This window comes from Pseudomonas sp. S2_F03 (assembly GCF_054668335.1).
This window is the reverse complement of record NZ_CP162759.1, coordinates 2,572,120-3,033,492: the sequence shown is the minus strand read 5'-3', so window position 1 is coordinate 3,033,492 and position 461,373 is coordinate 2,572,120. Positions and strand designations below refer to the sequence as shown.

General features: G+C 59.6%; 365 protein-coding genes, 1 other RNA gene and 55 pseudogenes (2 of these 421 cut by a window edge). 242 read left to right on the top strand and 179 right to left on the bottom strand.

Annotated elements, in window-relative coordinates:
• Positions 1-256 carry the 5' portion of a DOPA 4,5-dioxygenase family protein gene (locus tag AB4N76_RS14250; RefSeq protein ID WP_046031026.1) on the bottom strand. It extends 71 nt beyond the left edge of the window, so only the first 256 of its 327 coding nucleotides appear in the window; it begins with the start codon at positions 254-256; its stop codon lies off the left edge, out of view.
• A gap of 83 nt (positions 257-339) precedes the next feature.
• Between AB4N76_RS14250 and AB4N76_RS14245 the strand changes: the two genes are divergently transcribed.
• Positions 340-1,005, top strand: a complete 666-nt coding sequence (locus tag AB4N76_RS14245) for an NAD(P)-dependent oxidoreductase (RefSeq protein WP_046031025.1) — start codon at positions 340-342, stop codon at positions 1,003-1,005.
• On the opposite strand, the gene AB4N76_RS14240 is transcribed toward AB4N76_RS14245, so the two are convergent.
• Complete coding sequence (locus AB4N76_RS14240; RefSeq protein ID WP_460164573.1) at positions 998-1,948, bottom strand: choline sulfate utilization transcriptional regulator; 951 nt, start codon at positions 1,946-1,948, stop codon at positions 998-1,000. The genes AB4N76_RS14245 and AB4N76_RS14240 overlap by 8 nt on opposite strands.
• A 114-nt stretch (positions 1,949-2,062) precedes the next feature.
• Here AB4N76_RS14240 and betC point away from each other — a divergent pair.
• The 3 genes and pseudogenes from betC (at position 2,063) to AB4N76_RS14225 (ending at position 6,254) form a co-directional block, all read left to right on the top strand.
• A pseudogene (gene betC, locus AB4N76_RS14235) lies at positions 2,063-3,576 on the top strand (choline-sulfatase).
• 17 nt (positions 3,577-3,593) lie between these two features.
• Entirely contained in the window at positions 3,594-4,514 is a 921-nt protein-coding gene (gene choX, locus AB4N76_RS14230; RefSeq protein ID WP_046031015.1) for a choline ABC transporter substrate-binding protein, read from the top strand.
• A gap of 171 nt (positions 4,515-4,685) precedes the next feature.
• Positions 4,686-6,254 carry a SulP family inorganic anion transporter gene (locus AB4N76_RS14225; RefSeq protein WP_046031012.1) on the top strand — a complete coding sequence of 523 codons (1,569 nt, stop codon included), beginning with the start codon at positions 4,686-4,688 and terminating at the stop codon, positions 6,252-6,254.
• 103 nt (positions 6,255-6,357) lie between these two features.
• On the opposite strand, the pseudogene aroE reads toward AB4N76_RS14225, so the two are convergent.
• Positions 6,358-7,178, bottom strand: a pseudogene (gene aroE, locus AB4N76_RS14220) (shikimate dehydrogenase).
• A 13-nt stretch (positions 7,179-7,191) separates the two neighbouring features.
• Positions 7,192-8,105 (bottom strand): annotated as a pseudogene (gene hemF, locus AB4N76_RS14215) (oxygen-dependent coproporphyrinogen oxidase).
• Between the two features lie 179 nt (positions 8,106-8,284).
• On the opposite strand from hemF, the gene AB4N76_RS14210 reads away from it, so the two are divergent.
• A complete protein-coding gene (locus AB4N76_RS14210) occupies positions 8,285-9,262 on the top strand; it encodes an NADPH:quinone reductase (RefSeq protein WP_046031007.1) in 978 nt (325 codons plus the stop codon).
• A 129-nt stretch (positions 9,263-9,391) separates the two neighbouring features.
• On the opposite strand, the gene AB4N76_RS14205 is transcribed toward AB4N76_RS14210, so the two are convergent.
• From AB4N76_RS14205 to AB4N76_RS14195, 3 genes are all read right to left on the bottom strand, one after another.
• Positions 9,392-9,949 carry an L-threonylcarbamoyladenylate synthase type 1 TsaC gene (locus AB4N76_RS14205; RefSeq protein ID WP_046031005.1) on the bottom strand — a complete coding sequence of 186 codons (558 nt, stop codon included), beginning with the start codon at positions 9,947-9,949 and terminating at the stop codon, positions 9,392-9,394.
• 54 nt (positions 9,950-10,003) lie between these two features.
• Positions 10,004-11,104, bottom strand: a complete 1,101-nt coding sequence (gene dprA / locus AB4N76_RS14200) for a DNA-processing protein DprA (RefSeq protein WP_046031003.1) — start codon at positions 11,102-11,104, stop codon at positions 10,004-10,006.
• Between the two features lie 79 nt (positions 11,105-11,183).
• Positions 11,184-12,209 carry a LysM peptidoglycan-binding domain-containing protein gene (locus AB4N76_RS14195; RefSeq protein WP_046031000.1) on the bottom strand — a complete coding sequence of 342 codons (1,026 nt, stop codon included), beginning with the start codon at positions 12,207-12,209 and terminating at the stop codon, positions 11,184-11,186.
• 173 nt (positions 12,210-12,382) lie between these two features.
• On the opposite strand from AB4N76_RS14195, the gene def reads away from it, so the two are divergent.
• The 5 genes from def to AB4N76_RS14170 all read left to right on the top strand — a co-directional run bounded on the left by def (position 12,383) and on the right by AB4N76_RS14170 (position 17,067).
• Positions 12,383-12,889 carry a peptide deformylase gene (def, locus tag AB4N76_RS14190; protein ID WP_046030998.1) on the top strand — a complete coding sequence of 169 codons (507 nt, stop codon included), beginning with the start codon at positions 12,383-12,385 and terminating at the stop codon, positions 12,887-12,889.
• Between the two features lie 56 nt (positions 12,890-12,945).
• Positions 12,946-13,905, top strand: coding sequence for a methionyl-tRNA formyltransferase (gene fmt / locus AB4N76_RS14185; protein ID WP_460164572.1), 960 nt, complete (start codon positions 12,946-12,948; stop codon positions 13,903-13,905).
• Complete coding sequence (rsmB, locus tag AB4N76_RS14180) at positions 13,902-15,209, top strand: 16S rRNA (cytosine(967)-C(5))-methyltransferase RsmB (RefSeq protein ID WP_460164571.1); 1,308 nt, start codon at positions 13,902-13,904, stop codon at positions 15,207-15,209. Before fmt ends, rsmB begins: the two co-directional genes overlap by 4 nt.
• A gap of 25 nt (positions 15,210-15,234) precedes the next feature.
• Positions 15,235-16,611: a Trk system potassium transporter TrkA gene (gene trkA / locus AB4N76_RS14175; RefSeq protein WP_077430976.1), complete on the top strand. Its 1,377-nt coding sequence runs from the start codon at positions 15,235-15,237 to the stop codon at positions 16,609-16,611.
• Positions 16,612-16,749: 138 nt separating this feature from the next.
• Positions 16,750-17,067 (top strand): tetratricopeptide repeat protein, encoded by a 318-nt coding sequence (locus AB4N76_RS14170; protein WP_175649023.1) that lies wholly within the window; start codon positions 16,750-16,752, stop codon positions 17,065-17,067.
• Here the strand turns inward: AB4N76_RS14170 and AB4N76_RS14165 are convergent, their stop codons facing one another.
• The 3 genes from AB4N76_RS14165 to AB4N76_RS14155 all read right to left on the bottom strand — a co-directional run bounded on the left by AB4N76_RS14165 (position 17,068) and on the right by AB4N76_RS14155 (position 18,865).
• Entirely contained in the window at positions 17,068-17,307 is a 240-nt protein-coding gene (locus tag AB4N76_RS14165) for a PilZ domain-containing protein (RefSeq protein ID WP_046030984.1), read from the bottom strand.
• 72 nt (positions 17,308-17,379) lie between these two features.
• Entirely contained in the window at positions 17,380-18,267 is an 888-nt protein-coding gene (locus AB4N76_RS14160; RefSeq protein ID WP_046030983.1) for a lysophospholipid acyltransferase, read from the bottom strand.
• A gap of 40 nt (positions 18,268-18,307) precedes the next feature.
• The gene (locus AB4N76_RS14155) at positions 18,308-18,865 is read right to left on the bottom strand and encodes a DNA-3-methyladenine glycosylase I (RefSeq protein WP_046030982.1); all 558 of its coding nucleotides are present in this window, start codon (positions 18,863-18,865) and stop codon (positions 18,308-18,310) included.
• Positions 18,866-18,946: 81 nt separating this feature from the next.
• Between AB4N76_RS14155 and glyQ the strand changes: the two genes are divergently transcribed.
• The 4 genes and pseudogenes from glyQ (at position 18,947) to AB4N76_RS14135 (ending at position 23,354) form a co-directional block, all read left to right on the top strand.
• Positions 18,947-19,900, top strand: a complete 954-nt coding sequence (gene glyQ, locus AB4N76_RS14150; protein WP_003213601.1) for a glycine--tRNA ligase subunit alpha — start codon at positions 18,947-18,949, stop codon at positions 19,898-19,900.
• Positions 19,897-21,952: pseudogene (glyS, locus tag AB4N76_RS14145) on the top strand (glycine--tRNA ligase subunit beta). The gene glyQ and the pseudogene glyS overlap by 4 nt, the downstream one beginning before the upstream one ends.
• A gap of 4 nt (positions 21,953-21,956) precedes the next feature.
• Positions 21,957-22,496 (top strand): D-glycero-beta-D-manno-heptose 1,7-bisphosphate 7-phosphatase, encoded by a 540-nt coding sequence (gmhB, locus tag AB4N76_RS14140; protein ID WP_175649024.1) that lies wholly within the window; start codon positions 21,957-21,959, stop codon positions 22,494-22,496.
• Positions 22,497-22,574: 78 nt separating this feature from the next.
• Positions 22,575-23,354 (top strand): lysophospholipid acyltransferase family protein, encoded by a 780-nt coding sequence (locus tag AB4N76_RS14135; RefSeq protein WP_046030975.1) that lies wholly within the window; start codon positions 22,575-22,577, stop codon positions 23,352-23,354.
• Positions 23,355-23,641: 287 nt separating this feature from the next.
• On the opposite strand, the gene gyrB is transcribed toward AB4N76_RS14135, so the two are convergent.
• From gyrB to dnaA, 4 genes are read right to left on the bottom strand one after another with little or no spacing between them, the layout of a single operon-like run.
• The gene (gene gyrB / locus AB4N76_RS14130) at positions 23,642-26,059 is read right to left on the bottom strand and encodes a DNA topoisomerase (ATP-hydrolyzing) subunit B (protein ID WP_046031112.1); all 2,418 of its coding nucleotides are present in this window, start codon (positions 26,057-26,059) and stop codon (positions 23,642-23,644) included.
• 5 nt (positions 26,060-26,064) lie between these two features.
• Positions 26,065-27,168: a DNA replication/repair protein RecF gene (recF, locus tag AB4N76_RS14125; protein ID WP_008007898.1), complete on the bottom strand. Its 1,104-nt coding sequence runs from the start codon at positions 27,166-27,168 to the stop codon at positions 26,065-26,067.
• Positions 27,169-27,188: 20 nt separating this feature from the next.
• Positions 27,189-28,292, bottom strand: a complete 1,104-nt coding sequence (gene dnaN, locus AB4N76_RS14120; RefSeq protein WP_017341709.1) for a DNA polymerase III subunit beta — start codon at positions 28,290-28,292, stop codon at positions 27,189-27,191.
• 39 nt (positions 28,293-28,331) lie between these two features.
• Positions 28,332-29,852, bottom strand: a complete 1,521-nt coding sequence (gene dnaA / locus AB4N76_RS14115) for a chromosomal replication initiator protein DnaA (RefSeq protein WP_046030917.1) — start codon at positions 29,850-29,852, stop codon at positions 28,332-28,334.
• 568 nt (positions 29,853-30,420) lie between these two features.
• Between dnaA and rpmH the strand changes: the two genes are divergently transcribed.
• From rpmH to glmS, 21 genes and pseudogenes are all read left to right on the top strand, one after another.
• Positions 30,421-30,555 carry a 50S ribosomal protein L34 gene (rpmH, locus tag AB4N76_RS14110; RefSeq protein ID WP_003213577.1) on the top strand — a complete coding sequence of 45 codons (135 nt, stop codon included), beginning with the start codon at positions 30,421-30,423 and terminating at the stop codon, positions 30,553-30,555.
• 16 nt (positions 30,556-30,571) lie between these two features.
• Positions 30,572-30,973: a ribonuclease P protein component gene (rnpA, locus tag AB4N76_RS14105; protein ID WP_027926203.1), complete on the top strand. Its 402-nt coding sequence runs from the start codon at positions 30,572-30,574 to the stop codon at positions 30,971-30,973.
• Positions 30,966-31,211 carry a membrane protein insertion efficiency factor YidD gene (yidD, locus tag AB4N76_RS14100; protein ID WP_077430980.1) on the top strand — a complete coding sequence of 82 codons (246 nt, stop codon included), beginning with the start codon at positions 30,966-30,968 and terminating at the stop codon, positions 31,209-31,211. Before rnpA ends, yidD begins: the two co-directional genes overlap by 8 nt.
• A gap of 2 nt (positions 31,212-31,213) precedes the next feature.
• Positions 31,214-32,899 carry a membrane protein insertase YidC gene (gene yidC / locus AB4N76_RS14095; protein ID WP_046030916.1) on the top strand — a complete coding sequence of 562 codons (1,686 nt, stop codon included), beginning with the start codon at positions 31,214-31,216 and terminating at the stop codon, positions 32,897-32,899.
• Between the two features lie 79 nt (positions 32,900-32,978).
• Positions 32,979-34,349: a tRNA uridine-5-carboxymethylaminomethyl(34) synthesis GTPase MnmE gene (gene mnmE, locus AB4N76_RS14090; RefSeq protein WP_460164570.1), complete on the top strand. Its 1,371-nt coding sequence runs from the start codon at positions 32,979-32,981 to the stop codon at positions 34,347-34,349.
• Between the two features lie 551 nt (positions 34,350-34,900).
• Complete coding sequence (gene mnmG / locus AB4N76_RS14085) at positions 34,901-36,799, top strand: tRNA uridine-5-carboxymethylaminomethyl(34) synthesis enzyme MnmG (protein ID WP_046030913.1); 1,899 nt, start codon at positions 34,901-34,903, stop codon at positions 36,797-36,799.
• Positions 36,796-37,440 (top strand): 16S rRNA (guanine(527)-N(7))-methyltransferase RsmG, encoded by a 645-nt coding sequence (rsmG, locus tag AB4N76_RS14080; RefSeq protein WP_046030911.1) that lies wholly within the window; start codon positions 36,796-36,798, stop codon positions 37,438-37,440. Before mnmG ends, rsmG begins: the two co-directional genes overlap by 4 nt.
• Before the next feature lie 18 nt (positions 37,441-37,458).
• Positions 37,459-38,256 carry a ParA family protein gene (locus tag AB4N76_RS14075; RefSeq protein ID WP_046030909.1) on the top strand — a complete coding sequence of 266 codons (798 nt, stop codon included), beginning with the start codon at positions 37,459-37,461 and terminating at the stop codon, positions 38,254-38,256.
• 9 nt (positions 38,257-38,265) lie between these two features.
• A complete protein-coding gene (locus AB4N76_RS14070) occupies positions 38,266-39,138 on the top strand; it encodes a ParB/RepB/Spo0J family partition protein (RefSeq protein WP_008027541.1) in 873 nt (290 codons plus the stop codon).
• 148 nt (positions 39,139-39,286) lie between these two features.
• Complete coding sequence (locus AB4N76_RS14065) at positions 39,287-39,694, top strand: F0F1 ATP synthase subunit I (RefSeq protein WP_460164613.1); 408 nt, start codon at positions 39,287-39,289, stop codon at positions 39,692-39,694.
• A gap of 16 nt (positions 39,695-39,710) precedes the next feature.
• Positions 39,711-40,580 (top strand): F0F1 ATP synthase subunit A, encoded by an 870-nt coding sequence (gene atpB / locus AB4N76_RS14060; protein ID WP_046030903.1) that lies wholly within the window; start codon positions 39,711-39,713, stop codon positions 40,578-40,580.
• A 133-nt stretch (positions 40,581-40,713) separates the two neighbouring features.
• Positions 40,714-40,971: a F0F1 ATP synthase subunit C gene (gene atpE / locus AB4N76_RS14055; protein WP_002555987.1), complete on the top strand. Its 258-nt coding sequence runs from the start codon at positions 40,714-40,716 to the stop codon at positions 40,969-40,971.
• Between the two features lie 56 nt (positions 40,972-41,027).
• Positions 41,028-41,498, top strand: coding sequence for a F0F1 ATP synthase subunit B (locus tag AB4N76_RS14050; RefSeq protein ID WP_046030898.1), 471 nt, complete (start codon positions 41,028-41,030; stop codon positions 41,496-41,498).
• Between the two features lie 12 nt (positions 41,499-41,510).
• Entirely contained in the window at positions 41,511-42,047 is a 537-nt protein-coding gene (locus AB4N76_RS14045; RefSeq protein WP_077430983.1) for a F0F1 ATP synthase subunit delta, read from the top strand.
• A gap of 21 nt (positions 42,048-42,068) precedes the next feature.
• Positions 42,069-43,613: a F0F1 ATP synthase subunit alpha gene (gene atpA / locus AB4N76_RS14040; protein ID WP_046030894.1), complete on the top strand. Its 1,545-nt coding sequence runs from the start codon at positions 42,069-42,071 to the stop codon at positions 43,611-43,613.
• Positions 43,614-43,663: 50 nt separating this feature from the next.
• Positions 43,664-44,524: a F0F1 ATP synthase subunit gamma gene (atpG, locus tag AB4N76_RS14035; RefSeq protein WP_046030892.1), complete on the top strand. Its 861-nt coding sequence runs from the start codon at positions 43,664-43,666 to the stop codon at positions 44,522-44,524.
• A gap of 27 nt (positions 44,525-44,551) precedes the next feature.
• A complete protein-coding gene (atpD, locus tag AB4N76_RS14030; RefSeq protein WP_007948086.1) occupies positions 44,552-45,931 on the top strand; it encodes a F0F1 ATP synthase subunit beta in 1,380 nt (459 codons plus the stop codon).
• Positions 45,932-45,976: 45 nt separating this feature from the next.
• A complete protein-coding gene (locus AB4N76_RS14025) occupies positions 45,977-46,402 on the top strand; it encodes a F0F1 ATP synthase subunit epsilon (RefSeq protein WP_046030891.1) in 426 nt (141 codons plus the stop codon).
• Positions 46,403-46,518: 116 nt separating this feature from the next.
• Positions 46,519-47,885: pseudogene (gene glmU, locus AB4N76_RS14020) on the top strand (bifunctional UDP-N-acetylglucosamine diphosphorylase/glucosamine-1-phosphate N-acetyltransferase GlmU).
• 216 nt (positions 47,886-48,101) lie between these two features.
• Entirely contained in the window at positions 48,102-48,878 is a 777-nt protein-coding gene (locus AB4N76_RS14015; RefSeq protein WP_046030887.1) for a DeoR/GlpR family DNA-binding transcription regulator, read from the top strand.
• A 2-nt stretch (positions 48,879-48,880) separates the two neighbouring features.
• Positions 48,881-50,713, top strand: coding sequence for a glutamine--fructose-6-phosphate transaminase (isomerizing) (glmS, locus tag AB4N76_RS14010; protein WP_046030886.1), 1,833 nt, complete (start codon positions 48,881-48,883; stop codon positions 50,711-50,713).
• A gap of 102 nt (positions 50,714-50,815) precedes the next feature.
• Here the strand turns inward: glmS and AB4N76_RS14005 are convergent, their stop codons facing one another.
• From AB4N76_RS14005 to AB4N76_RS13995, 3 genes are read right to left on the bottom strand one after another with little or no spacing between them, the layout of a single operon-like run.
• Positions 50,816-52,144: a TolC family outer membrane protein gene (locus AB4N76_RS14005; RefSeq protein WP_046030883.1), complete on the bottom strand. Its 1,329-nt coding sequence runs from the start codon at positions 52,142-52,144 to the stop codon at positions 50,816-50,818.
• Position 52,145: 1 nt separating this feature from the next.
• Positions 52,146-53,486 carry an HlyD family type I secretion periplasmic adaptor subunit gene (locus tag AB4N76_RS14000; protein WP_046030881.1) on the bottom strand — a complete coding sequence of 447 codons (1,341 nt, stop codon included), beginning with the start codon at positions 53,484-53,486 and terminating at the stop codon, positions 52,146-52,148.
• 6 nt (positions 53,487-53,492) lie between these two features.
• Complete coding sequence (locus tag AB4N76_RS13995) at positions 53,493-55,229, bottom strand: type I secretion system permease/ATPase (protein ID WP_046030880.1); 1,737 nt, start codon at positions 55,227-55,229, stop codon at positions 53,493-53,495.
• Positions 55,230-55,907: 678 nt separating this feature from the next.
• On the opposite strand from AB4N76_RS13995, the gene AB4N76_RS13990 reads away from it, so the two are divergent.
• The 5 genes and pseudogenes from AB4N76_RS13990 to AB4N76_RS13970 all read left to right on the top strand — a co-directional run bounded on the left by AB4N76_RS13990 (position 55,908) and on the right by AB4N76_RS13970 (position 71,442).
• Complete coding sequence (locus AB4N76_RS13990) at positions 55,908-66,677, top strand: peroxidase family protein (protein WP_460164569.1); 10,770 nt, start codon at positions 55,908-55,910, stop codon at positions 66,675-66,677.
• A gap of 170 nt (positions 66,678-66,847) precedes the next feature.
• A pseudogene (locus tag AB4N76_RS13985) lies at positions 66,848-67,751 on the top strand (LysR family transcriptional regulator).
• A gap of 130 nt (positions 67,752-67,881) precedes the next feature.
• A complete protein-coding gene (locus AB4N76_RS13980) occupies positions 67,882-68,508 on the top strand; it encodes a glutathione S-transferase family protein (RefSeq protein ID WP_046030876.1) in 627 nt (208 codons plus the stop codon).
• A 63-nt stretch (positions 68,509-68,571) separates the two neighbouring features.
• Positions 68,572-70,601: pseudogene (locus AB4N76_RS13975) on the top strand (FAD-binding oxidoreductase).
• A 463-nt stretch (positions 70,602-71,064) separates the two neighbouring features.
• Positions 71,065-71,442 (top strand): DUF6124 family protein, encoded by a 378-nt coding sequence (locus tag AB4N76_RS13970; RefSeq protein WP_046030873.1) that lies wholly within the window; start codon positions 71,065-71,067, stop codon positions 71,440-71,442.
• A gap of 128 nt (positions 71,443-71,570) precedes the next feature.
• Here the strand turns inward: AB4N76_RS13970 and AB4N76_RS13965 are convergent, their stop codons facing one another.
• The 8 genes and pseudogenes from AB4N76_RS13965 to AB4N76_RS13930 all read right to left on the bottom strand — a co-directional run bounded on the left by AB4N76_RS13965 (position 71,571) and on the right by AB4N76_RS13930 (position 80,559).
• On the bottom strand, positions 71,571-72,701 hold the full coding sequence (locus tag AB4N76_RS13965) for a glycosyltransferase family 4 protein (RefSeq protein ID WP_046030872.1): 1,131 nt from the start codon (positions 72,699-72,701) through the stop codon (positions 71,571-71,573).
• Complete coding sequence (locus AB4N76_RS13960) at positions 72,702-73,832, bottom strand: glycosyltransferase family 4 protein (protein WP_046030870.1); 1,131 nt, start codon at positions 73,830-73,832, stop codon at positions 72,702-72,704.
• On the bottom strand, positions 73,816-75,183 hold the full coding sequence (locus tag AB4N76_RS13955; protein WP_046030869.1) for a glycosyltransferase family 4 protein: 1,368 nt from the start codon (positions 75,181-75,183) through the stop codon (positions 73,816-73,818). The genes AB4N76_RS13960 and AB4N76_RS13955 overlap by 17 nt, the downstream gene beginning before the upstream one ends.
• Positions 75,180-76,433, bottom strand: a complete 1,254-nt coding sequence (locus AB4N76_RS13950; protein ID WP_046030867.1) for an ABC transporter ATP-binding protein — start codon at positions 76,431-76,433, stop codon at positions 75,180-75,182. The genes AB4N76_RS13955 and AB4N76_RS13950 overlap by 4 nt, the downstream gene beginning before the upstream one ends.
• Positions 76,433-77,230, bottom strand: coding sequence for an ABC transporter permease (locus tag AB4N76_RS13945; protein ID WP_046030866.1), 798 nt, complete (start codon positions 77,228-77,230; stop codon positions 76,433-76,435). Before AB4N76_RS13945 ends, AB4N76_RS13950 begins: the two co-directional genes overlap by 1 nt.
• Entirely contained in the window at positions 77,231-78,673 is a 1,443-nt protein-coding gene (locus AB4N76_RS13940; protein WP_046030864.1) for a mannose-1-phosphate guanylyltransferase/mannose-6-phosphate isomerase, read from the bottom strand.
• Positions 78,674-78,676: 3 nt separating this feature from the next.
• Positions 78,677-79,647 (bottom strand): annotated as a pseudogene (gene gmd, locus AB4N76_RS13935) (GDP-mannose 4,6-dehydratase).
• Positions 79,644-80,559: pseudogene (locus AB4N76_RS13930) on the bottom strand (GDP-mannose 4,6-dehydratase). The pseudogenes gmd and AB4N76_RS13930 overlap by 4 nt, the downstream one beginning before the upstream one ends.
• A 405-nt stretch (positions 80,560-80,964) precedes the next feature.
• On the opposite strand from AB4N76_RS13930, the gene AB4N76_RS13925 reads away from it, so the two are divergent.
• The 7 genes from AB4N76_RS13925 to AB4N76_RS13895 all read left to right on the top strand — a co-directional run bounded on the left by AB4N76_RS13925 (position 80,965) and on the right by AB4N76_RS13895 (position 90,189).
• Positions 80,965-82,566 carry a glycosyltransferase gene (locus AB4N76_RS13925; protein ID WP_046030856.1) on the top strand — a complete coding sequence of 534 codons (1,602 nt, stop codon included), beginning with the start codon at positions 80,965-80,967 and terminating at the stop codon, positions 82,564-82,566.
• Positions 82,560-83,855: a glycosyltransferase gene (locus AB4N76_RS13920; RefSeq protein ID WP_077430986.1), complete on the top strand. Its 1,296-nt coding sequence runs from the start codon at positions 82,560-82,562 to the stop codon at positions 83,853-83,855. Before AB4N76_RS13925 ends, AB4N76_RS13920 begins: the two co-directional genes overlap by 7 nt.
• Positions 83,852-84,745: a class I SAM-dependent methyltransferase gene (locus AB4N76_RS13915; RefSeq protein WP_046030851.1), complete on the top strand. Its 894-nt coding sequence runs from the start codon at positions 83,852-83,854 to the stop codon at positions 84,743-84,745. The genes AB4N76_RS13920 and AB4N76_RS13915 overlap by 4 nt, the downstream gene beginning before the upstream one ends.
• Complete coding sequence (locus AB4N76_RS13910; protein ID WP_046030849.1) at positions 84,742-85,899, top strand: acyltransferase family protein; 1,158 nt, start codon at positions 84,742-84,744, stop codon at positions 85,897-85,899. Before AB4N76_RS13915 ends, AB4N76_RS13910 begins: the two co-directional genes overlap by 4 nt.
• Positions 85,893-86,720, top strand: a complete 828-nt coding sequence (locus AB4N76_RS13905) for a class I SAM-dependent methyltransferase (protein WP_046030847.1) — start codon at positions 85,893-85,895, stop codon at positions 86,718-86,720. Before AB4N76_RS13910 ends, AB4N76_RS13905 begins: the two co-directional genes overlap by 7 nt.
• 168 nt (positions 86,721-86,888) lie before the next feature.
• A complete protein-coding gene (locus tag AB4N76_RS13900; protein WP_046031111.1) occupies positions 86,889-88,085 on the top strand; it encodes a DUF3142 domain-containing protein in 1,197 nt (398 codons plus the stop codon).
• The gene (locus AB4N76_RS13895; protein WP_046030846.1) at positions 88,072-90,189 is read left to right on the top strand and encodes a hypothetical protein; all 2,118 of its coding nucleotides are present in this window, start codon (positions 88,072-88,074) and stop codon (positions 90,187-90,189) included. The genes AB4N76_RS13900 and AB4N76_RS13895 overlap by 14 nt, the downstream gene beginning before the upstream one ends.
• A gap of 3 nt (positions 90,190-90,192) precedes the next feature.
• On the opposite strand, the gene AB4N76_RS13890 is transcribed toward AB4N76_RS13895, so the two are convergent.
• Positions 90,193-90,822, bottom strand: a complete 630-nt coding sequence (locus AB4N76_RS13890) for a LysE family translocator (protein WP_046030844.1) — start codon at positions 90,820-90,822, stop codon at positions 90,193-90,195.
• Positions 90,823-90,966: 144 nt separating this feature from the next.
• Here AB4N76_RS13890 and AB4N76_RS13885 point away from each other — a divergent pair, with 144 nt between their 5' ends.
• Positions 90,967-91,440: an Lrp/AsnC family transcriptional regulator gene (locus AB4N76_RS13885; RefSeq protein ID WP_046030842.1), complete on the top strand. Its 474-nt coding sequence runs from the start codon at positions 90,967-90,969 to the stop codon at positions 91,438-91,440.
• Positions 91,441-91,573: 133 nt separating this feature from the next.
• Here the strand turns inward: AB4N76_RS13885 and lpdA are convergent, their stop codons facing one another.
• Positions 91,574-92,974, bottom strand: a complete 1,401-nt coding sequence (lpdA, locus tag AB4N76_RS13880) for a dihydrolipoyl dehydrogenase (protein ID WP_046030841.1) — start codon at positions 92,972-92,974, stop codon at positions 91,574-91,576.
• Positions 92,975-93,190: 216 nt separating this feature from the next.
• Here lpdA and hflK (AB4N76_RS13875) point away from each other — a divergent pair, with 216 nt between their 5' ends.
• From hflK (AB4N76_RS13875) to cfaB, 8 genes and pseudogenes are all read left to right on the top strand, one after another.
• Positions 93,191-95,152, top strand: a complete 1,962-nt coding sequence (hflK, locus tag AB4N76_RS13875; RefSeq protein ID WP_460164612.1) for a protease modulator HflK — start codon at positions 93,191-93,193, stop codon at positions 95,150-95,152.
• The gene (hflC, locus tag AB4N76_RS13870) at positions 95,149-96,195 is read left to right on the top strand and encodes a protease modulator HflC (RefSeq protein ID WP_046030840.1); all 1,047 of its coding nucleotides are present in this window, start codon (positions 95,149-95,151) and stop codon (positions 96,193-96,195) included. The genes hflK (AB4N76_RS13875) and hflC overlap by 4 nt, the downstream gene beginning before the upstream one ends.
• A pseudogene (gene hflK, locus AB4N76_RS13865) lies at positions 96,192-97,235 on the top strand (protease modulator HflK); the annotation flags it as partial. The gene hflC and the pseudogene hflK (AB4N76_RS13865), both read left to right, overlap by 4 nt.
• Before the next feature lie 10 nt (positions 97,236-97,245).
• The gene (locus AB4N76_RS13860; RefSeq protein WP_046030838.1) at positions 97,246-99,156 is read left to right on the top strand and encodes a cation-translocating P-type ATPase; all 1,911 of its coding nucleotides are present in this window, start codon (positions 97,246-97,248) and stop codon (positions 99,154-99,156) included.
• Between the two features lie 119 nt (positions 99,157-99,275).
• Positions 99,276-99,530 carry a BufA2 family periplasmic bufferin-type metallophore gene (gene bufA2, locus AB4N76_RS13855; RefSeq protein ID WP_046030837.1) on the top strand — a complete coding sequence of 85 codons (255 nt, stop codon included), beginning with the start codon at positions 99,276-99,278 and terminating at the stop codon, positions 99,528-99,530.
• A 67-nt stretch (positions 99,531-99,597) separates the two neighbouring features.
• The gene (gene bufB, locus AB4N76_RS13850; RefSeq protein WP_460164568.1) at positions 99,598-100,443 is read left to right on the top strand and encodes an MNIO family bufferin maturase; all 846 of its coding nucleotides are present in this window, start codon (positions 99,598-99,600) and stop codon (positions 100,441-100,443) included.
• Complete coding sequence (locus AB4N76_RS13845) at positions 100,434-101,222, top strand: HvfC/BufC N-terminal domain-containing protein (protein ID WP_223522310.1); 789 nt, start codon at positions 100,434-100,436, stop codon at positions 101,220-101,222. The genes bufB and AB4N76_RS13845 overlap by 10 nt, the downstream gene beginning before the upstream one ends.
• Before the next feature lie 84 nt (positions 101,223-101,306).
• Complete coding sequence (gene cfaB / locus AB4N76_RS13840; protein WP_046030833.1) at positions 101,307-102,494, top strand: C17 cyclopropane fatty acid synthase CfaB; 1,188 nt, start codon at positions 101,307-101,309, stop codon at positions 102,492-102,494.
• On the opposite strand, the pseudogene cls reads toward cfaB, so the two are convergent.
• Positions 102,491-103,931, bottom strand: a pseudogene (gene cls, locus AB4N76_RS13835) (cardiolipin synthase). The gene cfaB and the pseudogene cls overlap by 4 nt on opposite strands.
• 133 nt (positions 103,932-104,064) lie before the next feature.
• Between cls and AB4N76_RS13830 the strand changes: the two are divergent.
• Positions 104,065-104,586 (top strand): DUF3617 domain-containing protein, encoded by a 522-nt coding sequence (locus AB4N76_RS13830; protein WP_046030831.1) that lies wholly within the window; start codon positions 104,065-104,067, stop codon positions 104,584-104,586.
• Between the two features lie 24 nt (positions 104,587-104,610).
• Here AB4N76_RS13830 and AB4N76_RS13825 read toward each other — a convergent pair whose 3' ends face one another.
• From AB4N76_RS13825 to AB4N76_RS13795, 7 genes are all read right to left on the bottom strand, one after another.
• Complete coding sequence (locus tag AB4N76_RS13825; protein WP_460164567.1) at positions 104,611-105,507, bottom strand: His/Gly/Thr/Pro-type tRNA ligase C-terminal domain-containing protein; 897 nt, start codon at positions 105,505-105,507, stop codon at positions 104,611-104,613.
• A 157-nt stretch (positions 105,508-105,664) separates the two neighbouring features.
• Positions 105,665-106,225 carry a gamma carbonic anhydrase family protein gene (locus AB4N76_RS13820; protein ID WP_223522309.1) on the bottom strand — a complete coding sequence of 187 codons (561 nt, stop codon included), beginning with the start codon at positions 106,223-106,225 and terminating at the stop codon, positions 105,665-105,667.
• On the bottom strand, positions 106,222-107,103 hold the full coding sequence (locus AB4N76_RS13815) for a metal ABC transporter substrate-binding protein (protein ID WP_460164566.1): 882 nt from the start codon (positions 107,101-107,103) through the stop codon (positions 106,222-106,224). The genes AB4N76_RS13820 and AB4N76_RS13815 overlap by 4 nt, the downstream gene beginning before the upstream one ends.
• 11 nt (positions 107,104-107,114) lie before the next feature.
• On the bottom strand, positions 107,115-107,981 hold the full coding sequence (locus AB4N76_RS13810; protein WP_460164565.1) for a metal ABC transporter permease: 867 nt from the start codon (positions 107,979-107,981) through the stop codon (positions 107,115-107,117).
• Positions 107,981-108,649, bottom strand: coding sequence for a metal ABC transporter ATP-binding protein (locus tag AB4N76_RS13805; RefSeq protein WP_046030825.1), 669 nt, complete (start codon positions 108,647-108,649; stop codon positions 107,981-107,983). The genes AB4N76_RS13810 and AB4N76_RS13805 overlap by 1 nt, the downstream gene beginning before the upstream one ends.
• Positions 108,646-109,542, bottom strand: a complete 897-nt coding sequence (gene folE2, locus AB4N76_RS13800; RefSeq protein WP_046030824.1) for a GTP cyclohydrolase FolE2 — start codon at positions 109,540-109,542, stop codon at positions 108,646-108,648. The genes AB4N76_RS13805 and folE2 overlap by 4 nt, the downstream gene beginning before the upstream one ends.
• A gap of 92 nt (positions 109,543-109,634) precedes the next feature.
• Positions 109,635-110,012, bottom strand: coding sequence for a glutamine synthetase (locus AB4N76_RS13795; RefSeq protein WP_460164564.1), 378 nt, complete (start codon positions 110,010-110,012; stop codon positions 109,635-109,637).
• Positions 110,013-110,155: 143 nt separating this feature from the next.
• Between AB4N76_RS13795 and zigA the strand changes: the two genes are divergently transcribed.
• Together zigA and AB4N76_RS13785 are read left to right on the top strand one after the other, a co-directional pair.
• Positions 110,156-111,364, top strand: coding sequence for a zinc metallochaperone GTPase ZigA (zigA, locus tag AB4N76_RS13790; protein ID WP_046030818.1), 1,209 nt, complete (start codon positions 110,156-110,158; stop codon positions 111,362-111,364).
• Positions 111,364-112,014 (top strand): DUF1826 domain-containing protein, encoded by a 651-nt coding sequence (locus AB4N76_RS13785; RefSeq protein WP_046030816.1) that lies wholly within the window; start codon positions 111,364-111,366, stop codon positions 112,012-112,014. Before zigA ends, AB4N76_RS13785 begins: the two co-directional genes overlap by 1 nt.
• Positions 112,015-112,018: 4 nt before the next feature.
• Here the strand turns inward: AB4N76_RS13785 and AB4N76_RS13780 are convergent.
• A pseudogene (locus tag AB4N76_RS13780) lies at positions 112,019-112,374 on the bottom strand (NADH:ubiquinone oxidoreductase).
• 30 nt (positions 112,375-112,404) lie between these two features.
• On the opposite strand from AB4N76_RS13780, the gene AB4N76_RS13775 reads away from it, so the two are divergent.
• A complete protein-coding gene (locus tag AB4N76_RS13775) occupies positions 112,405-113,370 on the top strand; it encodes a CobW family GTP-binding protein (RefSeq protein WP_460164563.1) in 966 nt (321 codons plus the stop codon).
• Positions 113,371-113,380: 10 nt separating this feature from the next.
• Here AB4N76_RS13775 and AB4N76_RS13770 read toward each other — a convergent pair whose 3' ends face one another.
• Complete coding sequence (locus tag AB4N76_RS13770; RefSeq protein WP_046030812.1) at positions 113,381-113,794, bottom strand: DUF3301 domain-containing protein; 414 nt, start codon at positions 113,792-113,794, stop codon at positions 113,381-113,383.
• A 120-nt stretch (positions 113,795-113,914) separates the two neighbouring features.
• On the opposite strand from AB4N76_RS13770, the gene pdxY reads away from it, so the two are divergent.
• Positions 113,915-114,787: a pyridoxal kinase PdxY gene (pdxY, locus tag AB4N76_RS13765; protein ID WP_046030811.1), complete on the top strand. Its 873-nt coding sequence runs from the start codon at positions 113,915-113,917 to the stop codon at positions 114,785-114,787.
• Positions 114,788-114,898: 111 nt separating this feature from the next.
• On the opposite strand, the gene AB4N76_RS13760 is transcribed toward pdxY, so the two are convergent.
• Positions 114,899-115,381, bottom strand: a complete 483-nt coding sequence (locus AB4N76_RS13760; protein WP_046030810.1) for an acyl-CoA thioesterase — start codon at positions 115,379-115,381, stop codon at positions 114,899-114,901.
• Positions 115,382-115,583: 202 nt separating this feature from the next.
• Here AB4N76_RS13760 and AB4N76_RS13755 point away from each other — a divergent pair, with 202 nt between their 5' ends.
• Positions 115,584-117,347 (top strand): cation:proton antiporter, encoded by a 1,764-nt coding sequence (locus AB4N76_RS13755; protein WP_460164562.1) that lies wholly within the window; start codon positions 115,584-115,586, stop codon positions 117,345-117,347.
• A gap of 152 nt (positions 117,348-117,499) precedes the next feature.
• Here the strand turns inward: AB4N76_RS13755 and AB4N76_RS13750 are convergent, their stop codons facing one another.
• The 4 genes from AB4N76_RS13750 to uvrD form a co-directional block, all read right to left on the bottom strand.
• Entirely contained in the window at positions 117,500-117,907 is a 408-nt protein-coding gene (locus AB4N76_RS13750; RefSeq protein WP_077430996.1) for an SMI1/KNR4 family protein, read from the bottom strand.
• A gap of 137 nt (positions 117,908-118,044) precedes the next feature.
• Complete coding sequence (locus tag AB4N76_RS13745; protein ID WP_460164561.1) at positions 118,045-118,920, bottom strand: Tim44 domain-containing protein; 876 nt, start codon at positions 118,918-118,920, stop codon at positions 118,045-118,047.
• A gap of 201 nt (positions 118,921-119,121) precedes the next feature.
• Entirely contained in the window at positions 119,122-119,562 is a 441-nt protein-coding gene (locus tag AB4N76_RS13740) for an EamA family transporter (RefSeq protein WP_046030805.1), read from the bottom strand.
• 150 nt (positions 119,563-119,712) lie between these two features.
• The gene (gene uvrD / locus AB4N76_RS13735) at positions 119,713-121,896 is read right to left on the bottom strand and encodes a DNA helicase II (protein ID WP_460164560.1); all 2,184 of its coding nucleotides are present in this window, start codon (positions 121,894-121,896) and stop codon (positions 119,713-119,715) included.
• 258 nt (positions 121,897-122,154) lie between these two features.
• Between uvrD and AB4N76_RS13730 the strand changes: the two genes are divergently transcribed.
• The 3 genes from AB4N76_RS13730 to AB4N76_RS13720 all read left to right on the top strand — a co-directional run bounded on the left by AB4N76_RS13730 (position 122,155) and on the right by AB4N76_RS13720 (position 126,500).
• Positions 122,155-125,025 (top strand): EAL domain-containing protein, encoded by a 2,871-nt coding sequence (locus tag AB4N76_RS13730; RefSeq protein ID WP_460164559.1) that lies wholly within the window; start codon positions 122,155-122,157, stop codon positions 125,023-125,025.
• Positions 125,026-125,183: 158 nt separating this feature from the next.
• Positions 125,184-126,050, top strand: a complete 867-nt coding sequence (gene hexR, locus AB4N76_RS13725; protein ID WP_077430999.1) for a transcriptional regulator HexR — start codon at positions 125,184-125,186, stop codon at positions 126,048-126,050.
• Between the two features lie 240 nt (positions 126,051-126,290).
• Positions 126,291-126,500: a PA3496 family putative envelope integrity protein gene (locus tag AB4N76_RS13720; protein WP_077431000.1), complete on the top strand. Its 210-nt coding sequence runs from the start codon at positions 126,291-126,293 to the stop codon at positions 126,498-126,500.
• On the opposite strand, the gene AB4N76_RS13715 is transcribed toward AB4N76_RS13720, so the two are convergent.
• Positions 126,442-127,404 carry a LysR family transcriptional regulator gene (locus AB4N76_RS13715; protein WP_046030800.1) on the bottom strand — a complete coding sequence of 321 codons (963 nt, stop codon included), beginning with the start codon at positions 127,402-127,404 and terminating at the stop codon, positions 126,442-126,444. The genes AB4N76_RS13720 and AB4N76_RS13715 overlap by 59 nt on opposite strands.
• Before the next feature lie 191 nt (positions 127,405-127,595).
• On the opposite strand from AB4N76_RS13715, the gene AB4N76_RS13710 reads away from it, so the two are divergent.
• Positions 127,596-129,011, top strand: a complete 1,416-nt coding sequence (locus AB4N76_RS13710; RefSeq protein ID WP_046030798.1) for an acetyl-CoA carboxylase biotin carboxylase subunit — start codon at positions 127,596-127,598, stop codon at positions 129,009-129,011.
• A gap of 11 nt (positions 129,012-129,022) precedes the next feature.
• On the top strand, positions 129,023-130,831 hold the full coding sequence (gene oadA / locus AB4N76_RS13705) for a sodium-extruding oxaloacetate decarboxylase subunit alpha (protein ID WP_077431001.1): 1,809 nt from the start codon (positions 129,023-129,025) through the stop codon (positions 130,829-130,831).
• A gap of 78 nt (positions 130,832-130,909) precedes the next feature.
• Here the strand turns inward: oadA and AB4N76_RS13700 are convergent, their stop codons facing one another.
• Positions 130,910-133,075: an autotransporter family protein gene (locus AB4N76_RS13700; RefSeq protein ID WP_460164558.1), complete on the bottom strand. Its 2,166-nt coding sequence runs from the start codon at positions 133,073-133,075 to the stop codon at positions 130,910-130,912.
• A gap of 452 nt (positions 133,076-133,527) precedes the next feature.
• Between AB4N76_RS13700 and AB4N76_RS13695 the strand changes: the two are divergent.
• Positions 133,528-134,090, top strand: a pseudogene (locus AB4N76_RS13695) (HipA domain-containing protein); the annotation flags it as partial.
• On the top strand, positions 134,087-134,365 hold the full coding sequence (locus AB4N76_RS13690) for a helix-turn-helix domain-containing protein (RefSeq protein ID WP_460164557.1): 279 nt from the start codon (positions 134,087-134,089) through the stop codon (positions 134,363-134,365). The pseudogene AB4N76_RS13695 and the gene AB4N76_RS13690, both read left to right, overlap by 4 nt.
• A 66-nt stretch (positions 134,366-134,431) precedes the next feature.
• Here the strand turns inward: AB4N76_RS13690 and AB4N76_RS13685 are convergent, their stop codons facing one another.
• The 3 genes from AB4N76_RS13685 to AB4N76_RS13675 are packed head-to-tail and all read right to left on the bottom strand — an operon-like array spanning position 134,432 to position 136,200.
• Positions 134,432-135,103: a GNAT family N-acetyltransferase gene (locus tag AB4N76_RS13685; RefSeq protein WP_460164556.1), complete on the bottom strand. Its 672-nt coding sequence runs from the start codon at positions 135,101-135,103 to the stop codon at positions 134,432-134,434.
• Between the two features lie 17 nt (positions 135,104-135,120).
• The gene (locus tag AB4N76_RS13680; RefSeq protein ID WP_460164555.1) at positions 135,121-135,567 is read right to left on the bottom strand and encodes an N-acetyltransferase family protein; all 447 of its coding nucleotides are present in this window, start codon (positions 135,565-135,567) and stop codon (positions 135,121-135,123) included.
• A 9-nt stretch (positions 135,568-135,576) separates the two neighbouring features.
• On the bottom strand, positions 135,577-136,200 hold the full coding sequence (locus AB4N76_RS13675) for an FMN-binding negative transcriptional regulator (RefSeq protein ID WP_077431003.1): 624 nt from the start codon (positions 136,198-136,200) through the stop codon (positions 135,577-135,579).
• A 90-nt stretch (positions 136,201-136,290) separates the two neighbouring features.
• Here AB4N76_RS13675 and pdxR point away from each other — a divergent pair.
• Positions 136,291-137,840: pseudogene (gene pdxR, locus AB4N76_RS13670) on the top strand (MocR-like pyridoxine biosynthesis transcription factor PdxR).
• A 21-nt stretch (positions 137,841-137,861) separates the two neighbouring features.
• Here the strand turns inward: pdxR and AB4N76_RS13665 are convergent.
• From AB4N76_RS13665 to aspA, 7 genes and pseudogenes are all read right to left on the bottom strand, one after another.
• Positions 137,862-142,412 (bottom strand): dermonecrotic toxin domain-containing protein, encoded by a 4,551-nt coding sequence (locus AB4N76_RS13665; protein WP_460164554.1) that lies wholly within the window; start codon positions 142,410-142,412, stop codon positions 137,862-137,864.
• 151 nt (positions 142,413-142,563) lie between these two features.
• A pseudogene (locus AB4N76_RS13660) lies at positions 142,564-143,663 on the bottom strand (polyamine ABC transporter substrate-binding protein).
• 12 nt (positions 143,664-143,675) lie between these two features.
• Complete coding sequence (locus tag AB4N76_RS13655) at positions 143,676-144,707, bottom strand: histone deacetylase family protein (protein ID WP_046030778.1); 1,032 nt, start codon at positions 144,705-144,707, stop codon at positions 143,676-143,678.
• Between the two features lie 265 nt (positions 144,708-144,972).
• On the bottom strand, positions 144,973-145,971 hold the full coding sequence (locus tag AB4N76_RS13650) for an AraC family transcriptional regulator (protein WP_460164553.1): 999 nt from the start codon (positions 145,969-145,971) through the stop codon (positions 144,973-144,975).
• A 164-nt stretch (positions 145,972-146,135) separates the two neighbouring features.
• A complete protein-coding gene (locus AB4N76_RS13645) occupies positions 146,136-147,140 on the bottom strand; it encodes an asparaginase (RefSeq protein ID WP_460164552.1) in 1,005 nt (334 codons plus the stop codon).
• 162 nt (positions 147,141-147,302) lie between these two features.
• Positions 147,303-148,754 carry an alanine/glycine:cation symporter family protein gene (locus tag AB4N76_RS13640; protein WP_077431008.1) on the bottom strand — a complete coding sequence of 484 codons (1,452 nt, stop codon included), beginning with the start codon at positions 148,752-148,754 and terminating at the stop codon, positions 147,303-147,305.
• Between the two features lie 450 nt (positions 148,755-149,204).
• The gene (gene aspA / locus AB4N76_RS13635) at positions 149,205-150,629 is read right to left on the bottom strand and encodes an aspartate ammonia-lyase (protein WP_027926288.1); all 1,425 of its coding nucleotides are present in this window, start codon (positions 150,627-150,629) and stop codon (positions 149,205-149,207) included.
• Between the two features lie 180 nt (positions 150,630-150,809).
• On the opposite strand from aspA, the gene AB4N76_RS13630 reads away from it, so the two are divergent.
• From AB4N76_RS13630 to AB4N76_RS13610, 5 genes are all read left to right on the top strand, one after another.
• Complete coding sequence (locus tag AB4N76_RS13630) at positions 150,810-151,724, top strand: LysR substrate-binding domain-containing protein (protein ID WP_460164551.1); 915 nt, start codon at positions 150,810-150,812, stop codon at positions 151,722-151,724.
• 310 nt (positions 151,725-152,034) lie between these two features.
• Complete coding sequence (gene purE / locus AB4N76_RS13625; RefSeq protein WP_007942709.1) at positions 152,035-152,526, top strand: 5-(carboxyamino)imidazole ribonucleotide mutase; 492 nt, start codon at positions 152,035-152,037, stop codon at positions 152,524-152,526.
• Positions 152,527-152,537: 11 nt separating this feature from the next.
• A complete protein-coding gene (locus AB4N76_RS13620) occupies positions 152,538-153,620 on the top strand; it encodes a 5-(carboxyamino)imidazole ribonucleotide synthase (RefSeq protein WP_077431009.1) in 1,083 nt (360 codons plus the stop codon).
• A gap of 108 nt (positions 153,621-153,728) precedes the next feature.
• Positions 153,729-153,974 (top strand): GlsB/YeaQ/YmgE family stress response membrane protein, encoded by a 246-nt coding sequence (locus AB4N76_RS13615; protein ID WP_008030708.1) that lies wholly within the window; start codon positions 153,729-153,731, stop codon positions 153,972-153,974.
• Between the two features lie 173 nt (positions 153,975-154,147).
• Entirely contained in the window at positions 154,148-154,597 is a 450-nt protein-coding gene (locus tag AB4N76_RS13610; protein ID WP_460164611.1) for a DUF3299 domain-containing protein, read from the top strand.
• 132 nt (positions 154,598-154,729) lie between these two features.
• On the opposite strand, the gene AB4N76_RS13605 is transcribed toward AB4N76_RS13610, so the two are convergent.
• The gene (locus AB4N76_RS13605; protein WP_046030762.1) at positions 154,730-155,629 is read right to left on the bottom strand and encodes a D-hexose-6-phosphate mutarotase; all 900 of its coding nucleotides are present in this window, start codon (positions 155,627-155,629) and stop codon (positions 154,730-154,732) included.
• Positions 155,630-155,686: 57 nt separating this feature from the next.
• Positions 155,687-156,091, bottom strand: coding sequence for an acyl-CoA thioesterase (locus tag AB4N76_RS13600; protein WP_007942704.1), 405 nt, complete (start codon positions 156,089-156,091; stop codon positions 155,687-155,689).
• 363 nt (positions 156,092-156,454) lie between these two features.
• On the opposite strand from AB4N76_RS13600, the gene AB4N76_RS13595 reads away from it, so the two are divergent.
• From AB4N76_RS13595 to AB4N76_RS13560, 8 genes and pseudogenes are all read left to right on the top strand, one after another.
• Positions 156,455-157,753: an MFS transporter gene (locus tag AB4N76_RS13595; RefSeq protein ID WP_046030760.1), complete on the top strand. Its 1,299-nt coding sequence runs from the start codon at positions 156,455-156,457 to the stop codon at positions 157,751-157,753.
• A 241-nt stretch (positions 157,754-157,994) separates the two neighbouring features.
• A complete protein-coding gene (locus AB4N76_RS13590) occupies positions 157,995-158,996 on the top strand; it encodes a phosphate ABC transporter substrate-binding protein PstS (protein ID WP_046030758.1) in 1,002 nt (333 codons plus the stop codon).
• A 254-nt stretch (positions 158,997-159,250) separates the two neighbouring features.
• Positions 159,251-161,534: pseudogene (locus AB4N76_RS13585) on the top strand (ABC transporter permease subunit).
• Between the two features lie 16 nt (positions 161,535-161,550).
• A complete protein-coding gene (gene pstA, locus AB4N76_RS13580) occupies positions 161,551-163,221 on the top strand; it encodes a phosphate ABC transporter permease PstA (protein ID WP_460164550.1) in 1,671 nt (556 codons plus the stop codon).
• A gap of 83 nt (positions 163,222-163,304) precedes the next feature.
• Positions 163,305-164,166, top strand: a pseudogene (pstB, locus tag AB4N76_RS13575) (phosphate ABC transporter ATP-binding protein PstB).
• A gap of 45 nt (positions 164,167-164,211) precedes the next feature.
• Complete coding sequence (gene phoU, locus AB4N76_RS13570) at positions 164,212-164,964, top strand: phosphate signaling complex protein PhoU (protein WP_460164549.1); 753 nt, start codon at positions 164,212-164,214, stop codon at positions 164,962-164,964.
• A 178-nt stretch (positions 164,965-165,142) separates the two neighbouring features.
• The gene (locus tag AB4N76_RS13565; protein WP_460164548.1) at positions 165,143-166,045 is read left to right on the top strand and encodes a response regulator; all 903 of its coding nucleotides are present in this window, start codon (positions 165,143-165,145) and stop codon (positions 166,043-166,045) included.
• Positions 166,046-166,261: 216 nt separating this feature from the next.
• Positions 166,262-167,160: pseudogene (locus tag AB4N76_RS13560) on the top strand (peptidoglycan DD-metalloendopeptidase family protein).
• A 117-nt stretch (positions 167,161-167,277) separates the two neighbouring features.
• Here the strand turns inward: AB4N76_RS13560 and AB4N76_RS13555 are convergent.
• The 3 genes from AB4N76_RS13555 to phoB all read right to left on the bottom strand — a co-directional run bounded on the left by AB4N76_RS13555 (position 167,278) and on the right by phoB (position 170,799).
• Entirely contained in the window at positions 167,278-168,618 is a 1,341-nt protein-coding gene (locus AB4N76_RS13555; RefSeq protein WP_046030749.1) for a hemolysin family protein, read from the bottom strand.
• 123 nt (positions 168,619-168,741) lie between these two features.
• Complete coding sequence (phoR, locus tag AB4N76_RS13550; protein WP_256577246.1) at positions 168,742-170,028, bottom strand: phosphate regulon sensor histidine kinase PhoR; 1,287 nt, start codon at positions 170,026-170,028, stop codon at positions 168,742-168,744.
• 81 nt (positions 170,029-170,109) lie between these two features.
• Complete coding sequence (phoB, locus tag AB4N76_RS13545; RefSeq protein WP_007896474.1) at positions 170,110-170,799, bottom strand: phosphate regulon transcriptional regulator PhoB; 690 nt, start codon at positions 170,797-170,799, stop codon at positions 170,110-170,112.
• Positions 170,800-170,952: 153 nt separating this feature from the next.
• Between phoB and AB4N76_RS13540 the strand changes: the two genes are divergently transcribed.
• Complete coding sequence (locus AB4N76_RS13540; RefSeq protein WP_046030742.1) at positions 170,953-171,336, top strand: COG4315 family predicted lipoprotein; 384 nt, start codon at positions 170,953-170,955, stop codon at positions 171,334-171,336.
• A gap of 179 nt (positions 171,337-171,515) precedes the next feature.
• Here the strand turns inward: AB4N76_RS13540 and ubiA are convergent, their stop codons facing one another.
• Complete coding sequence (ubiA, locus tag AB4N76_RS13535; RefSeq protein WP_460164547.1) at positions 171,516-172,406, bottom strand: 4-hydroxybenzoate octaprenyltransferase; 891 nt, start codon at positions 172,404-172,406, stop codon at positions 171,516-171,518.
• On the bottom strand, positions 172,406-172,957 hold the full coding sequence (locus tag AB4N76_RS13530; RefSeq protein WP_046030738.1) for a chorismate--pyruvate lyase family protein: 552 nt from the start codon (positions 172,955-172,957) through the stop codon (positions 172,406-172,408). Before AB4N76_RS13530 ends, ubiA begins: the two co-directional genes overlap by 1 nt.
• A 178-nt stretch (positions 172,958-173,135) precedes the next feature.
• On the opposite strand from AB4N76_RS13530, the pseudogene AB4N76_RS13525 reads away from it, so the two are divergent.
• From AB4N76_RS13525 to AB4N76_RS13365, 33 genes and pseudogenes are all read left to right on the top strand, one after another.
• A pseudogene (locus AB4N76_RS13525) lies at positions 173,136-173,328 on the top strand (rubredoxin).
• A gap of 20 nt (positions 173,329-173,348) precedes the next feature.
• Positions 173,349-174,497 (top strand): NAD(P)/FAD-dependent oxidoreductase, encoded by a 1,149-nt coding sequence (locus AB4N76_RS13520; protein ID WP_046030737.1) that lies wholly within the window; start codon positions 173,349-173,351, stop codon positions 174,495-174,497.
• Between the two features lie 194 nt (positions 174,498-174,691).
• Entirely contained in the window at positions 174,692-174,967 is a 276-nt protein-coding gene (locus tag AB4N76_RS13515) for an HU family DNA-binding protein (RefSeq protein WP_003213368.1), read from the top strand.
• Positions 174,968-175,621: 654 nt separating this feature from the next.
• Positions 175,622-177,184, top strand: a pseudogene (gene tssA, locus AB4N76_RS13510) (type VI secretion system protein TssA).
• A gap of 32 nt (positions 177,185-177,216) precedes the next feature.
• Complete coding sequence (gene tssB / locus AB4N76_RS13505) at positions 177,217-177,720, top strand: type VI secretion system contractile sheath small subunit (protein ID WP_077431016.1); 504 nt, start codon at positions 177,217-177,219, stop codon at positions 177,718-177,720.
• A 28-nt stretch (positions 177,721-177,748) separates the two neighbouring features.
• Positions 177,749-179,225: pseudogene (tssC, locus tag AB4N76_RS13500) on the top strand (type VI secretion system contractile sheath large subunit).
• 14 nt (positions 179,226-179,239) lie between these two features.
• Positions 179,240-179,648, top strand: a pseudogene (tssE, locus tag AB4N76_RS13495) (type VI secretion system baseplate subunit TssE).
• 10 nt (positions 179,649-179,658) lie between these two features.
• A pseudogene (locus AB4N76_RS13490) lies at positions 179,659-180,185 on the top strand (PAAR domain-containing protein).
• A 109-nt stretch (positions 180,186-180,294) separates the two neighbouring features.
• On the top strand, positions 180,295-180,390 hold the full coding sequence (locus AB4N76_RS13485; protein WP_460164546.1) for a DUF6402 family protein: 96 nt from the start codon (positions 180,295-180,297) through the stop codon (positions 180,388-180,390).
• Positions 180,359-180,661 carry a hypothetical protein gene (locus AB4N76_RS13480; RefSeq protein WP_460164679.1) on the top strand — a complete coding sequence of 101 codons (303 nt, stop codon included), beginning with the start codon at positions 180,359-180,361 and terminating at the stop codon, positions 180,659-180,661. Before AB4N76_RS13485 ends, AB4N76_RS13480 begins: the two co-directional genes overlap by 32 nt.
• A 16-nt stretch (positions 180,662-180,677) precedes the next feature.
• The gene (locus AB4N76_RS13475) at positions 180,678-181,097 is read left to right on the top strand and encodes a DUF6402 family protein (RefSeq protein ID WP_460164545.1); all 420 of its coding nucleotides are present in this window, start codon (positions 180,678-180,680) and stop codon (positions 181,095-181,097) included.
• A 72-nt stretch (positions 181,098-181,169) separates the two neighbouring features.
• Positions 181,170-181,571 (top strand): hypothetical protein, encoded by a 402-nt coding sequence (locus AB4N76_RS13470; protein ID WP_046030730.1) that lies wholly within the window; start codon positions 181,170-181,172, stop codon positions 181,569-181,571.
• Positions 181,555-182,064 (top strand): hypothetical protein, encoded by a 510-nt coding sequence (locus AB4N76_RS13465; RefSeq protein ID WP_256577172.1) that lies wholly within the window; start codon positions 181,555-181,557, stop codon positions 182,062-182,064. The genes AB4N76_RS13470 and AB4N76_RS13465 overlap by 17 nt, the downstream gene beginning before the upstream one ends.
• A 2-nt stretch (positions 182,065-182,066) precedes the next feature.
• Positions 182,067-182,198 (top strand): hypothetical protein, encoded by a 132-nt coding sequence (locus AB4N76_RS13460; protein WP_256577173.1) that lies wholly within the window; start codon positions 182,067-182,069, stop codon positions 182,196-182,198.
• Positions 182,195-182,416, top strand: a complete 222-nt coding sequence (locus AB4N76_RS13455) for a hypothetical protein (RefSeq protein ID WP_046030729.1) — start codon at positions 182,195-182,197, stop codon at positions 182,414-182,416. The genes AB4N76_RS13460 and AB4N76_RS13455 overlap by 4 nt, the downstream gene beginning before the upstream one ends.
• Positions 182,413-182,835 carry a hypothetical protein gene (locus AB4N76_RS13450; RefSeq protein ID WP_460164544.1) on the top strand — a complete coding sequence of 141 codons (423 nt, stop codon included), beginning with the start codon at positions 182,413-182,415 and terminating at the stop codon, positions 182,833-182,835. Before AB4N76_RS13455 ends, AB4N76_RS13450 begins: the two co-directional genes overlap by 4 nt.
• Positions 182,828-183,256 (top strand): hypothetical protein, encoded by a 429-nt coding sequence (locus tag AB4N76_RS13445; protein WP_460164543.1) that lies wholly within the window; start codon positions 182,828-182,830, stop codon positions 183,254-183,256. Before AB4N76_RS13450 ends, AB4N76_RS13445 begins: the two co-directional genes overlap by 8 nt.
• A 24-nt stretch (positions 183,257-183,280) precedes the next feature.
• Entirely contained in the window at positions 183,281-185,068 is a 1,788-nt protein-coding gene (gene tssF / locus AB4N76_RS13440; RefSeq protein WP_223523064.1) for a type VI secretion system baseplate subunit TssF, read from the top strand.
• Positions 185,032-186,039, top strand: coding sequence for a type VI secretion system baseplate subunit TssG (gene tssG, locus AB4N76_RS13435; protein ID WP_460164542.1), 1,008 nt, complete (start codon positions 185,032-185,034; stop codon positions 186,037-186,039). Before tssF ends, tssG begins: the two co-directional genes overlap by 37 nt.
• A gap of 13 nt (positions 186,040-186,052) precedes the next feature.
• Positions 186,053-188,701 carry a type VI secretion system ATPase TssH gene (gene tssH / locus AB4N76_RS13430; protein WP_460164541.1) on the top strand — a complete coding sequence of 883 codons (2,649 nt, stop codon included), beginning with the start codon at positions 186,053-186,055 and terminating at the stop codon, positions 188,699-188,701.
• 10 nt (positions 188,702-188,711) lie between these two features.
• Positions 188,712-190,229, top strand: coding sequence for a sigma-54 interaction domain-containing protein (locus tag AB4N76_RS13425; protein WP_460164540.1), 1,518 nt, complete (start codon positions 188,712-188,714; stop codon positions 190,227-190,229).
• A gap of 93 nt (positions 190,230-190,322) precedes the next feature.
• Entirely contained in the window at positions 190,323-190,463 is a 141-nt protein-coding gene (locus AB4N76_RS13420; protein ID WP_018927443.1) for a hypothetical protein, read from the top strand.
• A gap of 17 nt (positions 190,464-190,480) precedes the next feature.
• Entirely contained in the window at positions 190,481-191,677 is a 1,197-nt protein-coding gene (tagH, locus tag AB4N76_RS13415) for a type VI secretion system-associated FHA domain protein TagH (RefSeq protein ID WP_046030716.1), read from the top strand.
• Positions 191,678-191,682: 5 nt separating this feature from the next.
• A pseudogene (gene tssJ, locus AB4N76_RS13410) lies at positions 191,683-192,182 on the top strand (type VI secretion system lipoprotein TssJ).
• Between the two features lie 2 nt (positions 192,183-192,184).
• A pseudogene (gene tssK, locus AB4N76_RS13405) lies at positions 192,185-193,517 on the top strand (type VI secretion system baseplate subunit TssK).
• A 5-nt stretch (positions 193,518-193,522) separates the two neighbouring features.
• On the top strand, positions 193,523-194,398 hold the full coding sequence (gene icmH, locus AB4N76_RS13400; protein ID WP_046030713.1) for a type IVB secretion system protein IcmH/DotU: 876 nt from the start codon (positions 193,523-193,525) through the stop codon (positions 194,396-194,398).
• Positions 194,399-194,411: 13 nt separating this feature from the next.
• A pseudogene (tssM, locus tag AB4N76_RS13395) lies at positions 194,412-197,937 on the top strand (type VI secretion system membrane subunit TssM).
• Entirely contained in the window at positions 197,937-198,665 is a 729-nt protein-coding gene (locus tag AB4N76_RS13390; protein WP_123433131.1) for a PP2C family protein-serine/threonine phosphatase, read from the top strand. Before tssM ends, AB4N76_RS13390 begins: the two are co-directional and overlap by 1 nt.
• A complete protein-coding gene (locus AB4N76_RS13385) occupies positions 198,662-199,663 on the top strand; it encodes a serine/threonine-protein kinase (RefSeq protein ID WP_460164539.1) in 1,002 nt (333 codons plus the stop codon). The genes AB4N76_RS13390 and AB4N76_RS13385 overlap by 4 nt, the downstream gene beginning before the upstream one ends.
• A 27-nt stretch (positions 199,664-199,690) precedes the next feature.
• On the top strand, positions 199,691-202,126 hold the full coding sequence (gene tssI, locus AB4N76_RS13380) for a type VI secretion system tip protein TssI/VgrG (RefSeq protein ID WP_460164538.1): 2,436 nt from the start codon (positions 199,691-199,693) through the stop codon (positions 202,124-202,126).
• Between the two features lie 343 nt (positions 202,127-202,469).
• Positions 202,470-203,897, top strand: coding sequence for a hypothetical protein (locus AB4N76_RS13375; RefSeq protein ID WP_460164537.1), 1,428 nt, complete (start codon positions 202,470-202,472; stop codon positions 203,895-203,897).
• A 968-nt stretch (positions 203,898-204,865) separates the two neighbouring features.
• Positions 204,866-205,405 (top strand): lysozyme inhibitor LprI family protein, encoded by a 540-nt coding sequence (locus AB4N76_RS13370; protein WP_460164536.1) that lies wholly within the window; start codon positions 204,866-204,868, stop codon positions 205,403-205,405.
• A 45-nt stretch (positions 205,406-205,450) separates the two neighbouring features.
• A pseudogene (locus AB4N76_RS13365) lies at positions 205,451-206,821 on the top strand (lysozyme inhibitor LprI family protein).
• Between the two features lie 68 nt (positions 206,822-206,889).
• Here the strand turns inward: AB4N76_RS13365 and AB4N76_RS13360 are convergent.
• The gene (locus AB4N76_RS13360) at positions 206,890-207,273 is read right to left on the bottom strand and encodes a DUF6124 family protein (protein ID WP_077431026.1); all 384 of its coding nucleotides are present in this window, start codon (positions 207,271-207,273) and stop codon (positions 206,890-206,892) included.
• Positions 207,274-207,758: 485 nt separating this feature from the next.
• Here AB4N76_RS13360 and AB4N76_RS13355 point away from each other — a divergent pair.
• Positions 207,759-208,147 (top strand): annotated as a pseudogene (locus tag AB4N76_RS13355) (helicase).
• A 147-nt stretch (positions 208,148-208,294) separates the two neighbouring features.
• Here AB4N76_RS13355 and AB4N76_RS13350 read toward each other — a convergent pair.
• The 6 genes and pseudogenes from AB4N76_RS13350 to exbB form a co-directional block, all read right to left on the bottom strand.
• Positions 208,295-209,736 (bottom strand): annotated as a pseudogene (locus tag AB4N76_RS13350) (aminoacyl-tRNA deacylase and HDOD domain-containing protein).
• A 78-nt stretch (positions 209,737-209,814) separates the two neighbouring features.
• Positions 209,815-211,889: pseudogene (gene recG / locus AB4N76_RS13345) on the bottom strand (ATP-dependent DNA helicase RecG).
• Positions 211,890-211,898: 9 nt separating this feature from the next.
• Positions 211,899-212,828 carry a hydrogen peroxide-inducible genes activator gene (locus AB4N76_RS13340; protein ID WP_077431029.1) on the bottom strand — a complete coding sequence of 310 codons (930 nt, stop codon included), beginning with the start codon at positions 212,826-212,828 and terminating at the stop codon, positions 211,899-211,901.
• Positions 212,829-213,114: 286 nt separating this feature from the next.
• A pseudogene (locus tag AB4N76_RS13335) lies at positions 213,115-213,895 on the bottom strand (energy transducer TonB family protein).
• Positions 213,892-214,320, bottom strand: coding sequence for a TonB system transport protein ExbD (gene exbD / locus AB4N76_RS13330; RefSeq protein ID WP_077431031.1), 429 nt, complete (start codon positions 214,318-214,320; stop codon positions 213,892-213,894). The pseudogene AB4N76_RS13335 and the gene exbD overlap by 4 nt, the downstream one beginning before the upstream one ends.
• Before the next feature lie 6 nt (positions 214,321-214,326).
• Positions 214,327-215,295 (bottom strand): annotated as a pseudogene (gene exbB, locus AB4N76_RS13325) (tonB-system energizer ExbB).
• Positions 215,296-215,484: 189 nt separating this feature from the next.
• On the opposite strand from exbB, the pseudogene AB4N76_RS13320 reads away from it, so the two are divergent.
• Positions 215,485-216,389: pseudogene (locus tag AB4N76_RS13320) on the top strand (SDR family oxidoreductase).
• Positions 216,390-216,472: 83 nt separating this feature from the next.
• On the opposite strand, the gene AB4N76_RS13315 reads toward AB4N76_RS13320, so the two are convergent.
• From AB4N76_RS13315 to AB4N76_RS13290, 6 genes and pseudogenes are all read right to left on the bottom strand, one after another.
• A complete protein-coding gene (locus tag AB4N76_RS13315; RefSeq protein ID WP_046030692.1) occupies positions 216,473-217,213 on the bottom strand; it encodes a hypothetical protein in 741 nt (246 codons plus the stop codon).
• Positions 217,214-217,269: 56 nt separating this feature from the next.
• The gene (locus AB4N76_RS13310; RefSeq protein ID WP_003229509.1) at positions 217,270-217,650 is read right to left on the bottom strand and encodes a RidA family protein; all 381 of its coding nucleotides are present in this window, start codon (positions 217,648-217,650) and stop codon (positions 217,270-217,272) included.
• Positions 217,651-217,675: 25 nt separating this feature from the next.
• A pseudogene (gene spoT / locus AB4N76_RS13305) lies at positions 217,676-219,780 on the bottom strand (bifunctional GTP diphosphokinase/guanosine-3',5'-bis pyrophosphate 3'-pyrophosphohydrolase).
• A 56-nt stretch (positions 219,781-219,836) separates the two neighbouring features.
• Complete coding sequence (rpoZ, locus tag AB4N76_RS13300) at positions 219,837-220,100, bottom strand: DNA-directed RNA polymerase subunit omega (RefSeq protein WP_003177259.1); 264 nt, start codon at positions 220,098-220,100, stop codon at positions 219,837-219,839.
• Between the two features lie 188 nt (positions 220,101-220,288).
• Positions 220,289-220,888: pseudogene (gmk, locus tag AB4N76_RS13295) on the bottom strand (guanylate kinase); the annotation flags it as partial.
• A 12-nt stretch (positions 220,889-220,900) separates the two neighbouring features.
• Positions 220,901-221,765: pseudogene (locus AB4N76_RS13290) on the bottom strand (YicC/YloC family endoribonuclease).
• Between the two features lie 268 nt (positions 221,766-222,033).
• Here AB4N76_RS13290 and rph point away from each other — a divergent pair.
• From rph to gltS, 3 genes are all read left to right on the top strand, one after another.
• Positions 222,034-222,756 (top strand): ribonuclease PH, encoded by a 723-nt coding sequence (gene rph / locus AB4N76_RS13285; protein WP_460164535.1) that lies wholly within the window; start codon positions 222,034-222,036, stop codon positions 222,754-222,756.
• A 29-nt stretch (positions 222,757-222,785) separates the two neighbouring features.
• A complete protein-coding gene (locus AB4N76_RS13280) occupies positions 222,786-223,154 on the top strand; it encodes a DUF4870 domain-containing protein (RefSeq protein ID WP_046030685.1) in 369 nt (122 codons plus the stop codon).
• A gap of 396 nt (positions 223,155-223,550) precedes the next feature.
• Complete coding sequence (gene gltS / locus AB4N76_RS13275; protein ID WP_046030684.1) at positions 223,551-224,759, top strand: sodium/glutamate symporter; 1,209 nt, start codon at positions 223,551-223,553, stop codon at positions 224,757-224,759.
• A 107-nt stretch (positions 224,760-224,866) separates the two neighbouring features.
• Here gltS and AB4N76_RS13270 read toward each other — a convergent pair whose 3' ends face one another.
• Entirely contained in the window at positions 224,867-225,646 is a 780-nt protein-coding gene (locus tag AB4N76_RS13270) for an exodeoxyribonuclease III (RefSeq protein WP_003176915.1), read from the bottom strand.
• 81 nt (positions 225,647-225,727) lie between these two features.
• Between AB4N76_RS13270 and pyrE the strand changes: the two genes are divergently transcribed.
• Positions 225,728-226,372 (top strand): orotate phosphoribosyltransferase, encoded by a 645-nt coding sequence (pyrE, locus tag AB4N76_RS13265; RefSeq protein WP_046030683.1) that lies wholly within the window; start codon positions 225,728-225,730, stop codon positions 226,370-226,372.
• A gap of 164 nt (positions 226,373-226,536) precedes the next feature.
• Here the strand turns inward: pyrE and argB are convergent, their stop codons facing one another.
• The 4 genes and pseudogenes from argB to coaBC all read right to left on the bottom strand — a co-directional run bounded on the left by argB (position 226,537) and on the right by coaBC (position 230,781).
• Entirely contained in the window at positions 226,537-227,442 is a 906-nt protein-coding gene (argB, locus tag AB4N76_RS13260) for an acetylglutamate kinase (RefSeq protein ID WP_046030681.1), read from the bottom strand.
• A gap of 17 nt (positions 227,443-227,459) precedes the next feature.
• Positions 227,460-228,836 (bottom strand): annotated as a pseudogene (locus AB4N76_RS13255) (phosphomannomutase/phosphoglucomutase); the annotation flags it as partial.
• 275 nt (positions 228,837-229,111) lie between these two features.
• Complete coding sequence (gene dut, locus AB4N76_RS13250; protein ID WP_046030675.1) at positions 229,112-229,567, bottom strand: dUTP diphosphatase; 456 nt, start codon at positions 229,565-229,567, stop codon at positions 229,112-229,114.
• 5 nt (positions 229,568-229,572) lie between these two features.
• Positions 229,573-230,781: a bifunctional phosphopantothenoylcysteine decarboxylase/phosphopantothenate--cysteine ligase CoaBC gene (gene coaBC, locus AB4N76_RS13245; RefSeq protein ID WP_046030674.1), complete on the bottom strand. Its 1,209-nt coding sequence runs from the start codon at positions 230,779-230,781 to the stop codon at positions 229,573-229,575.
• Between the two features lie 135 nt (positions 230,782-230,916).
• Between coaBC and radC the strand changes: the two genes are divergently transcribed.
• On the top strand, positions 230,917-231,591 hold the full coding sequence (radC, locus tag AB4N76_RS13240) for a RadC family protein (protein WP_046030672.1): 675 nt from the start codon (positions 230,917-230,919) through the stop codon (positions 231,589-231,591).
• 133 nt (positions 231,592-231,724) lie between these two features.
• Here the strand turns inward: radC and AB4N76_RS13235 are convergent, their stop codons facing one another.
• Positions 231,725-233,311: an ABC transporter substrate-binding protein gene (locus AB4N76_RS13235; protein WP_460164534.1), complete on the bottom strand. Its 1,587-nt coding sequence runs from the start codon at positions 233,309-233,311 to the stop codon at positions 231,725-231,727.
• A gap of 447 nt (positions 233,312-233,758) precedes the next feature.
• On the opposite strand from AB4N76_RS13235, the gene rpmB reads away from it, so the two are divergent.
• Both rpmB and rpmG read left to right on the top strand, forming a co-directional pair.
• Positions 233,759-233,992, top strand: a complete 234-nt coding sequence (gene rpmB, locus AB4N76_RS13230; RefSeq protein ID WP_007894701.1) for a 50S ribosomal protein L28 — start codon at positions 233,759-233,761, stop codon at positions 233,990-233,992.
• Positions 233,993-234,003: 11 nt separating this feature from the next.
• Positions 234,004-234,159, top strand: a complete 156-nt coding sequence (gene rpmG, locus AB4N76_RS13225) for a 50S ribosomal protein L33 (protein ID WP_007894709.1) — start codon at positions 234,004-234,006, stop codon at positions 234,157-234,159.
• Positions 234,160-234,232: 73 nt separating this feature from the next.
• Here the strand turns inward: rpmG and AB4N76_RS13220 are convergent, their stop codons facing one another.
• On the bottom strand, positions 234,233-234,442 hold the full coding sequence (locus tag AB4N76_RS13220) for a hypothetical protein (protein ID WP_046030666.1): 210 nt from the start codon (positions 234,440-234,442) through the stop codon (positions 234,233-234,235).
• 163 nt (positions 234,443-234,605) lie between these two features.
• Entirely contained in the window at positions 234,606-234,968 is a 363-nt protein-coding gene (locus tag AB4N76_RS13215; RefSeq protein WP_046030664.1) for a cupin domain-containing protein, read from the bottom strand.
• A gap of 226 nt (positions 234,969-235,194) precedes the next feature.
• Here AB4N76_RS13215 and AB4N76_RS13210 point away from each other — a divergent pair, with 226 nt between their 5' ends.
• Together AB4N76_RS13210 and AB4N76_RS13205 are read left to right on the top strand one after the other, a co-directional pair.
• Complete coding sequence (locus tag AB4N76_RS13210; protein ID WP_460164533.1) at positions 235,195-236,688, top strand: aldehyde dehydrogenase; 1,494 nt, start codon at positions 235,195-235,197, stop codon at positions 236,686-236,688.
• 179 nt (positions 236,689-236,867) lie between these two features.
• The gene (locus tag AB4N76_RS13205; RefSeq protein ID WP_460164532.1) at positions 236,868-238,013 is read left to right on the top strand and encodes an MFS transporter; all 1,146 of its coding nucleotides are present in this window, start codon (positions 236,868-236,870) and stop codon (positions 238,011-238,013) included.
• Between the two features lie 25 nt (positions 238,014-238,038).
• Here AB4N76_RS13205 and AB4N76_RS13200 read toward each other — a convergent pair whose 3' ends face one another.
• Positions 238,039-239,613, bottom strand: coding sequence for a phospholipase D family protein (locus AB4N76_RS13200; RefSeq protein ID WP_046030659.1), 1,575 nt, complete (start codon positions 239,611-239,613; stop codon positions 238,039-238,041).
• Between the two features lie 60 nt (positions 239,614-239,673).
• Positions 239,674-241,106 (bottom strand): annotated as a pseudogene (locus tag AB4N76_RS13195) (aminotransferase-like domain-containing protein).
• A 179-nt stretch (positions 241,107-241,285) separates the two neighbouring features.
• Between AB4N76_RS13195 and AB4N76_RS13190 the strand changes: the two are divergent.
• Positions 241,286-241,531 carry a DUF1127 domain-containing protein gene (locus AB4N76_RS13190; protein ID WP_046030656.1) on the top strand — a complete coding sequence of 82 codons (246 nt, stop codon included), beginning with the start codon at positions 241,286-241,288 and terminating at the stop codon, positions 241,529-241,531.
• A gap of 295 nt (positions 241,532-241,826) precedes the next feature.
• On the opposite strand, the gene AB4N76_RS13185 is transcribed toward AB4N76_RS13190, so the two are convergent.
• Both AB4N76_RS13185 and AB4N76_RS13180 read right to left on the bottom strand, forming a co-directional pair.
• A complete protein-coding gene (locus tag AB4N76_RS13185; RefSeq protein WP_460164493.1) occupies positions 241,827-242,855 on the bottom strand; it encodes an IS110 family RNA-guided transposase in 1,029 nt (342 codons plus the stop codon).
• Between the two features lie 151 nt (positions 242,856-243,006).
• Entirely contained in the window at positions 243,007-244,320 is a 1,314-nt protein-coding gene (locus AB4N76_RS13180; protein ID WP_077431036.1) for an NAD(P)/FAD-dependent oxidoreductase, read from the bottom strand.
• Between the two features lie 147 nt (positions 244,321-244,467).
• On the opposite strand from AB4N76_RS13180, the gene AB4N76_RS13175 reads away from it, so the two are divergent.
• Positions 244,468-244,821, top strand: a complete 354-nt coding sequence (locus AB4N76_RS13175; protein ID WP_046030654.1) for a YkgJ family cysteine cluster protein — start codon at positions 244,468-244,470, stop codon at positions 244,819-244,821.
• Positions 244,822-244,944: 123 nt separating this feature from the next.
• Here AB4N76_RS13175 and AB4N76_RS13170 read toward each other — a convergent pair whose 3' ends face one another.
• Positions 244,945-245,433 (bottom strand): Lrp/AsnC ligand binding domain-containing protein, encoded by a 489-nt coding sequence (locus tag AB4N76_RS13170; RefSeq protein WP_003177284.1) that lies wholly within the window; start codon positions 245,431-245,433, stop codon positions 244,945-244,947.
• A gap of 157 nt (positions 245,434-245,590) precedes the next feature.
• Here AB4N76_RS13170 and dadA point away from each other — a divergent pair, with 157 nt between their 5' ends.
• The 6 genes from dadA (at position 245,591) to AB4N76_RS13140 (ending at position 251,723) form a co-directional block, all read left to right on the top strand.
• Positions 245,591-246,895, top strand: a complete 1,305-nt coding sequence (gene dadA / locus AB4N76_RS13165; RefSeq protein WP_046031107.1) for a D-amino acid dehydrogenase — start codon at positions 245,591-245,593, stop codon at positions 246,893-246,895.
• A complete protein-coding gene (locus AB4N76_RS13160; protein WP_027926366.1) occupies positions 246,867-247,220 on the top strand; it encodes a RidA family protein in 354 nt (117 codons plus the stop codon). Before dadA ends, AB4N76_RS13160 begins: the two co-directional genes overlap by 29 nt.
• 95 nt (positions 247,221-247,315) lie before the next feature.
• Positions 247,316-248,389 (top strand): alanine racemase, encoded by a 1,074-nt coding sequence (gene alr / locus AB4N76_RS13155; RefSeq protein ID WP_077431037.1) that lies wholly within the window; start codon positions 247,316-247,318, stop codon positions 248,387-248,389.
• A 128-nt stretch (positions 248,390-248,517) separates the two neighbouring features.
• On the top strand, positions 248,518-249,066 hold the full coding sequence (locus tag AB4N76_RS13150) for a cupin domain-containing protein (RefSeq protein ID WP_007947433.1): 549 nt from the start codon (positions 248,518-248,520) through the stop codon (positions 249,064-249,066).
• 183 nt (positions 249,067-249,249) lie between these two features.
• Positions 249,250-249,666 (top strand): c-type cytochrome, encoded by a 417-nt coding sequence (locus tag AB4N76_RS13145; RefSeq protein WP_033053381.1) that lies wholly within the window; start codon positions 249,250-249,252, stop codon positions 249,664-249,666.
• A 134-nt stretch (positions 249,667-249,800) separates the two neighbouring features.
• A complete protein-coding gene (locus AB4N76_RS13140) occupies positions 249,801-251,723 on the top strand; it encodes an acetyl-CoA hydrolase/transferase C-terminal domain-containing protein (RefSeq protein ID WP_460164531.1) in 1,923 nt (640 codons plus the stop codon).
• Positions 251,724-251,851: 128 nt separating this feature from the next.
• Here AB4N76_RS13140 and AB4N76_RS13135 read toward each other — a convergent pair whose 3' ends face one another.
• Together AB4N76_RS13135 and rep are read right to left on the bottom strand one after the other, a co-directional pair.
• On the bottom strand, positions 251,852-252,424 hold the full coding sequence (locus tag AB4N76_RS13135) for a xanthine phosphoribosyltransferase (RefSeq protein ID WP_046030651.1): 573 nt from the start codon (positions 252,422-252,424) through the stop codon (positions 251,852-251,854).
• 85 nt (positions 252,425-252,509) lie between these two features.
• Positions 252,510-254,519, bottom strand: a complete 2,010-nt coding sequence (gene rep / locus AB4N76_RS13130; protein ID WP_046030650.1) for a DNA helicase Rep — start codon at positions 254,517-254,519, stop codon at positions 252,510-252,512.
• Positions 254,520-254,781: 262 nt separating this feature from the next.
• On the opposite strand from rep, the gene AB4N76_RS13125 reads away from it, so the two are divergent.
• Positions 254,782-256,455 (top strand): putative bifunctional diguanylate cyclase/phosphodiesterase, encoded by a 1,674-nt coding sequence (locus AB4N76_RS13125; RefSeq protein WP_046030649.1) that lies wholly within the window; start codon positions 254,782-254,784, stop codon positions 256,453-256,455.
• A gap of 105 nt (positions 256,456-256,560) precedes the next feature.
• On the opposite strand, the gene AB4N76_RS13120 is transcribed toward AB4N76_RS13125, so the two are convergent.
• Positions 256,561-257,958, bottom strand: coding sequence for a NorM family multidrug efflux MATE transporter (locus AB4N76_RS13120; protein WP_046031106.1), 1,398 nt, complete (start codon positions 257,956-257,958; stop codon positions 256,561-256,563).
• A gap of 158 nt (positions 257,959-258,116) precedes the next feature.
• Here AB4N76_RS13120 and AB4N76_RS13115 point away from each other — a divergent pair, with 158 nt between their 5' ends.
• A complete protein-coding gene (locus AB4N76_RS13115) occupies positions 258,117-259,037 on the top strand; it encodes a LysR substrate-binding domain-containing protein (RefSeq protein ID WP_046030648.1) in 921 nt (306 codons plus the stop codon).
• A gap of 189 nt (positions 259,038-259,226) precedes the next feature.
• On the top strand, positions 259,227-261,203 hold the full coding sequence (locus AB4N76_RS13110) for a methyl-accepting chemotaxis protein (protein ID WP_046030647.1): 1,977 nt from the start codon (positions 259,227-259,229) through the stop codon (positions 261,201-261,203).
• 123 nt (positions 261,204-261,326) lie between these two features.
• On the opposite strand, the gene AB4N76_RS13105 is transcribed toward AB4N76_RS13110, so the two are convergent.
• The 12 genes from AB4N76_RS13105 to AB4N76_RS13050 form a co-directional block, all read right to left on the bottom strand.
• Complete coding sequence (locus AB4N76_RS13105) at positions 261,327-262,766, bottom strand: vWA domain-containing protein (protein ID WP_046030646.1); 1,440 nt, start codon at positions 262,764-262,766, stop codon at positions 261,327-261,329.
• A 54-nt stretch (positions 262,767-262,820) separates the two neighbouring features.
• Complete coding sequence (locus tag AB4N76_RS13100; protein ID WP_046030645.1) at positions 262,821-263,327, bottom strand: hypothetical protein; 507 nt, start codon at positions 263,325-263,327, stop codon at positions 262,821-262,823.
• Positions 263,328-263,331: 4 nt separating this feature from the next.
• Positions 263,332-264,069 (bottom strand): hypothetical protein, encoded by a 738-nt coding sequence (locus tag AB4N76_RS13095; RefSeq protein ID WP_077431042.1) that lies wholly within the window; start codon positions 264,067-264,069, stop codon positions 263,332-263,334.
• Between the two features lie 34 nt (positions 264,070-264,103).
• A complete protein-coding gene (locus AB4N76_RS13090; RefSeq protein WP_046030643.1) occupies positions 264,104-265,648 on the bottom strand; it encodes an SUMF1/EgtB/PvdO family nonheme iron enzyme in 1,545 nt (514 codons plus the stop codon).
• Complete coding sequence (locus AB4N76_RS13085; protein ID WP_460164530.1) at positions 265,638-266,861, bottom strand: ABC transporter permease; 1,224 nt, start codon at positions 266,859-266,861, stop codon at positions 265,638-265,640. The genes AB4N76_RS13090 and AB4N76_RS13085 overlap by 11 nt, the downstream gene beginning before the upstream one ends.
• A complete protein-coding gene (locus tag AB4N76_RS13080; protein WP_046030639.1) occupies positions 266,845-267,555 on the bottom strand; it encodes an ABC transporter ATP-binding protein in 711 nt (236 codons plus the stop codon). Before AB4N76_RS13080 ends, AB4N76_RS13085 begins: the two co-directional genes overlap by 17 nt.
• 10 nt (positions 267,556-267,565) lie before the next feature.
• On the bottom strand, positions 267,566-269,557 hold the full coding sequence (locus tag AB4N76_RS13075; RefSeq protein ID WP_080943042.1) for a vWA domain-containing protein: 1,992 nt from the start codon (positions 269,555-269,557) through the stop codon (positions 267,566-267,568).
• Positions 269,557-270,579, bottom strand: a complete 1,023-nt coding sequence (locus AB4N76_RS13070) for a hypothetical protein (RefSeq protein WP_046030637.1) — start codon at positions 270,577-270,579, stop codon at positions 269,557-269,559. The genes AB4N76_RS13075 and AB4N76_RS13070 overlap by 1 nt, the downstream gene beginning before the upstream one ends.
• 3 nt (positions 270,580-270,582) lie before the next feature.
• Complete coding sequence (locus tag AB4N76_RS13065) at positions 270,583-273,297, bottom strand: putative virulence factor (protein WP_046030635.1); 2,715 nt, start codon at positions 273,295-273,297, stop codon at positions 270,583-270,585.
• Positions 273,294-276,359 carry a virulence factor SrfB gene (locus AB4N76_RS13060; protein ID WP_046030632.1) on the bottom strand — a complete coding sequence of 1,022 codons (3,066 nt, stop codon included), beginning with the start codon at positions 276,357-276,359 and terminating at the stop codon, positions 273,294-273,296. Before AB4N76_RS13060 ends, AB4N76_RS13065 begins: the two co-directional genes overlap by 4 nt.
• A gap of 17 nt (positions 276,360-276,376) precedes the next feature.
• Positions 276,377-277,780: an SrfA family protein gene (locus AB4N76_RS13055; protein WP_046030630.1), complete on the bottom strand. Its 1,404-nt coding sequence runs from the start codon at positions 277,778-277,780 to the stop codon at positions 276,377-276,379.
• Between the two features lie 186 nt (positions 277,781-277,966).
• Positions 277,967-279,460: a YifB family Mg chelatase-like AAA ATPase gene (locus AB4N76_RS13050; protein ID WP_046030628.1), complete on the bottom strand. Its 1,494-nt coding sequence runs from the start codon at positions 279,458-279,460 to the stop codon at positions 277,967-277,969.
• Positions 279,461-279,834: 374 nt separating this feature from the next.
• Here AB4N76_RS13050 and AB4N76_RS13045 point away from each other — a divergent pair, with 374 nt between their 5' ends.
• Positions 279,835-280,131: a HigA family addiction module antitoxin gene (locus tag AB4N76_RS13045; RefSeq protein WP_371916697.1), complete on the top strand. Its 297-nt coding sequence runs from the start codon at positions 279,835-279,837 to the stop codon at positions 280,129-280,131.
• Between the two features lie 11 nt (positions 280,132-280,142).
• Here AB4N76_RS13045 and AB4N76_RS13040 read toward each other — a convergent pair.
• Positions 280,143-280,665 (bottom strand): annotated as a pseudogene (locus tag AB4N76_RS13040) (BRO-N domain-containing protein).
• 457 nt (positions 280,666-281,122) lie between these two features.
• Entirely contained in the window at positions 281,123-281,383 is a 261-nt protein-coding gene (locus AB4N76_RS13035; RefSeq protein WP_460164529.1) for an accessory factor UbiK family protein, read from the bottom strand.
• 420 nt (positions 281,384-281,803) lie between these two features.
• Here AB4N76_RS13035 and glnK point away from each other — a divergent pair, with 420 nt between their 5' ends.
• From glnK to sutA, 4 genes are all read left to right on the top strand, one after another.
• Positions 281,804-282,142: a P-II family nitrogen regulator gene (glnK, locus tag AB4N76_RS13030; protein WP_002555808.1), complete on the top strand. Its 339-nt coding sequence runs from the start codon at positions 281,804-281,806 to the stop codon at positions 282,140-282,142.
• Between the two features lie 35 nt (positions 282,143-282,177).
• A complete protein-coding gene (locus AB4N76_RS13025; RefSeq protein WP_046032214.1) occupies positions 282,178-283,515 on the top strand; it encodes an ammonium transporter in 1,338 nt (445 codons plus the stop codon).
• Positions 283,516-283,728: 213 nt separating this feature from the next.
• Positions 283,729-284,154: a secondary thiamine-phosphate synthase enzyme YjbQ gene (locus tag AB4N76_RS13020; protein ID WP_008030499.1), complete on the top strand. Its 426-nt coding sequence runs from the start codon at positions 283,729-283,731 to the stop codon at positions 284,152-284,154.
• A gap of 103 nt (positions 284,155-284,257) precedes the next feature.
• Entirely contained in the window at positions 284,258-284,581 is a 324-nt protein-coding gene (gene sutA, locus AB4N76_RS13015) for a transcriptional regulator SutA (RefSeq protein WP_008050867.1), read from the top strand.
• A gap of 195 nt (positions 284,582-284,776) precedes the next feature.
• Here sutA and AB4N76_RS13010 read toward each other — a convergent pair whose 3' ends face one another.
• The 6 genes from AB4N76_RS13010 to lptM are packed head-to-tail and all read right to left on the bottom strand — an operon-like array spanning position 284,777 to position 289,393.
• Positions 284,777-285,487 (bottom strand): HAD family hydrolase, encoded by a 711-nt coding sequence (locus AB4N76_RS13010; RefSeq protein ID WP_460164528.1) that lies wholly within the window; start codon positions 285,485-285,487, stop codon positions 284,777-284,779.
• Entirely contained in the window at positions 285,484-286,383 is a 900-nt protein-coding gene (gene xerC, locus AB4N76_RS13005) for a tyrosine recombinase XerC (RefSeq protein WP_460164527.1), read from the bottom strand. The genes AB4N76_RS13010 and xerC overlap by 4 nt, the downstream gene beginning before the upstream one ends.
• A 2-nt stretch (positions 286,384-286,385) precedes the next feature.
• Positions 286,386-287,111, bottom strand: coding sequence for a DUF484 family protein (locus AB4N76_RS13000; RefSeq protein ID WP_046032217.1), 726 nt, complete (start codon positions 287,109-287,111; stop codon positions 286,386-286,388).
• A 13-nt stretch (positions 287,112-287,124) separates the two neighbouring features.
• A complete protein-coding gene (gene dapF / locus AB4N76_RS12995) occupies positions 287,125-287,955 on the bottom strand; it encodes a diaminopimelate epimerase (protein ID WP_460164526.1) in 831 nt (276 codons plus the stop codon).
• Positions 287,956-287,959: 4 nt separating this feature from the next.
• Positions 287,960-289,207 (bottom strand): diaminopimelate decarboxylase, encoded by a 1,248-nt coding sequence (gene lysA, locus AB4N76_RS12990; protein ID WP_046032219.1) that lies wholly within the window; start codon positions 289,205-289,207, stop codon positions 287,960-287,962.
• 9 nt (positions 289,208-289,216) lie between these two features.
• On the bottom strand, positions 289,217-289,393 hold the full coding sequence (gene lptM / locus AB4N76_RS12985) for an LPS translocon maturation chaperone LptM (RefSeq protein ID WP_046032220.1): 177 nt from the start codon (positions 289,391-289,393) through the stop codon (positions 289,217-289,219).
• A 328-nt stretch (positions 289,394-289,721) separates the two neighbouring features.
• Here lptM and cyaY point away from each other — a divergent pair, with 328 nt between their 5' ends.
• The 3 genes from cyaY to rnk all read left to right on the top strand — a co-directional run bounded on the left by cyaY (position 289,722) and on the right by rnk (position 290,983).
• Positions 289,722-290,054, top strand: a complete 333-nt coding sequence (gene cyaY, locus AB4N76_RS12980) for an iron donor protein CyaY (protein ID WP_046032221.1) — start codon at positions 289,722-289,724, stop codon at positions 290,052-290,054.
• Positions 290,055-290,058: 4 nt separating this feature from the next.
• A complete protein-coding gene (locus AB4N76_RS12975; protein ID WP_077431049.1) occupies positions 290,059-290,277 on the top strand; it encodes a DUF1289 domain-containing protein in 219 nt (72 codons plus the stop codon).
• 295 nt (positions 290,278-290,572) lie between these two features.
• Positions 290,573-290,983, top strand: coding sequence for a nucleoside diphosphate kinase regulator (rnk, locus tag AB4N76_RS12970; protein WP_046032222.1), 411 nt, complete (start codon positions 290,573-290,575; stop codon positions 290,981-290,983).
• A 6-nt stretch (positions 290,984-290,989) separates the two neighbouring features.
• Here the strand turns inward: rnk and AB4N76_RS12965 are convergent.
• From AB4N76_RS12965 to AB4N76_RS12955, 3 genes and pseudogenes are all read right to left on the bottom strand, one after another.
• Positions 290,990-293,834, bottom strand: a pseudogene (locus AB4N76_RS12965) (class I adenylate cyclase).
• 192 nt (positions 293,835-294,026) lie between these two features.
• On the bottom strand, positions 294,027-294,272 hold the full coding sequence (locus AB4N76_RS12960) for a TIGR02647 family protein (RefSeq protein WP_077431052.1): 246 nt from the start codon (positions 294,270-294,272) through the stop codon (positions 294,027-294,029).
• Between the two features lie 240 nt (positions 294,273-294,512).
• A pseudogene (locus AB4N76_RS12955) lies at positions 294,513-294,794 on the bottom strand (hypothetical protein); the annotation flags it as partial.
• A gap of 124 nt (positions 294,795-294,918) precedes the next feature.
• Here AB4N76_RS12955 and AB4N76_RS12950 point away from each other — a divergent pair.
• Complete coding sequence (locus AB4N76_RS12950; protein ID WP_460164525.1) at positions 294,919-295,578, top strand: glutathione S-transferase family protein; 660 nt, start codon at positions 294,919-294,921, stop codon at positions 295,576-295,578.
• Between the two features lie 106 nt (positions 295,579-295,684).
• Here AB4N76_RS12950 and argH read toward each other — a convergent pair.
• Positions 295,685-297,078, bottom strand: a pseudogene (argH, locus tag AB4N76_RS12945) (argininosuccinate lyase).
• Between the two features lie 349 nt (positions 297,079-297,427).
• On the opposite strand from argH, the pseudogene AB4N76_RS12940 reads away from it, so the two are divergent.
• The 8 genes and pseudogenes from AB4N76_RS12940 to AB4N76_RS12905 all read left to right on the top strand — a co-directional run.
• Positions 297,428-297,538 (top strand): annotated as a pseudogene (locus AB4N76_RS12940) (hypothetical protein); the annotation flags it as partial.
• Entirely contained in the window at positions 297,535-298,281 is a 747-nt protein-coding gene (locus AB4N76_RS12935) for a LytR/AlgR family response regulator transcription factor (protein ID WP_046032227.1), read from the top strand. The pseudogene AB4N76_RS12940 and the gene AB4N76_RS12935, both read left to right, overlap by 4 nt.
• Before the next feature lie 139 nt (positions 298,282-298,420).
• Complete coding sequence (hemC, locus tag AB4N76_RS12930) at positions 298,421-299,362, top strand: hydroxymethylbilane synthase (protein WP_046032228.1); 942 nt, start codon at positions 298,421-298,423, stop codon at positions 299,360-299,362.
• A complete protein-coding gene (locus tag AB4N76_RS12925) occupies positions 299,359-300,126 on the top strand; it encodes a uroporphyrinogen-III synthase (RefSeq protein WP_460164524.1) in 768 nt (255 codons plus the stop codon). Before hemC ends, AB4N76_RS12925 begins: the two co-directional genes overlap by 4 nt.
• Positions 300,127-300,142: 16 nt before the next feature.
• Positions 300,143-301,297 (top strand): uroporphyrinogen-III C-methyltransferase, encoded by a 1,155-nt coding sequence (locus AB4N76_RS12920; protein WP_046032230.1) that lies wholly within the window; start codon positions 300,143-300,145, stop codon positions 301,295-301,297.
• Complete coding sequence (locus tag AB4N76_RS12915) at positions 301,294-302,532, top strand: heme biosynthesis protein HemY (protein WP_046032231.1); 1,239 nt, start codon at positions 301,294-301,296, stop codon at positions 302,530-302,532. Before AB4N76_RS12920 ends, AB4N76_RS12915 begins: the two co-directional genes overlap by 4 nt.
• 229 nt (positions 302,533-302,761) lie before the next feature.
• Positions 302,762-303,313 (top strand): disulfide bond formation protein B, encoded by a 552-nt coding sequence (locus tag AB4N76_RS12910; protein ID WP_046032232.1) that lies wholly within the window; start codon positions 302,762-302,764, stop codon positions 303,311-303,313.
• Between the two features lie 177 nt (positions 303,314-303,490).
• On the top strand, positions 303,491-303,949 hold the full coding sequence (locus AB4N76_RS12905) for an Rsd/AlgQ family anti-sigma factor (protein ID WP_046032233.1): 459 nt from the start codon (positions 303,491-303,493) through the stop codon (positions 303,947-303,949).
• A gap of 58 nt (positions 303,950-304,007) precedes the next feature.
• Here AB4N76_RS12905 and AB4N76_RS12900 read toward each other — a convergent pair whose 3' ends face one another.
• Positions 304,008-304,673 carry an FKBP-type peptidyl-prolyl cis-trans isomerase gene (locus AB4N76_RS12900; RefSeq protein ID WP_046032234.1) on the bottom strand — a complete coding sequence of 222 codons (666 nt, stop codon included), beginning with the start codon at positions 304,671-304,673 and terminating at the stop codon, positions 304,008-304,010.
• Between the two features lie 192 nt (positions 304,674-304,865).
• On the opposite strand from AB4N76_RS12900, the gene AB4N76_RS12895 reads away from it, so the two are divergent.
• Positions 304,866-305,978, top strand: a complete 1,113-nt coding sequence (locus tag AB4N76_RS12895; RefSeq protein ID WP_460164523.1) for an AlgP family protein — start codon at positions 304,866-304,868, stop codon at positions 305,976-305,978.
• On the opposite strand, the gene AB4N76_RS12890 is transcribed toward AB4N76_RS12895, so the two are convergent.
• Positions 305,975-306,439, bottom strand: a complete 465-nt coding sequence (locus AB4N76_RS12890) for a TIGR02444 family protein (protein WP_460164522.1) — start codon at positions 306,437-306,439, stop codon at positions 305,975-305,977. The two genes, AB4N76_RS12895 and AB4N76_RS12890, sit on opposite strands and share 4 nt — an antisense overlap.
• Before the next feature lie 50 nt (positions 306,440-306,489).
• On the opposite strand from AB4N76_RS12890, the gene AB4N76_RS12885 reads away from it, so the two are divergent.
• From AB4N76_RS12885 to rhtB, 3 genes are all read left to right on the top strand, one after another.
• Positions 306,490-308,400, top strand: a complete 1,911-nt coding sequence (locus tag AB4N76_RS12885) for an ATP-binding cassette domain-containing protein (RefSeq protein ID WP_460164521.1) — start codon at positions 306,490-306,492, stop codon at positions 308,398-308,400.
• Complete coding sequence (locus AB4N76_RS12880; protein ID WP_077431057.1) at positions 308,400-308,981, top strand: mechanosensitive ion channel family protein; 582 nt, start codon at positions 308,400-308,402, stop codon at positions 308,979-308,981. The genes AB4N76_RS12885 and AB4N76_RS12880 overlap by 1 nt, the downstream gene beginning before the upstream one ends.
• A 115-nt stretch (positions 308,982-309,096) precedes the next feature.
• Positions 309,097-309,729 (top strand): homoserine/homoserine lactone efflux protein, encoded by a 633-nt coding sequence (gene rhtB, locus AB4N76_RS12875; RefSeq protein ID WP_046032239.1) that lies wholly within the window; start codon positions 309,097-309,099, stop codon positions 309,727-309,729.
• A 101-nt stretch (positions 309,730-309,830) separates the two neighbouring features.
• Here rhtB and AB4N76_RS12870 read toward each other — a convergent pair whose 3' ends face one another.
• The 4 genes from AB4N76_RS12870 to AB4N76_RS12855 are packed head-to-tail and all read right to left on the bottom strand — an operon-like array spanning position 309,831 to position 312,960.
• The gene (locus tag AB4N76_RS12870; RefSeq protein WP_460164520.1) at positions 309,831-310,574 is read right to left on the bottom strand and encodes a penicillin-binding protein activator LpoB; all 744 of its coding nucleotides are present in this window, start codon (positions 310,572-310,574) and stop codon (positions 309,831-309,833) included.
• Between the two features lie 3 nt (positions 310,575-310,577).
• Positions 310,578-311,168, bottom strand: coding sequence for a penicillin-binding protein activator LpoB (lpoB, locus tag AB4N76_RS12865; protein ID WP_460164610.1), 591 nt, complete (start codon positions 311,166-311,168; stop codon positions 310,578-310,580).
• Between the two features lie 23 nt (positions 311,169-311,191).
• Positions 311,192-311,551, bottom strand: a complete 360-nt coding sequence (locus AB4N76_RS12860) for a YcfL family protein (protein ID WP_460164519.1) — start codon at positions 311,549-311,551, stop codon at positions 311,192-311,194.
• Positions 311,542-312,960, bottom strand: a complete 1,419-nt coding sequence (locus AB4N76_RS12855) for a COG3014 family protein (RefSeq protein WP_460164518.1) — start codon at positions 312,958-312,960, stop codon at positions 311,542-311,544. Before AB4N76_RS12855 ends, AB4N76_RS12860 begins: the two co-directional genes overlap by 10 nt.
• 167 nt (positions 312,961-313,127) lie before the next feature.
• Between AB4N76_RS12855 and AB4N76_RS12850 the strand changes: the two genes are divergently transcribed.
• Entirely contained in the window at positions 313,128-315,026 is a 1,899-nt protein-coding gene (locus AB4N76_RS12850) for an FTR1 family protein (RefSeq protein ID WP_460164517.1), read from the top strand.
• A 109-nt stretch (positions 315,027-315,135) separates the two neighbouring features.
• On the top strand, positions 315,136-315,591 hold the full coding sequence (locus AB4N76_RS12845; RefSeq protein WP_460164516.1) for a YaiI/YqxD family protein: 456 nt from the start codon (positions 315,136-315,138) through the stop codon (positions 315,589-315,591).
• A 27-nt stretch (positions 315,592-315,618) separates the two neighbouring features.
• Here AB4N76_RS12845 and elbB read toward each other — a convergent pair whose 3' ends face one another.
• A complete protein-coding gene (gene elbB / locus AB4N76_RS12840) occupies positions 315,619-316,287 on the bottom strand; it encodes an isoprenoid biosynthesis glyoxalase ElbB (protein WP_046032244.1) in 669 nt (222 codons plus the stop codon).
• Positions 316,288-316,401: 114 nt separating this feature from the next.
• Between elbB and AB4N76_RS12835 the strand changes: the two genes are divergently transcribed.
• Positions 316,402-317,637 carry a sterol desaturase family protein gene (locus tag AB4N76_RS12835; protein ID WP_046032245.1) on the top strand — a complete coding sequence of 412 codons (1,236 nt, stop codon included), beginning with the start codon at positions 316,402-316,404 and terminating at the stop codon, positions 317,635-317,637.
• On the opposite strand, the gene AB4N76_RS12830 is transcribed toward AB4N76_RS12835, so the two are convergent.
• Positions 317,618-318,250 (bottom strand): DedA family protein, encoded by a 633-nt coding sequence (locus AB4N76_RS12830; RefSeq protein ID WP_046032246.1) that lies wholly within the window; start codon positions 318,248-318,250, stop codon positions 317,618-317,620. The genes AB4N76_RS12835 and AB4N76_RS12830 overlap by 20 nt on opposite strands.
• A 475-nt stretch (positions 318,251-318,725) precedes the next feature.
• Here AB4N76_RS12830 and hemB point away from each other — a divergent pair, with 475 nt between their 5' ends.
• Positions 318,726-319,760 (top strand): porphobilinogen synthase, encoded by a 1,035-nt coding sequence (gene hemB, locus AB4N76_RS12825; protein ID WP_460164515.1) that lies wholly within the window; start codon positions 318,726-318,728, stop codon positions 319,758-319,760.
• Positions 319,757-321,979 (top strand): polyphosphate kinase 1, encoded by a 2,223-nt coding sequence (gene ppk1 / locus AB4N76_RS12820; protein ID WP_460164514.1) that lies wholly within the window; start codon positions 319,757-319,759, stop codon positions 321,977-321,979. The genes hemB and ppk1 overlap by 4 nt, the downstream gene beginning before the upstream one ends.
• A 142-nt stretch (positions 321,980-322,121) precedes the next feature.
• Here the strand turns inward: ppk1 and ppx are convergent, their stop codons facing one another.
• The gene (ppx, locus tag AB4N76_RS12815) at positions 322,122-323,624 is read right to left on the bottom strand and encodes an exopolyphosphatase (RefSeq protein ID WP_046032249.1); all 1,503 of its coding nucleotides are present in this window, start codon (positions 323,622-323,624) and stop codon (positions 322,122-322,124) included.
• 284 nt (positions 323,625-323,908) lie between these two features.
• On the opposite strand from ppx, the gene trxA reads away from it, so the two are divergent.
• The 5 genes and pseudogenes from trxA to AB4N76_RS12790 all read left to right on the top strand — a co-directional run bounded on the left by trxA (position 323,909) and on the right by AB4N76_RS12790 (position 330,398).
• Positions 323,909-324,238 (top strand): thioredoxin TrxA, encoded by a 330-nt coding sequence (gene trxA, locus AB4N76_RS12810; protein WP_003206727.1) that lies wholly within the window; start codon positions 323,909-323,911, stop codon positions 324,236-324,238.
• Between the two features lie 247 nt (positions 324,239-324,485).
• Entirely contained in the window at positions 324,486-325,745 is a 1,260-nt protein-coding gene (rho, locus tag AB4N76_RS12805) for a transcription termination factor Rho (RefSeq protein WP_007942421.1), read from the top strand.
• A gap of 145 nt (positions 325,746-325,890) precedes the next feature.
• The gene (locus AB4N76_RS12800) at positions 325,891-327,894 is read left to right on the top strand and encodes an acyltransferase family protein (RefSeq protein ID WP_046032250.1); all 2,004 of its coding nucleotides are present in this window, start codon (positions 325,891-325,893) and stop codon (positions 327,892-327,894) included.
• Between the two features lie 69 nt (positions 327,895-327,963).
• Positions 327,964-329,430 (top strand): annotated as a pseudogene (gene ubiD, locus AB4N76_RS12795) (4-hydroxy-3-polyprenylbenzoate decarboxylase).
• A complete protein-coding gene (locus AB4N76_RS12790; protein WP_046032252.1) occupies positions 329,430-330,398 on the top strand; it encodes a CDP-6-deoxy-delta-3,4-glucoseen reductase in 969 nt (322 codons plus the stop codon). Before ubiD ends, AB4N76_RS12790 begins: the two are co-directional and overlap by 1 nt.
• Positions 330,399-330,420: 22 nt before the next feature.
• Here the strand turns inward: AB4N76_RS12790 and AB4N76_RS12785 are convergent, their stop codons facing one another.
• On the bottom strand, positions 330,421-330,894 hold the full coding sequence (locus tag AB4N76_RS12785) for a hypothetical protein (protein ID WP_046032253.1): 474 nt from the start codon (positions 330,892-330,894) through the stop codon (positions 330,421-330,423).
• 353 nt (positions 330,895-331,247) lie between these two features.
• On the opposite strand from AB4N76_RS12785, the gene AB4N76_RS12780 reads away from it, so the two are divergent.
• On the top strand, positions 331,248-331,916 hold the full coding sequence (locus AB4N76_RS12780; RefSeq protein WP_046032341.1) for a gamma-glutamylcyclotransferase: 669 nt from the start codon (positions 331,248-331,250) through the stop codon (positions 331,914-331,916).
• On the opposite strand, the pseudogene glpT reads toward AB4N76_RS12780, so the two are convergent.
• A pseudogene (glpT, locus tag AB4N76_RS12775) lies at positions 331,892-333,241 on the bottom strand (glycerol-3-phosphate transporter). The gene AB4N76_RS12780 and the pseudogene glpT overlap by 25 nt on opposite strands.
• Before the next feature lie 264 nt (positions 333,242-333,505).
• Here glpT and AB4N76_RS12770 point away from each other — a divergent pair.
• Entirely contained in the window at positions 333,506-334,096 is a 591-nt protein-coding gene (locus tag AB4N76_RS12770) for a flagellar basal body-associated protein FliL (RefSeq protein ID WP_371916698.1), read from the top strand.
• A gap of 17 nt (positions 334,097-334,113) precedes the next feature.
• Here AB4N76_RS12770 and AB4N76_RS12765 read toward each other — a convergent pair whose 3' ends face one another.
• A complete protein-coding gene (locus tag AB4N76_RS12765; protein ID WP_046032256.1) occupies positions 334,114-335,091 on the bottom strand; it encodes an NADPH:quinone oxidoreductase family protein in 978 nt (325 codons plus the stop codon).
• 150 nt (positions 335,092-335,241) lie between these two features.
• Between AB4N76_RS12765 and AB4N76_RS12760 the strand changes: the two genes are divergently transcribed.
• A complete protein-coding gene (locus AB4N76_RS12760) occupies positions 335,242-335,649 on the top strand; it encodes a flagellar basal body-associated protein FliL (protein ID WP_046032257.1) in 408 nt (135 codons plus the stop codon).
• 141 nt (positions 335,650-335,790) lie between these two features.
• On the opposite strand, the pseudogene AB4N76_RS12755 reads toward AB4N76_RS12760, so the two are convergent.
• Positions 335,791-336,242, bottom strand: a pseudogene (locus AB4N76_RS12755) (EVE domain-containing protein).
• A gap of 201 nt (positions 336,243-336,443) precedes the next feature.
• Here AB4N76_RS12755 and AB4N76_RS12750 point away from each other — a divergent pair.
• Complete coding sequence (locus AB4N76_RS12750; protein ID WP_007942433.1) at positions 336,444-336,596, top strand: hypothetical protein; 153 nt, start codon at positions 336,444-336,446, stop codon at positions 336,594-336,596.
• Positions 336,597-336,631: 35 nt separating this feature from the next.
• Here the strand turns inward: AB4N76_RS12750 and AB4N76_RS12745 are convergent, their stop codons facing one another.
• The 4 genes from AB4N76_RS12745 to AB4N76_RS12730 all read right to left on the bottom strand — a co-directional run bounded on the left by AB4N76_RS12745 (position 336,632) and on the right by AB4N76_RS12730 (position 338,055).
• Entirely contained in the window at positions 336,632-337,237 is a 606-nt protein-coding gene (locus AB4N76_RS12745) for a 5-formyltetrahydrofolate cyclo-ligase (RefSeq protein ID WP_046032259.1), read from the bottom strand.
• 85 nt (positions 337,238-337,322) lie between these two features.
• A non-coding RNA gene (gene ssrS, locus AB4N76_RS12740) (6S RNA) lies at positions 337,323-337,501 on the bottom strand.
• A gap of 30 nt (positions 337,502-337,531) precedes the next feature.
• Positions 337,532-337,849 (bottom strand): cell division protein ZapA, encoded by a 318-nt coding sequence (locus AB4N76_RS12735; protein ID WP_007942435.1) that lies wholly within the window; start codon positions 337,847-337,849, stop codon positions 337,532-337,534.
• Complete coding sequence (locus AB4N76_RS12730; protein WP_003213954.1) at positions 337,846-338,055, bottom strand: TIGR02449 family protein; 210 nt, start codon at positions 338,053-338,055, stop codon at positions 337,846-337,848. The genes AB4N76_RS12735 and AB4N76_RS12730 overlap by 4 nt, the downstream gene beginning before the upstream one ends.
• A gap of 128 nt (positions 338,056-338,183) precedes the next feature.
• Here AB4N76_RS12730 and AB4N76_RS12725 point away from each other — a divergent pair, with 128 nt between their 5' ends.
• From AB4N76_RS12725 to gcvH, 9 genes are all read left to right on the top strand, one after another.
• Positions 338,184-338,741 (top strand): YecA/YgfB family protein, encoded by a 558-nt coding sequence (locus tag AB4N76_RS12725; RefSeq protein WP_046032260.1) that lies wholly within the window; start codon positions 338,184-338,186, stop codon positions 338,739-338,741.
• A gap of 25 nt (positions 338,742-338,766) precedes the next feature.
• Positions 338,767-340,101, top strand: a complete 1,335-nt coding sequence (gene pepP / locus AB4N76_RS12720) for a Xaa-Pro aminopeptidase (protein ID WP_077431066.1) — start codon at positions 338,767-338,769, stop codon at positions 340,099-340,101.
• Positions 340,098-341,285: a 2-octaprenyl-6-methoxyphenyl hydroxylase gene (ubiH, locus tag AB4N76_RS12715; protein WP_077431067.1), complete on the top strand. Its 1,188-nt coding sequence runs from the start codon at positions 340,098-340,100 to the stop codon at positions 341,283-341,285. Before pepP ends, ubiH begins: the two co-directional genes overlap by 4 nt.
• Positions 341,278-341,763, top strand: a complete 486-nt coding sequence (locus AB4N76_RS12710; protein WP_077431068.1) for a DUF4442 domain-containing protein — start codon at positions 341,278-341,280, stop codon at positions 341,761-341,763. The genes ubiH and AB4N76_RS12710 overlap by 8 nt, the downstream gene beginning before the upstream one ends.
• Before the next feature lie 9 nt (positions 341,764-341,772).
• Positions 341,773-342,990 carry a 2-octaprenyl-3-methyl-6-methoxy-1,4-benzoquinol hydroxylase gene (locus AB4N76_RS12705; RefSeq protein ID WP_175649026.1) on the top strand — a complete coding sequence of 406 codons (1,218 nt, stop codon included), beginning with the start codon at positions 341,773-341,775 and terminating at the stop codon, positions 342,988-342,990.
• 244 nt (positions 342,991-343,234) lie between these two features.
• Entirely contained in the window at positions 343,235-344,236 is a 1,002-nt protein-coding gene (locus tag AB4N76_RS12700; RefSeq protein ID WP_460164513.1) for an extracellular solute-binding protein, read from the top strand.
• Positions 344,237-344,378: 142 nt separating this feature from the next.
• Positions 344,379-345,995, top strand: coding sequence for an ABC transporter permease (locus AB4N76_RS12695; protein WP_460164512.1), 1,617 nt, complete (start codon positions 344,379-344,381; stop codon positions 345,993-345,995).
• A gap of 157 nt (positions 345,996-346,152) precedes the next feature.
• Positions 346,153-347,235: a glycine cleavage system aminomethyltransferase GcvT gene (gene gcvT, locus AB4N76_RS12690; protein WP_223522998.1), complete on the top strand. Its 1,083-nt coding sequence runs from the start codon at positions 346,153-346,155 to the stop codon at positions 347,233-347,235.
• 49 nt (positions 347,236-347,284) lie between these two features.
• Positions 347,285-347,668 carry a glycine cleavage system protein GcvH gene (gene gcvH / locus AB4N76_RS12685; RefSeq protein WP_460164511.1) on the top strand — a complete coding sequence of 128 codons (384 nt, stop codon included), beginning with the start codon at positions 347,285-347,287 and terminating at the stop codon, positions 347,666-347,668.
• An 86-nt stretch (positions 347,669-347,754) separates the two neighbouring features.
• On the opposite strand, the gene AB4N76_RS12680 is transcribed toward gcvH, so the two are convergent.
• Complete coding sequence (locus AB4N76_RS12680; RefSeq protein WP_460164510.1) at positions 347,755-348,894, bottom strand: DegT/DnrJ/EryC1/StrS family aminotransferase; 1,140 nt, start codon at positions 348,892-348,894, stop codon at positions 347,755-347,757.
• A gap of 153 nt (positions 348,895-349,047) precedes the next feature.
• Here AB4N76_RS12680 and gcvP point away from each other — a divergent pair, with 153 nt between their 5' ends.
• A complete protein-coding gene (gcvP, locus tag AB4N76_RS12675) occupies positions 349,048-351,921 on the top strand; it encodes an aminomethyl-transferring glycine dehydrogenase (protein WP_460164509.1) in 2,874 nt (957 codons plus the stop codon).
• Between the two features lie 153 nt (positions 351,922-352,074).
• On the opposite strand, the gene AB4N76_RS12670 is transcribed toward gcvP, so the two are convergent.
• The 3 genes from AB4N76_RS12670 to AB4N76_RS12660 all read right to left on the bottom strand — a co-directional run bounded on the left by AB4N76_RS12670 (position 352,075) and on the right by AB4N76_RS12660 (position 354,680).
• The gene (locus AB4N76_RS12670) at positions 352,075-352,395 is read right to left on the bottom strand and encodes a DUF2388 domain-containing protein (protein ID WP_046032270.1); all 321 of its coding nucleotides are present in this window, start codon (positions 352,393-352,395) and stop codon (positions 352,075-352,077) included.
• 71 nt (positions 352,396-352,466) lie between these two features.
• Positions 352,467-354,251: a GspE/PulE family protein gene (locus tag AB4N76_RS12665; protein ID WP_077431074.1), complete on the bottom strand. Its 1,785-nt coding sequence runs from the start codon at positions 354,249-354,251 to the stop codon at positions 352,467-352,469.
• Positions 354,252-354,341: 90 nt separating this feature from the next.
• Complete coding sequence (locus AB4N76_RS12660; protein ID WP_460164508.1) at positions 354,342-354,680, bottom strand: hypothetical protein; 339 nt, start codon at positions 354,678-354,680, stop codon at positions 354,342-354,344.
• Positions 354,681-354,806: 126 nt separating this feature from the next.
• Between AB4N76_RS12660 and AB4N76_RS12655 the strand changes: the two genes are divergently transcribed.
• Positions 354,807-355,271 (top strand): Lrp/AsnC family transcriptional regulator, encoded by a 465-nt coding sequence (locus tag AB4N76_RS12655; RefSeq protein WP_046032273.1) that lies wholly within the window; start codon positions 354,807-354,809, stop codon positions 355,269-355,271.
• A 123-nt stretch (positions 355,272-355,394) separates the two neighbouring features.
• On the opposite strand, the gene AB4N76_RS12650 is transcribed toward AB4N76_RS12655, so the two are convergent.
• Positions 355,395-356,762, bottom strand: coding sequence for a CYTH domain-containing protein (locus AB4N76_RS12650; protein ID WP_046032274.1), 1,368 nt, complete (start codon positions 356,760-356,762; stop codon positions 355,395-355,397).
• A gap of 157 nt (positions 356,763-356,919) precedes the next feature.
• Here AB4N76_RS12650 and argE point away from each other — a divergent pair, with 157 nt between their 5' ends.
• Entirely contained in the window at positions 356,920-358,080 is a 1,161-nt protein-coding gene (argE, locus tag AB4N76_RS12645; RefSeq protein WP_046032275.1) for an acetylornithine deacetylase, read from the top strand.
• A gap of 168 nt (positions 358,081-358,248) precedes the next feature.
• Entirely contained in the window at positions 358,249-359,547 is a 1,299-nt protein-coding gene (gene argA / locus AB4N76_RS12640; RefSeq protein WP_077431077.1) for an amino-acid N-acetyltransferase, read from the top strand.
• Between the two features lie 38 nt (positions 359,548-359,585).
• Here argA and tauA read toward each other — a convergent pair whose 3' ends face one another.
• Positions 359,586-360,575, bottom strand: a complete 990-nt coding sequence (gene tauA, locus AB4N76_RS12635) for a taurine ABC transporter substrate-binding protein (RefSeq protein WP_046032277.1) — start codon at positions 360,573-360,575, stop codon at positions 359,586-359,588.
• 362 nt (positions 360,576-360,937) lie between these two features.
• Here tauA and AB4N76_RS12630 point away from each other — a divergent pair, with 362 nt between their 5' ends.
• The 9 genes and pseudogenes from AB4N76_RS12630 to AB4N76_RS12590 all read left to right on the top strand — a co-directional run bounded on the left by AB4N76_RS12630 (position 360,938) and on the right by AB4N76_RS12590 (position 370,026).
• Positions 360,938-362,293 carry an OprD family outer membrane porin gene (locus AB4N76_RS12630; RefSeq protein WP_046032278.1) on the top strand — a complete coding sequence of 452 codons (1,356 nt, stop codon included), beginning with the start codon at positions 360,938-360,940 and terminating at the stop codon, positions 362,291-362,293.
• Positions 362,294-362,749: 456 nt separating this feature from the next.
• Positions 362,750-364,090 carry an OprD family porin gene (locus AB4N76_RS12625; protein ID WP_046032279.1) on the top strand — a complete coding sequence of 447 codons (1,341 nt, stop codon included), beginning with the start codon at positions 362,750-362,752 and terminating at the stop codon, positions 364,088-364,090.
• Between the two features lie 292 nt (positions 364,091-364,382).
• On the top strand, positions 364,383-365,021 hold the full coding sequence (locus AB4N76_RS12620) for a peroxiredoxin (protein ID WP_046032280.1): 639 nt from the start codon (positions 364,383-364,385) through the stop codon (positions 365,019-365,021).
• Positions 365,022-365,346: 325 nt separating this feature from the next.
• Positions 365,347-365,940, top strand: coding sequence for an NADPH-dependent FMN reductase (ssuE, locus tag AB4N76_RS12615; RefSeq protein WP_046032281.1), 594 nt, complete (start codon positions 365,347-365,349; stop codon positions 365,938-365,940).
• Positions 365,941-366,029: 89 nt separating this feature from the next.
• Positions 366,030-367,010 (top strand): sulfonate ABC transporter substrate-binding protein, encoded by a 981-nt coding sequence (locus AB4N76_RS12610; RefSeq protein ID WP_046032282.1) that lies wholly within the window; start codon positions 366,030-366,032, stop codon positions 367,008-367,010.
• A gap of 25 nt (positions 367,011-367,035) precedes the next feature.
• Positions 367,036-368,184 (top strand): FMNH2-dependent alkanesulfonate monooxygenase, encoded by a 1,149-nt coding sequence (gene ssuD, locus AB4N76_RS12605; protein ID WP_109785677.1) that lies wholly within the window; start codon positions 367,036-367,038, stop codon positions 368,182-368,184.
• 8 nt (positions 368,185-368,192) lie between these two features.
• Positions 368,193-368,975: an aliphatic sulfonate ABC transporter permease SsuC gene (gene ssuC, locus AB4N76_RS12600; RefSeq protein ID WP_046032284.1), complete on the top strand. Its 783-nt coding sequence runs from the start codon at positions 368,193-368,195 to the stop codon at positions 368,973-368,975.
• A pseudogene (ssuB, locus tag AB4N76_RS12595) lies at positions 368,972-369,777 on the top strand (aliphatic sulfonates ABC transporter ATP-binding protein). The gene ssuC and the pseudogene ssuB overlap by 4 nt, the downstream one beginning before the upstream one ends.
• A gap of 33 nt (positions 369,778-369,810) precedes the next feature.
• The gene (locus tag AB4N76_RS12590; protein WP_003229256.1) at positions 369,811-370,026 is read left to right on the top strand and encodes a TOBE domain-containing protein; all 216 of its coding nucleotides are present in this window, start codon (positions 369,811-369,813) and stop codon (positions 370,024-370,026) included.
• A gap of 55 nt (positions 370,027-370,081) precedes the next feature.
• On the opposite strand, the gene AB4N76_RS12585 is transcribed toward AB4N76_RS12590, so the two are convergent.
• The 4 genes from AB4N76_RS12585 to AB4N76_RS12570 form a co-directional block, all read right to left on the bottom strand.
• A complete protein-coding gene (locus AB4N76_RS12585; RefSeq protein ID WP_460164507.1) occupies positions 370,082-370,846 on the bottom strand; it encodes a hypothetical protein in 765 nt (254 codons plus the stop codon).
• A 20-nt stretch (positions 370,847-370,866) separates the two neighbouring features.
• A complete protein-coding gene (locus AB4N76_RS12580) occupies positions 370,867-371,499 on the bottom strand; it encodes a TetR/AcrR family transcriptional regulator (protein ID WP_046032287.1) in 633 nt (210 codons plus the stop codon).
• 92 nt (positions 371,500-371,591) lie between these two features.
• Entirely contained in the window at positions 371,592-372,344 is a 753-nt protein-coding gene (locus AB4N76_RS12575; protein ID WP_077432183.1) for a carbonic anhydrase, read from the bottom strand.
• A 187-nt stretch (positions 372,345-372,531) separates the two neighbouring features.
• Entirely contained in the window at positions 372,532-373,908 is a 1,377-nt protein-coding gene (locus AB4N76_RS12570) for a glutamine synthetase family protein (protein ID WP_017341358.1), read from the bottom strand.
• Between the two features lie 680 nt (positions 373,909-374,588).
• On the opposite strand from AB4N76_RS12570, the gene AB4N76_RS12565 reads away from it, so the two are divergent.
• The 7 genes from AB4N76_RS12565 to AB4N76_RS12535 all read left to right on the top strand — a co-directional run bounded on the left by AB4N76_RS12565 (position 374,589) and on the right by AB4N76_RS12535 (position 383,035).
• Positions 374,589-375,947, top strand: a complete 1,359-nt coding sequence (locus AB4N76_RS12565) for a glutamine synthetase family protein (protein ID WP_460164506.1) — start codon at positions 374,589-374,591, stop codon at positions 375,945-375,947.
• 58 nt (positions 375,948-376,005) lie between these two features.
• Positions 376,006-377,370, top strand: a complete 1,365-nt coding sequence (locus tag AB4N76_RS12560; protein WP_109785674.1) for an aspartate aminotransferase family protein — start codon at positions 376,006-376,008, stop codon at positions 377,368-377,370.
• 189 nt (positions 377,371-377,559) lie between these two features.
• The gene (locus AB4N76_RS12555) at positions 377,560-378,672 is read left to right on the top strand and encodes a polyamine ABC transporter substrate-binding protein (RefSeq protein WP_046032291.1); all 1,113 of its coding nucleotides are present in this window, start codon (positions 377,560-377,562) and stop codon (positions 378,670-378,672) included.
• 245 nt (positions 378,673-378,917) lie between these two features.
• Positions 378,918-380,015 carry a polyamine ABC transporter substrate-binding protein gene (locus AB4N76_RS12550; protein WP_046032292.1) on the top strand — a complete coding sequence of 366 codons (1,098 nt, stop codon included), beginning with the start codon at positions 378,918-378,920 and terminating at the stop codon, positions 380,013-380,015.
• Between the two features lie 73 nt (positions 380,016-380,088).
• Entirely contained in the window at positions 380,089-381,231 is a 1,143-nt protein-coding gene (locus AB4N76_RS12545; RefSeq protein ID WP_046032293.1) for an ABC transporter ATP-binding protein, read from the top strand.
• 35 nt (positions 381,232-381,266) lie between these two features.
• Positions 381,267-382,148 (top strand): ABC transporter permease subunit, encoded by an 882-nt coding sequence (locus AB4N76_RS12540; RefSeq protein ID WP_175649027.1) that lies wholly within the window; start codon positions 381,267-381,269, stop codon positions 382,146-382,148.
• Positions 382,145-383,035: an ABC transporter permease subunit gene (locus AB4N76_RS12535; protein ID WP_046032295.1), complete on the top strand. Its 891-nt coding sequence runs from the start codon at positions 382,145-382,147 to the stop codon at positions 383,033-383,035. Before AB4N76_RS12540 ends, AB4N76_RS12535 begins: the two co-directional genes overlap by 4 nt.
• A 63-nt stretch (positions 383,036-383,098) precedes the next feature.
• Here the strand turns inward: AB4N76_RS12535 and AB4N76_RS12530 are convergent, their stop codons facing one another.
• Positions 383,099-383,740, bottom strand: a complete 642-nt coding sequence (locus tag AB4N76_RS12530) for an HD domain-containing protein (RefSeq protein ID WP_109785672.1) — start codon at positions 383,738-383,740, stop codon at positions 383,099-383,101.
• A gap of 310 nt (positions 383,741-384,050) precedes the next feature.
• Between AB4N76_RS12530 and AB4N76_RS12525 the strand changes: the two genes are divergently transcribed.
• A complete protein-coding gene (locus AB4N76_RS12525) occupies positions 384,051-385,016 on the top strand; it encodes a GlxA family transcriptional regulator (RefSeq protein ID WP_460164505.1) in 966 nt (321 codons plus the stop codon).
• A 135-nt stretch (positions 385,017-385,151) separates the two neighbouring features.
• Here the strand turns inward: AB4N76_RS12525 and AB4N76_RS12520 are convergent, their stop codons facing one another.
• Complete coding sequence (locus tag AB4N76_RS12520) at positions 385,152-387,563, bottom strand: penicillin acylase family protein (protein ID WP_460164504.1); 2,412 nt, start codon at positions 387,561-387,563, stop codon at positions 385,152-385,154.
• 103 nt (positions 387,564-387,666) lie between these two features.
• On the bottom strand, positions 387,667-388,245 hold the full coding sequence (locus AB4N76_RS12515) for a DUF6436 domain-containing protein (protein WP_109785669.1): 579 nt from the start codon (positions 388,243-388,245) through the stop codon (positions 387,667-387,669).
• 97 nt (positions 388,246-388,342) lie between these two features.
• Between AB4N76_RS12515 and bipL the strand changes: the two are divergent.
• Positions 388,343-389,291 (top strand): annotated as a pseudogene (gene bipL / locus AB4N76_RS12510) (phospholipase BipL).
• Between the two features lie 46 nt (positions 389,292-389,337).
• Here the strand turns inward: bipL and AB4N76_RS12505 are convergent.
• On the bottom strand, positions 389,338-390,090 hold the full coding sequence (locus AB4N76_RS12505; RefSeq protein WP_046032301.1) for a DUF2059 domain-containing protein: 753 nt from the start codon (positions 390,088-390,090) through the stop codon (positions 389,338-389,340).
• A 108-nt stretch (positions 390,091-390,198) separates the two neighbouring features.
• On the opposite strand from AB4N76_RS12505, the gene AB4N76_RS12500 reads away from it, so the two are divergent.
• Both AB4N76_RS12500 and AB4N76_RS12495 read left to right on the top strand, forming a co-directional pair.
• A complete protein-coding gene (locus AB4N76_RS12500; RefSeq protein ID WP_046032302.1) occupies positions 390,199-390,831 on the top strand; it encodes a 2OG-Fe(II) oxygenase in 633 nt (210 codons plus the stop codon).
• Positions 390,832-390,833: 2 nt separating this feature from the next.
• A complete protein-coding gene (locus tag AB4N76_RS12495) occupies positions 390,834-391,319 on the top strand; it encodes a 2-thiouracil desulfurase family protein (protein ID WP_077431091.1) in 486 nt (161 codons plus the stop codon).
• 137 nt (positions 391,320-391,456) lie between these two features.
• On the opposite strand, the pseudogene AB4N76_RS12490 reads toward AB4N76_RS12495, so the two are convergent.
• Positions 391,457-392,040, bottom strand: a pseudogene (locus AB4N76_RS12490) (transporter substrate-binding domain-containing protein).
• Between the two features lie 135 nt (positions 392,041-392,175).
• On the opposite strand from AB4N76_RS12490, the gene AB4N76_RS12485 reads away from it, so the two are divergent.
• Positions 392,176-392,601: a DUF4399 domain-containing protein gene (locus tag AB4N76_RS12485; RefSeq protein WP_046032305.1), complete on the top strand. Its 426-nt coding sequence runs from the start codon at positions 392,176-392,178 to the stop codon at positions 392,599-392,601.
• A gap of 75 nt (positions 392,602-392,676) precedes the next feature.
• Here the strand turns inward: AB4N76_RS12485 and serA are convergent, their stop codons facing one another.
• Positions 392,677-393,906 (bottom strand): phosphoglycerate dehydrogenase, encoded by a 1,230-nt coding sequence (gene serA / locus AB4N76_RS12480; protein ID WP_046032306.1) that lies wholly within the window; start codon positions 393,904-393,906, stop codon positions 392,677-392,679.
• A gap of 204 nt (positions 393,907-394,110) precedes the next feature.
• On the opposite strand from serA, the gene AB4N76_RS12475 reads away from it, so the two are divergent.
• The 4 genes from AB4N76_RS12475 to AB4N76_RS12460 all read left to right on the top strand — a co-directional run bounded on the left by AB4N76_RS12475 (position 394,111) and on the right by AB4N76_RS12460 (position 398,413).
• The gene (locus tag AB4N76_RS12475; RefSeq protein WP_046032307.1) at positions 394,111-395,505 is read left to right on the top strand and encodes an FAD-binding oxidoreductase; all 1,395 of its coding nucleotides are present in this window, start codon (positions 394,111-394,113) and stop codon (positions 395,503-395,505) included.
• Positions 395,506-395,541: 36 nt separating this feature from the next.
• Positions 395,542-396,207: a fumarylacetoacetate hydrolase family protein gene (locus AB4N76_RS12470; RefSeq protein WP_223522971.1), complete on the top strand. Its 666-nt coding sequence runs from the start codon at positions 395,542-395,544 to the stop codon at positions 396,205-396,207.
• A gap of 258 nt (positions 396,208-396,465) precedes the next feature.
• Complete coding sequence (locus AB4N76_RS12465; protein ID WP_046032309.1) at positions 396,466-397,392, top strand: SdiA-regulated domain-containing protein; 927 nt, start codon at positions 396,466-396,468, stop codon at positions 397,390-397,392.
• A 103-nt stretch (positions 397,393-397,495) separates the two neighbouring features.
• Positions 397,496-398,413 carry an SdiA-regulated domain-containing protein gene (locus AB4N76_RS12460; protein WP_460164503.1) on the top strand — a complete coding sequence of 306 codons (918 nt, stop codon included), beginning with the start codon at positions 397,496-397,498 and terminating at the stop codon, positions 398,411-398,413.
• Positions 398,414-398,597: 184 nt separating this feature from the next.
• Here the strand turns inward: AB4N76_RS12460 and rpiA are convergent.
• Positions 398,598-399,273, bottom strand: a pseudogene (gene rpiA, locus AB4N76_RS12455) (ribose-5-phosphate isomerase RpiA).
• 145 nt (positions 399,274-399,418) lie between these two features.
• Between rpiA and ilvA the strand changes: the two are divergent.
• Entirely contained in the window at positions 399,419-400,933 is a 1,515-nt protein-coding gene (gene ilvA / locus AB4N76_RS12450; protein WP_046032312.1) for a threonine ammonia-lyase, biosynthetic, read from the top strand.
• Between the two features lie 39 nt (positions 400,934-400,972).
• Positions 400,973-401,397 (top strand): annotated as a pseudogene (locus AB4N76_RS12445) (DUF2269 domain-containing protein).
• A 120-nt stretch (positions 401,398-401,517) separates the two neighbouring features.
• Here AB4N76_RS12445 and AB4N76_RS12440 read toward each other — a convergent pair.
• On the bottom strand, positions 401,518-402,174 hold the full coding sequence (locus AB4N76_RS12440; RefSeq protein ID WP_046032314.1) for a histidinol-phosphatase: 657 nt from the start codon (positions 402,172-402,174) through the stop codon (positions 401,518-401,520).
• A 143-nt stretch (positions 402,175-402,317) separates the two neighbouring features.
• Here AB4N76_RS12440 and AB4N76_RS12435 point away from each other — a divergent pair, with 143 nt between their 5' ends.
• Complete coding sequence (locus AB4N76_RS12435) at positions 402,318-402,797, top strand: RNA pyrophosphohydrolase (RefSeq protein WP_007945562.1); 480 nt, start codon at positions 402,318-402,320, stop codon at positions 402,795-402,797.
• 22 nt (positions 402,798-402,819) lie between these two features.
• Complete coding sequence (gene ptsP / locus AB4N76_RS12430; RefSeq protein WP_046032315.1) at positions 402,820-405,099, top strand: phosphoenolpyruvate--protein phosphotransferase; 2,280 nt, start codon at positions 402,820-402,822, stop codon at positions 405,097-405,099.
• A gap of 114 nt (positions 405,100-405,213) precedes the next feature.
• On the opposite strand, the gene AB4N76_RS12425 is transcribed toward ptsP, so the two are convergent.
• Positions 405,214-405,960 carry an NRDE family protein gene (locus AB4N76_RS12425; RefSeq protein ID WP_046032316.1) on the bottom strand — a complete coding sequence of 249 codons (747 nt, stop codon included), beginning with the start codon at positions 405,958-405,960 and terminating at the stop codon, positions 405,214-405,216.
• 132 nt (positions 405,961-406,092) lie between these two features.
• On the opposite strand from AB4N76_RS12425, the gene AB4N76_RS12420 reads away from it, so the two are divergent.
• The 3 genes from AB4N76_RS12420 to AB4N76_RS12410 all read left to right on the top strand — a co-directional run bounded on the left by AB4N76_RS12420 (position 406,093) and on the right by AB4N76_RS12410 (position 408,790).
• Positions 406,093-406,875 carry a sulfite exporter TauE/SafE family protein gene (locus AB4N76_RS12420; protein ID WP_046032317.1) on the top strand — a complete coding sequence of 261 codons (783 nt, stop codon included), beginning with the start codon at positions 406,093-406,095 and terminating at the stop codon, positions 406,873-406,875.
• Positions 406,876-406,955: 80 nt separating this feature from the next.
• Positions 406,956-407,768 (top strand): prolipoprotein diacylglyceryl transferase, encoded by an 813-nt coding sequence (gene lgt / locus AB4N76_RS12415; protein WP_046032318.1) that lies wholly within the window; start codon positions 406,956-406,958, stop codon positions 407,766-407,768.
• Positions 407,769-407,818: 50 nt separating this feature from the next.
• A complete protein-coding gene (locus AB4N76_RS12410) occupies positions 407,819-408,790 on the top strand; it encodes a thymidylate synthase (RefSeq protein ID WP_460164502.1) in 972 nt (323 codons plus the stop codon).
• A 124-nt stretch (positions 408,791-408,914) separates the two neighbouring features.
• Here the strand turns inward: AB4N76_RS12410 and cadR are convergent, their stop codons facing one another.
• Positions 408,915-409,364, bottom strand: a complete 450-nt coding sequence (gene cadR / locus AB4N76_RS12405; RefSeq protein ID WP_175387383.1) for a Cd(II)/Pb(II)-responsive transcriptional regulator — start codon at positions 409,362-409,364, stop codon at positions 408,915-408,917.
• 84 nt (positions 409,365-409,448) lie between these two features.
• Here cadR and AB4N76_RS12400 point away from each other — a divergent pair, with 84 nt between their 5' ends.
• The 7 genes and pseudogenes from AB4N76_RS12400 (at position 409,449) to AB4N76_RS12370 (ending at position 418,419) form a co-directional block, all read left to right on the top strand.
• On the top strand, positions 409,449-411,710 hold the full coding sequence (locus tag AB4N76_RS12400; RefSeq protein WP_460164501.1) for a heavy metal translocating P-type ATPase: 2,262 nt from the start codon (positions 409,449-409,451) through the stop codon (positions 411,708-411,710).
• 14 nt (positions 411,711-411,724) lie between these two features.
• Positions 411,725-412,588: a LysR family transcriptional regulator gene (locus AB4N76_RS12395; protein ID WP_046032322.1), complete on the top strand. Its 864-nt coding sequence runs from the start codon at positions 411,725-411,727 to the stop codon at positions 412,586-412,588.
• 152 nt (positions 412,589-412,740) lie between these two features.
• The gene (locus AB4N76_RS12390; protein ID WP_046032323.1) at positions 412,741-413,817 is read left to right on the top strand and encodes a putative 2-aminoethylphosphonate ABC transporter ATP-binding protein; all 1,077 of its coding nucleotides are present in this window, start codon (positions 412,741-412,743) and stop codon (positions 413,815-413,817) included.
• A complete protein-coding gene (locus AB4N76_RS12385) occupies positions 413,817-415,541 on the top strand; it encodes a putative 2-aminoethylphosphonate ABC transporter permease subunit (protein WP_460164500.1) in 1,725 nt (574 codons plus the stop codon). The genes AB4N76_RS12390 and AB4N76_RS12385 overlap by 1 nt, the downstream gene beginning before the upstream one ends.
• 38 nt (positions 415,542-415,579) lie before the next feature.
• Positions 415,580-416,604 (top strand): annotated as a pseudogene (locus tag AB4N76_RS12380) (putative 2-aminoethylphosphonate ABC transporter substrate-binding protein).
• Positions 416,605-416,728: 124 nt separating this feature from the next.
• Positions 416,729-417,862 (top strand): TIGR03364 family FAD-dependent oxidoreductase, encoded by a 1,134-nt coding sequence (locus AB4N76_RS12375; RefSeq protein WP_460164499.1) that lies wholly within the window; start codon positions 416,729-416,731, stop codon positions 417,860-417,862.
• Positions 417,862-418,419: a phosphonate degradation HD-domain oxygenase gene (locus AB4N76_RS12370; RefSeq protein WP_046032327.1), complete on the top strand. Its 558-nt coding sequence runs from the start codon at positions 417,862-417,864 to the stop codon at positions 418,417-418,419. The genes AB4N76_RS12375 and AB4N76_RS12370 overlap by 1 nt, the downstream gene beginning before the upstream one ends.
• A gap of 12 nt (positions 418,420-418,431) precedes the next feature.
• Here AB4N76_RS12370 and AB4N76_RS12365 read toward each other — a convergent pair whose 3' ends face one another.
• Together AB4N76_RS12365 and AB4N76_RS12360 are read right to left on the bottom strand one after the other, a co-directional pair.
• Complete coding sequence (locus tag AB4N76_RS12365; protein ID WP_460164498.1) at positions 418,432-419,808, bottom strand: GTPase/DUF3482 domain-containing protein; 1,377 nt, start codon at positions 419,806-419,808, stop codon at positions 418,432-418,434.
• Positions 419,801-421,171: a DUF2868 domain-containing protein gene (locus tag AB4N76_RS12360; RefSeq protein WP_046032329.1), complete on the bottom strand. Its 1,371-nt coding sequence runs from the start codon at positions 421,169-421,171 to the stop codon at positions 419,801-419,803. The genes AB4N76_RS12365 and AB4N76_RS12360 overlap by 8 nt, the downstream gene beginning before the upstream one ends.
• A gap of 86 nt (positions 421,172-421,257) precedes the next feature.
• Here AB4N76_RS12360 and AB4N76_RS12355 point away from each other — a divergent pair.
• Positions 421,258-421,769: pseudogene (locus AB4N76_RS12355) on the top strand (dihydrofolate reductase).
• 124 nt (positions 421,770-421,893) lie between these two features.
• On the opposite strand, the gene AB4N76_RS12350 reads toward AB4N76_RS12355, so the two are convergent.
• Positions 421,894-423,285, bottom strand: coding sequence for an L-cystine transporter (locus tag AB4N76_RS12350; RefSeq protein ID WP_046032331.1), 1,392 nt, complete (start codon positions 423,283-423,285; stop codon positions 421,894-421,896).
• Between the two features lie 242 nt (positions 423,286-423,527).
• Between AB4N76_RS12350 and AB4N76_RS12345 the strand changes: the two genes are divergently transcribed.
• The gene (locus AB4N76_RS12345) at positions 423,528-424,583 is read left to right on the top strand and encodes an HAD family hydrolase (RefSeq protein WP_046032332.1); all 1,056 of its coding nucleotides are present in this window, start codon (positions 423,528-423,530) and stop codon (positions 424,581-424,583) included.
• Between the two features lie 95 nt (positions 424,584-424,678).
• Here AB4N76_RS12345 and ilvD read toward each other — a convergent pair whose 3' ends face one another.
• The 5 genes from ilvD to AB4N76_RS12320 form a co-directional block, all read right to left on the bottom strand.
• Positions 424,679-426,520, bottom strand: a complete 1,842-nt coding sequence (gene ilvD, locus AB4N76_RS12340) for a dihydroxy-acid dehydratase (RefSeq protein ID WP_046032333.1) — start codon at positions 426,518-426,520, stop codon at positions 424,679-424,681.
• 258 nt (positions 426,521-426,778) lie between these two features.
• On the bottom strand, positions 426,779-427,990 hold the full coding sequence (locus AB4N76_RS12335) for an MFS transporter (protein WP_460164497.1): 1,212 nt from the start codon (positions 427,988-427,990) through the stop codon (positions 426,779-426,781).
• Positions 427,983-428,960: a diiron oxygenase gene (locus AB4N76_RS12330; RefSeq protein WP_460164496.1), complete on the bottom strand. Its 978-nt coding sequence runs from the start codon at positions 428,958-428,960 to the stop codon at positions 427,983-427,985. Before AB4N76_RS12330 ends, AB4N76_RS12335 begins: the two co-directional genes overlap by 8 nt.
• Positions 428,957-430,036 (bottom strand): SagB family peptide dehydrogenase, encoded by a 1,080-nt coding sequence (locus AB4N76_RS12325; RefSeq protein WP_460164495.1) that lies wholly within the window; start codon positions 430,034-430,036, stop codon positions 428,957-428,959. The genes AB4N76_RS12330 and AB4N76_RS12325 overlap by 4 nt, the downstream gene beginning before the upstream one ends.
• 424 nt (positions 430,037-430,460) lie before the next feature.
• Positions 430,461-431,657, bottom strand: coding sequence for a class I SAM-dependent rRNA methyltransferase (locus AB4N76_RS12320; RefSeq protein ID WP_007945535.1), 1,197 nt, complete (start codon positions 431,655-431,657; stop codon positions 430,461-430,463).
• A gap of 229 nt (positions 431,658-431,886) precedes the next feature.
• On the opposite strand from AB4N76_RS12320, the gene AB4N76_RS12315 reads away from it, so the two are divergent.
• Genes AB4N76_RS12315 through AB4N76_RS12305 form a run of 3 tightly spaced genes read left to right on the top strand, consistent with a single transcriptional unit; the run spans position 431,887 to position 433,921 of the window.
• The gene (locus AB4N76_RS12315; RefSeq protein ID WP_177412231.1) at positions 431,887-432,702 is read left to right on the top strand and encodes an HDOD domain-containing protein; all 816 of its coding nucleotides are present in this window, start codon (positions 431,887-431,889) and stop codon (positions 432,700-432,702) included.
• A 28-nt stretch (positions 432,703-432,730) separates the two neighbouring features.
• Positions 432,731-433,543 (top strand): bifunctional DNA-formamidopyrimidine glycosylase/DNA-(apurinic or apyrimidinic site) lyase, encoded by an 813-nt coding sequence (mutM, locus tag AB4N76_RS12310; RefSeq protein WP_046032338.1) that lies wholly within the window; start codon positions 432,731-432,733, stop codon positions 433,541-433,543.
• 54 nt (positions 433,544-433,597) lie between these two features.
• Positions 433,598-433,921 (top strand): multidrug transporter, encoded by a 324-nt coding sequence (locus AB4N76_RS12305; protein WP_460164494.1) that lies wholly within the window; start codon positions 433,598-433,600, stop codon positions 433,919-433,921.
• A gap of 321 nt (positions 433,922-434,242) precedes the next feature.
• Here the strand turns inward: AB4N76_RS12305 and AB4N76_RS12300 are convergent, their stop codons facing one another.
• The 6 genes from AB4N76_RS12300 to AB4N76_RS12275 all read right to left on the bottom strand — a co-directional run bounded on the left by AB4N76_RS12300 (position 434,243) and on the right by AB4N76_RS12275 (position 440,148).
• On the bottom strand, positions 434,243-435,271 hold the full coding sequence (locus AB4N76_RS12300; RefSeq protein WP_460164493.1) for an IS110 family RNA-guided transposase: 1,029 nt from the start codon (positions 435,269-435,271) through the stop codon (positions 434,243-434,245).
• 143 nt (positions 435,272-435,414) lie between these two features.
• Entirely contained in the window at positions 435,415-435,666 is a 252-nt protein-coding gene (locus AB4N76_RS12295; RefSeq protein ID WP_007945532.1) for a YfhL family 4Fe-4S dicluster ferredoxin, read from the bottom strand.
• 102 nt (positions 435,667-435,768) lie between these two features.
• Positions 435,769-436,248 carry a pantetheine-phosphate adenylyltransferase gene (gene coaD, locus AB4N76_RS12290; RefSeq protein ID WP_007945531.1) on the bottom strand — a complete coding sequence of 160 codons (480 nt, stop codon included), beginning with the start codon at positions 436,246-436,248 and terminating at the stop codon, positions 435,769-435,771.
• Between the two features lie 115 nt (positions 436,249-436,363).
• The gene (locus tag AB4N76_RS12285) at positions 436,364-437,959 is read right to left on the bottom strand and encodes a GMC family oxidoreductase (RefSeq protein ID WP_460164492.1); all 1,596 of its coding nucleotides are present in this window, start codon (positions 437,957-437,959) and stop codon (positions 436,364-436,366) included.
• Between the two features lie 184 nt (positions 437,960-438,143).
• Positions 438,144-438,689 carry a twin-arginine translocation pathway signal protein gene (locus AB4N76_RS12280; RefSeq protein ID WP_460164491.1) on the bottom strand — a complete coding sequence of 182 codons (546 nt, stop codon included), beginning with the start codon at positions 438,687-438,689 and terminating at the stop codon, positions 438,144-438,146.
• Positions 438,690-438,717: 28 nt separating this feature from the next.
• Positions 438,718-440,148, bottom strand: a complete 1,431-nt coding sequence (locus AB4N76_RS12275) for a coniferyl aldehyde dehydrogenase (protein ID WP_109785640.1) — start codon at positions 440,146-440,148, stop codon at positions 438,718-438,720.
• A 165-nt stretch (positions 440,149-440,313) separates the two neighbouring features.
• Here AB4N76_RS12275 and AB4N76_RS12270 point away from each other — a divergent pair, with 165 nt between their 5' ends.
• Together AB4N76_RS12270 and AB4N76_RS12265 are read left to right on the top strand one after the other, a co-directional pair.
• Positions 440,314-440,982 (top strand): TetR/AcrR family transcriptional regulator, encoded by a 669-nt coding sequence (locus tag AB4N76_RS12270; RefSeq protein WP_046029693.1) that lies wholly within the window; start codon positions 440,314-440,316, stop codon positions 440,980-440,982.
• A 35-nt stretch (positions 440,983-441,017) separates the two neighbouring features.
• Entirely contained in the window at positions 441,018-441,872 is an 855-nt protein-coding gene (locus tag AB4N76_RS12265) for a sulfurtransferase (RefSeq protein WP_460164490.1), read from the top strand.
• 110 nt (positions 441,873-441,982) lie between these two features.
• On the opposite strand, the gene AB4N76_RS12260 is transcribed toward AB4N76_RS12265, so the two are convergent.
• From AB4N76_RS12260 to AB4N76_RS12240, 5 genes and pseudogenes are all read right to left on the bottom strand, one after another.
• Positions 441,983-442,822, bottom strand: a complete 840-nt coding sequence (locus AB4N76_RS12260; protein ID WP_109785638.1) for an AraC family transcriptional regulator — start codon at positions 442,820-442,822, stop codon at positions 441,983-441,985.
• 3 nt (positions 442,823-442,825) lie between these two features.
• Positions 442,826-443,824: a hydrolase gene (locus AB4N76_RS12255; RefSeq protein WP_046029700.1), complete on the bottom strand. Its 999-nt coding sequence runs from the start codon at positions 443,822-443,824 to the stop codon at positions 442,826-442,828.
• Positions 443,825-443,879: 55 nt separating this feature from the next.
• Positions 443,880-444,491 carry a 16S rRNA (guanine(966)-N(2))-methyltransferase RsmD gene (gene rsmD, locus AB4N76_RS12250; protein ID WP_046029702.1) on the bottom strand — a complete coding sequence of 204 codons (612 nt, stop codon included), beginning with the start codon at positions 444,489-444,491 and terminating at the stop codon, positions 443,880-443,882.
• A pseudogene (locus AB4N76_RS12245) lies at positions 444,491-445,980 on the bottom strand (M16 family metallopeptidase). Before AB4N76_RS12245 ends, rsmD begins: the two are co-directional and overlap by 1 nt.
• Positions 445,973-447,328, bottom strand: a complete 1,356-nt coding sequence (locus AB4N76_RS12240; RefSeq protein WP_109785635.1) for a M16 family metallopeptidase — start codon at positions 447,326-447,328, stop codon at positions 445,973-445,975. Before AB4N76_RS12240 ends, AB4N76_RS12245 begins: the two are co-directional and overlap by 8 nt.
• Before the next feature lie 344 nt (positions 447,329-447,672).
• On the opposite strand from AB4N76_RS12240, the gene ftsY reads away from it, so the two are divergent.
• From ftsY to rpoH, 4 genes are all read left to right on the top strand, one after another.
• Positions 447,673-449,202: a signal recognition particle-docking protein FtsY gene (gene ftsY / locus AB4N76_RS12235; RefSeq protein WP_460164489.1), complete on the top strand. Its 1,530-nt coding sequence runs from the start codon at positions 447,673-447,675 to the stop codon at positions 449,200-449,202.
• A complete protein-coding gene (gene ftsE, locus AB4N76_RS12230) occupies positions 449,199-449,870 on the top strand; it encodes a cell division ATP-binding protein FtsE (RefSeq protein ID WP_008026149.1) in 672 nt (223 codons plus the stop codon). The genes ftsY and ftsE overlap by 4 nt, the downstream gene beginning before the upstream one ends.
• Entirely contained in the window at positions 449,867-450,889 is a 1,023-nt protein-coding gene (gene ftsX / locus AB4N76_RS12225; protein ID WP_046029714.1) for a permease-like cell division protein FtsX, read from the top strand. The genes ftsE and ftsX overlap by 4 nt, the downstream gene beginning before the upstream one ends.
• A gap of 112 nt (positions 450,890-451,001) precedes the next feature.
• The gene (gene rpoH / locus AB4N76_RS12220; protein ID WP_007897890.1) at positions 451,002-451,856 is read left to right on the top strand and encodes an RNA polymerase sigma factor RpoH; all 855 of its coding nucleotides are present in this window, start codon (positions 451,002-451,004) and stop codon (positions 451,854-451,856) included.
• Between the two features lie 207 nt (positions 451,857-452,063).
• Here rpoH and mtgA read toward each other — a convergent pair whose 3' ends face one another.
• Complete coding sequence (gene mtgA, locus AB4N76_RS12215; protein WP_046029718.1) at positions 452,064-452,786, bottom strand: monofunctional biosynthetic peptidoglycan transglycosylase; 723 nt, start codon at positions 452,784-452,786, stop codon at positions 452,064-452,066.
• Between the two features lie 74 nt (positions 452,787-452,860).
• On the opposite strand from mtgA, the gene AB4N76_RS12210 reads away from it, so the two are divergent.
• The 5 genes from AB4N76_RS12210 (at position 452,861) to AB4N76_RS12190 (ending at position 456,085) form a co-directional block, all read left to right on the top strand.
• Positions 452,861-453,232: a DUF423 domain-containing protein gene (locus AB4N76_RS12210; protein WP_046029720.1), complete on the top strand. Its 372-nt coding sequence runs from the start codon at positions 452,861-452,863 to the stop codon at positions 453,230-453,232.
• Positions 453,233-453,322: 90 nt separating this feature from the next.
• Entirely contained in the window at positions 453,323-453,523 is a 201-nt protein-coding gene (gene thiS / locus AB4N76_RS12205; RefSeq protein WP_175648963.1) for a sulfur carrier protein ThiS, read from the top strand.
• A 62-nt stretch (positions 453,524-453,585) separates the two neighbouring features.
• A complete protein-coding gene (locus AB4N76_RS12200) occupies positions 453,586-454,380 on the top strand; it encodes a thiazole synthase (protein ID WP_109785632.1) in 795 nt (264 codons plus the stop codon).
• A 9-nt stretch (positions 454,381-454,389) separates the two neighbouring features.
• Positions 454,390-455,115, top strand: a complete 726-nt coding sequence (gene trmB / locus AB4N76_RS12195) for a tRNA (guanosine(46)-N7)-methyltransferase TrmB (RefSeq protein ID WP_046029724.1) — start codon at positions 454,390-454,392, stop codon at positions 455,113-455,115.
• Positions 455,116-455,293: 178 nt separating this feature from the next.
• On the top strand, positions 455,294-456,085 hold the full coding sequence (locus tag AB4N76_RS12190; RefSeq protein WP_046029726.1) for a hypothetical protein: 792 nt from the start codon (positions 455,294-455,296) through the stop codon (positions 456,083-456,085).
• A gap of 12 nt (positions 456,086-456,097) precedes the next feature.
• Here the strand turns inward: AB4N76_RS12190 and AB4N76_RS12185 are convergent, their stop codons facing one another.
• The 8 genes and pseudogenes from AB4N76_RS12185 to AB4N76_RS12150 all read right to left on the bottom strand — a co-directional run.
• Positions 456,098-456,421: a DUF3392 domain-containing protein gene (locus AB4N76_RS12185; protein ID WP_046029728.1), complete on the bottom strand. Its 324-nt coding sequence runs from the start codon at positions 456,419-456,421 to the stop codon at positions 456,098-456,100.
• Positions 456,422-456,443: 22 nt separating this feature from the next.
• Positions 456,444-457,649, bottom strand: coding sequence for a radical SAM family heme chaperone HemW (gene hemW / locus AB4N76_RS12180; RefSeq protein ID WP_046029730.1), 1,206 nt, complete (start codon positions 457,647-457,649; stop codon positions 456,444-456,446).
• Complete coding sequence (gene rdgB / locus AB4N76_RS12175; protein WP_109785630.1) at positions 457,646-458,242, bottom strand: RdgB/HAM1 family non-canonical purine NTP pyrophosphatase; 597 nt, start codon at positions 458,240-458,242, stop codon at positions 457,646-457,648. Before rdgB ends, hemW begins: the two co-directional genes overlap by 4 nt.
• Complete coding sequence (locus AB4N76_RS12170) at positions 458,239-458,673, bottom strand: DUF4426 domain-containing protein (protein ID WP_046029733.1); 435 nt, start codon at positions 458,671-458,673, stop codon at positions 458,239-458,241. Before AB4N76_RS12170 ends, rdgB begins: the two co-directional genes overlap by 4 nt.
• A 26-nt stretch (positions 458,674-458,699) precedes the next feature.
• Positions 458,700-459,320, bottom strand: a complete 621-nt coding sequence (gene metW, locus AB4N76_RS12165) for a methionine biosynthesis protein MetW (RefSeq protein WP_046029734.1) — start codon at positions 459,318-459,320, stop codon at positions 458,700-458,702.
• Positions 459,321-459,327: 7 nt separating this feature from the next.
• Positions 459,328-460,466: pseudogene (metX, locus tag AB4N76_RS12160) on the bottom strand (homoserine O-succinyltransferase MetX).
• Between the two features lie 178 nt (positions 460,467-460,644).
• Complete coding sequence (locus AB4N76_RS12155; protein ID WP_109785627.1) at positions 460,645-460,935, bottom strand: DUF167 domain-containing protein; 291 nt, start codon at positions 460,933-460,935, stop codon at positions 460,645-460,647.
• A protein-coding gene (locus AB4N76_RS12150) for a YggT family protein (RefSeq protein ID WP_046029737.1) crosses the window boundary here: on the bottom strand, positions 460,935-461,373 show its 3' portion. 149 nt of this gene lie beyond the right edge of the window; only the last 439 of its 588 coding nucleotides appear in the window; its start codon lies beyond the right edge, outside the window; its stop codon occupies positions 460,935-460,937. The genes AB4N76_RS12155 and AB4N76_RS12150 overlap by 1 nt, the downstream gene beginning before the upstream one ends.

Genomic DNA, 461,373 nt, shown 5'->3' with positions numbered 1-461,373 from the left:
CGTCGCCGGTGTCCGGGTGCAGGAACACCACCAACCCCTTGCGGTTGAGGGCCAGCCACGGCAATACATCGCCGATGAGTTCGGGGCCGAACGCCAATTGGCAGCTCCAGTCCGGGTGCGGGCCGACCAGGCGTTCATGCACGCGGCCCATCTTCAGCGGGAACAACTGCGCCGCCTGCTCGCACAAGGCCCGTGCCTGGTCGACCGTCCCGGCATCGAAATAAACGTGGGCGTGATAACCCTTGATCGGTTGCATCTGAATCCCTCAAATCCTGTTCGAACCCTCGACGATCCCCGCAGGTCACACGTCATATACTCAAGGGAGGAGGAGTCTCAGCCATGAAAAACGCGGAAACCCCGGTGGTCAAAGTAGTGCTTTATGGTGCCATGAGTAGCTTGGGCAGTGCGCTGATTGCGCAAATGCTGCGCCGCCAACATGAAGTGATCGCCATTCTGGATGACCTGACGGCGCTGGCGCCGCGCCCGGGCCTTCGAACTAAAACCGGTGACCTGTTCGAGGCACAACGCGTTAAACAAAGTGTGGCGGGCTGCTCGGCCGTCATCTGCCTGTTAGACGCACCCGGGTTGCCTTTCAACAGCGAATACGTGGAAAAAACCATCGTGGTGGGCCCGGTCGAACAAGTGTTGGCGGTGGATGCACTGATCGACGGCATGCAAGCCGCCGGGGTGCACCGGCTGTTTCTGGTGGGCGATTTTGAAGTGCTGGATGATTCAGAAACAGAGGATCAGCTGCAACTCCACGCCGCCGAAGAAATCCGCGAGTCGCTACAAGCCAGTGCCTTGAAGTGGACCCTGGTGAATGCGCCACGCGGGGTGCCCGGGCTGAGCATCGAACATTTCAGCCATGTCTCCAGCCATCTGGAGCCGGGGCTGGCCGAACCGCTGGAGCGTCTGAACCGGGTCGCGGTGGGCATCGCCGATGAGCTAAAGCTGAACCTGCACATCCGTGAACACGTGAACTTCATCGCCACCGATCCTAAATAGCGATGGAAGGCAGCGCCAGGCCATTGAGCGATTGCGCGCTGCTGGCCTGCTCGGCCATCAACCAGTCCACAAACTGGTGAATCAACGCCCCGCGCCGTTTGCGCTGGGGCACGACCACGTAATAGCCGAGGCTGGACATCGCCGATTCCGCGACGGGACGACACAACAAACCCTGCGCCAGCAAGTTATCCACAAGGTGCCGCCAGCCGATCGCCACGCCCTGGCCGCCAATCGCCGCTTGAATCAGCAGCGTGTAATTGTCGAAGCGCAGTTGCCCCGGTGCCGGCGCCGAAGTTATCCCCAATTGACGAAATACACCGCTCCAGTCGAACCAGTTGCTGCTGTGTTCTCCCCGCAAGTGCAGCAAGGGAAATTCCAGCAGCGACTTGACCGGCAAGGGCAGGGGCCGATCCTTGAGCAACAGCGGGCTGCACACCGGAAAGACTTCTTCGCTGAACAGCCAATGGCTTTCACCCTGTTTGAAACGCCCATCGCCAAACACCACCGCCACATCGATATCCGTGCGCAGCATGTTGTGACTGCGCTCGCTGGTGACCAGGCTCACATCGACGTGCGGATTGGCGGCATGGAAGCGGTGCAGACGTGGCATCAGCCAGTACGCGGCGAAGGCAAAGTCGGTCGCCACTTGCAACACTTCATGTTGCTGTTGTGCGCTGATTGCGCTCAATCCTGCGTCGATATTCTGCAAACCGAGCTGAACCTGATCAAAAAGTATGGCCCCGGCCTCGGTCAGTTCGATACCTCGGTAGATGCGGTCGAACAGCCGCGTGGCGAGTTGCTCCTCCAACCGTTTGATCTGCTGGCTGACCGCCGGCTGCGTCGTGCCAAGCTCCACCGCCGCAGCGGTAAAGCTGCGATGGCGGGCCGCCGCTTCAAAGGCCCGCAGCAGGTCCAACGACAAGTCACCAAGGGCGTCATACATAAGCTGTGCTAATCCTAGTCATTGCCTGGCGTGGGCTTTACCACAATATGCGTGGGTTACATGCTCGATCGCAGCAGTCTCGCATAAATATTCACTATGGAATGCCGCGATCACATGAAGCGCAAGAACATTCTTTTCATCATGGCCGATCAAATGGCCGCGCCAATGTTGCCGTTCTACGGTCCTTCGCCCATCAAACTGCCGAATCTGAGCCGCCTCGCCGCCGAAGGCGTGGTGTTCGACGCTGCTTACTGCAACAGCCCGCTGTGCGCGCCGTCGCGTTTTACCCTGGTCAGCGGCCAATTGCCGAGCAAGATCGGCGCGTACGACAACGCGGCCGATTTCCCCGCCGATGTGCCGACCTATGCCCACTACCTGCGTCGACTCGGTTATCGCACGGCGCTGTCCGGCAAAATGCACTTTTGCGGCCCGGACCAACTCCACGGCTACGAAGAGCGCCTGACCAGCGATATTTACCCGGCTGATTACGGCTGGGCAGTGAATTGGGATGAACCGGACGTGCGTCCTAGCTGGTATCACAACATGTCGTCGGTGCTGCAAGCCGGGCCGTGCGTGCGCACCAATCAGCTGGATTTCGATGAGGAAGTGGTGTTCAAGGCCCAGCAATACTTGTTCGACCACATCCGCGAGGACGGCGACCAACCGTTCTGCCTGACCGTTTCGATGACCCACCCACACGATCCGTACACGATTCCCAAGGCTTTTTGGGATATGTACGACGACGCCGACATCCCGCTGCCCGAAACACCGGCGCAAACAGAACTCGATCCGCACGCCCAGCGTTTGCTCAAGGTTTACGACCTGTGGGACAAGCCATTGCCTGTGGATAAAATTCGCGATGCGCGCCGCGCCTACTTTGGTGCTTGCAGCTATATCGACAGCAACGTCGGCAAACTCCTGCAAACGCTTGAAGAAACGGGGCTGATCGACGACACGATCATCGTCTTCTCCGGTGACCATGGCGACATGCTCGGCGAACGCGGGCTCTGGTACAAAATGCACTGGTACGAAATGGCTGCACGAGTACCGCTGCTGATCAGCGCGCCAGGGCAGTTCGGGGCAGGGCGAGTCAGCGCGGCTGTTTCCACCGCCGATCTGCTGCCCACCTTCGTAGAACTGGCTGGCGGCTCACTGGAACCTGGCTTGCCGCTGGACGGTCGTTCGCTGGTTTCGCACCTGCAAGGGCAGGGCGGTCACGACGAAGTGTTCGGCGAATACATGGCCGAAGGCACCATCAGTCCATTGATGATGATCCGTCGCGGCGCCTACAAATTCATCTACAGCGAAGACGACCTCTGCCTGCTCTTCGACGTACACAACGACCCGCGAGAACAGGAAGAACTCAGCCAGTCACCGCAACATCGTTCTTTTTCGAAGAATTTCTTGCCGAAGCCCGGGCCAAATGGAACATCCCGGCGATTCACCAACAGGTGCTCGCCAGCCAGCGACGCCGGCGTTTCGTTGCCGATGCGCTGACCCTCGGCAAGCTGAAGAGCTGGGATCACCAGCCGCTGGTGGACGCCAGTCAGCAGTACATGCGCAACCACATCAACCTCGATGATCTGGAGCGCAAAGCACGTTATCCACAACCCTGCCAAAACCAATAATCTCAAGGGGGAAGTCCATGCAAAAGTTATCCACAGCACTGACGGTCGGGCTGCTGGCTCTGGGCAGTGCATCGGCGTTCGCCGATCAGAGTTGCGAGACGGTAAAAATGGCCGACCCGGGCTGGAGCGACATCGCCGCGACCAACGCCATCACCGGGTTTCTGCTGGATGGCATGGGCTACAAGGCAAAAGTCGACACCCTCGCGGTGCCCATCACCTTCGGCGGCCTGAAGGATGGCCAGGTCGATGTGTTCCTGGGTAACTGGATGCCGGCCCAGCAGGGTTTTTACGACAAGTTCGTGGCCACCGGTGATGTCACGCAATTGGCGAAAAACCTCGACGGCACCGAATTTACCCTCGCGGTTCCGGATTATGTGTGGGACGCGGGTGTGCATAACTTTGCCGACCTGAATAAATACGCCGACAAGTTCGACCATAAAATCTACGGCATCGGCTCCGGCGCCCCGGCGAACATTTCGCTACAGGAAATCATCAAGAAGAATGATTTCGACATGGGCCAATGGAAACTGGTGGAGTCCAGCGAGCAGGCGATGCTGGCCGAAGTGTCTCGCGCCGTGAAAAAGCAGAAATTCGTGACCTTCCTCGGCTGGACCCCGCACCCGATGAACGTGCAGTTGAAAATGCACTACCTCAAGGGTGGCGAAAAGTATTTCGGTGACACCGGCAGCGTCCATACCCTGACCCGCAAGGGCTACGCCGAAGCCTGTCCGAATGTGGGTAAGTTGCTGACCAACCTGAGCTTCACCCAGGACATGGAGAACAGCATCATGGCCGAGGTGGTGAACAAGAAGGTCAGCAATGCGGAGGCGGTCAAGGCGTGGATCAAGGCCAATCCAGCGGTGCTGGATAAATGGCTCGATGGCGTGAAAACCGCCGATGGCAAGGACGCGTTGCCGGCGGTGAAAGCCAAACTCTGAACCCCCGCCACCGATCGTTCCCACGCTCTGCGTGGGAATGCATCCCGTGACGCTCCGCGTCACATCTCCAAGCGGACGCAGAGCGTCCATGGCGGCGTTCCCACGCGGAGCGTGGGAACGATCGGCGGCTAGTCCTGCTACCCTTGCGCAAAAACCCACCCGAGAGGACCCATGGCCTTCCCCAGCCGCCATTCACTCTTTCCCTTTCTCAGTTGGTTGCCCCGGCAAACCCGCGCCAGCGTTGGTCGTGACCTGATCGTCGGCCTCAGCGGCGCGATTCTCGCGTTGCCGCAGTCCATTGCCTACGCACTGATCGCCGGTCTCCCACCTGAATACGGGTTGTACGCGGCCATCATCCCGGTGTTTATCGCCTGCTTGTGGGGTTCCTCGTGGCATTTGATCTGCGGTCCTACAGCGGCGATCTCCATTGTCCTGTTCGCCAGCGTCAGTCCTCTGGCCGTCCCCGCGTCACAGGACTACATCACGCTGATTTTGCTGCTGACACTCCTGGCCGGCGTTTTCCAGTGGCTGTTGGGCCTGCTGCGTTTCGGCGCCTTGGTGAATTTTGTCTCGCATTCCGTGGTGCTGGGTTTCACCCTCGGTGCGGCGGTGGTAATTGCCATCGGCCAGTTGCCGAACCTGTTGGGCCTGGACTTGCCCAGCCAGGCCACGGCGCTCGACAGTTTCCTGATGCTGTTCAAGCACCTCGGCGCCCTGGATAAACCGTCGTTGGCGCTGGGGCTGGCGACGGTTGTTGTCGGCGCGGTGCTGAAATCATTGCTGCCTCGCTGGCCGACGCTGTTGATCACGCTGGTCCTCGCCGGGCTGCTGGTGTGGCTATGGCCCTCCATGTTCGGCCATGTGAAATTGGTCAGCGCATTTGTCGGGCGCTTGCCACCCTTGAGCCCCCTGCCGCTGGATCTGGACCTTATCCTGCGTTTGCTGCCGAGCGCGGTGGCAGTGGGCATGCTGGGGCTGGTGACCAGCCTGTCGATTGCCCGCTCGTTGTCGGCCCGCTCCCAGCAGTTGCTCGACGCCAATCAAGAAGTTCGCGCCCAGGGCTTGTCCAACATTGTCGGTGCGTTTTTTTCCGGTTCGCTGTCCGCCGGCTCCTTCACCCGCTCGGGCCTGAGCTATGAAGCCGGCGCCTGCTCACCCATGGCCGGGGTGTTCTCGGCGGTGTGGGTCGCGCTGTTCGCCATCTTCGGCGCCGGGTTGATCGCCCACATCCCGATCCCGGCCATGGCCGGCAGCATTTTGCTGATCGCCTGGGGATTGGTGGACCATCGCGGGATTCGTGCCCTGTTGCGCGTCAGCCGTGCCGAATTCGCGGTCATGGCCCTGACCTGTGTCGCCACGTTGCTGCTGGAGTTGCAGACGGCGATTTATGCCGGGGTGCTCGCCTCGTTGTTCTTCTACCTCAAACGAACCTCGCAACCGCGCGTGCAGCATTCGCGCGATGGGGATGAAGACATTCTGCGGGTGGGCGGTTCGATTTTTTTCGGCGCCAGCCATTACCTGCAGGTGCGCCTGCAACGCCTGCACGGTGCGCGCGTCGTGATCGAGGCGCAGCAGATCAACTTCATCGATTACTCAGGGGTGGAAATGCTGCATCAGGAAGCGCGGCGGCTGCTCAAGCAGGATCGCAGCCTGACCCTGCGACGCGCGCGGCCGCAGGTGGTGGACGAATTGAGGAAGCTGGAAGGGGCCGACAAGTGCCCGATCCGGTTTGAAGACTGAAACACGCCTTTGTAGGAGCAAGGTTTGCCCGCGATAAACGATAACGCGGTATGCCTGAGACACCGCGGCGCCTGAATCGCGGGCAAGCCTTGCTCCTACAAAGTTATATGGCGAGCTGGCGGCGCAGTTCGGCCAGCACTGGCGCCGTATCCGGGCGCACACCGCGCCACAGGAAGAAGGCTTCTGCCGCCTGTTCAGCGAGCATGCCCAAACCATCCATCGACACCGCCGCGCCATGCTCCGTGGCCCAACGGCAGAACGAAGTCGGCTCCTTGCCATACATCATGTCGTAGCAAACGGTTTTGCCCGGCTCAATCAAACTGCCGGAAATCGGCGGCACGTCACCCGACAGGCTCGCCGACGTCGCATTGATGATCAGGTCCACCGACTCTTTCAACCAGTCGAAACTACTGGCCGAGACCGGGCCCAGGTCTGCGAACAACTCCGCCAGTAACTCGGCTTTTTCCACGGTGCGGTTGGCGATCACCAAAGAGGCCGGTTGTTCGGCCAGCAACGGTTCCAGAGCGCCGCGCACTGCGCCACCCGCCCCCAGCAACAGGATGCGTTTGCCCTTGAGGCTGAAACTGGCGTTGACCGTCAGGTCCCGCACCAGACCGGCGCCGTCGGTGTTATCACCCAGCAGGCTGCCATCGACGAGCTTGCTCAAGGTGTTTACCGCACCGGCCCGCTGTGCCCGCGCCGTCAGGCTATTCGCCAGCCGATAAGCCTCTTCTTTGAACGGTACGGTCACGTTGGCGCCGCGACCTTCGAGGAAAATGTCCGGGCGCAGGTGGAGAAGTCGTCAAGTGGCGCCAGCAGCGTGTTGTAGTCCAGCTTTTGCGCGGTCTGCTCGGCGAACAGGCGATGGATCAGAGGCGACTTGCTATGGCCAATCGGGTTACCGAATACAACGTAACGGTCCATAAGAACTCCTCGTTCAGGCCTCGGCCAACCAATCGCGGTCTTGCAGGAAGTACTCGGTCAGGCGGGCTTCTTCGCTGCCTGGTTCGGCTTTCCAGTCATAGCCCCAGCGCACTTGCGGCGGCAGGGACATGAGGATCGACTCGGTACGCCCGCCCGATTGCAGGCCGAACAAGGTGCCACGGTCGTAGACCAGGTTGAACTCAACGTAACGGCCACGACGGAATTCCTGGAATTCACGCTGCTGGGCGGTGAACGCATCGTGTTTGCGGCGCTGCACGATCGGCAGATAAGCGTCGATGTACGCATCACCGATGGCGCGCATGAACGCGAAGCTGGTGTCGAAGTCCCACTCGTTCAAGTCATCGAAGAACAGGCCGCCGATGCCGCGCGGCTCGTGGCGATGCTTGATGTGGAAATAGCTGTCGCACCAGGCTTTGTAGCGCGAATAGACGTCCGGGCCGAACGGCGCGCAGGCCTGCTCGGCGACGCGGTGCCAATGCACGCAATCGTCTTCATTGCCGTAATAAGGGGTCAGGTCGAAGCCGCCGCCGAACCACCAGACCGGTTCTTCACCTTCTTTTTCAGCGATGAAAAAGCGCACGTTGGCGTGGGAAGTGGGTACGTGCGGGTTGTGCGGATGAATCACCAGCGACACGCCGAGGGCTTCGAAGCCACGCCCGGCCAGTTCTGGCCGATGAGCGCTGGCAGAAGGCGGAGGCCGCTGCCGAAAACGTGGGAAAAGTTGACACCACCCTTTTCGATCACTGCACCGTTTTCGATCACTCGCGTGCGACCGCCGCCACCGGCAGGCCGGGTCCAGGCGTCTTCGACGAAGCGTGTGCCGCCGTCTTCAGCTTCGAGGGCCGCGCAAATGCGGTCTTGCAGGTCGAGCAGGTAGGCTTTTACGGCCTCGGTGCGGGTCGTCATGTCATCACCTTGAATCGGGCAAAACTACGCGGCGCTCCATCAGAGCGGGGACCGGCGCAAATGGGCGCGTAGCATAACATCGCAGACAGGCCTGCCGCAGTTGACGAAGATCAGGGTTAGGAGTTCGATAGGGCGCTTCGCGCTACAACCCCAGTAGCTAAGACCTAAGGAGAGTTCTGATGGCCAAGCGTATCCAGTTCCGCGCCCATGGCGGCCCCGAAGTGCTCGAGTATGTCGATTACCAACCCGCCGAGCCCGGCCCGCATCAGGTCCGCGTCACCAACAAGGCCATCGGCCTGAATTTCATCGATACCTATTACCGCAGCGGCCTCTATGCGCCCCCCGCGCTGCCGTCAGGTGTGGGCTCGGAAGGCGCGGGCGTGGTCGAGGCGGTGGGCAGCGAAGTCACACGTTTCAAGGTTGGTGATCGCGTGGCTTACGGCAGCGGTCCGTTGGGCGCCTACAGCGACGTTCATGTGTTGCCCGAGGCCAATCTGGTGCTTCTGCCGGACGCCATCAGCTTCGAAACGGCGGCCGGGGTCATGCTCAAGGGCCTGACCGTGCAGTACCTGCTGCGTCAGACCTATGAACTCAAGGGTGGCGAAACCATTCTGTTCCACGCTGCCGCCGGTGGCGTTGGCTCCCTGGCTTGCCAATGGGCGAAGGCGTTGGGCGTGAAGTTGATCGGTACGGTCAGCTCGCCCGAGAAAGCCGCGCTGGCCAAGGCCAATGGCGCCTGGGCGACCATCGATTACAGCCATGAAAACGTCGCACAACGCGTACTGGAATTGACTGACGGGAAGAAAGTGCCGGTGGTGTATGACGGCGTTGGAAAAGACACCTGGCTGACATCGCTCGATAGCGTTTCGCCAAGGGGGTTGGTGGTGAGCTTCGGCAATGCGTCCGGCGCGGTGGACGGGGTAAACCTGGGGATTTTGTCGGCCAAAGGCTCGCTGTACGTAACCCGGCCAACGCTGGCGACTTACGCCAACAATGCCGAGAACTTGCAGCGTATGGCCGATGAACTGTTCGAGATGATCATCAGCGGGAAGCTGAAGGTGGACATCAGCCAGACGTTTGCCTTGGAAGACGCGGCGAAGGCGCAGACCGAATTGTCGGCGCGGCGCACGACGGGTTCGATAGTGCTGCGGCCATAAGACATTCGATGTCAGTCAGGACCTCATCGCGGGCAAGCCCGCTCCCACAGGTCCGAGTCGTACACAACTTATGTGAACGACCGAAACCTTGTGGGATCGGGCTTGCCCGCGATGAGCGATGACGCGATCTTAGTCCGGGCGCACAACGTGCCCGGTCGCGAGATCTCGAATCACGCTCGGGTTCTTTCGCCCCCCCAGATTCCCGCCCAACACCAAATCCAGCTCTCCGCGGAAGTACTGCTCCACGCGAAGCCGCGTGCGCGCCGCTGGCCGGCCCTGCGGGTTGGCCGAGGTTGATACCAGAGGCCCTACCAGCGCGCATAAATCGCGCACCAGCGGATGATCGCTGACCCTGAGCGCCACCGTTTCATGCACCCCGGTGATCCACTGCGGCAACAGATTCTGATGCGGCACCAGCCAGGTGTTCGGCCCCGGCCAGGTACTGGCCATGCGGTCCATCCACAGTTCCGGGAAGTCTTCGAAGAGGAAGTCGAACTGACGAATGTTGTCGGCAACCAGAATCAGGCCCTTCTCCATAGACCGACCCTTGAGCATCAGCAGACGATACACCGCTTCTTCGTCCCACGGATCGCAACCCAGCCCCCAGACCGCTTCGGTCGGATAGGCAATGACCGCCCCTGCGCGAACGGCTTGCGCGGCTTGTTGCACACGCCAACTGTTGACCATGAAAAACTCTCCAGAATAAGGCTCTGCGCAGTTTACCGATCTTCCTTATAAAACCTAGCTCACCCGCGCAAACCAACGCCCGCTTTCGCAGATTGCGCGACCGTCCATCTCCAGCTCCGTCAGCGCGGCCAGCACTTTGGACAACGCCCAGCCGCTGGAGACGGACAACGCCTCACTGGTGTGCGGCGCGGCGTGCAACAGTATGAGCAACGGATGGGTCACCGAGGGTTTCTCGCTGGATAACGGCAACCGTTGCCAGCCACGCAAGGCTTCGAGGATATGTTCGACAGTTTCCACCAGTATCGCACCGTCACGGATCAGCCGATGGCAGCCCTTGGCGCCTGGGTGATGAATCGACCCGGGAATCGCATAAACCTCCCGACCTTGCTCCCCTGCCAGTCTCGCCGTAATCAACGAACCACTGGCAACGCTGGCCTCGACCACCAGCACGCCGAGCGACAAACCGCTGATGATTCGATTGCGCCGGGGGAAGTTGCTGGCGGTAGGGCCGGCGTCCAGCGGGAACTCCGAAAGCACTGCGCTCCCCGACGCAATCATGGCGTCAGCCAGACGTCTGTTGCGCTGTGGATAAAACTTTTCAAGTCCCGTGCCAAGCACCCCGACCGTTCGCCCGCCCACATCCAGAGCGGCTTGATGCGCGGCGGCATCAATACCCAGCGCCAGACCGCTGGTGATGACAAAACCGGCCCCCGCCAGGCTGCGGGAAAACGCGGCGGCGGTGTCCATGCCCGGACGCGAGGCGCGACGACTGCCGACCATCGCCAGCTGCGGTTTCTCCAGAATCCCGGGGGCACCTGCAACGAACAACAATGGCGGCGCATCACTGATTTCTGCGAGCAGCGCCGGGTAGTCAGGTTGGTCCCACATCAATAAATGCTGGCCCGGACGCTCTAGCCAGGCCAATGCGTGGCTGGCGCCATCACGTACTTCATTGGTACGGCGAGCTTCGGCGCACGCCAATGGCAAGCCCAGCGAACGCCAGGCACTGGCCGGCGCGCTGATGGCTTTTGAGGCCGAGCCGAAGGCTTCGAGCAGTTTTTTGAAACGCGCCGGGCCGAGTTCAGGCAAACGGTGCAAACGTAAACGAGCTTCCAGCTCCGCAGGGGACACCGGTGTAACAGCAGGCAGCGACATGGATCATCCTTGATCGTTATGAGCCCCGTCGAAACGGGAATAAGCTGTGGATAACTCTGTTGGTAACTTGTGGAGCAGGTTAAGGATTTCGCACCTTGTCCATGACGGCCAGTGAGCGCGAAGCGTTGAGCACAAGCCCGTAGCTGAGCTTGTCGTAAGTGCGGAAAACCATCAGCAGACCGGCGCGCTCATCGGGAATTTTCAGTGGCTGACCGGTGATCCGGTCGCGTACGGTTTCGCCGGTTTTCATCACCACCAGCACGTTGCCTTCGGCCAGGCCATCACGTTGCCCCTTGTTCAGCGTGACCACGTCCAGCGCGCCGATCTGCGTCACCCCTCGCGGCACATCGATGATCACCCCGTTGACCTGGGTTTTCGGTGCACTGGGCATAAAGGTCGAGTTGATCGAGCGTTCTTCGCCACTGAACAAGCGGTCACCGAGACGCACCTCTTGAGTCGTGCGTTGTAGCGCCAATGTCGCGACGTCGCCTTCGGTGGCGACAATTTCGCCGCCGCCGATGTCGTCGGCGTTGATCCCCAGGAACTCCTTGCTCTCGGGATCGGTGTAGACCTTGCCTTGGCGGAAAATGCCGTAGACCGGCTGGTTCGGGTCAAAGTGGCCACGGGCGAAGATGCGGTCGCCCATGCCGCTGAGCACGCGCTCCGCATCGCCGGCGACGATGTAAGGCGCCTTGTCGAAATCCTCGACCTTGTCGACGATGCGGTTGCTCAACAGAAAGCTGTTGATCGATCGCAGCGCAATGCTCGGGATGGCCTCGGCCACTGGCGAGCTGCGCACCTGTGGCGAGAGTTTGATGGTGCCGCGCGATGCCCCGCGATTGAGGGTCAGACGGGGCTGGCCGTTGACGTAGACCAGCGACAGTGAGTCGCCGGGGAATATCAGATTGGGGTTTTCGATTTGCGGATTAACCTGCCACAGCTCGGGCCATTGCCACGGCTGGCGCAGAAATTTTCCCGAGATGTCCCAGAGTGTGTCCCCCGCAACCACTGTGTATTGCTGTGGAAAACCTTCCTTGAGTTGCACTTGCCCGTGCGCCAAACCGGCCGAGGCCAGAAGGAGCAAGGCGAGTAGTGATTTCCTCATGCGGTGAATCCCTTTATTATGTGCGTTCGCGTAAAACGCCAGAGCCTTCGTGGCTCGCTCCCTTTTTCTTTCCTGAACAGAAAAAGAGAGCTACGTTTTACAACGGTAGCCTGCATCTTCGGACCCGCCAGGCCATCGACCCGACTTCCCTCACACGTGCAGCAATTGAGCTTATGGCCATTTTAAACATCCTCGAATTCCCCGATTCGCGCCTGCGCACTATCGCCAAACCTGTGGCCGTAGTGGACGACGAAGTGCGTCAGTTGGTCGATGACATGTTTGAAACAATGTATGAAGCGCCAGGCATCGGCCTCGCCGCGACCCAGGTCAACGTGCACAAACGCATCGTGGTGATGGACCTCTCCGAAGACCGCACCGAACCACGGGTGTTCATCAACCCCGAGTTCGAAACCCTGACTGACGAGATGGAGCAGTATCAGGAAGGCTGTCTCTCGGTGCCGGGCTTCTACGAAAACGTCGATCGCCCGCAGAAGGTCAAGATCAAGGCCCTGGACCGCGACGGCCAGCCTTACGAACTGATCGCCGAAGGCCTGCTCGCGGTGTGCATCCAGCATGAATGCGACCACCTGAACGGCAAATTGTTCGTCGACTATCTGTCCAGTCTCAAACGCGACCGAATCAAGAAGAAACTGGAAAAGCTCCATCGCCAGAACGCTTGATGCCCTCCTTTCAAAGGCTTGCTGCGGCAAGCCTTTTTCTTTGCGAGACCTTCTATATGACTGAGCCACTGCGCATCGTCTTTGCCGGCACCCCGGAATTCGCCGCCGAACACCTCAAGGCCCTGCTTGACAGCCCTTATGAGATCGTCGCGGTTTACACCCAGCCGGACCGTCCGGCGGGCCGTGGGCAAAAGCTGATGCCTAGCCCGGTCAAACAGTTGGCTCAGGAAAACAACATCCCGGTGTTGCAACCGCCAACCCTGCGCAACGAAGAGGCTCAGGCTGAACTGGCCGCGCTCAAGCCGGACTTGCTGGTGGTGGTCGCCTACGGCCTGATCCTGCCGCAAGTGGTGCTGGATATTCCGCGCCTGGGTTGCATCAACAGCCACGCCTCGCTGCTGCCACGCTGGCGCGGGGCGGCGCCGATCCAGCGCGCCGTCGAAGCAGGCGATGCTGAAAGTGGCGTGACCGTGATGCGCATGGAACTGGGCCTGGACACTGGCCCGATGCTGCTGAAAGTCACCACACCGATCACCGCTGAAGACACCGGTGGCAGCCTCCACGACCGTCTGGCGGAACTGGGCCCACCGGCCGTGATTCAAGCCATTGCCGGCCTCGCAGCGGGCACGTTGGAAGGTGAAGTGCAGGACGACAGCCTCGCCACTTACGCACACAAATTGAACAAGGATGAAGCGCGCATCGACTGGAGCCGTCCGGCCATCGAGCTTGAACGTCTGGTTCGCGCCTTCAACCCATGGCCGATTACCCACAGCACACTGAACGGCGAAGCGCTGAAAGTGCTGGCCGCCAGCCTCGCTGAAGGAAAGGGCGCGCCAGGGGAAATTCTCAGCGCCAGCAAGGACGGTCTGATCGTCGCGTGCGGTGAGCAGGCGTTGTGCCTGAGCCGTCTGCAATTGCCCGGCGGCAAGGCACTGAACTTCAGCGACTTGTTCAACAGCCGTCGTGAGAAATTCGCGGTCGGCACCGTGCTCGGTCACACGGCGGACGCTCAATGAACCCGCGTCTGGCCGCCGCCAAGGCACTTGCCGCTGTTCTTAACGGAAAAGCCTCACTCAACAGTTCTCTGCCCACGCAAATGGACAAGGTGGAAGACCGCGATCGCGGCTTCACTCAGGACCTGGCGTTCGGCACCGCGCGCTGGCAGCCGCGCTTGTCGGCGCTGGCGGCCAAGTTGCTGCAAAAACCGTTCAAGGCTGCGGATGCCGACGTCGAGGCGCTGTTGCTGGTCGGCCTCTATCAACTGCTCTACACCCGCGTTCCGGCCCACGCCGCCATCGGTGAAACGGTCGGTTGCGCTGACAAACTGAAAAAGCCTTGGGCCAAAGCCTTGCTCAACGCTGTGCTGCGCCGCGCCCAGCGGGAAAGCGAAGCGTTGCTGGCCGAGCTGGAGCACGACCCGGTGGTGCGCACCGCCCACCCGCGCTGGCTGCAAAAGTCTCTGAAAGCGTTCTGGCCGCAGCAATGGGAAGCCATTTGCGCGGCGAACAATGCGCATCCACCGATGATTCTGCGGGTCAACCGTCGTCATCACACTCGCGATACTTACCTTGGGTTGCTGACCGAGGCCGGGATCGCCGCGACGCCGTGCGTGTACAGTCAGGACGGCATCATCCTGGAGTCCGCCGCCGATGTGCGCAACCTGCCGGGGTTCGCCGAAGGCTGGATCAGCGTGCAGGATGAAGCGGCGCAACTGGCTGCCGAGCTGCTCGATCTGGCGCCGGGCCAACGGGTACTGGACGCTTGCTGCGCACCGGGCGGCAAGACCTGCCACATCCTTGAAGCCGAACCGAAGCTGGCGGGCGTGGTAGCGGTGGACCTTGAAGCCAAGCGTCTGGTGCGGGTGCGGGAAAACCTCGAACGCCTGAAACTCAGCGCCGAGCTGATCGCCGCCGATGGCCGTGACACCGCCACCTGGTGGGATGGCAAACCGTTTCAACGCATCCTGCTGGACGCGCCGTGCTCGGCGACGGGGGTCATCCGTCGTCATCCGGACATCAAGTTGACTCGCCAACCCGACGACATCGCCGCGCTGGCGGTACTGCAAGGTGAACTGCTCGACGCCCTGTGGATAACTCTGGAAGTGGGTGGCATTCTGCTGTACGCCACCTGTTCCACACTGCCGACCGAAAACACTGAAGTCATCGAAGCCTTCCTCGCCCGTACGCCGGGCGCCCGAGAGCTGGACCTCGCCACTGCCGCTGGCATCAAGCAACCTCACGGTCGCCAGTTGCTGGCCCAGGAAGGCGGGCACGACGGGTTCTACTACGCCAAGCTGATCAAGATTGCCGCCGCGCGGTGATAAACGGATTTAATGGAGTGACTGGATGAAAATCATCATCCTCGGTGCAGGGCAGGTCGGTGGTTCGCTGGCAGAACATTTGGCGAGCGAAGCCAATGACATCACGGTGGTCGACACCGACGGCGAACGCTTGCGCGACCTCGGTGATCGCCTGGACATCCGCACGGTGCACGGCCGCGGCTCGCTGCCGACGGTACTGCGCCAGGCCGGCGCAGACGATGCCGACATGCTGGTGGCCGTGACCAACAGCGATGAAACCAACATGGTTGCCTGTCAGGTCGCACACACGCTGTTTCATACGCCGACCAAGATCGCTCGCGTACGCGAAGCCTCCTACCTTACGCGCGCCGACGAGTTGTTCGACAACGACGCGATCCCGGTGGATGTGCTGATCAGTCCCGAACAAGTGGTGACCAACTACATCAAGCGCCTGATCCAGCATCCAGGCGCCTTGCAGGTGATCGACTTCGCCGAAGGCAAAGCACAATTGGTGGCCGTGAAGGCGTATTACGGCGGGCCGCTGGTGGGTCAGCAACTGCGGCAATTGCGCGAACACATGCCGAATGTCGAAACCCGTGTCGCTGCGATTTTCCGCCGTGACCGGCCGATCCTGCCGCAGGGCGATACAGTCATCGAGGCGGACGACGAAGTGTTTTTCATCGCGGCCAAGGCGAATATTCGCGCCGTGATGAGCGAAATGCGCCGGTTGGATGAAACCTACAAACGCATCGTGATTGCCGGGGGCGGGCAGATCGGCGAGCGCCTGGCCGAGGCCATCGAAAGCCGTTATCAGGTGAAAATCATCGAGATGAACCCGGCACGCTGCCGTCATCTCTCGGACACCCTCGACAGCACCGTGGTGTTGCAGGGCAGTGCCTCCGACCGCGACTTGTTGATGGAAGAGAACATCGCCGACGCCGATATCTTCCTGGCCCTGACCAACGATGACGAAGCCAACATCATGTCCTCGTTGCTGGCCAAGCGCCTGGGCGCGAAGAAGGTGATGACCATCATCAACAACCCGGCGTATGTGGACCTGATTCAGGGCGGTGACATCGACATCGCCATCAGCCCGCAATTGGCGACCATCGGCACGTTGCTGGCCCACGTGCGCCGCGGCGATATCGTCAGCGTGCACTCATTGCGCCGGGGCGCGGCAGAGGCGATTGAAGCGATTGCCCACGGTGATGCGAAATCGAGCAAGGTGATCGGCAAGGCCATCGAGAACATCGGTTTGCCGCCGGGCACCACCATCGGCGCGATTATTCGTGATGAAGAAGTGATCATCGCGCATGACAACACCGTGATTGAAACGGGCGACCATGTGATTTTGTTCCTTGTGGATAAAAAGCATATTCGCGATGTGGAGAAGCTGTTCCATGTGGGGCTGAGTTTCTTCTGAGGTTTTAACTGATCGTTCCCACGCTCTGCGTGGGAATGCAGCCCGGAACGCTTCGCGTCCCTGCCGAAGCGGACGCCGAGCATCCATTGAGGCATTCCCACGCGGAACGTGGGAACGATCACTGACTGAGGGGTAGTGCTGATGATCGAATCCCTGGAAAAAATGCTCGCCAAGGGTGTGGATAACTCATTGCTGCGCTTTGGCCTGGGCAAGGGTTATCTGGATCTTGGGGAAAACGCCAAGGCTGCCGAGCATTTCCAGCGCTGTGTCGAGTTCGATCCGAAGTATTCGGCGGCCTGGAAACTATTGGGCAAGGCCTGGCTGGCGCAGGAGGATTTCGCGGCGGCCCGGCAGGCGTGGGAACAAGGTCTGGATGCCGCTCGCGCCCATGGCGACAAGCAGGCAGAGAAGGAGATGACGGTGTTTCTGAAGAAGCTTGAGCGCAAGGCTCACTGATCAGAGATAACGCAGGCCGATCCCATCGGCATCCACCTGAATCACTTCCATGCGCACACGCGGCGCGCCTGTGGGTAAGTCCTGCACCTGCCCATAGACCACCGCGCCCTTAGGTAGCGACGACAGCCCCGGGTGCTTGACGTAGACACCCGTGGTCGAAAGGTTGCGTGTCTGGCCCAGGCATTCACCGAAGCTTTCATGACTGATTTTGATGCGAAACGATTTGCGGTGTTCGGACATCTGCTGCGCCCTTTAATGAACAGTTGTGGATAACCCAGGCTCGGGAATTATCCACAGATCATGCCAATCAACTCAATACCAGCGTTCTTCACCCGGTGGACGCTTCTTGAAGCGCTTCATACTCCACATGTACTGGCTCGGGTACGCCCCGACATAACGCTCGACCACTTTACTCATGGCCGCACAGGACTCTGCTGTGTCGGTGCTGTACATGGCCTCTGGCGCGGCTTCCAGGATCACTTTGTAGCCCGAACCGTCCGGCAACCGCAGGGCATGCAGGAACACGCCGACCGCTTTGCCGCCGGCGAGCATGTTCGGAACGAACTTGCTGGTCAGCGCCTGGGTCGCGAAGAAGGGCACGAAAATTCCGGCGGATTCGGCCGGTTCCGGGTCAGCGGGAATGCCCACTGCACCACCTTTGCGCACTTCTTTGATGACGCTGAGGATGCCTTCCTTGGTGGAAGCGGCCACTTTGTTGCCAAGCTGTACCCGTTGCTTTTGCAGCAATTCATCCACAGCCTTCAACTTCGGTGGACGATAAAAAATGATCGGTTTGCACTGGCTGCAATAGAAGTGATTGAGCACTTCCCAGTTGCCCAGGTGGCTGGTGATGCCGACCACGCCTTTGCCGGAGGCGAGGGCGTCCTTCAATATGTCGAGGCCTTCGACTTCGCGCACCAGGTCAATGGAGCGCTGGGCCGGCCAGATCCACGCGCAGGCGCTTTCGGTCAGGGACTTGCCGATGTCCTTCAAGCTCTGGCCCACCAGGCGCTCACGCTCGGCCGGGTCCATCTGTGGAAAACATTTGGCGAGGTTGATCCGCACCACGTCGCGGGATCTGTTCGGGGTTTTCCACATGACCCAGCCAATCGCCGAGCCCACGGCCTGTACGGCCCGCCACGGAAGCAGGGCAAACAGCCGCAGAGCGCCTACCAGCAAGGCGCCTTTCAACTTATCCACAGGTCACTCCTGAATTTGTGCTGTGCGCGAGGCGGCTATTCTAACCGCCGTTCGCTAAAGTCGCGTAGCGATCGCAATCGCGGGTGTGGTCCATGACCATGCCCGACGCCTGCATCAGCGCGTAGCAAATCGTCGGGCCGACGAACGTGAAGCCGGCCTTTTTCAGGCCTTTGCTCATTTCCACGGCGGTCGGCGTGACGGCCGGAACTTCGCTGCGATCCTTGAAATGATTGATCACCGGCGTACCGCCGACGAACGACCAGAGAAACGCCACCGGGTCCTCCAGCGCCAGCCAGGCCTGCGCATTACGCCGGGCCGCGTTGAGCTTGAGGCGGTTGCGGATGATGCCCGGGTCGAGCATCAATTCATCGATTTCCGCGTCGCTCATTTGCGCCACGCGCTGTACATCAAACCCAAACATCACCTGGCGATAATGCTCGCGTTTGCGCAACACAGTGATCCAGGAAAGACCGGCCTGGAACCCTTCGAGCAAAAGCAACTCGAACAATCCCTGCGCATCGCGTAGCGGCGTGCCCCACTCCTGATCGTGATAAGCCATGTACAGCGGATCTTCGGAACACCAAAAGCAGCGTGGCATAAGGCTCCAGGGGGCGTGCGCAGCAACGAATCGGGTATACTCCCGCTCTTTAAATCGCAGCCCAAGAAACAGGTGAATTTCGTGAGCCAGCCTACGCCAGCCGTGCGTACCTTCCAAGACTTGATCCTCGCCCTCCAGCAATACTGGGCCGAGCAAGGTTGTGTGGTACTTCAGCCCTACGATATGGAAGTAGGCGCCGGCACTTTCCACACCGCGACCTTCCTGCGCGCCATTGGCCCGGAAACCTGGAACGCCGCCTACGTGCAACCAAGTCGCCGTCCGACTGACGGCCGCTACGGTGAAAACCCGAACCGTCTGCAGCACTACTACCAGTTCCAGGTTGTGCTGAAGCCGAACCCGGACAACTTCCAGGAACTGTACCTGGGCTCCCTCAAGCATGTCGGCCTGGACCCGCTGGTCCACGACATTCGCTTCGTCGAAGACAACTGGGAATCGCCAACCCTCGGCGCCTGGGGTCTGGGCTGGGAAGTCTGGCTCAACGGCATGGAAGTGACCCAGTTCACTTACTTCCAGCAAGCGGGCGGCATCGAATGCTACCCGGTGACCGGCGAGATCACGTACGGTCTGGAGCGTCTGGCCATGTACCTGCAAGGCGTGGACTCGGTCTACGACCTGGTCTGGGCTGACGGTCCGTTCGGCAAAGTGACCTACGGCGACGTGTTCCACCAGAACGAAGTGGAGCAGTCCACTTACAACTTCGAACACGCCAACGTCGAGAAACTGTTCGAACTGTTCGATTTCTACGAAAGCGAAGCCAAGCGCCTGATCGAACTCGACCAGCCGCTGCCGTTGCCGAGCTACGAAATGGTGTTGAAGGCCTCCCATACCTTCAACCTGCTGGATGCACGCCGGGCGATCTCGGTGACCGCGCGTCAGCAATACATTCTGCGAGTACGCACCCTGGCGCGTTCCGTTGCGCAAGCCTACCTGCTGGCTCGCGCCAAGCTGGGCTTCCCGATGGCGACCCCGGACCTGCGTGACGAAGTACTGGCCAAGCTGGAGGCTGCACAATGAGTGCTCTGGATTTTCTGGTTGAACTGGGCACTGAAGAACTGCCACCCAAAGCCCTGAACACCCTGGCCGAGGCGTTCCTCGCCGGTATCGACAAGGGCCTGCAAGCCGCCGGTCTGAACTACGAGACCAAAACCGTCTACGCCGCGCCGCGTCGCCTGGCCGTGCTGATCACGTCGCTGGCCACCCAGCAACCGGATCGCAGCATCAACCTCGATGGCCCGCCACGTCAGGCGGCGTTCGATGCCGAAGGCAACCCGACCCAGGCAGCACTGGGTTTTGCCAAGAAGTGCGGTGTCGAGCTGAGCGAAATCGATCAGAGCGGTCCGAAACTGCGTTACAGCCAAAGCATCGCCGGCAAGCCGACCGCGAGCCTGCTGCCGACCATCGTCGAAGATTCGCTGAACGACCTGCCGATCCCGAAACGCATGCGTTGGGGCGCCTCGCAAGGAAGAATTCGTTCGTCCGACCCAATGGCTGGTGATGCTGCTCGGTGACGAAGTCATCGATTGCACCATCCTCGCCCAGAAGGCTGGCCGCGATTCCCGTGGCCACCGCTTCCATCACCCGGAAAATGTACGCATCACCTCGCCGGCCAATTACCTGGCCGACTTGCGTGCCGCTTACGTCCTGGCCGATGCCAACGAGCGTCGCGAGATCATCAGCAAGCGCACCGAAGAACTGGCCACCCGTCAGGAAGGCACGGCGATTGTTCCGCCGGCGCTGCTCGACGAAGTGACCGCGCTGGTCGAATGGCCGGTGCCGCTGGTGTGCTCGTTCGAGGAACGTTTCCTCGACGTGCCGCAAGAAGCGCTGATCACCACCATGCAGGACAACCAGAAGTATTTCTGCCTGCTGGATGCCGACGGCAAGTTGCTGCCACGTTTCATTACCGTGGCCAACATCGAAAGCAAAGACCCGCAGCAGATCATCGCCGGTAACGAGAAAGTGGTTCGCCCACGACTGACCGACGCCGAGTTCTTCTTCAAGCAAGACAAGAAGCAGAAGCTCGAAGACTTCAACCTGCGCCTGCAAAACGTGGTGTTCCAGGAAAAACTCGGCAGCGTCTACGACAAGGCCGAGCGTGTTTCCAAACTCGCTGCGTTCATCGCGCAACGCATTGGCGGCAACGCAGCCTGGGCGTCCCGCGCCGGCCTGCTGTCCAAGTGCGACCTGTCGACGGAGATGGTCGGTGAGTTCCCGGAGATGCAAGGTGTCGCCGGTTACTACTACGCCCTCAACGACGGCGAGCCGGAAGAAGTCGCCCTCGCGCTGAACGAGCAGTACATGCCGCGCGGTGCCGGTGCTGAACTGCCGACCACCCTGACCGGTGCGGCCGTGGCCATCGCGGACAAGCTCGACACGCTGGTGGGTATCTTCGGTATCGGCATGTTGCCAACCGGCAGCAAAGACCCGTATGCCCTGCGCCGTGCAGCGCTGGGTGTGTTGCGCATCCTGATCGACAAGAAGCTCGAACTCGACCTGACCGACGCCGTGGCCTTTGCCGTCGATGCGTTCGGTGCCAAGGTCAAGGCTGCAGGCCTGAATGACGCGGTGCTGGAATTCATCTTCGACCGCCTGCGTGCCCGTTACGAAGACGAAGGCGTCGACGTCGCGACTTACCTGTCGGTGCGTGCCCTGAAGCCGGGCTCGGCGCTGGATTTCGACCAGCGTGTGCAAGCGGTGGAAGCCTTCCGCAAACTGCCGGAAGCCGCCGCCCTGGCCGCAGTGAACAAGCGTGTGTCGAACTTGCTGAGCAAGGTCGAAGGTTCTGTTCCGACCGTAGTTGAAGCGAAATACTTCGATAACGCCAACGAGTTCTCCCTGTACTCGGCGATCCAGCAGGCGGACCAGGCTGTTCAGCCGATGGCCGCGGCCCGTCAGTACAGCGAATCGCTGGCACGCCTGGCCGCATTGCGCGAGCCGGTGGATGCCTTCTTCGAAGCAGTGATGGTCAACGCGGAAGATGCCAAGGTGCGCGCCAACCGTTATGCGTTGCTGGCACGTCTGCGCGGTCTGTTCCTGGGCGTCGCTGATATCTCGCTGCTGAGCTAAGGGGCTGCTGTTGAAACTGCTGATTCTCGATCGCGACGGGGTGATCAATTACGACTCCGACGCTTACATCAAGTCGGTGGAGGAGTGGATTCCACTTCCCGGTTCGATCGAAGCCATCGCGCAGTTGAGCAAGGCCGGCTGGACGGTAGCCGTGGCTACCAACCAGTCGGGCATCGCTCGCGGCTATTACGACATTGCCACCCTGGACGCCATGCACGAGCGCTTGCGCTCATTGGTGGCGGAGCAGGGCGGTGAAGTCGGGCTGATCGTCTACTGCCCGCACGGGCCGGACGAAGGCTGCGATTGCCGCAAGCCGAAACCCGGGATGTTGAAAACCATCGCCGGGCATTACAACGTGTCGCTGACCAATCTCTGGTTCGTCGGCGACAGCCTTGGTGACCTGGAAGCCGCCAAAGCCGTCGATTCACAACCAGTTTTGGTAAAGACCGGGAAAGGCGAAAAGACTCTGGGCAAGTCCCTACCGGTGGGCACCTTGATTTTTGACGATCTGGCGGCGATTGCCGCAGAACTTATCCACAATTAAAGTGCTTCGATTGTTCCGATTAAGGACTGATCGGGAGTGCGCTTATAGACGGGCAGAGCCCGCACGGTAAACGTCACCATGTCGATACTGCAGGCCATCAGAACGTTCCTCTTTTATCTGTTGCTGGGCACCAGCTCTTTGCTTTGGTGCAGCCTGAGCTTTTTCATCGCGCCTTTTCTGCCGTTCAAGGCGCGATATCGCTTCATTAATGTGTACTGGTGCCGCTGCGCCTTGTGGCTGAGCAAAGTGTTCCTGGGCATCAGCTACGAAGTGAAGGGCGCCAAGAACGTGCCTGACCAACCCTGCGTGATCCAATCGAACCACCAGAGCACGTGGGAGACGTTCTTTCTCTCCGCTTACTTCGAGCCGTTGAGCCAGGTGCTCAAGCGTTCATTGCTGTATGTGCCGTTCTTCGGCTGGGCCATGGCCATGCTGCGACCGATTGCTATCGACCGCGACAATCCAAAAGCCGCGCTCAAGCATGTGGCGAAGAAGGGCGACGAGTTGCTCAAGGACGGCGTCTGGGTCCTGATTTTTCCGGAAGGGACACGGGTTCCGTTTGGCACCATCGGGAAATTTTCTCGCGGTGGTACCGCCTTGGCCGTCAACGCTGAGCTTCCCGTGTTGCCGATTGCGCACAATGCCGGCAAGTTCTGGCCAAAAACCGGCTGGGCGAAGAAGCAGGGTGTCATCACAGTGATCATAGGCGAACCCATGTACGCAGAGGGTAGCGGGCCTCGCGCCATTGCCGATCTGAACGACCGGGTGCAAGCCTGGAACGAGCAGATGCAACGGGAAATGGGTTCACTTCCGGCAACCCCGGCGGCGCCGACTGCCAGTGATCAAGTGACTGTCTGAGATTCTGTGGATAACCTGTGTACCGTTTTGTCGAAAAGCGGCGTTATTGTTTTATAAGCTTATGATTTATATACATATTTCTTAAACACATAAAACGCAGAAAATGGTGCATAAGTTTTTTTCGGGCGCAAAAAAACCGGCTGATATAGCCGGTTTTTTTATGCCTCGGATTTGCGGTTTTCCACTCTATGAACTATGGGAGTGGACGACCTGAATCGAGGTGTTTTTAGTCCATAAAAAAGGCCAACGCTAAGCGTTGGCCTTTTTGGTTTGGCAGGTTCGCTGGATCAGAAATCCAGGTTGGAAACCGCCAAGGCGTTGCTTTCGATGAAGTCACGGCGAGGTTCGACCGCATCACCCATCAGGGTGTTGAAGATCTGGTCTGCGCCGATGGCGTCTTCGATGGTCACTTTGAGCATCCGGCGCTGGCTTGGGTCCATGGTGGTTTCCCACAGCTGATCCGGGTTCATTTCGCCCAGACCTTTGTATCGCTGGATGGTGTGACGCTTGGTGCTTTCAGCCATCAGCCATTCAAGGGCTTCCTTGAACTCGGTCACCGGCTTCTTACGCTCGCCACGCTGGATGTACGCACCGTCGTCCAACAGGGTGCTCAGTTGCGCGCCCAGGGAAACGACAGTCCTGTAATCGTTGCTGCCGAAGAAGTCGCGGTTGAAGGTGACGTAGTTCGACAGGCCGTGGGAGATCAGTTCGACCTCTGGCAGCCAGACGTTACGTTCGCGGTCTTCACGCAGGCTGGCTTTGTAAACCAGGCCGGACTTCTCGACGGTACGCAGGCGAACTTCGTACTGAGCCAGCCAATCCTGCATCGCTGCGTGATCGGACAGTTGCTCCATGCTCACCGCAGGCAGGTAGATGAAGTGCTCGGTCAGCTCCTGTGGGTACAGGCGCGACAGACGCTTGAGGGTCTTCATCACCAGACGGAAGTCATTCACCAGACGCTCAAGCGCCTCGCCGGAGATACCTGGGGCTTCTTCGTTCAGGTGCAGGCTCGCATCTTCAAGGGCCGACTGCGTCATGTACTCTTCCATGGCGTCGTCGTCTTTGATGTATTGCTCTTGCTTGCCTTTCTTGACCTTGTACAGCGGTGGCTGAGCGATGTAGATGTAGCCGCGTTCGATCAGCTCTGGCAACTGACGGAAGAAGAAGGTCAGCAGCAGGGTACGGATGTGCGAACCGTCGACGTCAGCATCGGTCATGATGATGATGTTGTGGTAGCGCAGCTTGTCGATGTTGTACTCGTCGCGGCCGATGCCGCAGCCCAGCGCGGTGATCAAGGTGCCCACTTCTTGCGAAGAGATCATCTTGTCGAAGCGCGCCTTCTCGACGTTCAGGATCTTGCCCTTGAGCGGCAGGATGGCCTGGGTGCGACGGTTACGCCCCTGCTTGGCGGAGCCGCCAGCAGAGTCACCTTCCACGAGGTACAGTTCGGAAAGGGCAGGGTCTTTTTCCTGGCAGTCAGCCAGTTTGCCCGGCAGGCCGGCGATATCCAGCGCGCCTTTGCGGCGGGTCATTTCACGGGCTTTACGCGCCGCTTCACGAGCACGCGCCGCGTCGATCATCTTGCCGACGACCAGTTTGGCTTCGTTCGGGTTTTCCAGCAGGAAGTCGGAGAAGTACTTGCCCATTTCCTGTTCGACCGCGGTCTTCACTTCGGAAGAAACCAGCTTGTCTTTGGTCTGAGAGCTGAACTTCGGATCCGGTACTTTCACCGAAATGATCGCGGTCAGGCCTTCACGGGCATCGTCACCGGTAGTCGCGACTTTGTGCTTCTTCGCCAGGCCTTCAGCTTCGATGTAGGTGTTCAGGTTACGCGTCAGTGCGGAACGGAAACCCACCAGGTGAGTACCGCCATCGCGCTGTGGAATGTTGTTGGTGAAGCACAACAGGTTCTCGTTGAAGCTGTCGTTCCACTGCAGGGCGATTTCCACGCCGATGCCGTCTTCACGCTGAATGTTGAAGTGGAACACCTGGTTGACCGCAGTCTTGTTGGTGTTCAGGTATTCAACGAACGCACGCAGGCCGCCTTCGTACTTGAACAGCTCTTCCTTGCCGCTGCGCTCATCCTTGAGGACGATGCCGACACCGGAGTTGAGGAAGGACAGTTCACGAATCCGCTTGGCCAGGATGTCCCAGCTGAAGTGGATGTTCTTGAAGGTGTCTTCTGAAGGCTTGAAGTGAATCTGGGTACCGGTGGTTTCGCTTTCGCCAACGATTTTCATCGGCTCTTTCGGAACACCATGGATGTAAGTCTGTTCCCAGATTTTGCCACTGCGGCGAACGGTCAGGACCAGTTCTTTGGACAGGGCGTTCACCACCGACACACCTACACCGTGCAGACCGCCGGATACTTTGTAGGAGTTGTCATCGAACTTACCGCCGGCGTGCAGCACGGTCATGATGACCTCGGCTGCCGAAACGCCTTCTTCTTTGTGCACGTCTACCGGGATGCCACGACCGTTGTCGCGAACGGTGATGGACTCATCCGGGTGAATGATGATGCTGATGTCGTCGCAGTGGCCGGCGAGAGCTTCGTCGATCGAGTTATCGACCACTTCGAACACCATGTGGTGCAGACCGCTGCCATCGTCGGTGTCACCAATGTACATACCGGGACGTTTGCGTACGGCATCCAGGCCTTTCAGCACTTTAATGCTCGTTGAGTCGTACGTATTTTCTTCGCTCAATGCCTTCACTCCCGATGGTCGTGGGTCTGGGTGATACGGCCCTGTTCCACGTGGAACAAAGCGACTGGCGTTTCCGTCTGCCAGCCTTCCCTCAATAATTCGTGATCTACACAGGTGATAAAGACCTGGCAGCGTAAGTCTTCCAGCAAGCGGCAAAGCGCGCGTCGGTGGTGCTCGTCCAGTTCGGACGGCAAGTCATCCACCAGATAAATACACTGTCCGCGTCGGGCCTGGCTTACCAGGTGCCCTTGGGCAATCCGCAAAGCACAGACCACCAACTTCTGCTGACCCCTGGACAAGATGTCCGCGGCATTATGTGCGCCCAGTCTGAGACGCAAATCAGCGCGTTGTGGTCCGGCCTGGGTGTGACCCATTTGCTGGTCCCGTTGAAGGGACCCAGCGAGTACGGCACTCAGTTCGCGGTCTTTGTCCCAGCCTCGGTAATAGCTGAGGGTCAAGCCTTCAAGCTCGACCAATTCGCTCAAGGTCTGTTCAAAGACTGGTTTCAAGGCTTTGATATAGGCGCGGCGGTATTCATCGATTTCAGCGCTGGCCTGGCACAGTTCCCTGTCCCAAACCGCTTGCGAAACGGCGTCAAGTGTACCATGTCGCAGCCAAGAGTTTCTCTGGCGCAGAGCCTTCTGCAAGCGCTGCCAGGTGGACATGAATCGCGGTTCCACATGGAACACGCCCCAGTCTAGAAACTGTCGGCGAATCTTCGGCGCGCCTTCAAGCAAGCGGAAACTGTCAGGGTTGATCAGCTGCAGTGGCAGGATCTCCGCCAGTTGCGCCGCGCTGCGGGCGTTCTGACCGTCGATGCGGATCTGAAATTCCCCCTGACGGTCGCGCGAGATGCCTAGCGCGCTGTGTCCACCCTCGGCCAATTCAACCTGGCCAAACACCGTGCACGCCAATTGCTCGTACTGGATGACCGGCAACAGACGGCTGCTACGGAACGAACGGGCAAGCCCCAGCAGATGAATGGCTTCCAGAACACTGGTTTTACCGCTGCCGTTGGCGCCGTAAAGAATGTTGATTCGGGGGGAGGGGGAGAAGGTCACCGGGTGCAAATTGCGCACCGCGGTGACCGAGACGCGACTTAGCGACATCTAGCTTCTGCTGAACATGATTACAGGCGCATCGGCATGACAACGTAAGCCGAGTCGTCGTTGTCGGATTCCTGCACCAGCGCACTGCTGTTGGAATCGGACAGGATCAGGCGAACTTGCTCGGTGGTCATCACGCCCAGTACGTCGAGCAGATAGCTGACGTTGAAGCCGATTTCCAGATTGCCGCCGTTGTATTCAACGCCCACTTCTTCTTCCGCTTCTTCCTGCTCCGGGTTGTTCGCCTGGATTTTCAGCTGACCGTTGGCCAGTTGCAGACGGATACCACGGTACTTCTCGTTGGACAGAATCGCGGTACGGCTGAAGGCTTCACGCAGCGCTTGACGGTCGCCCAGTACAAGTTTGTCGCCACCTTTAGGCAGAACGCGCTCGTAATCCGGGAATTTGCCGTCAACCAGTTTCGAGGTGAACGTGAATTCGCCGGTAGTTGCACGGATATGGTGCTGACCCAGGACGATGCTGACGATGCCGTCCGGCTCGGTCAGCAGGCGCGCCAGTTCAAGGATACCTTTGCGAGGGACGATGACCTGATGGCGATCCGGTTGACCGATATCGGCCTGCATCGAGCACATGGCCAGACGGTGACCGTCGGTGGCCACGGCACGGATGATGCCGGCCGACACTTCCAGCAGCATGCCGTTCAGGTAGTAACGAACGTCCTGCTGAGCCATGGCGAAGCTGGTGCGTTCGATCAGGCGACGCAGTTTGCTTTGCTCCAGGCTGCACGTCAGCGAGCCCGGGCCTTCTTCCACTGTAGGGAAATCGTTGGCGGGCAGCGTCGACAGGGTGAAGCGGCTACGGCCAGCTTTCACCACCAGCTTCTGCTCGTCGACCTTGATGTCGATCAGCGCGTCATTCGGTAAGCTCTTGCAGATGTCCATCAGCTTGCGCGCCGGCACGGTGATGGAGCCTGGGTCTGCCGGCTCTTCGAGTTGCACACGACCAACCAGCTCGACTTCCAGGTCGGTACCGGTCAGCGACAGTTGCTGGCCTTCGACAACCAGCAGCACGTTGGAGAGCACCGGCAAGGTCTGTCGGCGTTCGACGACGCCTGCGACCAGTTGCAGGGGTTTCAACAGGGCTTCGCGTTGAATGGTGAAATGCATGGTCTAGTCCCTTGCCTTAATAAGCTGCGCTGGTGTTCATCATGTGGTCAGTGTACGCAGCAGGTTCTTGTAGTCCTCGCGGATGTCCGCGTCGGATTCCTTAAGCTCGTTGATCTTGCGGCAGGCGTGCAAAACCGTCGTGTGGTCGCGGCCGCCAAACACATCGCCGATTTCCGGCAGGCTGTGGTTAGTCAACTCTTTGGACAATGCCATTGCAACCTGACGCGGACGTGCGACCGAACGTGAACGACGCTTGGACAGCAGGTCGGAGATCTTGATCTTGTAGTACTCGGCGACCGTGCGCTGAATGTTATCCACAGAGACCAGTTTGTCTTGCAGCGCCAACAGGTCTTTCAGGGATTCGCGAATCAGCTCGATGGTGATGTCGCGGCCCATGAAGTGCGAGTGGGCGATCACGCGTTTCAGCGCGCCTTCCAGCTCACGGACGTTGGAGCGAATACGCTGGGCAATGAAGAACGCCGCGTCATGTGGCAGATCGACTTTGGCCTGGTCGGCCTTTTTCATCAAGATCGCCACGCGGGTTTCCAGCTCTGGCGGCTCGACGGCAACCGTCAGGCCCCAGCCGAAGCGGGATTTGAGACGCTCTTCAAGGCCTTCGATCTCTTTCGGGTAGCGGTCACTGGTGAGAATGACCTGCTGGCCACCTTCAAGCAGGGCGTTGAAAGTGTGGAAAAATTCTTCCTGCGAACGCTCCTTGCGGGCGAAGAATTGAATGTCATCGATCAGCAACGCATCCACCGAACGGTAGAAGCGCTTGAACTCGTTGATGGCGTTCAGTTGCAGCGCCTTGACCATGTCGGCCACGAAACGCTCCGAATGCAGGTAAACGACCTTGGCATTCGGGTTCTTCTTTAATAGGTGGTTACCCACAGCGTGCATCAAGTGGGTTTTACCCAAGCCGACGCCACCATAAAGGAATAGCGGGTTGTAACCGTGCTTGGGATTGTCCGCCACCTGCCAGGCCGCGGCCCGGGCCAGTTGGTTCGACTTACCTTCGACGAAGTTTTCGAAAGTGAAGGTGCGGTTCAGGTAACTGGTGTGCTTGAGCGCGCCTTCAACCTGAACAGTACGCTGTTCGGCACGAACCGGAGCCTGTTGAGAACTGGCGCCGGCCATCGGGTCGAAACTGTCGCGGGACGGCTCTTCACTGACCTCGGCAACCTTTTGGGTAGCCCGCTTGGTCGGTGCAGCTGTCGGAGCGGGTGCCGGTGCGCTAATCGGCGCTTGAGCAGCCTGAGCCTGGGACGCTGCAGCAGCCAGCGGAGCATTGGGTGCGGCGCGCGGTGCTGAACTGCGTTTACTGCCTATTAATAAGGACAGCGCCGGCGCCATGCCGTTGCCATGCTCATCCAGCAGTTCGAGGACGCGGCCCAGGTACTTTTCGTTGACCCAGTCGAGAACAAAACGATTCGGTGCGTAGACACGCAACTCGTCGCCTTCGGCTTCGACCTGTAGTGGACGGATCCAAGTGTTGAATTGTTGGGCAGGCAGCTCTTCGCGCAAAAGCTCCACGCACTGCTGCCAAAGTTCCACTGACACGGATATCCCCTAAGTTGAAAGCCGGTGAGGCAAAAACAAGCCGCCATTGTAACGACCAGACGCCCACTTATCCACATGCAGGTTGCGCACAGGGCATGAATTATCAACGCCTTAACCGACAAAAAGCAGACCAATGGTCTGTGCATAAGCTCTGTGGATAACCGGTCCTGAGGGCATTGGACAAGTGGGGGGCGAAACTCGGTGGATAACAAGCCTGTGGATAACAAGCCCTTTCACACACAGCTTATCCGACAGCGCAGCACAGGCTTACCACCGTTTTCCACCGTAGTTGTCATTCTCTGTACATCACGGATTAGAAGGCTTAAAGCTAGTTATCCACAGATGATCGCCCCCCTAGCTTTTATAAGCTTTACAGAAAAGCTTTAAATAATTCCCTTCTTTATTCTTATATCTGGCGAATGACCATCGATGAACAAAACGCCTGGAGATCTATTTATAAGGAAACGCTGGTTGGAAATTGACCTAGAGGCTTGCTTTCTCTAGAATCCCCGGTCTCTTAAAACGGGGGCCATTCCGGCCCGTTGTGGACGAACCAGGTAACACGACAATGAAACGTACTTTCCAACCAAGCACTATCAAACGCGCTCGTACCCACGGTTTCCGTGCTCGCATGGCTACCAAGAACGGCCGTGCCGTTCTGTCGCGTCGTCGCGCCAAAGGTCGTGCGCGTCTGGCAGTTTGATAAGCCGGCACTGGAGGTGAGTCAGGACTTCAGTCGGGAAAAGCGTCTGCTTACTCCCCGGCATTTCAAGGCAGTCTTTGACTCCCCTACCGGCAAGGTTCCGGGGAAAAATCTCCTGCTCCTTGCGCGCAACAACGATCTTGATCACCCCCGTCTCGGGTTGGTTATCGGGAAAAAGAGCGTAAAGCTCTCCGTTGAGCGCAATCGCCTCAAACGTCTGATGCGCGAATCGTTCCGTCTGCACCAGGATTCACTGGTCGGCTGGGACATCGTTATCGTCGCGCGCAAAGGTTTGGGTGACGTAGAAAACCCCGAATTGATTCAGCATTTCGGCAAACTCTGGAAGCGTCTGGCACGCAGCACGCCAGTACCAGCAGTCAAAACCGAAACTGTAGGGGTAGACAGTCCCGATGCGTAAACTGGCACTCGTTCCGATCCAGTTTTATCGCTATGCCATTAGTCCCCTGATGGCCAACCACTGTCGCTTCTACCCCAGTTGTTCCTGCTACGCGTTAGAGGCCATAGAAAATCATGGTCTTCTGCGCGGTGGCTGGCTGGCCTTTCGTCGTTTAGGTCGCTGTCATCCGTGGAATCCCGGTGGTTATGACCCGGTTCCACCTATCCCTACCTCCCGTTCTTCTTCGATGGCCGAGTAATCATGGATATCAAACGCACGATCCTGATCGTCGCCCTGGCAATCGTGTCCTACGTTATGGTTCTTAAATGGAACCAGGACTATGGCCAGGCTGCCCTGCCGACTCAGAATGTTGCTTCCAGTACGACCGCACCGGGCCTACCGGATACGGCTACTGGCAATAATGCTTCTGTCAGTGACGACATTCCACGCGCTGCAAGCGATACCAGTGCCACTGCACCTGCTGAAACACCAGTAGCTGCAAGCAAAGACCTCATCCAGATCAAAACGGATGTGCTCAACCTGGCTATCGATCCACAAGGTGGTGATGTTGCCCAGCTGACGCTGCCGCTGTATCCACGTCGCCAGGACCATCCGGAAATTCCGTTCCAGTTGTTCGATAACGGCAATGAGCGGACTTATCTGGCTCAAAGCGGTTTGATTGGCACTGATGGGCCGGACGCAAGTCCAGCCGGTCGTCCGGTTTATTCCTCGGAGAAGAAGGTTTATCAACTGGCTGACGGTCAGGACCAATTGGTCGTAGACCTGAAGTTCAGCAAGGATGGCGTCAACTACATCAAGCGTTTCACCCTGAAACGTGGCCTGTATGACGTAACCGTCTCCTACTTGATCGACAACGAAAGCGCCAAGCCTTGGTCGGGTGCGATGTTCGCCCAACTTAAGCGTGACGCCAGCTCCGATCCTTCTTCCAGCACTGCCACCGGCACCGCGACTTACCTGGGCGCCGCCCTGTGGACAAGTAACGAGCCGTACAAAAAAGTGTCGATGAAGGACATGGACAAGGCTCAGCTGAAAGAAACCGTCAACGGTGGTTGGGTTGCCTGGTTGCAACACTACTTTGTGACCGCGTGGATTCCGGCGAAGGGCGAAAACAATGTCGTCCAGACCCGTAAAGACAGCAAAGGCAACTACATCATCGGCTATACCGCCCCGGCAATGACTGTTGCGCCAGGTGCGAAAGCTGAAGTCAGCGCTGTTCTGTACGCCGGCCCGAAAAGCCAGGCTGTGCTGAAAGAGTTGTCCCCAGGTCTGGAGCTGACCGTCGACTACGGCATTCTGTGGTTCATTGCCCAGCCTATCTTCTGGCTGCTGCAACACATCCACGCACTGGTCGGTAACTGGGGCTGGTCGATCATCTTCCTGACCATGCTGATCAAAGGGCTTTTCTTCCCTCTGTCGGCCGCCAGCTACAAATCCATGGCGCGCATGCGTGCAGTGGCACCGAAACTGGCCGCACTGAAAGAGCAACATGGCGATGACCGGCAGAAAATGTCGCAAGCCATGATGGAGCTGTACAAGAAGGAAAAAATCAATCCGCTGGGTGGTTGCTTGCCAATCCTCGTGCAGATGCCGGTTTTCCTTTCTCTGTACTGGGTTCTGCTGGAAAGCGTTGAAATGCGTCAAGCGCCTTTCATGCTGTGGATTACTGACCTGTCGATCAAGGATCCGTTCTTCATTCTGCCGATCATCATGGGTGCAACCATGTTTATCCAGCAGCAGTTGAACCCGACACCTCCGGACCCGATGCAGGCCAAGGTGATGAAGCTGATGCCAATCATCTTCACCTTCTTCTTCCTGTGGTTCCCGGCTGGTCTGGTGCTGTACTGGGTTGTGAACAACTGCCTGTCCATCGCCCAACAGTGGTACATCACTCGTAAAATCGAAGCGGCTACTAAAGCAGCTGCCTGATTTACACTGTGGATATCCACTCAAAACGCCCCCTAGTGGGGCGTTTTGCTATCTGTCACTTTTGTCTGGATACCGGTGTATGAGCGTTCCTCGTGAAACCATTGCAGCCGTTGCCACCGCCCAAGGTCGTGGTGGTGTAGGCATCGTCCGTATTTCCGGGCCGTTGGCGAGCCTTGCGGCCAAGGCCATCAGCGGTCGGGAACTGAAACCCCGGTTTGCCCATTACGGCCCGTTCCTCAGCGAAAACGAGGAGGTACTGGATGAGGGGATCGCGCTGTATTTCCCGGGACCCAACTCCTTCACCGGCGAAGACGTGCTTGAGCTGCAGGGCCATGGCGGACCGATCGTTCTGGATATGTTGCTCAAACGGTGCCTGGAACTGGGTTGCCGTCTCGCCCGTCCCGGTGAATTCAGTGAGCGCGCCTTCCTGAATGACAAACTCGACCTGGCTCAGGCTGAAGCCATTGCCGACTTGATCGAGGCGAGTTCTACACAAGCAGCGCGAAACGCCCTTCGGTCCTTGCAAGGCGCATTTTCCCAGCGTGTGCATAACCTCACCGAGCAACTGATAGGCCTGCGCATCTATGTCGAGGCCGCCATCGACTTTCCAGAGGAGGAAATCGACTTCCTTGCTGACGGTCATGTATTGGCCATGCTCGACAAAGTGCGCAATGAATTATCCACAGTGCTCCATGAAGCAGGGCAAGGCGCCTTGCTTCGAGATGGGATGACGGTGGTGATTGCCGGTCGGCCAAATGCCGGTAAATCCAGTCTGTTGAATGCTCTGGCGGGTCGAGAAGCCGCGATCGTGACCGAGATTGCCGGCACAACCCGGGACATTCTTCGTGAACATATCCACATTGATGGCATGCCGCTGCACGTGGTCGATACCGCTGGTCTGCGAAATACCGATGATCAGGTGGAAAAAATCGGCGTCGAACGCGCGTTGAAAGCCATCGGCGAAGCGGATCGTGTGTTGTTGGTGGTCGATGCTACGGCACCGGAAGCGCTTGATCCGTTCGCGCTGTGGCCCGAGTTTCTGGAAGTGCGTCCCGATCCCGCCAACGTCACGCTGATTCGTAACAAGGCGGATCTGACGGGCGAAGCCATTGCCCTGGAAGTCAGCGAAGATGGCCACGTCACCATCAGCCTGAGTGCCAAATCTGCTGGTGATGGCCTGGAATTACTGCGCGACCACCTCAAGGCCTGTATGGGTTACGAGCAAACGTCGGAAAGCAGCTTCAGTGCCCGCAGGCGTCACCTCGAGGCACTTCGTCATGCCAGCGCGTCCCTTGAGCATGGCCGCGCACAATTGACCCTGGCAGGTGCTGGCGAGTTGCTGGCCGAAGATTTGCGTCAGGCACAGCACTCTCTTGGTGAAATCACCGGCGCATTCAGCTCCGATGACCTGTTGGGACGAATCTTTTCCAGCTTCTGCATCGGCAAATAGTCCTTCCGTTGTCCACAGACAGGCCATTCGTGCCTGTCTGTTCCCTCCCTTTTCAACAATCTTCCCTTAGTACCGAGCAGATTCTTTCTGCTTGAGCGGTTTTCCCGCGCCCCGAATTCACTCGATCGAGCCTTTTCTGTGGATTAAGCCCTGTGAATAACTGCCACTGAGGGCAGTTGATAACAGGGCCTCAAAACTGAAGATAACCGCCCCTGTGGATAACCACCTCTTTCATCCACAGGCTTACACCGGTTATCCAAGGGCCTCATTGGCACATGACCACAGGGTTTTGAATCTCTGTACATATTGAACATAAAGGCCTGTAGAGATCTATCCACAGAAAGGTGTCTCAGTAGAAATAAACATAAAAACAAAGATTTAATAAATTTCTTTCTTTTTAATTTCTATAACCCCGACTTCTCCACAGCTGGTTAAATTTTGTGCAGAGGGTTCTTTAGGAAGGGCGAAGTCCCTATACTTGTCGACCAGGTCCAGAAACCTGAGCTCAAACTATTCCTGATTACCTAACTGAAGCAGGCACGAGGTGCGTGGTGGATTTCCCTTCCCGTTTTGAAGTGATCGTCATCGGCGGCGGTCATGCCGGTACCGAGGCAGCACTGGCCTCAGCACGTATGGGTGCGAAAACCCTGTTGCTGACGCATAACGTGGAAACCCTCGGAGCAATGAGTTGCAACCCCGCCATTGGTGGGATCGGTAAAAGCCATCTGGTTAAAGAAATCGACGCCCTTGGCGGCGCGATGGCCATGGCTACCGACAAAGGTGGTATTCAATTTCGCGTGTTGAACAGCCGCAAAGGCCCGGCCGTGCGTGCAACTCGCGCTCAGGCAGACCGGGTTCTGTACAAGGCCGCTGTCCGCGAAGCATTGGAAAACCAGCCGAACCTGTGGATATTTCAACAAGCCGCTGACGACCTGATCGTCGAGCAGGAACAAGTGCGCGGTGTTGTTACCCAAATGGGTCTGCGTTTCTTCGCTGATTCCGTGGTGTTGACCACTGGCACATTCCTCGGTGGACTTATCCACATCGGTTTGCAGAATTTCTCCGGCGGTCGCGCCGGTGATCCGCCATCAATCGCTCTGGCTCACCGTCTGCGTGAATTGCCACTGCGTGTGGGTCGTTTGAAAACCGGTACTCCGCCGCGTATCGACGGCCGGTCTGTGGATTTCTCGGTGATGACCGAGCAAGCGGGCGATACGCCGATCCCGGTGATGTCGTTCATGGGGTCCAAAGAGCAGCATCCGAAACAGGTCAGCTGCTGGATTACCCACACCAACGCCCGTACCCACGAAATCATTGCAGCGAACCTCGACCGTTCGCCGATGTATTCCGCTGCCGGCGAAATCGAAGGCATCGGCCCGCGTTACTGCCCTTCGATCGAAGACAAGATTCACCGCTTTGCCGATAAGGAAAGCCATCAGGTCTTTATCGAACCGGAAGGCTTGACCACCAACGAGCTGTACCCGAACGGGATATCCACATCCCTGCCGTTCGATGTGCAATTGCAGATCGTGCAATCGATCCGAGGCATGGAAAACGCCCACATCGTGCGGCCGGGCTACGCCATCGAATACGACTATTTCGATCCGCGTGATCTGAAGTACAGCCTGGAAACCAAAGTCATTGGCGGGCTGTTTTTCGCCGGGCAAATCAACGGCACCACCGGTTACGAAGAAGCCGGCGCCCAGGGTTTGCTGGCCGGCGCCAACGCTGCGCTGCGCGCCCAGGGCAAAGACGCCTGGTGTCCGCGTCGCGACGAAGCGTACATCGGCGTATTGGTCGACGACCTGATTACGCTCGGAACCCAAGAGCCGTACCGGATGTTCACGTCCCGTGCCGAGTACCGTCTGATCCTGCGCGAAGACAACGCCGACCTGCGTTTGACCGAAAAAGGTCGCGAACTGGGTCTGGTCGATGACGCGCGTTGGGCGGCGTTCTGCAAGAAGCGCGAAAGCATCGACCTGGAAGAACAACGCCTGAAAAGTACCTGGGTTCGCCCGGGCACCGAGCAGGGCGATGCGATTTCCGAGAAGTTCGGTACGCCGCTGACCCACGAATACAATTTGCTCAACCTGCTGAGCCGTCCGGAAATCGACTACGCTGGTCTGATTGCCGTGACTGGTGGGGGCGCAGAAGATCCACAAGTCGCCGAACAGGTCGAAATCAAGACCAAGTACGCCGGTTACATCGACCGTCAGCAGGATGAAATCGCACGCCTGCGGGCCAGCGAAGACACCAAACTGCCTGTGGATATCGATTACACGAATATTTCCGGACTCTCCAAAGAGATCCAGAGCAAGCTCGGCGCGACCCGACCTGAAACCCTGGGCCAGGCGTCACGTATCCCGGGCGTCACCCCGGCAGCCATTTCGCTGTTGATGATTCATTTGAAAAAACGCGGCGCGGGCCGTCAGTTGGAGCAAAGCGCTTGAGTTCGTTGGTCACCTCGCAACACGCAGAAGAGTTATCCACAGGTGCTCGCCAGCTCGGTGTCACGCTGACAGAAACCCAGCATGCCCAGCTGCTGGGTTATCTGGCCCTGTTGATCAAATGGAACAAGGCCTACAACCTGACCGCCGTGCGCGATCCGGACGAAATGGTTTCCCGTCATTTGCTCGATAGTTTGAGCGTGATGTCGTTCGTCGAAAACGGTCGCTGGCTGGACGTTGGCAGCGGTGGCGGCATGCCGGGCATTCCGTTGGCCATCCTGTTCCCAGAGTCCCAAGTGACCTGTCTCGACAGCAATGGCAAGAAAACCCGCTTCCTGACTCAGGTCAAACTCGAACTCAAACTGGATAACCTGCAAGTTATCCACAGTCGCGTCGAAGCCTTCCAGCCTGCCCAGCCATTCAACGGGATCATTTCCCGGGCGTTCAGCAGCATGGAAAACTTCAGCAACTGGACTCGCCACCTCGGCGACGCCGATACACGCTGGCTGGCAATGAAGGGCGTTCATCCGGCCGATGAGCTGGTAGCATTGCCGGCAGACTTCCACCTCGATAGCGAACACGCCCTGGCCGTACCTGGTTGCCAAGGCCAACGCCATCTGCTGATACTGCGCCGCACGGCATGATTGGGAACACAAGCAAGAATGGCTAAGGTATTCGCGATAGCGAACCAAAAGGGTGGTGTGGGTAAAACCACCACCTGCATCAACCTCGCAGCTTCCCTGGTCGCTACCAAGCGTCGGGTGCTGCTGATCGATCTCGATCCACAGGGCAACGCCACCATGGGTAGCGGTGTGGATAAACACGGTCTGGAAAACTCGGTCTACGACCTGCTGATCGGCGAATGCGACCTGGCCCAGGCCATGCATTTCTCCGAGCACGGTGGTTACCAGTTGTTGCCGGCCAACCGCGACCTGACGGCAGCCGAAGTGGTTCTGCTGGAAATGCAGATGAAGGAAAGCCGCCTGCGCAGTGCGTTGGCGCCGATCCGTGAAAACTACGATTACATTTTGATCGACTGCCCGCCGTCGTTGTCGATGCTCACATTGAACGCACTGGTTGCCGCCGATGGGGTGATTATCCCCATGCAGTGCGAGTACTTTGCGCTCGAAGGTCTGAGCGACCTTGTGGATAACATCAAGCGCATTGCCGAATTGCTGAACCCGAACCTGAAAGTCGAAGGGCTGTTGCGCACCATGTACGACCCGCGCCTGAGCCTGATGAACGACGTATCTGCCCAGCTCAAGGAACACTTCGGCGAGCAGCTCTACGACACTGTGATTCCGCGCAACATTCGCCTGGCCGAAGCGCCTAGTTATGGCATGCCGGCGTTGGCGTACGACAAGACATCGCGGGGTGCCATTGCCTACTTGGCACTGGCGGGCGAAATGGTTCGCCGTCAACGCAAAAACTCACGCACCACCGCTGCTCAGGCAACTTAAGGAATCCCCATGGCCGTCAAGAAACGAGGTCTCGGACGTGGACTGGATGCACTGCTGAGTGGTCCGACTGTCAGCTCGCTTGAAGAACAAGCGGTACAAGCTGATCAGCGTGAGCTGCAGCATCTGCCTCTAGACCTGATCCAGCGGGGCAAATACCAACCGCGTCGGGACATGGATCCGCAGGCGCTGGAAGAATTGGCGCAATCGATCAAGGCCCAAGGTGTGATGCAGCCGATCGTGGTTCGCCCGATTGGCAGCGGTCGCTTCGAAATCATCGCCGGTGAACGCCGCTGGCGTGCAAGCCAGCAGGCGGGCCAGGAAACCATCCCGGCGATGGTTCGCGATGTTCCGGATGAAACGGCCATTGCGATGGCGCTGATCGAGAACATCCAGCGTGAAGACCTCAATCCGATCGAAGAAGCCGTGGCGTTGCAGCGTTTGCAGCAGGAATTCCAGCTGACTCAACAGCAAGTTGCCGAGGCCGTGGGCAAATCCCGCGTAACTGTGGCCAACCTGCTACGCTTGATCGCGTTGCCGGAAGTTATCAAAACCATGCTGTCACACGGCGACCTGGAAATGGGTCACGCACGTGCTTTGCTCGGTTTACCGGAGAATCAACAGGTAGAAGGGGCGCGACATGTTGTCGCACGGGGGCTGACTGTGCGCCAAACTGAAGCACTGGTTCGCCAGTGGTTGAGTGGTAAACAGGAGCCTGCCGAACCGGTAAAACCGGACCCGGATATTGCCCGACTCGAGCAGCGCCTGGCTGAACGCCTAGGCTCTGCGGTGCAGATTCGCCACGGTAAGAAGGGGAAAGGGCAGTTGGTCATTGGTTACAACTCCCTCGACGAATTACAAGGTGTGCTCGCACACATTCGTTGAAACATTTCCTCATGTAGCGTGCAGTCGGAAATCACTACCTGACAGTTGAATAGGGGCCGAACCGCCCCTATACTCTGCGCGCATTTTGTCGGCACAAATTATGCCAAGTTATTGATTTCTGGCAGCCGACCATTGGAGAGTAAACGTGATGGAAACCCGCACGCCAAACCGCTTGCCGTTCCATCGCCTGGCAGTTTTTCCGGTGTTAATGGCTCAATTTGTCGTTCTGCTGATCGCTGTTTTGGCGCTTTGGCAATGGCGTGGAGTCGTTGCCGGGTACTCGGGACTTTGCGGAGGCCTGATAGCCTTGCTTCCCAATGTTTATTTCGCTCACAGGGCATTTCGGTTTTCCGGCGCCCGAGCAGCTCAAGCCATCGTCCGGTCATTTTATGCCGGTGAGGCGGGCAAACTGATTTTGACGGCAGCGCTCTTTGCGCTGACGTTTGCAGGTGTGAAGCCATTGGCGCCGCTAGCTGTATTCGGCGTCTTCGTGTTGACCCAACTGGTCAGCTGGTTCGCGCCCCTGCTGATGAGAACAAGACTTTCGAGACCTTAGGGCGTTTGAGGCAACCATGGCAGAAACAACCGCTTCGGGCTATATCCAGCACCACTTGCAAAACCTGACTTTCGGTCAGCACCCAACTGGCGGGTGGGGTTTTGCCCACACCGCAGCAGAAGCCAAAGAAATGGGCTTCTGGGCTTTCCACGTCGATACTCTCGGCTGGTCGGTCGCGTTGGGTTTGATCTTCGTTCTTCTTTTCCGTATGGCGGCAAAGAAAGCGACTTCCGGTCAGCCTGGTGCTTTGCAGAACTTCGTTGAAGTATTGGTCGAATTCGTCGATGGCAGCGTGAAAGACAGCTTCCATGGCCGTAGCCCGGTGATTGCACCGTTGGCACTGACCATCTTCGTCTGGGTGTTCATGATGAACGCCGTCGACCTGATCCCGGTCGACTGGATTCCTCAACTGGCCATCCTGATCACCGGCGACCATCACATTCCGTTCCGCGCCGTGTCGACCACTGACCCGAACGCAACGCTGGGCATGGCCCTGTCGGTGTTCGCGCTGATCATTTTCTACAGCATCAAGGTCAAGGGCATTGGCGGCTTCGTCGGCGAACTGACCCTGCACCCGTTCGGCAGCAAGAACATCTTCGTTCAAGCCCTGCTGATTCCGGTGAACTTCCTGCTGGAGTTCGTGACACTGGTTGCCAAGCCAATCTCCCTGGCACTGCGTCTGTTCGGCAACATGTACGCCGGCGAACTGGTCTTCATTCTGATTGCTGTGATGTTCGGCAGCGGTCTGCTCTGGCTTAGCGGCCTGGGCGTTGTTCTGCAGTGGGCGTGGGCAGTGTTCCACATCCTGATCATCACCCTGCAGGCGTTTATCTTCATGATGCTGACCATCGTTTACTTGTCGATGGCGCACGAAGAGAACCATTAAGACCAGTTTCGACTAGTCTGATGTCCCACTCGGTAAAACGAGTGGGTGCCCGAACAGGGCTATGAAACGATTTGTTTTACCGCTTTAAAATCTAAAAAACCTAAACCATACGACGTAAAAGTCGGGAGGAAAGATGGAAACTGTAGTTGGTCTAACCGCTATCGCTGTTGCACTGTTGATCGGCCTGGGCGCACTGGGTACCGCAATTGGTTTCGGCCTGTTGGGTGGCAAGTTCCTGGAAGGCGCAGCGCGTCAGCCAGAGATGGTTCCAATGCTGCAAGTTAAAATGTTCATCGTTGCCGGTCTGCTCGACGCCGTAACCATGATCGGTGTTGGTATCGCTCTGTTCTTCACCTTCGCGAACCCATTCGTTGGTCAACTCGCTGGCTAATTACTCGAACCTTCGAGTAATTGGTGTGATGTGTAACGAACGAGCGAGGTGTTGGCGTGAACATTAATGCAACCCTGATTGGCCAGTCCGTTGCGTTCTTCATTTTTGTGCTGTTCTGCATGAAGTTCGTGTGGCCTCCGGTCATCGCGGCTTTGCACGAACGTCAGAAGAAGATCGCGGATGGACTGGACGCTGCCGCCCGAGCAGCTCGCGACCTGGAATTGGCCCACGACAAAGTGGGTCAACAACTGCGCGAAGCTAAAGCTCAGGCAGCCGAAATCATTGAGCAGGCCAAGAAACGCGGTAATCAGATCGTTGAAGAGGCTGTTGAAAAAGCCCGTATCGACGCTGACCGTGTGAAGGTTCAGGCTCAGGCCGAGATCGAGCAGGAACTGAACAGTGTCAAAGACGCGCTGCGTGCCCAATTGGGTGCTCTGGCCGTTGGCGGCGCCGAGAAGATCCTGGGTGCCACAATCGATCAAAACGCGCACGCGGAGCTGGTAAACAAACTGGCTGCTGAAATTTAAGCGAGGGCGATCATGGCAGAATTGACCACGTTGGCCCGACCTTACGCTAAGGCAGCCTTCGAGCACGCCCAGGCCCACCAGCAACTGGCCTCTTGGTCAGCCATGCTCGGCCTGGCTGCAGCAGTGTCGCAAGACGACACTATGCAGCGCGTGCTCAAGGCCCCGCGACTGACGAGCGCAGACAAGGCCGCCACGTTTATTGACGTGTGCGGCGACAAGTTTGATGTCAAGGCACAGAACTTCATCAACGTCGTTGCCGAAAACGACCGTCTCCCGCTGTTGCCGGAGATATCCGCTCTGTTCGACCTGTACAAGGCCGAACAAGAGAAGTCGGTAGACGTTGAAGTGACCAGTGCTTTTGCATTGAACCAAGAACAGCAAGACAAACTCGCCAAGGTTCTCAGTGCACGACTCAACCGGGAAGTGCGCCTGCAAGTCGAGGAAGACAAATCCCTTATTGGGGGCATTGTCATCCGCGCCGGCGACCTGGTTATCGATGGCTCGGTTCGCGGCAAACTCGCGAGCCTTGCCGAAGCATTGAAATCTTGAGTTTGAAGGGGCAGCAGAGCAATGCAGCAACTCAATCCTTCCGAAATAAGTGAAATTATCAAGGGCCGCATCGACAAGCTCGATGTGACCTCCCAAGCCCGTAACGAAGGCACTGTCGTCAGCGTATCTGACGGTATCGTGCGGATTCACGGTCTGGCCGACGTAATGTACGGCGAGATGATCGAGTTTCCGGGCGGCGTCTTCGGTATGGCCCTCAACCTTGAGCAAGACTCTGTAGGCGCTGTTGTATTGGGCTCCTACCAGTCTCTGGCTGAAGGCATGAGCGCCAAGTGCACTGGCCGCATCCTCGAAGTTCCGGTTGGTAAGGAACTGCTGGGTCGCGTAGTCGACGCACTGGGTAACCCGATTGATGGCAAAGGTCCACTGAACAACACCTTGACCGATGCGGTCGAGAAAGTTGCTCCAGGCGTGATCTGGCGTAAGTCGGTAGACCAGCCTGTACAGACTGGCTACAAGGCTGTCGATGCCATGATCCCTGTCGGCCGTGGCCAGCGTGAGCTGATCATCGGTGACCGTCAGATCGGTAAAACCGCTCTGGCGATCGACGCGATCATCAATCAGAAAGACAGCGGCATTTTCTGCGTCTATGTAGCCATCGGTCAGAAACAATCGACCATCGCTAACATTGTTCGCAAGCTGGAAGAAAACGGCGCACTGGCTAACACGATCATCGTGGCAGCGAGCGCTTCGGAATCTGCAGCACTGCAATACCTGGCACCTTATGCCGGTTGCACCATGGGTGAATTCTTCCGCGACCGCGGTGAAGACGCGCTGATCGTTTATGACGATCTGTCCAAGCAAGCAGTGGCTTATCGCCAGATTTCCCTGCTTCTGCGCCGTCCACCAGGCCGTGAAGCTTACCCAGGCGACGTGTTCTATCTCCACTCCCGTCTGCTGGAGCGCGCATCCCGCGTTTCGGAAGAATACGTTGAGAAGTTCACCAACGGCGCAGTGACCGGCAAAACCGGCTCCCTGACCGCACTGCCGATCATCGAAACCCAGGCTGGCGACGTTTCCGCGTTCGTTCCGACCAACGTGATTTCCATCACTGACGGTCAGATCTTCCTGGAATCGGCCATTTTCAACTCCGGGATCCGTCCTGCAGTGAACGCCGGTGTTTCGGTATCCCGTGTGGGTGGTGCCGCTCAGACCAAGATCATCAAGAAGCTCTCCGGTGGTATCCGTACCGCTCTGGCTCAGTACCGTGAACTGGCGGCATTCGCCCAGTTTGCATCTGACCTGGACGAAGCGACCCGTAAGCAACTTGACCATGGTCAGCGTGTTACCGAGCTGATGAAGCAGAAGCAATACGCACCAATGTCGATTGCTGACATGGCGCTGTCGCTGTATGCCGCTGAGCGTGGGTTCCTGACTGACGTCGCAATCGCCAAGATCGGTAGCTTTGAACAAGCGCTGATTTCCTTCTTCAACCGCGATCACGCCGATTTGATGGCGAAGATCAACGTGAAGGGCGACTTCAACGACGAAATCGATGCGGGCATGAAAGCCGGTATCGAGAAGTTTAAGGCGACCCAAACCTGGTAAGCCGCAGCGGGAGCCGCAAGGCTCCCGCTTGCTAACCTGATAGGTGTTACATGGCAGGCGCAAAAGAGATTCGCAGTAAGATTGCGAGCATCAAAAGCACGCAAAAGATTACCAGCGCCATGGAAAAAGTGGCGGTCAGTAAAATGCGCAGGGCACAAATGCGCATGGCTGCTAGCCGTCCTTACGCGGAGCGCATCCGCCAGGTTATTGGTCATTTGGCCAACGCCAACCCGGAATATCGCCACCCGTTCATGATCGAGCGTGAAGTAAAGCGCGTCGGTTACGTTGTGGTGAGCTCTGACCGTGGTTTGTGTGGTGGTTTGAACACCAACCTGTTCAAGGCCCTGGTCAAGGACATGGCGGTAAACCGCGAAAACGGCGTCGAGATTGATCTGTGTGTAGTGGGTAGCAAGGGTGCGGCTTTCTTCCGCAACTTCGGCGGTAACGTCGTAGCAGCTATCAGCCACCTGGGTGAAGAGCCGTCGATCAATGATCTGATCGGCAGCGTCAAGGTGATGCTGGATGCCTACCTGGACGGCCGTATTGACCGCCTGTCCGTGGTGTCCAACAAGTTCATCAACACCATGACGCAATCGCCTACCGTGGAGCAGTTGATTCCACTGGTGGCAACCCCGGATCAAGGACTCAAGCACCACTGGGACTATCTCTACGAACCGGACGCCAAAGAGCTGCTTGACGGCTTGATGGTTCGTTACGTGGAGTCGCAGGTCTACCAGTCGGTGGTCGAGAACAACGCGGCTGAACAAGCTGCGCGGATGATCGCGATGAAGAACGCTACCGACAACGCCGGTGATTTGATCAGCGATTTGCAGCTGATCTACAACAAGGCGCGTCAGGCTGCGATCACCCAAGAGATCTCGGAAATCGTCGGCGGCGCTGCCGCGGTTTAACGGTTCAAATATTCAGAGGATCCAGCTATGAGTAGCGGACGTATCGTTCAAATCATCGGCGCCGTTATCGACGTGGAATTCCCACGCGACAGCGTACCGAGCATCTACAACGCGCTGACTGTACAAAGCGCGGCCGCAACCACTCTGGAAGTTCAGCAACAGCTGGGCGACGGCGTGGTTCGTACCATTGCGATGGGCTCCACCGAGGGCTTGAAGCGTGGTCTGGACGTCATCGACTCCGGTTCCGCCATCTCCGTACCGGTCGGTAAAGCGACGCTGGGCCGGATCATGGACGTACTGGGCAACCCGATCGACGAAGCTGGCCCGATCGACACCGAAGAGCGCTGGGGCATTCACCGTCCTGCGCCAACCTTCGCTGAACAAGCGGGCGGCAACGACCTGCTGGAAACCGGCATCAAGGCTATTGACCTGGTTTGCCCGTTCACCAAGGGTGGTAAAGTCGGTCTGTTCGGTGGTGCCGGTGTAGGCAAAACCGTAAACATGATGGAACTGATCCGTAACATCGCCATCGAGCACAGCGGTTATTCCGTGTTCGCCGGTGTGGGTGAGCGTACTCGTGAGGGTAACGACTTCTACCACGAGATGAAGGATTCCAACGTTCTGGACAAAGTGGCACTGGTTTACGGTCAGATGAACGAGCCGCCGGGTAACCGTCTGCGCGTAGCACTGACCGGCCTGACCATGGCCGAGAAGTTCCGTGACGAAGGTAACGACGTTCTGCTGTTCGTCGACAACATCTATCGTTACACCCTGGCCGGTACTGAAGTATCCGCACTGCTGGGCCGTATGCCTTCCGCAGTAGGTTACCAGCCGACCCTGGCCGAAGAGATGGGTACTCTGCAAGAGCGTATCACTTCGACCAAGAACGGTTCGATCACCTCGATCCAGGCGGTATACGTACCTGCGGATGACTTGACCGACCCGTCGCCAGCGACCACTTTCGCCCACTTGGACGCGACCGTCGTTCTGTCCCGTGACATCGCTTCCCTGGGTATCTACCCGGCAATCGATCCACTCGACTCGACTTCGCGCCAGCTGGATCCGAACGTAATCGGCCAGGACCACTACGACACTGCTCGCGGTGTACAGTATGTTCTGCAGCGTTACAAAGAACTGAAGGACATCATTGCGATCCTGGGTATGGACGAGCTGTCGGAAGAAGACAAGCAGTTGGTAAACCGTGCTCGTAAGATCCAGCGTTTCTTGTCGCAGCCGTTCTTCGTGGCTGAAGTCTTCACCGGTTCTTCGGGTAAATACGTTTCCCTGAAAGACACCATTGCTGGCTTCAAAGGCATCCTCAACGGTGACTACGACCACCTGCCAGAACAAGCGTTCTACATGGTCGGCGGCATCGAAGAAGCGATCGAGAAAGCCAAGAAACTGTAATCCCGGCGCCCGGAAACGGGCGCTAATTTAGGTTGAGGCAATCAGATGGCTATGACAGTCCATTGCGATATCGTCAGCGCGGAAGGAGAAATCTTTTCCGGTCTGGTCGAGATGGTGATTGCGCACGGTGCACTGGGTGATCTTGGTATCGCCCTGGGTCACGCGCCGCTGATCACTAATCTCAAGCCGGGCCCGATCCGCCTGATCAAGCAGGGCGGGGAAACCGAGGTGTTTTACATCTCCGGTGGTTTCCTCGAGGTTCAGCCGAATATGGTCAAAGTACTTGCCGATACCGTGCAACGTGCTGCCGACCTGGATGAAGCCTCTGCTCAGGAAGCCGTCAAGGCTGCCGAGAGGGCCTTGCATGACCGTGGTTCGGAATTCGACTACGGTGCTGCTTCTGCACGTTTGGCCGAGGCTGCAGCTCAGCTGCGCACCGTCCAGCAGATCCGCAAAAAGTTCGGCGGTTAATCCGTCATCGACTTGTTGCGCGATTGATTAAAAAGGGTAGCCTCGGCTACCCTTTTTCTTTTCCGACTTTCTTAACCTGGTCGCAGCCGCTGACCACCCAGGATTGGTAGCCAGTCATGTCTCTTGAAATCGTTATCCTCGCTGCTGGCCAAGGCACGCGCATGCGTTCGGCATTGCCGAAAGTTCTGCACCCGATTGCCGGCAACTCGATGCTTGGCCATGTTATCCACAGCGCCCGACAACTTGATCCACAGCGCATTCATGTGGTGATTGGTCATGGAGCCGAAGCCGTGCGTGAGCGCCTGGCGGCGGACGACCTGAATTTCGTCCTGCAGGACAAGCAACTGGGTACCGGTCATGCGGTGGCTCAGCCGTGCCGTTCATCGAGTCCGATACCGTACTGATTCTCTACGGTGATGTGCCGCTGATTGAAGTCGAAACCCTGCAACGCCTGCTCAAGAAAGTGGCACCGCAGCAACTGGGTTTGCTCACCGTTGAACTGGACGACCCCACCGGTTATGGCCGCATCGTCCGCGATGCCGGCGGCAAGGTCACGGCCATCGTCGAGCAAAAGGACGCCAACGAAGCCGAGCGCGCGATCACTGAAGGCAACACCGGCATTCTCGCTATGCCGTTTGAACGCCTGGGCAACTGGATGAGCCGTCTCTCCAACAACAATGCCCAGGGCGAGTATTACCTGACAGACGTGATCGCCATGGCGGTCAGCGATGGTCTGATCGTGGCCACCGAGCAACCTCATGACGCCATGGAAGTGCAGGGCGCCAATGATCGCAAGCAACTCTCCGAACTGGAGCGCCATTATCAACTGCGCGCCGGTCGTCGTTTAATGGCTCAAGGCGTGACCCTGCGTGACCCGGCCCGTTTTGATGTGCGCGGTGAAGTCACCGTTGGCCGCGACGTGCTGATCGATATCAACGTGATCCTCGAAGGCAACGTCGTCATCGAAGATGACGTGGTGATCGGCCCGAACTGCGTGATCAAGGACAGCACCCTGCGTAAAGGTGTCGTGATCAAGGCCAACAGCCACATTGAAGGCGCCATTCTGGGTGAAGGCAGCGATGCCGGCCCATTCGCCCGCCTGCGGCCAGGCACTGTGCTTGAAGCTCGCGCGCATGTGGGTAACTTTGTTGAATTGAAGAACGCTCACTTGGGCGAAGGCGCCAAGGCGGGTCATTTGAGCTATCTGGGCGACGCCGAGATCGGTGCGCGGACCAACATTGGCGCGGGCACCATTACGTGCAACTACGATGGCGCCAACAAGTGGAAGACGGTGCTGGGTGAAGATGTGTTCATCGGTTCCAACAACTCGTTGGTGGCACCTGTGGATATCTTGTCAGGTGCGACCACGGCGGCCGGTTCGACGATTACCTCGACTGTGGATAAATCCCAGTTGGCGGTAGGGCGAGCTCGTCAGAAGAACATCGATGGCTGGAAACGGCCGGAGAAGATCAAGAAGAGCTGAGTTATCCACATACCTGTTGTCAGCCTGATTTATTCACAGGCTGCACAACTGCATTCGCAGGCCAGCCCGCTCCCACAAGGATCTCCCAATTCCTGTGGGAGCGGGCTGGCCCGCGATGCTTTTATCCATAGACATTTTATCGCTATCCGCTTGACGAACTTTCGCTGATAGGTTTTGATTGCTTCCGTTATCTTTCGAATCGAAACTTACAAACCCATGTCGAAGCGCAATACACCCCAACGCCGGCACAATATTCTCACCTTGCTCAATGAGCAGGGTGAAGTCAGTGTGGATGAGCTGGCGAAGCGTTTCGAAACGTCTGAAGTTACGATTCGCAAGGACTTGGCAGCGCTTGAAAGTAACGGCCTGCTGCTGCGCCGTTATGGCGGAGCGATCACCATGCCTCAGGAACTGGTAGCCGACATCGGCCAACCGGTCTCCAAATACAAACAAGCCATTGCTCGCGCCGCCGTCCTGCGCATTCGCGAGCATGCACGCATCATCATCGACAGCGGCAGCACTACGGCGGCCATGATTCCGGAACTCGGTCAGCAGCCGGGTCTTGTGGTGATGACCAACTCGCTGCACGTTGCCAATGCCTTGAGCGAACTTGAACACGAGCCGGTGCTGTTGATGACCGGCGGCACGTGGGACCCGCATTCCGAGTCCTTCCAGGGGCAAGTCGCCGAGCAAGTATTACGCTCTTACGACTTTGACCAATTGTTCATCGGTGCCGACGGCATCGATCTGGTTCGCGGTACGACCACCTTCAATGAATTGCTGGGTTTGAGCCGAGTCATGGCCGAAGTCGCCCGCGAAGTCGTCGTGATGGTGGAGGCCGACAAGATCGGCCGCAAAATTCCCAACCTGGAGCTGCCATGGAGCAGTGTCCATACCCTTATCACCGATGATCGCCTGCCCCTGGAGGCACGCAATCAGATTCAGGCGCGCGGAATCAATTTGATTTGCGCAGCTATCAGTCAGGAGAAATAGCCATGTGTGGAATTGTCGGCGCAGTCGCAGAACGTAACATCACCGCCATCCTGCTCGAAGGCCTCAAGCGCCTGGAATACCGTGGCTATGACAGCGCCGGTGTGGCGGTCTTCACCCACGATGAAAAACTCGAACGTATGCGTCGTCCGGGCAAGGTCAGTGAGCTGGAACTGGCGCTCGAAGCCGAGCCACTGGTCGGTCGCCTCGGCATCGCCCACACTCGTTGGGCCACACACGGCGCGCCATGCGAGCGCAACGCGCACCCGCATTTCTCTGGCGATCTGGCCGTGGTGCACAACGGGATCATCGAAAACCACGAAGCCTTGCGTGAGCAGCTCAAAGCCTTGGGTTATGTGTTCACCTCGGACACCGACACCGAAGTCATCGCTCACCTGCTGAACCATAAACTCAAGGATCTGCACGATCTGACAGCCGCCCTCAAGGCGACCGTCAAAGAGTTGCACGGTGCTTACGGTCTGTCGGTTATCAGCGCTCATCAACCTGATCGCCTGGTTGCGGCCCGCAGCGGCAGTCCGTTGGTGATTGGCCTGGGCCTGGGTGAGAACTTCCTGGCTTCCGACCAACTGGCACTGCGTCAGGTCACCGACCGTTTCATGTACCTGGAAGAAGGCGATATTGCTGAAATTCGCCGTGACAGCGTGCAGATCTGGGACGTGGATGGCAAAGCCGTCGAGCGTGAAACCGTACAGTACCGCGACGGTGCCGAAGCCGCGGACAAAGGCGAGTTTCGCCACTTCATGCTCAAGGAAATTCACGAGCAACCTGCCGTAGTTCAGCGCACCCTCGAAGGTCGTCTGAGCCCGAACGGCGTGTTGGTACAGGCATTCGGCCCACAGGCCGCCGAGCTATTCGCCAAAGTACGCAACGTACAGATCGTTGCCTGCGGCACCAGCTATCACGCCGGCATGGTTGCCCGTTACTGGCTCGAAGAACTGGCCGGTATCCCGTGCCAGGTTGAAGTCGCCAGCGAATTCCGCTACCGCAAGGTGGTGGTGCAGCCAGACACCCTGTTCGTGACCATCTCGCAGTCCGGTGAGACGGCCGATACCCTGGCCGCGTTGCGCAACGCCAAGGAATTGGGCTTCCTCGCCAGTCTGGCGATCTGCAACGTCGGCATCAGTTCGCTGGTGCGTGAGTCCGACCTGACCCTGCTGACCCAGGCCGGTCGTGAGATTGGCGTGGCGTCGACCAAAGCCTTCACCACCCAACTGGTAGGCCTGCTATTGCTCACCCTGTCCTTGGGTCAGGTACGTGGCACATTGGCCAAAGGCGTCGAAGCCACGCTGGTCGAAGAATTGCGTCGCCTGCCAACCCGCTTGGGCGAAGCCCTCGCCATGGACAGCACCGTGGAGAAAATCGCCGAACTGTTCGCCGAGAAAAACCACACGCTGTTCCTCGGCCGTGGTGCGCAATTCCCGGTAGCGATGGAAGGGGCCCTGAAACTCAAGGAAATCTCCTACATCCACGCTGAAGCCTACCCGGCTGGCGAACTGAAACACGGCCCGTTGGCACTTGTGGATAACGACATGCCAGTGGTGACCGTGGCGCCGAACAACGAGCTGCTGGAGAAGTTGAAATCCAACCTCCAGGAAGTCCGCGCCCGGGGTGGCCAACTGATTGTCTTTGCAGACGAAAAGGCTGGCATGACCAACGGCGAAGGCACGCACGTTGTCCACATGCCGCACATCCACGACATCCTGTCGCCGATCCTCTACACCATCCCGCTGCAATTGCTGTCGTACTACGTGGCTGTCTTGAAAGGCACGGACGTTGACCAGCCGCGTAACCTGGCGAAGTCGGTGACGGTGGAATAAGTTATCCACAGGTGATCGAAACGGCTGTTTTTGAACGTCCGGTCACGCATCAGTAGAACGCCGGTCAGCCATCGTCTGGCTCGACCGGCGGTCAGGTGCAAGTCAGTTGTTCACCAGCAGTTCCGGGCCAAGATAGTCGTTGATCTGGTCGATATCGTCGTCGCCCAGACTGCCCACCGAAGAGGCCAGGCGCAGACGCGACATCAAATAGCGCAACTTGGCTTCGAACAGATCGTGGCGTGCAACGAAGAGCAATTCTTCGGCATTGAGCACGTCCGAGTTGGTGCTGGTGCCCCCCTCTTTGAAGCCCTTGCGGGTCGAAGCCAGTGAGCGTTCGTTGGATTCCACAGCCTTCTCCAGTGCACGAACACGTTTGGCGCCGCTCTGTATGCCGTAATACTCACGGGTCGTACCGGAGATGACTTCCTGTCGTGTGGCGTCGAGTTCGTCTATGGCCTTATCGCTATTGGCACTGGCCTGGCGTGTCAGCGCGCTGACGCCGCCACCACTGAACAGGGGGAAATTGACCTCCAGCCCGATCGAGCCGTATTGGTTGCGTTGATTCAACTCGGAGAGTGATTGGCTCTTGCCCGCGGTGTAGCCGGCAATGAAATCCAGTGTTGGCCAGTGGCCGGCCCTGGCGCGTTTCACTTCTTCTGCTGCGAGGTCACTGCTATAGCGGCGTGCATGGATCAGTGGGCTGTCGACCTGGGCTTTGACCAGCCAGTCCTGCAGGTTGCTCGGTAGCAGCGGTGGTGTATTGAAGCCCGGACGCAGGGTGGTCAGCGATTCGGGAGTTTCACCGATAAATTCCACAAGCTTGCGGCGCGAGTTGATCAAGTTGTCCTGTGCTTCGATCAGCTCAGCCTCGGCGAGGTCGCGACGAGCGACTGATTCGTCGATGTCTGTGACGGTGCCGGCCCCTAGTTCCATGCGCCGTTTCGCCGAGGCGAGTTGCTCCTCGAAGGCGTTCAGCTTGGACTTGGCCAGGACGATGGTTTCGCTGGCCAGGAGCACGTCAAAATAGCTTTCGGCCAGGCGCACGGCGGCGTCCTGAGTCTTGGCATCGAACACCGCGACACTGTAGTCGGCACGCTGTTGGCCCTGACGGTACTCGGCCATCTTCTGTTTGTTGAACAGTGGCTGGCGCAGGCGCACGTTAGCGCCCTTGGAGTCATAGTCGAGATCTCTGTCGATGCCGTTCTGGCGTTGGGTGCCATTGACCTTGTTGTCATAGGCCGAGGCATTGATCTGCGGTAGCAGGCCGGCCAGGCCGATGGCACGGTTTTCCCCTCCAGCCTTTTTTTCATGCACGGCAGCCTGGTAGATAGGGCCCTGGAATTGCAACAGGTCCCAGGCTTCTTTCAGGTCCATGGCGCTAGCCGGCAGGGACAACCCCAGCAGGCAGAAGAACAGGCAATGACGGTCCATTTCATTGTTCCTTGAATGAGCTGTCCACACGTTCGAGCATTGGTTTGAGAAGATAGCTCATCAGGTTGCGCTCGCCAGTCTTGATGGTGACGCTGGCGGGCATGCCGGGGCGAATGTGATTGCTACCCAGCAGGCCCATGCCATCGGGCGTGACTTCCACCTGAGCCAGATAGAACGGCTGCTTGCTTTCTTCGTCCATCAGGCGGTCGGCGGAGATGGTTTTCACGCGACCGGGGATGTTGGGCGTCTGGGCATGGTTGAAAGCCGGGAATGAAATGTCCACGGGCAAGCCGGGAACCATCTTGTCGATGGCCTGTACTGGAATCATCGCGTCGACCTGCAGCGGTTCGTTGACCGGAACGATTTCCATGATCTTGAAGCCGGGCTGAATGATCCCGCCGACCGTGGCGATGCTCAGGGACTGGACCATGCCATCGATGGGCGAGCGAATCACCGTGTGCGTCACTTCATAGTCCAGCGCGCGCAAGCGGTCGGCCAGGGTGGTGTTTTCCTTGGCGGTGTCGGTCAGCATCGATTCCACTTCCTTCAGGTAGTCGTGCTGGCGTTGCAGGATGCGCAGCTTGATTTCCGTGGTCTGGCTGCGTGTGCGAGCGATGTTGTTGAGGTTCTCGGCCTGTCCGGCGGAAAGGTCGGCATTGCTGCGTTCCAGCTCAAGCAGGCGGTTGCGCGGGATGTAGCCTTCGGCCGCCAGAATGCGTGTGCCTTGCAGTTCCTGGTTGAGGAAGTTGATCTGCGAGGCGCGGGCGCTATAGACCTGTTGCAAGCCCTTGAGCTGCACAGCCGACGCTGCCAGGTTTTCCTGCAGGATGCTGATTTCGCCGGCGAGACCGGCGCGGCGGGTGTCCAGCAGGCGCTGTTGCAGGTCCATGGCAGCCGTCAGGCGGTGGTCATTGCCGAAGCGCTTGAGCAACTCAGGGTCGTAGGCCACCACATCGCGGTTGTCCCGTTCCGCTTCCAGGCGGTTTTCCACGGTCTTGCTGACGATGTATTGGGCGCTGACCGCACCCTGTTCGGCAACGGCGCGCAACGAGTCGAGGCGGACCACTTCCTGGCCTTTGGTCACCAATTCGCCTTCGCGAACGAGAATGGCCTCCACGGTGCCGCCACTGAGATGCTGCACGGCTTTGCGATTGCTGGTGATTTTGACCGTGCCTGTCGCGACCACGCCAGCATCCAGCGGCGCCAGCCAGGACCACAGGAGAAAGCCGCCGAACCCGGCGAGTACCAGCCACATGCCCCAGTGCGCGGGTCTGCCGACGTCCAGATCGACCACGCTCTTGGATTCGTTGAGAATCATCTCGGTGTGTTGGCTCATTTGCATGATCGATCACTCCCGTGCTTTGACGGAGGCCAGCGGGGTCGGCGCGTTTGCAGGCATCACACTGGCCTTGCGCAACGCGGTGAATACTTCTTCGCGCGTGCCGAGCATTTGCACGCCTCCGTCACGCAGCATCAGCACCTTGTCGACGGCGCAGAGCACGTTGGGGCGGTGGGAAATCAGTATGACGGTGGCGCCACGGCCCTTGAGTTCGGCCAGCGCATCGACCAAGGCCTTTTCGCCGACGTCGTCGAGGTTGGCGTTCGGCTCATCCAGCACGATCAGATTGGGGTCGCCATACAGCGCGCGAGCCAAGGCAATGCGTTGCTTCTGTCCCCCGGAAAGCGGGCTGCCATCGGTGGCCAGGCGGGTGTCGTAACCCTGAGGGAAACGCAGGATCATCTCGTGCACCCCAGTGCTCTTGGCGGCACGGATGACTGCGTCGCTGTCCACTTCGCCAAAGCGCGCAATGTTGTCGGCGATGGTGCCTTCGAACAGCTCCACATCCTGTGGCAGGTAGCCGAGCCATGGGCCCAGTTCGCCCTTGTTCCAGGTGAACATGTCCGCGCCGTCCAGGCGCACCTTGCCGGCCTGTGCCGGCCAGACGCCCACCAGCAGGCGGGCGAGGGTGGATTTGCCAGAGGCGGACGGACCGATAATGCCAAGGCTTTCGCCGGGGACAAGGCTGAAGCTCACCCCGCGCAGAATCGTGTTGTTGGTACCGGGGGAACCGGCGTACACATTCTCCACGGCCAGCATGCCCATCGGCCGCTGCAGCGACATGCTCGGTGGCCGGCGCGGATAATCGCTCAGCATCTCGTTGAGTCGACCCCAGGCCGAGCGGCAGCCGAGCAGTTGCTTCCACGACGCGATGACCTGTTCCACCGGACCCAGCGCGCGGCCGGTGAGGATTGAGCAGGCAATCATCATCCCCGGAGTGATCTTGCCTTCGATCGCCAGCAGTGCGCCGGCGCCCAGGATCAGCGATTGCAACGTGATCCGCACGAAGCGTCCGGTGCTGCTGATCATGGCGGCGCGATCGGAGGCCAGGGTCTGCATTTCCAGAATGCGCAAATGACTTTGGTACCAGCGCTTGCTGATCGACGGCAGCATGCCCATGGCCTCGATGACCTCGGCATTGCGCAGGTTGTTGTTGGCGTACAGGGCGGAGGAGATGGCGGCCTGATTGGCTTCGGCCAGCGGCTTCTGCGTCGCCTTTTCAGTGAGATAAGCCAGGCCCACCAGAATCATCGAGCCGATCAGCGTGACCAGTCCGAGCAGCGGGTGGATCAGGTAGGAGACCAACAGATAGATCGGCGTCCACGGCGCATCGAAGAACGCAAACAGGGCATTGCCGGTGAGGAACTGGCGAACCTGCGCGAGATCTTGCAGGGCCTGGGCCGGATTACCACCGGCGCGGCTCAGGTTGCGCTCGAATGCAGCGGTGAAGATGCGTCGGTTGAGGTCCATGTCGAGGCAGTTTCCGACCCGGATCAGCATGCGGGTGCGGACCATTTCCAGCGAGGACATCAGCAAGAACAGGCCTATCACCAGAAAGGTCAGCATTGTCAGCGTCGTGACGTTGCGACTGACCAAGGCTCGATCATAGACCTGCAGCATGTACACGGCGGGAGTCAACATCATGACGTTGATGACGCCGCTGAACCCTGCCAGCAAGTAAAAACTGCGGCGCAGGCGAAAGAGCGTGTCGGCGATTTCGGAGCGGGTGCTCGATTGCTTTTGCATTTGGGTCACCCCTCGTCGAAAAACCGATAGCCCTTGCGGCGCACCAGCTAGTAGTAGATGTCGTTCTGGAGGTAGCTAGTCGACGCAGGCTGGTCGCTCTATAGGCGGCGAGTCTTCCGAAAACTCTGCGTTGCTCTCCTATGCAGGAGAGTAGGTGGCGGTGAAACACTCTGAAATATCATTTCGCTCTATAGCTGAGTCTGTATATCTATATATCCATTAAAAACAGCTAGTTGGACGGCCTGACACCGATCGTCTGTTTTAGCGACGCAAAATTGACATTCTTTTGCTATGGAACTTTAGTCTTACTTGTGGGGGGTCACCCGCCAGAAATTTGCCATCAGTTTGGCAACGCGAGGCTCGGTGATTTTCCTGAGGAGCAGAACATGTCGATCATTTCGATCCTTTGCAGAGTGAAGGGGCTGTTTAGCAAGTTTGCCTTTACGTCCCGTTTCCATGGCCCGCCTAAGTAGGGTCCGGATTCGCTTTGCCTGATCGCTCAGCGAGCCATTCAATTCGCGAATTCCAGGTGCGCACCCGGGGAACGGCTTTGCCTTTCCCGCGCCTGCTCTCGCCAAAAAAATGCACCAACAAACCGCGTTAGCCAGCACCTGACTGGGCGTGGGAGGATTTCTATCGTCCCGTGCTCTCCCCCCAGATACAGCGAGGACAACCGAAATGGCCAATTTCAACAAGGCGGACCTGGAATTCATCCTCAAGCAAATATTTATTGCAGAAGCCCATTCCAATGGCGCCAGCCTCAGTGATTTGCTCCCCAATAGTCAGGTGCCCTTTGGCCTGCGAACCGTCGATGGCAGCTACAACAACCTGGTTGCCGGGCAAAGCGAGTTTGGCGCGGCGGACAATTCGTTCCTGCGCCTGCTTGATGCCCAGTATCGAGCGGCATACGCCGCGTCAGGGAATGTGGTCGATCCGCAGCCTCGGATCATCAGTAACCTGATCGTCGACCAGACCGCCAACAACCCGGCCGCGGTGGCGGCGAACGGCGGTGCAGCCCCGGTAATCAGCCCCGGTCTGGATGGTGTGTTTGGCACGGCTGACGACAAAGAAGTGTTCTTCATTCCCAATGAATCACCGGACGTCGGTTTGACCGCTGGCTTCAACGCGTGGATGACCTTTTTCGGCCAGTTCTTCGACCACGGCCTGGACCTGGTCACCAAGAGCAGTACCGACGTTGTGTTTATTCCGCTGCAACCGGACGATCCATTGTACGTACCGGGCGGCCCGACCAACTTCATGGTGCTGCCACGAACAGTGCATACCCCCGGCGCGGACGGAATACTCGGCACTGCCGATGATGGCCAGCCCAACACCACCTCGCCGTTCGTGGACCAAAGCCAGACTTACAGCTCGCACCCCTCGCATCAGGTGTTCCTGCGCGAGTACGTCATCAACGCAGCAGGTGACCCGATTGCAACGGGGCGCTTGATTACCAACCGCGATCTTGGCGGCGATGGCAAATTCGGCACGGCCGATGATGGCGACGGCACCAATGGCGGCATGGCGACCTGGGCCGTGGTCAAGGCCCAGGCCCGTGACATTCTCGGCATCAACCTGACCGACGCCGATGTGCACAACGTGCCGCTGCTGGCCACCGATGCCTATGGCAACTTCATCCGGGGACCGAGCGGCATGCCCCAGGTGGTGATGAAAGGGCTTGATGGTATTGGCGGCACGGCGGATGACGTCCTGGTCGAAGGCAACCGGGATGCTCCGATCAGCCTCGCCAACGCCGTCAGCGCCGGGCATGGCTTCCTCGACGACATCGCCCACAATGCTGCACCGGTCGTCGTCGGCGGGGTTCTGCAGGCGGATGCTGATGCGCTTGTCGGTAATGCGCAGCCGGCTGATGGAGCCGGCAACAACCTGACCTATGACAACGAGCTGCTCGACGCCCACTACATTGCCGGCGACGGCCGGGTGAACGAGAACATCGGCCTGACCACCGTGCACCATGTGTTCCACTCCGAGCACAACCGCCTGGTCCAGCAAACCAAGGACACCCTCCTGGCTGCTGGCGATCTGGCCTTCCTCAATGAGTGGCTGGTGGACGATGTGGCCGCGATACCCACCACACCCGCCGAAATCGCGGCGTTGGTGTGGGACGGCGAACGCCTGTTCCAGGCCGCCAAGTTCGGCACCGAGATGCAGTACCAGCACCTGGTGTTCGAGGAGTTCGCTCGGACCGTTCAGCCTCAGATCGACGAGTTTCTTGCACCCAACGGGTATGACACCTCGATCAACCCGGCCATCCTCGCCGAGTTCGCCCACGTGGTGTACCGCTTCGGTCACTCGATGTTGACCGAGACTGTCGATCGTTTCGACCCCGAGTTCAATCCGCTCCTCACTGACCCGAACAACCCGGACGCACAACTCGGTCTGATCGCGGCCTTCCTCAACCCGCTGGCGTTCGCCGGTAGCGGGGCGACGGCGGACGAAGCGGCAGGGGCGATTATTCGCGGTGTGACCCGTCAGCTCGGTAACGAGATCGACGAGTTCGTCACCGAAGCCTTGCGCAACAATCTGCTCGGCCTGCCGCTCGATTTGCCGGCCTTGAACCTGGCCCGTGGTCGCGACACGGGCATCCCCACGCTGAATGAAGCACGCCGTGAGATGTACCACTCAACCGGCGACAGCCAACTCAAGCCTTACATCAGTTGGGCTGACTTTGCCGACCACCTCAAACACCCCGAGTCGTTGGTCAACTTCATTGCGGCCTTTGGCACGCATGCCACGATTACGTCGGTGACCTCGTTGGCAGACAAACGCGCTGCAGCCCTGGCGCTGGTATTCGGCGGCGCGGGCTCGCCGGCTGACCGCCTGGACTTCCTGAACAGCACCGGTGCCTATGCCAACATGACGCTGGCCGGCGCGGACGGGCAGTTGGGCACTGCCGACGACGTGACGGGTGTGACGATCACGGGCCTGGACGATGTCGACTTCTGGGTCGGAGGCCTCGCCGAGCAGAAAATGCCGTTCGGCGGCATGCTCGGTTCGACGTTCAACTTCGTGTTTGAAACCCAGCTGGAGGCGTTGCAGAACGGCGACCGCTTCTACTACCTGTCGCGTACCGCAGGCCTGAACTTCGGCACCGAGTTGGAGAACAACTCCTTTGCCAAGCTGATCATGCTCAACTCCGATGTCACCCACCTGTCGAACACCGTGTTCCTGACGCCTACATTCACTCTCGAAGTGAATCAGGCCAATCAGTTCACGAACCTTGGCGTGGACGGCAAAGCAGATCCGACGGGCGGCATCATGATCAACGGCGTGGAAATCGTGCCGCTGGTGATCCGCGACAACCCCAACACCCCGGGTGCGGACAGTAACTATCTGCAATACACCGGTGAAGACCATGTCGTCCTGGGCGGCACGGCCGGCAATGACATCATCATCTCCGGTGACGGCGATGACACCGTTTACGGCGATGGAGGCAACGACCGCCTCGAAGGTGGCGCCGGCAACGATGCGGTACTCGGCGGCGCGGGCGATGACATCATCACCGACTCGTTCGGCGACAACCGTCTGGAAGGTAATGCCGGTAACGATGTGATCGTGGCCGGTAGCATGCTGGCTTTAGGTAACCTGATCCTGGGGGGCGATGGCCAGGACTTCATCGTCACCACCGAAGACATCACCACGACCTTCGGCGGTCAGGGTGACGACTTCATCCTCGGTGCCAAGACCAACCTGCCGCCTACCGGCAACGAAGGGGATGACTGGATCGAGAAGGGCGCCCAGGACGGTGCGCCTGGCGATAACTTCGCGCCGTTGCTCACTGACGATGTGGTCGGCAACGACATCTTTGTCGGTGGCGGTGGCTTCGACGAAATGATCGGCGAGGGTGGCGATGACATCTTTGTCGGCAGCGATGCCCAGGACAAGATGGACGGCATGTCCGGCTTCGACTGGGTGACCTACAAAAATGACAAGGTCGGCGTGACCGTTGACCTGAGCCTGGCCGCGCTGGCGCAGCCACATGGCAACGCGCCAAACCAGAACGCCGGGGTGTTCAATCCGGTCGGCGCCTCGCCGGCCTCGATTCTCGACCGTTTTGCCGAGGTCGAAGGCCTGTCGGGTTCGCAATTTGGCGATGTGCTCAAAGGCGATGATGTGGATGCGGTCACCATCGTCAACCACGGCGGCGCCACGGGCAGTGCGCTGACCAATGTGGCGTTGATCCGCGGACTGGACCAGTTCCTGGCCGATGCCGGTTTGCCAACCACAGGCTTTGCCACCGGCAACATCATCCTCGGTGGCAATGGCAGTGACCTGATCGAGGGCCGCGGTGGCGATGATCTGATCGACGGCGACAAATGGATCAACGTCAGAATTGCCGTTTATGCTCCCGGCGACGTCAACCATACCGGCCCAGAGATCGCCACCTTCGACAGCATGGTCGATATGATCCCGTTCATGCTGGATGGCACCTATAACCCGGGTCAGCTCAAGGCCGTGCGGGAAATCCTGCCCGGTACCTCAACGGGCGGGGCGGCCTTCGACACTGCCATTTACTCCGGGGTTCAGTCCGAATATACGGTGGTTCAAGACACGCGCGGCACGGCCAATCTGGCGGATGATGTCTGGACGGTGACCGATACCGTCGCCGGTCGCGACGGCACCGATACGCTGTTGCATATCGAACGCCTGCAGTTCGCCGATAGCCAGCGAGTGCTGGTGCCTGGGCTGAATCTACAGCCGACGGGCAGTCCGACCGTCACGGATGGAAACGGCGGAGCGATCACGGTGGGCGACACGCTGACGGTCAGCTCGGCCCTGGTGCGCGATGGCAACAACATCGCGCCGGGTAATCCGCTGGGTACTCTCAACAACACCTCGGTGTCCTACTACTGGCAGTTCGAAGCCAGTCCAGGCAGCGGTGTATTCGAGGACATCATCCTGTTGCCGGCCGGCGACCTGGCGTTCCAGAGTGCCGACGGCACCGCGTTCAAGGTCTCTCCTGACCTCGTCGGGTTGTCGTTGCGGGTCAAGGCGATCTACCAGGATGGTCATGGCACGACCGAAATCGTGTTCTCGGCGCCGACTACTGTGGTGGCTCCCGGTGCGCCGGTTGTGCCAACGGCGCAGGTGCCTGTCGTTGATGCCACGGCGGGTGGCGAAGGCCTGCACATGGTTCGCTCCGACCTCAACTTCATCCTTGATCAGATCAAGATTGCCGAGGCAGACGCGAACGGGCAGGACATCCTCTCGCTGATCCCGAACATCCGCGCGCCGTTGGGCCTGCGTTCGGTCGATGGGTCGAACAACAACCTGATGAACCTCAACGGCAACAACCACACCGAGTTTGGTGCTGCCGATAACATCTTTCCGCGCTTGACCGATCCGGTCTTCAATCCAGCGGAATTGGGAACGACGTATGCGAGCAACGGCGGCCTTGTGATTGACTCGCAGCCTCGTACCATCAGTAATCTGATCGTTGACCAGACGGCGAACAACCCGGCGGCCTATGCCACGGCTTACGACCCGGGTGTGGACGGAGTGCTCAACTTCGGCCTGGCTGGTAATGACGATGTGCTCAAGGATGGCGTACGGATAGTCGCCAGCCCTGGCCTGGATGGTCAGTTCGGTACGGGCGACGACCATGATGTGTACCTGTTCGAGAACACCGCGGCGGATGCGGGGCTGTCTGCGCCGTTCAACGCCTGGATGACCTTTTTCGGGCAGTTCTTCGATCATGGTCTCGATCTCGTGACCAAGGGCGGTTCGGGCACGGTCTTCATCCCGTTGAAACCGGATGATCCGCTGTATGTGCCAGGCGGCAACACTAACTTCATGGTGTTGAGCCGCGCGACCAACCTGCCAGGGGCGGATGGCGTTCTCGGCACGGCAGACGACATCCATGAGCAAACCAACACCACGACGCCATTCGTGGACCAAAACCAGACCTACAGCTCGCACCCCTCGCATCAGGTGTTCCTGCGCGGTTATGTAATGACCGACGACGGCCCCATAGCGACCGGTAGGCTGATCACTAACGTTGACCTGGGGGTGGATGGCAAGTATGGCGGCGGAGATGACACCGAAATCGGTGGCATGGCGACCTGGAAAGTGGTCAAGGCGCAAGCCAACGACATCCTGGGTATCCACCTGACCGATGCCGACGTCGATAACGCCCCGCTATTGGCGACCGACGCCTATGGCAATTTCATCAAGGGGCCGAACGGCTTCCCGATGGTCGTGATGAAAGGGCTTGATGGTATTGGCGGCACGGCGGATGACGTCCTGGTCGAAGGCAATCCGAATGCCCCGATCAGCCTGACCAACGCAGTGCGCACCGGTCACCAGTTCCTCGTCGACATCAACAACAATGCCGTGCCGGTAATCGTCGGCGGGGTTCTGCAGGCGGATACTGACACTGATGTCGGCAATTCGCAGCCAACTGGCCCAGGCGGCAACAACCTGACCTATGACAACGAACTGCTCGACGCTCACTACATCGCTGGCGACGGCCGGGTCAACGAAAACATCGGCCTGACCGCGGTGCATGCGATCTTCCACGCCGAGCACAATCGGCTGGTCGCGCAGACCAAGGATACGGTGCTCGATTCCAATGACGTGGCCTTCCTCAACGAGTGGCTGCTCACTCCGGTGAGTGCATTGCCAGTCAACCAGGCGGAGATCGATGCGCTGGTGTGGAATGGCGAGCGCTTGTTCCAGGCGGCCAAGTTCGGCACCGAGATGCAGTATCAACACCTGGTGTTCGAGGAATTTGCGCGGACCATCCAGCCTCGGGTCGACCTGTTCTTTGCACCGACCCAAGTCTATGACGTCGACCTCGATGCTTCGATCGTCGCCGAGTTCGCCCACACCGTGTACCGGTTTGGGCACTCGATGCTGACCGAGACCGTCGATCGCTTCGACGTCAATTTCAACGTGGTGGGCGATCCGAACAGTGCTGATCCCAATCAGCAACTGGGCTTGATCGCGGCGTTCCTCAACCCGTTGGCGTATGCCGCCAGTGGTGTGACGCCTGAGGATGCGACCAGCGCGATCATCCGCGGGGTGACTCGCCAGGCCGGTAACGAAATCGACGAGTTCGTCACCGAGGCGCTGCGCAATAACCTGCTCGGTTTGCCGCTCGACCTGCCGGCGATCAACATCGCCCGTGGCCGCGATGTGGGGATTCCCTCGCTCAACGCGATCCGCCGCGACATCTACAGCCAAACCGGTGATACCCAACTCAAGCCGTACAACAGCTGGGTCGATCTGGTGCAGCACCTCAAACATCCGGAGTCGTTGATCAACTTCATCGCAGCCTATGGCACGCATGACACGATCACGTCGGCGCTCACTCTGCTAGACAAACGAGCTGCAGCCATGGCGCTGGTGTTCGGTGGTGCGGGTGCGCCGGCTGACCGCCTGGACTTCCTCAACGGCAGCGGTACCTGGGCCAACATAACGCTGGCCGGCAAGGATGGCGTGCTGGGCACTGCTGATGATCTGAAGGGTGTGACGATCACAGGCGTCGATGCCATCGACCTCTGGATCGGTGGCCTGGCCGAAGAGAAAACCCCGTTCGGCGGCATGCTCGGCACGACCTTCAACTTCGTGTTCGAGAACCAGCTGGAGAAACTGCAGGACGGCGACCGCTTCTATTACCTGGAGCGCACCTCTGGCCTGTCGATGAATGCGGAACTTGAAAGCAACTCGTTCGCCAAGCTGATCATGGCCAACACCTCGGCCACGCACTTGCCGGGCCTGGTGTTCTCGGACCCTGGGTACTATCTGGAAGTGGACCAGTCCAAGCAGTACAACGATGGCCTGGGCAACGCCGATCCGCTGAGCGACAACAACCAGCAAGTGGTGTTCCGCGACAACCCGCTGACGGTGGGACCGGACACCAACTACATCCGCTACTCGGGTGATCAGCACATCGTGATGGGCGGCACCAACGGCGCAGACATTCTCATTGCCAGTGAAGGCGATGACACGGTCTGGGGCGATGGTGGCAACGATCGCATCGAAGGCGGTGACGGCAACGACCAGCTGCGGGGTGGCACCGGTGACGACATCATCACCGACACCGGCGGCGACGATAACATCCAGGGTGGCGACGGCAACGACGTGCTGCACGGAGGCAACGGCATCAACCTGATCATTGGCGGCTTCGGCAACGACTTCATCGTGACCGGTGAGGACGCCTCCGAAGCCATTGGTGGCCAGGGCAATGACTTCATCTTGGGCAGCAAAGCCAACGAACAGGACATGGGTAACGAAGGCGACGACTGGATCGAGAAGGGCACATCTGACGGTGCGCCTGGCGACAACTTCGACCCGCTCGGCAACGACCCGGTGATCGGCCACGATGTCTTCATCGGCGGTAACGAGAACGATAAGTTCAACGGCGAAGGCGGCGACGACATCATGGTCGGCAGTCTCGGCATGGGTGACCGCTATATCGGCGGCTCCGGCTATGACTGGGCGACCTTCAAGGATCTGGCACAAGGCGTGACCATCGATTACAGCGACCGCTTTTTCGATGTACCGCCAGTACCGGGTTCGGGTGCCTCGGCGCTCGTGCGTTTCGACATCATGGAAGGTCTGTCGGGTTCCTCGCACGGCGACTTCCTGCGTGGTGATAACGAAGATGCAACTTCGCTGCCTACCGCGGGTGCAACCGGCAGCGTGCTGACCAACATCAGCCTGATCAACGGCCTGTCCGATCTGCTGGCAGCCGGAGCGACGTTCTACGACGGTGGCAACATCATCCTCGGTGGCAGCGGCAGCGACCTCCTCGAAGGTCGCGGTGGTGACGACATCCTCGACGGTGACAAGTGGCTGAACGTACGCATCAGCGTGCGGCAGAACGCTGATGGCACTGGCCCGGAAATCGCCTCGTTCAACAGCATGGAGCCCATGGTGCCGTTCATGTTGAACGGTACTTACAACCCGGGCCAACTGGTCATCGTGCGGGAGATCCTGGCCGGCGATAACAGCTTCGACACCGCTGTGTTCTCCGGTGTTTCGACGGACTACAGCGTCGTTGTCGATGGCGACACTGTCATTGTGACCGACTCGGTGGTGGGGCGAGATGGCGTCGATCGGCTGACGGGCATCGAGCGTCTGCAGTTCTCTGATGTTTCGCAGGCGTCCGGCGTTGGCACTGCCGTCAACAGCGACCCATCAGGTCACCTGGCGATCCTCGATGATCTCACCGGTGTGCGTGACGATACGCCTGTCGCCGGTCAGCTGCTGCGCGTGAGCAATCTGGCGGTACACGACGCGGACAACACGAGTGTTGGCAATCCGACCGGTGCGGTTAACGGTGCGGTTGCCTACTACTGGCAGGTTGAAAACCTTCCTGGCTCGGGCGTCTATGAAGACATCACCTTTGTCGCCGCCGGCGAAGTATCGCGGGCGATCGGCACCACCTACCGGGTGGCGGATGATGTGGCGGGCCTGAACATCCGCGTTCGGGCGGTGTATCAGGATGCCAAGGGCACGCTGGAAATCGTCGACTCGTCGGCGAACAGCGCACCGACCACAGGGCCGACCGTTAACGGGCTTCTGGTGCAGAACCAGGTGTTGACCGCTGACGCGTCGACCATCGTCGATGCCGATGGCCTCAGCAATCCGCAGTTCACCTACCAGTGGCAGGCGACCAACGGAGTCAGCTTCGTCGACATCGTCGGAGCCACCGGTAGCACGTTCACGCTGACTCAGGATCAGGTCGACGATCAGGTGCGCGTGGTGGTCAGTTACGTGGATAACTTCGGTGTGCACGAAAGCATTGCGTCCGATCCTTCGGACCCGGTGGCTAACGTCAACGATGCACCGACAGGCGCGTTGCTGATCAGCGATACGACACCGGATCAAGGACAGGTGTTGACCGCGCTGACTGGCGGGATTGCCGATGCGGATGGGCTGGGCACCTTCAGCTTCCAATGGCAGCAAGGTGTCGGTGCTTCCTTCACCAACATCAACGGCGCGACCGCTGCGACCTTCACCCCTGGCGTGGCGCAGGGCAACCTGCAACTGCGGGTGATCGTGACCTACACCGATGGCTTCGGCGCATTGGAAACGGTGACCTCTGCGGCAACCGCAGCGGTTACGGTACCGGCTGGCGTGGTGCTGCAAGGCACCCCTGGGGCGAATACCCTCACCGGTGGCGCGGGTAACGATGTGCTGTTTGGCCTGGGCGGCAACGATACGTTGAATGGCCTGGCCGGTAATGACCAGTTGTTTGGCGGCACCGGCAACGACACGCTCAACGGCGGAAACGATGACGACATCCTCAATGGCGAGGACGGAACCGACACCCTCAACGGTGGGCTCGGCGCGGATGTCATGACCGGCGGCTCCGGCAACGACACCTTTGTGGTCGACAACGTCGGTGACACCGTAATCGAGGCGCTGAATGGCGGTACCGATCTGGTGCAAACCAGCCTGGCGACCTACCTGCTCGGTGCCAACGTCGAGAACCTGACCTATACCGGTGTCGCTAACTTCACCGGTAATGGTAACGCGCTGGCCAACACCCTCACCGGCGGGGTCGGTAACGACGTCCTCAATGGCGGTGCAGGCGGTGACCGGATGGTGGGGCTCGCCGGCAACGATACCTACGTCGTCGATGCCGCCGGGGATGTGGTGGTCGAAGTGGCGGGTGGCGGTGTGGATAGCGTGCAAACGTCGCTGGGCAACTACACCCTGGATGGTAACGTCGAGAACCTGACCTACACCGGAGCCGGCAACTTCGTCGGCAACGGCAACGGGTTGAACAACACCATCACCTCAGGGGGAGGCAATGACAACCTCAGTGGTGGCGGCGGCAACGACATTCTCATCGGCAACGGCGGTAACGACACGCTCAATGGCGATGCCGGTAACGACCAACTGTTGGGTGGCCTTGGCACCGATACCCTGAACGGCGGAACGGGCGATGACAGCCTCGACGGCGGTGACGGGGACGATGTCATGAATGGCGGCACAGGCAACGACACGCTGCTCGGCGGGTTGGGTAATGACAGCCTGGATGGCGGTAACGGCAGCGATCTGCTCCAGGGAGGCGATGGCAACGACAGCCTGCTCGGTGGTGGCGATAACGACACCTTGCTGGGTGGCATCGGCAATGACTTTATCGATGGCGGCAATGGCAACGATACGGTCACTGGCGGTGCTGGCAACGACTTGATGGTTGCCAGCGGTGGCAACGATGTCTTCATGTTCGCAGCGGGCTTCGGGACCGATCAGATTACCGGCTTCGATGCCAACCCGAATGGAGGAGGCCAGGACCGGCTCGATATCACCGCGTTGAACATCACGGCGGTGAACTTTGCCGCCAGCGTCACCATCACCGACGTCGGTGCGGATACCCTGCTCAGCTTCGCAGGAGCTGACTCCATCCGCCTGGTCGGTGTGGCCGACGCAACAACCGTCACTGCTAACGACTTCATTCTGGCCACTTGAGGAACTGGTCAGTAATGCCGCAACAAGCGTGAAAAATGAACGGAGGGCAATGGATGCCCTCCCTTTTTTTGAAAAAAACTGGACGCGTGTTCGGGTGAAAATGTCTAGTACAGGCTGTCGATGAGCGAAGTCTCGTCAACTGATTTTTATCCGGATAAAGGGCATGCCCGATGGACCGATTCCAGGAAATGCAGGTCTTCGCCGCGGTTGCCCAAGAGCAGGGGTTCTCGGCGGCGGCGCGACGTCTGGGCCTGTCGGCGGCCAGCGTCACCCGAGCGGTGGCGGCGCTGGAGAAGCGCATTGGCACCTTGTTGCTGACACGCACCACCCGCAGCGTGCACTTGAGCGAGGCCGGGCAGCGTTACCTGGAGGATTGTCGGAGAATTCTGGCCGAGGTGCAGGAAGCGGAGGATTCGGCAGCCGGCAGTCACGCCCAGCCGCGTGGGCAACTGACAATCACGGCGCCGGTGTTGTTTGGTGAGTTATTCGTCACACCGGTCATGGTCGGTTATCTCACTCAATTTCCAGAAGTCGGCATCAATGCCTTGCTGCTCGACCGGGTGGTGAGCATGGTCGAAGAGGGCATTGATGTCGCGGTGCGTATCGGTGAGCTGCCTGACAGCAATCAACACGCGATTCGCGTGGGCGAAGTACGGCGGGTGATCTGTGCGTCGCCGGCGTTTTTGGCCGCCCGTGGCAGGCCACGTCACCCGGATGAGCTCAATGGCGCCCCCATCATTGCGACCTCGTCGATTGGGCAGCTCAGGACCTGGCCATTTCTTGACGCGGGCGAGCCGCTGAACGTTCGTCCGGAACCGCGCCTTGTGGTCACCGCCAATCAAGCGGCGATCACGGCGGCCTGCCTGGGCCTGGGATACACCCGGGTCCTGTCTTATCAAGTGGCGGGCAAGGTGGCGGCCGGTGAGCTGGAAATCGTGCTGGCCGACTTCGAACTGCCGGCACTGCCCATTCATGTGGTCTACCAAGGGGGGACGCAAGGCTCCGGTGCGGGTCCGTAGTTTTGTGGACTTTGCGGTGAAGGCGCTGCGCGAACATCCGGCGCTGAGCGGCTAAAGGATTGTTTCGCTGGTTGAAATAATGGATTGCGTTTGCTGGTTATTCTGATGTTTTGGTTGCGGGTGGAAGATAGCGGCCATTGGTGCTGATCTTTCCCTGAACGGCGCCCCACTCGACGGAGTCGACCATGCAAGCGATCAAACTCTACAACTTCCCTCGTTCCGGCCATGCTCACCGCGTGGAGCTGATGCTGTCCTTGCTGCACCTGCCGACCGAGTTGATCTTTGTCGATTTGGCCAAGGGCGCGCACAAGCAAGCGGATTACCTGGCGCTCAACGCATTTGGTCAGGTGCCGGTCATCGATGATCAAGGTGTGGTGCTGGCCGATTCGAACGCCATCCTGGTCTATCTGGCACATAAATATGGCAATGGTCGCTGGCTGCCCACCGATCCGGTCGGCGCGGCGAAGGTTCAGCGCTGGCTGTCGGCGGCCGCCGGGCCGATTGCCTTTGGTGTGGCCAGAGCACGATTGATCACGGTGTTTGGCGCGCCATACAACGCGCAAGAGGTGATCGCTTATTCCCACACCGTGCTCAAGGTAATCGACCACGAGTTGGCGTCGACGCCCTACCTGGCCGGCAGTGAGCCGACCATCGCCGATGTCGCCGCCTACAGTTACATCGCCCATGCGCCGGAAGGCAATGTCTCGCTGGACGACTACGCCAACATCCGCGCCTGGCTGGCGCGTATTGAAGCCTTGCCGGGGTTTGTCGGCATGCCGCGCACGGTGGCCGGTTTGCAAAAAACCGCCTGATGCTCACGGCCCGACTCATTCGGGCCGTTCACTGTGCGCGATAGGCGCAGGGGAGAAACCGTTATGGAACATTCACCTTGGCACGTCGGCGAGAAACAGTTGCAGGCTCATGTTGGGGTTGCCGAGCGAATGGAGGCGTTCGGTCGGCGGGTGATTCGCAGTCAAATGCCGGATCAGCACCGCACGTTCTATCAGCAACTGCCGTTCATGCTGTACGGCGCCGTCGATGCCGAGGGCAATCCCTGGGCGAGCATTCTTGAAGGGCCTCCAGGCTTTGCACATTCCCCCGACCCCGCACTGTTGCAGTTCGACCGTTTGCCGGGCGCCGATGACCCCGCACAACTGCAAGACGGTGCCGCCATCGGGCTGCTGGGTATCGAGTTGCACACCCGGCGTCGCAATCGCCTCAATGGTCGAGTGGGCGCTGTAACGGCCAACGGATTCGGGGTGACGGTGGAACAATCCTTCGGCAACTGCCCGCAGTACATTCAGTTGCGCCAGTTTCGCTCGGTGCCATTGGCGGATCCCTCGGCCGCGTTGCGCAGCAATTGAATGATCTGGATGACGCCGCCAGAACCATGATCGTCGACGCGGACACGTTCTTTGTCGCCAGTTACGTGGACGTCGATGGTCAGCGCTCGGTGGATGTATCTCACCGAGGCGGGCAGGCCGGTTTCGTACAGGTAGACGGTAATCGCCTGACCATCCCGGACTTCGCCGGCAACCTGCATTTCAATACGCTGGGCAATCTGCTGATCAATCCTCGCGCCGGTCTGTTGTTCATCGATTTCAATACAGGCGACCTGCTGCACCTCAGCGGGCGCACCGACATCATCCTCGACGGTCCGCAGATCGAAGCCTTCCAAGGCGCCGAGCGGCTATGGACCTTCGAAGTCGAACACGTGGTACGTCGGCCGGCAGCGCTGGCCTTGCGCTGGCGCTTTGACGGCGTGTCGCCCACCAGTCTGCTGACCGGCACCTGGGCGCAGGCCAACGCGCGTTTGCAAGCCCAGGCCTTGGGGGATCGCTGGCGCCCACTGCAGGTGGTGCGTATCGAGGCGGAAAGCCAAAACATCCGCTCGATCTACCTGCAGGCCGCCGATGGCGCCGGGTTGCCGGTGTTCCAAGCCGGGCAGCATTTGCCGCTGCGGTTCAACATCGGTGGTGAGGTGCATATCCGCACTTATAGTTTGTCGAGTGCGCCGTCGGATGATTTTTTCCGCATCAGTGTGAAACGTGACGGGTTGGTGTCATCACACCTGCATGACCGGATTAAGGTCGGGGATGTGCTGGAAGCCCGCGCCCCCCAAGGGCATTTCACCGTGGCGCCGCATGAGCGGCGGCCGCTGGTGTTGCTGGCCGCTGGCGTGGGCATTACGCCGCTGCTGTCGATGGTGCGCGAGGTGGTTTATCAAGGCCTGCGTACGCGAAGCATCCGCCCGACGTGGTTCTTCCAAAGCTCGCGGACCTTGGCCGATCAACCGTTTCGCCCGGAGCTGAACCGTTTGCTCGACGGCCTCGGCGACTCGGTGCGAGTGCTGCGTCTGCTCAGTCAGCCAGAGCCCGATGCCCGCGAGGGTGAAGATTTCGACCTGACCGGGCGAATCGATGCCGATTTGCTCACGAGCATCGTTGAGGTGGAAGACTACGATCAGCTGGATTTTGTCCTCTGCGGCCCGGGCAGTTTTACCCAGGCGATGTACGACAGCCTGCGGGAAATGGACATTCGTGATTCAAGGATTCACGCCGAAACCTTTGGCCCGTCGACGTTGCGCCGGATACCCGACCCGGATGCCGTGGTCATCGAACAACCTCCGGTCGCCACCACGTCAGTGCCGGTGGTATTCGAGCGCTCGGCCAAAGAGGCGCGCTGGAAACCCGACAGCGGCAGCCTGCTGGAATTGGCGGAAAGCCGTGGATTGCGTCCGGAGTTCAGTTGCCGCGGCGGTTCCTGCGGGACCTGCAAGACTCGCCTGATCAGCGGCGAGGTGACTTATCCACAGGCGCCGGCAGAAATCCCCGGTGTGGGGGAAGTGCTGATTTGTTGTGCCGTGCCGGCGCAGGGTTCGCAGCCGCTGGTGCTGGATATTTAACCCGTCAATCCCTCGTAGGAGCTGAGCTTGCTCGCGATGGCGGTGTGTCTGTGGACATCAATGTTGACTGACACTCCGCCATCGCGAGCAAGCTCAGCTCCTACAAGGGATCGAGGCCAGTCTGAAAAATCCATGCTCGTCCTACAGCTGTGGCGTTTTTTGAGGAGGATTCCGACAGGTTCTAGCGGTTGTTGCGTCGGAAGCCGGAGGGGTAGGCTTTGTGGGTCGCTGCATATCAGCGACCGGGCTTCGCGGCCCGAATTAGCTTACTTGGTGCATAATCACCGCCCTCAACCGACTCTCCTTCGTAGTTTGTCGATTGATTTCATGGTGGCTGTGCGCGGGATACCTTTGGGTATGCCGGGTTTCCAAGTAGCTCGGTCCGCGAACCCGTGCACAGCTGCCACCTTCCTTCGTTTCGCGGCGACTAGTGGCAGCTCCATTACTTACTTGGAGTGTCACCATGATCAAAGAAACCCCAAATCCCCCGGAAACCGACGACGTTTCCCCCTACGAATCCATCGACTCCAAAAAACTCAACGAAGCCGCCGAACGCGCGCTGAATCACTACCTCAATCCCGCCGCCCTCAAATCACCGACCACGCGCAAACCCAGCACGATGTTCATGCTGGCACCCGATATCAAAGACGAAGACTTGCTGGCCCACACTTGTGAATCGTTGGCCCAGGCCAACGTGATGGCCAGCGATTTTGCCGGCTATCTGGAAGGCCCGCACCGAAATACGGCGATGGCTATCCAACAGATCGTCATGCTGGCGGAGCTGGCAGCGAACCGGATGCTCGATAACCTCGAAATCCCCAAAGCCGCGCCACACCGCTGATCCCACTGATACAGCAAATTCTTGTGGGAGCCGGGCTTGCCTGCGATGACGGAGTGTCAGTCAACATCAATGTTGAATGTTAAACCGCCATCGCGGGCAAGCCCGGCTCCCACAACAGCAATCAGCAATCAGGCGTAGGACAGGGACTTTTCTTCCAGCAGCTCTTCGTACAACTCGGTCCACTTGCGGCCCATTTCGTCCGCGGTGAACAGCTGCCGATAACGCGCCTCAGCCTTCACGCCCATTTCTGCTGCACGCGTCGGGTTTTCCCACAGCGTGCGCATCGCCTCGCGGAATGCCTGTGGATGACTCGGCGGGACCACCAGCCCGGTTTCGTTGTGAATGTTGATGTAGCTGGTGCCAGTGCCGATCTCGCTGGAGATCATCGGTTTGCCATACATCGCGCCTTCGAGCAGCGAGATGCCGAACGCTTCGGAACGCAGGTGGGACGGGAACACGATGGCGTAGCTCAGTTGCAGCAGCGCCACTTTGTCTTCGTCGCCCAGACGCCCAAGAAAATGAATATTGCGCAAACCCAGCGCGGCGGCCTGGGCGTGAAGTTCTGTTTCCAGTGGGCCGGCGCCGACAATCACCGTCGGGTAATCCAGGTCCTTCAAGGCGTCGAGCAGGATGTGCAAACCTTTGTAGTAGCGCATCACCCCCACAAACAGAAAAAACTTATCCCCAAGCTTTTGCCGCCAATGGTCCATTCGACGGCTGTCAGGCTGTGGATAACCTGCCTTGTTCAGGCCATAGGGGATCACGCGGGTCTTGTCCTGAAACTGTTGCAACACATCGCTGGTGTGCAAGTAGTTAGGCGACGCCGCGACGATCCGGTCAGCGCTGTTCAGGAAGCGGTTCATCAAGGGGCGGTAAAGTTTGAGCAGGTGTTTCTGGCGAATGATGTCCGAGTGGTACGTCACCACGCTCGGTTTGTTCAGGCCGCTGGCGAAATGCACCAGGTCCATGAACGGCCATGGGAAGTGGTAATTGACCACGTCGGCCTCGGCCGCCAACTCGCGAAACTGTTTGAAGACGCTCCAGGAAAATCCCGTGGAGGCGAACTGAATGTCGAGCTTCGCCCGATGAACCTCGTGATGACCAAGCTGCACCACCGGCGTGGTCGGATCGGCACTGAGTGTCAGCACCTTGCCTTCAACGCCGTGCTGGGCACCGCTTTCGCACAACTGGAATATCACTTGTTCGATCCCGCCGACCGAGTCAGGCAGGTATGTCTTGAAAAAATGCAGAACTCGCATTCAACCTCCCATAGCCTGGCGGTAGGCGCTGGCCGTGACGTGCGCGCAGCGTTTCCAGGTAAAAAGCCTCGCTTGTCGCAATCCGGCGTCCGAGCATGCTTGCCAATGCGCTTGATCGTCGATCAGACGGCTCATTGCATCGCGCAAGCCGTCGGGATCATCAGGCTCAATATAGTTGCCCGCGGTTTCTGCCACTTCGGGCATGGCCGAACGTCGCGTCAGAATGACCGGCGTGCCACAGGCCATGGCCTCCAGTACCGGCAGGCCAAAACCTTCGTAAAGCGACGGAAAAATCAACGCCCGAGCGCCGGCCAATAGCTGCGCGACATGCTCGTCAGGCAGATAGCCCAGCAAACAGACATGCCCGCAGGCCAGGGACTGATGCAGTTCTTCGCTGAACTGCTCGCGCTGCCAGCCGGCCATGCCGACGATCAGCAGCGGAAAATGCTGACGCACCGATTCGGGTAGTCGGGCGTGGGCGCGCAGGGCCAGGGTCAGGTTCTTGCGCGGCTCCAGGGTGCCAACACAGAGGAAGTATTCCCGCGCCTCGACGCCATGGGCCTTGAGTACGGTGTCGATGTCTTCGGGGGACCGGGGGTGAAAGCGTGCAGCTACACCGAGTGGGGCGACGACAAATCGCTCGGCCGGTAACCCGAAATGTGCCTGGGCTTCGTCAGCAATGTACTGCGAGTCGGTCAGAATCAGACTCGCCTGGCGTACACCGTCGGCCAGGCGCCGTTCGATTTCCCGCAAACGCGCGGGTGGCTGCGTGTCGGGGTAGTGCAGGTGCGTCAGGTCATGCAGGGTGATGACCGTCGGCCCGTCGAACGACAGTGGCCACAAACTCGGTTCGTGGTAGAGGTCGATTTCTTGCGCGCGACCTTGATCGAAGCGCTTCTGCTCCAGCCAGCGCCGAGCCTGATAGGCCCCTGGAATCTGGCGCAGAAGCGGCGTCAGTCGGGAATAACCGGGCATGGCCGCCTCAGGCAGCACCGAGCTCCAACCCCAGCCATGAAACAACGCCAGTTCAACATCCGGCTCACTCGCAAGGGCGTTTGCCAGTTCGGCGACGTAGTGGCCGATACCGGTACGCGGTGCCTGAAGAATTCGGGCATTAAGGGCAATTCGCATGTTGCCTCTCTTGCACGAGCGGCACGTCAATAAGATTGCGCAGGGTGTGTTCGGCCAATTGCGCGCTGGCTTCACACCAGCCGATCCAGTGCCAATCCGCCACGTCGCGGGCAGCCGGGAACTGGCCGCTGCTTTCGAAGCGTGCGACCAGATCGGCCAGCGTTTGCGGCTCGGCCAGGTCGAAATACGCCATGAACTCACCACCAATTTCGCGGAAGATCGGAATATCGCTGCCCATGGCCGGCAGTCCGCGCTGCATGGCTTCCACCAATGGCAAACCGAAACCTTCGACCCAGGATGGAAACACCAGGGCGCTGGCGTTGGAGTACGCGTGTTCGAGGCTGGTGTCGCTCAGGTCATTGAACATGAACAGGCGTTGATTAAGTTGCGGATGGTTGCGTACCCGGGCGAGCAGAGCGTCGCATTTCCAGCCAATTCGCCCGGCAATGCACAGCTGTGCTTTTGAACCCGCCGCCCATGCCAGTTCGAAAGCGTCCAGCAGGTAATCGTGGTTTTTGCGCGGTTCGATGGTGCTGACCATCAGGAACACTGGTTCCGGCGTTTTGAACAGGCGCGTCAGGCGCGGCTCGACGGCGGCCGTGGCTTCGCTCAGGTCCAGCTCGGAGCCGAGGTGGAAATAATCGAACCACAACTCACTGGCCTTGGCCGGACCCAGGCGGCGCTGCAATTCTTCACGCACCTGATCGCGCACCGTGGCGGAAATGGCCACGTAGCCATCGGCAGTTTTGCTGATCCAGTCGAACCACTCGTTGAACACCTGCACCAGCCGCGCGTCGTAAAACTGCGGATGCGTCACGGGAATCAGGTCGTAAATCACCGAAACGATGCCCACGCCTTCACGTTTGAGCTGTTCGGCAAACGGGAAAAAGTCGGTGTGCCAGGACGAATCCAGCAGCACCAGTTGATCCCCGGGCTGGTGCTGCAGCGGTGTGCAACGCTTGGGCAGTTGATATTGGTTGATGCCCTCGATCACACGCAGCGGAAGGCTGAAACAGGTGACCGCTGTCACCCGGTAGGCCACGTGCAGCAAACGCTTGATCACCCGCGAGTGGCTGCGGTTGTGCAGGCGTTGATGCAGTTGCCAGAAACGGTGAGCCAGGCGCCCGAGCCGTCCGCCAAAGATCATCAAGGCATCGAAAAACGGGATGTTCAGCGCACCGAGCATCAGCACTCGGTAGAGTTTTCCGTTGAGCATCACCACCGGAATGCATTCAACACCGTCGACCGATTCCGGTAGCTGATTGATGACGTTGCGAACCACCCGCTGGATGCCCGAATTGACCTTGGGGTGCTGGAATACATGGGTACATTCAACCAGTAGGCGCGTCATGGTGTGTTTTCCGAAATCAGCGACGCGGCGGACCGGGTGATGGTCGTTTTCGCCCCCAGCCACGAGCACCCAACGAAGTCTTCGTGGCGGTTATTGATCACGTGGAACACCAATCCGTAGTCCCGCCATTCGAAATTGCGGTCCAGGTGCGAATCCAGCCGGGACAGGCTCAGGGCTACCGAGTAGTTACCCTTGCCCAGTCCCATGATGAAGGCAAAACGGTAGGTCACACGCTCCCCGGCCTTCAGGTCATTGAGTGCCTGATCCTGACGATGGGTATTGATCCCGTACATGGCCTGGCCCAGGCGATCCTTGATCATGAAGCCCAGCACCAGCCGTTCGATGTCCTGGCGGACTTCGACGTCCACCTCCAGCACCACCGGCTGGCCGACTTCGGCCGCATCGATGGAGCGGCCGTGTTCGTCCAGCAGGCGCACCTTCAAAATCCCGGCTTCGCCAGTTCCTGAAATGGTACTGACCTGGCCGCCTGAGAGCATTTCCTGACGTACCGTCTGGCCTTCACGCTCGGCGAGCAGGGCGTTGTAGTAATCCATGACTGCTTCGGGCGTGCCGTGCATGGCCATGCGGCCATTTTCCAGAAGGATCGCCGAGTCGCAGATCGACTGAATCGCCGAGCGGTCGTGGGACACGATCAACAGCGTGGTGCCGGCTTTGCGAAAGTTGCGGATGCGGTCGAAACTCTTGTGCTGGAAATAGGCGTCACCCACCGACAGCGCCTCATCGACGATCAGAATGTCGGGGCGCCGAGCAGTGGCCACGCTGAATGCCAGGCGCATTTGCATGCCGCTGGAATAGGTGCGCACCGGGTGATCGATGGCTTCGCCGATTTCCGCGAAGTGTTCGATTTCGGGCATCAATGCTTCGATTTCTTCGACCTGCATGCCCAGCAATTGCCCGGCCATGACCGCATTCTGCCGGCCGGTAAAATCCGCATGAAAGCCCATGCCCAGCTCCAGCAGGGCGGCGACGCGGCCTTCGAGCTGAATGGTGCCGCAGGTGGGCTGGGTGGTGCCGGTGATCATCTTCAGCAAGGTGCTTTTGCCCGCGCCGTTGACCCCGACGATGCCCACCGATTGGCCGGGAGCAATCTCGAAGGCCACGTCTTGCAGTACCCAGTGCTGGCGATGACGGATCGGCGAAAACGGTATCAGCCACTCGGCCAGTCGGCTCCAGCGATTGGGGTATTGCTTGTAGGCCTTGCCCAGGCCTGTGACGCGTATGTGCCCCATCAGAGTTCATCCACCATTTCGCCGACCCGCTGTCGAAACAGGCGCAGCCCGATGACGAAGAACACGACGCTGGCGATCATGATCGGCAGCAGCGAACTCCAGACGGGCCATTGGCCGTAAAGAAACAGGTTCTGGTAGCTGGTCATCAGGTTGGTCAGCGGGTTGAGTTGCAGCAGGCGCTGCACCCATTCGGGCAGGATGCTTATCGGGTACACGATCGGTGTCAGCCAGAACCAGAATTGCAGGCAAATGGCGAAAAATTGCCCGACATCACGAAAGAACACATTCAATACGCCAAGAATCATCCCCAACCCGGCACAAAACATCACTTGCAACGCCAACAGGGGAATGAGCGCCAGCAGCGCCATGCCCGGCAGTCGCCCGGTGATCAACAGAAAGCCGAGGAACAGCCCGATGATGATCGCGAAGTTGATGCCGGCGTTGAACAGCACGATGACCGGCAGGCAGATCCGCGGGAAGCTGATTTTCTTCAGCAGGTTGGCGTTGTCCAGAAACATGTTCTGACTGCGCACAGTGATTTCTGCGAACAAACCCCACGTCAGCAACCCGGCGCAGAGGTAGACGCTGTAAGCCAGGCCGTCATCCACCCCGGGCAAACGGGCGCGCATGATGTGGGAGAAGATCACGGTGTAGACGATGATCATCGACAGCGGGTTAAGCACGGTCCACAAGGCACCGAACAGCGAATTGCGATAACGCGCCTGGAACTCTCGCTTGACGCTACCGAGGATGAACCCTCGATAGCCCCACAGCGAGCGGTACAAAGAAAGCAGCATTCAAACCGTCCTGCCGTATTGGTCTTCGAAGCGAACGATATCGTCCTCTCCCAGGTATTCGCCGCTTTGCACTTCGATGATCACCAAGTCGATCACGCCGGGGTTTTCCAGGCGATGCTTGTGACCGGCGGCAATGAACGTCGACTCGTTCTTGGCCACCAGATGCGTGCCGGTGCCGTTGTTGGTGACCTTGGCCATGCCTTCGACCACCACCCAATGTTCATTGCGATGGTGGTGCATCTGCAGCGACAACTTGGCGCCGGGTTTGACCACGATGCGTTTGATTTTGAAGCGCGGGCCTTCTTCGAGCACGGTGTAGGTGCCCCAGGGGCGGCTGACCGTTCGATGCAGGCGATAGGCTTCGTGTTTTTTGTCCTTGAGCTGCTTGGCCACCCGGCGCACGTCCTGCGCGCGATCGGCATGGGCCACCAAGACCGCGTCGGCGGTGTCGATAATGATCAAATTATCCACACCCACGGCAGCCACTAGCCGGTCTTCGCTCTGGATAAAGTTGTTGTGGCTGTCGACGAACACTGCATCGCCGCTGGCGCGGTTGTTTTGCGCATCCGCCGGTACCAATGCCGCCACTGCGCCCCAAGAGCCGATGTCACTCCAGTCGAATCCGGCGGGCACCACGACCACTTTGTCGGAGCGCTCCATCAAGGCGTAATCGATGGAGATGTCGGTAATTTCGGCGAACAGCGTCGGGCACAGTTCCTGTTGCAGATACCCGACTGTTTCTACCGGGCGACTCGCTGTCATGCAGGACTGTGTCTGCGCCAGTAACTCGGGGGCGTGAAGCTGCAATTGCGCCAGCACACTCCCGACCGAGAAGCAGAACATCCCGGAATTCCACAGGAAGTTGCCGCTTTCCAGGTAATGAGTCGCGGTTTGCAGGTCAGGCTTTTCGACGAAGCGTTGCACCTTGGCGGCGCCTTTGCCGTCCAGCGCCGCGCCCGTTTCGATGTAGCCGAAACCGGTTTCTGGCGCCGTCGGCACCACGCCGAACGTCACCAGGAAACCATCCTTGGCCAGCGCCACCGCGTGTTCGACGGCGCTCTGGAAGGCGGTTTCATTGACGATCAAATGGTCGGCGGGCATCACCACCATAATGGCCTGGTCGCCGTGCAGCGCTTGCAGGGAAAGTGCTGCCGCCGCGATCGCCGGGGCGGTGTTGCGACCTGTCGGTTCGAGCATGAAGTGGCCGCGATGACGACTTAGCTGCGCGTCCTGATAGTGATCCCTGCTCTGGAAGTAATAGTCGCGGTTGGTCACCGTGACGATGTCGCCCCGGCCATCGAGCAAGCCTGCTGCACGCCGGTAGGTTTTACCCAGCAACGACTGCCCGTCGGGCAAGGTCATGAACGGCTTGGGATGGCCCTCGCGGGACACCGGCCACAAACGGGTTCCGGCACCGCCGGAGAGGATCACAGGAATCAGCATGGCCTACTCCTTGGCAACGCGTTTCATGTCCGCATCCATCATCATGCGGATCAAGGTATCCAGATCGGTTTTGGCTTCCAGCCCAATACGCGCTGAGCTTTGGCCGGGTTGCCCAACAGCACCTCCACTTCGGCCGGGCGGAAGAATGCCGGGTCGATTTTCACAAAGTCGCGGTAGTTCAGGTCAACGTGCTCGAAGGCGATCCGGCACATTTCGCGCACCGTGGTGGTGATGCCGGTGGCGACCACGAAATCATCGGGTTTGTCTTGCTGCAGCATCAGCCACATGGCTTCGACGTAGTCGCCGGCAAAACCCCAATCGCGTTTGGCGTCGATGTTGCCCAAGCGCAGTTCCTGCTGTTTGCCCTGCTTGATGCGTGCGGCGGCGTCGGTGACTTTGCGGGTCACGAACTCGATGCCGCGCAGGGGGGATTCGTGGTTGAACAGGATCCCGCTGCTGGCATGCAGGTTGAAGCTTTCGCGGTAGTTCACGGTGATCCAGTGGCCGTACAGCTTGGCCACGCCGTACGGGCTGCGCGGGTAGAACGGAGTGTTTTCGTCCTGCTGCTCGGCCTGGATCAGGCCAAACATTTCGCTGGTGGACGCTTGATAAAAACGCGTGTGCGGACTGAATTGACGAATGGCTTCGAGCAGGTGCGTCACGCCCAGACCGTCGACGATGCCGGTGGTGACCGGTTGGTCCCAGGAGGCAGCGACGAAGCTTTGCGCTGCCAGGTTGTAGACTTCGTCCGGGGCGGACTTGATGACCGCGCGTTGCACTGAGCAGGCGTCGGCCATGTCGCCGTCCAGGTAAACGATGTCGCCCTCGATCCCCATCTCACGCAGGCGCCAGCGCGAATCGCTGCTGCGCCGCGCGACCAGGCCGTGGACTTTATAACCCTTGTCGAGCAGCAGTTTGGCCAGATAAGCGCCGTCCTGGCCGGTGATCCCTGTGATCAGTGCACTTTTAGTCATTCTTGTCGTACTCGTGTCTCCCAGTCGGACAGGATCGCCCGCAGGGATTGTTGTGTTGTGGTTTCAGGCGTCCATCCTGTGGTCTGGGCAAGCTTGGCAGAGCTGCCACAAACGCGACGCTGATCCGCGCGGCGAAGGCGCGCTGGGTCTTGAATCAATTCCATGTCGACCTGGGCGAGGTCCCCCATTTGCTCGATCAAACTGCGAATGCTTTGCTCGCGCCCCGAGCAAATGTTGTAGACCTGTCCCGGCGTGCCTTTTTCCAGCAACGCCAGGTAAGCCGAAATCACGTCGTTTACATCCAGGAAGTCGCGCGTGACGTCGATGTCGCCGACTTCCAGTTGCGGGGCTTGCAGGCCTTGCTTGATGCGGTTGATTTGCCGCGCAGCGCTGGCGATCACGAAGCTTTCGTTCTGGCCTGTGCCAATGTGGTTGAACGGGCGGGCGACCAGTACGGGCCAACCTTCGCTCAAGCCCCATTGCAGGCTGAGGAATTCCTGCCGACAGTTTGCTCACGGCATAAGGATTGCGAGGGCAGGGTGGCTGGAGCTCGGTAATCGGCAAATCGGATTCGATGACCTGGCCGTAAACGTCGCCGGAGCTGACGTACAAAAACGTACCCGTGAAACCTCGGGCCTTCAGGGCTTGCAGCAGATTCAGGGTGCCGAGCAGATTGATGTTGAGCGTGCGTGCCGGATCGCGAAAGGCTTCGGGGACGAAGGTCTGGCCGGCCAGGTGAATGACCGCATCGGGCATCTCGGGCCACAGGCCTTCGAGACTGCCAGGTTCACCGAGATCGTAACGGGTGGCGACAGGCAGAAGCTCCCATTCCGAGGCCTCAGCGTTCAGGCGGGATTGGATGTGTTGTCCTACGAATCCACTGAGACCCGTAACGAACAGACGCTTTTTCAAACAGCGGCCCCTTGGTCATTCATTTCGTCCATTCCCCCACAGGCTTTGCGGAGATGTCTGACAGACCGGTTGGATTGCAGGGTCGAAAGACAGGCGAAACACATTGTTGTAGTTGTTTGGTAGCCAATCTGTGCCAATTGCTCGGCAATTTCAACAGGTCCAACCGTGACCGGTCAGTTCTCGTTAGCGTAGCCCGATTTATTCTCGCCGGGCGGTTCACGAATCCTCAATGGATGTGTTTAGAATGCCCCTCGTCACGATTAACCGGCGTTCGTGTGGGTTGCTTCGAGACCCCGCGAATCCGACCATTAAAACAAGAACGTAGACGGGCAAGAAGACGATGGGCGAGGACTGGCGAACGCCGCTCGATCCGTGGCTTCGCCGTCATAGAGTGGAGCTGCCGGGATGGCGGTTTCATCGTGGGATGCCATGAATTTCATTCTTTACTCGGACGTTAACGGTAGCTCGATCAGTCAGAGCCTCGGTCGTCCTGAATACAGTTACTACTTCGTGCTCAAGGCGTATCGCCCTGTGCTCGAAAGCCTTGGGCGGGTGCATGTGGTGTCCTCCACCGCTGAGGTCGATCCCCTCTACAAGCAACTGTTGGCTGCGGGTGAAGACTGCCTGTTCCTGTCTTTTACGCCGCCGCAGAAAACCCCGAACGACCTTGAGTGCCCGACAATCTGCGTGGTGGCCTGGGAGTTCGATTCGATTCCCGATGAACAGTGGGATAACGATCCGCGTCAGGACTGGACGCACATGTTGGCACGGCAGGGGCGGGTTATTACGCTCTCCAGCCACACGGCCCGGGCCATTCGTCGGGCCATGGGTGAAGACTTCCCGGTGTTGGTATTACCGACGCCATTGTGGGAAAACTTCGCCGACATCCGTAGTCGCCATACCAGCGTCCCGATCAACGCCGGCTCGACCCTGGACATCAAGGGCTGCATCTTCGATACGCGCACCCTCGGGCTTAACGCCGATGCACTGATTCCTGTCGAGCCGACCGCCGAGGAACTGGCCGCACGTGAAGCGGAACTGGAGGCATTGAAACCTCCGCCGCTGACGCTCAAGCGCCGCTTTGTGATTGCTCGCCATTACCTGCATATGTGGCGCCTGGACAAAGGTCAATCGCTGCCGGTCCCGGTGCATCGCACTCAACTTCTAAGCCAGTGGTATTGGGAAGGAATTCGCGACCTGCTGTCGGATGCTGCTCATGCACGTTTGGCCGACTGGTTGCCGGCCATCGCCGGCCCGCAGACCATTGCAGTGCCCGAGCCAGAACCGCGACAGTGGCCGGACACCACCGCCCAGGTCGAAACGCAGGTTGAGGGTGTGGTGTACGTCACCGTGTTCAACCCGCGTGACGGTCGCAAGAACTGGCATCAACTGATCACCGCGTTCTGCTGGGCGTTCCGCGAAACGGCTGACGCGACGCTGGTGCTGAAGATTACCCAAAGCGACCTGTCGTCCTACTACGACGAATTGATGACGTTGCTCGCGCAGCTCTCGCCGTTCGCCTGTCGGGTCGTGGTCATGCACGGCTACCTGGATGATCCGCAATACGCACGGCTGTACGAAGCCGCCAGTTACTACGTCAATGCCTCGCGCTGTGAAGGGCTGTGCCTGCCGTTGATGGAGTTCATGGCCAGTGGTAAACCGGTGATCGCACCGGACCACACGGCCATGGAGGACTACATCGATGAGCGCGTGGCGTTTGTGGTCAAGTCCAGTGAAGAGCTGACCATCTGGCCGCAGGACACCCGGATCATCTACCGCACCCTGCGCCACCGACCGGATTGGGGGTCGCTGAAAATCGCTTACGAAAACAGTTACCGCCTGGCCAAGGAACAACCGCAGGAATACCAGCGCATGTCTTTCGCCGCGGTCGAGCGCATGCACGATTACTGCGCTTTCGCCCCGGTTCAGCAACGCATGGCGGATTTTTTCGGGCTGGCGCCGCAGGTCTTGCCGACAGCAACCGTGACGGATAACGCCTCATGCTGATCATCATTCATTCGGAAACCAACCAGCACACCATTGCCCAGAACCTTGGCCGCTCGGAGTACAGCTATTACTTTGTGCTCAAGGAATACCGACCCGTGCTGGAACGGCTGGGGCGAGTGGTGGAAGTGAGCGACCCGCAGACCGAAGTCGATGCCTTGTACCTGGACTGTTTGTCCCGTGGTGAAGCGTGCGTGTTCCTGTCGTTCTCGCCGCCGCATCGCACGCCAGTCAATTTCACTTGCCCGACGCTGCCGGTATTCGCGTGGGAGTTCAGCACCATCCCCAATGAACCTTTTGCCGGTGACCCGCTCAATGACTGGCGCACCGTGTTGCGCGCCTGCGGTGCGGCGATTACGCATTCCAGCTACACCGTGAATGCGGTGCGCGAGGCAATGGGCGCCGACTATCCGATCATTGCAGTACCGGCCCCGGTGTGGGACCGGTTTTCCGAGCGCGGCGCCCACTTGCAACGTCAGCCCCTGGCCAGCCAGGTGCGGTTGAAGCTCAGGGGGTTGCTGGCAGACAGCCGTGAACTCGACTTGCGAGCCTTCGGCCCCGCGCAATTGCGTGAAGGTGTGGGGATTGATTTCGAGGCCCCTGCGAGTGAACACGAACTGGTCCTCGACGGCGTGATTTACACCTCGGTGTTCAACCCCGGTGACGGGCGCAAGAACTGGGAAGACATGCTCAGTGCCTTTTGCGTGACGTTTCGCGAGGTGGACGATGCAACGCTGGTGCTCAAACTCACGCACCACGATGCTGAAGCAGCGCTGACCGACATCCTTCACCACTTGTACAAAAACCAGTCTTACCGCTGCCGGGTCGTGCTGATTTACGGCTATCTGGCTGACGCGGACTATGAGCAGTTGGTGCAAGCTACGAGTTATGTGGTCAACACGTCCTACGGTGAAGGCCAGTGCCTGCCGCTGATGGAGTTCATGTCCTGTGGCAAACCGGCGGTGGCGCCACGGACCACTGCGATGATCGATTACCTGGATGCCGAGAATGCATTCCTGATCGACTCCACCGATGAGCTGACGGCCTGGCCTCATGACCCGCGCAGGGCGTTCCGGACTTTGCGTTACGTCACCCATTGGGCGTCGCTGTGCCGGGCTTATCAATCAAGCTATGACGTGGCCAAGGGGGATTCCGAGCGTTATGCACAGATGTCCGTGCATGCCGTGGCCAGTCTCAAGAAATTCTGCAGCCAGGCCACTGCCGAGCAGCGGTTGAAAGGGTTTTTTGATCGGCTGTTCGAATCCCGCACCGTGGAAATCCCCGAAACATGATTCGCGCATTGGTCAGACGTTTCTTTGCAGAGACGAAACCCGAGCCCGCGCCGTTGCCGATTGAGCCATCCCGTGTTTCGCCCAGAGAAGTGGGCTTGCACGATGCCATGCATGACGGCTGGTTTTCGGGTGACAGCGGTGAATTGCTCAAGGGCTTTGCCATTACTGCCGACGACACCGTGCTGGATGTCGGTTGCGGCGAAGGTGTCGCGACCTTGTTTGCGGTGCGTCAAGGCGCGTCGGTGATCTTCACCGACAGTGAACACGACAAGGTCCGCGATTTGGCGCGGCAAGTGGACGCGCAGTCGGAAAAAGCAAATCTCGGTCTGGTCAGCAACAGCTTGCCACTTCCGCTTGCCGATGGTTGCGCGAGCAAAGTCGTGTGCATGGAGGTGCTGGAGCATATCGAGCAACCGGAACCGTTCATGGCCGAGTTGGTGCGTATGGGCCGGCCCGGTGCGCTGTATCTGCTAAGCGTTCCTGCGCCGGTCGGTGAGCATTTGCAGAAGGGTATCGCCCCTGCGGGCTACTTCCAGGCGCCCAATCACGTACAGATTTTTACCGCTGAACGCTTCGCCGCGTTAGTCGAGGACGCCGGTCTTGTGATCGAACATCGTCAGGCCACCGGATTTTTCTGGGTGATGGGCATGATCTTTTTCTGGGCCAGTGAGCGGGCCGCCGGTCGGGATCTGGGTGGCGCGGTGCGTGACCGGATCCAGGCACCTTACCCGCCCCTGATGGAAAGCTGGGCGAAAACCTGGCAGGACTTGCTGGCGCAACCCAACGGCCTGGCGATCAAGCAAATGCTGGATCAGTTCATGCCCAAGAGCCAAGTGATCATCGCGCGCAAACCGGTTGAGGCCGATGCGACGTCCAGGAGGACGGCATGAACAATGACAAGCGCATCATGGACATCGAGTTATTGCGCGGCATTGCGGTGCTCGGCGTGCTGTTTCATCACCTGCAAGACAGCCTGTTCGCCGCCTCGGTGCCGTTGCTGCAAACCATCACCGCATTGGGTCAACCCTGGTGGGGCGTCGATCTGTTTTTCGCGATCTCGGGGTTTGTTATCGCCCGCAGTTTGATCCCGGCGTTGCAAGGTTGCAGCACGCGTCAGGAATACTGGCAGCAGACGCGTAATTTCTGGCTGCGCCGCGCCTTTCGATTGCTGCCGTCAGCCTGGTTGTGGCTGGCGTTGATGCTGCTGGCCTGTCTCTTTTTAAATCGTTCCGGGGCGTTTGGAACGCTGCACGCCAACCTGCAGGCGACGCTTGCGGGCGTGGCGCAATACGCCAACTTTCGCTTCGCCGACAGCTTCTTTCACTATGAATATGGCACCAGTTTTGTGTATTGGAGCCTGTCGCTGGAAGAGCAGTTCTACTTGCTGTTTCCGCTGTTGATTCTGGTCTGCCGCAAGCACCTGGTGTGGGCCTTGCTGGCGCTGGTCGCGGTGCAATTGTTCACCCTGCGCACACCGATTCTGATGGTGGTTCGCACCGATGCACTGGCCCTTGGCGTGCTGTTGGCGATGTGGAGTGCGCAACCTTCCTACCTGCGCTGGGAGCCAACATTCTTGCGTCGTCCATGGGCGGGTGTTGCCGCACTGATCGCGGTGTCGCTGCTGCTCAGCTTCATGGCCACTGATCGCTTCACCTTCACCCATTATCGGATCGGCGCGATTGCAGTGTTGTGTGCGGTGCTGGTCTGGATCGCCTCTTACAACCGCGATTACCTGTTGCCGCGCAGCGTGTTCAAGAACCTGATGACGTGGGTCGGCAGCCGTTCCTACGGGATTTACCTGATCCATATCCCGGCCTACTTGCTGGTTCGTGAGTTCATTTTTCGTCTACAGGCTGCCGGGCTGCCCAGTCCGGCTGGCCATCCGATTCTGATGTTGCTGATGGCTGGCGGCCTGATCGTGCTGCTGAGCGAACTCAACTATCGCTACATCGAAATGCCCATGCGCAACCGTGGTGCCTCGCTGGTCAAACGCCTGGGCACCGCCCGAACCGCCGTCCCATCCTCTGGAGCTACCTCATGCTGAGCCTTTTGAAGAAACTCACGGCGGCCACACCCGCTCCCGCGCAGCCGGTGGCGGACAAGATCGAGAAGGTCGACCCTTACATGCTCGGCCTGCACGACGCGATGCTCAGCGGCTGGTTCAATCAGCAAACCGGCGAGCTGTTCACCGGCTTCCCGGTAACCGCTGAAGACACGTTGCTGGACGTGGGCTGTGGTGACGGTGGCAACGTGCATTTCTGCGGCATGCGCGGGGCGAAAATCATCATCGCCGACATCGACGCGGCCAAGGTCGAAGCCACCCGTCAGCGCCTCGGCGACACCCCGGCGCGGGATGTCGAATGCCACGTCACCGACTGCAACCCGCTGCCGATTGCCGACGCGACGGCCACGCGCGTGGTGTCCACCGAGGTCATCGAGCATGTGGACGACCCGGCGCAGTTCCTTGCTGAGCTGGTGCGTGTCGGCAAGCCGGGCGCGCTGTATTTGCTGAGCGTTCCACACCCCAGCTCCGAAGACCTGCAAAAGGACATCGCCGCGCCGGAGTATTTCCAGAAGCCCAACCACATTCGCATCATCAGCGAAGAACAATTCAAGACGATGGTCAGCGATTCTGGCCTGGAAGTGCTCAGCCACAGCCAGTACGGTTTTTACTGGTCGATGTGGATGCTGCTGTTCTGGGAGGCCAAGGTCGATTTCAGCAATGCCGACCATCCGCTGCTCAACCACTGGGCCGACACTTGGCAAGCCGTTCTGAATTCGCCTCGCGGCGCACAGATCAAGCAGGCACTGGATGCAGTCGTGGCGAAAAGTCAGGTGATCATTGCCCGTAAGCCGATAGCATAAAGGCCCCTGTAGCAGCTGCCGGAGGCTGCGTTCGGCTGCGAAGCAGTCGTAAAATCAGGCGCTGCGGTTTTTCAGATAGACCGTACACTCAGGATTTACGACTGCTACGCAGCCGAACGCAGCCTTCGGCAGCTGCTACAAAGGTTCGCTTTGGCTCAAAGGTTTCTCATATTGTTTTTCACTCGATTGATCGCCTTGCTGGCGGCGTTGGTGCTACTCAACGGTTGCGAGCATCAAGACGCGCCACCGCTCGATCAACAACTCTACGTCTGGCAACGGCAATGGACGCCAGCCCATGACGCCGCCCTGCAGGACAGTCGCGCGGATTTTTCGACCCTTCGGGTGTTGGCCTTGCAGGCGTTTCCTCAAGCCGGCTGGCGTCGGGCGCGAATCGATCCGGACCTGCTCAAGCGCGATGGTCGGCCGCTGATTGCGGTGATTCGCCTTGACGGTCAATTGAAGGCGCTGGATCAGGACGAAGTCACGGCGCAAATCCAGCAAGTGCTTGGCGACTGGCAAGGCCAGGGGCTGACGCTGTCCGGTGTGGAGATTGACCACGATGCGGGGGTGGCCCGGCTCCCGGCTTATCGAGAATTTCTGACGCATCTTCGTGCGGTTTTACCCGCGACATTACCCCTGAGCATCACGGCGTTACCGGCCTGGCTGGACAGCGCTGAGCTGCCGGCGCTTATATCGGCCGTCGACAGCAGCGTGTTACAAGTGCACGCCGTGAGCGATCCACGGCTTGGGCTGTTCGATCCGGACCAGGCACGAAAGTGGGCCAGGGGCTGGAGTCGCATCACCACCAAGCCTTTTTATCTGGCGCTGCCGGCCTATGGCGTGGCGCTGTTGCCCGGCGCCAGTGGCGCACCCGTGGTGGAAAGCGAGGTTCCTTTGGAACAGGGAGGCGAGCGTCGGGAACTGCTGGCTGATCCACTGCAACTGCGCACACTCGCCACGGATTTGCGCGCCGATCCGCCCGCGCATCTGGCTGGCCTGATCTGGTTTCGCCTGCCGTTGGCGGGTGACCGTCGGGCCTGGAGCCTGACGACGCTTGGCGCTGTGGCACGCGGGGACACGCTCGACAGTCGCTTGAGTGTGAAACTTAGTGCGCAAGATGCCCTCTATGACATCAGCGTCAGCAACCAAGGCAACCTCGACAGCGCCTGGCCCGAACGCGTGACCCTGGCCGTTCAAGGGTGTGAGGGGGCCGATGCGCTGGCCGGTTATGCGTTGCATCAGAGCGCGGATCTGCTTACCTTCACCCGCCTGCGCGACGGCCGGATAGCGGCCGGTGGGCAGCGAGCCATCGGTTGGGCGCGCTGCACAAAAATTGATCAAGGAGGTTCGAATGTTTACCCGTAACTGGCCCCGCCATCTGCTCTGCCTGAGCTTGAGCTTGCCGCTGGGTACGGCGCTGGCCTGCGGGCCGGACTTCCCGATGCGTTTGCTGGACAACCGAAGCCAGTCGCTGGCGGAGCTGCCGGAAGGTAACTTTCAGTTTGAGATCAATCGTCTCGGGCACGCTATTGCAGGGCTGAAGAACGTCGCGCAATCGCCCTACCCCATGGAAGCGGCCGACTACGCAGAACAGCGCGATTCGGCCGAGCAGGCCGGGCTGACGCCGGAGCAGCAAGCGCTGGTGAAACAACTGCGCAGCCTGACGGATGCACAGCAGGTCGAAGAGCAAGGCGCGAGCCTGCCGGCCGAGCTCAAACTTTATCTGGCGGGGGCTGTGGCGTTCAGTGCGGGCGATCATGGATTGGCTGCCGATTACTTCCAGAAAGTGCTGGCGCTGCCGGCCGACCAACGCGCCTTGCGCAGCACCTGGGCTGCCTATTCGCTGGGGCGGGCGCTGTTTGCCAGGAGCAGCGAAGCAGGGGCACCGTCCGATCTGCTGGCACCGTCGAAAAGGGCGTTCGAACAGACCCGTCAGTTGAGCATCGACGGTTTCAGCGACCCGCTGGAGCTGGGGGTCGCCAGCCTTGGCGAAGAAGCGCGCGTGGCCCGAACCATGGGTGACTGGAACAGCGCCATCGAACTCTACGCCACGCAAAATCTTCACGGTTCGGCGGTGGGTTACAGCTCGTTGAAGTTGCTGATGGCGGACCTGCTGGCAATGCCTGACGATCAACTGGGCACCTTGCTTCAGGGTAAACCGGTGCAACAACTGGTTACCGCGTCGTTGATCAGTCGCCTGGGCTGGTCATTTGGTGATCAACCGCCGAACGAGTTGAAGCTGATCAAACTGCTGCAAAGCAGCACGCGCGGCAGCCTGGATAACGCGGATCGACTGGCCGCGATGAATTATCAACAAGGTGATTACGCCAGCGCCAAGACGTTCCTTGAACACGCCGGTGACGGCGGCCTGGCGTGGTGGCTGCGGGCGAAACTGGCGTTGCGCGAGGGCGATAAAAACGCGGCGGCTACCGCGTATGCCAAGGCGGCGAAGGCGTTCCCGCAGAATGAATCATGGGGTGAGCGCCGCACGCCAGACTACGATTACGAAACGCTTCAACCCAAGTGCCGGGTCGAGGGTGAAAGTGCGATTCTTGCGCTGCAACGCGGGGATTATCTGCAAGCCTTCGATCAGCTCTATCGCAGCCAAAGTATCTATTGGTTCGATGCCGCGACGGTTGCTGAACGGGTGCTGACTGTCGATGAACTCAAGCATTACGTCGACACGCAAGTGCCCGCGCCACCACCGTTAACCCAGCAGGAACGCGACAACTACGTGCCGTTGCCGGTAGCGGCACAATTGCGCAATCTGTTGGGGCGGCGTTTGTTGCGCGAAGAGCGCTATGACGAAGCGCTGGGGTACTTCGACAATACCGATCTACAGAAAAAAGCCCGACTGTATGCGCAACAACGACAGCTGGCTGATGCGGCGTGGTGGCCGACCAAACGTGCCTCCGCCCTGTTCAATGCCGCCTGGACGGCGCGCGAATGGGGGATGGATATCCTTGGTTATGAAATGGCCCCGGACTACGCCACGTTTGGAGGCAGTTACAGCCTCGAAAACACTGAGCTGAAGGTCGGACCGTTGGTGGCCGAAGGTGAAGTCCAGCGCCAACAGGCCAGCGCCGCCAAACCCGATGAGCGCTATCACTATCGATTTGTGGCCACGTCTTTGGCCAGTCGCGCCGCCGATAATTTGCCTCACACCAGCCAGGCCTTTGCGGCGGTGCTGTGCGCGGCGGCGGGCTGGAACAGTAGCGTTGAAGAGCAACGTGCTCTGTACCAACGCTATGTGAAAGAAGGGCCTTACGTGGATTGGGCGGTGGATTTCGGTCACCAGTGCCCTTATCCCGACTTCGAAAACGCCAGCAAACGCTATGTCACCCAGGCGACTGACGCGACACGTTCGGTTCTGCGGCCCTATAAGTGGCCGTTGCAAATCGGCGGTGTCGTCGCTGTCTCGGCGGTGGCGTTGCTGTTGATCAACCGCCGCCGTCGTCGGGGGCAGTAAGGCTCAAGCCTGTTGCACAAAGGTCAGCCGCACCGCGAAGCCGATCAACAGGCTGCCAAACAGCCATTGCTGGAGCCGCTGGGCCGAAGGACTGCGTTGCAGCCAACGGCCCAGCGCCGCGCCGACCAGCGCATAAGCGCTGTCGAAGAGAAAGCCGACACAGACCAGCACCATGCCCAGAATCGCGAATTGCGTGAGGACTGATCCGGCGTGTGGATTGATGAACTGTGGCAGCAGCACCGAGCAGAACAGCAGCGCTTTGGGATTGAGCAGATTGGTGAGCAAGCCGCGCTGGATGGCATTCGACCAGCGTGTTTTCTGTGGCGTGGCGTCTTCGCCATTCAGGCTCGGCAGCATCGTGGTCCGCAGGCACTGAATACCAATCCACAGCAGGTACGCGGCCCCGGCCAGACGCACCACATCGAAGGTCCACGGCGCGGCTTTGAACAACGCCGCCAGCCCCAACGCGGCCAATGCCACATGACAACCCCGAGCGATGCCCAGGCCTACTGCGGTGGCCAACGCAGCCCCTTTCCCCTGACGGGCGCCGGTTTGCAGCAGCAGGATCATGTCTGGCCCGGGTAACAAATACACCACGGCCAGCGCTATGAAAAACAGCCAGAGTCCTTCCACATTGCACCCCTTCGATGTCGATTTGGTAGGGCCAGTCTAGGCCGCAAGGGCAGGGCAGGTGGTTGCGTAGTCAGCTTCTAAAGCCAATGAATTTGGCATAAGCTGCTACTTTACGATGTACCAACCATCAGGATCTGCCAAATAATGAAACTGGATGCCTACGACCGCAAAATCCTCGCGGCCCTGCAACGGGACGGTCGACTGAGCAATGTGCAATTGGCAGAAGAAATCGGCTTGTCCGCCTCACCTTGCTTGCGGCGGGTGCGGATGCTGGAAGAGGCGGGTGTGATTCGGGGTTATCAGGCCAATCTGGATCGCGACGAGGTGGGGCTTGGGTTGACCGTGTTTGTCGGGGTCAAGGTGGAGCGCCACAACGACGAACAGGCTGAAGCTTTCCGTGTGGCCGTAACGGCGTTACCGGAAGTGATTTCGGCGTTTCTGGTGTCGGGAGAATCAGATTTTCTGCTGCAAGTGGTGGTGCCGGATTTGCGCGGGTACGACCGTTTTCTCACGGAGCGGCTGTTGAAGTTGCCGGGTGTGAGCGATATCCGCAGCAACTTCGCGATTCACACGGTGAAGACGCCGGGGGCGTTGCCGTTGGGGCATTTGCCGCTTTAGACCGAGTCGCCGCTATCGCGAGCAAGCTCCCACAATGATTTGCGGTGTAGTACAAATCGCGTGCCCACCCAAGAACCTGTGGGAGCGAGCTTGCTCGCGATAGCGGCAGACCCGACAACAAGAATTTTAAGGCCTACATCTGCGTCGCCATCCCCTCCACATTCATCGCCGCCTGGCGCAACGCCTCGGACCGGGTCGGATGCGGATGGCAGGTCAACGCAATGTCTTCAGCCGAGGCGCTGAATTCCATCGCCACGCAATACTCGCCAATCATTTCACTGACGCTGGGCCCCACCAGGTGGACGCCGAGGATTTCGTCGGTACGCTCATCGGCCAGCACTTTGGCGAAGCCTTCGGTCTCGTGGTTGATCTTGGCCCGGCTGTTGGCGGTAAACGGGAATTTACCGACCTTGTACGCGCGACCTTCGGCCTTGAGTTGCTCCTCGGTCATGCCGACGCTGGCCAGCTCCGGTTTGGTGTAGATCACGCTGGGAATCAGGTCGTAATTCACCTCACCTGCCTTGCCGACGATCTGTTCGATGCAGGCCATGGCTTCGTCTTCGGCCTTGTGGGCGAGCATCGGCCCAGACGTCACGTCGCCAATCACCCACACGCCAGCCGCTTCGGTACGGTGGCCCTGGTTGGCGAGCATGCCGCGTTTGTCGGTGGCGAGGCCGACATTTTCCAGCCCAAGGCCCTGGGTATAAGGCCGGCGACCGATAGACACCAGCACGTAATCAGCCTCCAGCAACTCAGGCGTGCCACCCGCCGCCGGTTCAATGCTGAGTTGAACGCCGGTAGTCGAGGACGCGGCGCTGGTGACTTTTGAACTTAACTTGAAGCTGATGCCTTGCTTACTTAACGAGCGCTGCAGGGTTTTGCCGGCCTCAACATCGACACCGGGACAGATGCGGTCGAGAAATTCGACGACCGTGACCTGAGCGCCCAGGCGTCGCCAAACAGAACCCAGCTCCAGGCCGATGACGCCGGCACCGATCACCACCAGATGTTTTGGCACTTCGGTCAGCGACAGCGCGCCGGTGGAGTCAAGGATACGTTTGTTGTCGATGTCGACGCCTGGAAGGGGAGTGGGCTCGGAGCCGGTGGCGATGATGATGTCTTTGGCACTCAGCTCGGTCTTGCTGCCCGCATTATCGGTCACCGTGACTTTGCCCGGCCCGTCGATGTGGCCCCAGCCCTTGATCCAGTCGACTTTGTTTTTGCGAAACAGAAACTCGATGCCTTTGGTCAGCCCGGTCACGCTTTCATCTTTTTGTTTCATCATCTGAGCGAGGTTGAGCGTGGGTTTGACCTCGATGCCCAGGTTGGCGAATTCCGAACCCATGGCCGCCTCGTAGAGTTCGGAGGCGTGCAACAACGCCTTGGACGGCATGCAGCCGACGTTCAGGCAGGTGCCGCCCAGGGTGGCGCGACCTTCGACGCACGCTGCTTTCAAACCCAGCTGGCCGGCTCGGATCGCTGCGTTATAACCGCCGGGGCCACCGCCCAGAATCACGACGTCGTAGCTGCTCATGGATGTACTCCTGAAGTGAAGGGATCGGGCTGATTGAAGGTAGTCTTTGATAAAAATTACGAACGTAATATGTGCGTTTCCGGCTGTTTCGGTCAAGGCTTCAGCTTGGCGACAGGTTCAGCGCCTTTAGATGTTGCGATTTACGACGAAAATTTCATGGTTTTCGTTATATCGTAACGAAATGTGATGTCCGCATTGAATAAACACTGGGGTGGTATGCAAGTCGATCTCGAAGTCGATGGGGCGCAGGTAGCAGGGCTGCCGCGCTTTCAGCAGGCGGTTTTTCAGGGGCGGCGATTACGACAATTCGCCATCGGCCTTGGTGCTCTTTCGGCGGCCGGGCTGGTGTTGGCATTATTTGTCGGATTGTTCGCGCCGCTGTCGCTGTGGGCGCCCTTGCTGGTGAACCAGAGTGCCGCGTTGCTGGTGCTGGTGGCGGGTTTGCAATCAGCGGGGTGGATAACCCGGTGGCGCGCAGAAGCCATGAACCCGACGCTGCCGGTGGTCATTGTCGCTGACGACACCGTTGCACCTGAAGGTTGGTATGAACGACTGCTGGAGCGACTCAGTCAGCGCTCGGTGCGAATGCTCGGTCAGATCGGCGCACCGACACTCTGGCTCGGCGCCTGGGCGCTGTTGGCGGCGTTCAGTGTGAGTCAGTTCTGGAACCTCGCGTTACCGCCCGCCGCTCTGGGTTTGTCCGCCAGCGTCGGCGCGGCGCTGGCCTTGCTGCTGGCGTTCGGTCTGCTGGTGGTTGAACGACAACTGGCCCAGGAAAACGTCGCCCAATGGCCGGAAGCAGGTGCACTGGCGCAATTGACTCGGGTCGCGATTATTTGCCTGGTGCTTGGTGCGTTGTGTCTGTTGTTTGCCAGCGAAGAGTCGATCTGGCCGGTGCGTTTGGCGGTGCTGATCGGTTTGTTGCCAGGCCTGGTCGCGGTCGAGTTGCTGCTGCGTGCGGTGTTGTCGCTGTTCAGCCCACAGCGTGAACAACTAGAGCCTGCATTGCTGGCCCGCAGTTTTGTCGCCGACATGCTGCGCTGGCCACCGCAGCCGCTCCTCGCCTTGCAGCACGAATTGCACAACCGCTTCGGTATCGACCTGCGACAAATCTGGGCGTTCACCTATATGCGCCGGGCGTTTTTTCCGGTGCTGGCAGTGGTTGCGATTGTCGGCTGGTCGCTCACTGGCATTCACGAAATACCGTTGCAGGGGCGGGGTATCTACGAGCGATTTGGCAAACCGGTGGCGGTGTTTGGCCCTGGTTTGCACGCCGGTTTACCGTGGCCGTTGGGTCGTGTGCTGAATGTCGAGAACGGCGTGGTTCACGAGTTGGCCACCAGCGTTGGCGAAGCCTCTGCCCCCGTCGTACTTGAACCAGCCGAAGGCCCCGCGCCGGCGATTGCCAATCGGCTGTGGGATGCCAGCCATGTGAATGACAAATCCCAAGTCATCGCCAGCAGCCGCGCCGACAAGCAGAGCTTCCAGATCGTCAACATGGACGTGCGCTTCGTCTATCGCATCGGCCTGACCGATCAAGCGGCGTTGGCGGCCACCTACAACAGTGCTGACGTGCCGACGCTGATTCGCAGCACCGCCAGCCGGATTCTGGTGCACGACTTCGCCTCGCGAACCCTTGATGGTTTGCTCGGCGAGGACAGGGTAGGTCTGGCTGATGAGATCGGTCGCGCGGTGCAGGCGGACTTGAACACGCTCGATAGCGGTGTGGAAATTCTCGCGACCGTGTTGGAAGCGATTCACCCACCGGCCGGCGCCGCCAACGCTTATCACGGCGTGCAGGCAGCGCAGATTGGTGCTCAAGCATTGATCTCACGAGAGCGCGGTGCTGCGGCGGAGGCGACCAATCAGGCGCAACTGCAAGCCAGCATTGCCCGCGATCAAGCGACCGCCAGCGCCCATGAAATCAATGCCACAGCGCAGGCGACGGACCTCAAGTTCAGCGCTGAACAGAAAGCCTACGCCAGTGCTGGCCAGGCTTTTGTGCTGGAGCAATACCTTGGCCAACTGCCCCAAGGCCTGGCCAACGCCAAGCTGCTGATTCTTGATCATCGTCTGGGTGGCAGCAGTAATGCGCCGACCATCGACCTCCGTACTTTCACGCTGCCGGCCGATCCCGCGTCGCCGCGTACCAGCGCCCAACCAGGAGCTGCCCATTGAGCCAGTCGCATACACACGATCACGATGACCACGCCGGCCACGATCACAGCCATGGCGGACACGGGCATCATCACGGTCACCATCATCACCACCATGGCGATCCGCAAGAAGCCGGCCCTTTTCCATGGCGGCGCATGGGTTGGGCGGCGTTGCTCGTGGCATTTGCCATTGCCGCCGCGAGTCTTGTTCAAGTGCGCTCGGGGGAGGCGACAGTGATCACGCGCTTTGGTAATCCATCGCGGGTTCTACTGGAGCCGGGGCTTGGCTGGCGTTGGCCGGCACCTTTTGAGGCAGCCATACCCGTCGACTTGCGGCTGCGCACAACCTCCAGTGGTTTGCAGGATGTCGGTACCCGCGACGGTTTGCGCATTATCGTTCAGGCGTATGTGGCGTGGCAGGTGCAGGGCGACCCGGACAACGTGCAACGCTTTATGCGTGCGGTGCAGAACCAGCCGGATGAAGCGGCGCGACAGATTCGCACGTTTGTCGGCTCGGCACTGGAAACCACCGCCAGCAGTTTTGACTTGGCAAACCTGGTCAACACCGATGCCAATCAAGTTCACATTGCCGACTTTGAGGCGCAGCTGCGTCAGCAGATCGATCAGCAATTGCTCACCACTTATGGCGTGCGCGTGCTGCAAGTCGGCATCGAACGCCTGACCTTGCCCTCCGTCACTTTGACCGCCACGGTCGATCGCATGCGCGCCGAGCGTGAAACCATTGCGACGGAACGAACGGCCATCGGCAAACGTGAAGCGGCGCAAATTCGTTCCGCCGCTGAGCGTGATGCGCGAATCGTGCAAGCCGATGCGACGGTCAAAGCGGCTGACATCGAAGCTCAATCGCGTGTCGAGGCGGCGCAGATTTACGGCCGTGCTTATGCCGGCTCGCCGCAGTTGTACAACTTGCTGCGCTCACTCGACACCTTGGGCACCATTGTTTCGCCGGGTACAAAACTGATATTGCGCACAGATGCGGCGCCATTTCGGGTGTTGGTGGATGGACCGCCCGCTCTCGAAAACAAGTCCGGATCGCAGCCATGAAATTAGTTCCACGTGGAACACAGGCATTAAGCAGTCCCTGGATTCAGGCCGGGCGCTTGGCTTTTCTGGCGCTGTACGCCGTGACCGTTCTCGCGGCATTAGCGTGGGCGTTCTCGAACGTAAGGCAGATTGATCCACAGAATCGCGCAGTGGTTTTGCATTTCGGTGCACTGGATCGCATCCAGAACGCCGGGTTGCTAATGGCATGGCCGCGACCGTTTGAGCAGGTGGTTTTATTACCGGCCGCAGATCGGGTGATCGAACGTCGAGTGGGAAATCTGTTGCGCAGCGACGTCGCCTTGCAGGCTGATCGCGCGGCGACGTTTGCCACACCCATCAGTGATGCACTCGCCGGTTCCGGCTATTTACTGACGGGTGACGCCGGTGTGGTGCAACTCGATGTGCGAGTCTTCTACAAAGTCACCGAGCCCTATGCCTTCGTGCTGCAAGGTGAACATGTATTGCCAGCGCTGGATCGGTTGGTGACCCGAAGTGCCGTTGCCCTGACTGCGGCGCGAGACCTGGACACTATTCTGGTGGCGCGTCCTGAACTGATCGGCGCGGACAATCAGGCCGCCGAACGCCGTGAACGTCTGCGCGGCGATCTGGTGCAGAGCATCAATCAACGTCTGACCGAACTGGCGGCGACGGGGCAGGGGCTGGGTATCGAAGTCGCGCGTGTCGACGTGCAGTCGAGCTTGCCCGGTCCTGCGGTGAACGCTTTCAACGCGGTATTGACCGCGAGCCAGCAGGCCGACAAAGCGGTGGCGAACGCCCGCACCGAAGCCGAGAAGGCGACTCAGGCCGCCAACGAACAAGCAGATCGAACGCTGCAAGTGGCCCATGCCCAAGCCAGCGAACGGCTGGCGAAAGCGTCTGCCGACACCGCCACCGTATTGAGCCTGGCCAAGGCGCAGCAACAGGGCACCGATCCGCAAATGCTGCTGCGCATTTACCGTGAGCGGATGCCGAAGATTCTCGGCCAGGCCGGTTCCGTAACCACGGTCAATCCGAAAGACGATTCCCGCCTGATCATTCAGGAGCTGCCCAATGACCGCGCCAACCGCCGCAGCACCGAGCATGTTGTCCTCGGCCGAACAACGCAGCGCTGCCCGCCAACTGACGCTGGCCATGCTCGCACTGGGCCTGCTCGGGCTCGGCCTGGTCTGGCGCTGGCTGTCGCCGGAGCAGACCGGTGTCAGTCAGTTACTGCTCGGTTTTGCCTCGCTTCTGGTGGCTGTGCCGGTGATGCGTTCGGCGTGGTACAGCCTGCGCTACCCGAGCTTGCACGGAATCACTGACCAGTTGATCGCGCTTGCCATGCTCGGCGCTTGGGCCACGGGAGATCTGCTGACGGCGGCGTTGTTGCCGATCATCATGATCTTCGGCCATGTGCTGGAAGAGCGCAGCGTGATCGGTTCTCAGGAAGCGATTCATGCTCTTGGCAAGCTGACCCGCAGTCATGCGCGCAAGGTTCAGGCCGATGGCTCGATCCTCGAAGTCGACAATCGCACACTCAAACCCGGTGACCAGGTCGAGGTGCGTGCCGGCGATCGCGTGCCGGCGGATGGTCGCGTGTTGTCCGGTCAGGCGAGTCTCGATACGGCTTCGATTACCGGTGAGTCAGTGCCGATGGAAGCCGGAGTTGGTATGCAGGTGTTTGGCGGGGCGATCAATCTCGATGGTCTGCTGCGCATTGAAGTGACCCGCACCGGCGACGAATCGACCTTGGGCAAAGTCATTGCGCTGATGCAAAGCGCCGAGCGCTCCAAGCCGCCGATTACTCGCTTGTTGGAGCGTTATGCCGGCAGCTACATGGTGCTGGTGTTGTTGCTGGCTGCAGTCACCTGGTTCGTAACCAATGATGCTCAGGCGATGCTTGCGGTGTTGGTCGCCGCGTGCCCTTGTGCGCTGGTGCTGTCGGCGCCGGCGACGGCCATTGCCGGGGTGGCGGTGGCTGCGCGCCACGGCATTCTGATTCGCAGTTCGGCTTTTCTTGAGGAACTGGCGGACCTGACGTCGCTGGTGGTCGACAAAACCGGCACGCTGACGTTCGGTACCTTGCGCTTGCAGTCGATCGACAGTCCGCTGGAAGACCGCAGCCATGTGCTCAAGTTGGCCGCTAGTCTCGGTTCGGCCAGCAGTCATCCGGTCAGTCGTGCGCTCGCCGGGCTGGTCACGCAGGAGCACTTTCTGCTGCTGTCTGATATCCACGAGCGTCAGGGGTTGGGGGTGGTGGCAATGACCGAACAGGGCGAGGCCGCACTCGGTCGGCCCGAGTTGTTCGCGCAGTTGGGTATTGTGACGTCGGCGGTTCCTGAACACGACGGACCGATTGCCGGACTGGCGCTGGATGGTGAATTTCTCGCCTGGCTGTTGTTGGCCGACAGCGTCAAACCCGAGGCGCGATTTGCCTTGAGTGAGTTGCGTGAATTGGGCTTGGGTCGACAACTGCTGCTCACCGGGGATCGGCAGAGCGTTGCCCACACGTTGGCCCGCGATGTCGGCATCAGCGATGTCGAGGCCCAGGCGTTGCCTGAGGACAAATTGAATCGAGTGCTCAAGGAAATTGGCAGCGGCTTCCGGCCGATGGTGGTCGGGGACGGGATCAACGACTCCCTGGCGCTCAAGGCGGGTGTCGTGGGTGTGGCCATGGGCGCGGGCGGGGCCGACATTGCGTTGGCCTCGGCAGACATCGTGCTGATCGGCAGCGACCTGCGTCGGCTCGGCACCTGTGTGCGTTTGAGCCGCCAATGCCGCCAAACCTTGCAGGTCAATGTGATCATCGGTTTGGGCTGGACACTGGCGATTGTCGCATTCGCGGCGTTTGGCTGGCTTGGCGCGGCAGGGGCAATGATCGCGGCGTTGCTGCATAACTTGAGCACGTTGCTGGTGTTGGGCAACGCCGGACGTTTGCTGCGGTTCCAGGAGCCGTTACTCAAGCTCAAAGAAGACAGTTGAGTGAATCGAAAACTTTTTTGGATGCCTCTGTAACGCCATTGGGGGAGCGCTCTCTAGTGCTGTGTCGGGACTGAACAACATTCCAGCCGACAACCCTGACGATGACTGAGGATACAAAAATGAACTTCAAAACTGCTTCCACCGGTGCCGCTCTCGCTTTCGCTGCTGCGACTCTGTTTGCCGGTGTTGCGACGACGGCTCAGGCTGCCGACGCTGCTCAGGTTCACTGCTACGGCGTGACCTCGTGCAAAGGCATGAACGATTGCAAAACCGCGGAAAACGCCTGTAAGGGTCAGGCTGTTTGCAAAGGTCACGGCTTCAAGGCCATGACTCAGGCTCAGTGCATGAAGGAAGGTGGCAAGGTCGGCGAGTAACCGACTACCGTTTGGCGCCGCAGTGGCTTCCCCCAGCCACTGCGGCCATTTTGCGAGGAGCCCGCCAATGTCTGCATCCCTTTCTTGTCTGGGCTATGGCCTGGGTTTACGCAGTGCTTACTACCAGGACATTCTTGATCAGTCGCCGGCCGTGGACTGGTTCGAAGTCGTCTCCGAAAATTTCATGGTGCAGGGCGGCAAAGCCCTCTATTACCTTGACGCCATCGCCGAGCGTTATCCGCTGGTGATGCATGGCGTATCGTTGTCCATCGGCGGGCCGCATGCCCTCGATCAGGGCTATCTGCAACAACTCAAGGTGTTGGCCGATCGGGTCAAACCGGCGTGGGTTTCCGATCACTTGTGCTGGAGCCGTGGCAACGCCCATCAGCTTCATGATTTGTTACCGCTGCCTTACACCGAAGAAAGCCTTTATTACGTCGCTGATCGGGTGCGCCAGGTACAAGACGTTTTGCAGCGGCCACTGGTGCTGGAAAATGTCTCCAGTTATGTGCGCAGCGCTGACGATGATTTCAGCGAGTGGGCGTTTCTCGAAGCGTTGAGCCGGTTGAGCGATTGCGAATTGTTGCTGGACGTCAACAATGTCTATGTCAGCTCACGCAATCATGGTTTCGACCCCTGGACCTTCATTCAAGGTTTGCCGGCAAACAAGGTTCGCCAACTGCATCTGGCGGGCCACAGCGACTACGGCGATTACGTCATCGACACCCATGACCATCCTGTCAGCGACCCGGTCTGGGCGCTTTATCAACGCACGCTCGATTACCTCGGCCCGGTCGCCACGCTGCTGGAGCGCGATGACCATTTCCCGCCGTTTGAAGAACTGCTTGGTGAATTGCAAAAAGCCCGGGAGTTGGGTGCGAGCGTGCTGAACCGGAGGCAGAAATGCGCCTGATCGATTGGCAACTGGCCTTTGAACGCTACCTGTTGGGAGCGCCGGTGGCGGCTGATGTCACGCTTGGCTCCAGCCTTATGGGTGGCCCGACGCTGGATGTCAGCACAGGGTTGGCGATTTATCACAATGCTTATCAGGCCCGGCTACAGGAAGTGCTACGCGCAGACTTTCCCGCCATCCACGATTGGTTGGGTGACGATGAATTCGAACAACTCACCGCGGCTTACATCCGCCAGAATCCTTCGGATCATTACAACCTTCGTTGGCTCGGCAAAGGCTTCGAAATGTTTATTCGTCAGCATCTGGTGCCTGAACAGAGTGCGCCGCTGGCAGAGCTTGCAGCACTTGAGTGGGCCTTTACGCTGGCATTCGACGCGCCTCCCGGAACGCCCCTGACGATGCAGGACATGGCGCAACTGGCACCCCAAGACTGGCCGACGCTGCAAGTCAGCCCCAGTCCCTCGCTGCAATGGCTTGAGTGTGCCTTCAACAGTGTGGCGATCTGGCGATCGGTAAAGGATCAAGCGCAGTTTCCTGGCAGCACGCCACTCGACAGTTCCCATACGGTGGTGATTTGTCGAAATGATCTCGTTTGCCAGTATCGAAGCCTGGAGCCTGGAGAGGCCAATGCGCTAAAAGGCCTGTTTGAGCGTGAATGGAGTTTTGCTGAACTGTGCTCCGAATTGACAGTCATCTGTGGAGAGGGTGCGCCATTTCAAGCTGTGACCTGGCTCAAGCAGTGGGTTCACGACGGTTGGTTGCAGCGTCACAAATCATAGAAATTGGCTATTATTTCGATAGCCAGCTAATTTTCTAAGATGGTCTACCCTCACATCAGACGTCTGAAACAAGGGGGACTTTCCATGCTCGCGCAACTTCCACCGGCCTTACAGAATCTGCAGCTACCGCTACGCCTGCGACTCTGGGACGGCCATGAATTCAATCTGGGGCCGACGCCCAGCGTCACGATTGTGGTCAAGGACCCACAAATGGTTACCCAGTTCACCCACCCAAGCCTGGATGCGCTCGGTGCGGCATTTGTCGAGGGCAAGCTTGAGCTGGAAGGCTCCATCAGCGACGTCATCCGCGTCTGCGATGAATGGAGTCAGGCGTTGTTAAACGAGGACGATAGCAATCAACCGGTTCGTACCGTCCACGACAAGGAAACCGACGCCAAGGCCATCTCCTACCATTACGACCTCTCCAACGAGTTTTATCAGCTGTGGCTCGACAGCGACATGGCGTATTCCTGTGCGTATTTCGAGACCGGCAGTGAAACCCTAGAGCAGGCCCAACAGGCCAAGTTCAGGCACCTGTGCCGCAAGCTGCGGTTGCAGCCGGGCGAGTATTTGTTGGACGTCGGTTGCGGTTGGGGCGGACTGGCCCGGTATGCGGCGAGGGAGTTCGGTGCGAAGGTATTTGGCATTACGCTCAGCGAAAAACAACTGGCCCTGGCCCGTGAACGCGTTAAAGAGGAAGGTCTGGAGGATTTGGTCGAGCTGCAACTGCTCGACTATCGCGACCTGCCTCAAGACGGTCGCTTCGACAAAGTGGTCAGTGTCGGCATGTTCGAACACGTGGGCCACGCCAACCTGGCTGAATACTGCAAAACCTTGTTCGGCGCGGTGAAAGAGGGCGGCCTGGTGATGAACCATGGGATCACCGCCAAACACAACGACGGTCGTCCTGTGGGGCGCGGTGCTGGCGACTTCATTGGAAAATATGTATTCCCCAACGGCGAGTTGCCGCACCTGTCGATGATCTCTGCCGAGATCAGTGACGCGGGGCTGGAGATCGTCGATGTCGAAAGCCTGCGCCTGCATTACGCGCGTACCCTCGACCACTGGAGCGAGCGCCTCGAAGACAACCTTGAGGCGGCGTCCAGGCAAGTGCCGGAGCAAGCCTTGCGGATCTGGCGGCTGTACCTGGCAGGATGCGCTTATGCGTTTGCCCGGGGCTGGATCAACCTGCACCAGATCCTCGCGGTTAAAGCCCACCCCGATGGCAGCCACGAATTGCCATGGACGCGCGACGACATCTACAACCCTTAGAGAATCGGTGAGATAAGCCGGGCGACCCGCATGCCAATTTGTTGCAGGCGATGGGTCTCCCGGCTTTCTTCTTTGGCGATTTCGTGGGCCTGGAAAAAGTCGTCGTTGAGCATCTGTTCCACTTCGGCGGCAAAGGCGCTGTCGACCGTCAGCAACATCACTTCGAAATTGAGCCGGAACGAGCGGTTGTCCAGGTTGGCACTGCCGATGGCGCTGATTTCACTGTCGATCAACACCACTTTCTGATGCAGGAAACCAGGCTCATAGCGGAACACGCGTACACCGGCGCGTACGGCCTCGAAGGCGTAAAGGCTGGAGGCTGCGTAGACGATTCGGTGGTCTGGACGCGAGGGCAGCAGCAGTCGCACATCGACGCCTCGCAGCGCCGCAAGCCTGAGTGCCGCGAACACAGCTTCGTCGGGGATGAAATAGGGGCTGGTGATCCACACGCGCTCAGTTGCGGCATGAATAGCTTCGACGAAGAACAACGAACAGGTTTCGTAGGAATCTGCCGGGCCGCTCGCAAGCAATTGGCACAGAACACCGTCATCCGGATACACATCCGGCAAAATCAGTGGCGGTAGCGATCGTGCTGCCCAGAACCAGTCTTCGGCAAAAGACTCCTGCATACAGGCCACCACCGGTCCGCGCACTCGAACATGAGTGTCTCGCCATGGCGCCAGCGGAGGTTTCTCGCCCATGTATTCGTCGCCAACGTTATGCCCGCCCACGAACCCCAGCACCCCATCGACCACCACGATCTTGCGGTGGTTGCGGAAGTTGACCTGGAAGCGATTGAGCCAGCCACTGCGGGTGGCGAACGCCTTGACCTCGACGCCGCCGTCGCGCAACGCCTGCACATAGCTGTGGGGCAGGGAGTGGCTGCCAATACGGTCATACAGCAGGTAAATCGCGACGCCTTCGGCGGCTTTCTTCAAAAAGAAGTTGGTGCAGGCGTTGGCCGAGACGATCATCGTGGATGATAAAGAACTGAATCAATACAGCTTCTTTTGCCTTGCTGATGGCCTCGAAAATTGAATCAAACGTGGCTTGGCCATTGATCAGTAAATGGACTTCGTTGTTCGCCAGGCAAGGCATTCGGCCCAGCTTTGGCATCGCCCGCAGCGACGCGTAGGCGTTGGAGGCGCGAGCGGTCAGCGCCTCTTCGACCCAAGGGCGCCAGTTGAGCTCGGAGATGGCTTTGCGCATTTCTTCGTTGGCCTGTCGCCGGGCCTTGATGTAACCATCGAACGTGCTGCTACCGAAAACCAGGTACGGAATAAGCGTGAGGTAGGGCATGAATACCAACGACAGGGCCCAGGCGATTGAACCCTGAGCGGTCCGGACGGTGAGTACGGCGTGTATCGCCGCAATCGTGCCCAGCGAGTGAAGCAGTGCAATGGTGTAGCCGAAAATGTGCGGTCCGAAGTAACCCATGGGGGGCAGCCCTGCTCCTGAAGATACAGTGCTTAACAGACCATGTTCCGTGCAGAATGTCGCTATTTAATTGGCCCATGAACCGAAGCCGAAGGCTGGCGTCTAACGGCCACTACTGATCAGGAGTTTGTCGATGAACGTTCGTCTGCTGGGTTTGGCCATGGCCATTGGTGTGTCACTTCCTGTGGTTGCTCAGGCGCAGATGCTGCAACCCGGGTTGTGGGAAATGACCACAAGCAACATGAAGGTCGATGACCAGAACCTGCCGGACTTGCAGCTGATCCTCGGTCAGTTGCAGAGCCAGATGACGCCGGAGCAACGTGCTCAACTCGAGAAGCAGGGCATCACCATGGGCGGCAAAGGGATTCGGGCTTGCCTGACCCCGGAGCAAGTGAAGACCGACAACATTCCACTGACCGACCCGCAATCGGGCTGCAAGCAGGAAATCACCGACCGCAGCGGTAACCAGTGGAAATTCCGTTTCAGCTGCCCCAAAGCGCAAGGTGCCGGTGTTGCCACGTTCCTCAGTGACCGTGAGTTCACGACCAAGGTCAACGGTACGTTCAATGCCACCGGTATCCAGCAAAAGGGCAGTCTCGAAAGTCGCGCCGTGTGGCTGGGGCAGGACTGCGGAACGGTCAAGCCTCGAGCCTGACACCTTTGCCAGTACAGCCGCTCCCTACATGATCGTGTGGGGGCGGACCCGATTCAGCCACTGACACGCAGCCTCAACATCCATCCTGCCCAGGTCCTCACCGGCACCGCTGCGCACACTGACGAATTCCCCTTCCTGTTCTTTCTCGCCCACGACCATCAGGTACGGCACTCTTTGACTGTGTTCGCGAATCTTGTGGCGGACCTTTTCATGCCGCAGATCCGCATGAGCATGCACACCGCTACGACGCAATGTCTCGGTCACCGACTGGGCATAACTCGCTTGGCGTTCAGCCATGCTGACAATGATGACAAGCGGAGGGGCTCGCCAGTTGTCCAGTTCCTGTTGGCAAGACCAACACGTGCCGTAGATTCGTTGCACAGACGTTCCGCTAATGGAGTCGAGGGAGAACGCCTGCAACACCTTCGTGGCTGGAACGTGCGGGCCAGTCGTCAACTGTTCGAAGTCCCCCAAGCGGTATAACGACAGTTGCTCTGTCGACTTCATTGTTCGTCGACGGATCGAGTGGTTGGTCGCCGCGAGTATCTGCATGCGAGCTTCGATCAGTGGCAGGTCGTCGCGGGTTAACGATTGCTCGAGGGTAAAACCGTAAAAGAATCCGTCCCCCAACGCCGATCCAGACTGCAGCTGCACATTGGGATGAAGCTGCTTGACCGCCATTGCCAGGATCAACGCGCAGGACCGCCGAAGGATTTCCAGGCCATCGGGTTCCTGAGGTGTGACGATGCTGACCCGCGCATCGCTCCTGATCATGTATTCACAATCCACCAACACACCCTCCACCCGACCGGCCACCGCCGCTTTCGCCAACCCGGGGCTGATACTGGCAGCGAGTTCGGACACGGACAGCGGTTGGTTGTATTCACGCAGTGAACCATCAGGCAGGCGGATTTGAATCATGGGTGATGCTCTCGAGTGCTTCTATTATTCGCGCTAACGCATTAACCGTAGAGAACTGCGCTGACGGGTCTTCGCTATGAGGGGTGGTTATCGGCAGGACTTCGTCTGCCATTAATTCCAACAAGGTGGATAGTGCGAATCAGCGCGCTGCTCATCGTCAGAACTCGTTTTGCAGCGCTTTGTAACCGCGCACCAGATCGACATTGGTCCGGGCCACGTCCTCGGAAAACTCCGAGGCACTGACGCTGACCGGCGGGAATTGCGACAGGTCCGTGTTCGGTCCGATACGGGTAGTGGAGGGCACGTAGAACCCTTCGGGCAAATCGCGCCCGTCGACCACCGAGTTATGCCGCACCACGCAGCCATCGCCGACCACGCAGTTGAACAGCACACTGTTGAAACCGACGAACACTCGATCACCGACCGTGCAGGGGCCGTGGACAATGGAGCGGTGGGCGATCGAACTGAACTCGCCGATAGTGACTGCCGCGCCGGACTTGGAGTGAATCACCACGCCGTCCTGAATGTTCGAGTTGGCGCCGATGGTGATCGGTTCCATTTCGCCGTCGGCGTCTACTTCGTCGGCGCGAATCACCGCGTAAGGGCCGACGAAAACGTTCTCGCCGATCACCACTTTGCCGCAGATGATTGCGGTCTTGTCCACATAGGCGGACTGCGCAATCAGCGGTAAATCACCTGAAGGGTTCTTGCGGATCATGGCTTGCTCAACGTCTCGTACAGAGTATTGAGGTTGTACTCGAACAGCCCGGCAAAGGTGCTGGCCGGCCCGGTGGCGGCGAGGGCATCGGAGTACAACGTGCCGCCGATGTGCGCGCCGCTTTCATCGGCAATCTGCTTCAGCAGGCGGGCGTCCTTAATGTTTTCCATGAACACCGCTTTGACCTTGGCCTGACGAATCTGAGTGATCAGTGCAGCCACTTCGGCAGCCGAAGGTTCGCGTTCGGTGGACAGGCCCTGAGGTGCCATGAAGTCGATTCCGTAGGCCTGACCGAGATACCCGAAGGCGTCATGGGAGGTCACGATTTTGCGATTGCCTGGCGGTAGTGAACCGAGCTTGGCCTTGGCTTCGGCAAGCAGCGCGTAGATCTGTTTCAGGTACGCCTGGCTGTTACGTTGGTAGTCAGCCTTGTTCACCGGGTCCGCAGCGATCAGCGCTTTGGTGATGTTGGCGATGTACAGTTCGGTGTTCGCCAGGTTGTGCCAAGCGTGAGGGTCGGGAACGGTTTCGCCGTCTTCATCCAGGGAGCGCGGGATGACGCCGTGACTTGCGCTAATGATCGGCGCCTTGGTCTCGGTGCTGGTCACCAGGCGGTCCAGCCAAGGTTCGAAACCCAGCCCGTTTTTGATGATCAACTGGGCACGGAGCAACGCTTTGGCATCGTCCGGCGTCGGCTCGTAAGTGTGAGCATCGGCGTCGGGGCCGACCATGTTGGTGATCTGGATATGGTCGCCGCCGACTTGATGGGTCATGTCGGAGAGGATGCTGAAGCTGGTGACCACCTGAAGTTTTTCCGCCGCCGACAGCGACATCGACATCGATAGCATCAAACTGAACAACACGAGTAAAGCGCGCATCGGAAAACACCTTATTGGGATGTGAGCAAAGGAGGGCGGCGTAGCAAACCGTGCACCGGTCCGAGCACCACGGACAGCAGATACAAACCACCCGCGACCAATACGATGGCCGGGCCGCTGGGTAGCGAGTAGTAGAACGACAGCAGCAATCCAAGCCATACCGAGAGACAACCCAGCAACGCGGCGATACCCATCAAGACCGGCAAGCGACGGCTCCAGAAGCGCGACGCGGCGGCAGGCAACATCATCAAACCGACCACCATCAGCGCGCCGATGGCCTGGAAACCGATCACCAGATTCAACACCACGAGCATCAGGAACACGCCATGGGCCAGCGGTCCGAGTCGGCTGACGGTTTGCAGAAAGAGCGGATCGAGGGTGTCCAGCAACAGTGGTTTGTAGATGAGGGCCATGGCGAACAGGCTGAAGCCCGAGACCCACAACATGCCGGTCAGCGTCGGACCATCGACGGCCAGCGCGGAGCCAAATAGCAGGTGCAACAGGTCCAGGCGTTTGCCGGCGATTCCAAGAATCAGCACGCCACTGGCCAACGAGATCGGATAGATCGCGGCAAGGCTGGCGTCTTCTCGCAGGCCTGTGCGACGGGTGATCCATGCTGCCAGCCCGGCCATGGACAACCCAGCACCTAAACCGCCGATAGTCAGTGCCGGCAGGCTCAACCCGGCGAACCAGAAGCCGAGTGCGGCACCGGGCAAGATGCCGTGGGCGACTGCATCGCCGATCAGGCTCATGCGTCGCAAGATCAGAAACACCCCCAGCGGTGCCGTGCTGCCCGCCAGCAAGAGCCCGCCGAGCAGGGCCCGGCGCATGAACACAAACTCGTGGAACGGTTGCCAAAGTTGAGCGGTGGCGAGCATCAGGCCACCTGCGTTTGAGGTTGTTGGCGGATCAACTCGGTGCTCGATCCAAGCACGCAGCCAGTGTTTTTGATCAGCAGTGTCTGTGGAATGTGTTGGCGAACGGCGGCCAGGTCATGGCACACCACAACCAGGGTTCGACCTTGGGCGTGCCATTCGTGGATGTGTTTCCAGAGCAGCGACTGACCGAGTTCATCGAGTGCTGCGTGCGGCTCATCCAGCAACACCAGTGGCGTTTGTGCAAGGCTTAGTCGGGCGAGCAGGGCACGTTGCAGTTCCCCGCCCGACAATGCCATTAACGGGCGTTGTTCCAGACCGCTCAGGCACCAATCCTCCAGCACGGTATTGAGGCGTTGGCGGCGTAATTCAGGCGATAGCTTGATGCCCCAAAAACCGGTAGCCACCAACTCCTGGAGGCTGATGGGAAATTGCCGGTCCAAGTGTTGTTGCTGGGGGAGGAAGGAGAGGGCGCCCTTACGTGGAACATTGAGGATGACGTTGCCTGCCAGAGGTCTTTGCAGTCCGGCGATGACTTTCAGCAAGCTGCTTTTACCCGAGCCGTTGGCGCCGATGACGGCGGTCAGGCTTCCCTTCGGCAAATAGACATCCAGCGCAGGTGTGAGCGGTTGTCCGGGTGCGCCCCAACGCAATGCCTGACAGCGAATCATGCCGCCTCCCAGTTCCATCGGCTTTCGGCGACGGCATCGTGGGCATGAAGGCTTTCGGCATGGACCACGCGAATGTGAAATGCGTGAATGCCCGGGGAGCGTTTCAGGGCAAGGTTCAAACGTCGTGCAGCGTCCTCACAGAACATCAGGTTCTGACCATTGGCCAAGGCGAAGGCTTGTTCATCGGCGCGCTTTACCGCGGTTTGGACGGCAGTGCCGAGGGCTGCTTCGGCGTCATTGATGAGAGCGATCAGCGGCAGGTCATCCAGATAATCGTCGAGACGCAGGCGTAACTCCGCGTTGCTGCGTTGGCTATGGGGCGTCGCAACGATGCCTTTTGTGGAACCGAGCCATGCCAATACTTCGGCGTGTTGCAGCGACTTGTTGGCGAAATCATCGACGAATTGTTGCTGAATCAACTGCCGGGAAAGTGCGGCTGAACAGGGGCAGGTGGAGGAATAAGCAACGTCGATTTTTAGTTCCACGTGGAACATCGCGTTTTTCAGCCGCGCTTCGATGCTCACTGGATACGTTTTCCAGCCGGCCAATGGGCTGATCAACGCCGGCCTTTTTAGCAGTAGATCGCCATGAATTCTTAAGTACGCGCAAGTAGACAGTCCTTGGTGAGTGTCGAGAAAGCACTGCAAGACTCGTCGCAACAGTGCGGGGCTCAGGTCTTGCTGCTCGAGCATCTCCAGTGCCAGATACAACCGCGACATATGAATCCCGCGAGCTGCGCCATCATCGAGGCTCACGCCCGCGTCCACTTTCGCGCTTATGCGTTGGCCATCGAATACAACAGGAAGAGCAATGCCGCACATGCCTACCCAGTCGAGTGGCAGGGCTTGGCGAGAAGCTTGCGCGGCGATATCGGGCAAGGTCAGCGCATTCATGAGCAGGTCCGTCGAGGGGAATCGATTTTATATGTTATGTTATTACATAAAATTCGACTACGCCTTTTTCACGACGCTTGGTCACTTCAGGCCTAGCAACCGGTCATCCTGCTACAGGTGAATGTGGTGCTAGTGCCTCCAGAACTGGAAAAGCGGTTGATCGTTGTCCAGCCAACCCGACGGTTGTAGCCAACCCAGGCTTCGCCGTCGGAAGCGATACCGGTGAAGAACGTCAGCTGCCCATAGCGACTGTTGGTCTGCGCCCAGTAGCGGTTGCCCGCCATTTCGAAGCCGCGCAGATAGATCGTGCTACCGACGGTGTTGACGCTGTACGCATTGCCATCGGCATCCACGCAGGCGAGCAGATTGGCGCTGCGTGTGCATTTAGCCAGGCTCGGAATCTGCGCCAGGACTTGTGTAGCAGCCATCAGCGAAGCGCACATCAGCGCCAATCTCAGGGCGATACGCATAGGATTTCTCGGGGATTGAATGGGGTTCAGCTTCGGACGCTTTGTCGTCACGAGCAATAGGAGGGTGGCTTGATTGCATTGTTATACTATAACATCAAATTAAGCCCGACACTGCGACCGGGCATCCCTGTGAGGAAACCCTGATGCCCAATCGACTTCCCGTGACCGTCCTGTCGGGCTTTCTCGGTGCCGGAAAAAGTACGCTGCTCAACTACGTGCTGCGTAATCGCGACAACCTGCGAGTCGCCGTCATCGTCAACGATATGAGTGAAATCAATATCGATGGCAGCGAAGTCCAGCGTGATGTCAGCCTAAATCGTGCGCAAGAGAAGCTCATTGAAATGAGCAACGGCTGCATTTGCTGCACCTTGCGCGAAGACTTGCTCGAAGAGGTCAGCAAGCTCGCCAAGGACGGGCGATTTGACTATCTGCTGATCGAATCCACCGGCATTTCCGAACCGCTGCCCGTGGCCGAAACGTTCACCTTTCGTGATGAACAAGGGCAAAGCCTGGCCGACATCGCGCGGCTCGACACCATGGTCACCGTGGTCGATGGCATGAATTTCTTGCTCGACTATCAAGCCGCCGAAAGCCTCGCCACCCGTGGAGAAACCCTGGGTGAGGAGGACGAGCGCTCGATCACCGACCTGTTGATCGAGCAGGTCGAGTTCGCTGACGTCATCCTGATCAGCAAAATCGATTTGATCAGCAGTCGTGAGCGCCAGGAGCTGATCGTGATTCTTCAGCGCCTCAATGCACAGGCGCAGATCATCCCGATGGTCATGGGTGAAGTTCCACTGCAGAGCATCCTCAACACCGGTCGCTTCGATTTCGAAAAAGCGGCTCAGGCGCCAGGCTGGTTGCAGGAGCTACGTGGCGAGCACGTGCCGGAAACCGAGGAATACGGGATCGCTTCGACCGCTTATCGAGCCCGCCGCCCCTTTCACCCGCAGCGTTTTTTCAGCTTCATCGACCGTCCATGGACGAATGGAAAGCTGCTGCGCTCCAAGGGTTTTTTCTGGCTGGCCAGCAAACCTTTGGACGCCGGCAGTTGGTCTCAGGCCGGCGGCTTGATGCGTCACGGTTTCGCCGGGCGCTGGTGGCGGTTTGTGCCGAAAACCCAGTGGCCGCAAGATGAAGAAAGCACCGCTGGAATCATGGAAAACTGGAGCGCCGCCACCGGCGATTGCCGCCAGGAACTGGTGTTCATCGGCCAAAACATCGACTTCGCACAACTCACCGCTGAACTAGACGATTGCCTGCTGACCGACGCGGAGATGGCTTTGGGAGCCGAGGGTTGGCGAGCGCTGCACGATCCGTTTGGTCCATGGCATGACGAGGCGGCTGCCTGATGCTGGCGCCGACTCTGAAGCGGCGTTCTGTCGTTCAACAAGTCCAGGGTGAAACGCCGAAAACGCTAACCCGAATTCTTGATGACGGGGTCAATCTAGCCACTTGGCAGCGTCAATTACCGGTACATATCGCCGATTTCGGCCACTTGCTGCTGTCGCAGAATCAGCCGCTGGCCGAATCACGGGTTCTGGAATTACTCGACGATGAGACTGAACCCGATCTGCGAGGATTAGCTTCAGGCTTCAGCGATCTGGAAGGGTATGGAGCGTTCGTCGCCGACGTGTCCTGGCTGGTCAGCGCGTTTGCCTGTTTGTTGGGCGCCAAGCGCATCGGCCTGCGTTTACGGGCACTGGACAAGGCCATGTGCCCGCGTTTCCACGTCGATCATGTGCCGGTGCGGTTAATCACTACGTATTCCGGCATCGGCAGTCAGTGGCTGCGAGAGGGTGTTATGGATCGTCGCCAATTGAGCCAACCTCAGGCTGAGCCTGTACAGGATTCGCTGATCGAGCAAATCGCCAGCGGGCATGTGGCGCTGTTTAAGGGCGAGAAGTGGCACGGCAACGAAGGTTTCGGCCTGATTCACCGCTCGCCGCAACCCGCATTGGGCGAGCGTCGTTTGATCCTGACCCTTGACTGGCTGAGCTGATGCCTCACGGCTTGAGCCAGTTTCCCTGGCTCTGTGTTTCGCAAAAGGCTTCAGATACGCCGCATCGGTGGCCACGCCGTAATAGTGAATATCCTGACGGTAAGGCATATTGGCGACTTGGGCGTTGCTGCATACGCCGAAACTGCCACTGGGGCATTGGTCTACGTACTGCACGTCGACCTTCTGGCCCGGAAGGTTGGGCTGGCAGTAACCGTCGACGAAGAGTTTTTCCGGGATGGTGCGGTTTTGCTGGCACACTTTTACGTCGAGTCTCTCAGCTGTGCTATGTACTACGCAGGCTTGAGCCAATGCTTCACCTGAACTGAGCGCCAGCAGTAACGACAATCCCATCAAACGCATCATTTACCTCCTCTTCAGAAAACGTCGACCATGTTGCAGAACATTCCCACTCATGTCATTGCAGGCCCTTTGGGTGCCGGCAAAACCAGCCTGATCAAGCACCTGCTGATGCAGCGGCCGCTCAATGAGCGTTGGGCGGTGTTGATCAACGAGTTCGGCCAGATTGGCCTGGATGCTGCGCTACTGACCTCGGATGCCGATGGTATCGCACTGGGTGAAGTGGCCGGCGGCTGTTTGTGCTGCGTCAATGGTGCACCGTTTCAGATCGGACTCGGGCGGTTGTTGCGCAAGGCGAAGCCGGATCGGTTGTTCATAGAACCCTCTGGCCTGGGACATCCGGCCCGGTTGCTTGAGCAGTTGAGTGAGGCTCCGTGGACCGGTGTACTGTCGGTACAGCGTTGCGTACTGGTGCTGGATGCCCAATCGCTCGCCGCCGGTAAACCGCTGCCTGCGGCGCAACAGGAGGCGTTAAACAGCGCCGGTTTGCTGTTGCTGAACAAGGCGGAAGGTCTCGACGACAATGATCGCCAGCGAATCACAGCGCAGTTGCCTGCCCTTCCTCTGTACTGGACGCAGCAGGCGCAATTGCCGTTGAGCCAATTGCCCGGTCTCAAGGCCCAGGCTGTAGAGGGTGTGGATAACTTCGTTTTACCCAAGGGATTGGCGCAGATGCCGGCTATCTGGACTGATCCTGCGCTACCGATTTGTTTGAGTCAGGAACAGGCTGGGGGGTGGAGTATTGGTTGGCGTTGGCATCCTAGCCAGACGTTTGATAAGGCACTCATTGGCCAGTGGCTTGAGCGTTCTGTCTGGCGGCGGGCGAAGCTGGTTATCCACAGCATCGACGGGTGGGTATCGGCGAACGCCTTGGATAATTCGGCGCTGCAATGGCAGCCCAGCGAATGGCGCGGTGATTCGCGGATCGAGCTGATTTTCAGTGAGCAGCAAGATGTGGAAGTGCTGCAAAAAAACCTGAATGACTGCCGGGCGCGTTAAGGCCTTTGATTCAAGGACGCCACTTGGTGTGTTCCTGCCGCCATTGGCTCAACTCGATGACCTCTGCGCGCGGCTTCGCTACATCGACTACGACAGGCGTGTCATCGAACGGCATCGGATAGGGCGCCAATTCGATCTGCGCGCTATGGGCGCCGAATTGAGTGATGGTGCCGTTGTGACGGGTTTCGCCGGTCACGGTAAATTCGAAGTTATACACCCGGGCCAGGCGCCGACGGCCATTGGCGTCTTTGATGAACGCAATCTTTTTCAAGGCCACGTTGCCGTCCAGCAACTCGATGCCGAGCTTGGCACAATGCTGTTTGACCCGCTCCAGCGCACGCTCGCGCAAGCCGTGGTTGTGCCACAGCCACGCGCCACCCGTGGCGAGCAACATAAGCACGAAGATATTTCCGAGGGTCAGCATCAACAGGTTGCTCCAACTTGAGAGTGCCAGCTTAACTGCGTCGCCGGTCTGTCGTACAGGCTGTGTTTCGTCGCATACTGCGCGGCTCGAATTTCAATCGTTTTACGGAAAACTCACCGCATGAAACGTACGCCCCATCTGCTCGCCATTCAGTCCCACGTGGTGTTCGGCCACGCTGGCAACAGCGCCGCGGTTTTCCCGATGCAGCGGGTCGGGGTGAATGTCTGGCCGCTCAACACCGTGCAGTTCTCCAACCACACCCAGTACGGTCAGTGGGCCGGCGAAGTGTTGGCACCGCACCAGATTCCCGATCTGGTAGAAGGCATTGCCGCGATTGGCGAATTGGGTAATTGCGATGCCGTGCTGTCCGGCTACCTCGGCAGTGCGGCTCAGGGGCGGGCGATCCTGACCGGCGTGGCGCGCATCAAGTCGATGAATCCAAAAGCGCTGTATTTGTGCGATCCCGTGATGGGGCATCCCGAGAAAGGCTGCAGCGTACCGGCGGAAGTGAGCGATTTTCTACTGGAAGAGGCGGCCTCGGTGGCTGACTTCATGTGCCCGAACCAGTTGGAGTTGGACAGCTTTTCGGGGCGCAAACCGCAATCGTTGTTCGATTGCCTGGCCATGGCGCGAGCGCTGTTGGCGCGTGGGCCGAAGGCGATACTGGTCAAGCATCTGGACTATCCCGGCAAACCGGCGGATGGCTTCGAGATGTTGCTGGTGACAAACGAAGGCAGTTGGCACCTGCGCCGTCCATTGTTGGCGTTTCCGCGCCAGCCGGTGGGTGTGGGCGACCTGACTTCCGGGTTGTTCCTGGCGCGTGTGTTGTTGGGCGACAGTCTGGTTGCCGCCTTCGAATTCACAGCGGCGGCGGTGCATGAAGTGCTGCTGGAGACTCAGGCCTGTGCCAGCTATGAACTGGAACTGGTGCGGGCGCAGGACCGGATTGCGCATCCGCGAGTGCGTTTCGAAGCGGCAGCGATCAGCCTCTGATTCCGCGTTGACCTCATCGCGAGCAGGCTCACTCCCAGATTGAATGTGTGAACGACACAGATCAAATGTGGGAGCGTGCTCGCGATGGCTATCTAAAGCAGGTCACAGACCTCAGGCATCACCCTTGATTTCCTGATACCGCTTTTCCAGCTCCTGACGAATCTGCCGACGCTGCTGCGCCTGGATGTAGCGGCGTTTTTCTTCGCTGTTGTGCGGTTGCAGCGGCGGGACGGCTGCGGGCTTGCGGTTGTCATCCACCGCGACCATGGTGAAAAAGCAGCTATTGGTGTGGCGCACCGAGCGCTCGCGAATGTTCTCGGTCACCACCTTGATGCCCACCTCCATGGAAGTGTTGCCGGTGTAGTTGACCGAAGCCAGAAAGGTCACCAGTTCGCCGACATGAATCGGCTCGCGGAAAATCACCTGGTCCACCGACAGGGTCACCACGTACCGGCCGGCATAACGGCTGGCGCACGCGTAGGCCACTTCGTCGAGGTATTTGAGCAGGGTGCCTCCGTGGACATTGCCAGAGAAGTTGGCCATGTCGGGGGTCATCAATACCGTCATCGACAGTTGTGCGTTTCCGGGTTCCATAGCGCTCTCACGGTTCAAGGCAGAATTTCAGGGGCGCACCTCTGCGGGTGCCTTGTCAGCTTTTTCAAACCAACAGTTATCGGGACGCCGGGCAAGCGGCTGCCGTCACGCGCGCATCCATCTGTTTCCATATATTGCACCGCCTTTGCAGCGCAAGTCGTGGTGTTAACCTCCAAAAAGCCCAGCTCAAGGAGGCCTACCCATGCATGCCATCAGTTTCATTCAGGATCTGGCAGTGATCATGCTGATCGCGGGCGTGGTGACCGTGCTGTTCCATCGGCTCAAGCAACCGGTAGTGCTGGGCTATATCGTCGCCGGCTTCATCATCGGTCCGCACACACCGCCCTTCGGCCTGATCCACGACGAAGAAACCATCAAGACCCTGGCGGAGCTGGGGGTGATTTTCCTGATGTTCTGCCTCGGCCTGGAGTTCAGCCTGCGCAAGCTGTTCAAAGTGGGCGCCACTGCATTCATCGCGGCGTTCCTGGAAATCGTGCTGATGATCTGGATCGGCTACGAGATCGGCCGATGGTTTGACTGGAACACCATGGATTCGTTGTTTCTCGGCGCGATCCTGGCGATTTCCTCGACCACCATCATCGTCAAGGCGCTCAACGACCTTAAGATGAAAAACGAGCGTTTCGCCCAGCTTATTTTCGGTGTGCTGATTGTCGAAGACATCCTGGGCATTGGCATCATTGCGTTGCTGTCGAGCATCGCGGTCAGTGGCACAGTCAGCTCCGGTGAAGTGTTTTCCACGGTCGGCAAGCTCTCGCTGTTCATGATTGTCGCCCTGGTCATCGGGATTCTGCTAGTGCCGCGGCTGCTGGCTTACGTGGCCAGGTTTGAAAGCAACGAGATGCTGCTGATCACCGTGTTGGGGCTGTGTTTCGGGTTCTGTCTGCTGGTAGTGAAGCTGGAATACAGCATGGTGCTGGGTGCATTTTTGATTGGCGCGATCATGGCCGAATCTCGGCAATTGCTGAAAATAGAGCGCTTGATCGAGCCGGTTCGCGACTTGTTCAGTGCGATTTTTTTTGTCGCCATCGGCCTGATGCTTGATCCGATGATCCTCCTGCAATACGCCTGGCCGATCGCCGTGATTACCGTGGCGGTGGTCCTCGGCAAGATGCTGTCCTGCGGCCTCGGTGCTTTTATCGCCGGGAATGACGGACGCACCTCACTGCGCGTGGGGATGGGACTTTCGCAGATTGGCGAATTTTCTTTCATCATCGCCGCGCTGGGGATGACGCTGCAGGTCACCAGCAACTTTCTCTATCCGGTCGCTGTGGCTGTTTCGGTGATTACCACACTGCTGACACCGTATCTGATTCGCGCAGCCGATCCGCTGTCGCTCAAGTTGGCTGCCGTAATGCCACAACGGCTGGGCAGAGTGATGGGGATGTACGGCAAATGGCTGCGCAGCATCCAGCCGCAAGGAGAGGGTGCATTGCTGGCGTCGATGATTCGGCGGATTTTGTTGCAGGTGGGAGTCAATCTGGCGCTGGTGGTTGCGATCTTCTTCTCTGGCGCGTATTTCGCCGGGCACATGTCCACCTGGCTGCAAGACTGGATCATCGACCCGAGTTGGCAAAAAGCATTGATCTGGGGTGGAGCGCTGCTGTTGTCGCTGCCGTTTCTGATTGCCGCCTATCGCAAGCTCAAGGCGCTGTCGATGCTATTGGCAGAGATGGGAGTGAAACCGGAGATGGCCGGCCGCCACACACAGCGAGTGCGTCGGGTGATCGCCGAAGTGATTCCGATCCTCTCGCTGCTGGTGATTTTCCTGCTACTGGCAGCCTTGTCGGCCAGCATTTTGCCGACCAACAAGTTGCTGGTATTGATCATCGTGGTGGCTGCCGCCGTAGCTGCACTGCTTTGGCGCTGGTTCATCCGCGTCCACACGCGCATGCAAGTGGCCTTGCTTGAAACCCTGGACAACCACAGCGATGCATCTGGCCACTGACATTTGACCTGTAGCAGCCTGCGTCCGGCTGCGAAGCAGTCGTAAACCCGGATGACTCGGTTTTCCTGCAGCACCTCGTTGTCTGATATTGCGGCCGCTGCGCAGCCGAGACGCAGGCTACGCCAGCTGCTACAAAGTCGGGATAGGCTAAATCAGCTTTCCAGCCAGACGTCTCGCGCCCAGTGCCATACCGATTCCCAAGTCTCTTCGGCGATCAGTTCTTCTTCGGCTTGCCACAGCACCACGGTGCCGTCTTCTTCGACGAGGTAATAGTCATCACCGTCCTGGCAGATCGGGATCATGCTGCGGTCAACGCCAGCGTCCCAGGCGTTGGCGGCAACGTCCGGCAGATAGGTGTGGGATTGTGGGTCGGTGACGGTCACCGGCTCCAGGCTGCCGTAGACCACGTCGCTGACGGTCAGCAAAAATTCTCTGAAGACGAAAGGAATGTCGATGAACAGCTGTTCTTCGATTTCAACCAGCAGGTCTTCGTCAGGTAGCTCCAAGGGGACCGGTACCGGTTCGTTGGCTTCACGCAGTTGTTCGATGATTTCTTCCACGTCCGGGATCCTCTTGCTTGATGGCGCGGTTTAGTTGGGGCGGTTTATACAGTAGCTCGCTATAGATGCAACCGCGAAATAGAAAACCCCAGCCGAAGCTGGGGTTTTTTTATGCCGCATGCTTAACGCAGAGGAGATCAGCCGTTCTGGCGGATACCGGCCACCAGCCAAGGCTGGTTTTCGCCCTGTGGACGCTCCATGTTCCAGCTTTCGCTGAACACTTCACCCTGGTCGAAACGCGAGGTCTTCGACACACCACTGAAGGTCAGGGTGGCGATGGTCTTGTCGGCACGATCATCCACGCCGTCCAGCTGAACATTGAGGTTATCAATGTAAGTGGACTGGAAGCCGTCGCCCAGGTCCGCACGTTCGCGCTTGAGGAACTCGAGCATTTGCGGGGTCACGAACTCGGCGATCTTGTCCATTTCGTTGGCGTCCCAGTGCTGCTGCAGGGACTGGAAGTGGTTGCGTGCCGCTTCAATGAAGTTCTTTTCATTGAACCAGGCCGGCGCGTTGATCACTGGACGAGCGGCGGCAGGTGCTGCCGAGCCACCGAAGATCGAACCGCCCGCAGGCTTGTTCTCGAATACTTCACGCTGCATCGGCGCGTGGCCAGCCGGCGCCATGTGCTCCTGCTGCTTGCGACGACGAGCGGCGATGAAGCGGAAGACCAGGAAGGCGATGACCGCCATGATCAGGATGTCGAAGATCTGCATGCCCTGGAAGCCGCCGCCCATGAACATGGAGGCCAGCAGGCCACCGGCGGCGATGCCGGCCAGAGGGCCGAGCCAGCGCGAAGCACCGCCAGTCTTGGCAGCTGCGCCCGCGGCGCCGGCAGCACCAGCGGTCGCCGCAGCGCCGCCCATGCCTGGAGAAGAAGGCGCCATTTGGCTGGTTTGGTGGGTCGGCGCAGCGCCGACGCTTTTGCCGCCACCAAAGCGCTTGGCGTTGGCGTCGAGGCTCATCGTCAGGCCGATGCACAACGCCATGGCGATGCTAAGAAAACGTTTCATAAAGGGTAATCCCATTTGTGGATGGCACGCGCGCCATGTTGCACAGCTGAAGTGTTACTGGCTAGCGGCAGAGTGTTTCGGGCTTTTGCCTGACAGGTTGCGTTCAGCTTCGGTCAGCGCAATAAGGCCTTTTGACTTTCGTCCGGAGGACGAGTGGATAGCTTCCGTAGGACGAGTGGATAGGGTCTGTTGGAGATTTGCCTAGCGTCGCAGCGCCAGCATGACCACACCGGCCGTGATCAGGCCGATTCCGCCCCATTGGCGCAGGTCGAGTTTTTCGCCCAGCAGGATCACGCCGAGCACCGCCACCAGCACCACACTGAGCTTGTCCACCGGAGCGACCAGCGAGGCTGGCCCCAGTTTCAGCGCGCGGAAGTAGCAGATCCACGAGGCGCCGGTGGCCAGTCCCGACAGCAGCAAGAACAGGTAGCTCTTCGCCGAGATCGATCCTAATGACTGATATTGGCCCGTGGCGTACAAAATCAAGGCCAGGCTGACCAATACCACTACGGTGCGCAGCAGGGTGGCGAAGTCGGAATTAACGTTTTCGATGCCGATTTTGGCGAAGATCGCGGTCATGGCGGCAAACGCCGCCGACATCAGGGCCCAGAACGTCCAGGAAGAAAAGAAGCCTGAGCCCATGATTTACGCCTTATGTCAGATCAACCCGTTGAGGCAGGCTCAACACAAAACCCTGTGGGAGCGAGCTTGCTCGCGATAGCCACACCGCGATTTAACAGATACACCGCAGCGATCTCAATCGCGAGCAAGCTCGCTCCCACAGAAAAGCTATTAGATAGCTTCCAGCTTCGCGTAACCCAGCATCAGCCACTTGCTGCCTTCGCTGAAGTTCACCTGCACCCGTGCCTGCGCGCCGGAACCCTCGAAGTTGAGGATCACGCCGTCACCAAAGATCGAGTGCCTTACAGTCTGACCCAGGCTGAAGCCGGTTTCCGGAATCTCGCTGCCGCTGAACAGGTTGCTGCCGCTCATCGATTGATTGCCACCGAACGGACGGCTGACACTGTTGGACAGCCGCACTTCCTGGATCAGGCCTTTCGGTACTTCCCGTACGAAACGCGAGACCTTGTTGTAAGTCTCGCTGCCGTACAGGCGTCGGGTTTCAGCGTAGGTCATCACCAGGTTTTGCATCGCACGGGTGATGCCCACGTAAGCCAGGCGACGTTCTTCCTCGAGACGGCCAGGCTCTTCCAGGCTCATCTTGTGCGGGAACAGGCCTTCTTCCATGCCCACCAGGAACACGTAAGGGAATTCCAGGCCCTTGGCGCTGTGCAGCGTCATCAACTGAATACTGTCTTCGTGCTCGTCGGCCTGAGTATCCCCGGCTTCCAGCGACGCATGGCCGAGGAACGCCGCCAGAGGCGTGAGCTCTTCATCTTCTTCAGCGTTTTCGAAGTTGCGCGCGGCGCTGACCAGTTCCTCAAGGTTTTCTACCCGAGCCTGGCCCTTTTCGCCTTTTTCCGCCTGGTGATAAGCAATCAGTCCCGATTGCTCAATGACCGTCTGAGTCATCAGGTGCAGGGGCATTTCCATGCACTTGGCAGCGAGGTTTTCGATCAGCTCGATAAAGGCGCCGAGTGCGCCAGCGGCACGACCGGTCAGGCCCTTGTTCGCCACCAGCAGGCGCATGGCTTCCCACATCGACACATCACTGTGCCGCGCATGGTCGCGGATCGCTTCGACCGTTTTCTCGCCGATGCCTCGGGCCGGCACGTTGATCACCCGTTCCAGCGCCGCATCGTTACCCCGGCCTTCCAGCAAACGCAGGTAGGCCATGGCGTTCTTGATTTCTGCCCGTTCGAAGAAGCGCTGACCGCCATAGATGCGGTACGGAATGCGCTCGCGCAACAAGGCTTCTTCCAAAACGCGCGATTGGGCGTTAGAGCGGTATAAAATCGCGATATCGCTGCGGGCCAAGCCGGTTTTCAGCGCGCTTTCGATGGTTTCCACCACGTAGCGTGCTTCGTCGTGTTCGTTGAACGCCGCGTACAGATTGATCGCTTCGCCTTCGCCGCCATCGGTCCACAGCTCTTTGCCCATGCGCCCGGTGTTGTTGGCGATCAGGGCGTTGGCGGCTTTGAGAATGCCTGCGGTGGAGCGGTAGTTCTGCTCCAGACGAATGGTTTCGGCATCCGGAAAGTCATCGGAATACTGATAAATATTCTCGATTTTCGCGCCACGCCAGCCGTAGATCGACTGATCGTCGTCGCCCACCACCATCAGGCTGTCGCCGCCCTTGGCCAGCAAACGCAACCAGGCGTACTGCACGGCGTTGGTGTCCTGGAACTCGTCCACCAGAATGTGGCGGAAACGCTTCTGATAGTGAGCCAGCAAGCCCGGATGGTCGCGCCACAGGTCGAGTGCACGCAGCAGCAGTTCCGAGAAATCGATCACGCCAGCGCGCAGGCACGCGGCCTCATAGGCCTCATAAATGCTGCGCATGGTCGCCAGAAACAGGTCGCCGCTGGCTTGAATGTGTTGCGGACGCAGACCTTCGTCTTTCTGCCCGTTGATGAACCACTGGGCCTGCCGGGCCGGCCAGCGTTGTTCGTCCAGCCCCAGCTCGCGGATCACGCGCTTGACCAGTCGTTGCTGATCGTCGCTGTCGAGAATCTGGAACGTCTGGCTCAGGCCGGCTTCCTGCCAATGCGCCCGCAGCAAGCGGTGCGCCAGGCCGTGGAAGGTGCCCACCCACATGCCGGCCGGGTTGATACCCATCAGCTGCTCGATGCGATGACGCATCTCGGCCGCGGCCTTGTTGGTGAAGGTCACCGACAGGATTGAGTGGGGCGAGGCGTTTTCGACCTGGATCAACCAGGCGATACGGTGCACCAGCACTCGGGTTTTACCGGAGCCAGCACCGGCCAGGACCAACTGACGACCCACGGAGGCAGCTACGGCCTGGCGTTGGGCATCGTTGAGGGAGTTCAGCAGAAGGGAGAGATCATCGCGCATCGGGGCATTCTAGGGTGCGCCGTCACACCGGGCAAACCGAGCTTTGCATTAGCCGATGAAAGATGCACGAAGGACGACCGGTCAGTCACTGGCTGCAGGCGTTGGCGGGCCGCGCTCCAAGGGTTTTGGAGGGGTGGCGGGGTGCGTAAATATTGTCGAATTTATGATCTGGAGCAGTTTGGCAAGTGCATCGGCTTGTGTATGCTCCGTCGACGTTTCGGGCCCATGCTCATCATTATAAGAACAAGAACATTGCCTATGACCCTCAGCACCGACCTGTCGGGCCCCACAGTGGAGCCTCGGGTTATCCGCAAGCAGTACGCAATGGAAATGGCGGTCGAACGCACGCGACTGCTTTACCAGGGGTCGCTGCTGCCCACGTTGTTCATGTTAATCAATGGTCTGGTCTGTGCCGGTTTGCTCTGGAGCCCACAGCGCTATTTCCTGGTCAGCATCTGGCTGGTGTGGCTGTTGTCGCTGGTGGCGTTGCGGGTAATTCAAGTGGCGGCCTTCGATTCGGCGATTCCAGACCGGCAGGCACATCCGATTTGGTGGCGTATGTTTTTGCTGGGCTCTGGCCTCACCGGCCTGACCCTGGCCGGGGCCGGCATTGCGTTGGTGCCCGCCGACAACTTCATGCAGCAAGCGTGGGTGTTCGGCCTGATCGGCGCTGCCGCCCTTTCCGCCAGCGTTGCGTACGCCGTCAGCCTGCCAGCATTCCTGTCCTTTACCTTGCCCTGCCTGTTGCCGGCCATCGCCTATCTATTTTGGGGCGGTGATAAACAGGATCAGGGCTGGGGTTGGTTCGGGTTGATTTTATTGGGCGCGTTGAGCGTGATCGCCTGGCAGGTCAATCGGCTGATCGACAGCGGGTTGCTGCGCCGCTTCCAGAATCAGGCGCTGATCGAGCACTTGCAGCAAGCGCAAAGCCGCAGCGATCAACTCAATCACGAACTGGCCAAGGAAATCGACCAGCGCCGCTGCGCCGAAGACCGATTGCGTGAAGCCCAGGTCGAGCTGGAAAACCGTGTGGCCCAGCGTAGCCTGGAGCTGGACGCCGCGAACCAGGCCCTGAGCAAGAGTGAAGCGCGCCTGGCGTTGGCGCTGAAGGCCAGCGAGCTCGGTCTGTGGGACTGGAATCTGCAAACCGACGAAGTCCATCACACGCAGATTCAGGAATTGTTCGGCCTGGCGCCGGAGTATGTAACGGCCATGCTGCGCCATCTCAAGCCGCGCCTGCACCCGGAAGACCTGCCGGTGTTGAAGCACACACTGGTCGAGCATTTGAAAGGCCGCACCGAGGATTACCAGATCGAGTACCGCGTGCGGCATGGCGACGGTCATTGGGTATGGATCGAAGACCGTGGCCGGGCCGTCGAGCGCAGTAAAAGCGGCCGGGTGATCCGCATGGTCGGCACCCGTCGCGACATCAGCGCAACCAAAGGTCAGGAAGAGCAGCGCCAACTGGCGGCGACGGTGTTCGAAGCCGCCAGCGAAGGCATCATGATTTTCGATCCGAATTACGCCTTGATCGCTGTGAATCAGGCGTTCAGCCGCCTCACCGGTTATGACATCGGCGACATGCTGGGGCGCAATGTTGTCGAACTCCCGTGCAGTCGCGATGCTCGCCGGCACTACGGCGCGATTCATCAGGCGCTGGAGCAGCACGGGACGTGGCAAGGCGAGTTGGTGGAGACCCGGAAAAACGGCGAACTCTATCCGCAGTGGCTGCAACTGAACGCAGTGCGCGATTCGCGGGGAAATGTGAGTCATATCGTCGGCTTCTTCGCCGATCTGTCGGCCCGCCGCGAATCCGAAGAACGCATGCGCTATCTGACTCACTACGACGAATTGACGGGCCTGGCGAACCGCTCGCTGTTCCGGGAACGGCTGCACGAAGCCCATCAACGGGTGCGTCAGGGCGGACGTAGCCTGGCACTGCTGCACATCAATCTGGACCGCTTCAAACTACTCAATGACAGCCTGGGGCATGACGTCGCCGACCAATTGCTGCAGAAAATGTCCCGGCGCCTGGTCAACGCGTTGCCAGAGGCTGACACGATCGCCAGGCTTTCCGGCGACGAATTTGCGGTGCTGTTCGATGCTTACGGCAACTTGTCCAGCCTGGCGCGAGTGGCGACGCGTTTGTCGACCAAACTGCGGTTGCCCGTCACCATTGATGGCCATGAGTTGGTGGTGAGTGCGTCCATGGGCATCAGCATGCTGCCGGACAACGCACGGGAAATATCCGCGTTGGTCAGTCAGTCGAACATGGCCATGCAGCACGCCAAGCACTTGGGCGGAGACAACTTCCAGTTCTATACCGAAAGCCTGCAAGCCAGCACCCTTGAGCGCTTGCAGCTTGAAAACCAGCTGCGCAAAGCCATCGACGAAAAGCAGCTGAAGGTCTTTTACCAACCCAAACTCTGCCTTGCCACGGGGCGCTTGAATGCCGCTGAAGCGTTGGTTCGCTGGGATCACCCGACCATGGGCCGGGTACCGCCGGGAGACTTTATCGGCCTGGCCGAGGAAACCGGCCTGATCGGTCCGATCGGCGAATTCGTCTTGCGTCAGGCCTGTTGGCAAGCCTGCGAGTGGCAGCGGCAGGGTCTGGACCCGATTCGCGTGTCGGTCAATCTGTCAGTGCATCAATTGCGCCAGGGCAAGCTGGTCAGCCTGGTGCGTCAAGTGTTGGAAGAAACCGGCCTGGCGCCGCACTACCTGGAACTCGAACTTACTGAAAGCCAGTTGCTGGACAGCGTCGAGCACATCATCGCGACCTTCCAGCAACTGCGAAATCTGGGCGTGAAGCTGGCGATTGATGATTTCGGCACCGGGTATTCGTCCCTGAGCTACCTCAAACGCATCCCGGTGGACTACGTGAAGATCGATCAGGCGTTTATCCGCGGCCTGGGGGAGGGCAGCGAGGATGCGGCGATTACCCGGGCGATCATTGCGATGGCGCACGGTTTGTCGCTCAAAGTGGTGGCCGAAGGCGTGGAGCGGCAGGAACAGTTGGAGTTTCTGAAAACCGAGCACTGCGATGAAGTGCAAGGTTATCTGATCAGTCGCCCAGTCGAGGCCGACGACCTGGCTACGCTTTTACGCAACGACACAAATTCCCAGTAGCAGCTCCGAAACTCGGGCCACAGTGCTACATGGAACGCATGTCGCGTGGAATGGGGGGCATCGAGTTACGCATTGAGCAGGCAAAAAGCCAATTCTTGTAGTATAACTACAAGCTTGCTACATCCCCGGCACCTGCCAATAACAAAGAGTCCAGCCCTTTGAATCTGCTGCAACACATCGCCCAGTCACGCCACCTCTTACGCAAGTCGGAGCTCAAGGTCGCAGACCACGTGCTGCTTGATCCTGCGGCGGTGATGCACAGTTCCATGGCCGACCTGGCCCACAGCGTTGGCATCAGCGAGCCGACCATCGTGCGCTTTTGCCGCGCCATCGGTTGCTCCGGGTTCCAGGACTTGAAACTGAAGCTGGCGCAGAGTCTGGCGGCCGGTGCGAGCTTCGGCCAGTTCGCGATCCATGAAGACGACTCCGTCGCGGACTACAGCCTGAAAATTTTCGACACCACCCTGCACACCTTGATGGAGGTTCGCGAGAAACTCGATCCGGTGGAGTTGCAGCGTGCGGTCACGCTCATGTCCCAGGCCCAGCGTGTCGAGTTCTATGGCTTTGGCGCATCGGGTGCAGTGGCGGCGGATGCCCAGCACAAGTTCTTCCGTTTGCTGCTGACAGCGGCGGCGTATTCCGACCCGCATATGCAGGCGATGTCGGCAGTGACGTTGAAGCCCTCGGACGTGGCGATCTGTATTTCCCAGTCGGGGCGCTCCAAAGACCTGCTGATCACGGCCAACATCGTGCGTGAAAGTGGCGCCTCGCTCATCACCTTGTGCCCGAGCCAGACACCGTTGGCTGAGCTGTCGACCGTCAACCTGGCGATCGATGTGCACGAAGACACCGAAATCTATACGCCGCTGACCTCGCGTATCGCTCACCTGGTGGTGATCGATGTGTTGGCGATGGGCGTGGCCATGGCGCGCGGGCCGAGCCTGGTCAATCACCTCAAGAGCGTCAAGCGCAGCCTTCGCAGCTTGCGGCTGTCACCCAAGTCGGTGAAAGCGCTGGACGACTGACGTCGTCGTAAGGTCGTTCCGACCTTAATCGCGAGCAAGCTCGCTCCCACAGGTTTTGTGGTGGGCTCGCGCTTTGTGCAACGCCGTCGATCCATTGTGGGAGCGAGCTTGCTCGCGATGGCGTCCTCGAATCCTGCGCACCAAACCTTCAATGTTCACGCCTCTGTAACGTGCGAGCCGCCAAACCGTCATCCCCCGCGCCTATCTTGAAACTCCCGTAATCGCCTTGGGAGACTCGAAATGGCCCAGCCCTACGAAGAACGCAACAGCGCTGCCAAAACTCGCCGTCAGCAAGAAGATCAACGCCGCATGGAATTTCGCCGCGCGATCGAAGATCGCTGCGAGCGCCGCCAGTTGCTGGCTGAGATTGGTGATTTTCCTGAGCTGGAGCTCAACTACTGGCAGGCCGCGCCGACAGCTTCCCGTCGAAACGCTCAACCAGGGCGCTGATCTGTATCCGCTCGCTGCGGATAAACGCAAGGAATGCGTGCGCCACCGGTGACAGCCGTTTGGCCTTGGCCTGCACCAGGCACCAACTGCGGTACAGCGGCAGCTCTTCGACCGGCAACTCAATCAGTCCGCCGGTCGCCAACTCAAGGTTCAGGGCGTGACGCGTCAACAGCGCTACGCCCAGACCCGCCAACACACATTCACGCTGGGCTTCGGCTGACGAGACTTCCTGGGTCTGGTTGAAGTGCACGCGCTTTTCCTTGAAATACTCTTCGCACGCCAGTCGCGTTCCGGAACCGGGTTCGCGCAGCAAGAGGGTGTAAGGCTCAAGGTCCTGCAGGCGTAGAGGCCCCATGTGGCTGAGCGGATGATCCGGTGGCGCCACGGCCACGATCGGATTGTTGAGGAAGGGCAGAAACTCCAGCCCCATGTCCTGGGGCACCATGGACATGATCACCAGGTCGTCGCGGTTATCGGACAGTCGACGAATCACCTGTCCTCGGTTGACCACTGTCAGTTGCAGATTCACTTCTGGATGCTGGCGCTTGAACGCGGCAAACAGGTGCGGGACGAAATACTTGGCGCTGGATTCCACCGCCAGCTTCAACTGCCCTTGAAGAGATCCCTGCATGTCCGAGAGTTGCATGTCGAGGTTTTCCAGGCGCCCGAAAATGTCCCGGCTGGCACGTTGGAGTGCTTCGGCGGCCTCGGTCATGTAGAGTTTTTTGCCGACATAATCGAACAAGGGCTGACCAATCAGCTCCTCAAGTTGCCGAATCTGTAGGCTGACGGCCGGTTGTGTGAGTGACATTTCGTCGGCTGCTCGGCTGTAGGACCTCAGGTCGCAGACTTCATTGAAAATCTGCAACTGACGCAATGTCATACGCATCAAGGACTTACGCATATCTAAGAACTCTCGCCAAAGGCTAATGCCTTAACTATAAGTCTTTACTTATGCCTAACCCAATTATTAATCATTTTTGTTAATCCCTTGTGGGGGCTAGTGTGGGGCCGCGACTGAATTGAAACATTTGGTCACGCGTCGACCTGGTCTAGCAGGTCGTGGGTACCACAGGCTCAAGGGAACCTCCAAAAGTGATAAAAAAGATCCTGATCGCCAACCGTGGTGAGATTGCCGTACGAATCGTACGTGCCTGCGCCGAGATGGGCATTCGCTCGGTCGCGATCTATTCAGACGCCGACCGTCATGCCTTGCATGTGAAGCGTGCGGATGAGGCCCACAGCATTGGTGCCGAGCCATTGGCCGGCTACCTGAATGCGCGAAAATTGGTGAACCTGGCCGTGGAAACCGGTTGTGATGCGTTGCATCCCGGTTACGGCTTCCTCTCGGAAAACGCTGAACTGGCCGATATCTGCGCAGAGCGCGGCATCAAGTTCATTGGTCCATCGGCTGAAGTCATACGCCGCATGGGCGACAAGACAGAAGCCCGCCGCAGCATGATCAAGGCCGGCGTGCCGGTTACGCCTGGCACCGAAGGCAACGTCGCGGACATCGCCGAAGCTTTGGTCGAAGGCGACCGTATTGGTTACCCGGTGATGCTCAAGGCAACCTCCGGTGGTGGTGGTCGTGGTATCCGTCGCTGCGACAGCCGCGAAGAACTTGAACAAGCCTTCCCGCGCGTGATCTCTGAAGCCACCAAGGCCTTCGGTTCGGCGGAAGTGTTCCTGGAAAAATGCATCGTCAATCCAAAGCACATCGAAGCGCAGATTCTCGGCGACAGCTTCGGCAACGTGGTTCACCTGTTCGAGCGCGACTGTTCGATCCAGCGTCGTAACCAGAAGCTGATCGAGATCGCCCCGAGCCCGCAGCTGACCCCTGAACAGCGCGCCTACATCGGCGACCTGTCGGTGCGTGCAGCCAAGGCCGTGGGTTACGAGAACGCCGGCACCGTGGAGTTCCTGCTCGCCGAGGGCGAGGTGTACTTCATGGAAATGAACACCCGGGTGCAGGTGGAACACACCATCACCGAAGAAATCACCGGCATCGATATCGTGCGTGAGCAGATCCGCATCGCATCGGGCCTGCCGCTTTCGGTGAAACAGGAAGACATCCAGCACCGCGGTTTCGCGCTGCAGTTCCGGATCAACGCCGAAGACCCGAAAAACAACTTCCTGCCGAGCTTCGGCAAGATTACCCGTTACTACGCACCCGGCGGCCCCGGTGTGCGTACCGACACGGCGATCTACACCGGTTACACCATTCCGCCGTTCTACGACTCCATGTGCCTGAAACTGGTGGTGTGGGCGTTGACCTGGGAAGAAGCGATGGACCGTGGCTTGCGTGCCCTGGACGACATGCGTCTGCAAGGGGTCAAGACCACCGCCGCGTACTACCAGGAAATCCTGCGTAACCCGGAATTCCGTAGCGGCCAGTTCAATACCAGCTTCGTTGAAAGCCATCCTGAACTGACCAACTACTCGATCAAGCGCAAACCCGAAGAGCTGGCCCTGGCCATCGCCGCCGCCATCGCCGCCCACGCAGGCCTGTGAGGAATATAACAATGACTAAGAAGATTCACGTAACCGACACCATCCTGCGCGACGCCCACCAATCGCTGCTCGCCACCCGCATGCGCACCGAAGACATGCTGCCGATCTGCGACAAGCTCGACAAAGTCGGCTACTGGTCGCTGGAATGCTGGGGCGGCGCGACCTTCGACGCCTGCGTACGCTTTCTGAAAGAAGACCCGTGGGAGCGTCTGCGCCAGCTGCGCGCGGCACTGCCTAACACTCGTCTGCAAATGCTCCTGCGTGGCCAGAACCTGCTGGGCTACCGCCACTACAGCGACGACGTGGTCAAAGCCTTCGTCGCCAAAGCCGCGGTCAACGGTATCGACGTGTTCCGTATCTTCGATGCAATGAACGACGTGCGTAACCTGCGCGTGGCCATCGAAGCGGTGAAAGCGTCGGGCAAACACGCTCAAGGCACCATCGCTTACACCACCAGCCCAGTGCACACCATCGAGGCGTTCGTGGCGCAAGCCAAGCAAATGGAAGCCATGGGTTGCGACTCGGTGGCGATCAAGGACATGGCCGGCCTGCTAACACCGTACGCGACCGGTGAGCTGGTCAAGGCATTGAAATCCGAGCAGTCGCTGCCAGTGTTCATCCACTCGCACGACACGGCCGGTCTGGCCGCGATGTGCCAAATGAAGGCCATCGAAAACGGTGCCGACCACATCGACACCGCGATCTCCAGCTTCGCCTGGGGCACCAGCCACCCTGGCACCGAATCGATGGTCGCCGCCCTTAAAGGCAGCGAGTTCGATACCGGCCTGAACCTGGAGCTGCTGCAAGAGATCGGTCTGTACTTCTACGCCGTGCGCAAGAAGTACCACCAGTTCGAAAGTGAGTTCACCGCCGTCGACACCCGCGTTCAAGTCAACCAGGTACCGGGCGGGATGATTTCCAACCTGGCCAACCAGTTGAAAGAGCAGGGCGCGCTGAATCGGATGAGCGAAGTGCTGGCTGAAATCCCGCGCGTTCGCGAAGACCTCGGCTTCCCGCCGCTGGTAACGCCGACCTCGCAAATCGTCGGCACCCAGGCGTTCTTCAACGTGCTGGCTGGCGAGCGCTACAAAACCATCACCAACGAAGTGAAGCTCTATCTGCAAGGCGGCTACGGCAAGGCGCCGGGCACTGTTAACGAACAACTGCGTCGCCAGGCAATCGGTAGCGAAGAAGTGATCGACGTTCGTCCAGCCGATCTGCTAAAGCCGGAAATGACCAAACTGCGTGCTGAAATTGGCGCCGTAGCCAAATCCGAAGAAGACGTGCTGACCTACGCCATGTTCCCGGACATCGGTCGCAAGTTCCTCGAAGAACGCGCCGCCGGCACCCTGACCCCTGAAGTGCTGCTACCGATTCCTGAAGCCGGTCGCGTGGCCTCGGCCGGTGGCGAAGGCGTGCCGACCGAGTTCGTCATCGACGTTCACGGCGAGACCTACCGCGTCGACATCACCGGTGTCGGCGTCAAGGCAGAAGGCAAGCGTCACTTCTACCTGTCCATCGACGGCATGCCGGAAGAAGTGGTGTTCGAGCCGCTCAACGAATTCGTCGGCGGCGGCAGCAGCAAGCGCAAGCAAGCCACTGCGCCGGGCCACGTCAGCACCACCATGCCGGGCAACATCGTCGATGTGCTGGTCAAGGAAGGCGACACCGTGAAAGCCGGCCAGGCCGTGCTGATCACCGAAGCGATGAAGATGGAAACCGAAGTCCAATCGGCCATCGCTGGCAAAGTCACCGCCATTCACGTGGCCAAGGGCGACCGGGTCAATCCGGGCGAAATCCTGATCGAAATCGAAGGCTGATTTAACAGCCTCGATTGACCGCTTTAAACCTCGGGGGGGCATGTGCTCCCCTTTTTTTTCGCCGCTAATTTGTGGTGGTCAGAAATTCATCCGCCATTGGCCGGTGACACCATGGCTTCGACTGTCGGTGCCCATCTCGCCGTTAACGCCGACACCCAGCGTATGTCTTGCTGATAATCCAAGGTCCAGTCCTGCATCGACTGCCAGGTTGTTACGGTCCAGCGGCGCACCGGAAACGGTGTAGTTTCTACCGCCCGTTGCCAGTCGTTGACGGGTATCGCTGGCGACATCACCGTAGGTGTGTTTCCAGCTGGCACTGAATCGCGGCGTCAGTTGCATGCCGTTATTCAGCACATTGAGTTTTGCCAGGCGCAGGCCGAACGTGCTGCTCACATTGTTCTGGGTCTGGCCCTGAACTTTCAGCGCCGCTGCGCCACCTTTTTCCGTGTAGCTGTCGCGCTGATAGCGTTCGTAGCCAAGGCTGGCGAACGGTTCGATGCTGACGTTGGCACGCCCCACGTTGTACCCCACTTCAGCGAAGGCTTGCTGGGTGTTGGCGTTGTAACGGCCTTCCGGGCGGTCGCTGAAACCTTTGAAGGCCACCCGGCGTTTGGTATTGCCGTCGTGATTGCCATAGGTCGCGCCCAATCGCAGCGACATGGGGCCGTTCTGGCGCAGGGCATAGGCGCCCAGGTACCAGCTGTCGAGATCGCCATCGAGGTCGCGGCTATCGAGGCGTGTTTCGGATTTGCCACCCATCATCCCGATACGCCATTCATCATCGATGCCCCAATCGGCGCCCAGGACCAAGCCTTGGGTGGCGTGTTTCAAGGGGTCAACGTCACGATCCAGTGTTCCGCCATGACCTAACGCTTGAAGCCAGACCCTGCCGTTGTCTTCGCTGCCAGCCGCCAACCGTGGAGCGTTGTTGCGGTTTCTGCCGGTGTTGTAGTTGCTCGCGCTGTCCAGTTGGCGCATGGCCGAGAGCATGGTTATGCTCACGGGGTTGGCGCTGGAGAGCGTTGCCTTGGCGAGATTGGCGGTGGTGCCGCCGGCCAGTTGCTCGATGGCATGGGATGCGGTTGTTTTGTCGCTGGCCAGCAGGGCCACGACTGCGGTGTTTGTAGGGCTGGATGCCGTTGAGGTCGAAGGTGATTCATTGGCAGTAACGGGGGAGGCGTTTACAGGCGGTGCCTGAGTTAGCTCAACGCCCCTCGGCTCCTTAACGCTTGCTCCAAATTCCCGTCCGTTGTCCGAGGTCGCGACGCTATCGATAGGCACATCGTTTCGGGTCAAGACCAAGTCGACTTTCTTTTCATCGTATTCGACATGGGGCGTCAAAAAGGCAAGGTTGTTGATCACATTGCCAAATTGGCCTTCGATTTTATCGGCCACAAGAATGCTGTTTGCGCTGACTAACGGGTAGTCACCGGGTGCTGCAGTTATGTTCAGCGTGGCGCCACCGAGCGTGGCGGTGCCATTGACCAATATCGTTTCACTTTTGCGATCAGCGTGGACTTCGTAGACCAGTTCGGCAGTACTGGAAAGCTTCAGGTCACCATTAACTTTTGGGGCTCCGTGCACCTCACCCACCAAAAACGTTCCGTTTACCTCCAGCGAACCCGTGCGACCACTGCCCGCAAATACTCCTTTTTCGTGAATAAAGACGTCGCCTTCGATCGTACCCGGGTTGTTCAGGATGCCACTTGATTGCACCGTCACTGCGCCGCCAATCCTGCCATTGTTGACGAGCGTGCCTTGGGTCAATGCATCTCCCAGGACGTCACCGTTATTTACCAGCGTCGCTTTGGGGCGCACCAAGGCGCCGGAGTTGAAGTCACCATCGGCACCATTCAATGTCCAGGTGCCACGCTTGAGCTCAAGTCCTTCAAAACGTCGACTGTCGCCTAACGTGCCACCGCTCGCCGTATCCAGTTGCAGAAAATTGGTGCCGCCACCGCCGTCAACAAAGCCGGTGATGCTCCCACGGCCGGATACGATGACCAGATCATTGTCGTCACTGAAGATTCGATCGATACCGTCCGCTGTTTTGCCGATGGTGACCTTATTGGTGTCAGGGGCACTGATGAACACATCAAGCGCTGCCAAGACCTGATCCGGCGTTTCAAGCGCGGGGGCCGTGTTTTCGACAGGACTTTGTTGGGCAAAAACTTCAGTGCAACCCAGCGCAAGTGCGATGGCCAGCGCCAAGTGATGGGGTCGGTATTTGTGCTGAACAGACATTGAATTTAGCCTTCATGAAAAGAAGACCAAACTCTATGGAGAGCGCCTGGATACCGATGTCAGCCGCTTCCGGCGGGTATGCAGGCGGCGTCAGATAGATCGGTAGAAAATTACCCACCGTTGGAATTCGGCAATTTTTAGCCGTTTGAAATGAAGACCTTTCTTACAGCTAATCGAGACGTGGCTGGCTTTCGCAATGTAGAAACTTATCCGCCACGGTCCTATCAGCCCATGATTACGGCTTGCCATAGCCGCCGATGGCTTACAGCCAGAGTCGGCCTGGCGCATTTTTGGTCATTGAGGTTGCGTGCTTCGGATGGCATGCCGGAGGGTTTTTTACAGAATGATGTATGCAGTTGAAATCTGCATTATTCTGCGGTTTTTAACCATCCGCCGTCCTTTATGCGCAATTTAATGCATTTTACAAAGTGCTTTTGAGAAGTTGAATGCACTTTGCAGTTGAGTCGATCTACTCTCTGGCACAAATAACCACGCCCGGTAGCCTGATGGACCACATGGACGTCATCCGGATGCTTGCCGGACTCTGGCGTGATGCTGGGCAGATGGACCAAATCCCGAATCTCGTGGCTGACTATCTGCGACGTGATCTGCTCAATAAAATCCTTGGTAACTCAGATAACCACGGGCGCAAAACCGCGATCATTCGCGACACCACCTCGTTCCGCTTGGCACCTATCTATGCCTGGCACCGATGGCAATGGACGACGAGGGTGTCACACGAACCACCAAGTGGCCAAAAGAGTTGGAGAGAGCGGGTGATGTTGATTGGCGAGGAGTATGTCGAGCACTGGCTGACATCGCCGATCCGAATGATCCGCTGGCCGCATTGAGTGACCTGTCGGAACCCTTCGCACGATTGCGCGAGGATGCCAAACGCCTGGCGGCACTCCCCGATATTTTGACTGCCAGTGGCTTGCCCGACGCGACAATGAATCACCCGGCGATTGCCTTGAAAAATCTGGAGCAGCGTTTGAAAGAGTGGGACCTGACATGAGCATGACCGTTGCAGAGCGCGCCGTGCTCATCGAAAGTATTCAAGAAGGGTTGGCTCAAGGCACTCTTGAAATAGGCGAGGCGGTTCGTCGATTACGGGTAGAAGTCACAGGCCTGCACCAGACTCAATGTGCAAAAATGTGCAAAATCTCAGTGCGCACGCTGGTGCATATCGAACATGGGGAAGGGAATCAAACGCTGAAATCGCTGAATGCAGTGTTTCGTCCATTTGGGCTGAAGATGGGCGTCGTGCGGATTCGGCGCGATTTGAGCTGATACTTACGCACATCAAAAGCTTCGCGGGCTAGCGTGCCCGCGAAGGCGTTCTGGCAGACACGAGGATTACGCGCGGCACTCCACCAACGTTTTCAGTTGCCCCGAATCCGTCTGGTTTTCATCGCTCAACCAGCGCTCGAACCCGGCGCCAATCGCCGGCCATTCCGAGTCCAGAATCGAATACCAGGCGGTATCCCGGTTCTGTCCTTTCACCACCATGTGCTGGCGGAAGACCCCCTCAAAACTGAACCCCAATCGCTCGGCGGCGTACTTCGAGCGGGTATTGCCGTTGTTGCATTTCCACTCCAGGCGTCGGTATCCCAGTGCAAACGACTCCTTGGCCAGCAGGTAAATCGCCTCGGTACTTTTCGGCGAGCGCTGCATGGGGGCGCCGAAGGTCACGTGGCCGATTTCGATGCGTCCTTGCGCCGGGACGATCGACATCAGGCTGAGAATGCCCTGCACCTCACCGCTGGCACGGTCGATCACGCTGAAGAAATACGGATCGCTATGGGCCGCATGGTTGTTCAGCCAATCGTTGAACACGCTCCGTTCCGGGAACGGTCCGTAGGGCAAATAGTCCCAGAGCTTCGGGTCGGCACCGGGGCCTTGCAAGGCCTTGAACAAACCCTCGGCATGACGCGCCGGGTCGAGTTTTTCCAGGCGAATGAAGCGCCCTTCGAGAGCTTTAACGGTGGGCGCCGGGACGCCTTTCCAGTCTGCGAGTGAAGTCGACATGGTGTTCTCCTTGAACCTTAAAGGGCTTTGCGAAACTGAATGAAACCGGGGCGCTCGGCGATGCGCTCGTAGAGCTGGATCGCGGTGGCGTTGGTTTCGTGTGTCAGCCAGTGGACTTTGCAGCAACCGTCCACTTTGGCAGTGGCGTAGACGAATTCAATGAGCTGGCGGCCGACCCCGGTGCCACGGGTTTCAGGCGACACCAGCAAGTCTTGCAGGTAGCAGGAGTTTTCGATGCTCCAGTTCGAGCGATGGTAGATGAAATGCACCATGCCGACGGCTTTGCCATCGGCCCAGGCCAGTGCGGCGTGGGTCGGTTCGCTCGGGTCAAGCAAGCGCTGCCAAGTGCTGTCAGTGACCGCCTCGGGTAACTCGGTGTTATAGAAACGCAGGTAGGCTTGCCACAGCGGCAGCCAGGCGGCGTGATCGTCGGCGCTGACCTGGCGGATTTCAATCTGGCTCATGTTTATTCCTTAACGCATCAAGTGGGCGAGGGCCTGGTCGTGTACATCAGGGCTGGCGGTGAGCCCCTCGCGCACACCGGCAATGTCTTCAGGGCTGCGGTTCTGGCTGAGTTTGCGTTTGCCTTCCAGGCGCTGGATCGGCAGGGCAAACCCGACAATGGCTTTGAGCATGCCGTCGATGTAATCAGCGGGGGCGTCGGCGACTTTCCAGGGCTGCGCGCGGCTGGCTTCGTGGCGATCGGTCAGCGCGCTGACCAGGTCGAGCAGGCGATCCGTATCGCTGAACACTTCGGCGGTACCGTAAGCATGCACGGCGACGTAGTTCCAGGTCGGCACGACTTTGCCGTGTTCGGCTTTGGCCGGATAAAACCCGGGGCTGACATACGCATCGGCACCGGCAAAAATCACCAGGGCTTCAGCGTCGTCCTGCAATGCCTTCCACTGTGGATTGGCCCGGGCGAAGTGGCCGTAGAGGGTGCCGTTCGGGCCTTGGTCAGGTTTGAACAACAGCGGCAGATGACTGGCTTGCAGGCCTTGCTCGCCGTGGGTAACCACCATGGCGAGGCGGGTGCCGAGGATCTGCTGGCGCAGTTCATCCAAATCTTTGATGGCAAAGCTGCTGGGGTTGTACATGGAAAAATTCCTTGGCGAATGTCTCCATCCTAGGCAGGCTATTGGTCTGTTGTAAGAGCCATTACCGGCCAATTTCATAGGTCCATTACCATGACGGACGCGCCGCTTTCCCTCTCATTCAACCCGGCAGGCATCGAACTCGATCGTCGCCAGGGCCTCAGTCGCCAGCTGTATCAGGCGTTACGGGTGCGAGTGCTCGACGGGCGACTGGCCAGCGGCACGCGACTGCCGGCCAGTCGGGATCTGGCGGCGGCGCTGGCGATTTCCCGAAACAGTGTGGTCCGCGCTTACGATCAACTCTATGCCGAAGGCTTTATCGAAGGCCGAGTGGGCGACGGGACTTACGTCGCGCAACTGCCCCAGGCCGCGTTACCGTCGAAAAAATTATCCACAAAAGTATCCACAGGGTTTTCAACAGGGTTACCCACAGCCTTATCCACAAATTGGCTGGATTTACCTGTGATTCCATCCAGTAAAGTTATCCACAGCGGCGCATTGGGGCGCGTTGAAAAGAACCATTTAGCCCTGCCGCCGAGTGGACCGCCGCGTGCTTTTCGGGTCGGTGTTCCGGCATTTGATCTGTTTCCTTTCGAAGTCTGGGCCAAGCTGAACGCGGCTTTCTGGCGCAAACCGGATTTACAACAGTTGTGTTACGGCGATCCGGCGGGCGATGCGCGTTTGCGCGGTCTGATTGCTGCGTATTTGCGCAGCTCGCGGGGCATGCAGTGTTCGGCTGAGCAAATAGTGATCACCAGTGGCGCGCAACAGGGAATTAGCCTTTGTGCACAGCTGCTGGTGGAGCCGGGTGATGGGGTGGCGATCGAGAATCCGGGGTATCGGGCAGCGGGCCATGCGTTCGCCGTGGCCGGTGCGCGATTGCACGGTGTGGCGGTGGACAGCGAGGGTATCGATTGTCGCGAATTGGCAGGGCTCAAGGATTGTCGCCTCGCTTATGTCACGCCGTCGCATCAATACCCGACCGGTGTGGTGATGAGCCTGGCACGGCGCCTGGAATTATTGGCATGGGCCGAACGCACCCAAGGCTGGATCGTCGAGGACGATTACGATGGTGAGTACCGATACAGCGGTGCGCCGCTGGCGCCGCTGGCGGCACTCGATCGGCAGGGACGGGTTTTGTACGTCGGGACGTTTGGCAAAGTCGCTTTCCCGGCACTGCGTCTGGGTTATCTGGTGTTGCCGCCGACCCTGGTGCAGGCATTCTCTCAACGGCGCGCTGTGGACGTGCGGCATTCCGAAGTGAGCACTCAAGCGGTGATGGCCGAATTCATGGCTGCCGGGCACTTTCAGCGTCATATCCGCCGCATGCGCCGTGCCGCCCTGAGCCGGCGTAATACGTTGCTGGCCGGTTGGCCGCAGAACATTCCGGGATTGGCAGCCTGCCGAGCGTCGCGGCAGGGCTGCATTTGACGGTGGCGGTCGACTCTCAAGCCCGGGAGCAAGAACTGGTGGAAAAAGCGGCCAGCGCCGATGTCGAGATCAACGCATTAAGCAATTACTGGCTGCCGGATTCGCAAACACCGGTGGACCAGCGCGCAGGGCTGGTCCTGGGGTTTGCGGCAGTGCCGGAATCGGCGATCAGCGCTGCACTCGGGCGTTTGGAAGCGATCTGGCGTCCATAAGCAGTGCCTGGGTTCCCGGGTTTACTTGAAGAACAATGCAGCAGCCAGTCGTTGGTTGATTTCAGAGCGATAGATGGCAATGGACTGATGAGCGTTCAACTCATCACGCTTTTCGTGCGATCCCCCTAAACCGCGCTGTTCGATGGTCTTCAAGTGCGCAGCAGAGAAGGCAGCTCTTGGGCTGTCAGACGCCGGGTAGTGAAAGTGCGCGTACCAAAGGACTTTGCGGGTTTCGTGATCGCGAATCTCATATTCGTCCAGATAGTCTTTGCGTGGTCCTTTCAAACGTTGATGTTCCGGCAGTGGTTTACCGATCCTATGGATGGTCACCTGGCCCATGCTGTGCAGCCATTCAACGCGGCCTGCGGTGGGCGGCTGTCGCTTGGTCATGCTGATACGGACATCGGTGCCTTTTTTGTAAAGCGCGACCGCCTCATCGTTTAGCCTTTTGGCCACGGTGACCGCCGATCCCGGGCCGCCTTCGGTGGAGTTGCTATCGGTCAGGGCATTTTCGATGGTGTCCGCTGCCGCATCCATTCGGCGGGCCTGCTGATGAAACATCTCCTCGATTTCCAGCGGAATACGTCGATCGGCTTTTGAGTGGGCCTCGGTACGTCGGATGAAAGATTCCAGCTGTGTCAGTAACGATTCACCGTTTTGCACGCTGACCGTCAGCGTTGGAGGTATGACGGGGGGTACGGCCGTTTTTACCGACTCATGCTCGACCCAGACACCGGGCGTTTTCTCATGGAATGTAGCGATCACTTTCCCGGTGAGTGGGGAGGTCACGTCGACCAGATCGGTGTCGGTAGAGTTTGCGCGCGTTCGTGACTTGCCGACGACGGCGCCTTTGAAACGCGTTTTGATGAGGCGATGCGGGGCCATAGCCGGTCGCGATGGGCCAGGCACCGGTTCGAGGGTCTTGCGTTCAAGCAGCAACCCCGACAGGTGATTCACGGCGCGTTCATTGAACGCTTCGATACGCTGACGCATCAGGTCCACAGACGGTTGCAGCAATTGCCCGGGGTACTCGTCGGGCAAGTCGAGAATACGTTGGTCGATGGTTGCGAACTGCTCCACCAGATCGCTGAAGCCCTCAATCCGTTCGGGTAGCGACAGGGGATTTTCCTTGGCGAGGTCCAGCGACGACTGGATGGTGAGGCCCGCGTCTTCGACAAGGCTTGCCAGTGCCCGACGGGCAGGTTCGGTGGTGACTGTGCCGGTGTCATTAAGACAGAGCTCTTGAGCGAGGCTGACCTGAAACAGCTTCAGGTCGTGCAGGTCGAAGCTGGGTAGTCCTCGCGTGTATTCCCTGGCGGTTTCGGTGGCTTCTCTGCCCAGCCGTTTCAACTCGTCGATCCGGGCCTGGGCAAATTCGATTTTGTCGATAAACCTCTGGGTCAGGTCGCTGGTCTGTTGATGAGTCTGGTGTCGTGTCAGGGTGGATTCGTTCATTGGCTCTGCGTCAAGCAGGGCCAATGAGCGACGCATGCAGGTGCCAAACACCGTGTTTTGTCGATGGAACCACATCTGCGTCAGCAACAACTGTTGATCCAGGCAACTGACCAGGACCGCGCGGTAGTTGATGATGGACTCCAGTGCGTTGAATGCCTTGAGCTGTTCAATGTAGACGCCGTAGACGGCGATCTGTTTTTCCAGTGTTTCTATCAGTCTGCGTCCATTGGGATCATCGATTCCCGCAGGGAGAGAGACAGCCGCTTTCTCTGCGGTTTCGAGTGCAGTCCTCAATACCGCTTTGTTCGAATCGAAGGTTTCCAGCTGCTTTCGCAATTCGTTTTTTCGCCGGGTATTTTCCTGCATCAGCGCTTTTCGGCTACGGCCTCCGCCGCGCAACCTCAGACGTGTGTCGACGACCCACTGTCCCGTCGCGGTACGGGTCAGCAGGGGGCCAGTCCCTGATGGGGACTGACGGGTATCGATGATTTGCACGAATTCGTTGTCGTCGACCATGACTTCGAACCAGCGCTGGCCAACCTGTGCGTACCATTTTTGGTTGAACGGGCTCAAAAAACGATGGGGGCCGATTTGGGTCGAGGGGGCTGAAAGGCCTTCAGGTTTTGCAATGGACAGCCCGTCCAGCAGGGTCACCAGGCTCGTTCGCGCCAGGGCGCCTTGGGTGTAAACGCTGGACTTGTGATTCGCTGGCAGCCGCTGAGCGGTGATATCGGGTAGCCGGATCACGGTGATTGTCGGCCTTGGTATGGGCTGTTGCTTCAGCGTCAAAGCCTGCTTTTCAATGGCGCGACTTGTCGTGTGGCGCGTCGCGGCGTAATGGGCCAGGACCATACCCAATGACAGGAACAGGTCGGTCAATGCCGTCCATGCATCGCCACTGTCACCTTTCTGGCTGGCTTCATTTGCTTGATCCAGGTCGCTCATGATTTGCCAGATCCAGGCCGCACTGGCAGCCGTTTTGCCCAGAAATGGCAGTGCAATGTTGAATAGCACCCACGCCCCTTGCTTGAGGGTCTGCCAACGACTTTGTGCATTGGAGACCGACTGCCGGTCTGCCAGGGTGATCATCGCGTTGGCATTGGCGGTGAACACGGCTGACAGGGAGAGTGGCGCCAGTGGCACTGCCGCCAACCTGACGGCCCTCATCATGCCGAGGACCGATGCTGGATCAACCAGCCATTGCGACAGTGTCCAGACGGAAGGCAACTGGCCGGGAAATACGTACTGTGAGTAGTTGAAGCGCACATCGTCCGGCAACCAGGCCAGCACGGATTGGCGAAGCGTCTGGTTATGTTTGATTGCATACAGCAGGTTGGTTTCGCGGGGATATTGCAACAGCGGGGGATCAAGCAGCGGACGAAAGAGCAGGCAGGGCCCCTTGTCGGCGAGACGTGGGCCGATGACGAACATGTTGGCAACCTCGTCAGCCTTGTTGCCCGTGCGCCCCCCCGGAATGAACGCCAGCGGACGAATGATGATTTCCTGGCCGTCCACAAAGCGGTCGCCGGGCTTTTCCTGCATCGCCGCGACCACGAATCGGTACCCCTGATCATCGATGCCTGCTTCACCACGAATTTTGTGCTGCAGCGCCTGAAGTGGCAGCTGGATGCGCAGATGGCTGGCGAACAGGTTTTGCCGACGTTGTGTTTCCTTCGCGTCACCGAGTAGTTTTTGCTTGATCAGCGCGGGATAGGTTTCACCGATGTCGACCTCGGTGACCAGCTTTTCCAGGTAGTCCGGTGTCATCCAGGACTCAACGGCGCTGCCATCGGTACGGCGCACGGTCTTGTTGCCCAACGGCACGGCAATCAGGTTCTGCAGGGCCAGATCGATCAACGACAGGGTGACGGTTTCGGTTTTTCCCGGTACCGCGATGGCGCTCAGGATCACTTGGCTGGTAATGCTGAGTTCGATCGTTTCGAGCCTGGCGTCCGTCGCCTCCGGGTGATCTTTCAGCACCTGGTCTTTCAGTGCTTGCAGCGTAAATACCGGGAGCGGTGGAATGTCATCCAGAAAGGATTTGCCGCCGTGTTGCTCCCGAAGTTGAGCCAGGTCCATCAAGTGTCGGCTATAGCAGGTCAGGTCCGCCGGTTGAGCACTGAGCAGCCACTCAGGCAGCAAGCGCTCGATCCGGCTGAAGCGCCCTTCGTCAACGTTTTTGCGGTTTCTGGCAGCCGTCATGGCTTGATGCGCAAGACCACCGTTGGTGATGGTGCCTTGAAGCTGGCCGATAGCGGCGACTTCGAGAGCAATCAGCGCACAGGCTTGATGGTCGAAAAAGTGGCCAGTGGGTTCATACAAACGCCATTGAAAAGTACGCGAACCCGATGTGGATGCAACGCGTGCGGACAACGTTTCACTGAATGCTTGCAGTGAGTCGTAACGCTTGAAGCCCTCGGTGATCGAGTGGCTGATCACCAGCGTGCGCGTACCCAGCGTACCCACCAGCACGGCCACATCCAGTACCCACAGATGTTTGTCCGGCTCATCGATGTCGATCAGGCAGGCCCTCGATGTATAGGCGTCGTTGCGGTTTCGGCTGGTTTTATCCGGGTTGTTGAACAAGGCGAGCGCCATGGCCTTTTCATCCTCATCCCAGTCTGAAACCTGCTCGATGTTCCAGAGGTTGCGCAGTGAGCCTGAAAGTTGATGCCAGCGTGGTGTTTCGTCTTCTGTTGGCTGGTTCCAGTAATCAAGCTGCTGCTCTTGATAGGACACGAACAGTAGCGGGATCAATTTGTTGATCAACCGGCCAATGTCGTCGATCTTGACGGGCAACTGGATCGCCGATTCCACCCCTGGTTGCAGGGTCAGGAAGTGTTCCCCGTCGATGTAGGTCGCGGTCTGCGCCGACAGCGTGAGCCGCACCAGTGCGTCGGTCAGTGACTCGTATCGATGTGGGCCGGACGTGACCTGGTCGCCGCTGACCGTCCAGGTTGGCGTCACGACCATGGCCTGGACCGGGTCGATATCAAGGCTTGGGTACGCGGCGTCGAGCACGGTGCGCAGTGCGTTCGACGCCACTTCCCTGAGCGAGGGGCCAGTGACCAGTTGGGTCAATACATCTTCGGGGCGGGTGGACGAGGTGTCGGGCATGGCCAATTCCTTTGTGCCGATGAGGACGCGGGCCACTGGGCCGCGTTGTATCGGGGCAAGGTAGAGGGCTGTCGAAGGTGAAAGGTGGTAGATAGTTATTGCAGGCAAAAAAAGACCCGCTTATTGGCGGGTCTTCCATTTCATCAATGTGTCAGGTGCCTGACTTGATCTTGGTCCAGGCCCGTGTCCGCGCACGTTCGGCATCACGCGGCAGGGGTTGCAGGGTGTACAGCGTGCTCATCGCCGTTTCGGTCGGGTACAGGTTCGGATTGTTGCGAATCGCCGGGTCGACCAATTCCGTGGCGTCCTTGTTCGGGTTCGGGTAGCCGACGAAGTCGCTGACCGGCGCAATCACTTGCGGCTGCAGCAAGTAGTTGATGAAGGTGTAGGCGTCTTCCGGATTCTTCGCACCTTTGGGGATGGCGAGCATGTCGAACCAGATCGGCGCGCCTTCTTTGGCAGGCGCATGTCGACGATCACGCCGTTCTTGGCTTCCTTGGCGCGGTTGGCGGCCTGGGAGAAGCTGCCGGAATAACCGACCGCGACGCAGATGTCACCGTTGGCGATATCGGCCATGTACTTCGAGGAGTGGAAGTAGGTGATGTACGGGCGGATCTTCATCAGCAGCGCTTCAGCCTTGTCGTAGTCCGCCGGCTTCTTGCTGTTCGGGTCGAGGCCAAGGTGTTGCAGGGCCAGCGGCAGGATCTCCGACGGTGAGTCGAGCAGGGCGACGCCGCATTGCTTGAGCTTGCTGATGTTCTCTTCCTTGAAGATCAGATCCCAGCTGTCCACCGGCGCGTCGGCGCCCAGTGCAGCCTTGACCTTGTCCGGGTTGAAACCGATCAGGATGGTGCCGTACATGTACGGCACGGCGAACTTGTTGCCCGGATCGTTGGCCTCAATCAGCTTCATCAGCTTCGGATCGAGGTGGTTCCAGTTCGGCAACTTGCTGCGATCCACTGGCTGGAACACACCGGCTTCGATCTGCTTGGCGAGGAACACGTTGGACGGCACCACGACGTCATAGCCGGAGTTGCCGGTCAGCAGCTTGGCCTCCAGTGCTTCGTTGGTGTCGAAAATGTCGTAGACCAGTTTGGTCTGGGTGTTCTGTGCCTTGAAGTCTTCCAGCGCCTTGGGGGTGATGTAGTCGAACCAGTTGTAGACGCGCAACGTTCGTTCTTCAGCATGAACCGCACCGCTGAGCACCGTGGCGCACAGAGTGGGGATGATAAAACGCTTGAGTCTGTTCATTGTTCTAATTCCTCAGTGGGCGCTTTCAAAACCTTCGAGAACGTTGACGGCATTGATGCCGATTTCTTCTACCGCGTAACCGCCTTCCATCACGAACAGAGTCGGCTTGCCGAGGCGCGCGATGCGCTCGCCCATGGCCAGGTAATCCGGGCTGTCGAGTTTGAATTGGGAGATGGGGTCGTCCTTGAACGTATCGACGCCCAGGGAAACCACGACAATGTCAGCGCCGTACTTTTCGATCTCTTGGCAGGCCTGATCCAGGGCTGCGCTCCAGGTGTCCCAGCCGCTGCCGGCGGGCAACGGGTAGTTGAAGTTGAAGCCTTCCCCCGGGCCTTCGCCGAATTCGTCTTCATAGCCGAGGAAGAATGGAAATTCCGCTTCCGGGTGGCCGTGAATCGAGGCGAACAGCACGTCGCTGCGCCCGTAGAAAATCGATTGGGTACCGTTGCCGTGATGGTAATCGACGTCGAGGATCGCGACCTTCTTGTGGCCCTGATCGAGGAACGCTTGAGCGGCGATGGCGGCGTTGTTGAGGTAGCAATAACCACCCATCAAATCGCTGGCAGCGTGATGTCCCGGTGGGCGGCACAGCGCGAAGGCACTGCGCGCTCCACGCTGGATTTCGGCTTGAGCGGTCAACGCCACTTGCGCTGCGCTGTACGCCGCTTGCCAGGTACCGGCCGTGATCGGTGCGCCGCCGTCGAAGCTGTAATAACCGAGCTGGCCGTGCAGGCTGGTGGGGATGATCCGGCGCAGGGTTCGGGCCGGCCAGGTGTAGGGCAGCAAGTCGCCGTCGGTGTTGAATTCGGTCCAGCGTGCCCAGGCACCTTTGAAAAAATCGAGGTAGTCGCGACTGTGAATGCGCGCGATCGGCTCAAGGCCGAAATCTTGGGGTGCTTCGACCGGGCCCAGATTCTGCTTTTTCACGCGTTGCAACACATGGTCGGCGCGCGACGGCATCTCAAAGCACGGCTTGAGTTGCCCGTCGATCAATTCGCAACGGCCATGGTGAAGGTGGTGATCGTCTGAGTAGATCGTCAGCATTTTCTTGTTCTCCGCAGGCTGATTCGGTTGATCACAGTCTTGCGGGAGGCGGGGTTTGAGAGAACGGCAGGAAAGGCCAAAAGGGGATAAATATGGCCAAAAGGTTTGACCGAAATTCGCCCCTTAATGGCGCGACGACGCTTCAACATTGGGCTTGGAATGCCAAACCTGTGGGAGCGGGCTTGCCCGCGAAAGCGGTGGTCCAGTCAATGGAAATGCGTCGAATGTACTGGCCTCTTCGCGGGCAAGCCCGCTCCCACAGGGGTTATCGGTGTGGCCTGAACTGACTCGGCGCCACGCCGCTCCAGCGCACAAACGCATGGCGGAAACTCGCGGTCTCGCTGAACCCCAATGCCTCGGCAATCCGGTAGATCGGTAGTTGATCCTCGCAGAGCATTCGCTTGGCCTGTTCGAACCGCAGCTCATCGAGCAGTTCCTGATAGCTGCATCCCAGGTCCTTGAGATGTCGACGCAAGGTGCGCGCTGAACAGTTCAACTGTTCGGCCAGACCGTCCAGGCCCGGCGCCGCGCTCAACTGGGTGGCGAGGAGTTGGCGGATACGCCCCAGCCAGGCCTGACGCCCGGTGAATTCGGTGTTTTGCTTGCGGCAGCGTTCGGCCATGGCCTGGTGGGTAATGGCGTCGGCCAGCGGCAGGGGGTGATCCAGCCAGCTTTTGTCGAAAGCAAAGGCGTTGGACGCGGCGTCGAACTGCAAGGGGCAGTCGAAACGTTCGGTGTAGCGTGCCTGATAGTCCGGTGCCAAGTACTCGAAGCGTGCACCCAGTAGCGGCAAAGGTCGGCCGAGCAAGTCTTCGCAGGTGACTTTCATCGACACCAGGCAAAATTCGACATTGAACGGTGCCAGTGCCGGGTTTTCCCGATAGTCGCCAGCGGTGAGCCAGATGCGTTCGTTATCTTCTTCCAGGCTCAGTTCGAACAGCGTTCCCAGCAGCGCCGGATAGTGCAGTGCCAGTTGCAAGGCGTCACCTAAAGTGGCGCTGGTGAGTAAGGCGTACCCGAGCATGCCGTAGGACGAAACGTGCATTCGCCGGCCCAGCTCCAGGCCAATGTCGTGGCGTAACGCGACAGCATTGGCGCACACCAGCATCTCTTGGTTGGTCGTGATACGCGTGTCCGCCCGACTCAGGTCTGCCGCACTGATACCGCTGCCGGCCAGTAATGCCTCGCTGGAAAGGCCTTCGGCCTTGAAGGTGTTGAGCACCAGAGAGACAGCGTTGAGGGTGGTGAGGTGGGAGTGGAGCATGGGGGGCGTCCAGCCGTGGAATGGCTGGAACGCAGCAAGTTATATGCCGAGCGAAGGACCTGTAGGAGCCGAGCTTGCTCGCGATAGCGGTATTTCAGTCGAGTTCAATGGTGACTGACATACCGCTATCGCGAGCAAGCTCGGCTCCTACAGGGTGTGTGGTGTCAGATGAGTTCGCCGCAGAGGTCGAGTTCTACAAGGCGCCGCACTTCAGCGGTGTCGAGCCCGGCACCCAGTAAGCCATGCAACTTGCCGAACGCCGCTTCACGGGTCATGCCGCCACCTGAAAGCACACCCACACCACGCAACCGACTGCCAGCCTCGTAAACATCCAGCTCGACGCCACCTTCATGGCATTGGGTGACGGCTACAACCACAACACCCTTGTCCCGCGCCCGTTCCAGGCTGGCGAGGAACTCTGGATTGTCGCTCGGCCCGGTGCCGCTGCCGTAGCACTCCAGCACCAGGCCTTGAATGCCGCTGTCGAGCAGGCCGTCCAGTATCTCGGCGCCGATGCCGGGGAACAGCGGCAGCACAGCGACTTTCGCCAATTGCTTGGGGTGGTTGTAGGTCAGCGGCGCCGGTATGGAAGAAGCCTTCTCACCGCCACCCTGACGCGCCAGCCGCTTGAACGGATGACGCCCGAAACTACGCACCTTCGCGCATCGGGTCGGGTCCAGCAGTTCGCCATGGAAGTACAGATGAACGCCCGGTGCCAGGCCATGACCGAGGGCAACCAGCGCACCGCTGAGGTTTTCCCAGGCATCGCTGTCGGTCACACCGGCTGGCAGCATCGAGCCGGTAAAGCACACGCGGGCATGCAGGCCGAGCAGCTGAAAACTCATGGCCGCCGCACTGTACGCGAGGGTGTCGGTGCCGTGCAGGATCAGCACGCTGTCACAGCCCAGCACATCCACTGCCTCCACCACGGCTTCGCGCAGCTGCTGCCAATACGCGGGAGTCATGTTGGCGCTGTCGATCAGCGGCGACATCTCGCGAAAGCGCCACTGCGGCACCACCAGCTCAGGCTGGCTGTGCAGGTATTCACGCATCCGCGCTTCGAAACCGGACGCCGGGGCAAGGCCGTGGGCGCTGGCTTGCATACCGATGGTGCCACCGGTGTAGAGCACCATGACGTGTTGGGCGGCAGGGTAGGTCGAGGAATTCATGGCGGTTCTCCGAAAACGGTAACGGTGTGGGAGTGAGCCTGCTCGCGAAGGCCGCGACGCGGTCTGGCCGGCTCAGCACCCAAACAACATACGACCGAGCATGACGCCGGTCGCACGTTGTGTCACGTCGGGCGCAGGGGATGCGCCCGGTTTTTTTACCGGTCAGCGTTGCGCTGCGAGTACGCCTTGCGGCTCGGTTGTTGCTGTCGGCGCTGGCGCTGGCGGGTTGGCTGGCCAGGCTTTCAGGTCGAGGTCCAGGTCGGCGAATTTGCTCGAATCGAACACTGGCGTCTTGATCCCGGCAGCACGCTGGTCGTCATAGTCACGCAGGATGCGCATGCCGACCTTGAACAGCAGGAACAACGCGATCAGGTTCACGAACGCGAGCATCGTCATGGTGATGTCGGCGAAGGCGAACACCGTGCCCAGGTTTTCGATGGCGCCCCAGAAGATCAACGCCAACACCAATGCACGATAGCCAATCAGTGCCTTGCGGTTTTCACCGATCAAAAAGCGCAGGTTGCTCTCGCCCAGGTAGTAGTTGTAGAGGATCGAGGTGAACACGAACAACGACAAGGCCACGGAGATGAAAATCCGGCCCCAGTCACCGACGACGGCGGCCAGCGAGTTCTGGGTCAGGGCAATGCCATCGCCTTCGAAGCCCGGGGTGTAGAAACCCGAGAGCAGGATCAGCAACGCGGTGCAGGTGCAGATCACGAAGGTGTCGAGGAACACGCTGAACGCCTGGACCACGCCTTGTGCCACCGGGTGCTCGACCGAGGCCACGGCGGCCACGTTCGGCGCACTGCCCAGGCCCGCTTCGTTGGCGAACACGCCACGCTTCACGCCCATGACGATGGCGCTGCCGATCAGGCCGCCAAACGCCTGGTCGAGACCGAAAGCGCTTTTGACAATGGTGATCAACATGCCGGGTACTTGATCGAATTGCAGCACGATCACATAGATAGTCACGCCGATGTAGACCAGGGTTTTCACCGGTACCAGCAAGTCGGCGACCTTGGCGATGCGTTTGATCCCGCCGACGAACACCAGCCCCAGCAAAACGGCCAGCGCAATGCCGGTGTAAGTGGTGTCGAAGCCGAATGCGTTGTTCAGCGAATGAGTCACGGCGTGGGATTGCAGGCCGTTGAAGGCAAACCCGAAGGTCACCAGCAACAGGAACGCCATGATCATGCCCAACCAGCGTTTTTGCAGGCCATGCTGAATGTAGTAGGACGGGCCGCCACGGTAGGTGCCGTCGGAGTCGCAGCGCTTGTAGAGCTGGCCGAGGGAACATTCGAAGAAGCTGCTGGACATGCCGACCAGCGCGGTCACCCACATCCAGAACACCGCACCGGGGCCACCCAGGGTCACGGCAATGCCGACACCGGCAATGTTGCCTGCGCCGACGCGGCCGGCGAGGCTGAGCATCAGGGCCTGGAACGAGCTGAGTTGCCCGGCGCTGCTTTTGAGGCTGTCGCGGAACACCGCGAACATGTGGAAGAAGTGACGCAATTGAACGAAACGCGAGCGGATCGTGAAGTAGCTACCGAGCCCGACAATGAGCACGATCAGTACTTTCCCTGAGAGGAAGTCGTTAATGACTTCGAGCATGGATTATTCCTCGCTGTTTTTTGTGTAGGCAAATGCCGGACAGGAAGCAACATCGCGTTACATCGCTGTGCGCGTGGCACAACAGATGAGGCGCGTTTTCGTCCCGGTCCTTTATTGCAGGTTTGTTATTAGTTCGGGTTTCGCATGGGTTTGGGCCTCGTTACCGACGACCGCTCACGCGAAGAGGGGCGGCACTATACCGATGAGTGTGCCGTCCGTCTGCCCGATTATGGTGCAAGCGGTAAACGAGGTGGCTTTCCTGTAGGCGCACGGCTTGCCGGCGATGGCGATAGTGAGGGCGCCTTCGCCGGCAAGCCGTGCTCCTACAGAAGTGACGCGTCCGCAAAAAAATCAAAAAAAGGGCCTGGGGATTAAATCCCCAAGCCCTCAAAAGGTGAGAGGTGTCTAGTCCCTCGACCTGGTGAGCGGTGCTACAAGTAACGCTTCGGTTCAGGCTTTAAGCGGAACCAGACGCGGAGCAATCATGTTTTCCGGGCGCAGGATGTCGGCGAGCATGGCGTCGTCGAGCAAGCCCTCTTCGCGCACCAGTTCCAGTACGCCACGGCCGCTTTCGAGGGCGATACGGGCGATACGGGTGGCGTTTTCATAGCCGATGTACGGGTTCAGCGCAGTCACCAGGCCGATCGAGTGCTCGACCAGTTCGCGGCAACGTTCTTCGTTGGCCGTGATGCCGGTGATGCAGTGCTCGCGCAGCATGTCCATGGCGCGTTGCAGCAGACGGATCGAGTCGAAGATCTTGAAGGCGATCAGCGGCTCCATCACGTTCAGTTGCAGTTGGCCGCCTTCGGCCGCGATGGTCAGGGCCAGGTCGTTGCCGATGATCTGGAACGCCACTTGGTTGACCGCTTCCGGGATAACCGGGTTGACCTTGCCTGGCATGATCGAGCTGCCTGGCTGACGCGCCGGCAGGTTGATTTCGTTGATGCCGGTGCGTGGGCCGCTGGACAGCAGACGCAGGTCGTTGCAGATCTTCGACAGTTTGACCGCGGTGCGCTTGAGCATGCCGGAGAACAGTACGAAGGCGCCCATGTCGGACGTGGCTTCGATCAGGTCGGCGGCCGGTACCAGCGGTTGACCGCTGATCAGTGCCAGGCGCTGAACGGCCAGGTGCTGGTAACGCGGGTCGGCGTTGATGCCGGTACCGATCGCAGTACCGCCCAGGTTCACTTCGGTCAGCAGTTCAGGCGCCAGCGTTTTAAGGCGCGCCAGGTCTTCGCCCAGGGTCGTGGCGAAGGCACGGAATTCCTGGCCCAGGGTCATCGGCACGGCGTCTTGCAGCTGGGTACGACCCATCTTCAGAACGTGGCTGAATTCTTCACCTTTGGCGGCGAACGACTGGATCAGGCTGTCGAGGCTGGCCAGCAATGCGTCGTGACCCAACAACAGACCCAGGCGGATCGCGGTCGGGTAGGCGTCGTTGGTCGACTGCGCCATGTTCACGTCGTTGTTCGGGTGCAGGTATTGGTACTCGCCCTTCTGGTGACCCATGGCCTCCAGCGCGATGTTGGCGATGACTTCGTTGGCATTCATGTTGGTTGAAGTGCCAGCGCCGCCTTGAATCATGTCGACCACGAACTCTTCGTGGAAATCGCCGCGGATCAAACGTGCACAGGCTTCGCTGATGGCAGCGTGCTTGGCTTCGCTCAGGTGACCCAGTTCGCGGTTGGCGTCAGCGGCGGCCTGTTTGACCATGGCCAGGCCGACAACCAGCTTCGGGTAATGCGAAATCGGAACGCCCGAGAGGCGGAAGTTGTTCACCGCTCGCAGGGTCTGGATGCCGTAATACGCTTGAGCAGGTACTTCGAGTACGCCAAGCAGGTCTTTTTCTGTGCGGAAAGATGCAGCGGAGGACATGATAGAAATCATCTCGATATGGACCCGGTCTGTGCCGGAACACTGCAAATGCTAGGCTTGTGGAGAATTTTGGGCCAATGCTGTTAAACACTAGCCTATGCACATTCGGCATAATGCCCATGTGACGCCGCGTGTGCGGCGAGCGTGTGACCTAAATTGGTGCGTGTCCGGGAGGGCGTGATGAACCTTGAAAGTAAATGGCTGGAGGACTTCAGCGCCCTGGCCGCCACCCGCAGCTTCTCCCAGGCTGCGGAACGACGCTTCGTGACACAACCGGCGTTCAGCCGGCGAATCCGCAGCCTTGAAGCCGCGCTGGGGCTGCAACTGGTCAATCGCTCGCGCACGCCCGTCGAGCTGACGGCGGCGGGGCAATTGTTTCTGGTGACCGCGCGGACCGTGGTCGAACAACTGGGCGAAGTGCTGCGCCATCTTCATCACCTGGAAGGTGGGCAGGGCGAGGTGATGCAGGTCGCCGCCGCTCACTCCCTGGCGCTGGGTTTCTTTCCGCGCTGGATCGCGCAATTGCGCAATGAGGGGCTGAACATCGCCACGCGATTGGTGGCGACCAACGTTGGCGACGCAGTGCACGCATTGCGTGAAGGTGGCTGCGATTTGATGCTGGCGTTCTATGACCCCGACGCTGCCTTGCAGATGGACCCGGAGATCTTTCCATCCCTGCACCTGGGTCACACTGAGATGCTCCCGGTGTGCGCGGCCGATGCGGACGGCAAACCGCTGTTCGACCTGGAAGGCGAGGGCAGTGTGCCGCTGTTGGCCTACAGCGCCGGCGCCTTTCTCGGTCGCTCGGTCAACATGCTGCTACGCCAACGGGCGCTGCGGTTTACCACGATCTACGAAACGGCCATGGCCGACAGCCTGAAAAGCATGGCGCTGGAAGGACTGGGCATTGCCTGGGTGCCGCAACTCAGCGTGCGCGCCGAACTGGCTCGCGGCGAACTGGTGGTCTGCGGCGGCCCGCAATGGCATGTACCACTGGAGATTCGCCTGTACCGTTGCGCCTTGGTGCGCAAGGCCAACGTGCGATTGTTGTGGCGCAAGCTTGAAGGTGGCGCAGCCCAAGGGACAACCAGCTAACGATGCCTTTGTAGGAGCACAGCTTGCTGGCGATGGCGACTTACAGGACGCCATCGCCAGCAAGCTGTGCTCCTACAGGGGGGGCGGGGTTTATGGCAAGTCTGTCTGCTGACCTGAAAGTCAATAAAACCGGGCTTTTGCGCCGTATGACAGATGGTCGTAACAGGGGCTGTTTATCTGCGTCATTGCGGTATACTGCGCGGCCTTCGGCCGGTTCGCCCGGCCATAATTCGTACATCAAGCCACGCATTTTGCGTGGCTTGTTGTTTTTTGACGCGCCTGCGGGCGCCCAGAGAAAAGAGGCACGACGATGAGTGCACTGGTTGGCGTGATCATGGGCTCCAAGTCCGATTGGTCCACCCTTAGCCACACCGCCGATATGCTGGAAAAGCTCGGCATTCCTTACGAGGTGAAAGTGGTCTCTGCCCACCGCACCCCGGACCTGCTGTTCCAGTACGCCGAAGAGGCCGAGGCCCGTGGCATCGAGGTGATTATCGCCGGTGCCGGTGGCGCGGCCCACTTGCCAGGCATGTGTGCGGCCAAGACCCACCTGCCGGTGCTGGGCGTGCCGGTGCAGTCGGCGATGCTTTCGGGCGTCGATTCGCTGCTCTCCATCGTGCAGATGCCAGCGGGTATCCCGGTGGCGACCCTGGCCATCGGCAAAGCTGGCGCGATCAACGCCGCGCTGCTGTCGGCGAGTATCCTGGGCGCCAAGCACCCGCAGTTCCACGACGTGCTGAAAACGTTCCGTGCTGAACAGACAGACAGCGTCCTGGACAATCCAGACCCACGCATCGCCTGAGGTTGTTGACGATGAAGATCGGTGTAATCGGTGGCGGCCAGTTGGGTCGCATGTTGGCGCTGGCGGGCACCCCGCTGGGTATGAATTTCGCTTTCCTGGACCCCGCGCCGGATGCTTGCGCAGCCGCGTTGGGCGAACACCTGCGAGCCGATTACGGCGACCAGGACCACCTGCGTCAGCTGGCCGATGAAGTCGATCTGGTGACCTTCGAGTTTGAAAGCGTCCCGGCTGAAACCGTGGCGTTCCTGTCGCAATTCGTCCCGGTCTACCCAAGCGCCGAAGCCCTGCGCATTGCGCGGGATCGCTGGTTCGAGAAGAGCATGTTCAAGGACCTGGGGATTCCAACCCCGGCGTTCGCCGACATTCAGTCGCAAGCCGACCTGGACGCCGCCGTGGCCTCCATCGGCCTGCCTGCCGTGCTGAAAACCCGCACCCTGGGTTACGACGGCAAGGGCCAGAAAGTCCTGCGCAAACCTGAAGACGTTGTCGGCACGTTCGCGGAACTTGGCAGCGTTGCTTGCCTGCTGGAAGGCTTCGTGCCGTTCACCGGCGAAGTCTCGCTGATCGCTGTGCGTGCCCGCGATGGTGAAACCAGGTTCTACCCGCTGGTTCACAACACCCACGACAGCGGCATCCTCAAACTGTCCGTGGCCAGCACCGACCACGCGCTGCAAGCCTTGGCTGAAGACTACTCCAGCCGCGTGCTCAAACAGTTGGATTATGTCGGCGTGATGGCGTTCGAATTCTTTGAAGTCGACGGTGGCCTCAAGGCCAACGAAATTGCCCCGCGCGTACACAACTCCGGGCACTGGACCACTGAAGGCGCCGAGTGCAGCCAGTTCGAAAACCATCTGCGGGCCGTTGCCGGCCTGCCGCTGGGTTCGACGGCCAAAATCGGTGAGAGCGCGATGCTCAACTTCATCGGCGTTGTACCACCGGTTGAGAAGGTGATCGCGATTGCCGATTGCCATCTGCACCACTACGGCAAGGCGTTCAAGACCGGTCGCAAGGTCGGTCACGCCAACCTGCGCTGTGCGGACCGCGAGACGCTGGCGGCACAGATCCTCAAGGTCGAAGCGCTCATCGCCGAATAGTTTCATGTGGCCGCGGCGGAACCATTCAGGGGCCGCCGTTCTCTCATGGCAGGATGCCAAAGTCTGACTAGGCTTTGGGCATATCCAAATCATTCAGAGGGAAATGCCATGGGAATTATCGGAACCATCTTTATCGGCTTGATTGTCGGCCTGCTGGCTCGGTTCCTGAAACCGGGCGATGACAGCATGGGCTGGATCATGACCATCCTGCTCGGTATCGGCGGTTCACTGGCGGCCACTTACGGCGGCCAGGCTCTGGGCATCTATCAGGCCGGCCAAGGCGCGGGCTTCATTGGTGCGCTGGTCGGCGCCGTGGTGTTGCTGGTGATCTACGGCCTGATCAAAAAGAACTGATCCAAAGCGACAAAGCCCCTCTGCGCCGCACGCAGAGAGGGCTAGAATGCTCGGCGACTTATCACCCTTCCTTTACCGAGCACCTCAATGCGCCGTCTTCTGTTGACTCTCCTTTTCTGGGCAGTGGTTTGGCCCATGCCGGCGAACTGCCGGAAACCGACTGGCTCGAACTGATGCCCAAGTCGGACCAGAAAGCCCTCGAGGCCATGCCCGAAATCGACCACAACTCCCCGGAAGGCGACGGCACGTTTACCGCCAAGGGTGGCATGAAACAGAGCAAAGGCTTGCCGGCGGTGATGTATTCGACCAAAACCGTGCCGTCCATGAATGACAAGAACATCCGTATCGGTGGTTACCCGGTGCCGCTGGAGTCCGATGCCAAGGGTCGCAGCACGCTGTTCTTCCTCGTGCCGTACCCGGGCGCCTGCATCCACGTGCCGCCACCGCCACCCAATCAGTTGGTGCTGGTGCGTTATCCGAAGGGGCTGAAGCTGGATGACATCTACACACCGCTGTGGGTAACCGGCACGCTGAAGATCGAGACGGTCAACAACGACCTGGCCGACGCGGCGTATGCGCTGGATGCGGCGAAAGTGCGGGTGGTCAAAGAGTCGGATTTGTAACGCGCCAGTAAGCCTGACAACGATCAACTGTGGGAGCGAGCTTGCTCGCGATGAGGCCATAACATCCAACATCAATGTTGCCTGTTATATCGCCATCGCGAGCAAGCTCGCTCCCACATTGGTTTTGCAGTGTTAGAGGGATTTGCTAGCGATGCTCACGCCGAGGGTATGACTGGCACCCGGCGCCAGTGTCACCACATCATCCATCACATTCGCTGTCTCGATGCACAACATGCGCTGCCAGCCATCGTCGGCCATGTCGCTGAACGCTGCCGCGCGTTCAATCCAGGGATTCCAGATCACTGCGTTGCGCGAGTTTTGGCTGGTCAGCTCGATGCGACGTTCCCAGGCCGGGTCGACGATGCTCAGCAGTGGCGGAGTATCGAGGTAAATGCGATCGGTCTCGCCGGTAAAGCGCAGATCACCGTGCTGTTCCTTGGTTTTCCAGTCTTCCAGCGTTTCGATGTAACTCAGGCCATCCACGCCTTCGACCTGCACGTTGCGCACATCGCTGACCGCGAAATAGCTGTGCAGTGCCTGGCTGAGGGTGACGGTGTCAGTGCCCTGGTTATGGCTGGTCAGGTTGATGTGCAGTTGCTCATCCAGGCGAATGCTCAGCTTCAAGTCCACCTGGTGAGGCCACTCCGCAAAGCCACCTTCAGGGTAGGGCAGCAGGAATTCCACCTTCAGGCTTTCGCCCTCGGTTTCGATGCCGCCCAGTTCCCAATCCATCGCCCGGACAAATCCGTGGGCTGCGGGCGGCTCGCTGCTGACGCGCATCGCCTGGACGCTCTGCGGGTTGCGTGCAAGGTTACCGAACCACGGCCAGCACACCGGCACGCCGGCGCGGATGCTTTTGCCGGTCTTGAACACAGCCTCGTCGTTGAGCCAGATCAGCGGCGGTTGGCCGGCCAATTGATAACTGAGGATGTGCGCACCTTGCTGGGCGACCAGCAATTCGGCCTGACCGTGGCGGATACGCCAGCAGTTCAGTTCATCCAGTTTCACGGCTTCAACGTTGGGCGTGTTCATGGGACAACTCTCGATCGGGAACAATGACTGCAATGGACCGCAAAACCGCCGCAGCGTTTAACGCGCGCGGGGCGGAACCGAGCGAGTGCGGCCGCTGCCGTCGATGGCGACGAACACGAACACCGCTTCAGTCACTTTACGCCACTCACTGGACAGCGGGTCGTCGCTCCAGACTTCGACCATCATCTTGATCGAGCTGCGGCCGATTTCCAGGGCCTGGGTATAAAAGGAGAGCTGAGCGCCCACCGCCACTGGAACCAGGAACGCCATACGATCAATCGCAACGGTGGCAACGCGTCCACCAGCAACCTTGCTGGCCATGGCGGTGCCGGCCAAATCCATCTGCGCCACCAGCCAGCCGCCGAAAATATCGCCGAAGCCGTTGGTTTCGCGAGGAAGCGCGGTGATTTGCAGGGCCAGGTCGCCTTGCGGGATTGGATCTTCTTGTTCGAGCTCTATCATGCCGGGGGTGCCTCTGACCCGTGACTCTTCATTGGTACTTCAGGTGAATAGCCGCTTTCAAGAAAAACGATTCAGCCCCGAACATACTACGTTCGTCACGTTTTTCGTAAGGCGCCTAAAGGGAAACTCTGCGAAATCGACTGGTAGAGCCAGCAGCGTCTTCGCACAGCAACCCTTTCAAATTGTTGCCAGATCGCGAGTATATCGGTCGGTAGACTCCGAGACGACCGTCCGGTTCTCATTTTGGCGGTCAAAACCGCACCTCTATGTGCTTTTTCGAACAATTTGCTATCGTGCCGGACCTGTCCAAGCCTCGGCCAGCGTTGTTGAGGTCGCAGATCCGACTATAAGAGAAGCCTTGCCATGACCACAGCGCCTTCGAGCATCGCGCAGCCAGCTCAACCCGCACGACCGTTGACCCGCAATGATTACAAGACTTTATCGCTGTCTGCCCTGGGCGGTGCGCTGGAGTTCTACGACTTCATCATCTTTGTGTTCTTCGCCACGGTGGTCGGCAAACTGTTCTTCCCCGCTGACATGCCCGAGTGGCTGCGTTTGATGCAGACCTTCGGCATTTTCGCCGCCGGCTACCTGGCGCGGCCGTTGGGCGGCATTGTCATGGCGCATTTCGGTGACCTGCTGGGGCGCAAGAAAATGTTCACCCTGAGCATTTTCATGATGGCGGTACCGACCCTGATCATGGGGCTGCTGCCGACCTATGCGCAGATTGGTCTGTGGGCACCGATCCTGTTGCTGCTGATGCGGGTCATTCAGGGCGCGGCGATTGGTGGTGAAGTGCCAGGCGCCTGGGTATTTGTTTCCGAACACGTACCGCAGCGCCATATCGGTTACGCCTGCGGCACCCTGACCAGCGGCCTGACGGCGGGCATTTTGCTGGGCTCCCTGGTCGCCACGGCCATTAACAGCATTTATACCCCGGGCGAAGTGGCCGATTACGCCTGGCGGATCCCGTTCCTGCTGGGCGGTGTGTTTGGCCTGTTCTCGGTGTACCTGCGCCGCTGGCTGCACGAGACCCCGGTATTCGCCGAGCTGCAGTTGCGCAAGGCGCTGGCTGAAGAAGTGCCGCTGCGGGCGGTGTTGCGCGACCATCGTGGGGCGATCCTGATCTCCATGCTGCTGACCTGGCTGCTGTCCGCCGGCATCATCGTGGTCATCCTCATGACCCCGACCGTGCTGCAGACCGTCTACCACTTCGCGCCGACCACTGCGTTGCAAGCCAATAGCGTGGCGATCGTGTTCCTGAGCCTTGGGTGTGTGGCGTCTGGCGCCTTGGCTGACCGCTTCGGCGCAGGCCGGGTGTTTGTGTTTGGCAGCGCCTTGCTGTTGATGAGTTCGTGGACCTTCTATCACAGCCTGTTCAATCATCCGGACTGGTTGTTCCCGATGTATGCCCTGACCGGTCTGCTGGTCGGCACCATCGGCGCGGTGCCGTATGTGATGGTCAAAGCCTTCCCGGCGGTGGTGCGCTTCAGCGGGCTGTCGTTCTCGTACAACCTGGCCTACGCGATTTTCGGTGGCTTGACGCCGATGGTGGTGACGTTGCTGCTGAAGGAGAGCCCGATGGGGCCGGCCTATTATGTGGCGATCATTTGCGGGGTCGGGATTCTGGTGGGTGGGTATCTTTGGAAGAAGGGGCGTTAAGCCGACTTTTTTATCGACTGGACTGGCCTCATCGCGAGCAAGCTCGCACACACAGTGGATCTTCGGTGACCACAGAACCAATGTGGGAGCGAGCCTGCTCGCGATTGGGGACAACTCGAATCATCCAGTTAAAACTCAGATGCTGGCCTTTCATCCAATTGTCATATTTCAGCCATAGAGTGTTCACACGGCCTGCTGATACTTGGCCCCGACTAACAACTCTATCTGCTAGGAGTAAGGCATGAAACTGAAGCGTTTGATGGCGGCAATGACTTTTGTCGCTGCTGGCGTTGCGACTGCCAACGCGTTCGCCGCTGTTGACCCGTCGATCCCGAGCTACACCAAGACCACTGGTGTGTCGGGCAACCTGTCCAGCGTCGGCTCCGATACCCTGGCCAACCTCATGACCCTGTGGGCTGAGAACTACAAGAAAGAATACCCGAACGTAAACATCCAGATTCAGGCCGCTGGCTCCGCCACCGCGCCACCTGCGCTGACCGAAGGCACCTCTAACCTGGGCCCGATGAGCCGCAAGATGAAGGACACCGAACTGGCTGCCTTCGAGCAGAAGTACGGCTACAAGCCAACCGCTATCCCGGTTGCCGTGGACGCCCTGGCGGTGTTCGTGCACAAGGACAACCCGATCCAGCACCTGACCATGGAACAAGTCGACGCGATCTTCTCGTCCACTCGTCTGTGCGGCGCTAAAACCGACGTGAAAACCTGGGGCGACCTGGGTGTGACCGGCGACCTGGCCAACAAGCCGGTTCAACTGTTCGGTCGTAACTCGGTATCCGGCACCTACGGCTACTTCAAAGAAGAAGCCCTGTGCAAAGGCGACTACAAGCCAAACGTGAACGAACAACCAGGTTCGGCTTCGGTCGTACAGTCGATCAGCTCCTCGCTGAACGGCATCGGTTACTCGGGCATCGGCTACAAAACTGCTTCCGTGAAGACTGTGGCCCTGGCCAAGAAAGGCAGCACTGACTTCATCGAAGACACCGAAGAAAACGCACTGAACGGCAAATACCCGCTGTCGCGTTTCCTCTACGTTTACGTCAACAAAGCTCCGAACAAGCCTCTGGCCCCGCTGGAAGCCGAGTTCGTGAAACTGGTTCTGTCCAAACAGGGCCAGGAAGTTGTCGTGAAAGACGGTTACATCCCACTGCCAGCCAAAGTCGCAGCCAAAGCTCTGGCTGACCTGGGTCTGTCGGAAGGCGGCGCTGAAGTCGCAAAAAAGTAACACCCTGATCCGGGGCTAGCCCCGGATCTGTAGGAGCAAGGCTTGCCCGCGATGGCGTCGACACATTCAGCAATGATGTGACTGGAAAGACCGCTATCGCGAGCAAGCTCTGCTCCTACAACGGCTCAGGGTTACCACGCAGGTGACCCGGCCCCCCCCAAATTCCCGGTCTGCTGCCAGTTCCCACAGGCAGCGGATTTGTCGCGTCACTGCGCTGTCATCTTTCTGTCATACAGGATCGCTAGGGTGTGCGAATGAATGATCTGGCCAATTCCACCATGACTAATAATCCCCCCCAAGCGAATTGATTTCAATACGCCTGAGTTGCAACGCAAGCGTCGCATTCGCGCGCTCAAAGATCGCCTGACACGTTGGTACGTCCTGATTGGCGGCCTCGCTGTCCTCGGCGCGATCACGCTGATTTTCTTCTTCCTTGGCTACGTCGTCTTGCCCCTGTTCCAGGGTGCCAACCTGACGACCAAGGACGCCATCACGCCTGCCTGGATGCAAGATGCCGGCAAGCCGTTGATGATCTCCCTCGAAGAACAGAACCAGGTCGCCATGCGGGTTTCCGACAAGGGCCAGGCGCTGTTCTTTGATATCGACAATGGCGCTGAACTCAAGCGCGTCGATCTGCCGATCCCGGCCGGTGTCAGCGTAACGTCCATCGGTGAAGACCAGCCAGGTCACCCGTTGGTCGCCGTGGGCCTGTCCGACGGTAAGGCACTGGTGTTCCGTCACACCTATAAAGTCAGCTACCCGGATGGCAAGAAAACCATCACGCCAGCGGTTGAATACCCGTACGGCGAGACGCCGATTGCACTGAACGAAGCCGGTGGCGCGCTGGAACACATCAGCCTCAACGCCAACGATTCGACGCTGATGCTGGTGGGCGCAACCGGTTCACAACTCAATGTTTTGTCGCTGACCAGCGAAGAAAACATGATGACCGGTGAAATCACCAACGAGCAGAAGCGCATCGACCTGCCACAGATGAACGAGCCGGTGAAGAACATCTTCGTCGACCCGCGCCAGCAGTGGCTGTATGTGATCAACGGGCGTGCCCAGGCCGACGTGTTCAGCCTGCGCGACAAGAGCCTCAACGGTCGCTACAAGTTGCTTGAAGACGGTGAAGCGCAAATCACTGCCAGTACTCAACTCGTGGGCGGTATTTCGCTGATCCTCGGCGACTCCAAAGGTGGTCTGGCCCAGTGGTTCATGGCGCGCGACCCCGATGGCGAGCTGCGTCTGAAGCAGATCCGTACTTTCCAGATGGGCACCACGCCTATCGTTGAAATCAGCGCTGAAGAGCGTCGCAAAGGCTTCGTTGCCCTCGACGCCTCCGGCAAGCTCGGCGTGTTCCACAGCACCGCCCACCGCACCTTGCTGGTGGACCAGGTCGTGGAAGGCCAAGGCCTTTTCGGTCTGTCGCCACGCGCCAACCGCATCATCGTCGAAGAGGGCGGCAAGATTCAGCCGCTGTTGCTCGACAACCCGCACCCGGAAGTATCGTGGAGCGCGCTGTGGAGCAAGGTCTGGTACGAGAACTACGACGAACCTAAATACGTCTGGCAATCGACCGCCGCCAACACTGACTTCGAACCGAAGATGAGCTTGTCTCCGTTGACCTTCGGTACTTTGAAGGCCGCGTTTTACGCGATGCTGTTGGCCGCACCACTGGCCGTCGCCGCTGCGATCTACACCGCGTACTTCATGGCACCAAGCCTGCGTCGCAAGGTCAAGCCGGTGATCGAGCTGATGGAAGCGATGCCGACGGTGATCCTCGGTTTCTTCGCCGGCCTGTTCCTCGCACCGTATGTAGAAGGGCATTTACCGGGTATCTTCAGCCTGCTGATGCTCCTGCCGATCGGCATTCTGGTGGCGGGCTTCGTCTTCAGTCGCCTGCCTGAGTCGATCCGCCTCAAAGTGCCGGACGGCTGGGAAAGCGCGATTCTGATCCCGGTGATCCTGTTTGTGGGCTGGCTCTCGCTGTACATGAGCCCGTACATGGAAACCTGGTTCTTCGGCGGCGACATGCGCATGTGGATCTCCCACGACCTGGGCATCACCTACGACCAGCGCAACGCACTGGTGGTCGGCCTGGCCATGGGCTTCGCGGTCATCCCGAACATCTACTCCATCGCCGAAGACGCCGTGTTCAGCGTGCCTCGCGGGTTGACCCTCGGCTCCCTGGCCCTCGGTGCTACGCCGTGGCAGACCATGACGCGCGTGGTGATCCTCACCGCCAGCCCGGGTATTTTCTCGGCGCTGATGATCGGCATGGGGCGTGCGGTCGGTGAAACCATGATCGTGTTGATGGCCACCGGTAACACCCCGGTCATGGAAATGAACCTGTTCGAAGGCCTGCGCACACTGGCCGCCAACGTCGCGGTGGAAATGCCGGAGTCGGAAGTCGGCGGCAGCCACTACCGCGTGCTGTTCCTCTCGGCGCTGGTGCTGCTGTTGTTCACCTTCGTCATGAACACCCTCGCAGAACTGATTCGTCAGCGTCTGCGCAAGAAATACTCGTCGCTTTAAGCAAAGGTAGAAGTCTGTGAAACAGAACTCCCTGAATGGATGGTTCAAGAGCGGCGCCCCCGGCGTCTGGATCAGCGGTGGCGCGGTGTCCATCGCTGTCATCATGACCATTGGCCTGCTGGCCGTGATTGCCGTGCGCGGTCTGGGGCACTTCTGGCCGGCGGACCTGATCCACGCCAGCTACGACGTACCGGGCCAGGCCAATCACCTGGTCATTGGTGAAGTGGTACAGAAGGAAGAAGTCCCACGCGAGCGCCTGAAAAGTGCTGGCCTGCCGGTGCCCGATCAGGGCCCGGAGTTCATGACGCGGGAGCTGATCAAGGTCGGCAACCGTGACTTGAACGGCAACGACTTCACCTGGGTCGTCGGCGAGTGGCTGACCAATCAGAAGACGCCGCCTGAGCTGATGACCATCGAGCGTCGCGAGTGGGGCAACTTCTACGGTTACCTGGTCAACGTCAAACAGGACGGCAAAGTCATCGCTGAAGGCGAAGCGGGCTGGCCTGAGCTGCAAGCGCGTGTTGATCGCGTGAATAAACTCGCGGCACAGCTCAAGACCCTGGAAAAGGTCGACATCGGCGCGATCAACTCGGGTCTGGAACGCATTCGTTTGCACGGTCGCAAACTGGAACTGGCCGGCAAGCTCGACGCCGCTGCGCAAGCGGACATGGATGCCGAACGCGCTGAGCTCAATGCACGTTATCAAGACATTGAAGCCCGTCTGAATGACTTGCACGCCCAGTTCAATCGCGACAGCCTCACCGCCCGCGACGCGAACGGCAAGGAAATCGAAATCAGCATCGGCAAAGTGGTTCACGCCTACCAGCCGAACGCCATGGGCACTACCACCAAAATTGGCTTCTACTTCAGCAAGGTCTGGGAATTCCTGTCCGACGACCCACGTGAAGCGAACACCGAAGGCGGGATTTTCCCGGCGATTTTCGGCACCGTGATGATGACATTGATCATGGCGATGATCGTGACGCCGTTCGGCGTACTGGCGGCGGTTTACCTGCGTGAATACGCCAAGCAGAACACGTTGACCCGGATTATCCGGATCGCCGTGAACAACCTGGCCGGTGTACCGGCGATCGTCTACGGCGTGTTCGGCCTGGGCTTCTTCGTCTATGTGCTGGGTGGCTCGGTTGACCGGCTGTTCTTCCCTGAAGCCTTGCCGGCACCCACCTTCGGTACGCCGGGCCTGCTGTGGGCCTCGCTGACCCTGGCGTTGCTTGCGGTGCCAGTGGTGATCGTGGCCACCGAAGAAGGCCTGGCGCGAATCCCTCGCACTGTGCGTGAGGGCTCGTTGGCCCTTGGCGCAACCAAGGCAGAAACCTTGTGGAAGATCGTGCTGCCGATGGCCAGCCCGGCGATGATGACCGGCATGATCCTCGCCGTGGCACGCGCCGCCGGTGAAGTGGCGCCGCTGATGCTGGTGGGTGTGGTGAAACTGGCACCGTCGCTGCCACTGGATGGCAACTATCCGTACCTGCACCTGGACCAGAAGATCATGCACCTGGGCTTCCATATTTATGACGTCGGCTTCCAGAGCCCGAACGTCGAAGCCGCGCGGCCGCTGGTGTACGCCACGGCGCTGCTGCTGGTGCTGGTGATCGCGACATTGAACCTGTCGGCGGTGTACATCCGTAACCACCTGCGCGAGAAATTTAAAGCGCTGGACAGCTGATCGCCGTCACAAAAATTGAAAGTGCTGCTGGCCTCGGTGCCAGCAGCTCACTGAACCGAATTTGTTAGCACAGGGAGCCTCCCATGCAGCACGAAGCACACACCCACGGCATAAACATGTCGGCACTGGGTCGCGACAAACAGAGCCTGAACCTCGAGCAGGAAACCGTGGCCATTGAAGTGCCGGGCCTGAGCCTGTTCTACGGCGAAAAACAAGCGCTGTACGACGTCAGCATGAACATCCCGAAACAGCGCGTGACCGCCTTCATCGGCCCGTCCGGCTGCGGCAAGTCCACGCTGCTGCGTACTTTCAACCGCATGAACGATCTGGTTGACGGCTGCCGTGTCGAAGGCGCGATCAACCTCTACGGCAGCAACATCTACCGTAAAGGCGAAGACGTGGCCGAGCTGCGTCGCCGTGTCGGCATGGTGTTCCAGAAGCCGAACCCGTTCCCGAAAACCATCTACGAAAACGTGGTTTACGGCTTGCGCATCCAGGGCATCAACAAGAAGCGTGTACTCGACGAAGCCGTCGAGTGGGCATTGAAAGGCGCTGCCCTGTGGGACGAAGTCAAAGACCGTCTGCACGAGTCGGCACTCGGCCTGTCCGGTGGTCAACAGCAACGTCTGGTCATCGCTCGCACCATCGCCGTGGAACCGGAAGTGCTGCTGCTCGATGAACCGTGCTCGGCACCTCGACCCGATCTCCACGCTGAAAGTCGAAGAGCTGATCTACGAACTGAAATCGAAATTCACCATCGTGATCGTGACCCACAACATGCAGCAAGCCGCGCGGGTTTCCGACTACACGGCGTTCATGTACATGGGCAAACTGGTGGAATTCGGCGACACCGATACCCTGTTCACCAATCCGGCGAAGAAGCAGACCGAAGACTACATCACCGGTCGTTACGGCTGGGAAGCCTGTGGTTGCTCACTGAACTGACGCTGCGGCCCACCGCACCTTACCGGACGCTCCAAGGACGCCAACATGATTAGCAAAGAAGGCCTTACCCACCACATTTCCGCGCAGTTCAACGCCGAGCTTGAGGAAGTGCGCAGCCACCTCCTGGCCATGGGCGGGTTGGTGGAAAAGCAGGTCAACGACGCGGTCACCGCGCTGATCGAAGCCGACTCCGGTCTGGCCCAGCAGGTTCGCGAGATCGACGACCAGATCAACCAGATGGAACGCAACATCGACGAAGAATGCCTGCGCATTCTGGCCCGTCGTCAGCCGGCAGCGTCTGACTTGCGCCTGATCATCAGCATCTCCAAATCGGTAATCGACCTGGAGCGCATCGGCGACGAAGCGACCAAAATCGCCCGTCGTGCCATCCAATTGTGCGAAGAAGGCGAAGCGCCGCGCGGTTACGTCGAGGTTCGTCACATCGGCGACCAAGTGCGCAACATGGTTCGCGACGCACTGGACGCGTTTGCCCGCTTCGACGCCGACCTGGCGTTGTCGGTGGCGCAGTACGACAAGATCATCGACCGAGAATACAAGACCGCCCTGCGTGAGCTGGCGACCTACATGATGGAAGACCCACGCTCTATCTCGCGGGTCTTGAGCATCATTTGGGTGTTGCGTTCGCTGGAGCGGATCGGCGACCACGCGCGCAACATTTCGGAATTGGTGATCTACCTGGTACGCGGCACCGACGTGCGTCACTTGGGTCTCAAGCGCATGAAGGAAGAAGTTGAAGGAACAAGCGGTGAAACCGCTAATGTTCCGGGCAAAAGCTGACGATAAGTAAGACTGCCCAAGAAAAACGCCCGGTCCTTTGGCCGGGCGTTTTTGTAGGTGGTTTTCGACGTTAGAAGCAGCACCCGCGAACGAAAAGTCCCGGCGTGACTGAAGGTTTTTGGCAATGTGCCATCAGCAAGACGGTATGCTTGCCGGGATTTTTTTCGAGGGGTGATGGATGAGCAAGATCAGCATATTGGTGGTGGACGATGCAGCGTTCATTCGTGACCTGGTAAAAAAGTGCCTGCGTAACTACTTCCCGGGTATTCGCACCGAAGATGCCATCAACGGCAAGAAGGCTCAGGCCATGTTGGCCAGGGAAGCGTTCGACCTGGTCCTGTGCGACTGGGAGATGCCGGAAATGTCTGGCCTGGAACTGCTGACCTGGTGCCGCGAGCAAGACAACCTCAAGACCATGCCCTTCGTGATGGTCACCAGCCGTGGCGACAAAGAAAACGTGGTCCAGGCGATTCAGGCCGGCGTTTCCGGCTATGTCAGCAAGCCGTTCACCAACGAGCAACTGTTGACCAAGGTCAAGCAGGCCCTGAACAAGGTCGGCAAACTTGATGCCTTGATGAGCGGCGCGCCGACCAAGATGAACTCGGCCTTCGGCAACGACTCCCTGAGCGCGTTGACCGGTGGCAAAGCCGCCGTGGTCGCACCGACTCCGGCTGCCGCACCGTCCAAAGGTCTGCTCAACAGCCCACCGGTCAAGGCACCGGCTGCTTCCGCAGCGCCTGCCGGCGGTCGCGGTCAAGGTCAGCTGCGTTTGCCCAGCGGCATTCAGCAATGCGTGATCAAAGCCTTGAGCATCAAGGAAGCGCTGCTGGTGATCAAACGCACCGACACGCTGCCACAGATCCTCGACAGCGCGGTACTCGACCTGGAGCAGGGTGAGAACGCTGAAATCGCCCGCCTCAACGGATACCTGCACGCGGTCGTCGCCCACGAGCCAAAACCCGACAGCGACTGGTTGCAACTGACCTTCCGCTTCGTCGACCAGGATGCTCAGAAGCTCGATTACATCTCCCGCCTGATTGCTCGTGGTACCGCGCAGAAGCATTTCATACCGGGCGCGTGATCTTCGCCGCCTGACAGTCCGCCATCGCGAGCAGGCTCGCTCCTACATGATCGTTCCCACGCTCTGCGTGGGAAGGCCTCCCCGGACGCTCCGCATCTGCTTCGCTGCATCCCCGCACGAAGCGTGGGAGCGATCATTTGAAACATCTGTCGACTAGCCGGGTCCATTGCACCTGCTAGAGCTCCATTTGATGCCTTACTCGACAGAATCCTGCCCATGTTCACGCGACTGCTGTTTTTTTGTGGGCTGTTTATGGCCGCCACCTCGGCGATGGCCGTGACGGTCTACAAGTCCACCGATGCCAATGGCGTGGTCTCCTACAGTGACCGCCCTACTAAAGGCTCGAAGGTGTTCGTTTTTCAGGATCGGATGGAAGAGCACCTTGAACGTCAGGTGTACCTCGTGTTCATGAAGAAGGACGGTGTGCACAGTGTGTACGTGCGCAATAATCTGTATGCGCCGGTTGAGGTCGGGTTGGGTTTCACCGGGTTGAAGAACGTCAGCGGCGCCCCGAGTCGACCTATTCGCAAGGTGTTGCCGGCGCGCAGCAGCATTCGTGTCGCAGTGCTCACGGCGGCGCAGGCCGGAAGACCTCTCGTGTACACCCCGAAGTTCGAATATTCCCTGGGCGACCCTTCAGGGGCCGCCATGGTGGGCTATCGCTACCCGCTGCCTTGGCGGGGCGGTCCGTTTCGCGTGAGTCAGGGCGCCAATGGCCAATACAGTCACTTCGGGCCGAAGAATCGCTACGCCATGGACATCGTCATGCCGGAGGGCACGCCGATCATCGCGGCGCGTGGCGGCGTGGTGGTGAAAACCGAGAGCGGGCAGAGCGGGCGCGGCACGGATCCATCGGGCAATTTCGTGCGAGTACTGCACAACGACGGGACCATGGGCGTGTATTTGCACCTCAAGCGAGGCTCGGTCTGTGTTCGCGAGGGGCAACAAGTGACGGTGGGCAGTGCGCTGGGGTTGTCGGGCAATACCGGCAACAGCAGCGGGCCGCACCTGCACTTGTGGTGCAACGCAATACCGGGCTGGGGCTGGTATCAATTCCGTACCAGTTCAAGCAACCGGTCGGGGTGTTGCCCAACTTTGCGTTGGGCAAGAAGTGAAGGCGACACCGATCCCTGTAGGAGCCGAGCTTGCTCGCGATAGCGGGTGTCAGATTCGGTGATGTTGGTTATTACGCCGTCATCGCGAGGCCAGCTCGGCTCCCACAGGTTTTGGGCTTAATCGAGCATCAACACCTTGGCCAGAATGATCTTCGGCCCTTTCATCTTCTTGATGATGATCCGCAGGCCTTCGACTTCCAGTACTTCTTCCTCTTCCGGCACCCGCTTCAGGCTTTCGTAGACCAGCCCGGCGAGGGTTTCAGCTTCGACGTGATCCAGATCGATGCCCAACAGGCGTTCGACCTTGAACAGCGGCGTATCGCCACGCACCAGCAGTTTGCCCGGCTGGTAGGCGAGGATCCCGCGCTCGGCCTTGCGGTGTTCGTCCTGAATGTCGCCGACCAGTACTTCCAGCACGTCTTCCATGGTCAGGTAGCCGATGATGTTGCCGTCGGCTTCCTCAACCACCGCGAAGTGCGAGCCGCCCTTGCGGAACTGCTCCAGCAATTGCGACAGCGGCATGTGCCGCGAAACGCGCTCCAGTGGACGGGTCAGTTCGGCCAGGTTGAACGACTCGGGGATATGGTCCAGCGCCGCCAGTTCCAGCAGCAGGTCCTTGATGTGCAGCAGACCGACGAACTCCTGACGATCGCTGTCGTACACCGGGTAACGGCTGAACTTGTGGCGACGGAACATCGCCAGGATTTCCTTGAGTGGCGCATTGAACTCCAGCGTCACCAGGTCTTCGCGGGAGTTGGCCCAGTCGACCACTTCCAGCTCGCCCATTTCCACCGCCGAAGCCAAAACGCGCATGCCTTGGTCGCTCGGGTCCTGGCCACGACTGGAGTGCAGGATCAGCTTCAACTCTTCGCGGCTGTAATGGTGCTCGTGATGCGGGCCGGGTTCACCCTGGCCGGCGATACGCAGAATCGTGTTGGCGCTGGCGTTCAACAGGTAGATGGCCGGGTACATGGCCCAGTAGAACAGGTACAGCGGCACCGCGGTCCAGAGCGACAGCAGCTCGGGTTTGCGAATGGCCCAGGATTTGGGGGCCAGTTCACCGACCACGATGTGCAGGTACGAAATGATGAAGAACGCGGTGAAGAACGACACGCCCTTGACCACTTCGGCGGACTCAACACCAACGGCGCTCAGCAGCGGTTCCAGAATGTGCGCGAACGCCGGTTCACCGACCCAGCCAAGGCCGAGGGAGGCGAGGGTGATACCCAATTGGCACGCCGACAGGTAGGCATCGAGCTGACTGTGAACGGTGCGCAGGATATGCCCGCGCCAGCCGTTTTTATCGGCGATGGCCTCGACCCGGGTCGAGCGCAATTTGACCATGGCAAATTCGGCCGCAACGAAAAATCCGTTGAGCAAAACCAGGATCAGAGCAAAAAGAATCATGCCGAAATCGGCGAAGAGTGTTGCGAGGGTCAAGCCAGGGGAAGGGTCCATGATGGAGTTTTGCGGGTTCCGTGTATTCAAGAGGAATGGAAAAAGTGCACCTGAAAGGCAGGCACAAGTCAGCCAATGTAGCGGCTGACTCGGTAATTGCCTAGTGGCCAGTGCTGGCCGGTATCAGTCGGCGGTCTTGAGGACCTGCAATTTGGCCACCTGCGCCGGCGCAAAGTGGCAGGTAAAGGTACTGCCATGCCCCGGCACACTGCTGATTTCCATCCGCGCACGGTGGCGCAGCAACACGTGTTTGACGATGGCCAGGCCCAGGCCGGTGCCGCCGGTGTTGGAATTGCGGCTAGAGTCGACGCGGTAGAAACGTTCGGTCAGGCGCGGCAGGTGTTTGCTGTCGATGCCGATCCCGGAGTCCTGCACGCTCAGGTGCGCGCCTTGCTCGTCAGCCCACCAGCGAATGCGGATAGAGCCTTCGGCCGGGGTGTATTTCACCGCGTTGAACACCAGGTTGGAAAACGCACTGCGCAGTTCTGCTTCACTGCCCTTGAGCAAAATCCTCGGGTCGGCTTCAAGCGTGATGTGCTGGTTTTTCTGGGCGGACAACTGCTGGGCGTCGCTCTTGATTGACTGCAACAAGCCGTCAATTACCACGGGTTGGTTGTCCGACGGGTAATCGGTGGCTTCCAGTTTGGCCAGCAGCAGCAAGTCATTGAGCAATGTCTGCATGCGCCCGCCTTGTTGCTGCATCTGCTGCAAGGCGCGGGTCCAGCGCGGATTCACTTCCTCGGCGTTGTCGAGCAGGGTTTCCAGATAGCCGCAGATCACCGTCAGCGGCGTGCGCAACTCATGGGAGACGTTGGCGATGAAGTCTTTACGCATTTGTTCCAGCTGATGAATGCGTGTGACGTCGCGCACCAGCATCAAGTGTTCGTTGTTGCCGTAGCGTGTGATGTATAGCTGAATGCGCACGCGATCATTGGTCGGCGACGGGATTTCCAGCGGTTCGGCGTAGCTGCTCTGCTCGAAATACTCCTTGAAGCGCGGGTGGCGCACCAGGTTGGTCACCGGCTGGCCGCTGTCTTGCGGGGTCTTGAGGCCGAGCAGGGTTTCGGCGGCGCGGTTCCACCATTCCAGGTTGCCATCGCTGTCGAGCATGATCACCGCGTCTTTGAGCGCGGCGGTGGACTCCTGGACCCGGTCGATCACCGCTTGCAGACGCCCGCGTACCCGTTGGTCGCGGCGTTGCAGGTGATAAATGCTGTCGAATACCTCGCCCCACAGGCCATAGCCGTCGGGCGGTGCTTCATCGGGTGTGTGCAGGCGCAGCCATTCGTGCAGGCGCAGCAGTTGCTTGAGGGTCCAGGCCAGATAAATGCCCAGCCCTGCGGCGAGGCTCCAGCCGTAGTAGCCGGTAATCAGGCCGATCACCAGGCAACCGGTGACCAGTAACAGCATGTGGCGAATCAGGGTGCCATGCCAGTTTTGGTTCACGGAAACATGCGTCCTTGTCGGCTTGTCGGGCGGGTAAGGGCGGTATCAGGCCTTGGTGGAAAACCGGTAGCCTGTACCGCGCACGGTTTGTACCAGATTTTCATAAGCATCGCCGAGGGCTTTGCGCAGACGACGGATGTGCACGTCGACGGTGCGTTCTTCGACGTAGACATTGCCGCCCCAGACCTGATCCAGCAATTGCCCACGAGTGTAGGCACGTTCCTGGTGGGTCATGAAAAACTGCAGCAGGCGGTATTCGGTCGGGCCCATCTCGGCAGGTTTGCCGTCGATGGTCACGCGGTGGCTGATCGGGTCCAGCAGCAAGCCGCCGACTTCAATCGGCGCCTCGCCATCGGTGGGGCCGGCACGGCGCAGCACGGCTTTGAGGCGGGCTACCAGTTCGCGTGGGGAAAACGGCTTGGTGATGTAGTCGTCAGCGCCGACTTCCAGGCCCTGGATCTTGTTGTCCTCTTCGCCCTTGGCGGTGAGCATGATGATCGGGATGTCCCCGGTCAGCTCATCACGCTTGAGACGGCGGGCCAACTCGATACCGGAGGTGCCGGGCAGCATCCAGTCGAGCAGGATCAAGTCCGGCTTGCGGTCGACGATGATGGCATGGGCCTGCTGAGAGTTCTCGGCCTCCAGGCAGTCATAGCCGGCCATTTCCAACGCAACGGCGATCATTTCGCGAATGGGCGCTTCGTCGTCGACGATCAGAATGCTCCTGCCAACCATGCCTTAATCCTCTTGTCATTTAACTGTACTTGCGCCGCATTAGATAACGGAATTATTGCAGTCGTGTGACAGTATTTTAGTCGCCCGGCGATTGTCATGATCCTGAACTAAGCTCTAAGTCCGAATCCTGACAACCACAAAAGGAAGGTTTCCATGAAGCAATACTCGTATTCCTTTAAGGCCCTGATGCTTAGCGCGGTCCTGGCTTTGCCAACGATGGCCTTCGCAGCTGATCCTGTGATGATGAAAGATGGCATGATGGTCGACCATAAAGGCATGACCCTGTACACGTTCGACAAGGACACTGCCGGCAAGTCCTCGTGCACCGGTGAGTGTTTGGAGTACTGGCCACCGTTCATTGCAGAGGCGGGCGCCAAGCCTGAAGGCAAATGGTCAATCATCAAGCGTGACGATGGCAGAATGCAATGGGCCTACGGCGGCAAGCCCCTTTACTACTTCCAGAAGGACAAGGCACCTGGAGAAATGAAGGGTGACAAGATGAAAGACGTCTGGCACGTCGTTCGCGAGCATATGTAACGGAAGTTGCGAACCTTAACGGATCGTAGCCCGGTAGCAGCTGGCGTAGCTCTGCGTCCGGCTGCGCAGCAGTCGTAAAGTCTGCTCACGCGGTGCATCAGATGAACCGCGGGCTCAGGATTTACGACTGCTGCGCAGCCGGACGCAGCCTTCGGCAGCCGCTACATAAAGCGTGTCCATCAGCGAAACGCGTAATCCAGCACAATCCCGACAAAAATCGCCAATCCGGCCCAATGGTTGTGCAAGAACGCCTTGAAACAACGCATCCGGTCACGGTCGCGGGTGCACCAGAACTCCCACGCAAAACAGCCCGCCGCCGCCAGCAAGCCTAGATGGAACCAGCCCCCGAGCTCGAACTTCGACCCGGCCAGCAACAAGCAACCCAGCGCCAACCCTTGCAAGGTCAGGATGATCACCCGGTCTGCATCGCCAAACAGAATCGCTGTGGATTTCACCCCGATCTTCAGGTCGTCATCGCGGTCAGTCATCGCGTAATACGTGTCATAACCCACGGTCCACAGCAGGTTGGCGATCCACAACAGCCACGCCACGGCCGGCAGTTCCCCGGTTTCTGCGGTGAACGCCATCGGCATCCCCCAGGAAAACGCGGCGCCCAGCACCACTTGCGGGTAATAGGTGTAGCGCTTCATGAACGGATAGGTGAACGCCAGCGCCAGCCCGCCCAGCGACAACCAGATCGTCGGCGCGTTGGTGCACAGCACCAACAGGAAACTCACGCCCATCAACAGCGCAAAGAACACCAACGCTTCTTTCGAACTGATCTTGCCGCTGGCCAGTGGTCGTTGCGCGGTGCGTTTCACGTGGCCGTCGACCTTGCGGTCCGCCCAGTCGTTGATCACACAACCACCGGCGCGGGTCAGCACCACGCCGAGGACGAAAATCACCACGTTGGCCAAGGAGGGCGAACCTTTACCGGCAATCCACAACGCCCACAAGGTCGGCCACAGCAGCAGGTAAATGCCGATGGGCTTGTCCATGCGCGTGAGTTGAATGAAATCCCAGGCCCGAGGATTCAAGCGGTTCAGGGACTTGAGCAGGCTCTGGTACATCAACAGTTCTCCGGATGGGCGCGGGTGGCGCTCCATAAGGTCGGCAGGAAGATCTCGGCCACCAACACACTCAAGGCGCCGCGGTCGAATCGCGAACGCCGGCCCCACAGCTCAGGTGCCCGGCATTCCTGCGGCAGCCATGCTTGAGGATAGTGACAAACCTCGATGGCGCGGCGCTGGAACGCATGATCGCAAAACAGCAATTCCCCCAGGGAGCGGCTGCCCAATTCGTCCATGTGCAAACCATCGCCCTGCAGCGCGCTGCGTGCCGCCACGCTGCGGGCAAACACCCATGCCTCGCCGTGACCGCGCAGATACACCTCGCGAACCCAGCCCTCGCTGCCTTCGGCCAGGTCCAGCGCAGCACATTCGTCGGTGCGCAGCAGTTGCCAGCCTTCGAACAGCGGCGTGACGCTGAAGCGGTCATTCGACAAACGGATCAAACGTCGGGTCAGGGAGCCTTCGTCGAACAGCCAGTCGAGAATAGAGGCGTCGGGGCGGGGAGTGAGTTGGCCTTGGGTGAGCCACAGCGGGGATTTTGAGTGCGGCACAGTGAGTCATTATTGGCAGCAAATGAGGCGGCGAGCTTACCATGTCAGCCGGCGATTTTGATTGACCGCGGCCACCGTCGCGCCGAACAGGCTTGCATCTGACGGGCCCGATCAGTACAAAACGCCCTGAGCCGGACGGCAGCGCTGCAACCATCGACCGTTCGCGCCGGCAATACGCCTGAATCCTGAGGATGAACCAAATGAAAAATGGCAATGTGTGGTCTGTGGCCTTATCTATCAACGAAGCCGACGGCTGGCCGGACGACGGCATTGCGCCGGGCACACTGTGGCAAGACGTGCCGGAAGACTGGCTGTGCCCGGACTGCGGCGTGGGCAAGATGGATTTCGAAATGATCGAAATCGCTGCTTAAAACAATTAGAGGAGTAAGGAATGAACGCACCTGTCGTGATCGTCGGTACCGGGCTGGCCGGCTACAACCTGGCCCGGGAGTTTCGCAAGCTCGACAGCGAAACCCCGTTGCTCCTGATTACCGCCGATGACGGGCGTTCCTACTCCAAGCCGATGCTTTCCACCGGTTTCGGCAAAAACAAAGACGCCGACGGCCTGAGCATGGCCGAACCCGGCACCATGGCCGAGACGCTGAAGGCCGAAGTGCGCACGCACACGCGCATCAGTGGCATCGACCCGGGCCACAAGCGCTTGTGGATCGGTGAGGAGGCGGTGATCTACCGTGACCTGATTCTGGCCTGGGGCGCCGAAACTGTGCGGGTGCCAATTGACGGCGACGCAGCGGACTGCGTGTTCCCGATCAACGATCTGGAAGATTACGCCCGCTTTCGTGCGGCGGCGGCCGGCAAGCGCCGCGTGTTGCTGCTCGGCGCCGGCCTGATCGGTTGCGAGTTCGCCAATGACCTGAGCCTTGGCGGCTACCAGGTGCAACTGGTCGCACCGTGCGAGCAAGTGATGCCGACCCTGCTGCACCCGGCCGCCGCGTCTGCCGTCCAGGCCGGTCTGGAAAGCCTTGGCGCTCGCTTCCACCTCGGGCCGGTGCTCAATCGCTTGCAGCGAGTGGCTGACGGTCTGGAAGCGCATCTGTCCGATGGTCAGGTGATTCCTTGTGACGTCGTGGTCTCGGCCATCGGTCTGCGCCCGCGTATCGATCTGGCGGCTGCGGCCGGCGTGCAAGTCAATCGAGGCGTGGTGGTCGACCGTCACCTGAAAACCTCCCATGACAATATCTACGCACTGGGCGACTGCGCCGAAGTTGACGGGCTGAACTTGCTGTACGTCATGCCGTTGATGAGCTGCGCCCGAGCGCTGGCCCAGACTCTGGCCGGAACCCCTACGGCGGTGAGTTACGGCCCGATGCCAATCACCGTGAAAACCCCGGTGTGCCCATTGGTGGTCTCGCCGCCACCACGCGGTACCGAGGGCGTCTGGACGGTCGAAGGGCAGGGCGCCGACATCAAGGTCTTATGCCGCGATGCGGGCGGAAAACTGCTCGGTTATGCCCTGACAGGCGCCGCGGTGATGGAAAAACTGGCCCTCAACAAAGAGCTTCCGGCACTGCTGGCGTAAATGCCGGTCGTTCTGTCGGAATCACCCCTGTTTTGCCCCTACAAACCGCGTGCCGAGACTGGCGCGGCTCCTCCGTGCGTGCCATTCTCACTCCCGTCTGCCGCAGAGTAGAGCACCTGCGGCGCTTTGGGCGCTGCTCCGCAGAGAGCAGCACGGACATAACAACAAAAAACCGTCAAAGGGGCTTCACTAATATGCGTAAACCAGAACTCGCCGCAGCAATTGCTGAAAAAGCAGATCTCACCAAAGAGCAGGCCAACCGCGTTCTCAACGCCGTTCTCGAAGAAATCACCGGCGCTCTGCATCGCAAGGACAGCGTCACGCTGGTGGGCTTCGGTACCTTCCTGCAACGCCACCGCGGTGCCCGCACCGGCAAAAACCCGCAAACCGGTGAGCCCGTCAAAATCAAGGCCAGCAACACCGTTGCCTTCAAGCCAGGCAAATCGTTGAAAGACAGCGTTAATCCATAATTGCGGCGAACTCCCTGAATAACGGGGAGAACCGTACTGAAAAATGGGCATGCCGATTAATTCGCATGCCCATTTTTTATGGGCGCAGACAAGAGAGTTGTATGCAGTTTGTGGACTGATAAATACATTCTGGAACTATAGTTTTGACATTCGGATTAATGCCTTGCCCATCCATTGAAAGCGTCGGGGATATATAGGGCGCCATCATGGCGATGGCACTTTCTTAACTGTCCATTGTCCCGCTTCGATTTGTTCAATATCGATCTCTGTGTTTCAGACGAATCCTACATTAATTGTCTTCTATTGTTGGCATGCTGCACGACCGCCAATGCAAGGCGTTGCTTCGGATTCCGAAGATGTTTAACGCGAGGCTCTAGCTCAGTGCTTTCGGGGGCTTCTGATGAAGGCGGTAATATTAAAAGGCCGTCAGGGTAACCCCTGTCTCATATAGGGAAATCTCCTACGCGTAACAAAGAACACTTCATCTTGTTGTTTAATCAGGTGCTTGCTAGTGGCCATCATTGTGATTACGATGCGCCCACTTGAAAGAGCACGAACTCAATTGGATGAGACTTCTCGCAGCTCTTTGATACTGTCCATGCCCCCTGAAATCTTCATTGGGCGTACGACCGTAATCCTAATTAAAGGCCATGGATGTCCTACTCAAGCAAACTTTCCGCGCATTATCTCGAACTCGCAAAAGTCTCTGTTTCCAAAGAGAATTTCGCGGGCGAGGACGTTCGCTTTTCGGGCGAATTTGAAGCACTGGAAAGTGAGCTGGCGAAAAGCCTCGTCCATGCACGAAAGCGGTCAGATCGACTGGCTGAAAATCCGTGAAAACAGCGAAAACCTGCTGCGAACCCAGTCCAAGGACTTGCGGGTTGGCGCCTGGCTGACCTGGGCGTTGTACCAGCGCGAATCCTTCCAGGGCCTGTTGGCCGGCCTCGGCTTGTTGCACTACCTGTGCGAAAGCCACTGGGCCGAAGTCCACCCGAACAAGGCCCGCACCCGCTCCGCTGCCATCAGTTGGCTGGTGCCGCGTCTGGAGCAGGTGCTCACCGAAAACGTCGCGATCAAAGAGCAGTTGCCGATGTTCCGGCGGCTGGTCGAACACCTTGAAGGCCTCGACGCCGCTTGCACCGAGCACCTGGGCGACGATGCGCCGCTGTTGCTGCCGATCTCCCGTCGCCTGAAAAGCATGGTGCAGCGCGCTGCCGACAATCAGCCGGAACCCGGTGTGGTCGGCGCCGCAGTCGCTCAGGTCAAACAAGCCGCCACGCAGTTGTTCACCCCCGGCGCACCGATCGACAACGAAAAAGAAGCCCACAAGGCCTTGCGCGCTCAGCAAGAGAGCGCGCGGCCGTTGTGTGTCTGGTGGCTCAAGCAGAAAGCCACCGACTTGCGCGCCTTGCGCCTCAATCGCACGTTGCTTTGGTTGCCGATCGATGCCGTCCCCGAGCGCAATGCCGAGCAAATCACCGTGCTGCGCGGCTTGCCGGCGGACAAGCTCAAGGTCTATCAGGACCGCTACGATCAGGGCAAATACGCTGACCTGTTGGTGGAACTGGAGGCGAGCCTGGCGAAGGCGCCGTTCTGGTTCGATGGCCAGCGGATGGTCTGGGAATGCCTTCAGGCCCTGAACGCCGAGATGGCCATGCGCGAAGTGGAAATCCACTTCGCGCTTTTGATTCAGCGCCTGCCTGGCATCGTCGAGTTGCGTTACCACGATGGCGCCCCGTTTGCCGATCCGTCCACCCGGGCGTGGATCGCCGCCAATGTCATGCCGCACCTGCAAAGCGCCAGTGCGCCGCGCAAAGTCGAAACCGACGTCGAAACCCAGCCGGCCTGGGAACTGGCCTTGGAAGAAGTCCTGCCGATTCTGCGCAAGGACGGCCTCAAGGCCGCCGTGCAGATCCTCAAGCAGGGCCTGCAAAGCGCCCAGGAGTGGGCGCGTTCGATTTTTTCTGGCAGTTCGCCCTCGCGCGGTTGTGCTTCATGGCCAAGAAATACGAACTGGCCAAGACCCAACTCGAAACACTGGACCAAACATTACAGGACTCAGGCCTGAACGCCTGGGAGCCCGATCTTGCGCTGGAAGTGCTGCATTTACTGCATAGCTGCTGCGAGTTGTTGCCGCAGAACCATGCCGTACGTGAACGCAAGGAAGAGATTTATCGCAGGCTGTGCCACCTCGATCTCGAAGTGGTACTCGAATGAGGCCCCGGGCCACAACCGCAAGGAGAAAAGCCATGGCCAAAGAAGGCTCGGTAGCCCCCAAGGAACGCATCAACGTCACTTTCAAACCTGCCACCGGTGGTGCACAGGAAGAGATCGAACTGCCGTTGAAACTACTGGCAATCGGTGACTACACCCACCGCAAGGACGAACGCAAAGTCGAAGATCGCAAGCCGATCAGCATCGACAAGATGACCTTCGACGAGGTGCTGGCCAAGCAAGAGCTGAGCCTGACACTGAGCGTACCGAACCGTCTTCAGGAAGAAAGCGACACTGAAGAACTGGCCGTGAAACTGCGCGTCAACTCGATGAAGGACTTCAACCCGGCCAGCCTGGTCGAGCAAGTGCCTGAGCTGAAAAAACTGATGGAACTGCGCGACGCGCTGGTGGCCCTCAAAGGCCCGCTGGGTAACGCGCCTGCGTTCCGCAAAGCCATCGAAGGCGTGCTCGCCGACGACGAATCCCGCGGTCGCGTACTGGGTGAGCTGGGCCTGAACGCCGCAGCCCAGGAAGCCTGAGCCCCCATCAGCCAAGGAAGCCAAGACAATGAGCACTAGCGCAGCACAGCAAAAGAGCAACGAGAACGGCGAATACAGCATTCTCGACAGCATCATCGCCGAAACCCGCCTGACCCCGGACGACGAAGCCTACGACATCGCCAAGCGCGGTGTGTCGGCCTTCATCGAAGAGCTGCTCAAGCCGCAGAACAACGGTGAGCCGGTCAAGAAAGCCATGGTTGACCGCATGATCGCCGAGATCGATGCCAAGCTCAGCCGTCAGATGGACGAAATCCTGCACCACCCGGACTTCCAGTCCCTGGAATCGTCGTGGCGTGGCCTGCAGTTGCTGGTCGACCGCACCAACTTCCGCGAAAACATCAAGATCGAAATCCTCAACGTCTCCAAGGACGACCTGCTGGACGACTTCGAAGATTCGCCGGAAGTGATGCAGTCGGGCCTGTACAAGCACATCTACACCGCTGAATACGGCCAGTTCGGTGGTCAGCCTGTGGGCGCGATCATCGCCAACTACTTCATGTCCCCAAGCTCGCCGGACGTGAAACTGATGCAGTACGTGTCCAGCGTTGCCTGCATGTCCCACGCGCCGTTCATTGCCGCGGCCGGCCCGAAATTCTTCGGCCTGGAAAGCTTCACTGGCCTGCCAGACCTGAAGGATCTGAAAGATCACTTCGAAGGCCCGCAATTCGCCAAATGGCAGAGCTTCCGTCAGTCGGAAGACTCCCGTTACGTTGGCCTGACCGTGCCGCGTTTCCTGCTGCGTAACCCGTACGACCCGGAAGACAACCCGGTCAAGTCGTTCGTGTACAAAGAAACCGTCGCCAACAGCCACGAACACTACCTGTGGGGCAACACGGCCTACGCGTTCGGCACCAAGTTGACCGACAGCTTCGCCAAGTTCCGCTGGTGCCCGAACATCATCGGCCCGCAAAGCGGTGGCGCGGTGGAAGACCTGCCGTTGCACCACTTCGAAAGCATGGGCGAAATCGAAACCAAGATTCCTACGGAAGTATTGGTTAGCGACCGTCGTGAATACGAACTGGCCGAGGAAGGCTTCATCTCCCTGACCATGCGCAAAGGCTCCGACAACGCAGCGTTCTTCTCCGCAAGCTCGGTGCAGAAGCCGAAGTTCTTCGGCATCAGCGCAGAAAGGCAAGGCCGCAGAGCTGAACTACAAGCTCGGCACCCAACTGCCGTACATGATGATCGTCAACCGCCTGGCTCACTACTTGAAAGTGCTGCAGCGCGAGCAACTCGGTTCGTGGAAAGAACGTACCGACCTCGAGCTGGAACTCAACAAGTGGATTCGCCAATACGTGGCCGACCAGGAAAACCCGAGCGCCGAAGTACGTGGCCGTCGTCCACTGCGCGCTGCCCAGATCATCGTCAGCGATGTCGAAGGCGAGCCTGGCTGGTACCGCGTCAGCCTGAACGTGCGCCCGCACTTCAAGTACATGGGTGCCGATTTCACCCTGTCGCTGGTTGGCAAGCTGGACAAAGAGTAAAGCGGAGCTAACTCATGACTGGATACGGCAGCCTTTTCGAACGCCTGGGTGGCGACGCGGACAAACGCGTCGGCTGGAGCCGCGAAGGTTTCCGCCATGGCGTCCGTGGCTGCCCATCTGGCCAAGATGCTCAGCACCCGTGCGGGCAGCGTGCAAACGCTGTCCGATTACGAGCTACCCGATCTCAATGACATGCGTCTGAGCCTGCACGACTCCCTGAGTCAGGCCCGTCTGGCCATCGAAAATTTCATCGAAGCCTACGAGCCACGCCTGAGCAATGTGCGTGTCATTTCCCTGCCGCGTGACCACGATCAGCTTCGCCTGTCCTTCAGCATCGAAGGGCTGCTGGAAGTTGATGGTTTCAAGCGTCAGGTCAGTTTCGCCGCGCGCCTGGATGGCAGCGGTCAAGTGAAGGTCAACTAAGGAGATTCGTATGTCCGGCAAACCCGCAGCACGTGTATCCGACCCCACCGCTTGCCCGCTCCCCGGCCACGGCACCAACCCGATTGCCGCCGGCTCCGGCGACGTGTTCTTCGACGGCCTCGCGGCCGCCCGCCAAGGCGATGCCTCGGCGTGTGGTGGTGCGATGTCCGGGCGGGTTGGCGACGACGGTTTTGATTAACGGCAAACCGGCTGCCACGGTGGATTCCGTTGGGACTCATGGCAACAAGGTTACGGCCGGGTCCGGGACAGTGATTATCGGGAATTCGCATTCGGCGGTGCCGTTTGTTCCTCCGTTGCCGGTGGAAATTCAGTGGCCGTTTACCGAACACTTCGTTGTGACTGATCCCGAGACAGGCGCGCCGATAGCGGATCGCGGATACACAATCCGCACGGACTCAGGAAAAGAAATAACAGGTGTCACGGATAGTGAAGGAAAAAACTTCGGTAATTGGCTCCTCAATTGCTGAAGGGGTTACGTTGCTTTTAGAACCTCAAAACTCTATTGCCATTTGCTGAGGTTTATTCCATGCCCGCGCCGATCAAAGCTCCTCTGACTCCAGCTCAAGAATAAAGAAGGTCAAAGCGTTCAAGCTAAGGTTTTCAGCTTTCTTCAATTCCTAAAGTTATGGATAAATTGGGTTGGACGGTGGCCGCTCGTGTCATGCGGAAGTGGTTCGCTGGTGAGCCCTATGAGTTGCCAAAATCTGTTAAGACAAGGTGACATAGCAGCGAGTACCTTGAGTGCGGATAAACTTATAACTGATATACCGTTTGAGTGGTTGTTTACTGGGTCGAAGCGTGTAAAGCCAAAAGTTGATGAGTATATTGCTGAGCTATCATCAACATCAGAATTTAACGGAAGTGCCGGTAGAGTAAAAGGTTCGCTCGACGAGCTTTCTAAAGGGCTGATCGTATTGATGACGCGACTCCAGCGACTTGGCTTGCTGGATGCAAAGTCAAAGAAGCTAAAGCGCATACCTGGATTACAGTGATAAAACAGCTATTGAGTTGGAGGATATATCCCAGTTTAATTTGATTAGGTTCGGGGCTAAAGATTGGGAAAAGGCTACGGATGCGTTGGATGATGTATATGGCGCTTTAGGGACTTTCGTCGTAAAAGTCGCGGCAACTAAATTTCGCACTATTCAAAACGATCATGGCTTTCCGGCAATAGAAATAGAGCAGGTTGGCCTTTACGTTCGGGATACTTACGACTTTCTCAATGCCGGGGACGATCAATTATTGGGCTATTGGGCGCCTGAAGGGGTAACCCGGCCCGGTCCGATTGACTATTTTGCCGAGCCTGCGTTGATTGAAAAAGCCGGAGTCGAATATCACAAAGTGACGAATGGGCACTTTAATAAATATCGGCAAGTGAACGGGAAGAGGTGGAGATATGATGATTTATACGACGGTCAAGTTGTATGACGTGTCTTTTATAATTCATCTTGGTCCTATCGATTTTGAAGAGTACCTATCTCGCTCTGGGTCTAAGTGATTATGAAAAAAATGTCGTATTTGTTGGTGCTGATATTGCTTGTAGTAGGCGCGCCTGTTTCCGTTTGGCTATACATTAAGCATGGGGCTGCCGTTACGGCGGAAGTTTATTCCACGACTTGGAATGAAGCTAAAACTTGTTATATTAATTCGTATATACCGAAGTATTCTAATTTTGGCGTCGCTGGGAAATTTGTAAAGCTTTTCACTAGTGAAGCGTTTTTTCGAGTGTATAGCGTTGACGGTGAGTTGCTGAAGTCGTCTGAGTGGCTGCTTTGGCAGAATGAATTCACGACAGATGAGCGCTCGCAATGGGTTAATGGTCATGCGATTTATCCAACTTCAACCGGGTACGAAGGGTGGAGTATTACAGCGTGCGCGCCGTTAGATGACGGAAAAGAATAAGCAAACTGTCGGATTGGAGGGGAAGTGTATTGAGCATATTTATCAGCAACACCCCACACAAGGTTCTGGAGACCTGATGTCCAGGCTCACTAGGGAGGGGGAGTTGTGCCAGTGCACGGATAAAAAGCGCCTGTCCATTACTTTGCTTATCGCTTTCCTGAGCTCCATTGGGCTGCTGGCGATTTTGGTTTTGTTTGCTGTGCTGTTGCGTATGGAACGGTCCGTCGCCCCGACTTTGATTGCTCATCCCAATGCGCTTTGGGTGGGTGGCGAAGATGGTGGGGTATTTATCGAAGTCTCCAAGGCCGAAGCACCAAATTACTACGTACAGGTTCGTCACGAGAATGGCGATATGTGGTCGCAAGGCTGGGTTCGATACAGCACGAAAGACGGTTTTCCTCTGAGCGCTGCCGGTATTACAGGGTTTGACGGCGAACAACTTTATCTACACACCAGCACGGCGATGACGTCTGAAAAAGCGAGAGACCGGTAATCATGGACGAGCAAAAAGAACAGCAAAAAGAGGTCGGGCCTCATCTCCATTTCTACGCCCTGCAATCCGTCAAACGTGAACGTGATGGTTATCAGCGCAGCTGGACCCTCAAGGATGGAGCCTTTTGCCCATGATCGACGTATCGGACGAGATGCGCATGTATCTGATGTTCATCGCCGACAGCAATCTGTTCGGCGGCATCGCGATCTTGAGTTTTCTGCTGATTGTCACGGCGATCAGCAAGCGACTGCGTCAGTCATGGCTGCATCGCTCGCTGACGTTCATGGTCCTGATTTCATTGGTGGCCATCGAAATCGTGGGCAGCTGTTACTCCTCGGTGCGTCCCGCATGAACATGCTGGCCCGCATCGTCTGCTGCCTGTTGATCCACAGTGTTTTCTGTGTGGGTTACGCGTTTCTGAATAACTTCGCGGCCGACTGGTACATCTCGACCTACGGCGGCTTGACCTCCCGTGGCGTGAACATTCGTCTTACCAGCAAATTCCTCTACGAGTTTTTCCTTGTCTTCAACGCGGTGCTGGCGCTGATTCCTGTGCTACGTGTGAAGTTGATCCTGTGGGCGATCTGGGTAGGACTAATTCTCCTGTGGATGCTGCCGCATCATCCGCTACGGGCGCTGCTCTATGGCATCGGCCAAGGAATATTCACCTTGACGGCGATCCTTCTCAGCACCGGCCTGGATGGCTGGTACAAGCGCAAAGTAGTTGGCGCAAAAGCCTCGAAGCTCGCGTCGGGGGCCGACCATGCTTAGCCGAGCGCAACTGAGTTACTTCATGGTTGCCTTGTGGTGGCCATTGCTGGCGGTGCTGGCGATTTTTTCCTATGGCCTGTGGATTGGCGAGTACTCCACGTTCGATTCATCCGAGACCCATTGGGTGTACCTGTTGTGGTGGGGCATCCCCGGTCTGTTGATGTTTTCGCTGTGGACTTCTCGATCCGCCAAGAACCGTAGCGAGCAACAAGCGCTGCGGATGGTCTGGTTGGCGCCGTTGAAGTTCATTCCGTTCTACGCCGTGCCATGGATGCTTTATGGCTTGTTTAGTCTGGTCGTCGGGCAGCTCAGTGACTCTTACATGGCCTACGGCTGGATCCTGATCGTGCCGTACCTCCTGATCGCCGGCTACGTCTGCGCGGGTCTGACGGTAGCGCTCTACAGGACGTTTTATTCATGAGATTCAATACCAGGCAGGTACCCCGTGTCCTTTAACCACTACTACCAAAGCGAACTCACCGCACTGCGCCAGTTAGGCCGCCGTTTCGCCGAGCGTAGTCCCGCGTTGGCACCTTTCCTCGGCCAGGCTGGGCGGGATCCGGACGTGGAGCGGTTGCTGGAAGGTTTTGCGTTCCTGACCGGTCGCCTGCGTCAGAAGCTCGACGACGAATTGCCAGAGCTCAGCCATTCGCTTATGCAGTTGCTGTGGCCCAACTACATGCGCCCGCTACCGGCGTTCAGCATTTTGCAGTTCGACCCGCTCAAGCGCTCCGGGCCTGCGTTGAAAGTCGAGCGTGATACGCCAATTGAAAGCGTGCCCATCGAAGACGTGCGTTGCCGTTTCCGCACCTGCTACCCGACCGAAGTCCAGGCACTGGACCTGGCCGCGCTGACCTATTCGGTGAAGGGCGACGGTTCGCTGCTGAGCTTGCGGCTGGAAATGAGCGCGGACGGTCATCTGGGTGAGTTGGAACTGAACCGTCTGCGCCTGCACTTCGCTGGCGAGCGTTACATCAGCCAGATGCTGTACCTCAGCCTGTTGCGCAACCTCGAAGGCATCGAACTGATCCCGCTGGATGGCGCAGGCAAACCCATCAACGGTGTCAGCGGTAAACCGATGGCGTTCAAGCTGCCCGGCGACCGTGTGCAGCCGGTGGGCTTTGCCGAAGAAGAGGCATTGATTCCGTATCCGCTGAACACCTTCCGTGGCTATCGCTACCTGCAAGAGTATTTCGCCTTCCAGGACAAGTTCCTGTTCGTCGACGTCAACGGTCTGGACCTGCTCAAGGCGCTGCCGGAAGACACGCTGAAGCAGATGCGCGGCCTGGAATTGCGCTTCGATATTCGCAAGAGCGGCATCATGCGCATGCGTCCGACGCTGGACAACGTGAAGCTCTATTGCACGCCGATCGTCAACCTGTTCAAGCACGATGCGCTGCCGATCCGCCTCGATGGAAAACAGGACGAATACCTGCTGCTGCCCGCCGAATACGACCTGGAAAACTGCGGCGTGTTTTCGGTGGAAACCGTCACCGGCTGGAAGCCCGGCGGCCTCGGTTATCAGGAATACGTGCCGTTCGAATCCTTCGAGCACGACCCGAGTTTCGACGTGCCCACCAGCCGTCCGCATTACAGCATTCGTCAGCGTTCGTCCTTGCTGCACGACGGCCTCGACACTTACCTGAGCTTCGGCATCCGCCACACCGAAGCCCATGAAACCCTGTCGATCGAGCTGACGTGCACCAACCAGAACCTGCCGCGCAAGCTCAAGCTCGGCGACATTTGCGTGGCCTGCGAAGAGACGCCGGAGTTCCTGAGTTTCCGCAACATCACCCCGGCCACTTCCAGTTTCGCGCCGCCGCTGAACCGTGACTTCCTGTGGAAGCTGATCAGCAACATGTCGCTTAACTATCTGTCGCTGGCCGACGTCAATGCGTTGAAGGTGATTCTCGAAACCTACGACCTGCCGCGCTACTACGACCAACACGCGGAGAAGGTCAGCAAACGCCTGCTCGGCGGGCTCAAGTCGATCAAGCATCACCACGTCGACCGTTTGCATCGCGGCTTGCCGGTGCGCGGGTTGCGCACCGAGCTGACCATCGACCCGGAAGGCTATATCGGCGAAGGCGACCTGTTCGTGTTCGCTTCTGTTCTTAACGAGTTTTTCGCGCTTTACGCCAGTCTCAATTCGTTCCACGAGCTGCGGGTAAAAAGCACACAGGGAGAGGTGTACCAATGGACACCACGTATGGGCCTGCAGCCGCTGCTTTAAGCGGGCTGACCCGGGTAATACGCGAGTACTCGCTGTTTCAGGCCGTGCTGCTGGTGATCGACCGGCTGCGCGCGGCGCACCCGTACCTGAGCGAAGACGATCTGTACGACCAGCTGGAATTCCAGGCCAATCCGAGCCTGGGTTTCCCTGGCAGTGACGTCGATCGCGTGGAGTTTTTCGAAGAGCACGGGCAGATGCGCGCGCGCCTGCGGTTCAACCTGATCGGCCTGGTCGGTTCCGGTTCGCCGCTGCCGGCGTTCTATGGCGAACAGGCCTTGGGCGACAGCGAAGACGGCAACCCGACACGCAATTTCCTCGACCTGTTTCACCATCGCCTGCAACGGCTGATGCTGCCGATCTGGCGCAAGTATCGCTACCGCGCGAGCTTCGAGAGCGGCGCGCTCGACCCGTTTTCCTCGCAGCTGTTTGCCTTGATCGGCCTGGGTGGCGAAGAGATCCGCAAGGCCCAGGAACTGAACTGGAAACGCCTGCTGCCGTACCTCGGCTTGCTCAGCTTGCGGGCACACTCGGCGGCGCTGATCGAAGCGGTGTTGCGTTACTACTTCAAGCACGAAGACCTGGTCATCGAGCAGTGCATCGAGCGTCGCGTGGAAATTCTCGACGAGCAGCGCAATCGTTTGGGCCGAGCCAACAGCCTGCTGGGCGAAGACCTGGTGCTGGGCGAGCACGTGCGCGACCGCAGCGGCAAATTCCGTATCCACATCACCCAACTCGACTGGCAGCGATTCCATGAATTCCTGCCGATCGGTTTCGGCTACCAGCCTCTGTGCGCGCTGGTGCGGTTCACCCTGCGTGACCCGCTCGACTACGACATTCGCCTGGTGTTGCGCCAGGAAGAAATCCCCGAACTGCGCATCGGTGAGCAGAACGCCTGTCGCCTGGGATGGACCAGTTGGCTGGGCCGCGAAAAAGCGGACGGCGTGGTGACCCTGGGCAGCAAAATTCATTAAGGACAGATGACCAATGATCAACGTAGACCTGCAACAACTTATCCAGGCGCTGGACGCCGAAACCCGTCGTGATCTGGAAAGTTCGGCCGAGCGTTGCGTCGCTCGTGGCGGCAGCAAAATCCTCGTCGAAGACTTGCTGCTGGGCCTGCTGGAGCGCCCGCAAGGCTTGCTCGCACGCGCGCTGCAAGATGCCGAAGTGGACGCCGGTGAGCTGAGCGCCGCGTTGCAGTCGCGGGTCGAGCACAGCGCCTCGCGCAATCCGGTGTTCGCCCCGGAACTGGTGCAGTGGCTGCAAGATGCGTTGCTGGTGGCCAACCTCGAACTGGGCCAGACCCAGGTCGAACAAGCTGCCCTGATTCTCGCGCTGCTGCGCAACCCGATGCGCTACGCCGGCAGCCGCTACCAGCCATTGCTGGCAAAACTGAACATCGAGCGACTGAAAGAATTCGCCCTGTCGCAGAAAGAACAACCGGCCACCGGAAAACCCGCCGTGCCGGGTGAGTCGTTGCTGGAGCGCTTCACCCACAACCTGACCCAACAGGCCCGCGACGGCAAACTCGACCCGGTGCTGTGCCGCGATGGTGCGATCCGCCAGATGGTCGACATCCTCGCCCGCCGGCGCAAGAACAACCCGATTGTGGTCGGTGAGGCCGGTGTCGGTAAAACCGCCATCGTTGAAGGCCTGGCCTCGCGCATCGCCGCCGGTGAAGTGCCGCAAGTCTTGAAAGGTGTGGAGTTGCTGTCGCTGGACATGGGCCTGTTGCAGGCGGGCGCCAGCGTCAAAGGTGAGTTCGAACGCCGCCTCAAGGGCGTGATCGACGAAGTTAAAGCCTCGCCGAAACCGATCATCCTGTTCATCGACGAAGCGCACACGCTGATCGGCGCGGGCGGTAATGCCGGCGGTTCCGACGCGGCCAACCTGCTGAAACCGGCCCTGGCCCGTGGCGAGTTGCGAACCATCGCCGCAACCACGTGGGCCGAGTACAAAAAATACTTCGAGAAAGACCCGGCGCTGGCCCGTCGTTTCCAACCGGTGCAACTGCACGAACCGACCGTCAGCGAAGCGGTGACCATCCTGCGTGGCCTGGCTCAGGTGTACGAGAAGAGCCACGGCATCTACCTGCGCGATGACGCGGTGGTCTCCGCTGCCGAACTGTCCGCCCGTTACCTGGCGGGTCGCCAACTGCCGGACAAAGCGGTTGATGTGCTCGACACCGCCTGCGCCCGCGTTCGCATCAGCCTCGCCGCCGCCCCGGAAAGCCTTGAACGCCTGCGTGGCGAACTGGCCGAAGGCGGCCGTCAGCGTCAGGCCCTGCGCCGTGATGCCGAAGCCGGTTTGCTGATCGATCACGAAGCGCTGGACGCGTTGGAAGATCGCCTCGATGAAGCCGAGAGCGAAATGATCGCGCTGGAAACTCTGTGGACTGAACAGAAAGAATTGGCCGAGCGCCTGCTGGACCTGCGCCAGCAGCTGGCCAAGGCCCGTGAAGCTGCTGCCGTCGAGCCGACCGTCACGGTTGAAGAAGACGCTGAAGGCACCGTGATCGAAACGCTGCCGGTCGACGAGGCGCAAAGCGTCGCGTCTCTGGAATCCGCACTCAACGACACGCACAAAGCCCTGACCGAACTGCAAGTCAAAGAACGACTGGTGAGCTTCGAAGTCTGCCCGCGTCTGGTCGCCGAAGTGATCAGTGCCTGGACCGGTGTGCCCTTGGCGCAACTGGCCCGTGAGCACAACGCCAAGGTCGCCAGTTTCGCCACCGACCTGCGCACGCGCATCCGGGGTCAGGAGCAAGCCGTTCACGCACTGGACCGTTCGATGCGCGCCACGGCGGCGGGCCTGAACAAACCGGACGCGCCGGTCGGCGTGTTCCTGCTGGTCGGCCCGAGCGGCGTCGGCAAGACTGAAACCGCGCTGGCCCTCGCCGACTTGCTGTACGGCGGTGATCGTTTTATCACCACCATCAACATGTCCGAGTTCCAGGAGAAGCACACCGTCTCGCGCCTGATCGGTGCGCCACCGGGCTACGTCGGTTACGGCGAAGGCGGCATGCTCACCGAAGCCGTGCGTCAGAAGCCGTACTCCGTCGTGTTGCTCGATGAAGTCGAAAAGGCTGACCCGGACGTGCTCAATCTGTTCTATCAAATCTTCGACAAAGGCGTGGCCAACGACGGCGAAGGGCGCGAGATCGATTTCCGCAACACGCTGATCCTGATGACCTCGAACTTGGGCAGCGACCGCATCAGCGAGCTCTGCGAAAACGGCGCGCGGCCCACCGCCGAAGTGCTCGAAGAGACCATCCGCCCGGTGCTCAGCAAACACTTCAAGCCAGCGCTGTTGGCGCGCATGCGTGTAGTGCCTTACTACCCGGTCGGCGGCCCGGTGCTGCGCGAGCTGATCGAAATCAAACTCGGCCGTCTGGGCGAACGCCTGAACCGTCGTCAGCTGGATTTCACGTACTGCCAGAACCTCGTCGATCACCTGGCCGAGCGCTGCACGCAAAGCGACAGTGGCGCACGCCTGATCGACCATTTGCTCGACCTGCACGTGCTGCCGCTGGTGACCGACCGCTTGCTCGATGCGATGGCCACCGGTGAAAGCCTCAAGCGTGTGCATGCCACGCTCGACGGTGACGCCAGCGTGATCTGCGAGTTCGCCTGAGGTGGGTGTGATGTTCACTCAAGTGCCGCAACCGCTGGTCTATGCCGAAGCCTTGCTGGCGCAGTTTGCCAGCCTGTCGCGCGCGGCGGACGGTGCTGCGCTGCTGGGTGACTTCGTGCGCGGGGTGGCCGAGCTCAGCGGTTGCGAACTGACGCAGCTGTACCTGCTGGACGCGACCCACACCTGCCTGGGGATGAACGCCGAGTGCCTGAACGGCATTCTGCAACCCCGGGAAGCGGCGAGCCTGCCGGCGGATTACAACGGTGAACAACTGCTGCAATTTGCCTTGTGCCAGAACCGCGTGGTGAGCCTCGGCGAGTTGAGTGGCAGCCTGCACGAAACCAGTTTCCTGCCGCCGCAGGCCACGCCTTGGCAGTCGCTGTTGTGCGTGCCACTGGTCAATCAACAGAAAGCGGTCGAAGGCTTGCTGCTGTGCGCCAGTCGCCAGCACATCGACCTGCAAGGGTTCGCCGATTCGCTCGGGCAGTTGGGCTCTTTCGTGCTCGGTCAGTTGCATTTGCTGCAACGCTTGCGTCGTCCAGCGGGTGACTCAAAACCAGCGCCAGTCAGTGTGCCGAGCGCCAGCGGTTACGGCTTGATCGGCAAGAGTTCGGCCATGCGCCAGACCTATTCGCTGATCAGCAAAGTCCTGCACAGCCCTTACACCGTGCTGTTGCGCGGCGAGACCGGCACCGGCAAGGAAGTGGTCGCGCGGGCGATTCACGATTGCGGCCCGCGCCGTTCCCAAGCGTTCATCGTGCAGAACTGCGCGGCGTTCCCCGAGAACCTGTTGGAAAGCGAGCTGTTCGGCTACCGCAAAGGCGCCTTCACCGGCGCTGACCGCGACCGCGCCGGGCTGTTCGATGCGGCCAACGGCGGCACCTTGCTGCTCGATGAGATCGGCGACATGCCGTTGTCGCTGCAAGCCAAATTGCTGCGCGTGTTGCAGGAAGGCGAGATCCGCCCGCTGGGCTCCAACGACACCCACAAGATCGACGTGCGCATCATTGCCGCGACGCACCGGGATTTGTCGGTGCTGGTCAGCGAAGGCAAGTTCCGCGAGGACTTGTACTACCGCCTCGCGCAATTCCCGATCGAGTTGCCGGCCCTGCGTCAGCGCGAAGGCGACATCCTCGACCTGGCCCGGCACTTTGCTGAAAAGGCCTGCTCGTTCTTGCAACGCGATGCGGTGCGTTGGTCCGACGCGGCGCTGGATCACCTGTCCGGGTATGCCTTCCCCGGCAACGTGCGCGAACTTAAAGGCCTGGTCGAACGTGCTGTTCTGTTGTGCGAGGGCGGCGAATTGCTGGCCGAGCATTTCTCCCTGCGCATGGACGCCATCCCGGAGGACAACAGCCTGAACCTGCGCGAACGCCTGGAGCAGGTCGAACGCAGTTTGTTGCTCGATTGCCTGCGCAAAAACGACGGCAACCAGACCCTCGCCGCCCGCGAACTCGGCCTGCCACGCCGCACGCTGCTCTACCGCCTCGGGCGCCTGAATATCAATTTGGGTGACTTCGATGGGTAGGCAAAAGACCTTCGATTCCACCTCATTTGCTTTTAACAGCGCCGCCCAAACGGGTCGGCGCTTTGTGCTTTGTCTACCCCTGGAGACCCTCTGATGCCTGTTCGTCACTGGCAAGCCGTCCTGCTGACCTTCGTCGTTCTATGCGGCCTCGGCGGCTGTAGCGGCAATTACAAATACAACGACAACACCTATCGCCCATTGGGTGATCCGCAGGCGGTCAATCGCGGCAAGTGACCGCAAGGAGTATCACCATGGAACTGGTTTTCGAAATGCTGAACACCAAGCAGTTCGTGCCCACCGATTTATGCCAGAAGACCTTCAAACAGGCCGGTGGCGTGATTGGTCGTGGCGAGGATTGCGACTGGATCATCCCGGACCGCAAGCGGCACCTGTCCAATCACCACGTGAACATCAGCTACCGCGAAGGTACGTTTTTCCTCACCGACACCAGCAGCAACGGTGTCCAGGACGGCGAAAGCGGTGCACGCCTGCGCAAAGGCGAAGCGGTGCGCATCGAACACGGCAGTACCTACGTGTTGGGTGACTTCGAGATTCGTGCGCGGCTGGTGCGTGACCCGGCGACGTTCGACGGCGAAGTCGGGCGTCCGCGTGCGGCGGGCAGCATTATTCCGGACGATGCCTTCCTCGATCTCGATCCGCTGAATGCCCTCGAACAGCAAGAGCGTGTGTACTCGGAAATCGAGGAACTGATCTCCCCGAGCACCACCCTCTCAGACACCCGCCAGCGTGCCGATTACGCCCGCATCGACATGGAAAGCCTGCTGGTCCCGGAGCTGATCAAGGCCCCGGCAGAACCTGCACCGGCCCCGGTGCCGAAAGCGGTCGAGCGTCAGAGCGAAGGCTTCTGGGAGCATTTCGGTGCTGCGCTGGGCGTGGACCTCAAAGGCCTCGACCACGATGCCCGTGAGGCCTTGGCGCTGAACGCGGCACGCTTGCTCAAGCAAAGCGTTGGCGGTTTGCAGCAGAGCCTGCGCACCCGTAGCGAACTGAAGAATGAACTGCGTCTGGCCCAGACCACCGTGCAGGGCACTCAGAAAAACCCGCTGAAATTTGCTGTCGATGCCGGTGAAGCACTGGGCATTTTGTTGCAGCCGAACAAGCCGGGCCAATTGCCGGCCGAGCAAGCCATCTCCCGCGCGTTCCGCGATTTGCAGGCCCATCAAGTGGCCTTGCTGACCGCCAGCCGCGCCGCCGTTCGCGGCACGCTGGAGCACTTCTCGCCGCAGCAATTGACCCTGCGTTTCGAGCGCGACAACAAGCCGCTGCTGGCCACGTCCGGCAGTCGCTGGAGAGCCTACGGCCGTTATCACCAGGCCCTGCGTCAGGACGATGACTGGAGCGAACGCCTGCTGGCCCGCGACTTTGCCCAGGCCTACGAAGAGCAGATTCGCCTGATTTCCACCCTACACACCGACCACCAAGGATGATGCGCATGTCTCGCTGTTCGACCGCTTTTTCAAGACGCTGACAACGGTCGTGGCCCTGGTGCTACTGGCCGGTTGCTCGTCGCTGTCGCCGTATTCGAAAGTGACCAAGCTCAACCTGAAACTGACCGCCAGCGATCAGTTGAACCCGGACCTCAACGGGCGTCCGTCGCCGATTGTTGTGCGTCTGTTCGAGCTCAAGCACCCGGTGACCTTCGAAAACGCCGACTTCTTCAGCTTGTATGAACGCGCCAAGGAATCCCTGGCCCCAGACCTGGTGGCCAGCGAAGAACTCGAGCTGCGTCCGGGCGAAACCGTCGAGCTGAAACTCAGCGTGGAGGAGGGCAGCCGCTACGTCGGCGTACTCGCCGCGTACCGCGACCTGCCGGAATCCAAATGGCGCTACACCGTGCAAATCACCCCGGTGGAAGTCACCGACGCTGACCTGACGCTGGACTCGGCCGGTATCCGCAACAGCCACGAAGCGCTCGCCAAGGTAGATGACTGATCATGAATACCCATAAAGTCATTTGGCAGGAAGGCATGCTGCTGCGTCCGCAGCACTTCCAGCACAACGATCGCTACTACGACCACCAGATGAAAACCCGCACCCAATTGCTGGGCGGTTACACCTGGGGCTTCCTCAACCTGGACATCGACTTGCAGTTCCTCAACATGGGCAAACTGGTGATCAGCCAGGCCTCGGGGATTCTGCCGGACGGCAGCCTGTTTGAACTCGGCGGCAACACCGAGCCGCTGGCGCTGGACGTGCCGCCGAACACCGGCAACACGCCGATCTACCTGGCGTTGCCGCTGGTCACCGGCAACCACATCGAGTCGCGCCGCCCGGAGCAATCCGACGTGCTGGCGCGCTACACCGCGTACGAAGCCGAAGTCGCCGATTCCAACGCCGGCGACGATTCCGCCAGCCAGGTGCGCTGCGGTCGCCCGGATTTCAAACTGTTGCTCGGCGAGCAGCAAAGCGATCAGGCCTACGTGAAGCTGAAAATCTGCGACGTGCTCGACACCACGCCCGACGGCGTGATCAGCCTCGATCCGGATTTCGTGCCGACCTACATTCAGGCGCATTCGTCCGGCTACCTGCTGTCGTGCCTGAAGGAAGTGATCAGCATGCTCGGTCACCGCGGCGACACCATCGCTGACCGGATTCGTTCCAACGGCAAGGTCGGCGGCGCGGAAGTTGGCGATTTCATGATGCTGCAACTGATCAACCGCACCGAACTGCTGCTGCGTCACTACCTGGGACTTGAACAGGTTCATCCGGAAGAGTTGTACCGCACGCTGCTGACCATGCTCGGCGATTTGGCGACGTTTTCCAGCGAGAGCAAACGCCCGCGCCTGGACAGCCGTTACCAGCACAGCGATCAGGGCGCGAGCTTTCGCAAACTAATGGAAGCGATTCGTCAGGTGCTGTCGATGGTGCTGGAACAGCACGCCATCGAACTGATCCTGCAAGAGCGTCAGTACGGGATCATCGTCTCGCCGTTGCACGACCACAAGTTGCTGGGCTCGGCCTCGTTCGTGCTGGCGGCCAGTGCCAACTGCGACTCCGAAGAGCTGCGCCACCGCTTGCCGGCGCACCTCAAGGTCGGCCCGGTGGAGCGCATCCGCCAACTGGTCAACCTGGCCCTGCCGGGTATCAAGGTCAAACCGTTGCCGGTGGCCCCGCGGCAGATCGCGTTCCACTCCAACAAAACTTATTTCATCCTCGAACTCAGTTCCGAAGACCTGGCACAACTGGAGCGCTCCGGCGGCTTCGCGTTCCATGTGTCCGGCGAGATTTGCCGAGCTTGAGCTGAAATTCTGGGCCATCAGGAACTGACAGACATGATCAAGGACATGGAACACCATCAGGACGATAAAACCGTCTTGCTCGACCGCCAGGGCCACGGCCCGGCGCAAAGTCCGCTGACCGACTTCGCCGCGCCACCGCGCTTCGAACAACTGGAAGAACGCATGATCTACGCCGCGCGCCTGCGCCCGGCCGAAGCGTTCAACATCAGCCTCAATTCGCTGGTGGCCGCTGCGTCCGAGCTGTTGTCGGAAGTGGTGCGGCTCAAGCACAGCGACACCCGCGAAGACCTGTACGCGCTCAACGAGCGGCTAACCGCCGGGCTCAAGCTGTTTGAAGTGCGCGCACTGCACAACGGCGCCGAAAGCAGTCAGGTAATGGCTGCGCGTTACGTGCTGTGCACCGTGGTCGACGAAGCCGTCGTGACCACGCCATGGGGCAACGAAAGCGAGTGGTCGCAGATGAGCCTGCTCAGCAGTTTCCACAACGAAACCTTCGGCGGCGAGAAGTTCTTCCAGCTGCTGGATCGCCTGTCGAAAAACCCGGTCAAGCACCTGCCGATGCTGGAATTGATGTACCTGTGCCTGTCCCTCGGTTTCGAAGGCAAGTACCGCGTACAAACGCGCGGCATGCTCGAACTCGAAGGCATCCGCGACGCCTTGTACCGGCAGATCCGACAATTGCGCGGCGACGTGCCACGCGAACTGTCGCCGCACTGGGAAGGCCTGAACGATCAGCGCCGCAGCCTGGTGCGCATCGTGCCGGCGTGGATGGTGGTGCTGTTCACGTTCGTCTGCCTGGTGGTGATGTATTCGGGTTTCGCCTGGGTCTTGGGCGAGCAACGCGACACCGTTCTGCAACCTTATCAGCCGCTTGATCCGGCCGCGGTCCAGCCGCAGTCGCAGCCGTAAACAGGGACGTGTGATGAAAAAGTTTTTCAAGAAAGTCGGCGCATTCTTGCGCAAGACCTGGGTCTGGACCTTGCTGGTGGTGCTGTTTGTCGCGCTGCTGGTGTGGTTCGTCGGGCCGCTGCTGGCGGTGGATGACTACAAGTTCTGGGAAGGTTCGACCTCCCGCTTGCTGACCATCAGCGTGCTGTTCCTGATCTGGGGCCTGACCATGGTCTTTGTCAGCTGGCGCGCCGGTGTGCGTAAAAAAGCCGTCGAAGAAACCGAAGACGGCCAGGACCGCTATCCGCCGTGAAGAGCTGATCGACGAAGAGCAGAAAGAGCTGAAGGTGCGTTTCAAGGAAGCCTTGAAAACCCTCAAGACGTCGAGCCTGTATCGCGGTCGCAGCGAGCGCTGGCGCAGTGACTTGCCGTGGTACCTGCTGATCGGCCCGCAGGGCAGTGGCAAGACCAGCCTGCTGGACTTCTCGGGCCTTGAGTTTCCGATCAACAAGATCGACCGCAAACTCACCCGCGACACCCAAGGCACCCGTCATTGCGACTGGTACTTTGCCGACCACGGTGTGCTGATCGACACCGCTGGCCGCTACCTGACCCAGCCGGACGGCGAAGTCGACGGCAGCGCCTGGAGCACTCTGCTCGACCTGCTGCGCAAGCGTCGCCGTAACCGTCCGTTGAACGGCGTGCTGGTGACCATTCCGGTGGAAACCCTGCTGGGCGGCAGCGAGCAAGACCTCGACACCCTGGCCCGCCAGGTGCGAGCGCGCTTGCAGGACGTGCATCAAAAACTCCACGTCGATGTGCCGATTTACCTGGTGTTGAGCAAGGCTGATCGCCTGCTCGGTTTCGACGAGTTCTTCGATCAACTGACCCGCGAAGAAAGCGATCAGGTGCTCGGCACCAGCTTCCGTAAAGAGCAGAGCGGCACCGACGTGGCCGTCCTGCGCGCCGAGTTCGAAGAGCTGCTGCGTCGCTTGAACAGCCAAGTGATCATGCGCATGCACCAGGAGCGCGACACCCAGCGCCGTGGCCGCATCCTCGATTTCCCGCATCAACTGGGGCAAATCGGCGAGCGCCTGTGCCTGTTCGTCGACATGGCGTTCACCGGCAACCGCTACCAGCGTGTCAGCCAGTTGCGCGGTTTCTACCTGACCAGCGCGCCGCACCTGACCCAGGAAATGGACCAGACCACCGCCGGCATCGGCGCCAATCTGGGCATGAACGCGGGCGTGCTGCCGACGTTGCGCAGCGGCCGCTCACGGTTCATTCACCACTTGCTTAGCCGGGTGATTTTCCCCGAGGCCGATCTGGCCGGTCTGGACAAGCGCGAACGCAGCCGCATCCATTGGGGCCAACGAGCTCTGTATGTGGGCGCGCTGGCGGCCTTGGCGTTGTTCGGCATGCTGTGGGCGGGTGGTTTCTCGGCCAACTACGAGCGCCTGGAAAACCTGCGCAACCTCGCCACTAATTGGACACAACAACGCGCGGCCCTGACCGCGCGCGATGATTCCATGGCGGTGCTCAAGCCGCTCGACACGGCCTACGCGGCGACTCAGGTCTTCCCGAAAAAAGGTGACGTGGGTTACCACGAGCGCGGCGGTCTGTACCAAGGCGAAGACGTCAACCCAGTGGTCAAGAGCGCCTACGAGCGTGAGCTCGAAGCGCAACTGCTGCCGAAAGTCGCGACCCTGCTGGAAGGGCAGATCCGCGCCAACATGCGCGACCGCGAGCGTCTGCTCAACAGCCTGCGCGCGTACCTGATGCTGAACATGAAAGACCGTCGCGACGGTCCGTGGCTCAAGGATTGGGTCGCCACCGAATGGTCCCAGCGTTATGCCGGCAACACCGCCGTGCAGAACGGCTTGAACACGCACTTCGAGCGTTTGCTGCAGCAGCCGTTTATCTATCCGCTGAACGACCAATTGGTGGCTCAGGCCCGTCAGGTCCTGCGCAGCGAATCGCTGGCCAACGTGGTTTACCGGATGCTGCGCGAGCAGGCCCGCAACCTGCCGGAATACCGTCTCAGCCAACACCTGGGCCCACAAGGTTCGTTGTTTGTCGGCACCGATTACGTGATCCCCGGCTTCTACACCCAGCAGGGTTATCAGCAGTATTTTTCGGTTCAGGGCAGTGCACTGGTCACCGATATCCTGCGTGACAACTGGGTACTGGGCGAAGGCTCGGGCATCAGCGGCATGGACTTGCGTCGCCTGATGGTCGAACTGGAGCAACTGTACTTCCGCGACTACGCCAACTTCTGGAGCGAAGCGGTCGGCCAGGTAGCGTTGCCACCGATCAGCGACTTCAGTGAAGGCGCCGAGCAACTGGCGGGCCTGACCTCGGCCAACTCGCCGGTGCTGCAACTGCTGGTGGAAGTGCGCGAGAACACGCGCTTCCCGGCGGCCGCCGACAACGCTGAAGACGCTGCCGATGCAGCCGGAAAACTGGCAGAGAAGGGCGGCAAGCTCGGCAAACTCGCGGCAGCTGCGGCGGATAAAGCTGCGGACATGACCAAGAACCTGCCAGACACCGCGAAGAAATCCCTGCAACGTCGCTTCGAACCGCTGCACCGTTTGCTGGATGACAACAACGGCCCGGCCGCTGATTTGACCCCGGCCCTGACGGCGCTCAACGACTTGCAAATGCAGCTGGCGAGCCTGGCGCGTGCCAGTTCCCCGGAGCAGGCCGCGTTCGAAATGGCCAAGACCCGCATGAGCGGCCAGCGTGATGCGCTGAGCGCCCTGCGCAATGCCTCCAACCGCTTGCCGCGTCCGGTCAGCGTGTGGTTCAACGTACTGGCCGAAGACACCTGGCGCCTGGTGCTCAACGATTCCTACCAGTACCTGAACCAGCGTTATCAGAGCGAGCTGTACAGCTTCTATGGCAAGGCGATCAACAAGCGTTATCCGTTCAGCGCCCACAGCACCAGCGACGTGGCGATCAGCGACTTCCGCGAGTTCTTCAAGGCCCAGGGCATCAACGACCGCTTCTTCGACACCTACATGCGTCCGTTCGTGAGCGGTGATCCGGGCAACTTCCGTCTGCGTGTCATCGACGGTCACAGCCTGCCGATCTCCAAGGTCTACCTCGACCAGATGGCCGCGGCACAAGTGATACGCCAGAGCTTCTTCTCGATCAACCCGGCCGAGCCGCAAGTGCAGTTCAAACTGGAGCCGTACACCCTCGACCCGGCCGTCAGCCGTTCCGAGTTCAAGTTTGGCGACAAGACCATCGAGTACCGTCACGGCCCGATCGTGCCGGTGTCGTTCAAATGGCCGACCGACGCTGAAGACGGTCGCACCAGCCTGGTCCTCGACAAAATGGCCGGCCGCCCGATCGGTATCGAAAAGAACACCGGCCCATGGTCGCTGTTCCGTCTGTTCGACCTGATGCAGACCGAGTACCTGAGCGGTCGTGACGTGCTGGTGTTGAAGGCTGACGTAGGCGGCCTGCGCGCCAATTACCTGCTCAGCAGCCAACGCACGCCGAACCCGTTCGACATGGGCGTGCTGCGCACCTTCCGTATGCCGGTGCAGCTCTGATGCTGGTTGCCAGTCCCTGGCGCAGCGCTGCGCGTACCGACGCCGGCAAGGTTCGGGCGCGCAACGAAGATGCCTTTCTCGACTGTCCACAGCAGGGGCTGTGGGTGGTCGCGGACGGCATGGGCGGTCATCAGGGTGGCGACATCGCCAGCCAGTTGATCGTCGCCAGCCTGGCGGAATTGCCGGTGCAGGATGATTTCGACGAACGCCTCAAAGGCATTCGCCAGTGCCTGCACTGGTTGAACCGCCGCTTGGGTCAGGAGTTGACCGTCACTGCCGGGCGCCACGACAGCATCATGGGCAGCACCGTGGTGGCGCTACTGGTGGACGGCAATCGCGCGGCCTGCATCTGGGCCGGCGACAGCCGTTGCTACCTGTGGCGTGGCCAGCGTTTGTATCAACTGTCCAAGGACCACTCGTTGCAACAGCAACTCATCGACGAGCAAAACATGAGCATCGAAGACGCCAAGGCTCATCCTGCCGCCCATGCCCTGACCCGAGCGGTCGGGGCGGCCGAGCAATTGACCCTGGACGTGCTCGAACTCGAGGTTTATCCCGGCGATGCGTTTCTGTTGTGCAGCGATGGTTTGTACAACGGGCTGAGCAGCGATGCCTTGGGCAACGCCCTGAGCCTGACCGCGCCGCACGTTGCGCTGGAGCGTCTGTTCGATGGCGCTCTGCGTGGCTCGGCGCGGGACAACCTGACTGCCGTGGTGATCCGCCAATGACCCAACTCATGCCGCCGCTCGACGACCTGCTGGTGAGCGACGAAGAAGTCAACAACCTGACTTATTTCGCGTTCGCCAAGCCGAATAAAGCTGAGCCCGCGCTGGCGCCAACCAAGCCCAGCCTCGGCGAAATGCCGGACGTACTCGCAGGTCGTTACCGCATCGAGCGCCTGCTCGGTGCCGGCGGCATGGGCGCGGTTTACCGCGCACGAGATTTGCTGAGCGAACAGTTCGGCGATCCCGACCCTTACATTGCGCTGAAAATCCTCAGCGAAGAATTTGCCGAATCGCCGGATGCCAGCGCCTTGCTCTACAGCGAGTTCGCCCTGACCCGGCGCCTGCGCCACGACAACGTGCTGCGTTTGCACAGCTTTGACGTGGACACCGACTGCCAGCGCGCCTTCATCACCATGGAACTCATGCGTGGGCTGACCCTGGACAAATTACTCTGCGAGCGGCCCCTGGGCCTGCCGTGGAAAGAACTGCGCGACATCGCGTTGCCGCTACTCGACGCGCTGGCCTACGCCCACTCGCGCGGCGTGCTGCACGGCGACATGAAACCGAGCAACGTGATGCTCAGCGAAGAAGGCGTGCGCCTGTTCGACTTCGGCCTCGGCCAGGCTGTGGAAGGCATCCTCCCCGGCCTGCCGCATCTGAGCCGTGACCGCTTCAACGCCTGGACCCCCGGCTACGCCGCCCCGGAACTGCTTGAAGGCCAACCGCTGACCGCCAGCGCCGATGTGTACGGCGTGGCCTGCGTGCTCTACGAACTGGCCGGCGGCAAGCACCCGTTCCGCCGCTTGCCCTCGACCGAGGCCCGCGACGGCCAGCTCGAACGCGAGCTGCACCCGCCGCGCAACCTACCGAAACACTGCTGGCCAGCCCTGCGAACGGCGCTGGCTTTCGACGCGGCCAAGCGCACCATCACCGCCGCCCAACTGCGTGACGCCCTGGGCGCCACTTCGTCTTTGCTGCAACGCCTGCGATTTGGGGCGTAACGGATGACCACCGAACAGGAGCAAGCAATGTTCAACCCGTCTAACGAAACGCATTTCAGCCTGACCGTTGAAGACTACGTCGGCGACCTGCAAGTGCTGTCGTTCACCGGCACCGAAGGCATCAGCCAACCGTATCGCTTCGACCTCGAACTGGTCAGCGAAAACCCCGATCTGGACCTGGAAAAGCTCCTGCACAAGCAAGCCTTCCTGGCCCTTGATCCACAAGGCAGCGGCATTCACGGCCAGATCTACCGCGTCGCCCAAGGCGATACCGGCAAGCGCCTGACCCGCTACAAAGTGTCCCTGGTGCCGCACCTGCAATACCTGCATCACCGCACCAACCAGCGCATCTACCAGCAGATGTCGGCGCCGAAAATCATCGCGCTGATCCTCGAAGAGCACGGCATCAAAGGCAACGCCTACCGCTTCCAACTGAGCCAGCCGTGCCCGGACCGCGACTACTGCGTGCAGTACGACGAAACCGACCTGCACTTCGTCCAGCGGTTGTGCGAAGAAGAAGGCATTCACTACCACTTCCAGCACAGCGCAAAAGCCCACCTGCTGATGTTCGGCGACGACCAGACCGTGTTCCCGAAACTCGGGCAGCCAACGGCGTACGTGCAAGGCAGCGGCATGGTCGCCGACGAACCGGTGATCAAAGGCTTCAAACTGCGCCTGGAAACCCGCACCAGCCGCACCACACGTCGCGACTACGACTTCGAAAAACCGCGCATGCAACTCGAAGCGGCGTATAAACCCGACGGCGAAAGCACCGAACCGGATCTGGAAGACTACGACTACCCCGGCCGCTTCCTCGACCGCGCACGCGGCAAGTTCCTCAGCCAGCGAGCACTGGAACGCCACCGCGCCGACTACCAGCAAGCCGAAGGCCACGGCGACCAGACCCGGCTCATCAGCGGCCACTTCCTGGAAATGTCCGACCACCCGCGCACCGAGTGGAACGACCTCTGGCTGCTCACCGAAATCTTCCACGAAGGCAAACAGCCGCAAGTCCTCGAAGAATCGGTGACCAGCGACACCACCGACAACAAAGACGACTTCCACCAGGGCTACCGCAACCGCTTCCTCGCCACCCCGTGGAACGTCTTCTACCGCCCCGCGCTGGAACACCCAAAGCCCCGCGTCCTCGGCAGCCAGACCGCCATGGTCACCGGCCCCAAAGGTGAAGAAATCCACTGCGACCAATACGGCCGCATCAAAGTGCAATTCCACTGGGACCGCGAAGGGTTGGCGGATGACAAAACCAGCTGCTGGATGCGCGTTTCATCGAGCTGGGCCGGCGACCGCTACGGCGCCATTGTCATCCCGCGCATTGGTATGGAAGTGCTGATCACCTTCCTCGAAGGCGACCCCGACCAACCGCTGGTGACGGGTTGCCTGTACCACAAGGAAAACCAGGTCCCCTACGAACTGCCGGCGAACAAAACCCGCACCGTGTTCAAAACCCTCAGCTCACCGGGGGGCGGTGGGTTTAATGAATTGCGGATTGAAGACAAGAAGGGAGCGGAGCAGATCTTTATTCATGCCCAGCGGGATTGGGATGAAAACATTGAGCATGATCAGAAGATTCGCGTCGGCAACGAACGCCACGACACCGTGGTGAAGAACACCTACACCGAACTCAAGGCCGAAGAACATCGCACCACGGTTGCCGACCGCAAGGTTGAAACGCGGCTGGATGATCACCTGACGATTGGGCAGAACCAGCATGTGAAGTTGGGGACTGCGCAGCTGACGAGTGTTGGGCAAGAGATACATGTGAAGGCTGGGGCGAAGATTGTTATAGAGGCGGGCAGCGAACTCACCATTTTGGGGGGAGGGAGCTTTATCAAGCTGGATGCCGGTGGGGTGACGGTTGTTGGGCCGGTGGTGAAGATTAATGCGGGTGGTTCGGCGGGGAGCGGGACAGGGATTGGGATAAAGCCGCCGGTGCTGCCGGGGGCGGCGGATAAGGATAAGGCGGGGAGTTTGATGGATCAGGCGTTGGGGAATGCGCCAAGTCCGCCGCCGTTAGAAGCACCTAAGAAAAGTTTCAGAATCCAAATGAAGCGCCCGTACGAGAAGAAAGGTATTTCGGGACAGCCATATGTGTTGGAAGTCGATGGAGTGACTTATAAAGGTACGACGTCTGCTGAAGGCTTTGTAGATCAACCAGTTCCGCCAAGTGCAAAAAAGGGAAAGCTTACTTTCTACCCATTTGGAACTGAATCGCAACCGTGGACTTGGGAACTCGATTTAAGCGCGCAATCAGATGCTTCGAATATTAAAGGGCTTCAATCACGATTAAAGAATCTCGGTTTTTATTACGGGAAAATCGATGGCGAGAACGGTCCGAAAACCAAACATGCCGCCCGCTGTTTTCATCGGTCTTGTGAGTTAACAGATAAAGATTATCTATCAGCCACTGATATAAAACGGCTGCAAGAGCAGCACATTGCGTGAGGGAGTAAGTGATGATTTATGGAAGTTTTGACCTCCGCCGTGGTGATCACGATGGGAAACCGGCGCAGAACACACCTCCACGATGGGGAGGCAACGATAATCCAGTGTTAACGGTAGTTAGCGCCGAGACGGCAGCGGCATTTTTTGGGCAGTAGTGCTGCACTTGCTGTTCCTGAACATGTGAGAAAGCTGCAAGAAGATCTCGTTACGTTAGGATTTTCAGTGGCTGGTAAAGCCGGATGGCGGATTTGGGATTCGCACTAGTTGGGCAGTGAGAGAGTTTCAAATATATGCATCTATGAACCGGGTGGCATGTGTTAGACCAGAAAAGCAGGGTCAACTTTTGCTAGATCAATCAGGAGCGCCCGTAAAAGTAAACAACCTGGACGTATATTTTGATAGCTCTGCAGCCATTGTAGCTAAAGCGGGTAAAGCTCCCTCGGTAAGTGGTTCTACTACTGCTCCTGCCAGTTATTATGTTGATAGTCTCCAGTCTGTAGTTAACGCAGTGAAGTATGATGGTCCAATAAGCGGTGTTGTAAACGAGAAGACTAGAATAGCCATTGAACATTGGTTGGATAATGATTACAGGTGCCCAGTTGTGTTTGAAGCATGGGCGATGAGTCAGGGTGTAAGAAGTAATTTGGCCCCGGCAGGTTGTAATATATGGGCTCATGACAGTTTCACTCCCGGAGCGCCCAGAATTCTAGTTAGAGATTTTTCAGATTATTTTGAGTTTCCTGCCGAGCGAACTCAAATTGATTATCAGTCCGTAGGATATTATCAGTCAGGTAGCTTTGGCGGACCCAATGCTACTAAGGCACATAGTTGGTCCCCTGAAGCTGATATGTCGGTTAAAAATATAACGGGCGCAGCAATCAATCCTTCACAGCTTAATACTCCTGCGTTATCAACATATCGCACGATCCGAGTGGTAGCAGAGGCAGAATGCTTTGGACGTTTTGATGTGTTGAACGCGTGGGATAATGCTTTGATCTCCGCTGGGCCATGCCACTGGACTATGGGGCTTTTTAACAATGGAAAGTATGGGAAAGGGGAGTTTGTTGGATTTATTGCGTATTTAAAGCATAAAAGCAACGAGACGTTCAATAAAGTTTTTGGAAATTTTGGCTTGTATCCGATATATGATTGGGGCGACTCCAGATTGTACGCGGATGATTTGAAGACTTATTCCGGGTGGGTTAAGCTGACAAACGACACTTTTGTTCAGGCCCAGCAAAGTCATGCGGATACAGAGTTTGACGAGTTGTTGAAAACCAAAGAAGAAGCACATTACTTAAAAACATGGCACTGGTTTTATAGAATGGGAATGGCCGGCAGAACATTACAAGATTACAAAACAACTATGTGGTCGATGGCCAAGGTCAGGGTTGCAGATATCATGAAAAAAGAAATTACTTTTCATGTTGGAGCCGCGACCGTAACCAGTACCTTAGGTAAAGTTTTTACTTCGGAAAAATCGGTAGCAATTCTTCTAAGGTGGCATGTCTATCGCCCATCTCATGTCGTAAATGATGACTATGAGAAAATCACGCCAATCGTACAGCAGGCGGTAAATGGAACAGCCGGTGTAAATTGGCAGTCTGCGGTGGCTAGTTGGGGGGACGCGCATGAGGTGGCGCTGACAGAAAAATTGTTGTCGGCTGCTGCTGCTATCAACTCGACGATTACCACAAGTATCGCTTTCGGTGCAACTCAGCCTCAGGGCTCGGTTAGAACTGGTAGAAATACCTTTGTCTTGGAAGTTTAACTATGAAATACATTTTTGCTTTTCTGGTGTTTTCTCCTTTGGCTAGCGCCGCCACTGTAGATGTTTGTGATGCGTCTGGGGGGCGAAGCACTTTATTTCACAATGGTCCGAAGACGGGGATTCGATCGACACGTTATCGAGGCTGAGTGGCGATAAATTTTCAGTTCAAGAAGGAGAAGTAGTTTACAACGGTGATCTCAACGGCGATGGCATAAAAGATTTTATCTTTACTTCCTATGGTAGTGAGGGCTCTAGCAAAGATAAAACATACGGCTTTCTAATTCAGTGTAAAGGTTATTTGAAGTTTGTGGGTGGCGACTATTTTGCTAAGGTAGAGGTGTTAGACAAATCTCCTGAAACTATTAGTGGTTTCAAAGATATACAAGTTTACTCCTATCAGAGAGATGGTGATGGGAATGTTCGTTATAAGGGAAAAGATGCTTTAACCACTCCCCATAAGTGGAGCTTTAATCCGGAATCGAAAAAGTATGAGGGTGAGTCCGAGTAAGATAGTTGAGAAGTGGGGTGGGTTTAATTATTAGGTGGTTTCGCCGTCGATAAATAAGTCTGTCCCATTTCAGCAAAAACATATTATACGGACAATACGCCTAAATAGTTGGAACTATAGAGAAAGTGATGGATTTGTTTGTGGCTACAGCCAGCCTTGCTTATTTGTAAATGGTTCGTGAACTTTTCAGTTGATTAAATAGGGTGGATTTGGTCGTTTGATTTGTCCTGTTTTCTTCTATGTTTAAATGGAATTAGCTATCTATGATTAAAAATATAATTTTCTTGGCATGTTCAGCGTTTTTTGTATCCAGCGTCGCTACCGTTCAAGCAGAACCGTTTTATTCCGCGAAGATATTACAAGCCGACTATTCTGCGGTTCCTAACCTGAGACTTCTAATTAGAATTCAAGATGTAGAAACGGAAGTAATGAGCCTAACGGCTCTACTCGATTGGACTGTATGCGTGCTAACAAGTCAGCTGCTCAGCCTGGGCCAAACCCTTGCTTTTCTTTCGAACTGGATGAGGGAAATGGAAATGTCAGTGTTCTAAAGCAGACTCTGCTAAACGATCCACAGCGGGGAAGCGACCCAATTTATATTGAGTTGCTTTACAAGACGGATCAGACAAAAAATCAATATGGGTGGTTTGATAATAAAACGGTCAAACTAAGAGTTGATGATAATAATGGATTGAATAACTGGGATGCAGATCTACCCCAAAGTTTACCTCAGGTCAAAATAGTGCAAGAGAGCGAAATTTATCAGTTGGTTTTGGCGGATGCGGATGCGCTGCTTAATTCGGCTTACCATGATAAGGCTAATCGTTTAAGTGACGAAAAAAGAACCGCGTTTCGTGAGGTTCAACGAGCCTGGATGAAACTCCGGGATCTCGAGTGCGTAAAGTCTATATATGGTGAGCAATCTGCTAGTTGCTTGATTCGTCTGACCCTAGATCGTGCCAGGGCAAATCGCGGTTGCTCCGCCATCAAAAGTAGCTGAAATAAACTTAAAAACAGTATGTTCCATAATCAAGGATTGAAGAAAGTGAAACGCATTGTTTTAGGATTAAACAGCGTGCTAATCGCGTTAGTGCTACTGCCGGTTTCAGCCGCATTAGCCCAAGACGACTACCAGTGAAATCAGATCTAGCTCGCAGGTTGCCCCCTGTTCCGAGGCTGCAAAGAATTCCGCCGATTCTCAGCTGAATACGAGTTATCACCAACTGATGGCAAGGCTTGAATCTCAATATTCAGTTAATCCGAAATTAGGGGCGGAGTATTCGACGCAGGTAAAGGAATCCCAGCGTGCGTGGATCAAATTACGGGATACGAATTGCACCGTAGAGGCGTTCCAGATTGATTCAGGCAAGCCTGCTCATGTGGCGGTTGTGAACAATTGCATTGCAAAAAATGAGTCGGGAGCGTTCGGCTTATTTGGACGGGATTGCGCCTGAGACTGTGGGCCGTTCAGGCGGTGGGGGCGGGGGAAGTGCTTCGTGTCCATCCTCGGACTTCGCGCAGTTTCTGCCAGCATTTTCCGCCAATGCCGAGTCCCAGAAGCGCCTAACCGCACTGGCGGTGAAAATATTGGTGTTGAAAAGCACCTCGGATCCAGGTCGATTTGAACCGCAAATCACTGCGGAAACAGGCTCCAGTTTGGCGTTTCCGTTGATGGCCGCGATGGAAGGCTGCAACTGAAGGGGTTGAGATCGAAACAGTCGATGACACTCACATGAACGTTGTGGATAAACGGGCCGGTAACAGCAACATCAAGATTTTTAACTTTGCTAAAAAGTCGTGCTGGTCGCTGGTGGGGATTGAGGATTGGTCGATCAGCGAGAAGGAGCTTGTCGCATCCGGTAGACCCGGAATGAGCCGTGTCGAGAACGTCTGTTATCAACGTGCTGAGGGCTTGGGTGGGTTAGGGTTTCTTGAGCAATACCGCCTCACTAAGGAGTTGATTGAAGCGTCCTTGGAAAACTATGTTTGTGCTGCCGAGTCGGGTGATCCCACAGGCGAGTTTGTCGGCGGCAAGATTGAGTCTTTCGCAGATGGCTCCTCAGCTAGAAACCAGCAAGGTTGAGGCGTTGTTTAAAGCGGCAGCGACGACGCTGCCGGACGGGGCGCTGGGTTATGCCACGTATTACTGTAACGGTAACTCCACCGACTATGACGGCCCTTGCTTGCATCCCGAGCAGGCGGAAGAGAAGTTTTTCGTGCGGTTTCCATGGGCTCCACAGATGCGATGAATTATCTGGGTTTTTCTTTTGAGAGTGGTCAGTTAGGAACGACAGATATGTCCCGGGCGTTGGCCTGTTATCAGCTGTCAGCCGACAAAGGTAGCCCGCAGGGTAGCGACGGTGTGAAGCGCTTGGTTTCGCAAGGCTCAGACATAAAGGCCAGCCACTGCCTGTGAATTTCGCTGTGCAGATATAAACGTTGAAGAAGGGGGCGCGAAGCCCCCGTTCTCTATTCGCGAAGTTGCTACACCTTCGTCCGAGGCACCGCCGGATTCGGCGTATCAATATGATCCAGCGCTCGCTCCACCAACAACCGAACCCCATCCGACATTCTGCTGATCGCCAGTGCTACTGAGCGCAGCGTGCCTTCCACGTCGTCGGCCAGGTTGGCGGCGATGGCGCTGATGGACAGCAGGTCTTCCGAGGCGTTGGCCAGGAGGGCTTCGGTGTCGATGTCGGGGGAGACGGTGAAGAGGTTGCCTTTGCGCGGCTTGGGCTTCTCGCTGGGCGGCGGGGCGAAATGGTGGTTGAGGGCGCGTTCGGCGGCTTCGTGGAGTTTCTTCGAATCGAGGGATTCGTAGGGGGATGTGTCTTCGTGTTCTGGTGGATTCGGTGTTGGCTTGATCATTGATGTAGCTCCTGGAATTAAGAGACTGACACCGTTTCGCTTTGCACTTCGAAAGTGGTGGCAGCTGTGCGTTGGTGTGCAAGACCGATCCAGGAACCGGCAGACCCGAAGGTCTCCGACGCACAGCTGCCATAACGATCCGCGAGCATAGGAAAACGCTCGACGAATAGCCATAAGCAATTGTGTACCTGGAGGCGGACTTGCACGTCCGTGTCACCGATTTTGCGGCGACCAACGAGACTATCGGTCGAGCGCAACGCTGCCTAGTTCACGAACAACCCCACGTGCTGAAGGAAACTTCCGATAGCGTCGAGCGTAGAAACACCAAATCTTCCACGCTTTTAAACACACCGTTTCGTCAATGACTTGGTAGTCATCAGCGTCAAAAAGCGCGTCATCTTCTTCTAACGTAACCTGATGCTGTCGTTATCGTCCGAAGCGGCTACACTGCGCCGGCCGTTCACTTTTCTCTTGAGGCTGTGCGCATGAAATTTCGTTTTCTTCTGTGGATGCTGGGTTTGTTGATGGGTAAGGCCAGCCGGACTAATCCTGCGTTTCAGCAGCAGTTGGGTGACAAGGAATTGGTGTTCCAGTTGCAGACCCTGGACGGGAAGGTGGCGCGGCATTTCTTTGTGAAGGACCAGCGGATTACCAGCAAATCGGGTGTGTATGCCGAGCCGGCGTTTGCGATTGCGTTTAAAGATGCGGCGTATGGCTTTGCCACGATGCAGGCGAAGAACAAGCAGTTGGCGTTTATGCAGGGGATTCAGGACAAGTCGATTCAGATCAAAGGGAATCCGGCGTTGGTGATGTGGTTTCAGGGTTGACCAAGTATTTGAAGCCTAGGAAGGCTAAAGCCAAGGCGAAGGCTTGAGTGTTGGGTTGGGGCTGTGACGCAGAGCGTCACGGGATGCGTTACCACGCAGAGCGTGGGAACGATCAAGAGCTGAGTGTTTGACCCTGTGGTGATTCAGTTGGATCGGCGGGGGATTCATCGCGGGCAAGCCCGCTCCCACAGGGATCACCTCAATCCTGTGGGAGCGGGCTTGCCCGCGATGCTGTAGGCCTGGCTGAACTGCGTAGCCAGTTCACGCAGCAGGACTTCGGCTTCGAGGACTTTGGTGACGACGTCGTTGGCTTTTTCGCGGCTCAGGCCGACGCGTTCGAGCAGGGCGTCGGGGATGTCTTCATCCGGGCCGGAGCCGATGCCGCGGCCGCGTAGCAGGCGCACGGCCAGGCAGACGAGGTTCGGGTATTCGGCGTAGTCGCCGTCGTAGTGCGGGTCGTGTTGGAAGCGCAGGGCGGTGGCGAGTTCTTCGGGCATGTCCCAGTAGCGCATCAGCCATGAGCCGATCTGTTCGCGGCTGATGCCCAGCAGGTGTTGCTCGACATAGCTGTGGCACTAGGTGCTGGTTGACTTCCAAGTGGCGGCAGATCAGCGAGAAGTGCGGCGGGAAGACGTGGGCCAGCAGCAAGTAGCCGAAGTTATGCAGCAGGCCGGCGAGGTAGGTCAGGCCGGCTTCCGGGCGCTGGGCGCGCGGCATGGCGCGGGTCAGGCCTTCGATGACGGCGGCGGTGTAGATTGACTGCTGCCAGTACGGCGTGGCGTGTTGCGGGTGGTCTTTGGGCAGGCTCAGGGTTTTGCCCAGGGCCAGGCCCAGTGCGAGGTTGATCACCAGGTCGAAACCCAGGACCCGCACGATCGCATCTTCCACCGAACGAATCTTGCCCGGCGAGGCGTAGTACGGCGACGCGGCCCAGCTGACGACTTGTGCCGCCAGCGCCGGGTCGGTTTCGACGACGCCGGTGATGTCGTCGATGGTGGCGTTGGGGTCGACGCGCAGCTTGATGATTTTCTGCGCGGTCTCGGCCAGCGGCGGAATCTCGATGGTCTCTTCCAGGCGTTGCTGGATGCGTCGTGCGGTGAACACTTGAACGGCCTGGGTGATTTCCTTGCGGTCATCGTCGGGGCGGTCGAGGTTGGGGCGGATGCTGGTCAGGTTCTCGCCGAAGTTGGCGGCGCTGGCCTTGGTCAGCATGGTCTTGAAATCTTCGCTGGTGATTTCCAGCAGCAGGCCCGGCTCGCCCGAGTTGATCAGCAGCTTCGGTTCGCGCAGCAGGCTTTCTTCGTACAGGCACGGCGAACTGGTCAGCGCCGGCAGACCGGGCAGCAGGCTGAGGCTGTGTTTGCCGAGCATCTTCACCAGGCGTTCGGTGGGCACGGCAGGTGAGGCGGCGGCCGGTCAGTTCGGCGAGGCGATTGAGGTCCAGCAATTGGCTTTGCGGGAACAGCACCATCAGCGCGCCAACGGCGTCATCCAGCAACACGGCTTGTACTTTGCGCGAGGCGTTCAGGCCGTGGTGGTCCAGCACTTCTTCGTAGGCAATCCCCAATTTGCCCAGCAGCAACCGAATAACAGACGGAGCGTGCAGGGGTTCTGGGGCGAGGGCAGCTTCAGTCATGGTCTGTATCCGTATTCAAACAATCGCAGGAGTATAACCAGCTTGTTTAAAAGCATCGTCCACAAACTGCGACGGTGCTCACACTTGGCCGTATTGCTGCCCATGGCGCAACCAGCGGTCGAGCAGCGGGCTGACGTGGTCCGGCCAGCGCTCCAGCAATGCCTGGGCGGCGTCGCGCACGGCGGGCAATAGATCGGCGTCGCGCATCAGGTCGGCGACCTTGAATTGCAGCAGGCCGGTCTGGCGCGTGCCGAGCATTTCGCCGGGGCCGCGCAGTTCGAGGTCTTTTTCGGCGATGACAAAACCGTCGTTGGTTTCACGCATGATACCGAGGCGCTGACGACCGATTTGCGACAGCGGCGGATGGTAGAGCAGCACGCAATGGCTGGCGGCGCTGCCCTCGACCGACGGCCGCGCAGTGGTGCAATTGCGCGAGGCCGAGGCGCTCGGGGTTTTCGATGATCATCAGGCTGGCGTTCGGGACGTCGACGCCGACTTCGATCACGGTGGTGGCGACCAGCAGTTGCAGGTTGCCGGCCTTGAATTCGGCCATCACGGCGGCTTTTTCCACCGGCTTCATGCGGCCGTGGATCAGCCCGACCTTCAACTCGCCGAGGGCGGCGGTGAGGTCTTCGTAAGTGGTTTCGGCGGCCTGACAGGTCAGCTCTTCCGATTCTTCAATCAGCGTGCACACCCAATAGGCCTGGCGCCCTTCAGCGCAGGCTACCGCGCACCCGTTCGATGACTTCAACGCGCCGGGTGTCGGTGATCAACACGGTGTTGACCGGCGTTCGACCGGGCGGCAGTTCGTCGAGGATCGAGGTGTCGAGGTCGGCGTAGGCACTCATGGCCAGCGTCCGTGGAATCGGTGTCGCGGTCATGATCAGCTGATGTGGACACATGCGCCCACCGACACCTTTCTGCCGCAGCGCCAGACGCTGCTGCACGCCGAAGCGGTGCTGTTCGTCGATGATCACCAGCGCGAGGTTCTTGAACTGCACTTCGTCCTGGAACAGCGCGTGGGTGCCGACCACCATCGGCGTGCCGCTGGCGATCTGTTCCAGCGCGGCGACGCGGTTCTTGCCCTTGAGCTTGCCGGCCAGCCACGCGACTTCGATGCCCAGCGGTTCGAGCCAGCGCTTGAAGGTGATGAAGTGCTGCTCGGCGAGGATCTCGGTGGGCGCCATCAGCGCCACCTGATAACCGGCCTCCAACGCTTGCAGCGCGGCGAGGGCGGCGACCACGGTTTTGCCCGCGCCGACGTCGCCCTGAATCAGCCGCAGCATCGGCTCGTGCTGGCTCAGGTCGTAGGCGATTTCGTTGCCGACCCGTTGTTGAGCGCCGGTCGGTGCGAAGCCGAGATTGGCCAGGTACTTGGCCGGAAGTTGGGTGGCTTTGGGCATGGCCGGTGCGCGCAGGGAGCGCATGCTCTCGCGCAGCCGCTGCTGGGACAGTTGATGGGTCAGCAGTTCTTCGAAGGCCAGACGGTTGCTGCGCCCAGTGATGACCGAGGGCGAGTTCGTCGACGTCGGCATCGGCGGGCGGGTGATGCAGGTAGCGGATCGCATCGGCCAGCGGCGCGAGTTGATAGTCGCGAGCCAGTTCGGTCGGCAGCCAGTCGGGCAGGCTGGTCGGGCCGAGCATCGTCAGGGTCTGCATGCATAACTGGCGCAAGCGTTGTTGAGTCAGGCCTTCGGTGAGCGGGTACACCGGGGTCAGGGTTTCATCCACCGGCGGCGGTTCGTCACCGGTAATGGCGCGGTATTCCGGGTGGTAGATTTCCAGCCCCGAGGCGCCGGGCCGCGCTTCGCCGTAGCAGCGAATCCGCGTGCCGCGTTTGAGGCCTTCTTCTGCGCGTTGCTGAAATGGTAGAAGCGCAGGCTGAGCCCGCCGGTGCCGTCTTGCAGGCGCACGACGAGGCTGCGGCGACGGCCCATGACCACGTCGGCGCCGCTGACGGTGCCTTCGATCACGGCGTCTTGCCCCGGTCGCAAATGGCCGATCGGGACCACACGGGTGCGGTCCTGATAGCGCAGGGGCAGGTGAAACAGCACGTCCTGAAGATTCTCCAGGCCGACCTTGGCCAGCTTCTCGGCCATGGCCTCGCCGACACCCTTGAGTGCCGTCACCGACACTTGCGACAACTCGGTCATGACAGCAACTTACGCCGCCACCACCGGCACGGACGGCTTGGCCACCGAGCACAGGCGAATGGAGTCAGCGAGGATTTCAATCGCCTTCGGCCGCGGGAAGCTGGCGCGCCAGGCGATGGCCACGGTGCGGAACGGCACCGGCGGCGTCAGTGGGCGCACTTCGATCACGCCGGGGGCGTAGTGATGGCTGTCGACAGCCGACAGCGGCAGGATCGAGATGCCCAGGCCGGAGGCGACCATGTGGCGGATGGTTTCCAGGGAGCTGGATTCCACCGTGGTGTGCTTGGCGCCGTCGTTGCCTTTGGTCAGGGTCGGGCAGGCTTCCAGCACTTGATCGCGGAAGCAGTGGCCTTCGCCGAGCAGCAGCAGGCTCTTGTCGTTGAGCAGGCTGGCGTCGATGGAGTCTTTTTGTGTCCACGGGTGCTGGGCCGGCATCAGGACGTAGAACGGTTCGTCGTAGAGCGGCAGGGTCAGCACGTCGGCTTCGTTGAACGGCAGGGCGATGATGATCGCGTCGAGCTCGCCGTTGCGCAGTTTGTCGCGCAGCACGTGGGTGAAGTTTTCTTCGATGTACAACGGCATCTGCGGGGCGACCCGGTGCAGTTGCGGAATCAGGTGCGGGAACAGGTACGGGCCGACGGTGTAGATGGCGCCGACTTTCAGCGGGGCGGTCAGCTGGTTCTTGCCGGCCTGGGCCAGTTCGCGGATGCCTTGGGCTTGCTCCAGGACTTTTTGCGCCTGGGCCACGATGCCTTCGCCGACCGGGGTCAGGCGCACGGCGCTTTTGCTGCGCTCGAAAATCAGCACACCGAGTTCGTCTTCAAGCTTTTTCACGCCCACCGACAGGGTCGGCTGGCTGACGTGGCAACGCTCGGCCGCGTGGCCGAAATGCTGCTCTTGGGCGAGGGTAACGATGTAGCGTAATTCTGTGAGAGTCATAGCAAGCGTCCATGAAGTTGCGCGCCAAGCATAACGGCTGCAATCGATAGACGCACGTTATCAGAGTGAGTGTGTTGAGTGACACCGGGTAATGCAGGTTTGCCGCTGGCAGATACGCAAAAGGCACCTTTCGGGTGCCTCTATGCTGAGATCGCGGATCTTTGAAGTAAGGATGACCCTGTGGGAGCGGGCTTGCCCGCGATGAGGCCATCACATCCAACATCGTTGTTGACTGTTACATCGCTATCGCGGGCAAGCCCGCTCCCACAGTGTTTTGTATTACATCTTAACGTCGGCGTTTTTCCAGCGAGTACAGGAACGGTGCCGTGATTTCGATGGTGCCGTTGGTGAGCATGTCGGCCGGTGGCTTGGGCAGCGGTTGGGCGCGGCGGATCATTTCCAGGGTCGCCCGGTCCAGATCGGCAGTACCGGAGCGACCCACCAGTTCGAACGACAACACGTTGCCTTCACCATCCACGACGAAGCGCAGACGGTTGGTGCCTTCCTTGCCCCGCTGCTGCGCACTGGCCGGGTACTTTTTGTACTTGCCCAGGTGAGCAAGCAAAGTGCCTTCCCAGCTGGCTTTGGCAGCCTGCTGTGCGAGGCGATGGACCCGGTGCCGGTTGTGCGGATTTCTCGGTCGGGGGGGGTTTTTTTTTTTGGGGGGGGGGGGGGGTGCCTGGGTCGGCTGCGCGTCGCTCGGTTTTTCCTCGGACGGTTTTTCCTTCGGCGGCTCCGGCTTTTTCTCCACAGGCTTGGGCGGTTGCGGCTTGGGCTTGGGTTTGACCGGCCGGCACGGCAATCTCGGCCTTCGGCGCTTCAGCGAGCTTCGGGATCGGCAGCTCTTCCACCGGGGCCGGTGGCTGTGGCGGTGTGACGACCTTGGGCGGTGCAGGCGGTGGCGGTGCCGGGACCGGTGCCAACTCGACCAGCATTGCCTGCGGCGGCAATTGGATCGGCGGGCGCGACGTCCAGTTCAGCGCCAGCGCGATGGCCAGTGCGTGAACGCCCAGCACCACGGCCAGGCTACCGCTGTAACGCGTCAGCTTATGGCGCGTCGTGGTCATTTCTTGACTGCCGACTCAAGCCCGACCAGGCCTACCTTCAGGTAACCGGCTGAACGCAGGTTGTCCATCACGCTCATCAGGTCGCCGTAATCCACGCCTTTATCGGCCTGGAAGAAGATCGTCGTGTCTTTCTTGCCCTTGGTCTTGGCGTCGAGTGTGGCGCCGAGTGCCTCGGCCTTCACTTCGTTTTCGCCGAGGAACAGGCGCTGGTCAGCCTTGACGCTCAGGAATACCGGCTTCTCCGGCCGTGGCGCCGGCTTGGCGGTGGAGGCGGGCAGGTCAACCTTGATGTCCACGGTAGCCAGCGGTGCTGCCACCATGAAGATGATCAACAGCACCAGCATCACGTCGATAAACGGCGTGACGTTGATTTCGTGGTTCTCGGCCAGATCGTCGTCTGCGCCTTCTTTCAAATGCAAGCCCATGGCTGATTACCCTACTTTGACCATGTGCGGTTGCGTGGAACGCTCGGTGGTCGGCAGGTGATCGAGGTCGCGGCTGACCAGCAGCAGGACTTCAGCCGAGGCATCGGACACTTGGGCCTTGTAACCGGCGATGGAGCGGGCGAAGACGTTGTAGATGACAACGGCCGGGATCGCGGCAACCAGGCCCAGCGCGGTCGCCAGCAGGGCTTCGGCGATGCCGGGAGCCACAACAGCGAGGTTGGTGGTCTGGGTTTTGGCGATGCCGATGAAGCTGTTCATGATGCCCCACACGGTACCGAACAGACCCACGAACGGCGCGGTGGAACCGATGGTGGCGAGGACGCCGGTGCCGCTGCTCATGTTGCGACCGCAGGCGGCCACCAGGCGCTCGAGACGGAAGGCAACGCGTTCCTTGATGCCTTCTTCTCGCGGCTGTTGACCGACAGGCGCATTTCTTCCAGGGCGTCGTGGACCAGCAGGTTGGCGAGGGTGCCTTCCTTGGTCGCCGAAGCGCTGGCTTCTCTGAGCGTGGTGGCTTTTTTCAGGTGGACGATTTCGGTGCGCAGACGACGCTTGGCGCCCATCAGCTCCAGGCCCTTGGCGATCCAGATCGTCCAGGTGATGATCGAGGCGATCGGCCAGGCCGATCATCACGATTTTTACGATGATGTCGGCGTTCTGGTACATGCCCCATGGCGACAGGTCGTGGGCCATGCCCAGGGTGTTGTCGGCTTCGAGCACTTCAGGAACGTCTGCTGCATCGACAGCTTGAACCGGGTCGGTCGCGGCAGGAGTGGCGGCCGGGGCTGCGTGATCGGCTGGCGCGGGGGCTACGGCGGCGGCCGGAGTGGCTGGCGCTTGTGCATCAGCGAAGGCGGCGGTCGGCGCCAGCATCACGCTCAGCAACAGAGCGGCCACTGCACTCCAGGCGCGAGGGCGTTTGGTTGGCGAAGCGGGGAATTGATTGCGTGTCATGCTGGCCGGACCTGAGAGATAAAGACGGTGAGTGTTCTTCCAGGCCTCGAGGGGCCGAGAACAAAAGTGGCGTGCATTATTGCAAGTAATTCTTGTTAACAAAAGTAATAGAGTCTCTTTTTTTCCTGCATTGCTAGCCGCTCGTCCTGTACCGGCGGTAGTCTGTGGCTTTCCGATGGGAGTTTTCTGATGTCCGCACCCTCTGTTCTGATCGCCGGTTGCGGTGATGTCGGCAGCCGCTTGGCCACCCAACTGCTGGTTTCGGGGTGGGAGGTTCACGGCTTGCGGCGTGATGTCTCGCGCTTGCCCGAGGGTGTGATTGGCGTGGCCGGCGACTTGTTCAACAAGGATTGCCCCGCGACCTGGCCAATGGTGCGGTGGATTACCTGGTGTATTGCGCGGCTGCGACCGATCACGATGAAGCCGGTTACCGCGCGGCGTATGTCCAGGGTTTGAAGCATGTGCTGGAGTGGCTGGACGACTACGGGCAGGCGCCTAAACGCCTGTTGTTCGTATCCAGCAGCAGTGTGTACGGCCAGCAAAAGGGCGAGTGGATCGATGAGACTTCGCCAGCTGCAGCGGTCGGCTATTCCGGGCAGGTGATGCTTGAAGCCGAGCAAGTGGCCCTGAACAGTGGCATCCCGGCCAGTATCGTGCGCTTGACCGGCATCTACGGCCCGGGCCGTGAATGGTTGCTGACTCAGGTTCGCCGCGGTTATCGCGTGGTGACCGAGCCGCCGTTGTACGCCAACCGCATCCATGCCGACGACGCAGCCGGGCTGCTGGCGTGTCTGCTTGAAGCGGACCACCGCGGCGTGGCGCTGGATGATGTGTACATCGGCGTCGACGATGCGCCGGCAGCGCTGGCGGATGTGGTGGGCTGGTTGCGCGAATATCTGGGTGTGACCGAATGGGCAGAAGACGCCAGCGTGCGCCGCACCGGCAGCAAGCGTTGCAGCAACGCCCGGGCGAAGACGTTGGGCTGGACGCCGAAGTATCCGAGTTATCGCGAGGGTTATGCCGCGATCCTTGAGGGGCCAGGGCTAACGCCACATACAACTGTGGGAGCGGGCTTGCCCGCGATGGCGGCGTAACAGTCAACCTGGATGTTGAATGTTATGACCTCATCATGGGCAAGCCCGCTCCCACAGGGTTATCTTTTGGCTTCAGATCCGGGTTACTGCTTTTCCAGCACCCACTTGCGATCACCCGGCGTGAACGAAGGCATCTCGTCCGCCTGTGCCGCGTTCATCGTCTGGAAAATCTCCAGTTCGTCGCCCTTGCGAGCGAAGATCCAGGTATTGCCCTGACCGTTCAACTGCAACCAGATATTGTCGTTGCCGCCGCTCATCGACGCGCAATCACCGGCCAGGCACAGGGCATAGCGGTCTGCGCCGGGCAGGCCGGCAACCTGGCCGTCCGCCTGGAATTGCACGGTATTGCCTTCGCCGGGGCCGCTGACGATTTTCCAGCTGCCGCCCATGTAGGCCGAGTACAGCGAACGTTCGAAGCTCGCGCCAATCGGTGCGCCCTCCGGAACCTGAATCTGCGCGCGGTCGAAGACTTGCGCAGGCTCATTGTCACTGGCGATCTGGCTCAGTCGCTTGCCGTCACGCTTCAGCTCGCTGGCGGAGCTGCCATAAAAGTCGACTTTCCAGGCGCCGGACTGTTCGCCCAGCAGCTTGCCTTCGACATTTTCAAATCCGTTGGTGTAGCGGGCCTGTCCGGCCTTGGTGTTGATGTCCCATTCCAGGTTCGGGCCATAGGCCTGGAGCGCTTCACGCAGGGGGCCGCCTTTGGCTGCAGCGTCGATCGCCACCTGATTGATCCAGGTGCCGCTGACGTCACGGTCGGCAGGGTTGCTGGCACAACCGCCCAAGAGTAGGGCGACCAGCGAGAGAGCTAGCGCTTGGCGCATGGTGGAATCCTTTCAAAACAAGATCGGCGCAGCCTTTTGGGGCTGCGCCGTGCATATTACTCGATGACCAGAATGGCGTCCATCTCAACCTGCGAACCCTTTGGCAGGGCAGCCACGCCGATGGCGGCGCGGGCAGGGTAAGGCTGGTCAAAGTACTTGCCCATGATCTCGTTGACCTTGGCGAAGTGGCTCAGGTCGGTGAGGAAGATGTTCAGTTTGACGATGTCCTTGAACGAACCGCCCGCCGCTTCGGCCACGGCCTTGAGGTTCTCGAACACCTGGACGGTCTGGGCTTCGAAGCCTTCAACCAGTTCCATGGTTTTTGGGTCCAGAGGAATTTGACCCGACATGTAAACAGTGTTGCCAGCCTTGATCGCCTGGGAGTATGTACCGATAGCGGCCGGGGCCTTGTCGCTGGTGATAACAGTCTTGGTCATGAATGACTCCTTGTAATAGTGGGCTTTACGCACGCATGCGGGTGATGCGGATCACCCCGGTCAAGGCACGCAGTTTCTTGATCACGCGGGCCAGATGCACGCGGTCGTGCACGCTGACCACCAGTTGGACCACGCTGATACGACCGTCGCGTTCGTCCATGCTGATTTTTTCTATGTTGCCGTCGGCCGCATTGACGCTGCTGGCCAGCAGCGCGATCAGGCCGCGCTGGTGTTCCAGTTCGACGCGCAACTCGACGTTGAATTCGCCGGTGACATCCTTGGCCCACGAGAGCTGGATGCATTTTTCCGGGTTGTGGCGGATTTCGCTGATGTTGCGGCAGTTGTCCAGGTGCACGACCATGCCTTTGCCCGCTGACAGGTGACCGACAATCGGGTCGCCCGGGATCGGTGTGCAGCACTGGCGTAGCTGAGTACCAGACCTTCGGTGCCGCGAATCGCCAGCGGGCCTTCCGGGCTTGGCAGCTGCTCGCCTTCGCCAAGCAGGCGGCGGGCGACCACATAAGCCATGCGATTGCCCAGGCCGATGTCTTCCAGCAGGTCTTCGATCAGTTCCAGGCGGTACTCGGCAAGCATCGCCGTGACGCGCTCGGGATGGATTTTTTCCAGCGAACTGTCGAAGCCGTTCAGCACCTTGTTCAGCAGGCGTTCGCCCAGGCTGATGGATTCGGAGCGGCGTTGCAGTTTCAGCGCATGGCGGATGTGCGTACGCGCCTTGCCGGTGACCACAAAGTTGAGCCAGGCCGGGTTCGGACGTGCGCCGGGGGCGCTGACGATCTCGACCGTGGAGCCGCTTTGCAGCGGTTCGGACAGCGGTGCGAGACGACGATTGATCCGACAGGCGATGCAGCTGTTGCCCACGTCGGTATGCACCGCGTAAGCGAAGTCGACCGCCGTGGAGCCTTTGGGCAGCTCCATGATCCGGCCTTTGGGCGTGAACACGTAGACCTCGTCCGGGAACAGGTCGATCTTCACGCTTTCGATGAATTCCAGCGAGTTGCCGGCGCGTTGCTGCATTTCGAGCACGCCTTTGACCCACTGGCGGGCGCGGGCATGCGTGCCTTTTGGCTGTTCGTCGCCGCTGGATTTGTACAGCCAATGGGCGGCGATGCCGTTGTTGGCCATCTCTTCCATTTCACGGGTGCGGATCTGGATCTCGATCGGTACACCGTGCATGCCGAACAGCGTGGTGTGCAGCGACTGGTAGCCGTTGGCCTTGGGGATTGCGATGTAATCCTTGAAGCGCCCCGGCAACGGTTTGTACAAATTATGCACAGCACCCAACACGCGGTAGCAGGTGTCGACCTTGTCGACGATGATCCGGAACGCGTAGACGTCCATGATCTCGTTGAAGGCCCGACGCTTGCCGCGCATTTTCTTGTAGATGCCGTAGAGGTGTTTCTGGCGACCGCTGACCTCGCCCTGAATGCCGTCGATGGCCAGGCAGTGGCTGAGGGACTCTTCGATCTTGTTGACGATTTCCTTGCGGTTGCCCCGGGCGCGTTTGACCGCCTGGTTGATCCGCGCGGAACGCATCGGGTGCATGGCCTTGAAGCCGAGGTCTTCGAACTCTATGCGGATGGCGTGCATGCCCAGCCGGTTGGCGATGGGCGCATAGATTTCCAGGGTTTCCTTGGCGATCCGCCGGCGCTTTTCGCCGGACAGCACTTCCAGGGTCCGCATGTTGTGCAGGCGGTCGGCCAGTTTGACCAGGATCACGCGAATATCGCGCGCCATGGCCATCGCCATTTTCTGGAAGTTTTCGGCCTGGGCTTCGGCTTTGGTCTCGAAGTTCATCTGGGTCAGTTTGCTGACCCCGTCGACCAGTTCGGCCACGGTTTCGCCGAACTGCGCTTGCAGCGCTTCCTTGGCAATACCGGTGTCTTCGATCACGTCATGCAGCATGGCCGCCATCAAGCTCTGATGGTCCATGTGCATGTCGGCAAGAATATTCGCCACTGCAAGAGGATGCGTGACGTACGCCTCACCGCTACGGCGGCGTTGACCGTCGTGGGCTTGTTCGGCGTAGAAGTACGCTCGGCGGACCAGGTTGACCTGGTCCCTGCCGAGATAGGTCGATAAGCGATTGGCGAGGGCGTCTATGCTCGGCATGATAATTCCTGCCGTTCGCTGTGACCCCGCGCCGTGCTACGTCGACCAGGCATGGCTTAGACGGCCTCGTTGGACTCGTCCTCGAACGCTGCGAACAGCGGTTCGTCTTCGACGATTTCAGCGTTGGCGATGAACTCGTAGCTCATCAGGCCTTCCGCGATTTCGCGCAGGGCTACAACGGTAGGCTTGTCGTTTTCCCACTGAACCAGGGGCTCTTTGCCGCCGGTGGCCAGTTGACGGGCACGCTTGGTAGAGAGCATGACCAGCTCAAAGCGGTTTTCCACGTGTTCTAGGCAGTCTTCAACGGTTACGCGGGCCATGGTATTCCTCCGGAGCGAATGCAATATGCGCGCTGCCCGGTTGGGCGAGCGGACTCAACAGTTTAAAAAATCACCAGCGATTAGGGAAGCGCTGATTTTCTGACCAGACCCTTCAACGCGCTGCAAGTACCAATGTAAAGCCCTTGCAGCAGTTTTGGGAAGAGCTGATTAGCCGAGCAATTCGGCCAAAGTTTTCCGTTACGCTGCTGCTGACGCTTCTGATGCAGCTGATTGGCACGGAAAATCGCCTTCAGATCATGCAGTGCGTGAGCGAAATCGTCGTTGATGATCAGGTAGTCGTAGTCGACATAGTGGCTCATCTCGCTGACGGCTTCGCGCATCCGGCCGTCTATGATCTCGTCACTGTCTTGGCCACGGTTGGTCAGGCGCTGATGCAAGGCTTGAAGCGACGGCGGCAGAATGAAGATCGAACGCGCCTGAGGCATCAGCTTGCGCACCTGCTCGGCACCTTGCCAGTCGATTTCCAGAATCAGGTCGTGGCCCGCGTCCAGGGTCTGTTGCAGGTGGCTTTGCGAGGTGCCATAGAGGTTGCCGAACACTTCGGCGCGCTCCAGGAAGTCCCCGTGCTCGATCATCTTCACGAACTCTTCGCGCGTGACGAAGTTGTAGTTCACGCCATTCACTTCACCGGGACGCATGGCGCGGGTGGTGTGGGAGACCGAGACGCGGATCTCTTGATCATCGTCGGTCAGGGCCTTGACCAGACTGCTCTTGCCCGCGCCCGAAGGCGCGGAAATGATGTACAGGGTGCCGGTGCTGTGGGTCATGTCGGGGTTGCCTTACTCAATATTCTGCACTTGTTCACGCATCTGCTCGATCAACACTTTGAGGTTGACCGCAGCCTGGGTGCTGCGCGGGTCGAAGGCTTTGGAGCCCAGTGTGTTGGCTTCGCGGTTGAGTTCCTGCATCAGGAAGTCCAGGCGCCGTCCAGCAGCGCCACCGGATTTGAGGACCCGGCGAACTTCGATGATGTGAGTGCTCAGGCGATCCAGTTCTTCGGCCACATCGCTCTTTTGCGCGAGCAGGACCATTTCCTGCTCCAGTCGCTGCGGGTCCAGATCGGCCTTCATGTCGGCGAAGCGGTCGAGGACTTTCTGGCGCTGTGTGGCAAGCATCTGCGGGACCAGTTCGCGCAGGGTGACGACGTCTTCTTCAATGGCGGTCAGGCGATCGTTGATCAGCCGTGCCAACTCCGCGCCTTCGCGTTCGCGGCCGGCCTTGAGTTCTTTCAGGCCTTCGTTGAACAGCGCCAGCGCTTCGGCATTCAGGGCTTGCGGGTCGGTGGCGTCGCCTACCAGCACGCCTGGCCAGGCCAGCACTTCCAGCGGGTTGAGCGGCGCAGAGATTTTTGATCAGGCTGGCAATCGTCTCGGCGGCGGCGACCAGTTGTGCGGCGCGCTCGCGGTCCACTTGCAGGGGTTTGTCGGTGTTTTCTTCGGTGAAGCGCAGGGTGCATTCAAGCTTGCCCCGGGAGATTCCCTGGCGCAGGGCTTCGCGGACCGCACCTTCGAGGTCGCGAAACGACTCCGGCAGGCGCAAGTGCGGCTCCAGGTAGCGGCTGTTGACCGAGCGCAGTTCCCAGCTCAGGGTGCCTTGGGTGCCGGCTTTTTCAACGCGGGCGAAGGCGGTCATGCTGTGCACCATGGAGGTACCTCGCAAGTCGGGTCAATGCGTTACCAAGGGTGTCGCAGACCCGATATCTGTGAATTAAAGCCGACAGGCAGCAAAGGCGCAGGATTGTAGCGCAGTGGGGCGGATGCGCCCAAACACACGCTGTGACAAAAGGCGGCAGGCCGTCGGTAAAGCGCTGTTCAGGGCCTTCGGTCGTCGGCCAAATTTTTTAGAAGTGCCCAGTCGTGGCCGACGGCTCTATAATGCTCCGCAGTTTTCCGTCCCCGTACAGGTATTCCCTATGAAACGTCCAAGTGGTCGCGTTGCCGATCAGCTCCGCTCGATCCGCATTAACCGCAACTACACCAAACACGCCGAGGGTTCTGTACTGGTCGAGTTCGGTGACACCAAAGTCATCTGCACCGTCAGCGTCGAAAACGGCGTGCCGCGTTTCCTCAAAGGTCAGGGCCAAGGCTGGTTGACCGCCGAGTACGGCATGCTGCCGCGCGCCACCGGCGAGCGTAACCAGCGTGAAGCGAGCCGTGGCAAGCAAGGCGGCCGTACCCTGGAAATCCAGCGTTTGATCGGTCGTTCCCTGCGCGCGGCGCTGGACATGTCCAAGCTGGGCGACGTGACCCTGTATGTCGACTGCGACGTGATCCAGGCTGACGGCGGCACCCGTACCGCGTCCATCACCGGTGCCATGGTTGCGCTGGTCGATGCCTTGAAAGTGATCAAGAAGCGCGGCGGCCTGAAAGGCGGCGACCCGCTCAAGCAAATGATCGCTGCCGTTTCGGTGGGTATGTATCAGGGCGAACCAGTGCTCGACCTCGACTACCTGGAAGACTCGGCTGCCGAGACCGACCTCAACGTGGTGATGACCAGTACTGGCGGTTTCATCGAAGTTCAGGGCACTGCCGAAGGCGCACCGTTCCAGCCTGAAGAGCTGAACGCTATGCTGGAACTGGCGAAGAAAGGCATGAACGAGATCTTCGAACTGCAGAAGGCTGCACTGGCCGACTGATTGGACCCGCACCAGACAAGGAGGACGGTATGAGTGACGAGCAACAGCTGCTTCCCACGCCGAGCAAAGAAGTTCGGCAGTGGGCAATGTTTTGTCACTTGTCCGCCTTGCTGGGGATCTGGATTCCGTTCGGCACGCTGATCGGCCCGCTGATTCTCTGGCAGATGAAACGTGAGATGGACCCCTTCGTCGATGCGCAGGGCAAGGAGGCGCTGAACTTTCAGATCACCGTCGCCATTGCCTCCACTATCTGCTTCCTGTTGATGGTGGTGATCGTGGGGTTCTTCCTGTTCGGTCTGGTGGCGATTGGCGCGTTGGTGCTGACGATTATTGCGGGCGTGAAGGCCAACGAAGGTTTTCCTTATCGCTATCCGTTCACCTGGCGGTTGATCAAGTAACGAGCTGGCATCCCCGTTGGAAGTTGCAGCAAACAACGCTTTAAAACAAATGCACTGACTTGTCGGGGCATTTGTATTTTTGTAATTCAATTAACTTATCCAGTCTGTACCGTCGGTGATATCGGCGATCACCAGAGGCCACAAGTATTTACCCACTATCGCTCTTACATCTTTAGTCACAACTGCAGTGCCTCAACACTGGCTATGTCCTTGGCAATGGGACTTGGCGATTGATAAAGTTGCCCCAAGTAATATTCCTCCAGAAATATTTCGATATATTCAGGCCATCGAAGGTCCTTGAATTTAAATGCAATCAGTGTTGAGAACTTCAGCCGATTCAAGAGGCGTGCTCAGGTAAAAAGTTCGCCTCTGAATATATAGCCAAGAATAATCCCAATGATTCAGCTCGATTTTTATGGAACGCTTGTGGCTGCCTCCTTAGTGCTTTTGCTGGGGCGCGGTCTTGTTACACGTGTTGGTTTTCTGCGCAATTACAATATCCCCGAGCCAGTAGCCGGCGGTCTCGTGGTTGCCCTGGTTCTCCTGGTATTGCGAACTCTGGAGATTGAAGTCCGCTTCGATACTTCACTGCAAACTCCCTTGATGCTGGCGTTTTTCGCCACCATCGGCTTGAGTGCAGACTTCGCCAGCCTGAAGAAGGGAGGTCGCGTCGTGGGGATATTCCTACTGGCGGTCACCGGACTTCTGGTGGTGCAGAACGCAATGGGCATCGGCCTCGCCAAAATGCTGGGGCTCGATCCGTTGATGGGGCTGCTGACGGGCTCGATCACCTTGGCGGGCGGCCACGGTACGGGCGCAGCATGGGGGGCGGTATTCAGGGAGAGATACGGTTTGGCTTCCGCCTCTGAGCTGGCGATTGCTTCTGCGACGTTTGGTCTGGTGCTGGGTGGCTTGATTGGTGGCCCGGTTGCGCGCCTGCTGATCAAGCGTGTTCAGGTGCCCGGCTGCAACAACCAGGAAGCACCGCGGTTGCCAAAAGGTTTTGAACAGCCGAACAAAGAGCGTTCGATTACGCCATTTTCGTTTATCGAGACCCTCGCTCTGATCGCGGTCAGTCTATTGGCCGGCAATCTGCTGAATGGCGTACTGCAAGGGACTGCCTTTGAGTTGCCGACGTTTGTGTGCGTCTTGTTCGTGGGGGTGGTTTTACGCAACGGGCTTTCAGCGCTTGGCTTGTATCAGGTGTTTGAGCGTGAAGTCTCGGTGCTGGGGAATGTCAGCCTGTCGCTGTTTCTGGCGATCGCCCTGATGTCGCTCAAGCTGTGGGATCTGGCCTCTCTGGCCTTGCCGTTCTTCATCATCCTGGCGGTGCAAACGTTGGTCATGGCGCTGTTCGCGATTTTCGTGACATTCAGGGTTATGGGCAGTAACTACGATGCGGCAGTGCTGGCGGCGGGGCACTGTGGTTTTGGGCTGGGTGCCACGCCTACTGCCATCGCTAACATGCAAGCGGTGACACAACGCTACGGACCTTCGCAGATAGCGTTTCTGGTAGTGCCAATGGTGGGGGCTTTCTTCATCGACATCATTAATGTGATCGTGATCAAGTTGTACCTTGCGCTGCCGTTCTTTGTCGCTGTTTGAGGTGTGAGCCACATTCAGCGAGCGTTCCCCCCCCTTTGACTGGCGCATAAAAAATGCCCGTATCTTGCGATACGGGCATTTTTTTTCGGTCGACAGCGACACGGCGCTTAGATGGTTAGCGTCCAGTCGTAGTCCACGATCAGCGGTGCATGCTGCGAGAACCGTGGCTGACGTGGCAGACGTGCGCTGCGAACAAAGCGGCGCAGACCCGGGGTCAGCAACTGGTAGTCGAAACGCCAGCCCAGGTTGAGCATCTCAGCCTGTTCGTTATCTGGCCACCAGCTGTACTGGTCGCCTTCACGGCTGACTTCGCGCAGGGCATCAACATAACCCATATTGCCGACAATCTCGTCCATCCAGGCACGCTCAGGTGCCAGGAAGCCCGGGGATTGCTGGCTGTCGCGCCAGTTCTTGATATCCAGCTTTTGTTGCGCCACGTACAGCGAGCCACAGTAAATGTACTCGCGACGTTTGCGCCGCTGTTTATCCAGATAACGGGCGAAATCGTCCATTAGCTTGAACTTCTGGTTCAAGTCTTCATCGCCGTTCTGCCCCGAAGGGAGCAGCAAGGTCGCGATGCTGACCTTGTCGAAATCGGCTTGCAGGTAACGCCCGTAGCGGTCGGCTGTCTCGAAGCCCAGGCCGCTGATGACTGCCTTCGGTTGCAACCGCGAATACAAAGCCACGCCACCTTGGGCGGGGACTTCGGCATCGCAGGCATAAAGGAAGTAGCCATCCAGTTGGAAGGCTGGATCGTCCAGTTCAAAGGCGGAGGCGCGGGTGTCCTGCAGGCAGATGACGTCGGCATTCTGTGCTTGCAGCCAACTGAGCAAACCACGCTCGACTGCAGCCTGAATACCATTGACGTTCACACTGATGATCCGCATAAATGGCCCCAAAAATCGCGTGCGTGTATGATACACGGCGTCAACCTAATTAGCTAAATCCGTGGTATTTGGGGTTTTTGCATGCAAGCGTATCAGCGCGATTTCATTCGTTTTGCCATCGATCGCGGCGTTTTGCGCTTCGGTGAGTTCACCCTGAAGTCCGGGCGTACCAGTCCTTACTTCTTCAATGCCGGCCTGTTCAACTCGGGTTCGGCACTTGCACAGCTGGGTCGCTTCTACGCGGCAGCCATCGTCGAGAGCGGCATTTCGTTCGACGTGCTGTTTGGCCCGGCCTACAAAGGCATCCCGTTGGCGGCGACCACTGCGGTGGCACTGGCTGAACATCATGACCGTGATCTGCCATGGTGCTTCAATCGCAAAGAAGCCAAGGCCCACGGCGAAGGCGGTAGCCTGGTCGGTGCACCGCTGACCGGCGATGTGTTGATCATCGATGACGTGATCACTGCAGGGACCGCGATTCGTGAGGTGATGCAGATCATCGCTTCCCAGGACGGCGCCAAGGCCAAGGGCGTGCTGATCGCCCTGAACCGTCAGGAGCGTGGCAACGGCGAGTTGTCGGCAATCCAGGAAGTCGAGCGTGACTTCGGTATCCCTGTCATCAGCATTGTGTCGTTGAACCAGGTGCTGGAATTCCTGGCAGACGATCCGCAGCTCAAGCAGCATTTGCCTGCCGTAGAAGCCTACCGCGCCCAATTCGGCGTCTAGCACTGACCTGTAGGAGCAAGGCTTGCCCGCGATTGATACGCCGTGGTGTCTCTGATGCACCGCGTTATCGTTCATCGCGGGCAAGCCTTGCTCCTACAGGGATCGCAGGCAAAAAAGACCCCGCTCAGCCAGGCTGAGCGGGGTCTTTTTGTATTCGCAATCGCTTAAGGGCGCTTGCGATTGCTGATCAAGGTGCCCACGCCGGTATCGGTGAAGATTTCCAGCAGGATCGCGTTAGGCACGCGACCATCGATGATCAGCGAGCTGCCCACGCCGCCTTGCACCGCTTCCAGCGCGCAACGGATTTTCGGCAGCATGCCGCCGTAGATGGTGCCGTCGGCGATCAGATCGTCGACCTGTTGGGTGGTCAGGCCGGTCAGGACCGTCCCCGATTTGTCCATCAGGCCAGCGATGTTGGTCAGCAGCATCAGCTTTTCAGCTTTCAGTGCTTCGGCAACTTTACCGGCCACCAGGTCAGCGTTGATGTTGTACGACTCACCGTTGGCGCCGACGCCAATCGGCGCGATCACCGGGATGAAGTCACCTTTGACCAGCAGGTTCAGCAGGTCAGTGTTGATGCCGACCACTTCGCCGACGTGGCCGATGTCGATGATTTCCGGCTGGGTCATCTCTGGGGTCTGGCGGGTGACGGTGAGCTTCTTCGCACGAATCAGCTCGGCGTCTTTACCGGTCAGGCCGATGGCGCTGCCGCCGTGACGGTTGATCAGGTTGACGATGTCCTTGTTGACCTGGCCGCCCAACACCATTTCCACCACGTCCATGGTCGCGGCGTCGGTGACGCGCATGCCATCGACAAAGTGGCTTTCGATCGACAGGCGCTTGAGCAGGTCGCCGATTTGCGGGCCGCCACCGTGAACCACCACCGGGTTGATACCCACGGCTTTCATCAACACGATGTCGCGGGCGAAGCCGGTTTTCAGCTCCTCGCTTTCCATCGCGTTACCGCCGTATTTGATCACCAGTGTCTTGCCGACATAGCGGCGAATATAAGGCAGCGCTTCGGACAGGACCTTGGCGGTGTTGGCGGCGGCTTCGCGTTCGAGGGTCATTCAGGGCTCCGGGTGAATCAGAACGGTAGTTGGAGATCAGGTGCAACACGCTTCAACTGGACATGGAACACGTCCTTGATGCGCTGCAATTCAGCCTCGTCATCGGCCTCGAAGCGCAGCACCAGCACCGGTGTGGTGTTGGATGCGCGCACCAGGCCCCAGCCTTTGGCGTAGTCGACTCGCACGCCGTCGATGGTGGTCAGGTCAGCGCCTTCGCCCCACGTCGCATCGTGCAATGCATCAATGATGCTGAATTTGCTCTCTTCGGTCACATGGATATTGATTTCCGGCGTAGAAATATCGTTCGGGAAGGTCGCAAACAGCTCTTCGGCCGATGATTTTTCCTTGCTGAGGATCTCCAGCAACCGCGCGGCGCTGTAAATGCCGTCGTCGAAACCGAACCAGCGCTCCTTGAAGAAGATGTGCCCGCTCATTTCGCCGGCCAGCAGTGCGCCGGATTGTTTCATTTTCTTTTTGATCAACGAATGACCGGTCTTCCACATTAGCGGCCGACCACCGTATTCCTTGATCAGCGGAACCAGGCGGCGGGTGCATTTGACGTCGAAGATGATTTCCGCGTCCGGGTTGCGCGCTACAACGTCGCGGGCGAACAGCATCAGCAGGCGGTCCGGGTAGACGATGCTGCCGGTGTTGGTCACCACGCCAACGCGGTCGCCATCGCCGTCGAAGGCCAGGCCCAGGTCGGCGTTGGTTTCCTTGACCTTGGCGATCAGGTCCACGAGGTTTTCAGGCTTGCCCGGGTCCGGGTGGTGGTTGGGGAAGTTGCCGTCGACTTCGCAGAACAGCGGGATGACTTCGCAGTTCAGCGCTTCGATCAGTTGCGGGGCGATCACGCCGGCCGCGCCGTTGCCGCAGTCCACGACGACTTTCAGGCGGCGGGCCAGTTTGATGTCCTGGACGATTTCGGTGTTATAGCGGTCGAGGATGTCGACCTTGGTGACGCTGCCTTTGCCGCTGCTCAGGTTGTTGGTCTTGAGGCGGTCGTGCAGGGCCTGGATCTGTTCGTTGGCCAGTGTATCGCCGGCGATGACGATCTTGAAGCCGTTGTAGTTCGACGGGTTGTGGCTGCCGGTCAACATCACGCCGGACTTGCCCGCCAGCACGTTGGCGGCGTAATACAGCGCCGGCGTTGGTACCAGGCCAACGTCGCTGACCTGGCAGCCGGCGTCGACCAACCCCTTGATCAGTTGCTCGACCAGTTCCGGGCCAGACAGGCGGCCGTCACGGCCAACCGAAACATTGGGTTCGTCCTGAGCCAGGCTTTGGGCGCCGATGGCACGGCCGAGCCAGTAGGCCGTTTCAGCATTCAGAAATTCCGGGACGGTGCCGCGGATATCGTAGGCGCGGAAAATGCTGTCGGGGAACTTGGGGGCGATGTGGGCTGGGCTGTTCATCTGTGGAAATGCTCCATCTCGAAAGTGGCTGGACAGACCGGCGAATCATTCGTCGGCAGGCTCAAACTGAAGGGTATGACGGTGTTTTCCACAGAGAGTTCGTGGTGCGAAAAGGCCATGCCAGTGATGTCAGCGGTGATTTGGCCGGCCAATGCCTTGATTTTCAGCGGTAAACCTTCCAGATGAATGTTCAACTTTCAGAGCAAATGGGGCGAGGGAGCAAGTCCCTCACCATCCTGTTGCCTGTTTTTTGATCAGTGGCTACCGGAGTGACCGAAACCGCCCGTGCCGCGCTGGGTTTCGACGAATTCTTCGACCATCTCGAAATGCGCTTGCACCACAGGTACCAGAACCAGCTGGGCCAGACGCTCGCCAATGACCATGGTGAAATCGGTCTGGCCACGGTTCCAGCAGGACACCATCAATGGGCCTTGGTAATCGGAGTCGATCAAGCCGACCAGGTTGCCCAGCACGATGCCGTGCTTATGGCCCAGGCCAGAGCGCGGCAGGATCAGTGCCGCCAGGCCCGGGTCGCCGATGTAAACCGACAGGCCGGTCGGGATCAGCACGGTTTCACCCGGCTTGATCACGATGTCTTTTTCCAGCATGGCGCGCAGGTCGAGGCCGGCGGAGCCTGGGGTGGCGTATTGCGGCAGCGGGAATTCAGTACCGATGCGAGGGTCGAGGATCTTGGCTTGCAAAGCGTGCATGTAAATTAAACCTGGTTCAGACGTTCGGCGATAAAAGTGATCAGCTGGCGAGCAATCTTGCTCTTGCTGGTCTGGGCGAAAAGTGTGGCGTGAAGCTCACGGTCGATCACGCTGCAGGCGTTTTCTTCGCTGTTGAAGCCAATGCTCGGGTTGGCGACGTCGTTGGCGACGATCAAATCGAGGTTTTTGTCTTTCAACTTGCGGGCAGCGTAATCGAGCAGGTGTTCGGTCTCGGCGGCAAAACCGACACTGAACGGGCGGTCGGGGCGTGTGGCGATGGTGGCCAGGATGTCCGGGTTGCGCACCATTTGTAGCAACAAGCCGTCGCCGTTCGTAGGGTCTTTCTTGAGTTTCTGTGGGGCGACCACTTCCGGACGGTAGTCCGCGACCGCTGCCGAGGCGATGAACAGGTCGCAAGGGATCGCGGCTTCGCACGCGGCGAGCATGTCGCGGGCACTGACTACGTCAATGCGCGTAACGCGATCCGGCGTTGGCAGGTGCACCGGGCCGGTGATCAAGGTCACGCGGGCGCCGGCTTCCACCGCGGCTTCGGCCAGGGCAAAGCCCATTTTCCCGGAGCTGTGGTTGGTGATGTAGCGCACCGGGTCGATGTTTTCCTGGGTCGGACCGGCGGTGATCAGCACGTGTTTGCCAGTCAGCGCCTGGCGCTGGAAACAGTCCGCCGCGCACTGGGCAAGGTCGGTGGCTTCGAGCATACGGCCCAGGCCAACGTCGCCACAGGCCTGGCTGCCGGAGGCCGGGCCGAAGGTTTTGATGTCGCGGCTTTCGAGGGTTTGCAGGTTGGCCTGGGTCGCCGGATCGCGCCACATGGCCTGGTTCATCGCCGGGGCAACGGCGACCACGGCGTCGGTGGCCAGCACCAGCGTGGTCAACAGGTCGTTGGCGATGCCTTGGGCCAGGCGCGCGATCAGGTCGGCGGTCGCCGGGGCGATCAGCACCAGGTCTGCCCATTTGGCCAGCTCGATGTGGCCCATCGCCGCTTCGGCTGCCGGGTCCAGCAGGTCCAGGTGCACAGGGTGCCCGGACAGGGCCTGCATGGTCAGCGGGGTGATGAACTCGGCACCGCCACGGGTCATGACCACGCGCACTTCGGCGCCCTGGTCCATCAGGCGGCGAACCAGGTCGGCGCTCTTGTAGGCAGCGATGCCGCCGCCGACGCCCAGAACGATGCGTTTCCGATACAGCCGCTGCATAGGTCTGCCTTTCATTTCGTTGATGACAGCAGGGCGATACCCCCTCCCCAGGAGTGAAATCGCCCGCAAAAAGATGGGCTACGATATCACAGCGACCGCAATGGAACAGCGGCGCCCACAGACAGGGAAGGTGCTATGAGTATTCGTGATTGGCCGGCGGCGGAGCGGCCGCGGGAGAGGTTGTTGGAGTTGGGCTCGGCAAGTCTTTCGGACGCAGAGTTGCTGGCGATTTTTTTACGCACTGGCGTTTCAGGTAAAAGCGCGGTGGATCTGGCGCGACACCTGCTGAATCAGTTTGGCAGCCTGCGCTCATTGCTTGAGGCCGATCAGGTCGCCTTCAGCAGGCAATTGGGGCTCGGGCCAGCGAAATTCGCTCAGTTGCAAGCAGCGCAGGAGATGGGCCGGAGGCATTTGGCCGAGCGCGCACGTCAAAAGTCAGCGTTGGAGAACCCGCAGGCCGTTCGGGATTACCTGAAATCGATGCTGCGCCACGAGCCTCATGAGGTATTTGGCTGTCTGTTTCTGGATTCCAAGCATCAAGTGCTGACCTTTGAGGTGCTGTTTCGCGGCTCCATCGACAGCACCAGCGTCTACCCGAGGCAAGTGGTTAAGCGCGCGTTGGCCCACAACGCCGCAGCGTTGATCCTGTGCCACAACCATCCGTCGGGCAATCCTGATCCGAGTCAGGCAGATCGGCTGCTGACCAAGCGCCTGCAAGAGGCATTGGATTTGATTGACGTGCGGGTGCTCGACCATTTCATCATCGGTGACGGCGAGCCGTTGTCGATGGCTGAGTACGGCTGGATGTAGCGGGGTCGACGAACACAAAACCCCTGTGGGAGCGAGCTTGCTCGCGATAGCGTCGTGTCAGTCAACCCATTCAGTCACTGAAAGGACGCCATCGCGAGCAAGCTCGCTCCCACAGGTTTTGTGTCGGGGTGGGCTACTTGAGGTTGACCTTCGAGTAATCCTGGCGGCCAAACGGACTAACGGAGTAACCCTCGACATCCTTGCGTGTCAGCGCGAAAGCCGTCGGGTGTGCCAGCGGCAACCACAGCGCCTGTTGCTGAATCTGCGCCTGCGCCTGTTCGTAGAGCTTGGTGCGCACGCCTTGCTCGCCGGTGGTCTTGCCGGCGCTGATCAGCTTGTCCAGATCCTGATTGCAGTAGCGCGCGAAGTTGGTACCCGACTTGACCGCCGCGCAGGAAAACTGCGGCGTGAGGAAGTTATCCGGGTCGCCGTTGTCGCCAGCCCAGCCCATGAACAGCAGGTCGTGCTCGCCGGCCTTGGCGCGGCGGATCAGTTCGCCCCATTCGATCACGCGGATTTCGGCCTGAATGCCGATTTCCGCCAGGTCGGATTGCAGCAATTGCGCGCCGAGGCTGGGATTGGGGTTCAGCAAGCTGCCGGAAGGACGGGTCCAGATGGTGGTCTGGAAGCCGTCCTTGAGCCCGGCCTTGGCCATCAACGCCTTGGCCTTTGCAACGTCGTGCGGGTAACCCGGCAGGGCTTTGGCGTAGCTCCAGGTGTTCGGCGGGTAGGGGCCGTTGGCGGGCTCGGCGGTGTCCTCGAACACGGCTTTGATGTAGTTGGCCTTATCGAAGGCGAGGTTGATTGCCTGGCGCACTTCCGGCTTGTCCAGCGGTGGATGCTGGCTGTTGATGCCAACGAACGCGGTCATGAAGGCGTCAGTCTTTTCGACTTTAAGCGTCGGCTCTTTCAGCGCGGCCTGTACGTCCAGAGGTTTGGGTGACAGGGCGATCTGGCATTCGTTGCGCCGCAATTTCTGCAGGCGCACGTTGGCGTCCGGGGTGATTGCGAAGACCAGAGGGTCCACCGAAGGCTTGCCGCGGAAGTAATCCGGGTTGGCCTTGTAGCGAATCGAGGCGTCTTTCTGGAAGCGCGTGAAAACGAATGGGCCGGTGCCGATGGGCTGGCTGTTGAGCTTCTCGGCAGCGCCGGCCTTCATCAGCTTGTCGGCATACTCGGCGGAATAGATCGAGGCGAACCCCATGCTCAATGTGGCGAGGAACGTCGAATCCGGGTGGTCGAGGGTGAATCGTACGGTCAGTGGGTCCAGCGCGTCGATTTTCTTGATCAGTGCCGGCAACTGCATCGATTGCGCGTGGGGGAAGCCACTCTGGGCGACTTGGTGCCACGGATTGGCCGGGTCGAGCATGCGCTCGAAGCTGAAGATTACGTCTTCAGCGGTCAGTTCGCGCGTCGGGCTGAAGTATTCAGTAGTGTGGAATTTCACGTCCGGACGCAGTTTGAACACATACGTCAGGCCGTCGGGTGTGACATCCCAGCTGTCCGCCAAGCTGTGGACCACTTTGCCGCTGGCGGTGTCGAAGTCCACCAGGCGGTTCATCAGCACGTCGGCCGAGGCGTTGGTGGTGGTCAGCGAGTTGTATTGCACCACGTCGAACCCTTCCGGGCTGGCCTCGGTGCAGACGCTAAGCGCCGCGGCATGGGCCAGTGGGCTCAGCAGGAGAGGGGCGAGCAACAACGGTAGGGCAGCGAGGCGCATGGTCGGATTCCTTTACAGATCGAAGGCCCATCTGCAAGTGCAGTCTGGAAAAGGCTTACCCTAGTGGGCTCTTTTGCAAATGACTATCCCCTTTTTCATTTTAAGGGGAGTATGTGCGATTGTTTTCAGTGCGCACCGGCTGAGAAGAACCCTGGATTGGCCGGTTGGCCGATTCTCTGCGACGAGCGGTCTTTGGCGACGATAGCCTTTATCCAAGGCGCTCGTGGCCCGAAAAACCGGGTTTTTATTTAGTCTGTGCACACGGAATGTTGTTGCTCTTCAGTCTTTCTGGTATAAAGCAGCGCTCTTTTCTAGGGGCCCGGTTCCTTCACTGTAGGTGTAGCCGGTAAGACCTCTAAAGAAACGCGGCGCCTGGCGCCAAATGACTGAGAGATTAAGCGGCCAACCCATGCCGGGTTGGGCATGTGGTTTTAGAGGGGCTGAGGCATGTCGAGAGTATGTCAAGTTACCGGTAAGGGTCCGGTGACTGGGAATAACATTTCCCACGCAAACAACAAAACCCGTCGTCGTTTCCTGCCGAACCTGCAGCATCACCGCTTCTGGGTTGAAGAAGAGAAACGTTTCGTGCGTCTGCGCGTATCTGCCAAAGGCATGCGTATTATCGACAAGCGTGGCATCACTGTCGTGCTGGCCGAAATCCGCAAAGCCGGCAAGATCTAAGGGAGCTAATCATGCGTGAATTGATTCGTTTGATTTCGAGCGCCGGTACTGGTCACTTCTACACTACCGACAAGAACAAGCGTACTACCCCGGACAAAATCGAGATCAAGAAATTTGATCCGGTTGTTCGCAAGCACGTGATCTACAAAGAAGGCAAAATCAAGTAATTGATTTTTCTCTCTTACGAAAAAGGCCCGTATCGCGAGATACGGGCCTTTTTTGTTGTCTTTGGAATGGCGGTCAGCCGCAGATGAGTTCCAGGATCTCGTCGCGGTCATTGACCAGGACCCTCACGCGATCTGGTTTAGGCAAGAGGTTGAACATATCCTCAGACCTTTCCAGTCGATGCTTTTGCACACCAGCAGCCAAGCGAATAGCGTCCAGCGTTTCAGAGGTGGCCACTTGGCCGATAGCGAATTGTGCGGAGTTGATGTTGCATTGATCAGGCATGACGCATCCTTGCTTGTTAAGCGTTGAGACGCTCGAGAGCCAAGAGCCGGCGACACACCCTGTGTCGCCACTGGCTTTGACGTTGAATGGCTCGGCGCTGTCCAGAAGCATCGCTCAGGAGGACTGACCGTGTCCTATCTGTATAGTGACCGTCTGTTTCAACTCAAGCCTTCTGTTCAAACGCCACGTAGATCTTGCGGCAAGGCTCCAGCACTTCCCAGGTGCCTTTGAATCCGGCAGGGATCACGAAGCGGTCACCTGCGCGCAGGGTTTTGCTGTTACCGTCGCTGTCACGCAGCACCGAGACACCCTGCACGATTTCGCAGTATTCGTGTTCGGTGAAGTTCACGGTCCACTGGCCGACGGCACCTTCCCAAACGCCAGCATTCAACTGTCCGCAAGGGCTGTTGTAATGGTTGTATACCACTTGTTCCGGGTCGCCCTTGAGGACTTTAACCGGGTCCGGCCGATAGCGCTCGGGCGCGGTCGTGGCCTGGCTGAAGTCGACGACATCCTGGATATTCATTGTTGTAATTTCCCGTGATTGCCTGAAAAGCCCAAAGTCTATGTTTATTAAAATGAACATCGCAAGGCCGTTTGACGGCCTTATGTCAAATATATTGAAACTTCACCTGCCGCTGGTTTAGGGTGGGGGTTGCCTTGGGCCGAAAAGCAGGCTGGCCGGGCAGAATTCCTGACAGCGCCCGCGAAGACCGCGCAGCGTTCGTATTCAATAAGAGGAGGACACTCGAATGACCACCCTGACTCGTGCCGATTGGGAACAACGGGCTCGCGATCTGAAGATCGAAGGCCGCGCTTACATCAATGGTGAATACACCGACGCCGTCTCCAGCGAGACCTTCGAGTGCATCAGCCCGGTCGATGGCCGTCTGCTGGGCAAGATTGCCAGCTGTGACGCCGCCGACGCCCAGCGCGCGGTTGAAAACGCCCGCGCCACTTTCAATTCCGGTGTCTGGTCGCGCCTGGCGCCGACCAAACGCAAAACCACCATGATCCGTTTCGCCGGCCTGTTGAAGCAGAATGCTGAAGAGCTGGCGCTGCTTGAAACCCTGGACATGGGCAAGCCAATCAGCGATTCCCTGTACATCGACGTTCCCGGCGCGGCGCAAGCCCTGAGCTGGAGCGGCGAAGCCATCGACAAGATCTACGACGAAGTCGCCGCCACCCCGCACGATCAGCTCGGCCTGGTGACGCGCGAGCCGGTTGGCGTTGTTGGCGCCATCGTGCCGTGGAACTTCCCGCTGATGATGGCGTGCTGGAAACTCGGCCCGGCGCTGTCGACCGGTAACTCGGTCATCCTCAAGCCGTCGGAAAAATCGCCGCTGACCGCCATTCGTATCGCTGCGCTGGCCGTTGAAGCCGGTATCCCGAAAGGCGTACTGAACGTGCTGCCAGGTTACGGTCACACCGTCGGCAAGGCCCTGGCCCTGCATAACGATGTCGACACACTGGTGTTCACCGGTTCGACCAAAATCGCCAAGCAACTGCTGATCTACTCGGGCGAGTCGAATATGAAGCGCGTCTGGCTCGAAGCCGGCGGCAAGAGCCCGAACATCGTGTTCGCCGATGCACCGAACCTGCAGGAAGCGGCCGAAGCCGCTGCCGGCGCAATCGCCTTCAACCAGGGCGAAGTCTGCACCGCCGGTTCGCGCCTGCTGGTGGAGCGTTCGATCAAGGATAAATTCCTGCCACTGGTGATCGAGGCCCTGAAAACCTGGAAGCCAGGCAACCCGCTGGACCCGGCGACCAACGTCGGCGCGCTGGTTGATACCCAGCAGATGAACACTGTGCTGTCCTACATTGAGTCGGGTCATGCCGACGGCGCCAAACTGGTGGCCGGTGGCAAGCGCACGCTTCAGGAGACGGGCGGCACTTACGTTGAGCCGACCATTTTCGACGGTGTGAGCAACGCGATGAAAATCGCCCAGGAAGAAATCTTTGGCCCGGTGTTGTCGGTCATTGCTTTCGACACTGCCGAAGAAGCCATTGCGATCGCCAACGACACGCCATACGGCCTCGCCGCTGCGGTGTGGACCAAGGACATCTCCAAGGCTCACCTCACGGCCCGCGCACTGCGCGCCGGTAGTGTTTGGGTTAACCAGTACGACGGCGGCGACATGACCGCTCCGTTCGGTGGCTTCAAGCAGTCGGGTAACGGCCGCGACAAGTCGCTGCACGCGTTCGACAAGTACACCGAGCTGAAGGCGACCTGGATCAAGTTGTAATCAGTAGCGGGCCCCGAGACCGGGGCCCGGCACAACGAAGATCCCCTGTGGGAGCGAGCTTGCTCGCGATAGCGGTCTGACAGTCGACGTCATTGTTGAATGTGAAACCGCTATCGCGAGCAAGCTCGCTCCCACAGTGTTTTGTGGTGTACATAAAAATATCCACAGGAGCGTGGAACATGCGTTGGGCGACTTATTTCGCCGTGTTGGCGTCTGTCTTGAGTGTCGGTCTGGCCTTGGGCGTCAGCATGCCGCTGGTGTCGTTTCGCCTGGAAAGCTGGGGCTACGACTCATTCGCCATCGGCGTGATGGCGGCGATGCCGGCCATTGGCGTGTTGCTGGGGGCGAAAGTCTCCAGCCACCTGGCCGCGCGTCTGGGCACGGCCAATCTGATGCGTCTGTGCCTGTGGGCCGGGGCGTTGTCCATCGGTTTGCTGGCGCTGTTGCCGAGCTATCCGATCTGGCTGGTGTTGCGGCTGATGATCGGAGTCATTCTGACGCTGGTCTTTATTCTCGGTGAAAGCTGGATCAACCAACTCGTGGTGGAAGAGTGGCGCGGGCGGCTGGTTGCGCTGTATGGCTGCAGCTATGCCCTGAGCCAGCTTGCCGGGCCTGTGCTGCTGGGTGTTCTGGGCACTGAACACGATTACGGATTCTGGGTCGGTGTTGGCTTGCTGACAGCGGCACCGTTCCTGTTGTTGGGTCGCGGCGGCGCGCCCAGCAGCGAAGCGAGTGGCGTGACGTTCGGCGATTTGTGGGTTTTCTGTCGTGGCCTGCCGGCGATTGCCTGGGCGGTGTCGTTGTTCGCCGCGTTCGAGGCGATGATCCTGACGTTGTTGCCGGTGTACTGCCTGCGTCGAGGTTTCACCACGGAGATTGCCCTGGCGATGGTCAGTACCGTGGTGGTCGGTGATGCGTTGTTGCAGCTGCCGATTGGCGCGCTGGCGGATCGATTGTCCCGACGCACGCTGTTCACGGGCTGCGCCGTGGTCTTGCTGTTGTCGAGCCTGGCGATTCCGTTGTTGATCGACACGCTGCTGATCTGGCCGTTGTGGGTGTTGTTCGGCGCCAGTGCGGGCGGCTTGTTCACCTTGTCACTGATCCTGATCGGCGAGCGTTATCGCGACGATGCGCTGGTGCGCGCCAATGCCCATATCGCGCAGCTGTGGGGGATCGGTTGCCTGGTCGGGCCATTGGCGGCGGGTGCCGGCAGCCAGTGGATCAGTGGGCATGCGTTGCCGTTGTTGATGGCGGCCGGGGCATTCGGCTTGGTGATTCTGCTGATGCGCCAGGGTGCGTTTGGCACGGTTGCCGAACCTGCCTGACTCCTACAGAGATTTTTATCGCCTGTTAGAGCATCCGCTCCAGGCCGACGGTGGTGCTCATCCATGCGTTGAACCGCCGCCACCAGCTCCCCGGTTCTTTGGTCAGGGTGTGCAACTGGCCGTCATCTTCGGTGACCCAGACCACCCGGTCATCCTCCAGTTTCGCCTCATAGCTCAACGGTGGCGCCATGCCCTGCATTGCCAAATCGCGCACATGCGCGGCCAGCTCGGGACTGTCCACCAACACGCCGACTTCGGTGTTCCACAGCACCGAGCGCGGATCGAAATTGAACGAGCCGACGAAGGATTTCTGTTGGTCGAAGACGATGGCCTTGCTGTGCAGGCTGGAGTCGGAGCCCGAGTAAGTCGGGCGTCCGAAAAAGTGTGGCCCACTGCCGCTGCCTCCGCCCGCACCCGGCTGGCGGCGCAGCTCGAACAACTTCACGCCGTGTTCCAGTAATGCCTTGCGATAGGGCGCATACCCGCCATGCACGGCCGGCACGTCCGTGGCTTCCAGTGAGTTGGTCAGCAAGCTCACGGACACACCGGCATCGGCGCGACCGGTCAGGTACACCAGGCCTGGCTGGCCGGGCACGAAGTAAGCCGAGAGCATGATCAGCTCTTTGCTGACGCTCTTCATTTCAGGTGCCAGTTGCGTCGTCAGCAACAGTTGCGGATCTGGGTCGCCGTCGGCCAGCACCTTGCTCGGTGCGTCCCATAACGCCTGATTCCAGGCCCAGATCAGCTCTCGGCGCCAGATGTCCAGGCGCGGGTGCGTCTTGAAGGTCATCAATTGCTGATACAGCGCATGGTTCTGTTTGCGCGATTCATCCAGCGACTCCTCCAGGCGGGTCCGGGTGTTTTGCAGGTCCTTGGCCGTCGGTTTGCTGGACAGGAATTGCTCGATCGGCTTGCTCAGCGCGCTGTTCCAGTACTGATCGAAACTGTGTCCCAGCTGTTCGGCCACCGGGCCGACGCTGAGCATGTCGATGTCGGTGAAATTCATGTTGGGCTCGGCATCGAAGTACTCGTCGCCCAGATTGCGCCCACCCACGATCGCCATGCTGTTGTCCGCCAGCCACAGTTTGTTGTGCATGCGCCGATGTTGCAGCGACAGGTTGAACAGGCGGCCCACGGTTCGCGTCACGCCGGAGCTGCGCCCCAAATGCAACGGGTTGAACACGCGGATCTGGATTTTCGGGTGCGCCGCGAGGGTCGCGATGATTTGATCCTGGCCGTCGCTGGTGGTGTCGTCGAGCAGAATGCGCACCCGTACGCCACGGTCGGCAGCCTTGAGCAGTTCTTCTACCAGCATTCGCGTGCTGATGCCGTCATGCACGATGTAGTACTGCAAATCGAGGCTGCTTTGTGCGTTGCGGATCAGTTCGGCGCGGGCGGTGAAGGCCTCGGTGCTGTCGGACAGCAGGCGGAAGCCCGAGCGACCCTGATAAGGCGCGGCCTGCGCCTGGACCGAGCGACCGAACGCCGAGTCGCTGGCGGGCAGCGCCTGGCTCGGATGGCGCTGAACGTCAACGCTGGCGCAGCCGCTGAGGAACGAGGCGAAGAGCAGAACAGCGAGCAGGTTTTGTCTGACTCTCACGTAGGATCGTTCCGATTGGCGGCAGGTATCGGCATATGGACGCTGGTTTCCCGAGAAAAGTCAGTCAGTGATGCTGTCAGTTTCGGCTAACAGTTTGATCGCCAAGGCACCGACCTTGCGCACCGCTTCTTCGATCTGCGGTGTTGGCTTGGCAGCGTAGTTCATGCGCAGGCAGTTGCGGTACTTGCCCGAGGCAGAAAAGATGCTGCCCACGGCAATCTGTACGCCTTGATCGTGCAACGCACGATTCAGTTTCAGGGTGTCGAAGCTTTCCGGCAGCTCGACCCACAGCATGAAGCTGCCCTGCGGGCGACTGGCGCGGGTACCGGCCGGGAAGTAGCGCGTGACCCAGTCGATCATTACGTCGCGATTACGCTGGTATTGCGTGCGCATCCGCCGCAAATGCGGTTCGAAGTGCCCCGCCTTGAGAAACTCGGCAATCGCAATCTGCGGTTGTGGTGCGGTAGAGCCAGTGCTGATGTATTTCATGTGCAGCACCCGTTCCAGGTAACGGCCGGGCGCGACCCAGCCGATGCGCAATCCAGGCGCCAGGGTCTTGGAAAACGAACTGCACAGCAGGACGCGACCGTCCTCGTCGAAGGACTTGATCGTGCGTGGGCGCGGGTAGGTGTAGGCCAGTTCGCCATACACATCGTCCTCGATGATCGCCACGTCAAAACGCTGTGCCAGCGTCAACAACGCGCGTTTGCGCGACTCGGGCATGATGTAGCCCAGCGGGTTGTTGCAGTTGGGGGTCAACTGTATGACTTTGATCGGCCACTGTTCCAGGGCCAGTTCCAGCGCATCGAGGCTGATGCCGGTGAGTGGGTCGGTGGGAATCTCCAGGGCTTTCATGCCCAACCCCTTCAGGGTTTGCATGGCGCCGTGAAAGCTCGGCGAGTCCACCGCCACAATGTCCCCCGGCTCGCAGATGGCCCGAATGCTGGTGGACAGCGCTTCATGGCAGCCGGTCGTGATCACCAGTTCGCTGGCGCTCAACTGGCAACCGGAGTCGAGCATCAGGCGTGCAATCTGTTCACGCAGTTCGAGGGTGCCGTGGATGTTGTCGTAATACAGACCGGGCATGTCTTGTCGGCGGCTGATACGCGCGAGGTTGCGCAGTAGCGGTTTCATGGTCGGGGTGGTGATGTCCGGCATGCCGCGACCCAGTTGCACCACGTCTTTGCGTGGCACCGCGCGGATCAGCTCCAGCACCTGGTCCCATTGCGAAATATCCACCGGTCGCTGGGCCGGGCGCCCGATGGCCGGCAGCTCCGGCAGTTCACGACCCACCGGCACGAAGTAGCCCGACTTGGTTTCGGCGTCGCCAGGCCACTGTCTTCCAGGACGCGATAGGCCTGCTGCACGGTGCTCAGGCTGACGCCATGTTCGACACTCAACGCCCGCACCGAGGGCAGCCGGTCACCGGGGCGATAGAAACCCTGTTCGATACGCGTGCCGAGCAATTCGGCGAGGTTGACGTAAAGGGTCATGGTGCAGTCTCGGTGTGAGTGATTCGGTTAACCAATACAGATCGGGCAAAAAACTGGGATTCAGACGCTGAAACGTAAAATCTGTATGGAATTAATACTTGTGTGTTGAATCTGTAATGCTTTTCGTCGTCCACGCATCATGAAAGCTCTGGCTACCCAAGTAAACAGGAGCAATCAAAATGAACGGCTTGAGCGATGTGCGGCTGACGTTACACAGTCAGGAACTGGCGAGAGGGCAGGAACACGGTACGCGTGAAGCGCTGTTGCGCAACGCACCGTCCGGCCTGGGTCGCTGGGGTCTGTTCTGGCATCGTCTGCACACGCGCAAGGCGTTGCTGGCGCTGACGCCGGAGCAGCTCAGGGATGTGGGGCTGTCTCCGGAGCAGGCGCGGGAGGAGGGGCTCAAGCCTTTCTGGCGGATCTGATCTGTGGTGTTCTTTCGGGCCTCATCGCGGGCAAGCCCGGCTCCTACATCTATGGTTACCCCCTTTCTGCAATACTGTTTTTGATGTCGTGTTTGGCTTGCTTTCATCTATCCGGCGTCTGAGTGGGGCTGTCACCCCGCGCCTCGATGAGAATCGATTCCCAACGACCCTAATTAGTTGAACGGCCTTACAGCCGTGTAGGAGCTCAGGGTTGTCGTCAGGCCGGTTGGCCGTTCACGTCATCAGTTATCCAGCATCGCAAAACCAGGTGGGTGGTGCTCGGGTGACAGCGGGGTCAGGCGTTCATCGCGGCTGGCCCCGCATCGAATTCAGTGTGGTGTGCGGCTATCGCCCAGGCGATTCTTGCCAGCTTGTTGGCCAGCGCGCAGACCACGAGATTGGAGTGGTGGCGAGTGGCTAATAGTTGGCGGACCCAGTCCGCCAGGGCACCTTTCTGTCGTTCCAGCTGTATCAAGTAAACCCGGGCGCACTGGATGAGCAGGCGCCTCTGATTTCGATCGCCGCGCTTGCTGATGCCCAGCAACACGATCTTGTCGCCCGTGCCGTGCTGTTTGGGTACCAGCCCGATCGACGCCGCATAACCTCGGCCGCATTTGAACTGTTTGCCATCGCCCAACTCGGCAGCCAGGGCGCTGGAGGTGATCGGGCCGACGCATGGCATGGTCATCAAACGAGCCGCCAGATCATCTTCAGCGGCCCGGCATTCCACCTCCTTGTCCAGCGCTTTGACCTTCCCATCCAGATAGTTGAAGTGCTCATGCAGCCCCATCAGAATTTTTTTGATGGAGCCGGAAAATGAACTCATCTCAAGCAACGCTGGAAGTTCTTTGATGGATTTGAAGCCGGGAGCCAGGCTGATACCCACCTCCAGCAGGGCGGCGTGAATGCGATTGACAGTGGCGGTACGGTCTTTGATGAAGGCATCGCGGGTGGAGTTGAGCATCGCCAGCGCCTGCTGAGCCTGGGTTTTGGGGGGCACGAAGCGCATCGTGGGGCGAGACGCCGCCTCGCAGATCGCTTCGGCATCAGCGAAGTCGTTCTTGTTGCTTTTCACGTAAGGGCGCACGAGATGAGGCGCAATGAGCTTGGGCGTATGCCCCAGCTTGGCGACCTCCTGTGCCATGAAGTGGGCACCGCCACAGGCTTCCATCACGACGGTGCAGGGCTCCAGTTTCGCCAGATATTGGGTGAGCGCTGCCCGCGTAAACTTTTTGCGGTGAACCTCGTGGCCGCGATCATCTTGGGCATGCAGATGAAAGGAGTGTTTTCCGAGGTCGATGGCGGCAATAGCTACGTTGTTCATGGCAATGATCTCCGATGAGCCCCCTGTGAAAGCTTAGTGGGCGATCACAGGGGGCAGCGGGGGTAGCCATTTCATTAGTTTTGTGTCGTGCGCAGATTAACTAGGAGCCGGGCTTGCCCGCGATGGCGTCTGTGCTGGCACCGAAGATCCCTCAGGCCAACTCTTTAAGCCGATGCCAAAGCATCCCCAACGCCAACAACGGTGAACGCAAATGTTTGCCGCCAGGGAAGGTGATGTGCGGCACCTTGGCAAACAGATCGAACCCGCCGCTGTGCTGGCCACAGATCGCCTCGGCCAGCAACTGGCCGGCCAGATGCGTGGCATTTACCCCATGACCGGAATAGGCCTGGGCGTAATACACGTTGGGCTGGTCTTTAAGTCGGCCGATCTGCGGCAGCCGGTTGGCGCCGATGCCGATCATCCCGCCCCATTGATAGTCGATTTTCACCGCGCCCAGTTGCGGGAAGACGTCCAGCATCTTCGGTCGCATGTACGCCGCGATGTCTTTCGGATCACGGCCTGAATAGTGACAGGCGCCCCCAAACAGCAAGCGTCGGTCTGCCGAGAGGCGATAGTAATCGAGCGCCACCCGCTGATCGCAGACCGCCATGTTCTGCGGCAGCAGGGCGTGCGCCTGTTCTTTGCTCAAGGGTTCGGTGGCAATGATGTAGCTGCCGGCCGGCAGGACCTTGCCGCTGAGTTCAGGGTTGAGTTGGTTGAGGTAGGCGTTGCAGCCCAGCACCAGAGTCTTGGCGCGGACCGAGCCCTGGGCCGTGTGGACTTTGATTTCGGGGCCGTAATCGATGCGAGAGACCGCCGATTGTTCAAACAACAGCGCCCCCAATTGCTGGGCGGCGGCCGCTTCGCCCAGTGCCAGGTTCAGTGGGTGCAAATGTCCTGAGCCCATGTCGATCAGGCCTCCAACGTAACGGTCGGAGCCCACCACCGTGTGCATTTCATTGGCTTGCAGCAGGCGGGTTTCATAACGGTAACCGAGGCCGCGCAGCTCTTCGGCGTCTTCGGCGAAGCCTTCGAGGTCGCGTGGCTTGTTGGCCAGGTCGCAGTAACCCCAGGTCAGGTCGCAAGGGATCTGAAAGCGTTCGACACGCTGGCGGACGATTTCCACCGCCTCAAGGCCCATGAGTTTCATCTGACGCACGCCGTCCGCACCGATCACGTTGGCGAACTGGTCCAGGCCATGGCCGACACCGCGAATCAACTGCCCGCCATTGCGTCCGCTGGCACCCCAGCCAATCTTGTGGGCTTCAAGCAGGATGACACTCAAGCCACGCTCCGCCAGTTCAAGCGCCGTGTTCAGCCCGGAAAACCCGCCGCCGACCACGCACACATCCGCTACCAGGTCACCGCTGAGCGCCGGATAGTCAGGCTGCGGCAGGCTGCTGGCGGCGTAATAAGAGGCGGTGTGCTGGTGGCCTGGGGCAGATTGCTGAGCACCGGCATTCATGGGCGTATTCCCGATTCTGGCGTTTGGAAAATTTGACGGAGCATAAGCCGGACCTTCGGATGCGGGCAACATTGGTCGGCTGCTGCTGTATGGATCGGCGCCTTTGCTTCAGAATCGCGCTCTATTTCGCTTTTGGTCACCGCTTCAATGAGCTGCAACAGTCAGAAAATACGCACGCTGCGCCAGCAGATTCCGTCGTTCGAGTGTGTGCCCGGCTGCCATGACTGCTGTGGGCCGGTGACGACCTCGCCGGAAGAAATGTCCCGCCTGCCGCGCAAGACCCGCGCCGAGCAGGATGCGGCGATGGATGAACTCAATTGCGTTCACTTGGGGCCCAGCGGCTGCACGGTCTATGACGAGCGACCGCTGATCTGCCGGTTGTTCGGCACCACCAAGACGCTGCCATGCCCGAATGGGCGGGCGCCGGTGGAACTGATTCATCCACGGGTGGAGAAGCAGATCCATGAGTACATGGCGTCTACCCGGCAGGTGTTGGTCTAGATTGATCGTTCCCACGCTCTGCGTGGGAATGCCTCTTCGGACGCTCTGCGTTCGGCTTTGGATGGGACGCAGAGCATCCCGGGCTGCATTCCCACGCGGAGCATGGGAACGATCAGTGGAGGCTCAATCCGGAATCGGCAGGCTCAAGCTCTCTTTCACCTCTTCCATCACGATGTAGCTCTTGGATTCGCGAACATGCGGCAGCTTGAGCAGGATATCGCCCAGCAGTTTGCGGTACGAGGCCATCTCGGAAATCCGCGCCTTCACCAGATAGTCGAAATCCCCTGACACCAGGTGGCATTCCAGTACATGGGGCAATTTCAGCACTGCACGTCGGAACTCTTCGAAAGTATCGCCGGATTTGTAGTCGAGACTGATCTCGACGAACACCAGGAGACTACCCTTCAGGTGTTGCGGATTGAGCCGGGCGTTGTAGCCCATGATGATCCCTTCGCGCTCCAGACGCCGGACCCGCTCCGTACAGGGCGTGGTCGAGAGCCCGACCTTTTCCCCCAGCTCCGTGAAGGAGATACGTCCGTCCGCTTGCAGGATCCGCAAGATGTTGCGATCGATCTTGTCCAGCTCCCGTTTGGTCTGGGTGTTGGTACGCATAGGGGATGCGCCTCCGTGAAAAGGGTTTTTGCCGAGAATTGTCGCCAAATATAGCTGCTTATATAGTGAAAAACACTGGCAAATCTTTTTTACACTGCGCTCATCACTGTTTGAATACAACACACGTCAGCGGTCAGCCGCGATGAGGGATATGAAAATGCGCGTTATGGTCTTGGGTAGCGGCGTCATCGGTACCGCCAGTGCTTACTATCTGGCTCGTGCCGGGTTTGAAGTGGTGGTGGTGGACCGTCAGCCGGCCGCTGCCATGGAGACCAGTTTCGCCAACGCAGGCCAGGTCTCGCCGGGCTATGCCTCGCCGTGGGCCGCGCCGGGCGTGCCGCTCAAAGCCATCAAATGGTTGTTGCAGCGCCACGCGCCGCTGGCGATCAAGGCAACTGCCGACATCGACCAATACCTGTGGATGGCGCAGATGCTGCGCAACTGCACCGCCAGCCGTTACGCGGTGAACAAGGAGCGCATGGTCCGCCTGTCCGAGTACAGCCGTGACTGCCTCGACGAATTGCGCGCCGAAACCGGTATTGCCTACGAAGGCCGCAGCCTCGGCACCACCCAATTGTTCCGCACCCAGGCTCAACTGGACGGCGCCGCGAAAGACATCGCCGTGCTGAAAGAGTCCGGCGTACCGTTCGAACTGCTCGACCGCGCCGGCATTGCCCGCGTTGAGCCAGCGCTGGCCAGCGTCACCGACATCCTCGCCGGTGCCCTGCGCCTGCCGAACGACCAGACGGGCGACTGCCAGATTTTCACCACCCGCCTGGCCGAAATGGCTGTGAAACTGGGTGTGGAATTCCGCTTCGGCCAGGACATCCAGAAACTCGACTACGCCGGTGATCGCATCAACGGCGTGTGGATCGACGGCAAGCTGGAAACCGCTGACCGCTACGTATTGGCACTCGGCAGCTACTCGCCGCAATTGCTCAAGCCGCTGGGGATCAAGGCGCCGGTGTACCCGCTCAAGGGTTACTCGCTGACCGTGCCGATCACCAACCCGGCGATGGCCCCGACCTCGACCATTCTCGACGAGACCTACAAGGTCGCGATCACCCGTTTCGACAACCGCATCCGCGTCGGCGGCATGGCGGAGATCGCCGGTTTTGACCTGTCGCTGAACCCGCGCCGCCGCGAAACCCTGGAGATGATCGTCAACGACCTTTATCCTCAGGGCGGCGATCTGGCCCAGGCGAGTTTCTGGACCGGCCTGCGTCCGACTACCCCGGATGGCACGCCGATCGTTGGCGCGACACCGTTCAAGAACCTGTTCCTGAACACCGGTCACGGCACACTCGGCTGGACCATGGCCTGTGGCTCCGGCCGCTTGCTGGCCGACCTGATGGCCAAGAAAACGCCGCAGATCAGCGCCGAAGGCCTCGATATTTCCCGTTATGGCAGCAAACCCCAGGAGTCCGCAAAACATGGCAATCCAGCGCCAGCTCACCAATGAGCGCATGAGTCAGATCGTCAGCCACAACGGCACCGTGTATCTGGCGGGGCAGGTCGGCGATGACTTCAACGCCGGGATTGAACAGCAGACCCGCGACGTCCTCGGCAATATCGAGCGTTTGCTGGATCTGGCCGGGACTGACAAGCAGCATCTGCTGTCGGCGACGATCTACCTGAACGACATCGAGGCGCACTTTGCCGGGATGAACTCGGTGTGGGACCAGTGGCTGCCCAAAGGCGCCGCACCGGCCCGGGCCACCGTCGAAGCGAAGATGGCCAAGCCGAGCATCCTGGTTGAGATCTCCATCGTCGCCGCGTTGCCGTAACCTTTTACAAGATCCCTCTGCCGGTGCTGTTGGCGGTTCACGCCGCCAGCCAGCGCCGGTTTTTTTATTCTACGACCGCCTAGAAGTCTGCCGCCATGCGCCCAGCCCGTGCCCTGATCGACCTTCAAGCCCTGCGTCACAACTTCCGTATCGCCCGTGAAATCACCGGGGCCAAAGCCCTCGCGGTGATCAAGGCCGATGCCTACGGTCATGGTGCGGTGCGTTGCGCCCAAGCGCTGGAAGCCGAAGCTGACGGTTTTGCCGTGGCCTGCATCGAAGAAGCGTTGGAGCTGCGCGCGGCGGGTATTCGGGCGCCGGTGTTGCTGCTGGAAGGATTCTTCGAAGCCGATGAGTTGGCGCTGATCGTCGAGCATGATTTCTGGTGCGTGGTGCATTCGCTATGGCAACTCGAAGCCATCGAAAAAGCCACACTGAGCAAGCCGATCACGGTCTGGCTCAAGCTCGATTCGGGCATGCACCGCGTCGGCCTGCATCCAAAGGATTATCAGGACGCCTATCAACGGCTGCTGGCCAGCGGCAAGGTCGCGAAAGTCGTGCTGATGAGTCACTTCGCCCGGGCCGATGAGCTGCACGAACAGGCCAGTGCCGAGCAGGTCGCGGTGTTTGAAGCCGCGCGTAAAGGCTTGTCGGCGGAAGTCAGCCTGCGCAATTCGCCGGCGGTGCTGGGCTGGCCGCAGATCCCGAGTGACTGGGTTCGCCCCGGCATCATGATGTACGGCGCGACGCCGTTCGAAGAAGCCAACACCGTGGCGGCGCGCCTGCAACCGGTGATGACCCTGGAATCCAAAGTGATTTGCGTGCGTGAACTGCCCGCCGGCGAGCCGATCGGTTACGGCGCCAAATTCATTACACCCAAGCCGATGCGCGTCGGCGTGGTCGCCATGGGTTATGCCGATGGTTATCCGCGTCATGCTCCGACCGGTACGCCGGTGCTGGTGGCCGGGCAGCGCAGCCAGTTGATCGGCCGCGTATCGATGGACATGCTCTGCATCGACCTGACCGATGTACCGCAAGCCGGCCTCGGTTCGACCGTCGAGTTGTGGGGCAAAAATATCCTCGCCAGCGACGTGGCGGCGGCCGCGGACACGATTCCTTATCAGATCTTCTGCAACCTGCGCCGGGTGCCACTGCTCTATTCCGAGGGCTGACACCCAGCGGTCCACACCGGAAGTCGCCTCGCCCCACAGGATTCAGGTCCAAGTGTTGTAAATACTGAACGCTGTCGCCATGATAACGCTCAATATTCCTACAACCTGAATCCCTGGAGGCGCAAGCATTGGACGTCGGTGAACGACTGCAATCCATCCGTAAGCTCAAAGGCCTTTCGCAGCGTGAGCTCGCCAAGCGCGCGGGTGTCACCAACAGCACGATTTCGATGATCGAGAAGAACAGCGTCAGCCCCTCGATCAGTTCGCTGCGCAAAGTACTGGGCGGGATTCCCATGTCCATGGTCGAGTTCTTTTCTGAAGAAATCCTGCAGGAAAAACCGACGCAGATCGTCTACAAAGCCAACGAACTGATCGATATTTCCGATGGCGCAGTGACCATGAAACTGGTCGGCCGTGCTCATCCGAGCCGGGCCATCGCCTTTCTGAATGAAATCTACCCGCCAGGCGCCGATACCGGTGACGAGATGCTCACCCATGAGGGCGAGGAGACCGGCATTTTGGTGGAGGGTCGGCTGGAACTGGTGGTCGGGCTTGAAACTTTTGTGCTCGAAGCCGGCGATAGCTACTACTTTGAGAGTACCAAGCCGCATCGTTTCCGAAATCCGTTCGATGCGCCGGCGCGACTAATCAGCGCAGCGACACCGGCGAATTTCTAAGTAAAGAAGGCGCCCTGCCAGTCAGGCCGAGGCACCCAGGCAGTTTTTCCGCTGCAGCATAAGACCCCTTCGACTTTGGGGTTGTTTCAGTGTGGCGGGCTTACCGCTATACTTGCGCCCGCCTGCGAACCGTGGCCGTAGGCGTGACTAGCCACCATTGAGGGTGAACGCGTGAATCTAATTATGAAAATGCTGGCTGTACCAGCAACCGTATTGGCCCTTTGGGCTGTCAGCGCTCAAGCTGCGACGAACGACGATATTGCCAAACGCCTTGAGCCAGTCGGCCAGGTTTGCGTTCAGGGCAAAGAGTGCAAGGGGATGGAAGTTGCTGCCTCTGCTGGCGGTGGTGGCGGTGCCAAAACCCCGGACGAAGTGATTGCTAAACATTGCAACGCTTGCCACGGCACTGGCCTGTTGGGCGCACCGAAAATCGGTGACGCCGCAGCGTGGGGCGAGCGTGCCAAGAAGGAAGGCGGTGTTGACGGCCTGCTCGCAAAGGCGATCTCCGGTCTCAATGCAATGCCGCCAAAAGGCACCTGCGCCGATTGCGCGGACGCCGAGCTCAAAGGCGCCATCCAGAAGATGTCCGGCCTGAAATAAGCCAGCGTTTTCAGCGAAAAAGCCGCTTTCGAGCGGTTTTTTTGTGCCTGCGATTTGTGCCTGAGACTGTTCAATGCAGCAAAGACCCGGCAAGCTCGGTCCAACCCGAATCACGGAATGTAAGGGAGGATCAGATGGTTCAGCTGTGTTCAATCGAACAGGCCGTGGATGACGTGTTGGCACGGTTGCCGGCGCACATTCACATGGGCTTGCCCCTTGGCCTGGGTAAACCCAACCACTTCGTCAACGCGCTGTACCAGCGCATTGCGCAACTGCCGCAGCGGCGGCTGACGATCTACACCGCGCTGTGCCTGGGCCGTCCGGCATTGGGCGATGGTTTGCAGAAGCGCTTCCTCGAACCCTTCATCGAACAGGTATTCGGCGACTATCCGGAGCTGGATTTTCTGCAGGGTCTGCACAAAGACAACCTGCCGCCGAACATCCACATCCAGCAGTTCTTCATGCAGCCCGGCAGCCTGCTGCACAGCGCGTCAGCCCAGCAGGACTACGTCAGCAGCAACTACAGCCACGCCGCACGGGACATCAACGCTGCCGGTTTGAACCTGGTCGCGCAATTGGTGGCGAGCCACAGCGATCATCCCGATCGCCTGAGCCTGAGTTGCAACCCGGACATCACCCTCGACCTGTTCCCGATGATCGCCAGACGCCGGGCGGCGGGGGAAACGATTCTGCTGGTGGGCCAGGTACACAACGACTTGCCCTATATGCCAGGCGACGCGGAGGTGGGCATCGACACCTTTGACCTGCTGATCGACAAGAAAGACAGCACCACGCTGTTTTCCACGCCGAACATGCCGGTGGGCTTTCAGGATCACTTCATCGGCCTGCACGCCAGCACCCTGGTGCGCGACGGTGGCACGCTGCAGATCGGTATCGGCGCCATGGGCGATGCTCTAACGGCGGCGTTGCTGGCGCGTCAGGCCGACAATGACGGTTACAAGGCTTTGCTGGCAGACGTGAATCTGAGCCAGTGGGCGCAGTTGATCGAGCGCGAAGGCGGCCTCGAACCTTTCGCCAAAGGCCTGTACGGTTGCAGCGAAATGTTCGTCAACGGCTTGCTGGTGCTCGCGGATGCCGGGATTGTGCGGCGCAAGGTCTATCCCGACGTCCTCACCCAGCAGCAGGCGAATGCCGGCACTCTGGACGAGGCCGCGCAAACCGACGGCATTTCGATTCACGGCGGGTTTTTCCTGGGACCACGCAGTTTCTATGAGCGCTTGCGGGAATTGCCGCAGAGCAAGCGCGTTGAATTCAACATGACCCGCATCAGCTACATCAATGAGCTTTACGGTCAGGAAGAACTCAAGCGCCTGCAGCGCCTGGATGCGCGCTTCATCAACACGGTGTTCACCATGACCCTGCTCGGTGCCGGCGTGGCCGATCAGCTCGAAGACGGACGAGTGCTGAGCGGTGTGGGTGGGCAATACAACTTCGTTGCCCAGGGCCATGCACTGGAAGGCGCACGTTCGGTGCTGTTGCTGCGCAGTTGGCGTGAGGCGGGCGGTGAGGTCAGTTCGAACATCGTCTGGGAGTACGGCCACTGCACGATCCCACGGCATCTGCGCGATATCGTGGTCACCGAATACGGCATCGCCGACTTGCGCGGCAAAAACGATGCGGCGGTGATCGAGGCGTTGCTCAATATCAGCGATTCGCGGTTTCAGTCGGGGCTGATCCAGCAGGCGCAGAGCGTTGGCAAGCTGCCCAAGGACTTCCGTATCGACCCACGCTTCGCCGACAACAGCCCAGAGCGTTTACAGGCGATTCAGGCGCAGCATCCGAACCTGTTTCCGGAATATCCGCTGGGCTGCGATTTCACTGAGGTGGAGCGCGACGTGTTGCGGGCGCTGAACTGGCTGAAGAGCAAGTTCAAACTGACGGAGATTCTGGAACTGGGCAAAGCTGCACTGGATGCGCCTGAGGCTTCGGTGTTTCCAGAGCATCTGGAGCGGATGCAACTGACCAACCCTGATGGGTTGAAGGAAGACCTGTTCCAGCGCCTGCTACTCACCGGCCTGAAAGCCACCGCTATTTAAACGGCTAGTGGAGATCAAATGTGGGAGCGGGCTTGCTCGCGAATGCGGTGTAACAGTCAAAGTTGATGTCGACTGACACACCGCCTTCGCGAGCAAGCCCGCTCCCACACTAGTTTTGTGGTGTAGCTTTAGTCGATGAAGGTCACGACGCCGCCGGCCAGCGACTGCACGCGGGCCAGCGATTCCACGCGATAACCCTGTGCATCCAGTTCGGCACGACCACCCTGGAACGACTTCTCGATCACGATACCCAGGCCCGCCACGGTGGCGCCGGCCTGTTTGATGATCGAGATCAGTGCCTGCGATGCCTTACCGTTGGCCAAAAAGTCATCGATGATCAGCACGCGGTCGCTGCTGGTCAGGTGGCGCGGGGAAATCGCCACGGTGCTTTCGGTCTTCTTGGTGAACGAGTAAACGGTCGCCGACAGCAGGTTTTCAGTCAGGGTCAGGGACTGCTGCTTGCGGGCGAAGATCACCGGCACGCCGAGGTTCAGGCCGGTCATGATCGCCGGGGCGATGCCCGAGGCTTCGATGGTGACGATCTTGGTGATGCCCGAGTCCTTGAACAGAGCGGCGAATTCGTCGCCGATCAGCTTCATCAGGGCCGGGTCGATCTGGTGGTTCAAAAAGGCGTCTACCTTCAGGACCTGATCGGAAAGCACGATGCCTTGTTCGCGAATTTTCTGGTGCAGTGCTTCCATGAAGCGTTCCTCTACTGGCGCCATGTGCGCCGAGCTTGTCAAAAAGTGTTCGGTTAAAAATGCTTTGATTAAAAAGTGCTCAATTCTAGCGCTTTAACATCGCGCGTATATCCGCCAATGCGGTATTTCCGCGAACGGCTTTGACTTCAACCGGTGTGTCGTCGTTGCCTTCCCACGCCAGATCGTCCGGCGGCAGCTCATCAAGGAAGCGGCTCGGCGCGCAGTCGATGATTTCGCCGTACTGCTTGCGCTTGGCGGCGAAGGTGAAGGCCAGGGTCTGGCGCGCGCGGGTAATCCCGACGTAGGCCAGGCGGCGCTCTTCTTCGATGGTGTCGGCTTCGATGCTGGAGCGGTGCGGGAGGATTTCCTCTTCCATGCCCATGATGAACACGTAAGGGAATTCCAGGCCTTTGGACGCGTGCAAGGTCATCATTTGCACACCTTCGGCGCCGTCTTCCTCTTCCTGCTGGCGTTCGAGCATGTCGCGCAGGACGAGTTTGCCGATGGCGTCTTCGACGGTCATCTCGCCTTCTTCGTCTTTCTCCAAGGTGTTTTTCAACGCCTCGATCAGGAACCAGACGTTGCCCATGCGGTAATCGGCGGCCTTGTCACTGGAGCTGTTGGTGCGCAGCCAGTTCTCGTAGTCGATGTCCATGACCATGCTGCGCAATGCCGAAATCGGGTCTTCGCCGGCGCACTGCTCGCGCACCTTGTCCATGAAGCGCTTGAAGCGCGACAGGCGATCGGTGAAGCGCGTGTCCAGATGCTCACCCAGACCGATCTCATCGGTGGCGGCGTACATCGAGATTTTGCGTTCAGTAGCGTAGTTGCCGAGCTTTTCCAGGGTGGTCGAACCGATCTCCCGACGTGGGACGTTGATCACCCGCAGGAAGGCGTTGTCGTCGTCCGGGTTCACGATCAGGCGGAAGTAGGCCATCAGGTCTTTCACTTCCTGACGCCCGAAAAAGCTGTTGCCGCCGGAGAGGCGATACGGAATCTGGTGGTGTTGCAGCTTCAGCTCGATCAGCTTGGCCTGGTAGTTGCCGCGATACAGGATCGCGAAATCGCTGTACGGGCGGTCTGTGCGCAAATGCAGGGTCAGCAGTTCCACCGCCACGCGCTCGGCTTCGGCGTCTTCGTTGCGGCAGCGGATCACGCGGATTTCGTCGCCGTGGCCCATCTCGCTCCACAGCTGTTTTTCGAACTCGTGCGGGTTGTTCGAAATCAGCACGTTGGCGCAACGCAGGATGCGGCTGGTGGAGCGGTAGTTTTGCTCCAGCATCACCACTTTCAGGGACGGATAGTCGTCCTTGAGCAGCATCAGGTTTTCCGGGCGGGCGCCGCGCCAAGCGTAAATCGACTGGTCGTCGTCGCCGACCACGGTGAACTGGTTGCGCGTGCCGATCAGCAATTTCACCAGCAAATACTGGCTGGCGTTGGTGTCCTGGTATTCGTCGACCAGCAGGTAGCGGACTTTGTTCTGCCACTTTTCGAGGATGTCGGCGTGTTCCTGGAACAGCTTTACCGGCAGCAGGATCAGGTCGTCGAAGTCCACCGCGTTGAACGCCTTGAGCGTGCGCTGATAGTGGGTGTAGACGATGGCGGCGGTCTGCTCCTTGGGGTTGCGCGCGTTTTCCAGGGCTTCGGCGGGCAGGATCAGGTCGTTTTTCCACGAGCCGATCATGTTCTTGATCTCGTCGACGCCGTCGTCGCCCGCGTATTCCTTCTGCATGATGTCGGTCATCAAGGCTTTGACGTCAGTTTCGTCAAAGATCGAGAAGCCCGGTTTGTAACCCAGGCGCACGTGTTCCTTGCGGATGATGTTCAGGCCCAGATTGTGGAAGGTGCACACGGTCAGGCCACGGCCTTCGCCACCCTTGAGCAATGTGCCGACCCGTTCCTTCATCTCGCGCGCGGCCTTGTTGGTAAAGGTCATGGCGACGATGTACTGGGCACGGATGCCGCAGTTCTGGATCAGGTGCGCAATTTTGCGGGTGATCACGCTGGTCTTGCCGGAGCCTGCACCGGCGAGCACCAAAAGAGGGCCGCCGACGTAGCTCACGGCTTCTTGCTGCCGGGGATTGAGTCGGGACATACAGAATTCAGGGAGTCGTTTGTGAAATGGGCCGGCATTTTAACAGGCTCAGCGAATTGTGCTGCTCTGTCCGACTTGTGACGTAACACGCTTTCTCTAATTGCCGGTTTTGTTACTTTCAAGCAGGATGCGCGGTGAATGTGCGGCTAATGTTCTTATTCCGGGCGCAAAACGCGTTTGATAACCGATGTCATTTGGTCATTGGTTACCCGCGCGGCATAATGCCCGCCGCCTACATCTTTGCAGAGTCTAGGGAGCTAGCTTGTCTACGCCTGTCGAACCCTTGCGTTTGCTGTTACTGGCCGAAGAGCCAGCGTGGGCAGCGTTGTTGCGCGAGTGTCTGGCTCCGATGGGGAGCTCGGCCGTGCTCATCAGCGCGCCGAGCTGGGAGTCGGTCAGCAGTTTGTTCGATGACAACCGTAACGCGGTGTTGTTGACTGTTCCTGCACTTCAGCCGCTACCGGGTCGTTGCAGCTTGCCAACGGTGTTGTTGCTCGAGCACGAGCCAGTGACGACGCCCGACAGCGTGAGTGACTGGCTGGTGCGTGACCTGCTCGATGCCGGCATGCTGCGCCGTTGCCTGCGGCATGTGCGCGAGCGTGGCTTGCTGGAAAACACCTTGCAGCGTCTGGCCGAGCAAGACCCGTTGACCGGCATCGCCAATCGCCAGGGTTTTCAGACCCTGCTGGCAGCGCGCCTCGCAGAAAACGACGGCCGGGGCCTGGCCCTCGGTCACCTGGACCTCGACAACTTCCGTCACGCCAACGATGCCCTCGGCCACCAGGCCGGCGACCGATTGATTCTGCAAGTGGTCGCTCGGCTCAAAAGCCAACTTGAGGCCGGCGACCAACTGGCGCGCCTGGGCAGTGACGAATTCGCCCTGCTGATCGACACCCGCCGTGCGCCTCAGCGCGCCGAATGGATGGCCGAGCGCATCACCGAAGCACTGGCAGAACCTTACTGGGTCGACGGCGAAAGCCTGTTGATCGGGTCCAGCCTGGGCATTGCCCACGCCCGGGTCCAGGCCGGCGCCGACCCGCTGATGTGGCACGCGCACATCGCCATGCAGCAAGCCAAGAGCACGCAAGGCTGCACCTTTCACATCTTCAACGAACGCATCAACCGCAACGCCCGCAGCATGGCCGATCTCGAAAGCGAGTTGCGCCGGGCTTTGCGGCGTGACGAGCTCGAACTGCACTACCAACCCCGCCTGAACCTGGATGACGGCCAGATCGTCGGCCTTGAAGCCCTGGTGCGCTGGCGACACGCCGAGCGCGGTTTGTTGCCACCGAGCGAATTCGTACCGCTGGCCGAGCAAAGCGGTTTGATCGTGCCGCTTGGTTACTGGGTGATTTCCCGGGCCCTGCGCGACATGCAGGCCTTGCGTGAGCAGGGGCTGCCGGCGTTGCACATGGCGATCAACCTGTCGTTCCGGCAGTTTCAGGACAGCCAATTGCTGTCCACGTTGAGCCGGTTGATTGCCGAGCGTGGTGTCGAAGCGCAGTGGCTTGAATTCGAACTGACGGAAACCGCGGTGATGCGTCGCAGCGATCTGGTCAAGCAAACCATGGACGCCCTCGGGCGGCTGGGCGTGCGCTTCTCGCTGGATGACTTCGGCACCGGGTTCTCGTCCTTCGTGCACCTCAACAGCCTGCCGATCGCGTTGCTGAAGGTCGACAAGAGCTTTGTCGGCGGCATGGAAGAACGTGAGGAGAATCGCAAACTGGTCCACGCGATGATCAACCTGGCGCACAACCTCAATCTCGAGGTGGTTGCCGAAGGGGTGGAAACACCGGAACAGCTGGATCTGTTGCGCGGTTTTGGCTGCGATCAGGTGCAGGGCTACCTGATCAGCAAGCCACTGCCGTTGGCGGAGCTCGTTGAGTATTTGACGTCAGCCAGCGATCAGCAGCCAGTGCTGGAAGTCGTGAACTAGCGAGGATCCTGTAGGAGCAAGGCTTGCCCGCGATGCAGGCGACACGGTCTTGCAGGCACACCGCGTTATCGTTCATCGCGGGCAAGCCATGCTCCTACAGGGATCTCAGTCTGGCTGAGGGATTTCGAAACGCTGGTGTGACGACGGCTCCTGCCGAATCATCCGCTTCATCTTCCACTCGAACGCCAGCGTCAGACTCACCGCCGCAAACGCCAGCCCCAGCGCCAGCCCCCACCAGACGCCCGTCGGCCCCCAGTGCACATGGAAGGCCATCCACCACGCGGCCGGTGCGCCAATCAGCCAGTAACAGCCCAACCCGACCAGGAATGTGGTCTTGGCGTCCTTGAGCCCGCGTATGCAGCCCATGGCGATGGTCTGTGTGCCGTCGAACAGCTCAAACCAGGCCGCCACCGCCAGCAGGCTCACAGCCAGGTTGATAACGTCGCGAAAGGCCGGGTCGTTCTGGTCCAGGAACAGGCCGACCAACTGGTTCGGCAGGAACCAGAAGACCATGGCGAAACCGAGCATCGCAGCCGCGCCGAAAGCAATCCCGACCCGGCCCGCCAACCGCGCATCCAGTAACTGCCCGGCGCCGTAGTGTTGGCCGATACGCATGGTGATCGCGTAGGAAATCCCGGCCGGTATCATGAACGCGACCGACACGATCTGCAGGGCGATCTGGTGCGCCGCCAACTGCGTGCTGCCCATGGTGCCCATGCACAGCGCGGCGAACGCAAACAGCCCGACCTCCACCGCATATGTGCCGCCAATCGGCAGGCCGAGGCGCCACAGCTCCTTCAAATACCGACGGTTAGGTCGCGACAGGCCCTGGCGCAAGGGGTAGGCGTCATACGCCGGGTGCCGACGGATGTGCACCGCCAGCGCCACGGCCATCAGGTTGGCAACAATCGCCGTCACCAGTCCGATACCCATCAGCCCGAGTTTCGGCAGGCCGAACATACCGGTGATCAAGGCGTAGTTGAGCAGGAAGTTCGCCACCGTACCGCCGAGGCTGATCACCATGACCGGCGTCGCCCGGCCAATGGCGCTGGTGAAACCGCGCAGGGCCATGAAGCTCAGGTAACCGGGCAGGGCGAACGGCAGGATTAGCAGAAACTGCCCGGCCGCGTGGACGTTGGACTCGGTCTGGCCAAACAGCAACAGCACAGGCTTGAGATTCCACAGCAGCAGCCCGGCCACCAGTGCCATCAACCACGCCAGCCACATACCGGCCTGGGTCAGCCGCGCAGCGCCGATGATGTCGCCTGCGCCCTGACGAATCGCCACCAGGGTGCCGACGGCGGCAATCACGCCGATGCAGAAAATCGACACGAACGAATAGCTCGCTGCCCCCAGACTGCCACCGGCCAATGCCTCGGGACTCAGGCGCGCCATCATCAAGGTGTCGGTGAGGACCATCAGCATGTGCGCCAACTGCGAGGCAATCAGCGGCCCCGCCAGCCGCAGGATGGCCCCGAGTTCAATACGCGCTGGATGCTTCATGGTCATCACGCTCGATTATCAAAGTGAACTGGAAAGGGTCGATTCTCGGCGCTTCAAGGGGTTTGCACAAAGGGATAAAAAGGATGGGTAGCATGAGTCAAACTCATGCGATGGAGATTCTGCTAGGGTAAGCGGATTGCGCTATAGGAGCTTTCCGCATGTCTCGTCGTCTTCCTCCCTTATATGCCTTGCGCGCATTTGAAGCGGCGGCTCGGCATAGCTCGTTTACTCGCGCCGCCGAAGAATTGTCGATCACCCAGAGTGCCGTCAGCCGACACATTCGTACACTCGAAGAGCATTTTGCCTGTCGGCTGTTTCACCGTAGTGGACGCAACCTGCAGTTGACCGAGTCGGCACGGCTGATTTTGCCGGGCATTCGTGACGGTTTCTCCGCCCTGGAACGCGCTTGCAATACCTTGCGCGCCGAAGACGACATCCTGCGCATGAAAGCCCCTTCGACATTGACCATGCGCTGGCTGCTGGCGCGGCTCAGCCGCTTTCGGCACCTGCAGCCGGGCAATGAAGTGCAACTGACCAGTGCCTGGATGGACATCGACTCGGTGGACTTCAATCAGGAACCGTTCGACTGCGCCGTGATCCTCAGCAACGGGCATTTCCCGCCGGACTGGGAAGCGACGCTGCTGTTCCCGGAGGAGCTGATTCCGGTGGGCGCGCCGAATCTTCTGAACGATCAGCCGTGGGACGTTGCACGCCTGGCCAGCACCGAACTGCTGCACCCGACGCCGGATCGTCGCGACTGGCGCAGTTGGCTGGACCGCATGGGCCTGACCGATCAGGTCTCGCTCAAGGGCGGGCAGGTGTTCGACACATTGGAGCTGGGCATGATTGCCGCCGCCCGGGGCTACGGCGTGTCCATGGGGGATTTGTTGATGGTGGCGGAGGATGTCGCGCAGGGGCGTTTGAGTTTGCCGTGGCCGACCGCCGTTGCCAGCGGTGAGAATTATTACCTTGTCTGGCCGAAAACCCGCCCCGGAGGTGATCGTTTGCGCCGGCTCAGCGATTTTCTGTTGGGTGAAGTCCGGGCGATGGAATTACCGGATGTGCAGCGTTTGAGCTGAATCGATAGAGCTGGCGTGATAGAGGCCTTGCGCCATATCCCGGCTATTTACTCAAGTATTCAGAATCGCCGCCGAAAATCTGCAAATGGAACCTTCGTGCAGGTCCAGCGCTGTTCCCATTATTAGAAAAATTTTGCTGAGTGTGCAGCCCGATCAAACAGGGGGCAGGGCGCTCGGCCAGGAGTTGTCATGTCTCAACCCCGTGCCCGGATTGCCTCACAGCTTGGCCTTGCGCTTGCCGTGATACTGGCGATTGTCATCACTGGCAGTACCGTGTTCGCCCTGCGTTCGCTGGACACTGCCAACCTCGCGACCCGCGAAGAGCACCTGGCCAGTGAAGCCCGGTTACTGGCCGATCAGTTGAGTACCTTCCACGGTACTTTGCGCGAAAGCACCCAGCGTCTGAGCGGCCTGTTCGAGAAGCGCTTCAGCTCCGGCCTGAGCCTGCACCCGGATGAGCCGGTGACGGTGGCCGGTGTGCAGACCCCGGGGCTGCACCTGGGCAGCGAAGTGTTGAACAACAACTTCAAGGAAGTCGACGAGTTCAAGCAAATGACCGCCGGTGTGGCCACGTTGTTCGTGCGCAGTGGCGAAGACTTCATTCGGGTCAGCACCTCCCTGACCAAACAGGACGGCAACCGCGCCATCGGCACGCTGCTTGACCACGCCCATCCGGCGTATGCGCGTTTGATGTCGGGGCAGAGCTACGTGGGACGCGCCCTGCTTTTCGAACGTTCCTACATGACGCAATACACCCCCGTACGCGACAGCAGCGGCAAGGTGATTGCCGTGCTGTTCGTAGGGTTCGATTACACCGACGCGCAGAACGCCCAGTTCGCCAACCTCAAGCGCTTCCGTATCGGCCAGACCGGTTCGCTGGCGTTGCTGGATGAACAAAACAAATGGTTGGTGCCGCCGGCGGGCGTGCAGGCACTGGATCAAGCAGTTGCGGCCATCGTCGACCTGGCGAAAACACCGGGCAAGGGTGATTTCTGGGGCGACAAATCGGAAGACTTCTACAGCGTAGCCGTGCCGTTCGACGGCGGACCATGGTCGGTGGTGGCGAACATGCCCAAAGCCGAAATCAGTGCCGTGACCTGGAGTGTCGGCATTCAATTGGCCATCGGCAGTCTGCTGGCGATGCTGATCGCGGTCGGTTCAGCCGTCTGGCTGTTGCGCAGCAAGCTCGCACCGCTGAGCGATCTGGTGCGCCAGGCCGAAGCCTTGGGCGCCGGTGATTTGAGCGTGCGCCTGAACGTGTCGAGCAACGATGAGATCGGTCAACTGGCCCGCGCGTTCAACCAGATGAGCCAGGCCCTGTCGACCATGGTCGAGCACATCCGCAAAGCCTCGCAGGAGGTCAACAGCCGCGCCCAGGCATTGTCCGGCCTGTCCGGTGGCGCCTATGAAGGGATGGAGCAACAGTCCGGCGAAATCACCAGCATGGCCGGCGCCGTGGAAGAGTTCAGCGCCACGTCCCTGAACATTGCCGACAACATGGGCAACACTCAGCGTCTGGCCCAGGAAAACGCACAACAAACCCAGATCGGTCGTACGTCGATGGGTGAAGCGTCCTCGTCGCTGGAGCAAATCGCCAGCGCACTGAACAGCACCGCGACGGTGATCAACACCCTCGGTCAGCGCTCACAAGAAATCGGCGGCATCGTCGGGGTGATCACCTCGATTGCCGAACAGACCAACCTGCTGGCACTGAACGCCGCCATCGAAGCGGCCCGTGCCGGTGAACAGGGCCGTGGTTTTGCGGTGGTTGCCGATGAGGTGCGCAACCTGGCTTCGCGTACTCGTCAGGCCACTGACGAAATTTCCGGGATGATCAGCAGCATCCAGCAGGAAACCGGCAACGCCATCAGCACCATGGAGCAGGGCAATGTGTTGATGCAGGAAGGTTTGTCGCGTAACGCCAACGTGGCTTCGGCCTTGGCGCGAATCGACGAGCAGAGCCGTTCGGCCGGTCAGCAGTTTGCGGCGATTACCACCGCGACCCAGGAGCAAAGCAGCACCGCAACGTTGCTGAGTAGCAACCTGCAAAGCATTGCGCTGGCCAACAGTGAGCAGCGCGAAGTGGTGTCCAACCTGGCGGTGACGGCCAAGGAGCTGGAGAAGCTCGCGGCGGACTTGCGCCAAGAGGTTGACCGGTTTCGTTGAGGCGTCTCTGAAATAGCTTTCGCGAGCAGGCTCACTCCTACAGGGTTATGTGTCGATCACATATCCAGTGTGGGAGCGAGCTTGCTCGCGATGGGGTCACCTCAATTCAGGATCTATTCCCGGCTAGTCGCACTTGGCATTGCTCGATACTTCCTTGCTTGCCTGTTTCAACTGATTGGCCAATTCAGACGCATTGGTGCTGTTGTAAACCCGGCCACCGGTGTTTTCGGCGATGCAGCGCGACGGGCCACCGGCGCCGATTTTCACCACGTTGACCCGTAGTCGCGGTTGTTCCTTGGCGATTCGGCGCGACACGGCGCAGGCGTCTTTCTGGCAGCCGTCTTCACCGTCGACGAACATCACGATCACGGCATCGTTATTGCGCCCGTCAACGGTGCTGGCCGCGTAGGCCAGGCTGTCAGCCAGCGGTGTACCGTCGTTGGGAACCAGGCCTCGAATCCCGTTGATCAGCCGCGGGCGATCGCCAAATCTGAACACGCCCTGGTCCGGTGTTCTTTCACAACCGGCGAAGGTGATCAGGCGCGTGTCGATCTTCGGGTCCAGCCCGTTGATCATGCCGGCCAACGAGTCCTTGGCGACGTCCATGCGGCTCGGCTTGGCGAAGATCTGTTGGGTGCGGTTCACGTCCAGGTACTTGTTCAGCTCATTGCCGAAGAACCAGTCTTCGTCGGCTTTCACGGACTTGATGTTCAAATCCATCGAGCCTGAGGTGTCGAGCACCACCACGAATTGCGGGATCTTGGCGTCAGGCGCTTTTTTGCGGCAGGCGAAGTTATCCAGCGTCGGGGCCGGAGGTGGCGGCGGTGGCGGTGGCGGTGGTGGTGGCGGCGGCGCGGCCACTACCGGTTTTGGTGGTGGGACCGGCTTGGGTGGTGGCACCGGTTCTGGCGCGGGTTCTGGTTCTGGAGCAGGCTCCGGTTCCACAACAGGCTCGGGAACAGGCTCGACCGGTTTTTCCACCGGCGTTACAACTGGCGCAACAGGCGCTACCGGCGGAGCCACGACGACCGGTTCACGGTGCAGGAACCACCAGAGCCACAGCGCCAGAAGCAGCAACAGCAGCGCGAGCAGGGCTGCCGCAATCCACCAGCCACGCCGTGACGGCGGTACGATCGGCGCCACCGGAACAACCGGCGGTACGATCGGTTTTGGCGGGCGCTGGTTCCAGCGCACCACCAACGGCTCACCGTTGAGGCTGTAGAGTTTGTCCAGCTCAGGCGTGCCGAGCAGGCTGCGCAGGTCATCCGCTACCGTGGGCTGACCGCGTTTTTGCAGTTCGTCCGCCAGCTGTCCCAAGGACGTCTGACGCACTTCATAGGTTTCCAGCAAACGTCGTTGCGCGTCCTCGTTGAGGTCGGCGTAGGGCGTGGGTTGCCCACCCAGTTCGGTCCACCATTCCAGCACGTCACCACTGCCCATTCGCGGGATGGCGAAGAGACTGGCGACGGTCGGCGGAAAGTGTTTCTGGATGAGGGCGACTTTGGCTTGCAGCGCACTCATCCCCTCCGGTGTGGCTTGCGCATCCCTGATGACCCGCTGCATGACGACGATTCCTGAAAAAGTGCAGGCATCCAGGAGATGCCTGCGGGGTGAACATTACTCTTCGTAACCGAGGCTGAATTGCAGCTGATTGACCTTCTTCTGCAACGCCTTCAGTTGTTCCTGCTTGGCCGCCAGCGATGCTGGAGTGGCTTTGGTCGTTGGCGCCGCTTGCGAGGCCTTGAGTTGCTGCTCGATGCTGGCAATCTGCTTCTGCACACTGCTTTCGTTGCCACGCCGAGCCTTGAGCGAGCTTAGCAACTGACTCAAAGACTGATTCAGCGCTGCCTGGGATTTCTGCTGGCTCGCCAGATCGGCTTTAGTGCTCAGTTGCTGGGCCTGAATGTCCGCGTACACCTGATGGAACATTGCGTTTTGCTGGCGGGACTCGCTCAGGGCCAGCTCCTTCTGCTTGACCTGATCGCTGTAACCACCGGAGTAGTCGCAGTTCATCTTGGTCAGCATGCTGCTGTCGCGATTGGTCGAATCGCATTCGCCGGGCTTCGTCGCGCAACCGCTCAGGGCCAGGACGGCGGTAAGGACCGCCAGCTGTCGTAGTGTCATGTGCTTAGCCCAGGGTGATCGCGGAGCGTTGGCTGTACAGACCGTCGACTTCCTTCTGCAGGGCCGTGACTTTCTGGTTCATTTTCGCAATGTTCATGTCCACTTGCTTGATCTCGGCACCTTGTGCGCCTTGTGCGCGTTCGGCATCGGCTACTTTGGTGTACTCGGTGACTTTGGTGCGCATGTTGCCGAGGTCTTTACGCAGGCGGGCGATGTTCGAATCGATTTCGGCGATTTGCGTCTGGGCCTTGGTCTTGTCGACTTTCTTGTTGGCGATGTCTTTTTTGATCTGGGCGATGCGCGCCTCGTCATCGTTGATCACTTGCTGAGCGGTCGCAGTACGGGCGATCACGTTCTGGGTGTCTTGTTCGACGTCGCTGTTCATCTTCGCCAAGCGGGTGGTGGTATCGGCGTATTCGCTGCGACGCTGATCCAGATAGTAGTTCGCGCCCATGGCCACGCCACACGCGGTAATGCCGGCAGCGATGGCGCACACGGCTTTGTTGCTGCTGTTGGACAGCGCGCAGGTGAGGATGCCGACACCGGCGCCGACCGCGCAGGCCTGGTAGCCGGATTTGCTGAAAAACTCTGCATCTTGGCCTTGGGTCAGGCGCGGGTCGGTGCCGCCGCCGCTTTCGCCGAGCATGGAGCTGCCGGTGTTGGCGCAACCGGTCAGCAGCAGGCTGCCGGTCAGTACGAAAGCAATCTGTAGCTTGAAGCGAGTCCAAAGGCTGCGCGACATGGTGAAACTCCTAGATGACGGTGTTGACATGTTGTTATTGAGTGACGGTTTTGCAGCTGGTCAGCCAGGCCTCAGTGTCGATCTTCTGCTTTTGCAGGAACGCCTTCTGATTGGCCCAGTGGGTGCGCAAGTACGGTTTGAGGTCTTGCAGCTGTTTGTTGCGGGTGATGATTTCTTCCATCACCGGAACCTGTTTTTCAAGCAGTGGCTGGCCGTACAAGGTCGCCGATTCCACCAGGCTGCTGGCGTAGTAACGGCTGAGTTTGTGCAGGCGATCCTTCTGCTCCTCGAGCTTGCCTTTGCGCATGTCGCAGCTCGCGTCCTTTTCCGCGGCTTCGCAATTGAGCTTGTAGTTCTTTTGCAGGAAGTCCACGTACTGGCCGTCGTCGAGCATCTTGGTGCACAGGAACGCGCCCAGGTTCAGGCTGGCGCGGATCGCCTGGTCGCGGGTTTCTTCCTGTTGCTGGTTGCTGGCGCGCAACTGGTTTTCCAGGGCCTGGAGCTTTTCCTTGAGGGCTTTGTCTTCGACGCCCGAGGCCAGGCTGTTCAAGGATTGAACGGTGCCTTTGTCGGCAGACTCGGTTTCTTTGCTGCCGGTGCCAAGTTTCTTCCAGCTGTTTTCAATGCTGGCGACGCGCTCGCGGGAGGTCAGGGTCGGCGAGACCAATACCAGTCGCAGGCCGGTGGTTTTGTTTTTCACCTGGCCTTCGGCATTGTAATACGGCTCTTCCTTGCGCAACGCAGTACGCAGGTCGGCTTGCGCTGTCAGGTAGTTGCCGCCACGGACCACGTAGCCGCCTGCCTGACCGTGCTGGCGGTCGAGTTTGTTCAGGCGAAACGGTTCGAACATCATTTCGTCGACGTTGCCGAGCATGTCATGCAGGCCCAGCGGATTGGGCTTTTGCAGGCCAGACAATTGCAGCTTGCCGTTGGACGATTGCGCCCCGGCGAACCACTCGTAGGCGTTGATCCCTTCGGGCATCGGGTAGTGCGTGTCGCGGAATTCAGCGGCGCCGACTTCCAGCCCGCCGCGTGCGGCGAACTCCCACTCGACTTCAGTCGGCAGGCGCAAGAAGCCCATCGCCCCGTCTTCCTTGGGCAACTTGTCGGCGGCGTTCTTGCGCAGCCACAGGTTGTATTTGTCGGCGGCTTCGATGGCTTGCACCCAGCTCACCGCCACTTGCGGCAAGCGCATCTTGGTCGCAGCCGTCGGGCAGGTTTCTTCGGTCAGTGCGGCGTATTGCAACTGACTCATCTCGTACTTGGCCATCAGGTAATAGCGGGACTTGTCGTTCTTGGCACCGGTAAAACTGCCGGCGATGAACGTCGGCCGCGTCTGTTCGACGTAGCCATATTCCGCGCCGTCCTGACCGATGTTGATCGGGTAGTCATCGAGCGGCCCTGCCACCGGAATGAACACCTTGCGAAAGACCATCGAGCCTTCGCAGGGCATCGGCAGCACCACGTCGGCGGCGTCCGGCATCGGGTTGTAATACTTCTCTTCCCAGCCCGCAGCCGAGGCGTCGAGCAAATAGCCAAGGCCCAGTGGCAATAGCAAGCCAAAACGTTTATAGCTCACGCAGACTCTCCGCAGGTTGGATGTTGATGGCTCGCATGGCGCCAATCACGGCCACCAGCGCAGCGACCAGAAAGGTCAGGAGCAGGGCGCCAAGGCCATGCCAGACCGTAATGTGGCACACGAACGTGCCGGTGGCCTGGCTGCTGCCGAGCAAATAGTCGAACAGATGACTGCCAACGGCATAGAAGCCCAGCCCGCCCACGTAACCGGCCAGGCTCAGCAGCAACGCTTGCAGGACCACGAAACCACCGACGGCCCTGCGTTTGAAACCCAGCAGGCGCAGCACCGCGAGACTTTTGCGCTTGCGGTCGATGTTGGCCAGGAACGCGCCGACCATCGACGCTACGCAGCCGATCAGCGCCGCCATGGCGATAACCCCGAAAATCAGCCCCAGCACATGGTTGATGGCTTTGACGTTGTCGATGTCGGCCAGTCGGCTCGACGTTTCGATGTGTTGTTCGTTGAGCCAGCGCTCCAGTGGCGCCACTTGATCGATGTCGCGCGCATACACCCGGGCACGGGCATACAGCGGTTGCAGGTTGTCCAGAGGCTTGCCGGTGGCAACGCCGAACGCACTGACCTCATAGCCATCGCGAAAGCGCTCCAGGTTCAACAGCAACGGCGGGGCGACAAACCCGGCGGCGCGACCGAAACGTGCACCGTCGAGCACGGCGAGCACCGTCAGTGTTATCTCGCCGCGTTCATTGACACCTTCCAGGCGGCGCAGCGCCCGCAGTTGCACACTGTCGCCGACCTTGGCCTGCAAGCGTTGCGCGGCGCTGGCGCTGAGGATCACTTGATTGCCGACCGGGTTGAGCGACGCGAGGTTCAGTTGCGGGTCGCCCGGTTCGGTGGCAATGATTTCCGCACCTTCGACAAAGCGTTGCATGCCCATCAGCAAATCAGCCTGGGTATTGAGCGAGCGCGTCTGGCCGAGGGCAAAGCCGGTCTCGGGGAGCTGGCGCAAACGCTCGATCCAGGCGCTGTCGTAGTTGCCGTTGCTGAGCATCTTCACTTCAAGGTTGCGCGGGTCGCGCAGCAGTTCGTCCTGCAACTGGCTGACCACCCCGTGCTTGAGACCAAACAGCAGCAACAGCGGCGCGATCACCGCCACCAGGGAGGCGGCGATGCACAGCGAGACCTTGCGGTCGTGCCAGAGGTCTTGCAGCGCCAATGAGCCCAACAGGCGCACTTGATTAATCCATGGGTTCAAACAGTGTCTCTCCCTGACGGCTGACAGCACCCAGTCGCGGCAAGCCGAAAGACTTCAGCAAGGCCCAATCATGGGACACCACCAGTGCACTCAAGCCCATGTTCGACACCAGGCTCAGCAGCAACTCGAACAAACGCCGGGCGCTGTGGGGGTCGAGCGCGGCGGTCGGTTCGTCGGCCAGCAGCAGCACCGGTTCATGGGCAATGGCCCGAACGCAGGCAACGCGCTGGCGTTCGCCGATCGACAATGCCTGCGGTTGTTTATCCAGCAACCCGCTCAGGCGCAACACGTCAACAGCGTGGTCGATGTGCTCGCTCTTCGCCGACATCCCGAGCAAACGGCGCGGCAGGCTGATGTTGTCACGCACGCTGAGGAACGGCAGCAAGCCGCCGCTCTGCAAAATGAATCCCAAATGCCGTGAACGCACCGCCGCCAGGGCGGGCTGGTCGTCGCTGGCGAGCAGTTGAGCGATGTCTTGAGCCGGTGCCGCTGACGTCGGGCCCAGGCGAAAGCGCTCGAGTTCGACAGGCGCGAGCAAGAGGCCGATGGCTTCGAGCAATGTGCTTTTGCCGCTGCCACTCTCGCCGGTGATGGCGAGGATTTCTCCGGCGCCAACCTGCAAGTGCGGCAGGCGCACGTGGTGGGCCAGCGCGCCGTCACCACGACGCACCAGCAGGTTCTTGATATCGAGCATGGGTGTCTCGTTAAGGCATCATTTCCAGTGGCACCGGGTACACGTTGTCCCGCGCGTCGCTGTCCTTGGCTAGAGCTACCCAGCGGTCAACATCCGCGTTGTAACGCTGGTAATGCCGCAGTTTGGTATTGAGCGTGCGGATGAATTTCTCCTGGGCCAGACCGTCCCAGCTCTTCCAGGTTTCTTCATCCAGGTTCAACACTTCACTCTGATAGGGCAGGTCTTCGAGGTACTCGCCGAGCACACCCATGTCCGCCAGTTTGGCTTTGCTGTTCTGCTTGAGCTGATTGGGATCGGCGCCCATGGTCGCCGCCACCGAGCGCAGGCGCTCGAACATTTCCGTCGGCGAAATCAGGCCTTCGTTGGCCGCATCGAGGATCTGCTTCATCACGTCGCTCAAGTCGCTGAGCTGAGACTTGGTCAGCAGCACCCGCACATCGGTGGTCGGGATGTTCTGCTTGATCAGGTCGCGGTCGGTGATCCACGCCTTGAACACCGGCGGGGCCTTGCTGTTGGTCTTCTCGCCGAGATAGGCCAGTTGCATGGCATGGCCGATCAGCGCCGCGTCTTCGAGCATTTTCTTCTCGGCCGGGTCCTGCTTGGCGTTCGCCGCGCTGCCGATGGCGTCTTCGCCCATGTAGGCGGCTTTCACCTGCGTCGTGATCGCGGCGGCCAGTGCGTCGACCTTGCGACCGAACTCCTGCACATCGCCGGCATTTACCGGGTAGTACAGCGAGGTGTTGGTGCCAGGGTAAGTCGACAGGTCCCGGTACTGCGCTTCGGCCTTGGCGTGGTCCTTGGCCCCGGCCGGGGTTTTCAAGTGCAGCGTATAGATAGCTACACCCGGATTGGCGGCCTCGATACGCACCTGCGCTGCGCTCAACCCGGTCTTCGACAGTTTGTCGTCGCCCTCGATGGCGCCCGCATCGGTGATCAACACCACGTAGCGCGCACCGAACTGGCTCCAGTCGACTTTGTCGATGCTCTCCATGACGCCGGCAAATGAGTCCTCATCGAAGCTGCTGCTCGATACGTTGGCCTGTTTGAGGTCGGCGATCTTGGCGAAAAAGTCGGCGCTGTCTTTCACCTTGGTAGGGTCGGCGTACATTTTGGTGGTGTATTCCAGCCCCGGCACCGCTTGGGTGTTGGAACGGAAAGCCACCATGCCGAACTTGACCTGCTTGCCGAGATTCTGCGCTTCGATCTTCTGATAAACCTTGCGGATCGCCTCGCGGGTGCGGTCGATGTACGGGTCCATCGAGATCGTCGAGTCGATGACAAACACCACCGCCGCACTGAATTCCTTCAACTGGCTGGCCGTTTTGTCTTCGGCTTCCTTGCCGCCGGCAGCGCTGTTTGCCGCACCGCCCTTGGCCGTCTTGTCATCCGGTTTGCTGACCGACGCGACGTTGAGCAGGCGCGTGCGGAAACCGCTTTCGGTCATGACTTCTTCGCCACTGAGCACCGGCAGCAGGTAGAACTGCTTTTGCAGGTCGACGAAGTATTCAGGTTCTTCCGCCAGTACGCCCGGTGCTTGCTGGCCTTTTTTCAGCGTGGCCCGCAGCGGCGCGACTTTGCTGACCGGGTCTGGCGCATCCAGGATGCCTTCGACAGTGGCGCGGTCCTTGAAAAACAGCAGCCGGTCGCGGTTAGCCGGGTTGGTGAACGCCAGCGTCAGCTGCATTTTCCAATCGGTGGTGCAGCCGGCAGGTAGCCAACCAATGGTTTTGCCGTAACTGTCGGGGCCGACTTTCAGCCATTCGGCGTTGTTCGCTTGCGCGCGCTCGTACACATAAAAGCGGCTGAAGACCGGTTGCTCGTCGCCTGCCGCGCCGCCCGCCGTCGGGCTGATCTTGCAGCCCGGCGTGGTCAGTACGCGTTGGAACAGGGTCTTTTTACCGGCCTGGATCAGCGGTTTGTCATCGGCCTGGGACAGCGGGCTGATGCACAGTGCCAACAAGGCGGCACTGCTCAGCAGGAATCGACTCACGGGCGAACGCATCACTTCTGCAACTCCTCGAAGCGCTGCTTGGCTTCGGCGTTGTTCGGGTCCTGCGTGAGGATGGTTTCGTACCAGTAGGCGGCGGTGGCGTTGTCCGCGACCGGGAAGCACTCGCTGGCCTTCAGGTATTTCGGGTCGTATTCGCGGGCATAGGCGTTGGCGATCAACGCGTCACCGGCCTGGGCACGGTTGGCGTACAGACGCTGGGCGATGCCACAGTGCTTGCCGGCCTTGGCTTGGTTGATGATCTCCAGCAACTTGGCACTGTCGGGCGCAGCCTTGATGCAGGTCTGGACGAAGGTCAATTCGGGCAGGCTGTTCATGCTCTCGAGGGTGCAGGCCTGTGCGTCGGCGCCGGCCGGCGCGGCAGCAGGGGCTGCGGCCACCGGAGCGGGTGCGGGAGTGCGTTTGTAGAACCAGAATCCAGCGCCTGCTGCCAACAGCAACACCACGACCATCAACAGGCCGATCAGGCCTTTGTTGCTTTTCTTCGCCGGTGGCGGCGGCGGTGTCTCGACGGGGTCGGCGAATACCGGCTCCGGTTCCGGTTCCACTTCTGCCTCGGCGGGCGGCAGGACCAGTTCCGGCAGGTCAGGGATCTCCGGTGCCGGTGCTACCGGTGTCGTCAGGTCGGCGCCGCCGTACGTCGAGCGCGTCTGGCCGCCAGCCGTGGAAGCCAGCAGGTTGTTGGCCGGAAGTATCACGCCTGCGTCGACATGGCCCAGGCTCTGTTCGCGAAGTTCGATGCGAAATTGCGAGTTGCCGCTGCCTTCCAGCAATGGGTCAACCACGTCCGGGCCAACCTGAGTTAACAGGAATTCGCCGTTGGCGGTGAAGCGCGAGACTTTGAACCAGAACGGATTGTTGCTCCAGGCCTTCTGGCCCTGAAGGTAAAAACCGTCCTGGTTACGCTGAATGGAAAACTCCAGCTGTTCCTCGCCACCCTGCCATTTCTTTACGGTGAGGCGGGCCTGGCCAGGCACATTGGGCTCTAAGGCGAGCAGGTCGACACGAATTGGCATTGCTTATCTCGCTGCGAAGGCTGTGAGCACTTTGCCCAGCCGTTCGTTCTGTTCAGGGGTGATTTCGCGCCCGGCGCCATGGCCGGCATTGTCCTGGGTGATGTAGGCAAGGCCCGAGAGCCAGTCACCCAGATACCGCTGCGCCTGGTTCGCCGGTTGCGGCGGCAGCACCGGCACTTGTCCCGGACTGATGTCGGTATAGAACGAGAACAAGGGCAACTTGGCACCGGCCCGGCTGTTCGGACGTTCGCTTACCGGCTTCTGGATGTAGCCGAACCAGGAGACGAAATCGCGCAATACACGTTGCACTTCCAGTACCTGACGCTCGACCAGTTGATCGCGGCGCGCGCCACTTTGCGCACGCTTGAGGACCGCACGGCTCAGTTGCCCCGGCAAGTCCTGGCGGTAAGCGGCGGTGATCAGTTCGTCGACCACCGCTTCGAGCAACGCCTTTTCCAGCCCGAGGAGGTTGAGCAGACTTTGCCGGGTGGTCAGTTCACGCAGGTGCGCGATCCAGGCCTTGAACGCGGCTTTGGCGAAGCGGTGCTCGTTGCTTTGCAGCTCTGGCACCGGAGTACTGGCTTTGCTGCTGACCGGTGTGCTGTCGTGACTCAGGTCGTCGCCGAAATCGAAATCAAAACCGGCGTCGTTGCCGTACAGGCTCTGGCTCGGTGTCGGCGCGACCGGTTCGTCGGTCACGGTAGGCTCGTCATCGGTTTCGTACACGCCGCTGAGGTACAGGTCGCGCACCTCTTCGCTCGGCATGTCGAGTTGATCGATGAGCTCGCCGAGCACCGCCGGACGACGGCCCAGGCCCGTGAGTATCATCTGCGCTTGCGCTTTTTTCGCCGCTGCGGCGCCGTCACCGTCGGCGTAATACCAGGTGCTCAGGCCATGCGTAGTCAGGCCTTCGAGGCATTCGCTCAATTGCTCGCGGATGCGCTGCAATTTGAATTCGAGGTTGGCAACGCCAGTGAAACTGCCGCTGAAGTGGCTGATGCCACCGTCATCGTTGCGCAGCATTTCGGCCCAGGCGTTGGCCGGGTTCTTGATGTGTTTGCACACCAGGTCGTTGCTGGCGAAGCTTTCGCCCAGCGCTTTGACGCGATCTTCATAGCCGCCATTGAGGCCGGTTTCGGCACCGTTCGCGTCTTGCCCGATGAACGCCGCGTCCATGCGTGGCTTGCGCACCAGGAAGGTGTTCTGGAACGGTGTCCCGGCCCAGTCGTTCATCCAGCTCAGGCTGCCGAAGCGCTCCAGCATGGTCAGCTTGACCATGCCGTTCCAGCTCTCGTCGTACTGATCAGGTGTCAGGCTCAGGGAGTTGCTGATGCGCAGGTCGAGCATAGTCAGCGCCCAGATCAGACCAGTATCGCGTTTCGCGCGAGCGGCCGAGTCGGCGCCCTGGGTCTTTTCGATCCAGCGTGTCAGCACCGGGCCAACGTCGTTGACGTCGCTTTGTTTGGTCGAACCGGTGCAAACCACCAGCGCGTTCATTTCCTGGTTGTCGGTGTAACGCTCGAACAGGTAGGCGACCTTGCCCCGCAGAATCAGTTGCGAGACGGAGTTGTCCTTGGTGGCGGACTCGGGATCGTTGGAATCGGCGATTTCGTGCAGCTTTTTGCGCCCGCGATAACCGGGGAAATCCAGCAGGTCGACCTGATTGACGATTTCGTCGACCGGCGCTTCGATCAGGCGGAAGGTCATTTCAGCGGTCAGTGCCGCCAGTTGCGCGACCGGGATGCCCTGACTGTTTTGCAGACGGCCACCCACCCATGGTCGAACATCGATGGGCAAATCCAGCGGGCTACCGAAGCGTTCGAGGATGTCGACGTTCATGATGCTGTCGCGCTGGCTGTAGGTGTCGTTTTCGAAACTCACCAAGGCCTTCAGGGGCGCGAACACGGTTTCGGGCAAGCCCAGCTTGTGCAGCGCGCCGGCCAGTTGCTGATACACGCGCGTCAGTTCGCTTTGCTCGCCCCAGAGGATCGAAAACAGCTCGGCCCGTTCCTGGAAATTCAGGCGCGGCGCCAGTTGCAACGCCTTGGGCCAGTACAGGTGCTCCAGCTTCTTCACTGAGTTGCGGAAGTTGTCGCGCAGGTAATCCCACAGCGACACCAGATCGTCGGCGTTGACGCCCGTTTGCATCGGCCCGGTTTCGCGACCTTCGAACGGTTTGAGCACGCGCTGGATACGTTCTTCGTCGATCTCGTAGGAAATGCGTTCAAGGTCGAAATCCTTGAACCAGGAGTTGGCGAGAATCTTCGCCAGCTCGATTTCCTTGAACAGCGTGAGTTCGACCGGGAAATCATTGTCCTGGCTCGGCGTGGCGCGGCGGCTGAAGCGCGTCACCAGGCCGGTGGCTTCCTTGCCGCCACCCACCGGGTTGATGTGCTTGATGAAGTCCAGGCGCTGGCCACCGAAGTCGGTCTCCAGTTTGCCGTTCTGACCAGCAGCGAGAGCCGAAATCAGGTAGGACTTGCCGGCCTGCGACAAGCCGAAAAAGCCGATGGTCATTGGCGTGCAGGCCACGCGGCCCAGGCTGTGAGCCAGGTTGCGGGCACGGTGCAGGCGGATGTTCAGGTTGTCGGCTTCGCTGTCCAGGCGTGGCGCATTGCCGCGCGTCTGGCCAATCCAATCCAGCGCCTGACCGGCACCTTCATAAACAGCGGCCCAACTGTTTGAGAGCTGATGTTGTTCGGGGGTCAGGTCGTTCATTTGCGTTTCACACTTCCACTGTCGAGCCAGTACTTGGAATCGTTCAGGCCGGCGTCGAGCATGGTGTTGAGCTCCAGCACGAGGTCGCTGCGCGGGTTGAAGTTGACATTATTGCAGTTGGATTCGATGTCGCGAACCGAGAGGAGATCGCTGACCAGATCCTGCTTGCGCGTGTATTTGTCCGCCGGCTTGACCTCGAATCGCACCTTGAGCAGCGGCGCGCTGCCGTTATCACCGATGGCACGGGAAAACTTCTCCCGACCGACTTTGGTGAAGCGCAAGGTGTACAGCGGCGACGCGGCCCAGCGATCGGCAGCCAACTGGCGGAAACCGAGGCGCAGGTCGCCTCGCATTTCCAGTTGCGGCGTGTCGGCGGTATCGCCCACGCCGATCACCGGCAGCTTGATCTTGTAGTCTTCGGACTGGATGTCGCGGTACAGCACGTCGGCATCCTTGATCACGTTGTTCAGGTCGATGACGCCGATGTGCTTGACCGTCGAATACGGCTTGAGTGCCGAAGCACGGAAGTAGAAATTCGGCACACTGTGGTTGGCGCACAGCAGGCAAAGCATGGCGCCCACCGAGGCGGTGCTTTTCGGGTCGTCGATCCGACCATTTTTATGGAACGGATACCAGCCGCCCGTGCGGTAGTTTTGCAGCGCCAGAATGCGCCCCGGCGGCAGCGGCAACACCTTGCGAATGAACGCCTGGATGCCGGGCAGGCGCGACGGGCGGCCAGTCAGCAGCAGCACGTCGCACGGGTAATGCGCGACCACTTCACACAGCGCCCCAAGAATCTTGGTGATGTTGATCTGGTCGTTGAGAAATGCGGCATGAAGCTTTTGCAGGTCGAAACTGATGGGTGCCTCATACACGTCGAAGCCGCTCTGACTGCCGACATCGCGGCGTACGGCGGCATTGACGTAGTCGAGCACGGTCTTGCTGATCGCGTTGTCACCCAGCAATTGGCGGTAGCTTTGCGGGGTGACTTCCTGCGGGACCTGCGGATCGTAATGCTCGTAAGCCTTGAGCAGCGCCAGGCCCAGCGGTGCGAACACCTGCAGGTTCAACTGCTGGCGCAGGATCATGTCCTGGGCGCTGACCGACTCATCGCCGCACAGCCGTGACATCAACGAATCCGGCGCTTTTACGCCGGCGTTCTGCAAGGCTTTCTCAAAGCTCGGCAGGATGAAGTCCTGAATTACGTCCAGCAGGATGTCGTCGCCGGCCACTTTGAACCCGTCGCGGAAACGCTGCTCGGGCACGATGTGCACGTTACTGCCACTGCCGGTGTTGCCGGCGCGGTCGAGGCGATAGTCGGTGATGACCAGGTCCGTGGTGCCGCCGCCGATGTCGATGGTCGCCAGGGTAATACGCTCGCGGTCGGTCTTGTCGGGCCGGGCGATGGTGTCGAAAAACTCTTCCGGGTGACCGGCGAAGTTCTCGTTGACCTCGGTGTACAGGTACACCAATTGGCCGCAGGAAGCTTCGTCCCATTCCACACGGATGCTCGGGATCGGCGTGCGCGGGCTCAGGGCCTGGTCCTGATGCGGGTCTTCCTCGCCGGCGTGCCAGCCGAGGCTCTTCCAGACCAGGCCTATGGCTTGCAGCATGCGTTCGTTGAGGATGCTGCGCTCAGCTTGCGGCATGCCCGGCGGCACGGTCAGGGTGATGCTGTTGAGCTGGCGCGGTACGCGGGTGTGCCCCTGGCGCGAGCGCTGGGCCGGGCTGTTGATTTGCGACAGCGCCTGGGCCAGCACTTCGGCGAGCATGAAGGTCATCAGCGAGCTGCGCGAATAACGCGGCATGAACACCGGCAGGCGATCGTCTTCTTCGAGGCTGTAAAGCGCTTCGCCGGTTTCATTGATCAGGTGTGAGAACGGCGCGGCGGTAGCGTAGGGCTCGTTATCGGTCTTGATGTACGAGCAGTTGAACCGCCAGCCGTGGCCGTAGGCGTTTTCGTCCCACAGATAACGTTTCGGGCTGGACAGGCCCGTGGAGCCTTCGGTGCCGCGACGACGGCTGGCCAGACGGCTGGCCTCGTTGCCGACACGGGCAATCGTCGCCCACTGGAAGGCATCATGACGGCCGCTCTTGACCGAGCAGTGGTCCTTGCCGAAATACGCCTGGGCAAATTCCACGCGACTTTCGAACGGCAGGTTGTAGGTGTGCTCGGGGGTGATCAGGTCGCGCAGTTCCAGCACGTAGTTCTGCTTGAGCCCGGAGCCGGCCTGACCATGGTTCTCGATCAGGATGCCGCAGGTACGCGAGTTGCCGACGTCCAGCACCAGGTCCACCGGAATCGGTTTGACCAGGCCGTTGCTGTCGTTGGCGACCACTTTCAGCTCGGGGATCTCGACTTTCGGGCGAGCCGTCGACTGCTGTGCGGCAGACGGCTTGCTCAACAGGCTGAGCAAATTCAGGTAATGCGCCAGGTGATAGTTGGCGCGGATATCGATGTCCAGCTCTTCGCGCGAACGGTGGGTATTGCCTTCGTTGAACACTTCCAGCAGCCATTCATTGACCCACGGCTGGGCCAGGAACCAGCGGGTTTCGCTGGCCTTGGTCGCCAGTTTGAAAGACACGCCGGAGCTGATGTCTTCTTCGTTCGGCGCCAGGTAGGCGGTGCCGTCACGCTTGGGCATCACGCGGCTGTCGAAGGCCATCGTCAGGCGGTGGGTGTTGCCGTCAATGTCTGGCGTGGCCAGTTTCACCAGGCGCATGCGCGACCAGTTGGTCGGGCCTTCGTCGAAGCGATGCGGCGGCATGAAGCGGAAAAACGGGGTCGGCAGCCAGACACCGTCGAGCAATTCGAGGCTGCTTTTCATGTCGACGCTGAACACAGGCTTGGCCTTTTCGACCTTTTCCGGTTCAGGTTCGTAGAAAAAGAAGTCTTTCTCTTCGTTGTACGCCAGACGGCAGATCAGCCCGCTGATCATCGGTGCGAACTCGCCCGCCGGTTCCTTGCGGGGATCCAGGCGCAGGGCGAAATCCATGAACTGGATGCCGGTGTCGCTGACCAGCGTGACGGTGTCTTCGAATTGGGTGACTTCAGGCAACATGTCGGGTTATTCCGTTTTTATTCGGCCACGTGCCGCATGGACATGGGGAATTGTTCTTTGCCGTAACCGCCGGTGCAGTCTGCGACTGTAGTCGCCCCTTTGCGGCAGTTGACCTTGGGCATGTCGTAAGTGCTGCCATCGCCACATACGGCTTGGCCCTGACTGTCGATGGCCAGGCTGCCACCCTTCATGGTAGCGCTCACTGGCCCGCTGCACTTGGTGCCGTCGGCCTGGTGCACGGTGACTTCGCCCTTGCCGTCCTTGAGTTGGTACTCCAGGCGCAGCGGTTTGCCGGTGCGACGATCCTGAATGCCAGCACCGGCGCGGAACTGACCGTCGAGGAACTTGGCGGCACCGTCAGCGGCGTCTGGCGGAATGCTCAGGGGAGGGCCAGGTTTTGCGGCGGCGGATTTTTCTGCCTCGGATGGTGAGACAGCAGGCGGAGCGGTTTTGTTTTCAGGTGCCGTGGCCGGCGATTCGGCTGCCGGGTCTTTGGCCGGGTCTTTACCCTGATCTTTGCCTGGATCTATGCCTGGATTTTTGCCCAAGTCGGCGCTCGCGGCATCAGCCTCGTTACCCTCGACGGCTGGCGCTTCGACACCATGAGTCCCCGTCACGGCGGTGCCGGTGGTGGTCCCTGTGACAGTGCCTGTCACGGGGACGCCATTCAATGTCGTGGCATTGCCGGTCAATGGTGGCTCTTCCAGTTGTCTTTCAACGGGCACGACGCCCTCTGGAAGCAGATCAACCGCCACCCGTGGAATCGGCACGCAACCGCGTAAACCCAAGAGTAGCCACAACAACAGCAGCAAGAAAGGCAGCAGCAACAGCCACCACCAGCGTCGCCACCACGGGCGAGCCACCACTGGCACGATCGGCGCGACAACGGGCGCTGCTTCGACCACGGGTGGCAGGGTGAACACGGGTGCAGCCTGAGTCAGGCAGTGCAGGGGATCGCGGTTACGGTCGGTGCCCGCGTGCTCGAAACCCCAAAAGGTCAGTACCGGTTTGCCTTGCACCAGGTAGACGAAGTTTTCGTCAGGGAAATGAATGACGCGCTTTAGCAACTTGCCGAACACGGCTTTGTCGCCTTGCTGCTGTTCGGCCGGATCAGTGCCCAGGTAGCGTTGGCTCAATTCGTCGAGCGCTATCTTCAAGGATTCAAGTTGGAGGCGGGCAGGGGCGCGTTCTTCTTCGGTCGCGCTGCTCCAGGGGATGACATCGCCGTCGAGGCCGCTGTACCAGTCGATCTGGTTGCCGAGCTCATCGCTCTGAGGGATGGCCAGATGATCGACCATTTCGGGATTCTTGCGACGAATGGCTTCGCGCAATTGCAGGGCCGCCCGGTAGACCGGTTGACCTGTTTCGCCCAGGGCAGTGAATGACCCGCTCTTACCGCTGCGTAATAGTGCCCCGCGCATTCAAACTCCATATGTATCGTTGCGCAAATAATGACAGACAAAGGTGTCTGTTCTTGCTCCTGCAATTAGCTGGCGACCTTAATGTCATAATGATGTCGCCGTCAATTAGCGGAGGTCCAAAACCGTATGAGACTAGCGTAAGTGTGCATAGGTTGCATGAGGTCATTTTGGACTTTATGAAATCCTTCAATTTGCACTCGGCCGGTACTGCAATGCCTCGGCCAGGTGCTCGCGCTTTATCTCATCGGTTTGCTCAAGATCAGCCAGCGTTCGGGCTACTTTAAGCAGCCGATGTGCGGCTCTCAGCGACAGCGTCAATCTTTCACAAGCGGACTCCAGCCAGTTTTCGTCGGCTGTGGATAACGTGCAATGTTTGCGCAGGCCCGGCAGATCGAGGAACGCATTGGCGCAGCCCTGGCGCTTGTGTTGCCGTTCTCGTGCGTCAGCCACTAGCACCGCTGCGGTGGCGGTGTCGTCGCCGGGTTTGAGCGCCGGATTCAATGCAGTGGCTTCCCTCGCAACGGTAAGGTGTAAGTCGATTCGGTCCAGCAGCGGACCCGACAGTTTGTTGCGGTAGCGCTGGACCATGTCCGGCGTACAACTGCATTTGCCACTCGGTTCGCCAAGATATCCACAGGGGCAGGGATTCATCGCCGCGACCAATTGAAAGCGGGCGGGGAATCTCACGCGGTCCTTGGCCCGGGAAATCACGATATGACCGGATTCCAGCGGCTCCCTTAACACCTCCAATACTTTGCGATCGAATTCCGGGAGTTCATCGAGAAACAGAACGCCGTGGTGGGCGAGGGTGATTTCGCCGGGTTGCGGTTTCGATCCGCCGCCGACCAATGCCGGCCCGGAAGCTGAGTGATGAGGTTGGCGGAACGGTCGTTGTGGCCAATGGCTTAAGGGCACGCAACTGGAAACTGACTGGATTGCCGCGACCTCCAGTGCCTCATTTTCAGCCAGTGGCGGTAACAATCCCGGAAGACGGCTGGCCAACAACGTTTTCCCAGTCCCCGGCGGCCCGCTGAACAACAGGTTATGTGCCCCTGCCGCGGCAATCAGCAAGGCGCGTTTGGCCGAGAGTTGCCCCTGCACTTCATTGAGGTCGGGATAGGGTTTGCTGGCGTAGAGCAAACCATTGGAAACGTAAGGCTCGACCGGTGTGTGCCCATTAAAGTGCGCGACCGCTTCCAGCAAATGATCCACCGCGATCACCTTAAGCCCTGAGGCAAGGCATGCCTCTTCGGCATTTGCCCGCGGTACCATTAGCGACCGCCCGGCCTTGCGCGCAGCCAATGCCGCCGGCAATACCCCACGCACGGCTCGTACCGCGCCCGACAGCGCCAGCTCTCCCAGACACTCCACATCATCCAGCGTCAACGTCGGCACCTGCACACTGGCAGACAGAATCCCCAAGGCAATCGCCAGATCAAACCGGCCACCGTCCTTGGGCAAATCCGCCGGGGCGAGATTCAACGTGATGCGCCGCGCCGGGAATTGCAGCCCGGAATTGATGATCGCGCTGCGTACGCGGTCCTTGCTTTCCTTCACCGCCGCCTCCGGCAAACCGACCATGGTCAGGGATGGCAAACCGTTGGCCAGGTGGACTTCAACGGTAACGGCAGGCGCATCCACGCCGATTTGGGCGCGGCTGTGGACGATGGAGAGGGACATGGTCGTTCCTTGAGTGGTACGGGGGCCGCTTCCTGCGGGTTTTAGAAGGGTAGTCGTGGAGTCTGGCTGGAGAGGTGGGAAATCTTCGCAAGATATTGCAGGTTCGCATGATCTGTAGCAGCTGGCGCAGCCTGCGTTCGGCTGCGCAGCAGTCGTAAATTCGACAGGCAAAGTTTACCTGACACACCGTGTACTTTGATTACGACTGCTGCGCAGCCGAACGCAGGCTGCGCCAGCTGCTACAAAGGTTGCGTCGGGGCTGGTACTGGGTGCAATCCGCTGCATGGACGTTGGTTTTGTAGGACTGTGCCGAGATACATGAGGGACGTCGGCCAAAGCGCACGGGCGCTCTTGTGCGCTCGAGGGAGCTGCTTATGATCACAGCAGATCAAACCCTCAGGAGGGAAATGAACACAAATGGAATGCGGCCGATTCATCCCGGCGAAATCCTTGAGAAGGAGTTTCTTGAGCCGTGGGGTATTTCGGTGGCTGATCTTCAGGGCCGGGTGCGGATGTCCCCGTTTGAATTGCGTGAGTTGATGGCGCAGAACATCCGTGTCGGCCCTGAACTAGCCAAGAAGCTTTCCATTCACCTGAACACCACAATCGAATTCTGGCTGAATCTGCAATCGACCCACGATGTGCGGATCGCCGAAATTGGCCGTGGTTGAGCTTCGGAAGCTCAAAACGATTGGAGTACTCGCGAAGCACGCTTCCACCATGGTTCGTTCACCGCACAGTGTGATCGTTCTTGGTCCGGTAGTACGTGTGGCACATCCTGCAGCCGAATCCACGGCTGGTTATTCCAGTGCAGCAAACTCAACGACATCTGCGGCCAGTTCAGCAGGCTCAGGATCGGGCGTTCGGTTGAGGTGGGTTGTTGGGCGTCTCTTAGGGTTGGAACTACTTCGTGAGTCAGCCATTCGCGCAGACCGCGGTATTCGGGGCAGTAGTGGTAGATCAGTAATGCGTAGACGCCGGATTCGCTGATCAGCAGGGTGTTTTCGATGACGCCGTGGATGAGCATTCGTGCGGTTTGACGCTGGTCGGGGGGCGAGCTTTCGGACGGTGCGTTCGTCGAGGAAGAGTCGGAGCAGTCGGCCAAGATCACGGGCACTGAACCAGGCCTGGTTTTCGAGGAGGAGGGCGTGGAGGCTGAGTTTGTGGCGGGTGAAGACGTGGGGGATTAGATAGTTTTCATTCATGGTGCAATTCTCGGGGTCGAGTGAAGAAAACTGCTTCTGATCGTCGCCAAACGAAAAGGGTGGCAGCTGTGCGCGGGTTGGCGAACCGGTGACGCCCGAGAACCGGCAGACCCGAAGGTCTCCCACGCATAGCCGCCATAATTCGAGATGGAATGAATTCCTCGGTCGAATGTGGTCGTAGTGCGTCGGGGTCTTCCGGGTCGCCAAACCCAGAGCTGAATATTCAGCAGAAGGTGAGCTTAGGAACCGGAGATTTGCGGCGCAATCGGACAGCGGTGTGATCTTTGTAGGACGTTGCCGAGATGGTGGCGTGGCGCAAGATCAGAAGATCACAGCCTTCGGCAGCTCCTACAGGAATGGTCTGTCTAGCGTGGGATGCCAGGTAGACGGAGGCGACCCCATTCGCGGGCAAGCCCGCTCCCACAGGGGATCGCATTGCACAGGGGGGCTTGGGGCGTTACTCAGCCGGCGGATTGAGCTTCGCTTCCAGCTCCGCCACTTTCGCCTCAAGACTTTCCAGCCGTGCACGGGTGCGAGCCAGCACAACCATCTGACTATCAAATTCTTCCCGGCTGACCAGGTCGAGCTTGCTGAAGCCGCTCTGCAACAACGTCTTGAACTGGCTTTCGATTTCGCTTTTCGGCAGCGGGGTTTCGCCGCTGAAGAGGCGGGAGGCGGTGCCCGTCAGGGCGTCGAGGAAGTCTTTGGGCGCGAGCATGATGAGTGTCCTGGAAACAATGGCGGGCAGTGTATCACGCAGTGTCTATAGTCAATTTCGGCTGGCAACCAGCGCACGCTTTTCGCGCATGCGGACGGACGGTGACGCACTGTTGTTGTGCGTTAATTCCGGAGTAATTAAGGGCGGTGGCTTGCAGTATTGGCCAAGGGATTGAATTCAGTAGGTTTTGGCGAGATGGCAAGGTTTCTGCTTAGTGACTGTTAACCCATGCACTGATGCAGTCGCTGTGACGAATGCAGTGCGCCAGGCGAAACGGGGGAAGTGTTTCGTACGGGGTGGTTAGCTGGGGTCGGACGGGCATTCAAGGCCGACGATGCGTTACAAAGCCAGGCACTGCGCTTAGACTTGAGTCGGGTTTGTTTTCCTGGGGCAAGTCCACCAATTCGGGAGAGAGTTTTCATGAAGCTAGTCACTGCCATCATCAAGCCGTTCAAACTGGACGACGTACGCGAGTCGCTGTCCGAGATCGGCGTGCAGGGCATTACCGTTACTGAAGTCAAAGGCTTCGGTCGGCAGAAGGGTCACACCGAGCTGTATCGCGGCGCGGAGTACGTGGTCGATTTTCTGCCCAAGGTGAAGATCGATGTCGCCATTGATGACAAGGATCTGGACCGGGTTATCGAGGCGATAACCAAGGCCGCCAACACCGGCAAGATCGGTGACGGCAAGATCTTTGTGGTGAATCTGGAACAGGCGATTCGCATCCGTACCGGCGAAACCGATACCGACGCGATTTAAGCCGCCACAAACCCAACGCCCCAGGAGAAAACAATATGACTCTGCGTAAATTCGCAGGGCTAGGAGCCCTGTTGTCCCTCGTAATGCCCGGCCTGGCCATGGCGGCAGACGAAGTGGCTGCCCCAGTCCTCAATTCCGGCGACACCGCCTGGATGATGACCTCTACAGCCCTCGTGCTGTTCATGACCATTCCCGGCCTCGCGCTGTTCTACGGCGGCATGGTTCGGTCCAAAAACATTCTTTCCGTGATGATGCAGTGCTTTGCCATTACCGGTCTGATCAGCGTCCTGTGGGTCATTTATGGCTACAGCGTCGCGTTCGACACCACCGGTATGGAACAGGGCGTCGTCAACTTCAACTCCTTCTTCGGCGGCATGGGTAAGGCGTTCCTCGCCGGTATTACCCCGGCCAGCCTGACCGGGCCTGCGGCATTGTTCCCTGAGGCGGTGTTCGTCACCTTCCAGATGACCTTCGCCATCATTACCCCTGCGCTGATCGTCGGTGCCTTCGCCGAGCGGATGAAGTTCTCCGCCATGCTGATCTTCATGGGCGTGTGGTTCACCCTGGTTTACGCACCGATTGCGCACATGGTCTGGTCCGGTAACGGCGGCCTGCTGTGGGACTGGGGCGTGCTCGACTTCGCTGGTGGCACCGTGGTGCACATCAACGCCGGTGTGGCCGGTCTGATTGCCTGCCTGGTACTGGGCAAGCGCAAAGGCTTCCCGACCACCCCGATGGCACCGCACAACCTCGGTTACACCCTGATGGGCGCCGCCATGTTGTGGGTTGGCTGGTTCGGCTTCAACGCCGGTTCTGCCGCCGCGGCCAACGGTACTGCCGGTATGGCGATGCTGGTGACCCAAATCGCAACCGCCGCCGCTGCGATGGGCTGGATGTTCGCCGAGTGGATCACCCACGGCAAACCAAGTGCACTGGGTATCGCATCTGGTGTGGTCGCCGGTCTGGTCGCTATTACGCCGGCCGCCGGCACCGTGGGCCCGATGGGCGCTCTGGTGATCGGCCTGGCAGCGGGCGTGGTGTGCTTCTTCTGCGCCACCACCCTGAAGCGCAAACTCGGCTATGACGATTCCCTGGACGCGTTCGGCGTACACGGTATCGGCGGTATCCTCGGCGCGATCCTGACCGGTGTCTTCGCTGCTCCATCCCTGGGTGGCTTCGGTACGGTCACTGACATCGCCGCACAAGTCTGGATTCAGTGCAAAGGCGTGGGCTTCACGGTGATCTACACCGCGGTCGTCACCTTCATCATTCTCAAGGTCCTGGACGCTGTCATGGGCCTGCGGATCACGGAAGAAGAAGAAGCTGTCGGCATCGATCTGGCACTCCATAACGAACGCGGCTACAACTTGTAAGACGCGCGTAAAAAATTTGCCCGGCTTGCCGGGCATTTTTTTGTCCGGAATTTGTCAGTGAAGGAGCTGCTGAAAGGTTTTTTCGTACACGTTCAGGTTTGTTTACGACGGGCGTTTTTCTGCGGCCAATGGCTTACATGATTGAAGGAATATTAGGGCCTTTGTTTTTTCCCAGAGCGCGCTAGAATGCGCCCCGAACGTGCGGAGAACTGTATGTGGCAACAGACTCTGATTACTCTGCGGGCAAGGCCCCGGGGCTTTCATCTGGTAACGGACGAGTTACTCGCCGGCCTGCCTGAACTCAAGGCGTGTCGGGTCGGTCTTTTGCATTTGTGGCTACAGCATACCTCGGCGTCGTTGACCATCAACGAGAACGCCGATCCGGCGGTACGTCGCGACTTCGAACGGTTTTTCAATCGTCTGATCCCACAAGGAACAGACGGCTATGAGCATAACGACGAAGGCCTGGACGACCTCCCGGCGCACTTCAAGGCCAGCGTGCTTGGCTGTCAGCTCAGTTTGCCGATCTCGGCAGGCCGACTGGCGTTGGGTACCTGGCAAGGCGTTTATCTGGGCGAGCACCGTGATTTTGGCGGTGCCCGTAAAGTCCTTGCCACCGTGCACGGTGAAGAGGCATGAACCGCTGGTCACCAGCGGTTATTGAATTTTTCCGGCGACTGTCGACAGACGGTAAAGCTGGGCTATAACTAATCTGCTTTTCGCAAGAGTCATGAGGTAGAACATGAGCGACGATGATCTGGAAAACGACGACCTCGAAGTAGGCGACGACGACGAAACCGAAGAAGGTCTGGAAGCAGCGGCCGAAGACGTCGCTGAAGACGATGGCGGTGATGCGCCCGTTCCGACTGCAAAAGGCAAAGCCAAGGCTGCGGTATCGGTCGATGAGCTGCCGAGCGTTGAAGCCAAAAACAAGGAGCGCGATGCTCTCGCGCGGGCCATGGAAGAGTTTTTGGCCAAGGGCGGCAAGGTGCAGGAAGTGGAGGCCAACGTGGTCGCCGATCCTCCCAAGAAGCCTGATAACAAGTACGGCAGCCGGCCTATCTAAGCGCCTGCCACTTGCTTGCTGAAAAAGCCCGCCGTCGCTGCGGGCTTTTTCATGGGTGGTGCAAAAGCCTCAAATGCAGCGAAGAACCCTGTGGGAGCGGGCTTGCTCGCGAAGGCGTCGTGTCAGTCAGAATTGATGGCGACTGATACACCGCTTTCGCGAGCAAGCCCGCTCCCACATTAGATCCGGGTGGTCTCAGGATGGGAGTTGGGAATTCCACAGCGCCAACAACGCCGGCAATTCGGTCAAACTGCGAATCTCGGCATCTGGAGCCTTCTCCGCTTCCCACGCTTTTCCTTGTGGGTTAAACCAGATCGCTCGCATCCCCGCCTGCTGGGCGCCAGCAATGTCATCACCCGGATGATCGCCGATATGCACCGCCGTATCGGGTGTGGACCCTCCGCGTTGCAGTGCTTCATGAAACAGACGTGCATCGGGTTTGGCGATGCCGATGTCTTCGGCGCACAAGGCAAACTTGAAGTAATCCGCCAGCCCTAATCGGCGTACATCGGCGTTGCCGTTGGTGACCACGCCCAAGGCGTAGTGTTTGGCCAGCATCTGTAGCGTCGGCTCGACTTCGGGGAACACGTCGATCTGATGCCGAGCATGCAAAAACACTTCAAAGCTTTTATCGGCAAGATCGTTTGCCTGGTCATGGTCGTAACCGGCCTCTTCCAGTGCATGGAACAACACGCGGCGACGCAACGCGCTGATGCGATGCTTGAGGCCTGGCTCATTGCCCAGGATTCGCTCGCGGATCGCCCACAAATGCTCCACCGGCACCGCTCCAAGGCTCGGCGCATGCTCGGTCAGCCATTCACGCAATACGGCTTCGGCGCTGAGGATCACCGGGGCGGTGTCCCACAAGGTGTCGTCGAGGTCGAAGGTGATCAATTGCAGGGTCATGAGTCGTCGCCTTTCATGCGTTTGGCCCGTGGATGGGCGCTGTCGTAAACCGTGGCCAGGTGCTGGAAGTCCAGGTGGGTGTAGATCTGGGTGGTCTTGATGTCCGAGTGGCCAAGTAATTCCTGCACCGCGCGCAGGTCCTGCGAGGACTCGAGCAAGTGGCTGGCAAAGGAGTGTCGCAGCATGTGCGGGTGCAGGTTTTGCCCCAGCTCGCGCTCGCCAGCGGCTTTGACCCGAACCTGAATGGCCCGGGGGCCGAGGCGCCGGCCTTGTTGGCTGACAAACACCGCGTCGTCCGCAGGGTTGGTCATGGCCCGCAACGGCAGCCACTGTTCCAGCGCTTCGCGAGCCTTTTTACCCACAGGCAGCAAGCGGGTCTTGCTGCCCTTGCCGAGCACTTGAACCATGCCATCGGCCAGATCCAGCTGATCCAGATTGAGCCCGGTCAGTTCGGAAAGGCGCAATCCCGAGGAATAGAACAGCTCCAGAATGGCCTGGTCCCGTCGCGCCAGGAAATCATCCTCGACGGCGCCTTCCAGCAATTGCAGCGCGCGGTCGGTGTCGAGGGTTTTCGGCAGGCGACGCTCACCCTTGGGCGGCGCCAGACCGTTGGCCGGGTCGTGGTCGCAAAGGCCTTCGCGATTCAGATAGTGATACAGCCCGCGCACCGCCGATAACAGTCGCGCCAGGCTACGCGATGACTGGCCTTGTGCATGCAGGCGGGCGATCAGGCTGCGCAGGCGCTGGATGTCCAGCGCGGCCCAGCTGTCGATGTTCTGTTTAGCGCACCAGCCAAGCACTTTGTCGAGGTCGCGGCGGTAGGCGTACAGCGTGTGAGGCGACACCTGCCGCTCACTGCGCAGGTGTTCGCAGTAAGCGTCCAGTTGCTCTTCCATGATCAGCGGACCGAGCGCAGGGAGCTGTTGACCCGTGGCAGCACTCGGCCCATGACTTCGGCGATGTAGCTCAGGAACAAGGTGCCCACCGAGCTTTTGTAGTGCTGCGGATCGCGGCTGGCGATGGCCAGGATGCCGTGGATGCCTTGATAGCTGATCGCGACGACGGCGGTCGAGCCGATCTGCTTGCGCTGTTCCTCGCCAAACAGGAAGTCCAGTTCGTGTTCACGCAGGCTGCCGCTGACGCTTTTGTCTTCCGAGAGCAAGCCGCCGATGGCCGTTTGCGCCTCGGCGTGAGTCACCCAGCGGCCCACCGGCATCGGATTGTCGCCCAGCAAAATCAGGCTGACGAAAGGCACCTGGAAGTCCTGGCGCAGGCTGTCTTCGACGCTGATCACCACGTCTTCCAGGCTGCTGGCGTCCATCAGCGCGAGAATCAGACGGCGGGTCTTGTCGAAGAGGCGGTCGTTGTCGCGGGCCACGTCCATCAAGTGCGAAAGGCGATGGCGCAACTCGATGTTGCGATCGCGCAGGATAGTCATCTGCCGTTCGACCAGCGAGATGGTGTCACCGCGACGGTGCGGGATGCGCATGGCCGGGAGCAGTTCTTCGTGCTCGATGAAGAAATCCGGATGAGCCTCCAGGTACGCGGCAATCGCCGCCGCCTCAAGGCTTTCGCTAGGGGCTTCGTCGGGCTGCAGGGCGGGAACCTGGGGCTTGTCGGTCATGGGTTTAGCTCACTCAAAGACGCACTTGTCCTTCGTATACGCGTACTGCCGGGCCGGTCATCATGACCGGTTGGCCAGGGCCTGCCCATTCAATGGACAAGCGCCCGCCAGGCAGATCGATCAATAGCGGCGAATCCATCCACCCCTGGCTGATCGCGGCCACTGCGGCTGCGCAGGCACCGGTTCCACAGGCCTGGGTTTCCCCGGCGCCGCGTTCCCAGACGCGCAACTGCGCGCGGCTGCGGTCGATGACCTGGAGAAAACCGACATTGACCCGCGCCGGAAAGCGCGGGTGATGTTCGATTTTCGGCCCCAGTTCATGCACCGGTGCATTGTTGACGTCGCTGACCCGCAGCACGGCATGGGGGTTGCCCATGGACACGGCGGCCAGTTCGACTGCACTGCCATCGACGTCGACCTGGTAGTTCAGCGCCTGTTCCGGGGCGACAAACGGGATGTCGGCCGGCGCCAGGCGTGGTGCGCCCATGTTGACGCTGATCTGGCCGTCGCTGCGCACATCGAGCTCGATGATGCCGCTTTTGGTTTCGACGCGAATCAGCCGTTTTGCAGTCAGGCGCTTGTCGAGCACGAAGCGGGCGAAACAGCGCGCACCGTTGCCGCACTGTTCTACTTCAGAGCCATCGGAGTTGAAGATCCGATAACGGAAATCCACATCCGGGTTGCTCGGTGCTTCGACGATCAGCAACTGGTCAAAACCGATGCCGGTGTGCCGATCGCCCCAAAGCTTGGCGTGCTTGGGCAGAATATGCGCGTGCTGGCTGACCAGGTCGAGGACCATGAAGTCGTTGCCCAGGCCGTGCATCTTGGTAAAACGCAGCAGCATGGGGTTACTCCGGCAGCAGGCTTTCGCCAGCAAACAACTCGGCTACCGTCTCACGGCGACGCACTTCAACTGCCTGATCACCGTCCACCAACACTTCAGCGGCACGGCCGCGGGTGTTGTAGTTGGAACTCATGACAAACCCATAGGCGCCGGCCGAATGCACAGCCAGCAGGTCGCCTTCTTCCAGGGCCAACTGACGATCCTTGGCCAGGAAGTCGCCGGTTTCGCAAATCGGGCCGACGATGTCGTAGGCACGAGGCGCAGTATCGCGAGGGCGCACGGCGGTCACGTCCATCCAGGCCTGGTACAGCGCCGGGCGGATCAAGTCGTTCATGGCGGCATCGACGATAGCGAAGTCTTTGTGTTCGGTGTGCTTGAGGTACTCGACCTGTGTCAGCAGCACGCCGGCGTTGGCCACGATGAAGCGGCCAGGCTCGAACACCAGCGCCAGATCACGACCGTCGAGACGCTCGCGCACGGCTTTGATGTAGTCGCCGGCCAATGGCGGTTCTTCGTCGCGATAACGCACGCCCAAACCACCACCGAGATCGATGTGGCGCAGGTAGATGCCGCAATCGCCGAGGCGATCGACCAGGCCCAGCAGGCGGTCGAGGGCGTCGATGAACGGTGGCAGGGTGGTCAGTTGCGAACCGATGTGGCAATCGACACCGACGATTTCCAGGTTCGGCAGCTGCGCGGCGCGGATGTACACGTCTTCGGCGTCGGCAATGGCGATGCCGAACTTGTTCTCTTTGAGACCGGTGGAAATATACGGGTGGGTGCCCGCATCGACGTCCGGGTTCACCCGCAGCGAGATCGGTGCGCGAACGCCCAGTTCGGCGGCGACCACTTGCAGACGCTCCAGCTCATCGGTGGATTCGACGTTGAAGCAGTGCACGCCGACTTCCAGGGCGCGACGCATGTCGTCACGGGTCTTGCCGACACCGGAGAACACGATCTTGTCGGCACTGCCGCCAGCGGCCAGAACACGTTCCAGTTCACCACGGGAGACGATGTCGAAACCGGCGCCCAAACGCGCCAGGACATTCAGCACGCCCAGGTTGGAGTTGGCCTTGACCGCAAAGCAGACCAGGTGCGGCATGCCCGCCAGCGCATCGGCGTAAGCCAGATATTGAGCTTCGATGTGCGCGCGAGAGTAGACGTAGGTCGGTGTGCCGAAACGTTCGGCGATGGCAGACAGCGCCACACCTTCCGCGAACAGCTCTCCGCCACGGTAATTAAAAGCGTCCATGGCGTTCCCTTATTGGTAGACGTCGTGCTTGTGTGCTTTGGAGGCAGGCTGCTGTTGCGAGGACTTGGCCTGTTCGACAGGGTCCTGGTCTTCGTCTGGCAGATACAGCGGGCCTTTTTGACCACAGGCCGACACAAGGCAGGCAACCGCGACGAGCGCAGCAAGGGAAGAGATCAGGCGCTTCATGGCGAAATCCTTGAAAATGCGTTAATTGCGCCGGAGTATACCGGCCACCCGGCAGCTTGCCTATGCGATGGGGCTCCCGTCCGGCGGGGCTTGGCTGATGCCGGCGGGCCAGGTGCAATCCTTGTGGGAGCAGGCTTGCCCGCGAAAGCGGTGGTCCGGTCAACAAAGATTTTGAATGGGCCGGCCCCTTCGCGGGCAAGCCCGCTCCCACAGGTACAGCGTTTGATGTACCTATGTCGGCCCTTGATCGTTATCCTTTGCAATCACTGGGGCTCGCCCGTATCTTGCGGCGCTTGAGCGTGAACAGACACTTTTTGAGGTTGCCGCAATGAGTTTGACTGAAGCCCGTTTCCACGATCTGGTCGATGCCACCCAGCAGACGCTGGAAGATATTTTCGACGAGAGTGGCCTGGATATTGATCTGGAAAGCTCGGCCGGTGTGCTGACCGTGAAGTTCGAAAACGGCAGCCAGTTGATCTTCAGCCGTCAGGAGCCCCTGCGTCAGCTGTGGCTGGCGGCGGTCTCCGGTGGTTTCCACTTCGACTACGACGAAGAGAGCGAGCGCTGGATGTGCGACAAGAGCGAAGAACAGTTGGGCGAAATGCTCGAGCGCATCGTCAAGCAGCAAGCTGACGTCGAACTCGATTTCGAAGGCCTGTGAAATCGTGACCCAGCCTGCGCCCGTTCGTCCGCCCAAACCGCTCTACAGCAATGTCAGCCCGGCGGTGCCTTCGCCGTGCAGCGGTGTCTGTCGGCTGGATGAGCAGAAGGTCTGCCTTGGGTGTTTTCGCCATGTCGAAGACATCCGCGAGTGGCGCTCGGCGGATGATGAACGTCGACGGGTTATCTGCGCCCAAGCCTCACAGCGCAAGACCGCCACCTGAAGCCTTCAAGCGACCTGTAGCAGCTGGCGAAGCCTGCGTTCGGCTGCGTAGCCGTCGTAAAACCTGAATGCTCGTTACTCCTGATACACCCTATCGCCTGATTCCACGACTGCTACGCAGCCGAACGCAGGCTTCGCCAGCGGCTACAAAAGTGTGTCGTCGCCCCTGACTTGTATATTTATTGAGCTGTGATAGTGTCCAGAAACGCCTCAACCCATCGAGGCTCGTGAAAACCCCGCCTTTTTCTGGCGGGGTTTTGCTTTTTCTGTGCAGAAGAAAGGAGTCTGCCTTAATCATGACCGCACCTTCCATCACCCTTACCCGTCTGGACGTCCAACGTCTGGAGCGCCTGATCGACAGCCTGGATGACACGCTGCCAGGCGTCATCGCGCTGCAAACCGAACTGGATCGCGCCGATACCCTGGTTGGTCACGATGAAGTGCCCGCCGATGTCGTGACCATGAATTCCCGTGTGCACTGCCGTGAAGAAAGCAGTGGCAAGGACTATCACCTGACCTTGGTTTACCCCAAGGATGCCAATGCCGACGAAGGCCGGATTTCCATTCTGGCGCCGGTGGGCAGTGCTTTGCTCGGTCTGAAAGTCGGTCAGCACATCGACTGGCCAGCGCCGGGCGGCAAGACCCTCAAACTGACGTTGCTGGAAGTTGAATCCCAGCCTGCCAATGGCGGCGACTTCCCGGAATAACGCCCCTCAGACCTGTTCGAGTGCCTCGTTCAACGAGCGCTCCAGGTCAGCCTTGTAGCGCAGGTACAAATTGCTTGAATTCTGTTCGTCACCGGGCAGGCTCGAAAGGTCCAGGTCGGTGATGTAGCAGCGATAGCGTTCGGTTTCGCGACGCTGCTCGACGATTTCTTGTGCAACTACGCTGAACAGTTGGTCGCCATGTTCCAGTTCTGAAAACTCTCGTTGATTGCAATACAACGTCACCTGCACCTTTCCCGGTGCGGCTTTGCCGATGATCGCCTGGACGTCGTAGAACGGTTTGTTGACCGGCGTTTGCGGCGCGGGCCGCGCTTCGACCCGACGCGCTCGTCCGGGGCCGGAAGGCAGCAGTTGGTAATACAAGGTGTCGAGGCTCAGGGGCTGGGCCGCGTCCATCGGCAACAAGGCATCGCGTCGGTACTGAATCGATTGCAGGAAGCGTTGCAGTGGCACCAGCAGGCTTTGTTCATCGTGATAAGGCAAGCGTTGTTGCCACAGCGCATTGAATTCATCGAGGACATACAAGTCGGCCTGGTCTTCGTTGATTCGGTAGAACACCTGGATGCACTCGGGCTGCCCCATCGGCAGAAGCAGTGCCAGGTCGTGGTCTTCCAGTGCCATCGGGTCCAGGTGCAGCGGGCTGTACGCTATCAGTTCCTCGCCCAGGTAATCGATCAGTGCCGGCAAGGTGGCGAGGGCAACGTGATTGACCTGGCCGGGCACCAGCTCAAGCACGTGGTAGTGCTGCTGGACCTGAATCAGGTAACGGTGATTGAGATTGCTCAATAACAGGTTTTGCGCTGTATCGAGGACCTCTTCGACGCGTCGCGCAATGAACTGCGCGCGGTTGTGGCAGAAACAGCGAACCCGCAATCGAGGCTGCGCCAACCCGCTTGGAAGGTTGTTGAGGTAAGCGCGCAGGCAATCGAGCAGGGCGTGAGGGCCGTCGTAGCGGCTGACCAGCACTTCGTTCCAGCTGTTGAGCGTGACCTGGTCCAGCGTCAGCACCAGGTTTTCGCGCACCCCGGCGTAGCTCAACGAGTCGGTGCGCTCGGTGGTCATCAGAATGTTCAGATCGCGATGATGCTTGAGCGGGTCGACGCCAACGTTCACCAGAATCAACACCTCGCTCGGTACGCTGGCACGCAGCAACGGCTCCTCTGCAACGGTGGCCAAGGGGAGCGCAATGCTCTGTTGCAGGCTACCGAGCAGGTTGAACAGTTCGAACTCGCTCAAGTCGCTGGCGCCAGGGTGCAGGGCGAGCCGCGTGCTGCTGTCGATCACGCCATTGCGGTGGCACCAGGTGAGTAATTCAAGCAATTGCCGGCTGCGCTTTATCGGCGCGAAATGCTCCCACTCTTGAGCGGTCAGGCTGCCGTTGTACAAGCCCCACTGGGTTTGCCCCGGCTCTTTCTTGTTGGGCGCCTGCACCAGTGTCAGGGTGTCTTCGGCCAGGTCCGGGGCGATGCCCGGGTTGATGAACTCGACCTTGTCGGCCTTGCGCTCGAAGGCCGCGTACAGTCGCCGACCCAGCACGTTGAGGTCGCGCTTGTTGATCAGGCTGACGGTTTGTTCGCTACGGGCGAACTGGGTCAGGAAGCGGTAGCTGTAGTTCAGTTCGTTGACCAGGGCACGGCGTTCAGCGCTGACCTGGCGGACTTTCCACTGGCTGCGGCTATCAAGCAGCGCCAGTTGCCGTTGATCCCAGCCCCATTCTTGAGCCAGACGCTCCAGCAGTGAACGCTGCCAGCTCTGGAGCGCGGCTGCTGCCGGTGAGTTTGCGATTGACCTTCAGGTACAGGGCGCGCCGCACCAATTCCAGCCGTTCCGGTTCGCCCCGGGCCGTGAGGTATTCCTCGATGCGCCGGTAGACCACGATATAAGGGTCCAGCTCGTCGAGGTCCAGTTGATTGGCGAACACGGCTTGTTTGAAACGCAGGCTCAGGCAATGAACCTTGGGGTGTTCGCTGGCGTAGACCTCGGTCAGTAGCAGCTTGAGCACGGACTTGTAGGGGGACTCGATGCCCTTGAACAACTGCCAGAGGCCGGCGCCGATGAATTCGCCGGGCGGAATGTAGGCCAAATGCCCGAGGTCCAGGCTTTCGTCGGCGCGGATGAAGCGTTTGGACAAGAGGGTGTGGGTGTAGCGGTCGTAGGCGGACTCTTCGTAGACCGGCACCAGCCACCAGATTGGCGTACGGCCAGCCAGCCAGATCGCCGTGCGGTAGAACTCGTCCAGCAGCAAGTAGTGCTGGGTGGTGCCGCAGTCTTCGGAGCTCAGCTGGGTATCGCGCTCGCCGAGCACGAAGCGCGTCGGGTCGATCAGGAAAAAATGCGCCTCGGCGCCCAGGCTCGTGGCCCAGACCTCCAGCAGTTGGCACTTTTTGCGCAGCTCCGCGAGTTCGCTTTCGCTGAGGTCCGGCGCATGGCACACCCAGACGTCCATGTCGCTCTGATCGGCTTGAGCCAGCGTGCCAAGGCTGCCCATCAGGAACAGACCGTGGATCGGTCGCGGCGGGTTGCTGCCATGGCGCGGCTTGTAAGAAAACGAGCGGGTCAGGCGTTGGGCTTCAGCGAGGGCATTGGCGTCGGGCTCGAAGTTCGACAGCCCGGCTGGCGTGCTGCCGGAAACATACCCTGGCAACAACGGATGATTGACATGGAAAAACAGCGGCAGCAGCGTCAGCACGGTTTGCTGGCGGGTCGACAACCCCTCCATGGCACGGGCCATGCGACCTTCATTGAGTTTTAGAAAGCGTGCGCGCAGTTGGCTCAGAACCTTGCGGTCGATTCCCTCGTCCAGATCGGGGCGTATTTCATGGTTGCGGGTCATGTCGGCTCAAACCGGCTCGCGAGGCTCGGACGTGGGGTCGGCGGATGAGGGGCAGTTTAGCGCCTCGGGCCTGGCACTTTTAAGCTGAATTTGGATTTTGACGTCAGATTTATATCGCGGGTTGATGGCGGCTCAGCAAGTTTGCCCGCGGAAATCCCGTCGCAGGGGTTTCCGTGGGCGATGCGGTGATCTTCAGGCTGTTTCTGCGACACTCAGAATGGTCAGTACTGTTTGCACATTTTGTGCGGCATCACGCCCCAGGCTGGTCAGGTAACCGCCGTCGGGCTGGTCGATCAGTTCCTTTTCATGCAGGCGTTTGGCGGCGGCGATGTGTTTCGGGGCAGCGGTCTGATGAATTTTCAAACCTTCCTGGGAACTGTCCAGGTTGAAGAGTGCGAGGACTTCCAGTTCGGCAACCAACTCAGGGGTAAGCGACATAAGGACTCCAGACTTTCTAGGAATTGGACGACAGCGCCCCTAAGGTGAGCCCACTTGTGCGGCATGTCCAGTGCTCGCGACAGGGATTTTTCGCCTCGGGAAGCATTCCCCGGCAGGAGGTGCGGCAGCGGGGTGCTGTAGGAGCAAGGCTTGCCCGCGATTGCCGCGCCGCGACCTGTCAGACGGATCGTGCCATCGTTCATCGCGGGCAAGCCTTGCTCCTACCGGTTTCTGACTTACTTCTTTTTCCGGCGGCAGTTCTGGTAGCGCGCGCAGTGCCGTTTCGTACCATTCTGTGTTGAACGCGCGGTCTTCTTCGAGGATCGCGTCGATTTCTACCGCTAAAACGTGGGCCATCAGGTTGAGGATTTCTTCCCGCTCGTAACCCACCAGGGTCAACTTGTTGAACGTTGCCTTGGCTGCAGGCGGGTTATCGCTTTCGATCTGGTTTTCGATGGCTTCGATCAGGGTGTTTTCGGTGAACTCTTCTTCGTCGTTATCGATGTCTGTCGGCTCGCTCATGGCAGGCTCCTCAAGTTAAGGCGGCCAGTTTACCTGCATTCAGCGCTGTGATGCTGCTGGCAAGAATCGCTGCGACGTTCTATAAATCAGGACTGCCAACCCCGCAGGGCCTGGAGGCTTTGTGATGCTCAAGCTTTATGGATTTTCCGTCAGCAACTACTACAACATGGTCAAACTGGCGCTGCTCGAGAAGGGACTGCCGTTCGAAGAAGTGGCGTTTTATGGCGGTACTACCCCGCAAGCACTGGCCATCAGCCCGCGCGGTAAAGTGCCGGTGCTGCACACCGAGCACGGTTTTATCAATGAAACCGCGGTGATTCTCGAATACATCGAGCAGAGCCAGCAAGGCACGCCGCTGCTGCCAAGCGATCCTTTCGAGCGTGCGCAAACCCTGGCGCTGGCCAAGGAAATCGAGCTGTACATCGAGTTGCCGGCGCGCATGTGCTACGGCGAGGCGTTTTTTGGCGTGCAGATACCAGAGGCGATCAAGGAGCGGACCAAAGCCGAGCTGTTGCTGGGTTTTGCCTCGTTGGCCCGGCACGGCAAATTCGCCCCGTATGTGGCGGGCGACAGCTTGAGCGTGGCGGATTTGTATTTCCTTTATAGCGTGCCGCTGGCCAGTGCCGTGGGGCAGAAGCTGTTTGGTATCGATCTGTTGGCAGAAATGCCGGAGGCAAAAGCGCTGTTGCAGCGGCTTGAGCAGAATCCGCATGTGCAGAAGATTGCAGCGGACAAGGAAGCGGCAATGCCGGCGTTTTTGGCGATGATCGCGGCCAAGAAGTGAGTTTTTAGTGCTCTGAAGTCAGTCATCGCGAGCAGGCTTACTCCTACAATGGAATGCGTTCCCCTGTAGGAGTGAGCCTGCTCCGGGCGGCGCTCCGACGATGCTTTTAGCGGCTAGCCAGAAGTGCCTGACCGCGCGCAACAGCGGCCTTTACCTGCGCCGGTGCAGTGCCGCCGATATGGTTGCGAGCGTTCACCGAACCTTCCAGCGTCAACACCGCAAATACGTCCTGATCGATCTGGTCGCTGAATTTACGCAGCTCTTCCAGGCTCATTTCCGCCAGATCCTTACCGCTTTCCACGCCATACTTCACGGCGTGGCCAACGATTTCGTGGCAGTCGCGGAACGGCAGGCCACGGCGTACCAGGTAGTCAGCCAGGTCGGTGGCAGTGGAGAAACCGCGCAACGCTGCTTCGCGCATCATTGCGTGCTTGGGTTTGATGGCCGGGATCATGTCGGCAAAGGCGCGCAACGAATCGCGCAGGGTATCGGCGGCATCGAACAGCGGCTCTTTGTCTTCCTGGTTGTCCTTGTTGTAGGCCAGCGGCTGGCCCTTCATCAAGGTCAGCAGGCCCATCAGAGCGCCGAAGACGCGGCCGGACTTGCCACGAACCAGTTCCGGTACGTCAGGGTTTTCTTTTGCGGCATGATCGAACTGCCAGTGCAGAAGCGGTCCGGCAGATCAATGAACTGGAACTGCGCGCTGGTCCACAGCACCAGCTCTTCGGAGAAACGCGACAAGTGCATCATCGCGATGCTTGCCGCCGAGCAGAACTCGATGGCGAAGTCACGATCGGACACGTTGTCCAGCGAGTTGCCGCCGACGGCGTCGAAGCCCAGCAGCTGCGCGGTGTATTCGCGGTCGATCGGGTAGGTGGTGCCAGCCAGCGCGGCGCTGCCCAATGGCATGCGGTTGGTGCGCTTGCGGCAGTCGACCAGGCGCTCGTAGTCGCGGCTGAGCATTTCGAACCAGGCCAGCATGTGGTGCCCGAAGGTCACTGGCTGCGCGGTTTGCAGGTGAGTGAAGCCCGGCATGATGCTGCCTGCCTCGCGCTCGGCCTGTTCCAGCAAGCCTTTTTGCAGGCGGGTGATTTCGGCGAGGATCAGATCGATCTCGTCACGCAGCCACAGGCGGATGTCGGTGGCGACCTGGTCGTTACGACTACGGCCGGTGTGCAGTTTCTTGCCGGTGACGCCGATGCGGTCGGTCAGGCGTGCCTCGATGTTCATGTGCACGTCTTCGAGGTCGATGCGCCAGTCGAACTGGCCGGCCTCGATTTCGCCCTGAATGGTGTTCAGGCCATCGATGATGCTGTCGCGCTCGGCATCGGTCAGCACGCCGACCTTGGCCAGCATGGTGGCGTGGGCGATCGAGCCCATGATGTCGTGGCGATACAGGCGCTGGTCGAAAGTGACGGAGGCGGTGAAGCGGGCGACGAAGGCGTCGACGGGTTCACTGAAGCGGCCGCCCCAGGACTGATTGGTCTTGTCAGTGCTCATGAATTCGCTCGTATCGGCTGGAGAAAAGTGACGTTGAAAGCTGTCGCGGATAATAACAGGGTTGCCAATCCTGTCGCTGACACTGGTCGATACGTTTTTTCTTATACCTCGGTCCATACTCAAGGTGAAAGTTTGGAAAATTGCGCAACGATATTTTTCAATTGAGCAATAACGTCCCGGCAACCGTCTACAGTTGGACAGTAGGAACTGCGCACTTCTCGGTGCGGCCACTGACTATAAGAAGAGGGGGTGTTCATATTGTGTATCGGAAAACCCACGGCGATATCTCGCCAACGCGGGCCAGAGCCTCCAGTCACGCGGCAGTTGAAAATTTAGCCGCCGATCTCGCGGCACTTTTGGCCCTCGCGCTAGTCTTAGCGTGGATCGCGGTGACGGACGTCACTTCACCTGTCTACGCTATCCTTGTGCGAGACTCACGCAGGAATCCAGCGCAATATGAATGTCCTGATCGTTGATGACGAACCCCTGGCCCGCGAGCGCCTGAGCCGAATGGTCGGTGAACTCGAGGGATACAGTGTCCTGGAGCCTAGCGCCACGAACGGCGAAGAGGCGTTGGCACTGATCGACAGCCACAAACCGGATATCGTGTTGCTCGATATCCGCATGCCAGGCCTTGATGGCCTGCAAGTGGCTGCGCGGTTGTGCGAACGCGAAACTCCGCCCGCTGTGGTGTTTTGTGCAGGACCCGATGAATTTGCCGTGGAAGCCTTACAGGCCAGCGCCGTAGGCTATGTGGTGAAACCCGTGCGTACTGAACATCTTCACGAAGCATTAAAGAAAGCCGAGCGCCCCAATCGCCTCCAGCTCGCCGCCCTGACTCGCCCCGCCGCCGAAAGTGGCAGCGGTCCCCGCAGTCATATCAGCGCGCGAACCCGCAAAGGCATCGAGCTGATCCCGTTGGATCAGGTGGTCTACTTCATTGCCGATCACAAATACGTGACCCTGCGCCACGAAGGTGGCGAGGTGTTGCTGGATGAACCGCTCAAGGCCCTTGAGGATGAGTTCGGCGACCGATTCGTGCGTATTCACCGCAACGCTCTGGTCGCCCGCGAACGTATCGAGCGCTTGCAACGCACGCCTCTGGGGCATTTCCAGCTGTTTCTCAAAGGCCTGAACGGTGATGCATTGATCGTCAGTCGGCGCCATGTGGCCGGCGTGCGCAAAATGATGCAGCAGCTTTAACTCGCCGTTCGCAGGCGGGTTGCATCGCTGATTGCGGACAATCCCGGGCCAGGGAGGCCACGCAGTATCTGATACAAGTCAAAGTGGATTTGGCTGAGCTGTTATTATCCGCCGTATCTATTTCAGTACGGATTGATCCATGTCCTCTCGCGAAATCCGCATCGCCACCCGCAAAAGCGCCCTGGCCCTATGGCAGGCCGAATACGTCAAAGCCCGTCTGGAAGAGGCCCATCCTGGCCTGCTCGTGACGTTGGTGCCCATGGTCAGTCGCGGCGACAAGTTGCTGGACTCTCCGCTGTCGAAAATCGGCGGCAAGGGTTTGTTCGTCAAAGAACTGGAAACCGCGCTGCTGGAAAATGAAGCCGACATCGCTGTGCACTCCATGAAAGACGTGCCGATGGACTTCCCCGAAGGGCTCGGCCTGTTTTGCATCTGTGAGCGCGAAGACCCTCGCGATGCTTTCGTCTCAAACACGTACGCCAGCCTGGATGAATTGCCCCCGGGCAGTATCGTCGGCACGTCCAGCCTGCGCCGTCAGGCCCAGTTGCTCACCCGTCGTCCGGACCTGGAAATCCGTTTCCTGCGTGGCAACGTCAATACGCGCCTGGCCAAGCTCGATGCCGGTGAATACGACGCCATCATCCTTGCCGCGGCGGGCTTGATTCGCCTGGGCTTCGAAGACCGTATTACGTCGGCGATCAGCGTCGACGACAGCTTGCCTGCTGGTGGACAAGGCGCAGTCGGTATCGAATGCCGCACAGCCGACAGCGAAATTCACACCTTGCTGGCACCGTTGCACCATCAGGACACCGCCACTCGCGTGACGGCCGAACGTGCCCTCAACAAACACTTGAACGGCGGCTGCCAGGTCCCCATCGCCTGCTATGCCGTGCTTGAAGGTGAGCAGGTCTGGTTGCGTGGCCTGGTCGGAGATCCGAACGGTGGCCTGTTGCTCAGCGCCGAGGGCCGTGCGCCACGTGCAGATGCCGAAACCCTGGGTGTGAAAGTCGCCGAGGATCTTCTGAGTCAGGGCGCCAACGACATTCTGAAAGCGGTCTACGGCGAGGCAGGTCACGAGTGACAGGTTGGCGCCTGCTGCTGACGCGCCCTGCGGATGAGTCAGCGGCGCTGGGCCGTGCGTTGGCCGAAGCGGGGATTTTCAGCAGCTGCTTGCCGCTTTTGGAAATCGGTCCGATTGCTGTCTCTGACACCATGCGCGAGGTGATCCGGAAACTGGATCGCTTCAGCGCGGTAATTGTCGTCAGCAAACCGGCTGCCAGAATCGGCGTCGACCTGCTCGGCCAATTCTGGCCTCGGCCACCGTCACTGAAGTGGTTCAGCGTAGGCGCAGCCACCGCACAGATCCTCGATGAAAGTGGTCTGGATGTGAGCTTCCCGGCCGAGGGTGACGACAGTGAAGCCTTGCTTGAACTTGCTACTTTGCGCGAGGCTATTGCCGGGCCTGAACCGCGGGTGCTGATCATGCGCGGGGAGGGTGGTCGCGAGCTACTGGCTGAGCGTTTGCGCGAGCTTGGTGCTAGTGTCGAGTATCTGGAGTTGTACCGTCGCAGATTGCCTGAATACCCGGCTGCGGAGCTGGTCGAGCGGGTCCGGGCGGAACGCTTGAACGGGCTGGTGGTCAGCAGTGGGCAAGGTTTTGAGCACCTGCATCAACTGGCCGGCGATGCCTGGCCACAGTTGGCGCGGTTGCCGTTGTTTGTTCCAAGCCCCAGGGTCGCCGAGCTGGCACGCGCTGCCGGGGCCCAAACAGTTGTGGATTGTCGCGGCGCCAGTGCCGCGGCTTTGCTGGCGGCGTTGCGGGAGCATCCCGAACCCGTTCTCTAATGCAAAGGATGGATACGTGAGCGAAACTGCCTTGCCTAAAGATGACGACCAGCCAGTGCGTGATGCACAGGTTGAAACTCCGGTTGAAACGGCGCCACCTGCTGACGTGCAGCGCCGAGGCAATGGGCTGGCAATCGTCGCACTGCTGCTGGGTGCTGCCGGGGTCGCCGTGGGCGGTTGGGGTGTCTGGCAGGTGCGTCACCTGCAAGCCAATAACCAGCAACAACTGGCTCAGGTGCAGGCGCTGAACGATCAGGCGCAAAGCCTCAAGCTCAACGAGCAGCGCATTACTGCACGGCTGGAGCAGTTGCCTGCCGTCGATGAGCTGGAAGCGCGCAGCCGCCTGGTGACGCAGTTGCAGGGCGATCAACAACGCCTGAACCAGCGACTTGAAACCATCCTCGGTGCCAGCCGCAAAGATTGGCGCCTGGCCGAGGCCGAGCATTTGCTGCGTCTGGCCAGCCTGCGACTCTCGGCATTGCAAGACATCAGCAGCGCCCAGGCGTTGGTGCAGGGTGCCGACGATATTCTTCGTGAACAGAACGATCCGGGCTCTTTTGCCGCTCGCGAGCAAGTGGCCAAAACCCTGGTGGCGTTGCGCAGCACCGAGCAACCGGATCGCACCGGGTTGTTCCTGAGACTGGGCGCTTTGCGTGATCAGGTGATTGACCTCACCGAACTGGCGCCCGAGTACAAGGACCGGGGTGAATCACTGCTGGGCCTGACCGCCGATGGTGACGGTGCCAGTCGCTGGGCGCAGTGGTGGGATCAGATCTCCCGCTACATCCGCATCGACTTCAATGCTGACAAAAATGTGCGTCCATTGTTGGCCGGGCAGAGCCTGAGCCAGGTGCGCCTGGCCCTGAGCCTGGCGCTGGAGCAGGCGCAATGGGCCGCGCTCAATGGTCAGGCTGCGGTTTACACCCAGGCGCTGGCGGAAGCGCGGGATGTGTTGACCGGCAACTTCAATCCGGACAACCCCCAGAGCAAAGTGATGCTTGAGCAGGTTGGCGAGTTGAGCACACAACGGGTCACCGTGGTGACGCCGGACCTGACCGGCACGCTGAGCGCGGTTCAGGGGTATCTGGAGCGGCGTAACGTCAACGCCGAGGACTCGATCAAGCCGATGGCTAAGCCTGCCGCAGGTACCGCTCAGGAAGCAACGCCATGAAACGTCTCTATGTGATCGTGTTCCTGGTGATCGCCGCGGCTGCCGCGCTAGGGTTGGCGATTGCCGAACATGCCGGTTACGTGCTGATTGCCTACAAAAGTTTTCGTTATGAATCGAGCCTGTGGGCGACGCTGGCGTTGGTCGCGGTCCTGTGGCTGCTGTTTTGGGGCATCAAGGTGCTGGTTGAGCTGGTGATGACGTCCAGTGGCGTGGTCAATCCCTGGTCGAACCGAAATCGCAGTCGCCGCGTGCAAGTGGCGATAGAACACGGTCAGCTGGATTTGGCGGAAGGTCGCTGGGCAAGTGCGCAGCGTCATTTGCAACGGGCTGCGGAGGCCGAACGCCAACCGCTGCTTTACTACCTCGGCGCGGCTCGCGCCGCGAACGAACAAGGTCACTACGAAGAAAGCGACAATCTGCTGGAGCGTGCACTAGAGCGCCAGCCGCAGGCCGAACTGGCGATCGCCTTGAACCATGCACAATTGCAGACTGACCGGGGCGATACCGACGGTGCGCTTGCGGCCCTTCAAGCCATGCATGAGCGTCATCCGCACAACGCGCAGATGCTGCGACAGCTACAGCGTCTGCTTCAGCAGCGTGGCGACTGGTCGGCGGTGATTCGCCTGTTGCCCGAGCTGCGCAAGGATAAAGTCCTGCCGCCCGCTGAACTGGCTGAACTGGAGCGTCGTGCGTGGGGTGAGAACCTGTCCCTGGCGGCGCATCGGGAAGACGATGGCAAGGTTGGTCTGCAATCGCTCAACCGCGCCTGGCAGCAGCTCACTTCGGCTCAGCGTCAGGAACCTCAGCTGGTGCTGGCGTATGCCGAGCAATTGCGGCAGCTGGGCGCGCAGGTCGAAGCGGAAGAGGTTTTGCGCACGACCCTCAAACGTAAATACGACAGTCATCTGGCGCGTCTTTACGGACTGGTTCGCGGCAGCGATCCGGCTCGGCAGTTGCAAACGGCTGAGGGCTGGCTCAAGGATCATCCGGCCGACCCAAGCCTGTTGCTGACACTGGGTCGCTTGTGTCTGCAAAACAGCCTGTGGGGCAAGGCGCGTGATTACCTGGAAAGCAGCCTGCGGGTTCAGCGTAACCCGGAAGCCTGCGCGGAACTGGCGCGGCTACTGGCACAGCTCGGTGACACGCAACGCAGTAATCAGCTGTTTCAGGAAGGCCTGGGCATGCTCGATGAGCGCCTGCTGGCAGCACCGCTGCCGACGTTGGCTCACGCTTGAAGTCTTGGGCAAGGGTCGCTCGAAAGGGCGATCCGCATGCTCAAAATTCTTCTGGTGTTTGGCTTTGTAGTCTTTGATCGGCCTTGTCCTACATGGGACTACACCAATTCCTCTCGACGCCGTCGGGAATTCCCTACGCTTCTGGTGAAGTGTCCGTGCAGACCTGCCTTGAAAGGCCGGCGCGCTTTCCTCTACCGTAACCACCTGTCTCTATTGGTACGGAAATGCCATGTCTTTGGCCTGCTCACGCTCCTTGTTTTTCATGGTTTTCATTACAGGCTCCCTGGCCTTGGGCGTTTCCTATTACCTGGAATATGCGGTCGGACTCAAACCCTGCGGCTTGTGCCTTTTGCAACGGCTTTGCCTGGCGTTGCTAACGGGTATCAGCCTGGCAGCCTCGGTGCTGGGGCCTGGGCGCTTTGGATCGTTCCTGTATTGGTTGTCCGGATTTTTCTGCAGCCTCGTGGGCACAGCTACGGCGTGGCGGCAGATTTTGCGGCAAAGTGATCCGGCGCATCAGCTAACGACGTGCTCGTCCAGCCTGGAGACGATGTACCAAAGCCTGCCCTGGGTATGCCGGGTCACGCAGATGTTTAAAGGGGAGGGCGATTGTGACGAGATTTCCTGGACGTTGTTCGATCTGAGCATTCCGGAATGGAGCCTGCTGCTCTTTGTCGCGATGACGATTCTGGGGAGCTATCAGTTGCTTCGCATCGTCTGGCTTGCGTGTGAACGACCGCTCAGCGGCAAGTCGTCGCACCGGGTGCGGATGGGCGATTAAACACTTGTATGAACTTTATCGCCTGCGTACCTTGAAGCCACAGTCGCGCGGGCATAATCTGGCCCGCACGTGTCATTGGAATTATGTTGCTCGATGACGCTCTGCCTGACCGCCCACTGACGTAACAAGAGGCGAGCAGGCATAGAGCAGCTGACCCACAAGGGAAGAGAGATCACCATGCTCGAAAGTTGTCAGAATGCTCAGGAACGCTGGGGCGGAGTGCACCTGCTGATCGATCGTTGGTTGCAGGAGCGTCACGAACTGGTTCGGGCCTATGATGCTCTCGGCGCCAAGCCTGAGGCTCTGGGCGAGAATCGCAAGCCGTTGCAGGAATTCTGCGGCGTGCTGGTCGATTATGTGTCGGCGGGGCATTTCGAGATCTACGAACAGCTCACAGGTGAAGCCAAGGCATTTGGCGACACGCGTGGTCTGGAGCTGGCCGAGACTATTTACCCGCGCATCGACGTCATCACCGAGAAGCTGCTGGCGTTCAACGACCTGTGCGATGAAGGCAAATGCGTCGCGGAGAAATTCAAGGAGTTGGGTGGCCTGTTGCACGAACGCTTCGAGCTGGAAGATTGCTTGATCGAAGTGCTGCATACCGCTCACAAGGAAGAGGATTCGGTTCAGGCCTGAACCTATTCCCGCAGGCTAAAAACGGTGCGCTATGCGCGCCGTTTTTTGTGCCTGCGATTCAGCTGGTGGCGCCGCGCAATTCGACTTCAAATACCAGCGGCGTGAACGGTGCGATCAGGTCGCCGGCACCGTCCGCGCCGTAAGCCTGGGACGATGGAATCACCAGGCGCCATTTCGCACCGACGGGCATGTTTTGCAGTGCACTGCGCCAACCGCTGATGACGCTGTCGAGACTGAACCACTGTGGCGAACTGTTCTGATCGAACACGGTGCCATCGGGCAGGCGTCCGATATACAAAACCTGCACCTTGCCGTTAGGGCCAGCCTTGGCTCCCGTGCCGGGAGTCAGCTCCGTCAGCAACACGCCATCAGCCAATTCCCGAACACCCGGCTTGGCTTTTTCTTCGGTGAGAAAGCGCTGCTCTTTTTCGAGTGCGGCCTCGCTTTGCGGGAGGGCGGGTTGCTCGGCGAGTTGGGCCTCATGCTCGGCCAGGATCTGGTCGATCTGTTCGTCTTTCAATGCCAGCGGCTTGCCTTGATACGCTTGTTGCAGACCTTCCAGCAGTGCCTGAAGTTGCAAATCCGGAACCTCCTGGCGAAGGCGTTCGCCCAGGCTCGCGCCGAGGCTGTAAGCAAGATCGTGAGCGTTTTTTGCGGCGGTTTTTTCGTCGGCTTGAGCCACCGAAAAAATCACGCACAGCGATAAAAAAAGGTAGCGCGACATGGGCACTCTCCGACCTGGGATGCGGTGGATTATGCCAGTGTGATTGCGCAGAAAGGTGAACTGGTTTTGCGCAAGCGCAGAAGATTTTCGATTCGTTGCAACGCAGCGCTTTGGATACTGTCAACATGCCCTAGCGGCGGTAGCAGCAGAGGTCTAGTATGAGCCGCACCCACGTCAGCCAGGAGGTAAACCATGTCGGCCACCAAGAAGCCTGTAAATACCCCGTTGCACTTACTCCAACAACTCTCGGGCAGCCTGCTCGAGCATCTGGAAAACGCTTGTTCCCAAGCCTTGGCTGATGCTGAAAAACTGCTCGCCAAACTGGAAAAGCAGCGCGGAAAAGCGCAAGAGAAACTGCACAAATCCCGTACCAAATTGCAGGACGCTGCGTCGGCCGGCAAGGCCAAGGCACAAGCCAAAGCCAAGGACGCAGTGAAAGAGCTTGAGGAGTTGCTCGATGCCCTCAAGGATCGTCAGTCGGAAACTCGCGGCTACATTCTGCAACTCAAGCGTGATGCTCAGGAAAGCCTGAAATTGGCCCAGGGCGTCGGTCGCGTTCAAGAGGCTGTCAGCAAGGCGTTGTCCCTGCGTGCAGCCAAGCCTGCTGCGGCACCTGCCAAGAAAGCCGCTGCCAAACCCGCTGCTGCAAAAGCACCGGCCAAGCCTGCTGCCAAACCCGCCGCCAAAGCGCCGGTGAAAGCCGCAGCCAAACCTGCCGCCAAACCGGCGGTGAAAAAACCAGTCGCTGCCAGCGCTGCGAAGCCTGCTGCCAAACCTGCCGCAAAACCAGCGGCGAAAACTGCAGCCGCCGCGAGAACCGCGGCTGCCAAAGCGCCTGCCGCCAAACCTGCTGTGGCAAGAACTGCAGCAGCCAAGCCAGCAGCCAAGCCAGCAGCCAAGTCAGCCGCAAAACCGGCTGTTAAAACTGCTGCTGCGAAACCGGCCGCTAAACCTGCCGTGGCCAAAACCGCTGCCGCGAAACCAGCCGCAAAACCGGCAGTAAAAACCGCAGCAAAACCTGCCGCTAAAATCGCGGCCAAACCTGCTGCCGCCAAGCCAGCCGCTGCCGCGAAACCAGCAGCCAAACCAGCTGTTGCCAAGCCTGTTGCAAAACCAACGGCCAAGCCTGCTGCAGTCAAGCCAGCCGCAAAACCCGTCGCTGCCAAACCAATCGCCGCTGCCAAGCCAGTGACGCCAGCGCCAGTTGCATCGACTGCACCCGCCGCAACCACCTCGACAACCACGCCTGCGCCAACGCCAGCCGCACTGTCGAACTCCAGCACCAACCCAACCAGCGCTTCCTAAGTGCCGGTTACCGCGACGCGCAGCTCAAGCAGCGCGTCGCGGTCCAGGTTGGCGGCGCCTGCCGCCATACCTTCCAGCCAGGCCGTTAGATCGGTCGCCTCATTCAGCGGCCAGCCCTGCGCCGATCGCTCCAGTCGCAACAACAGATGTCGCTCGGCTTCCAGTTCCAGTGCCTGCACTTGCTCGCGCAATTTTTTCAGCTCGGAGTCCTTCGTTGCGACGGCTTTCCAGCGCATGCGCAATGCGCGCAACGGTTGCACGACATCCCCATCCCAAGGTTCCGCCACCGCGCGCAGCCTCTTGATTCGATGCTCATTGCAGGCGACGCCACGCTCCCCCAGCCACAATCCACAGAGCAGCAAACACACATTCACGCCGGCCGACTGCAGTTGCAGGCACGCGTGTTCAACGCCGGGACGGGCGTAAGTCGTCAGGGAAAAGCTCCACAGGTCAGAGGACATAGTGCTACTCGCGCCAGTTGCGAGCGAAGCTGGTAGACTCCGCCGCCATTATGATTCGACTTCAGAACCTGACTTTACAGCGTGGCCCTCAACGTCTGCTAGAAGACGCCGAGCTGACCCTGCACGCCGGCCACAAAGCCGGCCTCATCGGTGCCAACGGCGCCGGCAAATCGAGCCTGTTCGCCTTGCTTCGGGGCGAACTGCACCCGGACTCGGGTGATTGCTTCCTGCCGGCCGACTGGCGCATCGCCCACATGCGCCAGGAAGTCGATACGCTCGAACGCCTGGCGGTCGACTACGTGCTCGATGGCGACCTGCGCCTGCGCCAGGTGCAACGCGACCTCGCCGCAGCCGAAGCGGCGCATGACGGTGCCGCTCAGGCCCGCTTGCACGCGGAACTCGACAGCGCCGACGGTTACACCGCCGATGCACGGGCCCGCAAGTTGCTGGCCGGCCTCGGATTCACCAACGAGCAGATGGATCGCCAGGTAGGAGATTTCTCTGGTGGTTGGAGGATGCGTCTGAACCTGGCGCAAGCTTTGATGTGCCCCTCGGACTTGTTGCTACTCGACGAACCGACCAACCACTTGGACCTCGACGCCATCATCTGGCTCGAAGAGTGGCTCAAAAGCTACCCCGGCACGTTGATGCTGATTTCCCACGACCGGGACTTCCTCGATGCCGTGGTCGATCACGTGGCTCACGTCGATCAACGCAAGATCACCCTGTACCGCGGTGGTTATAGCGCCTTCGAACGCGCCCGCGCCGAACGTCTGGCCCAGCAGCAGCAGGCCTACGAGAAGCAGCAGGCGCAACGTGCGCACATGGAAAGCTACATCGCCCGCTTCAAGGCCCAGGCCACCAAGGCCCGTCAGGCCCAGAGCCGGATCAAGGCACTGGAACGGATGGAAGAACTGTCCGCCGCCCATGTCGATTCACCGTTCGATTTCGTTTTCCGCGAATCAGTAAAAATCTCCAGCCCGTTGATTGACCTCTCCGACGCCCGACTGGGTTACGGCGAGCGGGCCGTGCTGGAGAAGGTCAAGCTGCAACTGACCCCCGGTGCGCGGATCGGTTTGCTTGGCCCGAACGGTGCCGGTAAATCGACCCTGATCAAAAACCTTGCCGGTGAACTCGAGCCGTTGTCCGGCCGACTGACCCGTGGCGAGAACACCGTCGTCGGCTACTTCGCCCAGCATCAGCTGGACTCACTCGACTCCAAGGCCAGCCCGTTGCTGCACCTGCAGCGCCTGGCGCCGACCGAGCGCGAGCAGACCCTGCGCGACTTCCTTGGCGGTTTCGACTTCCGTGGTGCACGCATCGATGAGCCGGTGCTGAACTTCTCCGGGGGCGAGAAGGCCCGGCTGGCACTGGCGTTGATCGCCTGGGGCCGACCGAACCTGTTGCTGCTCGATGAACCAACCAACCACCTGGACCTGGAAATGCGCCTGGCGCTGACCATGGCCCTGCAGGAATTCAGTGGCGCGGTACTGGTGGTCTCCCACGATCGCCATTTGCTCAAAAGCACCACGGACAATTTCTACCTGGTGGCGGACGGCAAGGTCGAGGAGTTCGACGGCGACCTGGAAGACTACACCCGTTGGCTGGTCGACTATCGCCAGCGCAATGCGCCGGTCAGCAACACGCCGGTCAACCCGGACAAAACCGACAAGAAGGCCCAGCGTCAGGCCGCTGCTGCGTTGCGTCAGCAACTGGCGCCGCACAAGCGTGAGGCCGACAAGCTGGAAGCCGAGCTTGGCAAACTGCACGAGAAACTGGCGAAGATTGATGCCAGCCTGGGTGACAGCGACATCTACGAGCCGGCGCGCAAGAACGACTTGCGCGACCTGCTGGCCGAACAGGCCAGGTTGAAGGTGCGCGAAGCCGAACTGGAAGAAGCCTGGATGGAAGCGCTTGAACTGCTGGAAAGCATGCAGGCCGAGCTGGAGGCGCTGTCTTGATGGAGGCGTTCAAGCTGCCGTTGCCGGCAGTCTGGATCGAACCCCTCTGGCTGGTCGTGCAAATCCTGCTGATTCTGCTGGCTGGCTATTTCACCCAGCGCTTCGTTGCCAAAGGCCTGACCCGACTGGGCGAGCGCTATCCGTTTCCGCCGCAGTTGCTGATGCCGCTACGCGGTGGATTGCGCTGGCTGATTATGGGCAGTGCGCTGATTTTCGTGCTGGAGCGCCTCGGGGTGTCGGCCACGGTTCTGTGGACCGCGCTGTCGGGCTTCGTTGCGGTGGCGGCGGTGGCGTTTTTCGCCATGTGGAGTGTGCTCTCCAACCTGCTGTGCGCGATCCTGATTTTCACCGTCGGCCCGTTTCGCCTCGGCGACGTGGTCGAGTTGGTGGACACCACCGACAAGCCCGGCGTCAAAGGCCGGGTAGTGGCGATCAATCTGCTTTACACCACGCTGATCGAAGCGGAAGAACTTGGCACCGGCAGTGCCATGGTTCAAGTGCCCAACAGCCTGTTCTTCCAGCGCTCGGTTCGACGCTGGCGCGGTACGGATGTATTCCCCTCGAGCGGTTTCGAAAAATAGCCGGGATGCCGACCACGCTGGTCGGCAGCCGCAATATCCTGCAAAAAATTGATGGTCATCAGCCCAAAGCCGCATTAGCTTAGACGTCTGTCACGAGTCTGAGTCGAGGTGTGCAATGGAGCTTCAAACATGGCTGGCGTTTTTTGCAGCCTGCTGGGTGATCAGTCTGTCACCCGGTGCCGGCGCCATTGCGTCGATGTCCAGCGGTCTGCAATACGGTTTCTGGCGCGGTTACTGGAACGCACTGGGCCTGCAATTGGGCCTGGCGGTGCAGATCGCGATTGTCGGCGCCGGTGTGGGCGCGATCCTCACCGCTTCAGCCTCGGCCTTCTATGCGATCAAATGGTTCGGCGTGGCGTACCTGGTTTACCTCGCCATCAAGCAATGGCGCGCGCTACCCAGCGACATGAGCGACGATGCCGCAGTGCGTCAGATTGGCAAGCCGATGGCGCTGGTGTTCCGCGGTTTCCTGGTCAACATCAGCAACCCCAAGGCGCTGGTGTTCATGCTGGCGGTGTTGCCGCAGTTCATTGATCCGCATGCACCGCTGCTGATCCAGTACCTGATCATTGGTGTGACCATGATCTGTGTTGATCTGATCGTCATGGCCGGTTACACCGGGTTGGCGTCCAAGGTGCTGCGCCTGTTGCGCACCCCTAAGCAGCAAAAACGCATGAACCGTACCTTTGCCGGGCTGTTCATCGGCGCGGCGGCGTTCATGGCGACATTGCGTAAAGCCGCGGTGTAAAACCCGCGGACATAAAAAGGCGACCTCTTCAGGTCGCCTTTTTCATTTCCGTTATCGTTCCCGCGCAGAGCGTGGGAGCGTGGGAGCGATCAGGCGGGTGCTCAACGCAGAATCACCGGCGCGGTATCCGGTGGCAGGTCGTTGCGTGGCTCCGCCGGCCCCGATGACTGATCGCTGCCGTCCCCGAGCTGTTCGCTCAATTGCCGCGCCACATCCTCGCCCAAAGACCTCGATACTTCGCGCACCACCCGAGGCCGGTTCAGTGAAACGTGGATGTCCCGATCATTCACCAGCTTGGTGTCCTGAGCCTCACCCATGGCGGTGAAGGCCGAGGTGATCTCGTAGGTCCTGGTATTGATCAGGCTGAAGTCCGCCACCAGAGTCAGCGCCAACACTGCTGAATAGCTGTCGGTATTGGCCAGTTCGTTCATGTCCTGGGTGAAGTCGATGTCTGACAGCGTGCCAAACAATACGTAGTCGGCCCCCTTGAAATGGCCGGCCTTGATGCGTTCGATCACGTCATACACATGGGTTTTGGTGCTGACGGTGTAGGGCGTCCCCTGAATCAGCTGGAACATCCCGGTCTTGAGCATCTGACCTTTGATGTCCCCGCTGAATCGGCGGATTTCGGTCTGTTCCAGGTAGCTGTTCTGCGTCGTGTACTCGTCATGACGGGACGAGCCGCTGGCGCCGTAATAGTCCTGCTGATGATCGTCCCGGGCCGAAATCACGTGGACGTATTGATCCACGCTGGCCTCATAGGCAATGTCAGTGACCGCGATTTTCGGGGCCGCCTGAACGCCCAGGGCGCCGGTCAGGGCCATGATGCCAATCCATGCACGCATTGCTCAGCGCTCCGTGGTCTTGCGGATTTCTTTTTCGTCCATCCAGTCGGCCAGCCCGCTTTCGACGTCGATCAATTGCAGGCTGAACGTGTAGAAGACGTCCTTGTAATCGTTGCTGCGCTTGACGATTGAGCTGATCGACCCTTCCAGGCGATAGCGAGCGGCGATCATGTTGCCGGTTTTAGCCACGGTACTTTTCTTGTACAGGCCGCTCTGGTTTTGCAGTTTGAGGTGATCGACCTGGCTCTGCATGTCGGTGTTATCGCTGGCAAAGCGTGCAGTGCCGGAGCGCATCAGTTGGGTCTTGATTGACGTGGTGATGTCGCGAGTGTCGATGTACTCGCTGGTCTTGTTCCGCACGTCGTACACCTGAACCACTGGGCGACCCTTCAGGACCCCGGACTGGGCGAGCGAGCGGGTCATGCTTTCAGCGATCATCTGCAGGTCGGTGGAACCGAATTCGTTGGTCACCAGTTCCACGGCTTTCGGATCACCGTAACTGATGTTGCCGCTGCCCAGCACCGGCGAGTGATTGGCCGCGCAGCCGCCGATCAGCAGGAGGCAGAGGGCGAGGGACGAAACACGTACAAGCATGGGCGTGGTCTCAAGTGGACGGTTCATGGCGTGTTGATTTCCAGGCGAAAGTCCACGGCTTGTGGTACCGGGGCGATGGCCGGCAGGAAGCTCGTCTGCTCGGCGTACAGGGTCAGGCTTTTCCAGGACTCGGCTTCGACCACTGGAAAACCTTCGGGGCCGAGCCATAGATAGCGGTAGTAGAGCGTCCGGTTATCGGTATCGGTGTTGCTCAGCTGCGTATTGACCGTCAGGAACCCGTTTTCCCGAGCCATGCGCATGGGACCGATAGCCAGGCTCTCAATCGGGCCGGTGGCCATGACTTTACTGGCTGCAGTGGGCGGCGCGGCGGCGCAGCCGGCCAACAGGGCCAGCGCGATAACGACGAAGCATTTCAATCCCATGGGGCGCTCCATTCAGGGTTGAGCACGGCTGGTGACAGCCTGCGGTGTTGGAGGGGGGCGAGATCCAGGGCGACATCGGCGGCGAAAACCCGGTTATTCACCGCGCGCAGGCTGAAGGCTTGATGGGTCTGACCGATCTTGAACCTGACCGGTGGGCGCTCCGGCGCATTGGGCAGGGTCAGTTGATGCTCGCCTTTCTTGAGGCGCAGGCGAGCGACGTATGTTTTGTCCGGCAGCGTGCGCCAGCCTCGTGTGTCGGCATCCTCTCGCTGGGTTTGCTGCAAGAGGGTTTCTTCAAGTTTCTCGGGCCTGTGCTTTTTCAAATAGGCCAGGTACTCGACGTTGGACCGGGCGCGATGAAGCGTGCGCTCAATGATGCCCGGCATGTCGTCACGCAAGGTGCGCCGCGACATGTCGCCATAACTGTTGAGCAACGTCAGTTTCTGTTTTTTTCCATCCACAGTGATGAAGTCCACGGGCGGTGTGGACGTGTCAGGGACGAGGATCGGGAACGACATGTTGGTGATGTAGGTTTCGCCCTCGACGTCCACCGAAATCGGCACACGCACGGAGTTGCGTGCAGGGGCGAGGCCTGTTTGCACGATCAGCAGGACATCACTTTCACCGGCCTTGAGCGGCGATTTGTCCAGGTTACGCAGCGCCTGTTCAAGCAGCGGCGTGTTGGGGCGCAACTCCACGGCTTTGCGATAACCCGGTGCGGCGAGGTCTTTTTCACCCAGCGTTTCATAGACGAAACCTGCCAGGTAATGACTGAACGCACTTTGGTAGCTGTTTTTCAGCGCAATGACTTCAGGTGCATCTAGGGTCGCCACCGGGTAGCCCTGGAGGTTCTGGTATTTCAGGGGCACGCCTTGCTCCTGGGCCTGGGTTTCCAGTGCCAGGTATTGCTTGTCGCGCTTATCGGCGATGGTTGCTTCACGCTCGTGGGTTTTCTTGATCATCACCCGAGCGAGGTCGGGTTGGGCGCTGGACAGGCACGTCAGAGCCATTTGCGTGGTCAGGGCGACCTTCTCGAAGTCGTAGCCATCGTACAAACGCACTTTGTCATTGGCGCCGTAACTATTGAACTCGGTGAATGCTTTGAAAGCGCCGAATCGTGGCGAGTTTTCCCACCCCTCAATCAGCCGGTCGGCGTAATCCCAACTGGCGTAACTACCGGTCATATCGCCAGTGAGCCGCAGCAGTTCGCCCTTCTCAAAGTTATAGAGCAGGTCGCCCGGGGCAATGGGGTTGTTTCGATCCAGTACAGCAACGGCGGCGTCGATCTGGCCGGCTTTGAAATAGTCGAGGGTCTCGCTCAGCTCCGCGTTGTAGTCCCGCATGGTAGGGCAACCGCTCAGTAGCAAGCATGCACCGAGCACAAACATGAAGCGCAGGCGAGTAGCCATTTGCAGTGTGTCTTCCTTGAAGAAAAGCCGCCAAGAGGCGGCACACTGTAGAGCGCAATGATGGCACTTTGTTCCGCGGCTGCTGGCCTCAGTTGCAGACAAAGCTTGAGTGAAAGTGATTGGGAGGGAACAATGTGTTACTTCGTATTACCAATTGAGATTCATTCATGACTGCCCCGTCCCGTTTTCCGGCCTGGCTGGTGTTCCCGTTGTTTGCCTTGTGCAGTTTCAATCTGCTGGCCGACACCGTGGAAGGCGCGCCGCAAGCGTTGCACTTGCTTGATTACATCAGCGCGGACTACCCGCAAACCGTACAAGCGGGCAAGGTGATTGATGAGTCCGAGTACCGCGGGCAGCTGGAATCCATCAAGACGTTGCAGGGCCTGATTGCGGCGATGCCGGCCAAGCAGGAGAAGGCGGGGTTGGAGCAGGGCGTGAGCTCGCTGCGCAGTGCCGTCACTGCCCGTCAGGAAGGTGCGGACGTGGCCCGTCAGGCGCGGCAACTCGGTGCGAAACTGGCCGTGACTTATGAAGTCAGTCAGGCACCGATCATTACGCCGGACCCGACCCGTGGTGCGCCGCTGTATGCCCAGCATTGCTCGGTTTGCCACGGTGATGCGGGCGCTGGCGACGGCCCGGCGGGTGTCGGGCTGATGCCACCACCGTCCAATCTGCGAGATACGACGCGCCTGGATCATCTGAGCCTCTACGCGCTCTACAGCACCGTGGGCCTGGGTATTGAAGGCACCGACATGCCGGCTTTTGCCGATCAACTTGATGATCGTCAGCGCTGGGACCTGGCCACCTACATCGCCAGCTTCAGCGCCGACCCGGCGGCTGCAACATCCGAGAAGACCTACAACATCGCCGACCTGGGGCGTCAGACGCCGGCAGAAGTGCAGGCCGCCGACGGTCCACAAGCCGCTGCGACATTCCGTGCGCAGCGGGCGCAACCGCCGCAGGTCAAGCGTGGCCCGGCGCAGTTGCTCGACTACACCGCTGCCACCCTCGACAAAAGCATCGCGGCCTACCGCGCCGGCGATCACGATCAGGCCTATGACCTGTCTGTCGCCGCGTATCTGGAAGGTTTCGAACTGGTCGAAAGCTCCCTGGACAACGTCAATGCCGTCGTGCGCAAAGACACTGAAAAATCGCTGATGGCCTACCGTCAGTCGTTGCAGGACGGGTTGCCGGTGGCAGAAGCCGAGCAGCGCCTGAACACGGCCAAGGCCAAGTTGAAGGAATCCGCTGACCTGTTGGGCAGCGATGGTTTGAGTTGGTCGCTGAGCTTCATTTCCGGTTTGCTGATTTTGTTGCGCGAAGGTCTGGAAGCGATTCTGGTGTTGGCTGCGATCCTGGCGTTCCTGCGCAACACTGGCCAGCAATCGGCCGTGCGCAGTGTCAATGTCGGCTGGGGACTGGCGCTGTTGGCCGGTCTGGGGACGTGGGCGCTGGCTGCATACGTGATCGATGTCAGCGGTTCGCAGCGCGAATTGCTGGAAGGCGCGACGGCGCTGTTTGCCTCGGTCATGGTGCTCTGGCTTGGCGTGTGGATGCACGACCGTCGTCACGCTGCGGCGTGGCAGGATTACATCAAGAGCAGTTTGGTGGGCGGCGGCGGCCGTTTCGGCTTTGCGATCCTGGCGTTCTTCTCGGTGTATCGCGAGTTGTTTGAAGTGATTCTGTTCTACGAAACCCTGTGGTTGCAGGCCGGACCTGCAGGGCACAACGCGGTGCTGGCCGGCGGCGGGACGGCGCTGGTGTTGCTGGTGGTTTTGGCGTGGGTCATCTTGCGTGGTTCGGCGAAGCTGCCGCTGGCGTTGTTCTTCAGCATCAACGCCGGCCTGTTGTGCGCGTTGTCGGTAGTGTTCGCCGGGCATGGCGTGAAGGCGTTGCAGGAAGCGGGGATCTTCGGTACCCGGCCGGTGCCGTTCTTTGATTTTGACTGGCTGGGGATTCACGCGGATGCCTATTCGCTGGGCGCTCAGGCGGTGGCGATCATTGCGATCATCGTGTTGTACGGTCGCAGTTGGGTGGCCGAGAAGCGTCGGGTGCAGGTTTCCTAAACAACATTCGCTGCGCTCACAATCGCGGGCAAGCCATGCTCCCACGGGTTTAGGGTTAACCTTGTGGGGGCGAGGCGGCTCGCGATTTTTTTTGAAAGAGGAAAACACAATGCGTGTCTGGATCGACGCCGACGCCTGCCCACGGGCGGCCAAGGATCTGGTGGTGAAGTTCGCCCTCAAGCGCCAATACGAAGTGGTGCTGGTGGCGGGGCAGCCGCAGATCAAACCGGGGCTGGCACTGGTGAAGTTGATCGTGGTGCCGAGTGGCCCGGACGCCGCCGATGATTACCTGGTGGAGCACGCGGTGCCGGGTGAGCTGGTGATTTGCAGCGACGTGCCGCTGGCGGATCGTCTGGTCAAGAAGGGAGTTGCCGTACTGGACCCGCGTGGCAAGGAGTTCGATGCGCAGAACATGGGCGACCGGCTCGCGGTGCGCAACCTGTTCACCGACTTGCGTGAACAGGGGCAGATGGGCGGCGGGCCGGCACCGTTTGGCGAACGCGAGAAGCAGGCGTTCGCCAATGCACTGGACCGGATACTGACGCGGCTTACCCGCAAGCCCTGAGCCGTACCGAGAACCTGTGGGAGTGTGTCAGGCGTCGTTTTCGTGGGTCAGTTCGAGCACGCGGTCGACCATTTTGTTGATGCCGGACGCCGCTTCGCTGATGCTTTGCGCCAGCATGTAGGCCGGTGTACACACCAGCTTGCGCGCCTTGTCTTCGACGATTTCAGTCACGGCGCAATCGGTGTGGGTGGCGCCCATTTTGTTCATGACCGCAGCGGTCTCGGCATCATTGCCGATGGTGCAGTTCACTCCTGGCCCATAGATCTTCGCCGCCAGCGCTGGCGAAATACACATCAAGCCCACTGGTTTTCCAGCCTCGGCAAAGGCTTCGGTCAGCGCCAGGACATCCGGTTGCACGGTGCAACCGGCGCCTTCGATGGCGAAGTTCGACAGGTTCTTCGCCGAGCCGAATCCCCCAGGAACGATCAACGCATCGAAGTCGTCGACGTCGGCCTCGCGAATGTCCTTGATGTGGCCGCGAGCAATCCGTGCCGACTCCACCAACACGTTGCGTGACTCGGGCATCTCTTCGCCGGTCAGGTGATTGATCACATGCAATTGCGCGATGTTCGGGGCAAAGCACTGCACCTGAGCACCACGCTGGTCCAGTCTCAGCAGGGTAATCACGCTTTCGTGGATTTCGGCGCCGTCGTACACGCCACAGCCGGAAAGGATCACTGCAATTTTTTTGCTCATGGGCTTTTCTCCAGATTCATGGCGTTAAATGTCCACTAATTTGTCGCTCGTTGCCATAGGGTTAATTCGCGGCTACACCTAGCATCTGTCCTCGGATTCCGATCAGGGCGCGTCATGGACTTCATTCTGTATGCAGTGCCGTTTTTCTTTGCGCTGATCGCTGTCGAACTGCTGGCCGACCGTTGGCGCGGGGTCAGCCATTATCGCGTGGCGGATGCGATCAACAGCTTGAGCACTGGCGTGCTGTCGACCACTACGGGCCTGTTGACCAAGGGTGTCGGGCTGGTCACCTATGCCTTTGCCCTTGAGCATGTGGCGCTGTTCCAGTTGTCGGCCGAGAGTATCTGGGTCTGGGTGTTTGCCTTCGTCCTCTACGACTTCTGCTACTACTGGCTGCATCGTATGGGGCACGAGCGCAATATCCTCTGGGCGGCGCACTCGGTGCATCACCAGAGCGAGGAGTACAACCTGTCCACGGCGTTGCGCCAGACCAGCACCGGCTTCTTGCTGAGCTGGATTTTCTACCTGCCGATGGCCGTGCTCGGCGTGCCGCTGCTGGTGTTCGTCAGCGTGGCGGCGCTGAATCTGCTGTATCAGTTCTGGGTGCACACCCGGCACATTCCCAAGCTCGGCTGGTTCGAATGGTTCTTCGTGTCGCCGTCCAATCATCGGGCTCACCATGCACAGAACGCTCTCTACATGGATCGCAACTACGGTGGGGTGTTCATTATTTGGGACCGCCTGTTTGGCTCGTTCCAAGAAGAAGACGACAACGAACCGGTGATTTTTGGCGTGACGACGCCGTTGGCGAGCTGGAACCCGCTGTGGGCAAACCTGCAGTTCTATGTGCAGTTGTGGGATGACGCGCGGCGCGCCGAGAGCACGTGGGACAAGCTGCGGATCTGGTTTATGCGCACCGGTTGGCGGCCGGCGGATGTGGCGGCCAGCTACCCGATGAACAAGCCTGAGTTGAGCCAGTTCCGCAAGTTCGAGGTGCCGCTGGACGGTCGTCAGCAACTGTATGTGGCGTTGCAGTTTTGCGCCTACATCGCGTTGGGCAGCTATTTGATGAACCTGGAACGGAGCCTGCCAACCGCCGCCTTGGTGCTCGGCTGGAGTGCGGTGGCGCTGGGGTTGTTTGCCTTGGGCGTGGCCCTGGAGAATCGCCCGTGGGCGTTGACGCTGGAGCTGCTGCGGCTGGCATCGAACGTGCCGCTGGTGTGGCTGGCGCCGGTGGTCGGGTTGTGGCCGGCCAGCACGGTGGGCTGGATCGGCCTGCTCAGTTACAGCGTGTTGAGCGCTATCGGTCTCTACTGTTGCACAAACCGCTTCACTCGCTTGGCGTCTTAGTCGCTTCGACGGTAGCCTGTCTGGCTTTCAAGGCTTGCTCCTCGGCGTATATCTTCTTCGCCAGACGCGCATTTTTGAACCGTCGGCGCAGCCACAGGCCAAGACCCAGCACCAGCAAGGCGCCGAGTACCCACAATTCATATTTCTTGACGCTGCCGAGCATGCCTTCCAGTACGGCGCCAAAGTGGTAGGCCGCCGCCGCCAGGGCCGCCGCCCAGATCGCGGCCCCAATCCCGTTGAGCAGCAGGTAACGTCCCGGTGGATAGCCTGACAGGCCGATGGCCACTGGCATCACCGTGCGCAAACCGTAGACAAAGCGGAAGCTCAGCACCCAGATGTCCGGGTGCTTGCGGATGTGCTCCAGCGCCCGGTCGCCCATCATTTGCCAGCGCGGCTTGCGTGCCAGCAGTTTTCGCCCGTGCTTGCGCCCCAGGAAGTACCACAGCTGATCGCCGGCATAACTGCCGAAGAACGCCACGACCACCACCAGGTTGATGTCCATGTATCCGCGGAACGCGAGGAAGCCTGCGAGCACAAGAATGGTTTCGCCTTCGAAGAACGTGCCGAGGAACAAGGCAAAGTAGCCAAAGTCATGCAGAAATTGTTGGAGCATTGTCTGGGTGCTGGCGAAATGAACGCGCAGCCTAACCCTTCGTGCACATTCATGAAAGTGTCCAAATGTGTCTCGACGTGAACATTTCCTACAATGACAATGGAATGCGACTATAGGGGGTGTTCTCAATTAGTTTCCCTGCCGCGCCGGGTCTGCTGTTGCGCAGGGCAAGGCGCGAGAAGCGTGGTTTGGTCATTCCAAATAAGCTTCGAGCAACGCAGCCCTGCGCAACAGCCGGCCCGGCCCTTCGGGTTGTGCCTTAAAGCGGGCCAGGCTGCGTTGCAGGCCTTGGAAAGGGAACAACCATTCCCAGCGGCCTGCGCCTTGCCTGGCCCGCTTTAAGGCGACAACGCGACGGGGAAACTAATTGAGAACGCCCCCTAGTCACAGGGGTGCACATAACTGTCATGCGTTGGTCATAATGGTCGCTTATAACTGTCACGCTCGCCCGTAAGCGCGGGCTCAGGAGTCTGCCGTGAGCTTTACCCCCGCCAACCGTCTATTCCCCGCAACCCGCCTGCGCCGCAACCGTCGTGATGATTTTTCGCGTCGACTGGTCCGTGAAAACGTTCTGACCGTTGATGACCTGATCTTGCCGGTGTTTGTGCTGGACGGTGAAAACCGTCGTGAAGCGGTGACTTCGATGCCGGGCGTCGAACGCCTGACCATCGACCTGTTGCTGGAAGAGGCGGCCAAATGGGTCGAACTGGGGATTCCTGCGCTGGCACTGTTCCCGGTGACACCGCCTGAGCTCAAATCGCTGGACGCCGCCGAAGCCTGGAACCCCGAAGGCATTGCCCAGCGCGCCACTCGCGCGCTGCGGGCGCGGTTCCCGGAGCTGGGTGTGATCACCGATGTTGCCCTCGATCCGTTTACCACCCACGGTCAGGACGGCATCCTCGACGAAGAAGGCTACGTGCAGAACGACATTACCGTCGACGCACTGGTCAAGCAGGCCCTGTCGCACGCTGAAGCCGGTGCACAGGTGGTGGCTCCGTCCGACATGATGGACGGTCGCATCCAGGCAATCCGCGAAGCCCTTGAGGTGGCCGAGCACGTCAATGTGCGCATCATGGCCTACTCGGCGAAGTACGCCAGCGCCTATTATGGTCCGTTCCGTGATGCGGTCGGTTCGGCGCTGAACCTGGGCAAGGCCAACAAGGCCAGCTATCAGATGGACCCGGCCAACAGCAACGAAGCCCTGCACGAAGTGGCGGCGGACTTGTCAGAAGGTGCGGACATGGTCATGGTCAAGCCAGGCATGCCCTACCTGGACATCCTTTACCGGGTCAAAGAAGAATTCAAAGTGCCAACGTTTGTTTACCAAGTCAGCGGCGAATACGCCATGCACATGGCGGCAATCCAGAATGGCTGGTTGAGCGAGGGGGTTATTCTCGAATCCCTGACCGCTTTTAAACGTGCAGGCGCCGATGGCATCCTGACTTACTTCGCCGTCCGTGCCGCTCAATTGTTACGAGAGCAAAATAGCCCTCCCAGGAACATTTCATGAATACCGAAGGACTCACTGAAGTTGCTGTAAAAGAGGCTCAACCCGTGGTCGAGCAAATCGCCGAAACCCCACCGGAGCTGGAGCCCGCTCCGCCCGTGGTGGTGGCCGAAGCCGCCGCAGCGGCGCCAGCGATTGCCATTCCCGGACTGGATGACAGCAGCCTGTACATCCATCGCGAGCTCTCGCAACTGCAATTCAACATCCGCGTGCTGGAACAGGCGCTGGATGAGTCCTATCCATTGCTTGAGCGGCTGAAGTTTCTGCTGATCTTCTCCAGCAACCTGGACGAGTTCTTCGAAATTCGTGTGGCAGGTCTTAAAAAGCAGATCACCTTCGCCCGTGAACAAGCCGGCGCCGATGGTCTGCAACCGCATCAGGCCCTGGCCCGCATCAGCGAACTGGTACACGGTCACGTTGACCGCCAGTACGCGATCCTCAACGACATTCTGTTGCCGGAACTGGAAAAACATCAGGTCCGCTTCATCCGTCGCCGCTACTGGACGGCCAAGCTCAAGACTTGGGTTCGCCGTTACTTCCGCGACGAAATCGCCCCGATCATTACGCCGATCGGTCTCGACCCGACGCACCCGTTCCCGTTGTTGGTGAACAAGAGCCTGAACTTCATCGTCGAGCTCGAAGGCGTTGACGCCTTTGGTCGCGATTCCGGTCTGGCGATCATCCCGGCGCCGCGTCTGCTGCCGCGGATCATCAAGGTGCCGGAAGAAGTCGGCGGCGCCGGCGACAACTATGTGTTCCTGTCGTCGATGATCCACGCCCACGCCGATGATCTGTTCCAGGGCATGAAGGTCAAGGGCTGCTACCAGTTCCGCCTGACCCGAAACGCCGATCTGGCACTGGACTCCGAGGATGTCGAAGACCTGGCGCGCGCATTGCGCGGCGAGCTGTTCTCCCGTCGTTATGGCGATGCGGTGCGTCTGGAAGTGGCCGACACCTGCCCGAAACACCTGTCCGATTATCTGCTCAAGCAGTTCAACCTGGGCGAGACCGAGTTGTATCAGGTCAACGGTCCGGTGAACCTGACGCGCCTGTTCAGCATCACCGGCCTGGACAGCCAGCGCGAACTACAATATCTGCCGTTCACCCCGCAGATCCCGAAACTGCTGCAAAACAGCGAAAACATCTTCAGCGTGATCAGCAAGCAGGACATCCTGTTGCTGCACCCGTTCGAATCGTTTACCCCGGTGGTCGACCTGCTGCGTCAGGCCGCCAAGGACCCGCACGTGTTGGCTGTGCGTCAGACCCTGTACCGCTCCGGCGCCAACTCGGAAATCGTCGATGCGCTGGTGGATGCGGCGCGTAACGGTAAAGAGGTCACGGCGGTCATCGAGTTGCGTGCGCGATTCGACGAAGAGTCCAACCTGCAACTGGCCAGCCGTCTGCAAGCGGCCGGTGCGGTAGTGATCTACGGTGTGGTCGGCTTCAAGACCCACGCCAAGATGATGCTGATCCTGCGTCGCGAGGCGGGCGAAATCGTCCGTTACGCACACTTGGGCACGGGCAACTACCACGCTGGCAACGCCCGTCTGTATACCGACTACAGCCTGCTGACCTCCGACGACGCCTTGTGCGAAGACGTCGGCAAACTGTTCAGTCAGTTGATCGGCATGGGTAAAACCCTGCGCATGAAGAAGTTGCTGCACGCGCCGTTTACCCTGAAGAAGGGCATGCTCGACATGATTGCCCGGGAGACGCAGTTCGCCCTCGACGGCAAACCGGCGCACATCATCGCCAAGTTCAACTCGCTGACCGATCCGAAGATCATCCGCGCGCTGTACAAGGCCAGTCAGTCCGGGGTACGTATCGACCTGGTCGTGCGCGGCATGTGCTGCCTGCGTCCAGGCATCGCCGGGGTTTCGCACAACATCCACGTACGTTCGATCATCGGCCGCTTCCTGGAACACACCCGGGTCTTCTACTTCCTCAACGGCGGTGACGAGCAGATGTTCCTGTCCAGTGCCGACTGGATGGAGCGCAACCTCGACAAGCGCGTCGAGACCTGCTTCCCGGTGGAAGGTCGCAAGCTGATTGTACGGGTCAAGAAAGAGCTGGAGCTTTACCTCACCGATAACACCCACAGCTGGAGCCTGCAGTCGGACGGTCGATACATCCGTAACACACCGACCGGCAACCAGAACCCGCGCAGCGCCCAGGCGACGTTGCTGGAACGTTTGGGCAGTCCGATCCTGACCGTGCGTTAACGCGAACCCGGTGGGCAAAAAAAGGGCGATCCATGTGGATCGCCCTTTTTTTCACCTGCCTCCCTGTAGGAGCACAGCTTGCTGGCGATGACGTCCGTTAGATCGCCATCGCCAGCAAGCTGTGCTCCTACAGAAGGGTGTTTTAGCGTGCGTTCAGGACTATGTCGACGCGGGTGAGCCATTCCGCTTCAATGGCGAAGTCGGCCTGGGTCAGCTGGTTGTCGTCCAGCCATTTGTCCGGGAATACCACTTCCAGGCTGTTGCCATTGGCTTTCAATTCCACCTGAGGCATTTGCTGGGTACCGCGGATGTGATGGAACAGGATCGCAAAGCGCAGCAGCACGCACAGACGGATCAGCTTGGTGCCGTCATCGCCGATCTCGGCGAATTTGTCCTTGGGAATATTGCGTCGGTGACCGCGCACCAGCAGCGCCAGCATTTGCTGGTCTTCGCGAGAGAACCCGGCCAGGTCCGAGTGCTCGATCAGGTAGGCGCCATGCTTGTGGTACTGATAGTGGGCGATGTCCAGTCCTACTTCATGGACCTTGGCAGCCCAGCCGAGCAGTTCACGCCAGACACCATCGTCCAGGTCCCAATCCTCGGCCACTTGATCGAAGGCGTGCAGCGCCTTGCGCTCGACCCGCGCCGCTTGTTCCAGGTCGACGTGATAACGCTCCATCAGCGAACTGAGTGTGCGTTCACGGACGTCTTCGTGATGATGACGGCCCAACAGATCGTAGAGCACGCCTTCACGCAGGGCGCCTTCGCAGTGGTCCATGCGTTGCAGTTCGAGCGAGTCGAAAATCGCTTCGAGAATCGCCAGGCCCGCCGGGAAAATGGCCCGGCGGTCGGGCTTGATGCCGTCGAAGTCGATTTTCTCGACGTCGCCGAGCTTGATCAGCTTGCGTTTGAGCCAGGCCAGGCCTTCGGCATTCACTTCACCCGTACCGTGGCCGCCGGCCTTCAGTGCCAGGCCGATGGCGCGAATGGTGCCCGAGGAGCCAATGGCTTCATCCCAGGTCAGGCGATGCAGGGCATGCTCGATGCTCATGATCTCCAGCCGCGCGGCGGTGTACGCCTGGGCGTAACGGGCCGGGGTGATTTTGCCATCCTTGAAATAGCGCTGGGTGTAGCTGACGCAACCCATTTGCAGGCTTTCGCGCAGCAGCGGTTCGAAGCGCTGGCCGATGATGAATTCGGTACTGCCGCCGCCGATGTCGGCCACCAGGCGCTTGCCCGGGGTGTCTGCGAGGGTGTGGGAGACGCCAAGGTAGATCAGGCGCGCTTCTTCACGACCGGAGATGACTTCCACCGGGTGGCCGAGAATTTCTTCGGCGCGGCGGATGAATTCGGCGCGGTTGCGCGCTTCACGCAGGGCGTTGGTGCCGACGATGCGGACGGCGCCCGGGGGCATACCGTTGATCAGTTGGGCAAAACGCTTGAGGCAGTCGAGCCCGCGCTGCATGGATTCTTCGTTGAGGTGGCGTTCTTCGTCGATGCCTGCGGCCAGTTGAACCTTCTCCCCGAGACGCTCGAGAATACGGATTTCGCCGTTCTGGGCCTTGGCCACGACCATGTGAAAGCTGTTGGAGCCCAGGTCTATTGCGGCGATCAGGGACAGATTCTTGGCTTGGGATTGCGGCATGGTCAGGGGGTCTCGGTCGATAACCTCGACATCGTGCCACGATCAAAGGCTGGCGCCAACGCGCAGTGTTCAAAGCCTTGATCCAGCACAACCTTGTGGCGAGGGGCTCGCCCCGTTGAGCGGCGAAGCAGCCCCCCTCGCCACGAATTCTCGCCAGGCAGGGATATGAGCTATACCCAAACTCATGCAGCACCATAGCGAGACTCAATCATCTGCACCTTCCTGAACAAGGGAAGGGCAGCTATGATGGGCCACGTTTTTTTGCTTACAACCTGGAGACTTCCATGAGCAGCGATCTTATCAAACACGTTAGCGACGCTAGCTTCGAGGCCGACGTACTCAAGGCCGAAGGCGCTGTACTGGTCGACTACTGGGCTGAATGGTGCGGCCCTTGCAAAATGATCGCTCCTGTTCTGGACGAAATTGCTGAAACCTACAAAGGCAAGCTGACTGTTGCCAAATTGAACATCGACGAAAACCAGGAAACCCCGGCCAAGCATGGCGTGCGTGGTATCCCGACGCTGATGCTGTTCAAGAACGGCAACGTTGAAGCGACCAAGGTCGGCGCGCTGTCGAAGTCGCAACTGGCTGCCTTCCTCGACGCCAACATCTAAGCGTTGATCAAAGCGTCATCAAAAAGGCCCCGCATATTGCGGGGCCTTTTCGTTATTGAGGGCTAGACGCTCCGAAACTCAGGTGGTACATTCGGCCCCGCACTGGTTTCTCCATTGCCCCCCTGCTAGCCGTCGCCGACGCACTCCTTTTCGAATAAGTACGCGATCCTGTCGCCTTCTCCGCGGCGCGGCCTCATTAAGCCAAAAGCTTAATTTCCCCCTCCATAAATGATTACGTCATTCCTATATGAATCTGACTGAACTCAAGCAAAAGCCGATTACCGAACTGCTCGAATTGGCCGAACAGATGGGCATAGAAAATATGGCCCGTTCGCGCAAGCAGGACGTGATTTTCTCCCTGCTCAAAAAGCACGCTAAAAGCGGCGAGGAAATCTCCGGTGATGGCGTGCTGGAGATTCTCCAGGACGGCTTCGGCTTCCTGCGCTCCGCTGACGCTTCCTATCTCGCAGGTCCAGACGATATCTACGTCTCGCCGAGCCAGATCCGCCGCTTCAACTTGCGCACCGGTGACACCATCGTTGGCAAGATCCGTCCTCCAAAGGAAGGCGAGCGTTATTTCGCGCTGCTCAAGGTTGATACGATCAACTACGATCGTCCCGAGAACGCGAAAAACAAGATTCTCTTCGAGAACCTGACCCCGCTGTTCCCGACTGTGCGCATGAAGATGGAAGCCGGCAACGGTTCCACCGAAGACTTGACCGGTCGTGTCATCGACCTGTGCGCCCCGATCGGCAAAGGCCAGCGCGGTCTGATCGTTGCACCGCCGAAAGCCGGTAAAACCATCATGCTGCAGAACATTGCGGCAAACATCGCCCGTAACAACCCGGAAGTTCATCTGATCGTGCTGCTGATCGACGAACGTCCGGAAGAAGTGACCGAAATGCAGCGCACCGTGCGCGGCGAAGTGGTTGCCTCTACGTTCGACGAGCCGCCAACCCGTCACGTGCAGGTTGCCGAGATGGTGATCGAGAAGGCCAAGCGCCTGGTCGAACACAAGAAAGACGTGGTGATCCTGCTCGACTCCATCACCCGTCTGGCCCGTGCCTACAACACCGTGATCCCGAGCTCCGGCAAAGTGCTCACCGGTGGTGTCGATGCCCACGCCCTGGAGAAACCGAAACGTTTCTTCGGCGCCGCGCGGAACATCGAAGAAGGCGGTTCGCTGACCATCATCGCCACCGCGCTGGTTGAAACCGGCTCGAAGATGGACGAAGTGATCTACGAAGAATTCAAAGGCACCGGCAACATGGAACTGCCTCTGGATCGCCGTATCGCTGAAAAACGCGTCTTCCCGGCCATCAACATCAACCGTTCCGGTACCCGCCGCGAAGAGTTGCTGACGGCCGACGACGAGTTGCAGCGCATGTGGATCCTGCGCAAGCTGCTGCACCCGATGGACGAAATCGCCGCCATCGAGTTCCTGGTCGACAAGCTGAAAACGACCAAGACCAACGACGAGTTCTTCTTGTCGATGAAGCGCAAGTAAGACGGTTTACAAGCCGCTAAAAATGGCGTCCTTCGGGACGCCATTTTTTTTGCAAAAAAAGGGAGGTTTGTGGTGACGATTGGTCAGTACAAAAGCGAATTGGGCGTGCGACCCCAATAATTTCAACTGATTGGCTTTCTTGCTTATGACCACGCTTGCATATCGAAGAGACATCGACGGCTTACGCGCTATTGCCGTGATTGCGGTGGTGTTGTTCCATTTCGGTGTTCCTGGCTTCACCGGCGGTTTCGTCGGTGTAGACATCTTTTTTGTGATTTCCGGCTACCTGATCACCTCGATTATCTGGAATCAGCGACAGGCCGGGCGCTTCAGCTTTGTCGATTTCTGGGCCGGTCGCGCGCGGCGAATCCTGCCCGCGCTGTTCGTGATGATCGCTGCCGTGCTCGCAGTCGGCTGGTTCCTGCTGGCGCCCAAGGATTACGAAGAGCTGGGCCGCTCGGTGCGCTACCAGGTGATGTTCGTCTCCAACCTCTTGTTCATGCGTCAGGATGGTTACTTTGATGTGGCTTCCGACCTCAAGCCGTTGCTGCATACGTGGTCGCTGGCGGTTGAGGAGCAGTTCTACATTGTTTTTCCGTTACTGCTGATCCTGCTGTCGAGTCGCCTGAACCATTGGCGACTGGCGCTGTTCGCCGTGTTGCTGGTGTCGTTCGGGCTCAGTGTGTGGGCCGTTGCGCATCACCCTGAAAAAGCATTTTTCCTGTTGCCGATGCGTGCCTGGGAGCTGTTGGCCGGTGGCATGCTGGCCGTTGCGCCCAGAAGCCAGTGGCGTCTGACAACGATGTGGGCACAAGCGATCAGCCTGGCTGGCTTGGCGCTGATTCTGTTGGCGGTGTTGTGCTACGACAAAAGCACGCCATTTCCCGGTGCTGCGGCATTGCTGCCGACACTCGGTGTGGTCGCGCTGATCCGGGCCAACGGGCATCAGCCAACATTTGTCGGCAGACTGCTGGCCAGTCGTGTGCTGGTCGGTCTCGGGCTGATTTCCTATTCCTGGTACTTGTGGCACTGGCCGGTGTTTGTTTTTGCCAACTACGCCAGTCTTGATGAGCTTGGCCCCTTCGATATCACAGGATTGATCTTGCTCAGCCTCGTGTTGGGTTATCTGTCGTGGCGATTTGTCGAGACGCCGTTTCGCGAGCGGCGGTTGTGGGCGGGGCGCCGGCAGATCCTGCTTGCCGCCACGTGCGGTGTGCTGGTGCTCGGCCTGGCCGGTCAGGCATTGCGCTGGACCGATGGATTACCCACGCGCTTATCTGAACAGGCCCTTCAATACGCCAAAGCGAAGGAGTGGCGGCCGGAACTGATGCGCTGCCTGGCCGACGACAAAACCCCGGACGACCAACTCTTTTGTCACTACGGCACGCCAACGCCGACCGTTTCAACGGCGCTGGTCTGGGGTGACAGTCATGCCACCGCACTGATCCCGGTGTTCGATGAGGGCGCGCACCAGCACGGTGTCGGTGTGATGCTCGCCAGCTCCCCCGGCTGCATCCCGGTTGAAGGGCTTGAGCATGAAGCGCAGTGTGCCCGGTTCAATCGCCGGGTCGAACAAGCCTTGACCCGGCAATCGGTCGGCGATGTGGTGCTGGTCGCGCACTGGAGTCTGTATCTGTATGGCGATGTGAAAGGCGATCTTGGTCATGTCCTGACGGACGCCCGTGGCCGTTATGACCGCGCCATCGCCGAGCAACAATTGGCCGAAGGATTACAGACGACCGTGCGGCAGCTACGAGAGGGTGGGCATCGCGTCTGGCTGGTAAAGGAAGCGCCGCTGCAAACCTTCAGTCCGCCTTATCGTCTCAGCCGCCTGGCGATGCTGCATCGCCCGACCGACGACGTGGGGCTGGCGGTGACAGAACACCTCAAGCGCCAAGCGTTCATCAGTCAACTGTTCACGCAACTGGCGCAAGCCAACCCGGGTGTGACGGTGGTGGATCCGGCGCCGGTGCTGTGTGATGAAGCGGGGCTTTGCCGCGCCGAGCTCGGTGGTCAGTCGTTGTACACCGACACCAATCACCTGTCCGAGGCCGGTGCGCGGTTCATCGCCCCGGTCCTTGAACCGTTGTTCAGGCGCTTGCAAGCCCGGGCAGCACTGGGTAATGGCAATGCGAATGCAGCCAACTGAGCAGCGATAAGCTGCCAGCGGACGGCAGAGCAGGTAGGATGTACGCCTATTTTAGGGGTGCCATCGTCAATGAAATTCAAGGACCTTCGGGATTTCGTGCAGCAGCTTGAGCAGCGCGGAGAGTTGAAACGCATCCAGATCCCCGTCTCTCCAGTGCTGGAGATGACCGAAGTCTGTGATCGCACGCTGCGGGCCAAGGGGCCGGCGCTGCTGTTCGAAAACCCTACCGGCTACGACATTCCGGTGCTCGGCAACCTGTTTGGCACCCCCGAGCGGGTCGCCATGGGCATGGGCGCCGAGTCGGTCAGCGAGCTGCGCGAGATCGGCAAGCTGCTGGCCTTCCTCAAAGAGCCCGAGCCGCCGAAGGGCTTGAAGAGACGCCTGGTCGAAGTTGCCGATCTTCCGCAAGATCATTGCCATGGCGCCGAAAGTCGTCAAAGACGCGGTGTGCCAGGAAGTGGTCATCGAAGGCGACGACGTCGACCTGGCGATGCTCCCCGTGCAAACCTGCTGGCCGGGCGATGTCGGCCCGTTGATCACCTGGGGCCTGACGGTCACAAAGGGGCCGAACAAGGACCGCCAGAACCTCGGCATCTACCGTCAGCAAGTGATTGGCCGCAACAAGGTCATCATGCGCTGGTTGAGCCACCGAGGTGGCGCGCTGGACTACCGCGAGTGGTGCGAGAAGCACCCGGGCCAGCCGTTCCCGGTGTCCGTGGCGTTGGGTGCTGACCCGGCGACCATCCTTGGTGCCGTGACGCCGGTACCGGACAGCCTTTCCGAATACGCTTTCGCCGGTCTGCTGCGCGGCAATCGCACCGAGCTGGTGAAGTGCCGGGGCAACGACCTGCAAGTCCCTGCGACTGCCGAGATCATTCTCGAAGGCGTGATCCATCCCGGCGAAATGGCCGATGAAGGTCCGTATGGCGACCACACCGGTTACTACAACGAAGTCGACAGCTTCCCGGTGTTCACCGTCGAGCGCATCACGCACCGGATCAAACCGATTTACCACAGCACCTACACCGGCCGTCCGCCGGATGAGCCGGCGATTCTCGGTGTGGCGCTGAACGAAGTGTTCGTGCCGATCCTGCAGAAGCAGTTCCCGGAAATCACCGACTTCTATCTGCCCCCCGAAGGCTGCTCGTACCGCATGGCCATCGTGACCATGAAGAAGTCGTATCCGGGCACGCCAAGCGGGTAATGCTGGGTGTCTGGTCGTTTTTGCGACAGTTCATGTACACCAAGTTCGTTATCGTCACTGACGACGATATCAACGCCCGGGACTGGAACGACGTGATCTGGGCCATTACCACGCGCATGGACCCCAAGCGCGACACGGTGATGATCGACAACACGCCGATCGACTACCTCGACTTCGCCTCGCCGGTCTCAGGCCTGGGGTCGAAAATGGGGCTCGATGCCACGCATAAATGGCCGGGCGAAACCACTCGCGAGTGGGGCCGGGTGATCGTCAAGGACGACGCCGTGACCCAACGGATCGATGCCATCTGGAATCAGTTAGGAATAGATTGATGCGTGTAACCTTGCAGCCCTCCGGAGCAGTGCTAGAGATTCTGCCCGGCGAGCGGATTCTCGATGGTGCGCGGCGCCTGGGCTACGAATGCCCGCAAAGCTGTCGCAATGGCAATTGCCACGTATGTGGCGCGTTGCTGGTGGAAGGTCGGGTCGAGCAGGCAGGCCATGTGCGTGACCATGGCGAGTTCTACACTTGCATAGCAGAGCCGCTGGAAGACTGCATCGTGCTGTGGGATGGCGTGCTCGCGCTGGGAGAACTGCCGGTGCGCAGCGTGTCGTGTCAGGTCATTGAATGCAGGGACGTCGGCGGCGATACCTGGCGTGTGCGCCTGCGCGCGCCGGCCGGTAAGCCACCGCGTTATCACGCTGGCCAGTATTTGATGATCGAGCGTGAGAATGGCGAGAAATCCGCGTTCTCGCTGGCCTCGGCACCCCATGGCGGACGAGATCTGGAGATCCATGTACTGGCGCGCGAAAACAGTGCGCTGAGCCTGATCGCACAGTTGCAACGCAACCCGATAGTGCGGGTCGAGCTGCCATTCGGCGATACCCACCTTGCAGAGTTGCCGGACGGTCCGCTGGTGCTGATCGGCGCGGGCACCGGCATGGGCCAGATTCACAGCCTGATCGAACACTGCCGCGCCGCAGGCTTCAAGCATCCAGTGCACCTGTATTGGGGCGTGCGCCGTCCTGAAGACTTTTACCAGATTGAGCATTGGGATGAGTGGCTGAAACTGCCCAACCTGTTCCTGCACAAAGTCGTCAGTGATCAGTGCGGTTGGCAAGGGCGTTGCGGGATGTTGCACGAGATAGTGTGTGAGGATTTCCCGGATCTTAAATCCTTGCATGTCTACGCCAGCGGATCTCCGGCGATGGTCTATGGCACGCTGGATGCCTTGGTCGAAGCCGGGATGGACGCTCATCAAATGCGCGCGGATGTGTTTGCGTACGCGCCGCGATCTTGATCCGCGATCTTGATCCAAGCCTTTAGAACCGCACCCCGGTCGTAACCATGGCTGCGTTGGCGCCGAGAAAAACCAGCTCGGCGGCCAACGGTCCATAGTGAGTGCCGACCGACGGAATGATCACCGGCGCAACGCCGTAGCGGTTCAATGGAATCTTATCCTTGTAGTCACCGCTATAACCCTGCAACAGGCCGCCAGTCACTTTCAGGTACACCGGATAATTGGCGCTGTCATAGCGTTTACCGGCGTAGGCGTAGTTAGAGCGCTGCCTGAACGAGTTACGAAAAGTCGCCCCGCCAAATACCCAGCCCGATGCCTGATTGCGCTCAATACCAATCAAATCCTGATTGTTATTGTGTTCTGGGTCCGGTGAGTAATGTTTGGTATAGACACTGGTCTGTGCGTACCAAAAACCTTTGCCCTGTGAGTCCTCCAGCGCCATTGCCTGGTCGAACGGAATCAATAGGAAGAGGGTGAAAAGCCCTGGAATTTTCATCATGCAGCCTCGGTTAAACGGGTGGCTTGCGCCAGAGGAAGGCCGTTATACGTAGGCGTTCAGTGACAGAGAAGACAGAAAGTCCGATATTTTAGTAGGAAGTTTCCTGCATCTTCTTGAACAGCACCTGAACGAAGCTGTGGCTTATGCATATTTCATTCAGGTATTTAAGATATTCCTGCGATGGTATTAGGCTATATAAAACTCGATAGCGAGGCTGATAATCCCGATTTAGCGCTATTGCGAGTGTCATACATCCTTTAGCACTTTTCGTTTTACGGTTACTGCTATATGTTCTATGAAGCGAGTTTTGCTTACATCTTGTAATACTTGTGGGGCCGAACACTTTCATCATGACCGCCATTGAATCTGCTTTTGTGAATCCGGCTTACCCTCCGCGTCTCGATCTGGGGCCGCAGCTGACGCACGAACAACTTCTCGTCTCGATGCAATCGACCATGGCGCGTCACAAGGGCGGGCCGGTGTGGTTGTTCGCTTACGGTTCGCTGATCTGGCGACCAGAGTGTTCGGCAGTAGAGCGCGTTCGCGGCCGAGTGCATGGTTACCATCGGGGTTTGTACCTGTGGTCCCACGAACATCGCGGCACGCCGGAAATGCCTGGTCTGGTGTTCGGCCTGGACCGCGGCGGCTCCTGCAGTGGTTTCGCCTATCGCCTGCCCGAAGAACAACTTGAAGCTTCGCTGTATGCACTTTGGCAACGCGAAATGCCCGTCCCGTCCTATCGCCCGCACTGGCTCAACTGCCGTCTCGAAGACGGAAGCCAGGTTCAGGCGTTGGGATTTGTTCTGGAGCGGCACCTGCCCAGCTATGCCGGCAACTTGCCGGATCATGTGCTGAGCCAGGTGTTCGAAAGCGCTTGCGGGCGGTACGGCACCACTCGCGATTATGTCGAGCAGACCGCTCATGCCCTGCGTAGCCACGCCATGCCAGACCGAAATCTGGAGGCGCGGCTCAAGCGCTGCAAATCAAAAGCCGATCAGGCAATCGCTTCGCGGGTCTGACTGGCGACGTTCTTGTGGCCCAGTGTGGGTGCCAGGAACGCCATCGCCAGCAGGCAGGCAACGACCAACAGAATGAAACCGCCATCCCAGCCGAAATAGTCCACGGTGTAGCCCATCAGCGCACTGGCCGCGACCTGAACCACCCAGGTAACCGAACAGGCCGGTAAAACCAGCGGCCGTCCCGGCGGCTTTTTTCGGTACCAGCTCCAGCGCTTGCAAGCCGACCAGCATCACCGGGCCGTAGATCAGGAAGCCGATCGCGAACAGCGAGATCATGTCGACCATCGGGTTGCCCGGCGGATTCAGCCAGTACACGATTGTCGCAACCGTCACCAATGCCATGAACACCATGCCGGTCAGGCCTCGGTTGCCCCGGAAGATCTTGTCCGACATCCAGCCGCACAGCAGCGTGCCGGGAATACCGGCCCACTCGTACAGGAAGTAAGCCCACGAGGTCTTGTCGAAGTCGAAATGCTTGACCTCTTTGAGGTAGGTCGGCGCCCAGTCCAGGATGCCGTAGCGCAGCAGGTAGACGAAGACGTTGGCCAGCGCGATGAACCAGAGCATTTTGTTGCGCAGCACGTATTTGACGAAGATGTCCTTGGCGCTGAATTCTTCTTCGTGGCTGGCGTCGTAGCCTTCCGGGTAATCGTTTTTGTACTTCTCGATGGGCGGCAGGCCCGTCGATTGGGGGTATCGCGCATCACAATGAAAGCGAATACCGCGACCAGCAACGCCACGGCGGCCGGGACGTAGAACTTGCTGTGCCAGTCGTTGAACCAGCCCATGCCGAGAATCGCCAACGGTCCGATCAAACCACCGCCGACGTTATGCGCCGTGTTCCAGACCGACACCACTCCGCCGCGTTCTTTCTGCGACCACCAATGCACCATGGTTCGTCCGCTCGGCGGCCAACCCATGCCTTGCGCCCAGCCATTGATGAACAACAGGATGAACATCATGGTCACGCTGGACGTCGCCCAAGGTGCGAAACCGAAAACGAACATCACCCCGGCAGACACCACCAGGCCAAAAGGCAGGAAGTAGCGTGGGTTGGAGCGGTCGGAGACGATGCCCATCAGAAACTTGGACAAGCCGTAGGCAATGGCAATAGCCGACATGGCCACACCCAGTTGGCCCTTTGTATAGCCTTGGGCAATCAGGTCGGGGAACGCCAGGGTGAAGTTCTTGCGCAGCAGGTAGTACCCCGCATACCCAATGAATATCCCGGCGAAGATCTGCCAGCGAAGGCGTCGATAGGTGCTGTCTATTTTTTCTTCAGGCAATGGAGCCTGATGTGCGGCAGGACGAAAGAAAGCAAACATTCAAGAGCTCCAGATTTCTTGTTTTGACTGCGGATGCGAATGTTACAGTTTCGTTACCGAAAATAGCACCGGTTCGCATTGGCGAAACAGCAGTAAATGTTGGAAATCGCGCGTTCCTTTACGAACCTGTCGCTCAGCTGTAAGAACAGGGCGTTTTTGTGGCGGTCGGGTCTTTGTGTCTTAGACTCGCGATCAATAAACCGACCGATTGCGCAGAGAAGAATGATGGCTCCGAAAGTTCGCAGGTTATTACCGAGGCTGTGGATGGTGGCCGTCGTCACCGTTTCGGTTCTGATGCTGAGTTTCGCCCAGGGCTCTGCAGCGCCGGGTTTGCGCAATGTCACCGTGCTGATTGTTCGTCATGCAGAAAAACCTGAGGTGGGGAGGGCGCTCAATGCCCGAGGAGAGCAGCGGGCCGCTGCCTATGCCGACTATTTCGCCCCGTTGAAGCTGGATGGCCAGACACTGACGCCTCAGCGCCTGATTGCTACCAGTGACAGTCCAATCAGTATCCGGCCCCGGCAGACGCTGATCCCGCTGTCCCAGCGCCTGCAACTGCCGATCGAACAGCCTTATGCCAATGGCGAGGTCGACAAACTGGTCAATCTGCTGCGTAAGAGTAATCAGGCGAAAACGCTACTGATCGCCTGGCACCATGGGCACATCAATAAACTGATCGCAGCTTTCGGGGGCGATGGGCCGGCACTGATCGGCCAGCAAAAATGGCCGGTGGATGTCTACGACTGGCTCATCGTTTTGCGCTTCGATGACAAGGGCCAACTCATCGAGTCTCGCAGTCAGAAGGTTCAGGAGCACCTGTTGCCGGGCGACACTGTGGAGTCGCCCGGCAGTTGACGGCGGCTTCTCAGGCCTCAGCGAACCTGCACCACAACCTTGCCCACAGCCTTGCGCTGCCCAAGATCATTGATCGCCTGTGCCGCATTGCTCAGCGGATACACCTGTGACACCAGCGGCTTCAACTTGCCCTCGGCAAACCAGCCGAACAACTGCTGGAAATTCGCTGCATTGTCCTGCGGCTGGCGTTGAGCAAACGAGCCCCAGAACACGCCGACCACGGCGGCCCCTTTGAGCAGTGCCAGGTTGACCGGGAATTCCGGAATGCGTCCGCTGGCGAAACCGACCACCAGTAATCGGCCGTTCCAGGCGATGGCGCGCACAGCCTGATCAAACAGGTCGCCGCCGACCGGGTCGTAGATCACGTCGGCGCCTTGGCCATCGGTGAGGCGTTTGATTTCGTCCTTGAGGCTGGTTTCGCTGTAGTTGATCAGCTCATCGGCGCCAGCGGCCTTGGCCACGGCAAGCTTTTCGGCACTGCTGGCAGCGGCGATCACGCGGGCGCCCATGGCTTTGCCGATTTCCACCGCCGCCAGGCCAACACCGCCGGAAGCACCCAGCACCAGCAGCGTTTCGCCGGGTTGCAGGTTGCCGCGTTGCTTGAGGGCGTGCATCGAGGTGCCATAGGTCATGCTGAAGGCTGCGGCGGTGTTGAAGTCCATTGAAGGTGGGATCGGCAGCACGTTGTAGCCCGGCACCGCGATTTGCTCGGCAAAACTGCCCCAGCCGGTCAGGGCCATGACCCGGTCACCGACCTTGAGATGGCTGACCTTTTCGCCCACTGCGCTGACCACGCCGGCGGCTTCACCACCCGGGGAGAAAGGGAAGGGCGGCTTGAATTGATATTTGCCCTCGATGATCAGCGTGTCCGGGAAGTTGACCCCGGCGGCGTGCACGTCCAGCAGGATTTCATTCTTCTTGGCGACAGGACTGGCGACGTCTTCCAGTACCAGCGATTCGGCAGGGCCGAAGGCTTTGCACAGCACGGCTTTCATCAGGGCTATTCCTTTGGGAGTGATGGCCGATAAGTGTAGGTGTGTGAGTCGATGGGTCAACGAGCATGCCCGACCCTGATAGTCAGCCATAAGCTTGTGCTTGAGCGGCGGGTCGTTATGCTAGGCCGCAAACCGGATAAGGAGCGAATTGTGAAAGCGTGGATCATGTTGTTGCTGGCCCTGTCTCTGCCTGTGGCAGCGATGGCCGAAGAAGCCAAAGAAGGTGAAGCTCCGAAGGTCAATTACATCACCCTGAGCCCGCCGTTCGTGGGCAACTATGGGCTGGACGGTACGCCGAAGCTCAAGGTCTACAAGGCAGATGTGGCATTGCGCGTGACCGGTGAGGACGCCACCAAGGCCGTGAAGGCCAATGAACCGCTGATCCGCAATCAGCTGGTGGCGTTGTTTGCCCAGCAAACCACCGAGACGATGAACAACGTCGAAGCCAAGGAAAAACTGCGCCAGGAAGCGTTGAAGCAGACCCAGCAGGTGATGAACGACGAAACCGGCAAGCCGGTGGTTGAGGATCTGTTGTTCAACAACCTGATCATTCAATAAGACTTCTGTTGTCTGATCCGGCCTCATCGCGGGCAAGCCCGCTCCCACAATATTCTCCAGTGTATGCAGGTTTTGCATCCACCCCAGATCTCTGTGGGAGCGGGCTTGCCCGCGATGACATTCTCAGACGCGCAGGCGTTTCTACGGTTTGAGCGCGATCACCGTCGCCCACTGCTCCGCTGTGACAGGCATCACCGACAACCGCGAGCCCTTCTGCACCAATGGCATCTCGGCCAGCGCGGTCTGCTGCTTCAGATAATCGAGCTTCAACACCCTGGCAAACGTCTCGACATGTGCGACATCGATCGCGCTCCAGGCGTTTTTTCTGCCGTGGCCTTCGGATCGTAATAATGACTCTCCGGCTCCAATGCCGTGGGGTCCGGATAGGCCGCTTCGATAATTTTCCCTATCCCGGCAATTCCCGGCTCCGGGCAACTGGAGTGGTAGAAGAAAAACTCGTCACCGACCGCCATCGACCGCAAAAAATTACGCGCCTGATAGTTGCGAACCCCGTCCCAGCGCGCTTGGCCGAGCTTCTCCAGGCCCTTGATCGAGAGTTCGTCCGGCTCGGATTTCATCAGCCAATAGGCCATGGATTTTGCTCCTTGCGAGGTGAGTGGACAGGTTGTCCGGCGATTTTATGACAAACCGACAGTCGGTTGACGCCAGCGTTTGCGTGTCAGTTCACGTTGTCGCAAAATGCCGGCCTTCTAAGCTTGACGCTGCTGCACGGCCTACACCTACAACGGAAACCGCTGCTGTCATCGTGTTGATGTGCCTTTGGGGGGCAATCGATGAAACGCAAACCGGATTTACTATGGATTTTGGTTATTTTGTTCGGCCTCGGCGTCGTAACCACCGGTTATGCCCAAAGCCTGTGGAATAACAAGACTGACGCGCCGATCGAAATCGCGCAGCAACAGCAACCGTCGGCCTTCAAGCGCTAAACCTGTCTTTTGGACGCCGCTCTTGGCAGTGGCGTCTAGCGTGCGAAGTACCACGCCTTGTCTGTCACCGTTCCCTGCAGCGGTACATCCCAGCTCGCCTGAGCCAATCGTTCGACTTTCTGACATTCATGGGCCAGCCCCAGCAGCGTCGGCTTGCGCCAGGATTTGCGGCGCGCCAGATAGGCCAGGCTTCGATCGTAGAAACCACCGCCCATGCCCAGGCGTCCGCCGACATCGTCAAACCCCACCAATGGCAACAAAATCAGATCCAGAGCCCAGACTTTGCGTTGCCGGGCGAGGTTGTGCCGTGGTTCGAGGATGCGGAAGCGGTTGGGTTTGAGTGTTTCGCCCGGGCGAATTCGCTGGAACACCATTTTGGTTCGCGGCCAGGCACTGAGCACCGGCAGATAGGTGGCCTTGCCCCGGCGTTGAGCGGCACGCAGCAGGACGCGCGGGTCGATTTCACCGTCGGTCGGCAGGTACAGGGAGATGTGTCTGGCGCGGCGAAACAATGGCTGCTGGGCCAATTGCTTGTACAACCCGCGAGCCGCCTGGCGCTGTTGACTGGGTGTCAGTGCGCGGCGGGCCTTGCGCAGCATGCGTCGAAGTTGCGGGCGGGGAAGCAGCGCAGGTTCGGTCATGGATTCAGGCTTCGGCAGGACGAGTACGTAAAGCGTACCCGTAAAAAAGCCGATGCCGGCATAAAACCGGCATCGGACTGGAATCAGGCTCCCCGGATGAACCGCTGCTGACTTAGCCCTTGAACCCGAAAGTTCAAGGTGGAAGATGCAGTAGGCTTTAAGGCTTTCCGTCTAGCGGACATGCACACCAGCCCAACGTGCAACCTCCAGGGTAGTGCGAATCGGCTCAGGGACGTGGTCAACTGGCAAGCACCCCAGGGAGTGTTGCGAGTATAACCCAAGCGGTTCGACGAATCAGCCTTTGGTGACGTCCGGATCGGTGGCGAGTACCAGATCGACGCGGTCCAGCAGGTCGCGCACCTGTTCGCGAGTCGAGCCGCTGGCCTGTACATCCGGGCGTTCTTCCTTGTGCAGCAGGTCGTGCGTAATGTTCAGCGCGGCCATGACGGCAATGCGGTCGGCGCCGATGACTTTGCCGCTGCTGCGGATTTCACGCATCTTGCCGTCCAGGTAGCGGGCGGCGCTCACCAGGTTGCTGCGTTCTTCCTGGGGGCAAATGATCGAATATTCTTTGTCGAGGATCTGCACGGTAACGCTATTGCTTGAACTCATGAGTCTTGCTCCAGGGCCTTGAGGCGCGAAATCATCGATTCGACCTTACGCCGGGCGATTTCGTTTTTTTCAATGAGGTGCGCGCGTTCCTCGCGCCAGGTCTTTTCCTGAGCTAGTAAGAGTCCATTTTGACTCTTAAGTTGCTCGACTCGATTAATCAGCAGTTCGAGTCTGGCCATCAGCGCTTGCAGGTCGGTGTCTTCCATTGTGTCCACTGATATTGTGCTTGATGGGTGGTAGCTGGCGGACAGCCTTTAATAGTCTTGGCGAGTCTGTCGATGTAGGATACAAGGCCTTCATTCTAGACATAGCGCCGTCTGGCGCCTAGCTGCCCATGACCATTCAGAATTCCCCGTACCAAGCCTTCGCCACACTGCTGACCTCCAGCGGTCATAACGTCTCGCCTGCCGAACTGCATGGCCTGTTGCTCGGCCGCAGTTGCGCCGGTGCCGGTTTCAATGCCGAAGAGTGGTTGATCGATGCCGCCGAACTGCTGGAAAGCGAACCGCAGGACAATGTCCGCAACGCCTTGATCGGCTTGCAGGATATGGTCAAGGGCGAGCTCACCGGCGACGACGTGACCGTCGTTCTGCTGCTGCCTACCGATGACGCACCGCTGGCTGATCGTGCCGTCGCACTGGGCCAATGGTGTCAGGGTTTCCTCAGCGGTTTCGGCTTGAACTGCCGCGACAGCAGCATGCTCAGCACCGAGGCCACCGAAGTGTTGCAGGACCTGGCGGCGATTTCCCAGGTGCAAGACGCCCTGGAAGAGTCCGAAGATGGCGAAAGCGATTACATGGAAGTCATGGAATACCTGCGCGTAGCGCCGCTGCTGCTGTTCTCCGAGACCAAAAAAGACGTGCCGGCCGCTGCCAAACCGTCTTTGCATTAATCGTAAAAGGGAAAACCATCTGCCCATGATTCATATCCCGAAATCGGAGTACAGCCGTCGCCGCAAGGCCTTGATGGCGCAGATGGAACCCAACAGCATCGCCATCCTGCCCGCCGCCGCGGTGGCCATCCGCAACCGCGACGTCGAGCACGTCTATCGTCAGGACAGCGATTTCCAGTACCTCAGCGGTTTTTCCGAGCCTCAGGCGGTCCTTGTCTTGATGCCAGGGCGTGCGCATGGCGAATACATCCTGTTCTGCCGTGAGCGCAACGCCGAGCGCGAGTTGTGGGACGGCTTGCGCGCCGGTCAGGAGGGCGCGATCCGCGACTTCGGTGCCGACGATGCCTTCCCCATCACTGACATCGACGACATCCTGCCGGGCCTGATCGAAGGCCGTGACCGGGTGTATTCGGCCATGGGCAGTAACCCCGAATTCGATCGGCACCTGATGGACTGGATCAACGTGATCCGCTCCAAAGCGCACCTCGGTGCCCAGCCGCCGAACGAATTTGTTGCCCTGGATCATCTGCTTCACGACATGCGCCTGTATAAATCGGCGGCAGAAGTGAAGGTGATGCGTGAAGCCGCACGGATTTCTGCCCAGGCGCATATCCGGGCGATGCAGGCCAGCCGCGCCGGGCTCCACGAGTTCAGCCTCGAAGCCGAGCTTGATTACGAGTTCCGCAAGGGCGGGGCGAAGATGCCGGCCTACGGTTCGATCGTCGCGGCGGGGCGCAACAGTTGCATCCTGCATTACCAGCAGAATGACGCCGTGCTCAAGGACGGTGACCTGGTGCTGATCGACGCCGGCTGCGAGATCGACTGTTACGCCAGCGACATCACCCGCACCTGGCCGGTCAACGGCAAGTATTCACCGGAGCAGAAGGCGATCTACGAGTTGGTGCTGGCGTCGCAAGAAGCCGCGTTTGCCGAAATCGCCCCGAACAAGCACTGGAATCAGGCGCACGAAGCCACGGTTAAAGTGATTACTGCCGGCCTGGTGAAGCTTGGCCTGCTGCAGGGTGACGTCGACGAGTTGATCGCCAGCGAAGCCTACAAGGCGTTTTACATGCACCGCGCCGGTCACTGGCTGGGGATGGATGTGCATGATGTCGGCGAATACAAGGTCGGTGGCGAATGGCGTGTGCTGGAAGTCGGCATGGCGCTCACCGTGGAGCCGGGAATCTACATTTCCCCGGACAACCAGAACGTGGCGAAGAAATGGCGCGGCATCGGCGTGCGCATCGAGGACGACGTGGTGGTGACCAAGACCGGTTGTGAAATATTGACCAAAGGCGTACCGAAAACGGTTGCCGAGATCGAGGCCCTGATGGCGCAAGCGCGGACACAAGCAGCATGAGCCGGGTCAATCTGGCAATCATCGGTGGCGGCCTGGTGGGCGCCAGCCTGGCGTTGGCGTTGCAGGCCGGGGCCAAGTCTCGCGGCTGGAAAATCGTCCTGATCGAGCCATTCGCCCCGGGTGATACGTACCAGCCGAGCTACGATGCTCGCTCCTCAGCGCTGTCCTACGGTGCCAAACAGATTTATCAACGGTTAGGCGTCTGGCAGGAAATTTCCCGCCGCGCCGAGCCGATCAAGCAGATTCATGTGTCCGACCGTGGACGCTTTTCCACCGCGCGTTTATCGGCAATGGAAGAGGGCGTTCCGGCACTCGGTTATGTGGTGGAAAACGCCTGGCTGGGCCAATGCCTCTGGCAAGGCCTGGACAAGGACGTGGTCACTTGGCGCTGCCCGGCGGAAGTCACCCGCATGGAACCGCTGACTGACGGCTACCGCCTGACCCTCAATGACGAAACCACCCTGGAGTGCGACCTGGCGGTGCTCGCCGATGGCGGCCGTTCAGGCCTGCGCGAGCAACTGGGGATCGGCATCAAGAAACGCCCGTATAACCAAAGTGCCCTGATCGCCAACATCACCCCGAGCGAAGCGCACAACGGCATGGCGTTCGAGCGATTCACCGACGACGGCCCGATGGCATTGCTGCCGCTGCCGGAGAACCGTTGTGCGTTGGTCTGGACCCGTCTGGGCATGGACGCGCAACGGCTGGCGGCACTGGATGACCGTAGCTTCCTCAGCGAGTTGCAAGGTGTGTTCGGATATCGCCTCGGCACGTTGAAGCAGGTCGGCGCGCGACATCTTTACCCGCTGACACTGATCGAAGCCGAAGAGCAGGTGCGCCCGCATCTGGCGATTCTCGGTAACGCGGCGCACAGCCTGCATCCGATTGCGGGGCAAGGTTTCAACCTGTCGCTGCGTGATGCTCAGGCCTTGGCCGATGCGTTATTGGCGAGCGAGGCATCGCTGGGCGATTTCGCCACATTGCAGGCTTACCGTGAGCGCCAACGCCTGGATCAGAACCTGACGGTAGGTTTTTCCGATCAGGTCACCCGTTTGTTCGGCAGCACTCAGCCGCTGGTTTCGCTGGGCCGCAACCTCGGCTTGCTCGGTCTCGACCTGCTGCCGCCGGCCAAGCGCTGGTTCGCCCGGCAGGCCATGGGCCTGGGTACGCGTCCCGATGCTTAAGTGGTTGACGAACACATTCGGCAAAGCGCGATTGATGCGTTGCTTCATGTCTTTTTACCCGCCGTACATGGGTGCCGGGGTTCGGGTGCGGCACATCAGCGATGACTTTCGCGACATCACGGTGTCCATGGGCCTGAGCTGGTACAACCGCAATTACGTAGGCACCCAGTTTGGCGGCAGCCTGTATTCGATGGTTGATCCGTTCTACATGTTGATGCTGATGGAAAACCTCGGGCGCCATTACATCGTCTGGGATAAGGCGGCGGACATCGATTTCATTTCGCCGGGCAAAGGCCCGGTGTTCGCCAATTTCCGGATCGATGAGACGTTGCTCGACGAGATCCGTCGGCAAACGGCCGGTGGCGAGAAATACCTGCCGCAATTGCAGGTCGATATTCACGACGGCGCCGGCACCTTGGTGGCGCGAGTCGAAAAAACCCTTTACGTGCGGCTCAAGCCGCCAGCGAGACAGGCTTAAAGCATGGACATGCGCGCAGATGTGCTGATTGTCGGGGCCGGAATGGTCGGCAGCGCCCTGGCGCTGGCGTTGCAGGACAGCGGGCTGGAAGTCCTGCTGCTGGACGGCAGCCCCTTGAGCGTCAAACCCTTCGATGACCAGGCACCGTTCGAACCGCGGGTGAGCGCCTTGTCGGCGGCCAGCCAACGAATTCTCGAGCGCTTGGGCGTGTGGGACGGCATCGCCAAGCGGCGCAGCAGTCCTTACACTGATATGCACGTCTGGGATGGCAGCGGCACCGGGCAGGTCCATTTCTCGGCCACCAGCGTGCATGCCGACGTACTGGGGCATATCGTCGAGAATCGCGTGGTGCAGGATGCCTTGCTCGATCGCCTGCACGACTGCGACCTCGGGATGCTGGCCAATGCGCGCCTGGAACAGATGCGCCGCTCGGGCGACGACTGGCTGCTGACCCTGGCCGACGGCCGCACGTTGCGTGCGCCGTTGGTGATCGCGGCCGATGGCGCCAACTCGGCTGTTCGGCGTCTGACCGGCGTGGCGACACGCGAGTGGGACTATATGCACCACGCGATTGTCACCAGTGTGCGCAGCTCCAAACCCCATCAGATGACAGCCTGGCAGCGCTTCACCGACAACGGTCCGTTGGCGTTTTTACCGCTGGAACGCGACGGCCAGCAGGACTGGTGTTCAATCGTCTGGTCGACCACGCCGAGTGAAGCTGAACGCTTGATGGCGCTGGACGAAGCGGGTTTTTGCAAGGCACTGGAACGAGCATTCGAAGGCCAGCTCGGCACAGTGCTTGGCGCTGATCCGCGTCTGTGCGTGCCCCTGCGTCAGCGCCATGCCAAGCGTTATGTAGCCGAAGGCCTGGCGCTGATCGGCGACGCGGCGCACACCATTCACCCACTGGCGGGGCAGGGCGTTAACCTCGGTTTTCTCGATGCCGCCGTGCTGGCGGAAGTGCTGTTGCAAGCGTCCGCTCGTGGTGAACGCTTGGCGGACGTGAAAGTGCTCAGCCGCTATGAACGTCGACGCATGCCCCACAACCTGGCGCTGATGGCGGCGATGGAAGGGTTTGAGCGATTGTTTCAGGCGGATCCGCTGCCGGTTCGATGGTTGCGCAATGCCGGGTTGAAGATGGTCGACCAGATGCCCGAAGCCAAGGCGTTGTTCGTGCGCGAGGCGTTGGGATTGACCGGGGATTTGCCGGCGCTGGCCAAGGCTTGATATCTGCGTTACGGCTGACGCCTTCGCGGGCAAGCCCGCTCCCACAGGATCTTCAGTGTTCACACATAATGTGTAATCACCTGGACCCTTGTGGGAGCGGGCTTGCCCGCGAAGGCGTCAGTACATTCACTGCGCATCTCAGGCAGTGCAACATCTGGTAACTCCTCCGCGAACGGATCGATTGAGAAGCTAAATGTGAGTCCTTATCATTTGGCCTCAATTTTTCAATCGAGAGATCGCTCCCATGCTACCGAAGCGTCTACTGACTGCACTCGCCCTGACCCTGATTGGCAGTACCGCCGCCCAGGCCGCTGACGAGGTGGTGGTTTACTCATCGCGTATCGACGAGCTGATCAAGCCGGTCTTCGACGCCTACACCGCCAAGACGGGCGTCAAGGTGAAGTTCATCACCGACAAGGAAGCGCCGCTGATGCAGCGGATCAAGGCCGAGGGCGAAAACGCCACCGCCGACCTGCTGTTGACGGTCGATGCCGGTAACCTCTGGCAGGCCGAGCAGATGGGCATCCTGCAACCGTTCACCTCCAAGGTGATCGACGCCAATATCCCGCTGCAATACCGCGCCTCCTCCCATGCCTGGACCGGCCTGAGCCTGCGGGCGCGGACCATCGCTTACTCGACTGATCGAGTGAAGCCGGGCGAGCTGACCACCTACGAAGCGCTGGCCGACAAAAACTGGGAAGGGCGCCTGTGCCTGCGCACGGCGAAGAAGGTCTACAACCAGTCCCTGACGGCCACCATGATCGAAATCCACGGCGCCGAAAAAACCGAGAATATCCTCAAGGGCTGGGTGAACAACCTGTCCACCGACGTGTTCTCGGATGACGTTGCGGTGCTGGAAGCGATCAACGCGGGTCAATGCGATGTGGGCATCGTCAACACCTACTACTACGGTCGTTTGCACAAGCAGAAGCCGAACCTGCCAGTGAAACTGTTCTGGCCGAACCAGGCCGACCGCGGTGTACACGTCAATCTCTCCGGCGTTGGCCTGACCAGGCACGCCCCGCACCCGGAAGCCGCCAAGGCCCTGGTGGAGTGGATGACCACGCCGGAAGCACAGAAGATCTTCGCTGATGTGAATCAGGAATTCCCGGCCAACCCGACGGTTGCGCCTTCTGAAGAAGTCGCGGCCTGGGGCAAGTTCGTTGCCGATACCCTGCCCGTGGAAGTGGCCGGCAAGCGCCAGGCTGAAGCGATTCGCATGATGGATCGGGCAGGCTGGAACTGACACCACTGATCGTTCCCACGCTCTGCTGATCGTTCCCATGCTCTGCGTGGGAATGCATCCCCCGACGCTCCGCGTCGAGCGTGACAAGATATGTGCCCACGCAGAGCGTGGGCACAATCATTTAACTTTCTAGAGAACCTCCTTGGCCCACCCCGCCCAACGCCGCTGGTATCCCCTGGTCTTCGCCATCGCTGCGCTGGTCCTGTTGCCTCTCAGTGTTTTACTGCTGTCCTGGCAAACCATCGATCAACAGATCTGGTCCCACCTCTGGGACACCCAGATGCCGCGCCTTTTGGGCAACACCCTGACGTTGATACTCGGTGTCGGTGTCGGCGTCACCCTGCTGGGCGTGAGCCTCGCCTGGCTCACCAGTCTCTGTGAGTTTCCCGGTCGACGCTGGCTCGACTGGGCACTGATGTTGCCGTTTGCGATTCCTGCCTACGTGCTGGCATTTGTCTTCGTCGGCCTGCTGGACTTTGCCGGCCCCGTGCAAACCCTGTTACGCGAATGGTTTGGCACGGGCCTGAGGTTGCCGCGCGTGCGCTCCACCGGCGGTGTCATCCTGGTGCTGGTGCTGGTTTTCTATCCTTACGTTTACCTCTTGGCTCGCACGGCATTCCTTGCTCAGGGCAAAGGCCTGATGGAAGCCGCCCGGGTCCTCGGGCAATCCCCGTGGCAGGCGTTCTGGCGAGTGGCCTTGCCGATGGCTCGCCCGGCCATTGGCGCGGGAGTGGCGTTGGCGTTGATGGAAACCCTGGCGGATTTCGGTGCGGTGTCGGTGTTCAATTTCGACACGTTCACCACCGCGATTTACAAAACCTGGTACGGGTTTTTCAGCCTGGGCACTGCTACGCAACTGGCCAGCCTGTTGCTGTTGGTAGTGATGGTCGTGTTATACGGCGAGCGTCGTGCTCGCGGGGCCAACCGGACGAGTAACGAACGACCACGGGTCAAGGCGCTTTACCACTTGCGAGGCTTAAAGGCGCTGGCGGCGATGAGCTGGTGTGGCCTGGTGTTCGCCTGTGCGTTTGTCATTCCGATGCTGCAACTGGTGGCCTGGTTCTGGCAACGCGGGCGCTTTGATCTGGACGAGCGCTACACCGGGCTGATCCTCCATACCTTGTACCTGGGTGGCATGGCCGCATTGATTACGGTCAGTGTTGCCCTGGTGTTGGCGTTCGCGCGACGCTTGGCACCGACCCGAGCCATCCGCTCCGGCGTCAGCCTGGCCAACCTCGGCTACGCCTTGCCGGGTTCTGTGTTGGCGGTGTCGATCATGCTGGCGTTCAGTTACCTGGATCGCGAACTGGTGATCCCGCTGTCGGGCTGGCTCGGTGGTGCGGGCAAGCCGTTGCTGCTGGGCAGTCTGTCGGCGTTACTGCTGGCCTATCTGGTGCGTTTCATCGCAGTGGCTTACGGCCCACTGGAAAGCAGTCTGGCGCGTATACGGCCATCTTTGCCCGAAGCGGCACGTAGCCTTGGCGTCAGTGGGCCACGACTGTTTTTCAAGGTGTATCTGCCATTGCTGTTGCCCGGTACCTTGAGCGCGGGGTTGCTGGTGTTTGTCGATGTGCTCAAGGAAATGCCCGCGACCCTGCTAATGCGCCCGTTTGGCTGGGATACGCTGGCCGTTCGGATCTTTGAAATGACCAGCGAAGGTGAGTGGGCGAGGGCCTCTTTGCCGGCGCTGACTCTGGTCCTGGTCGGGCTGTTACCGGTCATCGGATTGATTCGACGTTCGGCGCATCGAAACAGCTAGGTGTCAGTCCTACACCTTGCGGCTACAATGCGCGGCATTCGGTGCGGTCCGTCTGACAGACCCGGTAGCTGAAATCGGCTGGAAACCTTCTATTTCAAGGTTTTCACCCCGGTGCAGCACCTGTCCGCACCTTCGCCACGCCCGGAAGGAGAAACCCATGGGACAGCGTACGCCTCTGTATGACCTTCATCTCGCCCTCGGCGCGAAGATGGTCGATTTTGGCGGTTGGGATATGCCTCTGCATTACGGCTCGCAGGTCGAGGAACACCATCAGGTGCGCCGCGATTGCGGGGTTTTCGATGTATCCCACATGACCGTGATCGATGTCAGCGGCCCCCAGGCCAAGGCCTGGCTCCAGCATTTGCTGGCCAATGACGTCGAACGCCTGCACAGCCCCGGCCGTGCCTTGTACAGCACCATGCTCAACGAGCGTGGCGGTATCGTCGACGACATGATTGTCTATCGTCTCGACGACGGTTATCGCCTGGTGGTCAACGCTTCCACCCGCAATCAGGACCTCGCCTGGATGCAGGCTCACCTCGATGGTTTCGATGTGCAGCTCAACGAGCGTGCCGAGCTGGCGATGCTGGCCATTCAAGGCCCTCAGGCCCGGCAAAAAGTCTGCGAACTGGTGTCCCAGGCCCGCAGTAACCTGATTCAGCTACTCAAGCCTTTCGAAGGCCAGCCCGAAGGGGACTGGTTCATCGCTCGCACCGGTTACACCGGGGAAGATGGATTGGAAATCGTGTTGCCGGCCAGTCAGGCGCCGGGTTTTTTCAACGATCTGGTCGGTGCGGGCATTTCTCCTATCGGCCTGGGTGCGCGGGATACCTTGCGCGTCGAAGCTGGCATGAACCTGTACGGCCAAGACATCCACCAGGATGTCTCACCGCTGGCCTCCAACATGGCCTGGAGCATTGCCTGGGAACCGGCCACGCGCCAGTTCATCGGGCGCACGGCCCTGGAAGGCGAACGGGCCGGTGGCGTACAGCACAAACTGGTGGGGCTGGTCCTTGAGGAGCGAGGGGTTTTGCGCGCTCATCAAGTGGTCCGCATCGCCAATGTTGGCGAAGGGGAGATCACCAGTGGTAGTTTCTCTCCTACGCTTAGCAAGTCGATAGCACTGGCGCGCGTGCCGATGGCAACTGCCGACCGCGCCGAAGTGGAAATCCGTGGCAAGTGGTACCCGGTCCGAGTGGTCAAACCGACCTTCGTACGCCATGGCAAAACCTTGATCTAACCTTTTCTGGCGGACTACAGCCGCCGACACTTTTTTGAGGACACAGAACATGAGCGATATTCCTGCCGACCTGCGTTTTGCCGAAAGTCACGAATGGGCCCGCCTGGAAGCCGACGGCACCGTCACCGTGGGCATTAGCGATCACGCGCAGGAAGCGCTGGGTGATGTGGTGTTCGTGGAGCTGACTGAAGTCGGCAAAGCCTTCGCCGCCGGTGATCAATCCGGTGTGGTGGAATCGGTTAAAGCTGCTTCCGACATCTACTCCCCGATTGCCGGTGAAGTGATCGCGATCAACGAAGAACTGAGAGGATCGCCAGAGCTGCTCAACTCCGACCCGTACGGCGCGTGGATCTTCAAGCTCAAGCCAAGCAACGCTGCCGATCTGGAGGAGCTGTTCGACGCCGCCGGCTACAAGGCTGCCATCGGCGAATAACGTTGCTCTTGCAGGAGCATGGCTTGCCTGCGATGGCGTTTTCGAAAACGCCATCGCGGGCAAGCCATGCGCCTACAAGGAACGGTTCAAGGCTTTAGAACAGCTTTTACCGCCGCCACCGAACGCTCGACGTCCGCTTTGCTCATGGCCGTGAACATCGGCAGTGAGACAATCAGGCGTCCGACCCGCTCGGCGACCGGGAACATGCCCTCCTTGAAACCGCGCTCGCGGTAAAGACTCAGCAAATGAATCGGCGGGTAGTGATAGCCGATGCCGACCCCCAGCGCCTGCATCTGCTCCATGAAGGTAGCCCGCGCCGGCTTGCCATCCCCGCGCTCCGGCAATACCAGCTGGAACAAGTGCCAGTTACTGTTCTCGAAATCCGCCGGGGGCAATTGAGCCCCGTACACCGACTCGAAATCCTCGCCAAAGCAGGCGAAATAGTGCCTGGCCAGTTCACGGCGATGGGCGGTGATGGCTTCAATGTGAGCAAATTGCCCAAGGCCGATGGCCGCTGCGACGTCGGTCATGTTGAATTTTCCGCCCAGCACATCGACATCCAGGCCATCGAAACCACTGCGGGTGACGCCCTGCAAGCGGTACTTCTGCGCCAGTCGAACTTCCTCACCGTTGTTCAGCACCAGGCAACCGCCCTCTGACGAGGTCACGTTTTTGTTCGCCTGGAAACTGAACGACACCAAATCCCCGGTCGAGCCAATGCGCTGGCCGTTCCAACTGGAGCCCAACGCCTGGGCCGCGTCTTCCAACACCCGAAGGTTGTACTTTTTCGCCAGTGCGTACAGGTGTGTCATGTCCACCGGCAGCCCGGCGAGATACACCGGAAGGATGGCTTTGGTACGTGGGGTGATGGCGGCTTCGAGCTGAGCCAGGTCGATGTTGCGGGTGATCGGGTCAATGTCGGCAAACACCGGGGTGGCGCCGACTTCCAGAATCACGTTGGCGGTGGCCACCCAGGAAATCGGCGTGGTGATCACTTCATCACCTGGCCCGACACCGGCAATGCGCAAGGCGATTTCCATGGTGCAGGTGCCAGAGTTGAAGGTGAGTACCGGGCGCCCACCGAAATACTCCGAGAGTTGTTGCTCAAAGGCCTGGACCTTCGGGCCGCTGGTAATCCAGCCCGAGCGCAACACGTCGCCGACCGCGGCAATCGTCGCTTCATCGATGGTGGGTTTGGAAAACGGCAGGAACGGCAGTTGGTTCATGAATACAGGCACCTGATCAGCAGTCATTAGGCAGATGGCGTGCATGATGATCCGCAATGGTCGCGGCGCCAAGCCATCCGCCCGGATATCCGCTGCTATGCTGGTTTGACCGTGTTGCATCGACGCTGAGCGCCAGTCAAGAGAGAGCCCGTCATGTCCCAGTTGCCGTCCTTGAGCCAGTTACGCGACCCCAATGCCTTTCTGCGCCGCCACCTCGGGCCCGATGCCGCCGAGCAGCAGGCGATGCTCGACAGCCTCGGCCTCGGCAGCCGGGTCGAGCTGATTGAGCAGACGGTGCCGCCGGGCATCCGTCTGAACCGGGCGCTGGACCTGCCGCCCGCCCTCGACGAGCAAGCCGCACTGGCCAAGCTGCGTGGCTATGCCGAGCAGAACCAGGTCTGGACCAGCCTGATCGGCATGGGCTACCACGGCACCCTCACGCCGACGGTTATTTTACGCAACGTCCTGGAAAACCCCGGTTGGTACACCGCCTACACGCCTTATCAGCCAGAGATCGCCCAAGGACGACTCGAAGCGCTGCTGAATTTCCAGCAACTGACCATCGATCTGACTGGCCTGGAGCTGGCCAACGCTTCGTTGCTGGATGAAGCAACGGCAGCGGCGGAAGCCATGGCGCTGGCCAAGCGTGTCGCCAAGTCCAAAAGCAATCTGTTCTTCGTCGACCAGAACTGCCATCCGCAGACCATTTCGGTGGTGCAGACCCGCGCCGAAGGCTTTGGCTTCGAACTGATCATCGACGCTGTGGATAACTTGAAACAACACCAGGTGTTCGGTGCCCTGCTGCAATACCCCGACACCCACGGCGAGATCCGCGATCTTCGGCCGCTGATCGATCACCTGCACGGACAGCAAGCCCTGGCGTGTGTCGCCACTGATCTGCTGAGCCTGTTGTTACTGACACCGCCGGGGGAGTTGGGCGCCGACGTGGTGTTCGGCTCATCCCAGCGTTTTGGCGTGCCGATGGGTTACGGCGGGCCACACGCGGCGTTCTTTGCCAGCCGCGATGAGTACAAACGGGCGATTCCCGGGCGGATCATCGGCGTGTCCAAAGATGCCCGCGGCAACGTGGCCCTGCGCATGGCCCTGCAAACCCGCGAGCAACATATTCGCCGGGAGAAGGCCAACTCGAATATTTGCACCGCTCAAGTATTGCTGGCCAACATCGCCAGTTTCTACGCGGTCTATCACGGTCCAGAGGGGCTCAAGCGCATTGCCCAGCGCGTGCACCGCTTGACGTGCATCCTCGCCGCCGGCCTCGAACGTCGTGGCATCAGCCGCCTCAACACACACTTCTTCGACACCCTGACCCTGGATGTCGGTGGGACCCAGACGGCGATCATCGAAAGTGCTCAAGCGGCGCAGATCAATTTACGCATCCTGGGGCGAGGGCTGTTGGGGTTGAGCCTTGACGAAACCTCTGACGAAACCACCGTCGCGCAGTTGTTCGCGGTGTTCCTGGGGGCCGATCATGGCCTGAGTGTCGACGAACTGGACGCTGAAACGCTGCAATCGGGCATGCCCGACGGGCTGCAGCGCACTTCACCTTATCTGCGCCACCCCGTGTTCAATGCACACCACAGCGAAACCGAGATGCTGCGTTACCTCAAGCAACTGGAGAACAAAGACCTCGCCCTCAACCAGTCGATGATTCCGTTGGGCTCCTGCACCATGAAGCTCAACGCCACCAGCGAAATGATCCCCATCACCTGGCCGCAGTTCGCCAACTTGCACCCGTTCGTGCCCAAAGAGCAGGCTGCGGGGTATTCGCTGATGATCGAAGAGCTGGAGCGCTGGCTCTGCGCAATCACCGGTTTCGATGCGATTTGCATGCAACCCAACTCCGGCGCCCAGGGCGAGTACGCCGGGTTGCTGGCGATCCGCAAATACCACGAGAGTCGTCATCAAGGGGCGCGGGATCTCTGCCTGATTCCGTCCTCGGCCCACGGCACCAACCCGGCGTCGGCGCAGATGGCCGGGATGCGCGTGGTCATTGTCGAGTGCGACGAAGCCGGCAACGTCGATCTGGATGACCTCAAGGCAAAAGCGTCGGAGGCAGGGGACAAACTCGCGTGCCTGATGGCGACGTATCCCTCGACCCACGGCGTCTACGAGGAAGGCATCAGTGAGATCTGTGAAGTTATCCACAGCCACGGCGGTCAGGTGTACATGGACGGCGCCAACCTCAATGCACAGGTTGGCCTGGCACGCCCGGCGGACATTGGCGCCGATGTGTCGCACATGAATTTGCACAAGACGTTCTGCATTCCCCATGGCGGCGGCGGCCCGGGCATGGGGCCGATTGGTGTGCGGGCGCACCTGGCGCCGTTCGTGGCCAATCACCCGGTGGTGCCCATCGACGGACCTTTACCGCAGAACGGCGCGGTGAGCGCGGCGCCTTGGGGCAGCGCGAGCATCCTGCCGATCAGCTGGATGTACATTGCGATGATGGGGCCACAGTTGGCGGACGCCAGTGAAGTGGCGATCCTCGCGGCAAATTACCTGGCCCAGCATTTATCCGGTGCGTTCCCGGTGCTCTACACCGGCCGCAATGGCCGGGTGGCTCATGAATGCATCCTTGATCTGCGACCGCTGAAGACGCTGACCGGCATCAGTGAAGAGGACGTTGCCAAGCGCCTGATGGATTATGGGTTCCATGCGCCAACGATGTCGTTTCCGGTGCCGGGGACACTGATGGTCGAGCCGACCGAAAGTGAATCGAAGGCCGAGCTGGACCGGTTTATCGGAGCGATGCTGAGCATCCGCGCAGAAATCAGCGAGGTGGAACAAGGCAATTGGCCGGCCGAGGACAACCCGCTGAAACGTTCACCGCACACGCTGGCAGACATCACTGGCATCTGGGAGCGGCCCTACAGCATCGAGCAAGCCGTGACGCCAGATGCGCACACCAAGGCGCATAAGTATTGGCCGGTGGTGAACCGGGTCGATAACGTCTATGGCGACCGGAATCTGTTCTGCGCGTGTGTGCCGGTGGATGATTACCGCTGAGATCTCGCGGTACACCTAACCCCTGTAGGAGCACGGCTTGCCGGCGATGGTGATCTTAAGGACGCCATCGCCGGCAAGCCGTGCTCCTACAGGGGATTTGTGTCGGGCAAAAAAATGCCGCTCAACTGAGCGGCATTTTTTGTACCTTCGAACTTACTGCGCAGCGACCGCGTTCTTCGCCAGGATCGCATTCGCCAGTTCCATGTCCGTGGCCTGCAAGCCCGGGTTGTCGGCGCGGACTTTCTGCAGCGCCGCTTCCAGGTAAGGGCCACGAATGCCGCCGTCACTGGCGACGAAGCTGCCAGCATCGTCCTGGGCAGCGACGACCATTTTGCGATCTCTGGACGTCAGGTAGGACGTGCCGGTGGTTGCGCCGGACGTGAGGACATTTTGCCAAAAGCTATCGTCGGCCATCGCGCTACCGACGGGAAGAGACAGCAGCGCGACGGTGGCGACAGCAAGTTTGAAACGCATGATGGGTGACTCCACTGGGTTAACTGCGGCCTTGGATAGCCAACCCCCCATCGAGTTCCGTGGCGGCGCGTTTACTTTTGTTCGCTCTGTGGCGTCACTCGTAATACCTCTTCGAGCGTGGTCAAGCCCGCTGCGACCTTCTGCGCCCCCGATAGCCGCAAGCTGCGCATGCCTTCCTTGAATGCCTGACGCCGGATCGCCAGCAAGTCGGTGTCGGGATTGATCAACGCTTTGACGCCGTCCGTCAGTTGCATGATTTCGTACACCCCGGCGCGGCCGCGATAACCGGTGTCGCGGCATTCGAGACAGCCGATGGCACGTTGGGCGTTGGTGGGCAGAGGGGCTTGCCAAGGTTTGGTCAGGGTTTGCCAATCCTCTTCTTCCAACGTCAGCGGCGCCTTGCAATGGGAGCACAAGGTGCGCACCAGGCGCTGGGCCATGACGCCCAGCACGGTGGCTTTGATCAGGTAGTGCGGCACGCCGAGTTCCAGCAGGCGACTGATCGCACTCGGTGCGTCGTTGGTGTGCAACGTCGACAGCACCAAGTGTCCGGTGAGCGCCGCCTGAATCGCCATTTCGGCGGTTTCGAGGTCGCGTATCTCGCCGATCATGATGATGTCCGGGTCTTGCCGCATCAACGCGCGCACGCCGGCCGCGAAGGTCAGGTCGATGTTGTGCTGGACCTGCATCTGGTTGAACGCGGGCTCGACCATTTCAATCGGGTCTTCGATGGTGCAGAGGTTGACCTCTGGCGTCGCCAGTTTCTTGAGCGTGGTGTACAGCGTGGTGGTCTTGCCCGAACCCGTGGGCCCGGTGACCAGGATGATGCCGTTGGGCTGTCGGGTCATGTCCTGCCAGCGGCGCAGGTCCTCGGTGGAAAAACCCAGCTGGTCGAAATCCTTGAGCAGCACTTCCGGGTCGAAGATTCGCATGACCATTTTTTCGCCGAACGCGGTCGGCAATGTCGACAGCCGCAATTCGACTTCACCGCCGTCCGGGGTCTTGGTTTTCACCCGGCCGTCCTGGGGTTTGCGTTTTTCCGCGACGTTCATCCGCCCCAGGCTTTTCAGGCGACTGACGATGGCCATGGTCACCTGTGGCGGGAATTGATAGACGTTGTGCAACACACCGTCGATGCGAAAACGCACCGTGCCTTGCTCGCGCCGGGGTTCGATGTGGATATCACTGGCGCGTTGCTGGAAGGCGTACTGGAACAGCCAGTCGACGATGTTGACGATGTGCGCGTCGTTGGCATCAGGCTCCTGGTCGCTGGCGCCGAGGTTCAGCAGTTGTTCGAAGTTGCCCAGGGTCGAGGTCTGCTGTTCGGCGTTGCTCGCACCGCTGACCGATTTGGCCAGGCGAAAAAACTCCACGCTGAAGCGCTGGATGTCGACCGGGTTGGCCACGACCCGTTTGATCGGCAGCTTCAACACGTGGGTCAGGTCGGCTTCCCAGCCGCTGACGTAAGGCTGGGCGCTGGCCACGGTCACCGCGTCGCGGTCGATGGACACCGCGAGAATCTTGTGGCGCTGGGCAAAGGCGTAGGACATCAGCGGCGTGATGGCCGCGACGTTGATCTTCAGCGGATCGATACGCAAGTAAGGCTGGCCGGCCTGTTGCGCCAGCCACAAGGTCAGGCTTTCCAGGTCCAGGTGCTTGCCGGGACGGCTGAGATCGTCGAGGTGTTGGCCGGCAATGAATTCCAGCGGGTGTATCTGGCCATTGGCGGCGTGGCGGCGTCGGGCGTTTAGCGCGTTCTCGGCCGAGTCCTGACTGATAAAGCCTTGGGCGACCAGTTCGCGCAGCAAATCATTGAGATCCAGCCAGCGGTCCTGAAAGGCAAGTTGAACGGACATGCGGGCTCCTCATGAACAACAGTCCGCCAAGGATAGTCGTGGACCCGTCGACCGTTGGGCCACTACTGGACAAAGCCGTGTCGAGGTTTTTCAGCCCATCGCCTGGGACGGCTCATCCCACGTCGCATCCTCCGGCTGCACGTCGACCGAGCAGACGCTGATCAGGTTACGCAGTTTGTGCGCGATCACTTGGGCGCGGTGCCAACTCAGACCGTCGATGACGAGGTCGATCGCCAGCACATCGTCCTGGCGCTGTACGTTGACCTGCTGCGGCGTCAGAAACTGCAACGCGAACAGATTGAGCGCCCGGCACAGCACATCCGGTTCGGCTTCGGCCAGCAGTTGATAATGAACACGGCAGTGGGCGTTGCTGGCGTTCCAGACATCGGTACGGGTGGGCGGGGTATGAACGGCTTCTAGATGCGGCATGGTCGGACTCCAAAATCACTGGAGGAATTTTTACATTCGGTTGCGGACATTTCTTATCTATGATTGGGGTTATTGGCGATTTATCGAATCGTGTAATTCATAAAAATAGCGATATAAGGTTTTTCTATGCAAAGCGAGTTGGATAGCTACGACCGCAAGATTCTCGCGTTGCTGCAAGAGGACGCTTCGCTTTCCAGTGCACAGATCGCCGAACAGGTGGGGCTCTCGCAGTCGCCGTGCTGGCGACGGATTCAGCGGATGAAAGAGGAGGGGATCATTCGTGGGCAGGTGACCTTGCTTGACCGCAAGAAAATCGGCCTGAACACGCAGATCTTCGCTGAAATCAAACTCAACGCGCACGGACGCTCGAACTTCACCGAATTCACCGAGGCGATTCGCGGCTTTCCCGAAGTGTTGGAGTGTTATGTGCTGATGGGGTCGGTGGATTTTTTGCTGCGCATTGTCACGGCGGACATTGAGGCGTACGAGCGATTTTTCTTTGAAAAACTGTCGATGGTGCCGGGGATACAGGAGGTCAACTCGATCGTGGCGTTATCTGAAATCAAATCCACGACGAGTTTGCCGGTCTGAGGTTTTGAGGTGAACCGGCGGGCCTCATCGCGGGCAAGCCTTGCTCCTACAGAATTCGAGTCGGTCTCCCAATTGGGTTTGACACAAAACCTGTAGGAGCGAGGCTTGCCCGCGATGGCGGTATTACATACGCAGCAGCATTTTCCAGGCTCGATTCTGATAAACCGCAATCGCCTGCTGCTTGCGCGCATCCAGCGATTCATCGGTGATCGGCTCGTTAGCTAGCAGGGCAAGTTGCTTCAATTCACCGTACAGGCGATCCATTTCCGGGATGTCCAGCACGTGACGGGCATGGTGCAACCAGGACTGGATACGCTCGATGCGCGGCAATTGCTCGGCCAGATCTTCCGGCTGTTGCTGGTAACGCTGCAATTGCAGGGAGGTCGCTTCTTCACCCAGCAGGCGTGGCAACCAACTGCCCAGTTGCGCGGCGCCCTGGCGATTGCCACGCACGTTGCGATCGGCTGCCCAGGTACGGGCCAGCAACCAGCGCGAGGTGTTCAGCGAGAACAGGCCCCAGCGCGGGTCTTCGAGTTCTTCGAGGAACTGCTCCGGTGCCGCTTTGCGCACGTCTTCGTCGTCCAGACCGGCTTGTACCAGCGGACGCCAGTCTTCCAGCAACGCATCCAGCGCAAGGCGCAGATCGTGGGTCGATTGACGTGGAGCGGCCTGGCCCAGGCTGCTGAGCAATGCGCGCAGTTCGGCGAGGTTTTCAACCCAGTCCTGCAACAGACGCCAGTGGCCGTTGAAGCGATATTGCTCGGCCAGACGCTGGCTGCTGCCCAGCAAATGCCAGCTCAATGCGGCGAAGGCATCGTCCAGCAGGGTTTCGGCGGTGATCTGCGGCGCCGGCAAGCTCAACGAATAGCTGTTGGCGTCGTACAGGCGATAGCCGCGTTCGGCCTTGCTGATGTCGCACGGCATCAGCGCCAGTTTCTCGGCCAGTTCGGCGGCCAGTTCCAGCAGCGCGGCCGGCTCGCCTTCACGCAGTTCGAGTTCCAGCTCGCAGATTTCTTCTTTCTGCTTGCCGACGATCACATGGCCAAAGTCCAGCGCGGCTTCGATGACCACTTTGGTCTTGCCACGGCCCCAGGCGATTTCAGCGCGTTCGCGAACGAAGTCGGTGGTGAAGATCGGCTTGAGGGTTTTCTTGTCCAGCTCGGCCAGTTCCTCGGGCCAGCATTCGCCGTCGAGTTTCTTCAGGTCGAGCTTGGCTTTGGGCAGGTTCCAGTCGTATTCATTGCGCTCGGACAGACCGGCGACGCTCTGGCCACGGGTCTTGAGCGTCTGGATCACTTCCTCGCCGTCGCGGCGCAGGCGCAGGGCAACCTTGGCGCGGGCCAGGTCGCGCTCTGGCGTGTCGAAGTACTGGTTCATCAACTCACGGCGTTCCCAGCCACTTTTGTTGCGTTTTTTCAGGAGCGGGTGCTCGCGCAGGGCAGCGAGGGTTTCGCGGCTGACGCGGAGCTTGATTTCGGTTTCTTTCTGCATGGCCGGAAAATCCAGGATCGGGAGCGCAGCCGGGGGAATGTGTGGCTGCCAAGGTCGTGCAGTGTACAGGACTCGCAGCGGGTACGCGCCGCGACGGTTTATTCCTGTCACCGGATGGTTCTATGATGGACTTCACTTCGGGAGTTGGGAGTCAGCGATGCCTTTGCCGTCCATGAAAGATCAGTTCGCTGCGCTGATCGCTGCACCCTCCGTCAGCTGTACCCAACCGAGCCTGGATCAAACCAACCGTCCGGTGATCGATTTGCTGGCGACGTGGCTGGGTGATTTGGGTTTTGCCTGCGACATCCAGCAGGTCAGCCCCGGCAAGTTCAATCTGCTGGCCAGTTATGGTTCCGGCCCAGGCGGTCTGGTGCTGGCCGGTCACAGCGACACCGTGCCGTTCGATGGCGCGTTGTGGCAAACCGACCCGTTGAAACTGACTGAAGTGGACGGCCGTTGGGTGGGCCTGGGCAGCTGCGACATGAAAGGCTTTTTCGCCCTCGCTATCGAAGCCGTTCTGCCATTGCTCGACCAGCCGTTCAAACAACCGCTGATGATCCTCGCCACCTGCGACGAAGAAAGCTCGATGTCCGGTGCTCGCGCCCTGGCCCAGGCCGGTCGCCCGTTGGGCCGGGCTGCGGTCATCGGCGAGCCGACCGGCCTGAAGCCGATCCGCATGCACAAAGGCATCATGATGGAACGCATCGACATCCTCGGTCAGAGCGGCCATTCCTCTGATCCACGCCTGGGCCACAGCGCCCTTGAAGCGATGCACGATGCGATTGGCGAACTGCGGGGATTGCGCCTGTTATGGCAACGAGAGTTTCGTAACCCGCAGTTCGGCGTACCGACGCCGACACTGAATTTCGGCTGTATTCATGGCGGCGACAACCCCAACCGCATTTGCGGGCAATGTTCATTGGAGTTCGATCTGCGGCCATTGCCGGGCATGGACCCCAAGGCGCTGCGCGCGGAGATTTTGCAGCGGCTCCAACCGGTTGCCGAACGCCATCAGGTGAAGATCGATTACGCGCCGCTGTTCCCCGAGGTGCCGCCCTTCGAACAAGCCGAAGACTCGGAACTGGTGCGCGTCGCTGAAAAGCTCACCGGTCATGTTGCCGAAGCAGTGGCGTTCGGCACCGAAGCGCCTTATCTTCAGCGCCTTGGCTGCGAAACACTGGTGCTCGGCCCGGGTGATATCGCCTGCGCGCACCAGCCGGGGGAATACCTTGAAATGTCACGTTTGCAGCCTACGGTGCATCTATTACGTCAGTTGATTCAACATTACTGCCTGACAGCCCCAATGCCAGCCGGTTGAGCGCTCCCACAGGTTCTGTGTTTTGACGTATAAATTGCCAGTGTCCCAACCCGTATTCATGAGGAGAGCGCGCGTGTCGCCAAGCCTGTTCCGACGATAACCATCAGCCCGTTGTGCATTTTTTGTTTCGCCCTTTTTTTGGCTGCTATTTATTACAGGCCCAGGTTCATGCCCGACTACGTTAATTGGCTTCGTCACGCTTCGCCTTACATCAATGCCCACCGCGATTGCACGTTCGTCGTCATGCTCCCAGGCGATGGGGTGGAGCATCCGAACTTCGGCAATATCGTCCACGACCTGGTGCTGTTGCACAGCCTGGGGGTGCGACTGGTGCTGGTTCATGGTTCCCGTCCGCAAATTGAAACCCGCCTCGCCGCGCGTGGGCTGACCCCGCATTACCACCACGGCATGCGCATCACCGATGCCGCGACGCTGGAGTGCGTGATCGATGCGGTCGGCCAGTTGCGTATTGCCATTGAAGCGCGCCTGTCCATGGACATGGCCTCGTCGCCGATGCAGGGCTCGCGCCTGCGGGTGGCCAGCGGCAACCTGGTCACCGCGCGGCCGATTGGTGTGCTGGAAGGCGTTGATTATCACCACACCGGCGAAGTGCGCCGGGTCGACCGCAAAGGTATCAACCGCCTGCTGGACGAGCGCTCCATCGTGCTGCTGTCTCCTTTGGGCTACTCGCCGACCGGTGAAATCTTCAACCTCGCCTGCGAGGACGTCGCTACGCGCGCGGCCATCGATCTGGGCGCGGACAAGCTGCTGCTGTTCGGCGCGGACCTGGGTTTGATCGATGAAAACGGTCGACTGGTGCGCGAATTGCGTCCGCAACAAGTGCCGGCGCATCTACAGCGATTGGGCAGCAACTATCAGGCCGAGCTGTTGGATGCGGCCGCTGAAGCGTGCCGGGGCGGCGTCGCGCGCAGCCACATCGTCAGCTACGCCGAAGACGGTGCGTTGCTGACCGAGCTGTTCACCCGCGACGGTGGCGGTACGCTGGTGGCGCAGGAGCAATTCGAGGTGGTGCGTGAAGCCGCGATCGAAGACGTCGGCGGTTTGCTGGATCTGATCAGCCCGCTGGAAGAGCAGGGGATTCTGGTGCGTCGTTCCCGTGAGGTGCTGGAGCGTGAGATCGAGCAATTCAGCGTGGTTGAACGCGAAGGGATGATCATCGCCTGTGCGGCGCTGTACCAGATTGCTGATTCGGACGCCGGGGAGCTGGCGTGTCTGGCAGTGAACCCGGAATATCGCCATGGCGGTCGCGGGGATGAACTGCTGGAGCGCATTGAAACCCGCGCACGGGCTCAGGGCTTGAAAACGTTGTTCGTGCTCACCACCCGGACTGCTCACTGGTTCCGCGAGCGCGGGTTTGTGCCGAGCAGCGTCGAGCGCCTGCCATCGGCGCGGGCGTCGCTGTATAACTATCAGCGTAATTCGAAGATCTTCGAAAAGACCCTGTAATTTATGATCGTTCCCACGCAGAGCGTGGGAACGATCCGTTACTGCGCCACAAACTTCGCACTGACATACGCCGAATAATCCGGCAGCACCGTTTCAACCTTCCCTTGCTCCTTCAAGAACTTTGCCGTTTCGCCAATCGCCTTGGCCGTACCGCCCTCCAGTAGCGCGGTGGTCTGCTGGGCCTTGGCATCCGGGAATGCAGAGCCGGCCAGCAACTCCGGTACGTCGGCAGCGTTGGCACCGGTCAGTTTGGCGATTTTCTGCACGGGCACCGAGTCGGCTGTCCAGCTGTCTTTATGTGCGGCGTAATCGGCGAACGAATCCAGGGTGACTTTGGCAAATTTGGCCACCACCTCAGGGTGTTTCTCGGCGTAATCCTTACGCGCGACCCAGACCTCAAAGGTCGGCGCCCCCCACTGACCGACCTGCGCGGCATCGGTCAGCGTCTTGCCAGTCTTGCGAATTTCCCCCAGCGCCGGGGACCAGACAAACGCACCATCAATATCACCACGCTTCCACGCCGCCGCGATTTCCGCTGGCTGCAAATTGACCACTTTGACTTTCGAGGCGTCCAGGCCCCAGTGCTTGAGTGCGCCAAGCAAGCTGTAGTGAGAGGTTGAAACGAACGGTGTGGCGATGGTCTTGCCGATCAGATCTTGTGGTTTCTCGATGCCGCTGCCGTTGCGCACCACGAGGGCTTCAGCCGCATTGATCTGGGCGGACACGATGAACGCCACAATCGGCAGGTTGCGCGAGGCGGCTGCGGCCAAAGGGCTGGAGCCGAGGTTGCCGATCTGCACGTCACCGGAGGCGATGGCGGTCACCACTTCGGGGCCGCTGTTGAATCGGCGCCAGTCGATTTTCTGGCCGATGGCTTGCTCGTACAGACCATCGGCCTGGGGGACTTTGCTGGGGTCGATACCGGTTTGATACCCAACAGTCAGGTTGGCCGCCTGAGTGGAAAGAGAAAACAGCATCGATACACAAACTGTAACAATTGAGCCGGATAGTGCGCGTTTGGTCGTCATGGCGTCGCCTTTCGGTGGGGGTTTGTTTCCGAATTGCTTCAAACGCTAAACGATCTAAAAAACGGCTAATAAATACCATTTAGGAATTAGCTTATGAGTGGGTGGCTCTATTCCGGGATTTATCAGTCATTTAGAGCTTAATTCCTAAACGGTATGAGAAAAGGCTCAGGTAGTTCTTTTCAGGTTTATGACGAACTCATGACCTGCATGGACCAAAAAACGGGGGATTAGACCATGGTCGTAGACACATATAGTTACGATTGACTTGTGGGTCACGGTCTGGCGCTAATCGCGCATCTTAGGATCCCGGGCAAAGAACCGGGGCCAGGAACACAAGAATTAGAAACGAGAGGAGTTTAACAATGAACAAGTCCACCTTGGCCCTGGCCGTGGCCGTAGGGGTTTTGGCGCAGCAGGCAGGCGCCGCCGGTTTCCTGGAAGACAGCAAGGCTTCCGTCAGTTCCCGGACCATGTACTACGACGCCGATGTGCGTTCAAGTCTGAACGCTCCTGCTAACAATGCTGCTGCTAACCGTCAGCGAGAAACCGCTGAAGGTCTCAAGTTCGATTACCTGTCCGGTTTTACCCAAGGTACTGTCGGCTTCGGTATCGATGCCCAGGCACTCGTTGGCATCCACCTGGACGGTGGCAAAGGGCATCACCCGACGGGTAACGCTAACTCGTTCTTCCCTAGCGACGGCGATCATGCGGCTGACGAGTGGAGCCGTCTGGATGGCAACGTCAAGGCGCGCTTCTCGAAGACCGAAGCCCATTTGGGTGGCGCTCTGGCACCCAACCTGCCGATCCTGATCGCGAACGACAGCCGTTTGCTGCCACAAACCTTTGAAGGTGGCACGATCTCCTCGAAGGAAATCGACAACGTAACCATCAACCTGGGTCAGCTAGAGCACGCGTCGGGCCGCGCCTCCTCCAACAGCACCGGCATGGCAGTGGCGGGCGGTACTCAGGACAGCAACCAGTTCCGTTACGCCGGTGCTGACTGGAAAGTAACCAAAGACCTGACCCTGCAGTACTACCATGCGAATCTGCAGGATTACTACAAACAGGACTTCCTGGGCTTGGTGCACGTCTGGACGATCGATGCCAAGCAGTCGTTCAAGTCGGATTTCCGCTACTTCGACAGCAGCTCTGATGGCAAGAACGGCGACGTCGGCTACCGCTTCAACAACAACAACGGATTCGCCAAGACTCCGGGCGAGGTCGATAACAAGACCTGGAGCGGTATGTTCACCTACACCCTGGGTGGCAACGCATTCCTGCTGGGTCACCAGCGCGTCAACGATGACGGCGGCTTTGTTTTCCTGAACCAAGGCAACCTTATCGATGACAAAGGTCGTCAAGAAGGTGCTGGCGGCGCCAGCTTCTACTCGTTTACCGATGCCACAGTGGGCAGCTTCATCCGTGCCGGTGAAAACACCACGTTCGGTCAGTACTCCTATGACTTCGCCTCCCTGGGCGTCCCAGGTTTGAAAGCTTCGATTTCTTACTTGAATGGCCAGGACATCAAGGCAACCAACGGTACTGGTAAAGACCTGAGTGAGCACGAGACCGACGCACGTGTGGACTACGTGATTCAAACGGGTGCACTGAAAGGGTTTGGTACGACGCTGCGTCACGGTACCTACCGTGGCAACACCAGCACCCTTGATCAAGACCAGACCCGTCTGATCTTCAACTACACCTACAGCTTCTTGTAACAGGCCGTCTGGTTCCTGAAACAGGTGTAAACCTGATTCAGGACGAGACAGAGCAAACAAAAAAGCCTCGCCCTTACCGGCGAGGCTTTTTTTGCTTTCTCATATTCCAAAATGACCGCAGTCAATTATTTTTTATTCTTTTTAGTTTTTACTGTGCTCACCTAAAGTAGGCCCGTCCGGCACTCGTCACGGGTTTCGGAGCGAGCAATGTTCCCCCGTTAATCAAACAGGTTAAGGATTCGGCTTTTTAGCCGATACCTCGACTCTGTGCTGCCCAGGCATATTCCTTGAAGCTATGAGAAATAAAGATGAAATTCTTTTTAGCTTTATGACGTTGTATCCTGCGCGGCCAAAACGACCGGGCTAGAAGCTTCGGCACACATTGCGCTTTCTGGACCCAGGGCAATCGACTCAGGGCCAGGAACACAAGAATTAAAAAATGAGAGGAGCGAAACAATGAACAAGTCCACCTTGGCCATGGCTGTGGCCGTTGGGGTTTTGGCGCAGCAGGCAGGCGCCGCCGGTTTCATCGAAGACAGCAAGGCCACCCTGGGGCTGCGTAACTTCTACATCAACACCGACTACCGTGACGGTACCGGTCCGAACAAAAACGAAGAATGGGGCCAGGGTTTTGATCTGCGCTTCATCTCCGGTTACACCCAGGGCACTGTCGGCTTCGGTATCGACGCGATCGGCCTGCTGGGCGTCAAGCTGGATTCGGGCGGCGGCACCAACGGCGCCACGGCGACCTCCTACGGCGGCACGGTGTTCCCAAGCAAGTCCAATGGCGAAGCGGTTGATGACTTCTCCAGCCTGGGCCTGACTGCCAAGGCCAAGGTCTCTCAGACCGAACTGAAGCTGGGTACTTTGCAGCCAAAACTGCCGGTCATCGTGACCAACGATGGTCGTCTGCTGCCACAAACCTGGCAGGGTGGCCAGATCTCTTCCGGTGACATCAAAGACCTGACGCTGATCGGTGGTCAGATCGAAGCCGTTAAAGGTCGTAACTCCAGCAACAACGAACAGATGTCGATTTCGGGCGCGAACACGCGTGGTACCAAATTCCGCGACAGCAACAAGTTTTACTATGCCGGTGGTGACTACAAAATCACCAAGGACCTGACGGCCCAGTACTACTACGGCAACCTGGAAGAGTTCTACCAGCAACACTTCGTGGGTCTGTTGCACAACTGGGCAATCGGCCCGGGTGTGTTGAAGTCGGACTTCCGTTACTTCAACAGCTCTGATGACGGCGCAAACGGCCACGACCCGCTGTACTACAGCACTGGCAATTACAACGCGCCAAACGGTAAAGGCAAGATCGACAACAACCTGTACAGCGGCCTGTTCCTGTACTCCGTTGCCGGTCACACCTTTGGTGGCGGTTACCAGGTCAGCAACGGTAGCAGCGACTTCCCTTGGCTGAACCAGGGTGACGGTTCGTCGGCCTACATCATCACCGACTCGCAAATCCAGAAATTCGCCCGTGCTGGCGAGAAAACCTGGCAAGCACGCTACTCGTTCGACTTTGCCAAGGTCGGCGTACCTGGCCTGACGGCAGGTATGGTTTACCTGCACGGCGATGACATCGACACCGTTAACGCTAAAGGTGGCGTGGCCGCTAACGGCGCTTCCGAGTGGGAACGCGATCTGAACGTTGCCTATGTGGTCCAGGAAGGCCCGCTGAAAAACCTTGGCCTGGCCTGGAAAAACGCTATGTGGCGTACCGACCTGCCGAGCACTCGCACTCAGGATGAAAACCGCCTGATCGTCAGCTACTCGATCCCGCTGTTGTAATAGCGCTCGCGTAACCGAGACAAAAAAAGCCCCGCCCGGCATCTCGCCCGGCGGGGCTTTTGCGTTTCAAGGCGGAGTCACCCCCGTAATCCCGCCTTGAAATTCCCCTCTTTTGCAGCACTCAAGGCCTTCTCGAACCTTGTGGGCGATGTTCGGTGTGTTACCTGCACAGGTCCAGTGAACAGATATTTAATATTCGTTTATGGTCTAAATAAATCGATATTTATTCTTTTTAATCATTGAGAAATGCAGGCACAGTTGAGCTCAACACGCACTCATCAGGAGCAGCACCATGAGCCTCAGACTGGGCGACATCGCCCCCGACTTTGAACAGGATTCCAGCGCCGGCACCCTCCGTTTCCACGAATGGTTGGGCGATAGCTGGGGCGTGCTGTTTTCCCATCCGGCAGACTTCACCCCGGTGTGCACCACGGAGCTGGGGTTTACCGCCAGGCTCAAGGAGGCGTTTGCCGAGCGTGGCGTGAAAGCCATCGCCCTGTCGGTTGATCCGGTGGACTCGCACCACCGGTGGATCGAAGACATCAACGAAACCCAGAACACGCTCGTCAACTTTCCGATCCTCGCCGACGCCGACCGCAAGGTGTCGGACCTTTACGACCTGATCCACCCAAACGCCAACGACACCCTGACTGTGCGCTCGCTGTTCGTGATCGACCCGAACAAAAAAATTCGGCTGACCATCACCTACCCGGCGAGTACCGGTCGAAATTTCCACGAAATCCTGCGGGTGATCGACTCGCTGCAGCTCACCGACAACTACAAAGTCGCCACCCCGGCCAACTGGCAGGACGGTGATGACGTGGTGATCGTGCCATCGCTCAAGGATGAAGATGAAATCAGCAAACGCTTTCCCAAGGGCTACCGTGCGGTGAAACCGTACTTGCGTCTGACGCCGCAGCCGAACAGGTAACCATTGAAGTCTTGTTGTTGATCGTTCCCCCCGCTCCGCGTGGGAATGCCTCTAGGGACGCTCCGCGTCCAGTGACGCGGAGCGTCACGGGCTGCATTCCCACGCAGAGCGTGGGAACGATCACCCAATACCGCAAAGCAGGGTTTTCAGGCCGTTTCGACGGCCTTTTTTTTATGCCTTGAAATCCGTCTTTTATATATCTCCATATCGAATAACCAAATGAATAAATATGATTTATGGATATATAAATCACCTGTTAAGGTCACTCCCATCACAGCGAGATCGCAAGCCGCGAATCGCTAGTACCGCTCAAGGAATCTTTTGAATGTTGGTCGTCTCACTCGGTGGCAGTCCTAGCCAACGCTCCCGTTCCGGCGTGTTGCTGGAGCGCTCCAAGCGCTGGTTGCAAGAGCAAGGGGTGGAAGTGGTGAGTTACCAGGTTCGCGACTTCCCGGCCGAAGACCTGCTGCACGCACGCTTCGACAGCCCCAAGGTTGTTGACCTGCTTCAACAAATTGAAAACGCCGACGGCCTGCTGATTGCCACACCGGTTTACAAGGCGTCGTTCTCGGGTGCACTGAAAACCGTGCTGGACTTGCTGCCCGAACGCGCACTGAGCCACAAGGTGGTGTTGCCAATGGCCACCGGCGGCAGCATCGCCCACATGCTGGCGGTGGATTACGCGCTCAAACCGGTGCTGTCGGCGCTGAAAGCTCAGGAAATGCTGCAGGGGATTTTTGCCGAGGACAGCCAGATCGCTTACGGCGAAGGCAGCGCCCAGGCGCAATTGACGCCGCAACTTGAACAACGATTGAACGAAGCGCTGGAACAGTTTCTCAGCGCCATGGCGAGACGGCCCAAGCCGCTCGATCCGAACCTGTTGAATGAACGTTTGTTGAGTGCTCGCTGGAGCATTTAAACCTCGCCCGAAATTGCAGTACTCACCTTACTCAGCCGCCAACGGCCAAGCAGGTGCAGCCAAAACCCAACAGCAAAAAGGAGAGCGCTATGCGCACTGTCATTTTGCGTCGTGGTCTGGTCGCTCTGTTTGTTGCGGCTGTGTCCTTCGGCGCCATTACTCAAGCTCAAGCCGAGACGCTTCGGATCGGTTATCAAAAGTACGGCACGCTGGTGCTGCTCAAAGCCAAAGGCACATTGGAAAAACGCCTCGCCGCCCAAGGCGTGGATGTGCAATGGACGGAATTCCCTGGTGGCCCGCAACTGCTCGAAGGCCTGAACGTCGGCTCCATCGACTTTGGCGTGACGGGTGAAACCCCGCCAGTATTTGCCCAGGCTGCCGGTGCCGACTTGCTCTACGTCGCCTATGAACCTCCAGCACCGCACGCCGAAGCCATCCTGGTGCCGAAGGACTCGCCGATCAAATCGGTGAAGGACCTCAAGGGCAAGAAAGTCGTGCTCAACAAGGGCTCCAACGTTCACTACCTGCTGGTCCGCGCGCTTGAAGACGCCGGCCTCAAATACACCGACATCCAGACCGTGTTCCTGCCACCGGCCGATGCCCGCGCCGCATTCGAGCGTGGCAGCGTCGACGCCTGGGTCATCTGGGATCCGTACCAGGCTGCCGCCGAACAGCAGCTGCAAGCGCACACCCTGCGCGACGGTCAAGGCATCGTCGACAACCATCAGTTCTACCTGGCTACCAAGCCTTATGCGCAGAAAAATCCCGAGGTGATCAAGACCCTCGTCGAAGAAGTGCGCGCCGTCGGTGAATGGGCCAAAGCCAATCCTGAAGACGTCACCCAACAGGTTTCGCCACTGCTCGGCCTGCCGGCGGACATCACCCTGACCTCAATGAAGCGCCAAGGCTTCGGCGCGATATTCCTCACACCTGAAGTCGTCGCCGCCCAACAGAAAATCGCCGACAGCTTCTATCAGCTCAAGCTGATTCCGAAGCAGTTGAGTATCAAAGACGTGATCTGGACGCCACCGGCAACTGTTGCCCAAAGCTCAGTAACCAAAGCTCAGTAATCCGATTCCCTTAGGAGACCACTCCATGAGCCTCAATATTTTCTGGTTCCTGCCTACCCACGGCGACGGCCATTACCTTGGCACCGCCGAAGGCGCTCGCGCCGTCGACCACGGCTACCTGCAACAAGTCGCGCAAGCGGCGGATCGTCTGGGTTTCGGCGGCGTGCTGATTCCTACCGGTCGTTCTTGCGAAGACTCGTGGCTGGTGGCCGCGTCGCTGATCCCGGTGACCCAGCGTTTGAAATTCCTTGTCGCCCTGCGCCCCGGGATCATTTCCCCGACGGTGGCGGCGCGTCAGGCGGCGACGCTGGATCGTCTGTCCGGCGGCCGTGCGCTGTTCAACCTGGTGACCGGAGGCGATCCGGAAGAACTGGCCGGTGACGGTTTGTTCCTCAGTCACGAAGAGCGTTATCAGGCCTCGGTGGAATTCACCCGCATCTGGCGTCGCGTGCTGGAAGGCGAAACCGTTGATTACGACGGTCAGCACATCAGCGTGAAAGGCGCGAAGTTGCTCTATCCGCCGATCCAGCAACCGCGTCCGCCGCTGTACTTCGGCGGCTCGTCGGAAGCGGCGCAAGACCTCGCGGCAGAGCAAGTGGAAATGGTCCTGACCTGGGGCGAGCCGCCGGCCGCCGTGGCCGAGAAGATCGAACAAGTGCGCGCCAAAGCCGCGAAGCTCGGACGCACCGTGCGCTTCGGCATTCGCCTGCATGTGATCGTTCGCGAAACCAACGCCGAAGCGTGGCAAGCGGCCGATAAATTGATCTCTCACCTGGACGACGAAACCATCGCTCGGGCCCAGGCGTCACTGGCGCGTTTCGATTCGGTCGGCCAGCAGCGCATGGCCGCACTGCATGGCGGTAGCCGCGACAATCTGGAAGTCAGCCCCAACCTCTGGGCCGGTGTCGGCCTGGTGCGCGGCGGTGCAGGGACAGCGCTGGTGGGTGACGGTCCGACCGTGGCCGCCCGTGTGAAGGAGTACGCGGAACTGGGCATCGATACGTTCATTTTCTCCGGTTATCCACACCTGGAAGAGTCATACCGCGTCGCCGAGTTGCTGTTCCCGCATCTGGACGTCGAACGTCCCGAGTTGCCCAAAAGCGCCGGTTACGTCAGCCCGTTCGGCGAGATGGTTGCCAACGACATTCTTCCCAAAGCCGCGTCCCAAAGCTGAGGCGCGTCATGAAGAAAATCATCCACAGCTTCGCGCCTTGGGCGTTGCCGGTGTTGTTGCTGGCGGTGTGGCAGTTGTCGGTGTCGGCGGGCTGGTTGTCGACGCGGATTCTGCCCGCCCCCATCGCGGTGATTGAAGCCGGCGTGAGCCTGGTGCGCAGCGGCGAAATCTGGACGCACCTGGCAATCAGCGGCTGGCGCGCCGCGCTGGGCTTCACCATTGGTGGCGGCATCGGTCTGGCGCTGGGCTTCATTACCGGCTTGTCGAAATGGGGTGAACGCCTGCTCGACAGTTCGGTACAGATGATCCGTAACGTGCCGCACCTGGCGCTGATTCCATTGGTGATCTTGTGGTTCGGTATTGACGAGTCGGCGAAGATTTTCCTGGTGGCGTTGGGCACTTTGTTCCCGATTTACCTCAACACTTATCACGGCATCCGCAACGTTGATCCGGCACTGGTGGAGATGGCACGCAGTTATGGCTTGTCCGGTTTCAGCCTGTTCCGTCAGGTGATTCTGCCGGGCGCGCTGCCTTCGATTCTGGTCGGGGTGCGTTTCGCCCTTGGCTTTATGTGGCTGACGTTGATCGTCGCGGAAACCATCTCCGCGAGTTCCGGCATCGGCTACCTGGCGATGAACGCCCGGGAGTTTTTGCAGACCGATGTGGTGGTGCTGGCAATTCTTCTGTACGCGGTGCTCGGCAAACTGGCCGACCTCGCGGCTCGTGGACTCGAGCGCGTGTGGTTGCGTTGGCATCCGGCTTATCAGGTAGCCAAGGGAGGTGCGGCATGACGGCTCAACAACCTCCGCGCCTGCTGCGCGGGATTCCGCTGGTAGTGCGCAAGCTGCAAAAAACCTTTGGCGCGCGGCAAGTGCTGCGTGAGATCGATCTGCACATTCCGGCCGGTCAGTTCGTCGCGGTGGTCGGTCGCAGTGGCTGCGGCAAAAGCACCTTGCTGCGACTGCTCGCCGGACTCGACCAGCCAACCGGTGGTCAATTGCTGGCCGGCGCTGCACCGCTGAGCGATGCGCGAGAAGACACACGGCTGATGTTCCAGGAAGCGCGTTTGCTGCCGTGGAAAAAGGTCATCGACAACGTCGGCCTCGGGTTGACGGGCAACTGGCGGCCGCAAGCGCTTCAGGCGCTGGAATCGGTCGGCCTGGCAGACCGTGCCAACGAATGGCCGGCCGCGTTGTCCGGTGGGCAGAAACAACGTGTGGCCCTGGCTCGCGCGCTGATCCATCAACCGCGTTTGCTGTTGCTCGACGAGCCGCTGGGTGCGCTGGATGCCCTGACCCGGATTGAAATGCAGCAACTGATCGAACGGCTCTGGCAGCAGCATGGCTTTACCGTGTTGCTGGTGACGCACGACGTCAGTGAAGCGGTGGCAATTGCTGATCGGGTGATCCTGATCGAAGAAGGCGAAGTCGGCCTCGACCTGCTTGTGGAGCTGCCGCGCCTCGGGTTCGCGGCTCCCATCGGCTGGCGGCGCTGGAAACTGAAGTCCTCAACCGCGTACTTGAACTGCCCGGTGAGCCGCCGGCACCGGAACCCGTTTCACCCTTGCCCACGCAATTGCGCTGGGCGCACTGACCCAAGTCTTACTCAACGACAGGAATTGACCTCATGACTATCAAAGCCATCAACGTTCGCAACCAGTTCAAAGGCTCCATCAAGGAAATCGTACTGGGTGACGTGCTGTCGGAAATCGACGTGCAGACCGCCTCCGGCATTGTCACTTCAGTGATCACCACACGCTCGGTGAAAGAGCTGGAACTGGTGGTCGGCAGTGAAGTGATCGCGTTTGTGAAATCCACCGAAGTGTCGATCGCCAAGTTGTAAGCCCGTGGGCAAACAACAACCCCGGAGGGTGTGAGCCCTTCGGGGTTTTTTTATGTCAGGGCTCGGGGGCGCAGCGCCAACCTGCAGCGGGTGAATAAGTGCCGAGCGAAGACAGCACGCGCGGGTCGCTGAATAGCGCCTGCGCATTGGGGTCGATGTCTGCCGGCAACAAGGGCTGGCCGGTTAGCGCGGGCAACGTGGAATAGTCGATCTGCCACGGGGTTTGCCCGCCCTGGTGACGACCAAAGGACAATTCAGTCGTGAGCAGTTCGTGTGCTGCCGCAGCGCTCATGTGCTCACGCAAATGACCGCCGGGTGCCAGCGCGACAATCCGGCTGGCGGCAAACAGAAAGTAATCGCCGGCCAACACCAGGCAGGCAACTCGCACTGGATCATCGGCTGCCTGCAACCACTGACCGCGACAGATGCCGCGAGAGTCGGGCAGTCGCTCCCAGATTTCGTAGTAGTCATCGTCCAGGGCGGTTTCGATCAGGCGCTCACTGGTTTCAAAGTGCATGTGTCCGATGTCCTGCTCGGCGCTGGCAGGTTGATAGTCGAGTTTGCGATGCCACTGGCAAATGTCACCTTCGACCTCGGTCACACCGGCGAAGCCCTTTTGTTCGCTCAAGGTCAACAGGTCCGCGTGATTCAATTGTTCCAGGGGCAGCGCTGCGAGCGTGGCCGGCGGGATGCGCAGGTCGGCAAACAGGCGTGGGGTTTGCAGCCAGTACACCGCCGTTTCGCTGTCGGTGCGCCCGGACTGGAAGGAGATCAGGCGTCGTTTCCACACGCCAAGGTAGTTGTCGGGTATGTGCGCCATGAGCAGAACACCTCGTTGCGTTATACGTCGCGCCTGGCCAGGTACGGCGGCAGGTACAGGCCCAGATAGGCATCAAATACGCGCATGCCTTCTTCGGCCATGCGTGGCGTGATCTGCTCGTGTTGTTGCACCGAGCGTGCGTAGACGCGGTCGCCAAGCTCCATGGCCAGCGCAAACACGTCGACGTCCGTGGGCAACTTCGGCAGTTCGAAGTGATGATCGAAGAGTTTGTGCATCAAGTCGCCCAGTTCGATGTCGTGCTGGCGGTCAGCCTGGGTGACCTCGGTAAGGCCATGCTGCGCGAGGATCAATTGGCGAGCGGCGGCATCCTCGCTGTAGATCGCGAGCATGCGTTGTTCCACCAGTCGCGACAAATCGCGCCAGCTGTTGAGGGACGCATGATCGATGGGGGCTTGCAGGCATGCGCGGAACGCGGCGTGGACGTCGGCCGTCAAGGCTTCGAGCAGCGCCGGTACGCTGGCGAAAAAGTGGTAGACGGAAGAGGGTGGGATCTGCGCACGTTCGGCGACACTGTAGATCGACAGACTGGCCACGCCCTCGGCGGCCAGCAGTGTGCGGGCGGCATCGAGGATCGTATCGATCCGCGCCTGGCTGCGGGCGCGGGGTTTGCGTGGGGTGGCGAGTCGGGTCATCGAAGTCTCCTGCGGGGGCAGCGGGCATTGTACGAGGCGACTGACACCTTGTCTGTATGGGCACCGCTGCCCGGCTGGCAGGAGAAGGAAGGTCAGCCGCCGACGTTCACGGTTCGGTCATTCAAGGGCTGAACAGGGCGTGCGTTCATCGGGTACAACGCCTGAAAAGCCTGCAACTGGGCGTGGGACAATTGCACCGGTTGGGTCAGGACATGCCAGCGCACCCCTTCGCTGCACGGCGGTGTGGTCAGAGAACCCATGTAGGAATAGTAATGGCGGGTGGTCGGCAGCAGATCGGCGATGTCTTGCATCTCCAGCTTCGTCATGCCGCCTGCTTCCTTGGGCATTGCCGCGAGAATGGGTTCCAGTGCAGGGTTGAAGGCACCTTCTTCAAACAACAGGGCGACCACCGCTAACTCGCCGGCCGCATTGCGATGTACGAAATGCGCATCGAGCGGGTAGGCGCGGCCCTGGATTTTTTCCTCGCTGGGCGTATGAAAGTGCAACTGCACCAGTGAGAAGTCGCCGGAAGGCAAGGTGATCCCGCCGGCGTCCGTTGGCGACACTTGAATGGTATGGCCGTTGTTCAGGACCGTTACCGGGCTTGCTCGATAGGTGAATGTCAGGGGCGCCAGGCTGGCCTTGACCGCATTGCTGATGTCGATAGGTGACTGCGCCTTGCCGGTTGAGCAGAGTTTGTAGTCGCTGTTGAGGTTGCTCCAGTGTTCCGGCCCGGAGTGGTCGCTGTAAGACCAGGTGGAGGTGTGATCGTTACGGGCCAGGGCAGAGGTGCACAAGCCGGTACCGATCAGTGAAAGGGCTACGCCCAGAAGGTGTTTTTTCAATTTCAATGGCTCTCAATTCAAGTGGGATGTCGGACAGTGCCCGCGCCCCAAAGTTTGAGATTCAAATGTTGATACGTCTGTAGGTTCTTTCTTGGAGATTGTCGGATGCTGACAAGCAGCGTTGGGTGAGGGCATAAAAAACGCCGCAGGCGCTAAGGCCGGCGGCGTTCGTTTTTACTGCAACCGCTTACACGGTATGCAGGTACCAGTTGTACTCAAGGTCGGAGATGGAGTGTTCGAACTCCTCCAGCTCGCTCTCTTTGCACGCGACGAAGATATCGATGTACTTCGGATCGATGTACTTGGCCATGACTTCGCTGTCGTCCAGCTCGCGCAATGCATCGCGCAGGTTGTTCGGCAGGCTTTGCTCGTTCTGCTCGTAGGAGTTGCCTTCTACGGGTGCGCCTGGCTCGATCTTGTTGGTCAGGCCGTGGTGCACGCCTGCCAGGACCGAAGCCATCAACAGGTACGGGTTGGCATCGGCGCCGGCAACACGGTGTTCGATACGTACGGCATCGGAAGAGCCGGTCGGTACGCGAATCGCCACGGTACGGTTGTCCAGGCCCCAGCACGGCGAGTTCGGCACGTAGAACTGTGCGCCGAAACGACGGTAGGAGTTGACGTTCGGGCAGAGGAAAGCCATCTGCGCGGGTAGGGTCTCGAGCACACCGCCGATCGCGTGACGCAGTGCGGCGTTCTGCTCGGGATCCTCGCTGGCAAAAATGTTTTTGCCGTCTTTATCAAGAATCGAGATATGGACGTGCAGACCGTTGCCCGCCTGGCCCGGGTAAGGCTTGGCCATGAAGGTGGTGTCCATTTCATGGTCGTAGGCGATGTTTTTGATCAGGCGCTTGAGCAGAACCGCGTAGTCGCAGGCCTTGATCGGGTCGGCCACGTGGTGCAGGTTCACTTCGAATTGCGCCGGGGCACTTTCCTTGACGATCGCGTCGGCAGGGATGCCTTGCTCTTTCGCACCTTCCAGAATGTCCTGGAGGCAATCGACGTATTCGTCGAGGTCGTCGATCAGGTAGACCTGAGTCGAATGCGGGCGTTTGCCAGAGATCGGCGAGCGTGGCGGCTGTGGACGGCCGTTCACGTTTTCCTGGTCGATCAGGTAGAACTCCAGTTCGAACGCGGCGCAGATGGTCAGGCCCATCTCGTCGAACTTGGTCACGACTTGACGCAGCACTTCACGGGGATCCGCGAAGAAAGGGTCACCTTCGAGTTCGTGCATGGTCATCAACAGCTGCGCGGTAGGGCGTTTCTGCCAAGGCTCATTGCACAGGGTGTCGGGGATTGGATAGCAGATTCGGTCAGCATCACCGATGTCCAGGCCCAGGCCGGTGCTTTCCACCGTCGAGCCATTGATATCCAGAGCAAATAGAGAGGCCGGCAGGTTGATGCCTTTCTCGTAAACCTTGTGGAGGCTGGTGCGTTCAATGCGCTTGCCGCGCACCACACCATTCATATCCGCAATCAGAAGGTCAACGTACAGAACCTCAGGATGTTCCTTAAGGAACGCGTTCGCTTCGTTAAGCTGAACGGCACGCGGGGGTACCGACATGATGCAACACCTTTGTTGTTAAAAATATCAATCATTGATCTCTTCGGATTCCAGTCAACCCGAACGGCATGCCGAAGTCAAGCGAGGCCTTTTTTTGCCCTAAAAAAGCGCTCGTAAGGCTTTTTTGAGGCACTTTGGGGCGTTTTTATGCCTTTGAACGCTTTAGCCGACGCGGGGTTGAGCGGGGCGTGTTGTATTTTTTACGGGGGTGTTGTGTAAAAAAATGAACAAGGCTAAGCTCGATTCAAACCCATAACACCAATAATACCGGGGTGCTTCATGTCTCGCCTGCCGATAATCGGCATCACCAACTGCTCTAGGCAGATTGGTCTGCATGCTTACCACATCAGTGGCGACACTTACGTCCGCGCCGTAGCCTCATCGGCTTCGGGCCCGCTCAAGACTCTGCGGTCGCTGGCGGCTCATCGGTCTGCGTCCGATATTCTGGACGGTCCTGATGGCACCCCCATTACGGTTACTCCATTCAATATAGAACCGATTCACAATAGCGGCCTGGCTATCGCACAGGGTTCCGCTCGTGATTCTGCACGCCCGGCCGTTGGCGCGCAGTCCGCAAGAAACACGATAGCCTGTCGCAGACACCTGTTTCAACGCGACGCCGATGCGTCAAACATCGCCTGACTTGCAAGAGTCAGGAAACTCAAAGCCTAGAGGCATTTATGAGTAACAACCTCGACCAGCTCACCGATTGGTTGAAAGACCACAAGATCACAGAAGTCGAATGCATGATCGCCGACTTGACCGGGATCACCCGGGGCAAGATTTCGCCGACCAACAAGTTCATTGCTGAAAAAGGCATGCGCCTGCCCGAAAGCGTTCTGTTGCAGACCGTGACTGGCGACTATGTCGAAGACGACATCTATTACGAACTGCTCGACCCGGCCGACATCGACATGATCTGCCGCCCCGACCAGAACGCCGTATTCCTCGTGCCGTGGGCTATCGAGCCGACTGCCCAGGTAATCCACGATACCTACGACAAGCAAGGCAACCCGATCGAGCTGTCGCCGCGCAACGTGCTCAAGAAGGTCCTCAAACTCTATACCGACCGCGGCTGGCAGCCCATCGTGGCGCCGGAAATGGAGTTCTACCTGACCAAGCGCAGCGACGACCCCGACTACCCGCTACAACCGCCGATTGGCCGTTCCGGGCGTCCGGAAATCGGTCGTCAGTCGTTCTCGATCGAAGCGGCGAACGAATTCGATCCGCTGTTCGAAGACGTCTACGACTGGTGCGAACTGCAGGAGCTGGACCTCGATACGTTGATCCATGAGGACGGCACGGCGCAGATGGAAATCAACTTCCGTCACGGCGATGCCCTGTCCCTGGCCGACCAGATCCTGGTGTTCAAGCGCACCATGCGCGAAGCCGCGCTCAAGCACGACGTGGCGGCGACCTTCATGGCCAAGCCCATGACCGGTGAACCGGGCAGTGCGATGCACTTGCACCAGAGCATCATCGACATCGAGACCGGCAAGAACATCTTCTCCAATGAAGACGGGACCATGAGCCAGTTGTTCCTGCACCACATCGGTGGCTTGCAGAAACTCATTCCCGAGCTGTTGCCGCTGTTCGCGCCCAACGTCAACTCGTTCCGCCGCTTCCTGCCGGACACCTCGGCACCGGTGAACGTGGAGTGGGGCGAAGAGAACCGCACCGTGGGCCTGCGGGTTCCGGACGCCGGGCCGCAAAACCGCCGGGTGGAAAACCGTCTGCCGGGCGCCGATGCCAACCCGTACCTGGCGATTGCCGCGAGCCTGCTCTGCGGTTACGTCGGCATGGTCGAAGGCCTCAACCCGAGTGCCCCGGTGGTGGGCCGTGGCTATGAACGCCGCAACCTGCGCCTGCCGCTGACCATTGAAGATGCGCTGGATCGCATGGAAAACAGCTCAACCATCGAGAAGTACCTGGGCAAAAATTTCATTACTGGCTACGTCGCGGTCAAGCGGGCCGAGCATGAAAACTTCAAGCGCGTGATCAGTTCGTGGGAACGGGAATTCCTGCTCTTTGCCGTCTGATACGCCGGGCGCCGTCGTTGTCGGGCGGCGCTTTCACCTGATTTTTTAGGAGATTCGTATGACCAGTAACAATCCGCAAACCCGTGAATGGCAAACCCTGAGCAACGATCACCACCTGGCTCCGTTCAGTGATTTCAAGCAGCTGAAAGAGAAAGGCCCGCGGATCATCACCAACGCCAAGGGCGTTTACCTGTGGGACAGCGAAGGCAACAAGATCCTCGACGGCATGGCCGGCCTGTGGTGCGTAGCGATCGGTTACGGTCGTGATGAACTGGCCGATGCCGCCAGCAAGCAAATGCGTGAACTGCCTTACTACAACCTGTTCTTCCAGACCGCTCACCCGCCGGTTCTGGAGCTGGCCAAGGCCATCGCCGACATCGCGCCAGAAGGCATGAACCACGTGTTCTTCACCGGCTCCGGCTCCGAAGGCAACGACACCATGCTGCGTATGGTTCGTCACTACTGGGCGATCAAAGGCCAGCCGAAAAAGAAAGTCATCATCAGCCGCAAGAACGGCTATCACGGTTCTACCGTGGCCGGCGCGAGCCTGGGTGGCATGACGTACATGCACGAACAAGGCGACTTGCCGATCCCGGGCATTGTCCACATCGCACAGCCGTACTGGTTCACTGAAGGCGGCGACATGACGCCTGAAGAGTTCGGCGTCTGGGCGGCGAATCAGCTGGAAGAGAAAATTCTGGAAATCGGCGTGGATAACGTCGGTGCCTTTATTGCCGAACCGATCCAGGGTGCCGGTGGCGTGATCATTCCGCCAGACACCTACTGGCCGCGCATCAAGGAAATCCTCGCCAAGTACGACATCCTGTTCGTGGCGGACGAAGTGATTTGTGGTTTTGGCCGCACCGGTGAGTGGTTCGGTACCGATTACTACGACCTCAAGCCCGACATGATGACCATCGCCAAGGGCCTGACCTCCGGCTACATCCCCATGGGTGGCCTGATCGTGCGTGACGAAGTGGTCGAGGTGCTGAACGAAGGCGGCGACTTCAACCACGGCTTCACGTACTCCGGTCACCCGGTGGCCGCTGCGGTGGCGCTGGAAAACATCCGCATCCTGCGCGAAGAAAAAATTATCGAGCGTGTTCATGCAGAAACGGCACCCTATTTGCAGAAACGTCTGCGGGAACTGAACGATCACCCGTTGGTGGGAGAAGTGCGTGGTGTCGGTCTGTTGGGGGCCATTGAACTGGTTCAGGACAAAGCCACTCGCAAACGTTACGAAGGCAAGGGCGTCGGCATGATCTGCCGCCAGTTCTGCTTCGACAACGGCCTGATCATGCGCGCCGTGGGCGACACCATGATCATTGCTCCACCACTGGTGATTACACCGGCTGAAATCGATGAGTTGGTGGCCAAGGCACGCAAGTGTCTGGACCTGACCCTGAGTGCGTTGCAGGGCTAGGTGCTAGGCTCTGAGCGTAAGTGGCTGGGGTTTGTATCAAAACAGCTACTTTCGCTCAGCGCTGTCAGAAAGCCTGGCCTTTCCTTGAAAGACTGATGTGGATCTTGCCAGACTAGCCGCGGTTCCAGTTGCCCGGGTTCGGTCGCTGAAAACAAGTGGTTCAAAAAAGAAAAATTTGGAGCATTACGCATGAAGGCACTAGGTAAAAAGCTCGCTGGTAAGACTCTCCTTGCCATGTCGTTGATGGGGTTGATGGCGGGCGCGGTTCAGGCCGATGACAAAGTACTGCACGTGTACAACTGGTCCGATTACATCGCACCGGACACGATCAAGAAGTTCGAAGACGAGTCGGGGATCAAAGTCGTCTACGACGTGTTCGACAGCAACGAAACACTTGAAGCCAAGTTGCTGGCCGGCAAATCCGGTTACGACATCGTCGTACCGTCGAACAACTTCCTGGCCAAGCAAATCAAGGCCGGTGTCTACCAGAAGCTGGACAAGTCCAAGCTGCCTAACTGGAAAAACCTGAACACCGACCTGCTCAAGGCGGTATCGGTGAGCGACCCGGGTAACGAACACGCCTTCCCGTACATGTGGGGCTCGATCGGCATTGGCTACAACGCCGAGAAGGTCAAGGCTGCACTGGGTGCCGACGCACCGGTCGATTCCTGGGACCTGATCTTCAAACCTGAAAACGCCGCCAAGCTGAAGTCCTGCGGTATCAGCTTGCTGGATTCGCCAACCGAGATGATTCCGGTGGCGTTGCACTACCTGGGCCTGCCAACCGACAGCCAGAAGAAAGAAGACATCGACAAGGCTGAAGCGCTGATCATGAAGGTCCGTCCTTCGATCGCCTACTTCCACTCGTCCAAGTACATCTCCGACCTTGCCAATGGCAACATCTGCGTAGCTGTGGGCTATTCGGGTGACATCTACCAGGCCAAGTCCCGCGCGGCTGAAGCCGGTGACAAGGTCAAAGTCAGCTACAACATTCCCAAAGAAGGTGCTGGCAGCTTCTACGACATGGTCGCCATCCCTAAAGATGCCGAGAACGTCGAAGGCGCCTACAAGTTCATGACCTTCCTGCAGAAGCCGGAAATCATGGCTGAAATCACCAACGCCGTGCGCTTCCCGAACGGTAACGCGGCTGCCACGCCACTGGTGGATAAAGACATCACCGCCGATCCAGGCATCTACCCGCCAGCGGACGTGCTGGCCAAGCTGTACGCGATTGCCGACTTGCCGGCCGCGACCCAGCGGATCCTGACTCGCAGCTGGACCAAGATCAAATCGGGTAAATAAGCCGTAAAACCCTGTAGCAGCTGCCGCAGGCTGCGTCCAACTGCGAAGCAGTTGTGCTGTTGAAAACGCGGGAAGGTCCTTCGGACCTTAACGCTGCCTTCGGCAGCTGCTACAGGTATCTGCATAAAAGTTTTGCTGGAACGGTTTTTCGAGGGTAAGTTGCGCGCCGGTTTTGTTGCTGGGCAACCACGGTTGTCATGTAACGCGGGGCAACTTGGGCCCAACTAATTTTAGAGGACCTCCACTTGCCTATTTTTTCTTTGTTTCGCAATGCCTTGCTGGCTGGCGCCGGACTGACACTTGCCGTCAGTGTCCAGGCCGCCGGCACTGTGCATATTTATAATTGGTCGGACTACATCGGTCCGACCACCCTGGCGGACTTCCAGAAAGAGACCGGCATCAAGCCGGTCTATGACGTCTTCGACTCCAACGAAACCCTGGAAGGCAAGTTGCTGGCCGGGCGTACCGGTTACGACGTGGTCGTGCCGTCCAACCACTTCCTTGGCAAGCAGATCAAGGCGGGCGCCTTCCAGAAACTCGACAAGTCGAAGCTGACTAACTATTCCAACCTCGACCCGGTGCTGCTCAAGCGCCTGGAGCAGAACGATCCGGGCAACCAGTACGCGGTGCCGTACCTGTGGGGCACCAATGGCATCGGTTACAACGTCGACAAGATCAAAGCCGTGCTGGGCGTCGACACGATCGATTCATGGAGCGTGCTGTTCGAGCCGGAGAACATCAAGAAACTGCACAGCTGCGGCGTGGCGTTTCTCGATTCGGCCGATGAAATGATGCCGACCGTGCTCAACTACATGGGCCTGAACGCCAACAGCACTGATCCCAAGGATTATGAAAAGGCCACCGCCAAGTTGCTCGCCGTGCGGCCGTACGTGACTTACTTCCATTCCTCCAAGTACATCTCGGACCTGGCCAACGGCGACATCTGCATCGCCATCGGTTTCTCCGGCGACATGTTCCAGGCCCGCAACCGTGCGGAAGAAGCCAAGAAAGGCGTGAACATCGTCTACACCATTCCCAAGGAAGGCGGCGCTCTGTGGTTCGACATGCTGGCGATTCCCAAGGATTCGGCCAACACCAAAGAGGCCCACGCGTTCATCAACTATTTGTTGAAACCCGAGGTGATCGCACAGGTCAGTGATTCTGTTGGCTATGCGAATCCCAACCCTGCTTCGGACAAACTGATGGAACAGTCCATCCGCACAGACGAGTCGGTTTATCCACCGCAAGCAGTCCTCGACAAGACCTACGTGTCGGTCGAATTACCACCGAATATTCAACGTTTGATGACCCGCAGCTGGACCAAGGTCAAGACGGGTAAATAGCTTCAAGGCTCAAACTATCCAAGGTTGGCTCACCTTGAGCGAACTGCACTCTTTTTTTCTGGGAGTTTCGTAAATGGCAGTTGCCTCCGGCGCCTATAAGAAAGCCCTCGAGGGCGACCAGTCACCTAAACAGGTGCTGGTCAAAATCGACCGGGTCACGAAAAAGTTCGACGAGACGATTGCCGTGGACGATGTGTCCCTGGAAATCAAGAAAGGCGAAATTTTCGCCCTGCTCGGCGGTTCGGGATCGGGCAAGTCCACGTTGCTGCGCATGCTCGCTGGCTTCGAACGACCAACGGAGGGGCGCATTTTCCTCGACGGCGTAGACATCACTGACATGCCGCCGTACGAGCGGCCGATCAACATGATGTTCCAGTCCTACGCCTTGTTCCCGCACATGACCGTGGCGCAGAACATCGCCTTCGGCCTCAAGCAGGACAAGCTGCCTGCTGCCGAAGTCGATGCGCGCGTGGCCGACATGCTCAAACTCGTGCAGATGAGCCAGTACGCCAAGCGCAAGCCGCATCAGTTGTCCGGTGGCCAGCGTCAGCGTGTGGCACTGGCGCGCTCGCTGGCCAAGCGACCGAAGCTGTTGCTGCTCGACGAGCCAATGGGCGCCCTGGATAAAAAGCTGCGTTCGCAGATGCAACTGGAGCTGGTGGAGATCATCGAGCGCGTCGGCGTAACCTGCGTCATGGTGACCCACGACCAGGAAGAGGCCATGACCATGGCCGAGCGCATCGCGATCATGCACCTGGGCTGGATTGCCCAGATCGGCAGCCCGATCGACATCTACGAAACCCCGACCAGTCGCCTGGTCTGCGAATTCATCGGCAACGTCAACATCTTCGACGGTGAAGTGATCGACGACGCCGAAGGTCACGCGACCATTACCTGCAAGGACCTGGATCGCCAGATCTACGTGGGCCACGGCATCAGTACCTCGGTGCAGGACAAATCCGTGACCTACGCGATCCGTCCGGAAAAACTGCTGGTGACGCCGACGCAGCCGACCTGCGAATACAACTGGTCCAGCGGCAAAGTGCACGACATCGCCTACCTCGGCGGGCACTCGGTGTTCTACGTCGAGCTGCCAAGCGGCAAGATCGTCCAGTCATTCGTCGCCAACGCCGAGCGCCGCGGTCAGCGCCCAACCTGGGGTGACCAGGTTTACGTGTATTGGGAAGACGACAGCGGCGTGGTACTTCGCTCATGAACATGCGCAAATTCAAACGCCGCCTCAATCGAATAATTCCCGGTGGCCGTCAGCTGGTCATCGGGGTTCCGTTCATCTGGCTGTTCATGTTCTTCATGCTGCCGTTCTTCATCGTCTTGAAGATCAGCTTCGCCGAAGCCGATGTGGCCATTCCGCCGTACACCGAAATCTACAACTTCGTCGACCAGAAGCTGCAGGTGCTGCTCAACCTCGGCAACTACGCCATGCTGGCGGGCGACGAGTTGTACATCGCCGCTTACCTCGGCTCGTTGAAGATGGCGCTGATCAGCACCGTCCTCTGTTTGCTGATCGGGTACCCGATGGCCTACGCCATTGCCAGTGCCCGTAAAGAGCTGCAAACGGTCCTCGTGCTGCTGATCATGATGCCGACCTGGACCGCCATCCTGATCCGCGTTTACGCGTGGATGGGCATCCTCAGCAACAACGGTCTGCTCAATGGTTTCCTGATGAGCATGGGCTGGATCAGCGAACCGCTGCAGATCCTCAACACCAACCTCGCCGTCTATATTGGTGTCGTTTACTCCTATCTGCCATTCATGATCCTGCCGCTCTACGCCAACCTGGTCAAACACGACCACAGCCTGCTGGAAGCCGCATCCGATCTGGGTTCTAGCACCTTCAACAGCTTCTGGAAAATCACCATTCCGCTGTCCAAGAACGGCATCGTCGCTGGCTGCATGCTGGTGTTCATTCCGGTGGTGGGCGAGTTCGTGATCCCGGAACTGCTCGGCGGCCCGGAAACCCTGATGATCGGTAAAGTGCTTTGGCAAGAGTTCTTCAACAACCGTGACTGGCCCGTGGCGTCAGCCCTGGCGGTGGTGATGCTGGCGATCCTGATTGTGCCGATCATCCTGTTCAACCGCAGTCAGGCCAAAGAAATGGAGGGCAAAGAATGAAGCGCTTCAGATTCTCAAGCTTGATGCTGGTGCTGGGTTTGCTGTTCATCTACGCGCCGATGCTGATCCTGGTGATCTACTCGTTCAACGCCTCAAAACTGGTGACGGTGTGGGGCGGCTGGTCGATCAAATGGTACGTCGGGTTGATGGACAACACTCAGTTGATGGGCTCGGTGGTGCGCTCGCTGGAAATCGCCTGCTACACGGCGGTGGCGGCGGTGGCGCTGGGTACATTGGCCGCGTTCGTCCTGACCCGTATCACCCGCTTCAAAGGTCGCACGCTGTTCGGTGGCCTGGTCACCGCACCGCTGGTGATGCCCGAAGTCATCACCGGTCTGTCGCTGTTGCTGCTGTTCGTGGCCATGGCGCAGATGATCGGTTGGCCACAGGAACGCGGCATCGTCACTATCTGGATCGCCCACACTACGTTCTGTGCGGCGTATGTGGCGGTGGTGGTGTCGGCGCGTTTGCGTGAGTTGGACTTGTCCATCGAAGAGGCGGCCATGGACCTTGGTGCGAGGCCGTGGAAGGTGTTCTTCCTGATCACCATCCCGATGATCGCGCCCTCGTTGGGTGCCGGCGGCATGATGTCTTTCGCGCTGTCGCTGGATGACCTGGTGCTGGCGAGCTTCGTCTCGGGGCCGGGTTCCACGACCCTGCCAATGGAAGTGTTCTCGGCGGTGCGTCTGGGCGTGAAACCGGAGATCAACGCCGTGGCCAGCCTGATTTTGCTGGCGGTATCGCTGATGACGTTCCTGGTCTGGTTCTTCAGCCGTCGTGCCGAAGAGAGCCGCAAGCGTGCGATTCAGCAGGCCATCGAAGAAGGCGCTGCCGACTCCTGGAAGCAACCGGACGTACGCCGCGCGCAGGCGCCGGAAGCGGCTTGATCTACGGATGATCGTTCCCACGCAGAGCGTGGGAACGATCAGTAACCCAAATCCCCTGTGGCTTCATGCCAACCAAGGGGATTTGCGGATGATCTCGACGAAGTTCATCGGCTTGAAACCCGCCTCGCTGTCGACCAGCACATCGGCGTTCACCGTGCCGAACGTAGTATCCGGCTTGTGCTTGAAGCCGTTGGCGAACGCACACAGGATGCATTCCTTGAAACCTTCACCCCGTGGATGCGCATGCACCACCGCCTCACGCTGCACGGTGGAAAACGCCGCGTAGTCGATGCCCAGCACATCCATTTCAACCCCGGCGGTCACCAGCGCCACATTCGGGCGCAAGTGTTGCGGCACACCCGGCGTGGTGTGCAATGCAATCGACAGCCAGACTTGCTCGATATCGTCGTCGCTCAACCCGTAAGGCTTGAGGAATGCCTTGGCGGCATTGGCGCTGTCGACTTCAAAACGTTCGTCATCGCTGCGATGTCCTTCCACCAGGCCCAGGTCATGGAACATCGCGCCGACGTACAGCAACTCCGGATCGTAGGCCAGTTGCTTGCGTTCACCGCTCAACGCACCGAACAGAAACACCCGGCGCGAGTGGTGATACAGCAAGTCGGACTCGACATCGCGGATGTATTCGGTGGTGGCCTTGGCCAATGCGCTGTCGGGAATGTTGATACCGGCAATGATGCTGCTCATGGGTGCTGTCCTCGTGGGCAACGCCGTGGCGGCGCTGATGGAACAAGTCTGTTGCGCCACTCAAAACCGGACAATCGATCCATGGCTGCGATCCTTGCCAATGAACCTGCATATCGCGCCAACCTCGCTTGTTGCGCGTGGATTGGCTAAGTTTGATCACATCGAAGGTTGCGCACGGTCCATGTGGGAGCGAGCTTGCTCGCGATGGCGGTGTATCAGTCACCAGAGAGGGTGAATGTAAGTCCGCTATCGCGAGCAAGCTCGCTCCCACAGGTTTTGTGTTTGCCATAGTTAGAGGGCGTTTCCCGCCATGAGTAAAACCGTAGCCATCGTGGTCTTCTCCGGCGTTCAGTCCCTGGACGTTACCGGTCCCATGGATGTGTTTTGCGAGGCCAACCGCTTCCTCGAACCGCAAGACCATTACCGGTTGGAGGTGATCGGTGTCGAGCATGGGATGATGCCGTGTTCCAACGGTTTGTCGCTCAATGCTCACCGGCATTTCAGCGACGCGCTTGAGGCGTATGACCTGCTGCTGGTGGCCGGCGGCCCGCAATTACCATTCCTGGATTTCGGTGCGGTGTTCGATGCCTGGTTGCGTGGTGCCTGCGGGCGGGCGCAACGTTTTGGTTCGATCTGCAATGGCGCGTTCATGCTGGCGCGGGCCGGCCTGCTTGATGGGCGGACCGTGACCACCCATTGGAGCGATGCTGCCGCGTTGGCACAGTTGTGCCCGTCGACCCGGGTCGAGGCGGATCGCTTGTACGTGCAGGACGGCGAGCTCTACACCTCGGCCGGGGTCACTGCGGGGATTGATCTGTCGTTGTACCTGCTGGCCGGGGATCACGGGCCGGAAGTCGCGCTGCACGTGGCCAAGCGTCTGGTGGTATTCACGCAGCGCTCAGGCGGGCAATCGCAGTTCAGCCCGTTCCTCACGCCCCACGCCGAACCCACGTCGGCGGTGGCGCTGGTTCAGCTCTACGTGCTGGCGAACCTCACCGGCGACCTGACCCTCGCTGACCTGGCGAATGCGGCCAACATGAGCACCCGCAACTTTTCCCGTGTGTTTGCCAAGGAAGCCAAAATCACCCCGGCGGAATTTGTCGAACAGGCGAGGGTGGACGCGGCGCGGGTGCTGTTGGAAAGCACCCATTCGCCACTGAAAACCGTGGCCTACCAATGTGGATTTCGCGATGCCCAGCACATGCGCAGCGTGTTCAACCGTAGGCTGGGGGTGACACCGCAGCAGTTCAGGCAGAACTTTGCGGCGATGGTTTGAGCAGGCATTTCTGTCGTTTGTGAGGGCCTCATCGCGGGCAAGCCCGCTCCCACATTGGACCGCGTTCGAGCGGACAACTCAGTCACTTGTGGGAGCGGGCTTGCCCGCGATGACGGCAGCCGAAACAACAAAAATCTAAGGCGCAGCCCGCGCCGGCAAGAACTTCAACGTGCTGCGCGTATTGGCCGTGACTTCTTCATCGTTGAAGTGCGCCTCGTAATAAACCCCTTCGACATACGCCTCCGCCTGGTCATCGTAGTGGCTGTCGAACGGCACACCACTCTGGCCGACCGGGTTGATGGTCAGGCTGTGGGCCGGGTCGGCAAAGTCGACCAGGCGTCGCGTCGACGGGCCGTAAGTCACCGGCCACGGCGCCGGGCCGATTTTGGCCGAGAGGTTGTTCGGCACTTCATGCGTGCCGGGTGCCGCAAACGGCCCGACGTTGTAGATAAGGTCCAACGGCTTCTGCATGCCCAGTGGATGGCCGTGCGTCAGGGTGTGCGCCTTGCCCCACTGCCATTGAGCCGAATCCGCACCCAGCGTTGTCTTGAGGTGGGTGATGCTCGCTTGCCAGGCCACCTTGACCGTATCGGCGCGGGTTTCCTTGCCGAGGGTGTTGCGGTTGTCCCACCACGGCGAATCAGGCGTAGCGGCCAGACGTGGCAGCGCGGCGTCGATCACCCGGGTCGAGAGCAAAGTGTCGAAGAAATCATTGCCCAACTCATCGTGCATCGTCGCGTCAGCCAGGTTGAACAGGAACTGGTTGAACAGCGTCGCGCTGGTCGAATCCAGCGGGTAATCGCCTTTCCACTGCGCCAGTTGTTCCACCAGTTTCAGTTCGGCGGGATCGCTGACGACTTCACGCAGTACCGGCAACAACGGCGCCAATAGACGCGGGCCGTGCGCCGTGGTGGTGCCCAGTTGCAGCTTCTGGCTGGCGTCGATGTCCCACTTCACGTTCTTGTCACTGAGCTGGCGATTGAGCTGTTGGCCGCGATCGGCAAGGTTGTAGTAACCGGGGATCTCCGTGCCGGTCGGCGATAGCGGCTGGAAGTTGGCTGAGACGATATAGCCGCGTGGCGGGTTCTCTTCCTGCGGGTTGGCGCTGAACGGGTAAAAGCCGTCCTTGTCCGCCTGATTGGTGCTGCCGTCGAGGATGAAGCCGGGTTTCACCCCGGTCGGGCGTTTGGGCAACAGCGCCGCCGCCCACCAGCCGATGTCGCCCTTGGCGTTGGCGTAGACAATGTTCAACCCCGGCGCCTGAACCTTGGCGGCGGCGGCGCGTGCCTTGGCCAGCGTGTCGGCGCGGTTGAGCTGGTAGAAACCTTCGAGAATCGGGTTTGGCGTTTCAAGGAACGCCCACCACATGGCCACCGGCGTCTTGCCCGCCGCGGTGCCGAGTGCATCATTGATGATCGGGCCATGGGGCGATTGACGCAGGGTCAGCGTGACCGGCTCCTGGCCCTTCACGGCAATTTTCTGTTCGGTGTTGACCATGTCCACCCACTTGCTGCGATACCAGACCTGGTTAGGGTTGTCCGGGTTGATCTTCTCGGCGATCAGGTCCAGATCGTCGTTCTGGAACATGGTCAGGCTCCAGCCGAAGTCCAGGTTGTGGCCGAGAAAGGCAAACGGCACCAAGGCCTGATGGTGGCCGTACAGCTCAAAGCCCGGCGCCGAGAGTTGTGCCTCGTACCAGACTGCGGGCACTGAAAAGCGAATGTGCGGGTCGCCCGCCAGCAGCGGTTTGGCGCTTTTGGTGCGGTTGCCGGAAATCACCCAGGCGTTGCTGCCTTCGAATTGGGGCAGGCCATTGTCGGCCAGCGCTTGTTCGCTCAGGCGGGCGAGGGCGTTCAGGTCTTTCCAGTCACTGGCTGTCAGTGTCAGGGCAGGTTTGGAATGCCCCTTGGCCAACACGCCTTTGGGCTGCCAGTCGAGGTCGAAGATGTTCAGGTAGTCGGCGCCCAATTGGTCGCGCACGAACGTCAGCAAAGGTTCGGTGCGGAACGCCGCGGCAAAGCTGTATGCCATGTAGCCGGCGACGCTGATGCTGTCTTGCGCCGTGAACGGACGCTTGTGGATGCCCAGCACGTCGAACTCGGCGGGCGCGGCGTGAGTGTCCTGATATTGATTGATGCCGTCCAGGTACGCTTCCAGCGCCTTCCATGCCGGCGACTGCCGATCCAGCGACGCCACGTAGCTGTCGGCCCGCTCACGAATGCGCAGGCTGCGGAAGAGTTTGTCGGTCTCGATCAGTTTCGGTCCGAGGATTTCGGCCAGTTCACCCCGGGCCAGGCGCCGCATGGCTTCCATCTGGAACAAGCGGTCCTGGGCTTGCACATAGCCGAGGGTGCGGTAGAGGTCGGCTTCGTTTTCCGCGCGGATATGCGGCACGCCACGCTCGTCGTAACGCACGGTCACCGAACCTTGCAGGCCTTGCAGTTCGACCAGGCCCTGACGCGACGGCTGTTTGCTGTACACATACCCGCCGACTCCGATGGCGAGCACGACAATCAGCAAGGCAAGTACGGTCAGGACGCGTTTCATGGTGACTCCTTGTTCTTATAGGTTTGCCGCCCGTGTGGGCTGCCAACATGTAGCACAGACCTTCCGTGCCGGGCATCGCGGTCCTGCAAAAGTCAGGAATGCCTTACTTCACTTCAACGGGCCATGGGCAATAACAACCAATGGCCAGCGTATGGGTAGCGTTCACCGCGCGACCTTCGCTCAGTGCTTGCAGAATGGGTTCGATGAAGCTGTTGTTCGAATTGCAGGTCAGGCCTTCGCTGTACGGGCCGAAGTAGGCCAGTTTGCCGTTGCGGTCCCAGATCGCCACGGCCGGGCTGGCGGGAATCTGTTCGGAGCCCGGCAGGACGGTAATGGTTTTCAGGCTGCTCAGTGTGGCGGGTAACTGGCCATGGCTGCCGGGTTTTTGCACTGCATAAAACTCGACGCCCTGCGGTACATAGCGCTCGACCAGTTCGCTCAGGTGTTGTTGATTGCCGACGTTGCACGGGCAGGCCGGGTCCCAGAAGTGCACCAGCCGGATGGCGCCGGGGCCGGCGAGGTCGTCGGGCAGGCGCAGCGGGTCACCGGAAAATACGGCGGTGTGTTCGCTGAAGGCTCGCAAGTAGCGTCCTTGAAACCAGTCATACGCGGCCCACAGGATGCCGGCGCACACGAGGGCGAGCAGGCTGGCAAGCAGTGTGGTGCGATAGGCCGGGCGCATGGGTTTCAATCCTCGAAGGTCGGCTAGCTTGCCATGCTTGCCGCGACAGATGAATATCGCAGGCCTATAAAGTCTGTTTACCGCTCTGGAATCGTTCATGTCAGCCACGTTTGCCCCCGATCATTTACGCGCCAGCCTGCGGCCATTGGCCGAAGGGCAGCCGTTGTCGACCGAGGCCATGGCGTATCAGCGTTTTTATGGCCTGGATTTTCCGGGGCGTACGCTGCGTGGGGGGCTGGGGCGTTTCGAGGTCGATGGCTATGAATTGGTCAGCCAGTTCTGGTGGCCGGAGCGGGCGAAGGCGACGTTGTTCATGTTCCACGGTTTCTACGATCACACCGGACTCTACCGCCATGTGATCGAGTGGGCGCTGGACCAGGGGTTTGCCGTAATCGCCTGCGACCTGCCGGGGCATGGTCTGTCCAGTGGCGAGCGGGCGAGCATCAAGGCATTCGCCGAGTATCAGCACACGCTAGAAGGGTTGTTCGCCGAGGCCTTGTCCATCGATCTGCCGCAGCCATGGCACCTGTGCGGGCAAAGCACGGGTGGGGCGATCGTGATTGATCATGTACTCAATCAAGGCTCTAACAGTCCCGCTCAAGGGCAGGTGATTCTGTTGTCACCCCTGGTCAGGCCTCGCGCCTGGGGTTGGTCCAAACTCAGTTATTACCTGCTCAAGCCTTTCGTCAAAGCCATCGCCCGGCGCTTCAGCGAGAACTCCAACGATCCTGATTTCTTGCCGTTCCTGCAGGCTGATCCTTTGCAGCCGTTACGCCTGCCCACGGCCTGGGTGGGGGCATTGGCGCGCTGGATCAAGCAGATCGAAGCCGCACCCAACAGCCCGCGCAGGCCGCTGATCGTGCAGGGGCAGGCAGACATGACGGTGGATTGGGAGCATAACCTTGGGGTGTTGAAGGCCAAGTTCGACCGGCCTCAGGTGTTGATGTTGCCAGAGGCGCGGCATCATCTGGCGAATGAGACGCTGGTGTTGCGGCAGGAGTAGTTTCGGGTTTTTGACCAAGCGGATCAAAGGCCGGAATTCATAGCGGCCGTTTTGGCCCCATCGCGGGCAAGTCGATCAGACAGCAAAAATCATTGGCTGAGGTTCGAAGTATTCTGCCCCACCGCCAACCCCGCCCGAATTGCCGCCAGTGCGGCCTGGTAATAGGCCTGGCCCTCGGTGGACTCGGCAAACGTGGCGAATTCTTCCAGTTCGTCATCCGACAGGTCGCGATACACGTAGAGCAGCGTGTTGTTCAGGTCGCTGCCGATCTGTTCCATCAAACGCTGACGCTGACCGTTCAACATCATCTGCGCCTGACCACCGCCCAACAGGCCGGGAATCATTGAACTCAGGCTGTCGGCCGCGACACCGGCAATGGCCAGGCTCACTTCAGCGCCCGCCTCGCGAGCGGGCAGGGCCTGGGCCAGGTGGCCGATGATCAATTGACGGCTATCGCTGGCCTGAACCTTGGGCAGACCCTTGGCGTTTTTCGCCAGTTGATCACGACGGGTGGCCAGCAGTTCGGCGGCTACGACTTTTTTGCCCAAGGGCGATTGAAAGAAGGCCAATGCCGGTTTGGGATCAGCGAGGCTCTTGCGCAATTGCGCTTCGGCACGCTGATCGACGGACTGGGGAGCGAAACGCTGATTGCTGTTATTCACCAGCGCCTGAAACACGGCCGGTGGCAGGCTGCTTTCGTAGCGTTGTTGTGCGGCCGTGAGCGCGTCGTTGAAATGCGCACGTTGGTCTGGCCAGCCGGCGACTTTATACAACTGGTCGTGGCCGTCTGCCCAAGCGGGCAAAGCACAGAGCATCAACAGTGAAAAAAGCAAACGGCGCATAGGGACTCCTGTCGGCAGGCGACTATTCTCCGTGTGGCACCCGTACTTGTCGAGAATTCGTATCAACCCGCTGCGTGGCTCTGTCGGATTTTCAGGCACAGGAATACTATGCGCGGCATGCAAATACCCTCTGATCACCCGCTGCTGTTACGTATCGTTGATGACCTGGCTGCACATGGCTGGTCGCAGCAGAATATTTTCCTGCCTCTGGATCTGACCCGGGCGTTGGCGGCTGAGTGCCGTAAACGTGCAGCCGAGGGTGAACTGGCCCCGGCCGCCGTAGGCCGAGGCCCGTCATCGGAAGTTCGCGAGGGGATTCGTGGTGACCACATCCAGTGGATCGATCCGGGCCAGGCCGAAGCCTGCGACAGCTACCTGGCGCTGATGGACAGCCTGCGTGAAGCACTGAACCGCGGCTTGTTCTTGGGCCTGGAAGATTTCGAAAGCCACTTCGCGATGTACCCACCCGGCGCGTTTTACCTCAAACACGTCGACCGTTTCCGCGATGACGACCGGCGCATGGTGTCGGCCGTGGTGTATCTCAATGACGGCTGGCTGCCTGAACACGGTGGTCAGTTGCGCATGTACCTCGACGACGACCGCGCCTACGACGTGCAACCTATCGGCGGTTGCCTGGTGGTCTTCCTCTCGGGCGAAGTGCCCCACGAAGTCCTGCCCGCCACCCGGGATCGCCTGTCGTTGACCGGCTGGTTCCGGCGTCGGGGTAACGAGCCGTTCTGATCATGCAAAAGATTCTGGTAAGCCGCTGCCTGCTGGGCCATCGCGTTCGTTACGACGGCGGGGGGAGCGGGCCATTCGATCAGCTTCAGCAATGGCTGGATGAGGGCCGGGTCGTGCCGCTGTGCCCCGAGGTGGCCGGCGGCTTGCCAACGCCGCGGGCAGCGGCGGAAATCCCGGGCGGGCAGGGCGGTGAAGTGCTTGATGGCCACGCCGGCGTGATCACCACCGAAGGTGCGGATGTCAGTGCCGAGTTTCTGTCGGGGGCGTATCAGGCGCTGGCACTGGTGCAACAGCATGGCATCCGCATCGCCGTGCTCAAGGCCAACAGCCCGTCTTGCGGGAATTTGCTGACGTATGACGGAAGCTTCAGCGGCGTGAAGGTGGCGGGCGAAGGTGTGACGGCGGCGTTGCTCAAGCGCAATGGTGTGCAGGTATTCAGCGAGTTGGAGTTGACCGAGGCGGCGGCAGCCCTGACAACCTTGGTTTGAAGTCCAACACAAAACTAATGTGGGAGCGGGCTTGCTCGCGAAGGCGGGGAGCCAGACACATTGATGTCGACTGACACTCCGCCTTCGCGAGCAAGCCCGCTCCCACATTAGATCTCCAACAGTCGTACATCCTGAAATCAGGGTTTCGGTGTCACGCTCGTATCCGCCGTAAACCACTTCTTCTCCAGCGCCGCCATCCGGCCATCGTCCTTGATCCGTTGCAGCGCGTTTTCCAGGCTGGCGTGAAACGCCGGGTTACCTTTCTGAAACGGAATCGCCAGGCTCACGGGTGCGGCGGCTTTCGGTTTCGCATCAGTCAACGACTGCACCAGCAACATTGAGCGCGGTTCTTCTTTCTGCGCGATCAATTGCGTGGTGGTTTGAACGTAAGGTTCGCTGAAATCGAAACGATCCGAGAGCGCCGAGGTCACTGTAATGTGATTGATGGCTATGTCGTACTTGCCGCTTTCAACGCCAGTCAGCAGATCGCCCGAATCGGTGACGACGAAGTCGGCCCGCACATCGAGCTCGTTGGCCAGCAGTTGACCCAGCTCGACTTCGAAGCCGGTGAGCTTGCCTTCATCCTTGAAGTTGAAGGGCGGTGTATTCGCTTCAAGAGCGATGCGCAGTTCGCCGCGGTCGTTCACGTCGTCAATCAGTTCGGCATGAGCCAAAGGGCTCAAAGGGGTAGCAGACAGATCAGGCCAGGCAAAAAGCGCATGGTCACTCCTTTGAATTTATTATCGCGACCCTCTGGTTCAGGTTCGCTTTGCTATGGTTGTCGAGTGCCTTCGACAACGATTGACCATGAAGTTGTATTGGTCACGCGGATTTTACGGAAAAACAGGAGAAGAGAATGAAAACCTTTATGTCACGTGCTGCTTTGGCTGGCCTGCTGATGGGTGTTTCGGTGTTGGCCAGTGCTGCTACACCGGCGCCCAAGGGTGCTGAAGTATCCATCGTTTCTCCTGAAGACGGGGCGACGGTGCCGCAGACTGTCGTCGTCAAGTTCGCGGTCGAGAACGTTGCGCTGGCGCCTGCGGGTGATACCACCAAGAACACCGGCCATCACCACTTGCTGATCGATGTCGATGAACTGCCAGCCGCCGGTACGCCGATCCCCAAAGATGACAACCACAAACATTTCGGCAAAGCCGAGACCCAGGCTGAAATAACGCTGACGCCGGGCAAGCACACCTTGCAGCTGGAACTGGGCGACAGCAACCACATACCGTTCGATCCGCCGATCGTGTCGAAAAAGATCACCGTCAACGTGAAGTAACCTGCTCGGAATAAAGAACCGCGCCCATGAAAAAGGAGACCACTAGGTCTCCTTTTTTTGTCGCTCAAGTCGCTATCAGAACAACACGCGGCAACGAATGGTGCCGTTGATGTGCTGCAGCTTCTCTTGCGCCAGGTCCGAGTACTCGGCGTCGACGTCGATTACCACGTAGCCGACTTTCTCGTTGGTCTGCAGGAACTGACCGGAGATGTTGATGCCGTTTTCGGCGAAGACCTTGTTGATCTCGCTGAGCACGCCCGGAATGTTTTCGTGGATGTGCAGCAGACGGTGCTTGCCAGGGTGAGCCGGCAGGGCCACTTCCGGGAAGTTCACGGACGATACCGACGTACCGTTGTCGCTGTACTTGACCAGTTTCTCTGCCACTTCCAGACCGATGTTGGCCTGGGCTTCAGCGGTGGAGCCACCGATGTGCGGGGTCAGGATCACGTTGTCCAGACCACGCAGCGGGCTTTCGAACTCTTCGTCGTTGGAGCGAGGCTCCACCGGGAACACGTCGATGGCCGCGCCGATCAGGTGCTTGTCCTTGATGGCTGCAGCCAGGTGGTCCAGCTCGACCACGGTGCCGCGAGCGGCGTTGATCAGGATGCCGCCTTTCTTGATCGCGCGGATTTCCTTCTCGCCCATCATCCACTGGGTGGCGGCGGTTTCCGGAACGTGCAGCGAGACGATGTCGGACATCGCCAGCAGCTCGTGCAGGTTGCCTACCTGAGTGGCGTTGCCCAACGGCAGCTTGGTGATGGTGTCGTAGAAGTACACCTGCATGCCCAGGCCTTCAGCCAGGACCGACAGTTGCGTACCGATCGAACCGTAACCGACGATACCCAGCTTCTTGCCGCGGATTTCGAAGGAGTTGGCCGCGCTCTTGATCCAGCCGCCACGGTGGCAGGAAGCGTTCTTCTCAGGGATGCCGCGCAGCAACAGGATCGCTTCAGCCAGCACCAGCTCGGCTACGGAGCGAGTGTTGGAGTACGGTGCGTTGAACACCGCGATGCCGCGTTCGCGAGCCGCGTTCAGGTCAACCTGATTGGTGCCGATGCAGAAACACCCTACAGCCACGAGCTTCTTCGCGTGATCGAAGATCTCTTCGGTCAGTTGCGTGCGGGAGCGAATGCCGATGAAGTGCGCATCAGCAATCTTTTCCTTCAGCTGGGCTTCCGGCAGAGAACCGGTGAGGTACTCAATGCTGGTGTAGCCCGCCGCCTTGAGGACGTCGACAGCCGATTGGTGGACGCCTTCGAGAAGAAGGAACTTGATCTTGCTCTTATCGAGAGAAGTCTTGCTCATCTGCGTAAACCTGTATCCCGGAGAAAAATGGCAGGAAATGGTCAACAGATGCTGACCCGGACGGCAAGAAAGCCGTCGCCGCAGAACAGCCGTTGGGCACTATCCTGCGGGGTCGATATGCTAGCATAGGCGCCCCGCTAAACACTCATTCCTGCGACGTGAAGCGTTCTCAGGATGACCATGAATTGTTCGAGAGTTCTGTCGATGACCAATCCTGCCCTGATTGATGAGCTGAAGACCCTGGTTGAGCCTGGCAAGGTGCTGACCGATGCCGACTCCCTGAATGCTTATGGTAAGGATTGGACCAAGCATTTCGCCCCGGCCCCGACGGCCATCGTGTTTCCCAAGACCACCGAACAGGTGCAGGCCATTGTCCTGTGGGCCAATAAACACAAGGTGGCGCTGGTGCCGTCCGGTGGTCGCACCGGGTTGTCCGCCGCTGCGGTGGCGGCCAATGGCGAAGTCGTTGTGTCCTTCGACTATATGAACCAGATCCTCGACGTGAACCTCACTGACCGCACGGCCGTATGTCAGCCAGGCGTGGTCACTGAGCATTTGCAGAACGTCGCCGAAGAAAAAGGCCTGTACTACCCGGTGGACTTCGCTTCGGCAGGGTCCAGCCAGATTGGCGGCAATATCGGCACCAATGCCGGCGGGATCAAGGTCATTCGCTACGGCATGACCCGTAACTGGGTCGCCGGCATGAAAGTTGTGACCGGCAAGGGTGATGTGCTGGAGCTGAACCGCGACCTGATCAAGAACGCCACTGGCTACGACATGCGCCAGCTGTTCATCGGCGCTGAAGGCACCCTGGGTTTTGTGGTCGAAGCGACCATGCGCCTGGACCGTGCGCCGAAAAACCTGACCGCGATGGTCCTCGGTACTGCCGATTTCGACGCGATCATGCCGGTATTGCACGCGTTCCAAAGCAAGCTCGACCTGACGGCCTTCGAATTCTTCTCCGATAAAGCGCTGGCCAAAGTCATGGGCCGCGGCGATGTGCCGGCGCCTTTCGAAACTGATTGCCCGTTCTACGCGTTGCTCGAATTCGAAGCGACCACCGAAGAAGTGGCCAACCACGCCCTGGAAACCTTCGAGCACTGCGTCGAGCAGGGCTGGGTACTGGACGGCGTGATGAGCCAGAGCGAAACCCAGCTGCAGAACCTGTGGAAGCTGCGCGAATACATCTCCGAAACCATTTCCCACTGGACGCCGTACAAAAACGACATTTCGGTCACTGTGTCGAAAGTCCCGGCGTTCCTGAAGGAAATCGACGCGATCGTCGGCGAACACTACCCGGACTTCGAAATCGTCTGGTTCGGCCACATTGGCGACGGCAACCTGCACTTGAACATCCTCAAGCCGGATAACCTGAGCAAGGACGAGTTCTTCGCCAAGTGCGCAACCGTCAACAAGTGGGTGTTCGAAACCGTCGAGAAGTACAACGGCTCGATCTCCGCCGAGCACGGCGTGGGCATGACCAAGCGTGATTACTTGACCTACAGCCGCTCGCCGGTTGAGATCGAGTACATGAAAGCCGTCAAAGCGGTGTTCGACCCGAACGGCATCATGAACCCGGGCAAGATCTTCGCTGTTTGATTTTCGAACGTTAAGAGCACGAATCAGGAGTCGGTAATGAGCTATCAGCACCAGTATGTCGACGGTACGCGTATTCACTTCCCGCTGGGGAAAGTGGTGTGCATTGGCCGTAACTATGCCGAACACGCCAAGGAACTGGACAACCCGGTGCCTACCGAGCCGTTGCTGTTCATCAAGCCGGGCAGTTGCGTGGTGCCGCTGGACGGCGGTTTCAGCATTCCGACCGAGCGTGGCTCGGTGCATTACGAGGCGGAAATCGCTGTATTGATCGGCAAGTCGTTGTCGACCAAGCCGAGCCGTGAGGAAGTGCTGGACGCCATCTCCGGTTTCGCGCCAGCCCTGGACCTGACGCTGCGCGACAAACAGGCCGAGCTGAAATCCAAGGGCCTGCCTTGGGAAATCGCCAAGTCCTTCGATGGCGCGGCGGTGATCGCGCCGTTCGTGTCCGGCAGTACCTTTGCGGACCTGACCGACATCGGCATCCGCCTGACCATCAATGGCGAAGTGCGCCAGGACGGCAACAGCAGCGCAATGCTCAACCCGATCGTGCCGATGATCCAGCACATGGCCGGTTGCTTTTCGCTGCAGGCCGGTGACGTGATCCTGACCGGCACGCCAGTGGGCGTTGGCCCGCTGAATGTCGGTGACGAGATCGTCCTGGAACTGCCGGGCGCGAGCCGCTTCACCAGCAGCGTTCGCTAACCCAAACACCGCAAACCCCCGTAGGAGCCGAGCTTGCTCGCGATGGCGTCAGCACATTCAACCTGGATGTTGAAGGAACGACCGCTATCGCGAGCAAGCTCGGCTCCTACAAGGGTTTTGTGGTTGGCCGCCGTAGGGCCTTCCTGTCATTTGCCGATTTTTTCACATGTTCTCTGGATAATTCCGGGGCGTTCGGCGTCTGAGCCGGCCCCAATTGTGCTATTACCCCTAGCCTGAATTTCTGGAACGCATTCCCCGATGGCCACTCCTCCGCTTTCCACGTTTAAACCTGCCCGCCGCTCGCGCTTCGCGCTGCGTTGGTATACCTGGCTACTGTTGGTGGCCGTTGTCGCCTACGGCGTCGCCTTTGCCATGCATTGGGATGCGCGAGGCGTGCTCTGGGTGAAAGAGCAATTCAAGAGCCCGGCCGAGCGCCAGGCCAGTATCTGGCTTCCGGACTACCGGGCAGTGATCGATGCCAAGCCGTTGCCGGGCATGGAAAAGGACGAAGCATCGGACCTGTCTTACGATCCCCAGACCAAGACCCTGTTTTCGGTCATGGGCAAGAACCCGTTCCTGGTCGAATTGAACCTGCAGGGCGATGTGTTGCGCAAAATGCCGTTGGTCGGCTGGAGCAACCCTGAAGGCGTCACCGTGCTGGGCGATGGTCGGTTGGCCATTGTCGATGAACGCGAGCATCTGATCGCTATCGTCAAGGTTGACGCCGACACCCGCGAACTGAACATCGCCGACTTCCCGAAATACGACCTCGGCCCTTCCAAAGACCAGAACAAGGCCTTCGAGGGTGTCACCTGGGATCCGCGCAATCAGCAACTGGTGCTGGGCGAAGAGCGTCCGCCGGCCTTGTTTACCTGGAAAGGTGACGGCAAGGTCCTGACCGGTGACAAGCTGAAACTGGCCAGTCATGCGTTGGATATGCGCAACCTGTCGGCACTGGCCATCGACCCGCGGACCGGCCACATGCTGGTGCTGTCCGCCGATTCGCACCTGTTGCTGGAGCTGGACAAGAAGGGTGAACAGGTCAGTTTCATTACGCTGCTGCGTGGCTTCAACGGCCTGAAGAACACCATTCCCCGGGCCGAAGGCGTGACCATGGACGAAGCGGGCACCTTGTACATGGTGAGTGAGCCGAACCTGTTCTACCGCTTCGAAAAGCAGAAATAAGCGCCGAAAACCCGCAGTTGTGGTCGCAGGCTACGGGCCATTAAGCTTGAATTCATACGGGCGTGATATTTCATCCGCCCGTTTTGTTTTCGAGCTGGCCTGAATGCAACGACTTGCCCGTCCCAAACCCCTTGTCCTGATCCTGACGGTGATTGCCCTGATCGCGCTGGTTGCGATCGGCCAATACATGCGCTTGTTCGAGCGTACCTGGTTCAACCTGCAGACCCTTTGGCAGCCGCAGAGCAGCGAATCCATCGGCCTGGATCAATACCGGGTGGAAATCGAAGCACGGGTGATCGACGGGCTGGACGATAACGTCTCGGCGCTGACGTTTGATCCGGTGCGCAAAAGCCTGTTCACGGTGACCAACAAAAACTCTGAGCTGATCGAGCTGTCGCTTGAGGGCAAGGTCCTGCGGCGTGTGGCGTTGATTGGCTTCGGCGACCCGGAAGCGGTGGAGTTCATCAGCGCCGACACCTACGTGATCACCGATGAGAGCCAGCAGCGGCTGATCAAGATTCATCTGGAGCAGGACACCACTTTCCTCGACGGGGCGGATGCCGAACAGATGGTCCTTGGCGTGCACATGGGCAGTAACAAGGGGTTTGAAGGGTTGGCGTACGATTCGGTGGGCAAGCGCCTGTTCGTCGCCAAGGAACGCGACCCGATGCTGATCTACGAAGTGCAGGGCTTCCCGCATTACAACCCGGAGAAATCCTACGCCGTGCACGTGGTGAACAACCCCAAGCGCGATGCGGGGATGTTCGTGCGGGACCTGTCGAGCCTGCAATACGACGAGCGCAGCGGTCATCTGCTGGCGCTGTCTGACGAGTCGCACCTGATTCTGGAGCTGGATGTGGACGGGCGACCGCTGAGCACCCTGTCATTGATCAAGGGGCGCCAGGGTTTGCAAAAAACCGTGCCGCAAGCGGAGGGCATCGCGATGGATGACGAGGGTACGATGTACCTCGTCAGCGAGCCCAATCTGTTCTACGTCTTCAAAAAACCAACACAACCCTAAAAACACCCCAAAACCACTGTGGGAGACATGCACAGATTGTGTGTGTGCCACAAAACACTGTAGGAGCCGAGCTTGCTCGCGATAGCCGTGCATCAGTCGAAAGAGATGTTGAATGATGCACCGCTATCGCGGGCAAGTCGAATCGTCGCACCGCCGCCCCTACAGGTTTTGCGTTGTAAATGGCTTACTCGGCGCGCAGGGTTTTCACGCCTTCGCTGGTGCCCAGCAACAGCAAGTCCGCCGGGCGTGCCGCGAACAAACCATTGGTGACTACGCCAACAATGGCGTTGATCTGACGTTCCAGTTCTACCGGGTTGGTGATCTGCATGTTGAACACGTCGAGGATGATGTTGCCGTTGTCGGTCAACACGCCTTCGCGGTAAACCGGGTCGCCGCCCAGTTTCACCAGCTCGCGGGCCACGTGGCTGCGGGCCATCGGGATGACTTCGACCGGCAGCGGGAACGCGCCGAGCACCGGCACCAGTTTGCTGGCGTCGGCGATGCAGATGAACGTCTTGGCCACGGCCGCCACGATCTTCTCGCGGGTCAGGGCCGCGCCACCGCCCTTGATCAGGTTCAGGTGCTCGTCGCTTTCATCGGCGCCGTCGACGTAAAACTCCAGGTCGCTGACCGTGTTCAGCTCATACACCGGAATTCCGTGGCCCTTGAGGCGGGCGGCGGTGGCTTCGGAGCTGGCAACAGCGCCGTCGAACGCACCTTTGTGCTTGGCCAGGGCATCGATGAAGCAGTTGGCGGTGGAGCCGGTGCCGACCCCGACGATGCTCTTGCTCGTCGAGTTTCGGGAGGATGAAGTCGACGGCGGCCTGAGCCACTGCCTGTTTGAGTTGATCCTGGTTCATGCGGGCTCCGAGATGCCGGGGAGGGAACGAAAGGCCGGCATTATAGCCCTAAGCGGGGCTAAAACCGCTGTATTCGTGTGGTCGTACAGCTGAAAGCCGGGTTAGACTCCGTGGTCCTGCCCAACCCGCTCAGTGATGCTTTCCGATGCTCGAACAGTACGTCAAAAAGATCCTCACCTCGCGCGTTTATGACGTTGCCGTAGAAACCCCATTGCAGACTGCCCGCCAGCTCACCGAGCGGCTGGGCAACACGATCTGGCTCAAGCGTGAAGACTTGCAGCCGGTGTTCTCGTTCAAGATTCGCGGCGCTTACAACAAGTTGACCCAGTTGAGCGACGAAGAGCGTGCGCGCGGCGTCGTGACGGCTTCGGCGGGTAACCACGCGCAAGGCCTGGCCCTGGCGGCGAAAGTGCTGGGCGTCAAAGCCACCATCGTCATGCCCAAGACCACCCCGGAAATCAAAGTCGAAGGCGTGCGTTCGCGCGGCGGCAAAGTGGTGCTGCACGGGGATTCGTTCCCAGAAGCCCTGGCCTACTCGCTGAAACTGGTCGACGAAAAAGGTTACGTCTACATCCACCCCTACGACGATCCCCACACCATTGCCGGGCAGGGCACCGTGGCCATGGAGATTCTGCGTCAGCACCCGCAGCCACTGGACGCGATCTTCGTTCCGGTGGGCGGTGGCGGGCTGATCGCCGGCATTGCGGCGTACGTGAAGTACCTGCGCCCGGACATCAAAGTCATCGGCGTCGAACCGGACGATTCCAACTGCCTGCAAGCCGCCATGGCGGCGGGTGAGCGCGTGGTATTGCCGACCGTGGGCCTCTTCGCCGACGGCGTTGCGGTGGCACAGATCGGCCAGCACACCTTCGACATCTGCAAAGACTATGTCGATGAAGTGATCACCGTCAGCACCGACGAGATCTGTGCGGCAATCAAGGATATCTACGACGATACCCGCTCGATCACCGAGCCTGCGGGCGCGCTGGGCGTGGCCGGGATCAAGAAGTATGTCGAGCAGCGCGGTGTCAGCGGCCAGACCTTCGTGGCCATCGACTCCGGCGCTAACGTCAACTTCGACCGCTTGCGCCATGTCGCCGAACGCGCCGAGCTGGGCGAAGGTCGTGAAGCAATCATCGCCGTGACCATCCCCGAGAAACCGGGCAGCTTCAAGGCGTTTTGCGAAGCCATCGGCAAACGCCAGATCACCGAATTCAATTACCGCTACAACACTGGCAGCGAAGCGCACATCTTCGTTGGCGTGCAGACGCACCCGGAAACCGACCCGCGCAGTGCGCTGATTGCCAGCCTCGGCGAACAGGGCTTCCCGGTGCTGGACCTGACCGACAACGAACTGGCCAAGCTGCACATTCGCCACATGGTCGGCGGTCGAGCGGCCCACGTTGTTGATGAAGTGATCCTGCGCTTCGAATTCCCGGAGCGTCCGGGGGCGTTGTTCAATTTCCTCAACAAGTTGGGCGGGCGCTGGAACATCTCGATGTTCCACTACCGCAACCATGGTGCGGCGGACGGCCGAGTAGTCGCGGGCCTGCAAGTACCGCACGACGAACGTCATCTGGTGCCGGCCGCGCTGGAAGAAATCGGTTACCCGTACTGGGATGAAAGCGACAACCCGGCCTATAAGCTGTTTCTGGGCTGAACGGCTACGCTGATGGGCAGGCCATAAGGAAATCGAACAATGGAAACGTTATCTGCCCTGAAAGCGGCGCACATGGTCGCAACGGTTGTGTTGCTGATCAGCGCACTGGGCCTGGGCGTCTGGGTTTACTTGCACGGCGCAAGGGTGACGCGACGGCGGGAAGCCGCACCTTGCAGCGGCCAAGGGTGTTTGTCTGGCTGCTGATGGGCCTGGCGCTGCTGAGCATGCCGGTTACAGGCTGGTGCATGGTGCATCTGGTGGGTTGGCCACTGGGGCAGACGTGGTTGCTGGCCTCCAGCGTGCTGTACACCGTGGCGGCGCTGGCGTGGTTCTGGTTGCTGGTGCGGCTGAACAAACTGCGCAAGGCGCCGGGGAGCGTCGGTAAATTCAACTTTGCGTTGGCGTTGTTCAGTTTTGTCTGTTTTGTGGCCATTGCGGGGTTGATGGGAGCCAAACCTGTTTGAGGCTTGAGACCGGGCTGATCCAATCGCGGGCAAGCCCGCTCCCACAGAGACCTCTGTCGAACACAGATTTTGTGAGCACCAGAAAAACCTGTGGGAGCGGGCTTGCCCGCGATGGCGTAATCAGACGCGCAGGCTCATCACCGGCCAGCCACGCTTCTGGGCTTCGGCACGCAGATTCGGATCAGGATCAACCGCGATCGGGTGGGTTACCTGCTCCAGCAACGGCAGATCATTCATCGAGTCGCTATAGAAGTAGCTGCCTTCCAGTGAATGCCCGGTCTCGTCCAGCCAACGATTCAAGCGCGTTACCTTGCCTTCACGGAAGCACGGTACGTCGGTACTGCGCCCGGTGTAGCGGCCATCGACCATCTCGCACTCGGTGGCGATCAAGGTTTCAACGCCCAGGCGCTGGGCAATCGGCCCGGTGACGAAGCGGTTGGTCGCGGTGATGATCACCAGTTTGTCGCCGGCGTCGCGGTGCTTGGCCAGCAGTTCGAGGGCCTTGGGTAGCACGATCGGTTCGATGCAGTCGCGCATGTAGTCGCTGTGCCACTGATCGAGCACGGTCATCTCGGTGCGGCCGAGGACTTCCAGGCAGAAGTTCAGGTAGGCGGCGTTATCCAGCTTGCCGGCCAGGTAATCCTGATAGAACTCGTCGTTGCGAGTCTTGTAGGCGACGGCGTCGAGGAAGCCGCGTTCGCACAGGTAATCGCCCCAGGCGTGGTCACTGTCGCCGCCCAGAAGAGTGTTGTCCAAGTCGAATAAAGCCAGGCGCATTGCAGTTACTCGCTGAAAAGTCTGTAGAAAGGCGCCCAGAATACGGACTTTTCACAAGAGTGCACATAAGGTTGGCCGGCTCGTTGCTGCCTTCACAACCTTTGTGGAACAATGCGGCGACATGCGTTTGCGAGGTTGTTGCCGTGATCGACCCCGATGGTTTCCGCCCCAATGTCGGGATCATTCTCACGAATGATGCCGGACAGGTGCTATGGGCTCGCCGTATCAATCAAGATGCCTGGCAGTTTCCACAGGGTGGGATCAACCCCCAGGAGACGCCGGAAGACGCCTTGTACCGCGAGTTGAACGAAGAAGTGGGTCTGGAGCGCGAAGATGTTGAAATTCTCGCCTGCACCCGGGGCTGGTTGCGCTATCGTTTGCCGCAACGTCTGGTCCGTACCCACAGCCAACCGCTGTGCATCGGCCAGAAACAGAAATGGTTTCTCCTGCGCCTGATCTCCAACGAGCAGCGGGTGCGGATGGATTTGACCGGTAAACCGGAGTTCGATGGCTGGCGCTGGGTCAGCTATTGGTATCCGTTGGGCCAGGTGGTGACATTCAAGCGCGAGGTGTATCGACGCGCTCTCAAAGAGCTTGCCCCGCGCCTTTTAACGCGCGACTGACGACGGAGTTCGACCCCGAGCCATGCTCAATACGCTGCGCAAGATCGTCCAGGAAGTTAACTCCGCCAAGGATCTCAAGGCGGCGTTGGGGATTATTGTGTTGCGCGTCAAAGAGGCCATGGGCAGCCAGGTCTGCTCGGTCTACCTGCTTGACCCCGAGACCAACCGCTTCGTGCTGATGGCTACCGAGGGCTTGAACAAGCGCTCGATCGGCAAAGTCAGCATGGCACCCAACGAAGGTCTGGTTGGCCTGGTCGGTACGCGCGAAGAACCCCTGAACCTCGAAAACGCTGCGGACCACCCGCGCTACCGCTACTTCGCCGAGACCGGTGAAGAGCGCTTCGCTTCATTCCTCGGGGCGCCGATCATTCACCACCGCCGGGTCGTCGGCGTGTTGGTCATCCAGCAAAAAGAACGCCGCCAGTTCGATGAGGGTGAAGAAGCCTTCCTCGTGACCATGAGCGCGCAACTGGCTGGCGTTATCGCCCACGCCGAGGCCACCGGGTCGATCCGTGGCCTGGGGCGTCAGGGCAAAGGCATCCAGGAAGCCAAGTTTGTCGGCGTGCCGGGTTCGCCAGGTGCAGCGGTCGGTACGGCGGTGGTCATGCTGCCACCTGCCGATCTGGACGTGGTGCCGGACAAGACTATTGTCGACATCGACGCCGAACTCGGGCTGTTCAAGACCGCCATCGAAGGCGTGCGCGCCGATATGCGCACGCTGTCGGCCAAGCTCGCGACACAATTGCGCCCGGAAGAGCGCGCCTTGTTCGACGTCTACCTGATGATGCTCGACGACGCCGCGCTGGGCAGCGAAGTGACCACCGTCATCAAGACCGGTCAGTGGGCCCAGGGCGCACTGCGCCAAGTGGTCACCGATCACGTCAACCGTTTCGAATTGATGGACGACGCCTACCTGCGTGAGCGTGCCTCGGACGTCAAGGACCTCGGTCGCCGCCTGCTCGCCTATTTGCAGGAAGAGCGTCAGCAAACCCTGGTTTATCCCGACAACACCATTCTGGTCAGCGAAGAACTGACGCCGGCCATGCTCGGCGAGGTGCCGGAAGGCAAGCTGGCCGGTCTGGTGTCGGTACTCGGCTCCGGTAACTCCCACGTCGCGATCCTGGCGCGAGCCATGGGTATCCCGACGGTGATGGGCCTGGTCGACTTGCCGTACTCGAAAGTCGACGGCATCCAGATGATCGTCGACGGCTACCACGGCGAGGTCTACACCAACCCCAGCGATGTTCTGCGCAAGCAGTTCGCCGAAGTGGTCGAGGAAGAGAAGCAACTGGCCCTTGGGCTGGATGCACTGCGCGACTTGCCGTGCGTGACCCTCGATGGTCACCGCATGCCGTTGTGGGTCAATACCGGTTTGCTGGCGGACGTGGCGCGGGCGCAGAAGCGTGGCGCTGAAGGCGTGGGTCTGTACCGCACCGAAGTGCCGTTCATGATCAACCAGCGTTTCCCGAGCGAAAAGGAACAACTGGCGATCTACCGCGAGCAGCTCGCCGCGTTTCACCCGCAACCGGTGACCATGCGCAGCCTCGACATCGGCGGCGACAAGGCCTTGTCGTACTTCCCGATCAAGGAAGACAACCCGTTCCTGGGCTGGCGCGGGATTCGCGTCACCCTCGACCACCCGGAAATTTTCCTGGTCCAGACCCGCGCCATGCTCAAGGCCAGCGAAGGCTTGAACAACTTGCGGATTCTGCTGCCGATGATCTCCGGCACCCACGAACTCGAAGAAGCCTTGCACCTGATCCACCGGGCGTGGGGCGAAGTGCGCGACGAAGGCACCGATGTGCCGATGCCGCCGATTGGCGTGATGATCGAGATTCCGGCGGCGGTGTATCAGACCAAGGAACTGGCGCGGCAAGTGGACTTTCTGTCGGTCGGCTCCAACGACCTGACTCAGTACCTGCTGGCCGTCGACCGCAACAACCCGCGGGTGGCCGACCTTTACGACTACCTGCACCCGGCGGTGCTCCAGGCCTTGCAGAACGTGGTGCGTGACGCCCATGCCGAAGGCAAGCCCGTGAGTATCTGCGGTGAGATGGCCGGTGACCCGGCGGCGGCGGTGCTGTTGATGGCGATGGGCTTCGACAGCCTGTCGATGAACGCCACCAACTTGCCGAAAGTGAAGTGGATGCTGCGCCAGATCAACCTGAGCAAGGCCAAGGAATTGCTGGCCGAGCTGATGACCATCGACAACCCGCAAGTTATCCACAGCTCGCTGCAACTGGCGCTGAAAAACCTCGGGTTGGCGCGGATGATCAATCCGGCGGCGATCAAGCCCCTCTAATTCTGCGGCGGCCCCATCGCGGGCAAGCCATGCTCCTACGGATTTGTGTCGTGCAGCCACAGACCTGTAGGAGCAAGGCTTGCCCGCGATGGCGTCAGTCCAGCCAACACAAAACTAAAGCCTGATCTCCACTTCCCCAAGATGCCCGCCATACGGCCCGAAACTCCGTTCGACCAGATGCCGCGAGCCATCCGCCTGCACAATCAATGCCGTGCTCGCCCGGGTCCCGTAGCTTTGGCTGGCAATAAACACACTCGACAACAACGTCTCGGTCGCCAGCCCCACCCCTGTATCCGGCAGCTCGGCAAATGGCGCAGTCTGCGAATCGCTCAACAGCGCCAATAGTGCTTGAGGTTGTGGGTCTTCCAGCACCTCACTCAGTGCCGCCTTGGCCTTGAGCAACTTCGGCCAGGGCGTATCCAGCCCGGCGTTGGATAACCCATACACCCCAGGCACCAGCATCACGGCCTCGGATTCCCGGGCATTGAAGTGCCAGAGCTCATTGCCATTGCCGACCAGCAGGTTAAATCCGCCATATTCCGGCGAGCGGGCGACAACGTCGGCTAAATAGTCGTCAATCGGCAGCTCCCCGGTGAGAAACCGCGCCACCAGTTCACCGCGAGACTTGCGTCCGGGTGGTCGGTGCGGATCACGAATATTGGTCAGCGCCGCAAAGCGTCCATTGGCGCCGACACCGAGCCAGGTGCCGCCGGCCTCCAGGTCGCGACCGGCATGAACGTGCGCAGCTTCTGGCCATTGCGCCAAGGGCAGGCTGGGGCGCGCGTAGAACTCGTCGCGGTTGGCCGCCACGATCAGCGGCTGGGCGTGACCCGGTCGCCAGGCGAAAACAATCAGGCACATAAGGTGGTCCTTGTGTGTTTTTTGCTCACTCTACGCAGACATCGCACGGGTATCCATCGCCATCCAGTGGAGCCTTGGGCCCCGCATCCGTTACTATGCCGGTGCTTTTTTGAGAAGCGTACAAGGAAGGTCATGGAATTTCTGCTCTATCTGGCGCTGGGCGCCTGCGCAGGCGTGCTGGCCGGGCTGTTCGGGGTCGGCGGCGGGATCATTATCGTCCCCGTGCTGGTATTCAGTTTCACCTTGCAGGGCTTCGATGCATCGATTCTGACCCATCTGGCGGTCGGTACCTCCCTGGCGACGATTATCTTTACCTCGGTCAACGCCGTGCGCGAACACCATCGTCGTGGCGCGGTGCGTTGGCCGATTTTCGTCTGGATGACCGTGGGCATTTTGATGGGCGCCGGTTTCGGCGCACTGACGGCCGAAGCGATCTCCGGTCCGAATTTGCAGAAAATCATCGGTGTGTTTGCCCTGGTCATCGCCGCGCAACTGGCGCTGGACGTCAAGCCCAAGGCCAGCCGCACGGTGCCGGGCAAACTCGGTCTGACCATGGCTGGCAGTGTGATTGGCTGGGCCTCGGCGATTTTCGGGATTGGCGGCGGCTCCTTGACCGTGCCGTTCCTGACCTGGCGCAGTGTGCCGATGCAACAGGCCGTGGCCACATCGTCGGCCTGCGGTCTGCCGATCGCATTGGCCAGTGCATTAAGTTTCATGATTCTGGGCTGGCACGATCCGTTGCTGCCGGCCCATAGTCTCGGTTTTATTTATTTGCCGGCACTGTTGGGCATTGCCCTGACCAGCATGGTCTTCGCCCGCCTCGGTGCGCGATTGGCCCACAGGCTGTCGCCGAAGTTGCTGAAAAGACTGTTTGCCGCTTTGCTGTTCTGCGTCGGCCTGAGTTTCTTGCTCTGACGCCCCGCGCAATCCTGACTTAATCCTGAGGTGGCAGCGTCGCCCGGGAATTTTGGTTTCAACTCTAACGAGGAGTCGCAATGCTGCCTTACCCGCAGATCGACCCGGTGGCCCTGGCCATCGGTCCGCTGAAAATCCACTGGTACGGCTTGATGTACCTGATCGGCATTGGCGGCGCCTGGCTACTGGCGTCCCGTCGGATGAACCGTTTCGACCCGACCTGGACCAAGGAGAAGCTCTCCGACATGGTCTTCTGGATGTCGATGGGCGTCATTGTCGGTGGCCGTTTGGGGTATGTGCTGTTCTACGATCTGCACGCATACCTGGCCAACCCGGCGCTGATTTTCGAAGTGTGGAAGGGCGGCATGTCGTTCCACGGTGGGTTCATCGGTGTGATGCTGGCGGCGTTGTGGTTTGGTAAAAAGAACAACAAGTCGTTCTTCCAGCTGATGGATTTCGTCGCGCCGATGGTGCCGATTGGCCTGGGCGCCGGGCGTATCGGCAACTTCATCAACGCCGAATTGTGGGGCAAGCCGACCGACGTGCCGTGGGCAATGATCTTCCCGCCGTTCAGCGATCCGTCGCAGTTGCCGCGCCATCCGTCGCAGCTGTACCAGTTCGCGCTGGAAGGCGTGGCACTGTTCCTCATCCTCTGGTTGTTCTCGCGCAAGCCGCGGCCGACCATGGCGGTGTCCGGGATGTTCGCGCTGTTCTATGGCATCTTCCGTTTCATCGTCGAATTCGTCCGCGTACCGGACGCGCAACTGGGCTATCTGGCCTGGAACTGGCTGACCATGGGCCAAGTGCTCTGCGTGCCGATGATTGTCGGCGGTCTGTTCCTGATCTGGCTGGCGTATCACCGTGCCCCGGCGACGCCAGCAGCAGCCGTATAAATTCGAACCCCGGGGGCGACGGTCTCCGGGTTCAAGGACACAGGTAACTCATGAAGCAATATCTCGAACTGGTCGCCCACGTCATCAAGAACGGCACCAAGCAAGCCAACCGCACCGGCGTAAACACCATCAGCTTTCCGGGTGCGATGCTGCGCTATGACCTGAAAGAAGGTTTCCCGGCGATCACCACGCGCAAGATGGCTTTCAAATCGGCCATCGGCGAGATGTGCGGTTTTCTGCGTGGCGTGAACAACGCCGCCGAATTCCGAGCGCTGGGTTGCAAGGTCTGGGACCAGAACGCCAACGAAAATGCGCAGTGGCTGGCCAACCCGTTCCGCCAGGGCGAAGACGACCTCGGCGAAATCTACGGTGTGCAATGGCGCAAATGGCCAGCGTACAAGCAGATCCCGGTCAGCAATAAGGCCGCCATCGAGCAGACATTGGGCCAAGGCTACCGTCAGATCGCTGAAGGCGAAGAAGGCGGCCAGGCTTACGTGGTGCTGTACAAGGCGATCGACCAGATCCGCCAGTGCGTCGACACCATCATCAAGGACCCGGGCAGCCGTCGCATCCTGTTCCACGGCTGGAACGTTGCCCAGCTCGATGAAATGGCCCTGCCGCCGTGTCATCTGCTGTACCAGTTCCACCCGAATGTCGAGACGAAGGAAATTTCCCTGACCCTCTACATCCGTTCCAACGACCTGGGCCTCGGTACGCCGTTCAACCTCACCGAAGGCGCGGCGCTGCTGAGCCTGATCGGTCGCCTGACCGGCTACACGCCGCGCTGGTTCACCTATTTCATCGGCGACGCGCATGTCTACGAGAACCACCTGGACATGCTCAATGAACAGCTCAAGCGCGAGCCGTTCCCGATGCCGAAACTGGTGATCAGCGACCGTGTTCCGGAGTTTGCCAAGACTGGCGTTTATCAGCCGGAGTGGCTGGAGCTGATCGAACCGAGCGACTTCTCGCTGGAAGGTTACGAGCACCACGCGCCGATGACCGCGCCGATGGCGGTCTAAAGAACCACTGCAAATCCTGTAGGAGCCGAGCTTGCTCGCGATGGCGGTTTATCAGACACATCAATGTTGAATGTGCTGCCTCCATCGCGAGCAAGCTCGGCTCCTACAGGGCTATGTGGTGGTTTTAGTGGCCGTGACTACGGCCCACATGGGAATGCTCAACTTCCGTCGCTACCACACCGCCACTGACTTCCAGCCGTTGCAAAATCCCGCACTGATCAATCTCCGGCCCTTCGCCACAGCGTTGGCGCAGGTCGAGCAATTGTGTCTGCAACGCCAGTAACCCATCGATCCGCGCCTTGACGTGGTGGATGTGCTCGTCGATCAACGCATTCACGCTTTCGCACTGATCCTGCGGGCTGTCGCGAAACGCCAGCAGGCTGCGGATTTCTTCCAGCGTCATGTCGAGGGTGCGGCAGTTGCGGATGAAGGTCAGGCGCTCGGCGTGGGCCTGGGTGTAGACGCGGTAGTTGCCGTCGCTGCGAGCCGGCTCCGGCAACAGGTTTTCGCGCTCGTAATAGCGGATGGTTTCCACGGCGCAGTCGGTCAGTTTGGCCAGTTCTCCGATCTTCATGACGGCAGTCTCCAAATAGGTGCTTGACCCTATAGTGGCTACAGGGTCTTTACTTGGCAACAGGCACCTTATGGACGCGACCTGATGAGCGATTCCCAACACACCCACACCCCCAAGGCTGAGCACGATCACAGCCACACACTGCAGCCTGTAAAGAAGCACGAGCATGGCGGCCACGGCGATTCCTGCTGTTCCACCAAAGCGGCTGCGCCGTCGCTGATCAAGTTGAGCGAAACGCCAACGGCCGGTGCACGCCTGAGCAGCTTTCGCATCGATGCGATGGACTGCCCGACCGAGCAGACGCTGATCCAGAACAAACTCGGCAAACTCGCCGGTGTGCAGCAACTGGAGTTCAACCTGATCAACCGGGTGTTGGGCGTGACCCACGACTTGCCAAGCACTGCGCCCATCATCGAGGCGATCAAATCCCTCGGCATGCAGGCAGAACCGCTTGAGCAAGGCGTCGAAGCACCCGCTCCCGCGCCGGAGAAAAAACCGTGGTGGCCATTGGCGCTGTCCGGTGTGGGGGCGCTGGCCGCCGAAGTCATTCACTTCACCAACGCTGCACCCACTTGGGTGGTGGCAGTCATCGCGCTGGTTTCGATCCTCAGCGGTGGCCTGACCACGTACAAAAAGGGCTGGATCGCCCTGAAAAACCTCAACCTGAACATTAACGCGCTGATGAGCATCGCGGTGACCGGCGCGATCCTGATCGGTCAGTGGCCGGAAGCGGCGATGGTGATGTTCCTGTTCACCGTGGCCGAGTTGATTGAAGCCAAATCCCTGGACCGCGCACGCAACGCGATCAGCGGCCTGATGCAGATGACCCCGGAACAGGCCACGGTGCAGCGGGCCGATGGCAGCTGGGTCGAGCAAGACGTCAAAACCATCGAACTCGGTGCGCGGGTGCGGGTGCGGCCCGGTGAACGCATCGGGCTGGACGGTGAAGTGGTTGCCGGCAGTTCAACTATCGATCAGGCGCCGATCACGGGTGAAAGCTTGCCGGTTGAGAAAACCGTCGGCGACAAAGTGTTCGCCGGCACCATCAATCAGGCCGGGTCTCTGGAATATGCCGTGACCGCAGCGGCGGACAATTCGACGCTGGCGCGAATCATCCACGCCGTCGAACAGGCCCAGGGCGCGCGGGCACCGACCCAGCGTTTCGTCGACAGCTTCTCGAAAATCTACACGCCAGCGGTATTCATCCTGGCCCTTGCCGTTGCGCTGATTCCTCCGCTGTTCATGGACGCCGCATGGTTCGACTGGATCTACCGGGCGCTGGTGTTGCTGGTGGTCGCTTGCCCATGTGCGCTGGTTATTTCCACCCCGGTGACCATCGTCAGCGGCCTTGCGGCGGCGGCACGCAAAGGCATTCTGGTGAAGGGTGGCGTGTATCTGGAGGGCGGTTACAAGCTCGACTATCTGGCGTTGGACAAGACCGGAACGATCACCCACGGCAAACCGGTACAGACGGATTACCTTTCTCTCGACACAACCACCGTCGAAACAGCCCCGGCGATTGCCGCCGCGCTGGCCGGTCGTTCCGATCACCCGGTGTCGCTGGCCATTGCCAATGCTGCTGTGGATATACAACTCGCGCCGCTGTTTGTGGATAACTTTGAAGCGCTAGCCGGTCGCGGTGTGCGCGGTGAGATCAACGGTCAGGTGTACCACTTGGGTAACCACCGTTTGGTGGAAGAGCTGAACCTGTGTTCGCCGGCGCTGGAAGAGAAACTGTTCGCGCTGGAGAAACAGGGCAAGTCGGTGGTGCTGCTGCTCGATAAATCCGGCCCGCTGGCGCTGTTTGCGGTGGCGGACACGGTAAAAGAGTCGAGTCGCGAGGCGATCCAGCAACTGCATGACCTGGGCATCAAAACCCTGATGCTGACCGGCGACAACGTCCACACCGCTCAGGCGATTGCCGCACAAGTGGGCATCGACGAGGCCAAGGGTGATCTGCTGCCGACCGACAAACTGCAAGCCATCGAAGCCCTTTATGCACAGGGTCATAACGTCGGCATGGTGGGCGATGGCATCAACGATGCGCCGGCACTGGCCCGGGCCGAGATCGGTTTTGCCATGGCCGCGGCGGGCACCGACACCGCCATCGAGACCGCTGATGTCGCCTTGATGGACGACGACTTGCGCAAGATCCCGACGTTCATCCGGCTGTCGCGGCAGACCTCCAGCATCCTGAAACAGAACATCGCGCTGGCATTGGTGATCAAGGCGATCTTTCTTGGGGTAACCTTCGCCGGGCTCGCTACCATGTGGATGGCGGTGTTCGCCGACATGGGCGTCAGTTTGTTGGTGGTGTTCAACGGTTTGCGCCTGCTGCGCAAATAAGGAAGAGGAAGGGTGTGCTGAGTGCGGAGCTGAAGGCGTTTTACATGGTGGCCCGCCTGGGCAGCATTACCCTGGCGGCGAAGAAGCTCGGCCTGAGCCAACCGACGGTCACGACCCAGATCCGCAACCTGGAAAACCAGTATTCGGTGGAACTGTTCTACCGTGGCGGCCGCCGCCTCAGCGTCAGCGACGAAGGCGCGCGGCTGTTGCCGATGGTCAAGGCGTTGTTGCAGCAGGAAGCCGACATCGAGTTTTTCCTGCGCAACAGTGGCCAGGTCCAGGGCACGTTGCGCATTGCCGCCACGGCGCCGTATTACATCCTGGATCTGGTGAAAACCTTTCGCGAACGCTTGCCGCAAGTGGAAGTGTCAGTGGAAATCGGCAACTCGCAGCAAGTGCTCGAAGCGCTGGAGGATTACCGGGTGGATGTCGCAGCGTCCTCGCAATTGCTGGACGATGCGCGACTGATTCGCCGGGTGCTCGGCAGCGATCCGCTGGTGCTGGCCGTGCATCGCAATCACCCGCTGGCGATTCACGATCATGTGCCACTCAGCGCCTTGTCCGGGCATACGTTGCTGATGCGCGAGTCGGGCTCGACCACCCGTCGATTGACCGAAGAGTTGCTGGTCAATGCCGGGGTGAGTTTCGGGCCGTTGCTGGAAATTGGCAGCCGTGAATCGATTCGTGAGGCGGTGCTGCGCAACATCGGCATCAGCATCATTGCCCGCCAGGAAGTGCCGCACGATCCGCAATTGCGCGTGCTGACCATCGAAAATGCACCGCAGATCCCCGAGTACCTGTATTGCCTCAAGGAGCGCAAGGGTGCGCGGCTGCCGGCGGCGTTCCTGGGGTTGGCGCAGGAAATGGCGCCGGCCTGAAACATCTATTGCTTGTGCTGGCCTCATCGCGGGCGCCGCATGACTTCAACCAAAATCCCCGAATACCACTATCAGTCGTTTTTGCCTCACTGCCATATGACGGACGCATTACAAATCTAGGATGGCTCTCATCTGCTTGATGAGGCCTGTCCATGAACCACTCGATCGCAACTGCCCTGACCAACCCCGGCGCCCCGATGAAAGTGCGCGGCGTGCAGAAACGCTTTGGCGCCTTCACGGCGCTGGATAACGTTTCCCTCGACGTGGCGGCCGGTGAGCTGGTGTGTCTGCTGGGCCCGTCGGGTTGTGGCAAAACCACGTTGCTGCGCTGCATCGCCGGTCTGGAAAAACAGGACAGCGGCGAGTTGTACCTGGGTGATCGCGACGTTTCCCATCTGGCCCCCCAAGCGCGGGACTACGGCATTCTCTTCCAGTCCTACGCGTTGTTCCCCAATCTCACCGTTGAAGCGAACATTGCCTACGGTCTCGCGGGCAGCGGTCGTGATGAAGTGCGTAAACGTGTCGGTCAGATGCTGGAACTGGTCGGCCTGATCGGCAGTGAGAAAAAGTACCCCGGCCAGTTGTCTGGCGGCCAACAGCAACGCGTTGCACTGGCTCGGGCCCTGGCGCCAGCGCCCTCGTTACTGTTGCTGGACGAACCGATGTCGGCACTCGACGCCCGGGTCCGCGAGCATCTGTGCACCGAACTGCGCCAACTGCAGCGCAACCTCGGCATCACCACCCTGATGGTCACGCACAATCAGGACGAAGCCATGCTGATGGCCGACCGCATCGCCGTGATGAACAACGGCAAGGTCGAGCAGTACGCCACGCCGCAGGAAATCTACGACCGCCCGGCCACACCGTTTGTGGCGGAGTTCGTCGGCCAGGGCAACTGGTTGCCGTTCAGCCGTAGCAGTGACAGCCACGCCCAGGTCGGCGGGATGAGCCTGCGCCTGGCTGATGGCAGCGCCAAAACCGCATCGGGCCGACTGTTCTGTCGCCCGGAAGCGATCAACGTGAACCCGGTGGTGCACGAGGAAAACCTGTTCCCGGCCAAGGTTCGCGAAATCACCTTCCTCGGCAACCGCTGCCGCATGAGCTTCGAGCTCGATCAATTGCCGGGCCATGCGCTGCTGGCCGAACTGGCACCGGAAGCCATGCCGCGCCTCGGCGCCCAGCAAATCATGGTCGCCTTGCCGCCGCGCAGCCTGCAGGTGTTTGCCTGATGAGCGCGAACATCGCGCTGCCGATACCGCACAAGCAGGTTCGGCAGACCTCCCGTGCCGAGATCGGCGACCGGGTGTTCGTGGTCGGCGGCAAAGTCCTGCTGCTGGTGCTGCTCGGTGTCGCCGTGTTGATGCCGTTGCTCGCCATTTTCTGGCGTGGTTTCAGTTCCGAGGCGGGGCAGGGCGGTGGTCTGGTCGCGGCTCGCGAATTGGTGACCAGTGTGAATTTTCACTGGCTGTTGGGTAACAGCCTGAAGGTTTCCCTCAGCGTGGCGGCGATCGTCGTACCGTTGGCGTACCTGTTTGCCTACGCCCTGCAACGCACATTGATTCCCGGCAAAGGCGTCTGGCGTGCGATATCCCTGCTGCCGTTGATGGCACCGTCGATGCTGCCCGGCATCGCACTGGTTTACCTGTTCGGCAACCAGGGCCTGTTGCGCGGTCTGCTCTCGGACAACATCTACGGTTTCTGGGGCATTGTGCTCGGTGAGGTCATCTACACCTTCCCGCATGCCTTGATGATTCTGCTGTCGGCGCTGTCCCTGGCGGATGCGCGATTGTTCGATGCCGCCTCCAGCATGGGCGCAAGTCCCGCCAAAGCCTTTCGCAGCATCACCTGGCCGGCGACCCGTCAGGCTGTGTTCGCCGCGTTCTGTCTGGTGTTCACCCTGACCATCACCGACTTCGGCGTGCCCGTGGTGGTCGGTGGCGACTATCAAGTGTTGGCGCTGGAGGCCTACAAAGCGGTGGTCGGTCAGCAGCAGTTTGGTCGCGGCGCATTGATTGGCATGGTCCTGCTGTTGCCGGCGCTGTTCAGCTTCGGTGTCGATGCGTGGTTGCGTCGACGTCACGGTGATTCCATGAGCGGTCGTGCCCAGGTATTCAAACCGGCGGCATCGACACTGCGAGACGGTTGCTACCTGGCCATCGTGTTGCTGATCTGCGCCGCGTTGTTACTGGTGTTCGGCATGGCGGTGTTCTCATCCCTGGTCAAATTCTGGCCGTACAACCTGTCGCTCTCGCTCAACCACTACCAGTTCAACGACACGGCGGGCGGCGGCTGGCTGGCCTATGGCAACAGCGTGAAGATGGCGTTGTGCACGGCGTTGATCGGCAGCGTGCTGATCTTCACCGGCGCTTACCTGATGGAAAAAACCAAGGGCCAGCGCGGACTGAATCTGACCCTGCGCATGCTCAGTTTCGTACCGATGGCGGTGCCGGGACTGGTGCTGGGCCTGGGTTACGTCTTCTTCTTCAACCTCACCGGCAACCCGTTGCATGTGCTCTACGGGACCATGACCCTGCTGGTGGTCTGCACCATTGCTCACTATTTGACCACCGCGCAAATGACCGCCACCACCGCGCTGCGTCAGCTCGACGCCGAGTTCGAAGCCGCCGCGCTGTCGCTCAAGGCGCCGCTGTACCGGCATTACCTGCGCGTCACCGTGCCGATCTGCCTGCCGGCACTGCTGGACATCGTGCGCTACCTGTTCGTCTCGGCCATGACCACCGTCTCGGCGGCGATTTTCCTCTATAGCCCCGACACCATCCTCGCGGCGGTGGCGGTGCTGAACATGGATGACGCCGGCAACGTCGGCGGTGCGGCAGCGATGTCGACTCTGATTCTGTTCACCTCGGCGGGCGTGTCCCTGCTGCTGGCCTGGGCTTCGCGCGGTTTGCTGCGTCGTTCCCAAGCCTGGCGGCAGACCGCGCCTGGCCATTGATTCGTACAACCCACTCAACTCAACAACAGGAAAAGATCATGTTCAAGCCCCTGGCCTTGGCCGCTGCTGTCCTCACCGCTTTCAGCCTGAACGCCTTCGCGGCGAAAACCGAGTTGACGGTGTACACCGCCCTCGAAGCCGAACAACTGAAGACCTATAAAGAAGCGTTTGAAAAGTCCAACCCGGACGTCGAAATCAAATGGGTGCGCGATTCCACCGGGATCATCACCGCCAAACTGCTGGCCGAAAAGCTCGCCCGCAAGCTGATGCTGTCTGGGGCCTGGCCGCGTCGAGCCTGGCGATCCTCGATCAACAAGGCATGTTGCAAAGCTACGCGCCGAAGGACCTGGGCAAAATCGGCAACAACTACCGCGACGCCGCCAACCCGCCAGCCTGGGTCGGCATGGACGTCTGGGCCGCGACCATTTGCTTCAACACCGTCGAAGCCGAGAAGCAGGGCTTGACCAAGCCAGTGAGCTGGCAAGACCTGACCAAGCCTGAGTACAAAGGCAAAATCGTGATGCCGAACCCGGCCTCGTCCGGCACCGGTTTCCTCGACGTCAGCGCCTGGCTGCAAACCTTCGGCGAGAAGCAGGGCTGGCAGTACATGGATGACCTGCACCAGAACATCGGCCAGTACGTTCACTCCGGTTCCAAGCCTTGCAAACTGGCGGCTGCCGGCGAATTTCCGATCGGCATTTCCTTCGAATACCCGGCCGTTCAGCTCAAGCGCCAGGGCGCGCCGCTGGACATCATCCTGCCGAAAGAAGGCCTGGGCTGGGAGATCGAAGCGACCGCCGTGATCAAGGGCACTCCGCATGAAGAGGCGGCGAAGAAGCTGGCTGACTTCTCGGCAAGCCCTGCGGCAATGGAACTGTACAAAGAGAACTTCGCTGTTCTGGCTCAGCCTGGCATCGCCAAGCCGCAGACCGAATTGCCGGCGGATTATGAGCAGCGTCTGATCAAGAACGACTTTGCCTGGGCTTCCAAGAATCGTGACGAGATCCTGACCGAATGGCGCAAGCGCTATGACGGCAAGTCCGAGAAAGTGGCGGCCAAGTAAGATCTTCATCGACTGACAGGGCCCCATCGCGAGCAAGCCCGCTCCCACATGATCTGTGGCGTTCACAAAACCTGTGGGAGCGGGCTTGCCCGCGATAACGGTCTGTCATTCAGGACAAATTTCAATGACACAACACAACGACATGCTGATCGTCGGCGCCGGCATTCTCGGTCTGTCCCACGCCTACGCCGCCGCCAAACGCGGTCTGAAAGTCACCGTTTTCGAACGCAGCGAAACACCTTTAGGGGCTTCGGTGCGCAACTTCGGCCAGGCGCTCGTCACCGGCCAGCCGCCGGGCCCGATGCTCGAACTGGCCAGGGCCAGCCGCGAGATCTGGGGCCAATGGGCGCAACTCGCCGGCCTGCAACTCAAGCGTAATGGCTCTTACTTGTTCGCCCGTACCGAAGCGGAAGAGCACCTGCTCGAAGCTTTTTGCGCCGGTCGCGCCGTGGAACACGGCTACCGCGTCGAGCTTCTGCGCGGTGCTGCCTTGCGCGATCTGTACAGCGGCCAGTTCAGCCATCACCGCGCCGCGTTGCACGGGATGGACGATCAACAACTGTATTCCCGCGAGGCGATACCGGCACTGATCGACTACCTGCGCCGCGAGCTCGGCGTCACCTTTCACTTTTCGACCCTGGTTCGCGACATCGAGCCGGGCCGCTTGCACAGTACCGCCGGCACGTTCAGCGCCGAGCAGATCATCGTCTGTTCCGGCCACGATTATCAGACGTTACTGGCCGAACAGATTGCAGAACTCAACCCACAAATCTGTCGCCTGCAAATGCTCCGCGCCCGCCCGCAGGTCAACTTCAACTTGCAACACGCCTTACTCACCGGTTTGAGCTGCGTGCACTACGGTGCTTTTGCCGACCTGCCGGAAGCGGCGGCGGTGCAGGCGCAGATTCTGCGAGACGAACCGCACCTGCATGAAAACGGTATCCACCTGCTAATCAGCCCGACGCCCTACGGCGAATTGATCATCGGCGACTCTCACCATTACGGTCGCGATCCATCACCGTTCAATGCCGAGCAAGTGGACAACTGGATGATCGAACTGGCCGAGCAGACGTTGGGCTGCAACGTGCAAGTGGTCGAACGCTGGCAGGGGGTCTATGGTTCACGGGGGCCGGGGCCATTTTCATTCCTGCGACCGCAGCCGGGCGTCAGCATTGCGCTGATGCACACCGGCGTCGGCATGAGCGTCGGGCCCGCGATGGCGGAGCGTAACGTGGCGACTTTATTGGGAGAGCGTTGATGGGTAGCAGTGAACAGGTGATCGCCGAAGTATTCGGCTTGTATGAACGTTTCGGCGACAGCGATTACATCGGCGAGCCGGTGTCGCAAATCGAGCACATGTCCCAGGCTGCGCAACTGGCAATGGCCGAGGGCTTCGATGATGAAGTGGTGCTGGCGGCGTTCTTTCACGACATCGGGCACATCTGCGCCGAGAGCGCCGAGAACATGGGCGGCTTCGGCGTGGTCAGCCACGAGCGATTGGGCGCCGATTACTTGCGCCGCGCCGGTTTCAGCGAACGCATGGCGCGACTGGTGGAATACCACGTGCAGGCCAAGCGGTATCTGACGCTGAAAGAGCCTGGGTACTACGAACGCTTGAGCGAAGCCAGCCGCCGCACCCTGGAATACCAGGGCGGGGTGATGACACCGGCCGAGGCTGCCGCCTTCGAGCAAGACCCGTTGTGCGAAGTCAGTTTGCGCATGCGCCAGTGGGATGAGCTGGCGAAGGAAATGCAGGTGCCAGTGATCGACCTTGGGGTCTTGAAGGAAAAAGCGGCGCGACTGTTGGCGGTGTGAAGGCTGCGCCGCTTAAAGCTGTTGCGCCAACACCTCAATTTGCTCCTGGCGCTCGGCCTGATTCAATTTCGCCTGCGGATTAAGCGACGACCATTGCGGATACGCCCGTGCCTTGTTCAGTGCTTCGGGCAATTTGCCTTCGCGCCAGGTCTTGTCCTGGGGCGTGGCCACGTGAATGCTGTCCATCGCGGCATGCCCGCGCTGATTCAGCGCCTGTAGCAGTTGGCGCTGACGCAACGCCAATAACCGCAATACGCTGTCATCGACGGTCAGCTCTCGCTGGCCTTTGATTTTGCCCAGCAAACGGCTGCCATAGCTTCGCGCGGTTTGCAGCGCGCCACCGGCGATCGCTCCGGCCAAGGCTGCCGCACCCAGGGTAATGCCGCCCACCAGCAAATCGACCCCGGCGCCCGCGGCCGCACCGGCCGCGATTCCACCGCCGACACTGACGCCGAGTTGCTTGAGGGTTTCGGGGTTGAACAAGTCATCGCCCCAGCGCCCATCGAGCAGCGGCAAGTCACTGGCCGCCGCGTCCTGTGGGCGGAAGGCGTACAGCTTGAGCAGTGCTTCAACGCAACGTTGTTCGCGCTGGCGCACGGCTTTGTGCAGTTCGCTGATGGCGTGCTGTTCCTGCGCCGCATCGCTGGCAACGCTGCGCCGGCACGCGGCGCAATCAATCAGCAATTCGGCAATCAACCGCACTGCGCTTTGCTGACGGGCGAGGCGTTGGGCCTGTTGATCGGCGATCAAGCGCTCCAGTTGCTCACGGGAGCTTTCCAGCAGGAGGGCGAGGCTTTCATAGAGTCGACGCTCACCATCCTCTGGCGGCGCGACGCTGTCGAAACGCACCAAGGCATGCAAGCCCAGGCGCGCCAACGCTTCACGCCAGGCCGGTTCGCGATGGTTGGCACTGCTGACGAAATTCAGCACCGGCAGCAACGGTTTGCCACAGCTGGCCAACACTTCCAGTTCATCGCGGTACTTGGCCAACACCGGCTCGCGGGCGTCGATCACGTAGAGGCCGGCGTCGCAGGTGAGCAGTTGGCGCAACACTTTGGCTTCCTGCTCAAAGCGCTGCCGGGCTTCGCTGCCCTCAAGGAACCGCGCCAGGCGGGCCGGGCCGTCGAGGCGTTCGCCGGGACGTTCCAGCCGTTCGAGGTAGTCGAGCAGGGCGATGGCGTCTTCCAGGCCGGGCGTGTCGTAGAGGTCGAGCAGCGGCTCGCCGTCCACCGACAACCTCGCGCCTTCGACATGGCGCGTGGTGCTGGGACGATGGGACACTTCGCCGAAGCCGACATCACGGGTCAGGGTTCGCAGCAATGAGGTTTTGCCGACGTTGGTGTGGCCGACCACGGCCAGTTTCAACGGTGCCTTCCAGGCGTTAGTCATGACCGCTCTCCAGCCAGTTCAACGGCGCGCAATCGGCGAACGGCAGCTCCAATTGCTGCAAGGCGACATGCCAGTCCCCCAGCCGTTCGGCATCCAGCGCTTCGCCGGGCGGCGCTTGCAGCAGCCAGACGCGGGTGGCGGCCGCATTGCGCGCCAGTTCGGCGATCAGCGCCAGGCTGCCACGGTCCGGCGAGCGCCGTGGGTCGCAGGCAATCAGCAACCGCGCGGGCGGAAAGCGGCTCAGTTGTTCGAGGAGTTTGTGGCGCGATTCACGGCTGTCGAGTATGCCGGCGTTGCCCACGGTTTTCGGCAGGTGCGGTGGCCACTCGCGTTGGTCATCGAGTTCGATGGCCACCAGCAGGGCGCCGTCGCTTTGCTGATCCGTGACACCGCTTTGCACGCGATGAAGTTGCGCCGGCGCGGCATCGCTGATACCCAGGCGCTCGCTGGTGGGCATCAAGCGTTCGCGCAGTTGGGCATAACCGGGCAGGTTCAAATCCAGGTGCAATTTCGCCTGGCCGGTTTTCCAGCGCCATCGGCAAAACAGCATCAGCAGCAAGCGCGGCAACACGCCGTACACCAGCAGCACACCCACCAGCCAGGCGGCCCAGGCTTGCCGAGCGCTTTCGATGTTCAGCGCGGCATCGCCGCTGGCGCGAATCATCTCCACGCTGGGCACGCTGAAACCGATCAAGGCCGGCAGCGCGCCGAGGGCCTGAGTCATGGCGACGAAGGTGTCGCCGCTCAGGAGGGTGGTTTCCCAGACGAAGCCGTAGCGCCGGGTGGCCATCAACGTCAGTAGAATCGCCAGGGCGCTGAGCATCGCCAGCAGCCACAGGCCGTTGACCAGAATACCGAGGGCCCAGCGATTGAGTTTTTGTCGCTGCAATAGCAGCAGCAGGGCCGGGGCCAGTTGTGCGGCTTTGGCATCACGCGCGAGTCTTTCACTGAGCCACAACCATAAGCGCCCGAGGGTGGCGCCGTGTTCGCCGGCGAAGACCAGGCCCAGCGCCCAACTGATCAGCAAAATCAGGTTCAGCCCGAGCAAACTGCCCAAGGCCCAGAACACATTCACCGGGGTTTGCCCGTCGCCCATCGCAGCAAACGCCAGGCCGGCGCCGCTGACCACGGCCAACACCGCCATCACGATCAGCGCCAGTCGCGCGCCTTGCAGCCAGTGCACGAGGGCATTGGCCAAACCATCGCGTTCGGCCAGCCACACGGCCCGACGTTGAATCCGTGCCGGCAGGTCGCCGCCAGCGCTGCGGGCCAGTCGGTTGGCTTCCAGATCTTCAAGCGGCCCGGCGTGTTCTTCACGCAGGCGGATGGTTTCTGTCAGCCAGAGGTTGTTCAGTTCAGTCACGCGGCATCCCGTCGCTTGGATTGAGTCGTGAGCATAACCGCTGTGGCGCTTATCGGGGTACGGATGGCTCTGGTATCCTCGCCGGCATGACTAAATCACTCCCCCTCAGCCTGATTGCAGCCCTCGGTGAAAACCGTGTAATCGGCGTCGACAACAGCATGCCCTGGCACTTGCCGGGGATTTCAAATACTTCAAGGCCACCACCCTCGGCAAGCCGATCATCATGGGTCGCAAGACCTGGGATTCGCTCGGACGACCGCTGCCGGGCCGGTTGAATATCGTGGTCAGTCGTCAGGTTGATCTGGTGTTGGAAGGCGCGGAAGTCTATCCATCGCTGGAAGCGGCCGTGGCTCGCGCCGAGGAATGGGCGAAAGAGCAGGGCGTCGATGAGCTGATGCTGATTGGCGGTGCGCAGTTGTATGCGCAGGGGATGGCTCAGGCTGACCGCTTGTATCTGACGCGCGTGGCGCTGAGCCCGGACGGGGATGCGTGGTTTCCGGAGTTTGATTTGAAGGAGTGGAAGTTGGTGTCGAACGTGCCGAATCCGGCCGAAGGCGACAAACCGGCGTACAACTTCGAGGTTTGGGAGAAGGCTTAAAAGCATCGCGAGCAAGCTCGGCTCCTACAGGGTTTTGAGGTGGAGCACACACCGTGTGAACACCACTGATCCCTGTGTAGGAGCCGGGCTTGCCCGCGATGGGGCCGGTCCTGTCGATGAAGATTTAAGCGTGAGCCAACGACCCATGCTCATCCGCATCCAGCAGCTCTTTATCCGTCTGCTGCATGATCTGGCTGGTGATCGCGCCCGCCGTCATCGACCCACTGACGTTCAACGCCGTGCGCCCCATATCGATCAGCGGCTCGACCGAAATCAGCAACGCCACCAGTGACACCGGCAAACCCATCGCCGGCAACACGATCAACGCGGCAAACGTCGCGCCACCACCGACACCCGCCACACCGGCCGAACTCAGCGTCACAATCGCCACCAGCGTCGCGATCCACAGCGGGTCCAGCGGGTTGATACCCACGGTCGGCGCCACCATCACCGCCAACATCGCCGGGTACAGACCGGCACAGCCATTCTGGCCAATGGTCGCGCCGAACGAAGCGGCGAAGCTGGCGATGGACTGCGGGATTCCCAGGCGGCTGGTCTGCGCTTCGATGCTCAATGGAATCGTCGCGGCGCTGGAACGGCTGGTGAAAGCAAACGTCAGCACCGGCCAGACCTTGCGGAAGAAACGCAGCGGGTTGATCCCGGCTGCCGACACCAGAAGGCCATGGACCACAAACATCAGGCCCAGGCCGATGTAGGACACCACTACAAAACTGCCGAGCTTGATGATGTCTTGCAGGTTGGAACCGGCGACCACTTTGGTCATCAGCGCCAATACACCGTACGGGGTCAGCTTCATCACCAACCGCACCAGGCGCATCACCCAGGCTTGCAGGGTGTCGATGGCGTTGATCACTTTCTGACCTTTTTCGACGTCATCCTTGAGCAATTGCAGGGCTGCGACGCCAAGGAACGCCGCAAAAATCACCACGCTGATGATCGAGGTCGGTTTGGCCCGGGCCAAGTCTGCAAACGGGTTTTGCGGAATGAACGAGAGCAACAGCTGCGGTACGTTCAGGTCGGCGACCTTGCCGGCGTAATCGGTCTGGATGGTTTGCAGGCGCGCCATTTCTTGCGTGCCGGCGATCAGGCCTTCGGCGGTCAGGCCAAACAGGTTGGTCAAACCGATGCCGATCAGCGCCGCAATCGCGGTGGTGAACAGCAGCGTGCCGATGGTCAGGAAGCTGATCTTGCCCAGCGATGATGCGTTGTGCAGACGGGCCACGGCGCTGAGGATCGAGGCGAACACCAGCGGGATCACGATCATTTGCAGCAGCTGCACATAACCGTTGCCGACCAGATCGATCCAGCCGATCGAGGCTTTCAGTACCGGATTGCCGGCACCGTAAACGGTGTGCAACGACACACCGAACACCACGCCCAGCACCAGCGCGAGCAAGACTTTTTTTGCCAGGCTCCAAGTGGTGTGACGGGTTTGTGCCAGCCCGAAGAGCAGGGCGAGGAACACCAGCAGATTGAGAATCAGCGGCAGATTCATAAGGACTCCAATAAGACTTGTGCTGGCTGCCTTCCCGGGCAGCTGCGAACCGGGAATCCTAACAGTTTGATATCTAATGAATTAATACCGAAAACAGAGGTTAACTGTCGTTTTTGGAATAAGCCGGTGTCGCTGTCAGGGATGCAGTTGGCGCGATGGGTACGGTAGCGGTCGCTGACAGACGAGGACTGTCACACTTATTTGTTAGCGTCGATGTCTTTCACATTCAGGGAGAGTCGTCGATGAAATTCATACCAAAAATACTGGCTGCAGCAATTTGCCTGGGCCTTGCCGGCCAGGTTTTCGCGACCGATTTGAAACACTGGCCTGCCGATCAGGCCAAGGCGCTGGACGCAATGATTGCCGCCAACGCCAACAAAGGTAACTACGCGGTGTTCGACATGGACAACACCAGTTACCGCTACGATCTGGAAGAGTCGTTGCTGCCGTACATGGAGAACAAGGGCCTGATCACCCGCGAGAAACTCGACCCCTCCCTGAAACTGATGCCCTTCAAAGACACTGCCGATCACAAGGAAAGCCTGTTCAGTTACTACTATCGCCTCTGCGAAGTCGACGACATGGTCTGCTATCCATGGGTCGCCCAAGTGTTCTCCGGCTTTACCCTCAAAGAACTCAAAGGCTATGTCGACGAGATGATGGCGTCCGGCAAACCGGTGCCGGCGACTTATTACGAAGGCGACGTGGTCAAGAATCTCGACGTCAACCCGCCGAAAATCTTCACTGGTCAGAAAGAGCTGTACAACAAGCTGATGGAGAACGGCATCGAGGTCTACGTAATGACCGCCGCCTCTGAAGAACTGGTGCGCATGGTCGCTTCCGATCCGAAGTACGGCTACAACGTCAAACCGCAGAACGTGATCGGCGTGAGCCTGCTGCTCAAGGACCCCAAGTCCGGCGAGTTGACCACTGCGCGCAAACAGATCACCGCGGGCAAATACGACGAGAAGGCTAACCTTGGTCTTGAACTGACCCCATACCTGTGGACCCCGGCAACCTGGATGGCCGGCAAGCAAGCCGCGATCCTGACCTACATCGATCAGTGGAAAAAGCCGGTGCTGGTCGGCGGCGACACCCCGAGCAGTGACGGTTACATGCTGTTCCATAGCGTCGACGTGAAAAAGGGCGGCATCCACTTGTGGGTCAACCGCAAAGACAAATACATGACCCAGATTAACGGCATGATGGCCACAAACGCTGCGGCCCAGGCCAAGGAAGGACTGGAAGTTACGGCGGACAAGAACTGGGTGATCGTCAAGCCTGAGGAAATTCAATAACACCGACGATGGGGCCGTTATGTTCAACCATTAAATCGGTCAGACAAAAAAATGCCCCGCACTTGGCGGGGCATTTTTATTTCTACGACTGACGTTTACAGACCGTCGAGCATTGCCTTGTTACGCACGGCACCCTTGTCGGCACTGGTCGCCAGCAGGGCGTAGGCTTTCAGGGCGGTGGTGACCTTGCGTGGACGTTTTTCCACAGGCTTCCAGCCTTTCTGATCCTGCTCGGCACGGCGCCCGGCCAGTTCTTCGTCGCTGACCAACAGGTTGATCGAACGGTTCGGAATGTCGATCAGCACCTTGTCGCCGTCCTGCACCAGACCAATCGCGCCGCCAGCAGCGGCTTCTGGCGAAGCGTGGCCGATGGACAGGCCCGAAGTGCCGCCAGAGAAGCGACCGTCGGTGAGCAGGGCGCAGGCTTTGCCCAGACCTTTGGATTTCAGGTAGGACGTCGGGTAAAGCATTTCCTGCATGCCTGGGCCGCCTTTCGGGCCTTCGTAACGAATGATCACGATGTCGCCGGCCTTCACTTCGTCAGCGAGGATGCCGCGCACGGCGCTGTCCTGGCTTTCGAAGATCTTCGCGTTGCCTTCGAAGACGTGGATCGATTCGTCGACGCCTGCGGTTTTCACCACACAGCCATCGAGCGCGATGTTGCCGTACAGGACGGCCAGGCCGCCTTCTTTCGAGTAAGCGTGTTCAACGCTACGGATACAGCCGTTTTCACGGTCGTCATCCAGGGTTTCCCAGCGGGTCGACTGGCTGAACGCGGTTTGCGTCGGAATACCTGCCGGGCCGGCCTTGAAGAAGTGATGCACCGCTTCATCGTTGGTCTGGGTGATGTCCCACTTGGCAATACCTTCAGCCAGGGTCTTGCTGTGCACGGTCGGCAGGTCGGTGTGCAGCAAACCGCCACGGGCCAGCGAGCCAAGGATGCTGAAGATCCCGCCGGCACGGTGCACGTCTTCCATGTGGTACTTCTGGATGTTCGGCGCGACCTTGCACAGTTGCGGAACGTGACGGGACAGACGGTCGATGTCGCGCAGGTCGAAATCGATCTCGGCTTCCTGGGCCGCAGCCAGCAAGTGCAGGATGGTGTTGGTGGAGCCGCCCATGGCGATGTCCAGCGTCATGGCGTTTTCGAACGCCTTGAAGTTGGCAATGTTGCGCGGCAAGACCGATTCGTCGTTCTCGCCGTAGTAACGCTTGCACAACTCGACGATGGTGCGACCGGCTTGCAGGAACAACTGCTCGCGGTCGCTGTGGGTGGCCAGGGTCGAACCGTTGCCCGGCAATGCCAGACCCAGGGCTTCGACCAGGCAGTTCATCGAGTTGGCGGTGAACATGCCGGAGCACGAACCGCACGTCGGGCAGGCGCTGCGCTCGTACTCAGCGACTTTCTCGTCAGAAGCGCTGGAGTCGGCGGCGATCACCATGGCATCGACGAGGTCGAGACCGTGGCTGGCCAGTTTGGTCTTGCCGGCTTCCATCGGGCCGCCGGAAACGAAGATCACCGGGATATTCAGGCGCAGAGAGGCCATCAACATGCCAGGGGTGATCTTGTCGCAGTTGGAAATGCAGACGATGGCGTCGGCGCAGTGGGCGTTGACCATGTACTCGACGGAGTCGGCGATGATCTCGCGGCTCGGCAGCGAATACAGCATGCCGTCATGACCCATGGCGATGCCGTCATCGACAGCGATGGTGTTGAATTCTTTGGCGACACCGCCAGCGCGTTCGATTTCGCGGGCGACCAGTTGACCCAGGTCCTTGAGGTGGACATGACCAGGTACGAACTGGGTGAAGGAGTTGGCAATGGCGATGATCGGCTTTTTGAAGTCGTCATCTTTCATCCCCGTGGCGCGCCACAATGCGCGGGCACCGGCCATGTTGCGGCCATGGGTGGATGTTTTCGAGCGGTAATCAGGCATGAAGCACTCCGGGCGGCTAATCAGGTATCAAAAGGGAAGTGAGCTTCTATTGACGTCTGGAACACTCAGAAATGGCCGTGTGTCCGGAAGTTGCCGATAACTTTGCGGGATCGCCGCGCGCTTCAGCTTGAGCTCATAAACCCGCCGGGGGATGACTGGCGATGAATGTCGCGATTCTACACGGCTGGCGTCAGGAGGGAATGCCGGCAAGCGTTGATCCCGTGCTGACGGAGCGGGCGAGATGACGACTGGCACGTATCACCCGGTATTGAGTGCCTGTTGCGTCTTGTAGTTGATGACTGCGTTCACCCCAAGTCCTGTAACGCTCAGTGCCAGGAAACCAAGGGCCAGAGCCGTGGTCAGGTTTTCGGGCGTCAGGTTGATCACCGAGCTGATGACGCCGCCGAACATGAACATCAGCATGGCCCCGACCGAAGTGGAGGCCCCGGCATTCTCCGGGTGAAGACTCATCGCTTTGGAATTGGCGATTGGCCTGGCGATGGTGGTGCCGACGGTGCAAACCAGCATCGAAATCAACACCGTCGCCGCTGAAAGACTGAAGTGGCGAGTCAGCCACAGCATGATTGCGCCAGACACGGCGATCAGGCCCAGGCCGATAATGATCTGGGTGTTGGCTTGCAGGTATCGATGCAGCACGCTGGCTAATACCCCGCCCAATACGTACGCGACGCCATACAGCAGCAACGCACAGGCGAACTCATACGGTGAGAGCGCCAGGCGTTCCATGAAAATGATGGGCGAAGAAACCATGAACGAAAAATGGCAGGCGAAGGCGAGCGCCGAAATCAACCAGTACCCCATGAAACGTCCATCCGAGCACAAGCGCCAATAAGCATTGAAAAACCCTGTGTGGGATGGCTTGCGCACTGGTGGAGTGTCCTTGAGTAGCCAATAGGCGCCGTACCCGGCAACACTCGACAGAGCAATGAATACATAGAAACTGCCTTGCCAGCCAAGGCACGATTGCAGCCAGGTCCCCAACAGGGGCGAAACTGAAATGAACACTCCGCCCCCTGTCACCATCCAGATCCTGATGCGCTCCCGTTCACGACCGACGAACAGATCCTGAATCAGTGCCTGCGACAATGAAAATGCCCCGCAACCCATTGCCTGAACCATGCGAAATCCCAGGAACCAGCGGTAGTCGCTGGCGAACACGCAGCCAACCGCTCCAATAGCCGCGACAGCCATGCCTCCCAGCAGCAGCGTCTTGCGTCCCCACACATCCGATATTGGCCCGACCAGCATCACAGACAGTGCCAGACTGATGGCAAACACGCTGACAGACAGGGAAATCCCGGACGGTGAGGTCTGAAAGTAATCAGCCAGATGGGGGAAGGACGGGAGCACGACGTCGAGGGGGAAGACACCCAGCAGCGTCATGGTCATCAACAGCGTGACGGTGGCCCGACGTTTCTTGACGCTGGCCGCATCGTTTCCTTTATTCATCAAGAAGCCCGGCGCGGGTGAAGAGTTTCCGGTTGCAAGGCCGATCGAAGAAACCGGCTTTTTCCAAGGCGCCCAGGGTGGCGCTGGCCCCCGAGCGGGCGCGTTGCAGGGTGGCTTGCGCGTCGGACAGCCCTTCGATGATTTCCAGGCAGGCTGTCTCGCTGAGACCGACAAAGCGAAGGCTCGACTTCAGCCAACGCTCATCGACTTCAAAGAAAACCCGAATGAGCTCCGGCAGCAGACTCGCGCAGAACATCCGTTGCGCGCTGTTCAAGTGCAGCCACAGATAATGGAAAACTTCGCAGAAATAGCGACTGTGTCGTGCCTCGTCGGCAAGGTGATCCCTGAGCATTTCCTGAACGCCATCCACCAAGGCGTCGCGACAGATGTCGAGCAGATCCTTGGCGATGATCGTCTCGGAGACGAAGCCGGCGAGGAACCAGGCCAGTGATTTGTGCCTGTCCGGTGTGCGCTCGAGCAGGGCCTGCAGGCGGATGATTCGCTGCGGCATGACGGGCCGGTCGAACATGCCGTAGAACGCGGCAATCTGTTCGGCGAGGCTATTGGAAACGAGGGCGTGATACCCCTCGTCGGTGTAGAGCTGCAGTGCGGCGTTTTTCATCCGCCGGGGAATGCACACACCGAGGTCGTCATGGACGATGGTTTCGACAGATCGATTGACGATGCGGTGTTCGAGCAGGGTGGTGTAGTCGAGGAAGTACACCAGATGATTGGCCGATAATCGATGAGTGATCGCCCGCCCTGCGGCTTTGACGGACGGGTGATTCAAATAAGGCAGGAAGGCTGGCGGGAACCAATGCCGGGTTTGCAGTTGCTGCTCAATCTCCGGCGGCAATAAATAGGTGTGCTTACTGGTTCGCACTGCGGCGCGGTTATCCCAGTCGCCGAGGGTGAAGCGATCAGCCCAGCCGGTGGGAAGTGTTGCCTGTTCATGGCGCGAGTCGGTCATGATGGCGAGTCCTGACGGCTCAGCAGCGCTTTCAATTCCTTGCACAGCGCCTCCCCGTCGCTCTTGCCACAACCGACAAAAAACAAGGGCTGTTCGGGGTTGTCATTGAGTCCCAGCAGCGTTTCAACCTGATCGTCCGTCAGCGCTCCGGTCAACCAGGTGTTCAGGCCCAGCGAGGTGGCCACCAGCTGGAAGGTCTGGGAAATGTGCCCGGCTTCAACGTAGGCCATTCGATACGCGCGCGAGTGTTCATATTTCCACCACAACTTGTCGAACCGACTGGTGATGAACAGACCCACTGGCAGGTTATTAATGAAGTGTTGCCCGCACAGCAATTGCCCCAACGGTCGGCCGGGCAGTGGATTGACGAATCTCAGCGCATGTCCGCTTGGAAGGTAGGCATAGAGCCCGGGATTCAGGCCAATGACATTCTGTACCAGCAGGAAACCTTCGCAGGCGTTGAGCCCACCCCCGGATGGACTGGTACGTCGGGCGCCCAGCCCTTCGACACAGTTTTCGTCGATGGCATCTTCACGTTCTCGCAGGTAGCCCAGGGACAGGTATAGCAGCGTGCTGACCACCTCAAGTGAGAGGGCATCCCCGGTGAAGGTACGGCAGGTTTTCCGATCGATCAGGGTGTTTGCCAGAGAGCCTTCCGGCAGGCATGAAGGTTTCGGCAGCTCAATCAGTTCGCCTGCCAGACGTTCGACAAGCCTGTTGTCGGGAGCCGGTGTGGCCAACACTTCGCTGCAATGGTCCAGATACTCTCTGGACCATTCATGAATATTTTGTGGAGTATGTTTGCAGGGAATGTTCTTGGTGCCGATATGGAATATTTTCGACAGTTCATCCCAGCCCCATTCAATAATGGCGGGTGTTGAAAGTGTAAGTATTCCTGCGTCAAGAAGTTGTGTGTCTATTCTGTTGCTGCTATTGAATTTGCCCGGGTTGCTGATAAGTTCTGCAAGTCGGGTTGAATGCTCAAGATCCAGTTCGTATTGTTTGTGGTTTTTGTAGTCCCAAACTATTTGTCCGGGCGTGCGCGGGAGTATGAAGAGATGAGGGTTTATCTGCATGATAGGCGTTTTGCTCTGGAGTTTTTCATAAAGAACGCTGGGTAGCCGGCACTCCCCAGCGCTTCATTTACTTAGCGGTTTTTTGGGGCAACCAGAAAAGACAGATTGGCGATGCTGTTAGCTTCCAGAGTAATTGCTTTCATGTTTTGAATTCCTTGTCATTGATAGTGAGTGTCACTTCTGTGTGACAACTTAATCATAGTTGTTAATGAGTCCTTATCAAGGGGAGATTGAGTAGGAAGGTTCTAGTAGTTTTGTCAGATCAGTCGCGGGTAAGGCGGGATTTTGTAAGGCGTATTCTCTGAAATAAAAAATGCGGAGAAACGTCCTGCAAGTCGCACGGATTGCAAGTGTAGGAAGTTGTAAGTTTGAATATCGAATAATAGAACGGGGAACCGAGTGGTTCCCCGTCAAACCGGCCTTATCAGCTGTTTGGCAGCAGGCGGCAGGTGATGCTTTTGATGTAGCGGGTTTCGGCGATGGCCGGGTGAACCGGGTGGTCCGGACCCTGAGCGCCACGCTCCAGCAGCTGGATGTTGCGGTCCAGGTGGCGGGCGCTGGTCAGCAGGATGTTTTGCAGGTCGTCTTCGGGCAGGTGCATCGAGCACGAAGCGCTCACCAGGATGCCGTCCTTGCTGAGCAGGCGCATGGCTTGCTCGTTCAGGCGACGATAGGCGCCTTCGCCATTTTTCATGTCTTTCTTGCGCTTGATGAATGCCGGAGGGTCGGCCACGATCACGTCGAAACGCTCTTCGCTGGCTTTCAACTCTTTCAGGGCTTCGAACACGTCGCCTTCAATGCAGGTCATTTTGTCGGCGAAACCGTTCAGCGCGGCGTTGCGCTCGACGCCGTCGAGGGCGAAGGCTGACGCATCGACGCAGAACACTTCACTGGCGCCGAACGCGGCCGCTTGCACGCCCCATCCGCCGATGTAGCTGTAGAGGTCCAGCACGCGTTTGCCTTTGGCATACGGGGCCAGGCGAGCGCGGTTCATGCGGTGGTCGTAGAACCAGCCGGTTTTCTGGCCTTGCATGACCGGCGCTTCGAATTTCACGCCGTTTTCTTCCAGCGCCACCCACTCCGGCACCAGACCGAACACGGTTTCGACGTAGCGGTTGAGGCCTTCGGCATCACGGGCAGCGGAGTCGTTCTTGAACAGAATGCCGCTTGGCTTGAGCACTTGGGTCAACGCGGCGATCACGTCTTCTTTATGAGCTTCCATGGTCGCCGAGGCGATCTGCACCACGAGGATGTCGCCAAAACGGTCGACCACCAGACCCGGCAGCAGGTCGGAATCACCGTAGACGAGGCGATAGAACGGCTTGTCAAACAGACGATCGCGCAGCGACAGGGCGACGTTGATACGGTGAACGAGCAACGACTTGTCCAGCGGCAACTTGATGTCACGCGACAGCAGGCGGGCGCAGATCAGGTTGTTCGGGCTCATGGCCACGATGCCCAGCGGCTTGCCGCCGGCTGCTTCGAGGATCGCCTGATCGCCGGCCTTGAAACCGTGCAAAGGCGTGGCGGCTACATCGATTTCGTTGCTGTAGACCCACAAGTGGCCGTTGCGCAGGCGACGGTCGGCGTTGGCTTTGAGGCGCAGGCTAGGCAGGGACATGACGTCGCTCCGGAAAAAGAGCGGGAGTATAGCGTGTTGCGCAAGGCCACGGTTTGGCGGATGGACATGCGGTGAAGGTCGCGGCTGAAGATGAAACTTCAACAGATGGACCGTCCAAGGTGTCGGATCCAACTTTTAGAAGCTAGAATCTGCGCCTGGCCCAGAGTGTGTACTTATGTCCCAAGAGCTGACTACCGAACAGATTCAACAGTCCCTGCAAGGCATCAGCGTGCCCGCCCAGCCGCAAATCATGGTGGATTTGCAGATGGAGCAGTACATGCCCGACCCGGACCTGGAAGTGATCGCGAAGCTGATCTCCCAGGACCCGGGCCTCTCTGGCTCCTTGTTGAAAATCGTCAACTCGCCGTATTACGGCTTGAGCAACAAGATCACCTCGATCCAGCGTGCGGTGAACCTGCTGGGCAGTCGTTCAATCATCAACCTGATCAACGCGCAGTCGATCAAGGGTGAGATGAATGACGACACCATCGTTACCTTGAACCGTTTCTGGGACACGGCTCAAGACGTGGCGATGACCTGCCTGACGCTGGCCAAGCGCATTGGTGCGCAGGCCGGCGATGAAGCGTATGCCCTGGGGTTGTTCCACGATTGTGGCGTGCCGTTGATGCTTCAGCGTTTCCCTGAGTACATGACCGTGCTCGAACAGGCTTACGCCAATGCCGGCCCCGAGTGCCGAGTGGTGGACACCGAGAACCGGGTGTTCAACACCAACCACGCCGTGGTCGGCTACTACACTGCCAAGTCCTGGCGTCTGCCGGACCATGTGACCGCCGCTATCGCCAATCACCACAACGCGTTGGCGATCTTCAGCGATGAGTCGTCGCGCAATGCCCAGCTCAAGAACCTGCTGGCGATCCTGAAGATGGCCGAGCACATTTGTGCGTCCTACCGGGTGTTGGGCAACCAGACCGAAGACCACGAATGGAACAGCATCGGGCATCTGGTGCTCGACTATGTCGGCCTCTCGGACTACGACTTCGAGACGCTCAAGCAAACGATTCGCGACCTTGGCACTCACCGCTGAGTGTTGGATACCCTGATTCGAGTGCGCCATGCCTGAACTGCCAGAAGTCGAAACCACCCGCCGCGGGATTGCGCCGTACCTGGAAGGCCAGCGGGTCTGCCGGGTGATCGTGCGTGACCGGCGTTTGCGCTGGCCGATTCCCGAAGACCTCGATGTGCGCTTGTCCGGGCAGCGCATCGTGCTGGTGGAACGGCGTGCCAAGTACCTGCTGATCAATGCCGAAGTCGGCACACTGATCAGCCATTTGGGCATGTCGGGGAATTTACGCTTGGTGGAAGCCGGACTGCCGGCGGCCAAGCACGAGCATGTGGATATCGAGCTGGAGTCCGGGCTGGCGCTACGTTACACCGACCCGCGCCGGTTTGGCGCAATGCTCTGGAGCCTCGACCCGCTTAACCACGAATTGTTGATTCGCCTGGGGCCGGAGCCGTTGACCGACCTGTTCGACGGCGAACGCCTGTTCCAGCAGTCGCGCGGGCGATCCATGGCGGTCAAGCCGTTCATCATGGATAACGCAGTGGTGGTGGGTGTCGGCAATATCTACGCGACTGAAGCGCTGTTCGCCGCCGGCATCGATCCGCGCCGCGAAGCCAAAAGCATCTCCCGGGCGCGATATTTGAAACTGGCGATCGAGATCAAACGCATCCTCGCCGCGGCCATCGAGCGTGGCGGCACCACCCTGCGCGACTTCATCGGGGGTGACGGTCAGCCGGGTTACTTCCAGCAGGAACTGTTTGTGTACGGTCGAGGCCATGAGCCCTGCAAGGTCTGCGGTACAGAACTGCGGGATGTGAAGCTCGGCCAGCGCGCCAGCGTCTTTTGCCCACGCTGTCAGAGCTGAAAAACCCCACGGTCTATAGTCAGTGTTCTCACTGCCTCGCATAAGGACCGTGCCATGAGTCTTTTTCGAACCCTTGCCGTTGTTTTGCTGTTGAGCGTGAGTACCTCCGCGCTGGCGGCCAGCAGTGGCAGTGGCGATCCGCTCTACACCATCCACAATCCTCCGGCGTACGCCATGATCGGTGATTTGCTGATTGCCCGACCTTTGTTGGTCGTCGCGACGGTGATCGGTGCGGGCGTGTTTGTGGTGTCTTTGCCGTTTACCGCGCTGGGTGGCGGGGTGGGCGATGCGGGACAGGCGTTGGTCGTTGATCCGGCGAAAGCCGCATTCGTGCGATGCCTGGGGTGTATCGGGGAGGGGTTTGAGCAGCAGGAATGAAGGCTGTGGGTTTTTCCGTGTGGCTGATGGCCTCATCGTCGGAACGCCGCCCGGAGCAAGCTCGGCTCCTACATCTATGGTTACCCCCTTTTCTGCAATACTGTTTTTGATGTCGTGTTTGGCTTGCTTTCATCTATCCGGCGTCTGAGTGGGGCTGTCACCCCGCGCCTCGATGAGAATCGATGCCCAACGACCCTAATTAGTTGAACGGCCTTACAGCCGTGTAGGAGCTCAGGGTTGTCGTCAGGCCGGTTGGCCGTTCACGTCATCAGTTATCCAGCATCGCAAAACCAGGTGGGTGGTGCTCGGGTGACAGCGGGGTCAGGCGTTCATCGCGGCTGGCCCCGCATCGAATTCAGTGTGGTGTGCGGCTATCGCCCAGGCGATTCTTGCCAGCTTGTTGGCCAGCGCGCAGACCACGAGATTGGAGTGGTGGCGAGTGGCTAATAGTTGGCGGACCCAGTCCGCCAGGGCACCTTTCTGTCGTTCCAGCTGTATCAAGTAAACCCGGGCGCACTGGATGAGCAGGCGCCTCTGATTTCGATCGCCGCGCTTGCTGATGCCCAGCAACACGATCTTGTCGCCCGTGCCGTGCTGTTTGGGTACCAGCCCGATCGACGCCGCATAACCTCGGCCGCATTTGAACTGTTTGCCATCGCCCAACTCGGCAGCCAGGGCGCTGGAGGTGATCGGGCCGACGCATGGCATGGTCATCAAACGAGCCGCCAGATCATCTTCAGCGGCCCGGCATTCCACCTCCTTGTCCAGCGCTTTGACCTTCCCATCCAGATAGTTGAAGTGCTCATGCAGCCCCATCAGAATTTTTTTGATGGAGCCGGAAAATGAACTCATCTCAAGCAACGCTGGAAGTTCTTTGATGGATTTGAAGCCGGGAGCCAGGCTGATACCCACCTCCAGCAGGGCGGCGTGAATGCGATTGACAGTGGCGGTACGGTCTTTGATGAAGGCATCGCGGGTGGAGTTGAGCATCGCCAGCGCCTGCTGAGCCTGGGTTTTGGGGGGCACGAAGCGCATTGTGGGGCGAGACGCCGCCTCGCAGATCGCTTCGGCATCAGCGAAGTCGTTCTTGTTGCTTTTCACGTAAGGGCGTACCAGATGTGGCGCAATAAGCTTGGGCGTATGCCCCAGCTTGGCGACCTCCTGTGCCATGAAGTGGGCACCGCCACAGGCTTCCATCACGACGGTGCAGGGCTCCAGTTTCGCCAGATATTGGGTGAGCGCTGCCCGCGTAAACTTTTTGCGGTGAACCTCGTGGCCGCGATCATCTTGGGCATGCAGATGAAAGGAGTGTTTTCCGAGGTCGATGGCGGCAATAGCTACGTTGTTCATGGCAATGATCTCCGATGAGCCCCCTGTGAAAGCTCAGTGGGCGATCACAGGGGGCAGCGGGGGTAGCCATTTCATTAGTTGATCGCGTGAATCTGTAGGAGCCGAGCTTGCTCGCGATGGCGGCATGGCAGGCAGAAAAAATCTCAAGCCTTGCCAGTAATCTTCCGGTACTTCTCCATCAACTCGTCTTCAGTCTCCGGATGCGCTTCGTCCAGCGGAATGCAATCCACCGGGCACACTTGCTGGCACTGAGGTTCGTCGTAGTGGCCGACGCACTGTGTGCACAGGTTCGGGTCGATCACGTAGATCTCTTCGCCTTGGGAAATAGCGGCGTTCGGGCACTCGGGTTCGCAGACGTCGCAGTTGATGCAATCGTCGGTGATGATCAGGGACATGCTAACTCCAGCCAGGGCGACAGGCCCGGGCGCAATAAACCAATGCGCACAATTGTGCCGCATTGGCGCCCGCAGTGCACGCAGGCGCCGATTCAGCGGTCGTTACTTCTTGAAGCGCTCGGTGAGGGCATCCGCCACCGCAGGGTGGACGAACTTGGTGATATCGCCGCCAAGCGCTGCGATTTCACGGACCAGCGTCGAGGAAATGAACGAATAACGCTCGGACGGTGTAAGAAACAGGCTTTCTACATCCGGCGCCAGTTGACGGTTCATGTTGGCCAGCTGGAATTCGTATTCAAAGTCCGACACCGCGCGCAAGCCACGCAGGAACACGTTGGCGTTCTTCTCTTTGGCGAAGTGCGCGAGCAGCGTCGAGAAACCGACGACTTCAACGTTCGGAAGATGTTTTGTGACCTCGCGGGCCAGCTCCACACGTTGCTCCAGAGGAAACAACGGGTTTTTCTTCGGGCTGGCGGCGACGGCAATGATGACATGATCGAACAGGCGCGCGGCGCGTTCGACCAAGTCGCCATGGCCCTTGGTAATAGGGTCGAAGGTACCTGGGTACAACACTCGGTTCATCGCGTCGTCCTGGCGGGAGTCCGTTGGGGAGTCGGATGGTATCGCAGCCTTCCCGGTCGGCCAAGTCGCCTGTTGGGTAAGAAAGCACTATAGACGATACGAATATTCTCCATTCTTATGGGTTTTTCAAACGTTCGGCCAGCGAAGTGGCCAATTGCGCTGTCAGCCCATAGACCGACAATTGCGGGTTCGCACCAATGCTGGTGGGAAACAGTGAGCCATCATGGATCGACAGATTGCTCAGCTGATGATGACGGCCAAGGCTGTCGGTCACGGCGTTTTTCGGATCTTCGCCCATCGCGCAACCGCCCATCACATGGGCACTGCCCAGGCGTGTGCGATACAGCTCAAGACTCAAGCCATCGATCAGCGTGCGTGCTTCAGCCAGGGTTTTCACGTAGCGAGCGTCGGCGTGCATGGGCATGACCGCACTGGCGCCGCCGGCAAACTGGATCTCGGCCATGCTGTGAAAGGCTCGGCGCAGGCCCTCCCAGGCATAGGGCGAGACCTGATAGTCGAGCACCGGCGTATTGTCGCCGCGCAGCTCGACGCTACCGCCGGTGCTCTCTGGATGAAAACCGTCGCGCAACAGCGCCAACATCGCATGGGTATGGGGCAGGTGCTCCATGTGCTGGGCGTTTTCCGTGCCGAAACCACCAAGCAGGGTCGTCGCCAGCGCCGGGTGCAGCGGCGGGACTTCAAGTTTGTAGGACATCTTGCCGGTGGTGCCGTCCTGCCATTGGAAATGGTCGGAATAGATCGACTGGGGCGCGCCGTAGAACGGGTTGACCACCTCGTCGAACAAGGCGGCGGACATGTTCACCAAATGCAAAAACGTCCGTTTGCCCAGGTGTTTATGGGGATCGGGCGCGTCGGAACGCAGGAGCAGCGCCGGGCTGTTGATGCCGCCGCCGGCCAATACGTAATGCCGCGCCTTGACCGTGATCGTGCGTCCGGTCGGCGCAACGCAACGGTCATCCATCGCAACGCACTGCAAGCCGGTGACTTTGCCGTCCTTGATCGATAGCTGTTGCGCGCGGGCCAGGTACAACAGCTCACCACCTTTTTCCAGCGTGGCGGGAATGGTCGTGACCAGCATCGATTGCTTGGCGTTGGTCGGGCAGCCCATGCCGCAATAGCCCAGGTTCCAGCAGCCACGCACGTTGCGCGGAATGACGTGCCAGCTGTAACCGAGTTTTTCACAGCCTTTGCGGATCACATCGTTGTTGGCGTTGGGCGGCACCCTCCACGGTGCGACACCGAGGCGTTGTTCCATTTTCTCGAACCACGGCGCCATTTCGGCGGGGGAGTGGCCTTTGACATCGTGCTCCTTGGCCCAGTGTTCGAGCGTCGGGGTCGGCGTGCGAAAGCTCGACGTCCAGTTGATCAGCGTGGTGCCGCCCACGGCCCGGCCCTGGAGGATGGTGATCGCGCCATCCTTGCTCATGCGCCCGATGCCTTCCTGATAGAGGCTGGTGTAGGCCTGGTCTTCGAGCATCTTGAAGTCGCTGCTGGTCTTGAGCGGGCCCTCTTCGATCAGCAGCACTTTGTAGCCGGCCGCACTGAGGATTTCAGCCGTGGTACCACCGCCGGCACCGCTGCCGATGATCGCCACATCCGCTTCGAGGGTCAGGTCTTGGGTCAGTTGCGAGCCATTGTAGGTTTTCCAGCCACGGGACAGGCCTTCTCGGAACGGATCGGGTACAGGCATCTTCAAGTTCTCTTTTTATTTTGTTTTTGGTGGTGAGGCGACTGGCGCCATCGTCGGAATGCCGCCCAGACCAAGCCCGGCTCCCACAGGATTTGAGGTGGGCCACCCTTTTATGAACGACTCAAACCCCTGTGGGAGCCGGGCTTGGTCTGGGCGGCATTCCGACGATGGGGGCGCCTCGGTCTCAAACGGCAGGCGGCCCGGGATATCCGCAATGCACCCACGACTCCGCCCGGCTGTACCACGCCATCATCACCAGTTGCAGCAATGAGCTATGCCCCATGCGCAACAAGCTCAATGAACTGTTTTCCCAACGATCGAGAAAATGCCGGATCTCTTCGCTGCTGGCGTTTTCCCAACTGCCCCAGATGCCGGTCAGCGGGCCGCGCGTCACCGTCATTCCCAGCACATCGAACAATTGCTGGGTCAGCTTGAGCATTTCCGGCGACAGGTGATTCAAGGCGTTATCCAGGCAGTGCAAGGTCTCTTCAACCGATGCCGGCATTTTCCCGGCGGCGACGCTGCCCTCGAGCATCACCGGGATCAGTGCGCGCAAAAACAGCAGGTCGCCGCTGCGCAGGGTCACGAAGCCGTTCGCCGCAACACTCGACGAGCAGCCGCTGAGGCTCGCACCCAGTCCGGCGGTGGCGAGAAAGGCGGTGGCGCCGAGGCTGAATTTCAGCAGGCCGCGCCGTGACAGCGCGGGTGTATCGGTCAGGCTTGGGCTCATTATTGTTTTTACCCGGTGGTGGCGATCGTTAGCGGATGAACAGTTTCTGGATCAGTTTTTGAATGGACTTTCCGTACGGCGGGTAGATCAGTTTTGCCGCGTTGAATCGCTGCTTGATCAGTACACCTTTGGCCTTACTGAAGGTCAGGAAGCCTTCGTGGCCGTGGTAATGGCCCATGCCCGAAGCGCCGATACCGCCAAACGGCATGTCGTCTTGGGCGACATGGAGCAGGGTGTCATTGAGGCAAACCCCGCCGGAATGGGTTTCGTGGAGCACACGGTTTTGTTCACGCTTGTCGTAGCCGAAGTAGTACAGCGCCAGTGGGCGAGGGCGTTGGTTGATGTAGGCAAACGCCTCGTCCAGATGCTTGTACGGCACGATCGGCAGCAGCGGGCCGAAGATTTCGTCCTGCATCACCGTCATGTCGTCGGTGACATTGAGCAGCAGGCTGTGGCTCATGCGACGGCCCTGACCTTGATCGAACAGCGGGATCAGCAGCGCACCTTTGCTGGTGGCATCGCTGACGTAGCCGTTGAGGCGCGCCAGTTGCCGCTCGTTGATGATGGCGGTGTAGTCCGGGTTGTCAGCCAGTGTCGGATAAAAACCGCGAACCACCTGGCGATAGGCTTCGACAAACCCGCCCACGCGGTCTTCCGGCACCAGTACGTAGTCCGGGGCCACGCAGGTTTGCCCGGCGTTCAGGGTTTTGCCGAAGGCGATGCGTTCGGCGGCGTCTTTGAGGGGCACGTCGTGGGACACGATGGCCGGGGACTTGCCGCCGAGTTCGAGGGTGACCGGGGTGAGGTTCTCGGCCGCCGCACGCATCACGTGTTTGCCGATGCTGGTGGCACCGGTGAACAGCAGGTGATCGAAACGCAGGCGGGAGAATGCGACGCCGACATCGGCTTCGCCCAGCACCACGCAGACCAGGTCCTGAGGGAAGATCCGGGCGAACAGTTCCTTGAGCAGTGCGCCGGTGGCGGGGGTTGATTCGCTGAGTTTGAGCATCACTCGGTTACCGGCCGACAGCGCGCCTACCAATGGACCGATGGCCAGGTACAACGGGTAGTTCCAGGGCACGATCACACCCACCACGCCCAGCGGTTGGTACACCACTTTGGCCGCCGCCGGCTGGAAAGCGATGCCCACTTTACGTCGCGAGGCCTTCATCCAGCCCTTGAGGTGCTGGCTGGCGTAATGGATGCCGTGAAGGCTGGGCATCAGTTCAGCGAGCAGGGTTTCGTCAGCGCTGCGGTGGCTGAAATCCTGGCTGATGGCCTCGATCAAGGCCTGACGTTCGCTGCTCAACAGATCGCGCAGGGCCTTCAGCCATTGCTGGCGCTGGGCGGCCGGCGGCATCGGGTTGGCGGCGTAAGCTGCGCGTTGCGCGTCGAACAGTGCCTGCATTTCTTCCAGAGGCTGATTCAAGCTCTGGAGGTAGGCGATGTCAGCAGTCATGATCGGCTCCGGATTTATTGTAGTGAGGCACTTTTTATTGTAGTGAGGCACTTTTTAGAGTCTATGCTCTATAAAGTCAAATGACATCTTGCGCGGGGTTGTTTCATCCGCTTGCGGATAGGTCGTAAGATGCCCGTCATCGCACTCTGAATTAAAGCTCAAGCCATGGCCCCTCGGATCAAAACCAGCGAGCGCATCGTGCAGAACAGCCTGGAGCTGTTCAATCAGCAGGGTGAGCGCAGCATCAGCACCAACCACATTGCCGCCCACATGGAAATTTCACCGGGCAACCTGTACTACCACTTCCCCAACAAGCAGGCGATCATCGCCGTGTTGTTCAGTGAGTACGAAAGCCTGGTGGACAGCTTCCTGCGCCCCCCTCAGGGTCGCGCGTCTACGGTCGAGGACAAGCGCTTCTACCTTCAGGAGCTGCTGGCGGCCATGTGGCGCTACCGGTTTTTGCATCGCGACCTCGAGCACTTGCTCGACAGCGATCCCGAACTGGCGGCCCGGTACCGACGGTTTTCCCAGCGCTGCCTGATTCATGGCACGCACATCTACGCGGCCTTCGTCGAGGCCGGCATCCTGCAAATGGACAAGGTTCAGATTGAGTCCCTGACGCTCAATGCGTGGATCATCCTGACGTCCTGGGTGCGGTTTCTGTGCACCACGCGGGAGAATTCCAACCACCTGAGCGAGCAGGCCATCAAACGGGGTGTGTATCAGGTGCTGGTGCTTGAGGCCGGGTTTGTCACGGATCAATCCCGCGACGCGGTCAATGCACTCTGCGAAGAGTTTTATGTGCCGTTGGCCCAGGCACTGGAAGAAGTGTAGTAGGACTCAATTCGACTTAATCACTGGAGCCCGTTATGCCCATTGCGCAACTGATCAGCCCGCAAGCACTGGACCTGAAAAAGGAGCAGTCGGGGCTGGTGATTCTGGATTGTCGTTTTGCCCTCGAAGACCCGGACTATGGCCAGCGTAGCTATGCCGAAGGGCACATCGCCGGGTCGAGCTTTGCCGATCTGGAACGTGATTTGAGTGGTGTTGTGGTCAAGGGGGTCACCGGGCGTCATCCCTTGCCCAAACCTGAAGACTTGATCGAACGCCTGCAAGCCTGGGGCATCAACGCTGACAGTGAAGTGGTTTTGTATGATGACGGTCCGGGTGCCTACGCGGCACGGGCCTGGTGGTTGCTGGCATGGCTGGGCAAGCGTGATGGCGTGTTCATTCTGGATGGCGGGCTCAAGGCCTGGCACGCGGCGGGGTTGCCGCTGAGCCTGGATGCGTGCGAGAGCAAGCGGGGCACCTTCACCGGTGTGCCGGACAACGCGTTGACCCTGAATGCGCAACAACTTCTGCAACGTCTCGGCCAGCCTGCGCTGACCTTGCTGGATGCCCGTGGCTTGCCGCGTTTCAAAGGCGAAGTTGAGCCTATCGATCCGATTGCCGGGCATATTCCGGGTGCGCAATGTGCAGCCTTTACCGACAACCTTGGCGCCGATGGGCGATTCCTGCCGGCGGATCAGCTCAAGCAGCGTTTTGCCGCAAAACTTGCCGATCGCTCGCCGAACGATCTGGTGGCGTACTGCGGTTCAGGCGTAACGGCGTGCCACAACCTGTTTGCGCTGTGCCTGGCGGGTTATCCGTTGGGGACGTTGTATGCCGGATCGTGGAGCGAGTGGATCAACGATCCTGCGCGGGGCGTTGCTACCGGCGAATAAACGCAACCTTACCCTGTGGAGCGAGCCTGCTCGCGATAGCGGTGTGACAGTCAGCATCGATGTCGACTGACCCACCGCTATCGCGAGCAGGCTCACTCCGACAGTAATGCTCATTTCCCGAGCGATTGCCGGGCACTGCGATACGCCCCCGGCCCCACCCCATAAACCTGCTTGAACTGCCGGCTCAGATGACTCTGGTCGGCAAATCCCAATTGCGTGGCCACTTCCAGCGGCAAACACCCGTTTTGTAACAGTGCCCTGGCCCGGGCGATGCGTTGTTGCATCAGCCAGGTGTGCGGCGGCATGCCGGTGGCTCGGCGGAACACCCGGGCAAAGTGAAACGGTGAAAGGTTCACCGCCGCCGCCAATTCCTCCAGTGACGGTGGTGCCGCCAACTGCGAATGCAGCAAATCCTTGGCCCGCGTCACCGCTCGATGCTCATTGCCGGGTTTGCCGGCAATCGGCACGGCCGCGTGTCGTTGCAGCAATAACAGCATCATTTCTCGCCAGACGGTTTGCTGTTGCAGGGCCGTGGATGGACTTTCCAGCAGACAATGCAGCTGGCAGAAACCCTTCACCAGGTCCGGGTCGCGATACAGCGTGGCGCCGAATGCCGGCAAGTGGTGGGTCGGCAATTCCAGCTCCGCCAGCAACGAAAGTAACTGGCTACTGTCCGGATAAAACGCCCGGTACAACCAGCCATCCTCCGTGCCTTTGTGGCCGGTGTGCAGTTCATCCGGGTTGATCAATACCAGCGTGCCACTGCCGGCCAGGTGTTCGGCTCCGCGATAGCGATAACGCTGGGCGCCGGCCATGATCATGCCGATCACATAACCCTCATGCACATGGGGTGCGAAGCGGTGCTCAATGTAGCGCGCGGACAACAACTCGACCCCGGCCAGCGGCGCGGTTTGCCAGAAGCGGATCGACTCGCCCTGATCGGCGTCCATGACCTATTCGCGCCCCACGGCGGCCAGCCACTGCGGGATGCGCCGTTCCAGGTAATAACCCGGTTGTCTGAACGAACCATCCACGAAACCAACATGCCCGCCCTTGGCCTGTAATTCGAGCAGTGTGCAGGCCGACAGTTCGTCGGCGTGGGGCAGGCTGTGGGGGAAAACAAAGGGATCGTCGGCCGCCTGAATAATCAGGGTCGGTGTGCGAATTTCCCCAAGGAAATAGCGGCTCGAGGCGCGGCGATAGTAATCCTCGGCATCGATATACCCGTTCAAGGGCGCCGTGACCCGGCCATCGAAATCCCAGAAGGTGCGCATGTTCTCCAGCGAACCCAACGCGGCCAGCGCCGCCAGGCCATCCTCGCGCCCGTCATGCTGGAACTGGCGCTGTTTGTTTTTGATGTAGGCGAGCATTTCGCGCATGAAGTGCGCCTGATAAACCTTGGAAAAGCCCTGGCCGATGCGATCTGCACATTGGTCGAGACGGAACGGCACCGAGACCGCCACTGCGCCGACCACGCCGCTGTCACTGCCGGACTCGCCCAAATGTTTAAGCAGGACATTACCGCCCAGGGAGTAGCCGACCGCGTACAGCGGCGCCAATGGACGTTTGGCCCGCAGGTGCCTGATGGTTTCGGCGAGGTCTTCACTGGCACCCGAATGGTAGCTGCGCGCCAGCAGATTCGGCTCGCCGGAACAGCCACGCCAGTTCAGCGCGACACTGGCCCAGCCTTGGGTGGCAAGGGCCTTTTGCACGCCGGCCACATACGGTGAGTTCGATGAGCCCGTCAGGCCGTGCAACACCAGCACCAAGGGCGATGTCGCGCTGTGAGGGCCGTGCCAGTCGAGGTCGAGGAAGTCGCCGTCTTCGAGCCACAAGCGCTCGCGCTCGCGTTCAATATGCGTGGTTTTGCGCCAAAGCGGTCCCCACAAGGTTTGCAAGTGCGGGTTGCCCAGGCCCAAGGCGGGGGTAAAGCGTTCTGGCGGATGGGACACGATCACTCTCGATGCAGCGGTGCGCAACGTGTGCGCACCTTTTCAGGCCGGTCGATTAACCGGCGATCTCTGCCATACGTTGCCACAACGCGTAGTAGACCCGCCCGGATTTCTGTTCACGGTGCAGGCGCCAGTTGCCTGGCAAACCGAGGGACGACGGCGCGTTTTCGCTTTCAGTGTAGATCCAGGCTTCGTTGGCCAACCACTGACGCTCTTCCAGCAGCGTGCAAACGGAAGGCAGCAGGTCCTGGTTGAACGGCGGGTCGAGGAAGACCAGGTCGTACGCAGTCGCTGTCTGGGTTTCCAGATAGCGCAGGGCATCGGCGGTCTGAACGTGGCCAGTGGTGCAGCGCAGTGTGCCCAAGTGTTCCTTGATGCTGGAAACCGCAATGTTGCTGGCGTCCAGCGCCTGGCCCATGGCCGCGCCACGGGACAGGGCTTCTAGAAACAGTGCGCCGCTGCCGGCGAACGGGTCCAGCACCTTGGCGCCCGGGACATAAGGCGCGAGCCAGTTGAACAGGGTTTCACGCACCCGGTCCGGGGTCGGACGCAGGCCCGGGGCATCCGGGAAGCTCAGTTTGCGGCTACCCCATTCGCCCCCGATGATGCGCAGTTGGTTCACGCCGTTATGGACGTTATGAACAGGTTTTTTTGGACGCGTGGCCATTAATGCTCCGGAACCCCGAGCGGTTGCTCGGCAGGTTTATCAGATGGGGCCGGTAACGGCTTTGTGGCACGGTCGGGCCAGCGCTGACGATGACCATTTTGTCCGTGCTCAGGTGTTTGTTCAGTGCAGTCTTGACCTGTTCGATGGTCAGGCTCTGGGACTGACGCATGAAATCATCCAGATAACTGAGCGGCAGGTTGTAGAACCCCATGGCGCCCAACTGGCCGACGATATCGGCGTTGCTGGCGGTGGACAGCGGAAAGCTGCCGGCCAGTTCACGCTTGGCGTCATCGAGTTCTTTCTGGGTCGGGCCGGTTTTAAGGTAGTCGGCCAGCACGTCTTGTACCAGCTTCAGCGTGCCTTCGCTCATCTCGGCGCGAGTTTGCAGGTTGATCATGAACGGGCCGCGCGCCTGCATCGGGGTGAAACCCGAGTACACGCCGTAGGCCAGGCCACGCTTCTCGCGGACTTCGCTCATCAGTCGGGTGCCGAAACCACCGCCGCCAAGGATCTGGTTGCCTAACGACAGAGCGGCGTAGTCCGGGTCGTCACGGTCGATGCCCAGTTGCGCGAGCATCAGGTTGGTTTGCTTGGACGGGAACTCGATGTGACCAATGCTGGCTTTGGGTTCTTCGGGCTGCGCGATTTTCGCCAGTGCCGGGCCTTTTGGCAGCGCGCTGGAGACTTGCGCGGCAATCGCTTCGGCCTCGGCGCGAGACAGGTCGCCCACCAGCGCAATCACCACGTTGCCCGCTGCGTAGGCTTTCTCATGGAACGCCTTCAGCTGAGCCTGCGTGATGGCGGGAACGGTTTTCGCCGTGCCGTCACTGGCGTGCGCGTAAGGATGATCACCGTACAAGCGGTTCATCAGCTCCAGACTCGCCAGTTTGCCGGGGTTTTGTTTCTGATACTCGAAGCCGGCCAGCATCTGATTCTTGATGCGTGCGAAGGAACCGGCGGGGAAGGTGGGTTTGCCGACCACTTCAGCGAACAGCTTCAGTGCCGGTTCGCGCTTGTCCTTGGCACTGAGGCTGCGCAAGGACGCGAGTGCCATGTCTTTGAACGCCCCGTTGCCAAAGTCCGCCCCCAGGCCTTCGAAGCCTTGCGCAATGGCGCCGACATCTTTCCCGGCTATCCCTTCGTTGAGCATCGCGTTGGTCAGCAGGGCCAGGCCCGGTGCATTGCCGTCCTGGCTGCTGCCGGCGGCGAAGATCAGGCGCAAGTCGAACATCGGCAGCTCGCGAGCTTCGACGAACAACACCTTGGCGCCTTCGGCGGTGTTCCAGGTCTGGACGTCGAGTGAGCGGTGGCTCGGTGCCTTGCCATCGAGTTCAGTCAGCGATTGCAACTTCTGGCTGGACTTGGCTTTGTCCAGGGCTTCGCTGGCCTTGGAATCGCCGCTTCTGCTCAGGTAGAAGGCCGCGGAGCCGATCAGGGTGACAGCGATCAGGCCGATCAGGGCCAGGCGTGGTTTTTTACGCTCACTCATGAGTCGTCTCCAGTGGCAGGACATGGGCGACGCTGAGACGTTCGCGGGTGAAATACAGCTTGGCGGCTTTCTGGATGTCTTCTGGCGTTACGCTTTCCAGGTCGGCCAGTTCGGTGTCCATCAACTTCCATGACAGGCCGACGGTTTCCAGTTGACCGATGGACGTGGCCTGGCTGGTGATCGAATCACGTTCGTAGACCAGGCCGGCAATCACCTGAGCCCGCACGCGCTCCAGCTCTTCAGCGGACGGCGCAGTGGTTTTCAGCTGTTCGAGCAGCTTCCACAGACCGGCTTCGGCCTGGGCGATGGTTTTCTTTTTTTGCGAGTTGGGGCTGGCCGACAAGGTGAACAGGCTGTCGCCGCGCGTGTAGGCGTCGTAACTCGACGAACCGCCGGACACCAGCTCTTCGCCGCGTTCCAGTTGGGTCGGGATGCGACCGCTGTAGCCGCCATCGAGCAGGGCCGCGATCAGGCGCAAGGCGTTCACCGAACGCTTGTCTTCGGCGGTAGCGATGCTCGGTACGTTGAAGCCCAGCATCAGGCTCGGCAGTTGGGTTTGCACATGCAGGGTGATCAGGCGTTCACCCGGCTCGGCCAGTTCCAGCGGGATTTTCGCCGGCGGCACGTCGCGCTTGGCGATCGGGCCAAAGTAGCGCTGGGCCAGGGCTTTGACCTCGTCCGGAGTCACGTCACCGACGACCACCAGCGTGGCGTTGTTCGGGGCGTACCAGGACTGGTACCAGTGGCGCAGTTCTTCGACTTTCATGCGATCCAGGTCAGCCATCCAGCCGATGGTCGGCGTGTGGTAACCGCTGGCGGGGTAAGCCATGGCCTTGAAGCGCTCGTAGGCTTTGGACATGGGCTTGTCGTCGGTACGCAGGCGACGTTCTTCTTTAATGACTTCGATTTCCCGGGCGAACTCGTCAGACGGCAGGCGCAGGCTGGCCATGCGGTCCGCTTCCAGTTCAAAGGCTACGCCCAGGCGGTCGCGGGCCAACACTTGGTAGTACGCGGTGAAATCGTCGCTGGTGAACGCGTTCTCTTCGGCGCCCAGGTCGCGCAGGATCAACGAAGCTTCGCCGGGGCCGATTTTCTCGCTGCCTTTGAACATCATGTGTTCGAGGGCATGGGACAGACCGGTCTGGCCCGGTGTTTCGTAGCTGGAACCGACCTTGTACCAGATCTGGGAAACCACCACCGGCGCACGATGGTCCTCGCGCACGATCACCTTCAGACCGTTGTCGAGCGTGAATTCGTGGGTGGGTTGTGGATCGGCAGCCAAGGCTGACAGTGGCAGACAAACTGTGCTGAGCAGCAGGCCTGCAGCGCGGCGGGCTAGAGCATTCATTCGTTTTTTAAACCTGTTGGGCTGCCCGCTTGGTCTTAGCGTCAGCGGGCGAGAGGGTGCTAGGATAACGGTCCGTTTTACTGGCGGCCACGCCTATCAGGCCTTTGATCGGTCTGCAGGTTGTTTGGGTTTTCGGCTCGAGCGTTGAGTTTGTCAGCTAAACTCTGCGTTTTCGCCGACGATGCCGTTCCAGTCCTTCGAATTAGTCGACCTTTGGGGTGCGATTTGCACCCCGACAAAATGTTGCGCGTGAACAAGCTGGGTCAATCGCAGTCTGTTCTGCATCGAATATTTATTTGCCGGGGCGCCATTGGCGCGTCGCTACCGTGAGATAGCCGTCCTCCATGTTTGGTTCCAACGACGACAAGAAAGCCCCAGCTGCGGCTGGCGAGAAGAAAAGCCTGTTCGGATGGCTGCGCAAAAAGCCGCAGGAACCCGTCGTCGAACAGCCACAACCACTTCCTGAGCCCACGCCGGCGCCGGTTATAGAAGAAACACTCGCGCCGATCGTGTTGCCCGTCGCCGAACCGGTGCTGCAACCGGTGGTCGAGCCCGATCTCGTCGCTGAAGTTGTCACCCAAGCGCCCCTGACACCGATTGCCGAACCCTGGCTGACGCTGCCGGTGGCCGAGGAACCGGTGGCATTGGTTGAAGATGAGTTGGCGCCGCACATTACGCCGCCGATTCCCGCGCCGACTGCGTTTGCACCTGCTCCCGTTCAGGTTTCGGTGGTTGAGCCGGTCGTCGCGCCAGCCGTCGTGGCCGAGCCTGAACCGGTGGTTGCAGAGCCGGTGATTCCTGCTTTCGTTGCTCCGGTTGCTCCGGTTGCTCCGGTTGCTCCGGTTGCTCCGGTTGCTCCGGTTGCTCCGGTTGTGCAGGCGCCAGCACCGGGCGCCGCTGTCGTCGAAACGCCTGTCGAACCGCCGCGTACAGAAGAAACCAAAGCCGGCTTCTTCGCCCGTCTCAAGCAGGGCCTGTCCAAGACCAGCGCCAGTATCGGCGAAGGCATGGCCAGTTTGTTTTTGGGCAAAAAGGCCATCGATGACGAGCTGCTGGAAGATCTCGAAACCCGTCTGCTGACCGCCGACGTTGGCGTCGAAGCCACTTCCGTGATCATCCAGCGCCTGACCCAAAAGGTTGCGCGCAAAGAGCTGGCCGATTCCGATGCGCTGTACAAATCCTTGCAGGCTGAGCTTGCCGCCATGCTCAAGCCGGTCGAGCAGCCGCTGAAAATCACGTCGCAGAACAAACCGTTCGTCATTCTGGTGGTAGGCGTCAACGGCGCCGGCAAGACCACCACCATCGGCAAACTGGCGAAGAAGCTGCAACTCGAAGGCAAGAAAGTCATGCTCGCCGCCGGTGACACCTTCCGCGCAGCAGCGGTCGAGCAGTTGCAGGTCTGGGGTGAGCGCAACAAGATCCCGGTCATCGCCCAGCACACCGGCGCCGACTCGGCTTCGGTTATCTTCGATGCCGTACAGGCCGCCAAGGCCCGTGGCATTGACGTGCTGATCGCCGACACCGCCGGTCGATTGCACACCAAAGACAACTTGATGGAAGAGCTGAAGAAAGTCCGCCGGGTCATTAGCAAGCTCGATGCCGATGCGCCGCACGAAGTGCTGTTGGTGCTTGATGCCGGTACGGGTCAGAACGCTATCAACCAGGCCAAACAATTCAACCAGACCGTCGAACTGACCGGCCTGGCGCTGACCAAGCTCGATGGCACCGCCAAGGGCGGGGTGATTTTTGCCCTGGCCAAGCAGTTCGGCCTGCCGATCCGCTACATCGGCGTCGGTGAGGGCATCGACGATTTGCGTACCTTTGAAGCTGAACCCTTTGTCCAGGCATTGTTTGCCGAGCGGGAGCGTTCATGATTCGTTTCGAACAGGTCGGTAAACGCTACCCGAACGGACACGTCGGCTTGCATGAGCTGAGCTTTCGAGTCCGTCGGGGCGAGTTTTTGTTTGTAACCGGCCATTCCGGCGCCGGTAAAAGCACCTTGTTGCGCCTGTTGCTGGCCATGGAGCGTCCGACCACCGGCAAGTTGCTGTTGGCCGGCCAGGACCTGGGCACCATCAGCAATGCGCAGATTCCTTACCTGCGTCGACAGATCGGCGTGGTGTTCCAGAATCACCAGTTGTTGTTCGATCGCACGGTGTTCAACAACGTCGCACTGCCATTGCAAATCCTCGGGCTGTCCAAGGCCGAGATCGCCAAGCGTGTGGATTCGGCCCTGGAGCGCGTGGCGCTCTCGGACAAGACCGATTTGTACCCGGGGGACCTGTCGACGGGGCAGCAACAGCGCGTCGGCATCGCCCGCGCCATCGTTCATCGCCCGGCCTTGCTGCTGGCGGACGAGCCGACCGGTAACCTCGACCCGCGCCTGGCTGCCGAAATCATGGGCGTATTTGAAGACATCAATCGCTTGGGCACCAGTGTGCTGATTGCCAGCCACGACCTGGCGCTGATCGCTCGTATGCGTCACCGCATGCTCACACTGCAACGTGGCCGATTGATTGGCGATGGGGAGGCGGGCGAATGAGTGCGACACGCAGCCCTAAAGTTTCCGAGCGCGTAGCCCCGAAGGCTGCCGAACCGCAACCGCAGAAGAAAAAACACGACGATGACGACGGTCCGGATTTCCCGACGTTGTTTCGGGCCTGGGTCGAAAGCCATCGCGCCAGCCTGCTGGACAGCTTGCGTCGTTTGGGCAAACAGCCGATCGGCAGCTTTTTCACTTGCCTGGTGATGGCCGTTGCGCTGAGCCTGCCCATGGGCCTGTCACTTTTGCTAAGTAACGTCGAGCGTCTGGGCGGGTCCTGGCAGCGTGCGGCGCAGATTTCCCTGTACCTGCAACTGGAAGCCAGCCCTGAACAGGGCGAATCGCTGCGCGAGCAAATCAAGGGGATGCCCGGTGTCGCTGATGCCGAGTACGTGGGGCGCGACCAGGCGCTGGAAGAGTTTCAGCAGCAATCTGGCTTGGGTGAGGCGCTGAAGGAATTGCCGGAAAACCCGCTACCCGGCGTGGTTCTGGTCACTCCGAAGGAAGTCGACAAGCCGGCGCTTGAAGCATTACGACAAAAACTTTCCGAGTTGCCGAAGGTACAACAGGCACAACTTGATCTAGTCTGGGTCGAGCGTCTGGCCGCGATCCTCAAGCTGGGCGACCGTTTTGTCTTTGGTCTGACCGTGCTGCTGGTTTCTGCATTACTTTTGGTGATAGGCAATACCATTCGTCTTCATATTGAAAACCGCCGCACAGAGATAGAAGTGATTAAACTCGTCGGCGGCACTGACAGCTATGTGCGCAGGCCCTTTCTATATATGGGTGCGCTTTATGGCTTCGGTGCGGGGATTCTGTCTTGGGGCGTACTGGCGTTTGGCCTGAACTGGCTCAACGACGCGGTGGTAGGGCTGGCCGGTTTATACGGCAGTGATTTCGCGCTGGCCGGAGTGCCAGTTGCCGACGGTCTGTCTCTCTTGCTTGGCGCGGTGCTGTTGGGGTATATCGGTGCATGGATTGCAGTCGCACGCCACCTGAGGGAGCTTGCGCCTAAGTAGTATCATTTTGCTCGTATTGACCTTTCAGCGTTTATGGGAACTTGTTTTTCGGTTTCCGGTCAATTTTCGCAGTGCTGAACTGCACGAGTTTGTAAGTGGGAGGTTTTTTCGTATGACCAATTCTTTGCAACCTGCATATGCTCTGGTCCCGGGTGCGAACCTGGAGGCCTATGTGCACACCGTCAACAGCATTCCATTGCTGACGCCGGAGCAGGAGCGTGAACTGGCCGAGAGTCTCTATTATGAGCAGGATTTGGGGGCGGCTCGGCAGATGGTGCTCGCCCACCTGCGTTTTGTCGTACATATCGCCCGTAGCTATTCCGGCTACGGTCTGGCTCAGGCTGACCTGATCCAGGAAGGCAACGTCGGGCTGATGAAGGCGGTCAAGCGCTTCAACCCGGAAATGGGTGTGCGTCTGGTTTCGTTTGCTGTGCACTGGATCAAGGCGGAAATCCACGAGTTCATCCTGCGCAACTGGCGCATTGTGAAAGTCGCGACCACCAAGGCCCAGCGCAAGTTGTTCTTCAACCTGCGCAGCCAGAAGAAGCGCCTGGCGTGGCTGAACAACGAGGAAGTCCATCGGGTGGCGGAAAGCCTCGGTGTAGAGCCTCGGGAAGTGCGCGAGATGGAAAGTCGCCTGACCGGCCATGACATGGCCTTCGACCCGGCCGCGGAAGCGGACGACGACAGCGCTTTCCAGTCGCCGGCCAACTACCTGGAAGACCACCGGTACGACCCGGCCCGTCAACTGGAAGATGCCGATTGGAGCGACAACTCCAACCACAACCTGCACGAAGCGCTGGAAGTGCTGGACGACCGCAGCCGCGACATCCTCTACCAGCGCTGGCTGGCGGAAGAAAAAGCCACGCTGCACGACCTGGCGCAGAAGTACAACGTGTCGGCCGAGCGTATCCGTCAGCTCGAGAAGAGCGCGATGAACAAGCTCAAGTTGTCGATTGCGGCATAACCTGCGCGAAGGCAATAAAAAACGCCCCGATCATTGATCGGGGCGTTTTTTGTTTGTGCCCGGATTTATGCCTCACCCTGGCCCTTGTGGGAGCGAGCTTGCTCGCGAAAGCGGTGTATCAGTCAATAACTGTAGCGACTGACCAGACGCTATCGCGAGCAAGCTCGCTCCCACAGGGGATTTTCAGTGTTCGGGAATTGTGTTCGGCTACTGGGCCCAAGGCGCTCGGCGCGAATCATTGAGACCCACCAGATAACTGTCGCCACCCAGCTGACTCATCTGTTTGCGAATCCAGCCGGCTCGCCGCGCCACATAAGAGGTGGGATGGCTTGCACTCCAGACGCGCGGGTTTGGCAGTACGGCGGCCAACAAGCTCGATTGTTGGCGACTGAGGCCTTTGGCGCTCACACCAAAGTGGTGTCTGGCTGCCGCCTCTGCGCCAAATACCCCGTCATCCCATTCCACACTGTTGAGGTACACCTCAAGAATCCGCTGCTTGGGCCACAACACCTCGATCAATCCGGTAAACCAGGCTTCCAGGCCTTTGCGCAGCCAGCTACGGCCGGACCAGAGAAACAGATTCTTCGAGACTTGCTGGCTCAAGGTGCTGGCGCCTCGAATCGAGCCACCGAGTTCGTTGTGAGCCAGTGCTGCCTGAATCGCACCGAGATCAAACCCCCAGTGTTCCGGGAATTTTTGGTCTTCGCCGGCAATCACCGCGACTTTAAGGTCGTCGGAGATTTCATCCCACGGCTTCCAGGTGCGTTGCAGGTCAATGGGCTCGCCGTCGAACCAGGATTCGATCTTGCGCTCGACCATCAGCGCAGTCCCCGGTGGCGGGACCACGCGGAAGATCAACACCAGCAATACGCTGCCGCCCATGAACCAGAGCACGGCCTTCGTGAAACGACGGAAATAGATACGCAGCATAGAGATGGCTTGGCCGAACCCGTTGAGCGGGCCATTATACAGACCCTGTTGATCGAGTCTGACTGGAGTTCTTAATGCTGCGTGGCTTTCTGATGCTGGCCGCTTTCTTCGGCTTCACCGGCGTTGCCTTGGGCGCGTTCGCCGCCCACGGCTTGAAAAACCGTCTGACCCCCGAGTATCTGGCGATATTCCACACCGGCGTCACTTACCAATTGGTGCACACCCTGGCGTTGCTAGGCATTGCGTTACTGGCCACGCAAATTCAGGGGCGACTGATCACCTGGGCGGGCGCGTCGTTTGCCATCGGCATCCTGCTGTTTTCCGGCAGCCTGTACCTGCTTACCCTGACCGGTGTCAGCAAGCTCGGAATCATTACGCCCTTCGGCGGGCTCGCATTCCTGGTGGGCTGGGCGTGCCTGGGGCTTGCCGCCTGGCGGTTGAGCTGACCGGGTGGTCCATTTCATGACGAATGGCTTGGGTCACCAAGACTGATCGGGCTAGAATGCCAGCCCCTAAAAATGATGACGGCATTCGGTATGCGCATTCAGTTGAACGGCGAATCCCTTGAACTGCCCGACGGTGAAACCGTTGCGGCCCTGCTGACCCGTCTGGAACTGACCGGACGCCGGGTAGCGGTCGAACTCAATCTGGATATCGTCCCGCGCAGTCAGCATGCCGGCACTGCACTGAACGACGGCGACAGCGTCGAAGTCGTTCACGCCATCGGCGGCGGCTAGTCTGCGCCCAGTCCGAAAGGGCAAGAATTCTGCAAGAACCTCACCCCTACAGAGGATTTCCCATGAGCATCGTTCGTAGCGACAAGCCTTTCGTCCTGGCCGGTCGTACTTACCAGTCGCGTTTGCTGGTCGGCACTGGCAAGTACCGTGACATGGAAGAAACCCGCCAGGCTATCGAAGCCTCGGGTGCCGAAATCGTCACCTTCGCCGTGCGCCGCACCAATCTGGGCCAGAACGAAGGCGAGCCGAACCTGCTCGATGTCCTGTCGCCGGATCGCTACACCTTCCTGCCGAACACCGCCGGTTGCTTCGACGCTGTCGAGGCCGTGCGCACCTGCCGCCTGGCTCGTGAACTGCTTGGCGGGCACAATCTGGTGAAGCTGGAGGTGCTGGCGGACCAGAAAACCCTGTTCCCCAACGTGATCGAAACCCTCAAGGCCGCCGAAGTGCTGGTCAAGGAAGGCTTCGACGTGATGGTGTACACCAGCGATGACCCGATCATCGCCCGTCAATTGGCGGAAATCGGCTGCATCGCGGTCATGCCGCTGGCCGGCCTGATCGGCACAGGCCTTGGGATCTGCAACCCGTACAACCTGCAGATCATCCTCGAAGAAGCCAAGATCCCGGTGCTGGTGGATGCCGGTGTCGGTACCGCGTCCGACGCCACCATCGCCATGGAACTGGGTTGCGAAGCCGTGCTGATGAACTCGGCCATCGCCCATGCCCAGCAGCCGGTCATGATGGCTGAAGCCATGAAACACGCCATCGTTGCAGGCCGCCTGGCCTACCTCGCCGGCCGCATGCCGAAAAAACTCTATGCCAGCGCCTCCTCGCCGCTGGATGGTCTGATCAAGTAAGAGCCATTGATGACTGAATCAAACGACACGCCAATCCAGACGGAAGAAGGCGAAGAGCGCCAACACCGCCGCATCAAGAGTTTTGTGATGCGCGCCGGGCGCATGACCGAAGGCCAGCAAAAAGGCCTGGAGCAGGGCACGCCGCTGTTTGTCTTGCCGTTGGCCGATGCGCCGGTGGACTTCGATCAAGTGTTCGGCCGTTCGGCGCCGCGCTCGCTGGAAATCGGTTTCGGCATGGGCCATTCGCTGCTGGAAATGGCTGCGGCCTCGCCGGAGCAGGATTTCATTGGCGTGGAAGTTCACCGTCCGGGTGTGGGTGCGCTGCTTAATGGCGTGCTGACTCAGGGCCTGACCAACCTGCGGGTCTACGATTGCGACGCGATTGAAGTGCTCAACCGCTGCATCGCCGACAACAGCCTCGATCGCCTGATGCTGTTTTTCCCGGACCCGTGGCACAAGAGCCGTCACCACAAGCGTCGTATCGTTCAGGCGTCGTTCGCTGAACTGGTACGCAGCAAGCTGAAGGTGGGCGGTGTGCTGCACATGGCTACCGATTGGGAGCCGTACGCCGAGTACATGCTGGAAGTGATGAACGTCGCGCCGGGTTATCGCAACCTCGCCGAAGACGGCAAGTGCGTTCCGCGCCCGGCCGAGCGTCCGATCACCAAGTTCGAACGCCGCGGCGAACGGCTTGGGCACGGCGTGTGGGACCTGAAGTTCGAGAAACAGTCCTAAGCCTTACGCAACAAACTGTGGGAGCGAGCCTGCTCGCGAAAGCTTCATGACATTCAACACTTCGTTGATTGTCAGGCCTTCGCAAGCCGGCTGGCTCCCACCGTCGTTGTGTGTGGTGTTCAAGTTCAGTGGCGATCCGCCGACAACTCTACGCCCCCACTTGTAAAGGAAGACAGGTTTGAAAGCCCTCTTCGCCTGCACGTTGCTTTTGAGCCTGTTGGCCTCGACAGCCTGCGGCCCCGCCGTAACCCCCGATGAGTATTTTGCGCGCGCCCAGAAAGCGGCCGCGGATCTGCAGCGTAACGCCGATGAAATAATCAGGCTGGAGGCGGCAGGACAGCTCGATCTGACCAACAGGCCCGAGCAGTTGGAGAATGCAGAAAGTACCCTCGAAGTACTCGCAGATAATCTCAAGCGCGCATCTGATGGCGGGCACACGCTCGCGACGTACTTTCTGGCTAACCTACAAAGCAATCCGATGTATTCCGGGCAGTCGCCGAAAGAGGCCTGCGGCCTTTACCAAAAAGCCATGGACCAAGGCTTGTTGGCAGCCGCCATTGGCTATTACAACGTGTGCGATCGGGCCTACGAAAGGTTTGATCTGCACAACGCCGATCACCTGAAATACTTGCAAACACTGGAGCAGTTGCTTCAGAAGCCCGACATAAAGGGCGGCGGCTATCCGTTGATGGCCACGCGTTCCCTATGTTTCCAGGACGTGAATGCACCATTGCCCCAGCAAGGCATCATGGAGGCTATGCAGGCCCGCGCCGCCGCGCTGCTGCTGACAGAAGCGCAATATCGCGCCGAGGCCAATTACATTCTGGCGCTGACACGCGTGAACAAAAATGACCGTCCCGATAGCCAGAATATTGTCTATCTGGATAAAGCCGAGGCATTGGGCTGCAAAGACTTTCTGGGGCTGAGCGCCATGATGCGCAACGCAGTCATGGCGGCAGAGGCTAAATAGAAGGCGTTGACGTCAGCGGCGGTCAGCCACGACACCAATCAGCACCAGCACCACCAGCAACACGGGGGCCAGGCTGTAGTTGTTGAACTGGCTCAAGCCGCGAACGATCCATGGCGTCGCGTAAATCAGCGCGGCGCCGCTGCCGATCATGCACAGCAGGGCCATCAGTGGCACGCGCAAGGCGCCGGCAATGCTGCCCAGCCGTTGCTCGACCCAACCTTTGAAGTCCGAACCAAACAGCACCAGCAGACAGCCCACCAAGGCCAAGGCGATTTCCGACAGGTTGCTGCGGCTCCAGCGGGACACGGTGGCGAGCAGGTCGAGTATCAAATCCATTCGTTTTCCCTTAAGGCTGAAATCAGCTCAGAAATGTCTGCAACAAGTCATTGAGAAACAGTTGTCCGCGCGTCGTGGCCGCCAGACGTGACGGTTCGACCTGCAACAAGCCACTTTGTTCGGCTTCGCGACGGTGTTCGGCAAGGCTTTCCAGGCTCAGCCCGGTGCGCTCCGGATACAGTCGCGATTCGACGCCCTCGGTCAGGCGCAGCGCGTTCATCAGGAACTCGAACGGCATCTCATCGTTGGTCAGCGCCTTCTCGCCCGCCTTGAAGCTTTTGGCCGGATTGAGGTAATCCTTGGGCAAGCGGGTCTTCCAGGTGCGCACGATGCGCCCGTCCGGATGGCTGAGCTTGCCGTGGGCACCCGCGCCAATACCGATGAAGTCGCCAAAGCTCCAGTAATTGAGGTTATGCCGCGCCGGGCGACCCGGCTGGGCATACGCCGACACTTCGTATTGCGCGTAACCGTGTTCGGCGAGCAGCGCCTGACCCGCTTCCTGAATGTCCCACAGGGTGTCGTCTTCCGGCAGCGTCGGTGGCTGGTTCCAGAACACCGTGTTCGGCTCCAGCGTCAGCTGATACCAGGATAAATGAGTCGGTTTCAGGGCGATGGCGGTACGCAGGTCGTTCAGGGCATCTTCCAGGGACTGATCGGGCAGGCCGTGCATCAAGTCCAGGTTGAAGTTATCGAACCCGGCCTGACGGGCCATGCCAGCGGCGCGTACCGCTTCGTCGCCGTTGTGAATCCGCCCCAGGGCCTTGAGTTTCTCTTCCTGAAAACTCTGGATGCCGATCGACAGGCGATTGATCCCCAGTTTCCGGTACGCCACGAACTTGTCTTGCTCGAACGTTCCCGGATTGGCTTCCAGGGTGATTTCGATGTCATGCGCAAACGGGATGCGTTGTTCCACGCCTTTGAGCAATCGGCCCAAGGCTTCGGCGCTGAACAAGCTTGGCGTGCCGCCACCGAAGAAGATCGAACTCAGTTCGCGGCCGTAAACCGCGTGCAAGTCTTCATCGAGGTCAGCCAGCAGCGCATCGACGTACTCTTCTTCCGGCAGCACCGGGCTGGCGGTATGGGAGTTGAAGTCGCAATAAGGGCATTTGCGCACACACCACGGAATGTGGATGTACAGCGCCAAGGGCGGCAGCACGGGCAGTGCCGCCCGTGGCGATTGGGCGTCACCGCCGAAGATCAGCGGCGACGCGGATGATTCACGGGTCATTTCAAGCCCAGACGCTGGCGCAGCAGATCCATTGCACGGGCGCGGTGACTGATCTGGTTCTTGTCGCTCGGGCTCAGTTCGGCGCTGGAGCAATCGCGCTCCGGCACCCAGAACAGCGGGTCATAGCCGAAACCGTGTTCACCGCTGGCCGCCGTCAGGATGCGCCCGTGCCACAGGCCTTCGCAGAGGATCGGCAACGGATCATCGGCGTGACGCACCAGTGCCAATACACAGACGAACTGCGCGCCGCGCTCGGCCTCGGGCACGTCTTTCAAGACGTCGAGCAGCTTGGCGTTGTTCGCTGCATCGCCCTTGCCATCGGCATAACGAGCCGAATAGATACCCGGCGCACCGCCGAGGAAATCCACTGCCAGCCCAGAGTCGTCGGCGAGCGCCGGCAGGCCGGAGATGCGCGCGGCGTTGCGGGCCTTGAGGATGGCGTTCTCGACGAACGACAGGCCGGTTTCTTCAGGTTCGACGCTGCTGAACTCGCCGATCGAGCGCAGTTGCACCGAGTCGCCGAGCATGGCCTGGAGTTCCTTGAGTTTGCCGGCGTTATGGCTGGCCAATACGAGTTGCGTGAAGTTGATCATTCGCCGGGGAATAGCTCTTGGTTGAAATTGATGGTGTTGATTTTGTCACCGTTCTGCACCTTGATTTCGAAGGTGCGGACTTCCTGCTGATCCACCGGGTATTGCGCGATGTAGTAGATCGCACCTTGTTCGGTGATTTGTTTGAATTGCAGGGGCACGCTCTGGCTGGTCAGGTCTTTGACCGTGCCGCTCACCTGAGCCATCAGCGGCTTGCCTTCCTTGATCACGGCAACATTGATCACGCCCTGGTTCTTGCTGCGGATCAACTCCGCCGATTTGGCGATGTCCGGTGTCAGGAATGTGGAGTTGAAGGTGTTGTAGTGCACCGTCACGTCGCCAAAGGTTTCCTGGCGATCGCCCTTGATGGCGTCCGCGGCCATGGCCGTGACGCTCAGGCAGGCAGTGAGTAGAAACAGCGCTAGACGACCCATATTCGTTCTCCTTGGAATGTCGTGGTTCAGACAGCGACCTTGTGATCCTGCAGCCCGGGGCTGCTGACGCGGTAAATACCGATCTCACCTAACAGATTAGGCCATAGCTTACTGGCCCACCCGTGCCGATGCTGTTGATCCACGGCAAGCCGATCAATGACCTTGGCTTCACGTTCACGACACAACGCCTCAAAGTCTTCGAAGGTGCAGAAGTGGATGTTCGGCGTGTTGTACCAGGTGTACGGCAGAAACTCGGAGACCGGCATCCGGCCCTTGCTCGCCAGGTACCAGCGGCAGCGCCAGTGACCGAAGTTGGGGAAAGTGATGATGCACTGGCGCCCAACGCGCAGCATTTCGTCGAGGATCTTGTCCGGGTAATGCACGGCTTGCAGCGCCTGGGTCATGACCACGATGTCGAAGCTGTTGCTGGCAAAGTTGCCCAGGCCCTTGTCCAGGTCCTGCTCGATGACGTTGATGCCTTTGGCCACGCACTCGGCGATGTTGTCCGGGTCGTTTTCCAGGCCATAGCCGGTGACTTGCTTGTGGTCGCGCAGCCAGGTCAGCAGTTCGCCATCGCCGCAGCCGAGGTCGAGCACGCGGCTGCCGGCGGGGATCCATTCCTGGATGATTTCCAGATCGGCTCTCATGTCTTCCTCAAAGCGAAATGCGGTTCATGTAGTTGCTGAAGGCTTGCAGGTAGCGCGGGATCGGAATCAGGAAGGCGTCGTGGCCTTGCGGGGCGTCGATCTCGAGGTAGCAGACGTCTTTTTTCGCGGCCATCAGCGCGTCCACCAGTTCCCGCGAGCGGGCAGGGGAGAAGCGCCAGTCGGTGGTGAACGACATCACGCAGAACTTGGCCTGGGCATTGGCGAAGGTTTTCGCCAGGTCATCATCGAAGTTCGCTGCCGGGTCGAAGTAGTCCAGCGCCTTGGTCATCAGCAGGTAGGTGTTGGCGTCGAAGCGCCCGGAGAACTCTTCGCCCTGATAGCGCAGGTAACTTTCGACCTGGAATTCCACGCTGTGAAAATCGTAGTTGAGCTTTTCGCTTTTCAGGCCACGGCCGAATTTTTCGCCCATCGAATCATCGGACAGGTAGGTGATGTGCCCGACCATCCGGGCCAGCATCAGACCGCGCTTGGGAATCACGCCGGCTTCCTGGAACGAACCGCCGTGGAATTCGGGGTCGGTGAGGATGGCCTGGCGCGCCACTTCGTTGAACGCGATGTTCTGCGCCGATAGCTTTGGGGCCGAGGCGATGGCCAGGCAGTGACGAATGCGGTCGGGATAAGTGATGCTCCATTGCATCGCCTGCATGCCGCCAAGGCTGCCACCGATCACTGCTGCCCATTGGCCGATGCCGAGGCGGTCGGCCAGACGCGCCTGGCTGTGCACCCAGTCTTCCACGGTCAGCACCGGGAAATCGGCGCCGAAGGGCTTGCCGGTGTCCGGGTTGATGCTGCTCGGGCCGGTAGAGCCGTTGCAACCGCCAAGGTTGTTCAGGCTGACCACGAAGAATTTATGGGTATCAATCGGCTTGCCAGGCCCGATGCAGCTGTCCCACCAACCGGGTTTACGGTCGTCGGGGCTGTGAAAACCGGCAGCGTGATGGTGACCGGACAACGCATGGCAAATCAGCACGGCGTTGCTCGCCGTGGCATTCAGCGTGCCATAGGTTTCGTAGATCAGGTCATAGGCTGGAAGCGAACGCCCGCAGGCCAGGGCCAGGGGTTCGCTGAAGTGCGCCACTTGCGGCGTCACCAGACCAACAGAATCGGGGGAAAGGCAGTTGGCATCGACCCTGCTCTCGTTGAAATGAGGCGTAAGTCTAAAGACCGCTGCCCCTAGCAGCAAGCGACTACCCATGATCGTTCCCACGCTCTGCGTGGGAATGCCTCAATGGACGCTCCGCGTCTGCTTCGGCGGTGACGCGGAGCGTCACAGGCTGCATTCCCACGCGGAGCGTGGGAACGATCAAGGTCGGGCCAATCCGGGCAACTCCGGCAGCTTCTTCGGCGAACAAATCCGCACCCGTTTCTGCCGGTTCAGCTCACCGCTGATCAAACTCACCTGGCTCTTGGAGACCCCAAACGCCTTGGCCAGAAACGCCATCAGGTAAGCATTTGCCTTGCCTTCGACCGGTGGTGCGGTCAGGCGGATTTTCAGGCGATCCCCATGCAGCCCGCAGAAATCATCGCTGCGGGCGGCCGGTTGCAGGTGACACTCCAGAATCAGGTCGTCACCGTCCCAGCGGTAGTAGCTCATCAGATCAGGCCAAGCAGGCCCTGCGGCATGAACGCATAGAACGCAAGGCGCGGGATCAGCCAGCTTTGCAGCAGCTGGATCGCGATGAACGCGAAGATCGGCGAAATATCGAGGCCGCCCAGGTTCGGAATGATGCGGCGGAACGGCGCGAGTACCGGCTCAGTGATCTGGCCGACCAACTCCGCCCCCGGATTGTGGCTGCCCGGGGCGACCCAGGACAGAATCACGCTGATGATCATGGCGTAGAACAGCACATTCAAGAACAGCGAGAACAGCGCAATGATCGACCATGGCACCAACAGCAGCCAGTCAACGTCGAAGCCTTTGAGCGTGAGGATGACCGCCATCAGCAGCATCTGCAGGATCAGCGCCAGCACCAGCGACGACATGTCCAGCCCGAACATGCTCGGGATCACCCGGCGCAGTGGCTTGAGCAGC

Coding starts and splice junctions, on each gene's coding strand:
- AB4N76_RS14245 (WP_046031025.1), top strand. CDS start 340: ATGAAAAACGCGGAAACCCCGGTGGTCAAAGTAGTGCTTTATGGTGCC.
- AB4N76_RS14240 (WP_460164573.1), bottom strand. CDS start 1,948: ATGTATGACGCCCTTGGTGACTTGTCGTTGGACCTGCTGCGGGCCTTT.
- choX (WP_046031015.1), top strand. CDS start 3,594: ATGCAAAAGTTATCCACAGCACTGACGGTCGGGCTGCTGGCTCTGGGC.
- AB4N76_RS14225 (WP_046031012.1), top strand. CDS start 4,686: ATGGCCTTCCCCAGCCGCCATTCACTCTTTCCCTTTCTCAGTTGGTTG.
- AB4N76_RS14210 (WP_046031007.1), top strand. CDS start 8,285: ATGGCCAAGCGTATCCAGTTCCGCGCCCATGGCGGCCCCGAAGTGCTC.
- AB4N76_RS14205 (WP_046031005.1), bottom strand. CDS start 9,949: ATGGTCAACAGTTGGCGTGTGCAACAAGCCGCGCAAGCCGTTCGCGCA.
- dprA (WP_046031003.1), bottom strand. CDS start 11,104: ATGTCGCTGCCTGCTGTTACACCGGTGTCCCCTGCGGAGCTGGAAGCT.
- AB4N76_RS14195 (WP_046031000.1), bottom strand. CDS start 12,209: ATGAGGAAATCACTACTCGCCTTGCTCCTTCTGGCCTCGGCCGGTTTG.
- def (WP_046030998.1), top strand. CDS start 12,383: ATGGCCATTTTAAACATCCTCGAATTCCCCGATTCGCGCCTGCGCACT.
- fmt (WP_460164572.1), top strand. CDS start 12,946: ATGACTGAGCCACTGCGCATCGTCTTTGCCGGCACCCCGGAATTCGCC.
- rsmB (WP_460164571.1), top strand. CDS start 13,902: ATGAACCCGCGTCTGGCCGCCGCCAAGGCACTTGCCGCTGTTCTTAAC.
- trkA (WP_077430976.1), top strand. CDS start 15,235: ATGAAAATCATCATCCTCGGTGCAGGGCAGGTCGGTGGTTCGCTGGCA.
- AB4N76_RS14165 (WP_046030984.1), bottom strand. CDS start 17,307: ATGTCCGAACACCGCAAATCGTTTCGCATCAAAATCAGTCATGAAAGC.
- AB4N76_RS14155 (WP_046030982.1), bottom strand. CDS start 18,865: ATGCCACGCTGCTTTTGGTGTTCCGAAGATCCGCTGTACATGGCTTAT.
- AB4N76_RS14135 (WP_046030975.1), top strand. CDS start 22,575: ATGTCGATACTGCAGGCCATCAGAACGTTCCTCTTTTATCTGTTGCTG.
- recF (WP_008007898.1), bottom strand. CDS start 27,168: ATGTCGCTAAGTCGCGTCTCGGTCACCGCGGTGCGCAATTTGCACCCG.
- dnaN (WP_017341709.1), bottom strand. CDS start 28,292: ATGCATTTCACCATTCAACGCGAAGCCCTGTTGAAACCCCTGCAACTG.
- rpmH (WP_003213577.1), top strand. CDS start 30,421: ATGAAACGTACTTTCCAACCAAGCACTATCAAACGCGCTCGTACCCAC.
- yidD (WP_077430980.1), top strand. CDS start 30,966: ATGCGTAAACTGGCACTCGTTCCGATCCAGTTTTATCGCTATGCCATT.
- yidC (WP_046030916.1), top strand. CDS start 31,214: ATGGATATCAAACGCACGATCCTGATCGTCGCCCTGGCAATCGTGTCC.
- mnmE (WP_460164570.1), top strand. CDS start 32,979: ATGAGCGTTCCTCGTGAAACCATTGCAGCCGTTGCCACCGCCCAAGGT.
- AB4N76_RS14075 (WP_046030909.1), top strand. CDS start 37,459: ATGGCTAAGGTATTCGCGATAGCGAACCAAAAGGGTGGTGTGGGTAAA.
- AB4N76_RS14070 (WP_008027541.1), top strand. CDS start 38,266: ATGGCCGTCAAGAAACGAGGTCTCGGACGTGGACTGGATGCACTGCTG.
- AB4N76_RS14065 (WP_460164613.1), top strand. CDS start 39,287: ATGGAAACCCGCACGCCAAACCGCTTGCCGTTCCATCGCCTGGCAGTT.
- atpB (WP_046030903.1), top strand. CDS start 39,711: ATGGCAGAAACAACCGCTTCGGGCTATATCCAGCACCACTTGCAAAAC.
- atpE (WP_002555987.1), top strand. CDS start 40,714: ATGGAAACTGTAGTTGGTCTAACCGCTATCGCTGTTGCACTGTTGATC.
- AB4N76_RS14045 (WP_077430983.1), top strand. CDS start 41,511: ATGGCAGAATTGACCACGTTGGCCCGACCTTACGCTAAGGCAGCCTTC.
- atpA (WP_046030894.1), top strand. CDS start 42,069: ATGCAGCAACTCAATCCTTCCGAAATAAGTGAAATTATCAAGGGCCGC.
- atpG (WP_046030892.1), top strand. CDS start 43,664: ATGGCAGGCGCAAAAGAGATTCGCAGTAAGATTGCGAGCATCAAAAGC.
- atpD (WP_007948086.1), top strand. CDS start 44,552: ATGAGTAGCGGACGTATCGTTCAAATCATCGGCGCCGTTATCGACGTG.
- AB4N76_RS14025 (WP_046030891.1), top strand. CDS start 45,977: ATGGCTATGACAGTCCATTGCGATATCGTCAGCGCGGAAGGAGAAATC.
- AB4N76_RS14015 (WP_046030887.1), top strand. CDS start 48,102: ATGTCGAAGCGCAATACACCCCAACGCCGGCACAATATTCTCACCTTG.
- glmS (WP_046030886.1), top strand. CDS start 48,881: ATGTGTGGAATTGTCGGCGCAGTCGCAGAACGTAACATCACCGCCATC.
- AB4N76_RS14005 (WP_046030883.1), bottom strand. CDS start 52,144: ATGGACCGTCATTGCCTGTTCTTCTGCCTGCTGGGGTTGTCCCTGCCG.
- AB4N76_RS14000 (WP_046030881.1), bottom strand. CDS start 53,486: ATGCAAATGAGCCAACACACCGAGATGATTCTCAACGAATCCAAGAGC.
- AB4N76_RS13995 (WP_046030880.1), bottom strand. CDS start 55,229: ATGCAAAAGCAATCGAGCACCCGCTCCGAAATCGCCGACACGCTCTTT.
- AB4N76_RS13990 (WP_460164569.1), top strand. CDS start 55,908: ATGGCCAATTTCAACAAGGCGGACCTGGAATTCATCCTCAAGCAAATA.
- AB4N76_RS13980 (WP_046030876.1), top strand. CDS start 67,882: ATGCAAGCGATCAAACTCTACAACTTCCCTCGTTCCGGCCATGCTCAC.
- AB4N76_RS13970 (WP_046030873.1), top strand. CDS start 71,065: ATGATCAAAGAAACCCCAAATCCCCCGGAAACCGACGACGTTTCCCCC.
- AB4N76_RS13965 (WP_046030872.1), bottom strand. CDS start 72,701: ATGCGAGTTCTGCATTTTTTCAAGACATACCTGCCTGACTCGGTCGGC.
- AB4N76_RS13960 (WP_046030870.1), bottom strand. CDS start 73,832: ATGCGAATTGCCCTTAATGCCCGAATTCTTCAGGCACCGCGTACCGGT.
- AB4N76_RS13955 (WP_046030869.1), bottom strand. CDS start 75,183: ATGACGCGCCTACTGGTTGAATGTACCCATGTATTCCAGCACCCCAAG.
- AB4N76_RS13950 (WP_046030867.1), bottom strand. CDS start 76,433: ATGGGGCACATACGCGTCACAGGCCTGGGCAAGGCCTACAAGCAATAC.
- AB4N76_RS13945 (WP_046030866.1), bottom strand. CDS start 77,230: ATGCTGCTTTCTTTGTACCGCTCGCTGTGGGGCTATCGAGGGTTCATC.
- AB4N76_RS13940 (WP_046030864.1), bottom strand. CDS start 78,673: ATGCTGATTCCTGTGATCCTCTCCGGCGGTGCCGGAACCCGTTTGTGG.
- AB4N76_RS13925 (WP_046030856.1), top strand. CDS start 80,965: ATGGCGGTTTCATCGTGGGATGCCATGAATTTCATTCTTTACTCGGAC.
- AB4N76_RS13920 (WP_077430986.1), top strand. CDS start 82,560: ATGCTGATCATCATTCATTCGGAAACCAACCAGCACACCATTGCCCAG.
- AB4N76_RS13915 (WP_046030851.1), top strand. CDS start 83,852: ATGATTCGCGCATTGGTCAGACGTTTCTTTGCAGAGACGAAACCCGAG.
- AB4N76_RS13910 (WP_046030849.1), top strand. CDS start 84,742: ATGAACAATGACAAGCGCATCATGGACATCGAGTTATTGCGCGGCATT.
- AB4N76_RS13905 (WP_046030847.1), top strand. CDS start 85,893: ATGCTGAGCCTTTTGAAGAAACTCACGGCGGCCACACCCGCTCCCGCG.
- AB4N76_RS13895 (WP_046030846.1), top strand. CDS start 88,072: ATGTTTACCCGTAACTGGCCCCGCCATCTGCTCTGCCTGAGCTTGAGC.
- AB4N76_RS13885 (WP_046030842.1), top strand. CDS start 90,967: ATGAAACTGGATGCCTACGACCGCAAAATCCTCGCGGCCCTGCAACGG.
- lpdA (WP_046030841.1), bottom strand. CDS start 92,974: ATGAGCAGCTACGACGTCGTGATTCTGGGCGGTGGCCCCGGCGGTTAT.
- hflK (WP_460164612.1), top strand. CDS start 93,191: ATGCAAGTCGATCTCGAAGTCGATGGGGCGCAGGTAGCAGGGCTGCCG.
- AB4N76_RS13860 (WP_046030838.1), top strand. CDS start 97,246: ATGACCGCGCCAACCGCCGCAGCACCGAGCATGTTGTCCTCGGCCGAA.
- bufA2 (WP_046030837.1), top strand. CDS start 99,276: ATGAACTTCAAAACTGCTTCCACCGGTGCCGCTCTCGCTTTCGCTGCT.
- bufB (WP_460164568.1), top strand. CDS start 99,598: ATGTCTGCATCCCTTTCTTGTCTGGGCTATGGCCTGGGTTTACGCAGT.
- AB4N76_RS13845 (WP_223522310.1), top strand. CDS start 100,434: ATGCGCCTGATCGATTGGCAACTGGCCTTTGAACGCTACCTGTTGGGA.
- cfaB (WP_046030833.1), top strand. CDS start 101,307: ATGCTCGCGCAACTTCCACCGGCCTTACAGAATCTGCAGCTACCGCTA.
- AB4N76_RS13830 (WP_046030831.1), top strand. CDS start 104,065: ATGAACGTTCGTCTGCTGGGTTTGGCCATGGCCATTGGTGTGTCACTT.
- AB4N76_RS13825 (WP_460164567.1), bottom strand. CDS start 105,507: ATGATTCAAATCCGCCTGCCTGATGGTTCACTGCGTGAATACAACCAA.
- AB4N76_RS13820 (WP_223522309.1), bottom strand. CDS start 106,225: ATGATCCGCAAGAACCCTTCAGGTGATTTACCGCTGATTGCGCAGTCC.
- AB4N76_RS13815 (WP_460164566.1), bottom strand. CDS start 107,103: ATGCGCGCTTTACTCGTGTTGTTCAGTTTGATGCTATCGATGTCGATG.
- AB4N76_RS13810 (WP_460164565.1), bottom strand. CDS start 107,981: ATGCTCGCCACCGCTCAACTTTGGCAACCGTTCCACGAGTTTGTGTTC.
- AB4N76_RS13805 (WP_046030825.1), bottom strand. CDS start 108,649: ATGATTCGCTGTCAGGCATTGCGTTGGGGCGCACCCGGACAACCGCTC.
- folE2 (WP_046030824.1), bottom strand. CDS start 109,542: ATGAATGCGCTGACCTTGCCCGATATCGCCGCGCAAGCTTCTCGCCAA.
- AB4N76_RS13795 (WP_460164564.1), bottom strand. CDS start 110,012: ATGCGTATCGCCCTGAGATTGGCGCTGATGTGCGCTTCGCTGATGGCT.
- zigA (WP_046030818.1), top strand. CDS start 110,156: ATGCCCAATCGACTTCCCGTGACCGTCCTGTCGGGCTTTCTCGGTGCC.
- AB4N76_RS13785 (WP_046030816.1), top strand. CDS start 111,364: ATGCTGGCGCCGACTCTGAAGCGGCGTTCTGTCGTTCAACAAGTCCAG.
- AB4N76_RS13775 (WP_460164563.1), top strand. CDS start 112,405: ATGTTGCAGAACATTCCCACTCATGTCATTGCAGGCCCTTTGGGTGCC.
- AB4N76_RS13770 (WP_046030812.1), bottom strand. CDS start 113,794: ATGCTGACCCTCGGAAATATCTTCGTGCTTATGTTGCTCGCCACGGGT.
- pdxY (WP_046030811.1), top strand. CDS start 113,915: ATGAAACGTACGCCCCATCTGCTCGCCATTCAGTCCCACGTGGTGTTC.
- AB4N76_RS13760 (WP_046030810.1), bottom strand. CDS start 115,381: ATGGAACCCGGAAACGCACAACTGTCGATGACGGTATTGATGACCCCC.
- AB4N76_RS13755 (WP_460164562.1), top strand. CDS start 115,584: ATGCATGCCATCAGTTTCATTCAGGATCTGGCAGTGATCATGCTGATC.
- AB4N76_RS13745 (WP_460164561.1), bottom strand. CDS start 118,920: ATGAAACGTTTTCTTAGCATCGCCATGGCGTTGTGCATCGGCCTGACG.
- AB4N76_RS13740 (WP_046030805.1), bottom strand. CDS start 119,562: ATGGGCTCAGGCTTCTTTTCTTCCTGGACGTTCTGGGCCCTGATGTCG.
- uvrD (WP_460164560.1), bottom strand. CDS start 121,896: ATGCGCGATGATCTCTCCCTTCTGCTGAACTCCCTCAACGATGCCCAA.
- AB4N76_RS13730 (WP_460164559.1), top strand. CDS start 122,155: ATGACCCTCAGCACCGACCTGTCGGGCCCCACAGTGGAGCCTCGGGTT.
- AB4N76_RS13720 (WP_077431000.1), top strand. CDS start 126,291: ATGGCCCAGCCCTACGAAGAACGCAACAGCGCTGCCAAAACTCGCCGT.
- AB4N76_RS13715 (WP_046030800.1), bottom strand. CDS start 127,404: ATGCGTAAGTCCTTGATGCGTATGACATTGCGTCAGTTGCAGATTTTC.
- oadA (WP_077431001.1), top strand. CDS start 129,023: ATGACTAAGAAGATTCACGTAACCGACACCATCCTGCGCGACGCCCAC.
- AB4N76_RS13700 (WP_460164558.1), bottom strand. CDS start 133,075: ATGTCTGTTCAGCACAAATACCGACCCCATCACTTGGCGCTGGCCATC.
- AB4N76_RS13690 (WP_460164557.1), top strand. CDS start 134,087: ATGAGCATGACCGTTGCAGAGCGCGCCGTGCTCATCGAAAGTATTCAA.
- AB4N76_RS13685 (WP_460164556.1), bottom strand. CDS start 135,103: ATGTCGACTTCACTCGCAGACTGGAAAGGCGTCCCGGCGCCCACCGTT.
- AB4N76_RS13680 (WP_460164555.1), bottom strand. CDS start 135,567: ATGAGCCAGATTGAAATCCGCCAGGTCAGCGCCGACGATCACGCCGCC.
- AB4N76_RS13675 (WP_077431003.1), bottom strand. CDS start 136,200: ATGTACAACCCCAGCAGCTTTGCCATCAAAGATTTGGATGAACTGCGC.
- AB4N76_RS13665 (WP_460164554.1), bottom strand. CDS start 142,412: ATGCCCGACACCTCGTCCACCCGCCCCGAAGATGTATTGACCCAACTG.
- AB4N76_RS13655 (WP_046030778.1), bottom strand. CDS start 144,707: ATGCTGACGATCTACTCAGACGATCACCACCTTCACCATGGCCGTTGC.
- AB4N76_RS13650 (WP_460164553.1), bottom strand. CDS start 145,971: ATGCTCCACTCCCACCTCACCACCCTCAACGCTGTCTCTCTGGTGCTC.
- AB4N76_RS13645 (WP_460164552.1), bottom strand. CDS start 147,140: ATGAATTCCTCGACCTACCCTGCCGCCCAACACGTCATGGTGCTCTAC.
- AB4N76_RS13640 (WP_077431008.1), bottom strand. CDS start 148,754: ATGCTCGAAGTCATTAACGACTTCCTCTCAGGGAAAGTACTGATCGTG.
- aspA (WP_027926288.1), bottom strand. CDS start 150,629: ATGTCCTCCGCTGCATCTTTCCGCACAGAAAAAGACCTGCTTGGCGTA.
- AB4N76_RS13630 (WP_460164551.1), top strand. CDS start 150,810: ATGAACCTTGAAAGTAAATGGCTGGAGGACTTCAGCGCCCTGGCCGCC.
- purE (WP_007942709.1), top strand. CDS start 152,035: ATGAGTGCACTGGTTGGCGTGATCATGGGCTCCAAGTCCGATTGGTCC.
- AB4N76_RS13620 (WP_077431009.1), top strand. CDS start 152,538: ATGAAGATCGGTGTAATCGGTGGCGGCCAGTTGGGTCGCATGTTGGCG.
- AB4N76_RS13615 (WP_008030708.1), top strand. CDS start 153,729: ATGGGAATTATCGGAACCATCTTTATCGGCTTGATTGTCGGCCTGCTG.
- AB4N76_RS13610 (WP_460164611.1), top strand. CDS start 154,148: ATGCCCAAGTCGGACCAGAAAGCCCTCGAGGCCATGCCCGAAATCGAC.
- AB4N76_RS13605 (WP_046030762.1), bottom strand. CDS start 155,629: ATGAACACGCCCAACGTTGAAGCCGTGAAACTGGATGAACTGAACTGC.
- AB4N76_RS13600 (WP_007942704.1), bottom strand. CDS start 156,091: ATGATAGAGCTCGAACAAGAAGATCCAATCCCGCAAGGCGACCTGGCC.
- AB4N76_RS13595 (WP_046030760.1), top strand. CDS start 156,455: ATGACCACAGCGCCTTCGAGCATCGCGCAGCCAGCTCAACCCGCACGA.
- AB4N76_RS13590 (WP_046030758.1), top strand. CDS start 157,995: ATGAAACTGAAGCGTTTGATGGCGGCAATGACTTTTGTCGCTGCTGGC.
- phoU (WP_460164549.1), top strand. CDS start 164,212: ATGATTAGCAAAGAAGGCCTTACCCACCACATTTCCGCGCAGTTCAAC.
- AB4N76_RS13565 (WP_460164548.1), top strand. CDS start 165,143: ATGAGCAAGATCAGCATATTGGTGGTGGACGATGCAGCGTTCATTCGT.
- AB4N76_RS13555 (WP_046030749.1), bottom strand. CDS start 168,618: ATGGACCCTTCCCCTGGCTTGACCCTCGCAACACTCTTCGCCGATTTC.
- phoR (WP_256577246.1), bottom strand. CDS start 170,028: ATGCTGTTACTGGTCACCGGTTGCCTGGTGATCGGCCTGATTACCGGC.
- phoB (WP_007896474.1), bottom strand. CDS start 170,799: ATGGTTGGCAGGAGCATTCTGATCGTCGACGACGAAGCGCCCATTCGC.
- AB4N76_RS13540 (WP_046030742.1), top strand. CDS start 170,953: ATGAAGCAATACTCGTATTCCTTTAAGGCCCTGATGCTTAGCGCGGTC.
- ubiA (WP_460164547.1), bottom strand. CDS start 172,406: ATGTACCAGAGCCTGCTCAAGTCCCTGAACCGCTTGAATCCTCGGGCC.
- AB4N76_RS13520 (WP_046030737.1), top strand. CDS start 173,349: ATGAACGCACCTGTCGTGATCGTCGGTACCGGGCTGGCCGGCTACAAC.
- AB4N76_RS13515 (WP_003213368.1), top strand. CDS start 174,692: ATGCGTAAACCAGAACTCGCCGCAGCAATTGCTGAAAAAGCAGATCTC.
- tssB (WP_077431016.1), top strand. CDS start 177,217: ATGGCCAAAGAAGGCTCGGTAGCCCCCAAGGAACGCATCAACGTCACT.
- AB4N76_RS13485 (WP_460164546.1), top strand. CDS start 180,295: ATGGATAAATTGGGTTGGACGGTGGCCGCTCGTGTCATGCGGAAGTGG.
- AB4N76_RS13480 (WP_460164679.1), top strand. CDS start 180,359: ATGAGTTGCCAAAATCTGTTAAGACAAGGTGACATAGCAGCGAGTACC.
- AB4N76_RS13470 (WP_046030730.1), top strand. CDS start 181,170: ATGAAAAAAATGTCGTATTTGTTGGTGCTGATATTGCTTGTAGTAGGC.
- AB4N76_RS13465 (WP_256577172.1), top strand. CDS start 181,555: ATGACGGAAAAGAATAAGCAAACTGTCGGATTGGAGGGGAAGTGTATT.
- AB4N76_RS13460 (WP_256577173.1), top strand. CDS start 182,067: ATGGACGAGCAAAAAGAACAGCAAAAAGAGGTCGGGCCTCATCTCCAT.
- AB4N76_RS13455 (WP_046030729.1), top strand. CDS start 182,195: ATGATCGACGTATCGGACGAGATGCGCATGTATCTGATGTTCATCGCC.
- AB4N76_RS13450 (WP_460164544.1), top strand. CDS start 182,413: ATGAACATGCTGGCCCGCATCGTCTGCTGCCTGTTGATCCACAGTGTT.
- AB4N76_RS13445 (WP_460164543.1), top strand. CDS start 182,828: ATGCTTAGCCGAGCGCAACTGAGTTACTTCATGGTTGCCTTGTGGTGG.
- tssG (WP_460164542.1), top strand. CDS start 185,032: ATGGACACCACGTATGGGCCTGCAGCCGCTGCTTTAAGCGGGCTGACC.
- tssH (WP_460164541.1), top strand. CDS start 186,053: ATGATCAACGTAGACCTGCAACAACTTATCCAGGCGCTGGACGCCGAA.
- AB4N76_RS13425 (WP_460164540.1), top strand. CDS start 188,712: ATGTTCACTCAAGTGCCGCAACCGCTGGTCTATGCCGAAGCCTTGCTG.
- AB4N76_RS13420 (WP_018927443.1), top strand. CDS start 190,323: ATGCCTGTTCGTCACTGGCAAGCCGTCCTGCTGACCTTCGTCGTTCTA.
- tagH (WP_046030716.1), top strand. CDS start 190,481: ATGGAACTGGTTTTCGAAATGCTGAACACCAAGCAGTTCGTGCCCACC.
- icmH (WP_046030713.1), top strand. CDS start 193,523: ATGATCAAGGACATGGAACACCATCAGGACGATAAAACCGTCTTGCTC.
- AB4N76_RS13390 (WP_123433131.1), top strand. CDS start 197,937: ATGCTGGTTGCCAGTCCCTGGCGCAGCGCTGCGCGTACCGACGCCGGC.
- AB4N76_RS13385 (WP_460164539.1), top strand. CDS start 198,662: ATGACCCAACTCATGCCGCCGCTCGACGACCTGCTGGTGAGCGACGAA.
- tssI (WP_460164538.1), top strand. CDS start 199,691: ATGTTCAACCCGTCTAACGAAACGCATTTCAGCCTGACCGTTGAAGAC.
- AB4N76_RS13370 (WP_460164536.1), top strand. CDS start 204,866: ATGCGTGCTAACAAGTCAGCTGCTCAGCCTGGGCCAAACCCTTGCTTT.
- AB4N76_RS13360 (WP_077431026.1), bottom strand. CDS start 207,273: ATGATCAAGCCAACACCGAATCCACCAGAACACGAAGACACATCCCCC.
- AB4N76_RS13340 (WP_077431029.1), bottom strand. CDS start 212,828: ATGACTCTCACAGAATTACGCTACATCGTTACCCTCGCCCAAGAGCAG.
- exbD (WP_077431031.1), bottom strand. CDS start 214,320: ATGGGCTTGCATTTGAAAGAAGGCGCAGACGACGATCTGGCCGAGAAC.
- AB4N76_RS13315 (WP_046030692.1), bottom strand. CDS start 217,213: ATGCGCCAAGCGCTAGCTCTCTCGCTGGTCGCCCTACTCTTGGGCGGT.
- AB4N76_RS13310 (WP_003229509.1), bottom strand. CDS start 217,650: ATGACCAAGACTGTTATCACCAGCGACAAGGCCCCGGCCGCTATCGGT.
- rpoZ (WP_003177259.1), bottom strand. CDS start 220,100: ATGGCCCGCGTAACCGTTGAAGACTGCCTAGAACACGTGGAAAACCGC.
- rph (WP_460164535.1), top strand. CDS start 222,034: ATGAAACGTCCAAGTGGTCGCGTTGCCGATCAGCTCCGCTCGATCCGC.
- AB4N76_RS13280 (WP_046030685.1), top strand. CDS start 222,786: ATGAGTGACGAGCAACAGCTGCTTCCCACGCCGAGCAAAGAAGTTCGG.
- gltS (WP_046030684.1), top strand. CDS start 223,551: ATGATTCAGCTCGATTTTTATGGAACGCTTGTGGCTGCCTCCTTAGTG.
- AB4N76_RS13270 (WP_003176915.1), bottom strand. CDS start 225,646: ATGCGGATCATCAGTGTGAACGTCAATGGTATTCAGGCTGCAGTCGAG.
- pyrE (WP_046030683.1), top strand. CDS start 225,728: ATGCAAGCGTATCAGCGCGATTTCATTCGTTTTGCCATCGATCGCGGC.
- argB (WP_046030681.1), bottom strand. CDS start 227,442: ATGACCCTCGAACGCGAAGCCGCCGCCAACACCGCCAAGGTCCTGTCC.
- dut (WP_046030675.1), bottom strand. CDS start 229,567: ATGCACGCTTTGCAAGCCAAGATCCTCGACCCTCGCATCGGTACTGAA.
- coaBC (WP_046030674.1), bottom strand. CDS start 230,781: ATGCAGCGGCTGTATCGGAAACGCATCGTTCTGGGCGTCGGCGGCGGC.
- radC (WP_046030672.1), top strand. CDS start 230,917: ATGAGTATTCGTGATTGGCCGGCGGCGGAGCGGCCGCGGGAGAGGTTG.
- AB4N76_RS13235 (WP_460164534.1), bottom strand. CDS start 233,311: ATGCGCCTCGCTGCCCTACCGTTGTTGCTCGCCCCTCTCCTGCTGAGC.
- rpmB (WP_007894701.1), top strand. CDS start 233,759: ATGTCGAGAGTATGTCAAGTTACCGGTAAGGGTCCGGTGACTGGGAAT.
- rpmG (WP_007894709.1), top strand. CDS start 234,004: ATGCGTGAATTGATTCGTTTGATTTCGAGCGCCGGTACTGGTCACTTC.
- AB4N76_RS13220 (WP_046030666.1), bottom strand. CDS start 234,442: ATGCCTGATCAATGCAACATCAACTCCGCACAATTCGCTATCGGCCAA.
- AB4N76_RS13215 (WP_046030664.1), bottom strand. CDS start 234,968: ATGAATATCCAGGATGTCGTCGACTTCAGCCAGGCCACGACCGCGCCC.
- AB4N76_RS13210 (WP_460164533.1), top strand. CDS start 235,195: ATGACCACCCTGACTCGTGCCGATTGGGAACAACGGGCTCGCGATCTG.
- AB4N76_RS13205 (WP_460164532.1), top strand. CDS start 236,868: ATGCGTTGGGCGACTTATTTCGCCGTGTTGGCGTCTGTCTTGAGTGTC.
- AB4N76_RS13190 (WP_046030656.1), top strand. CDS start 241,286: ATGAACGGCTTGAGCGATGTGCGGCTGACGTTACACAGTCAGGAACTG.
- AB4N76_RS13185 (WP_460164493.1), bottom strand. CDS start 242,855: ATGAACAACGTAGCTATTGCCGCCATCGACCTCGGAAAACACTCCTTT.
- AB4N76_RS13180 (WP_077431036.1), bottom strand. CDS start 244,320: ATGAATGCCGGTGCTCAGCAATCTGCCCCAGGCCACCAGCACACCGCC.
- AB4N76_RS13175 (WP_046030654.1), top strand. CDS start 244,468: ATGAGCTGCAACAGTCAGAAAATACGCACGCTGCGCCAGCAGATTCCG.
- AB4N76_RS13170 (WP_003177284.1), bottom strand. CDS start 245,433: ATGCGTACCAACACCCAGACCAAACGGGAGCTGGACAAGATCGATCGC.
- dadA (WP_046031107.1), top strand. CDS start 245,591: ATGCGCGTTATGGTCTTGGGTAGCGGCGTCATCGGTACCGCCAGTGCT.
- AB4N76_RS13160 (WP_027926366.1), top strand. CDS start 246,867: ATGGCAATCCAGCGCCAGCTCACCAATGAGCGCATGAGTCAGATCGTC.
- alr (WP_077431037.1), top strand. CDS start 247,316: ATGCGCCCAGCCCGTGCCCTGATCGACCTTCAAGCCCTGCGTCACAAC.
- AB4N76_RS13145 (WP_033053381.1), top strand. CDS start 249,250: ATGAAAATGCTGGCTGTACCAGCAACCGTATTGGCCCTTTGGGCTGTC.
- AB4N76_RS13140 (WP_460164531.1), top strand. CDS start 249,801: ATGGTTCAGCTGTGTTCAATCGAACAGGCCGTGGATGACGTGTTGGCA.
- AB4N76_RS13135 (WP_046030651.1), bottom strand. CDS start 252,424: ATGGAAGCACTGCACCAGAAAATTCGCGAACAAGGCATCGTGCTTTCC.
- rep (WP_046030650.1), bottom strand. CDS start 254,519: ATGTCCCGACTCAATCCCCGGCAGCAAGAAGCCGTGAGCTACGTCGGC.
- AB4N76_RS13120 (WP_046031106.1), bottom strand. CDS start 257,958: ATGAAGCATCCAGCGCGTATTGAACTCGGGGCCATCCTGCGGCTGGCG.
- AB4N76_RS13115 (WP_046030648.1), top strand. CDS start 258,117: ATGTCTCGTCGTCTTCCTCCCTTATATGCCTTGCGCGCATTTGAAGCG.
- AB4N76_RS13110 (WP_046030647.1), top strand. CDS start 259,227: ATGTCTCAACCCCGTGCCCGGATTGCCTCACAGCTTGGCCTTGCGCTT.
- AB4N76_RS13105 (WP_046030646.1), bottom strand. CDS start 262,766: ATGCAGCGGGTCATCAGGGATGCGCAAGCCACACCGGAGGGGATGAGT.
- AB4N76_RS13100 (WP_046030645.1), bottom strand. CDS start 263,327: ATGACACTACGACAGCTGGCGGTCCTTACCGCCGTCCTGGCCCTGAGC.
- AB4N76_RS13095 (WP_077431042.1), bottom strand. CDS start 264,069: ATGTCGCGCAGCCTTTGGACTCGCTTCAAGCTACAGATTGCTTTCGTA.
- AB4N76_RS13080 (WP_046030639.1), bottom strand. CDS start 267,555: ATGCTCGATATCAAGAACCTGCTGGTGCGTCGTGGTGACGGCGCGCTG.
- AB4N76_RS13075 (WP_080943042.1), bottom strand. CDS start 269,557: ATGCGTTCGCCCGTGAGTCGATTCCTGCTGAGCAGTGCCGCCTTGTTG.
- AB4N76_RS13070 (WP_046030637.1), bottom strand. CDS start 270,579: ATGCCAATTCGTGTCGACCTGCTCGCCTTAGAGCCCAATGTGCCTGGC.
- AB4N76_RS13065 (WP_046030635.1), bottom strand. CDS start 273,297: ATGAACGACCTGACCCCCGAACAACATCAGCTCTCAAACAGTTGGGCC.
- AB4N76_RS13060 (WP_046030632.1), bottom strand. CDS start 276,359: ATGTTGCCTGAAGTCACCCAATTCGAAGACACCGTCACGCTGGTCAGC.
- AB4N76_RS13055 (WP_046030630.1), bottom strand. CDS start 277,780: ATGCGCGGGGCACTATTACGCAGCGGTAAGAGCGGGTCATTCACTGCC.
- AB4N76_RS13050 (WP_046030628.1), bottom strand. CDS start 279,460: ATGTCCCTCTCCATCGTCCACAGCCGCGCCCAAATCGGCGTGGATGCG.
- AB4N76_RS13045 (WP_371916697.1), top strand. CDS start 279,835: ATGATCACAGCAGATCAAACCCTCAGGAGGGAAATGAACACAAATGGA.
- AB4N76_RS13035 (WP_460164529.1), bottom strand. CDS start 281,383: ATGCTCGCGCCCAAAGACTTCCTCGACGCCCTGACGGGCACCGCCTCC.
- glnK (WP_002555808.1), top strand. CDS start 281,804: ATGAAGCTAGTCACTGCCATCATCAAGCCGTTCAAACTGGACGACGTA.
- AB4N76_RS13025 (WP_046032214.1), top strand. CDS start 282,178: ATGACTCTGCGTAAATTCGCAGGGCTAGGAGCCCTGTTGTCCCTCGTA.
- AB4N76_RS13020 (WP_008030499.1), top strand. CDS start 283,729: ATGTGGCAACAGACTCTGATTACTCTGCGGGCAAGGCCCCGGGGCTTT.
- sutA (WP_008050867.1), top strand. CDS start 284,258: ATGAGCGACGATGATCTGGAAAACGACGACCTCGAAGTAGGCGACGAC.
- AB4N76_RS13010 (WP_460164528.1), bottom strand. CDS start 285,487: ATGACCCTGCAATTGATCACCTTCGACCTCGACGACACCTTGTGGGAC.
- xerC (WP_460164527.1), bottom strand. CDS start 286,383: ATGGAAGAGCAACTGGACGCTTACTGCGAACACCTGCGCAGTGAGCGG.
- AB4N76_RS13000 (WP_046032217.1), bottom strand. CDS start 287,111: ATGACCGACAAGCCCCAGGTTCCCGCCCTGCAGCCCGACGAAGCCCCT.
- dapF (WP_460164526.1), bottom strand. CDS start 287,955: ATGCTGCTGCGTTTTACCAAGATGCACGGCCTGGGCAACGACTTCATG.
- lysA (WP_046032219.1), bottom strand. CDS start 289,207: ATGGACGCTTTTAATTACCGTGGCGGAGAGCTGTTCGCGGAAGGTGTG.
- lptM (WP_046032220.1), bottom strand. CDS start 289,393: ATGAAGCGCCTGATCTCTTCCCTTGCTGCGCTCGTCGCGGTTGCCTGC.
- cyaY (WP_046032221.1), top strand. CDS start 289,722: ATGAGTTTGACTGAAGCCCGTTTCCACGATCTGGTCGATGCCACCCAG.
- rnk (WP_046032222.1), top strand. CDS start 290,573: ATGACCGCACCTTCCATCACCCTTACCCGTCTGGACGTCCAACGTCTG.
- AB4N76_RS12960 (WP_077431052.1), bottom strand. CDS start 294,272: ATGTCGCTTACCCCTGAGTTGGTTGCCGAACTGGAAGTCCTCGCACTC.
- AB4N76_RS12950 (WP_460164525.1), top strand. CDS start 294,919: ATGCTCAAGCTTTATGGATTTTCCGTCAGCAACTACTACAACATGGTC.
- AB4N76_RS12935 (WP_046032227.1), top strand. CDS start 297,535: ATGAATGTCCTGATCGTTGATGACGAACCCCTGGCCCGCGAGCGCCTG.
- hemC (WP_046032228.1), top strand. CDS start 298,421: ATGTCCTCTCGCGAAATCCGCATCGCCACCCGCAAAAGCGCCCTGGCC.
- AB4N76_RS12915 (WP_046032231.1), top strand. CDS start 301,294: ATGAAACGTCTCTATGTGATCGTGTTCCTGGTGATCGCCGCGGCTGCC.
- AB4N76_RS12910 (WP_046032232.1), top strand. CDS start 302,762: ATGTCTTTGGCCTGCTCACGCTCCTTGTTTTTCATGGTTTTCATTACA.
- AB4N76_RS12905 (WP_046032233.1), top strand. CDS start 303,491: ATGCTCGAAAGTTGTCAGAATGCTCAGGAACGCTGGGGCGGAGTGCAC.
- AB4N76_RS12900 (WP_046032234.1), bottom strand. CDS start 304,673: ATGTCGCGCTACCTTTTTTTATCGCTGTGCGTGATTTTTTCGGTGGCT.
- AB4N76_RS12895 (WP_460164523.1), top strand. CDS start 304,866: ATGTCGGCCACCAAGAAGCCTGTAAATACCCCGTTGCACTTACTCCAA.
- AB4N76_RS12890 (WP_460164522.1), bottom strand. CDS start 306,439: ATGTCCTCTGACCTGTGGAGCTTTTCCCTGACGACTTACGCCCGTCCC.
- AB4N76_RS12885 (WP_460164521.1), top strand. CDS start 306,490: ATGATTCGACTTCAGAACCTGACTTTACAGCGTGGCCCTCAACGTCTG.
- AB4N76_RS12880 (WP_077431057.1), top strand. CDS start 308,400: ATGGAGGCGTTCAAGCTGCCGTTGCCGGCAGTCTGGATCGAACCCCTC.
- rhtB (WP_046032239.1), top strand. CDS start 309,097: ATGGAGCTTCAAACATGGCTGGCGTTTTTTGCAGCCTGCTGGGTGATC.
- AB4N76_RS12870 (WP_460164520.1), bottom strand. CDS start 310,574: ATGCGTGCATGGATTGGCATCATGGCCCTGACCGGCGCCCTGGGCGTT.
- lpoB (WP_460164610.1), bottom strand. CDS start 311,168: ATGCTTGTACGTGTTTCGTCCCTCGCCCTCTGCCTCCTGCTGATCGGC.
- AB4N76_RS12860 (WP_460164519.1), bottom strand. CDS start 311,551: ATGGGATTGAAATGCTTCGTCGTTATCGCGCTGGCCCTGTTGGCCGGC.
- AB4N76_RS12855 (WP_460164518.1), bottom strand. CDS start 312,960: ATGGCTACTCGCCTGCGCTTCATGTTTGTGCTCGGTGCATGCTTGCTA.
- AB4N76_RS12850 (WP_460164517.1), top strand. CDS start 313,128: ATGACTGCCCCGTCCCGTTTTCCGGCCTGGCTGGTGTTCCCGTTGTTT.
- AB4N76_RS12845 (WP_460164516.1), top strand. CDS start 315,136: ATGCGTGTCTGGATCGACGCCGACGCCTGCCCACGGGCGGCCAAGGAT.
- elbB (WP_046032244.1), bottom strand. CDS start 316,287: ATGAGCAAAAAAATTGCAGTGATCCTTTCCGGCTGTGGCGTGTACGAC.
- AB4N76_RS12835 (WP_046032245.1), top strand. CDS start 316,402: ATGGACTTCATTCTGTATGCAGTGCCGTTTTTCTTTGCGCTGATCGCT.
- AB4N76_RS12830 (WP_046032246.1), bottom strand. CDS start 318,250: ATGCTCCAACAATTTCTGCATGACTTTGGCTACTTTGCCTTGTTCCTC.
- ppk1 (WP_460164514.1), top strand. CDS start 319,757: ATGAATACCGAAGGACTCACTGAAGTTGCTGTAAAAGAGGCTCAACCC.
- ppx (WP_046032249.1), bottom strand. CDS start 323,624: ATGCCGCAATCCCAAGCCAAGAATCTGTCCCTGATCGCCGCAATAGAC.
- trxA (WP_003206727.1), top strand. CDS start 323,909: ATGAGCAGCGATCTTATCAAACACGTTAGCGACGCTAGCTTCGAGGCC.
- rho (WP_007942421.1), top strand. CDS start 324,486: ATGAATCTGACTGAACTCAAGCAAAAGCCGATTACCGAACTGCTCGAA.
- AB4N76_RS12800 (WP_046032250.1), top strand. CDS start 325,891: ATGACCACGCTTGCATATCGAAGAGACATCGACGGCTTACGCGCTATT.
- AB4N76_RS12790 (WP_046032252.1), top strand. CDS start 329,430: ATGCGTGTAACCTTGCAGCCCTCCGGAGCAGTGCTAGAGATTCTGCCC.
- AB4N76_RS12785 (WP_046032253.1), bottom strand. CDS start 330,894: ATGAAAATTCCAGGGCTTTTCACCCTCTTCCTATTGATTCCGTTCGAC.
- AB4N76_RS12780 (WP_046032341.1), top strand. CDS start 331,248: ATGACCGCCATTGAATCTGCTTTTGTGAATCCGGCTTACCCTCCGCGT.
- AB4N76_RS12770 (WP_371916698.1), top strand. CDS start 333,506: ATGGTGGCCGTCGTCACCGTTTCGGTTCTGATGCTGAGTTTCGCCCAG.
- AB4N76_RS12765 (WP_046032256.1), bottom strand. CDS start 335,091: ATGAAAGCCGTGCTGTGCAAAGCCTTCGGCCCTGCCGAATCGCTGGTA.
- AB4N76_RS12750 (WP_007942433.1), top strand. CDS start 336,444: ATGAAACGCAAACCGGATTTACTATGGATTTTGGTTATTTTGTTCGGC.
- AB4N76_RS12745 (WP_046032259.1), bottom strand. CDS start 337,237: ATGACCGAACCTGCGCTGCTTCCCCGCCCGCAACTTCGACGCATGCTG.
- AB4N76_RS12735 (WP_007942435.1), bottom strand. CDS start 337,849: ATGAGTTCAAGCAATAGCGTTACCGTGCAGATCCTCGACAAAGAATAT.
- AB4N76_RS12730 (WP_003213954.1), bottom strand. CDS start 338,055: ATGGAAGACACCGACCTGCAAGCGCTGATGGCCAGACTCGAACTGCTG.
- AB4N76_RS12725 (WP_046032260.1), top strand. CDS start 338,184: ATGACCATTCAGAATTCCCCGTACCAAGCCTTCGCCACACTGCTGACC.
- pepP (WP_077431066.1), top strand. CDS start 338,767: ATGATTCATATCCCGAAATCGGAGTACAGCCGTCGCCGCAAGGCCTTG.
- ubiH (WP_077431067.1), top strand. CDS start 340,098: ATGAGCCGGGTCAATCTGGCAATCATCGGTGGCGGCCTGGTGGGCGCC.
- AB4N76_RS12710 (WP_077431068.1), top strand. CDS start 341,278: ATGCTTAAGTGGTTGACGAACACATTCGGCAAAGCGCGATTGATGCGT.
- AB4N76_RS12705 (WP_175649026.1), top strand. CDS start 341,773: ATGCGCGCAGATGTGCTGATTGTCGGGGCCGGAATGGTCGGCAGCGCC.
- AB4N76_RS12700 (WP_460164513.1), top strand. CDS start 343,235: ATGCTACCGAAGCGTCTACTGACTGCACTCGCCCTGACCCTGATTGGC.
- gcvT (WP_223522998.1), top strand. CDS start 346,153: ATGGGACAGCGTACGCCTCTGTATGACCTTCATCTCGCCCTCGGCGCG.
- gcvH (WP_460164511.1), top strand. CDS start 347,285: ATGAGCGATATTCCTGCCGACCTGCGTTTTGCCGAAAGTCACGAATGG.
- AB4N76_RS12680 (WP_460164510.1), bottom strand. CDS start 348,894: ATGAACCAACTGCCGTTCCTGCCGTTTTCCAAACCCACCATCGATGAA.
- gcvP (WP_460164509.1), top strand. CDS start 349,048: ATGTCCCAGTTGCCGTCCTTGAGCCAGTTACGCGACCCCAATGCCTTT.
- AB4N76_RS12670 (WP_046032270.1), bottom strand. CDS start 352,395: ATGCGTTTCAAACTTGCTGTCGCCACCGTCGCGCTGCTGTCTCTTCCC.
- AB4N76_RS12665 (WP_077431074.1), bottom strand. CDS start 354,251: ATGTCCGTTCAACTTGCCTTTCAGGACCGCTGGCTGGATCTCAATGAT.
- AB4N76_RS12660 (WP_460164508.1), bottom strand. CDS start 354,680: ATGCCGCATCTAGAAGCCGTTCATACCCCGCCCACCCGTACCGATGTC.
- AB4N76_RS12655 (WP_046032273.1), top strand. CDS start 354,807: ATGCAAAGCGAGTTGGATAGCTACGACCGCAAGATTCTCGCGTTGCTG.
- AB4N76_RS12650 (WP_046032274.1), bottom strand. CDS start 356,762: ATGCAGAAAGAAACCGAAATCAAGCTCCGCGTCAGCCGCGAAACCCTC.
- argE (WP_046032275.1), top strand. CDS start 356,920: ATGCCTTTGCCGTCCATGAAAGATCAGTTCGCTGCGCTGATCGCTGCA.
- argA (WP_077431077.1), top strand. CDS start 358,249: ATGCCCGACTACGTTAATTGGCTTCGTCACGCTTCGCCTTACATCAAT.
- tauA (WP_046032277.1), bottom strand. CDS start 360,575: ATGACGACCAAACGCGCACTATCCGGCTCAATTGTTACAGTTTGTGTA.
- AB4N76_RS12630 (WP_046032278.1), top strand. CDS start 360,938: ATGAACAAGTCCACCTTGGCCCTGGCCGTGGCCGTAGGGGTTTTGGCG.
- AB4N76_RS12625 (WP_046032279.1), top strand. CDS start 362,750: ATGAACAAGTCCACCTTGGCCATGGCTGTGGCCGTTGGGGTTTTGGCG.
- AB4N76_RS12620 (WP_046032280.1), top strand. CDS start 364,383: ATGAGCCTCAGACTGGGCGACATCGCCCCCGACTTTGAACAGGATTCC.
- ssuE (WP_046032281.1), top strand. CDS start 365,347: ATGTTGGTCGTCTCACTCGGTGGCAGTCCTAGCCAACGCTCCCGTTCC.
- AB4N76_RS12610 (WP_046032282.1), top strand. CDS start 366,030: ATGCGCACTGTCATTTTGCGTCGTGGTCTGGTCGCTCTGTTTGTTGCG.
- ssuD (WP_109785677.1), top strand. CDS start 367,036: ATGAGCCTCAATATTTTCTGGTTCCTGCCTACCCACGGCGACGGCCAT.
- ssuC (WP_046032284.1), top strand. CDS start 368,193: ATGAAGAAAATCATCCACAGCTTCGCGCCTTGGGCGTTGCCGGTGTTG.
- AB4N76_RS12590 (WP_003229256.1), top strand. CDS start 369,811: ATGACTATCAAAGCCATCAACGTTCGCAACCAGTTCAAAGGCTCCATC.
- AB4N76_RS12585 (WP_460164507.1), bottom strand. CDS start 370,846: ATGGCGCACATACCCGACAACTACCTTGGCGTGTGGAAACGACGCCTG.
- AB4N76_RS12580 (WP_046032287.1), bottom strand. CDS start 371,499: ATGACCCGACTCGCCACCCCACGCAAACCCCGCGCCCGCAGCCAGGCG.
- AB4N76_RS12570 (WP_017341358.1), bottom strand. CDS start 373,908: ATGTCGGTACCCCCGCGTGCCGTTCAGCTTAACGAAGCGAACGCGTTC.
- AB4N76_RS12565 (WP_460164506.1), top strand. CDS start 374,589: ATGAGTAACAACCTCGACCAGCTCACCGATTGGTTGAAAGACCACAAG.
- AB4N76_RS12560 (WP_109785674.1), top strand. CDS start 376,006: ATGACCAGTAACAATCCGCAAACCCGTGAATGGCAAACCCTGAGCAAC.
- AB4N76_RS12555 (WP_046032291.1), top strand. CDS start 377,560: ATGAAGGCACTAGGTAAAAAGCTCGCTGGTAAGACTCTCCTTGCCATG.
- AB4N76_RS12545 (WP_046032293.1), top strand. CDS start 380,089: ATGGCAGTTGCCTCCGGCGCCTATAAGAAAGCCCTCGAGGGCGACCAG.
- AB4N76_RS12535 (WP_046032295.1), top strand. CDS start 382,145: ATGAAGCGCTTCAGATTCTCAAGCTTGATGCTGGTGCTGGGTTTGCTG.
- AB4N76_RS12530 (WP_109785672.1), bottom strand. CDS start 383,740: ATGAGCAGCATCATTGCCGGTATCAACATTCCCGACAGCGCATTGGCC.
- AB4N76_RS12525 (WP_460164505.1), top strand. CDS start 384,051: ATGAGTAAAACCGTAGCCATCGTGGTCTTCTCCGGCGTTCAGTCCCTG.
- AB4N76_RS12520 (WP_460164504.1), bottom strand. CDS start 387,563: ATGAAACGCGTCCTGACCGTACTTGCCTTGCTGATTGTCGTGCTCGCC.
- AB4N76_RS12515 (WP_109785669.1), bottom strand. CDS start 388,245: ATGCGCCCGGCCTATCGCACCACACTGCTTGCCAGCCTGCTCGCCCTC.
- AB4N76_RS12505 (WP_046032301.1), bottom strand. CDS start 390,090: ATGCGCCGTTTGCTTTTTTCACTGTTGATGCTCTGTGCTTTGCCCGCT.
- AB4N76_RS12500 (WP_046032302.1), top strand. CDS start 390,199: ATGCGCGGCATGCAAATACCCTCTGATCACCCGCTGCTGTTACGTATC.
- AB4N76_RS12495 (WP_077431091.1), top strand. CDS start 390,834: ATGCAAAAGATTCTGGTAAGCCGCTGCCTGCTGGGCCATCGCGTTCGT.
- AB4N76_RS12485 (WP_046032305.1), top strand. CDS start 392,176: ATGAAAACCTTTATGTCACGTGCTGCTTTGGCTGGCCTGCTGATGGGT.
- serA (WP_046032306.1), bottom strand. CDS start 393,906: ATGAGCAAGACTTCTCTCGATAAGAGCAAGATCAAGTTCCTTCTTCTC.
- AB4N76_RS12475 (WP_046032307.1), top strand. CDS start 394,111: ATGACCAATCCTGCCCTGATTGATGAGCTGAAGACCCTGGTTGAGCCT.
- AB4N76_RS12470 (WP_223522971.1), top strand. CDS start 395,542: ATGAGCTATCAGCACCAGTATGTCGACGGTACGCGTATTCACTTCCCG.
- AB4N76_RS12465 (WP_046032309.1), top strand. CDS start 396,466: ATGGCCACTCCTCCGCTTTCCACGTTTAAACCTGCCCGCCGCTCGCGC.
- AB4N76_RS12460 (WP_460164503.1), top strand. CDS start 397,496: ATGCAACGACTTGCCCGTCCCAAACCCCTTGTCCTGATCCTGACGGTG.
- ilvA (WP_046032312.1), top strand. CDS start 399,419: ATGCTCGAACAGTACGTCAAAAAGATCCTCACCTCGCGCGTTTATGAC.
- AB4N76_RS12440 (WP_046032314.1), bottom strand. CDS start 402,174: ATGCGCCTGGCTTTATTCGACTTGGACAACACTCTTCTGGGCGGCGAC.
- ptsP (WP_046032315.1), top strand. CDS start 402,820: ATGCTCAATACGCTGCGCAAGATCGTCCAGGAAGTTAACTCCGCCAAG.
- AB4N76_RS12425 (WP_046032316.1), bottom strand. CDS start 405,960: ATGTGCCTGATTGTTTTCGCCTGGCGACCGGGTCACGCCCAGCCGCTG.
- AB4N76_RS12420 (WP_046032317.1), top strand. CDS start 406,093: ATGGAATTTCTGCTCTATCTGGCGCTGGGCGCCTGCGCAGGCGTGCTG.
- lgt (WP_046032318.1), top strand. CDS start 406,956: ATGCTGCCTTACCCGCAGATCGACCCGGTGGCCCTGGCCATCGGTCCG.
- AB4N76_RS12410 (WP_460164502.1), top strand. CDS start 407,819: ATGAAGCAATATCTCGAACTGGTCGCCCACGTCATCAAGAACGGCACC.
- cadR (WP_175387383.1), bottom strand. CDS start 409,364: ATGAAGATCGGAGAACTGGCCAAACTGACCGACTGCGCCGTGGAAACC.
- AB4N76_RS12400 (WP_460164501.1), top strand. CDS start 409,449: ATGAGCGATTCCCAACACACCCACACCCCCAAGGCTGAGCACGATCAC.
- AB4N76_RS12390 (WP_046032323.1), top strand. CDS start 412,741: ATGAACCACTCGATCGCAACTGCCCTGACCAACCCCGGCGCCCCGATG.
- AB4N76_RS12385 (WP_460164500.1), top strand. CDS start 413,817: ATGAGCGCGAACATCGCGCTGCCGATACCGCACAAGCAGGTTCGGCAG.
- AB4N76_RS12375 (WP_460164499.1), top strand. CDS start 416,729: ATGACACAACACAACGACATGCTGATCGTCGGCGCCGGCATTCTCGGT.
- AB4N76_RS12370 (WP_046032327.1), top strand. CDS start 417,862: ATGGGTAGCAGTGAACAGGTGATCGCCGAAGTATTCGGCTTGTATGAA.
- AB4N76_RS12365 (WP_460164498.1), bottom strand. CDS start 419,808: ATGACTAACGCCTGGAAGGCACCGTTGAAACTGGCCGTGGTCGGCCAC.
- AB4N76_RS12350 (WP_046032331.1), bottom strand. CDS start 423,285: ATGAATCTGCCGCTGATTCTCAATCTGCTGGTGTTCCTCGCCCTGCTC.
- AB4N76_RS12345 (WP_046032332.1), top strand. CDS start 423,528: ATGAAATTCATACCAAAAATACTGGCTGCAGCAATTTGCCTGGGCCTT.
- ilvD (WP_046032333.1), bottom strand. CDS start 426,520: ATGCCTGATTACCGCTCGAAAACATCCACCCATGGCCGCAACATGGCC.
- AB4N76_RS12335 (WP_460164497.1), bottom strand. CDS start 427,990: ATGAATAAAGGAAACGATGCGGCCAGCGTCAAGAAACGTCGGGCCACC.
- AB4N76_RS12330 (WP_460164496.1), bottom strand. CDS start 428,960: ATGACCGACTCGCGCCATGAACAGGCAACACTTCCCACCGGCTGGGCT.
- AB4N76_RS12325 (WP_460164495.1), bottom strand. CDS start 430,036: ATGCAGATAAACCCTCATCTCTTCATACTCCCGCGCACGCCCGGACAA.
- AB4N76_RS12320 (WP_007945535.1), bottom strand. CDS start 431,657: ATGTCCCTGCCTAGCCTGCGCCTCAAAGCCAACGCCGACCGTCGCCTG.
- mutM (WP_046032338.1), top strand. CDS start 432,731: ATGCCTGAACTGCCAGAAGTCGAAACCACCCGCCGCGGGATTGCGCCG.
- AB4N76_RS12305 (WP_460164494.1), top strand. CDS start 433,598: ATGAGTCTTTTTCGAACCCTTGCCGTTGTTTTGCTGTTGAGCGTGAGT.
- AB4N76_RS12300 (WP_460164493.1), bottom strand. CDS start 435,271: ATGAACAACGTAGCTATTGCCGCCATCGACCTCGGAAAACACTCCTTT.
- AB4N76_RS12295 (WP_007945532.1), bottom strand. CDS start 435,666: ATGTCCCTGATCATCACCGACGATTGCATCAACTGCGACGTCTGCGAA.
- coaD (WP_007945531.1), bottom strand. CDS start 436,248: ATGAACCGAGTGTTGTACCCAGGTACCTTCGACCCTATTACCAAGGGC.
- AB4N76_RS12285 (WP_460164492.1), bottom strand. CDS start 437,959: ATGCCTGTACCCGATCCGTTCCGAGAAGGCCTGTCCCGTGGCTGGAAA.
- AB4N76_RS12280 (WP_460164491.1), bottom strand. CDS start 438,689: ATGAGCCCAAGCCTGACCGATACACCCGCGCTGTCACGGCGCGGCCTG.
- AB4N76_RS12275 (WP_109785640.1), bottom strand. CDS start 440,148: ATGACTGCTGACATCGCCTACCTCCAGAGCTTGAATCAGCCTCTGGAA.
- AB4N76_RS12270 (WP_046029693.1), top strand. CDS start 440,314: ATGGCCCCTCGGATCAAAACCAGCGAGCGCATCGTGCAGAACAGCCTG.
- AB4N76_RS12265 (WP_460164490.1), top strand. CDS start 441,018: ATGCCCATTGCGCAACTGATCAGCCCGCAAGCACTGGACCTGAAAAAG.
- AB4N76_RS12260 (WP_109785638.1), bottom strand. CDS start 442,822: ATGGACGCCGATCAGGGCGAGTCGATCCGCTTCTGGCAAACCGCGCCG.
- rsmD (WP_046029702.1), bottom strand. CDS start 444,491: ATGGCCACGCGTCCAAAAAAACCTGTTCATAACGTCCATAACGGCGTG.
- AB4N76_RS12240 (WP_109785635.1), bottom strand. CDS start 447,328: ATGAATGCTCTAGCCCGCCGCGCTGCAGGCCTGCTGCTCAGCACAGTT.
- ftsY (WP_460164489.1), top strand. CDS start 447,673: ATGTTTGGTTCCAACGACGACAAGAAAGCCCCAGCTGCGGCTGGCGAG.
- ftsE (WP_008026149.1), top strand. CDS start 449,199: ATGATTCGTTTCGAACAGGTCGGTAAACGCTACCCGAACGGACACGTC.
- ftsX (WP_046029714.1), top strand. CDS start 449,867: ATGAGTGCGACACGCAGCCCTAAAGTTTCCGAGCGCGTAGCCCCGAAG.
- rpoH (WP_007897890.1), top strand. CDS start 451,002: ATGACCAATTCTTTGCAACCTGCATATGCTCTGGTCCCGGGTGCGAAC.
- mtgA (WP_046029718.1), bottom strand. CDS start 452,786: ATGCTGCGTATCTATTTCCGTCGTTTCACGAAGGCCGTGCTCTGGTTC.
- AB4N76_RS12210 (WP_046029720.1), top strand. CDS start 452,861: ATGCTGCGTGGCTTTCTGATGCTGGCCGCTTTCTTCGGCTTCACCGGC.
- thiS (WP_175648963.1), top strand. CDS start 453,323: ATGCGCATTCAGTTGAACGGCGAATCCCTTGAACTGCCCGACGGTGAA.
- AB4N76_RS12200 (WP_109785632.1), top strand. CDS start 453,586: ATGAGCATCGTTCGTAGCGACAAGCCTTTCGTCCTGGCCGGTCGTACT.
- trmB (WP_046029724.1), top strand. CDS start 454,390: ATGACTGAATCAAACGACACGCCAATCCAGACGGAAGAAGGCGAAGAG.
- AB4N76_RS12185 (WP_046029728.1), bottom strand. CDS start 456,421: ATGGATTTGATACTCGACCTGCTCGCCACCGTGTCCCGCTGGAGCCGC.
- hemW (WP_046029730.1), bottom strand. CDS start 457,649: ATGACCCGTGAATCATCCGCGTCGCCGCTGATCTTCGGCGGTGACGCC.
- rdgB (WP_109785630.1), bottom strand. CDS start 458,242: ATGATCAACTTCACGCAACTCGTATTGGCCAGCCATAACGCCGGCAAA.
- AB4N76_RS12170 (WP_046029733.1), bottom strand. CDS start 458,673: ATGGGTCGTCTAGCGCTGTTTCTACTCACTGCCTGCCTGAGCGTCACG.
- metW (WP_046029734.1), bottom strand. CDS start 459,320: ATGAGAGCCGATCTGGAAATCATCCAGGAATGGATCCCCGCCGGCAGC.
- AB4N76_RS12155 (WP_109785627.1), bottom strand. CDS start 460,935: ATGAGCTACTACCGCTGGGACGGTGACGACCTGATTCTGGAGTGTCAC.